This window comes from Brevibacillus sp. DP1.3A, assembly GCF_013284245.2.
Lineage (GTDB): Bacteria > Bacillota > Bacilli > Brevibacillales > Brevibacillaceae > Brevibacillus.
The window spans coordinates 1,782,844-2,207,500 of record NZ_CP085876.1 but is presented as its reverse complement, the minus strand read 5'-3'; the positions used below and the strand labels follow the sequence as shown (position 1 = coordinate 2,207,500).

The 424,657-nt window shown below is 48.6% G+C and carries 369 protein-coding genes, 2 tRNA genes, 3 pseudogenes and 3 riboswitches (2 of these 377 running past the window's edge); of the genes and pseudogenes, 98 read left to right on the top strand and 276 right to left on the bottom strand.

Going from position 1 to position 424,657, the window contains the following annotated elements; translation table 11 throughout:
• Positions 1-908: the 5' portion of a tRNA uracil 4-sulfurtransferase ThiI gene (thiI, locus tag HP399_RS10175; protein ID WP_173618448.1), read on the bottom strand. Its footprint begins 292 nt before the window's first position; the window shows 908 of its 1,200 coding nt (coding positions 1-908); its start codon is at positions 906-908; the stop codon falls past the left edge of the window.
• A gap of 25 nt (positions 909-933) precedes the next feature.
• Positions 934-2,103 (bottom strand): cysteine desulfurase family protein, encoded by a 1,170-nt coding sequence (locus tag HP399_RS10170; protein WP_173618449.1) that lies wholly within the window; start codon positions 2,101-2,103, stop codon positions 934-936.
• A gap of 276 nt (positions 2,104-2,379) precedes the next feature.
• On the opposite strand from HP399_RS10170, the gene HP399_RS10165 reads away from it, so the two are divergent.
• The gene (locus tag HP399_RS10165) at positions 2,380-2,526 is read left to right on the top strand and encodes a hypothetical protein (RefSeq protein ID WP_173618450.1); all 147 of its coding nucleotides are present in this window, start codon (positions 2,380-2,382) and stop codon (positions 2,524-2,526) included.
• 113 nt (positions 2,527-2,639) lie between these two features.
• Here the strand turns inward: HP399_RS10165 and dapF are convergent, their stop codons facing one another.
• Positions 2,640-3,500 carry a diaminopimelate epimerase gene (gene dapF / locus HP399_RS10160; protein WP_173618451.1) on the bottom strand — a complete coding sequence of 287 codons (861 nt, stop codon included), beginning with the start codon at positions 3,498-3,500 and terminating at the stop codon, positions 2,640-2,642.
• 141 nt (positions 3,501-3,641) lie between these two features.
• Here dapF and HP399_RS10155 point away from each other — a divergent pair, with 141 nt between their 5' ends.
• Entirely contained in the window at positions 3,642-4,172 is a 531-nt protein-coding gene (locus HP399_RS10155; RefSeq protein ID WP_173618452.1) for a DUF84 family protein, read from the top strand.
• A 65-nt stretch (positions 4,173-4,237) separates the two neighbouring features.
• Here HP399_RS10155 and HP399_RS10150 read toward each other — a convergent pair whose 3' ends face one another.
• Positions 4,238-4,819: a DUF1700 domain-containing protein gene (locus tag HP399_RS10150; RefSeq protein ID WP_173618453.1), complete on the bottom strand. Its 582-nt coding sequence runs from the start codon at positions 4,817-4,819 to the stop codon at positions 4,238-4,240.
• Between the two features lie 97 nt (positions 4,820-4,916).
• On the opposite strand from HP399_RS10150, the gene HP399_RS10145 reads away from it, so the two are divergent.
• Entirely contained in the window at positions 4,917-5,507 is a 591-nt protein-coding gene (locus HP399_RS10145) for a 5' nucleotidase, NT5C type (RefSeq protein WP_056489340.1), read from the top strand.
• 57 nt (positions 5,508-5,564) lie between these two features.
• On the opposite strand, the gene HP399_RS10140 is transcribed toward HP399_RS10145, so the two are convergent.
• Complete coding sequence (locus tag HP399_RS10140; protein ID WP_007720868.1) at positions 5,565-5,789, bottom strand: DUF1540 domain-containing protein; 225 nt, start codon at positions 5,787-5,789, stop codon at positions 5,565-5,567.
• Between the two features lie 52 nt (positions 5,790-5,841).
• Here HP399_RS10140 and HP399_RS10135 point away from each other — a divergent pair, with 52 nt between their 5' ends.
• Complete coding sequence (locus HP399_RS10135) at positions 5,842-6,672, top strand: SDR family NAD(P)-dependent oxidoreductase (RefSeq protein ID WP_173618454.1); 831 nt, start codon at positions 5,842-5,844, stop codon at positions 6,670-6,672.
• Here the strand turns inward: HP399_RS10135 and HP399_RS10130 are convergent.
• Together HP399_RS10130 and HP399_RS10125 are read right to left on the bottom strand one after the other, a co-directional pair.
• On the bottom strand, positions 6,649-7,905 hold the full coding sequence (locus HP399_RS10130; RefSeq protein ID WP_173618455.1) for an MFS transporter: 1,257 nt from the start codon (positions 7,903-7,905) through the stop codon (positions 6,649-6,651). The two genes, HP399_RS10135 and HP399_RS10130, sit on opposite strands and share 24 nt — an antisense overlap.
• 147 nt (positions 7,906-8,052) lie before the next feature.
• Entirely contained in the window at positions 8,053-9,261 is a 1,209-nt protein-coding gene (locus HP399_RS10125; protein ID WP_173618456.1) for an MFS transporter, read from the bottom strand.
• A 158-nt stretch (positions 9,262-9,419) separates the two neighbouring features.
• Here HP399_RS10125 and HP399_RS10120 point away from each other — a divergent pair, with 158 nt between their 5' ends.
• Together HP399_RS10120 and HP399_RS10115 are read left to right on the top strand one after the other, a co-directional pair.
• Positions 9,420-10,154, top strand: a complete 735-nt coding sequence (locus tag HP399_RS10120; RefSeq protein WP_173618457.1) for a winged helix-turn-helix domain-containing protein — start codon at positions 9,420-9,422, stop codon at positions 10,152-10,154.
• Complete coding sequence (locus tag HP399_RS10115) at positions 10,126-11,445, top strand: MFS transporter (RefSeq protein ID WP_173618458.1); 1,320 nt, start codon at positions 10,126-10,128, stop codon at positions 11,443-11,445. The genes HP399_RS10120 and HP399_RS10115 overlap by 29 nt, the downstream gene beginning before the upstream one ends.
• Positions 11,446-11,515: 70 nt before the next feature.
• On the opposite strand, the gene HP399_RS10110 is transcribed toward HP399_RS10115, so the two are convergent.
• The 10 genes from HP399_RS10110 to codY all read right to left on the bottom strand — a co-directional run bounded on the left by HP399_RS10110 (position 11,516) and on the right by codY (position 22,879).
• Entirely contained in the window at positions 11,516-12,952 is a 1,437-nt protein-coding gene (locus tag HP399_RS10110) for a serine hydrolase domain-containing protein (RefSeq protein WP_173618459.1), read from the bottom strand.
• 33 nt (positions 12,953-12,985) lie between these two features.
• Entirely contained in the window at positions 12,986-14,098 is a 1,113-nt protein-coding gene (gene menC, locus HP399_RS10105; RefSeq protein ID WP_173618460.1) for an o-succinylbenzoate synthase, read from the bottom strand.
• Complete coding sequence (locus HP399_RS10100) at positions 14,079-15,086, bottom strand: ABC transporter ATP-binding protein (protein ID WP_173618461.1); 1,008 nt, start codon at positions 15,084-15,086, stop codon at positions 14,079-14,081. The genes menC and HP399_RS10100 overlap by 20 nt, the downstream gene beginning before the upstream one ends.
• The gene (locus HP399_RS10095; RefSeq protein WP_173618462.1) at positions 15,083-16,072 is read right to left on the bottom strand and encodes an ABC transporter ATP-binding protein; all 990 of its coding nucleotides are present in this window, start codon (positions 16,070-16,072) and stop codon (positions 15,083-15,085) included. The genes HP399_RS10100 and HP399_RS10095 overlap by 4 nt, the downstream gene beginning before the upstream one ends.
• Before the next feature lie 22 nt (positions 16,073-16,094).
• Positions 16,095-16,949, bottom strand: a complete 855-nt coding sequence (locus HP399_RS10090) for an ABC transporter permease (RefSeq protein WP_173618463.1) — start codon at positions 16,947-16,949, stop codon at positions 16,095-16,097.
• Between the two features lie 15 nt (positions 16,950-16,964).
• Positions 16,965-17,885 (bottom strand): ABC transporter permease, encoded by a 921-nt coding sequence (locus HP399_RS10085; RefSeq protein WP_173618464.1) that lies wholly within the window; start codon positions 17,883-17,885, stop codon positions 16,965-16,967.
• Between the two features lie 17 nt (positions 17,886-17,902).
• A complete protein-coding gene (locus HP399_RS10080; protein WP_173618465.1) occupies positions 17,903-19,501 on the bottom strand; it encodes an ABC transporter substrate-binding protein in 1,599 nt (532 codons plus the stop codon).
• Positions 19,502-19,526: 25 nt separating this feature from the next.
• Entirely contained in the window at positions 19,527-20,405 is an 879-nt protein-coding gene (locus tag HP399_RS10075; protein WP_173618466.1) for a MurR/RpiR family transcriptional regulator, read from the bottom strand.
• Entirely contained in the window at positions 20,406-21,899 is a 1,494-nt protein-coding gene (locus HP399_RS10070) for a M81 family metallopeptidase (RefSeq protein ID WP_173618467.1), read from the bottom strand.
• 203 nt (positions 21,900-22,102) lie between these two features.
• The gene (codY, locus tag HP399_RS10065; RefSeq protein WP_173618468.1) at positions 22,103-22,879 is read right to left on the bottom strand and encodes a GTP-sensing pleiotropic transcriptional regulator CodY; all 777 of its coding nucleotides are present in this window, start codon (positions 22,877-22,879) and stop codon (positions 22,103-22,105) included.
• Between the two features lie 188 nt (positions 22,880-23,067).
• Here codY and yjcZ point away from each other — a divergent pair, with 188 nt between their 5' ends.
• Positions 23,068-23,157 (top strand): sporulation protein YjcZ, encoded by a 90-nt coding sequence (gene yjcZ / locus HP399_RS10060; protein WP_007720887.1) that lies wholly within the window; start codon positions 23,068-23,070, stop codon positions 23,155-23,157.
• 70 nt (positions 23,158-23,227) lie between these two features.
• Here the strand turns inward: yjcZ and HP399_RS10055 are convergent, their stop codons facing one another.
• The 4 genes from HP399_RS10055 to HP399_RS10040 all read right to left on the bottom strand — a co-directional run bounded on the left by HP399_RS10055 (position 23,228) and on the right by HP399_RS10040 (position 25,271).
• Positions 23,228-24,004, bottom strand: a complete 777-nt coding sequence (locus tag HP399_RS10055; protein WP_007720888.1) for a sporulation protein — start codon at positions 24,002-24,004, stop codon at positions 23,228-23,230.
• 56 nt (positions 24,005-24,060) lie between these two features.
• On the bottom strand, positions 24,061-24,606 hold the full coding sequence (locus HP399_RS10050) for a sporulation membrane protein YtrI (protein ID WP_173618469.1): 546 nt from the start codon (positions 24,604-24,606) through the stop codon (positions 24,061-24,063).
• Positions 24,603-24,914, bottom strand: coding sequence for a YtrH family sporulation protein (locus HP399_RS10045; RefSeq protein ID WP_007720892.1), 312 nt, complete (start codon positions 24,912-24,914; stop codon positions 24,603-24,605). The genes HP399_RS10050 and HP399_RS10045 overlap by 4 nt, the downstream gene beginning before the upstream one ends.
• Positions 24,915-25,046: 132 nt before the next feature.
• The gene (locus HP399_RS10040) at positions 25,047-25,271 is read right to left on the bottom strand and encodes a hypothetical protein (RefSeq protein WP_173618470.1); all 225 of its coding nucleotides are present in this window, start codon (positions 25,269-25,271) and stop codon (positions 25,047-25,049) included.
• Positions 25,272-25,597: 326 nt separating this feature from the next.
• Between HP399_RS10040 and HP399_RS10035 the strand changes: the two genes are divergently transcribed.
• Together HP399_RS10035 and HP399_RS10030 are read left to right on the top strand one after the other, a co-directional pair.
• The gene (locus tag HP399_RS10035) at positions 25,598-26,845 is read left to right on the top strand and encodes an MFS transporter (protein ID WP_173618472.1); all 1,248 of its coding nucleotides are present in this window, start codon (positions 25,598-25,600) and stop codon (positions 26,843-26,845) included.
• Positions 26,846-27,009: 164 nt separating this feature from the next.
• Positions 27,010-27,147, top strand: a complete 138-nt coding sequence (locus tag HP399_RS10030) for a hypothetical protein (protein WP_173618473.1) — start codon at positions 27,010-27,012, stop codon at positions 27,145-27,147.
• 71 nt (positions 27,148-27,218) lie between these two features.
• Here the strand turns inward: HP399_RS10030 and HP399_RS10025 are convergent, their stop codons facing one another.
• Complete coding sequence (locus tag HP399_RS10025; RefSeq protein WP_173618474.1) at positions 27,219-27,734, bottom strand: hypothetical protein; 516 nt, start codon at positions 27,732-27,734, stop codon at positions 27,219-27,221.
• 41 nt (positions 27,735-27,775) lie between these two features.
• A complete protein-coding gene (locus HP399_RS10020; protein WP_173618475.1) occupies positions 27,776-28,855 on the bottom strand; it encodes a M42 family metallopeptidase in 1,080 nt (359 codons plus the stop codon).
• A 153-nt stretch (positions 28,856-29,008) separates the two neighbouring features.
• Between HP399_RS10020 and HP399_RS10015 the strand changes: the two genes are divergently transcribed.
• Positions 29,009-29,848 carry a GNAT family N-acetyltransferase gene (locus HP399_RS10015; RefSeq protein ID WP_173618476.1) on the top strand — a complete coding sequence of 280 codons (840 nt, stop codon included), beginning with the start codon at positions 29,009-29,011 and terminating at the stop codon, positions 29,846-29,848.
• A gap of 78 nt (positions 29,849-29,926) precedes the next feature.
• Positions 29,927-31,228, top strand: a complete 1,302-nt coding sequence (locus HP399_RS10010) for a BaiN/RdsA family NAD(P)/FAD-dependent oxidoreductase (protein WP_173618477.1) — start codon at positions 29,927-29,929, stop codon at positions 31,226-31,228.
• 238 nt (positions 31,229-31,466) lie between these two features.
• Here the strand turns inward: HP399_RS10010 and HP399_RS10005 are convergent, their stop codons facing one another.
• The 7 genes from HP399_RS10005 to HP399_RS09975 all read right to left on the bottom strand — a co-directional run bounded on the left by HP399_RS10005 (position 31,467) and on the right by HP399_RS09975 (position 39,986).
• On the bottom strand, positions 31,467-31,667 hold the full coding sequence (locus HP399_RS10005; RefSeq protein ID WP_173618478.1) for a hypothetical protein: 201 nt from the start codon (positions 31,665-31,667) through the stop codon (positions 31,467-31,469).
• Between the two features lie 5 nt (positions 31,668-31,672).
• Complete coding sequence (locus tag HP399_RS10000; protein ID WP_173618479.1) at positions 31,673-34,120, bottom strand: septation ring formation regulator EzrA; 2,448 nt, start codon at positions 34,118-34,120, stop codon at positions 31,673-31,675.
• Between the two features lie 47 nt (positions 34,121-34,167).
• Complete coding sequence (gene refZ, locus HP399_RS09995) at positions 34,168-34,770, bottom strand: forespore capture DNA-binding protein RefZ (RefSeq protein WP_173618480.1); 603 nt, start codon at positions 34,768-34,770, stop codon at positions 34,168-34,170.
• Positions 34,771-35,025: 255 nt separating this feature from the next.
• On the bottom strand, positions 35,026-35,934 hold the full coding sequence (locus HP399_RS09990) for a hypothetical protein (protein ID WP_173618481.1): 909 nt from the start codon (positions 35,932-35,934) through the stop codon (positions 35,026-35,028).
• A gap of 126 nt (positions 35,935-36,060) precedes the next feature.
• Complete coding sequence (locus HP399_RS09985; protein WP_173618482.1) at positions 36,061-37,059, bottom strand: MBL fold metallo-hydrolase; 999 nt, start codon at positions 37,057-37,059, stop codon at positions 36,061-36,063.
• Between the two features lie 66 nt (positions 37,060-37,125).
• Positions 37,126-39,366, bottom strand: coding sequence for a sensor domain-containing diguanylate cyclase (locus HP399_RS09980; RefSeq protein ID WP_173618840.1), 2,241 nt, complete (start codon positions 39,364-39,366; stop codon positions 37,126-37,128).
• A gap of 38 nt (positions 39,367-39,404) precedes the next feature.
• Positions 39,405-39,986, bottom strand: a complete 582-nt coding sequence (locus HP399_RS09975; protein WP_173618483.1) for a histidine phosphatase family protein — start codon at positions 39,984-39,986, stop codon at positions 39,405-39,407.
• 230 nt (positions 39,987-40,216) lie between these two features.
• Between HP399_RS09975 and HP399_RS09970 the strand changes: the two genes are divergently transcribed.
• The 6 genes from HP399_RS09970 to HP399_RS09945 all read left to right on the top strand — a co-directional run bounded on the left by HP399_RS09970 (position 40,217) and on the right by HP399_RS09945 (position 49,519).
• On the top strand, positions 40,217-42,505 hold the full coding sequence (locus HP399_RS09970) for a YcdB/YcdC domain-containing protein (RefSeq protein ID WP_173618484.1): 2,289 nt from the start codon (positions 40,217-40,219) through the stop codon (positions 42,503-42,505).
• Between the two features lie 292 nt (positions 42,506-42,797).
• Positions 42,798-43,397, top strand: coding sequence for a 30S ribosomal protein S4 (rpsD, locus tag HP399_RS09965; RefSeq protein ID WP_015892403.1), 600 nt, complete (start codon positions 42,798-42,800; stop codon positions 43,395-43,397).
• A 446-nt stretch (positions 43,398-43,843) separates the two neighbouring features.
• Entirely contained in the window at positions 43,844-46,984 is a 3,141-nt protein-coding gene (locus HP399_RS09960; RefSeq protein ID WP_173618485.1) for a penicillin-binding protein 1A, read from the top strand.
• Positions 46,985-47,055: 71 nt separating this feature from the next.
• Positions 47,056-47,688: an N-acetyltransferase gene (locus tag HP399_RS09955; RefSeq protein ID WP_173618486.1), complete on the top strand. Its 633-nt coding sequence runs from the start codon at positions 47,056-47,058 to the stop codon at positions 47,686-47,688.
• 32 nt (positions 47,689-47,720) lie between these two features.
• Positions 47,721-48,365: a CBS and ACT domain-containing protein gene (locus tag HP399_RS09950; RefSeq protein WP_007720953.1), complete on the top strand. Its 645-nt coding sequence runs from the start codon at positions 47,721-47,723 to the stop codon at positions 48,363-48,365.
• On the top strand, positions 48,362-49,519 hold the full coding sequence (locus HP399_RS09945; protein ID WP_173618487.1) for an acetoin utilization protein AcuC: 1,158 nt from the start codon (positions 48,362-48,364) through the stop codon (positions 49,517-49,519). The genes HP399_RS09950 and HP399_RS09945 overlap by 4 nt, the downstream gene beginning before the upstream one ends.
• 161 nt (positions 49,520-49,680) lie before the next feature.
• On the opposite strand, the gene HP399_RS09940 is transcribed toward HP399_RS09945, so the two are convergent.
• From HP399_RS09940 to HP399_RS09925, 4 genes are all read right to left on the bottom strand, one after another.
• Positions 49,681-50,613, bottom strand: coding sequence for a 5'-methylthioadenosine/adenosylhomocysteine nucleosidase (locus tag HP399_RS09940; protein ID WP_173618488.1), 933 nt, complete (start codon positions 50,611-50,613; stop codon positions 49,681-49,683).
• Between the two features lie 44 nt (positions 50,614-50,657).
• A complete protein-coding gene (ccpA, locus tag HP399_RS09935; RefSeq protein ID WP_017250448.1) occupies positions 50,658-51,668 on the bottom strand; it encodes a catabolite control protein A in 1,011 nt (336 codons plus the stop codon).
• Positions 51,669-51,783: 115 nt separating this feature from the next.
• Complete coding sequence (locus HP399_RS09930) at positions 51,784-52,092, bottom strand: metal-sensitive transcriptional regulator (protein ID WP_007720961.1); 309 nt, start codon at positions 52,090-52,092, stop codon at positions 51,784-51,786.
• A gap of 126 nt (positions 52,093-52,218) precedes the next feature.
• Positions 52,219-53,316, bottom strand: coding sequence for a bifunctional 3-deoxy-7-phosphoheptulonate synthase/chorismate mutase (locus tag HP399_RS09925; RefSeq protein WP_173618489.1), 1,098 nt, complete (start codon positions 53,314-53,316; stop codon positions 52,219-52,221).
• 314 nt (positions 53,317-53,630) lie between these two features.
• Between HP399_RS09925 and HP399_RS09920 the strand changes: the two genes are divergently transcribed.
• Positions 53,631-55,787: a cell division protein FtsA gene (locus HP399_RS09920; RefSeq protein WP_173618490.1), complete on the top strand. Its 2,157-nt coding sequence runs from the start codon at positions 53,631-53,633 to the stop codon at positions 55,785-55,787.
• Between the two features lie 73 nt (positions 55,788-55,860).
• Here HP399_RS09920 and ytxJ read toward each other — a convergent pair whose 3' ends face one another.
• From ytxJ to HP399_RS09905, 3 genes are all read right to left on the bottom strand, one after another.
• Positions 55,861-56,187, bottom strand: coding sequence for a bacillithiol system redox-active protein YtxJ (gene ytxJ / locus HP399_RS09915; protein ID WP_173618491.1), 327 nt, complete (start codon positions 56,185-56,187; stop codon positions 55,861-55,863).
• 122 nt (positions 56,188-56,309) lie between these two features.
• Positions 56,310-56,708 carry a hypothetical protein gene (locus tag HP399_RS09910; RefSeq protein WP_173618492.1) on the bottom strand — a complete coding sequence of 133 codons (399 nt, stop codon included), beginning with the start codon at positions 56,706-56,708 and terminating at the stop codon, positions 56,310-56,312.
• A 428-nt stretch (positions 56,709-57,136) separates the two neighbouring features.
• Entirely contained in the window at positions 57,137-57,370 is a 234-nt protein-coding gene (locus tag HP399_RS09905) for a hypothetical protein (protein ID WP_007721226.1), read from the bottom strand.
• A gap of 225 nt (positions 57,371-57,595) precedes the next feature.
• On the opposite strand from HP399_RS09905, the gene HP399_RS09900 reads away from it, so the two are divergent.
• Together HP399_RS09900 and HP399_RS09895 are read left to right on the top strand one after the other, a co-directional pair.
• Entirely contained in the window at positions 57,596-57,688 is a 93-nt protein-coding gene (locus tag HP399_RS09900) for a YjcZ family sporulation protein (protein WP_017250455.1), read from the top strand.
• Positions 57,689-57,861: 173 nt separating this feature from the next.
• Positions 57,862-58,974 (top strand): aminopeptidase, encoded by a 1,113-nt coding sequence (locus HP399_RS09895; RefSeq protein ID WP_173618493.1) that lies wholly within the window; start codon positions 57,862-57,864, stop codon positions 58,972-58,974.
• 57 nt (positions 58,975-59,031) lie between these two features.
• Here the strand turns inward: HP399_RS09895 and HP399_RS09890 are convergent, their stop codons facing one another.
• A complete protein-coding gene (locus tag HP399_RS09890) occupies positions 59,032-59,565 on the bottom strand; it encodes a PadR family transcriptional regulator (RefSeq protein ID WP_144613527.1) in 534 nt (177 codons plus the stop codon).
• Positions 59,566-60,015: 450 nt separating this feature from the next.
• Here HP399_RS09890 and HP399_RS09885 point away from each other — a divergent pair.
• Positions 60,016-60,225, top strand: a pseudogene (locus HP399_RS09885) (trypsin-like peptidase domain-containing protein); the annotation flags it as partial.
• Positions 60,226-60,304: 79 nt separating this feature from the next.
• On the opposite strand, the gene HP399_RS09880 reads toward HP399_RS09885, so the two are convergent.
• On the bottom strand, positions 60,305-61,378 hold the full coding sequence (locus tag HP399_RS09880; protein ID WP_173618494.1) for a YheC/YheD family endospore coat-associated protein: 1,074 nt from the start codon (positions 61,376-61,378) through the stop codon (positions 60,305-60,307).
• 198 nt (positions 61,379-61,576) lie between these two features.
• Here HP399_RS09880 and HP399_RS09875 point away from each other — a divergent pair, with 198 nt between their 5' ends.
• From HP399_RS09875 to HP399_RS09865, 3 genes are all read left to right on the top strand, one after another.
• The gene (locus HP399_RS09875) at positions 61,577-61,897 is read left to right on the top strand and encodes a winged helix-turn-helix transcriptional regulator (protein WP_173618495.1); all 321 of its coding nucleotides are present in this window, start codon (positions 61,577-61,579) and stop codon (positions 61,895-61,897) included.
• Between the two features lie 112 nt (positions 61,898-62,009).
• The gene (locus HP399_RS09870; protein WP_173618496.1) at positions 62,010-63,461 is read left to right on the top strand and encodes a recombinase family protein; all 1,452 of its coding nucleotides are present in this window, start codon (positions 62,010-62,012) and stop codon (positions 63,459-63,461) included.
• A gap of 22 nt (positions 63,462-63,483) precedes the next feature.
• Positions 63,484-63,762, top strand: a complete 279-nt coding sequence (locus tag HP399_RS09865) for a S1C family serine protease (RefSeq protein ID WP_173618497.1) — start codon at positions 63,484-63,486, stop codon at positions 63,760-63,762.
• Positions 63,763-63,792: 30 nt separating this feature from the next.
• Here HP399_RS09865 and HP399_RS09860 read toward each other — a convergent pair whose 3' ends face one another.
• The gene (locus HP399_RS09860) at positions 63,793-63,939 is read right to left on the bottom strand and encodes a hypothetical protein (protein WP_017250462.1); all 147 of its coding nucleotides are present in this window, start codon (positions 63,937-63,939) and stop codon (positions 63,793-63,795) included.
• A 64-nt stretch (positions 63,940-64,003) separates the two neighbouring features.
• Positions 64,004-64,285, bottom strand: coding sequence for a DUF2325 domain-containing protein (locus HP399_RS09855; RefSeq protein WP_016742090.1), 282 nt, complete (start codon positions 64,283-64,285; stop codon positions 64,004-64,006).
• A 329-nt stretch (positions 64,286-64,614) separates the two neighbouring features.
• Between HP399_RS09855 and HP399_RS09850 the strand changes: the two genes are divergently transcribed.
• The 3 genes from HP399_RS09850 (at position 64,615) to HP399_RS09840 (ending at position 67,062) form a co-directional block, all read left to right on the top strand.
• Complete coding sequence (locus tag HP399_RS09850) at positions 64,615-65,214, top strand: IMEF encapsulin system ferritin-like cargo protein (RefSeq protein WP_173618498.1); 600 nt, start codon at positions 64,615-64,617, stop codon at positions 65,212-65,214.
• Between the two features lie 37 nt (positions 65,215-65,251).
• The gene (locus tag HP399_RS09845) at positions 65,252-66,100 is read left to right on the top strand and encodes a family 1 encapsulin nanocompartment shell protein (protein WP_007721249.1); all 849 of its coding nucleotides are present in this window, start codon (positions 65,252-65,254) and stop codon (positions 66,098-66,100) included.
• A 143-nt stretch (positions 66,101-66,243) separates the two neighbouring features.
• Positions 66,244-67,062, top strand: a complete 819-nt coding sequence (locus HP399_RS09840; protein ID WP_173618499.1) for an alpha/beta fold hydrolase — start codon at positions 66,244-66,246, stop codon at positions 67,060-67,062.
• Between the two features lie 56 nt (positions 67,063-67,118).
• On the opposite strand, the gene HP399_RS09835 is transcribed toward HP399_RS09840, so the two are convergent.
• The 5 genes from HP399_RS09835 to moaC all read right to left on the bottom strand — a co-directional run bounded on the left by HP399_RS09835 (position 67,119) and on the right by moaC (position 72,324).
• On the bottom strand, positions 67,119-68,327 hold the full coding sequence (locus HP399_RS09835; protein WP_173618500.1) for an aminotransferase-like domain-containing protein: 1,209 nt from the start codon (positions 68,325-68,327) through the stop codon (positions 67,119-67,121).
• Between the two features lie 195 nt (positions 68,328-68,522).
• Complete coding sequence (locus HP399_RS09830) at positions 68,523-68,993, bottom strand: hypothetical protein (RefSeq protein WP_088908737.1); 471 nt, start codon at positions 68,991-68,993, stop codon at positions 68,523-68,525.
• A gap of 151 nt (positions 68,994-69,144) precedes the next feature.
• Complete coding sequence (locus tag HP399_RS09825; protein ID WP_173618501.1) at positions 69,145-70,326, bottom strand: pyridoxal phosphate-dependent aminotransferase; 1,182 nt, start codon at positions 70,324-70,326, stop codon at positions 69,145-69,147.
• A gap of 83 nt (positions 70,327-70,409) precedes the next feature.
• Positions 70,410-70,524, bottom strand: a riboswitch (SAM riboswitch).
• A gap of 60 nt (positions 70,525-70,584) precedes the next feature.
• On the bottom strand, positions 70,585-71,838 hold the full coding sequence (locus HP399_RS09820; protein WP_173618502.1) for an MFS transporter: 1,254 nt from the start codon (positions 71,836-71,838) through the stop codon (positions 70,585-70,587).
• 3 nt (positions 71,839-71,841) lie between these two features.
• A complete protein-coding gene (gene moaC, locus HP399_RS09815) occupies positions 71,842-72,324 on the bottom strand; it encodes a cyclic pyranopterin monophosphate synthase MoaC (protein WP_173618503.1) in 483 nt (160 codons plus the stop codon).
• A 172-nt stretch (positions 72,325-72,496) separates the two neighbouring features.
• On the opposite strand from moaC, the gene HP399_RS09810 reads away from it, so the two are divergent.
• The 5 genes from HP399_RS09810 (at position 72,497) to HP399_RS09790 (ending at position 76,414) form a co-directional block, all read left to right on the top strand.
• A complete protein-coding gene (locus HP399_RS09810; RefSeq protein ID WP_173618504.1) occupies positions 72,497-73,036 on the top strand; it encodes a methylated-DNA--[protein]-cysteine S-methyltransferase in 540 nt (179 codons plus the stop codon).
• On the top strand, positions 73,029-73,742 hold the full coding sequence (locus HP399_RS09805; protein WP_173618505.1) for a 2OG-Fe(II) oxygenase: 714 nt from the start codon (positions 73,029-73,031) through the stop codon (positions 73,740-73,742). The genes HP399_RS09810 and HP399_RS09805 overlap by 8 nt, the downstream gene beginning before the upstream one ends.
• Before the next feature lie 12 nt (positions 73,743-73,754).
• The gene (locus tag HP399_RS09800; protein ID WP_173618506.1) at positions 73,755-74,573 is read left to right on the top strand and encodes an SPL family radical SAM protein; all 819 of its coding nucleotides are present in this window, start codon (positions 73,755-73,757) and stop codon (positions 74,571-74,573) included.
• Positions 74,574-74,676: 103 nt separating this feature from the next.
• The gene (locus tag HP399_RS09795) at positions 74,677-75,384 is read left to right on the top strand and encodes a molybdenum cofactor biosynthesis protein (RefSeq protein ID WP_173618507.1); all 708 of its coding nucleotides are present in this window, start codon (positions 74,677-74,679) and stop codon (positions 75,382-75,384) included.
• A gap of 4 nt (positions 75,385-75,388) precedes the next feature.
• Entirely contained in the window at positions 75,389-76,414 is a 1,026-nt protein-coding gene (locus HP399_RS09790; protein ID WP_173618508.1) for a ThiF family adenylyltransferase, read from the top strand.
• Between the two features lie 62 nt (positions 76,415-76,476).
• Here HP399_RS09790 and HP399_RS09785 read toward each other — a convergent pair whose 3' ends face one another.
• The 3 genes from HP399_RS09785 to HP399_RS09775 are packed head-to-tail and all read right to left on the bottom strand — an operon-like array spanning position 76,477 to position 79,967.
• Positions 76,477-77,535 (bottom strand): sensor histidine kinase, encoded by a 1,059-nt coding sequence (locus tag HP399_RS09785; protein WP_173618509.1) that lies wholly within the window; start codon positions 77,533-77,535, stop codon positions 76,477-76,479.
• Complete coding sequence (locus tag HP399_RS09780; RefSeq protein ID WP_173618510.1) at positions 77,532-78,206, bottom strand: response regulator transcription factor; 675 nt, start codon at positions 78,204-78,206, stop codon at positions 77,532-77,534. Before HP399_RS09780 ends, HP399_RS09785 begins: the two co-directional genes overlap by 4 nt.
• Positions 78,207-78,209: 3 nt before the next feature.
• Complete coding sequence (locus HP399_RS09775) at positions 78,210-79,967, bottom strand: ABC transporter ATP-binding protein (RefSeq protein ID WP_173618511.1); 1,758 nt, start codon at positions 79,965-79,967, stop codon at positions 78,210-78,212.
• Positions 79,968-80,257: 290 nt separating this feature from the next.
• Here HP399_RS09775 and acnA point away from each other — a divergent pair, with 290 nt between their 5' ends.
• From acnA to HP399_RS09750, 5 genes are all read left to right on the top strand, one after another.
• Positions 80,258-82,987, top strand: a complete 2,730-nt coding sequence (acnA, locus tag HP399_RS09770) for an aconitate hydratase AcnA (protein ID WP_173618512.1) — start codon at positions 80,258-80,260, stop codon at positions 82,985-82,987.
• 235 nt (positions 82,988-83,222) lie between these two features.
• Positions 83,223-84,404, top strand: a complete 1,182-nt coding sequence (gene alr / locus HP399_RS09765; RefSeq protein WP_173618513.1) for an alanine racemase — start codon at positions 83,223-83,225, stop codon at positions 84,402-84,404.
• Positions 84,405-84,484: 80 nt separating this feature from the next.
• Complete coding sequence (locus HP399_RS09760) at positions 84,485-86,077, top strand: alkaline phosphatase family protein (protein WP_173618514.1); 1,593 nt, start codon at positions 84,485-84,487, stop codon at positions 86,075-86,077.
• Positions 86,078-86,188: 111 nt separating this feature from the next.
• Positions 86,189-86,995, top strand: coding sequence for a DUF2785 domain-containing protein (locus HP399_RS09755; protein ID WP_173618515.1), 807 nt, complete (start codon positions 86,189-86,191; stop codon positions 86,993-86,995).
• A 71-nt stretch (positions 86,996-87,066) separates the two neighbouring features.
• Positions 87,067-87,390: a DUF3892 domain-containing protein gene (locus HP399_RS09750; protein ID WP_017250483.1), complete on the top strand. Its 324-nt coding sequence runs from the start codon at positions 87,067-87,069 to the stop codon at positions 87,388-87,390.
• A 61-nt stretch (positions 87,391-87,451) separates the two neighbouring features.
• On the opposite strand, the gene uvrA is transcribed toward HP399_RS09750, so the two are convergent.
• The 3 genes from uvrA to HP399_RS09735 all read right to left on the bottom strand — a co-directional run bounded on the left by uvrA (position 87,452) and on the right by HP399_RS09735 (position 91,337).
• Positions 87,452-89,893, bottom strand: coding sequence for an excinuclease ABC subunit UvrA (gene uvrA / locus HP399_RS09745; RefSeq protein ID WP_173618516.1), 2,442 nt, complete (start codon positions 89,891-89,893; stop codon positions 87,452-87,454).
• A 298-nt stretch (positions 89,894-90,191) separates the two neighbouring features.
• Positions 90,192-90,695: a DUF4188 domain-containing protein gene (locus HP399_RS09740; protein WP_173618517.1), complete on the bottom strand. Its 504-nt coding sequence runs from the start codon at positions 90,693-90,695 to the stop codon at positions 90,192-90,194.
• 9 nt (positions 90,696-90,704) lie between these two features.
• A complete protein-coding gene (locus tag HP399_RS09735; RefSeq protein ID WP_173618518.1) occupies positions 90,705-91,337 on the bottom strand; it encodes a TetR/AcrR family transcriptional regulator in 633 nt (210 codons plus the stop codon).
• A 180-nt stretch (positions 91,338-91,517) separates the two neighbouring features.
• Here HP399_RS09735 and HP399_RS09730 point away from each other — a divergent pair, with 180 nt between their 5' ends.
• Positions 91,518-92,483, top strand: a complete 966-nt coding sequence (locus HP399_RS09730; protein WP_173618519.1) for an NAD(P)-dependent alcohol dehydrogenase — start codon at positions 91,518-91,520, stop codon at positions 92,481-92,483.
• A 71-nt stretch (positions 92,484-92,554) separates the two neighbouring features.
• On the opposite strand, the gene HP399_RS09725 is transcribed toward HP399_RS09730, so the two are convergent.
• The 20 genes from HP399_RS09725 to HP399_RS09630 form a co-directional block, all read right to left on the bottom strand.
• The gene (locus tag HP399_RS09725) at positions 92,555-93,301 is read right to left on the bottom strand and encodes an IclR family transcriptional regulator (protein WP_173618520.1); all 747 of its coding nucleotides are present in this window, start codon (positions 93,299-93,301) and stop codon (positions 92,555-92,557) included.
• A 187-nt stretch (positions 93,302-93,488) separates the two neighbouring features.
• Complete coding sequence (locus HP399_RS09720) at positions 93,489-94,313, bottom strand: aldo/keto reductase (protein ID WP_173618521.1); 825 nt, start codon at positions 94,311-94,313, stop codon at positions 93,489-93,491.
• Positions 94,314-94,391: 78 nt separating this feature from the next.
• Positions 94,392-96,029 carry a hypothetical protein gene (locus HP399_RS09715; RefSeq protein WP_173618522.1) on the bottom strand — a complete coding sequence of 546 codons (1,638 nt, stop codon included), beginning with the start codon at positions 96,027-96,029 and terminating at the stop codon, positions 94,392-94,394.
• A 36-nt stretch (positions 96,030-96,065) separates the two neighbouring features.
• A complete protein-coding gene (locus tag HP399_RS09710) occupies positions 96,066-98,165 on the bottom strand; it encodes a phage tail protein (RefSeq protein WP_217367646.1) in 2,100 nt (699 codons plus the stop codon).
• A gap of 33 nt (positions 98,166-98,198) precedes the next feature.
• Positions 98,199-100,442, bottom strand: a complete 2,244-nt coding sequence (locus HP399_RS09705) for a putative baseplate assembly protein (protein ID WP_173618524.1) — start codon at positions 100,440-100,442, stop codon at positions 98,199-98,201.
• Between the two features lie 41 nt (positions 100,443-100,483).
• On the bottom strand, positions 100,484-103,534 hold the full coding sequence (locus tag HP399_RS09700; protein WP_173618525.1) for a putative baseplate assembly protein: 3,051 nt from the start codon (positions 103,532-103,534) through the stop codon (positions 100,484-100,486).
• Between the two features lie 48 nt (positions 103,535-103,582).
• A complete protein-coding gene (locus HP399_RS09695; protein ID WP_173618526.1) occupies positions 103,583-103,984 on the bottom strand; it encodes a GPW/gp25 family protein in 402 nt (133 codons plus the stop codon).
• 16 nt (positions 103,985-104,000) lie between these two features.
• Positions 104,001-104,726 carry a phage baseplate assembly protein V gene (locus HP399_RS09690; protein ID WP_173618527.1) on the bottom strand — a complete coding sequence of 242 codons (726 nt, stop codon included), beginning with the start codon at positions 104,724-104,726 and terminating at the stop codon, positions 104,001-104,003.
• Positions 104,723-105,838: a phage late control D family protein gene (locus tag HP399_RS09685; RefSeq protein ID WP_173618528.1), complete on the bottom strand. Its 1,116-nt coding sequence runs from the start codon at positions 105,836-105,838 to the stop codon at positions 104,723-104,725. Before HP399_RS09685 ends, HP399_RS09690 begins: the two co-directional genes overlap by 4 nt.
• Positions 105,839-105,845: 7 nt before the next feature.
• Positions 105,846-106,481, bottom strand: coding sequence for a CIS tube protein (locus tag HP399_RS09680; protein WP_056489451.1), 636 nt, complete (start codon positions 106,479-106,481; stop codon positions 105,846-105,848).
• A gap of 57 nt (positions 106,482-106,538) precedes the next feature.
• The gene (locus HP399_RS09675; protein WP_173618529.1) at positions 106,539-110,525 is read right to left on the bottom strand and encodes a hypothetical protein; all 3,987 of its coding nucleotides are present in this window, start codon (positions 110,523-110,525) and stop codon (positions 106,539-106,541) included.
• Positions 110,526-110,558: 33 nt separating this feature from the next.
• Positions 110,559-111,023 (bottom strand): phage tail protein, encoded by a 465-nt coding sequence (locus tag HP399_RS09670; protein ID WP_048034038.1) that lies wholly within the window; start codon positions 111,021-111,023, stop codon positions 110,559-110,561.
• 5 nt (positions 111,024-111,028) lie between these two features.
• Entirely contained in the window at positions 111,029-111,220 is a 192-nt protein-coding gene (locus tag HP399_RS09665) for a DUF6760 family protein (RefSeq protein ID WP_007721336.1), read from the bottom strand.
• Positions 111,217-111,594: a hypothetical protein gene (locus HP399_RS09660; protein WP_007721338.1), complete on the bottom strand. Its 378-nt coding sequence runs from the start codon at positions 111,592-111,594 to the stop codon at positions 111,217-111,219. The genes HP399_RS09665 and HP399_RS09660 overlap by 4 nt, the downstream gene beginning before the upstream one ends.
• A gap of 86 nt (positions 111,595-111,680) precedes the next feature.
• Positions 111,681-112,112, bottom strand: a complete 432-nt coding sequence (locus HP399_RS09655) for a phage tail protein (protein WP_007721341.1) — start codon at positions 112,110-112,112, stop codon at positions 111,681-111,683.
• Positions 112,113-112,149: 37 nt separating this feature from the next.
• Positions 112,150-113,910, bottom strand: coding sequence for a phage tail sheath subtilisin-like domain-containing protein (locus HP399_RS09650; protein WP_173618530.1), 1,761 nt, complete (start codon positions 113,908-113,910; stop codon positions 112,150-112,152).
• 182 nt (positions 113,911-114,092) lie between these two features.
• Positions 114,093-114,899: a hypothetical protein gene (locus HP399_RS09645; protein ID WP_173618531.1), complete on the bottom strand. Its 807-nt coding sequence runs from the start codon at positions 114,897-114,899 to the stop codon at positions 114,093-114,095.
• Positions 114,899-115,453: a Pvc16 family protein gene (locus tag HP399_RS09640; RefSeq protein WP_370642736.1), complete on the bottom strand. Its 555-nt coding sequence runs from the start codon at positions 115,451-115,453 to the stop codon at positions 114,899-114,901. The genes HP399_RS09645 and HP399_RS09640 overlap by 1 nt, the downstream gene beginning before the upstream one ends.
• A 132-nt stretch (positions 115,454-115,585) precedes the next feature.
• Entirely contained in the window at positions 115,586-117,742 is a 2,157-nt protein-coding gene (locus HP399_RS09635; RefSeq protein WP_173618532.1) for an ATP-binding protein, read from the bottom strand.
• Positions 117,743-117,760: 18 nt separating this feature from the next.
• A complete protein-coding gene (locus HP399_RS09630) occupies positions 117,761-120,517 on the bottom strand; it encodes an adenylate/guanylate cyclase domain-containing protein (RefSeq protein WP_173618533.1) in 2,757 nt (918 codons plus the stop codon).
• A 170-nt stretch (positions 120,518-120,687) separates the two neighbouring features.
• On the opposite strand from HP399_RS09630, the gene HP399_RS09625 reads away from it, so the two are divergent.
• The 3 genes from HP399_RS09625 to HP399_RS09615 are packed head-to-tail and all read left to right on the top strand — an operon-like array spanning position 120,688 to position 124,196.
• A complete protein-coding gene (locus HP399_RS09625; RefSeq protein ID WP_173618534.1) occupies positions 120,688-121,074 on the top strand; it encodes a DUF4280 domain-containing protein in 387 nt (128 codons plus the stop codon).
• An 18-nt stretch (positions 121,075-121,092) separates the two neighbouring features.
• Entirely contained in the window at positions 121,093-122,766 is a 1,674-nt protein-coding gene (locus tag HP399_RS09620) for an MORN repeat-containing protein (RefSeq protein ID WP_173618535.1), read from the top strand.
• A gap of 2 nt (positions 122,767-122,768) precedes the next feature.
• Positions 122,769-124,196, top strand: coding sequence for an eCIS core domain-containing protein (locus HP399_RS09615; RefSeq protein ID WP_173618536.1), 1,428 nt, complete (start codon positions 122,769-122,771; stop codon positions 124,194-124,196).
• A 56-nt stretch (positions 124,197-124,252) separates the two neighbouring features.
• Here the strand turns inward: HP399_RS09615 and HP399_RS09610 are convergent, their stop codons facing one another.
• The 8 genes from HP399_RS09610 to dpaL all read right to left on the bottom strand — a co-directional run bounded on the left by HP399_RS09610 (position 124,253) and on the right by dpaL (position 134,606).
• The gene (locus HP399_RS09610) at positions 124,253-124,891 is read right to left on the bottom strand and encodes a pyridoxamine 5'-phosphate oxidase family protein (protein ID WP_173618537.1); all 639 of its coding nucleotides are present in this window, start codon (positions 124,889-124,891) and stop codon (positions 124,253-124,255) included.
• A gap of 96 nt (positions 124,892-124,987) precedes the next feature.
• A complete protein-coding gene (hutI, locus tag HP399_RS09605; protein WP_173618538.1) occupies positions 124,988-126,262 on the bottom strand; it encodes an imidazolonepropionase in 1,275 nt (424 codons plus the stop codon).
• 5 nt (positions 126,263-126,267) lie between these two features.
• Positions 126,268-127,938: a urocanate hydratase gene (hutU, locus tag HP399_RS09600; protein ID WP_173618842.1), complete on the bottom strand. Its 1,671-nt coding sequence runs from the start codon at positions 127,936-127,938 to the stop codon at positions 126,268-126,270.
• 163 nt (positions 127,939-128,101) lie between these two features.
• Positions 128,102-129,598 (bottom strand): helix-turn-helix domain-containing protein, encoded by a 1,497-nt coding sequence (locus HP399_RS09595; protein WP_173618539.1) that lies wholly within the window; start codon positions 129,596-129,598, stop codon positions 128,102-128,104.
• A gap of 98 nt (positions 129,599-129,696) precedes the next feature.
• A complete protein-coding gene (lepB, locus tag HP399_RS09590; protein WP_173618540.1) occupies positions 129,697-130,254 on the bottom strand; it encodes a signal peptidase I in 558 nt (185 codons plus the stop codon).
• Positions 130,255-130,354: 100 nt separating this feature from the next.
• Positions 130,355-132,136 (bottom strand): sigma-54-dependent Fis family transcriptional regulator, encoded by a 1,782-nt coding sequence (locus tag HP399_RS09585; RefSeq protein WP_173618541.1) that lies wholly within the window; start codon positions 132,134-132,136, stop codon positions 130,355-130,357.
• A gap of 74 nt (positions 132,137-132,210) precedes the next feature.
• Positions 132,211-133,371, bottom strand: coding sequence for an ArgE/DapE family deacylase (locus HP399_RS09580; RefSeq protein WP_173618542.1), 1,161 nt, complete (start codon positions 133,369-133,371; stop codon positions 132,211-132,213).
• Positions 133,368-134,606, bottom strand: a complete 1,239-nt coding sequence (gene dpaL, locus HP399_RS09575) for a diaminopropionate ammonia-lyase (RefSeq protein ID WP_173618543.1) — start codon at positions 134,604-134,606, stop codon at positions 133,368-133,370. The genes HP399_RS09580 and dpaL overlap by 4 nt, the downstream gene beginning before the upstream one ends.
• Before the next feature lie 754 nt (positions 134,607-135,360).
• On the opposite strand from dpaL, the gene HP399_RS09570 reads away from it, so the two are divergent.
• Positions 135,361-136,590: a hypothetical protein gene (locus tag HP399_RS09570; protein ID WP_173618843.1), complete on the top strand. Its 1,230-nt coding sequence runs from the start codon at positions 135,361-135,363 to the stop codon at positions 136,588-136,590.
• A gap of 193 nt (positions 136,591-136,783) precedes the next feature.
• On the opposite strand, the gene HP399_RS09565 is transcribed toward HP399_RS09570, so the two are convergent.
• Positions 136,784-137,362, bottom strand: a complete 579-nt coding sequence (locus HP399_RS09565; RefSeq protein ID WP_173618544.1) for a TMEM175 family protein — start codon at positions 137,360-137,362, stop codon at positions 136,784-136,786.
• Between the two features lie 305 nt (positions 137,363-137,667).
• Here HP399_RS09565 and HP399_RS09560 point away from each other — a divergent pair, with 305 nt between their 5' ends.
• Positions 137,668-138,069: a BlaI/MecI/CopY family transcriptional regulator gene (locus tag HP399_RS09560; protein ID WP_173618545.1), complete on the top strand. Its 402-nt coding sequence runs from the start codon at positions 137,668-137,670 to the stop codon at positions 138,067-138,069.
• A 419-nt stretch (positions 138,070-138,488) separates the two neighbouring features.
• Here HP399_RS09560 and HP399_RS09555 read toward each other — a convergent pair whose 3' ends face one another.
• The 20 genes from HP399_RS09555 to HP399_RS09460 all read right to left on the bottom strand — a co-directional run bounded on the left by HP399_RS09555 (position 138,489) and on the right by HP399_RS09460 (position 159,072).
• Positions 138,489-138,902, bottom strand: a complete 414-nt coding sequence (locus HP399_RS09555) for a VOC family protein (protein ID WP_087346386.1) — start codon at positions 138,900-138,902, stop codon at positions 138,489-138,491.
• 78 nt (positions 138,903-138,980) lie between these two features.
• A complete protein-coding gene (locus HP399_RS09550; RefSeq protein WP_173618546.1) occupies positions 138,981-139,733 on the bottom strand; it encodes an RNA polymerase sigma factor in 753 nt (250 codons plus the stop codon).
• A gap of 135 nt (positions 139,734-139,868) precedes the next feature.
• Positions 139,869-140,726, bottom strand: a complete 858-nt coding sequence (locus HP399_RS09545) for a putative RNA methyltransferase (protein ID WP_228088489.1) — start codon at positions 140,724-140,726, stop codon at positions 139,869-139,871.
• A gap of 327 nt (positions 140,727-141,053) precedes the next feature.
• Complete coding sequence (locus HP399_RS09540; protein ID WP_173618548.1) at positions 141,054-142,013, bottom strand: ATP-grasp domain-containing protein; 960 nt, start codon at positions 142,011-142,013, stop codon at positions 141,054-141,056.
• The gene (locus HP399_RS09535; protein ID WP_173618549.1) at positions 142,014-143,285 is read right to left on the bottom strand and encodes a type III PLP-dependent enzyme domain-containing protein; all 1,272 of its coding nucleotides are present in this window, start codon (positions 143,283-143,285) and stop codon (positions 142,014-142,016) included. It abuts the gene before it with no gap.
• A complete protein-coding gene (locus HP399_RS09530; RefSeq protein ID WP_173618550.1) occupies positions 143,278-144,450 on the bottom strand; it encodes a DegT/DnrJ/EryC1/StrS family aminotransferase in 1,173 nt (390 codons plus the stop codon). The genes HP399_RS09535 and HP399_RS09530 overlap by 8 nt, the downstream gene beginning before the upstream one ends.
• Entirely contained in the window at positions 144,447-145,478 is a 1,032-nt protein-coding gene (locus tag HP399_RS09525; protein WP_173618551.1) for a GNAT family N-acetyltransferase, read from the bottom strand. The genes HP399_RS09530 and HP399_RS09525 overlap by 4 nt, the downstream gene beginning before the upstream one ends.
• Entirely contained in the window at positions 145,447-146,094 is a 648-nt protein-coding gene (locus tag HP399_RS09520; protein ID WP_173618552.1) for a sugar transferase, read from the bottom strand. Before HP399_RS09520 ends, HP399_RS09525 begins: the two co-directional genes overlap by 32 nt.
• Positions 146,078-147,088, bottom strand: a complete 1,011-nt coding sequence (locus tag HP399_RS09515; protein WP_173618553.1) for a polysaccharide deacetylase family protein — start codon at positions 147,086-147,088, stop codon at positions 146,078-146,080. Before HP399_RS09515 ends, HP399_RS09520 begins: the two co-directional genes overlap by 17 nt.
• Positions 147,055-148,293: a glycosyltransferase family 4 protein gene (locus HP399_RS09510; RefSeq protein ID WP_228088550.1), complete on the bottom strand. Its 1,239-nt coding sequence runs from the start codon at positions 148,291-148,293 to the stop codon at positions 147,055-147,057. The genes HP399_RS09515 and HP399_RS09510 overlap by 34 nt, the downstream gene beginning before the upstream one ends.
• A complete protein-coding gene (locus tag HP399_RS09505; RefSeq protein WP_173618555.1) occupies positions 148,253-149,455 on the bottom strand; it encodes an O-antigen ligase family protein in 1,203 nt (400 codons plus the stop codon). The genes HP399_RS09510 and HP399_RS09505 overlap by 41 nt, the downstream gene beginning before the upstream one ends.
• Positions 149,456-150,172 carry a phosphocholine cytidylyltransferase family protein gene (locus HP399_RS09500; RefSeq protein ID WP_173618556.1) on the bottom strand — a complete coding sequence of 239 codons (717 nt, stop codon included), beginning with the start codon at positions 150,170-150,172 and terminating at the stop codon, positions 149,456-149,458.
• Complete coding sequence (locus HP399_RS09495; protein WP_173618557.1) at positions 150,129-150,944, bottom strand: CDP-alcohol phosphatidyltransferase family protein; 816 nt, start codon at positions 150,942-150,944, stop codon at positions 150,129-150,131. The genes HP399_RS09500 and HP399_RS09495 overlap by 44 nt, the downstream gene beginning before the upstream one ends.
• Positions 150,941-152,356 (bottom strand): flippase, encoded by a 1,416-nt coding sequence (locus HP399_RS09490; RefSeq protein ID WP_173618558.1) that lies wholly within the window; start codon positions 152,354-152,356, stop codon positions 150,941-150,943. Before HP399_RS09490 ends, HP399_RS09495 begins: the two co-directional genes overlap by 4 nt.
• A gap of 23 nt (positions 152,357-152,379) precedes the next feature.
• Complete coding sequence (locus tag HP399_RS09485) at positions 152,380-153,075, bottom strand: CpsD/CapB family tyrosine-protein kinase (protein ID WP_173618559.1); 696 nt, start codon at positions 153,073-153,075, stop codon at positions 152,380-152,382.
• Complete coding sequence (locus HP399_RS09480; protein WP_173618560.1) at positions 153,050-153,802, bottom strand: YveK family protein; 753 nt, start codon at positions 153,800-153,802, stop codon at positions 153,050-153,052. The genes HP399_RS09485 and HP399_RS09480 overlap by 26 nt, the downstream gene beginning before the upstream one ends.
• Positions 153,795-154,883, bottom strand: coding sequence for an LCP family glycopolymer transferase (locus tag HP399_RS09475; protein WP_173618561.1), 1,089 nt, complete (start codon positions 154,881-154,883; stop codon positions 153,795-153,797). Before HP399_RS09475 ends, HP399_RS09480 begins: the two co-directional genes overlap by 8 nt.
• Positions 154,880-156,775: a polysaccharide biosynthesis protein gene (locus tag HP399_RS09470; RefSeq protein ID WP_173618562.1), complete on the bottom strand. Its 1,896-nt coding sequence runs from the start codon at positions 156,773-156,775 to the stop codon at positions 154,880-154,882. The genes HP399_RS09475 and HP399_RS09470 overlap by 4 nt, the downstream gene beginning before the upstream one ends.
• A gap of 40 nt (positions 156,776-156,815) precedes the next feature.
• Positions 156,816-158,096, bottom strand: coding sequence for a nucleotide sugar dehydrogenase (locus HP399_RS09465; RefSeq protein ID WP_228088488.1), 1,281 nt, complete (start codon positions 158,094-158,096; stop codon positions 156,816-156,818).
• Positions 158,089-159,072, bottom strand: a complete 984-nt coding sequence (locus HP399_RS09460; protein ID WP_173618564.1) for an NAD-dependent epimerase — start codon at positions 159,070-159,072, stop codon at positions 158,089-158,091. Before HP399_RS09460 ends, HP399_RS09465 begins: the two co-directional genes overlap by 8 nt.
• A gap of 192 nt (positions 159,073-159,264) precedes the next feature.
• Between HP399_RS09460 and HP399_RS09455 the strand changes: the two genes are divergently transcribed.
• Positions 159,265-160,803, top strand: coding sequence for a glycosyl hydrolase family 28-related protein (locus HP399_RS09455; RefSeq protein ID WP_173618565.1), 1,539 nt, complete (start codon positions 159,265-159,267; stop codon positions 160,801-160,803).
• Between the two features lie 56 nt (positions 160,804-160,859).
• Here the strand turns inward: HP399_RS09455 and HP399_RS09450 are convergent, their stop codons facing one another.
• Positions 160,860-161,261: a hypothetical protein gene (locus tag HP399_RS09450; protein ID WP_228088487.1), complete on the bottom strand. Its 402-nt coding sequence runs from the start codon at positions 161,259-161,261 to the stop codon at positions 160,860-160,862.
• Between the two features lie 104 nt (positions 161,262-161,365).
• On the bottom strand, positions 161,366-164,383 hold the full coding sequence (locus HP399_RS09445) for a DNA translocase FtsK (RefSeq protein ID WP_173618845.1): 3,018 nt from the start codon (positions 164,381-164,383) through the stop codon (positions 161,366-161,368).
• Positions 164,384-164,553: 170 nt separating this feature from the next.
• Between HP399_RS09445 and HP399_RS09440 the strand changes: the two genes are divergently transcribed.
• Complete coding sequence (locus HP399_RS09440) at positions 164,554-165,828, top strand: hypothetical protein (RefSeq protein WP_173618566.1); 1,275 nt, start codon at positions 164,554-164,556, stop codon at positions 165,826-165,828.
• Positions 165,829-165,891: 63 nt separating this feature from the next.
• Here the strand turns inward: HP399_RS09440 and cysC are convergent, their stop codons facing one another.
• The 8 genes from cysC to HP399_RS09400 all read right to left on the bottom strand — a co-directional run bounded on the left by cysC (position 165,892) and on the right by HP399_RS09400 (position 173,635).
• Complete coding sequence (cysC, locus tag HP399_RS09435) at positions 165,892-166,497, bottom strand: adenylyl-sulfate kinase (RefSeq protein ID WP_173618567.1); 606 nt, start codon at positions 166,495-166,497, stop codon at positions 165,892-165,894.
• Positions 166,498-166,536: 39 nt separating this feature from the next.
• Entirely contained in the window at positions 166,537-167,676 is a 1,140-nt protein-coding gene (gene sat, locus HP399_RS09430) for a sulfate adenylyltransferase (protein WP_173618568.1), read from the bottom strand.
• A 41-nt stretch (positions 167,677-167,717) separates the two neighbouring features.
• A complete protein-coding gene (locus HP399_RS09425) occupies positions 167,718-168,434 on the bottom strand; it encodes a phosphoadenylyl-sulfate reductase (protein ID WP_228088486.1) in 717 nt (238 codons plus the stop codon).
• A gap of 15 nt (positions 168,435-168,449) precedes the next feature.
• Entirely contained in the window at positions 168,450-169,970 is a 1,521-nt protein-coding gene (gene cobA, locus HP399_RS09420; protein WP_173618569.1) for a uroporphyrinogen-III C-methyltransferase, read from the bottom strand.
• A 57-nt stretch (positions 169,971-170,027) separates the two neighbouring features.
• Entirely contained in the window at positions 170,028-170,267 is a 240-nt protein-coding gene (locus HP399_RS09415; protein WP_173618570.1) for a DUF3906 family protein, read from the bottom strand.
• Between the two features lie 37 nt (positions 170,268-170,304).
• On the bottom strand, positions 170,305-171,921 hold the full coding sequence (locus HP399_RS09410; protein WP_173618571.1) for a nitrite/sulfite reductase: 1,617 nt from the start codon (positions 171,919-171,921) through the stop codon (positions 170,305-170,307).
• On the bottom strand, positions 171,887-172,699 hold the full coding sequence (locus HP399_RS09405) for a sirohydrochlorin chelatase (RefSeq protein WP_173618572.1): 813 nt from the start codon (positions 172,697-172,699) through the stop codon (positions 171,887-171,889). The genes HP399_RS09410 and HP399_RS09405 overlap by 35 nt, the downstream gene beginning before the upstream one ends.
• A 177-nt stretch (positions 172,700-172,876) precedes the next feature.
• Positions 172,877-173,635 (bottom strand): arylamine N-acetyltransferase family protein, encoded by a 759-nt coding sequence (locus tag HP399_RS09400; RefSeq protein WP_173618573.1) that lies wholly within the window; start codon positions 173,633-173,635, stop codon positions 172,877-172,879.
• 147 nt (positions 173,636-173,782) lie between these two features.
• On the opposite strand from HP399_RS09400, the gene HP399_RS09395 reads away from it, so the two are divergent.
• Positions 173,783-174,664, top strand: a complete 882-nt coding sequence (locus tag HP399_RS09395; protein ID WP_173618574.1) for a LysR family transcriptional regulator — start codon at positions 173,783-173,785, stop codon at positions 174,662-174,664.
• Between the two features lie 44 nt (positions 174,665-174,708).
• Here the strand turns inward: HP399_RS09395 and HP399_RS09390 are convergent, their stop codons facing one another.
• From HP399_RS09390 to HP399_RS09365, 6 genes are all read right to left on the bottom strand, one after another.
• Positions 174,709-175,476, bottom strand: coding sequence for a potassium channel family protein (locus HP399_RS09390; RefSeq protein WP_173618575.1), 768 nt, complete (start codon positions 175,474-175,476; stop codon positions 174,709-174,711).
• A 147-nt stretch (positions 175,477-175,623) separates the two neighbouring features.
• Positions 175,624-176,061 (bottom strand): DUF350 domain-containing protein, encoded by a 438-nt coding sequence (locus tag HP399_RS09385; protein ID WP_017250553.1) that lies wholly within the window; start codon positions 176,059-176,061, stop codon positions 175,624-175,626.
• A 21-nt stretch (positions 176,062-176,082) separates the two neighbouring features.
• A complete protein-coding gene (locus HP399_RS09380) occupies positions 176,083-177,324 on the bottom strand; it encodes a glutathionylspermidine synthase family protein (protein WP_173618576.1) in 1,242 nt (413 codons plus the stop codon).
• Positions 177,325-177,334: 10 nt separating this feature from the next.
• Positions 177,335-177,592, bottom strand: a complete 258-nt coding sequence (locus HP399_RS09375; protein ID WP_173618577.1) for a hypothetical protein — start codon at positions 177,590-177,592, stop codon at positions 177,335-177,337.
• An 11-nt stretch (positions 177,593-177,603) separates the two neighbouring features.
• A complete protein-coding gene (locus tag HP399_RS09370; protein WP_173618578.1) occupies positions 177,604-178,050 on the bottom strand; it encodes a hypothetical protein in 447 nt (148 codons plus the stop codon).
• A 145-nt stretch (positions 178,051-178,195) separates the two neighbouring features.
• Complete coding sequence (locus HP399_RS09365; RefSeq protein WP_173618579.1) at positions 178,196-178,972, bottom strand: inositol monophosphatase family protein; 777 nt, start codon at positions 178,970-178,972, stop codon at positions 178,196-178,198.
• 98 nt (positions 178,973-179,070) lie between these two features.
• Between HP399_RS09365 and HP399_RS09360 the strand changes: the two genes are divergently transcribed.
• Positions 179,071-179,448 (top strand): hypothetical protein, encoded by a 378-nt coding sequence (locus HP399_RS09360; protein WP_173618580.1) that lies wholly within the window; start codon positions 179,071-179,073, stop codon positions 179,446-179,448.
• A gap of 46 nt (positions 179,449-179,494) precedes the next feature.
• Here HP399_RS09360 and HP399_RS09355 read toward each other — a convergent pair whose 3' ends face one another.
• Positions 179,495-179,983: a PaaI family thioesterase gene (locus tag HP399_RS09355; RefSeq protein ID WP_173618581.1), complete on the bottom strand. Its 489-nt coding sequence runs from the start codon at positions 179,981-179,983 to the stop codon at positions 179,495-179,497.
• Positions 179,984-180,204: 221 nt separating this feature from the next.
• Here HP399_RS09355 and ilvD point away from each other — a divergent pair, with 221 nt between their 5' ends.
• The 3 genes from ilvD to HP399_RS09340 all read left to right on the top strand — a co-directional run bounded on the left by ilvD (position 180,205) and on the right by HP399_RS09340 (position 183,997).
• Entirely contained in the window at positions 180,205-181,881 is a 1,677-nt protein-coding gene (ilvD, locus tag HP399_RS09350) for a dihydroxy-acid dehydratase (protein ID WP_173618582.1), read from the top strand.
• A gap of 136 nt (positions 181,882-182,017) precedes the next feature.
• Positions 182,018-182,620, top strand: coding sequence for an ArsR/SmtB family transcription factor (locus tag HP399_RS09345; RefSeq protein ID WP_173618583.1), 603 nt, complete (start codon positions 182,018-182,020; stop codon positions 182,618-182,620).
• A gap of 120 nt (positions 182,621-182,740) precedes the next feature.
• Positions 182,741-183,997, top strand: coding sequence for an MFS transporter (locus HP399_RS09340; RefSeq protein WP_173618584.1), 1,257 nt, complete (start codon positions 182,741-182,743; stop codon positions 183,995-183,997).
• A gap of 141 nt (positions 183,998-184,138) precedes the next feature.
• On the opposite strand, the gene HP399_RS09335 is transcribed toward HP399_RS09340, so the two are convergent.
• Positions 184,139-184,639, bottom strand: a complete 501-nt coding sequence (locus HP399_RS09335; protein WP_173618585.1) for a C40 family peptidase — start codon at positions 184,637-184,639, stop codon at positions 184,139-184,141.
• 449 nt (positions 184,640-185,088) lie between these two features.
• On the opposite strand from HP399_RS09335, the gene trmB reads away from it, so the two are divergent.
• Entirely contained in the window at positions 185,089-185,733 is a 645-nt protein-coding gene (gene trmB, locus HP399_RS09330; protein WP_173618586.1) for a tRNA (guanosine(46)-N7)-methyltransferase TrmB, read from the top strand.
• Positions 185,734-186,089: 356 nt separating this feature from the next.
• Here the strand turns inward: trmB and HP399_RS09325 are convergent, their stop codons facing one another.
• From HP399_RS09325 to HP399_RS09315, 3 genes are all read right to left on the bottom strand, one after another.
• The gene (locus HP399_RS09325) at positions 186,090-186,788 is read right to left on the bottom strand and encodes a response regulator (protein ID WP_007721481.1); all 699 of its coding nucleotides are present in this window, start codon (positions 186,786-186,788) and stop codon (positions 186,090-186,092) included.
• Entirely contained in the window at positions 186,766-188,421 is a 1,656-nt protein-coding gene (locus HP399_RS09320) for an ATP-binding protein (RefSeq protein WP_173618587.1), read from the bottom strand. Before HP399_RS09320 ends, HP399_RS09325 begins: the two co-directional genes overlap by 23 nt.
• Positions 188,422-188,499: 78 nt before the next feature.
• Positions 188,500-189,807, bottom strand: coding sequence for a CitMHS family transporter (locus tag HP399_RS09315; RefSeq protein WP_173618588.1), 1,308 nt, complete (start codon positions 189,805-189,807; stop codon positions 188,500-188,502).
• A 448-nt stretch (positions 189,808-190,255) separates the two neighbouring features.
• Between HP399_RS09315 and HP399_RS09310 the strand changes: the two genes are divergently transcribed.
• Positions 190,256-191,092: an MBL fold metallo-hydrolase gene (locus HP399_RS09310; RefSeq protein ID WP_173618589.1), complete on the top strand. Its 837-nt coding sequence runs from the start codon at positions 190,256-190,258 to the stop codon at positions 191,090-191,092.
• Positions 191,093-191,250: 158 nt separating this feature from the next.
• On the opposite strand, the gene HP399_RS09305 is transcribed toward HP399_RS09310, so the two are convergent.
• Entirely contained in the window at positions 191,251-192,183 is a 933-nt protein-coding gene (locus HP399_RS09305) for an aldo/keto reductase (protein ID WP_173618590.1), read from the bottom strand.
• A gap of 311 nt (positions 192,184-192,494) precedes the next feature.
• Between HP399_RS09305 and HP399_RS09300 the strand changes: the two genes are divergently transcribed.
• Positions 192,495-193,058: a DUF4303 domain-containing protein gene (locus tag HP399_RS09300; RefSeq protein ID WP_173618591.1), complete on the top strand. Its 564-nt coding sequence runs from the start codon at positions 192,495-192,497 to the stop codon at positions 193,056-193,058.
• A gap of 124 nt (positions 193,059-193,182) precedes the next feature.
• Positions 193,183-193,386 (top strand): annotated as a pseudogene (locus HP399_RS09295) (VOC family protein); the annotation flags it as partial.
• A gap of 96 nt (positions 193,387-193,482) precedes the next feature.
• Here HP399_RS09295 and HP399_RS09290 read toward each other — a convergent pair.
• The 5 genes from HP399_RS09290 to HP399_RS09270 all read right to left on the bottom strand — a co-directional run bounded on the left by HP399_RS09290 (position 193,483) and on the right by HP399_RS09270 (position 197,905).
• Positions 193,483-194,349 carry an ABC transporter permease gene (locus HP399_RS09290; RefSeq protein WP_173618592.1) on the bottom strand — a complete coding sequence of 289 codons (867 nt, stop codon included), beginning with the start codon at positions 194,347-194,349 and terminating at the stop codon, positions 193,483-193,485.
• Positions 194,321-195,283, bottom strand: a complete 963-nt coding sequence (locus tag HP399_RS09285) for an ABC transporter ATP-binding protein (protein ID WP_173618593.1) — start codon at positions 195,281-195,283, stop codon at positions 194,321-194,323. The genes HP399_RS09290 and HP399_RS09285 overlap by 29 nt, the downstream gene beginning before the upstream one ends.
• 89 nt (positions 195,284-195,372) lie before the next feature.
• Positions 195,373-196,548 carry an anti-sigma factor family protein gene (locus tag HP399_RS09280; protein WP_173618594.1) on the bottom strand — a complete coding sequence of 392 codons (1,176 nt, stop codon included), beginning with the start codon at positions 196,546-196,548 and terminating at the stop codon, positions 195,373-195,375.
• Positions 196,545-197,093: an RNA polymerase sigma factor SigX gene (locus tag HP399_RS09275; RefSeq protein WP_173618595.1), complete on the bottom strand. Its 549-nt coding sequence runs from the start codon at positions 197,091-197,093 to the stop codon at positions 196,545-196,547. The genes HP399_RS09280 and HP399_RS09275 overlap by 4 nt, the downstream gene beginning before the upstream one ends.
• Before the next feature lie 101 nt (positions 197,094-197,194).
• Positions 197,195-197,905 (bottom strand): AAA family ATPase, encoded by a 711-nt coding sequence (locus HP399_RS09270; RefSeq protein WP_173618596.1) that lies wholly within the window; start codon positions 197,903-197,905, stop codon positions 197,195-197,197.
• 96 nt (positions 197,906-198,001) lie between these two features.
• Between HP399_RS09270 and HP399_RS09265 the strand changes: the two genes are divergently transcribed.
• Complete coding sequence (locus HP399_RS09265) at positions 198,002-199,426, top strand: L,D-transpeptidase family protein (protein WP_173618597.1); 1,425 nt, start codon at positions 198,002-198,004, stop codon at positions 199,424-199,426.
• A 144-nt stretch (positions 199,427-199,570) separates the two neighbouring features.
• On the opposite strand, the gene HP399_RS09260 is transcribed toward HP399_RS09265, so the two are convergent.
• The 4 genes from HP399_RS09260 to tkt form a co-directional block, all read right to left on the bottom strand.
• Positions 199,571-202,888 carry a collagenase gene (locus tag HP399_RS09260; protein ID WP_173618598.1) on the bottom strand — a complete coding sequence of 1,106 codons (3,318 nt, stop codon included), beginning with the start codon at positions 202,886-202,888 and terminating at the stop codon, positions 199,571-199,573.
• Positions 202,889-203,193: 305 nt separating this feature from the next.
• A complete protein-coding gene (locus HP399_RS09255; RefSeq protein ID WP_007721499.1) occupies positions 203,194-203,544 on the bottom strand; it encodes a hypothetical protein in 351 nt (116 codons plus the stop codon).
• 101 nt (positions 203,545-203,645) lie between these two features.
• Positions 203,646-206,162 carry a PBP1A family penicillin-binding protein gene (locus HP399_RS09250; protein WP_173618599.1) on the bottom strand — a complete coding sequence of 839 codons (2,517 nt, stop codon included), beginning with the start codon at positions 206,160-206,162 and terminating at the stop codon, positions 203,646-203,648.
• Positions 206,163-206,333: 171 nt separating this feature from the next.
• The gene (tkt, locus tag HP399_RS09245) at positions 206,334-208,340 is read right to left on the bottom strand and encodes a transketolase (RefSeq protein WP_173618600.1); all 2,007 of its coding nucleotides are present in this window, start codon (positions 208,338-208,340) and stop codon (positions 206,334-206,336) included.
• Positions 208,341-208,468: 128 nt separating this feature from the next.
• Here tkt and HP399_RS09240 point away from each other — a divergent pair, with 128 nt between their 5' ends.
• Positions 208,469-208,624, top strand: coding sequence for a hypothetical protein (locus tag HP399_RS09240; protein WP_007721505.1), 156 nt, complete (start codon positions 208,469-208,471; stop codon positions 208,622-208,624).
• A 15-nt stretch (positions 208,625-208,639) separates the two neighbouring features.
• Positions 208,640-209,098, top strand: coding sequence for an NUDIX hydrolase (locus HP399_RS09235; RefSeq protein ID WP_173618601.1), 459 nt, complete (start codon positions 208,640-208,642; stop codon positions 209,096-209,098).
• 62 nt (positions 209,099-209,160) lie between these two features.
• Here the strand turns inward: HP399_RS09235 and HP399_RS09230 are convergent, their stop codons facing one another.
• From HP399_RS09230 to HP399_RS09185, 10 genes are all read right to left on the bottom strand, one after another.
• Complete coding sequence (locus HP399_RS09230; RefSeq protein ID WP_173618602.1) at positions 209,161-210,681, bottom strand: FGGY family carbohydrate kinase; 1,521 nt, start codon at positions 210,679-210,681, stop codon at positions 209,161-209,163.
• A gap of 24 nt (positions 210,682-210,705) precedes the next feature.
• Positions 210,706-212,175: an amino acid permease gene (locus tag HP399_RS09225; protein ID WP_173618603.1), complete on the bottom strand. Its 1,470-nt coding sequence runs from the start codon at positions 212,173-212,175 to the stop codon at positions 210,706-210,708.
• Positions 212,176-212,199: 24 nt separating this feature from the next.
• Positions 212,200-212,970, bottom strand: a complete 771-nt coding sequence (locus tag HP399_RS09220; protein ID WP_173618604.1) for a DeoR/GlpR family DNA-binding transcription regulator — start codon at positions 212,968-212,970, stop codon at positions 212,200-212,202.
• Positions 212,971-212,989: 19 nt separating this feature from the next.
• Positions 212,990-213,454, bottom strand: a complete 465-nt coding sequence (locus HP399_RS09215; protein ID WP_173618605.1) for an SRPBCC family protein — start codon at positions 213,452-213,454, stop codon at positions 212,990-212,992.
• 27 nt (positions 213,455-213,481) lie between these two features.
• Positions 213,482-214,321, bottom strand: a complete 840-nt coding sequence (locus HP399_RS09210) for an NAD(P)/FAD-dependent oxidoreductase (protein WP_173618606.1) — start codon at positions 214,319-214,321, stop codon at positions 213,482-213,484.
• Positions 214,318-215,733, bottom strand: coding sequence for an NAD(P)/FAD-dependent oxidoreductase (locus HP399_RS09205; protein WP_173618607.1), 1,416 nt, complete (start codon positions 215,731-215,733; stop codon positions 214,318-214,320). Before HP399_RS09205 ends, HP399_RS09210 begins: the two co-directional genes overlap by 4 nt.
• A 167-nt stretch (positions 215,734-215,900) precedes the next feature.
• Entirely contained in the window at positions 215,901-217,943 is a 2,043-nt protein-coding gene (locus HP399_RS09200; RefSeq protein WP_173618608.1) for a methyl-accepting chemotaxis protein, read from the bottom strand.
• Between the two features lie 214 nt (positions 217,944-218,157).
• Complete coding sequence (locus HP399_RS09195; RefSeq protein WP_173618609.1) at positions 218,158-218,745, bottom strand: DedA family protein; 588 nt, start codon at positions 218,743-218,745, stop codon at positions 218,158-218,160.
• 188 nt (positions 218,746-218,933) lie between these two features.
• On the bottom strand, positions 218,934-219,140 hold the full coding sequence (locus HP399_RS09190) for a YqgQ family protein (protein ID WP_173618610.1): 207 nt from the start codon (positions 219,138-219,140) through the stop codon (positions 218,934-218,936).
• Positions 219,137-219,535, bottom strand: a complete 399-nt coding sequence (locus tag HP399_RS09185; RefSeq protein ID WP_016743052.1) for a hypothetical protein — start codon at positions 219,533-219,535, stop codon at positions 219,137-219,139. The genes HP399_RS09190 and HP399_RS09185 overlap by 4 nt, the downstream gene beginning before the upstream one ends.
• Positions 219,536-219,557: 22 nt before the next feature.
• Here HP399_RS09185 and HP399_RS09180 point away from each other — a divergent pair, with 22 nt between their 5' ends.
• The gene (locus HP399_RS09180) at positions 219,558-220,895 is read left to right on the top strand and encodes an MFS transporter (RefSeq protein WP_370642735.1); all 1,338 of its coding nucleotides are present in this window, start codon (positions 219,558-219,560) and stop codon (positions 220,893-220,895) included.
• A gap of 64 nt (positions 220,896-220,959) precedes the next feature.
• Here the strand turns inward: HP399_RS09180 and abc-f are convergent, their stop codons facing one another.
• The 4 genes from abc-f to HP399_RS09160 all read right to left on the bottom strand — a co-directional run bounded on the left by abc-f (position 220,960) and on the right by HP399_RS09160 (position 225,592).
• Entirely contained in the window at positions 220,960-222,885 is a 1,926-nt protein-coding gene (abc-f, locus tag HP399_RS09175; protein WP_173618611.1) for a ribosomal protection-like ABC-F family protein, read from the bottom strand.
• A 456-nt stretch (positions 222,886-223,341) separates the two neighbouring features.
• Positions 223,342-224,139 (bottom strand): stalk domain-containing protein, encoded by a 798-nt coding sequence (locus HP399_RS09170; RefSeq protein WP_173618612.1) that lies wholly within the window; start codon positions 224,137-224,139, stop codon positions 223,342-223,344.
• A gap of 99 nt (positions 224,140-224,238) precedes the next feature.
• The gene (locus tag HP399_RS09165; RefSeq protein WP_173618613.1) at positions 224,239-225,177 is read right to left on the bottom strand and encodes an AEC family transporter; all 939 of its coding nucleotides are present in this window, start codon (positions 225,175-225,177) and stop codon (positions 224,239-224,241) included.
• 13 nt (positions 225,178-225,190) lie between these two features.
• The gene (locus HP399_RS09160) at positions 225,191-225,592 is read right to left on the bottom strand and encodes a hypothetical protein (protein WP_007721540.1); all 402 of its coding nucleotides are present in this window, start codon (positions 225,590-225,592) and stop codon (positions 225,191-225,193) included.
• Positions 225,593-226,410: 818 nt separating this feature from the next.
• Between HP399_RS09160 and HP399_RS09155 the strand changes: the two genes are divergently transcribed.
• The 5 genes from HP399_RS09155 (at position 226,411) to HP399_RS09135 (ending at position 230,491) form a co-directional block, all read left to right on the top strand.
• On the top strand, positions 226,411-227,238 hold the full coding sequence (locus HP399_RS09155) for an amino acid ABC transporter substrate-binding protein (protein WP_173618614.1): 828 nt from the start codon (positions 226,411-226,413) through the stop codon (positions 227,236-227,238).
• An 80-nt stretch (positions 227,239-227,318) separates the two neighbouring features.
• A complete protein-coding gene (locus tag HP399_RS09150; RefSeq protein ID WP_173618615.1) occupies positions 227,319-228,152 on the top strand; it encodes an amino acid ABC transporter substrate-binding protein in 834 nt (277 codons plus the stop codon).
• Entirely contained in the window at positions 228,139-228,834 is a 696-nt protein-coding gene (locus HP399_RS09145) for an amino acid ABC transporter permease (protein ID WP_173618616.1), read from the top strand. Before HP399_RS09150 ends, HP399_RS09145 begins: the two co-directional genes overlap by 14 nt.
• Before the next feature lie 17 nt (positions 228,835-228,851).
• Positions 228,852-229,586, top strand: coding sequence for an amino acid ABC transporter ATP-binding protein (locus HP399_RS09140; protein ID WP_173618617.1), 735 nt, complete (start codon positions 228,852-228,854; stop codon positions 229,584-229,586).
• 530 nt (positions 229,587-230,116) lie between these two features.
• Positions 230,117-230,491 (top strand): YybH family protein, encoded by a 375-nt coding sequence (locus HP399_RS09135; RefSeq protein WP_173618618.1) that lies wholly within the window; start codon positions 230,117-230,119, stop codon positions 230,489-230,491.
• Positions 230,492-230,580: 89 nt separating this feature from the next.
• On the opposite strand, the gene HP399_RS09130 is transcribed toward HP399_RS09135, so the two are convergent.
• Positions 230,581-231,351 (bottom strand): ANT(4')-I family aminoglycoside nucleotidyltransferase, encoded by a 771-nt coding sequence (locus tag HP399_RS09130; RefSeq protein WP_173618619.1) that lies wholly within the window; start codon positions 231,349-231,351, stop codon positions 230,581-230,583.
• A gap of 164 nt (positions 231,352-231,515) precedes the next feature.
• Positions 231,516-232,439, bottom strand: a complete 924-nt coding sequence (locus tag HP399_RS09125) for a LysR family transcriptional regulator (protein WP_173618620.1) — start codon at positions 232,437-232,439, stop codon at positions 231,516-231,518.
• A 143-nt stretch (positions 232,440-232,582) separates the two neighbouring features.
• Here HP399_RS09125 and HP399_RS09120 point away from each other — a divergent pair, with 143 nt between their 5' ends.
• Positions 232,583-233,062 carry a DinB family protein gene (locus HP399_RS09120; protein WP_173618621.1) on the top strand — a complete coding sequence of 160 codons (480 nt, stop codon included), beginning with the start codon at positions 232,583-232,585 and terminating at the stop codon, positions 233,060-233,062.
• Between the two features lie 40 nt (positions 233,063-233,102).
• Here the strand turns inward: HP399_RS09120 and HP399_RS09115 are convergent, their stop codons facing one another.
• The gene (locus HP399_RS09115; protein ID WP_173618622.1) at positions 233,103-233,618 is read right to left on the bottom strand and encodes a DUF3841 domain-containing protein; all 516 of its coding nucleotides are present in this window, start codon (positions 233,616-233,618) and stop codon (positions 233,103-233,105) included.
• Between the two features lie 122 nt (positions 233,619-233,740).
• Complete coding sequence (locus HP399_RS09110) at positions 233,741-234,292, bottom strand: nitroreductase family protein (protein ID WP_173618623.1); 552 nt, start codon at positions 234,290-234,292, stop codon at positions 233,741-233,743.
• A gap of 157 nt (positions 234,293-234,449) precedes the next feature.
• On the opposite strand from HP399_RS09110, the gene HP399_RS09105 reads away from it, so the two are divergent.
• Positions 234,450-235,166 carry a GDSL-type esterase/lipase family protein gene (locus tag HP399_RS09105; protein WP_173618624.1) on the top strand — a complete coding sequence of 239 codons (717 nt, stop codon included), beginning with the start codon at positions 234,450-234,452 and terminating at the stop codon, positions 235,164-235,166.
• A 45-nt stretch (positions 235,167-235,211) separates the two neighbouring features.
• On the opposite strand, the gene HP399_RS09100 is transcribed toward HP399_RS09105, so the two are convergent.
• The gene (locus HP399_RS09100) at positions 235,212-235,994 is read right to left on the bottom strand and encodes a SagB/ThcOx family dehydrogenase (protein ID WP_173618625.1); all 783 of its coding nucleotides are present in this window, start codon (positions 235,992-235,994) and stop codon (positions 235,212-235,214) included.
• Between the two features lie 125 nt (positions 235,995-236,119).
• Here HP399_RS09100 and HP399_RS09095 point away from each other — a divergent pair, with 125 nt between their 5' ends.
• Positions 236,120-237,001, top strand: a complete 882-nt coding sequence (locus tag HP399_RS09095) for a LysR family transcriptional regulator (RefSeq protein ID WP_173618626.1) — start codon at positions 236,120-236,122, stop codon at positions 236,999-237,001.
• 21 nt (positions 237,002-237,022) lie between these two features.
• On the opposite strand, the gene HP399_RS09090 is transcribed toward HP399_RS09095, so the two are convergent.
• Positions 237,023-237,802, bottom strand: coding sequence for a GNAT family N-acetyltransferase (locus HP399_RS09090; protein ID WP_173618848.1), 780 nt, complete (start codon positions 237,800-237,802; stop codon positions 237,023-237,025).
• A 239-nt stretch (positions 237,803-238,041) separates the two neighbouring features.
• Positions 238,042-238,905, bottom strand: coding sequence for an alpha/beta fold hydrolase (locus HP399_RS09085; protein WP_173618627.1), 864 nt, complete (start codon positions 238,903-238,905; stop codon positions 238,042-238,044).
• Positions 238,906-238,950: 45 nt separating this feature from the next.
• Between HP399_RS09085 and HP399_RS09080 the strand changes: the two genes are divergently transcribed.
• The gene (locus HP399_RS09080; protein WP_173618628.1) at positions 238,951-239,877 is read left to right on the top strand and encodes a helix-turn-helix transcriptional regulator; all 927 of its coding nucleotides are present in this window, start codon (positions 238,951-238,953) and stop codon (positions 239,875-239,877) included.
• 92 nt (positions 239,878-239,969) lie between these two features.
• Here the strand turns inward: HP399_RS09080 and HP399_RS09075 are convergent, their stop codons facing one another.
• The 4 genes from HP399_RS09075 to HP399_RS09060 form a co-directional block, all read right to left on the bottom strand.
• Positions 239,970-241,052 (bottom strand): glycoside hydrolase family 15 protein, encoded by a 1,083-nt coding sequence (locus tag HP399_RS09075; RefSeq protein WP_173618629.1) that lies wholly within the window; start codon positions 241,050-241,052, stop codon positions 239,970-239,972.
• Positions 241,053-241,219: 167 nt separating this feature from the next.
• Entirely contained in the window at positions 241,220-242,044 is an 825-nt protein-coding gene (locus HP399_RS09070) for an inositol monophosphatase family protein (protein WP_173618630.1), read from the bottom strand.
• Positions 242,045-242,327: 283 nt separating this feature from the next.
• Positions 242,328-242,540 (bottom strand): CstA-like transporter-associated (seleno)protein, encoded by a 213-nt coding sequence (locus HP399_RS09065; RefSeq protein WP_017250626.1) that lies wholly within the window; start codon positions 242,538-242,540, stop codon positions 242,328-242,330.
• Positions 242,537-244,627, bottom strand: a complete 2,091-nt coding sequence (locus HP399_RS09060; RefSeq protein ID WP_173618631.1) for a carbon starvation CstA family protein — start codon at positions 244,625-244,627, stop codon at positions 242,537-242,539. Before HP399_RS09060 ends, HP399_RS09065 begins: the two co-directional genes overlap by 4 nt.
• A 256-nt stretch (positions 244,628-244,883) precedes the next feature.
• Between HP399_RS09060 and HP399_RS09055 the strand changes: the two genes are divergently transcribed.
• Complete coding sequence (locus HP399_RS09055) at positions 244,884-245,369, top strand: hypothetical protein (protein ID WP_007722938.1); 486 nt, start codon at positions 244,884-244,886, stop codon at positions 245,367-245,369.
• Between the two features lie 61 nt (positions 245,370-245,430).
• Here the strand turns inward: HP399_RS09055 and HP399_RS09050 are convergent, their stop codons facing one another.
• From HP399_RS09050 to trxA, 6 genes are all read right to left on the bottom strand, one after another.
• A complete protein-coding gene (locus HP399_RS09050) occupies positions 245,431-246,213 on the bottom strand; it encodes a LytR/AlgR family response regulator transcription factor (protein WP_173618632.1) in 783 nt (260 codons plus the stop codon).
• On the bottom strand, positions 246,188-247,915 hold the full coding sequence (locus HP399_RS09045) for a sensor histidine kinase (RefSeq protein WP_173618633.1): 1,728 nt from the start codon (positions 247,913-247,915) through the stop codon (positions 246,188-246,190). The genes HP399_RS09050 and HP399_RS09045 overlap by 26 nt, the downstream gene beginning before the upstream one ends.
• A 155-nt stretch (positions 247,916-248,070) precedes the next feature.
• A complete protein-coding gene (locus HP399_RS09040; protein WP_173618634.1) occupies positions 248,071-248,898 on the bottom strand; it encodes a GNAT family N-acetyltransferase in 828 nt (275 codons plus the stop codon).
• Positions 248,899-248,940: 42 nt separating this feature from the next.
• Positions 248,941-249,543 carry an RNA polymerase sigma factor gene (locus HP399_RS09035; protein WP_173618635.1) on the bottom strand — a complete coding sequence of 201 codons (603 nt, stop codon included), beginning with the start codon at positions 249,541-249,543 and terminating at the stop codon, positions 248,941-248,943.
• Positions 249,544-249,714: 171 nt separating this feature from the next.
• A complete protein-coding gene (gene hppD / locus HP399_RS09030) occupies positions 249,715-250,806 on the bottom strand; it encodes a 4-hydroxyphenylpyruvate dioxygenase (protein WP_370642684.1) in 1,092 nt (363 codons plus the stop codon).
• A 225-nt stretch (positions 250,807-251,031) separates the two neighbouring features.
• Positions 251,032-251,349 (bottom strand): thioredoxin, encoded by a 318-nt coding sequence (gene trxA / locus HP399_RS09025; protein WP_173618636.1) that lies wholly within the window; start codon positions 251,347-251,349, stop codon positions 251,032-251,034.
• 290 nt (positions 251,350-251,639) lie between these two features.
• Here trxA and HP399_RS09020 point away from each other — a divergent pair, with 290 nt between their 5' ends.
• Together HP399_RS09020 and HP399_RS09015 are read left to right on the top strand one after the other, a co-directional pair.
• Positions 251,640-252,044 carry an RrF2 family transcriptional regulator gene (locus tag HP399_RS09020; protein WP_173618637.1) on the top strand — a complete coding sequence of 135 codons (405 nt, stop codon included), beginning with the start codon at positions 251,640-251,642 and terminating at the stop codon, positions 252,042-252,044.
• Positions 252,045-252,135: 91 nt separating this feature from the next.
• Positions 252,136-252,822: a class I SAM-dependent methyltransferase gene (locus tag HP399_RS09015; RefSeq protein WP_173618850.1), complete on the top strand. Its 687-nt coding sequence runs from the start codon at positions 252,136-252,138 to the stop codon at positions 252,820-252,822.
• Positions 252,823-252,904: 82 nt separating this feature from the next.
• On the opposite strand, the gene HP399_RS09010 is transcribed toward HP399_RS09015, so the two are convergent.
• Positions 252,905-254,323 (bottom strand): hypothetical protein, encoded by a 1,419-nt coding sequence (locus HP399_RS09010; protein WP_173618638.1) that lies wholly within the window; start codon positions 254,321-254,323, stop codon positions 252,905-252,907.
• 133 nt (positions 254,324-254,456) lie between these two features.
• Here HP399_RS09010 and HP399_RS09005 point away from each other — a divergent pair, with 133 nt between their 5' ends.
• Positions 254,457-256,151, top strand: a complete 1,695-nt coding sequence (locus HP399_RS09005) for a M14 family metallopeptidase (protein WP_173618639.1) — start codon at positions 254,457-254,459, stop codon at positions 256,149-256,151.
• 41 nt (positions 256,152-256,192) lie between these two features.
• Here HP399_RS09005 and HP399_RS09000 read toward each other — a convergent pair whose 3' ends face one another.
• The 4 genes from HP399_RS09000 to HP399_RS08985 form a co-directional block, all read right to left on the bottom strand.
• Positions 256,193-257,074 (bottom strand): methyl-accepting chemotaxis protein, encoded by an 882-nt coding sequence (locus HP399_RS09000; RefSeq protein ID WP_173618640.1) that lies wholly within the window; start codon positions 257,072-257,074, stop codon positions 256,193-256,195.
• Between the two features lie 30 nt (positions 257,075-257,104).
• Positions 257,105-258,562, bottom strand: coding sequence for a benzaldehyde dehydrogenase (locus HP399_RS08995; protein WP_173618641.1), 1,458 nt, complete (start codon positions 258,560-258,562; stop codon positions 257,105-257,107).
• A gap of 84 nt (positions 258,563-258,646) precedes the next feature.
• Positions 258,647-258,732, bottom strand: a riboswitch (cyclic di-GMP riboswitch).
• 177 nt (positions 258,733-258,909) lie between these two features.
• Positions 258,910-259,854, bottom strand: a complete 945-nt coding sequence (locus HP399_RS08990) for a methyl-accepting chemotaxis protein (protein WP_173618642.1) — start codon at positions 259,852-259,854, stop codon at positions 258,910-258,912.
• A gap of 24 nt (positions 259,855-259,878) precedes the next feature.
• Positions 259,879-260,634, bottom strand: coding sequence for a hypothetical protein (locus HP399_RS08985; protein WP_173618643.1), 756 nt, complete (start codon positions 260,632-260,634; stop codon positions 259,879-259,881).
• 85 nt (positions 260,635-260,719) lie between these two features.
• Between HP399_RS08985 and HP399_RS08980 the strand changes: the two genes are divergently transcribed.
• Positions 260,720-262,132, top strand: a complete 1,413-nt coding sequence (locus HP399_RS08980; RefSeq protein ID WP_173618644.1) for an RsmB/NOP family class I SAM-dependent RNA methyltransferase — start codon at positions 260,720-260,722, stop codon at positions 262,130-262,132.
• Positions 262,133-262,211: 79 nt separating this feature from the next.
• Here the strand turns inward: HP399_RS08980 and HP399_RS08975 are convergent, their stop codons facing one another.
• The 11 genes from HP399_RS08975 to HP399_RS08925 all read right to left on the bottom strand — a co-directional run bounded on the left by HP399_RS08975 (position 262,212) and on the right by HP399_RS08925 (position 275,057).
• Positions 262,212-262,457, bottom strand: a complete 246-nt coding sequence (locus tag HP399_RS08975) for a hypothetical protein (protein WP_007722886.1) — start codon at positions 262,455-262,457, stop codon at positions 262,212-262,214.
• A gap of 377 nt (positions 262,458-262,834) precedes the next feature.
• Positions 262,835-263,995, bottom strand: coding sequence for an MFS transporter (locus HP399_RS08970; RefSeq protein ID WP_173618645.1), 1,161 nt, complete (start codon positions 263,993-263,995; stop codon positions 262,835-262,837).
• Positions 263,985-264,821 carry a MerR family transcriptional regulator gene (locus HP399_RS08965; RefSeq protein ID WP_173618851.1) on the bottom strand — a complete coding sequence of 279 codons (837 nt, stop codon included), beginning with the start codon at positions 264,819-264,821 and terminating at the stop codon, positions 263,985-263,987. The genes HP399_RS08970 and HP399_RS08965 overlap by 11 nt, the downstream gene beginning before the upstream one ends.
• A 150-nt stretch (positions 264,822-264,971) precedes the next feature.
• A complete protein-coding gene (locus HP399_RS08960) occupies positions 264,972-266,459 on the bottom strand; it encodes a DEAD/DEAH box helicase (protein WP_173618646.1) in 1,488 nt (495 codons plus the stop codon).
• Between the two features lie 287 nt (positions 266,460-266,746).
• Positions 266,747-267,823 carry a M42 family metallopeptidase gene (locus HP399_RS08955; protein WP_173618852.1) on the bottom strand — a complete coding sequence of 359 codons (1,077 nt, stop codon included), beginning with the start codon at positions 267,821-267,823 and terminating at the stop codon, positions 266,747-266,749.
• 141 nt (positions 267,824-267,964) lie between these two features.
• Positions 267,965-269,266 carry an MFS transporter gene (locus tag HP399_RS08950; protein WP_173618647.1) on the bottom strand — a complete coding sequence of 434 codons (1,302 nt, stop codon included), beginning with the start codon at positions 269,264-269,266 and terminating at the stop codon, positions 267,965-267,967.
• 73 nt (positions 269,267-269,339) lie between these two features.
• Positions 269,340-269,942 (bottom strand): TetR/AcrR family transcriptional regulator, encoded by a 603-nt coding sequence (locus HP399_RS08945; RefSeq protein WP_173618648.1) that lies wholly within the window; start codon positions 269,940-269,942, stop codon positions 269,340-269,342.
• 149 nt (positions 269,943-270,091) lie between these two features.
• On the bottom strand, positions 270,092-271,528 hold the full coding sequence (gene pepV, locus HP399_RS08940) for a dipeptidase PepV (protein WP_173618649.1): 1,437 nt from the start codon (positions 271,526-271,528) through the stop codon (positions 270,092-270,094).
• Positions 271,515-272,246 (bottom strand): GTP pyrophosphokinase, encoded by a 732-nt coding sequence (locus tag HP399_RS08935; protein ID WP_173618650.1) that lies wholly within the window; start codon positions 272,244-272,246, stop codon positions 271,515-271,517. Before HP399_RS08935 ends, pepV begins: the two co-directional genes overlap by 14 nt.
• A gap of 133 nt (positions 272,247-272,379) precedes the next feature.
• Entirely contained in the window at positions 272,380-274,461 is a 2,082-nt protein-coding gene (locus tag HP399_RS08930; protein WP_173618651.1) for a methyl-accepting chemotaxis protein, read from the bottom strand.
• A gap of 122 nt (positions 274,462-274,583) precedes the next feature.
• Complete coding sequence (locus tag HP399_RS08925) at positions 274,584-275,057, bottom strand: N-acetyltransferase (RefSeq protein WP_007722846.1); 474 nt, start codon at positions 275,055-275,057, stop codon at positions 274,584-274,586.
• A 200-nt stretch (positions 275,058-275,257) separates the two neighbouring features.
• Here HP399_RS08925 and HP399_RS08920 point away from each other — a divergent pair, with 200 nt between their 5' ends.
• Positions 275,258-275,851 carry a TetR/AcrR family transcriptional regulator gene (locus HP399_RS08920; RefSeq protein ID WP_173618652.1) on the top strand — a complete coding sequence of 198 codons (594 nt, stop codon included), beginning with the start codon at positions 275,258-275,260 and terminating at the stop codon, positions 275,849-275,851.
• A 38-nt stretch (positions 275,852-275,889) separates the two neighbouring features.
• Here the strand turns inward: HP399_RS08920 and HP399_RS08915 are convergent, their stop codons facing one another.
• The 3 genes from HP399_RS08915 to HP399_RS08905 are packed head-to-tail and all read right to left on the bottom strand — an operon-like array spanning position 275,890 to position 279,031.
• Complete coding sequence (locus HP399_RS08915) at positions 275,890-277,566, bottom strand: peptide ABC transporter substrate-binding protein (RefSeq protein ID WP_173618653.1); 1,677 nt, start codon at positions 277,564-277,566, stop codon at positions 275,890-275,892.
• Positions 277,567-277,569: 3 nt separating this feature from the next.
• Positions 277,570-277,743, bottom strand: coding sequence for a hypothetical protein (locus HP399_RS08910; RefSeq protein ID WP_007722836.1), 174 nt, complete (start codon positions 277,741-277,743; stop codon positions 277,570-277,572).
• Positions 277,703-279,031, bottom strand: coding sequence for an ATP-binding protein (locus HP399_RS08905; protein ID WP_173618654.1), 1,329 nt, complete (start codon positions 279,029-279,031; stop codon positions 277,703-277,705). Before HP399_RS08905 ends, HP399_RS08910 begins: the two co-directional genes overlap by 41 nt.
• Positions 279,032-279,213: 182 nt before the next feature.
• Here HP399_RS08905 and HP399_RS08900 point away from each other — a divergent pair, with 182 nt between their 5' ends.
• The gene (locus HP399_RS08900) at positions 279,214-281,706 is read left to right on the top strand and encodes a U32 family peptidase (protein ID WP_173618655.1); all 2,493 of its coding nucleotides are present in this window, start codon (positions 279,214-279,216) and stop codon (positions 281,704-281,706) included.
• A gap of 31 nt (positions 281,707-281,737) precedes the next feature.
• The gene (locus tag HP399_RS08895) at positions 281,738-281,968 is read left to right on the top strand and encodes a DUF1128 domain-containing protein (RefSeq protein WP_007722824.1); all 231 of its coding nucleotides are present in this window, start codon (positions 281,738-281,740) and stop codon (positions 281,966-281,968) included.
• A gap of 65 nt (positions 281,969-282,033) precedes the next feature.
• Here the strand turns inward: HP399_RS08895 and HP399_RS08890 are convergent, their stop codons facing one another.
• The 3 genes from HP399_RS08890 to fabF all read right to left on the bottom strand — a co-directional run bounded on the left by HP399_RS08890 (position 282,034) and on the right by fabF (position 284,988).
• Positions 282,034-283,107 carry a DUF4179 domain-containing protein gene (locus HP399_RS08890; RefSeq protein WP_173618656.1) on the bottom strand — a complete coding sequence of 358 codons (1,074 nt, stop codon included), beginning with the start codon at positions 283,105-283,107 and terminating at the stop codon, positions 282,034-282,036.
• A complete protein-coding gene (locus HP399_RS08885; RefSeq protein ID WP_173618657.1) occupies positions 283,082-283,630 on the bottom strand; it encodes a sigma-70 family RNA polymerase sigma factor in 549 nt (182 codons plus the stop codon). Before HP399_RS08885 ends, HP399_RS08890 begins: the two co-directional genes overlap by 26 nt.
• A 125-nt stretch (positions 283,631-283,755) precedes the next feature.
• Complete coding sequence (gene fabF, locus HP399_RS08880) at positions 283,756-284,988, bottom strand: beta-ketoacyl-ACP synthase II (protein WP_173618658.1); 1,233 nt, start codon at positions 284,986-284,988, stop codon at positions 283,756-283,758.
• A gap of 135 nt (positions 284,989-285,123) precedes the next feature.
• On the opposite strand from fabF, the gene HP399_RS08875 reads away from it, so the two are divergent.
• The 3 genes and pseudogenes from HP399_RS08875 to HP399_RS08865 all read left to right on the top strand — a co-directional run.
• On the top strand, positions 285,124-285,987 hold the full coding sequence (locus HP399_RS08875; RefSeq protein WP_173618659.1) for a helix-turn-helix transcriptional regulator: 864 nt from the start codon (positions 285,124-285,126) through the stop codon (positions 285,985-285,987).
• 272 nt (positions 285,988-286,259) lie between these two features.
• Positions 286,260-286,805, top strand: coding sequence for a GNAT family N-acetyltransferase (locus tag HP399_RS08870; protein ID WP_173618660.1), 546 nt, complete (start codon positions 286,260-286,262; stop codon positions 286,803-286,805).
• 191 nt (positions 286,806-286,996) lie between these two features.
• A pseudogene (locus HP399_RS08865) lies at positions 286,997-287,137 on the top strand (IS4 family transposase); the annotation flags it as partial.
• Between the two features lie 65 nt (positions 287,138-287,202).
• On the opposite strand, the gene cimA reads toward HP399_RS08865, so the two are convergent.
• The 7 genes from cimA to HP399_RS08830 form a co-directional block, all read right to left on the bottom strand.
• Complete coding sequence (gene cimA, locus HP399_RS08860; protein ID WP_173618661.1) at positions 287,203-288,825, bottom strand: citramalate synthase; 1,623 nt, start codon at positions 288,823-288,825, stop codon at positions 287,203-287,205.
• Between the two features lie 118 nt (positions 288,826-288,943).
• Positions 288,944-289,783 carry an alpha/beta hydrolase gene (locus tag HP399_RS08855; RefSeq protein WP_173618662.1) on the bottom strand — a complete coding sequence of 280 codons (840 nt, stop codon included), beginning with the start codon at positions 289,781-289,783 and terminating at the stop codon, positions 288,944-288,946.
• Positions 289,784-289,885: 102 nt separating this feature from the next.
• Positions 289,886-290,977 carry a YheC/YheD family endospore coat-associated protein gene (locus HP399_RS08850; RefSeq protein ID WP_173618663.1) on the bottom strand — a complete coding sequence of 364 codons (1,092 nt, stop codon included), beginning with the start codon at positions 290,975-290,977 and terminating at the stop codon, positions 289,886-289,888.
• Positions 290,978-291,094: 117 nt separating this feature from the next.
• Entirely contained in the window at positions 291,095-292,288 is a 1,194-nt protein-coding gene (locus tag HP399_RS08845) for a M20 metallopeptidase family protein (protein ID WP_173618664.1), read from the bottom strand.
• A gap of 74 nt (positions 292,289-292,362) precedes the next feature.
• Complete coding sequence (locus tag HP399_RS08840) at positions 292,363-293,361, bottom strand: histidinol phosphate phosphatase domain-containing protein (RefSeq protein ID WP_173618665.1); 999 nt, start codon at positions 293,359-293,361, stop codon at positions 292,363-292,365.
• Between the two features lie 154 nt (positions 293,362-293,515).
• The gene (locus HP399_RS08835; protein WP_173618666.1) at positions 293,516-293,992 is read right to left on the bottom strand and encodes a dihydrofolate reductase; all 477 of its coding nucleotides are present in this window, start codon (positions 293,990-293,992) and stop codon (positions 293,516-293,518) included.
• Positions 293,989-294,783, bottom strand: a complete 795-nt coding sequence (locus HP399_RS08830) for a thymidylate synthase (protein WP_173618667.1) — start codon at positions 294,781-294,783, stop codon at positions 293,989-293,991. The genes HP399_RS08835 and HP399_RS08830 overlap by 4 nt, the downstream gene beginning before the upstream one ends.
• 106 nt (positions 294,784-294,889) lie before the next feature.
• Between HP399_RS08830 and HP399_RS08825 the strand changes: the two genes are divergently transcribed.
• Both HP399_RS08825 and HP399_RS08820 read left to right on the top strand, forming a co-directional pair.
• A complete protein-coding gene (locus HP399_RS08825; protein WP_173618668.1) occupies positions 294,890-296,329 on the top strand; it encodes a MocR-like pyridoxine biosynthesis transcription factor PdxR in 1,440 nt (479 codons plus the stop codon).
• A 117-nt stretch (positions 296,330-296,446) separates the two neighbouring features.
• Entirely contained in the window at positions 296,447-296,647 is a 201-nt protein-coding gene (locus HP399_RS08820) for a hypothetical protein (RefSeq protein ID WP_047071580.1), read from the top strand.
• Positions 296,648-296,766: 119 nt separating this feature from the next.
• On the opposite strand, the gene HP399_RS08815 is transcribed toward HP399_RS08820, so the two are convergent.
• A complete protein-coding gene (locus tag HP399_RS08815) occupies positions 296,767-296,973 on the bottom strand; it encodes a cold-shock protein (RefSeq protein WP_048034192.1) in 207 nt (68 codons plus the stop codon).
• A 124-nt stretch (positions 296,974-297,097) separates the two neighbouring features.
• Between HP399_RS08815 and HP399_RS08810 the strand changes: the two genes are divergently transcribed.
• The 3 genes from HP399_RS08810 (at position 297,098) to HP399_RS08800 (ending at position 299,614) form a co-directional block, all read left to right on the top strand.
• The gene (locus HP399_RS08810; protein ID WP_173618669.1) at positions 297,098-297,577 is read left to right on the top strand and encodes an outer membrane protein assembly factor BamD; all 480 of its coding nucleotides are present in this window, start codon (positions 297,098-297,100) and stop codon (positions 297,575-297,577) included.
• Between the two features lie 186 nt (positions 297,578-297,763).
• Positions 297,764-299,227, top strand: a complete 1,464-nt coding sequence (gene putP, locus HP399_RS08805; RefSeq protein WP_173618670.1) for a sodium/proline symporter PutP — start codon at positions 297,764-297,766, stop codon at positions 299,225-299,227.
• A 141-nt stretch (positions 299,228-299,368) separates the two neighbouring features.
• A complete protein-coding gene (locus HP399_RS08800) occupies positions 299,369-299,614 on the top strand; it encodes a DUF3951 domain-containing protein (protein ID WP_173618671.1) in 246 nt (81 codons plus the stop codon).
• On the opposite strand, the gene HP399_RS08795 is transcribed toward HP399_RS08800, so the two are convergent.
• The gene (locus HP399_RS08795; protein WP_173618672.1) at positions 299,609-301,030 is read right to left on the bottom strand and encodes a MocR-like pyridoxine biosynthesis transcription factor PdxR; all 1,422 of its coding nucleotides are present in this window, start codon (positions 301,028-301,030) and stop codon (positions 299,609-299,611) included. The genes HP399_RS08800 and HP399_RS08795 overlap by 6 nt on opposite strands.
• Before the next feature lie 114 nt (positions 301,031-301,144).
• Between HP399_RS08795 and HP399_RS08790 the strand changes: the two genes are divergently transcribed.
• Positions 301,145-301,714, top strand: a complete 570-nt coding sequence (locus HP399_RS08790; protein WP_173618673.1) for a GNAT family N-acetyltransferase — start codon at positions 301,145-301,147, stop codon at positions 301,712-301,714.
• A 64-nt stretch (positions 301,715-301,778) separates the two neighbouring features.
• Here HP399_RS08790 and HP399_RS08785 read toward each other — a convergent pair whose 3' ends face one another.
• Positions 301,779-303,746, bottom strand: a complete 1,968-nt coding sequence (locus tag HP399_RS08785; protein WP_173618674.1) for a dynamin family protein — start codon at positions 303,744-303,746, stop codon at positions 301,779-301,781.
• Complete coding sequence (locus tag HP399_RS08780; RefSeq protein WP_173618675.1) at positions 303,743-305,413, bottom strand: dynamin family protein; 1,671 nt, start codon at positions 305,411-305,413, stop codon at positions 303,743-303,745. The genes HP399_RS08785 and HP399_RS08780 overlap by 4 nt, the downstream gene beginning before the upstream one ends.
• 209 nt (positions 305,414-305,622) lie before the next feature.
• Here HP399_RS08780 and HP399_RS08775 point away from each other — a divergent pair, with 209 nt between their 5' ends.
• The 3 genes from HP399_RS08775 to HP399_RS08765 are packed head-to-tail and all read left to right on the top strand — an operon-like array spanning position 305,623 to position 309,529.
• Entirely contained in the window at positions 305,623-307,197 is a 1,575-nt protein-coding gene (locus tag HP399_RS08775) for a spore germination protein (RefSeq protein ID WP_173618676.1), read from the top strand.
• Positions 307,198-308,304: a GerAB/ArcD/ProY family transporter gene (locus tag HP399_RS08770; RefSeq protein WP_173618677.1), complete on the top strand. Its 1,107-nt coding sequence runs from the start codon at positions 307,198-307,200 to the stop codon at positions 308,302-308,304. It begins immediately after the preceding gene.
• A complete protein-coding gene (locus HP399_RS08765) occupies positions 308,297-309,529 on the top strand; it encodes a Ger(x)C family spore germination protein (RefSeq protein WP_173618678.1) in 1,233 nt (410 codons plus the stop codon). The genes HP399_RS08770 and HP399_RS08765 overlap by 8 nt, the downstream gene beginning before the upstream one ends.
• A 227-nt stretch (positions 309,530-309,756) precedes the next feature.
• On the opposite strand, the gene HP399_RS08760 is transcribed toward HP399_RS08765, so the two are convergent.
• The 7 genes from HP399_RS08760 to HP399_RS08730 all read right to left on the bottom strand — a co-directional run bounded on the left by HP399_RS08760 (position 309,757) and on the right by HP399_RS08730 (position 316,245).
• Complete coding sequence (locus HP399_RS08760; RefSeq protein WP_173618679.1) at positions 309,757-310,281, bottom strand: type 1 glutamine amidotransferase domain-containing protein; 525 nt, start codon at positions 310,279-310,281, stop codon at positions 309,757-309,759.
• Positions 310,282-310,307: 26 nt separating this feature from the next.
• Positions 310,308-313,466, bottom strand: coding sequence for an ATP-binding protein (locus tag HP399_RS08755; protein ID WP_173618680.1), 3,159 nt, complete (start codon positions 313,464-313,466; stop codon positions 310,308-310,310).
• Between the two features lie 105 nt (positions 313,467-313,571).
• Complete coding sequence (locus HP399_RS08750; protein WP_173618681.1) at positions 313,572-314,042, bottom strand: 23S rRNA (pseudouridine(1915)-N(3))-methyltransferase RlmH; 471 nt, start codon at positions 314,040-314,042, stop codon at positions 313,572-313,574.
• A gap of 122 nt (positions 314,043-314,164) precedes the next feature.
• Positions 314,165-315,280: a response regulator gene (locus tag HP399_RS08745; RefSeq protein WP_173618682.1), complete on the bottom strand. Its 1,116-nt coding sequence runs from the start codon at positions 315,278-315,280 to the stop codon at positions 314,165-314,167.
• A 165-nt stretch (positions 315,281-315,445) separates the two neighbouring features.
• Positions 315,446-315,528: transfer RNA gene (locus HP399_RS08740), tRNA-Leu, on the bottom strand.
• 17 nt (positions 315,529-315,545) lie between these two features.
• A tRNA-Pro gene (locus HP399_RS08735) sits at positions 315,546-315,622 on the bottom strand.
• A 116-nt stretch (positions 315,623-315,738) separates the two neighbouring features.
• A complete protein-coding gene (locus tag HP399_RS08730; RefSeq protein ID WP_173618683.1) occupies positions 315,739-316,245 on the bottom strand; it encodes a hypothetical protein in 507 nt (168 codons plus the stop codon).
• A 134-nt stretch (positions 316,246-316,379) separates the two neighbouring features.
• Between HP399_RS08730 and HP399_RS08725 the strand changes: the two genes are divergently transcribed.
• The 3 genes from HP399_RS08725 to HP399_RS08715 all read left to right on the top strand — a co-directional run bounded on the left by HP399_RS08725 (position 316,380) and on the right by HP399_RS08715 (position 319,007).
• The gene (locus HP399_RS08725; RefSeq protein ID WP_007722024.1) at positions 316,380-316,604 is read left to right on the top strand and encodes a hypothetical protein; all 225 of its coding nucleotides are present in this window, start codon (positions 316,380-316,382) and stop codon (positions 316,602-316,604) included.
• 102 nt (positions 316,605-316,706) lie between these two features.
• Positions 316,707-317,132 (top strand): metallothiol transferase FosB, encoded by a 426-nt coding sequence (gene fosB / locus HP399_RS08720; RefSeq protein ID WP_016743142.1) that lies wholly within the window; start codon positions 316,707-316,709, stop codon positions 317,130-317,132.
• Positions 317,133-317,285: 153 nt separating this feature from the next.
• Positions 317,286-319,007 (top strand): protoglobin domain-containing protein, encoded by a 1,722-nt coding sequence (locus HP399_RS08715; protein WP_173618684.1) that lies wholly within the window; start codon positions 317,286-317,288, stop codon positions 319,005-319,007.
• A gap of 5 nt (positions 319,008-319,012) precedes the next feature.
• Here HP399_RS08715 and HP399_RS08710 read toward each other — a convergent pair whose 3' ends face one another.
• From HP399_RS08710 to HP399_RS08620, 19 genes are all read right to left on the bottom strand, one after another.
• Positions 319,013-320,116 (bottom strand): chymotrypsin family serine protease, encoded by a 1,104-nt coding sequence (locus HP399_RS08710; RefSeq protein ID WP_173618685.1) that lies wholly within the window; start codon positions 320,114-320,116, stop codon positions 319,013-319,015.
• 687 nt (positions 320,117-320,803) lie between these two features.
• Positions 320,804-322,114: a nucleobase:cation symporter-2 family protein gene (locus HP399_RS08705; protein ID WP_173618686.1), complete on the bottom strand. Its 1,311-nt coding sequence runs from the start codon at positions 322,112-322,114 to the stop codon at positions 320,804-320,806.
• A gap of 32 nt (positions 322,115-322,146) precedes the next feature.
• Positions 322,147-322,737 (bottom strand): xanthine phosphoribosyltransferase, encoded by a 591-nt coding sequence (locus HP399_RS08700; protein ID WP_056489798.1) that lies wholly within the window; start codon positions 322,735-322,737, stop codon positions 322,147-322,149.
• Between the two features lie 234 nt (positions 322,738-322,971).
• A riboswitch (purine riboswitch) is annotated at positions 322,972-323,073 on the bottom strand.
• A 136-nt stretch (positions 323,074-323,209) separates the two neighbouring features.
• Complete coding sequence (gene rsgA, locus HP399_RS08695) at positions 323,210-324,295, bottom strand: ribosome small subunit-dependent GTPase A (RefSeq protein WP_173618687.1); 1,086 nt, start codon at positions 324,293-324,295, stop codon at positions 323,210-323,212.
• Positions 324,296-324,538: 243 nt separating this feature from the next.
• A complete protein-coding gene (locus tag HP399_RS08690; RefSeq protein ID WP_173618688.1) occupies positions 324,539-324,805 on the bottom strand; it encodes a hypothetical protein in 267 nt (88 codons plus the stop codon).
• A 98-nt stretch (positions 324,806-324,903) separates the two neighbouring features.
• Positions 324,904-325,125 (bottom strand): WYL domain-containing protein, encoded by a 222-nt coding sequence (locus tag HP399_RS08685; RefSeq protein ID WP_173618689.1) that lies wholly within the window; start codon positions 325,123-325,125, stop codon positions 324,904-324,906.
• A 170-nt stretch (positions 325,126-325,295) separates the two neighbouring features.
• Positions 325,296-325,775, bottom strand: coding sequence for a DUF4265 domain-containing protein (locus HP399_RS08680; RefSeq protein WP_173618690.1), 480 nt, complete (start codon positions 325,773-325,775; stop codon positions 325,296-325,298).
• A 156-nt stretch (positions 325,776-325,931) separates the two neighbouring features.
• Positions 325,932-327,173, bottom strand: a complete 1,242-nt coding sequence (locus tag HP399_RS08675; RefSeq protein ID WP_173618691.1) for an MFS transporter — start codon at positions 327,171-327,173, stop codon at positions 325,932-325,934.
• Between the two features lie 276 nt (positions 327,174-327,449).
• Positions 327,450-328,073, bottom strand: a complete 624-nt coding sequence (locus tag HP399_RS08670; RefSeq protein WP_173618692.1) for a YcnI family copper-binding membrane protein — start codon at positions 328,071-328,073, stop codon at positions 327,450-327,452.
• Between the two features lie 15 nt (positions 328,074-328,088).
• A complete protein-coding gene (locus HP399_RS08665) occupies positions 328,089-329,375 on the bottom strand; it encodes a copper resistance CopC/CopD family protein (protein ID WP_173618693.1) in 1,287 nt (428 codons plus the stop codon).
• A 152-nt stretch (positions 329,376-329,527) separates the two neighbouring features.
• Entirely contained in the window at positions 329,528-329,761 is a 234-nt protein-coding gene (locus HP399_RS08660) for an alpha/beta fold hydrolase (RefSeq protein WP_228088485.1), read from the bottom strand.
• Entirely contained in the window at positions 329,721-330,809 is a 1,089-nt protein-coding gene (locus tag HP399_RS08655; protein WP_255653942.1) for a Ger(x)C family spore germination protein, read from the bottom strand. Before HP399_RS08655 ends, HP399_RS08660 begins: the two co-directional genes overlap by 41 nt.
• Positions 330,810-330,820: 11 nt before the next feature.
• A complete protein-coding gene (locus HP399_RS08650; RefSeq protein WP_173618695.1) occupies positions 330,821-331,924 on the bottom strand; it encodes a GerAB/ArcD/ProY family transporter in 1,104 nt (367 codons plus the stop codon).
• Between the two features lie 17 nt (positions 331,925-331,941).
• On the bottom strand, positions 331,942-333,417 hold the full coding sequence (locus HP399_RS08645; protein ID WP_173618696.1) for a spore germination protein: 1,476 nt from the start codon (positions 333,415-333,417) through the stop codon (positions 331,942-331,944).
• Positions 333,418-333,565: 148 nt separating this feature from the next.
• Positions 333,566-334,621, bottom strand: a complete 1,056-nt coding sequence (locus HP399_RS08640) for an ABC transporter substrate-binding protein (RefSeq protein ID WP_173618697.1) — start codon at positions 334,619-334,621, stop codon at positions 333,566-333,568.
• Between the two features lie 61 nt (positions 334,622-334,682).
• Positions 334,683-335,480: an ABC transporter permease gene (locus HP399_RS08635; protein WP_173618698.1), complete on the bottom strand. Its 798-nt coding sequence runs from the start codon at positions 335,478-335,480 to the stop codon at positions 334,683-334,685.
• A complete protein-coding gene (locus tag HP399_RS08630; protein ID WP_052006442.1) occupies positions 335,477-336,280 on the bottom strand; it encodes an ABC transporter permease in 804 nt (267 codons plus the stop codon). The genes HP399_RS08635 and HP399_RS08630 overlap by 4 nt, the downstream gene beginning before the upstream one ends.
• A gap of 44 nt (positions 336,281-336,324) precedes the next feature.
• Positions 336,325-337,311: an ABC transporter ATP-binding protein gene (locus HP399_RS08625; protein ID WP_173618699.1), complete on the bottom strand. Its 987-nt coding sequence runs from the start codon at positions 337,309-337,311 to the stop codon at positions 336,325-336,327.
• A gap of 189 nt (positions 337,312-337,500) precedes the next feature.
• Positions 337,501-338,451, bottom strand: a complete 951-nt coding sequence (locus HP399_RS08620) for a DMT family transporter (protein WP_173618700.1) — start codon at positions 338,449-338,451, stop codon at positions 337,501-337,503.
• A gap of 137 nt (positions 338,452-338,588) precedes the next feature.
• Between HP399_RS08620 and HP399_RS08615 the strand changes: the two genes are divergently transcribed.
• Positions 338,589-339,938: an aminotransferase-like domain-containing protein gene (locus HP399_RS08615; protein WP_173618701.1), complete on the top strand. Its 1,350-nt coding sequence runs from the start codon at positions 338,589-338,591 to the stop codon at positions 339,936-339,938.
• 434 nt (positions 339,939-340,372) lie between these two features.
• On the top strand, positions 340,373-340,996 hold the full coding sequence (locus tag HP399_RS08610; protein ID WP_173618702.1) for a YqaA family protein: 624 nt from the start codon (positions 340,373-340,375) through the stop codon (positions 340,994-340,996).
• A 48-nt stretch (positions 340,997-341,044) separates the two neighbouring features.
• On the opposite strand, the gene HP399_RS08605 is transcribed toward HP399_RS08610, so the two are convergent.
• From HP399_RS08605 to rbsK, 4 genes are all read right to left on the bottom strand, one after another.
• Complete coding sequence (locus HP399_RS08605; protein WP_173618703.1) at positions 341,045-343,183, bottom strand: ATP-dependent Clp protease ATP-binding subunit; 2,139 nt, start codon at positions 343,181-343,183, stop codon at positions 341,045-341,047.
• A gap of 117 nt (positions 343,184-343,300) precedes the next feature.
• A complete protein-coding gene (locus HP399_RS08600; protein ID WP_173618704.1) occupies positions 343,301-344,440 on the bottom strand; it encodes an MFS transporter in 1,140 nt (379 codons plus the stop codon).
• Positions 344,441-344,504: 64 nt separating this feature from the next.
• Positions 344,505-345,101: a TetR/AcrR family transcriptional regulator gene (locus tag HP399_RS08595; protein WP_173618705.1), complete on the bottom strand. Its 597-nt coding sequence runs from the start codon at positions 345,099-345,101 to the stop codon at positions 344,505-344,507.
• Between the two features lie 186 nt (positions 345,102-345,287).
• Positions 345,288-346,190 (bottom strand): ribokinase, encoded by a 903-nt coding sequence (gene rbsK, locus HP399_RS08590; RefSeq protein ID WP_173618706.1) that lies wholly within the window; start codon positions 346,188-346,190, stop codon positions 345,288-345,290.
• Between the two features lie 167 nt (positions 346,191-346,357).
• Here rbsK and nfi point away from each other — a divergent pair, with 167 nt between their 5' ends.
• On the top strand, positions 346,358-347,044 hold the full coding sequence (nfi, locus tag HP399_RS08585; protein ID WP_173618707.1) for a deoxyribonuclease V: 687 nt from the start codon (positions 346,358-346,360) through the stop codon (positions 347,042-347,044).
• Here the strand turns inward: nfi and HP399_RS08580 are convergent.
• From HP399_RS08580 to HP399_RS08540, 9 genes are all read right to left on the bottom strand, one after another.
• Positions 347,041-347,679, bottom strand: coding sequence for an immunity protein Imm33 domain-containing protein (locus tag HP399_RS08580; RefSeq protein ID WP_173618708.1), 639 nt, complete (start codon positions 347,677-347,679; stop codon positions 347,041-347,043). The genes nfi and HP399_RS08580 overlap by 4 nt on opposite strands.
• Positions 347,680-347,823: 144 nt before the next feature.
• Entirely contained in the window at positions 347,824-348,585 is a 762-nt protein-coding gene (locus HP399_RS08575; RefSeq protein ID WP_173618709.1) for an alpha/beta fold hydrolase, read from the bottom strand.
• A gap of 175 nt (positions 348,586-348,760) precedes the next feature.
• Complete coding sequence (locus HP399_RS08570) at positions 348,761-353,632, bottom strand: non-ribosomal peptide synthetase (RefSeq protein WP_173618710.1); 4,872 nt, start codon at positions 353,630-353,632, stop codon at positions 348,761-348,763.
• 16 nt (positions 353,633-353,648) lie between these two features.
• On the bottom strand, positions 353,649-355,976 hold the full coding sequence (locus HP399_RS08565; RefSeq protein WP_173618711.1) for a bifunctional Gfo/Idh/MocA family oxidoreductase/class I SAM-dependent methyltransferase: 2,328 nt from the start codon (positions 355,974-355,976) through the stop codon (positions 353,649-353,651).
• A 9-nt stretch (positions 355,977-355,985) separates the two neighbouring features.
• The gene (locus HP399_RS08560; RefSeq protein WP_173618712.1) at positions 355,986-357,101 is read right to left on the bottom strand and encodes a saccharopine dehydrogenase family protein; all 1,116 of its coding nucleotides are present in this window, start codon (positions 357,099-357,101) and stop codon (positions 355,986-355,988) included.
• Positions 357,102-357,207: 106 nt separating this feature from the next.
• Positions 357,208-366,282 (bottom strand): non-ribosomal peptide synthetase, encoded by a 9,075-nt coding sequence (locus HP399_RS08555; RefSeq protein ID WP_173618713.1) that lies wholly within the window; start codon positions 366,280-366,282, stop codon positions 357,208-357,210.
• Between the two features lie 29 nt (positions 366,283-366,311).
• A complete protein-coding gene (locus HP399_RS08550) occupies positions 366,312-369,272 on the bottom strand; it encodes a salicylate synthase (RefSeq protein ID WP_173618714.1) in 2,961 nt (986 codons plus the stop codon).
• Positions 369,273-369,585: 313 nt separating this feature from the next.
• Positions 369,586-370,329: a 4'-phosphopantetheinyl transferase family protein gene (locus tag HP399_RS08545; protein ID WP_173618715.1), complete on the bottom strand. Its 744-nt coding sequence runs from the start codon at positions 370,327-370,329 to the stop codon at positions 369,586-369,588.
• Positions 370,330-370,333: 4 nt separating this feature from the next.
• Positions 370,334-371,107, bottom strand: coding sequence for a thioesterase II family protein (locus HP399_RS08540; protein WP_228088484.1), 774 nt, complete (start codon positions 371,105-371,107; stop codon positions 370,334-370,336).
• A 450-nt stretch (positions 371,108-371,557) separates the two neighbouring features.
• Between HP399_RS08540 and HP399_RS08535 the strand changes: the two genes are divergently transcribed.
• Positions 371,558-372,166, top strand: a complete 609-nt coding sequence (locus tag HP399_RS08535) for an MptD family putative ECF transporter S component (protein WP_173618717.1) — start codon at positions 371,558-371,560, stop codon at positions 372,164-372,166.
• An 82-nt stretch (positions 372,167-372,248) separates the two neighbouring features.
• Here HP399_RS08535 and HP399_RS08530 read toward each other — a convergent pair whose 3' ends face one another.
• From HP399_RS08530 to HP399_RS08380, 31 genes are all read right to left on the bottom strand, one after another.
• The gene (locus tag HP399_RS08530) at positions 372,249-372,524 is read right to left on the bottom strand and encodes a hypothetical protein (RefSeq protein ID WP_173618718.1); all 276 of its coding nucleotides are present in this window, start codon (positions 372,522-372,524) and stop codon (positions 372,249-372,251) included.
• A 39-nt stretch (positions 372,525-372,563) separates the two neighbouring features.
• Positions 372,564-372,845: a hypothetical protein gene (locus HP399_RS08525; protein ID WP_173618719.1), complete on the bottom strand. Its 282-nt coding sequence runs from the start codon at positions 372,843-372,845 to the stop codon at positions 372,564-372,566.
• A 26-nt stretch (positions 372,846-372,871) separates the two neighbouring features.
• Entirely contained in the window at positions 372,872-373,501 is a 630-nt protein-coding gene (locus HP399_RS08520; protein ID WP_173618720.1) for a hypothetical protein, read from the bottom strand.
• Positions 373,498-374,019, bottom strand: coding sequence for an imm11 family protein (locus HP399_RS08515; RefSeq protein ID WP_173618721.1), 522 nt, complete (start codon positions 374,017-374,019; stop codon positions 373,498-373,500). Before HP399_RS08515 ends, HP399_RS08520 begins: the two co-directional genes overlap by 4 nt.
• Positions 374,020-374,034: 15 nt before the next feature.
• The gene (locus HP399_RS08510) at positions 374,035-375,138 is read right to left on the bottom strand and encodes a pentapeptide repeat-containing protein (protein ID WP_173618722.1); all 1,104 of its coding nucleotides are present in this window, start codon (positions 375,136-375,138) and stop codon (positions 374,035-374,037) included.
• A gap of 17 nt (positions 375,139-375,155) precedes the next feature.
• Positions 375,156-376,631, bottom strand: coding sequence for a contractile injection system protein, VgrG/Pvc8 family (locus tag HP399_RS08505; RefSeq protein WP_173618723.1), 1,476 nt, complete (start codon positions 376,629-376,631; stop codon positions 375,156-375,158).
• A 355-nt stretch (positions 376,632-376,986) separates the two neighbouring features.
• Complete coding sequence (locus HP399_RS08500) at positions 376,987-377,682, bottom strand: hypothetical protein (RefSeq protein ID WP_173618724.1); 696 nt, start codon at positions 377,680-377,682, stop codon at positions 376,987-376,989.
• A 410-nt stretch (positions 377,683-378,092) separates the two neighbouring features.
• A complete protein-coding gene (locus HP399_RS08495) occupies positions 378,093-378,623 on the bottom strand; it encodes a hypothetical protein (RefSeq protein WP_173618725.1) in 531 nt (176 codons plus the stop codon).
• Positions 378,592-378,831, bottom strand: a complete 240-nt coding sequence (locus tag HP399_RS08490; RefSeq protein ID WP_173618726.1) for an HNH endonuclease family protein — start codon at positions 378,829-378,831, stop codon at positions 378,592-378,594. Before HP399_RS08490 ends, HP399_RS08495 begins: the two co-directional genes overlap by 32 nt.
• A 191-nt stretch (positions 378,832-379,022) precedes the next feature.
• A complete protein-coding gene (locus HP399_RS08485) occupies positions 379,023-379,526 on the bottom strand; it encodes a hypothetical protein (RefSeq protein ID WP_173618727.1) in 504 nt (167 codons plus the stop codon).
• Positions 379,527-379,918: 392 nt separating this feature from the next.
• Positions 379,919-380,509, bottom strand: a complete 591-nt coding sequence (locus HP399_RS08480; RefSeq protein WP_173618728.1) for a CbrC family protein — start codon at positions 380,507-380,509, stop codon at positions 379,919-379,921.
• 587 nt (positions 380,510-381,096) lie between these two features.
• Positions 381,097-381,399, bottom strand: a complete 303-nt coding sequence (locus HP399_RS08475; RefSeq protein WP_173618729.1) for a hypothetical protein — start codon at positions 381,397-381,399, stop codon at positions 381,097-381,099.
• Between the two features lie 195 nt (positions 381,400-381,594).
• Positions 381,595-382,077 carry an RHS repeat-associated core domain-containing protein gene (locus tag HP399_RS08470; protein WP_228088547.1) on the bottom strand — a complete coding sequence of 161 codons (483 nt, stop codon included), beginning with the start codon at positions 382,075-382,077 and terminating at the stop codon, positions 381,595-381,597.
• A gap of 232 nt (positions 382,078-382,309) precedes the next feature.
• Positions 382,310-382,729 (bottom strand): hypothetical protein, encoded by a 420-nt coding sequence (locus HP399_RS08465; RefSeq protein ID WP_173618731.1) that lies wholly within the window; start codon positions 382,727-382,729, stop codon positions 382,310-382,312.
• Between the two features lie 9 nt (positions 382,730-382,738).
• Positions 382,739-388,684 (bottom strand): RHS repeat-associated core domain-containing protein, encoded by a 5,946-nt coding sequence (locus HP399_RS08460; protein WP_228088483.1) that lies wholly within the window; start codon positions 388,682-388,684, stop codon positions 382,739-382,741.
• A 13-nt stretch (positions 388,685-388,697) separates the two neighbouring features.
• Positions 388,698-389,120: a DUF4280 domain-containing protein gene (locus HP399_RS08455; RefSeq protein ID WP_173618732.1), complete on the bottom strand. Its 423-nt coding sequence runs from the start codon at positions 389,118-389,120 to the stop codon at positions 388,698-388,700.
• Complete coding sequence (locus HP399_RS08450) at positions 389,107-389,658, bottom strand: imm11 family protein (RefSeq protein WP_173618733.1); 552 nt, start codon at positions 389,656-389,658, stop codon at positions 389,107-389,109. Before HP399_RS08450 ends, HP399_RS08455 begins: the two co-directional genes overlap by 14 nt.
• Entirely contained in the window at positions 389,655-390,800 is a 1,146-nt protein-coding gene (locus HP399_RS08445; RefSeq protein ID WP_173618734.1) for a pentapeptide repeat-containing protein, read from the bottom strand. The genes HP399_RS08450 and HP399_RS08445 overlap by 4 nt, the downstream gene beginning before the upstream one ends.
• A 72-nt stretch (positions 390,801-390,872) precedes the next feature.
• The gene (locus HP399_RS08440) at positions 390,873-392,297 is read right to left on the bottom strand and encodes a contractile injection system protein, VgrG/Pvc8 family (RefSeq protein ID WP_173618735.1); all 1,425 of its coding nucleotides are present in this window, start codon (positions 392,295-392,297) and stop codon (positions 390,873-390,875) included.
• Complete coding sequence (locus tag HP399_RS08435; protein ID WP_173618736.1) at positions 392,294-392,962, bottom strand: hypothetical protein; 669 nt, start codon at positions 392,960-392,962, stop codon at positions 392,294-392,296. The genes HP399_RS08440 and HP399_RS08435 overlap by 4 nt, the downstream gene beginning before the upstream one ends.
• 14 nt (positions 392,963-392,976) lie before the next feature.
• Positions 392,977-393,756 (bottom strand): DNA and RNA helicase, encoded by a 780-nt coding sequence (locus HP399_RS08430; protein WP_173618737.1) that lies wholly within the window; start codon positions 393,754-393,756, stop codon positions 392,977-392,979.
• Between the two features lie 44 nt (positions 393,757-393,800).
• On the bottom strand, positions 393,801-396,473 hold the full coding sequence (locus HP399_RS08425) for an acetate and sugar kinases/Hsc70/actin family protein (protein WP_173618738.1): 2,673 nt from the start codon (positions 396,471-396,473) through the stop codon (positions 393,801-393,803).
• A gap of 51 nt (positions 396,474-396,524) precedes the next feature.
• Positions 396,525-397,220 carry an iron-dependent peroxidase gene (locus tag HP399_RS08420; protein WP_173618739.1) on the bottom strand — a complete coding sequence of 232 codons (696 nt, stop codon included), beginning with the start codon at positions 397,218-397,220 and terminating at the stop codon, positions 396,525-396,527.
• Positions 397,211-398,488, bottom strand: coding sequence for a normocyte-binding protein (locus tag HP399_RS08415; protein WP_173618740.1), 1,278 nt, complete (start codon positions 398,486-398,488; stop codon positions 397,211-397,213). Before HP399_RS08415 ends, HP399_RS08420 begins: the two co-directional genes overlap by 10 nt.
• Positions 398,485-400,353: a PP2C family protein-serine/threonine phosphatase gene (locus HP399_RS08410; RefSeq protein WP_173618741.1), complete on the bottom strand. Its 1,869-nt coding sequence runs from the start codon at positions 400,351-400,353 to the stop codon at positions 398,485-398,487. Before HP399_RS08410 ends, HP399_RS08415 begins: the two co-directional genes overlap by 4 nt.
• 20 nt (positions 400,354-400,373) lie before the next feature.
• Entirely contained in the window at positions 400,374-401,213 is an 840-nt protein-coding gene (locus HP399_RS08405; RefSeq protein WP_007728090.1) for a PP2C family protein-serine/threonine phosphatase, read from the bottom strand.
• A 5-nt stretch (positions 401,214-401,218) separates the two neighbouring features.
• Positions 401,219-401,749 carry an FHA domain-containing protein gene (locus HP399_RS08400; RefSeq protein ID WP_173618742.1) on the bottom strand — a complete coding sequence of 177 codons (531 nt, stop codon included), beginning with the start codon at positions 401,747-401,749 and terminating at the stop codon, positions 401,219-401,221.
• A gap of 69 nt (positions 401,750-401,818) precedes the next feature.
• A complete protein-coding gene (locus HP399_RS08395; protein WP_173618743.1) occupies positions 401,819-402,373 on the bottom strand; it encodes an FHA domain-containing protein in 555 nt (184 codons plus the stop codon).
• Positions 402,374-402,705: 332 nt separating this feature from the next.
• The gene (locus tag HP399_RS08390) at positions 402,706-403,158 is read right to left on the bottom strand and encodes a J domain-containing protein (protein ID WP_173618744.1); all 453 of its coding nucleotides are present in this window, start codon (positions 403,156-403,158) and stop codon (positions 402,706-402,708) included.
• Positions 403,159-403,260: 102 nt separating this feature from the next.
• Complete coding sequence (locus tag HP399_RS08385; protein WP_007728098.1) at positions 403,261-403,686, bottom strand: hypothetical protein; 426 nt, start codon at positions 403,684-403,686, stop codon at positions 403,261-403,263.
• A 150-nt stretch (positions 403,687-403,836) separates the two neighbouring features.
• The gene (locus HP399_RS08380) at positions 403,837-406,005 is read right to left on the bottom strand and encodes a transcriptional regulator (RefSeq protein ID WP_173618745.1); all 2,169 of its coding nucleotides are present in this window, start codon (positions 406,003-406,005) and stop codon (positions 403,837-403,839) included.
• A gap of 550 nt (positions 406,006-406,555) precedes the next feature.
• Here HP399_RS08380 and HP399_RS08375 point away from each other — a divergent pair.
• Positions 406,556-408,595 (top strand): VWA domain-containing protein, encoded by a 2,040-nt coding sequence (locus HP399_RS08375; RefSeq protein ID WP_173618746.1) that lies wholly within the window; start codon positions 406,556-406,558, stop codon positions 408,593-408,595.
• Here the strand turns inward: HP399_RS08375 and HP399_RS08370 are convergent.
• The 3 genes from HP399_RS08370 to HP399_RS08360 all read right to left on the bottom strand — a co-directional run bounded on the left by HP399_RS08370 (position 408,576) and on the right by HP399_RS08360 (position 411,600).
• A complete protein-coding gene (locus HP399_RS08370; protein ID WP_173618747.1) occupies positions 408,576-409,502 on the bottom strand; it encodes a serine/threonine protein kinase in 927 nt (308 codons plus the stop codon). The two genes, HP399_RS08375 and HP399_RS08370, sit on opposite strands and share 20 nt — an antisense overlap.
• A 92-nt stretch (positions 409,503-409,594) precedes the next feature.
• Entirely contained in the window at positions 409,595-410,365 is a 771-nt protein-coding gene (locus HP399_RS08365; protein WP_173618748.1) for an isocitrate lyase/PEP mutase family protein, read from the bottom strand.
• 14 nt (positions 410,366-410,379) lie between these two features.
• Positions 410,380-411,600, bottom strand: coding sequence for an MDR family MFS transporter (locus tag HP399_RS08360; RefSeq protein WP_370642676.1), 1,221 nt, complete (start codon positions 411,598-411,600; stop codon positions 410,380-410,382).
• Positions 411,601-411,748: 148 nt separating this feature from the next.
• Between HP399_RS08360 and HP399_RS08355 the strand changes: the two genes are divergently transcribed.
• Positions 411,749-413,602 (top strand): SgrR family transcriptional regulator, encoded by a 1,854-nt coding sequence (locus HP399_RS08355; RefSeq protein ID WP_173618749.1) that lies wholly within the window; start codon positions 411,749-411,751, stop codon positions 413,600-413,602.
• Between the two features lie 517 nt (positions 413,603-414,119).
• On the opposite strand, the gene nagA is transcribed toward HP399_RS08355, so the two are convergent.
• From nagA to HP399_RS08320, 7 genes are all read right to left on the bottom strand, one after another.
• Entirely contained in the window at positions 414,120-415,289 is a 1,170-nt protein-coding gene (nagA, locus tag HP399_RS08350; RefSeq protein WP_173618750.1) for an N-acetylglucosamine-6-phosphate deacetylase, read from the bottom strand.
• 45 nt (positions 415,290-415,334) lie between these two features.
• Entirely contained in the window at positions 415,335-416,414 is a 1,080-nt protein-coding gene (locus HP399_RS08345) for an NAD(P)H-dependent flavin oxidoreductase (RefSeq protein WP_173618751.1), read from the bottom strand.
• Between the two features lie 18 nt (positions 416,415-416,432).
• Positions 416,433-417,443 (bottom strand): VOC family protein, encoded by a 1,011-nt coding sequence (locus tag HP399_RS08340; protein ID WP_173618752.1) that lies wholly within the window; start codon positions 417,441-417,443, stop codon positions 416,433-416,435.
• Between the two features lie 205 nt (positions 417,444-417,648).
• A complete protein-coding gene (locus tag HP399_RS08335) occupies positions 417,649-418,680 on the bottom strand; it encodes a FecCD family ABC transporter permease (RefSeq protein WP_173618753.1) in 1,032 nt (343 codons plus the stop codon).
• A 2-nt stretch (positions 418,681-418,682) separates the two neighbouring features.
• Positions 418,683-419,738, bottom strand: coding sequence for a FecCD family ABC transporter permease (locus HP399_RS08330; protein ID WP_173618754.1), 1,056 nt, complete (start codon positions 419,736-419,738; stop codon positions 418,683-418,685).
• Positions 419,739-419,870: 132 nt separating this feature from the next.
• Positions 419,871-421,463: an AraC family transcriptional regulator gene (locus HP399_RS08325; RefSeq protein ID WP_173618755.1), complete on the bottom strand. Its 1,593-nt coding sequence runs from the start codon at positions 421,461-421,463 to the stop codon at positions 419,871-419,873.
• 129 nt (positions 421,464-421,592) lie between these two features.
• Positions 421,593-422,567, bottom strand: coding sequence for an ABC transporter substrate-binding protein (locus HP399_RS08320; RefSeq protein WP_173618756.1), 975 nt, complete (start codon positions 422,565-422,567; stop codon positions 421,593-421,595).
• Between the two features lie 273 nt (positions 422,568-422,840).
• Here HP399_RS08320 and HP399_RS08315 point away from each other — a divergent pair, with 273 nt between their 5' ends.
• On the top strand, positions 422,841-423,827 hold the full coding sequence (locus HP399_RS08315; protein ID WP_173618757.1) for an ABC transporter substrate-binding protein: 987 nt from the start codon (positions 422,841-422,843) through the stop codon (positions 423,825-423,827).
• Between the two features lie 104 nt (positions 423,828-423,931).
• Positions 423,932-424,657 carry the beginning of an AraC family transcriptional regulator gene (locus HP399_RS08310; protein ID WP_173618758.1) on the top strand. 921 nt of this gene lie beyond the right edge of the window, so 726 of the gene's 1,647 nt are visible here — the first part of the coding sequence; it begins with the start codon at positions 423,932-423,934; the stop codon falls past the right edge of the window.

Below are 424,657 nucleotides of genomic sequence, written 5' to 3'. Positions count from 1 at the left end.
GTGTCCATGCTTTCCAAGGTTTGCGACGCCACTTGACCGAGGCTTTCTCCTGTTGCAAGTGCCTTGGCATTGGTATTTTCCGCAACACGCTCCGAAATGCGCATCATGAAGCGACGCATGATGGTGATCAAATAGTCTTCTGGACATTTTTCACGAATAGCTGTCTGAATCTCAGTAAACGGTACGACGTGGAGACGAACAGTTCCTCCCCATTTCGTCAGCTTATGAGCCAAGTCACGCACTTTTTGCAAAGCACGCTCGCTCGTAAACGGATAGCTGTGGAAGTGGATCGCTTCAAGCGTCACACCACGCTTCAGCATCATCCAGCCAGCGACAGGACTGTCGATTCCCCCAGATAGAAGCAGCAGTACTTTTCCGCTCACCCCAACTGGCAAGCCACCTAGTCCCCGGATGGTTTCACAGCTAATGTAAGTACCCTCTGTGCGAATTTCTACATTCACGATGGTATCTGGCTCGTGCAAGTCTACACTAATCGCTGGCAGTGCGCGCAAGATATGCGTTGCCACCATTCGATTCACTTCCATAGAAGGAATCGGATAGCGTTTATCCGCACGACGAGAAACCACGCGGAACGTACGCGGTTGTGGATTCAATTGACGAACCAACTCCAGCGCTTTTTCCTTGATCGTTTCAATATCAGGATCTACCTGGATCGTCGGACTAAAGGAAGAAATACCAAAAACGCGCTTCAATCGTTCCATAACCGCATAAGCGTCCTCACCGTGCAGCTCCACATACATCCGACCGTAATTGCGTCGAACTTTTACTTTAAAAAACGAGCGCAGTACGTTTCTCACACTTTTTACAAGTGCCTCTTCGAATTGATCGCGGTTTTTCCCTTTAAGCGCCAACTCACCATAACGAATTAAAATAACATCGTAGTTCATGTTTATCTCCTTTTAGTTGTCCACACTATTTTCTTTGAGCGGGGGCAGGTTTTTGTTTTATATAGGTACGAAGCACACTGACGCATTCCTCTAACGCCTTCAAAAACTGCTGAATGTCCTCCGCTATATTTTCACGGCCCAGACTGATCCGCAGAGACGACAATGCGCAATCCCGCTCGATGCCAATCGCAGTCAAAACTCTGCTTGGCTCATTGACTTTGGATGAGCATGCGGACTTAGTGGATATCAGAAAGCCTTTATCCTCCAAAGCATGCAACAGGACTTCTGCTTTTACTCCTGGTACTGACAAGTTCATAATATGGGGAGCCGTATTCGCTTCCGGGGTATTGACTATGCAACCTTCAATCGTTGCAATCCCTTCCCGAAGCAGTTGATTCAATGTTTGCAGCCTGATCATCTCCACGCTACCCAGTTCTTCTAGAATCCGGATTGCTTTTGCCATACCAGCGATGGCTGGGAGGTTTTCCGTTCCTGAGCGAACACCGCCTTCTTGACCGCCACCCATCATCAACGGGTGAATGATCAAGCCTTCTCGTTTATACAAAATGCCGACTCCTCTGGGGCCGTAAAACTTGTGAGCAGAGACGCTCAACAGATCAATCCCTGAATCCTTGATGCGCAAAGGAACTTTCCCAATTCCTTGGACAGCATCGACGTGAAACAAGACTTTCGGGAATTGCTTCAACCATTGTCCGATTTCCAAGATCGGTTGAATGGTTCCCAGCTCGTTGTTCACATGCATAACCGAAACGAGAATCGTATCCGGACGCATTGCTTTCTGAATAGCTTCTACCGATACACGACCTTCGTTATCTACCGGCAGATACGTCACAGTAAACCCTAGGCCTTCCAACTGTTTGCAAACATCGTAAACAGCCGGATGCTCTACCTGCGTCGTAATAATATGTTTCCCTCTGTTTTGATATTGAAAGGCTATACCCTTGATCGCCGTATTATTGCTCTCCGTACCACCTGAAGTAAAAATAACTTCACTTTCTTTACAGCCCAAATACTGAGCGGCAACCTTTCGCGCCTGCTTCAGTACATTTTCCGCCTCTACTCCTTTTTGATGCAAAGAAGACGGATTTCCATAGTAGCTTTCCATCGCGCGTCTAACGGTTTCAATCACTTGAGGATGAGGCCGGGTAGTCGCACTGTTGTCCAAGTAAATCACCAGTACACACCTTCCTAAGGGCAAGATGCCCGAATACTACGCTTCATCATAACATGACTTTTCGTAAAGAACATACAAAGTATTACACTTCTCGACCTTATTTTTCCCCGATTGCGTTGCTCTCAAAAGACCAAATCAGACAATCTGAACATCCGTTCACAGACTATTCACGGATAAAGCGCTTACATCCAAATATAGGCTATTTACATTGTTTTGGCCTTTCGTTAGAATAGTCAATAAATTTAGATAAAAAACGACAACAAGGAGAGAACCACCATGACAGCACAAGCTATGCAAGAAGAAATCAAGAAGATGGAAGCCGAATTGAAAAGACTGCAAGCGGAACTGGCGAAGATGAACAAAAATAACCCTCAGTACGATCGCACAGATGTCGCATACCTAAATGAGGTGTACAACGCGTGACGCTCATTCGAATTCGATAGCGTGGTGACGGCATGAAGGATTCGCCGTGACCACGCTATTTTTTGTGAAAAAACCGCTCCTGTCGATTTCGACGGAACGGTTTTGGCTTGCTGTTATTTAAATGGGAGCTCCCCCAAATACTTACCAGAAAAAACTTCAGTAGCCGGACCCGTCATATAGACGCGGTTATCCGCTTCCTTCCATTCAATAAAGAGATCTCCTCCTGCCAGGTGAACAGTGACTTTTCTACCGGTCTTTCCACTCAAGTGGGCAGCTACTGCAGCAGCGCAAGCTCCTGTCCCACAGGCAAGCGTGACACCTGATCCCCTCTCCCATACACGGAACAGAATTTCCTCTTGATTCAATATTTGGATAAATTCGACATTAGTCCGTTCAGGAAACCATTCATGATACTCGATCATTGGCCCGTAGTGACGAACATCTTCTTCCTTCACTTCATCCACGAAAAGGATGGCATGAGGATTGCCCATCGAAACAGCAGTCATCGTAAACGCAGTTCCACCGACTTCGATTACCTCTTCTCGCACTTGCTCTTCAGGAATACCTGTCATTGGAATTGCTGCTCGCTCAAAACGAGGCTCTCCCATATCAATTGTTACTTGATCGACCTTACCGTCTGTTCCAAGCGATACGACAGGAGTAACGGTCCCACCCAACGTCTCAACGGTAAACGTTGTTTGCTGAGTCAAACCGTGATCGTATACGTACTTGCTCACACAGCGCAAGCCGTTTCCGCAATTTTTTGCTTCGCTGCCATCATTGTTAAATACCCGCATGCGAAAGTCTGCTCGCTCAGATGGCATAATGAGGATCAGTCCATCGCCCCCAATGCCAAAATTCCGATCGCTCACCCTTCTAGCCAATTCGGGTAAATCTACACCCGACAAGTCTTCCTCCAAACAGTTGACGTAAACGTAATCATTACCCAAGCCATGCAGCTTTGTAAATTTCATCGTCCACTCCTCTTTCTCTTTCGTATGCTAGGTCTGACTCTTTTCTATGCATTATCTTATCACAACCTAGAGAATCGCGGTCGAATCAAAAGGTGGTATACTACGACTAGCATCGATGATGGAAAGAGGTGGAACAAGCCGTTGGATTATCATATTTTCCGCTATGCGCTCGGAACGAAAAATGAAGCAAAGCGTCTCGCTGTACAGAAAGCAACCGGAACGGAGCCATTCTGCTTATCTGTTCCCTCGGGTGTAGCGGCTCAGCCGATGAGTGAAGAAGAAACGATTACAGGAGCGATCAATCGAGCAAAAGCTGCACGTAGTCAAACCCCAGAAGCAGACATTGGGCTAGGCTTGGAAGGCGGGCTTATGTACGATGAGCAGTTTACAAAACAGTGGTATTTGATTTCCATCTGCGCAGCCTGGAATGGAAGTGAGCTATTTATTGGAAAAGGATTGGCTTTTCCTATCCCGAATCAAGCCGTTCACCGAATCCAGCAGGAGCAAATTGAGCTCAGTACCATCATAGATGAATGGGGGAAAACCGTCGGCAGTAATCATCGCGGCGGCGCCTATTCCCTGTTAACGGATAATCGCGTACGTCGTTCCGATGTGTTTTGTGACGCCGTTATCGCAGCAATTACGCCTTTCGTCTCCTCTTTATACAAATAGCAGTGGTGCAACATAAAAAACCTCTCCGGCTAAATGAACCGGAGAGGTTTTGCGGTTTGATACTTTTAGCGAGCCGTATAGAACGGGTAGATGACTAATGCACCCAAAATGGCAATAGCACCTACGATCATCGCCCAAGCTCCCAGCGTCTTCGAGTTGCGTCGATACGCCAGATAGCCAAGCACCATACCAATTGGAGCCACCAAGTACGGCATAAGAAACAGGGACAGGATCGATAAGCCCAAGCCAGTCATCCCGATACCGCTGGCCCCATTTTCCCGGTTGTCCTCGTCTGTGTCGATCTCACTGGCAGCACGACTGGTCGGAAACGGCTCGGCGATTTCCGCCGCCGCCTCGATGTCGTCATCTCTGACTTTGGCGACCGGTGAACGATCCTCTTTTGTCAGGACAACGCCATCCAAACGCTCCGAAAAGTCGTTTCGCTCCTCATCCAGCTCGCCTGTATAGCGCTCTGTCAAGGAATGGGGGTCATAGTGAATCCTGCGCCTCGACCGCTCTTCCTCTTCGTCAAAGACGGCCTGTGTCCAAGTATTCGCTGTAAACTCCCTGTCGTGCTGATCAACCGTCTCGGAAAAACCGGTATCTTCCTTCCGCTTCGCATCATTACGTTCGTGTCGATCCAACATAGCATGCTCAGCCCCTTTTTTGGTAAAGGATTAATTAAGTGAAGGAAGTAGCCTTATTGTCTGCCTACGTTGTACAATTTAAACGGGAGGCGAGAGAATGAAACCAGACAAAATCCTAACCATTGGCATTGATATTGACGGTACAGTCACATCACCTAGCAGTATTGTTCCGTTGATGAATGAAAGCTTTGGAAGAGATTTACGATATGAAGATTGTGTGGAGTACAATTTAGCCAACGTGTATCAAATCACGGACGCAGAGTTTGAAATGTGGCTGGATCAAAACGGGGAGCGCCTTTATGATGGTGCGCCTGTTCACGGAATTGCCGATCAGGTTTTGCGCGATTGGTTTACCTCCCACAAGCTGGTATATATAAGTGCTCGTGAGGATCGTCATCGCGATGTGACCTTACAATGGTTTGCTCGCTACAATATCCCTCACCATGAGGTGGATTTGATTGGGAGCCACGACAAGCTGTCAGCTGCTCGCAAATGGGGCGTGGACCTTTTTTTGGAGGATCGTCTGGAGAACGCTTTGCAACTGTCAGAAGCCCTGCAAATTCCCGTGTTCTTGTTTGACACTCCATATAATCAAGCTTCCCTTCCCCCGCTTGTCCATCGAGTCACTTCTTGGGAAGAGGTTGCCCAAAAGGTCAACGAGCTTTTTCCGGCCACGACAAGCGTATAGGTCAATAGCAAAAAGACGTATCACCATTGAGGGATACGTCCTTTTTGCGCCGAAGCGTTATTTCTTTTCGGATGTCTTCGGCTTGAACGTCAGACAACAGGTCTCAGACGATGTCTTTGCCTGATCCTGATGCTGCGTGTTTTGACCGTACTCGCCTGCGAATTCTTCTTTCAGGTTTACGGTGGCGTGTGCGTCAATTTCTACCATGATCTCTTCGGCGTTGCAAAGGTTGCCCTGCGCCCAGTACTCACAGTTTGCTACAGAACATTTTACAGCTGGCATGTGCATTCACCCCCTAGAGGCTAGCCTTCACAACAACTCGGGGGCTTATACTTTGCCATTTACAGTGGAAATCAAAACTCTACACAAGAAAGAAGTGGATGACATGTCGACTCCCCGTATTGTCGTCATCACCGGGGCTTCTGGTGGTCTTGGTCTAGCTTTGACACGACTTCATTTGGAAAAAGGAGATTGTGTCATTGCCACGAGTCGCAAAGCCATCAATGAGAAGCTCATTTCGTTACAAAACGCTTATCCGAATCATCTCCAGCATTACCCGTTAGACGTCAGCAACAACGAAGACATTCGGCAGTTCGCTGCATGGGTGCACATCCGCTTCGAACGTTGCGATTTTCTTTACAACAATGCCGGGATGGCCGTCTTTGAACCGCTGATCGAAATGCGCGTAGAGGCGTTGGAAGAAACACTGCGAACGAATATTTCCGGTGTTCTCTACACGACCCGTGCCTTTTTGCCGATGATGCTTCAACAAAAGCAAGGTCATATCATCACGGTTGCCTCACTTGCTGGACAGGTCGCAACAGCCAAAGCTGCGGTGTATGCAGCCAGCAAAGCAGCTGTCATCCGCTTTAGTGAAGGATTGCGCCACGAACTGCAAGGCACTGGAATTGCTGTGACGTGTGCGATGCCAGGGCCGATCGACACACCCTTTTTGGATAAGGCAGACAAAACGGGTAGTTATCGCAGCAAAGTGAGTCGGTATTTGTTGACACCGGAACAAACGGCAAAGGCCATTTATCGAGCGGCGGAAGCAAAGCGTCCGGAGGTTGCCATGCCATTTCGATTGCATGCGCTCTCCCGCATTTACTTTCTATTGCCTCCGTGGCTAAAACACCTCGTTTCACCTCTCCTCAATCGGAAGTGATGCGGAATCCTCCAAGTTTTTCAATGCTCCGAATGCAATAAGGCCGAAAATGATACATACGGCTGCTCCGGCTCCAATGATCCCTTGAACACCCAAGAAGGGTATGAGGAAGCCAGAGACAGCCGCTCCCGCCGGCATTCCTGTCCCCGTAATCGTGCGAACACTGGTCAATACCCGCCCCAAGAGAGCATCGGGCACCTGCTTTTGCAGATAGCTCCTATACGTGATGTTATATGGAGCAAAGCAAAAGCCCGCCACCACCATCGAAGCCATCGCGATCTCCACCCTCGAGAATAATGCGATCGGCAAGGTGGTCAATCCCCACGCCACGATAATCCCCGCTAGTGTCGATCCCAACGGAAGTTTCCATGTAACCGTCGAGAAAAACAGAGAGCCTAGTAATGCCCCGACTGCCAAAGAAGACCACAGCATCCCTAATGCAACAGATCCTCCTGCCAAATCCTGATTCGCATACAAGGGTAGTGCAATTTCAATGGGACCGTACGACATGTTAAACAAAAACGTAAAGAAGACAAGAATAACCAATTGCTTGCGTCCAAATATGTAGCGATACCCTGTCCGCATGTCACTCAAGAGAGAACGAAAGAACACTCCCATTTGACCTTTTGCAATCTCGGTAGGATTCGCACTTTTCGTAAGCTCACGCGGCAACCGGGAGAAGCAGAAGGCACATACAAAAAAGCTGACCGCATCGATCAACAGAACATAAGCTTCACCAATAACCCCGATTAAAACACCCGCGAGTGCCGGTCCAAACATATAAACAATTTGCCATTGCGTTTCCATCACGCCATTCGCTTTGACCAATTGATTTTTGTCCGAGACGATTCTCGGCAACAATGTCTGCGCCCCAGCTGTGCTCAGCGGAGAAAGGATTCCTGCAATCACAATCAGCACGTATATCACAAATAGCGGAACTTGATCGACCTGCAATAATGCGACTAACGCTATAAAAATTAGTCCTCTCGCCACATTGTCCATCATGATGAGCTTGCGTCGATCAAACCGATCCAGCAAAACTCCCGCTACTAACCCAGCAAATACAGCAGGGAGCATATACGCAAGAACAACCCCACCCATTGCAGCAGGTGAGCCTGTTTTATTCATGACAAACCACGTCAAGCCCATCCAGCCAAACTGATCCCCCAGACTAGATAAGAACATCCCCAGCCAATACCAGCGAAATGAACGCTGCCGCCATAATTCCTTCATGCTGCATCTTCCTTTTTCTCTATTTTTCCATTCATTGTATAATTAGATTCATACTTTTTCAATAATTATATTTATTAAATCTAAAAGTTTCATTTTGTATAAAAAAGAGCCTCTGCTCCAAATAAGCAGAGGAATCTCTCATGAGTCTCACTGTACATCCGCGATCTTTTGCAACTTACGACGGCTCCAAAGCCACAGAAGTCCTGCTGCAATCCCAAAGAAACCAAGCCACACGGAGACAGCGGCACTGCCAATCTGCTCCGCACTGAATCCGAGAATCAAGCAGCTCGCAGAAAAGCTTCCCATAGTCGCCATTTCCCGAATGGAAAAAACACGAGCCAAATAAGCAGGATCAGATAATTGTTGCAGCTTCGTTACGGACAATATCGATGAGCTAAACTGAGCCGTTGATGCAAAGAGGATGGCGATTGCCAATCCAAGTAGTGGTTTCGCATGAAACACGGCGATAATCGAGCATCCCATCGCAACGAGTGCCCAGCCTTGGACACGCCACGTTCCCTTTTCACTCAGGCTGTCAGACAGCTTATTCACCGCAATCCCAGCGATCACACCCCCGAGGCCCAGCGGAATATCCAGGAGTCCGAATACATACAAGCCCTCTCCCCGTTCCGTAAGAACATAGTACATCAGCATAATGTAATAAGCGCCACATACCCTTTCCGCCATCTGATAGCCGATCACACTGCCAATTTCCCGATGTTTACCGATGTAACGGAAGCCCTCTTTTAGCCTTTCTATAAAAGGTACAGCCGCTTTCGATACAACATTGTTGGCGATATACGGAAGCGGAAGCAAGATGAACAGCGACAACAAATAACAGGCGGCATCCAGCAAAAAGTTGTATCGGTAGGAGAACAAGTAAACCAGAACTGCTGCCACACCCTGACAAATAATAATGAGAAACGAAGTCGTCCCCTGCAAAAGGGAATTGGCAGCCAGCCTATCCTTTTCCGCCACGGATTGTACGATCGCTACTTGCATGGCTGGTTGGAAAAAAGCACTACAAATATTGACCAGAATCAATAACAAAAAAGCTACCCATAAGTAGGTCGCAGATGTGATAAAGAAAAACAAACTGACGAGAATGCCGCGAAGCAAATTGACGACAATCATGACTCGCCGTTTATCCCAATTCTCCACAAGCGTCCCTGCGAAAAAGCTGGCAAATACATAGGGGATCATGCGAAACACAGTACCTGCCGCAAATGAAAGGCCCGATCCACTTAAATCATGTAAAAGTCCAACGACCGCAATAAATGTAAATTCATTTCCGATGATGTGTACAATGTGGGCCGTATACAAACGGCGAAAGACGGGATGTTGTAAGATCGCCACAGGAATGCACCCTCTCACCGTTTTCAATATTGTAGCATTTGTCGAAAAATAAGCGCAAATCCATCTTGCGGAATGGATCGTTTTGTTGTTACAATACGTTCAAATAAAACTGAACGTCTAAAAATATATAAACGTTCAGCGAAACGAGGTTGATCGACTTGAAACGATACGTTGTTGTAGAAACTTTGGATCAATTAAAAGCTGTCAGCGATTCCTTGCGCCTACAGATCATCACGATGCTGGTCAAGGAGGAATACACAGGCAAGCAGCTCGCGACCCTTCTCTCCCTTTCTCCCTCTAAAGTGCATTATCACCTGAAGGAATTGGAAAGCCACGGCTTCGTTGAAGTCGTGCGTACGGAAGAAAAGAACGGGATCGTACAAAAGTTTTATCGGGCTGTTGCTTTCGACTTCAAGGTTAGTGATGATTTGCTGCCCTCCCTGCGCGAAGACAGTATCCTGTTGCAGGAAACGATGATAAATCACCTGCGCTCCGGTATGAATCGCCTGTATAACGCACCAGACGAGTCATTCATGCTCTTTTCGGATCAAGAGGATCGTCCTCCTGCAATTGCAGCTAGCTCCGAAGTGAGAGCACCTCGAAAAGAAATATTTGCTTGGCTCACTAAATATAAGGCTTTACTTGAGGAGCTATCCGAAATGGAAGATCGCTACTTAGAGAGGATTGCTGCTGGAGAAGTAGAGGATACGGTTGAAAACTTTTACATGGTCACGGTCGGGTTCATGACGAATGAACGTTACTACGTCGCAGAAGACGATTCCTTGCCAGATAACTATGAGCACCAACAGTCTGAATTCAAGCATTACACCAGCAAGATTGTCGTGAAGAAAAAGAAGGAGGAAAATGGAGATGAGCACTCTGGCGACAAATAATTCCCTGTGGAAAAATGGATCGTTTGTCCGATTATGGAGCGGCACTTTATTTTCGGCAATGGCTGACGGAGCTTTCTTCATCCTGCTCAACTGGTATATCGTGAATGCCATGGGCTCAGGAGCAATCCTAGGCACGACTTTGATTTGTCTGTCCATCCCCCGTCTCCTCTTTATGCTGGCGGGCGGGGTGGCTGCTGATCGTTTGAATCGAAAATGGATTATGTTTTCCTCCCTTTTGGTTAGAGGAATTATTTTAGCCTGCTTCAGTTTGCTTATGCTTCAAGGAAATAGCGACTGGTTCCCAGTGAGCCTGTACGTCATGGCAGCTTTATTCGGAACAGTCGATGCATTTTTTTGGCCAGCACGCAGCTCGATTCTGCCCTCTCTTGTCTCTCGAGAACAACTTGCACCAGCTAACAGCTTAATGGAACTATGCCATCAGATTAGCATGGTTGCCGGACCGGTAGTTACTGCCTTATTAATTGGAACCGTTAGTTATCCGATCATGTTTATGATCTTGGCATGCACCTTCTTCGTAGGAACACTCTTTGTACTCTCTCTCCATTCACACTCAAACACCAAAGATACGACTTCAGAGTCTACAACAGAATCAAGGGCAAGCTCCTATTTCAAAGATATCGTGGGAGGAATTCGTTTTACGTATTCAATCCCGATCCTCGCACTTATTTTAACAACATCACTGTTCACCAACATGATGTTCTCCGGCCCAGTTAACATGATCATTCCCATTCATGTAAATGACCTCGGATGGGACGGGAGTGCTTTTAGTTCACTCAGTACCTCACTTGGAGTGGGCATGATTGTCGGCGGTATTTTGACTGCATTGTTTAAAGGATTCCGTGGAAAATTTATGTTACTCCCTGTCATTCTCGGATGTATGGGAGTTGGAATCAGCTCGTATTATTTCATTGAGGAGCTTTCCTTTGGACTTGTCTCTCATTTTCTCATTGGAATGGCACTCAGTATGACGAATATTCCGTTCATCACCTACATTCAAAGTATCGTCCCTGCCAACATGCTCGGTCGTGTCATGTCATTGCTTTCCTTGATGTCCGTCGGCTTCGGGCCAGTCAGCTATGCACTGTGCTCCTTTCTTCTCGCCAAAAACATCACAACACCGGGGCTTCTATTATTCTTTGGCGGTATCACCTTTGTAAGTATCAGCCTTAGCCTGTTCTTTTTCCGCTCGTTCCGGAAAATGGAGCAGCACCCGAACTGGAAGCGACCTATGGTAGAGGAGCAGCAGCTTCCTGCCACCCTCTCTTCTTAAATCTCTTCTATATAATAGAAAAAACGCGCACCTCGCAAGCATGAGCTCTTGCAGGTACGCGTTTTGCTATTTATGCGGTTTGTTCTTTTTCAGCAAAGACCTTTATCAGCTGACGAGCACCAAAGCCCATCCGTGTGACTACTCCTGCCTCATCTCGTACAAAGCGGATAAACGCATCGGTTTCTCCACGTTTCATGACGAAGCTGTCTTCTCCCACTGATCGAAGCGGAATGTTCGTTCCGTTACTCTTTGCTACCAGCTCATTTTCTTCGATTTCAACCGATACGATCGCCCCTTCGGAAGAGCGATACTCGCCTGTAAATACAGGGAGTGCTTCTACAGCCAGCTCATAATCCGGATATTGGAACGGTACCGTATCCGTAGAACGTCCGTTGGTCGCATTCAAAATACCATGCATCAAATCTGCCATTGGCCCGCCATCTGTGTTCATCAGGATGGCTCCTGTCAGGCCCCGCTCCGGGAAAACAAAAATTTGTGCCGCAACTCCCTTGATCGCTCCACCGTGCTCAATGAGTGTTCCATCATGGCAATTGGCTACAAACAATCCATAGCCATATGCTTGAAACGGAGAAATCGGGAAATGAGGCGCTATCATGGCCTGAACACTCTCCGGTGAGAGCAAGCGATTCTCGCCTACCAATCCACCCGTTCTGAATATTTCGGTATAGCGCAATAGGTCGTGAATCGTCGATTTTAGAAAACCAGCGGAGCGCATCGATGGTGAATCCCACCACGAGGGGGAACGGTGTACCTCACCGCCATCCTTTGGACTTTTTCGGGTAAACAAGGTAGCCACCTCTGCTCCCTCTGGCAAATCTTCGACGAGAAAGGCACTGTTCTTCATCCCGGCAGGCTCCAAAATATGGTCACGCACAAACTGCTCGTAAGATATCCCACTCACTCGTTCAATAATCAGACCGAGCATGGCATAACTGTCGTTGGAGTAGCTAAACTCCGTTCCAGGCGCACCTAGAAACTCGTAATCCAGCTTGCCGATGTAGGCCATGAATTCTTCTTTTGTATTGATCTCTTCCACTTTATCTAGATCAAACTCAAGACCGGAGCTAGAGGACTTAACGTCCCCACCCTTCAGAATACTTCTTTTCATCGCACCAGCTAATGTATCCAAAGGAGGGAATCCGGCCGTATGTGTCATCAAATGATGGATCGTGATCTCCCGGGTATAAGCTTCATTTGGCGTGCGGAGTTCGGGGAGATACTTGACGACAGGATCATGTACAGAGATCTTTCCTGCATCCTGAAGCTGCATGATCGCCACGCATGTAAAAGACTTGGTCGCGGAACCGATGCCAAACACCGTATCAGGGGTTAATGCTTTTGCATCCTCTGTGTTGTCTGCCAAACCGAAGCCATGGAAATACCCCAGCTCTCCTTGCTCTGCCAATCCGACAACTGTTCCTGTTACTTTTGCCTCTGCAAGCAGCTTTTGCGCGTATTCCTCAAACGACTGTACCCAATCCGCCATGTTCCTTCTCCCCTTTTCATGTAAGCTTTTGGTTTAAGGCCGGAAGTTTGCCGTACGAATCACATAATTACCGATCGCCTTTTGGTTCAGGGTATAACCGATGCCCGGGCTATCTGGAACTGCCAATTGACCGGGAGCCATCAACTCTACACCATTCTCCACGATGTCTTCCTCCCAGTAACGGCTGGAAGCGGCTGTATCACCTGGGATTGTAAAATTTGGCAAAGAGGTAATCGCAATATTATGTGCGCGGCCTACACCCGACTCAATCATGCCTCCGCACCAAACCGGAATGTCGTGTGCCTGACACAAGTCGTGAATACGTTTGGACTCTGTTAGTCCACCGACCCTCCCCACTTTGATATTAATAATGCCGCAGCTACCTAGCTCTATCGCTTTTCTGGCATCATCCACATTGTGAATACTTTCATCGAGACAAATTGGAGTGGACAACTCCCTTTGCAGCTTGGCATGATCAATAATGTCATCATGGGCGAGTGGTTGTTCGATCATCATCAGCCCATATTGATCTAGCTCCTTCATCACATCCAAATGTTCCATCGTGTAAGCGGAGTTCGCATCCGCCATGAGCGGGACACCCTCGCCAAAACGTTCGCGGATTGCTCGAATCACCTCTACGTCAAAGCCTGGCTTGATCTTTACCTTGATCTTCTTGTAGCCCTCACCGAGATGGCGCTCTACTTTTGCCAAAACTTGATCGACCGTCGGTTCAATACCGATGCTGATCCCTACATCGATGACAGATTTCTCGCCCCCTAATGCTTTGGCGAGTGAGATTCCTTTTTGCTTGCTGTAGAGATCCCAGATCGCGCCTTCTAAAGCAGCCTTCGCCATGTTATTGCGGCGAATGGGAGCAAACAGCCGATCCACATCCTCCGGGGTCTCGATTTCACTCGTGAACAGCTTCGGTATCATAAACTTTTCCATCATGTGCCATGCTGTCTCTGTCGTTTCTTCACTATAATAAGGAGCCGACATTGCCACACTTTCTGCGTGCCCTACCTCTCCCTCTCCATACACACTGACCAGAATGAGCTCCTTGATGGTCGTATGTCCAAAACTCGTTTCGAAACGGAAACGAAGTGGCATGTGTAGTTGCTGCAATTCAATTCGTTCGATTTTCAATGTACTTCATCCCTTCTGTTCCATATAAATGACAAGCAACATAATGTTGTGGCGAAGCAAGTGTAGCGACAGGACGCACTGTGCGGCAAACATCCGTAGCATATGAGCACCTGGTATGAAACGCACATCCAACAGGAACATTCGCTGGAGAGGGAACATCCCCGGAAAGAACGATTCTCTCCTTCTTCCGAAACGGATTGGCTTTGGGAACCGCTGACATGAGCGCTTCTGTGTACGGATGTAGCGGGCGCGTAAACAAATCCTTTTTGCTGGCGATTTCGACAATTCGTCCGAGATACATTACCGCAATTCGGTCGCTGATGTGGCGAACGACACCTAGATCGTGTGAAATAAACAAATAGCTCAAGCCTAGCCGTTGCTGCAAATCCTGCAAAAGATTCACGATCTGCGCCTGGATGGAAACGTCAAGTGCTGAAACCGGCTCATCTGCTACGATCAATGAAGGTTCTACCGCCAGTGCTCGAGCGATCCCGATCCGCTGCCGTTGCCCCCCGCTAAACTCATGGGGAAAGCGTGTAGCGTATTGCGTATTCAGTCCGACCATCTGAAGCAGTTCTTTTACTTGATCGCGCCTTTCTTTCGCAGACATCTGCGGATCTTTGACGCCTAACGCTTCCTCCAAAGTCCCTTGCACGGTCATCCGTGGATTTAACGACGCATACGGGTCCTGAAACACGATTTGCATTCGTTTGCGGAGTGGACGAAAACGTGCAGCTGACATATCCAGAATGTTTTGCCCCTCAAATTCAATCGTTCCACCCGTCGGCTCAATGAGTCGCATAATGCTGCGACCAGTCGTTGACTTGCCACAACCACTTTCTCCTACCAACCCAAGCGTTTCGCCTTTTCGCAATTGGAAAGAAACCCCATCGACTGCCTTGATCACTTCGTCACTATTGCGAAACAGTCCTTTGCTAATGGGAAAATACGTCTTTAAATCGTTTACCGATAACAAGATATCACTCATACCGCCATCTCCTTGTTCTCGTACAGCCAGCATCGAACGGCCTGTGTGCCTGTGCCCGTTGCCTTAAGCGGCGGTTTTTCTTGGTGACATCGCTCCTCGGCCTGCGAGCAGCGGAAGCGGAATGCACACCCTTGTGTCACTTCACCCAGTAGCGGGACACTGCCTTCAATCGGATCGAGGCGCAGCTTCTCCTCCTCATCCAGATCGGGGATGCAGCGTAAAAGCCCAATCGTATACGGATGCTTCGGATTCGCAAACAGACTGGCAACGTCAGCTTCCTCTACGATCTCCCCGTAGTACATGACAAGGACACGATCAGCCATTTCAGCTACCACTCCCAAGTCATGCGTAATGAGCAGCAGGGAGGTATGGTCGTTCTCCTTCAGATCGTTCATCAGTTCTAAAATTTGCGCTTGAATGGTCACATCCAGTGCAGTCGTCGGCTCGTCCGCGATCAGTAAATCCGGGTTGCAAGCCATCGCCATTGCAATCATGACACGCTGCTTCATCCCACCTGATAGCTGATGGGGATATTCCCGCATAATGTCTTCTGCCCTCGGCACGCCCACTTTTTTGAGCATCTCAATCGCTTTTGCTTGGCGTTCTTTTTTCGATAAATCGGTATGCAGCTGATACACTTCCTCCAGTTGTCGGCCGATCGTATGAACAGGATTGAGTGACGTCATCGGTTCCTGAAAAATCATCGCGATATCTTTTCCGCGAATGTTGCGAAGTTCGCTGGCACTCAACTGGTTCAATAAGGTATCACGAAACCGAATACTTCCCTCCATCTGCGCATTCGCCCGGGACAAGAGCCCCATGATCGCCAAGGACGTCACGCTTTTTCCACAGCCAGACTCGCCTACCAGTGCGACCGTCTCACCTTTTTTCAGTTGAAAAGAAATGCCTTGCAGCGCTGGCAGCTCGCCCTTATCCGTCTTAAACTGTAAGCGTAAATCAATTACTTCCAAGAGTACCTCTTTCATCAGCTCGTGCCCCCTTCATCCATTACCTCGTTTTCGGGTCGAATGCATCCCGTAATCCGTCACCTAACAGATTGAAGCCAAGGACAACCAGCATGATGGCCATTCCAGGAAAAATGGACATCCACCAAGCCTGACTCAAGAATGCCTTACCGACAAAAACCATGGCTCCCCACTCTGGCATCGGCGGTTGGGCACCCAGTCCGAGAAAGCTCAAGGCAGCTGCCGCCAAAATACTCACACCGAATTGAATGGTGGAAAGCACGATGATCGGGGACAGAATATTGGGTAAAATATGCTTCAGCAAAATCTGCCAGTCCCTAATCCCCAGAGCGCGAACAGCCTCAATGTACTCTTTTTCCCTTATGGATAAGACCGCAGAGCGAACGACCCGCACATAGGACGGAATAACGGCAATGACTACCGCGATCATGGCATTCGTTAACCCAGGACCCAAGACCGCAATGACAGCGATCGCCAGAAGCAGTGCCGGAAGTGACATGAGAATATCCATGCCCTGCATGATAAACAGATCCACACGACGATAATAGCCAGCGATAATACCGAGCGTTACACCTATCAAGGTAGAAAGTACAACCGTTATCAAACCCATCAGCAAAGAAATTCGCCCCCCGTGCAACAAACGGGAAAAAATATCTCTGCCGAAATCATCCGTTCCGAGAAGATGTGTCAGACTCGGAGCGCTTAATCGGCTGTTAAAGTTCATTTGTTCGACAGGATGAGGGGCAACGACTGGAGCAAGAAGCGATCCCAGTGTAAAGACGATCAGGATGACCACACCCGCCATTGCTGTCTTATTGCGTCTCAGCCGTTTGCCCATCCCTCCCCAATACGACTCCGGACGATTACTGTTCACCATTCATCCGCTCCTTCCTTAGTCGAAATGGATTCGCGGATCAATCCGGCTGTAAATGAGATCCACGATCAAATTGGTTAAGGCAAAAATCAACGCCATGAAAAACACCATGCCCTGTATAGTCGGCATATCCCGTTTACTGATCGCCTCAATCGCCAGGCTTCCGATCCCTTGCAGAGAAAACACGGTTTCCACCACCACAGCTCCAGCCATGAGCGCACCGAACTGCAAGCCTAACATCGTGACAACAGGAATAATGGCATTCGGCAGACCGTGGCTCAAAATGATTCGGAAAAGCGCCGCCCCCTTGGCCTCGGCTGTCCGCATGTAATCCTGCTTGATGACTTCCAGCATGCTGGAACGGGTCATACGGGCGATCATCCCCGCTTCCGCCATTCCCAAGGTGATCGCAGGCAGTAGCAGGGAGTGAATCCCCTCATAGCCGGAAATCGGAAACAAGGCTAGCTTGTAAGCAAAAATCCAGATGAGAAACAAAGCAATCCAGAAGCCGGGTGCCGAAATACCGAGTAATGAGGTAAGCACCACAAGCCGATCGATGATGGTGTTTTGCTTGACGGCAGCAATCGTGCCTAACAAAATACCGAATATTGCGGCAATGATTACACTAAGGATGGCAAGCTGCATGGTGATCGGGAAACGGTTCATAATCTGATCCCATACCTTTTCGCCAGTGAATAACGATGTTCCCAAATCGCCAGCGAACAGGTTTCCGACAAACCGCATGTATTGCTGCCACAGTGGTTGATCAAGACCAAGCTTCGCTCTCATTTGACTGATGGCCTCTGGTGTTGCAAACTGTCCGAGTATTTGTGTTGCGGGATCGCCCGGAATGAGGTGTACCATCAAGAAGATCAGGACGGATACGCCAAGCAGTGTACCCACCAGGGAAAGTAATCTTTTTATTACATATCGGCGCATGCCTTCACCTCTGTTGTCTATTTTTCAAGCGTGACATCATGCAACGTAATGCCTTGCGTGTACGGATTGACCGTAAAGCCTTTGACACCACGTGTCGCTATCACCGTCTCGCTCACCCATAACGGAACCCACGGCATGTCATTCACCAAAATCTCCTGTGCATCTTCGTAAATCTTGAGACGCGCCTGCTCATTCATTTCCAAACGTCCTTTGTTCAGTAAAACATCCAACTCAGGGTTGTTGTAATGAGTACGGCTTGTTGAATTGCTCTTTTCAAAGATGAGGTACAAGATATCCGCATCAAACCAGCCGTAGTACATCAAAGCCATGTCATACGACTTTTTCGAAATACGCTCTTTGATGGTTGTCATTTCTTGCACGCTAATTTTCATATCAATACCTGCTTCTTTCAGCTGGCTCTGCAAAATCTGCACCGCTCGCTGAAATGCTGGCTCTTGAGAGACGAGCATTTCTACAGACAACGGTTTTCCGTCCTTATCCACGATGCCATCCCCATTACTGTCCGTCCAGCCTGCTTCCGCTAGCAACTGCTTGGCTTTGCCTAAATCTCTCGTATACAACTGCTTCGCCTTGCTTTCAATCGCTTCACTGTAGCCATAAATCGTGGGTGCCAATGGACCATAGACCGGCTTGCCGAAGCCGTTCAACGCTACCTGAACAAGTGGATCGCGATCTACGGAGAGGGCTACTGCTTTGCGCAGACGGACATCTGAAAACAGCGGGTGCTTATTGTTAAAAGCGATGTATTTGTTTCCAACGTCCATCGCTTTCTCAATCTTGACTCCGGGCAGTGTCTCAAGCTCCGCAACCGAGTTCGGCGGCGCATCATACAACACATGGACCGTACCCTTTTTGAATTCCATCAAGCGCGTATCGTCGTCTTTCATAAACCGGAACATCATGCTGTCGAATTGCAGAGGACCTTTGTTGGCAGCGTACTCCGGTCCCCAGTTATAATCGGGATTTTTCTTGTAGGTGAGAGAAGCACCCCGCTCGCGTTTGTCAAAGATGATCGGCCCCGTTGCAGATGGGTTATCTGCGAAGCCATCCCCTAATTCTTTTGCCTTTTTGGCGTCTAGAGGCGAGACTAATCCACCGACAATGACGTTAACAAAAGGGGCAAACGGTTGGCTAAAATGCACCTTGAGCGTATGCTCGTCTGTTGCTTCCACTTTTTCAATCGGACCTGCAAGCCCCTTCACAGGCGAAATGGCAAGCAAACGGTCAAACGAATCTTTTACGGATGCTGCCGTCATTGGATCGCCAGAGTGATAGCGGACATCTTTGCGAAGGATAAATGTCCAAACCTTGCCGTCTTGCGAGATTTCGTACTTCTCTGCCAAACGCGGATGGAGTTTGCCTGATGCATCACGGGTCAATAGAGGCTCGTATATTAAACTGTTTTCCATACTCAGCCAGCTCGTTTTGTGCATATCAAGCGAGTCTGGGTCCGTCAAGGAAGCGATGACTAATGTGTTACCTTTGGCCGACGTGTCATTCCCCGCTTGATTGGTCGGCTGTAAGGAGCAGCCTGCAATCAACGCCGTTGCCACAAATACACTCAAGGCCCCTTGCTTCCATCTGTGAATCTTCATGTCCCGTCCCCCTTATCAATTGCCTTTACACTTCTGCCCCTTCCACAAACGGGTATATTTGTCGACTTGTCTCTTCGTATTCTTTCAGTCTTTGTTGTACCTGTTCGCCATCAGCTTGAACCACACCACTGATCAAAATATTCAGCATGGAAAAGATCGCCGTCATTCCTTTTAAGGCAGTAGGAGCAGGTGCGGTGACTTTCAAAATTTGGTCGGCTACCGGCCCAATCGGAGATAGCTCATCGTCTGTAATCCCGATGATTTTGGCGCCTCTCTCTTTGGCTGCTTTTGCAAACAGGATGGTTTCACTCGTATAGCGGGGGAAGGAGAGTGCGATCACGAGCCACTCCTGATTGATCTGGGTCAACAGATAGTTGACGTCATCAACTGGCCCATTGTACAGATGTGCGTTTCCTCTGACGACATTCAGTGTAAAAGCGAGCCAATGGGCCGGAGCATAGGAGCTGCGAAACCCTACGACGAGAATGTGTTTGGCTGCCATTATACTTGTAACCGCTTGCAAAAGATGGTCCTTTTGCAGCTCCCCTAACGTTTGCCGAATATACGCTACATCCTGCTCCATGTTATAAGAAATCAGGTCTTGTTTCCCCTTCATCTCCACAGCTGCTGTACGAAAACTGCGGATGGCATCAGCTTTTGGGACTTTTTCCAATAAGGAGCTGCGAATCTCGTTCTGCAATTCGCTGTACCCGGAGTAGGCGAGAGCGTAAGATAGTCGGATGATCGTGGTTTCGCTTGTGCCGCTCAAAGCCCCGACAACTTTGGCTGGTTGCAGTGCAACGGTCTTCGGCTCGGCGAGAATGTATTTGGCTGCGAGTTTTTGTTGGTTGGTCAATTCCGGATAATGCTTGCGGATGCGCTCCTGTACGGATTCCATGATCATCTACTTCCTTGTCAATTGATGTAGGTTCCACTCGGTGGCTGGATCTAACGGATAAATCGGACGAATGGCGCGTTCGTATTTGAAGAAGCGGAAGTTGAGCGTCGTCAATCCCGGTGAATCGATGGTAATGACGCGTGCGCTGATCGGTTCGAATGATGCCCGGAAATGTGTGCTTGATTTCAAGGCCACGATCTTGTATTTGGTCACGTCAATTCCGTGCAACAGAAAAATTTGCTCATCCAGCACTTGCGATTTCACGGAGCAAACCAAGACGTCAACCCCTTCGATTTGCAAGCGAACGGATCTGCCAAAATTCTCATGACCCCCTTGCCCCATCGGTGTCGTCGCAATGAATTTTCCATCTGTCAAAGCTTTGACATAGGCTGTTACTTCAAGTGGTTCTCCATGCAAGTAGTCTGTCTTTCCACCGAGTGATAGTTGTAAGGTAGCGCCTACTCCAGCCTGATGGGCAATCTGGACCACTTCGGGATCGTAAATAAAACCAAAGCATGCATTTGTCAGCTGGGCTTCCAGCATTGCCCGCAGTAAATGCGTTCCGTCTCCAGGTGTGCCTCCGCCTGGATTATCTGAGGTCTCATTGATTACAATTGGCATCCCTTCCGTTTCCAGTGCCATTGCAATTCCCTCGGCAGGAGCAGGCATGTTCAGCTCGAATTCATCCCGCTTTTCCCAAATCAGACTGGCGACATCCTCGCTCACTTTTTTGGCGAGCTCCTGATCGTTATTCGTAACGCTCAAAACAGAGACGCCCAGCTCAGGAATGTCCGTATATGGAAATCCGTGGAAGAATGCACAGTCGATGACGCCTTCTTCCTTTTCCCACGCCCAGCAGGCTTCGTTTATTTCACGTGCAGGGGAATGATGAGTAGCTGATGTCGGAATCAATAGTGGCAGTCTGGTCAAATGCATGGTCGGCTTAATCCCTTCCGTAACCATCTTGTGCGCCAGATCGATCGCTTCAATTCCGCGTTCATAGCAATCCACATGCGGGTAGAGGTGGACACCCAGGAGCGCATCGGCTTCATCTACCATTTTTTGTGTCATGTTTGCGTGGAGGTCTAGCGTAACAATTAAAGGAATGTCGTAACCGACCAACTGACGCACTGACGCCAGAATGTCGCCTTCCAGGTCATCCATTCCTTCTACGACCCCCGCTCCGTGAAGCCCTAGACAAATAGCATCTGCACCTTCTGTCGCAGCAATCGTATCAAGAAGCTCCTTTTTAATCTGGTCATACGCTTCTCGCAAAATCGTCCCCGCTGGATACGTAAAGGTGAGAAAGGTCGGCAGTAGCTCGATGCCCAGCTCTTCGGCGCGATCCACCATCCCACCCGGAAAGTTGCGAACGCCCCGATTGCGATTCACAATCGTTTCATGATAATCCCACTCATAGCTTTGAAACATCTCGAGCGTCGTGGGCACATTGGAAAACGTATTCGTTTCATGCGCAATCCCACCAATAATCACCTTCATTCTTAGACCCTCCATTCGATTTTGAAGTATGAACTTTAATTTTTGAATTTTTTGAAGTTTAAACCTTTGTGGACATTATAAAGGGAAGAAAATCATTTATTCAATCGCTAAATTATGAACGTTTTATCGATTCTGCTATACTTGTTGATTCATAAACAAAAGCCCTCCCTGTACAGGGAGAGCTTCTGTGTAGCTCGTGCCATTTATGAGGTTTTCCATTTCGCCAATTCAGATGGGAACTTGTCATTCAGTACTTTGATATAGGTACCCTTCATCCCTAACGAACGGGATTCCAGCACACCCGCGCTTGCCAGCTTGCGAAGAGCGTTCACGATGACAGAACGTGTCAGACCTGCTTGATCTGCCAGTTGACTAGCTACCAGCAAGCCTTCGCGTGCATCCAATTGTTCCATAATTTTTTCAATCGCGATCTGTTCACTGTAGGACAACGAAGAGAGTGCGATTTTGGCAAATGTTTTGTCGCGCACTTCATTTTCAATTTGTTCTGTGCGCTGACGAACGATTTTCATACCGATCACGGTAGCACCGATCTCGCCCAAAATCAGATCCTCTGTTTCAAACTGACCGTAAGCACGCAGCAGAACTAGTGTGCCAAGACGGCTTCCCCCTGCATTGATAGGAACAATCGTCGTCATCATTTGCGGGAAGATCGAATTCAACTCTTTTGGAACCAGGGTGTACGGACTGGTGATCGGCTCGTTCGCCAAGGTTTGTGTAACTTCCAGCAGCTTTTGATGTACACCTTCCTGGAGCTGTGTGGATGAACGTCCTTCTTCTTGCAGGGAAATTTCCTGATTCATTCCACTTCCCAGGATCGTGCCATCTGCGGTAATGATGTAAACATTTGCAGAAATTACTTCAGATAAAAGCCTTGCGAGATCTTGGAAGCCTACTCCGCTGCCACCCATTGTTTTTTGAAGCATCACATTAATTTTTCTCGTTTTTTCTAACAAATTCATAATAATATCCTCCTCTGGATTCTTCATGCTCACAGTATTGTCAGAAAAATCCAGCCCTATACATGCAAATCGAAAAATTAAAAAGAGAGTTGTGTACAGGAATTTAGGTAGAAGCCCCGACACCGATTCATAGATCAATGACTATTCTATAGGGAATTGACTACATCTTGCGGGTGGGAGGAAAATCGATGAGCTTGTTTAACGGCGGCTTTAATGGGATTGCGCTAATTCTTGTCTTGTTCGTTCTGTTGACTATCGTAGGCGTTGGCGATGATTAAGACCTCCATAAAGAAAAAAGGCTGACAGAGTGGTCACTTTCACTCCGTCAGGCCTTTTTTGTATTATTCTCTAGCGAAGCTGCTGCTTAATGAGCGCTTCAATCGCTTCTGCAATGACATGCGTATGTTTGTTCACATCTGCATTCGTTAAGCGGAAACGGATATAGCGTTCGTCGAGATTAAACGCTTCTTCAAATGCTCCCATAAAGCCTCGCGCACGTTTATCCAGTTCCAATAAAACTTCCAATTCGCCATCGCGAAGGTAGAAGACTACTTCGAGCTCCTCCAATTGGCTACGGTATGGCCCTGTTGGACGGAATTCAAATTCCTGCACAAACGGATGATTGCGACCGAGGTGGCGATTGTATTCGCAGTCTACCTTATACAGCTGGAATCCGATCTGTTGAACGGCATCCAACACTTTGGACATTAACGGATGTGGGCGAACCTCAATGAAATCGGAATCCCCCGGGTCAATCGCATTTTTAATATCGAGACCTGTCCGTAGGTAAACGGGTTGACGCCCCATCGTCAATGGCGTCTCATACGGCAATTGAAAAGCGAATGGCAGAACGGTTTCTTCTTTCGGTTTCAATTGTACCCGCTCAGACAGACGATATTTTACAAGTGTGCATTCTTCCTTCGTCTTAGAGTCGTTGACTTCTCTTTCATAGTGTGTAACGACATACATGTAGATTTCGTCGATTTCCTGGGCGACATCTCCTCCCTTGATATGGACCTCACCTCTGACCATATCTCCGGGAATGAGTGAATCCTGCTCAAGACGTGCATCTACTTGCGCAGAGCCAATACCTACACTAGCCAACAATTTTTTGAACATGGACATGTGTTCGCCTCTCCTTTATACCGACCCAGACCTACATGATCTGGCTATCAGATATTCTATATTGAAATATACGGCGGAAGAAATAGAAAGTTTCGCGCAATCTTTTGCCAAACATCATCGGGTATAACGTCCGCTGTCACGAACACATGCAGCGTTCTACTGATTACGACCGTTTTGATTCGTACCTCCACCGTCGTTCGATCAGACAAAATGTATTCGCGGCGTCGCAGCATTTCATGCAAGACCTGATGGACCTCCGCAACCTGCTCAACCTTCTTCCCTTTTAACGAAGCGAGGTCCTTTTCCACGCGATCGACTACTTGTACCACAATAGTGGCATGAAGTGGCTGCTTCTGATCCGCAGTGAGTACAGAAGCGCGTACGTCTTCGATGACGGCCTCTTGCTTTTTGCGATAGACCCGCTGATTTTGCTTCAGCTCCAGATTTTCCTCGTACAGTTTTTTGTTTTGCAGCTCCAAGCTTTTTTTGATCAGCATCATCTGTTCCATTTCGCGTCCGTATGTAAATAAAATCACGGTTCCGCCCAACACGCACCCCATGAGCAAAAGAGCGAGGTAACGTTTCCAAAGAATCACCTTCATGAGCGCACCTGTACCAGCCAATGCACACAAATCGTTCCGATATGGGCACCCAAGAATGCGACGACGATCATCACAAGCTGTTTAAAGACAGGTGTCAAATTTCCCATCAGTATTTTTTCGATCTGCAAAAACGAATCAAAAGTTCCGCCCAATGCCCCAACCAATCCCCATATTTTGAGCTGGTCAGCCAATTGGGCCATGGATAACAGCGGAGGCTTTTCTGTGAGAAATGCGCCCACCCCACCTGAAAGAGCACCGCCAACCACAATGCCATAAGCCACAAAAAACGTCAAAATGACTTGTGCCATGTTGTGCTTCATCCTTTCTTCGAACAAGCAGCATATGCTTATCCCTACGCTCGTCATCCCGGTTTTATAACAGGACTCGTCAGCGTTCACAATAAAAAGCGGCATGCTCTATTTGGCAGCATGCCGGATCAGTCAGCGTTGGTTCCTTCTCCATTTTTTCAGTTTCTTTTCAATGCGCGGCGAGTTCATGATCATGAGATCTGTAAACAAGTTGACCATTTTCGGATTGCGCAGCATCTGGTTAAAAACCTCTGGATTTTGCTTGAACCATTGCTCATTGGCACGAATCCATTTCTTGAAAGCGTCGTTTGATTTGTAATAGTGATTCAATTGCCGAACCGGCCGATATCCACTCATCTTAATCTATCCCTTCGTCAAAAAATATAACGAGGAGAAAAACGATCACGATGATCCAGATGATCACTTCGAAACCTTCCTCGTTGAAAAAACCAAATCCTCTCACGTCAGATCCCCCCTTCATCCTGCCGCGCTCCTCGCACCATTCCATACCGCCCATGGTACCTTTCCCTATAGGTATATGTGGTTGCACGCTTGTTGGATTGGACACTTGCCTGCCTTCAAATCGATTTTGTGTGCTTGCCTACTTTGTTGTGAAAAATGACGCATAGGGACACTCCTTTTCCACTCATACTAGAGAGGAATGAATCAAAGAGGAGACGAACATGACAGCCTCTACTGGATCTCTGTTACGAAACAAGCCTTACTTGCTGTTACTGACAGTCGTCTTTTTCATGCATATGGCCTCTTACCTGGTCATTCCCGTCTTCCCAGTCTTTTTGCAAAAGGTACGGGTTCTTTCTCTCTCCCAAGTCGGCATCATTTTGGCAGCGGGAAGCATCACATACCAAATCGGAAGCTTGGCAGGCGGCTTGATGTCAGATCGCTGGGGCAGACGCTCCATCCTAGCTTTGGGGGCATTCCTTCAAGGTTGTGCCATGGCAGGCTATCACTTCAGCCATTCCTATGGTCTCTTCTTGTTATTCTCCTCTGTCAACGGTTTGGGTCTTGGCCTGCTCGCTCCTACCATTAAAGCCATGATCGCGGATGAAGTGGATGAGAGCCAAAGAACCGCTGCCTTCTCGTGGAGAGGGATACTCGCTCATAGTGGGATCATTGTCGCAGGCTTAATCATTACGTGGATGACTGCGGGTGGGAAACAGCCGTTTCTCGTAGCTGCCTTTGTATATGGAGCACTTGCTGTCTTTTCCCGCTTCATCCTTCCCGATGATCGCTGTGTGGGAACTGATTGCAAGCAAACGCCGATCAAGGAATATTGTCACATCTTAACCCATCGCAGCTTTCTGCTTTTTTCCGTGATCTCGCTCTTAATCTGGGCGGTCTACGCTCAATTCGCCATGATCCTGCCGCTGCGGGGAGAGCATGTCCTGCATTCTGCTACGATGATTGGTCTCATTTGGACGATCAACTCGCTCAGTGTCGTCATCTTGCAAGGGTTGCTCTCACGCTTTGTTCTACAGCGTATCAATCCGTACTTGTCTGTCACGATGGGAACGATCTTGTTGGGTGCAGGGCTTACACTCATGGGATGGGCGAACCACTTCCTCACACTGTGCGGGGCTGCGATACTTTTCATTTTGGGTGAGATGCTGTTTATGCCGATGCTGGACAGTCTCGTCACTCATTTCGCAAAAGAAGAATGGCTGGGAGCGTACTTTGGCTTTTCCAATTTCGTATCTGGTCTTGGGACGGCTCTTGGGACGGGATTGGGTGGAGCGATGGTTGAAAAGCTAGGGGGAGTCGGCAGCAAATATCCGTGGATTGGCTATGGAGTGATTACGCTGTTTTTGGCGGCCATTCTTGGTCTGTTTGCCGTATACGCAATTCCTCGCCACAAAAACGCTGTACCTGACTCGCCCTTAAAAAATCGCAGAAAGGAAGGGGCCACATGAACGCAGAGGAACACGCACAGCATCAACCCGAAAAGCAAATGGAAGTGCTTAGGCGAGTACCGCTTACCTCCCTATTCATCCAATTGGAGGACCATGTCTCCTCCCGCATTCGTCAAAAAACAAATTCGCCTTGGCAACCATGGCTTTGAGAAAGGGGTAGTTATATGACCAAGCAAAACAAGGATTCCTCTGTACAGCAAAATCGACCAGACGAGCGCAATCGCCAGCCCAAAAGCGTTCAAAACGATGCACCGGGCTATGGAGACAAAAAACTGGAGGGTCCAAATCGTCCTTCCACCTAAGCTTCAGGCAATCAATAAAAAAAGTCATTTTGCGCCTTCATGCAAGGGCAAAATGACTTTTTTCGTTTCATTTACGCAATCGGTACGAGCTTGTATGGCAAAGAAAATGCTTCCAATCCGTCCAAAAATGCTTGGCGAGACTTTTCATCAGGTACAATCAGTTGGAGATAGCGCGTGAAATAAAACACGATGCGATCTTCTTTGCCCTCTTTCAAGCGATAGTGTGACAGCTGTGCGATATCCGTCAAGTTGTAGAAGTATTCATAGTGCTCCGGTGTAAAAGGCGCTTGAAAGATCCGGCTGACGACTACATCATTGCTCAGATTTTCCCGCATGTTCTCTTTTGTTGCCCCGAGAAAACGAAGCAGCTCCCCGGCGCGCTTCGCCCCGACCTTTTCCACCAGTATGCTGTCGTTGTATTCCACTTCCAGATCGGTCAAGTTGTTCTGAACCGCTGCAAGCATTGCCATCAACACCTTGCGCACTGCCAGATTCTCCGTAGCGAATTGATTGTCAAACACATTAAATTCAAAGGACGTAGCTTCGCCCTGTCGCCGTGTATACAATATGATCCCGTTCAAAAGCACTCCTCCACTTTCTCTTTCCTCGAAGATATTCTCCAGACCATTTATCTAGGCAAAATGGATTCCCACGTCGCACGGTCCAGCTTGCGAATGACACTGAACAGCAGACGCTTAGCTGCCTCGTAATCCTCGCGATCAATGATCGAAGCATGGCTGTGAATGTAACGGGAAGGAATTCCAATTACGGCAGACGGCACTCCCTTGCCATGGTACTGAACGACACCTGCATCTGTCCCGCCTTTTGCCACATAAATCTGGTACGGAATGTTCTCTTCTTCGCACGTGGAGATAAGAAGCTCACGCAATCCTACCGGCATGACGTACATTGGATCGTAGATGCGCATCAAAAGTCCACCGCCGAGCTTGCCGCCGTCATCTTTTACACCTGGTATGTCTGTGGCTGGACTCGCATCCAAGGCCAAGAACAAATCCGGATCGATGGACGCAGCGGCAGTTTTCGCGCCGCGCTGTCCGGACAATTCTTCCTGTACAGTGGCTCCTACGTAGACGACATTCGGATGATCGGGTTTTTCGTGCAGCTCTTTTGCGAGCTCCACTGCCAAACTACAACCATAGCGATTATCCCATGCTTTAGCCATGATGCGGCGCGGATTGGCCATGACCTGCAACGGGCAAACCGGAACGATTTGCTGGCCAGCCCGTATCCCTACCTGTTCTGCTTCCTCACGTGAATCCACGCCGATATCAATGTACATGTTGCGTACATCCATCGGCCGATTGCGCTGATCGTCGCTCAAGACATGCGGCGGGATCGAGCTGATTACGCCTTCGACTGGTCCATTGTCCGTAATAATTTGTACACGTTGCGCGAGCAGGACCTGCCCCCACCAGCCTCCCAACGTCTGAAATGAAATAAATCCTTTATCAGAAATTCGGGTGACCATGAAGCCCACTTCGTCCATGTGACCCGCTACCATAATTTTCGGACCGTTCTCGTCACCACGCATAACGCCAAAAATACTGCCCAAATTGTCGTACATGAGTTCACTCGTATAGCTGCTTATGTATTCCCGCATAATCTCGCGTACCGGACCTTCGAAACCAGACGCTCCTGGTGCCTGCGTCAAACGGTTCCACAGTTCAACTTGAAATTTATTTTCCATCGCCAAAAATCCTCCTCGACCCTAGTTTCATGCCTATTATCCCTCTCTATTATCAGCGAGAGAGAATTCAGACGCAACTACTCCCAAGCAGGAATGCAAGAGCTTGTCCCGAATGAAGAAAAAAACACGAATCGTTTGAGGAGGAAAACGTAGATGGCAATCACGTTACGAAAGTTGGCCAAATTCAGTGAAATTGAGCAATTAGAAGCAATGGAGGGGAAAATATGGGACCCTTCTAGTGCGATTCCCCACCATATGACACTCACCATGCAAAAGTTTGGCGGTCTGTTTTTAGGGGCATTCGATGGCGAGGAAATGATCGGCTTTTTGTACAGCTTCCCGGGCTTCACCAACGGAGAACCCCATCTTTGTTCGCACATGCTCGGCTTTTTGCCAGAGTATCGCAAGCAAGGGCTGGGCGTACAAATGAAATGGCTGCAAAAAGATGAAGCGGCCGCTGCGGGCTATTCCAAAATCACATGGACGTACGATCCGCTTGAGACTGTAAACGGTGTTCTGAACATCGCCAAGCTGGGAGGTATCGTTCGAACATATTTGCCAAACTGCTACGGACAGCTTGATGACGACTTCAATCGTGGACTGCCGACAGACCGTTTCCTCGTGGAATGGTTTATCGGTAGCAATCGTGTGGAATCACGTCAGGCAGGGAAGAACTCTACTCCCTCTTTTGAACAGGCGCCAGACCTGTTGCGTCTAGAACTCAAGGATGGTATCCCACATCCCATCGAAATAGATTTGTCACGCGAAGAGCCTATGGTGTTGCTCCCTGTCCCTGCCTTCTTCCAAGATGTAAAACGAACAGATATGAGCGTCGCTTCCTTGTGGAGAGAGATGACGTGCGAATTGTTCACGGCTTATTTTGCCAAAGGATATGTCGTCACAAATATCCTCCGTGATCAATCCACTGTTCGTTACGTCTTAGAAAAGCAGCCGTTGACTGATATTTTAGGGGCCTCGTCCTCTCTATCCTAGCTAGAATTGCGCGATGGGTGGGCGGTATGTGGTAAAATGAGTGTTGCCCAACCCTACACAACAAAGGACGAGAATGAAATGAATCGATCACAATACAATTATGACGTTATCATCATAGGCGGCGGCCCCTCTGGGCTGATGTCTGCTATTGCTGCTTCTGGCCAAGGAGCAAGAGTTTGTCTCGTGGAAAAAGGCTCGAAGCTCGGACGCAAGCTCATCATATCTGGCGGCGGTCGCTGTAATGTAACCAATGCCAAGGAGCAAGATGAATTAATCAAACAAATGCCGGGAAATGGCCGCTTCATGTACAGTGCTCTCACCCAATTCGGCAACCGAGAGATTATCCAGTTTTTTGAGGAGATGGGTGTCGCTTTAAAAGAAGAGGACCGGGGCCGTATGTTTCCCGTCACAGATAAAGCAGTGACAGTTGCCCAAGCGTTGATTGATTTATTAAAACGCCAAGGTGCCACCCTCCATTTAAATGCCGCTGTAAAAGAAGTTCTCTATTCGGAAGGCAGAGTCGGTGGTATCATGCTGCAATCCGGTGAGAAAATCACCGCGCCTTGTGTGATTATTGCTGTCGGAGGCTGTTCTGTACCACAGACAGGGTCTACAGGCGATGGCTATGCATGGGCGAAAGCAGCCGGGCACACGATCACAGAGCTGTATCCTACTGAAGTACCACTTACAGCCAATGACTCTTTTATTCGCGATAAATCAATTCAGGGTCTTTCCCTGCGTGACATCACGATGACCCTGTATGCGCCCAATGGGAAAAAGATCAACACCCAAGAAGGCGATATGATCTTCACTCATTTCGGAATATCAGGCCCCGCCTCACTGCGCATGGGGCACTATGTCTCTGTGTCGCAACGAAAATATGGAGCGGTTCCTCTATCTCTGACGATCGATCTCATGCCTGACAGAACGGCCGAGGAAATCACGGCGGAAAGCTGGCAGCTGATTGAGGAGCAGCCAAAAAAAGCAGTTAAAAATGCAATCAAAGGCTTCCTTCCCGAACGGATTATCCCACTCTTGCTTGCGTTGGCAGGAATTTCGGAAGAAACGACCTACAGCCATATGAAAAAACAAGAGTGGAGCAAGCTCACGAGCTTGATCAAAGCTTTTCCACTCACGATTACGGGCACGCTCTCCCTTGAGGAAGCGTTCATTACAGGTGGCGGCGTGAGCGTGAAAGAGATCGATCCACGCTCGATGAGATCCAAGCTCATGGATGGGTTGTATTTTGCTGGCGAGGTCATGGACGTCCACGCCCATACCGGTGGCTACAACATCACCATCGCCTTTTCATCCGGCTATTCCGCGGGTACGCATAGTGCGCAGGAAGCATTTGAATTTTTTTACGAGAATGACGTTTAGATCAAGAGGGATTGGGGAAACTATGAATCAGGTTCTCTTTTCATGAAAAGAGAAATCAGCACATTACTCCCCCCTAGTTGTAATGTGCTGGTTTAACAGACCTTACTCCCTTTATCTTCCTAGATGGGGCATCGCCTGCGTGAGCGATGCTTCTTTTTTTTGCCCAACAAAAAGCACCTGCTACTAAAGATGGCACGTCCATCTTTTCCTAGCAGGTGCTTTACTATTTGTTATTGGTTTATCCGACAAGGCGGAACAAATACGCAAATCCAGCGAACAAAAAGGCTAAGCCCAACAGAAAAAACGTGTTGGCACGCTGCTTGACGCGCTTTTCGTCTCCTTGAAAATAGGCGTTCATTCGCGATTGCCAACGTTTTGTCCGCGGCTGTACCATGACGAGAATGCCAGCTGCCAGTAAGAAGAGAGGAAAGACTATCATCGGACTCACCCTTTTTTCTTACGGCGGAGAAGCCAACGGTTGTCCTCTTCGGCTGGTGCGCCTTCGATTACCAGACGGGCCTCCTCGGCAAGTTGATAGGCTTCTGCGAAAGCCAGTTGGCGAAATGATATCTCTGCCTTCGTCAACAACTCATTAACCTGGCGATTTTGGCGGCGATAACGGTTTGTATACTGAATGGCACCCTCTGCCATCTGACAAGTTGTGACAATGCGTTCTGCCATCCGCTCTGTTTCGCCGACCAAATCACTCGCGTCCTGAACCAGCATAGCCACCTCTTCCAGATCATAGCGGTACTGCTCCATGATCGTTTGCACGCGGCCCAACGTTTGCACGACTTCTTCAAACATGTATTTCAATTGATCCGGTATCCCCGGCAAGTAGCTGCGCTTGATTTGCTGACGGACGCGGACTAATGTGTTAGAAATTCGCTCCAATTCATCCAGCGCATCGTCTTCCGTTTCGATGACCAAATACGTTTGCTCTTCTTCTTCCGGAATCATCTCTTCCTGTTCAGGCTGATTCTTCGGCATGACCAGTTCATACTCTTCTTCTTCGTAAGCAGGCTCCTCAGCTTTGACTGCAGGAGCAGGCTTTTGTGCTTTTTTATTGAAAAGCTTAGGAATCGCTTGCAACAAAACGGAACGTTCAGCTTCACTTAGCTCTGAGGATTTTCCTCGCACCGTTCGCTCTTCTTCCTCTTTCGCCTGCTGGAGAGGAGTCGGCTTTTCAGGCTCTACTTCGCTGGTAGAATGCTCGGTCTCGCTAGCTGGAGTCGGCTCAGGTATACGAATCTCCCGCTCCACAGGCGCGGATGTCACAGCTACCTGCTGTAGCGAATCATCCTGTTCCACCTCTCCTACTTCTGCTCTCTTTTCTACCTGCACAAATTCTGTTTCATCTTTGCCTTGATTCACTTCTGCTTGCGGTTCCGCTTCTGCATATACCGTCGCTGCTACTTCATCACGAGCAAGAACGCCATCTTCTATCGCTTGATACGTCGCATCAAGGAGCACTTCGAACGCTTTGACATGGGTCAACACCATTTCCAGGCTGCCCTCTTCCAAAGCGCTTTTCGCGGACATGACCAATTGCTTCGCCTGCAAGAGGGCATTGTCCAAGGAATCCTGTTTTAAATCAAAGCCGTCACGAACGGCCTGCTCAATTCCATCTTCCAGATGCTTGAATTCTTCTGGCATTTCTTTTTTCACGCGTTGCACAAGCTTCGGAATGAGCTCCATCGCTTGTCCCACCTGCTCCAGTACTTCCTGAGCTTTTTGTGTGGTTTCATACGCCGCAATGTCGTCCCCTGCCGCCCGCGCAGTTTTCACGAGTTTTCGCATCGTGTCTACTTCATCGAGCGATGCTTTCAGCTCATGGAAAGACAATCCGTACTCCAGACGCAAATCGGACAAACGTCGTTCCATCTGCTCCACTTGCTTTCCAATCTCAGGAACAACAACCTTGTTTTCTTGCTTGGTAACTGCCACTTTGGAAGTGTCTGTTTTTAGCTCATTCAGCTCTTCCTCAATTTTTGAAATGGCCTCTCTCGCCTCATTCAGCATGCCAAGTGCCACCGTAAAACGGAAGCGATCGCAAGCCTCTTCGGCATCGAGGATCATCATTTCCACATCAGGGATGCGAATGCGCAACAGATTTTCTTTTTTATCAGCCAAGTGGTGGTAACGTACTTCTGTCATGCCGCTGGAACGGCGAAGCGGTTTTTCCACCTCGATGACATTGATCTTCTCAACAAGCTCTTCCTTCCAATCCTCTACATCGTCTACTTGAGCAAAAATAGCACGACGCCTGATCATCGCGTAAATCAAGCCGATCGATAGTCCAGCAAATACCGCCCCAACCAGATAGATCCACCATGGAATGCCTCCGAGTGCGATACTGCTTTCGCTCTCTTCTGCTTTACTAGCGTCGGTCGTACCCGGTTTTGCTGTTGCTTGCTTGCTTTCAATGCGGCTAAGCTCTTGGTTTACTTCCGCAATTAACGTTTGAATCCCGGTCAAATACTGCTTTTGTGTACGGAATGGTTCATAGAAAGACGCGATCTTGTCATGCAGCAATGCCATCGTGGCACCTTTTGCCTGCAAATTAGGACCAGCATAAATCCCCAACTGCTCGGTGTTCATGTCGAGTACGATCATGAGTGCATCGTCGGCTAAATTGTAATTGTCGAACAGTTTTTGCGCGTAGATATCCGGAGATTCTGCTTCCGGTGCAGTGCTTTCCACGATCACGACTTTGTAGCTGCCCGGTATGCCGTTCAATGAATTTGCAAAGGTCGTCCTATCTTCTTTTTTCAAATAGTTGTCAGCGTCCTGAACAACTTCGTCTTTTTTATCTGGAAACGGCGTCGCATAAGCCGGATTCGTATATAACAACATGCCTGCCAAACAGAGCATGAATAGTTTTCGTTTCACTTGTCATACATCCCCTTACTAGAATCATTCATTGGGAGAGGCCACGCCTAAGCGGGCAGCAAAGAACCTCGCAGATAGCACATAATCGAGGTTTGCAGCCATTGGACGAACTCCTCGGAAGATGGCTCGAGATCATAGACCTGGCGAACCATTTGTGGTTGCAAAAATGGATATATCATCTGGCTCGTCATAGCCAGTACTGTACGATCAATAGAGACGGGCAAAAACTCACCCGCGACGACGCCGCCCTCGATCACACGCGAAAGCCCGTGCTTCCATCGGCTCATGTATAGCGTCATCACTTCACGTGCAAGCATGGATTCTACGCTCAGCTCACGATGAATCAAACGCGTGATAGGCGCATGCTCACATTGAAATTGCAAATACAGCTGCACAACTTGTTCCAATCGTTGATAGGCAGGGATGTTTTCCTGTTCGTTTTCCAGTTCTTCCAAAAGGCGAAACAACGTCTCAAAGTAAGAAGCAATCAACGTCTCCAGGACTCCTTGCTTCCCTTCAAAGTGATAGGAAATCAGCGCGGAATTTACTTGAGCAACAGAGGCAATTTGTCTTACGGAGGTCCCTTTGTAGCCATGAACATCAAAAAGCTTCGCTGCTGCGGATAAAATACGCATTTTCGTCTGATCCATCAGGCATCTTTCCCATTGTACAGATTATTCGACGAAAAAAGATAGTCATGTTGTATGTTCGACAATGTTTTCCAATATTCCTTCTAGAAATGCTGATTCCATTGAAAAAAACCGCTATCGCATAGATTTTCTTCCACATAAGAAGTACGTAAAAGGCATCGAGCACGTTACTTCAATTTTTAATTTTCCCTGACAAAAAAAAGACGCTCCTGTCTTTTTTGCAAGAGGAACGTCTCACTTGTTTACTCTTACTCCCTATTTGCTTTTTTCCTCTGGAGCTGTGATAGGGGCTACTGTTCCGTATTGCTGCAAATACGTTTCTACTTGCGTATGCTCTTTTACACGCTGATCGTTCAAATCGTACGCAGATCGAATGGACATCGTCATGTTGGTGGGGAGCATCGTTTTTTTGTTGTAGTGAATCGTGTACTCTGCTTCCACTTCCATCTGGTTCACGAGCTCGTTTACGTCCACCTTTTTCTTAGACTGAATCGTGGATCCAGAATGATGTGCAGACGTCCCTCTCCAATTGCCTTCCGAGAGTGACATTGCTATCTTTAGCTTCGGTATGTAGGGTTTCGCTCGCCCTTCTATCGATTGGACTTTTGCTCCCGACTTTGTTTGCTCTTGCATTTGGGTAACAAGCCAGCTCTTTAGTTTGGCAGAATCCAATACGACTCCGAACGCCTCAAAATCGTCTTTTGGATTTTCATCAGGCAGCATCCGAACGTTTCTTTTCATGTTGTCGATTTGCTGAAAGGAAGCGATGGGATTCCAGTTGTTCATTTCTTGATGCAGGGCCGAACTATCCCCTGCGACATGTTTCCAGCTTTCGTTTTGATCATGCTTGGTATACAGCTTGTCCCCTTGGCTGAGCAAGGATAAGTTGTCCACTCTGTTTTCTTCTGGGACAGAGAGCTTCACGTTCATGTACACAGCCTCTCCGTCTTTTCTGCCCGAAAAGTTAACCATGTTCGCATTGGCACTATTCGCTGTCAACAGCTTGGTTTGCCCGTAGAACGCATACGCTTTCTGCGCATCGAACTTGTCACGTACCTGCTCAAACGTTGTATTCGCATCCTGCTTCACACTCATTTGATTACAGCCACCTACAACAACTGTACACACAAGAGCCATCACGTAAATGGGCAAATACTTCTGCATAGATGCTACCCTCCCTCGGCTACCCTGGGTCAGCCTCATGTGGGTCCCAGGGTAATAGTCCCTTTTAGCGTTTCCGGGGAGGAATAGGCTTATTCTACTTACAAGCCTCTCTTGTACGATCAGGTTTTACAGGTGGTAATACAAGATGCGATCTTGCTCTCTCACTTCAATCTGATGAAGAATCATCAACAAATCAATGTGCCCCAACGTTTCGGATAGCGTCAATGGCAATTCTTTTTTGTACAAACCTGGAAATAAGAGAGCATTCAGTTCAAAAGCTGTCTTTTCTCCATCTGCAAGAAGCCTTCGGAGCGTACCTGTCCTCTCCCAGTTCTTTTGCAGACGAGCGAGTATGAGCTCTCGATGGTTGTAAACCGGTTGACCGTGTCCACTGAGGACTTGTTCGATCTCTATGTCCGCACACATTTGCAACGCTGTGCGGTATTGAATTAAGGTCAGTGGTCTTGAACTCGAACGATTCCGGGGTGGTTCAATGAAGGCATTGGATGAAATTCGCTTGATAATATGGTCTCCACCAATCATGACTTGATCCTTTGCCCGATACAACGACAGATGGCTTTGGCTATGTCCTGGCGTATACAGTACCTGCCAGTCCTCCAAGTACGGTACCTTTTGCTCATGCTTCAGATGAAAGTCAATCTGGCTTGGCGCAGAAAACTTCTTCATCAGCTTGTGAAATTTCGAGATAATGACCATCATTTTTTCTGGTACACCGCTCTGGATGTACAGCTCTTCGAAAAACTGATCATGAAAAGTCATAAACTGCTCATCCTGCTGTACATAAGGGGTTGCCTGCGGATGGGCAAACGTCTTCGCTCCCGATTGTTCCCGTACTTTTTCTAACTGCCCGCAATGATCCACATGATGATGCGTCAGTATGACCTGCTCGATATCTTGCACGCTTACCCCAATCGATTCTAAGCCTTCTGTTAAGGCCACCCACGCATCGTCGGTCAACGGACCCACATCAACCAACGTCAAGCGTTCCCCTTTGAGTAAGTAGACGTTTACTGCCCCCACATCAAAAGGTGTAGGTATTTCCAGACAAAAAATATCAGGTGCTACTTGCGTCGCGATCCTTTGCTTGTCATCGTTCGTTGTCATTTTTTATCTACCTCTCAAGTTTTTTGCCTTTTTTTCCGAAAAGAGAAAAGAGCCTTTGTTTTGGCTCTAGGCGAGAACAACTTGATTTCTACCTGAATTTTTGGCTTCATACAAAGCAATGTCTGCTTGATGGAACAACGCTTCTACACTCAGGTTTACATCCATCTCCCTGCTCCATTTCGCTAGTCCACACGAGATCGTGACCTGTGGAGACGTCTCCTGCTCGACGCATTCCCGTATGCGCTCTGCCACGGAATGCGCAGTGTTTTTGTCCACACGTGGCAAATAAACAGCGAGTTCCTCTCCGCCCCATCTTGCCGCGATATCACTGTCTCGGATGCTATGTCGAATCAGATTGGAGACCTGAATCAGTACCTCGTCCCCTACCTGATGGCCAAAAGTATCATTCACGGTTTTAAAATAATCAATATCGATCAAGATCAACGAGCCATAGTTGTCTTTTTGTAATGATCCTCTTACTCGTTCATTCAAATGTCTTCTCGTGTATAGACCTGTCAAATTATCCGTAATGACCATTCGTTCCATTTCATTATGCAGGACGGCGTTGGTCATTGCCAAGCTCGCATGTTGTCCAAATATTTCGAGGAGTTTGTAGTCGTCAAAACTAAAAAAATGATAACGGGAATCTGCGACTAAAAGGACTCCACTTATCTCACCCTCAACAACGAGCGGAACCCCCATGAAGGAACAGCACGAAAAGAGCGAAAAAGGAAGGGGTCCTGCCCCTGGTTGAGCCAACAACAACGCCTGCTTGTTTTGCAAGATTTGCTGAAATGGCTTTTCTGTAGAATCGATAGCCATGCCATTGAACGCTGGAATGGAGGAAGAAAGCACATCGAAGCAATCCTCACCCGGCGTTTTTCGCAAGATGGCACAAAACTCAGCATCAAAGGTAGCCCGCATCATCGTCGTAACAAAATCGAGAATTTCCTTTAAATCAAGACTTCTGTTCAACTGGCGTGCCATCTCATTAATCAAACGCAATTCTCGAATCAAATTGCGCGATTGCTGATAGAGCTGTGCGTTTTCAAACGCAGTGCCAGCAGTATCTGCTAAGATCGAGATGTAGTCCTTTTCATGCTGATTCAAGGTGATTCGCTGATCGGACGTCACTTGCAATACTCCGTAGATGCCCTGCTTGCCCAAGAGTGGCGCTGCGATCACCGTCACCTGTTGCTCCCCTTCTCCCACTTCTTCGGCAATGAGACGTCCTTCCAAATACGCCTTGGTACTGGTAGACGGCTCTACTTCTTGAAAAGAAAGCTGTTTGACCGGGGTGGTTGCATTGGGTTCAACCGTCAGGAACAGCTCTGCCGACAAGTACGGATAAAGGCTGGGAATGCTCGTCACGATTTCATGCAAAACATCATTCACATCAATCGATGCCTGAATCTTTGACATCAACTGATACAACAAATCTTTTTTGCTCGCTTCACGACGCAGGTCGTCCGACATGATCGAACGCCAAAGCGCACAGCTTGCCTTCGCGCCTACTTCCTGCAAAAAAGCAACATCCCGTTCATCGTACACGCAATCTGTCTCTTCGGATGGCAGATGCAAAAACAGTGCGTAGAGCGGCGTTTGGTTCAAGGAGACAGGAACGACAACAAGCCTGTGGTCATCTAAAATGGAAGGCATGATTTGCGTCGTACCGAATCTCGAAACCAGTTGGGCAATGTGAGTTTGTCCGACTTCGGCCTCTTGCGTTGTTACGCTCTCCTGCGGAATCAACGTGGCATTGTCCGCGAGCTTCACGGCCGAACAATAGCCTTTTTGGATAATATCACTGATCTGACCCGTCAAGCTTTGCAGCAGCTCTTTGGTCGTATCATGCAGCGTCAAATCCATGACAATCTGGCTTGTGACGTGTTGAATATAAGCATCATATCCCATGCGAATCAACGGCTCTAGCCCGCGCATGTAGGAGGACAAATCGAAATGGATCTGTTCTTCGGGCGCTATCATGCCAATGACAGCTCGAACCCTTCCATCTTCTTCACACAAAGGAAAGGCTCCACACACGTTGTTCGTTTCACTTCTCGTTTTGACTACGATCTCTTTGGAGGAAAGTGCCTCTAAAATAAAATCAAAGACTTTGCCAATCGATACATCGTGTTGCAGGGTAAGCCCTTGAGAATTCCGAGATGGACCAACCTGCATTTCCATGAAGTTGATTACGCGGCCCCCGGAATCTGTCAAGAAAAGGATGCCTGGGCGCTTTTCCGGCCAAGATTGTAAGATAAAATGGGCCGTGTAGGAAAAGACTGTCTCTAACTTCCCCAACATTTTACTTGACACGAGAAACTCCCTCTCTCAGCATTTTCTCAAGCTTTCAAATGGTCTGTATCATTAACGGATAGAACTTCCCACCTGCGATCTACATACCGAAATATCGTAATACCGGTATTATCGATACGTGTGATACCCGTTCCTTGTTCTCCTACCGTCACATAATGCAAGAAGCTATTAATGAGACCGCCATGCGAGACAACGACAATCGCCTCACCTGAATGGCTCCCTGCTATTTCTGTCATGGCAGCTACAGCTCGACGCTGCATGTCTTCGAATGTCTCAATTCCACAGGAGGCTTCATCCTGATTTTCAAATCGCTCACGTATTTCTTCATAGGTGAGTCCCTCCCACTCCCCATAGCAGCGCTCCCGCAAGGTTGTCCGCGTAGAAACAGAGGATTGGAAGTTACCAGCAATCTTGGCAGCCGTATCGTGTGCCCGACTGAGATCACTCGAATAAAAAGCGTGAATCTTCTCGCCTTGGAACCTGTCTGCTACTTGCTCGGCCTGACGTACACCGAGCTCGTTCAATGCGATGTCACTGTGGCCTTGTATACGACGAACCTGATTCCACTCCGTCTCTCCATGACGAATGAGATACATGATGGTTTCCAAAACGAATTATCTCCTTACCGTTCTGTATTCTATGGATAGTATTTCTTATTATATAAGATGCATGTTCACAATTCTAGATTGATAAAAAAACATTTGGTACAAAATTCCTATATTTCATTCCTTTCTGCAAATACCAAGCACTTTTTTTTCATGAATTTGAACTGAAACGAACCTTTACTTCCTCTCGTCAGAGGTGATAAGAAGAATATGACATCGTTGGAGGGGTTCCTATGAAACCGTGGATCATTCGGTCTAGCTCATTTGTTCTATCTGCCAGTCTGTTGCTGCCTGTCGCACAAGCACATGCACAATCACCTCATGTGAGTACCAATAAAATGGCGACTACTGTGGCACAAGCAGACTCCGTGGCACAAACCAAAGCAAAGCTGTCCAAGGAAGCTGCCTTGGCACTCGCTACAAAAATAGTGCCTACCGCTGGGATGACAGTGCAGAATGTGTCATTTCGTTCAGCGGATAGCTGGCGTCCATTTCCAGAATGGTCGTTTAGTTGGGTGAAGAAAGATCCAGAAAACGGCAAAGTCCTTTTATCATATAGCGTCAGTATCCACGCTAATACAGGCGAGCTTACTTCCTATTCTCATCAAGAGCAGGACGCATCTTCGCTTCCCTATGCAAAACGAATTTCCTATACAGAGGCGCAAGAGCAGGCGAAGCGCTTTTTCGAGAAAAACAATGCAGGAAAAGCAGCGGAAACAAGACTGTATACCCGCGATATGCCAGAGCCAAAAACTCCGCTGAACTCGGAAGTCTACTATAATTTCCACTTTGTTCGTGAAGTGGACGGCATTCTCTTTCCTGACAACGGCGCAGATATCACAGTAGATGCTTCTGGCAAAGTGACCAACTATTCTCTGTCGTGGAACGACGTGACTTTCGAGGACACAGACACGACAATCTCAGAAGAAAAAGCTGAGAAGCTATTTAAAGAACAAGCGAATCCAAAACCAGTTTACCTGCTGCCGTGGGAGCGGATGGAGACTCAAAATAACAAGCCGTCTCTCGGGTATATGAATCCTTTCACATTCTACATTGATGCGGAGACTGGGAAAGCATTGACACCATCGTTGACCCCTTATCAACCAGCGAAAGATCCTGAGCCGGTCAGCAGCAAAGTCCTTCCTGCACGCCGAAGCGGACAACCGCTCTCCCAAGAGGAAGCTGTACAATGGGCATCGAAAACATTGAATTTGTCCAACTATGAGCTTCGTTCTGCCAATTACAATGAAAAAGACTACCGTGGCAATCGTCCTGTCTGGGATCTCGAATTCGGCGAAAAAGGCAATAGCGAAGACGGATTTGCGTATGTCTCCGTGGATGCTGTAACCGGGGACATCTACCGATTGAACAAGGACTTCCGTGGCCATAAAGAAAAAACAACCACTTCTAAAAAACCAGACATAGAAAAATTCAAGGCAAAAGCGATGGAAACGATTCGTGATTTGGCGCCCACCATGGCCCACCAGCTTTACTGGACAGAGCGTTTGGAAGAGGAAATCCAAAACCAACCCGTTGATTCCGAGCGGACGCAGATCCGATTTGAGCGTTTTATCAACGGAATAGCTGCAGCTAGCGGCTCTGCCTACTTCACGTTTGACACAGAAACAGGCGATCTGCTGAATTACAGTGCTGAATTGGGCAGTGAAACATACCCGACACAAGTTCCCAAGCACCTGCCTGCTGCCGAAGCGAGCGAGAAGTGGTGGACTGAGACAAAAGCAGAGGAAATTTACGCCCTTGTCCCTCTTAGTCCTGAGGATGCCAAGCGCGCAAAAGAGCAGCCTTCCTACACACCGAAGCGAACTGCCAAGATCGTCTATCGTGCGACAATGACGCCGTTTGAGCAGCCGTATTACCTTGATGGTGTAACAGGCGAGTGGAGCTCCACCGCTACTGGCAAAACGATTGCGCTGCATCGTCCGGCTCCTGCCGATTTGAAAGATCATCCGGCGGAGAAGGAACTCTTGTTGATGTATGAATACGACGCACTAACGCTTGAAAACGGCAATATCATGCCGCAAAAACCAATCACACGTGGCGAAATGATTGAAATGCTCATGATCAGTCTCAACCAAGGCAGACACTATCCACAGTACTCTCTGGAACGCAAGGCCACTTATAGCGATGTGGCAAATGGTTCGCGCTTCTTCTCAGCCGTGGAAGGTGCTGTTGATCGCGGACTTCTCGATAAAAATGCTTCCAAGCTGAACCCAAATGAGACGATTACACGTGAAGAGCTCGCTGATATGATTGTTCGTGCACTCGGTTACAAAAAACTGACGGACTTCCCTGGCATGTTCCAGTCCCAGCTCTCAGACATTGCCAATTCGAAGTACCGCGGTTCGATCATCATCGCGACTACACTCGATATCGTGCCAACCGACAAGCAGAAGTTCCAGCCGCAAAGCCTTGTCCCTCGTGCCGATGCAGCCATTACCTTTACCCGTTTCCTCGAAAAACGGGATACTTCAGACGGTCCGGTTACTTTGTTGCGAAAATAAAACCCAAAAAGCGCCATCCAGCCCACTTCTTGCGGCGGATGGCGCGCTTCTTTTCCCTTGACTTTACTATATTGCGCCTAGTATTATTGAATGTATGTGTACAGGGTAGCATTGATTGTAGGTAAAAACGGAAGGATGTACCCTCTTAGTTCCCTCCCTTTACAGACTGCGGCTGATCATCTGTGAGGAGCACGATGCGGAAACGCTACCGTCCGAAGTTCGTGTAGATAAAGTAGGAACTAACCTGCCGGAAGTAAACACCTGCGAATCCATATTAAAGGAGAATGAAAACATGTCACGTTACACAGGACCTCGTCACAAACTGGCTCGTCGTCTGGGTATCTCCCTCGATGGTACAGGAAAAGACATCAAACGCAACTTCCCTCCAGGTCAACACGGTCACAACAACCGTCGTAAACTGAGCGAGTACGGAATCCAGTTGCAAGAAAAGCAAAAACTGCGCCACATGTTTGGCCTTAACGAAAAACAATTCCGCCGCACTTTCGACAACGCTAGCAAAATGGCTGGCGTAGTGGGCGAAAACTTCATGAAATTGCTGGAATCCCGTCTGGATAACCTGGTATACCGTATGGGCTTTGCTCCAACTCGCCCAGCTGCTCGTCAGTTGGTAAACCATGGTCACTTCCTGGTAAACGGCAAAAAAGTAAACATCCCATCCTACCGCGTACAACCGGGTGATGTAATCTCCATTCGTGAAAAGTCCCGTGGTCTGCAACTGATCAAGGACGCTCTGGAAGGTCGCACTTTCCTGCCGAACTACGTTACATTCAACGATGCTGCTGCTGAAGGTACCTTCACTCGTCTGCCAGACCGTGAAGAAATGCCAGCTGAAATCAACGAAGTTCTGATCGTTGAGTTCTACAGCCGTTAATCGTCTGAGGATAAAAAGAAAAAGAGTAGTGCCGCTTGTCGGCCTGCTCTTTTTTTATGTATTTCCCTTATGCCACGCTTTCGCCCGCGCCAACACCTCGCTGACGAATTCATTTTTCTGTTTGGAATAGTCCAGCAGTGATTGTGCCCTTTTTTGGACAATCAGCTTCTTGAACTCCCCGTAACGAACGAGCGCTGACCTCTTTTTCGAAAATACAGCCGTCCAATGATTCCTGCTTCCCCCAGGAATTCATACCCACACTCCTGAATCCCGCCATTTTTTGATCCCACTCTGTAAGCTTAACAATGTCTGTGAAACGCAATCAAACACATGCCGTTGACAACTTCCAACGGTTTTTGACACATTTTGCTATCTCCTCCGCATTTTCTATCCTCTAGGTTCCTCGTATGGTATAATCAGGTGGTATGCTAGGGGGTCGTAGAACTATGTCGAATAACCACACATCTTCCTCTGAACCGACGAAGAAAAAGCGACGCAGAAGCCGTGGTAGAACGTTCTGGATCATCTTCCAAATCGTCTTCGTACTAGGGCTAATGGGAGCTGCAGTTGCGGGAGGAATCGTGACAGGTTATGTTGCCGCACTCGTGAAGGACGAGCCTGTGCGCAGCAAGGAGGAACTGGAGAATAAAATCTTCACCAACTATCTGACTGGATTCGCCTACTACAACGACGGCTCTCTGATCGGCCAATTGCGGGCCGAAGAAGGCGATCGACGTTTGGTGAAGAAAGCAGACGTTTCTCCCTATTTAATTAATGCCATCATCGCAACTGAAGACAAAACCTACTACCACCACTCCGGAGTTTCGCTGCAATCTACCATGCGCGGAGCGATTCAGGAAATTACCAACCAGCCTGTCGTAACAGGTGGTAGTACGATTACACAGCAGCTTGTAAAAAATACAATCCTTTCTGCTGAAGTTAGCCACACCCGTAAGGCCCGTGAAATCTTTACCGCGATTCGGATCGAGCGCATGTTTTCCAAAGATCAGATTCTGGAAGCCTACATGAACGAAATTTACTTCGGAAAAAACGCCAACGGATCAAACGTATACGGCGTTCAGGCTGCCGCGAAAGGGATTTTTGGCAAAGATGTAAAAGAGCTCGGGCTCGCTGAGGGCTCCTATCTTGCAGGCATGATTCAAAACCCAGGTGCCTACTCTCCATTCCGTGCAGAAAGCTATCAGCGCGGGAAGGAACGCCAAAAAATGGTGTTGGATCGCATGCTGGAAAATGGCTACATCACACAAACCCAATACGATGGAGCTCTCGCCAGTGAATTGAAGGCACAGCTAGCAAAACCGACGCAGCAAGCTTATCGAGAAGTACCTTTCTTGATGATGGAGATTGAAGATCGTGCCGCACGTCAACTTGTGGATGCAGACCTCTTGGAAAAAGGACGAGACAAATCAACCATCGGCCGCAACGAATACCGACAGCTGGTTGAAGAGAAACGTCGCGACATACTGCGAAAAGGGTACAAGATACATACCACTATCGACAAGAGCGTATATGACATCATGCAGGCTGTTGCAGCCGACCCGAAAAACTTCGGTAAGAATCGTACCTATACGATTCGTCGCTCTAACGGCAAAACAGAAAAAATCGAAAATGCTCTCGAAGAAGTCGGCGCAATGCTGATTCACAACAAAACAGGAGCCATCCTCGGCATGATCGGGGGACGTGACTTCAAGGTGGAACAGACGAACCACGCCACTGTACCACGCCAGCCTGGTTCTGCCATGAAGCCACTTGCCGCTTATGCTCCTGCTTTTGAACTGGGATTGCTCCAGCCAGCATCCCCAATCGATGACGCTCCGGTACTACTCGCTGACGGCCAGAACGGTTCCCATTTACCTAAGAACTGGAACAACAAATGGCAAGGGATGATGAGTGCCCGCGAAGCGCTGCGGATGTCCTGGAACATTCCGGCGATCAAGACGTATTTGAAAGTTGGCATTCCAACGGCTCTCGAATACGTAAAGAAAATGGGAATCACAACATTGGTGGATGCTGACAACTATGCAGCCACTGGCGTAATTGGCGGTCTTACCTACGGAACAACTGTCGAGGAAATTACAAACGCCTATGGGACATTCGCAAATCACGGTTCTTTCGTGGATGCCTATCTGATTGACCGAATTGAGGATAACACCGGAAAAGCCATTTATCGCCACGAAACCAAGCCTGTGCAAGTGTACAGCGAGCAAACCTCATACCTGATCACTGATATGATGCGTTCCGTTGTCAATAACGGTACAGGTACACACATCCGCAAATACGTGCCGCGCAAAGTCGATGTGGCAGGTAAAACCGGAACAACGAATAACAGCAACGACCTCTATTTCGTCGGTTACACGCCAGAGCTGTCTATGGGCGTATGGGTTGGCTTTGACGAGCCATATCCAATGCCAGACGCGGACAAATATGTTCCGATGGTCGTATGGGGTAAGGTCATGAAGGATGTCATTGCGAAACATCCGAACCTTTCACCTCCTGACTCCACCTTTAAAAAGCCGGCAGGAATTGTCAGCGCGACTGTAGACTCCAAATCAGGCCTTTTGCCTAGTGAGCTTTCAAAAGAAGCTGGTCATTTGATCACTGATTTGTTCAACAGCAAATTCGTTCCGAAGAAGGTGGACGATACCCACCAAAAAGCACGTGTCATTACGTATAATGGCGAACGGTATTTGGCGAAGGAAGGAACACCTGAAGATTTTGTTACCGAAAGCGTCTTCTACCGCTCACCTGATCCGCTCCCTACCAAGGAGCAAATTCAAGCGAAAAACAGTAGAGTCGCCACCCAACCGCCAGATTGGGAGGACCGCTTGCCTGACAAGGAAGACCCTCGCACAGAGGCAGGTGGAGCGCCAGCTTCGCCAAGCGGTGTAACAGCTACAGGCTCAGGCAAGCAAATTTCGCTTACGTGGCAATCAGCCAAAGAAGCTGACTTGGTCGGTTATCGCATCTACCGCGCTGATGTGCAGAACGGCTTTGTCAAAGTAGCGACTGTGAAGGATCCATCGGAATTGACTTTTGCCGATACGACTGCAGCCCATCGAGATTTAGGCTATTATGTCACTTCTGTGGATATCGCTGGCAATGAATCGCAGCCTTCCGCAATCGCTTCTGTCGGTTCTACACAGACATGGCAGTTGCCTGATCCAAATCAAGGTACGGAAACAGGCATCCCGAATCCGACGGACAATAACGGGAATGGTCAAACAGATCCAGGTGGAACTGCGACTAACCCGCTAGATGGATCAGGAGACACGAATACAAACACTGATTCCACTTCACCACCTGCTGCTCCGAAATCCTTGTCCATCAAGAATACATCAAACGGTTGGCAGCTACAGTGGAAAGGAAGCAGCTCGTCTGAGCAGATGTACAACGTATATTTTAGCCCAGACTCAGCAAGCGGCTATTTGCTACTCGGTACAGTCTCTAGCACAAGCTTTACACATGCAGCAGAAGTACCGAATGGCAGCAACTATTACATTACCGCAGTCAACAGTTACGGAGAATCGCCACATTCTAACATCGTAACTGCCAACACCACAGAATAAACTGGAATGACAACTGACAGAGATGGTTAGACGCCATCTCTGTTTTTCTACAATCGTAAGGGGGGGAACTGATGGAGCACATCAAACGCTATCATTCATTGAGTCTAATGGTGAACAACAAGGAGCTGCTCGTCGAAGGACCGATTACAGGAAGTCATCTGGCCTCATTACGCTTTGACGAGGGACTGAAAGCTTTTCGTATCCCTGAACAGCAGCATGAAGCTCTCATCGAAATCGCTGATTTGCCTGAAGGACGCATCATTATTGCACGCGAAGGAGACCTCGTCCTCGGCTACGTGACCTTTCTGCACCCCGATCCACTGGAGCGATGGTCGCAAGCCCAACTGCCTGATTTGCTGGAGCTGGGCGCGATTGAAATCAGTCATAAAGTGAGAGCGGGTGGCGTAGGTAAAAAGCTGCTGGAAGTCGCCTTCTTGGACGACGCCATGGAAGACTACGTCATTATTACAACTGAGTATTACTGGCATTGGGATCTGAAAGGAACAGGACTCGATGTATGGCAATACAGAAAGGTCATGGAAAAGGTCATGGGCAGTGCTGGCCTGAGCTGGATGGCGACAGATGATCCAGAAATATGCTCACATCCCGCCAACTGTCTAATGGCAAAAATCGGCAAGCGTGTACCGCCAGAAACAGTCGTTTCCTTTGATGCTATGCGGTTTCAAAATCGTTTTCTTTACTAGTTTGGATGCCTTTTGATTCCAGGAGGTCACTCATGCGTATTGAAGAGATTATGCGGAAAAAAATTGTTACGATCCAGCCATCCACTACAATCGGAGAAGCGCTTCTCCTCCTCCGTGCAAACAGAATCAGGCATCTGCCTGTCATTGAAAACGACTCACTCGTAGGCATTATCTCGGACCGTGACCTGCGAGACGCTCTCCCCTCTCGCCTGCTGACACATGACGATGACGACACCGTCCTGCACAAGCCTGTAGCCGATATCATGAATCAACAAGTCATCACTGCCCACCCACTGGATTTCATCGAAGACGCAGCCCTCCAACTATACGAGCACAAAATCGGCTCACTACCCATCGTCGAAGGGAATCGGCTCGTAGGATTAATCACAGAATCGGATCTTTTCTCTAGCCTGATCGAACTTTTCGGTGTAAACAAACCTAGCTCCCATATCGAAGTCGAAGTAGATGACCGCGTTGGCATGCTGGCAGAAGTCAGTCAAGTCTTTCGCGATGCACAAGTAAATGTCACCAGCGTCGTAGTCTTTCCTGGGAAACAGCCCGCAAAAAAGAACCTTGTTTTTCGGGTACAGACAATTGATCCGCGTATCGTGAAGCAATTGCTTCTTGAAAAGGGCTTTTCCGTAATCGGACCTACGGAAGGAGGGATACCCCAGTGAGCCGAAATGCTCGTCTGATCTACTCTCCAGACTACACGCAATATTATTTTCATGATGATCATCCGTTCAACCAGCGTCGTCTGCTCCTCACACACGATCTGATGAGCAGTTACGGAATACTCAAAGACTCAGACATCCTAACTCCCCGACCGGCGACAGATGAAGAGCTCGCCCTGGTGCATGACCCACGTTATATCCAATTTGTTCGCGATCAGGGCCATAGTGAACACGAGCTTCCGCAGGCAGCCAGTTATGGCTTGGGAACAGAGGATGTTCCCTGTTTTTCGAACATGCATGAAGCGTCCTCGCTGATCGTCGGAGGTACGTTAAACGCAGTGGACGCAGTTATGAGTGGACAGGCAGAACACGCCTTCAATCCCGCTGGTGGACTGCATCATGCCTTTCGTGGACGCGCCTCTGGATTTTGTATCTACAACGATTGCTCCGTCGCGATCGCTTATTTGCGAAAAAACTGGAATGCGCGTGTGCTGTATATCGACACAGATGCCCATCATGGAGATGGGGTACAGTGGGCGTTTTACGATGACCCTCATGTACTGACTGTATCCATTCACGAAACAGGAAAGTATCTCTTCCCGGGAACAGGGAATTTGTCTGAACGTGGAGATGGAAGCGGTTACGGTTATTCTGTCAACGTTCCTCTCGATGCCTTCACGGAAGACGATTCTTTTCTGGAAGTATATGAAGAGCTAGTGTCAAAGCTAACGGCTGGCTTCAAGCCTGATGTCATCCTGACCCAAAATGGTTGTGACGCTCATGCGTACGATCCTCTCACCCATTTGTCTTGCTCGATGAAGATTTATCAAGCGATTCCTCGTCTTGCCCACCGTCTCGCTCATAAATATTGCGACGGTCGTTGGATTGCTGTAGGCGGCGGGGGCTACGATATTTGGCGGGTGGTGCCGCGAGCGTGGACACTGGTATGGAGTGAGATGAGCGATCAGCCTCTTACGGACGGTGATCTTCCTGAAGCCTGGCTCAAGCGCTGGCAGCCTGAAACGGATTTGCCCTTGCCACCTCGGCTTTTTGACGAACCATTCCCAACAATCCCACGACGAGCAGAGATCACGGAAAAAAATCGGCTTACGTTGGAACGTGCGATGCTGTACGCACCTATTGGATCAGAGAAGTAAGAAAACCTCTACCGAGGCCTATTCAATGAGGAGCGACCGCGTTTAAGTGGAAAGTTTTCATGCGCTCCGGAATTTATTTTATAAATTCCTATACGTAAAAAAAAGCGTTCTGCCCTCGTACCTTTTAGGTACTGGTCAGCACGCTTTTTCTGTTCCAAAACTTATTTCACAAGCTCTTCTAGCTCAGAAGGTGCAAAGCCTTTTACCGCTTTATCGCCTACGACTGTTACAGGCACACCCATGAAGCCAAAGCGCTCTACTTCCTCTTGATAGGCACGACTCGTCATGACATCGCGCACTTCAAAGGAAATATCTTTTGCTGTCAGCCAATTTTTAACCATGTCGCAATCCACACAGTTTTTCGTCGAGTAAACGATCACTCCCGCAGTTGTCGATGCTTGTGAAGCTGTCAGCATGTTACGAACAATCGCGTAGGAGCGCTGGGAAGCCAGCTTGGTAAATTCCACGAAGTTTACATGCGCGGAGCCGTCTGCTTTATCCGACATCGAACGAACTACGACAAACGGCACGCCATTCATCGCACATACTTGTCCAACAGATGCCCCTTCCATTTCGGTACAATGTGCTGCAAATTGCTCATACAGCCATTGCACCTTTTCCCGACTGGCAACGAACTGGTCGCCGGACAAGATACGCCCGCTCACTACTTGAACTCCCGCTTCCAGCTCCTTGCCCGCATCGATCGCTTGCTGCATCAGCCCAGCATCCGCTTGCCAAGTCCATTGCTCTGTAAACGGAATCTGTCCTGGTTCAAAGCCCAGCGGCGTCACATCAATGTCATGTTGGATGCAATCCGTCGAAACCACAATGTCACCAATATTTAATTCAGGGTGTACGGCTCCTGCCACACCAGTGAAAATGACACGTTCTACTTGGAATGAATCGATGAGGATTTGCGTCGTCACGGCAGCATTCACCTTGCCGACTCCTGATTTGCACAGCACGACATCCTTGCCTTCCATTTTACCTGTGTAATAGGTAATGCCTGCTTTGGTGGCAGTAGTCGTGTCTTGCATCGCTTCCAAGTAAAGCGCGATTTCTTCATCCATCGCGCCGATAATTCCGTAACGCATTTCCCATCCCCCTCTTGCTATCCATTGCCTACGTCCCTTTTCGATCAAGCTTGCTCGGGCTTTGTGCTCTCCCGATACTCAATTCGATGCGGCAGCAGCACGACATGCTCTTCGACATTCTCGTTATTCATGTACTTGGTCAATAGGCGCATCGCCACCGCACCAATATCATACATTGGCTGTACGACAGAAGTCAGTCGTGGACGTACCATTTCAACCAGACGAATATTATCGTGACCAATGACTTCGATGTCACCTGGCACGTTTAGGCCAGAATCTTGAATGGCGTGGATCGCACCAATAGCCATCTCATCATTTGCTGCGAAAATCGCCGTCGGCGGATTTTTAAGGGCAAGAAAAGCTTTTGTAGTGGACAAGCCTGATTCATAAAAGTAGTTGCCTGTCGCAATCAGCTCTTCATCTAGCTCGATACCCGCATCTTTCAGCGCCTTTTTATAGCCTTCATAGCGCATCAACCCTGCCAATGGATCGTTTGCAGGACCCGCGATCATCGCAATGCGCTTGTGCCCGCGTGCAACCAATGCTTCCGTCGCATCGTATGCGGCTTGGAAATGGTCAATGCTAACCGACGGAAGTACGTTGTCCGCATCACGAGTCGCGGCGAGTACAGTCGGTACAGACGTGCTTGTTAATGCCTGCAAATGATCTTCTTTGATTTCTGCGCCCAGGAACAGAAGCCCGTCCACCTGCTTTTCGAGCAAGGTATTAATGAGCTGCAATTCTTTTTCCATCCGTTGGTCAGAGTTACACAGGATGATGTTATATTTGTACATGGTAGCGATATCTTCAATCCCTCGCGCCAATTCGGAGAAAAACAAACTGGAGATATCCGGGATGATGACACCAACTGTTGTCGTTTTTTTGCTAGCGAGTCCACGAGCAACCGCATTTGGTCGATATCCCAAGCGCTCAATCGCAGCCAATACCTTTTTTCGGGTCAAAGGCTTTACGTTGGGATTCCCGTTGACTACGCGGGAAACTGTCGCCATCGACACCCCCGCTTCTCTTGCTACGTCGTATATAGTAACCGGCATCATGCACCCTCATTTCCCTATTTTCTGGTTTTCATAAGCGTTTTCATAAATATATGCACCTATGATACGACAAGCCGTATGCCGATGCAATCGTTTTTGACGGCTTACGCACCCGTTACTTCATGAGTTTGTTCATCGTTTTCAAAAGCTCATCAATCACTTCATGATCGCCTTGTTGAATGCGATCCATTACACAGCTTTTCATATGTCCTTCGAGGAGCATTTTCCCAACCGCATTCAGTGCAGACTGCACAGCCGCAATTTGATTGAGAATGTCGTCGCAGTAGACATCCTTTTCTACCATTCCGCGAATTCCGCGAACTTGTCCCTCTACCCGATTGAGACGGGAGATGAGATTAGACTTGATTTTATCCGGCCTTTCGGTGGACCGATCAGTCGAGCAGCATTGATGGTTGTCTTCCATATGGCTTATCCTCCTTCACCAATATCAGCACGTAATTCTAGCTTACTTGGTCGCCAATGGTTCGTCAAATGAGAAAGGTCCTTCCGCGCGCAGGAAGGACCTTCAAATCGTACTCAAAAGGTATTCTTATGCTCTCGTTGCCACAATCTCGCCTTTGTACAAGCCAGAAGCGAGCAGTTCATCAACGAACTCGTTGAACTGTGGAATGTTCAACTGTTGCTTCGCATCAGACAATGCCACATCTGGATCTGGGTGAACCTCTACCATGATTCCATCAGAACCGACTGCGAAACCTGCTTTCGCGCAAGGCAAGAGCAGATCACGACGACCGGTAGAGTGCGTCACGTCTACAAACACTGGCAAGTGCGTCTCTTGCTTAAGGAGTGGTACTGCAGAAATATCGAGCGTATTGCGTGTCGCTTTTTCATACGTGCGGATTCCACGCTCGCACAGCATGACTTGTGTGTTACCTTCGGACAGGATGTACTCTGCCGCGTAGATGAACTCTTCAATCGTAGCAGAGAGACCACGCTTCAAGAGGATCGGCTTGTTCACACGACCTGCCGCCTTCAGCAGCTCGAAGTTTTGCATATTGCGAGCACCGATTTGGATGACATCGATGTATTTCGTCGCCATCTCAAGATCTGCTGGCGTCACGATTTCACTGATCGTTACGAGGTTGAATTCATCCCCGATACGCTTGAGGATTTGCAAGCCCTCTTCCCCCAGACCTTGGAAGTCGTATGGCGAAGTACGAGGCTTGTATGCGCCGCCGCGCAGTGTGCGCAGTCCGCGTTTTGCGTGGTTTTCTGCTACTGCTCTTACTTGCTCGTAGCTTTCCACGGAGCAAGGACCTGAGATGAGAATCGGATTTTTTCCACCGAACTCTACGCCTTTTACCGTGATAACAGTATCCTCTGCCTTTTTCTTACGGCTAACGAGGAGCACTTTTTTCTTTTCGTCGTCTTGCAGATCTAAGGAAACTTGGAAAATTTGCTTGAACAAATGACGAATAGCATTGTCATTGAAAGGACCTTTATTGTTTTCAACGAGCAGATTGAGCATTTGGCGCTCACGCTCTGGGTCAAAACGGTTGCTGCCCTGTTTTTCTTTTTCTTTGCCGAGCTCTTGAACCAAGGTAGCTCGTTTGTTGACCAATTCAAGAATTTGCAGGTTGATCTCGTCTATCTGCTTGCGCATGGTTTCGATTTGATCGTGTGCCATCTCTCTCCACTCTCCTCTTTTTATATAGGGATTTATCGATAAATTAGGGTAATTATAATCGATTCAAACACCCTTGTCAGCAGTTTAGCGCCAAAAAGCGCGAAAGTAAATTTTTTCTGTTTTTTTATCTTTTCCAATTATTCGTCAAACCGAAGAAGATTCCTTGATTCGACAGGATTCTTTCCCTTTCGAATCGAATAGTTTTGGATATATGTTCTAGCTAAAAGTGAATGTTCCTTTCCGATACAGTCCAAAATCACCGATAAGTATTGTAAAGACTTTTTGAACAACCTCTTACAAGGAGTGACCTACTTTTGTCTGACATCACAGCCCCTGAGCTTATTTTTTCATTAGATATTGGAACACGCAGCGTCGTCGGTCTGATCGTGGAAACGACCGGAGAGCAGTACCGCGTATTGGACTGCGCAATTCGAGAGCACGATGAACGCTCCATGCTCGATGGGCAAATTCACGATATTGTCGCCGTAGCTAAGGTGATTCAACAAATAAAAGAAGAGCTGGAAGGAAAATATGGAAAACTGCATCAGGTAGCGGTCGCTGCTGCCGGTCGGTCATTGCGCACCCGTCGCGTTCGTGTGGATATGCCGTTAGCCAGACATGCCTTCATCTCGCGTGAAGATGTTATCGCTTTGGAGTTTTCCGCTGTACAGGAGGCCCAATCCGCATTAGCCCAAGAGCTAAAGGATCAAGACGTCACCCGCTATTATTGCGTCGGTTACAGCGTCGTCCATTACCATCTGGATGGAGAGTTGATCGGGAGTCTGATTGACCAGCGGGGTGACATAGCAAGTGCAGATGTGATCGCAACTTTCCTTCCACGTGTGGTTGTCGACTCGCTGATCGCTGCTTTGAAACGATGCGATCTGGAAATGCAGGCATTGACGCTTGAGCCGATTGCGGCGATTAACGTCCTGATTCCTGTGACCATGCGCCGACTGAATATCGCATTGGTGGACATCGGTGCAGGTACTTCTGACGTAGCGCTGACTGAGGAAGGCGCGATTACCGCCTACGGCATGGTGCCTGTTGCAGGCGATGAAATCACAGATGCACTCATGAACGCCTTTCTCATGGATTTTCCGATGGCAGAAGAAGTGAAGCGTCTCTTATCCACTGAGGAATCTGTCACCTTCACCGACATTCTTGGCATGGAGCATACGATGAGCGCTGCCGAGGTAACGAGTGCGATTGAAGCAGACATCCAGCAACTCGCCGATAAAATTGCCTTCAAAATATTGGAGCTCAACGGAAAAGCTCCGCAAGCGGTCATGCTGATCGGTGGCGGCAGCCTCACTCCTGGGCTTACTGGAAAAGTCGCTCAGGTCTTGAATATTCCTGCCGCCCGTGTTGCTGTCAGAGGCGGCGATGCGATCAAACAGTACGTCGGAGACAATCCTGCGCTCAGTGGACCTGAGTTCGTAACGCCAGTCGGTATTGCTGTTGCTGCGCGCCGTCATCCGTTGCGCTATGTAACCGTTACAGTCAATGACGCTCCTGTGCGCATCTTCGATTTACGAAAAATGACGTTGGGTGATGCGCTCATTGCATCCGGACTGGATATCCGCCGTCTGTATGGTCGCCCCGGATTGGCCATGACAGTCACCGTAAATGGACGGATGAAAATGATTCCGGGTGGACATGGTACGGCGCCGGTGATGGAGCGCAACGGAGAGAGCGTCAGTCTCGACACGCCAATCAATGACGGGGACCAAATCACCGTAGTGGCAGGTACAAATGGCGATGATGCACGTGTGTTTGCCAAAGATTTATTCGATGAGCTGGACACGTTTGAGGTGATTTGCAATGACCGTCCCTACTCGCTCGGTCCAGTCGTTCTTGTAAACGGAGCCGCTGCCACTCTCGATACATTAATCGCAGATCGTGCCGAGGTGGACATCCGTCTCCCCCGCACAGTATATGAGGTAGTAGAGCTCGCTGAAATAAAAGCATCAGTGGAATCAGGCTTACATTTTTCTGTGAATGGACAAGATTACACGATTCCGTCCCATATCGAGGTGATCGAGTTGAACGGAAGGCCAGTTGCCTTGACAGATGTCGTCCGGCAAGGCGATGTCCTCGTATACCGGCAAGATGAAATCACCGCTCCTTCCATTCAGGATGTCATCCCCTTGGAAGAATGGGTACAGGAGACAATGATCGTCCACTTCAATGGTGAACGGGTCGTATTGCCTGTCGCACAGGTATCGATTACGGTAGACGGAAAAGCGGCGAATGCCTCTGATCCCGTGAGCGAAGGTGCCGACATCATGGTAAAATCCTCACCTGCGTCTGCCCCTGTGTTTAGCGACGTCTTTCGTTTTGTCGATGTTTCCTTGGAAAAGCCCGACCGTGAGAGTATCTCTGGATTCGTCATGCTCGTCAACGGCGAACAAGCCAACTTCCAGACAGAATTGAAAAGTGGAGACAAGTTGGAGCTATTCTGGGAATAGTCTCTCCAGCCCTCTTTTTCTCCATGCAAAAAGCCGGTTTTCACCTCGCTTATCGGGTGTCCCGGCTTTTTGATTACGCGTTAAGCGCCTGACCAATCGCGTCCTTTGTAATTTTCCAGTGAGACGTGTGCCATTTTACTTCTCCGTCTTCCAGCAAAAAGATTTGCGGAGATTCGTGTTTGATGGAAAAACGATCTGCTACGGCGTTGGAGACAGGGCGATCCTCCCGTACCAGAATGACCGCAGAATCCACTTGATTGTCCAGCAAATACGCCTGAAACTCTTCATAAGCGGACGTACTGATTGGGCAGATCGTGCTATGCTTAAACAAAAGCTTTTTCCCATTTTTCGCTACGAACTCATCCAGTTCTTCTATGGAGTGAAGCTGTTTTTGTGACATGTTCATCTCTCCTTATCTCATGTGCCTATCAGTATACATAAGTCCAAGCAGCAAAGTCTACATTTGCGGTGCAGTGGAGAAACGAAAAAAGAGATACCTTTCTACTAGGCATCTCTTTATCCTTACACCATAATTTTCGTTAGACGTTCGCGTAGCTCCAGCATCCATTTTTCATCGCCAAGGGACTGCGCCAACAAAAACAGATCCAATAGCTCGTTGACTTTTTCACCAAGTAATTCTCTTACGGTCGAATTCACCTTCTCATTAGCAATCAATACCAATAAGTTGGATAACTCTGACATTTCTTCGAATTCGATTGCCTGGCGCTGCGGATGTTGGCCCAGTTCCTCCATGAGTGACTTCAAATCATTCTTAATCACATCTACCACTTGGGAATGGTCGCAGTCTTCGTCCACGCAGACGTGTACAGGTACATTCATAATTTTAACCCGTTTCCGGTACACGACGTTGCGCAGCTCGATCTCCATTTCGTTCCCGCAGCGGCTGCATTTCTTTTGCACGGTGTTCACCCCTATATCTACTTATGTATGCCTCTCATACTATTCGAGAAGCCTCCTTTCAATCCTGCTAAAGAGCAGGTGGTACTTGGTGGATATAGAGTCAGATATAGACTAGAGTCAACATAGTGGAGGAGAAGAAAAAGCACAGTTCTCTTCGACTCTGACACACCAGCCGGGGGATTGACTGTCCGTCTCCACTTCAAAAAGGGGACCGTCGAGCCAAAGCCACCCTACGGGCGGAAGTTTCTCTAGGAAGAAGTGTTCGACAAGCGTGGTCCCCTTTTTGAAGTTCCGACTGGGTAGGCGTTGTCAAGGTCACCAGCTTTGTGCGTTCATCGATACCTTTTAAAACTTGCAACAACTTAAACATACTAAAAAGACGATGCTAGCAAGCAGCATCGTCTTTCCTTTGTGATCAAACTTCAATTTCACGCGTAGATGGCGTTTACTTTTTCACAATGCGGACAAACAGCGACTTTCCCCGCTTTTCCGTCTTCATCTTCTACACGGTAGCCGGTAATTTGCTCGGAAAAACAAAACAGACACTCTGTATTGAAGTCCATATCGTACTGCGCTTTCCACACAATGGATTTAAATTCTTCTCCAACATTAATCGTAATTTGGACCAAATCATGCTGCAGGCTCGATAATGATCTTTGCATCACATAAACATCCTTTCATACTTGCAAAGTCTTTTGGTATCCTCTAGCTTTTCCTGCTTTTCAGAATAATAAACATCGAGAACTGCAAGAGTATGAAAAAGAGAGATTCCCCAAACAATTTTCTTAAAAATGGGCGGATGCCCGGTTCGGTCCTATGCCATCACCCATATGTTGTAGATGTAAGCACAAGAGGCTTAACACACATATGAGGAGGATGTTTATTCGATGAGCGGCATCTTTAATGGAGAATTCGACGGCTTCACTCTGGTTTTGATTCTTTTCATCCTGCTGGTTATTATCGGGTGCAGCTGCGACTAATCTTTCTTCCCCGAAGATATAGCCATATTTAGCAGGCCGTTGCATATACATGAAGTACCGAATCCTTCAAGCGCGTTTCCTCCGCAAGCTACCCTCGCCAGTGGGTAGCTTTTTTCTATTTGAGTTGTGTACAATAGATAAGAATGATATGGAAAGTGAGGGATCCCCTTCCTATGAAAGATCCAAGAATTGAAAAACTGGCTGACGTCCTCGTCAATTATTCAGTGACTGTCAAGCCTGGTGAAAACGTTTTAATTTACTCCATTGGCAACGTTACCGATCTGACAAAAGCCGTAATTGCCAAGGTATACGAAGCCGGGGGAAATCCGTTTGTCCAACTGATCGACCAATCCGTTCAGCGCGAACTCTTGATGGGTGCCAACGAAACACAGTTGGGTATCATGCGTGAAGCAGATGTGGCTTTCATGAAGCAAATGGATTGCTACATTGGCATTCGTGGCGGAGACAACATCAGTGAGCTCTCCGATGTGCCTGGAGACAAAATGCAGCTTCACTCCAAGCTGCTAGCGCGTCCTGTACTGGACATTCGCGTACCGCATACCAAATGGGTCGTGCTTCGCTATCCAAATGCATCTATGGCTCAGTTGGCTAACATGAGCACCGCCGCTTTCGAAGATTTCTATTTCAAAGTGTGCACGCTTGATTACGGCAAAATGGATACAGCCATGGACAGCTTGGTCGAGCTGATGGAGAAAACCGACAAGGTACGTATCGTAGGGCCAGGCACCGATCTGACCTTCTCCATCAAAGATATTCCGGCAATCAAATGTGCAGGTGAAGCCAACATCCCTGACGGAGAAGTATTTACTGCTCCTGTCCGTGATTCCGTCAACGGTACGATCGCGTACAACACGCCATCTCCTTACCAAGGCTTTACATACGACAATATCAAGCTGACCTTCAAAGATGGAAAAATCGTCGAAGCAACTGCAAACGATACAGAGAAGATCAATGAAATCTTTGATACTGATGAAGGTGCCAGATTCGTTGGAGAATTTGCGATTGGTGTGAATCCGTACATCCAAAACCCGATGAAAGACATCCTCTTCGACGAAAAAATCGATGGAAGCTTCCACTTTACACCAGGACAGGCTTACGATGAAGCATTTAACGGAAACAAATCCTCCGTGCACTGGGACCTGGTTATGATTCAACGTCCTGAGTGGGGCGGTGGAGAAATTTGGTTCGACGATCGCCTGATCCGCAAAGACGGACGTTTCGTTGTACCTGAGCTCGAATGCCTCAATCCAGAAAACCTTAAATAAATGAAAATAAGCGAAGGGCTCATTGTTCACAAGACATGAGCCCTTCGCTTTATGTGGCTAAACGGAATAAGCTGGTTGTTTCAACAAGGAAGTCATTTTTTGTTCCATAAAGGAAATCGTTGACTCCAGATGATGAATGGTATACTCCCAGCAAAAACGTTGATATTCGTCAAAATTCATTTCCAGCTTTTTATAAGAGGCCTTACTTTGTTGGAGCAATTGACGTTGTGTATCCAAACAGCCCTCTAGCAAATCCTTTTGCTCGTCGATCGTGCGGCTCTTGCCGAAGAAAATCTTAACCAGCATGTCTGAACGCAATACTGGCGGCAAGATAGGCGTCTGGATTTCTTGACGGAAAGATTGTTTTCCGGCTTCTGTAATACGGTACAAAATCTTGTTCGGCTTGCCAGACTGAATGATTTCTTGCTTCGTTACGAAGCCTTCTTCCTCCAGTTTGCGTAATGCTGGATAAATAGCACCAAAGCTAGCGTCATAAAAGAATCCAATGCTGTTTGTAAACGCTTGCTTAATATCGTAGCCACTCATTTCCCCATAGCTCAAGAAACCCAGTATGATCGTTTTAACATCCATCTCTTCGCATCCTCCGTTACCGTTCTTTTTCTCTCTCTAGCGGCTAGGACTTAGCCTTTATGTTCAAAATATTCTTTAACTACATGTTATTATAAAGGCATTCAAATAATTATACCAATGCTATTTCTTTATTATATCAATCAAAATTAATGATATATCCAAACACTCGACTAGAAATTGGGCGTCCCTTCCCCCTCCGCTCCCCATAAGATGATACATACCTATCTGCTGTAGGGGGAGAGATCGGTGAAAAGTAAAAAATGGTCCCAATATACGCGGGTAAAGTACCCTGTGAGCAGCAGCAGTCTGCACCCATTTAATTTCTTCGTTCCCATTGTCGAGCGAGTTCAAGAGGGAGTAGTCTCCATCGTGACCGAAGATGCTCCCCATTCCAAAGACGTGGATTCGTTAATTCGCAGCCTCATTGATCATGAAGATAATTCTCCACCCATGGAACGAAGCTTTGGCTCCGGATTTCTTTTTCATCCGAAAGGGTATATCTTGACGAGCGAGCATGTCATCGGCAAATCCAAAAACATTTTCGTGAAGCTATATAACGGTAGAGTGTTTGAAGCCAAACGCATTATAGCTGATCGAGTCCGGGATTACGCCGTCATCAAAATTGATGCAGACTGCAAGCTATATCCGCTGCCACTCGGCAACTCCTCTCATACAAAAGTAGGAGAATGGGTCATTAGCGTCGGTTCTCCACCTGTGTTCAAAGAGACAAAAAACGAGCCTAGTTCCGGGCCAAATACAGCGCAAATTGAACGGGACGAGCTATCGCCTTTTTGTATAGCGCCATGTCACCCATCTGGCGAAAAACCTCTCTCCCCGGCTTGGGGTTCACTTCGATTAACCACGCACGTCCGTCCACATCCACCCCAATGTCCAGTCCGAATTCCATCATGCGGCCGAAATAGTCCTCGAGCGTGTTTGCTACATCAAAAGCAAGCCGATAACATTCCTGTTTGATCAGCTCTCCCCGCTCCCCTCCAAATCGCCTGGACATAAACCATTCAAAGGGAATCGCTTTGCCTCCACCATGCAAATTGGAAGTAGCACTGCCGTTCTCTCCCATGCGTACTGCGCAGCCTGTCACCGCCCACTCCCCACGCTCGTCTTTTTGAATCAATAGCCGGACATCGACGACATGCTTGCGTAGCAGTCCTAGGTCCAATCCTTGTTGCACCAGGAAATTACCATCGCGAATACGCTGTTCCTCCACCCACGTTTTGACCCATTTTTCCACGCCTTCCACCGTATCAATCCGGGCAACACGATAGTTATGCTTTTTGTCACGTCCAGAGAGGCTATACTCCTTGCCGCTGCTCTTCACTCTGAGGATGCTTCTTCCCCCTGTGCCATTGCCTGGCTTGACATAGACAAGCCCATGGCGTGCGAGCATGTTTCGGACCAAGCCTTTTTCGTAAATATGCGTCTCCGGAATCCAGCGTTTGACGCGTTCATCGGAAGCGAGCAGATTCGTCACTCTCCATTTCTTACTGAACGGACTGTTTGCAAAGAAAAACAGATCGCTATTCCTTAGCCGGATATACTCCTTTACCCTGCGGCGGTACCGATCGATTACAACTTCTGGCCAAGGGAACGATTTACTTATCCACCCCCCGTTCGGTTTTGGGATGAAGCCCTTGATCTTTCTTGCGGGAACATTGACGTCCTGATGCGAAAACAGGTAGATTTCCGCGCCTAGCTTTTGCCCTGTTTGAACCAGCTTTCGCAAATAATCTGGCTCCTCAAAGCGTACACCTTCCCGCCAGGTTAAAATGCCGATTACCCGTTTCGAAAGCATCGTAACACCCTCTTTGCTTCTTATTTCGCGATTAGTGTATGTGTGGACACCTTATAGGGAAACATTTGTCCATGAAAACGGGCTTGACTACTCACCATTGACAAAGTGTCATTCCAACTTTTCGTTACTTACTTTTTTCAAGCTAATCTGTTAGAATAAAGGGCAACAATAATGCTGCTAGATAGAGGTGACGCCGATATGAGTCAAGATTTTTCAGGCGAACACATGTGTCCAAAATATGAATGTGCAATGAACGTCCTTGGAAAACGCTGGACCGGCCTGATTATTCATGTGTTGCTACGCGGGACTGTACGATTCAAAGATATCCGCGAAATGGTTCCACATATGAGCGATAAAATGCTCTCTGAAAGACTGAAGGAGCTGGAGGAGCTCGAGATTTTGGAGCGCAAAGTGTACCCGGAGATTCCGGTTCGCATTGAATACGAATTGACCAAAAAAGGAAAAGCCCTACGTCCTGTTATTGATTCCATTCACGAATGGGGCCAAAATTGGATGTAGCATAACCCCACTTGTCCAAGACGGATAAGCGGGGTTTTTTATTTGCGGTCAGGCATAAGCTCCTCCCTTTTGCTGTAGACTCTAGCAACCCGAGATGAAGGGAGGACGGGCGATGCGAACGGCCGTCTACATTCGTGTCAGTACGGAGGATCAGGCACGTGAAGGATTTTCGATCCCCGCTCAAAGGGAAAAACTGCTCTCGTACGTTCACTCCCAAGGTTGGGAAGTCCATGCAGTTTACGCAGATGAAGGCGTAAGTGCCAAAGATACGAATCGCCCCGCACTCGGTCAGCTCCTGCAGGATATTCGAACGGGCGAAATCGATGTCGTCCTCGTCTATCGACTCGATCGGCTCACTCGCTCTGTCCTTGATCTGTATCAGCTCCTACAGGAGTTCGATCGACATGCGGTACACTTTAAAAGCTGCACCGAGGTTTACGATACGACTACGGCAATCGGGCGACTGTTTATAACCTTAGTGGCTGCCCTCGCACAATGGGAACGGGAAAACTTGGCGGAACGGGTCAAGCTGGGTATGAGCCAGATGGCAAGAGAACGAAAACGACCAGGAGGACCTGCACCATTTGGATACAATCTGGTGCGAGGAACGCTGGTCGTGAATCAAATGGAAGCAGATGGCGTACGTAGCATGTTCGAGCGCTATGATCGAGGCGAATCTCCGCGCCAAATCGCAGAATGGGCGAATCATTCTGGATTGCGCGGCAAAAATGGCGCTTCATGGAGTGCAAGTGCCGTGCTTCGCTTGTTAAAAAATCCGGTCTATCATGGTGCGTTGCGTTGGAATTACACCGACGCCGATCAACAACGCAATGACCCGGAGGAATGGATTATCGAAGAGGCAACTCACCCCGCCATCATCGATCAGCCTTGTTTCTCGCGGGTGCAGGAACGGATGAGTACTCGCGGCACAAGCCATCCCCGCGTTCTCAGCTCCCGCTACCTCTTTTCCGGATTGCTGTACTGCTCGCGTTGCGGCTCCTCTATGCGTGGCAAAACAACCACAATCACGGGAAAAGGAGAAAAGCGTTACACGCACCGCTACTATTTATGTAAAAACAAGCTGGCTGGTACGTGTGAGGCTCCTGCCATACGTGAGGATCGCTTGGAAAAAGCCATTGTGCACGAGCTGATGCAGCATTCGCCAGAGTCAATCGCTGCGTTGAAGGACGTGTATCAGACTGTTTTACAGACGAATTCCCGCGCTCCCGCGAAAGAAACCGAGCAACAGCTGCAAATTCGGAGGCAGCGCTGGGAACAAGCTTATGAAGAGGGATTCCTTACTCTCCCTGCCTTACGAGAGAAAATCAGTGCGTTGGAGCTGGCTGCAAAAGAACGGGAACGGACATACTCTGCTTTTTCAAAAGGACAACCGCTTGATCTAAATGCCCTTTCTAATTGGCATCTCATTTGGACGCATGCAAATGAAAAAGAACGGCGATTACTCGTGTGCACACTCATCCAACGTGTTGACGCGGAAGCAACAGACACTGCCTCTGGTCAGAAAAATCGAGAGGTCTGCCTGCATCTTTTGTCTTTTCACTGAAATTGCCCCTAATTTTGCCTGTATGGCGACAGTTGGTTCCCCACTTGGTTTGGAAAATTCTGTGACAGCGGGGATCATCAGTGCCAAAAACCGCCGCTTACAGGTTGCGAAGCGAATGTACGAAGAAATTTTTCAAACGGATGCTGCCATTAACCCAGGAAATAGCGGAGGTCCACTCATTAATTTGAATGGGGAAGTCGTTGGTCTCAATGCATTCATCATTCAATCCAGCCAATGCTTGGGCTTCGCCATCGGAATTGACGCCCTCAAAATGCAATTGGAGCAATACGTATTCAAGTGAGAAGCAAACGTTTCAATAAAAAAACCCCGTCTAGGAGGACGGGGATTGCTTCTCTAATGCAATAAGATATACATTTGGACCTTCTGTGTTGATTTGTTCTTCTGCCTGTTTTAATTGTTGCAGCTGAGCGGCCGTAAGCTGTGCGATAGGCAGTTCACTCAAACGATTCTGTTCCATGCGCGTCATTCCTCCGTTATGTCAGACTCACGATCGTAGTCTGCCCTACCGGGAGAGTATGTATTTACGCAGTGAGATCAAAAGCTTTGGCAATCGCAGAACACGAACGTTTGCAGAAAACGATGGGTAGCTCGCGATCTTTAGCTTGGTTTTTCACGGTTTTGGCCAAGTTGTGATTGACGAAATCAGTCAACACCAGAATCATGTGGATACCAGCTGGTATTTTCACCCCGGTTTGCGAGCTTTTCCGTCCAGTTACGTGGTGAATATCCTTGAAGCCTTGTCCTTGCAGAAGTTCGATAATATTGCCCAGGCGATCTCCGCCAATTACTAAAATGGATGACATTACTTGTTACCTCCTTAAATTTAGGTGATTGTAGGATTTATGTTTTCTTCTCAGAACGTTAATTGATAATGAATATCACTCTTATTGATAAATATTATCATTCCCAATTGCCTTTGACAATACTCTCCATGATAACTTTTTTGTCAAAAAACAAAACTAGAAACGAAGCCGATAGGCAAAGCCACGGCGCTCTAACGTTCCTGCCCCCTTTTCCAAATTACACCGCACCATATTCTTCGTAATCATAAGAAAATGTACATAGGTGTTGCCCGGGTGTTTTTACCAACGGTATAATGAGAAAATAGATTGTGAATGAGGAGGTGGCGTAGGTGCAAGAAATTACACAGCTGCACGCCATTTTTGATCGCACCAAAGGTTATATCAACAGCTTCATGGGCGTTATCCAGCCGATTATCGACGCGGCAACGGACGAGCATACTCGTCTTTACTACCATCATATTTTGGAAGAAGAAGAACAACGCATGGGTCGCTTGCAGGAATTGGTTCCCTACCTGGAGAAGCTATCCTCAGGAAAAAGCCTGGATCAGCTCAGTGATCGCGACCTCTCGCAAATGCTGTCCGATGTGAATCTGGAACGTTTTGGACTGCACAATTTCCGCGAGCATCTGGAGCTCTCTCTGTATGAATTCAAGGATGACGAAACACGTCAGCTCCTGGATGGCATGCGCGAAAAGACGCATACAGACTATTTGACTGTCAAAGAGATCATGGCGAACATGAGTCAGCGATTCTCTGATACGGCTCATCCTGATCTCACTGATCACGATGAGGGGCACGACATTCACCAGGTAGATCATTTGAAAGCTTCGGCTTCCGCTCCTCACGGTGTTGCTTCCGTGATCAAGCATTCCGCCCCTGCAGCTTCTGGCAAAAAAGGACTGACAGTTGGCAGCTTGAAAGGAATGTAAAGAACCGGAAATCCTGAAATGACATGGAGGTTACACTATGGACAAGCTTCGTAAATACCCAGACTCTCCCTTGACGACTGAAGAATGGAATCAGCTGGACGCAACTGTCGTTGACATGGCTCGCCGCCAGCTGGTAGGACGTCGTTTTATCGATATTTATGGACCATTGGGTGAAGGCATCCAAACCATTACCAACGATGTATATGAGGAATCCCGTTTTGGCGGTCTCTCCCTGCGTGGAGAATCACTGGAAATGACACAGCCTAGCCGCCGTGTCAGCATGACGATTCCGATCCTGTACAAGGACTTCATGCTCTACTGGCGCGATGTTGCCCAAGCACGCACACTGGGCATGCCTTTGGACATGAGCGCGGCTGCCAATGCAGCTGCTGGTGGTGCACTGATGGAAGACGATCTGATCTTCAACGGTGCTGCGGAATTCGACCTCCCAGGTCTGATGAACGTAAAAGGCCGCCTCACTCATCTGAAGAGCGATTGGATGGAATCTGGCAATGCGTTTGCCGATATCGTGGAAGCACGCAACAAGCTGTTGAAAATGGGCCACAGCGGTCCATATGCACTGGTTGTTTCTCCTGAGCTCTACTCGCTCTTGCATCGCGTGCACAAAGGCACTAACGTGCTTGAGATCGAGCATGTTCGCAATCTCGTTACAGATGGCGTCTTCCAATCTCCTACCATTAAAGGCCGTTCCGGCGTATTGGTAGCGACTGGCCGCCACAATCTCGACCTGGCGATTGCAGAAGACTTCGACTCCGCGTTCCTCGGAGACGAGCAAATGAACAGTCTGTTCCGTGTGTATGAGTGCGTTGTATTGCGCATCAAGCGCCCAAGCGCAATTTGCACTTTGGAAGAAACAGAAGAATAGGAAGCTCTTTGACACACCCATTGACGATTCTCGTCGTGGGTGTGTTTTTTCATCCTTGAAATATTTAACATATGACTTATAATAAGAACGTACGTTCCAAACTTTCGAAACAATCTGACACAAGTGTCGTTGGGGGGCTTTTTATGAGATGCGAGGTCAATGGCGTCAACCTTTATTATGAGGAGATCGGAAGCGGTTTTCCTGTCGTGATGATTCATGGTTTTTCACTTGATCACCGCTGCATGACTGGTTGTCTGGAACCAATTTTTGAGAAACGCTCAGGATATCGACGACTTTACATAGACCTTCCTGGAATGGGACAAACGGAAAACTACGAACATATCCACACCACGGACGATATTCTGGAGGTTGTCCTCTCGTTCATCGATCAGCTCATTCCAGGTGAGCCCTTTTTCATTGCAGGTGAATCATACGGTGGATATCTTACACGAGCAGTTATCGAGAAGCGCCGGGATCAAGTGAAGGGCGCCCTTTTCATCTGCCCGAACGTCATTCCTGATAAAGATAAGCGCACACTGCCGGATAAATCCATCTTAGTAAAAGAGCCTTCTCTCTGGGAGCAGTTGAGTGAGACGGAACGAGCGGAGTTTGCGTCGATGGCGGTAGTAGCTACCGATTATACGTGGAATCGCTATAAAAAAGAGATTGTCGACGGCTACATGCTGTCTGACCCTTCTTTCCTCAGTAAAATCAGACAGTCATACGGCGTGTCCTTCCCATTGGATACGGCCCCCTTCCCCCACCCGAGTCTTTTTGTTGTGGGCAAACAAGATCATTCTGTCGGCTATCGCGATATTTGGGATATCATCGAAGGCTATCCCCGTTCTTCTTTTGCCGCACTCGATTGTGCCGGACACAACTTGCAGATTGAGCAGCCGCTTCTGTTTACAGAGCTTGTGAATGAATGGCTGGATCGGGCACAAAGAGAGCTCTCCCTGTAAGACATAAATCAAAAAAGACAACCAGCTCAATGGCAATGGTTGTCTTTTTGCTTCTATTAAACATTTGTCACCAGAGATTCGCTATGGGCGTGGAATGCTTTGCCCAGTCGTGAGATCGCAAGCTCCGTGTCTTCCCGGTTCAAGAGTGTATAGTTCAAGCGCATCGTATTAACTGGCGGCTCGGCTGCATAAAACGGCTTCCCTGGCACGAATGCCACGCCTTCCTGTACGGAACGGGCCAGCAGCTTCTCAGCATCGACGTGCTCAGGAAGATTCACCCAGAGGAACATCCCGCCTCTTGGTTTTTCCCACTGTACGCCCTCCCAGTTTTGCGCAACTAAGAGCTCATGCATCCATTCCATGCGCGCCTTGTAGGACTCGCGGATTTTCTCAATGTGGCGCTCCAGATCAAAGCGGGACAAAAGCTCATACAGCGCGTACTGGTCGATTGTGCTCGACTGCAAATCAACCGCTTGCTTCGCCTTCACCATCATTTGAATCACGCGTGTATCTCCAATGGCCCATCCGGTACGCAAGCCTGGCGCGACAATTTTGGAAAAGGTACTGGTGTACACCACACAGGAATCGGTCGGATGCTCATCCAGTGAGAAAATCGAGCGGTACGGAGCTTCCCCATCAAATTGGATCTCTCCATATGGATCGTCTTCCAGGATGAGAATGTTTTGGGCCTTACATTGACGAAGCAAACCGAGACGGCGTTCGAGGCTCCATACCTTTCCTGTCGGATTAGCAAAGGTAGGAATGACATACACCATTTTCGGGCGATACTGGGCAATTTTTTTCGCCAGATCGTCCATATCCATCCCATCAGCATCGCCGTCTACGGGAATCGCTTTGATTCCCCGGAATTGGAACAACTGAACCGCTGCCAAATAGGTAGGGTTTTCTACGAGAACGACATCGCCTTCATCTAAATATACACGGCACAACAAGTCCACTGCTTGCTGAGAGCCCGTAGTGATGATCATATTATCTACACCGACGTTCATATGCTTTTGCTTCATGCGGGATGCAATCCACTCACGAAGCGGCAAGTATCCATCAGTCAATCCGTACTGAAGAGCTTTTGCTCCTTGTTCGAATGCGCGGTTGAACGCTTCACGCATCTCTGCGATTGGAAAAGAATCCTCTGCTGGCAGTCCACCTGCGAGCGAGAGCACTTGATTGCCTTGGGTCAGCTTCAAGATTTCCCGGACAGCCGAGGAGGATAGTGCTTCAACAGATTTTGAAAATGAGTACTCCATGTTCCGTTCCCCCTTGATTTTGCTTATCCTTGTTTTATCACTGTCAACAGCGTAAGTCCAATCCTTACTAGCTATGAGCGGATAGGTTTTGACTATGTCGAGCGGTTGTTCAATCGTTAGTCTTGACACACTGCATGCAAAAAACCCCTCTTCGTATCTAACGAAAAGGGGGCTATATGTATGGGCTATATCTTCCTAGGCGATTCGAAACACACGTGGTTTCTCTGTGTGTGGGAGGAAAGAGAGGTCTACATGCGTGGACGCTTCTTCCATGCCAATATCGCTTGCCAAAAGCAATGCCTCTTCTTGGAAGGTTGGCGTACAGCTGCCTTCATTCAGTTCACAGAGACGCTTCAATCGCTTCAGTCTCTCTGCGGACTTCTCCACTCTCATGCATTCGTTCGTCAGCTCACAAACGTTGACGTGACGAGCATCAGCGATCATGCTGATATCATTCACATGGACAATCAGTCTTTTGCCTTCTTCTGTTACAAATCCGATCGAGCAAAAATGCGCACCTGACATTTCCAAACGAGTGAGAACAGCATTGGCGTAAACTTCTCCCGTCCGCAAGCGAATCTGGCCTGCTTCAATGGCTCCGCCGATTTTTCGCTCGTTGGCGATCACCGTATACATATCCGTGTAACCGTTAATCTGATAGCGCATGGTACCCTCCCGCTCTCGCTGAGACTAATTATCATTAACAATGTCATCGTATAATGAAAATCATTATCTGTCAATAATGAGAATGATTTTTATTCTAGAATAAAAAAACCACACTCCATTTGTATGGTAGTGTGGTCGAATTCCCTTGCCTTCATTTTGTTTTCGTAAACAACCCCAACCGCTCAATCCGTTGGACCGCTTCTGCGAGACGATCTTCATTGGATAACAAAGCCGCTCGCACATAGCCCTCACCTGTCGGACCAAAGCCATTTCCTGGCGCTACGACGACATGCGCTTTTTCCAATAGCAGGTCAGAGAACTCCACGGAAGTAAAGCCACTTGGAACAGGAAGCCAAGCAAAAAACGAACCTTGAGATGGTGGCGCCTGCCAGCCAATCCGATGCAGATTGGAGTACAAGGCATTGCGGCGGCTTTCGTAGACAGCGACGAGATCGCGAACGCACTGCTGTGACTCCGTCATCGCTTTGGCTGCCGCCATCTGTACCGCTCCGAACAGACTGACGAAGTAATGGTCCTGAATGAGGTTAATCAGACGAACCAGCTCGCGATTTCCTACCATGGCACCAACACGCCAGCCTGCCATGTTGTACGTTTTGGACAAGGTATAAAATTCTACGCCCACTTCTTTTGCTCCCGGAACCTGCATGAAGCTGACTGGCTTTTTCCCGTCATAGCTGATCGCCCCGTAGGCGAAGTCATGGCAGACGACGATTTCATGTTTTCGGGCAAAACGAATCGTTTCCTCATAAAACTCGAGTGGTGCGTTGACTGCTGTTGGATTGTTCGGATAGTTGAGAAACATCAGTTTCGCTCGATCCAAATCAGCTTGGGAGAGCTGGCTGTAGTCTGGCAAAAAGTCATTTTCCGCCTTCAGAGGCATCATGACCATCCGTCCGCCTACGACTGCAACCCCCGACCAATAATCCGGATAGCCTGGGTCCGGAACCAGTGCAACATCGCCTGCGTTCATGAGTACTTGGCAAATCTCTACGAGTCCGGTTTTGCTGCCGAACAATATCGCTACTTCTTCCTCCGGATCGAGGTCTACATCAAATTCTTGCTTATACCAATGAGCCACTGCCTGCTTCAGTTCCACGCGTCCCTGAAAAGGCGGATATTTGTGATGGAGTGGTTGTGCCGCTTGTGCCTGTAATTCTTCAATAATGTGCGGCGGTGTCGGCAAATCGGGATTGCCCTGCCCTAGGTTAATGACGTCATGGCCTTGCGCAATGACCTTGTTTACTTTTGCCACCAGGGTCGCAAAAAACTGGGTAGGGAGTCGATCAATCATGTCGGAGGGTTGAATGCGCATCTTTCTTCCATTCCTTTCTTGGGCCCAATACAGTAAAACCCCCTTTTTCCATACAGAAAAAGGGGGAGATCAGCTTGGTCACGTCCTTATCTGTCAGGAAAAAATCCTGCTGGAATTGGCACAGCATCTGTCCATCACATGGAACAGATCCGCTGCCGGGCTTCATAGGGCCAGTCCCTCCACCTCTCTGAATAAGTCAAACACACGGAATATACTGTTTTTTCGTCTATATCATACTACTTGAGCACGTAAACCGTGTCAAGATGCTTGATTCTGTACCGACACTTGATGCCTTCTTTTTTGAAATGAGGTGTGGAAAGCGAAGAATGCCACAGACAACAGACACAAGCCTGCCATCACGAACAATAGTCCCTGCGCATGAATCGATTGGAAAATGAAGGCGCCGAGCAGTGGCCCGAGCATCCGCCCTGCTGATCCAGTTCCTGCAATCAGACCTTGAATGAAGCCTTCACGTCCCTCTGGCGTAAACTGTGCAGCTACTGCCGGCACCGCTGGCCACACGAGCATTTCTCCTAGCGTCATGACGAACATGCCTGCCACAAAGCCTGCATAAACCGTTGATTGCGACAGAATCAGCATCGACAAGGCAAAAATATAAGCGCCCAAGAGCATTTGTGCTTTTAGCGTACGGGCAAAGCGTCGAATGACCCACGCAATCAATGGCTGTCCAAACAGGATCAAACCTCCGTTCAGCGTCCACAACAGACTGTATTGACGGAGTGAAATGCCCAGGGATTGCATGTAGGTAGACAGCACCGTCGTCCATTGTACATAGACAATCCAGCTAATTAATAGCCCCCCGCATAATAGCAGCAATGCTCCCCATACCACCTTTGGCTCTTGCTGTGGTTGTTGCAGCACATCACCAGTTGCTTGCTCAGACATACTTTGTCCAGTCGTCGAGTTTTCGCGTTGTTCCACCATTTTTAACTGACGCGGCAAAATGAGCATGAACATGGCGAGCACAATCACTTGCGAGATCGCATTACCGAAAAACGTCCAGGCAAACGAAACACTTGCCAAGAAGCCGCCCAGCGCAGAACCGGCAGCTACCCCCACATTGAGGGTGACATAAATCAGATTGATTCCTTTCCGTCCCCCGTCCGGCCATAACACTACTGCCAGTGCATTCATCACAGGAGAAAGTGTTCCGTAAAACAGTCCATTCAATAGAAGCAAGACAACATAAATCGTAAAATCTTGCGTAAGACCTAAGCCGATCGATATCAGAATAACGCCGATGGAACCGACAATGATGGTGCGCATTTTTCCCCAGCGGTCAAACATCATCCCGCCGACAATACTCCCGATCAGGAATGCGCCTTGATTTAAAAGCAACAAGAAGCCGGCTACAGTCAGCGGCTTTCCGAGATGGTTGTGAATATAGATCGTGACTAGCGGCCAAATACACGCCATTCCTGTAGAAAAAATGACGGCAGCAATCGCCAATAAACGAATGCTGCTCGGATAGGATTCCCACTTTTGCCTCATGGCTTACTTCTCTCCCCAATGGAAATCGCCGCTTTTTCCGCCTGTTTTGGATTGCAGACTGGTTGGACCGATTATCATTTCTTTATCCATGGCTTTGCACATGTCATACACGGTCAAAGCCGCTACGCTGACAGCGGTCAACGCTTCCATCTCGACGCCAGTTTTCCCTGTCGTCTTCACGGTTCCTGTAATCGCAAGCGTCGTTTCATCTACAAAAGCAAATTGTATGTCGATGCCAGTCAATGGCAGCGGATGACACATCGGGATGATTTCCCACGTCTTTTTGGCAGCCATGACACCTGCTACCTGCGCAACTGCGAGTACATCGCCCTTTTCGATCCGACCTTCGCGGATTCTGGCGAGTGTTTCGGGTTTCATGCTGATTTGGCTTTCGGCTACAGCCACCCGTTTTGTGACGTCCTTCTCAGACACGTCCACCATCCGAGCTCGATTTTGTTCATTAAAATGTGTTAATTGATCAGTCATACTAGTATCGTTCCTCCTCTATCTCCTCCTACCTTACTCCCGCCACTGGATAAAAGCAATGGGAATGTAGAGGACACTGTTTCGTTATCTTGCTCATCCACTCCTAAAAACGTACGAAGAACAGGTGCTGGAGGTATACTGTGCGTACACAGCTCAAAGGAGGCGTATGGAAATGGAAACGATTAAGGATCAGACGGTACGTTGGTCAATGCTTGTGCATGGTGATTGGACCATTTATTTGGCTGCAACGACTGCCGGGCTTTGTTATGTCGGCTCGGTCAACCAGCCTTTTGCTGAATTGGAAGCGTGGGTTGAAAAGCATCATCCACAAAGTGCACTGGTGCAAGACGAACCATGGCTAAAGCCTTTTGCAACAGAACTGATGGAGTATTTGCAGGGGACGCGCGAGCATTTTTCCATGGATTGCGACCTGTCTGGAACGCCTTTTCAGCTCGCTGTCTGGGAGGCACTGTGCCAAATCCCATACGGTCAAACGGCATCGTACACCGACATTGCGAACATCATTGAAAAGCCTGCTGCTGTTCGTGCCGTCGGTGCAGCAATCGGTGCCAATCCGGTTCTCATTACAGTCCCCTGCCACCGCGTTGTCGGTAAAAACGGATCACTAACTGGCTATCGTGGAGGACTGTCCATGAAGACAACTCTGCTTGATCTGGAGAAAAAGACAAATCGGGGTGTGAGGCATGGCTAAATCAGTGACAGAAAGGATCGCTGCACTTGACTGGCATTCCCTGCAACAGGAGCTGGACGAACAAGGCTATGCTTCTTTTCCTTCCTTATTAAGCGCGGATGCGTGCGACGAATTAATCGCTTCGTATGGAGAGGATGACCTTTTTCGCAATACGATCCAGATGGCACGGTACCGTTTCGGCGAAGGAGAGTATCGTTATTATCAGCCTCCCCTTCCCTCGCTTTTGCAGGAGCTTCGCGAAGGCTTTTATCCGATGCTTGCCCAGACTGCGAATCGATGGCTGGAAATGCTTGGACGCGAAGCCATCTATCCTGCTACCCTCCCTGAATTTTTGGCGCAATGTCACGATCAGGGTCAACTGCGCTCTACTCCATTGATTTTGAAATACGAAATGGGCGGCTACAATTGTTTACACCAGGATATGTACGGCGAGGTGTTCTTCCCGTTTCAAGTCGTTTTTGCCTTAAATCAGAAGGAGAAGGACTACACTGGCGGAGAATTTCTGCTGATGGAGCAACGGCCACGCGCGCAGAGCCGAGGACATGTGATAACCTTGGAGCAAGGCGCTGGCCTGATTTTCCCGACATCCTATCGTCCTGTGCAGGGAACGCGAGGCTACTATAAAAACACGCTGCGCCACGGTGTCAGCACGATTACCTCAGGAAAGCGTTACAGCCTCGGGATTATTTTTCATGATGCAAAGTGAGGAATGCCCAATATGAAATGCATCCTTTCCTATAAAATGCCGAAAACCCTCCTCAATAAAGGAAGCGGATTTCTTGAGGATTACACCCACTCGCTCAATCCGTATACAGGCTGTTCTTTCGCCTGCTCCTATTGCTATGTTCGACAAATGCCTGTCTCTTTGTTCCGCAACGAGCAATGGGGCACGTGGGTTGACATTAAGCAGCATGCTGCCGATTTATTGCGCAAGGAGCTAATCCGGGCAAAGAAAAAAGGAAAGGTGACCATCTTCATGTCTTCGAGTACAGACCCGTACCAGCCCATCGAACAAACGGAAAAGGTAACGAGGTCTTTACTCGAAGTCATGGTAGAGAATCCACCCGATTTTTTGTTGGTGCAGACGAGAAGTCCCTTGGTTTGGCGGGATGCCGATTTGTTGCTCCTGCTGGGTGATCGCGTCCGTGTCAGCATGACCGTCGAGACCGATTTGGAGGAGATTCGTAGGCACTTTAGCCCGCAAGCTCCCCCCATTCAAGCGCGGCTCAAAACACTCGAGCGCTTGGCGGAAGCAGGCATCCCTACTCAAGCAACCCTTGCCCCTGTTTTGCCAAGCAGTGAGTCATTCCCCGAGATTTTGCGCCCCTTGGTAACACGCGTCTGTGTCGACGACTTTTATATGGGAGATGGCAGCGGCGGTAAACGAACAAAAAGAAACGGCATTCCTGCTCTCTATGAACAGCTTGGACTGGAACAATGGTATGATCCCTCCGCCTATCGGATCGTCTATGATCGGCTATTACGTGTTTTCCCCCCGGACCAGATCTATTTGAGTCAGGAAGGCTTCGCCCCTTAGAATCAACCGCTGATTGAAACACCCCATTCATTGGCAACTTTGATCGGTTTATGATATCGTCTAGCCTAGAGAGTAGTATCATCTAGGGAAATGAGGAATTGTCTTGACCATTACGATCTTGTTATTTGCCGGACTCGCTGAACGTGCGAATGCCCGGGAAGTACAATTGACCCTATCTGAAGGCGCGACCGTTAGCGATCTTCTGCAAGCAGTGGAAAAAGAATATCCTGCGCTCTCTGCGCTTTTGGGCAGTTGCTTCGTCTCCATCAATCATGAATATGCGGCGAAAAATCAGGTCATTTCAGCCAACGACGAGATTGCCCTCTTACCTCCTGTAAGCGGCGGAGAAGAAGATCCGCGCTTTGCCATTACCGAGGAGCCTATTTCTGCGGACAAGCTGGTTCGCCTGGTGAGCAACCCGCATGCAGGCGCGGTCCTTACTTTTGTCGGAACTGTTCGGGAATTTACCCATGGTCAGCGCACGGTTTATTTGTCTTATGAAGCTTATGCCCCTATGGCTGTTGAAAAAATGAAGCAGGTCGCAGCAGAGATCGAGGAACGCTGGCCGGGAGCACAAGTCGCGATGCACCATCGTATCGGTAATTTGGCTGTGGAAGAGATTGCGGTTGTTTGTGCCGTTGCAACTGCACATCGTAATGAATCGTTTGAAGCAGGCCGTTATGCCATCGAGCGACTCAAGCAGATCGTTCCTATTTGGAAAAAAGAAATGTGGGAAGATGGAAGCGAATGGAAGGGACATCAGCAAGGACCGTGGAATCCGCTTGCGATGCCAGAAGGAAAGGTGGAGTAACGCCTTGGATACTCGCTATTCCCGTCAGATATTGTTTCATCCGATCGGGCGCAGTGGACAGGAAAAGCTCGGGCAAAGCCGTGTAGCCATCGTCGGCATGGGAGCGCTCGGAACTGTTCTCTCCAATCATATGGTCCGTGCTGGAGTAGGTTTTGTCCGCATCATTGACCGCGACTTTGTCGAGCCGAGCAACTTGCAGCGTCAAATGCTCTACGACGAATCCGATGCAGCCGAGCATTTGCCAAAAGCCATCGCCGCTCACGCCAAACTGACAAAGATCAACTCAGCCGTCACCATCGAACCGATTGTCGCAGACCTCACCGCTTACAATGCAGAGGAATTGCTGGCAGATGTCGATCTCGTTCTAGATGCGACGGATAATTTTCAGGTGAGATATCTCGTGAACGATGTTTGCGTTAAGCATAGTATTCCGTGGGTGTACGGTGGCGCTGTGAGTGCAACCGGAACATTTACAGCGATTCGTCCGGGAATCACGCCTTGCTTGCGCTGTCTTTTCCCTGAAGCGCCAAACCCAGGTGAGATGCCTACCTGTGACACGGCTGGCGTCATCGGACCGATCATTCACATCGTCGCCTCCTATCAGGCAACAGAAGCATTCAAGCTGTTAGTGAACGCAACCGATGAGCTCAATCCGAATTTGGAGCACTTTGAGATTTGGCATAACCGCCATCAGCAAATCAAGGTGGTCAATGCCCGCCGAGACGACTGTCCGACATGTGGGCACAAGCAATTTTCGTTTTTGCAGCCCGATACTCAAGATGGACAAGCCGTTTCGCTTTGCGGTCGAGACACCGTACAAATCTCGCCCGCCGCTGCAATGACACTTGATCTGAACGCATTGGCTGATAGACTCTCCCCTTTGGGACAAATCGAGCAAAACAAGTTTTTGCTGCGTTTCCGTGTCGATACGTACACGCTCGTTATTTTCCCGGATGGTCGCGTCCTCGTGCAAGGCACAGATGACATCAGCTTGGCACGTTCGCTTCATGCCAAGTATATCGGCGCGTAACTGGTTTACTCGTCATGAAAAAAGCTGTCCCAGACCGTCATCCGGACGAAGGGGCAGCTTTTTTATGCCGTTAGAACAAATGTAATCGTAAACGTGGTACCTTTCCCTACTTCACTCTCAACGGCGATTGTGGCATGATGCAAATCGATTATTTTTTTAACGATTGCCAGTCCCAGGCCACTGCCCGAATTGGCACGGTTCCGCGATGGGTCCGCCTTGAAAAACCTCTCGAAAATGCGCTCCTGATTTTCCTTAGATATCCCGATTCCCGAGTCGGCCACTTTCACGAGCACTTCTCCATTTACTGTCTCCAGCTTTACGCTGATTTTCCCGCCTGCCTCCGTGAATTTGATGCTGTTGCCTAGCAAGTTGGTCCAGACTTGACTCAGCATATCTTCGTCGGCGACGATTTCGACTTTTTCCAAGTCGATGTCCATTTCAATCTCTTTCGCCATCCATTGCGGTTCACATGCAAGGATGATCGTGCGTAGCTGCGTGTCCAACCGATACCGCTTCCGTTCTAAATCATGCTGGATGCCTTCTAGCGCAGTGAGCTTAAGCAGGTTGTCACTGATCTTGGATAGTCGCTTGCTTTCCGACTCAATAATCTCCAAGTAACGATGACGCTCTTCTGGGCTAAGTCTTTCATTATGCAGGGCGCGAGCAAACCCGCTGATCGACGTCAAAGGCGATTGAATTTCGTGGGAAACATTGGAGATGAACTCCTGCCGCAGCTTCTCCATCTCATTTAATTGCTCCGCCACGTGGTTGATGCCATCCACCAGCTCCCCCCATTCGTGCGCCAGCTTGATATCGAGATTGACCCGAAAATCCCCCATGGCAATCCGTCTGAGCGCATCAATCAATGGTTGAAACCTGCCCCGATGCCTTGGCATGGTGAAAAAAGATATGATCATGCCTACCCCAATAAACAAAATGAAGCTCACAACTGAATTGACCAACGCTTCTACAAGATCATTGGGATGATAGCCCATATAGCCATAAAAGAGAGTGGTACTCCCGTATGCACCTAGCCCGCATAAGGCAAAAACAGCACATAAGCCCACCACTCCTGCGATTTTCAGCAAAACACGAGAATATTCTGGCCCCCTCTTTTTCATACGACGATCTCCAAACGATAACCAAGTCCCCGGACTGTTCGGATCAAAAAGCCGTACATCGCTTCTGGAAAACGCTCCCTCAAGCGGTTGATATGCACGTCTACCGTACGCTCATTTCCTTCAAAATCATAGCCCCATATTTGTTCGATCAGCTGCTCGCGGGAAATGGTCTGCCCGGGATTGCTGGCCAGTTTGAACAGCAGCTCGAACTCCTTTAGTGGAATGGTCCATGTTTTCGTGCCACTGGCTACTGCAAACGTTTTACGATCAAGCAGCAGTTTCCCTGCTTGAACCTGATGCGAAGCGGCAATCCGGTAACGCTTGAGCAGCGCTTTTACCCGGACGACCAGCTCCTGCGGATCAAACGGCTTCACCAAATAATCGTCTGTCCCTAGCTCAAAGCCTTTGATTTTTTGCGATGTCTCTCCCTTCGCAGTCAGCATGAGCAAGGGAAAATCATAATGCTTGCGAAGCTTTCGACACAACTCCCAGCCATCCATGTTCGGCATCATGATGTCAAGAATCACCAGTTGTGCCTGAACCGATTCCAGTTTGTCCAGTGCCTCCTGTCCGTCTGCCGCTTCCACTATCGTAAAGCCTTCATTGCGCAAGAAGACGCTGACGAGCTCGCGAATATGCGGATCGTCGTCGACTACCATAATCGTGGTCACGTTCTACACCCTCTCTTTTACGAGCAATTGCTGACTAGCCAATTCGCGGTACATCTCATGGGTTTGAAAAAGCTCTTCATGTGTACCCATACCTGTGATTTTTCCCTTTTCCAAAAAGACGATTTGATCTGCTTCCACTACAGTCGATAAGCGATGGGCGATCACGAGGGTGGTACGTCCCTTCATCAAATTTTGCAACGCCTTCTGGACGATCATCTCGGAATTGCTGTCCAAGCTAGAGGTCGCTTCATCGAGCATCAAGATTTGCGGGTCCCGAAGCAGTGCACGGGCAATCCCAATTCGTTGGCGCTGACCGCCCGATAGCTTCATGCCTCGCTCCCCTACTTCTGTCTCATAGCCATTCGGCAATTCTTCAATAAATTGATCCGCATAGGCCATCTTTGCTGCCTCCTTCAGTTCCTCCTCGCTAATCGCCCGTGAAATCCCGTAGCAAATATTTTCTCGGATGGTTCCGGCGATCAATGGACTTTCCTGGGACACGTAGCCGATTTGACTTCTCCATGACTTCAACGAAAAATCCGTGATGGGATCATTGCCCAGCCTGATTTCTCCACTCAGTGGCTGGTAATACCTTTCAACCAGGGAAAACAACGTCGTCTTGCCGCTACCGCTTGGTCCGACAATCGCATTTACTTTTCCGGCCCCAATCGTAAAGGTGACATCATCGAGAATCGTTTCCCCGTTCTCATATGCAAAGCTCACATGGTTCAAATGAATGGGCAGGCCAGCGTTTTCAAGCGTTTGTCCTGTCAAAAGATCTTCTTCTTCGGCGTCCAGAGTCGTAATGATTCTTTCTGTTGCCCCCATGGCTTTTTGCAAGGAGGTGAAAAACTGTGTGAATTGCCCCAGTGGTATGACGATTTGCACCAGATACAAAATAAACGCGACTAGCTCACCAGCTGTCAATACTCCCGTGGACACCCGCATGCCACCATAGCCGATCACAACAACAAGCAGCACCATCAGGATAAAGGACATTAACGGTCCAATGACGGCTTGGACTCTTCCTTCTTTTAGCCCGAATCGGAACAAATTCCCGATTGCCTTTGTTCCCATCCCCAGTTCGTGTGTTTCGGCATTGGAAGATTTGACGAGCCGCATCTCTTGGAGCACTTGATTCATAATCGTCGTAAAGCTGGCGGTCTCATCTTGCAGTCCTTTCGAAATTTTGTACATCTGACTGCCTAGCGGAATGAGAATCCCGATGCACAGCGGTACAGCAACGAGCATTGTTAACGTCATTTGCCAATCGAGGTATAGCAAAGTCACGACAGAACCAACAATTGTGATTAATCCTGTGAAAAAGCTGGACAGTTGATCACTAATCAGGCTTTTCACGACACCTGTATCGTTGGTCATTCGACTGATCGTCTCACCCGTCCGGTTGTTATCATAATAAGAGATCGGCAGGACGAGCAGCTTTTTCCAGAGTCGTTCACGGAGTGAGGCCACCACACTCTCGCCGACATGATTTAATAAGTAGATGGACAACCCTCCCACAATGGCTTGTACGATAAAGGCAACGATCAATAAAATGATTTGTGGTGTTGTGATCGTAGATAGGGAAAAGCTGTCCACCAAATCCTTCGTAAACAACGGAATTACTAAACTAACCAGTGTGGTGGCGATGCTCATGAACAACGCGACACCGATTTTTAGCTTGGATGGTTTTGTTTCCCTTATTAATCGAAAGAAAGGTCGCCAGTTTCCCCATTTCGCTACGCTATTGGTCTGTTCCATTCGTCATTTCTCCCCTTTTTCCTCCACTCATTTTCACTTGCAAGAGATAAGATACTGCATGAATGTAAACGAAATATAAACGGGATAATAATTGAAGTGCGTGCAATTTTCTTCTTTATAATAAGAAGACGTTCGTGATCCAATTTTCTTTACCTATGATTTTTGTATATAAATGATGAATTTGGGGTAGAAGCCGGGAAACAAATCGTATATAATAGGTTCGTAATGAAGAAACGAAACAAGGTTTCATCAGATGAAACTCCAAGTTATTACTAGGGAGGTTGTATACATTGGCTAACAAAGATGCTTACAAAGTAAAGTCTTCCCTGCAAGTAGGCGACAAGTCTTTTGCTTACTATCGCCTGCAAGGGTTGGAAGAACAAGGATTGGGCGATGTTTCCAAACTGCCGTTCTCCATTAAAGTTCTGCTCGAGGCTGCTGTCCGTCAGTTCGACGGCCGCGCGATCACTAAAGAACACGTACAACAATTGGCGACCTGGACAAAAGGCCGCGACGAAAACCAAGAAGTACCTCTCATGCCAGCTCGTATCGTTCTGCAAGACTTCACCGGTGTACCGGCTGTAGTTGACTTGGCAGCGATGCGCATCGCGATGAAGCGCGCTGGTGGAGATCCAAAACGAATCAACCCATTGGTTCCAGTTGACCTCGTTATCGACCACTCCGTCATGGTTGACGATTTCGGTAACGCGTCCGCTCTGGACAACAACATGAAATTGGAATTCGAACGCAACCAAGAGCGCTACCGCTTCCTGCGTTGGGCACAAACTGCGTTTGACAACTTCCGTGCGGTTCCTCCAGCTACTGGTATCGTTCACCAAGTAAACTTGGAGTACCTCGCAACTGTAATCGCTACTCGTGAAGTAGATGGCGAATTGGTTGCTTTCCCTGACTCTCTCGTAGGTACTGACTCCCACACCACTATGATCAACGGTCTTGGTGTTCTTGGATGGGGTGTTGGTGGTATCGAGGCAGAAGCAGGAATGCTCGGCCAACCTCTGTATTTCGTAACTCCAGAAGTAGTTGGTTTCAAACTGACTGGCACACTGAATGCTGGTGCAACTGCAACCGACCTCGCTCTGACTGTTACGCAAATGCTGCGTAAAAAAGGCGTTGTAGGTAAATTCGTGGAGTTCTACGGACCAGGCCTGTCCAACATCTCGCTGGCTGACCGCGCTACCGTAGCAAACATGGCACCTGAGTACGGCGCTACAATGGGCTTCTTCCCAGTAGATGCTGAAACAATCAACTACATGCGTCAAACTGGTCGTGAAGAAGACCTCATCTCTTTGGTTGAAACTTACACCAAAGCACAAGGCCTCTTCCGTACTGACGAGACTGTTGACCCAGTATTCTCCGAAACATTGGAACTGGATCTGTCCACTGTCGTACCTAGCTTGGCTGGTCCAAAACGTCCTCAAGACCGCGTAGAACTGACTGCTATGAAGGAATCCTTCAATAACAGCCTCGTGACGCCGATCGACAAAGGCGGATTTGGTCTCTCCGAAGAGAAAATCGCAGCTAGCGCACCAGTTGCTTATGCAAACGGTGAAAAAGCTACGCTGAAAACTGGTTCGGTTGTAATCGCAGCGATCACTTCCTGTACCAATACATCAAATCCTAGCGTAATGCTGGGTGCAGGTATCCTGGCGAAAAAAGCAGTGGAAAAAGGCCTGAAAAAGCCTGCTTTCGTAAAAAGCTCCCTGGCTCCAGGTTCCCGCGTAGTTACACAATACCTGACTGACGCTGGTCTGATCGACTCCTTGGATGCTATCGGATTCAACGTAGTAGGTTATGGTTGCACCACTTGCATCGGTAACTCCGGCCCATTGCCAGAGGAAACCAGCAAAGCTATCGCAGACGAAGATCTGACAGTTGCAGCGGTACTCTCCGGTAACCGTAACTTCGAAGGCCGTATCCATGCACAGGTAAAAGCGAACTACCTCGCTTCTCCTCCATTGGTTATCGCCTATGCACTGGCAGGTACTGTAGATATCGACCTGACTACAGAGCCAATCGGTACTGGCAATGACGGTCAACCTGTATTCTTGAAAGACATCTGGCCATCTCCACAAGAGATCGCAGCTGCAATGGACAAAGCTATGAATCCTGCTCTGTTCCGCGCTGAGTACGGCCAAGTGTTCACGCAAAACGAAGCTTGGAACAAAATCGACGTTCCAACTGGCGACCTGTATGAGTGGGATGAAAAATCCACGTACATCCAAGAGCCGCCATTCTTCCAAAACCTAGCTGGAGAAATCGCTAAAATCGCAGACATCAAAGCAGCGAACACCATCGCACTCTTCGGTGATTCTGTGACGACTGACCATATCTCCCCAGCTGGTAACATCTCGCCAACTAGCCCAGCAGGTCTGTATCTGCAAGCAAACGGCGTAGAGCGCAAAGACTTCAACTCCTACGGTGCTCGTCGTGGTAGCCACGATGTAATGATGCGCGGTACATTTGCAAACATCCGTATCCGCAACCAAGTAGCTCCTGGAACTGAGGGCGGCGTAACCAAATACTTGCCAACTGACGAAGTAATGTCCATCTACGATGCTTCTATGAAGTATCAAGCAGACGGTACTCCACTCGTTGTACTGGCTGGTAAAGAGTACGGTACTGGTTCTTCCCGTGACTGGGCAGCAAAAGGTACATTCCTCTTGGGTATCAAAGCGGTTATCGCTGAGAGCTTCGAGCGTATCCACCGTGCTAACCTGGTTGGTATGGGCGTTCTGCCTCTGCAATTCGCTGGTGACCAAAGCTGGAAGTCCCTTGGCATCGACGGTACTGAGTCCTTCAACATTGTGGGCCTCTCCGATGATGTTCAACCTGGCCAACGCGTAAAAGTAGAAGCAACGAAAAAAGACGGCAGCACTTTGGAATTCGAAGTAATTGTGCGCCTCGATTCCATGGTAGACGTAGACTACTACCGCAATGGTGGTATCCTGCAAACGGTTCTGCGTCAATTGCTGGATGAAGGTAAACCAGTAACTGCGTAAGCAAACGAATAAAAAATAAGTTCGTATCAGCACCCACCCAATGAAAAGAGCAGACTCCGAGTTATCTCGGCAGTCTGCTCTTTTTACGTTTCCAGCCAGACGCATGGCTGTCGTTTGCAGGTTACCGATTGACTGCTTTTTGTTTCCTCTTCCTGATAGGCCACGCTTAAGTGGAAGATGTGGTGAATACGCATGGAAGAGGGAAGTGTTTCCCAGAAAAAGGGAGGGATTCGTGATGAAACAGTTTTTTCGCGAAACCTGGATTGAGGTAAATCTCGATGCCATCAAGAAAAACATTCGGGCGATACGCCGACATATTCCTAAACGGACGAAAATCATGGCGGTTGTAAAAGCGAATGCCTATGGCCATGGTTCTGTTGGAGTAGCCCGCCATGCCCTCGAGTACGGCGCTACTTCCCTCGCTGTCGCCATTTTGGAAGAAGGTATCGTCTTACGAAAGGCGGGAATTGTAGCCCCTATACTCGTGCTGGGATTCACTCCTCTTTCACGTGTCAAAGAAGCGGTTGCCTGGAATATTGAGCTGTCTGCCTTCCAGACTGATTGGATCAAAAAAGCCGATAAAATTGTCAAATCAACAGCTTTCTCCAATCGTCTGAACATCCATATCAACATCGATACTGGTATGGGACGTTTAGGCGTACGGACAAAATCTGAGTTGCTTTCAGTTGTGAAAGCATTAACGTCCAGCTCTTCCCTTGCATGGACCGGAATCTTCACTCATTTTTCCACTGCGGATGAACCTGATCACACATTGACCAAAGCTCAACACGAGTTGTTTGTTCAATTTCTTCGTTTTCTGAAGGAAAAAGGCTTCGAGCTTCCGACCGTACACATGTGCAACACCGCTGCTACCATTGCTTTTCCCGCATACAGCGCCGATATGATCCGCCTCGGAATCGGCATGTATGGGCTGTATCCATCCGCTTATATCCGACAGCTCCATCGCGTCAAGCTCGTTCCGGCGCTCAGCTTGAAATCGCGCTTCTCCTATGTAAAGACAATGCTGACGCCACCGTATACCATCAGTTACGGTGCAACATACATAGCAAAGCGCGGAGAGGTCATCGGGACGATTCCAATCGGTTATGCAGACGGTTATTCACGCGCACTCTCTAACCGGGGATTTGTTCTGTATCGAGGCAGACGGTTGCCGATCGCAGGGCGAGTGACAATGGATCAGATGATGGTCAGCTTGGGAGAAGGCAGTGGAAAGCAAGGCGATGAGGTCGTGATTTACGGCAAGCAAGGAAACCGTGAGATTACTGTCGATGAGATTGCCGAAATGCTCGGGACGATCAACTATGAAGTCGTTGCCACCCTCAGTAATCGCATCCCTCGTTTGTTTTTGGAAAAAGGGGTGGTTGTAGAGATCTCTCATCTGTTGCCGGAAGGTTAAATGAGGCAGGCTTGGAGAATAATTTTTTTTGCGAAAACAAAAAATAGGGAAAACCAAATTCGCAAAAAAGGAATGGAAACATGAAGTCGCGATTCACATACGCCATCCTTCTCCTGTTGACGCTGAGTCTGACTGTAATCAGCTGCAAGCCAGACTCAGCTTCCCAAATCCGTCAGCATAGCCTTAAGACTCAACCCTCAGCTGAGAGAAATGAATCGCAAAAGCCTGTCCTGCTCATTCTTATTGATTCGTTAATGGACAAACCACTTCAAGAAGCGATCCGCCAAGGCCGCGCTCCTGCTTTAGGTTATTTGCTTGCAAACGGGCGCTATTATCCGCAAGTTGTTAGCTCCTTTCCCACCATGTCGGTAACTATCGACAGCACCCTCCTTACAGGTACGTATGCCAATCAGCATCATGTACCGGGATTATCCTGGTTCAGCAACAAGGAAAAGCGGATGATTTATTACGGGTATGGTCCCAAAGAAGGTCTGAAGATCGATCAGCCACAAGTGCTGCTAGATATCCTTCATCAATTGAACCTGGTCCAGCTCAATCCGCATACGAAAACCATCCATGAAGAACTGGCGGAAAAAGGCAAGGATTCGGCTTCGATCAATGGTATTATTTGGCGAGGCAAAACAGCGCACACCTTGCAGATTCCCCGTCTCGTTGAATTCAGTACGCGTTTACCAGGTGAACTGAATGTAACCGGACCAAAACTACTGTCGTATGCAGCATTTGCCCAGCTTGATCCGAATCAAAAAAGTGAAAAGCGCATGTGGCGAAAATACGGGATGAATGATGAGTTTTCCGCACAGGAGATCAATTATCTCATCACCAACAAGAAGCTCCCCCCTCTTACCATCACATACTTTCCAGAAAACGACATGGAGGTACACAGGAAGGGAGCAGCTACCATTGAAGGGATTGAAAAAGCGGATAAAGCACTGCAAACCGTGCTTGATACTTTTGGTTCGTGGGACAAGGCAATCAAAGAAGCGCGGTGGATCGTCATGGGGGACAGTGCCCAGAGCCCTGTTCTGGATGATCGGAAGGCCGCTACCATTGACTTACGTAGCTTATTGACCGACTATCAAATAGCCAAAATCAGTCAGCCTGTGACCCCTACTAACCAAATCGTGATTTCGACCAACGAACGGATGGCCTATATTTATGCCCTGGACTCGCGTATTCCGTTATCCGATATCGCAAGTCGTTTGCAGCGTGAACCGAAGCTGGACATCATTGCAAGGAAGGAAAACAAAAAGATTGTCGTTACAGCAGGCAAGATCAACCGAAAGTTTACCTATCAACCAAACGGTCCCTTTACCGATCCATATGGTCAAAAATGGACCTTCAGCGGTGATCCCAGTCTGCTCGATATGACCATGAACAAGAACCGGATCACGTATGGGAAATATCCGGACGTTTTGGCGAGGCTCTACGGTGCGATGAATTCGCATGAAGGCAGATATGTGGTCGTTACTGTTCAGCCTGGGCATGAGCTCATTACCGAAAGCTCTCCCACTCATATTGGGGGAGCGGCACACGGTTCCTTACACGAGTTGGACTCACTTGTTCCCCTGCTAGTAACCGGGACCACTACGGGGCCCAAAACTTTGCGTATCGTTGACTTGAAAGACTGGCTGCTGCACCTGACAACCAAATGAGATAATCAGCTTTTAAAAAAAGGGCAGGTATCGGCAAATCTGCCCTCTTCTCTTTTTATTCCGTCGCCACCATCATTGTTGTAAAATTAGGAAAATAAAGGAGCTGAGAAGATGTCATTAAAAGAAACCTTGTCCGCGATTCGGGCGAATAGCTTTTTGGCGCCGCCACATGCTTTTGATTTGGCGCTTGAAATGGTTACGCACATCGGTTCACCCGATCCCCAACTGCGTGATGAGCTCATCTATTCTACATTCTCTCATTGGATAGAGGAGGGTGTGCTCTCCCCTGAACAGCTGCAAGAGCTGCTAGCGATTGCACTCGACGACCAGCATTTATTTTATCGCATAGGTGAAAGTGGGACTGACTCGGTATTCACGCGCTCCTTTTCCGTTTTATTGCTTCCCCTTATCCTGATCCTGCATCGGAATCATCCTTTTCTGGCCAAAGAAGCGATCCTTTACGTGAAAGACAAACTTTTCGCTTACATACGGCAAGAAACAGACCTGCGAGGCTATGTGGAAGAAAAGGGCTGGGCACATGCTACCGCTCATGCTGCTGACGCTCTCGATGACCTGGCCCAATGCAGTGAACTGGATCAGACTGACCTGAAGCAAATTCTCGGAGTCATCCGTGAAACAATCACAGGGGCGAAATCAGTTTATGCGTACGAAGAAGATGAGCGTTTGGTGACTGCTGTTCTTTCTGTCTGGAATCGTGATGAACTCTCCTTGGATGATATCGATGGATGGGTTCGGAGTTTTGGGAATCGTTTGGATAGTAGCTATTCAATCGAAGCGTATACGGGGCGAATCAATGTGAAAAACTTTTTGCGGAGCCTGTACTATCGTATCCACGACCAGGAAAAATATAAGCGGATAGCAGCGACCTTACTTCCTCTAAGTGCACAGCGAGCATAGTCCCCGAAAGCAAAAAACGAATGCATGTTCTCCTCTATTTTAGGCACCCTACTGATGAGGAGGGATGATGCATGGATCAACGGAGCTTTGAACAAATTTATGAGGCCTACAAAAATGCTGGAGAACAACAGGCGATCCAGGAAAATGGAGATAACAGCCCACTGACGAATACAGGAAAAGAACAAATCGTGGCCGTCAGGAAAAACGACGATGGAGACTTAATCGCCTTTAAAACAGACACAGGCCGTGAGCTCGATTATATCACTGCACTCAACGATGCAAAGGCTGGCAAGCTGGCTCATGTAGACGTGTTTCACAAATATGGAAGAGACATTCTGCGGAGTGAGCCAGACGGCATCAAGGAAAACAATTTGGATCGTCTGCCTGACTTTTGACGGCAAAAAGGTCGCCCACAGAAGAAGCGGGGCGACCTTTTTTGTATCGACGCGTATTGGATTAGTGGATAAACTTTCCTGTAATCGACTCTTTCGTGGCTGCTACTTCTTTTGGCATTCCGCTCGCAACCACTGTCCCTCCGGAAGTACCTCCTCCAGGTCCCATATCAATCACCCAGTCTGACGCAGCGATCAGTTCTGTGTTGTGCTCGACCATAATCACGGTATTTCCGGCGTCAACCAATTTGCTCAAGAGTACATGGAGCTTCTCGACGTCAATCGGATGCAGTCCTGTCGATGGCTCATCCAGTAAATACAGCGTATGCCCTGTCGAAGATGCACTCAACTCCCTTGCCAGCTTCAACCGTTGTCCTTCACCACCGGACAAGGTCGTCACGGACTGTCCCCATTGCAAGTAGCCGAGTCCTACCTCACACAGCAGGGTCAGCAATTGCGTCATCTTCTTTTGCTCGCTAAACAAGGAGAGGCTCTCCTCGATACTAAGCATCAAGATATCGGAAATGGAATAGCCTTGGTACGTTACCTCCAAGACCTCTGAACGAAATCTTTTTCCGCGGCAATCCGGGCAGACGACCTGCAAGTTGGATAGAAAATGCATGTCCACTTCCACTCTCCCCAGTCCCTCGCAGCGCTCACATCTTCCGCCCGGCGTATTGAATGAAAAGTGCTTGGCATCCAAACCACGCTTTTTGGCTGCTGGCAAGGCAGCGTATATTTTGCGCAACAGTGTATACAAGTCGACGTACGTGGAGACATTAGAGCGCTGCATGCGTGATAGCGCCGACTGATCCACTGTAATGACACTTTGAATGGCTTCAAGTCCTGTAATCGCGCGGCACCCTACTGCTTTTCCGGTTCGCTTCTCGGCAGCCGCTGCCAGCAAATCGTAGACGAGTGTCGATTTACCAGAGCCAGAGACACCTGAGACTGCTACCAGTCTTCCCAGTGGGAACGATACGGTCACATCGCGCAAATTGTGCAACGTGGCCCCTTCAATCGTGATCCGCTCACCTGTTCCTTTGCGCTCTTTGGACGACAGCACTCGCTGTTCTTTCAAGTAGCGGCCTGTGACAGAATGCGGTTGGTTCAGCAATTCTTTCAGCGAACCTTGCCCGACGATTTCGCCACCAAAACGTCCTGCTCCAGGCCCCACATCAATCACGTGATCCGCTTCTTGAATCACTCGTTGGTCATGCTCGATGAGCAGCACCGTGTTGCCCAAATCACGCAGCTCCTTCATGACCTTCACGAGTCCATCCGTGTCCTTTGGATGTAGACCCGATGTTGGTTCATCCAGCAAATAAAGAACACCAGTCAAGCCAGAGCCGAGAATGGAAGCGAGCCGCAATCGCTGTGCTTCACCACCAGAAAGAGAGATGGCCTGTCGATCAAGAGTCAAGTAACCCAGCCCCACATGGATGACGCGCCTGATCTTGATAAGCAAATCATGGAGAACAGCCTCCAAAATCGTATCTTCTTCACGGGCAGCTCGTACATGCACACTCTCCACCCAATCCCCTAACTCCTCTAATGAGCTCTTCGATAGGCTCGGCAGCGTCCTGCCCTCTACTGTAACGAGGCGACTCTCCTCCTTTAACCTCTCACCATGGCAGTCGTGACAAGGTTGGGTCAGAAAGTAAGCAGCTTCACCCGATTGTCCATCTTTTTCCCTATAGCGTTGCCACATGCCTGTGATGACCCCTTTAAACCTTCCCTTTCCTACCGTTTTCGGGGGCTGAACAGAAGGGAAGTGTCGAGAAAACTCATCGCTCTCCACGCCATATTTGAGCAGATCCCACTGCGCTTCGTTGTACTCGTTCAATGGCAGATTCATCGGCAAGTCGTAATGTTTTCCAGCCGCCGCAAGCACGCTAGCCTGATATTCATTAATCGCCTCGTACCAAAAGGTAACTGCTCCTTCCCGAATGCTCTTTGTTTCATCAAACACGGCTTCCACATCAATATCGACGACCGTTCCCAATCCACTGCAAGTCGGGCAAGCACCTTGGGGCGTATTAAACGAAAAATCTGCTTTGGTCAGAGGGAGATGGACATAGGCACATACCGGGCACGTGACGGCTTCTGTTTCTTTGCCATTGGCAGCAGGTGCTATTGGTGCGTGACACTTCTGGCAGCGTCTCTCCCCCTTCTTTTCATAGACTGTCCGCAGATAGGTATACATGTCTGTGACGGTTCCAACTGTCGATCTGGGATTGCGGTTGGTCACATGTTGACTGATCGCAATGGAGGGAGACAGTCCTTCGATCGAATCCACACGAGGCTTCGCTAGTGATTCAGATGACATTCCACTGGACTCCATATACTGTCGTTGGCATTCTCGCTGCAGAATATCAAGTGCCAGCGTCGATTTACCCGATCCAGATGGTCCGGTTACCACCACGAGACGATGCTTGGGAATCTCGAGAGAAATGTTCTTCAAGTTGTTTTCTCTTGCTCCCCGAATGCGAATCAAGTCTTTCATGCAAAAAACCTCCTTCATGATTGAAATATCAGTCCCTTTTGCTGACGATGACTGACCTGCTTGATCAACTATACAACATTCATGCAAGTGCCAAGGTTATTGCAAAAATACCCCTTTGACCACTGTTAGAAATACGAAGCAGCACGTCATGGAGCTTTAACGTTTTTCTCGAACAAAACGGCCCTCTCTTCCTTAGACCTTGCAGCAGTTGGACAGACAATCCCATGCTGCATCGCTCTAAAAAGAAGAAAGGGCCGCTTGTTTGCGACAGGATGTATAGCTTTCGAGGTATCTTCTCTTATTGTGTAGGAGTAGGAATCGCTGGCTCGTTCTCACCGCCCAAACGACGGCGTGCCGTCTCCCTTTTTCCCACTGCCGGTAAATGCTCACCTGCCTTGGCCAATCCCCAGACAGGCATATTTCCGTAAAGGCATTCGTATTTCCCCGGATCGACCAAGTACGTCTCGTGAAAAATCCCCACCGTTCCATCCGTTCCTACCGCTTGGTTGAACTTCCTCCACGCGCTCAGATGATTGTGGCTTGTTCTCGCGTAATTTTCTAGATGCTCATAGGATCGCCAGTACTGGATTTGGGTGATTTCACGGAGATTAAAATGCGAAGTGTGACCCAACAGTCCGAGCTCCGGGTGCTGATACAACTCTCGCATCATACCTCCCATGGCGTTGGCTACTGGCATCCACTTGTGAACCGCAAGCATTCGGTTGATTCGCATCCCGATGATAAATACGACGAAAGGTCCTTCCATTTGTGCTGTAAAACGCCCCGGAACTACTTTTGCCATCCGACTCCCCTACCTTATCAAAGATTTGAGGTGCAGCTCGTAACCCGACATATAATCAGACACATGAAACAAATGTGCAGTCAGATAAGCTCCGTAAAACATCGAGAATAACAAAATTACAGCTTCCTCCTCCGACAGGTGAAGGGCAAGCTGACCATCTTCGGCTGCTTCTTGCACACACTTTTGCAATATTTGATGCAGATCAGTAGCTCTAATGGCTTCTCTCTGCTCTTCCTCAGGGAAGCGCAAATACAATTCAGCATCAGATAAAATCGGTACACACGGGTGCATTTTTTGCTCGGCTAAAAAGCTGATAAGGCTAAGCATGATCCCAGGCTGCTTCTCGCTATCGCGCGTAACCTTGGCAAAAATATGCCGAACGGCTACCCATCCTCTCTTGCCAGCACTTCGCAACTCAACAAAGCACTCTGCTTGCCATATGCTCATGTAATAAATCAAGAGCTCTTCCTTTTGCGGGAAAAATTTAAAGAATGTGACCTTCGACACCTCTGCTCGTTCGCAAATGTCATCCACCAGTACATTTCGGAAGCTCCCGTCGCCTATCAGCTCCAAGGCAGCGTCTAGAAGGGCGAATTTGTTTTTTGCTTTCTTTTTCTCACGTAGTGATAATGGTTCTGCCATCTGGTACTCCTTTTTCATATTTCTACTTTTGTTTATCATAGTATATAAATTAACTTGAGTAAAGTTTTTTATTCGAGTAACCAAAAACAAGCACCCTATTCAAAAAATAAAAATAGAACTTTAATCAATTGATTCCGTATAAAATAGGAAAACAGCCAAGGCTAATTGGAGGGCGAAGAGATGAAAGCGATCGTATACGAGCAATACGGGCCGCCCAATGTCCTACAGCTCCGGGATGTCGCCAAGCCGGTACCAAAGGACGACGAGGTATTAATCAAAGTCTATGCTGCAACTGCCGCAGCGGGGGATTGGCGTTTACGCAAGGCAGATCCTTTCTTGGCACGTCTGTTCAATGGTCTGTTGAAACCGAGGAAAATCAAGATTCTCGGCTTCGAATTAGCCGGGGTGGTCGAATCAACGGGCAGTGGTGTTTCTCAGTTTCAACCGGGGGATGCCGTCTATGCTGCCTGCGGAAACGGCTTCGGCGCGTATGCCGAATACAAATGCTTACCTGAGAACGGTTGTATCGCACTGAAGCCTGCGAACATGACGTTTGAGGAAGCAGCAGCCGTTCCGGTCGGTGCCTATACGGCCTTGCAATTTCTACGGAAGGGCAATATCCAGCGCGGCAGGCGCGTGCTCATATACGGTGCTTCTGGCAGCGTCGGGACGTATGCGGTACAGCTCGCCAAGCATTTCGGTGCGGAAGTGACTGGAGTGTGCAGTACATCAAACGTGGAGCTCGTAAGATCGTTGGGGGCTGACCGAATCATCGATTACACAAAAGAGAACTTCGCGGACGAGGCTGCGGTCTACGATATCATTTTCGATACGGTCGGAAAGAGTCCGTTTCAGGCATGCGTCGAGCGACTGACACCGAACGGCTACTACCTGCGAGCGGTCCATTTTAGCCCTCTGCCAATCCTTCGCGGGTTATGGACGAACATGACGAGCGGTAAAAAGGTGATTGGTGGAACCGCGAAGGAAAACGCGGAAGACTTGAGGTATGTAAAGGAGCTGATCGAGGCCGGCAAGCTGCGTGCCATCATCGATCGCATTTATCCCCTAGAGCAAGTATCGGAGGCCCACTCCTATGTGGAGCTGGGGCATAAGAAAGGCAACGTGGTGTTAACCGTGCGACAATAATTACGAATCGATCGTTCAATAAATAAAGCCAACCAAAACACATTCTCTTTGTGTTTTGATTGGCTTCTTCGCTATTTCATCATTTTTCCCATCCGATAGGCGGCTTCCATGATGTAAGGAGCGTATTGGCTCATTTTTTCAGGAGTCAGGCGGTTGGAAGGACCCGACGCCGCAATAGACGCTACCAATTGTCCGTTGCGGTTGAATATCGGGACGGCTACGGCTGCTGTCCCCAGCTCCCGTTCCTCCACGCTAGTAGCGAAGCCTTGCTTCCTGATTTGATCCAATTGCTCAATAAAAGACTCCTTGTTCACATAGTCAGGCCAATTCGGGTCGCTGATGACTTCCTGCAAAATGAACGGCTCTGCATATGCAATAAGTACTTTGCTGGATGCCCCCACCGTGAGTGGCATACGCGCCCCGATTGGTGCCACCCTGCGAATCGGCTGCTTGCTTTGGACTGCCTGTACGCGTATCCGCTCGTTTCCATCCCGCACGTACAGACTGATCGTTTCCTCCACCAAATCCCGCAATCGCTCCATCTCCGGCAGCAGCAATATCGCTGGATCATCGTTTTGCGACAAATTGGCGGATAACTCCCAAACCCGAAACCCAAGTCGATACTTCTCTGTCTGAACATCCCGTATCAGAAACCCTTTGTTCTCCAGCGTTGCCAGCAAACGATGCACAGTACTTTTATGCAAGGAGAGTCGACTCGCTATCTCGCTCAGGCCCAGATCCGTAGCGTCCGTAAAACAGAGCAGGATATCCAAAGCCCGATCGACTGCTCGAACGTTTGCTTTTTGTTCTTCTTCCATAAGTGTTTGACACCTGCTTCCTACTTTGTTCCGATCGTTTCATCTGATGAAACGAATATGCTACTTTTCAGTATACGAAAAAATAAAGCATAGTAAAGAGCGAATCCGTGGTCCGCTCAAAGACAGGAATGAAAAAAAAGGTAGCCGACCTGTTGCGGCTCCCCTTTTATGCGTTATCGTTGTCTGTTTAAAAATCAAAATGATCTGGGTCTGGCCCAAAACGCTTGTTGTCATTCAAGGCAGTGATTTTTTCTACATCCTCTGAACTGAGAGTGAAGTCAAAAACATCTGCGTTCTGGCGAATCCGCTCTGGTGTGATCGACTTCGGAATCGTGACCACTTGGTTTTCCAAATCCCAGCGAAGCACAATTTGTGCAGGCGACTTGCCATATTTTTGTCCCAATTCTACCAAGAGAGGGTGATCGAGATTTCCTTGCATCAACGGGCTCCATGCCTCTAGTTGAATGTGGTGCTCTTTGCAATACGCATGCAATTCTTTTTGGGTCAGCAATGGATGATACTCGACTTGGTTGACAACTGGAATGATCTCGCTATGTTGGCGTAAATCCTCGAGATGGTGGCTATGAAAATTACTGACGCCAATCGCACGTACATATCCATCGCGGTACAGCTTTTCCAAGGCCCTCCATGTATCTACATACTTGCCTTTTACGGGCCAGTGAATCAGGTACAAATCCAGCGTATCGGTACCCAACTTTTTCATACTTTCATCAAAAGCACTCAGCGTTGACTCGTAGCCTTGATCCGCATTCCACACCTTAGTCGTAATGAACAATTGATCGCGATCAATCCCGGCTTGTCGGATTCCTTCGCCTACGCCGGCTTCGTTGCCGTAGATAGCTGCCGTGTCTATACTGCGATAACCCGCCTCAATCGCGGAACGGACGGCCAACGTTTCGTTTCCGTCTTTTGCCTTCCAGACACCCAGACCCAGCCAGGGCATCTTCACCCCGTTGTTCAAAACGGAATGATCTGTGATATGTGTTGCCATTGGATCTCCTCCCGTCTACCGCTGATATGTACTTACATTAAGAAAGTGTAGCATAAATTCAAAATGAAGCAAACCTTGCTACTCTTGCGAATCTGGATACGCCTCGCCCTCTGTCCCTGCTGCCAGTGGTTTGATCGCCCACCACCTGATCCTTACCCGATCTGTCTGAACAGGTCCCTTCACCTGGACGCCGATCCGAATTGTTCCTTTCTGCGGATAAACGATGACCCCTACGGCAAAATGCGCTGCATCTGTCGCATACTCCGAATCATCAAAAACACTGCTATGCCCGTACATCACTTGCTCATGTTGGGAAAGCAACTCATCGATCACATCTGCATGAAAATCCTCAATTCCTGCACTGACATACACGTTGCCTTTCCCGAGGGAATGCTTGAACTCCTCAGAAAAATAACGATTGCCGATCTTGACTCCAAACGGCCAGTTGGACGAATAGGGCTCAATCGGTATTTCCACCACACCAGTTGCTACTTGTTCATTTGCCTTTCCTGCTCGGGGCAGTCCAAGCTCAAACTGGTAGACAGACGCCAGATTATCGTAGCTCACATCGAACTGCGGCTTATCGCCTGCCGCGATTTCTTTCACACGCGTGGTCACCCGAAAGGAATCCGCATGGGAGCCTTGCTCGACTGGCTTTCCCTTCTGTGCACGCAACGCAAGCTTTTGCAAAAGCGCTGGTGTATACACGTACTCACCAAATGGAACAGGAACAACCTTCTCAATCACATAAGTCGCATTCATTTGCAGCAAGCAGACTTTTGCCAAATAAAGAAAAGGCTGTTCGTTCGCTTGTGTCACCTGATCCAGCTTGCGACTGTAGTAATCAGACACGAGCCGCTCTACCAGATCGTCTAGCGTGATTTCGATTTTTCCTACAGAAACGAGATCGGTATGCACCAAGCGATCACCGAGTCGAACCTCTGCCTTGCCACCCAGCACTTCCAGCTCTACCGTACCGCGATCCCAGCCAGCCTTAATCGGAATGGAGATGACGTAATCCGTCTCTTTCGCGTCAACTGGCTCTAAGAAGGATACACTACCGTCACTGCTTTCCATGACTGTCAGCCCTGGTGCATCCAGCTTGTATTGGAATTGCACCCGTGACGTTTGTACCGTCTTCTCAATGTGCAACTGTATTGAAAATACTTCACCCGGATTGACGTATCGTGGAGTCGCCTGCCAGATGCGCACCTGTGTATCTGCATATAGCAGCACTCTTTGCTCTACCAATTGCACCCCTTCGATGGAAGCAGGATGTGGTGCCTCCTCTTTGATAAAAAGCCGATATCCTTCTGCCACCCGGTTGTATTCAGCCATTTCCTGCTCGACGGTTTCAGAGACGGAGAAGACCTGCTCCTTGCCTTTTTCATCATAGGCCAAGCAGACGTACACATTTTTCGCGTAATCGTTGTTGCTAAAGCCTTCCATCATCGACAGCTTCAGCTTCACAGGCTCAGGAAGTACGATTTCCCTCCCGAGATAATCGAGAGCAACTCCAGCCTCGACCGAAATCTGCTTTTCGTCCACAGCGATCACCTGCAAACCGCATACCACTCCACCCCCGTGAAGCAACCGATTGGTGAGTCGACGTTTGTCATTGAAATAGCGCTGTTCTGATTCGAAATCTCTGACGGTTAACAGCTTCCCTTTGAAATACACATTCCGTTCATGTGGAAAATAACGCAGATTCTTCATCTCGAACACCTCACTTTGCTTAAAAATCTCGGCTTCTTACTCCAGCTCTGCATCCAGACCAATCCTCGTGTCATAATCGATTCGTCTGCTGCGGTCCTTCCCGCTTAGCACCGTGTTGTATGGCATCGATAAATTTTGATCGAGCGTAAGGAATGACGGCTCCGTCAAATAAGAATTAATCCCCACGTAGCTATGGAGGTCGGCGTAGATGCCCGGGCGCAGAACGATCAGCTTCGCCTCTGTAAAAGCAGGCTTTTGATCTTCCAAAATCTTTTGCAGAACCGACTGCTCCCGCTCTGTTTTCGCGCATTCCTGCGAAACGATCAGGCAAAATTGATACGGATGATCCATGTACAAGGAAGAGATTAGCTCGTGCAGCTCAGGGATCGCCTTCATGTCCCTGATTTGAAAATACTCAACGATCATCGGGCGCTCCCCGGTATACAGCTCGACCATCTTTTCCAAGCCCGCACGAGTGCCCCGCTCTGCGTACAGCTCTGGCGCGCGACGAATCAGCTCTCGGCGCTGTGCCTCTGTCCAATGCTCTTCCCTGCCCATCCCCATCCAGGAAGCGAGCCAAGGGACAAATTCGCCAGGTGTCGTATCAGGATCGAACAACCGCGAGATGGTATCAATCTGTTCCTCCAGCTCCAAGTAAAACGTCCCGAAAAGGGAGAGGAAGCGCTCCAAAAAATCAGCACTGGCAGGTTCACTTTGATAAGTCGCTGGCAGATACCGCAAAAATGTGTCGCGCGGCGAGTAAATCCGCATCTGCTTGAGCAACGGGGAGTGACGGTCAGTACCGAGCCATTCGATTTTGAGCCATAAATAGCGGCCTTTTGCTGAATGAAGCAACGCATCTGAAGCGTTGATTACCGGCTCCGACCATAAATTGGACGTCCTTTGCAGCTTGGTTTTCCAGTCCATGTCGGGTGACAGCAAAAAATCATCCAGATTGTGTACGGCTCCATGAAGCACATGCTCTTTTCGATCAGAAGAAAATGTCGAGATGAGTAATTGCGTTTCTTTTGGTATGTCTGCATCCAGCGTGAATTTATGCCACACCGTTTCAAATTCCGCGCTATCCAATGCACGAGAGAAGTAGATACCCATCGGTATTCCGGTCTCATCCAGGTTGGACGTCCGCGAGACGAGCCTCAACATGGTCAGAACATTTTTCTGCGCGTCCCAAACATACAAACGTTGCTGCTTGTCAAAAACGAGCTTGTCTGCACGTCCGTGGTAGTTGGTCAATGGCGCAAGTGCTTCTCCCGTTGGTTGAAAACGCAAAATGAATCGGGTATGATCATGAGCCGAATCAATGGAACGACTATCACCCACATAGAGAATGGGACCTGGACCCACTGCAAATCCCGCGGGCTTGGTTCCGGATGGGATCGCCAGGGTGCACACATCGGCGCCTTCCGAAGAGAACCGAAACACTTGATTCGTCTGTGCCAAAAATAGATAGGCCTTGCCCGATTCGGCAACGGACAGGCGAAACAACCTTCTTCGCCTGATCTCACGGAGTGTAGCTGTCTCTGTTACTTTCAATTCCGCATGCGCGTATGTAGCGTCTATCTTGCCTGCCCGATTCAGCCGAAGGACGACGACTTGTGTTCCCGCCGTGATTTCCTTCCGTTCGTTGGCTTGATCTACAACCACGGGTGTCGTGATGTAAAGATGTCCTTCTTCATCCAGCCCTGCATCCAAAGGAAAAAGCCGCTGTCCTTCCCCCTCTTCCCAGCTCCAAACACACTGGCCGTTGGCTATGGAATACGCTCCGACTTTTCGCCTCGCTTCGGGGTCGATGATGTACACGTATTCATCATCAGCGGCGAGAAACGAGTCTTTGGAAAACAACCCGCGTCCAGCGCGAAACACAGTCTCCTTGAAGTTGTTGCTGTCATCGTAATGCGTGATATGCCCGCTTTCATCCAGCCAAAGTAACGAGCCAACTCGTGCAATCGCAAAATCCAAGAGTCGAGAGTGATGTGTCGTCCCAGCCAGATGCACATGATCGATCACATATTCGGGCGATTTATTCAGCGCGATCCCCTCGTTGGAGACGTGAAGGTTATACCAGGCCCCCCGCTGCCAATCGGACGGATTGTTCAGGGAAAAGAAACGATTCATTGTATCCACGACCACTCCTCCGTTTGCTCCCGCCTATCTTTCTCTATCCACAACAAGCTCCAGAACATGCTCTCCTGAGTACACCAGCGCATGGAGCGGAATCTGAATATCTCCCCCTTCATCTCTGATGATGCCTGTGCCCTCCGCGGAAACCCACAAATCCGTCACGTACAGCACACCCTCGATCTGGTTTAACACCTCGTAGAGATCGCTTTTATAAACAGGCCGACCAAATTCCCATCCTTTTCCTTGATGAGTCGAAGAATCTTGGACATTCAATGGCGTCAAATACTGCTTCAGTGCCTGTAGCACGATCTGCTTTTTGTCTGCAAACGCAGGCTCCACCACGATTGTCGCGAAAACGGTCACTTTGATATAGGCTGGAGCGGCCACATGGACTTCTGTCGTCAGCAGCCTTCGCTGTTCCAATTGGTGGCAAACGGTCCGCAGGAAGCCTTCACTTGGCAGTGGTGTCGGCTGGTCGCTGAACGGGACGATGACAACAGTCATTTGAGCGGCTGCGTTTTGCTCGGAAGCCCCCATTTCCCCTACTTTATACAGAGGGATTGCCTTCGCGCGGGCCACACGCAATCCGGGTGTCGAGAGCGCGATGGCCTCATAATCTTCTGCTGTAACGGCCCGCTGCGGTTTTTTCCATTCCATTCTCATCCTGTGTTTGGCTTGATCGATCGTTTCGCGCTCGCTTCCCTCACTGGCTGGACGGGGATTTGTCACCTGCGCGGTGGTTCGCTGACTGGCGAGCGGTAGGAATCGGGTAATTTGACCTCCCTGCACATTCCCCTTCTCACCTTGGCCTGTCTGACAAGAGATGATCCGAATGCCCGCCATGCCTTCCAGCCTTTCAGGAATAGCTCCGTGCTCATTGTTGCCAAACGCAATTTCTGCCCCGTCCGAATCATTCAGGATAAAATGGCGGTCCTGTGGTCCCGATCGGTCAAAATTGGTGACCAGCGACCAGTCTTCCCAAACATGAAACGGACTGCCTTCGACCTGACGCGCCACCTGAATGACAAACGTTTCTGGCAAGATCGATTGGACATTCAGCCGAAACACTTGATGTGGCAATCCACTGCTTTCTCCAATGAACTGCTGCCCTGCAAAGTCGCTCCGATACGCGATAACCCGAATATTTTTGCTGCCCTCAGGCATTGCACTTCCAAAACGAATCATCGTCGCGCCCTGTTCTGGGTCGCGGGAAACGTGAAAAGAAAATACACCTGTATCGGTTTGGTCTGGTTCATCTTGATCCCATCCACTTTGCCAATGACGCCCCTTTTTGCATTGAACCTCCACAGTGCCTTCATACAATAGCGAGCTTGCAAGGACGATCGTCTGATCCACTTGATCGGTCCCGTCAAACTCCCATACCTGACTGAGGGTTTCGCGTTGGATGACGCTCACGGTATTAAGCTCGATTTTTTCCATGCGAGGAGCCAATTCGAATCGACCGGTACGCAATGTCGCACAGAGCCAAAATCGAGGCCGATCATTGGCGGGGTAAAGCATGAGCGGCTTCATTGCCCCTTCAAGCTCGATCAGGACTCGTCCTGAGAAGGAGAGATTCATCGTTTCATCCGAGACTCGTGGCAACGGACTCCATCCCATTTCTTGCGTGCGTTCGTTCTGTCCATAGTACTCCCACTCGAGAGTGGCCGATGGAACGAAAAGCGATGTGGGTGTAAGCGGGACAATTGGAACAGGATAGTCCTCAACCAGGCGCAATCCGATGGAGACTGCCTTCCCCACTGGCAGCGGTCGATCAAAGCCTAAGTAAATCTTGTTCCCTATCTTTGGTTCCTGGCCAAATGCGAAGTAGGAAACACCGTTATGCGCATTGGATGAACTCACATCCGCCGTTCCGCTTTCTGTATGAACCAGAACACGCTCCAGGCTGGCCGGTACCAGAACAAGCGAATGTTCCGTCTCGAAAGGAAGATTCCCCGCGAACAATCTCATCTTCTCCGGAAGGATCGCTTCTTCTGACACGTCGAAAAACGTTACATCCGTCGTCGCACATGACCGGTTCTTTGGGTGTACACCCATGAGCTGTAAAAATTTACTTTCGTTCTTTTCCGTTATCCGGTTGAGATAATATTGCTGCATTTCCGTTAACCACGCGAACATCTCCAAAAGCGTAATGCCCGGATCGTGATGACGGTGATCACCCCACTCTGGCTGCAGCTTAGGGATCGCGTTTTTTGCTTGTTCTACGATCTCTTCAAAGTGGCGATCATCCAGATTCTTGGATGGAAGCATAGCGCACACTTCCTTTTTCAATGTTTGGGTGGGAAGAAAGCCTAGCTGTCGTGAACGCGGACGCTGATTCGATGCGCACCCTCTGTGACGATCCCATGTACGATCGTTTCGTATTCACTAGCGAGTAGTTCCTTTCGTTGCCCATTTTCCGTTCGAAATACAGTCAAGGTCAGATGATCCACAAAGCGGACGCCCTTTACGGATTTCAACAAGGCAAACAAGAGCGACGGGTGCACACGTTGTCCTATTTCCCAACCCCCACCGTGCAGATTTCCCGATATCGGGTCAAGGAATCGCGCGAGCTTGCCGAGTGTCTCCAGCTCCACCTCTACGATTTCCTCCAAAGCCCCCACTGCCAGCTCTGCCGTCACCGCAATTTCCAAGTAGACAGGCTCCCTAACATGAATCCGCTCGGGGGAGGCTACCGTCGCTGCCGCATGTGTAAGCAAGTAGTTCGTGACAGAACGCCGAAGCTCCAAAAATTGTGTGCCGAAGCATCCCGCTGCGGGCAATACGATCACAGTGACATGCCCTGCTTCTCTTTGCAGGCGGCTGTTGCGATTCGGCAAACACTTCACTTTAGGTATCTCCGGATGCGCTTCACGGACGAGCCATTCGAAATCTTCAGCTGTCACCGCTCGATAGCGATGTTTAATGGTTTGAGGACCGCGCTGCAAGGCTTCCGTGAGCATCTCCTGATCACTTCCCCCAACAGCAGGCACCGGATTGCTGACGGCTTGGACAAATGGGATCGATTGTTCCAGTTGATTCAACTGCCCAACAGGAAGATTCCCTGCTGTTCCCCCTCCGACCTTATACGTCACCCTCACGGAACCGAGTCCGGTTTGAGGAAGCTCCCTACCGTGTCGGCCATCGCCAAACAAAATTTTTCCAGTAGCGCTCTCCAAGCAGTAATGGCGATCATCCGGGCCAGAATCGTGCAGATGCTCTACTCGCTTCCACAGAACCCAACATTTTTGCTCGTTCCCTTCAGAATCATTGAGCAGTTCCACCCGATTTTCTGGATGTTCCAGCCAGCTCTTTCGTTCACTCGGCAAAAAGGAGCCTGTTTCATCTACCCATACCTCTTCGCCCATGACGGGATGGCGGAGGAGTCTGTACTCGGCTTGTGGCCCCTCTGCTATCCGCTCTGCCATTTCATTGCGAATCGTCTCCTGTTGAATGGCTCGTATCGTATTCGGATAAAAGCCGCTTAGCACGGAATGTCGTGCATCCAAAGCGCCTCCTCCAAGCCGATTGTCTACGTTGACAGCGCGAATCCAATAACGCTCCCGCTCAAACATTTTGCTTTTTTCCATATCAAAAGGACCAGCGAAACGGACGGTACCACTTTCCGTAAAACCAGCGGTCTGATCAATCGTCTGCAGCTTGGCCCAAGACGTTGTTCCTGTTTCTTTGCGCTTGTATTCCCACTGCACAACCGGAGCAGCCCCTGGTGATTCTTCCATCGGTAAAAAAGAAAAGTAGAAAGAGAGCGGTCCTTGTAAAGGCGGCTGCTCAAATCCAAAGTAGACAACAGGATGCAGGCATTCGGATGGCAAAAACGGCTGGAAGCTAGCCTGATGATTGCCTGTGCGGACAGGCTGCTGCCAATCCAAGTCGTTCTGTGTGAGAATCGCTTCCGGCTCATGCAACGGCTCTCGGTACGAGTAGGTCAGGCGCATGTCTTCCAGCCACGGGGCCATGTAAACAGGGTTCGGGCCATATAAGCCGTCCACCTGAAGAATTCTCACACGGATCCAATACCCGGGCTGGGATTGCACGGTCGTCGGCTGCAAATCATCTGGACACGTAAAGGCAACCACAATCTCCTCATCCGACTCGGTACCAGCAAACAGCTTCTCCCGATCCTCTCCTGACAGGAGCACCATCCATCCGCTACCATTCCAGTATTCCCATACCACCTTGCTGACCGTGACGGGTGTCGTCGCAGGAGGGTCAAAGGAAGACTCCTTCATGATCCATTTCCATTTCGGCTCTGGTTGTGACAGATGTGTAGCGGGATAAGCCACCGTCTTCATCCGAAAACGAAGGGCAACTGTACTACCAGGCTTCGTCAGCGCCTCTTCACAGGACAAAAAAAACATGCCATACGGTGCGAGCTGCTCGCCAAACGCAAGGCAGCCACTCCCAGAAACCTGTACATCATTGGAGAAAAGCATGTCGGGTGCAAGGCCCTCGGGATCATCTGTTGGCAAGTAATCCGTCTTCAACTGTATTTGGGTCAGAGAGGTACTCCCGCCATTTTTCATCCATTCATGAATCATACCTGGCTTCACTCTACAACGAAGCCAACGATTTTCGATTCCTTGCACTTCACTAGACTCCCATTTTTTCCGCTGCTTTTTTTCCAAGCGCAGCCGATTTTGATCAGCCTCCATCTTGTCGAACAAAACCCATCCGCCCTCTGACAGATACGTCCACTCGACCAGCTCTGGATTCGCCAGCTTCTCTGTCAGCAAGGATTCCAAATAGCGTTCCTGATTGGAAACCATCGTGAGCTGGATCGAAGCATGATCTCCTAAACAAAACAAGTCCTCATGCCCCAAATACCAGCAATGCTCCTGATGATTAGGCAAAGTCTTGCAGTCCAAGAGAGAGAGCGGTGCACTTGTCCCAAGCCAACTCGTTACATCTGTTAAAAAGTCTCGACTGCCATTGGAAAACAACAGATCTGTCGGGAGAGAGGGGGTAGCCAGCATAGGCTGATCTGTTTCGAAAACCACTTCATCGCCAAGGGCAGTCTTACCCGAAACTTTTGTCCCCACTGGAATCCACACTGGCTTTTGCACACCTGTACTTAATTCAAATGTCAAAAAGGTTTCTGCCGGTCTTGCCTGAGCCATTCCGACACCGAGCATATTGAGAAAAGCGATAAAATTTCGCTCAGGCACTTGATTCAAACGCTCACGATTATTCATCAGCATGTCTGCGAAAAGGAGAAATAAAGCCGTACCCGCATCAGGATCTTCTGGAGTGAATCGCCACTCCGGGGTGTAGAACGGCACCATTTCGCGCATTTTTCGGATGACTGCTTGCATGTCCCGCGGATCGACCAAAGGTGGTTTCACGTTACCCACCTCCCTTCCTTTTTTCTTCACACGACTGTGACTCTTGCGCTATCCACGTGGACTGAGACGATGGACAGGATGCAACAGCTGATAGCCTTTGTTTGTCGCACGTACGGTATAGCTGATCGTAACGTTCACCGTTTCGGAATGATTCTTGTCGACCTTGGCCTCCACTTGCACATCTCGTACACGCGGTTCCCAGATCATGATCGCTTCTGCGATGTCCGACTGGAGCAATGCCAGGCTCGTTCCGTCCGTGCCATCAAACATGAAGCCTTGCAATCCGCTCCCGAATTTCGGTCGCATCACACGCTCTCCCTTTGCTGTGGAAAGAATGATGCGAATCGCTTCTGCGATGTCATCCTCGTAGTCGGACAAACGAATACGGCCTGTAGCCTGATCCACCTGAATAGGGAACTTCCATCCTTTTTCACCGAATGGCTGCTGCATGGAATCCCCCCATGAATTAATTCAATTTGATCACCGAACCGTTGACGGCAACAATTCCGTCAGATTTGATGTTCAGGGACGCTCCTGCTTTAATCGACATGGCTCCCTGCGCCTCCAGATTTAGCTGGGTGGACTTAATTGTCAGCGATGTGTCTGACTGAATGGTCACTTGCCCTTTTGCATTCAACGTAATCGTACTTGAGCCGCTCTTCACCGTAACTTCGTTGGCGCTACCACCTTTGATGGCGATTTGGTGGTTTCCACTGCTCTCCTTGAATACAATACTCTCATCCTTGTCCGACAGCTCCACCTGTTGTCCTTTTTTCGTGGCAATCGTGATCTTCCCGTCATTCGGATCATCACCAAAAATCACTTCGTGGCCTGCACGGGTCGTGATTTTTCGGATGTTGTTTTTCTCCGCCATTTCCGGGCCTTTGTTTTCCTGATTCCAGAGCATCCCGATTACAAATGGCTCGCGTACATCTCCCCAGTGAAACGCGACCAGCACCTCGTCGCCTACCTCCGGAATAAACAGGCTGCCGCGATCTTTTCCCGCAAAAAGCGTGGCAATTCGCACCCAGTCCGTCTCCCGCTCATTATCAACCAGAGGCAGCTTCAGCTTCACACGCGAGAGCTTTTCAGGGTCTTCATTGTTGGTTACAATGCCGACAATGACACCGTGGATTCTTGCCCGTTCTTCTTCTGTAATTTCATCCTGGTAGAACCAATGATCAAAGCTCATATCGTATTTCCCTTCACATGAAACGTCGTGACATAGCCAGATGCCACATCGATGGTGTGTGTGACAGATGTGATGTAATAAGGCTGACTCAGCTTTTTCCCCATGCCCTCTAGCATGATATAGCGGCCAGCACGAATTTCTGGCAGACCGACTGCCTCACAGTTGCCGTCAAGAAGGTTCATGGCGAGTTGATTCAAGCGTGCTTTCGCAACCGCTTTTATCTCCTCAGGTGAGTCCAGCTTTTTCGTAGACTCGTATTTATCAAAATAATCACCGATTGCTTTCAGCAGATCAGCGCTTGTCTTCGAATTGGTCCCGAGCTTCCCGATATCTGTGCTCGTTGCTTTTGCTTCCTGGAGCACCGTTGATTTGTCCTTGTCTACCCATCGCACCGTATAGGAGGATGCTTGGGAAGCAATGTTGACATCAACGGAAAAGCTGCGCAAGGAAACTCCCCAGATCAAGGTAAGGACCGGCGTCATGTTGCTCAGTGGCTTACGGAAATACAAGTTCTTCCCGACGATAAAAAAATCGTAGTTGCAAATTTTTGCGAGACGATTTAAAAATTGAAAGTCAGTCTCGGAGACCGTCTTTGTAATGGGCTCGATTGTATGAACCGTATCATCCACATGCGTCGACAAGCCGTATTTTTGTCCCAGCTCTTTCACGACATCGCTGTATTTCTTTTTATTCCAAGAGGTAGACTTGTTATCGACCATAAGCAGGAACGATTTGTCCATCCCTTTTACCGTAATGGTAGGCGTCTCCTCGCATGCAAACGAAACGGCTGTAATATGCCCGTAAAAGAGACTGGACAGCTCGGTTCCGTAGCCCATCTGGATCTCGATTTCGTTGCCAGGAACCAAATAGTCATCTACCCAGCGAAATTCCCACGCTGCCGTATCAAAAGCATTCGTTACCGAAAACGAGAACGTATCTGCTTTGCCTTCCAAGCTGGAGTTGATCGTCGCTTTGGTAATGGCGATACCTACCTGGCTGATCAGCTTTTTCCCTCCAACGAGTATTTCCAAGGCTGGGGAATGAAAGTTGTTGTACGTTTGGCGCAGGTCATCGAAGGAATGGCGGTCTGTCGTCAATTTTAATTCGCTCATTCCTTCGTCACCTCACAAGTGGCACATGTAGGGTGCTAGCCGGTTTTAGAAGTCTGGGATTGTCGATCTGATTGGCGTTCGCAATGTTTCGCCATTTCGACGCATCACTGTACGAGCGATACGCCATCAAGTAAAGCTGGTCTCCTTGGTTGACCGTTTGTTGTGCGACCTTTTCTCTTGCAGCCCCGATATCGTCCGCGGACTTTTTCACGCTCGTGCCTTTAAATGTGACACCTAACGTGGCTCGTACCGGTGTCCCTTGGTCGAGAAACATCGTAAACCGCTGCGAAACCTTCTCGACAACACCTGTGAATTGAAAGCTGTCCCAGACGAATTTGCATAGGGGCGGCGTACTGATTTTCTTTTCTACGGCCATCAGTCCCAGCACCTGATTCGTGAATGCACGCACATCCACTCCAGCCTCGTATGTATCAAAAAACAAGTCGACCGATAATGTCTCGATATCACCACTCGTGAACATCCCGACTGGTACCGATTGCCCCAATATCTTTTGCCAAGAGTAGTTATTGGAGGCATCTACCTTGTATTCCGAAGGGTTAAAGAGAACGGAAATACTCTCCTTGAAGTCACCTTGCCCGTTGCGATCCACTAAAATTTTGGCCTTTTTCTCCTGACCCATCATTGGCTTTTGCCTCTCTTTACCGAAGAAATAGTCATCTGTGAATGCGGCGGTTCCTGCTTATAGACCTCGTCGCTGCCGCTCTTGAGTGAGGCGCTTGTCCAGCTCCTTCATCATTTTATCCATCAATCGATCCACCTCTTGTGGGGATAACGACGTCTGATTGCCAGCCCTCTCTTGCACGTGTAGATCGACTTGTCGTTGGAGTGGAAGTGTTGTCGTCTGCTGGACTGCGGTTTCTTGAGGCTGCATGCTTTTTCGCAAGTACTCCATGGACGGCGGCGACTGAACGGTAGCAGCAGGGGTTGCGTGGCTGTCTTCCGTACGTAACACTCGTCGATGAATATGGGTTGCGTTTTCGGACAAGGAGCGCTGCTCGGGTTCTCCGGGCGCTCTTTGAGCTTGTTGCAGTCGTTGTAGGAGTGGAGGCAGCATTGTCATTTCAACCATTGGCTTTGGAACAAGTGTTAGAGATGTGTTTTTTTCCACCTGTTCCACTTTTTCCGTGGCCATTGTTGTTGACCCCAGGTTGAGTAGCCTTCGTTTTTGCAGAGGGGTGCGACGAGCGTCTCGAATCTCGACCTCCTGTGCCCCATCACTAGTTAGCCGTTTGATCGTCTGCGTCTTCTGGTTGACCGTCAGAATCTGCTCATGGTTGCTTTGCTGAAAACGGCTACGGCGACTAAACTGCCCGGAATGCAATCTGTCCAAGGCTAAATCAATGGATTTTTCTCTCGCAAATGGAACGGAGCTGATTGGATGGTGGCGAGAAAATGGCTCCAAGCTGTTGACTCGATCTTTTCGTTGTAGTGGCCCTATTGCACGTCTGTTTCTGTTCTCGTGAATGTGATTGTCAGGCACCCCCACGCTTTGACCATGCACAAGGCTAGCGAGTAGTCCCCATTGTTTCTGAATAACCATTTGTGCATCGTGACGATTCAGAACAGTCGAAAGTGAGTGATGGTTTTGGACATATGCTTCCGTCCGGAAATCAGTTTGGATAGCTTTTCTGATTTGCTCCATGACTTGAAGATAGGGGCGAGCACGCAGGGCAATGGAATTTGTCCACAAGCTGGCTGTCTGCTGCAAGAATCGGGAGCGGCGGCTTTCACGGGATTGACGGCTTTCTCGTAATGGATTGCTTTCGGCCTTGCGGAACCTTGACTGATCATTCGATTGCTTTTCACTGCTCGGGGGAGCTTTCCTACTTGTGCTTGTTGAGCCTACCTTTGCAAACTCACTTGTTGATGCTAGCTTTGCAAACTCGCTCATCGCTGCCAGCTTCGCGCTTTTTTGCAAGAGGACCGTGAGTCCTAATTCCGCACTCCATCCAGCAGTTATCGGTCGCAATGAGTCCCTATCAGAGACGTCCTCTCTGATAGAAACCGGCTTCGAAGACGTACTGTACAATTTCTGATGATCTGTTCCCCCAAGTCGAATCCACTCTGTGGCACGAAGCATTGCAGAATCAAAGCGGTTCACCCTGAGGAAAAGTGCTTCCCTATCATGACCATGAGCGTGCACGAATGCTCGATTTGTACTCCGTTCATTTTTTAGGAAAATGGAGTGTCGTATTGGTCTATGCTCATGCTCGTGTGCCATGGAGAAAGTCGCTTTTGTTCCCCATAGGCTGAACTTTTCTTGATTCTTGGAGAAAGAGAAAGCGACATCTGTCTGCTTGTCCCTCCCACCCTGAAACGACAATAGCTGACGTACCATCTCGTATGACAGCTGAAAAACGTGCTTATTTTGCAGAAAATGAATCGTTGGCTGGAAAAATGGTTGGGAGATGCCTTCGATATGATTCGTAGCTTCATGATTACTGACGGATGTACTCCCTTTGGTCAGAACATTCAGCAGGTGCATCGACCATCTACTAGGCGTATTTTCCGCAGGATACGGAGATTGATTCTTCGGCTCATACGGAAGGTTCCTTGGCGCATGAGTTCTAGTAGCAAAGAGCTCCCTCGTACTGAGCTGTTCTGCCGCCATCTGTTGAACATGCACCCACGCCATCACAGGCATCCTGTTCGTCTCCTGGTGGATAGAACTGAACATTTGATTCTGTAACGTCTGCCAGCGTTGGCGATTCATATGGAAGATAGGCGCAAAGCGATTCCACACAAACCGTGCGGTGCTAGCTGCTCTACCAACTGGCTCGTTCTCGTTAAGAGTTTCAAGATATTCCTTGATCCAAGGTTGGTTCAACCATCCTCGTTTTTCAAACAAAACAGGAGCATTGGCGGACTGCAAGCTCTGTATCCAATAAGCAGCGATCGACTTCCTGACAACTGACTGCGAGAGAAGCGGAACTGTGTGGGAGCTATCTGTGACACGTGTGATAGGCAATGGGAACGGTAGCCCCTGCATGGGGTGTAAAACGTGTAACGACAAACCCGTCCACCACTCATGCTGTAGCATGTCAGGCTGCTGATACGAAGCACGGGAGACAACCGGGATCATGCTCGTTTTGCCAAAATGAGTTTGCCCATGGCTTAATCTCAAGCGAATGGACTGTTCCCTGACAATCTCATTCAACCTGGCTTCCTGTAATGTCAGTTGTTGAAGTAACGCGTATGTCCGCTGATTCCTTGTTGCGATGGATTCGAAAGGACGCAGTTGCAACGGGTGAAATGTAATGCTATTCGGCTGCTCCTGCTCTACCCAAGAAGCCAACACGGTTGCTTGTTGCTCTCGATTTATAACAATCTGGCGCAACCAATGCGACAAGGCACTCGGCTGTTGAGCCAAAAGAAACAGATGAAGCATGCTAGGCAATACGGACGAGAACATCTTCGAAAGCTCATTGTTTTGAAATATCTTCCGTTCCAATGAGCTAGGAGAAACTCCAGACAGCGTTTCTAGCATCCACTCGCTTTTTGCTTGCAGATATTGACGGCTTCTCGCGAAAACAATCGGCTGTAAAACACGAAAACGGGGATGCGTGGTCATCGTCCTTGGCAGCCATGTTACTCGACTTTGCTGCCAGTACAGACTCAGGTTTTCCCATAAGCGCCCCCACAGTTCAGTCTGCTGGGAATCTACAGACCAACGTGTACATTCACTTTCATGAACGATTAGCCTTGTGATATCTCTACTGTCATTTCCAGCTCTCTCTGTCCTCCCCGAGCGATCCCAAAAAGAGCTCGCAGCCCGGCCTTCTGCTCTTTTTAACAAAACAGGAAAAGACCAAATCCCACCCGTCGGCTCCATCCCTCTACGGATCAACTGCAAAAAGTAGCGCACTCCAGACTGTTCGAATCGACCTGCTTCAGAACGCGTAGCTCTGACACGTGAAATCGAAATCTCATCTACTCTTGTCGCTGATTCGAGCCGTATCCGCTCACGCTCATTTTGCATGCTCTTGCGTCCACCAGGATCACCCATTAGTGCCGTGGGTACCAATAATTCCGGCAAAATATAGGGAGTCTCAGCCGTCCGGAATCTTTCACGTACGGTTTCCTTGCTGTCTGAAATCATTGCTTTCAAAAGAGGCGAAGCAAAATCGACCGTGTTTATCTGCTTTATGAACCGTCCCAGCGGCAGCGATTTTTCAAGTGAGCTTGCTCGCTGAACCGAAGACTGAACATAACTGGACGAGCGATATCTATCTCTTCCATTTGAGACAACGGTAATCCGAGGCAGGTAAGCCTTCTCGATTAATTTGGATGACTCCCACTTCCGAAAAAGCTCATGTATCAAAGTAGCTGGTTGTACTTTTCGTCCTGATCCCGATGCTTGCGCTATCATCACACGCTCTTTTGGCCATGGGAAACCAGTCTGTCCGTTTGGTAACATTTCTCGATTCAATCTGAGGTAGGAGTCCACTTGTACTTGCATGCGCACATGAATGAAGTTTTGATGAAAGTGGTTTTCCTGCCCTCCGATACTCGGCGAAAAATCACGATGGATCAAAGCAAGGTAGCCGGGATCGCGACCTTCCTCGTGCCGATACTTCTGCATGATGCTTTGTGCAAAGCCTTGGCTGGACGACCTTGGCAGCAGTGATGGACGACGCGAAGGTGGGAGCGCCTTGATCGTTATCATCGTTTCGTTTGCTCCTTGCAGACGGGATAAGGCTTAAAAATACGCTTTTAAGCCGTGGTGCACGATTTCCAATGTCTCGATGGCCACTTCTCCATGCGTGGCCCGGAACTCCGGTCCGACCCACTTGACCGGATAAGCCCCTTCAAATGCCCAAGCCCCCACATCATTTCCGTTTGGGTCCATAAGAATGATCGCTCCCTGCTTGCGCTTGCGCTTTTCTGGCGGGCCAAAGTGGAAGTCCTCATACCATCTCCACAGCTCGTTTGATCTCACAAACCCTCTTTTGAAGACCAGGTTGGGAAACTTGCTGCGTTTCGGCAGCTTGTGGACGAAATGATTCACGCCGCCCTCTTGGTACTCTTCCAGCTCTGTTTCGACAGCCAGTCCGGACACTTCACTAAATCCAGCGACCCAGATGCCATCCATCTCCAATCCAAACGGAAGAAAGTCTACACGAAATCGGAGGTTGGTGTAATACGGATTCTCATTGGCGAACACCAGAATCACCTCCGCTTGAACACATCAAAAACATTTTCGGGTTCGTCATTTTGCTTGCGGTTAATCGCGGATATCTCCTCACACCAGCGACGCCGTTCCTTGTGTTCCATCGACATGATCTCGTCGTGAGGCCAGTGAAAATAGTAGGCGATGAAGGCTGCTTCTTCATAGATCTTGTCGACGGGGTATCCACTCATACTCCCTCCAGCGCCCCTGAAAAAGCCATGTCTACCTGAAATTCATGCTCGCATTTCGGACAAGATGTCTTGAACATCGAGCTGTCCAATTCATTGATCTGTCTGTACAAGTTTTGCAGGTACGCGAGATCTGCCGTAAACAGCCGTTCCACCACTCTGGTGTCAATTCCCCGTACATCTCCCAGCTTGGTAATCACTCTCGTCAGCAAAATAATCGTCAAGTAGCCGGGATTTTGCTGGACACGCGGATCACGCATCGGCAAAATTTCGTCGGCAGCCGTCGCCAAGCGCATGACGCCCCGCTTGTGCAGGTTTCCTTCTTCATCAACATAGCCGCGCGGGAGCTCAAATTCGTATTCCGTTTTAAATGCCATGGTGTCATCCTCCTCATCACCCTAGGCCAGCAAGAGTGACAAAGAAAAACCTTCTCCTTGCCACTCTTAGGCGTCGGGATCTTCTATTATTTCGTGCGTGTCATTCCTTCGTGGGCAATTTCCAACTGCTCAATAGCAACCTCTGAGGACGTACCGTTAAAATCAGGCGCCGTGTATTTGGTCGGCCATGCTTCGATGACCTTCCATGTAGCGACATCATCCCCGGCCTCATTGATGGCAATGATCGTTACCGTTTTGCGTGCGACCTTGCCCTGAATGGTGTCCTGCATCCAGTTGTACAAATCCATCGAATCCGTCACGCCCCATTTCAGCGTGATGTTCCCGTACTTCGCCAAGCCCGGGAGCTTGCGCGGTGTAATTACCTCATTGCCTTCGCGATACTCGACTACGTCCACAGACGCATCAAAGCCCGATACCTCACTGAAGCCTGCCTGCTGAATGCCGTCCATCTCTACCCGATACCGAAACTTGCGGTATGGATCCTTGCGATCTGCCATACTGTACCCCTTTCTTCACACCGTTTTTCGCCGTGAATTATTGCTGATCAGATGTTTTTTGCGTAATACGGAAGATGACGAACTCTGCTGGTTTGACAGGAGCTATACCAATCACGCAGATCAATCTACCATTGTCGATATCATCCTGCGTCATCGTGCTTCTGCCGATTTGAATGTAAAAGGCTTCCTGCGGGCTTGAGCCCATAAGCGCGCCATCTCTCCAGACACGGGTCAGGAAAGAATCAATCGTGCGTTGGACGCGGGCCCACAGCCTCTCGTCATTTGGCTCAAATACCACCCAGTTTGTCCCGTTTTTGATCGATTGCTCGAGGAAAATGAACAGGCGGCGTACGTTTATGTACTTCCATAGCCCATTGGATGACATCGTCCGTGCACCCCAGACGCGAATTCCTTGACCCGTAAACGCGCGAATCAGGTTGACACCCTTCGGATTCAAAATATCCTGTTCGCCCGTATTGTACTGGCAATCCAGTCCTGTGCAGCCGCGTACGACCTCGTTTGCCGGGGCCTTGTGCACACCGCGGGTATTGTCCGAGCGCGCGTAAATACCGGCCATGGAGCCTGATGGCGGAATGTAAATATTGCGCTTGTCCAACGGATCGAACACTTGCAACCAAGGATTGTAGATGGCAGCGTATTGCGTATCGAAAATATTGCGATGCGTCAACACATCGCTTACTTTTTTCTTGTCGCGTGGAATATCGAGGATGGCGAAGCGGCTTTTCAAGTTTTCACAATGGGCCACAAGCGCGAGCTGCACATTTGGGTCTGTCACGCCAGGAATGGCCATAATGCTCACTTCGTCATTATCGATGAAAGCTTGGATTCCGGTACGTTTTCCAGGTCCATGGTCTTCCCCCATGTATTCGCCCGCTGACAGATTGGCAACAGAACCGTCGCTGCCTCCTACCAAAGAGATTTGATACAGACCGAATTCCGTCTTTCCGCCCTCGGATTGGGTTTCTTCCGCCATCCCTGAAATGACGCTAAAAGGCGGAATGACTTCTGGGCTCGCTGGGGCAGCACCCGCTTCGACCTCTACGATATTGCTCTTGGACAGCAGCTTGCTTACATGATTGGCAGCAGAGACATTGAGCGAGCATTTGTCGAACTCTTCTGCCTCATCGTTGTAAAAGACTTGCACCGTGAATTCGCATGTGGACAAAATTTTGACCGGCAGCAGATTGTTATCGATGACGTCTCCTGTAAGCACAGCTGTCAGCTCGATCACATTGTCTTGGGACGAAACCACTTCCCTGTACTGTTTGGTTTCACCGTCATAGAAAGAAACGACATCGCCTGGTTGAAAACCTGCACTGTTTTTCACACGGTACTTAGGAGCCTCGCCTAACTGCTCGTAAATCTGCGTTTTTGCCTTGCTCGATGGAATCAAATTGACGCGGATCTGATTTCCCCATGCCCCTGGGTTTTTCGCAGCAATCCGAAGGACAGCCCCTTCGCTGTTGCCTTCATTGGAAGCCGGCTTCGCATCTGCTGGCGCTACCCGCATCACATAGCAACGGGAGCCTCCATTCAGAAAGAAGTGATCCACCGCATAGGCGAGATAGCGGTATTCGCCAAACGCATTCTCAGACAAATAGGAACCGAACAACTTGCGGAAATCATTGACACCTGTAATTAGCTCAGGCAACCCCGCAACGGGTCCTTTTTGGGCCAACCCGATAAAGCCGGCCGTGCTCGTACTCGCTCCCTCCATGGGAACGGGGCCACTATCAAACTCCTCGACATACACCCCTGGTGATAAGTATTCTGGCATCGTAACCTGATTGGAGAGTTCCGCATGTATCAGCAGCAGAAACCTACAATCAGTCCCTCCCTCCGAATAATTTCATCACTTGCTTTACCACTTACAAATAAAGCCGTTTTGATACGTGAGTCTTGCTCTATAATCAGGCAGCAGGATGTCATGGACCGACGCCAAACAACTGCCGGATCACCCTATTTAGGTCTGTACATTTGGATGATACCTATGGATTGGGTCGTACCGGCTTGAATAGAAAGCTCGGCAAAACCAGCGGCTTCTTCCCGCCACACTTCAATTTTCATACGCGCATGAGTTTTTTCTAGAAACAACGGAAGGGCAACTACGAATTCTCCTCTGTCGTCGCAATACGTTTCGAGCAGTGGGAGTAAGACAGTGCCTCTTGGGTAGGCAAAAGATAGAGGTTCGGTCAAGGGATAAACCCGACCTTTTGGGGGACTTGCAAAACGAATGAACGTCCCTTTACATGTGGGTGTTTCGAGAAGAAAAGCGTCAGCCAAATCGACTTGACCCTTTTTACTGGCTACGATTAACTCCGCGGCCCCTTTGTCAGCGTCCTCGGCCAATCTCACCGGGGCATCTCGCTCATACGAGATAACAGCCTGCACGTAGGCTCCGCCAGCTGGGGAACCATCCTCCACGCAAGCTCTCCCTCGAACTAGGGAGTCTCCTGACCGGAATGGATAGGCTGGACTCGGATGCAAGTAAATGATTGACTCCGTGTAAGATGTGCTCCCAGTGGTCACAGAGAAGGACACGGAGCGATCCATATACTCTCGGCTACATATGGTGAGCGTGTAAATCCCATCAGGTAAGTCAGTAAAGATATACCATCCGTCCCCTTTGCATACGGGCACTTGTGGATGATTCGCCAAGCGAACAGACAAGCTCGAGCGAAAAGGGGCTCCTCTTGTATACATGTCCACCAGACGGACGGCATACGAGAAGACGGAACGAATGCGCACCTGGAAATGCTGATCCATTAACCATGACCTTCCCCTCGTATGCGAATATCCCGTTCCAGTACGCGCTTCGTTGAACGAACTCGGGTTGAATCGATATGAACCGGCCCTACCGAGTAGCCGATGGATAGCTTGTACGGAACATGTGGAAAGAGTTGGATGAGTTTATCAACGGGAGGCTGCTCCACGACGACACGAAGCTCTGTATCCATGCTGGCAAGGGAGCCTTGAAGCTGATCGCCACGCAATATGGCGTTGTCGTAGAGAACCTGCATGGCACGCCCGAGGATGCGGTGCTCGTCCAGCATGCGGGTATGCTGTTCTGCTGGGGAATGGGCGGTCAATATGTAGGATAGATTGACCGTCATTGGGGGATATCGCAACTGATCAGTACCTTCACTGATCATCATGTGCTGCCTCTCCTGACTTTCCCGGATTTCGTATAAAAACAAGGCTAACGCCAAATCTCCTGGCTGAGCGGGCGAGCTTAGACCAATCAACTCGGGTTGGCTAATCGGCTCCGGCGTCATCTCTTTTCGCAAAAGAGCGAGCAGCGACTCTCCTACTTCAGCAATGGCGGTGTACTGGCTGATACCCGTTCACCTCGACATTATTTGACAGAATATCCCTATCATAACATTGAAATTAATGGTTTTACATGAATTTTTATCTAATTTTGTAAAATTACATATTTTCCTCGATACGCACTACTTGTTGGCATACTCCCCCAAATCCTCTTTCAATAGCAGCTTACCCGTCTTTTTTAACTCCTGCTTTGCAGCCGCGATCAAATGACTCATGGAAACGGGCCTGCCTTCCGATGCAGCCAAGAAAGAGGCAGCGAGAACCACATTTTTGATCCCGCCCCCAGCAATGTGCAGCTTGGACGCGAGAAACTCAAAATCGATGTCAGCAGCTCGCGGTGTATCGACCGGGAACATACTGCGCCATATTTCTTCGCGATAGAACGGTTCGGGAAAAGGAAACTTCACCACGTAGTTGATTCTGCGCATGAAGGCCTCGTCAAAATTTTGCAGAAGATTCGTCGCCAAAATGGAGACCCCTTCGTACTCCTCCATTTTTTGCAGCAAGTAGGCTGTTTCCACATTCGCGTATTTGTCATGCGAATCTTTGACTTCTGAGCGCTTGCCAAAAAGGGCATCGGCTTCATCGAAGAAAAGGATGGCATTGCCGATTTTCGCTTCTGAGAAGATGTGGTGGAGGTTTTTTTCCGTCTCCCCAATGTACTTGCTGATCACCTGCGACAGGTCAATTTTAAAAAGCTCCAGACCCAGTTCGTTTGCCACGACTTCCGCGGACATCGTCTTGCCCGTACCCGGAGGGCCTGCAAACAACATGCTGACGCCCTTACCATAAGAGAGCTTTCGCCCAAAGCCCCACTCTCCCAAAACAACATTTCGATAGGTCACCTGATTGCAGGCGTTTCGCAACAAAGTCAGTTGCTCCTCGGGCAAAATCAGATCTTCCCAGCTGTATTTGGGGCTCAATCGTGTGGCGTGCTTTTCTAGCGCATGTCTCATTTGCAGGAAGCAAGCTTCATGGAGGTGCGTTTTCGTAATGATCCTGTCTTTCGTCTGCATCGCCATTTCATTTGCTCTGTGAAGCGCCTGGTTGATTTGCCCGGCATTCAGCTTGAATTTCCCTGCTAAAACGCCTACGTCAATCTCTTGAGAAAAGCTCATGCCCGCACTGCCCGTCTCCCATAATCGCCTCCTTTCCGTTTCATCTGGACCAGACACCTCCATTTCCAGCCAAATCCGCTTCCCCAGAGCGTTTTCCGGCTTCCATTGACTTTTCGCTACAATCCCAATGGGGCCTGAAAAGCTTTCGAGTTCATCCATCACCAGCTGCTTGCGCCCAGCAGTTTGTACCTCTTCTGTCAGAAAAACCTCGAATTGGTGCAAGCACAGCACACCCTGACGCAGCTGAACCTCCCGCATGACCTGCTGTAATCTTCGTGAAAAAGCTTCCTCGCGGATCAAGCGTTCTGCATCAACGAACAGCACCGGTCGCCTGACGCGATGAAACAGATGCTTGACTCGATGCCTTTTGCCAACGCCAGTCGGACCATGCAAATGCAGGAGAAGCCGCTCTGAATCTGCTCCTGTCGTTTCCCACAATGTTTCAAAGCGCTCCTGCAAATGTATCGCGCTCTCCCCTACCAATGGTTCCAACTCTTGATCTGGTAAACTCCAGGATAGCCAAGGCTGCAGACTGGCATCACCTCCATCCTTCGTCGTCAAAAAGTGCAGCATACGTTCATCCAGCTTTAACGGCCGAGAGAGCCAAGAGCCACTTCCGCCCACATCCCCCTCGGTAAAAAGCAGCAGTCGGCCCAGCTTGCTTTTTTGCGTAAACGCTGTCCATGCCTCTAATCTCTCGGTCGCTGTTCGGCAAAATAGCTGCATCGCCAATTCGGGAGTAGGCGACTTGCACGTAATATCATCGAGGAGGTAGCCAAACAGCTTTTCGTACTTCCGATCCAGCTCGACTGCCAGGCAAAGAAATAAACATCCCAACTCGAAGCGGTTGAGTGAAAAAGTATCTGCTACTGCCAGAATCGGTATGCTACTTGCTTCTTGCATGCGCAGGGCATGAAGTCGTTCTTCACATGCCGCCACCCGCTCTGTGAAAGCTTCCCATAGCTGCGTTGCTGGCGGGGCTGCCTCGAGCAATTGCACGACTTCTTCCTCTGTGACAATCACCCCCCTCATTTGATCGAGCGGATAATCATCTCCCTGCTGTGCTCGGACAGCCAGCAAGCGCATCAGATGAATATCCAGCCATCGAAGCATTTCTTCGTAATAGTTCCACTGGTTGTGATTCGGTTCGGGACTCGTCATTTCGCTTTTTCACCGCTCCTACGATATTTTCAACTCGCCAGACCAATCACGTTCGGCCCCTTTTTGGGCGTATTCGTCACATAAGTAGAAATACTGTCGCGCCGCCTGATCCCAGCGGTTTTGCTTGATGACGGACAGAAAAGCGGAGCGTGCATCGTGAAACCTCCCATTTTGATACATCGCAATCGCTTGCTCAAACAATTCCTTCGTCTCCTCCTTGTGCGCGCGAATCTGGGCAGCGTCTCCCTCGTATACGTCGTACAAATGCATCGGCTGAGCCTCTCCCTCAATATGCACCCAGCCTAAATCACGATATCGGTACGTCGTGCTCTCTCCCATCTCGGCAAATAGCGAATCGGACATCAGGATGCAGGCTCCGAGCGTTTCCGCCATCTTTTCCATTTTCTCCACCACGCGGACGTGATCCGATATAATCGCAGCCTCTAACCGCGTCGCCTCGCCAATAATCCCGAGCATCAGCGGACCGTGATGCAGAGCCACCCGCAATTCAATCGGCTCGTATCCTTTTTCCGCCCGTTGCTCGTTATAGTCCGCTAACGTACGGCGCATCTGTACCGCCGCATCCAACGCGTCTTTCGCCTCTTTTGGATAAACGGCAAGCACGCCGGGATCGAGATATTCAGTAATCATTCCTTGATTCTCGTTCACAATTGGAGCAAACCGCTTGAGAAACGCATTGATGACGCGGAAAGTCGTATCTGGTCGCAGACGATGAGAGATGGCATGAAACGATTGCAGACTCATCCGCATAATCGCCATTTCCCGCTCCACCTGATCACCCAGCTCCACGTCGAGTATGCTTTCCTTCCCGAGAAAATGGATAAACTGCTGTGGCACAAAGCGATTGTTCGCCTCGCTCATCCTCGTGATATTCGAAATGTACTGACGAATGCGCTTAGCCATTTGGTTGAAGCTTTCTGCCAGCTTTTGAATTTCATCCATGGAACGAACCCTGGCCACGACACTGTAGTCGCCTTTTCCCATATCGGAGACGTTCGTTTGCAGATTGCGGATGTTTCGGTATGTCAGCCACGAGAAAAGGAAAAATAGACTCGCACAAATCGACCAGACCAGCGCAGCGCCGCGGCCGAGCTCTCGGGACATTTCGTTGTGCTGTATGCGGACCCCGTTCATTTCTCTGCCCAGCTCCAACACACCCGATAGCTTGCCGGAGGAGTTGTATATCGGGGCCATCGCGTACATCCAGTAGCCTGTCCGATCCTGTGCTTTACCGGAGACGATCTCCCGTTTCATGACCACACTGCGAAACTCGTCATCAATGGGCACATTCTCAAACACTTCTGCGCTGTCATTGTCATCCATCATGAGAAACAATTCGCCATCTTTGTATTTGTAAATCGTTTTGTACAGCCCCCTGTTCACATGCACATCATCTGGGACCTCCAGTTTTTTCAGGTTGGCCTGTACTGCTTGATAATCCGCATTCATGTAATCAATGGCTCCGTTGATTCCATCTAGCTTGTCCCCTTCGATCAGAGTAGAAATGACATAGGCTTGGAGACGAAGATCGGTTTGATTTTCCTGCTCCATAAACGCGAAGGTCAGCTTCGTTCCCTCCAGTTGAAGGAATACGGGGACAACAACGAGTGGGGCTATCACAATCGTTTGCTTGATAATCAACGGAATCCGGAAAAGGCGAAACAACAGAAACTGAATGACACAAAACAGGAGAATGTCCACACCCAATCCTGTCCACCAGGTCCATTCCTTCAAGCGATCTATTTCGGATACAGACGGGGAAGAGAGCTTGGTCATCACATTTCCTTGTTGATCCAAGAAGGCGAGCTGACTATCAGTGGCCACTACGAACTCATAATTGGGAGTTACAGCAAACGCCGTTAAGGCACTGCTATCGCTCGACTTGATCTGCTCGAATGTTTTGGAAGGCACCATCAAGGCGATTTCATCTGGATGTGCGGGATCGAAGCGTTCAATGACATTTTGATCGGAATTGTAGAAAAGGAGACGACCTGCTGGCCCCACTTTTACATGATTGGGGGCGGTATTATTTTTTTCGGACCGTTCGGAGTGACTGTAGAGCGGACCTTTCACTTGAGCTTCCCCGCTTCCTTGGGGAACGTCGACCTGGAAAACCGCTCCGCGCTTCGTAGTGATATAGGTATGCCGCGGGTCTACTCCTGTGATTTCATTTACGTATACTTCATTAGGCAATTGGATTTGATAGAGTTGTGTGGGGGGTGAACCAGAGGGTACAAATTGATAGGCAATCACTTCAGGGTGTTGATAAACATAGAAATAAAGACGATCTTTCGCAACTTGCAGGGAGCGTACCTTGCCAATTCGCTTGTACGAGCTGTTCGCTCCGTATGAATCTTCATACACGACTTGTACCATTTCTCCATCTGGCGACATTCGCACGATTCTCTCAGATACGGTCCGCAAGCCAAAGCTATCGAGCTTTGTGATCAGCACGTACGCATATCCTTCTTCGTCGATGGCTACCTCTGTGAAATTTTCCAAGCCTTCTTCTGGATTTTGCTCCAGCACTTGCTGGTACCTTAGCGACCGATCGGGGTACAGGCTAGTCAGCTTTTGGTATCCATCCGTTATGAGGACGACATCCTTTTGACTATTGACCGCTATGCTGTCGATCCCTTGAAACGGTATGTCCTGCTTCCCGCTTCTATCCACGTTCCAAACGAGCAGCAAGCCGATCCCAACAAATACAATCAGCAGTCCGGTCAACCAGGAATACTTCTTGTTATTTCCCATCGTTTGCGGTTCTCCCATCTCTCGAAAACGTATTTTCGAAAATGATACCAAGCAACATTATACTAAAAATTACAAATTTCGCTATACATCTTCTCTATTTGACATTTATACTACTATACAGATTGATTTTCAATATCTTACCAGATGACTTATGTAAAGGAGTTGGCTTCATGGGACAACTCGTCTGCGGAGGAGCCATGCTGCAGTGCAGCTTCGGCGCAGCTCCCAGTTCACTCATGGTGCTCCCGATGAATCGCGTCACTACCAGTATGCCGATCGCAAACATCATGGACAATAAACCGATGGTAAACGTCCTTCCATTCGGAATGTGCAATACGATGTCCAACCCTCAGGTCGCAGCAGCCACAGCGGCGAAGCTGGGCGTTTTCACTCCCGTCCCCTGCGTTCCTGTCACTGCCGCCCCTTGGGTTCCTGGCTCCCCTACTGTTCTCGTCGCCAACATGCCTGCCCTCAATCAAACCTCCAAGCTCATGTGCAGCTGGGGTGGCGTCATCCAGATCACGAACCCCGGTCAAGCAACGATTCAGGTTCCCTGACAGATAGGGAGGAAACATATGGACAAACAACTCCAAAAGCTAACAGAACAAACGATTGTCGACCCGCTCACCAATCCGCTCAAAAAATGGGTACAGGATTGGATAAAAAAAGGAGCCGCCCTCCCCAAGCAAGCCCTCGACTGGATCAAGAACGGCATTGCCGGACTGTTCACCAAAAAAGAAACTTCACTCAACGATTACGTGCATTTCGGCCGTTTTTACATCGCCAAACGCTTTCTCATTTTGACAGGACTATTCCTCCTTGTCCTGGTCTACTTCCTGTTCATCAATCCTCCCGATGCGCTTAACCACTTTTTGCAACGTCCCATCGTCATTCATCTAAAAACTCCCAATCAACAGATTTCCGACACGGGTCTAGCGATCATCTACAACCCGGAAGGCACGATGATCTATTCTGGTCAGCTCGTGGATGGTCTGTATGACGGAAAAGGCGAGCTCTATGACGACAAAGGGAAGCTTCTATACAACGGCGAGTTCAATAGTGGCACTCCGCAAGGCTTAGGCAAAGGATACCAGAAAGGCGTTCTCGTCTATCAAGGTGGGTTTGAAAATGGCGTTTACGCTGGTCAGGGAGCGTTGTACAACCACAACCAGCAAGTCATTTTTCAGGGAAATTTCAAAAATGGGAAGCTGGATGGAGCCGGTCAGGAATTGTACACAAACGGCGCAATCAAATACGAGGGCGCTTTTAAAAACGGCATGTACAGCGGAGCTGGCAGGCTTTTTACGAAGGATGGAAAGCTACTCTACGACGGACTGTTTGACAATGGCTTCTACGGCGGTGAAGGTACCGATTACTACGAAAACGGGCTCGTGCAGTACAAGGGGCAATTTGTGGACGGCAGATACAATGGAACCGGAAGTTTTTTTGATAGGGATGGCAAGCTCGTGTATGAAGGTCATTTTCGAAATGGACACTTCAATGGAGCTGGAACCAAATTCTCCACCAGTGGCAGTATCGTCTATCAAGGTGATTTTTTGCTGGGTGTTTATCACGGGCAGGGCGAGCTTCGTGATGCAAGTGGCGTAACGCTGTATAAAGGCGGCTTTACCGAAGGGCATTATCATGGAACGGGAGAGCTTCGTTCTGCCGAAGACGCTCTATTGTATCAAGGGCAATTTCGGGCAGGTGCCTACGACGGCATCGGGGTGCTCTACGACAAGGAAGGCTTGCCTTTATATAAGGGGTACTTCCGCGAAGGACGTATTTATTTGCCAGGATTCATCGGCATCTCCAGGACCAAGCTGGAAGAGATTATGGGAAAGCCCGACGACGACGCGCCGAAGATTGCCGAAGGTGCTGTCCCTCCTTCTACGGATCAAAAAGCATCGGAGGCTTCGCCAACAGTAGAGGCACCTTTATCACCAGAGAAGCTTTCCTATCGCGAAATGAATATGGCTTTTACACTTGAACCAGCACCAGGACACCCTAGCAAGCAGATTGTCACTGCCGTCCACGTCTATCACCCACAGGTCATCTCTATCGTCAAAGAAGATCGGAACGAGCTCGACAGCAAATCTGCCATTTTACCCAAGACGTCTACCACCTACTCTAACCGTACTGGAGCTATCACGAGCTATCTGGTCGACCCGTATCTATATCTCTATTTCTATCAAGCACAGCAAAAGGAACCTGTTCAATTGGACGTGACAAAAGCAGCGGGGGTGTAAAAATGCGACGCTATGAATCTAGCAAGCCGTCTATGGATGCGACTCATGAAAAAACGAAAGCATCTATTTCCAGGCCCATGCTCCAGCCGAGCCAGGTCCAAAGAAAGGTGAGTCACTCTTCCCACATCCTTTCTCTGCAAAAGACTCTCGGCAATCAGGCTGTGCAGCGCATGTTGTCGAGGACTCCCTTGCAAAAATCGGAAAATTTATCGGCAGGTAGCGGCCGCTCACTCCCTGATTCCGTCCAAACAAAAATGGAGAAGGCTTTTCACACTGATTTTTCAGATGTACAGATTCATCCAGAATCGTCTGTCGCCTCCCAAATCGGGGCTGTTGCCTTCGCCCAAGGGAATGACATTCACTTTGCTCCGGGCACCTATCAGCCGGAGACGCAAAGCGGTCAACAGCTACTCGGTCATGAGCTGACACATGTAGTCCAGCAAAGACAAGGGCGGGTAAAAGCGAACGTTCCGGATGCTAGCCTGCCCATCAATGACGATCCCTCTCTGGAAGCAGAAGCTGATCGCTACGGATCTTTTGCGGCTTCTGGTACCAAGCTGGATAGCACAGACTCTGATGGAACAAGTTCTGTATCATCCCCGATCATACAAGGAACGTGGGACGAAGCCTTGTTAGATGCACGCAGAATGTGGAAGAAACATGTGGCGAAAACCAATGATTTGCATGAAGGAACAATCAATGAACTTTTTGACCAGACAAACTACTTGTCTTACTTTGACAAAGTGCGGTATAGCTACAGTCTGCACTCCAAAATTTCCGACATTTTCTCGGTTACAGGCGGAAACTATACAGAGTTAGAAGAAGCACAGCGTCTTTTCGGAAAGGAGATCACGCCATATTTCGGTCAAGATAAGGATAACGATCCTGACATCGATTACAGCTATTTGGAGAAGCAGGACAACAACGACGACACGGGAGTCCACTTGATGGACGAGGATAATTCCAGCAATTTATACAAGAATAAACGCGTTGCTACGGAGATCAAGACGATCAGCTCCCATGATGATTTACAAATTAACGCCCGCATTCACGAAGCAATCGCTCAATTGGACAAACGGCGTGATACGAATCAATTCGATGAATATGTGATCGTCATTCAAAAGTATCATCCTGAAAACCCTTGGCCGTACACAACCGCTGAAAACAGAGCCGCTCAGGAGCTAGGCGATCTGAAGCAAAGGGTTATTCAAAGACTGAGTAACATGTACAATCTTCCGAACTATAATATCAAGGTCATTTTCCGCGGGATCACGAGAGGAACGCCCACAGGTGGAACAGGTGGCGTAAATCCCGCATTCATTATCCCGGAACACATCCGCTATTCGAATTTGCAAGCGTATTCGCTGGAGTGTTACTACTTGGGTGAAATCGGCGGAGGATGGCTGGTAGATGACCTGGTCCGAGAATAACATGACGAACCGGCAGCCACGCTGAATGGATGGCTGCCGGTTCTCTTTTGACATTATTAGTACAACCGCTTCGTATAGCTGTCTTGCAAGCCCTCTGCCACTTCTTTTGCCGTCACGCCGGGAAGCTTCACATGATCCGCCAACATTTGCGCGACATTAGGAGTCGTCCCCTCTGTCGGCCATGACTCCGGCTTCCATAGACCAGAGCGCATAAATGCCTTCGCACAGTGGACGAAGCACTCCTCTACCTTTACGCCGATCCCAAGCGTAGGCACCTTCCCGTTTACCGCCATCTTTGCCAGTATTTCTTCATCGCGAATAATGCAAGCCTTGCCGTTCACGCGGAACGTCTCTTCCAGCGTAGGAATCAAAAAGATAAGCCCAATATGCGGATTGACCAAAATGTTCGTGATGGAGTCCATCCGCTTGTTTCCTGGACGCTCAGGGATGACCAGATGGTGATCATCGATGACATGCACAAAGCCAGGCGCATCTCCACGTGGCGAAGCATCGCAATGGCCATCTTTGTCTGCTGTGGCAATGATCAGAAATGGAGATTGGGCAATATAATTGCGGCTATGGTCATCCAGCTGGGTTATCGCCTTGTTCTGTACGAGACGACTTGGCTCTCCGATCATTTCGCGCAGTTGCTGCTCTGACGTGACCACGTCACGGAATATTCCGAATCCTGACATGACTACCCCCTCTTTTCCTCTGCTTGTTCGAACCTGCCACCATCATACCACTTTTCTTGCTCATGGCAGAAGCAGGAAGTCCAGAGGAGAGTCATATTACGCCAGTCTGCCCTCAGCAACGACAATCGTTCCGTTTTTGATTACCGTATTTACGTGGTTGATCCCATACCGATATTGCAAGGTCATGAAATCAGGAACGTCAAAAATCGTGACATCTGCTTTTTTCCCGACCTCAAGGCTGCCTACTTCATGCGCGCAGCGGATGGCGTGAGCAGCATTGATCGTAGCTGCCGTCAGCACCTCGGCTGGCGTCATCCCCATTTTCAGGCACCCCAGATTCATGATGAGTGGGAGCGAAACTGTTGGAGACGAGCCCGGATTGCAATCCGTCGAAATCGCGACAGCCACGCCACGATCAATCATTTTCCTGCCATTTGCTGACTCTGCCATCAGGAAAAACGCCGTACCAGGCAGTAACACAGCGATGACACCCGCTTCTGCCATCTGTTCAATCCCCTTGTCAGAGGCGCGCAGCAAATGATCCGCAGATACCGCGCCTACCGAAGCTGCCAGCTCTGCCCCTTCATACGGTTCGATTTCGTCCGCATGAATCTTCGGCAGTAACCCATGACGGACCCCTGCTTCGAGAATGCGTCGGGACTGCTCAGGGGTGAACACACCTCTCTCGCAAAACACATCGTTAAAAACAGCCAGCTTGCGACGAGCGACCTCTGGGATCATTTCCTCGATGACCACGTCTACAAACGCATCCGGATTTTCCTTGTATTCACGTGGCACCGCATGTGCACCCATGAAGGTACTGACGATGTCGATGGGATGTGCTTCGTGCAACTGCTTGGCGACCTCAAGCTGCTTCAGCTCATCTTCCAATGTCAGGCCGTAGCCGCTTTTCGCTTCGACGGTTGTGACCCCATGCAACAGAAATTGGTCAAGACGCTGCTTGCTCTGGGCAAATAGCTCTTCATGAGTCGCTGTACGCGTGGCTGCGGTGGTCGAGTGAATTCCGCCACCATTGTTCATAATCTCCATATAGGTCGCACCGTTTAGCCGCATGTTGAACTCGTTTTGCCGACTGCCCGCGTGCACCAGATGGGTATGCGGATCGATCAGCCCTGGTGCGACCAGTTTGCCCGAAGCATCGATGATTTGCGCCTCATGCGCACGGTCTTGATAGTGAAGTGCCAGCTCTTCATCTGTTCCCACACGCTGGATAACGCCGTCTTCCAGCCAGATGCTTCCGTCCTGAATGATCGACAATTCATTCATTTGCGCTCCAACTACCGGGGAAGAGGAGCTGCCAGCCAGCGTGGCAAGCTGACTGGCGTGGCGAATCCATACAGGTTTTGTCATGGTTTTTACTCCTTCATCATCGGAATGTTAACGCCTTTTTCCTTGGCTGTTTGAATCGCGAGGTCGTACCCTGCATCCACATGTCGGACGATGCCCATGCCTGGATCGGTTGTGAGGACACGCTCCAGACGACGTGCTGCTTCTGGAGTACCATCTGCCACGATGACCATTCCTGCGTGGAGAGAGTATCCCATGCCAACGCCGCCTCCGTGGTGCACAGATACCCAACTCGCTCCGCCTACCGCATTGATCATGGCATTGAGAATCGGCCAGTCTGCAACCGCATCGCTGCCATCCTTCATTGCTTCCGTCTCACGGTTTGGTGAAGCGACAGAACCGGAGTCCAGATGGTCACGTCCAATGACGATAGGGGCCGATAGCTCACCGCGCGCCACCATCTCATTGATGATTTGACCAAAACGCGCACGCTCGCCATAGCCTAACCAGCAAATGCGGGAAGGCAGTCCCTGGAACTGAATGCGCTCCTGCGCCATGCGAATCCAGTTGCACAGATGCGTGTTGTAGGAAAACTCACGAAGAATGACTTCGTCTGTCTTGTAAATATCCTCAGGATCGCCAGACAGTGCTACCCAACGGAACGGCCCCTTGCCCTCGCAAAACTGCGGACGGATGTAAGCTGGCACGAAGCCAGGGAAACGGAATGCATCCTCCACACCCTCGTTTTTTGCCACCTGCCTGATGTTATTGCCATAGTCGAAAGTGACGGCTCCTTTTTCCTGCATGGCGAGCATGGCGCGAACGTGTTCCGCGATGCTTGCTTTTGCGCGAGATTCGTACGCTTTCGGATCGCGTGTCCGCAGTTCGGCAGCTTCCTCCAGTGACATGCCGATGGGAATGTAGCCGTTGAGTGGATCATGCGAGGAGGTCTGGTCCGTCAGCACATCCGGGATAAAGTCGCGAGCCAGCATAGCATTTAGCACTTCGGGTGCATTGCCTAACAGACCGATGGAAATGCCTTTTTTGTCGCGCTTCGCTTCTTCCGCCAAACGGATCGCTTCGTCCAAACTCTCTGTCATCACATCCAGGTATTTCGTGTCCAGTCTGCGTTGGATACGGGTCGGGTCCACCTCGATATTGATGCTCACACCACCATTGAGCGATACGGACAACGGTTGCGCACCACCCATGCCGCCCAAGCCTGCTGTCACGGTAATCGTTCCGGTCAGCGTGCCTTCAAAATGCTGGCGTGCCAGTTCTGCAAACGTCTCATACGTTCCTTGCACGATGCCCTGGCTGCCAATGTAAATCCAGCTTCCCGCAGTCATTTGTCCGTACATCATCAAACCCTTTTTGTCCAGCTCGTGGAAATGCTCCCAATTCGCCCAGGCAGGCACCAGATTCGAGTTTGCCAGCAGCACACGTGGCGCATCTGTATGCGATTTGAATACAGCAACAGGCTTCCCAGACTGGATGAGAAGTGTTTCATCGCTCTCTAACGTTTGCAATGTTTTGACAATCGCATCGAAGCATTCCCAGTTCCGTGCCGCCTTGCCAATTCCGCCGTATACGACCAGATCCTCTGTACGCTCCGCTACATCAGGATTGAGGTTGTTCAAAAGCATGCGCAACGCCGCTTCCTGCACCCATCCCTTTGTATGTAATTGGGTACCTGAAAAGGCTTGGATCATTTGCTCAACGGATTGTGTCGTTGTCATCATTTCCACCTGCTTTTCTAAAAGGATGTATTTCTTAACTCCATTGTAAAAAAGCACGGAAAGACAAAAAAGGCACCGCGCTTTCGATTTGGTGCCTCTATTTTCGATTCATTTGCAACCGCATTCATAGTTTGACAAAAAAATCTGTCTTTTCTTTCGATTTCTATCTTTTTTTCTGATTTCGTAACAAACGTGGAGTTGTCCCTGTCTTTTCCTTAAAAATTTTACTGAAATAATTGGCGTTAATGAATCCACATCGCTCTGCTACCTCTTGGACAGACAAGGATGTCTCGAGAAGCAATCGGCGTGCTTCTTTTACTCGCAACGATGTGAGTATCTGGCGAAAAGAGCTTCCTTGCTTTTGCGCGAGCAGTGTACTGAAATAGGAAGGGCTGCGGTCGATATAGCGTGCAACCTCCTCCAGACGCAGTGCAGGATCAGTGTAACGTCCTTCTATATAGCGAATCGCCTGTTCCACGACATCTGCACGAGACTCGTCGACGGAATGATGGGCGGCATCAAGAAGCTGATTAATGAACAGCAGCAGTTCCACGACGATCCGATACAAGATCGGCGAGTAAAGAATCGTTTCGAAAACCCGGTGATACTCCTCTCCCAAAGGTGCGGAGTCAAGACCACGTGATATCATGTATCGCCTGACTTGTGCCAAAATACTCGTCAGCCGAATACGCAGCAGTCCCGGCTCCGGAAAAGGCTCTTCCTTGTAAAAGAAGTGTGTATATAGCCACTGCTTCAACTCTTCCCGATTGCCTTCATCCAGCATTTCTACCCACGTGCGCTGTTCGGCGGGCGTCAAAAATGGGTCAATCATGGTCCAATTCACACGATTATCCACGACCGTCACTTGCCGATATCCTTTGAAAAAGCGGACTTGCAGCGCTTGGCTCGCTTCCGCATACGTTTCGTTCAAGCTCTGCTCATGGTTGCTTGCGTCATACATGACCAAAAAGAGCGGCGCATCATTGTTTGCTTCCCAGTCCATCAGCAAACGCTTGCCCATTTGGTGAAGCGTAGAAGGCGAGAGCGCCGCTTCCATTGGAAATACCCCTACAATGGCCTCCCCTAGCGGCAAAAGGTCCGGTTTGTCGCGAAACGGATATTCTTCAAAAAAGCGTAGCAGCTCGGGATGCCGCTTCGGATCCTCCAGTTGAGCCAGCATGAGCGAATAAGACTTGGCTTGTGCGTGCCCGGGGAAAAACAGGTCAAGATACGAGACATCCCTAGCATTGTCCAATCCCGTTCCCTTCTCTTCGCTCATTTGCTTCCGATCTAAGCGCTCCTGGCAGCATCTCGTCAGGATTCTCCTGATGTATTCCGGTGTCTGTGGCTTCAGCCATAGATCGCGTGCAAAAAGTCCAATCCCCTGCATCGCCCGCTCAAACGTCGCCTCTGATGTGGTCACCACAACGGTCGGACGATACTGATCCACCAGAAGCTTCAGCCGGTCCCAATGCCCGCGCCCAATCATGTCCAGTTCAATACAGATCACTTCCGGTGTATGCGCTTCCAACATTTCGAAAACGTCTTCCATTGTCCCGGCACTATGCACCTTGTCAAACGGAATGGCATAGCTGTTGACGAGCCATCCGATTCCGATTCGTTCGTTCTGGTCCCGATCCGCTATCAAAATACTGGGCATAAGCCGTCCTCCTTTTTAGAGCGATCAGAAAAGTGGGACATCTTTCTCTATGAAACAAAGGTTGCCCATAAATGGACAACCTTTTCTCCTTCACATTCTTACTTCTTGAGAGGATTTTCGATCATGGTTCCCATCACATGATCCAGCGGAATAAAGCCAATATCGCGAGAATCTGTGCTGTGATTCCGGTTATCTCCCATGACAAAAACATGATCGGCTGGAACCGTGATCTTTCCGTCCGCTACATATTCCATCGTTTCTTTGATGTATGGTTCGTTCAATGCCTCGCCGTTTCGATACACCTTGTTGTCTTTAAACTCTAGTGCGTCGCCTGGTCTTCCTATGACCCGCTTCACATACATCGTGTGATCATCGCCTTGACCTGTGACCAGCGACACCAAAGGATGCCCTACGATATCGTCCATCAAAGTACGGTCACGCTCTACCCGACTGTCGATCACGACAATATCGCCGTAATCTGGCAAATAAGAAAACGTGTGTGATAGTTTAGACACATATATGCGCTGTTCGTCTTGTAAGGTAGGGTCCATGGAATGCCCATCAACCTTGAACGGTTGAAATACAAAGATTCCGAGGACAAGAGCGAAAACGACAGCAAAGGTTATCGATCGAATCCATCCCAATACTTCTCTCATTTTCTTTTGGCACTCCTTCCTTTTACCAGTCTCTCTTCCTGTATCGAAACCATCATACCACATTATCCGCTCAATCCCAAAAAGTCAGCCAGAAGTCGGATCAGGTGATACCGTACTCGCGCAGTTTCCGAAACAGCGTTGCCCGGCTTATCCCTAATAGCGCAGCTGCTTCTTCTTTTCGTCCGTTTCTATCCCGGATTTGTTGCATCACGGTATCGATAGCTGCTCGTTCCAGTTCTTTCAGCATAAGTCCTTGCTTTTGCCAGTCGAATGGCCCCTGACTTTCCTTTACGGAATGTGGGGAAGATTCTCGCAGCATTCCCGTTCGAATGGGCAAGCTCGCAGGCTGGACCCAAGAGGTTGCTTCCATATTGACCGCGTACTCGATTACATTTTCCAGCTCTCGGACATTTCCTCTCCAGTCGTGATGAAACAGGACGTTTTGCGTCTCTTGGGAAAAGCCGTGCAACTTCTTTCCCACCCGATTCGCATGCGCCAAGAGGATATCGTTCGCCAAAGGCAGTATATCCTCTCTACGTTCTCGCAGCGAAGGCAAGTGAATGGGAATCACATGCAATCGATAGTACAGGTCCAACCGAAACAACCCCGCGTCTACCAGCTCCTGCAAATCCAGATGGGTCGCTGCAATGATCCTTGCCGCTAAGCGTATGGGCTTACCGTTACCTCCAATTCGGTACAGTTCCTTTTCTTGCAACACGCGCAGCAGCTTGCTCTGTAAATGCATAGGCATATCCCCGATTTCATCGAGAAACAGTGTACCTTTTCCTGCGACCTCAAACAAGCCTGACTTTCCACCTTTTCGCGCTCCTGTGAATGAGCCTTCCTCGTAACCGAACAATTCGCTCTCTATCAAATGCTCAGGGATTGCGGCGCAATTAATCGAGAGGAACGGCTCTGCTCGGCGCGGGCTTGCCTGATGAATGGCTTTGGCAAAGAGCTCCTTGCCAGTACCACTTTCACCTTGGAGCAGGACAGTCGAATCACTGGCTGCCACACGCCTTGCCACTTCCTTTGCCTGTACAATTGCAGGACTGTTTCCACCGATCATCCGAAAAGGATCGGGCTCCGAGTATCCACTCACTTGCCTTGCGATTTGCACGACTTCTTGTACATCATCAAGCGTAATCACCCATTCTTTGACCGTTCCTGCTAGTAGAATGGGCTTGATGGCAAACAAAAATGTCTTGTCTTCCTGCCCGATGGACAAAACGACCTGCTTTGGCGCAGACTGCGTAGCATCTGCGCGGCGAATGGCATCTATCCATTCTGCCGTTTGACTGTCGTCGTGATCGAGCTGCAAATACTGACGGGCACGCTGGTTCGCCTGAATGATCCGATTGTCTTGATCGACAAGAAACATGGCCTTGTCCATTTCATCCATGACGACACGCAGCTTTTCTACCGTATGCAACTGCTCGACGTACAAGTAGTGCTCTTTTAGCTTAATGGCGATCAGCTCGGCCATTTTTTGCAAATAGGTCAATATCGCATCTACATCCGCAAACAACCGCTCGCGCTGCTCCTCATCGAATGCGAGCAGGCCGATCACACCTATATTTTCATTGTCTAATTGTATCGGGCAACAAATCTCTCCCGTCTCCGTGCAATTTCCATAATGCATACAGGGACGGCACCGCTCATCCTGCCCCGGGTGCATAATCACAACAGGATGCCCGGCGAGCAACGACTCCCGGTATATATGGTCCTCTCCTGCCATCGTCCGCAAAACGCCAGCCTCATTCTTCCCCGTCCCTGCGATCCGTAAAAACTGACTGTCCGCAATCTCTACCTCTACGCGCAGAACGGATGCAACAGCCGAAGCAATTTGTTGCACACTTTCTTGAATATCTCGCAAGGGCATCTGGCTTCCCCTCCCGTCAATCTCTTGCCTACATTATAGCGCATCACAGGAGAAGCCTGCCCTTATGCATTTTTTTACCGGCAAAAATCGCAAATCGTCTCCACCAAGATGGCACTCATGTCTACCAAGCTATCCACCTCTACATATTCGACTGCCGCATGCAGCCCCGCTCCCACTGGTCCAAACAAGACAGTAGGGATTCCCGCTTCCTGCAATAATGCCGCATCCGTCCATCCCGAAAATCCGCATACCTCTGGCGTTTTGCCCATCACGCTCTTACACGCTGCCTGAAGGGCTAGATAAACAGGTTCATCCAGCCCGACTTCAAACGGCTCTCGCAAAAATGACAGCTCGGCGCTTGCTTGAAACGTCTCATCTTCAGCGCGCAGCTTTTGAAGTAATGCTTCCATTTCATTAGCCACGTCTGCTTCTGTCTCGCCCGGCAACGTCCTTCTCTCCCAGTCGATACGGCAATAATCTGGATAAGTGGACAGCTCCGTTCCGCCCTGAATGAGTGATGCATGGACAGAAGCCGCACCGAGAATCGGATGAACCGTGCCTTGAGCCAATCTGTCTGAAAGACGCTCCAGCTCTTGTAGGACCCTGCCCGCCCGAACGATTGCATCAACCCCTTCTGCTGGACGACTGCCGTGAGCTGCCTTGCCCAGCACCTCGCATTTGACCCAGACAAATCCTCTGTGAACGACACCAATCGCCAGATCGGAAGGCTCACAGCATATCGCCGCATCTGCTTTGTGCTCCTTTACCAGTTCCTCCGTCCCGATGCTTTTATATTCCTCGTCAGCGACAAAAGTCAAAATGACATCTCCTGTCAACGGAACTTTTGCTTGTGCGATTGCCTCTACTGCGGCGATCATGGCCCCCAGACTTCCCTTCATATCCTGACTGCCTCTGCCGAAAATTTTGTTGTCCACAAGGGTAGGATCAAACGGCGGAATTTCCATGCGTTTGGCACTTACCGTATCCATATGCCCATTGAGCATCAAGGATTTGCCGCCGCCTGTTCCCCGTAGGATCCCGACGACATTGACCGCTGTGTCGTTAATAGACGTGACATGAACCTCCAGTCCTGCCGCCTCCAAACGCTCTCGAATAAAAGTGGCGATCGCTTTCTCGCCCGGCCCATCCTCATCAAGATACGGGTTCACCGAATCAATCCGAATCAAATCCTGCACCAATGAAATCAGTTCGTCTCGATTGATCGTCACGTTCATTTTTCCATATCCTCCTCTTCTCGGCATGCGCCTTCCCAGATGATGCGTTTGTAGATATCCCGATCCGTATCACCTTCCGTACTAAAGCACAAGACAATGGATTTTTCATTCAAGCCAAGCTGCTCACGCTGTTGATGATACATTGGCTTGCTCATCAAGGCAGCGAGTAGCCCTACCCCGACTGCTCCACTTTCCCCGCTCACAATGGAAGGGTCGGCTCCAGTCGGTGACGCAAGTATACGCATGCCGTTTGCCGCCACGTAATCGGCACAGCTGACGAAGAAGTCTGCATGCTCCCGCAAGATCTCCCATGCCATCGGATTCGGTTCTCCACATGCTAGACCTGCCATGATGGTTTCGAGTTCGCCCGTAGCTGCATGTGGTTGTCCGTCGTTCTCTTCTGCTGAAAGGACCATGCAATTGGCGCTATGTGGCTCGACGATCACCGTCGTTACGTCTTTGTTTGCTTGCGCTGCTACGAAATGTCCCAAGACTGCGGCAGCCATGGAACCGACACCTGCCTGCAAGAATAGATGCGTTGGCTGTTTGGAATAGGTGAGGGCTGAGAGTTGTTCCATTACCTCTGCCGCCATCGTTGTATAGCCTTGCATGATCCACGTGGGAATGGTCGTGTAGCCTTCCCATGCCGTATCTTGAATCACTTGCCAACCACGTTCCTTCGCCATTTGTTCTGAGAGACGCACGGCTTCATCGTAGTTTCCATTGATGACGTGAGCTTGTGCGCCCGCCTCGCGTATCGCATCTACCCGTTGCTGGGCGGAGCCTTTGGGCAAATAAACAACGGCATGCTGTCCGAGTGCCTTGGCAGCCCATGCAACGGCCCTTCCGTGATTGCCATCTGTCGCAGTGACGAAGGTGACTTCTCCGATTCGCTCTCTCATGTCTTGGGAGCACAGTGCTTCAAAGGTCATCTCTTCTGTCGATTTCCCCAGCTTTTCGCACAAGAAACGAGCCATCGCGTAAGAAGCTCCCAAAACTTTGAAGGCATTGAGGCCAAATCTTTTGGACTCATCTTTTACAAGGACCTGTCCTACTCCCAGCTCGCGTGCTAACGCAGGCAATGTAACGAGGGGAGTTGGCTCGTAGTTTGCGAGAGATTGGTGAAAAGCTTTGGCAAAACGGGCTTCTTTTTCAGTCAAATAGGTAGGAATGCGAGAACTCTCGCTATTTTTCCGCTTATTTTTCACAACGTAGATTGGTGGTCGTTTATCCATCGATGGGGGCCTCCTCGGGTGGTTTCATCCTACTTTGATAAAGCAAGGATCGTGCCAACCGTGTGAGGCGTGGATGGCTTATTAATTGGGTGATGGTCGTATCATAATGAGATTATTACGTATCATTTTGATACTTTAAGTCTTGTTTTGAGATTTTTTATTCCATCTGCTGTGGTGGGAGGAAACAGGAGAAAACGCTCCAGCTTCTTGGGTCACCAGCTAGGGGGATTGACTGCACGGCTCCATAGAAAAAGCGAAACCGCGTCCAAAGTAGAGGTTCAGGGATGCTTTTCAGAGGTGGACGCTTAAAGGCGTGTTTCACTTTTTCCATTGCGCCTCGGTAGGCGCCCCAAAGATCTTCGCTTTTTTCTCCTGTTTCCTTACGAGCGGATGGGATTTCAAGTGGCTTTTAAAGATTGAAAACAAACAATTAGCTACGTCAGAGAAGAATATTTCCAGTCCTAGCGACTTTCGAAGTCCAACCCAGCTTCGCAGTGATTTGCGGGCAAAAGAAATGCAACCTGCCCACGCGACGAAGCGGCTACCACTTTTGCATTTCCCCGCAAATCGCTGTGGAGCGGACAGTCCACACATCCGTAGCCCGGAGCGTAGACTGGAAATATTCTTCTCTCCACCGCAGCAACTACAAGCTCGGCCTAGCTTTATATGCTATATTTTTATTAAGGCTCCAAGATATTGAAATGGATTGATACATAGCACAGAAGACAGGAGTTAAGAAGGAAGGATGAAGGAAATGCCAATTCATAAGCAATCTCGTTCTCCTGCTGGTTCTATAAGAGAAGATGGTCGTTATCCCATCGACCTGACTGGCCCACAGAGCCACACGCTTGTTCTTAAGCCCGGCGTAGGGAGCCTCTCCATCGGACCGTCACAATTGGGCAATAAAGCAGACCTGCACGTCGATCCCTATACGCCCATCAATTGGAGCGTATTCGATTCCTTTGCCACCCCAGCTGGATCGCCTTGGCCGCGAGTTCTGTACTACACAGGTAGCGACGCGAGCTTCTTCGACTGGGCCAAAGAACGCCCCATTGAAGGAATGTCATGGGTTCCAATCCTGCCTAATGACATAGTCGTGGACGCCAGCCATTCCAAATTGCACGACTTGTCTATCGAACTGGACAAGTTTGAAAACCGTTTGCATCTAAAACTCCCGAAGCACCAGGTCTCTGAATATTTCCGTCTGAGTGTGGCTGGCGATCTATCGCGTTTCTCTGTCGATGGCGACATGCCCTACTCTCTGACGTTGAAGCCGCGCACCAGCCGCCGCAAGAATAATGATCCCTTCTTGTTACCCGATCTGGGCGATCTGGGCGAGCTGCACCAGGTCACGAGCTTGACGCTTCGAAACGAACCGCTGGCGCAGCCTATCTCGCTGGAGTGCCTAAGTCAATTTCAGAATCTTACATCACTGAGTTTGTGGGGGAATTTCTGCGATTTGGAGTTGCTAGCTCGTCAGACCCAGTTAACGAATTTGGAGCTGCGCTTCATGCCTGATCTGGGTGACTTGCCGCCATTAAATGTGTGGCCGTTGCTTGACAGATTTATCGCCTATAACGTGGAGGAGATTACGGGTAAGCGACTGAGGCAGCAAATGAAAGCGCGAGCTAACACCCGCCCGTGGACCGGCTACGCTTCAGTGAGCCAATTACGAAAGCCTGAGTGGTGGACGACCGAGTTTGGCCGCCCATTTTCTTCCTGGCCTAAACGTCTGGCCAAGCTGGCTAATGAAGCCTATGACATTGCACAAGCAGCCTTGGCCCAAGCCTGTAGCCTTGCTGATGCCGAGGCAGCCATTACCGCCTTCACCGTGCGTTTCAACACCCTCAAAGGTATCGAGACCAGTGAACGAGAAGACCTTGGTGAAGCTGTATGGCAACTAAGCCAGTCTAACCACCTAATCGGCCAGCCTATTACGGAGGAGACGGCTCAACGCTGGTTCGACGCAGCACGCGATTACTGATGAAAGTAAAGGAATGTTGATAGCAAGTTTTAAGGCCATCCTTTGCGGGATGGCCATTTTTGAGTTCGTTGTATTCGACGATCGTTCTCTGTTCGTTTAATCAAGCTGTACAGAAACCTATTTTTCGAAAAATAATTCATTTCGGATTTACTTGAAAAAAAGCCTCCGGTTTGGAGGCTTTGCTTAGGCCCAATTATTCGCTTCTCAAGATGTGCTCGATTCGCTTTTCCGGCACGACCCAGATCACAGCCACGAGTACGTAAAAGAAACCGGAAACCCATGGCCCCACATACGCGGTCAATATTGCGAGCAAGTAGAGAAAAGGAGATACTTTCACCTTCCAGTCTCTGCCCATTGACTTTACGAAGACGGAATCGCCGGAATGCTGGCTAATGATTGCGAGCTGGAGAAACCTGTAAGAAGTCGCTGCAAGCAGAAGAACGATCCCGTACAATGCCATCGGGGCGGGGGCAAAATGGCTTTCCCCCATCCAGGCGGTCGTGAAGGGAATAAAGGATAGCCAGAAAAGCAATATCAAGTTGAGCCACATTAACCGCCCGTTCATTGTTCGAATCATGTGCAACAGATGATGATGGTTGTTCCAGTAGATGCCGACATAAACGAAACTGAAGATGTAGCTAAGCACTTTTGGGCCTAGTTCGATTAACGAATACCAGTCGTGGCCTTCCGGTACTTTGAATTCTAGCACCATGATCGTAATGATAATCGCCAGTACGCCATCGCTGAACGCTTCCATCCGGTTTGCTCTCATTTGGTGATCACCTGTTTCCCTCTTTACGTGCTTCATTGATCTATAGATATCTGTAGTTATTCTATATGTTCTGCATAATGTCAAGCACAACCTTTTCGCTAATGAAGGACCGTAAAAAATTGTTACGAACATTCCCTTGCGTTTCCGGCCGAATTGAACCGCAGCTGAGCCGTGTGTACGTAAATAGCAGACCTCGTGGTTAAAAATGGAAAATGTTCTTGATTCGCTCCATTTACATTTGTAATATTAACCCAACAGATTATATTTACATCTGTAAATCAAAAGATGGATTAGGAGGTGAGTACATGCACAATCTGCCGAAAATTTCTGAAGCAGAGTGGGAAATCATGAAGATTATTTGGAAGAACAATCCGATAAACGCTGAGAATATCGCACTCCTCTTGCCTGATGAAATCGAGTGGACCGATCAAACCGTTCGTACCTTCATCAACAGACTTTTGAAGAAAAAGGTGATCGGTTTTGAAAAGTCAGGAAGGAGTTATAAGTATTTTCCATTGATTTCCGAAAAAGAATGCATCCAGGCAGAGAGTCAGTCGTTTTTGAAAAGAGTTTTTAGCGGGGCGGCAGACATGATGATGACCAATTTTTTAGAAGACGCCAAGTTGTCCCAGAAGGAAATCGAGCATCTCCAAGAGATTCTGAATGAAAAGCAGAAAAACAAGAGCAGCAGAGGCGATGACAGATGAGAAGAGTGACAAAGCAGCAGATCTTACTGTAAAGAGGTAGAATGCATGGATATGCTATGTGCTATTTTTTTATGGGTTTTTGATGCCACCATTGGAGCTAGCCTCGTCGCTTTAATGGTGATAGCCATCAAGAAAATCTTTCATCACTGAATAAGCGCTCGGCTTCACCACGCGCTTTGGCTGATTGTGTTAATACGGCTTCTGTTCCCTTTTCTCCCTAACAGTCCGGTAAGCATCACGGCGTAGCGGCTACCACTTTTGCATTTCCCCGCAAATCGCTGCGGAGCGGACAGTCTCCACTTCCTAGCAGGACGTAGCCCGGAGCGTAGACTGGAAATATTCTTTCTCCACCGCGGTCTCGTATATAGAAATAACCACCTGCTTACCTCTTACAAGTGGCTTTTTCGAACAGAATGACTCTATGCGTTTCTCTCTTCATCTTCAGCAGATGGCCATCCACCCCATAGGTGGTTCAAATGCCCATCTGGATCACGAAATCTAAAGCTGTAGCCTCCGCCTCGCTTGTACGTCATTTCACTTACTTCGATTCCTTTGCTTTTCAACTCCTCATAAACCTCATGGATCTGATCTACCTGCAAGGAGATGATCGGCTGGGCTTGTCCGGCCATATCGGTAAAGTCCAAACGCGGAACTTCTGGGCAACGAATGAGCCCGAGACCTACTCCGCCTACATTCAACCAAGCCTCATTGTCTCCAGGTGAAAATTCGAAGGTAAACGGAATGCCAAGCACATCGCGGTACCACTTTATGGATACCTCCAAGTTTTTGACAGGCAGCTGTACAACCGCAAAATTACGCACATGGATACTCATTTGTGTTCGCTCCTTTATTTCAAATATGTACTTTCACCCTCATGAACGAAAGAAAAGAACAAAAAGAAACGGGTACCTTTACCATTTCTGAAAAAAATGCAGCAAATGTCCATCCGGGTCACGAACAGCAAAGAAAAGGTGATCGCCTGCTACCGAGACCTTTTCCACGCTCACGCCCTGTTCGGCGAAGCGCAGGTACGTTTGACAAATCGCATAGGCATCCCCCGCACGAAAGGCAGCCAAAAATTGCTCGAATCCTTCTTTTGATACAAATCCGGACGAATCACGCCGTCCAGCTTTGTCCATTTTCTTTTTAATGGACGAGCTTTCATCCTGTCTGGATTGCTCAGCCAACACGAACAAGCGCTGGCGTGCCCTCTTCACCCCTTCCTTCACTGCCCCTACTGTCGCATGCAGCAATGTGGCTGTTTCCTGCGCTGTAAACGAAAAAATATCCATCATGAGAATCAGCACCATCTGTCTGGCATTTAGTCGATCAGCCAGCTGCTCGAACACCTCTCTCTGCACAAACGCATCGGATACAGTGGACTGATACAGATAGATCGCTTCATCAAACAGGGCGGGATGCTCATTCGCCTTTACTTTCCGGCAATGATCGATCCAAGCATTCGTGGCAATTTGCCTCAAAAATGCCTTGGTCAGTTCTCTGTCTGGAGTCTTCTGCAGGGAACGATACACCTTCGTCAATGTTTCTTGCAGAAGGTCCTGCGCATCCCACTCGTTTTTCGTGAGGGACAAGCAATGCTTTTGGATATCCGCAAGAAAAGGTTGTACGCGCCAAAAGGAAGCCTCATCCTGATCTGCCCCCATACTATCCCTCCAAAACTATTCTGACTATTCATTCTCATTTTCAAGAAAATAAGTAACCCTGTCAAACAATCACCAAGTAAAAATAAAAAAGCGACCGTCCAGAACGGATTTTTCCCGCTCAGGACAGTCGTTACTTTATTTTCTGCCGATCAACACAACCAAGTCTATCGTCATGTCCACTCCTGCCAAGTCAGACACCCGTTCCAACTGCTCAGGTGTCGCCCCCCATGCCAATGGAGTCATCTGGAGCAGGGAAGCAAGACTCCCTTCATCCAGTCGGAACTGATACTGAACCCGTTCCTTACCGATTAGCTGGAAGCTGGTTTTGAAGTGGTCGATCGTACGATGATTCGCATATTTTGTTTTTGGTGTCTCTTGATACAAGACTTCTCGTAACTCTCGCAAATAGTTGGCCTCGGGGATGACTTTGATCATCCGTCCTTCATCAGCCAGGAGTCTATGAAACTCATCCGAATTGGATGGAGATAACAGATTGAAAATGTACGAAAACTGTCTGTCGGCAAACGGCGCTTTCGTCAAATCACCAACGCACCAAACTACTTCTGGATCGCTCTTCGCCGCGAGTACAACTCCCTCTTTGGCGAGATCGACACCCACTCCGATTAATGGGACTTCGCTTGTTTGCATCACTCTCTGCCGAACCTGCGTCAGGTGATAGCCTTCGCCACACCCTGCATCCAGTACGTACATCTGGCTTTCCTCAGGCTCTGTCGTATGCAGGATGACTTCACTCAACAAGTCATACAATGGATGAAAAAAACCTTGCTCCCCTATCGCCCTTCTCGCTGCAAACATTTGCTTGTCATACTTTGTTTTGTAGGTTCGCGTAGCCAAGTGAACGTAGCCGTGCTTGGATAAATCAAAGCAATGATGATTGTTGCATACCAAGCTGGTTGCAGGTACGTTTCGCATAGCCGCCTGGCAAATTGGACAACGAAAAATCTCCACATGCTGGGAGATACTTGTAGACATCAAAAAAAGCACCCCATTCATTCGTATTTCGGTGAATGAAAAAAGGCACAGTCAAATAAACCCCAAGCATTTTCAAAAAAATGCGGGATTACGTTGATCTGTACCTCACATTACCGATTACGAACGAATTGGATCATAACCATAACAAGAAACACTCCTGACCTTCAATCAAGTGAGCGACTGTAATGAACGCTCAACTATGATTGTAGCACAGTACAGAGATACACCGGCACTATGAAATTTTGGTGCAGGAATGCAGTGAGAGGGCAGGAACTCCGTTTTGCTTCCTGCCCATGCCCGGCTCATGAAAGATGATGGTGGTTGCATTCACTCCAAAAACATGACCTCATCGTATTTCATCATGATGCTTCCTTCCTTGTACTCCCCCACTTTTGGCACATTCACCAGACCCTTTATGTTTTGGAGAAGCGCACGCACGCTGTTCACTCCGCTTTCGTGAGCATGCGGATACCCACCGCCAAAACGGGGATTGATCTCCGACACAACGTACTGATCTCCCACCAAAAAACAATCGATGTCAATGGGCCCACGCGGCTCTAGGACACGAATGAGTTCCTTCGCTAGTGATAGCAAACGCGGATCTTTTACCGCGAGGGAGCGATCCGTCTCCCCTGCCCGCATTCGCAGCTTTTGGCGGGTGAAAAGTGTCACCAGCTCTCCCGAGATCAGATCCACATAGCCATCCACTCCGTACTCCTCTGCCTGTAAGAACGGTTGAATGACGACATCCTCCGTTTTTTCCATGAGCACGGGCCAGTCTTGATCATTCTCCACACGTGTGATGCCCAAACTGGCACTTCCATACCGCGGCTTGACGATCAATGGATACGTAATCTGTCCTGCCAAAAGCGCTGCTTGTACCTCGTCCATTTTTGTAAAGGTGGGAATAGTGGGAATCTGGTGCGCGGACAAAAAATCATGCGTTGCCATCTTATCCAAGCACATCTCGATTACATCACGGCTGGACACGATCACCTCGATGCCCTGCATGTAGAAACGATCTGCATGCGCAGCTAACAGTGTCAGCTCAGGGTCAATTAAGGAGAGGATTGCCTTAATCTCGTACCGTTGGCAAATTTGCAGCAGGGCATCGAGATAACCAGGATCATCGATACGCGGCACCTGCTCGTGATGATGGGCAGCGTACAGGGCTGGGGCCGTCGGGTCGCAGTCGACTGCTATGATTTTGCCAGTGTCACCCCATTCGCATACAAAATAGTGGAGCAGCTTGACTCGCCTGCCTACACTGGTCACAAGAACGTTCATTCAGTTCATTACCCCCTGCTTGTCAACGTGAAAACGATAAACCGATTCGGGAATGAATTGTTGGAGAGTCTCTTTTCCCCTCACAATGACCGCTTCATTTCCGTCGATGGCGAGAACCGGCGGCCTCTCCCGAATAAAAGGAGGATTAAAGACGAGCGTATACGCCCCTACGTGTCCGAAGACAAAATAATCCCCGATATCAGGCAGAGGCCCGGTGAAGCCTTGAAGCAAATAATCTTTTTCCATGCACGTATACCCGACGACATGATAGCTCGCTTCTGGAACTGACTTGCGGTTGCACACAAGTCGGGCTGGCAAGAGATGCGCGTGCATCGTCGGCTTGACATTGTGAATGCTTCCATCTACGAGAACAAATCGCTCTCCTCTGTTCTCCTTGACATCTACGACTTGGCAAACGAAATCAAGGGTATCTGCCACGAGTGAAATTCCTGGCTCCAGAATCAGCAACGGAGCATGATCCAGCTCTGCCAGCTCCTCCTTCACGACTGACGTAATCGCTTCGGCGTACTCCTCAAAGGTAGGAGCAGCCGTCATCCCGAACGAGGTCGGGAGCTCGCCATAGAATCCGCCTCCAATATCGATAAAAGCAAGCCGCTCGCCCAAATGCTGCTTTCCCAAACAGCATAGATGGCGCGTAATTTGGCGATACACACCGACACTGCGATTGGTGGAAAAGTGTCCATGCAACCCGACTACATGCACATTCGAGGCGACAGCCAACTGGCTCAGGGCTTTTTCCAAATTGCCGTTTTCGACGCAAAAACCAAATCGGCTGACCTCGTACCCATTTTGCAGAGGACTCACTCCACCCCTGGCCAAATCCACATTAATTCGTAGACCAATCCGAAACGTCTGCTCGGGATACTGCTTGGCGTAGGCCACCACCCATGGTATTTCCGAAAAAGAATCCAGATTGATCAGGCTCCCCTGCTCCAAGGCAAGGTGAATGTCCTCTTCCGTTTTGAGCGGGCCGTTAAAAATGATTGACGCAGGATCTACGCCGAGCTTTCGTGCCAATTCGTACTCCAGTCGAGAGACGACTTCTGCATGCGCTCCTAACTGATGCAGCTTTTGGCATAAAAACGGCAAGTAATTGGTCTTATACGAATACGCCACGACCACATGCTCATAGCGTCGAGTAAAAGCCCGTTGGAAACGACGATAGTTCTCGGAGAGCTTCACTGTGTCCAGTACGTAAAAGGAAGACGAGCAGAGACTACGCCATTTTTCTATCTGCTCATAACTATACATGGCGCACCCCCTGTTCCTGATTCAAGAGGCAGTTCGTGATAACACCGATGACTCGCTCCTGCTGTTCAGCGGTCAAGCTGGAACCGGACGGCAAGCAAACACCTTGGACAAAAAGACGATCTGATACACTCTCATCAGGCTGGTGCGAATAGTATTGGCACTGTGCGAACAACGGTTGCTGATGCATCGGCTTCCACACGGGACGGGCTTCGATATTTTCTTTGCCCAGTGCATCGATCACTTGTGCAGCAGAGATTGTCGCGTCCGCTGGATTCAGTGTCATCACGGTCAGCCATCTTGTGGATCGCCCTGTCGCCGGCTCTGGCATGAACGAAATACCAGGTAATTGTCCGAGAGCTTGTTCATAACGCTTGTAAATCCCTCTCCTTGCCTCGATTCGCTCCTCCAAAACGCGCAGCTGCCCCCGGCCAATTGCCGCCAGTACGTTGCTCAACCGATAGTTGTAGCCCATCTCTTCATGCTGGTAATGCCTGGCTGGCTCCTTCGCCTGCGTCGACCAGAAGCGTGCCTTTTCGATCGCCTCAACGTCATCGGAGACGAGCATTCCACCACCTGATGTCGTCATGATTTTATTGCCATTAAACGAAAAGGTCCCAACATGCCCAAAGACACCGCTCATTCTCCCTTTGTATACAGCCCCTAACGATTCTGCTGCATCCTCCACCACGCACACCCCATACTGCTCACAAAGCGCAATCAACGGTCCCATATCTGCGCTCTGCCCATATAAATTGACGATGACGACCGCCTTGGGCAACTTGTCCGCTACTGCCGCTTCCCGCAGGGCCCGCTCTAATGCCAGCGGAGACATATTCCAAGACCCTTCCTCAGAATCAATGAATACTGGAGTCGCTCCCTGGTACAGAATCGGATTGGCACTGGCGACAAAGGTGAGGCTGGAGCAGAACACCGTATCACCCGGAGCGACGCCTGCTAGCCTCAGCCCGAGATGGATAGCAGACGTACCAGAGGACACAGCCAGTGCAGCTTTTACGCCCACATATTGGGCAATCTCTCGCTCAAAAGCATCGACGTGTTCCCCCAACGGTGCGATCCAATTGGAGGCAAAGGCGTCTGCCACCAAGTCGCGCTCATCCTCCCCCATATGTGGCGGTGATAAAAAGATCCGCTGCTTCGCACTCATTTCGACGTCCCCCCATTGCGATAGGCAGGAAAAAAATCTTGCTCGCCAGCCTGATCGACTTGTAGTTTTTGGCACAAAGCCAAATACACTTCCTCATCGTGAACTTTCTTGCCCATCCAGTAAGGAAAATGATTGCCATTTGCAAACGAGGACTTGAAACGGAACAAACCATCTCCATCCAGATTTCCTCCTCCGAGGAGAAGCAGCTGTGCTCCATCCAGCTTTGCCTGCTGAATCATGGCGTCGAAGAGGAGGTGGTTGACGCCAAGCGCCATGTCTTCCGTATGCGATGCCCCTAGCTGATAATGGGCAAATTGATTTCCACTGTGCAAAAGCACTCCCGCCACCGGCCGATCCTCATGGATGGCAAGTAGAAGCCGCGGCTTGCACAACACTGTTTTTTTCATGAGTCCCACAAAAAATTCCTGTGCATAGTAGTAGATCGCCGCGGCTTGATTGCGATCCATCGTCTCCCGGTGCAGCTGGATAAAAGAATGCAACCAATCGGTTCCGCCCAATGTAATCCGGACGTCGTTTGCCGCTGCCTTCCTCATATTTCGTCCAACATTTTGCGTATAGTGGGCACGAATGTAGGCAAGTGTAGGGCGCAAATCGACCGCCGTTACCATCCTCACCAGATCCAGGCGCATCTGACCCGCGAATAGCTCTGCATTCCCCAGCAACGGATGAAAGCGAACCGTTTCCGTCAGATAGTTTTTGTACCGACAATAGACGTGGAATTGCTCCTGGAATAATCGAGCAGCCGTCTGTCCCCCCACGACGAATGGCCCTCCGTATCCTATCGAAACCAAATCGGCATAGCCGGGAATCCACTCATCTAGACGTCTGACCAAATACGGGTAGAAAACCTCGTTCTCCCCACTCTTGAAAAAAACAGCTTCTGGCGTGCCCTGCTCCATTTTGGCGTAAAGCTGTACGTATTCTTTCGTGTAGGACACGTCTAAATTTAAAAATCGTCGCAAATATTCGGTCCAATCATCCTGTTCCGAGAGTACGATCAGGCTCACATGCTTCCCTCCCAGCGCGCTCTGTGTTTTCACTCCCTCTGAAGTCTTCTACCGTGACGCTGCCCTGCTGATTTATGCCTGTCGATTGAAAAACGCGCTTGATCGTCAGACCGATAATCCGCATATCCAGAAAAAAGCTGCCATTTTCTACATACCAGACGTCCAGCTCGAACTTTTGCTCCCAGTCAATCGCATTTCTCCCATTGACCTGCGCCCAGCCTGTAATCCCCGGCTTTACGTCATGTCGCTTCAACTGCCGCGGTGTGTACAGCGGCAGATACTCCATCAGTAGCGGTCTCGGTCCTACGAGGCTCATTTCACCACGAAGCACATTCCATAATTGCGGCAGTTCATCCAGGCTATACTTGCGCAAAAGTGTTCCGAATGATCCCAGTCGCTGCTCGTCAGAGAGAAGCTCTCCACTCTCATCGCGTTTATTGGTCATCGTGCGAAATTTATAGATGAAAAATGGTTTTCCGTGCAAACCTGGTCGCTCTTGTACAAACAAAACCGGAGACCCCAGCTTCCAGCGAATGAGCAGACTGACTAGCAAAATCAGTGGGGACAGAATGACGAGCATCAGGAAGGAAACGCAACGATCAAACAAGGACTTCATGCCGCACCTCCTGTTGATTCCACTTCGCTGCCGCTTCCTCCATGCTGAGGCTCTGCATGCCGTACCTCTCGCGTAACATGGTGTAATGCTGGAGTATTTCCTCCAAAAAGGACAGATTCTCTTCGATGTGATCCCCAAAATTCTCCGGATGCCACCACAGATGATACAAGCGATTGCGCTCCGCCGTATGAGTCAGGTCGCATTTGATTCTATTCATGCGCCATTTCTCCAACCGCTGTAATCGGGGAGAATAAGGACGCAAAAACCGGCTGGATGGAACATCGACCATTCCCTCTGGACTACGCTGCAATGATTCATAGTTGTTATGACCAGAGAGATTCACATACGCATCCATCAGTCGCATGGCTCGTTTGAACAATGTCTCTTCGGCAGCCCCTTTTGTGTGATACATCCAAGACTGCTCGTTGCCGCGATAGGAACGGAACCCCTTTTTCTTGCACAAAGATAAATAGGCAGACTTCACCTGATTTCGCGGAAAAACGATGCTGGAAGGTGAGTATCCTTTTTTGCGAGTCACTCTATGAAAAGAATCAAGATCGGCAGCAAAAGCTTCGGGAGTCTGTCCCGGCTCTAGACAATAATAGTGGGAAAGAGTGTGGCTTCCGATGAATTGATGCGGGTAAGAGGATATCAGCTTGATTAAGGAAGGAGCAAAATGATACGGATCGACCTGCTCATGCTCTCCGATCGCATCTGTGTCCAAATAGGGATAGGGTGACAGCTTTTCATCGGAATACGCCGGGAGATGCCGTGGAACGACGCCTGCTAGCTCCTTACGCGACTCGCAAAACAAAAAACCGACAGTAGCCCAAGTGACATGCATTTCATACTTGGCAAACAGTTCCAAAAGTGCGGGGATCACGTGACGAACGCCTAACAAATTTTGCTCATATGACTGAATGGTTCTCTTGTCTCGGACGCCCCAGTAAAGTTCAAAGTCTAGGGAAATGACGAATGCTCCCGTCTTGTCCAATCTTCTCCGCTGCCTCCTTTCTCCTGCCCTCTTTCTTCTCGTAGCTGACCAGTCAGTTGGGCAAACAAGGCCGCCTGCTTCGCAAGGACCGTTCGCTCATCGAAGTGCTCAAGCGCGATGCAGCGGCTGTTCTGCCCGAATGCTTCTCTGAGTCTGGAATCGATTACGAGCTTTTTTAAGGCTGCATACAAGGGACATACCTGTTTCGGTTCTACTAAAAATCCGTTGACACCGTCCCTGACTTCTTCCCGACATCCACGGATATTCGTGGCGACGATCGGTTTTGCCATCGCCATCGCCTCAATGATGGAACGAGGCAGCCCTTCGCGATGAGAGGGAAGAACAAATATATCGCTGGCGGCCATCAGCTCCGGGATGTCTGTGCGGAATCCAGCCAAAATGATTTGCGGATGCTGTCGGCAAAGCCCCACGAATTCCTGGCCTCGCTGATCGCGTTCACTGGAAGACACGTCCCCCACCAACAAGAGGCGCAGGCGCGGAAATTCACCCGCCAGCTTGCGAAAGGCTTCCAACAGCTCAAAAATTCCTTTCTCCGAAACCATGCGTCCTACATAGGTGATCACCACATGCTCATCCCGCAGCCCCAGTGAGGACTTGATAGTCTGGACCTTTTCTCTCGTTACGTGTCGCGGGTGAAAGCGTTCTGTGAGATCAACGCCGTTGCCAATGTGCAGAATCCGCTCCGTCTGGGAGGAGAAGCTATCCTTCACGCTCAACTCGTAATCCTCTCGACTCTGAAGCAAAAGATAGTCAGTCATATGCCGGGCAAACCATTTTTCCAGCGTGTAGTACATCTGATACGTACTTTTGCTCATGCCCTCATGAAAGAAGTAGCCATGCGCTGTGTAAATGACATGCGGAACTCCTGCCAGCCTTGCTGCCACGCGACCGAGAACAGCGGCAATCGGCGTATGGACATGCACGACATCATACTTCTCCCTTTTCATCAGCCGATACAATGCCCCAATTGTCACCAAATTGGAAATCGGGTCGATCTTTCGCTTAATCGGAATTCTTCTGAGCGTCAATCCCTTTGCTGTTAGGACATCAAAGCGCCCCGTATCTGAACACGCGGTATGCACCTCGTAGCCTTCACCCATCAGCTTTTCAATCAAAGGAAACAATAAGCTTTCTACAGAGCGGTCAATTGCGCATACTTGCAAGATTTTTTTCAAGCAGATCACCGCCATTTTTGGTCTGACGCGTATTGATTTCGGCTGTAACGAAATACAGCGCGAGCATGATCCAGAAAAACGTTTCGCGAATTCCGTTATGAGTGAGTCCGTACAAAATTTGGAAGACAAGTGGATACCAAGCAACCAATCGATGCCCACGAGCCGCCCCATAAATCACGAGAATGAACAACACCGTGCCCATTACGCCGTAGGAGAAGAACAGATTGGCTAAGGTAGAATGGAGTTCCAACGAAATGCTGCTGTTAAATCGCTCGTACATCCCTTCCCCTGCTCCGAACAAAATGTACTCCGGATGGTTGGCAATCCGGTCATAGCCCCGCGCTGCCAAATTGTCATCCGAATCTTCCCCTAGTGATACCATTCGTTCTTCGATTTGTGTGTAAATAGATGCATCGCTCAGCACGTTTTCGTTGGTGTACAAATAGATGAAGAAGACAGTGAAGGACGAGACGAGCACACAAAGCAGATTCAACCAAAACAAGCCCGTTCGTTCTTTGATGGAGAGGAGCAAAAAAACGAGGTACATCCCTACGGCACTAATGATCGCTGCTTTCGACAACGACGCTGCAATAATGCTGAACGCCGTACCGATCGCAATAAAGAGAGGAATGGTCTTCACAGATACGAAGCGAGCACACAGCAAGCATATCCCCATGCACAGAAGTCCAAAATAGCCGAGCTGGTTCGGATTGTTGAAGAACAACGATTGCCTGAACTCTCCGCTATCTGGTGACAGTCCTGTCACGAGAATGAATGCCTGAACGAGCAAGGAAGTGGACGTAGCCAGGAAGACCCATTTGACGTACTCTTGCGGGTTGCGCCTGAACAAAATAATCAGGGCAAGCATCACGGCTCCGTTGTACAAATACCACTTGGTCGAGCTGAATACATCCATTTCTCCGCCGAGTGCAATCGACCATATGCCATTCACCATCATAATGTCGTACAAAAATAGAAGGGTAAGGAAGAGAAAAAATCCGAGTCTGCGGTTCACCCGACCCAGGCGAAACAAGAAGCTGTAGGCGATCAGGATAAGCATAATAAAATCGGCGATTTGCGGATTGCCACTTGGGAAGAAATAGAAGGGCTTAAGCACTACATATAGCAAAAGTAGGACCTTGTCCGGTGAGAGCTTCTCCTTGAACATCATTTACTTGTGCGCCAGATGGTTGGTGAATTGCAGGATTCGCCGATAATCCTCCCACGTATCAACCTCTGCCCAAAACAATCCCGGTGGTATTTGTGTGACATACACATTCCTTTCGCCCAAAAAAGAATAGAGGACATTTTCCCACCACAAATCATACTGCTTCTCCTGAATCAACCTTTGTAATCGACGCAAAAATATCGGCAGAAAGCTCTCTTGAAGCTTGGCAATTCCAACGTATTCGCCAGTTGTCTCTTCCAGCGAGAGCTCCTTTCCATGGCAGAGCAGCAGTCCGTCTTCATAGCCAAATTTATAATCTCCCTCAGAGCGACGGACTGGATCAGCAAACATGACGGGACACGCGGTCTCTTGCAACACGGCCTCCAGTACCTTCGATTCAAAGTAAACGTCGGCGTTCAATAGCAAGCAGTCGCTTCCTTGCAAAAACTCGCGGGCGAACCAGAGGGACACCATACTATTCGTCCGATCATAAAAAGGATTATGATAAAAACGAATAGATTCATCTCTGAGCAGCTCGGTAATCACCTTGGCTTGATAGCCCACCACCATCGCGATCTCATCAATTCCGTGGCGCTTCAGCTCCGCTATCGTATTTTCAATGAGCGTTTGGTTTCCGATGTCCACAGTACACTTGGGAATTCCGTCAATGTGCTCGTTAATTCGTGACCCGAGACCTGCTGCCATGAGCAGTGCCTTCATCCGACTCCCCTCCTTCTTTCAGAGATGGCACGACGTATTTGATGTTCAGCTTCAGCTTGTACACCGATCTGGCCAGTCCGACGAACAGGTGGTAGAAGGTCCATAGGAGCAAAAATAGCATCTGACCGCTGATTGCCCACAGAAATGCAGTAACCAGCACACCCAACTGATAGCCCGTTTGGGTAAGAAAAAGGAAGACAAAAGCATCGATCCATTTGCTGCGCTTTCTCATAGAGACTGTTTCGTGAGAGATTTTCCCTTGACTAAAGACGAGATCGGAACCATTGGTCGCCAAAATCTCTGCAAAAATCGTGAGCAGAATCAAATAGAGCAGCCACGGACCCAACATCGCGTGATGATTCATGATGCCGTATATCACACCGAATGACACCAGGTAGAGTGCATAGTTGAGCCCGATGTCCAGCCATTCTCCTCCCTTGCTCTTCTGGTTGCGCATGCGGGCTACCTCCCCGTCGACGCAATCCGCCAAGTAGCACACCTGACAGAAAAAGCAGCCGAGCAGAAAGGATGCCGCCGTTCCGTACATAAATGCTGCAGCGCTAAGGAGTCCGGCGACTATCCCCCCGATTGTAATTGCGTTGGGGGATACTTGTGTTTTTCGGGTCAGCAATAAGCTCACGTAGATGGAGAGGCGTCGTGTGAAGTAGTACGACCAAAATTCCTCCCTTCTCCACGGCTTCTGCACCTGCACACGGCAATGGCGTGTCTCTTCACTATCCCAAAACATAGACGGATACAGCTCATCCTTCACGGTAAGCCACCTTCTTCATGACCTCGTCTCGAGAGCGAGACGGAATATTTTTCGGATAAAAACGGGATATACCACGTGCGAAAACCAAAATATTTGGATGCCCAATACGAAGCACAAAGATCTCGACAGATTAGGCTGATTGAAGTAGCAATGGCGGCCCCGATAATTCCATACAGCGGAATGAGACAAGCGTTTCCGATTATGTTTAGTGCAGCTGAACAGACAAGAATATTGCGGGCCGTTTTTTGATGCCCGGTCATCGTCAATAAGGGGATAACACTGCCTGTGCAAAAATTGACAAACTGCCCCATGCACAAAATCACAAGGACGAGGCTCTCACTCGCAAACTCTTCACCAAAAAAAGTGAGCAACGGAACAGCAAATATCGCCACTAGCAGATTGAGAGGAGCAGAGGTGAAGAAAATGAGCCGATTGGCAAACGCAATCATCTTTTTCAAGCCGTCCATATCATTACGTGCGTACAGCTCAGAGAACTTGGGAGAGAGGATCGTATTGATGGAAATCAGCGCAAAGCCCGTCACCATTGCCAGACGAATGACCACACTGTATACTCCGACGGTTTTGGCATCCGTAAAAATACCCAGCATGATCATATCTGTCCACGTCATAATCAATTCCATCGACGCACTGAGATACATGGGCAGTGCGACTACAATAATTTCCCTCAACCCAACACCAGGCACTCCCGCAGTCGGCTGTACACCGATACGAAAACCTCGGCTCGTCGCATACCACTGCCCCATCCCATAGACGGCATTCAAGATAACAGCAGCTGCGAGCAGTTGAATCAAGAGCATCGTACTGGGTTCGAAAAAAGGGATGGCGATGAAAAGAAACGCCAAGTGCAGAAAACGCATACCGACGATATCGACAGTGATCGAGATGACAACCCGATGCAGTGCCCGAAACGCAGATGCATACAGCCTTGCGAGAGACACAAACGGAAGCATCCACGCGACGACTCGCAGTGCCTCTGCTGGTAGCTCCCCTGCAAACACGTAGGCGGACACCTGCTCCGAGAACACATGCAACAGTATCCCAAGCACAATCGAAATCAGCGTCGCCCACAGCACTACTTTGTTGAATACTTCGGAAATCTGATAAAGCGAGCCTTTCGCGCGAAACTCCGAGAGAAAGCGGATTATGGCTGTATCCGTCCCCAAAACGGCCAGCACCATTCCGATGTTCATCAGGGTGATCGTCAGCGAATAGATACCCAGGCTCTCGGCTCCGTACTCTCTGGCAATGTAGAACTGCAAGAGATAGAGCAGCACGAAGCCAAGGAGCCGAAACAAAAACGTGAAGGCCGAGCCGCGAATCACTTCGTGAACATCGCGATCTTTATGCAGACGGTTCCATTGTCGTTGCCAAGCTAATTTGAGGGCATGCATGCTTACAAACGCCCCGCTTTCTGCTATGCGTTGTACCCATATCCGTAGTAGCCTTCTCTCTTCCCTACCTTTTTGTTGTTGAGAACAACACCGAGCAGATTGGCTCCTGCCGCTTTTAACTGCTCTACTGCTTTGACAGCAGAATCCCGCTTCGTCTTGCTTGCATCCACCACCATGACACAGCCGTCCATTTCCCTCGCCAGCACCATTGCGTCGCTTACGATTAATGGCGGGCTGTCGACAATCACAAAATCATAGTTGTGGCGCAGATAGTCCATCAATTCCAAGAGCCGTGTCGTTCCGAGCATTTCCGCCGGATTATGCGGGATTGGCCCTGCCGTGATGATCGACAGCTCTGACACCCCTGACGGTTGAATAATATCTGCAATCTCGCACATATCCGAAAAGTAAGAACTGATTCCGTACAGATTCGGCATATCAAAGGTGAAATGTACCCGCGGATTGCGTAAGTCAAAATCAAGCAGCACCGTTTTTTTGTGATCCTTTGCCATCATCAAGGACAGGTTGGCAGCGGTGATCGTTTTTCCCTCAGAAGCCCCTGGACTGGTGACTAAAATCGTTTGCATCAGCTTGTCGCCCATGGAAAACTGAATGTTTAAGCGAAGGGTACGGTAGCCCTCTACCAGCGGAGACAGCGGCTCCCAATGGGCGATCAGCTTTTGGTAACGATCATCAGGCTTCTGCCTTCTCATACTCATTCCTCACTTCCTCCGCCTTAGGCTGGCGAAATGCCTTCCGCGTTTTTTTGTCAATTACCGCAATAGTTGCCAGTACAGGTAAGCCTAAATACTCCTCCACTTCTTTTTCCGATTGAAGTCGGGTATCCATCTGCACCAGCAAGAAGACGACGACCATAGACGTTGCCAACCCGAGGACAAAAGCAATCACCGAATTGAGGATCGGTTTTGGGCTCACTGGAATGGCCGCCGGATTGTTTCGGGCCTCTGCTAAAATATGCACGTTGTTCATGCTAAGCATTTTCACGACTTCTCCCTGAAAGGTCGTCGCGATTGTATTGGCGATGAGTACAGCTCTGCCCTGATCCGGATCTTCTACCGTAATGGAAATGACCTGTGAATCCTTGACTGGTTCCACCTTCGTTTGAAGCAGCAGATCCTCCATCGTAGCGCCGGCCCCTATCACTTCGAGCACGCGCTCCATCACCCGCGGACTTTCAATAATCACGCGATAGGTCTCAATCAATTTCAGATTGGAATCAATTTCCGCGACGGATAGCATGCTCTCTACGGTTGAATCCAGCGAGCGATTCACTAATATTTCCGTCTTAGCCTGATAAATCGGTGTCAGTAAATAGAAGCTCACGAGCGCTGTTCCGATGGTGCATAAAGAGGTAATCAAAAGGATCAGCTTCCATCGCTTCAACAACATCAGGAGTATTTCACGAAGATTAAGCTCCTCATTCATCCTGCTTCCCCCTTTGCCCCGCTATGCTGTCACTTCCTTCTTTCTGCAGTTGTACGGGAGGTTCGATTTGTTTTTGAAAAGTTGAAAGACTCTCGGTCAACCTCTCACGTTCTTGCGGACTGACGATATAGTAGTAGATTCCATTGATCATTTGACCCTTTCCTTCCAAACGAATCGTCTCGACGGAGGTAACTGCCGTGCTATAGCTTAGGGCAAGCTGTTTCATCACATCAAAGGTCATGTTCGTTTTCACGTATTTCCCCATCGTCGTAAGGACGTCATTCAATCGGGTAGGCGATGCAAGGGTTACACCTTTGTCCAGCAATGCCTTGATGATTTCCTGCTGTCTTTCGTTGCGCCCGAGGTCGCCTCTCGGATCTTCGTAGCGCATGCGAGCGTAGACCAAGGCTTGCTTCCCGTCTAGCTGGATGGGACCGATCGGAAAGGTGTAATCCGCATAAGTAAAGGCAAGCTTGTTGTTGACTTCCACTCCTCCCAGCGCATCGATCACACCCGCGAATCCTTCCATATTCGCGGTCACCACGTAATCAATGGGAAATTGAAGAAACTGCTCGACGGTGTCTACTGCCTGTTGCACGCCGCCGAATGCATAAGCGTGATTGATCTTATCTTGGCTACCTTTGTGAGCCATAGCTGTTCGCGTATCACGCGGTATGCTGATGAGCAACGCAGATTTCGTTTTCGGGTTGACGGAGAGTACGAGGATGACATCAGAGCGCCCCTTGTCATTCTCTCGTTCATCAACGCCAAGAAGCAGCAGTGTGATCGGTTCTTTAGGCAAGATAGCGGAGTTCTCCCCTTCAACCGCTGGCGATGTCGTTGCTTCTTGGGAATTCATGGGCGGTGATTGCCTCACAGATGCTGGTTCAGTCGCTACAGATATCTCGATAGATTTCTGCGTGCGGACAGGGAGGTACATTTTGCTGGCCGTTTCTTTTAACGACAGATAGACGTACACACCATAACCACTCAAACTGATGAGACAAATCAATCCTCCCCATACAAGCAGCCGCTTCCACTTTATCGTGGCGATCTTTTCCTTCCATTTGCTGACGCTCATCCGATCGCCACTTGATAAGGGACTGGCGTAGACTCTTCCTTCACGTAAGAAGTGGATTGATAGCCTGGAACGATCCCTTGCAAAATCTCAATGATGGATTGTTTGTCCTCCATCGTCGCTCCCTTGTCTGCAATTTGCTCCAACCGGGCGATCCCTGCCAAGAGCTCATTCCAGGAAAAATCGAGCGGCTTCCCTATGAAGATGCGATTATGGCAAGTAGACGACAAGCCTTCTTCCTCCGTCAAAATTTCTTCGTACAGCTTCTCTCCCGAACGAACTCCCGTGAATACAACCGGAATATCCTTCCCGGGCTCCAAGCCTGCCAAGCGAATCAGGTCGAGGGCCATATCGACAATTTTGACCGGTTTCCCCATATCGAGGATGAATATCTCCCCTCCCTGAGCGAGTGCTCCCGCCTGGATGACGAGCTGGGCAGCCTCAGGAATGGTCATAAAGAATCTCTCCATATCTGGATGTGTAATGGTAATCGGTCCACCTGCCCGGATTTGATTAAGAAAAACGGGAACGACACTTCCCCTGCTCCCCAAGACATTTCCAAAACGAACAGCTGCAAACCGGGTAAGTCCGAAATGGTTATAACCCTGGATCAGAAGCTCAGCAATCCTTTTCGTGGCACCCATCACACTGGTTGGATTCACTGCCTTGTCCGTCGAGATCAGGATGAAATGAGAGACGCTGGTTTCCAGCGCGCATTCCGCAACGTTTTTCGTACCCAGAATGTTATTCTTCAATGCCTCACACGGGTTGTTCTCCATTAACGGTACATGCTTGTGGGCTGCGGCATGAAAAACAACGGCGGGACGATACTCATGCATTATCGAAGCAATTCTTTGTCTGTCACGAATATCTGCAATCAGGCTGACCGTCTCCTGCTCAGGAAACAAACGCGAGAGCTCTAGGCTCATTTCAAAAATGCCGTTCTCTTCGTTCCCTAAGAGAAGAAGTTTCCTCGGACCAAATCTAGCTATTTGTCTGCAAAGCTCGGACCCAATCGAGCCGCCCGCTCCTGTCACAAGTACGACTTGCTGCCGCAAGTACCCCGTAATCTCTTCCAGATTGACCTGAACAGGCTCCCTTCCCAATAAATCCTCCAACGCTACATCCCGAATCATGTTCATCGTGATTTTTCCGCTGATGATGTCTGCTACGTGCGGCAAAATTTTGACACTCGCTCTCGTCGTTTTGCAAATGTCGAAAATCTCCTTAATCGTCTGCCGGGATGCGGATGGCATAGCAATCACGATGTCTGATATGGAAAGTCGTTGCACGACGCGGGCGATATCAGCCCGATTCCCTACAACCGGCAGGCCGTACACGCGCAGATTTTGTTTGCTGGGCTCATCATCGATAAAGGCCACTGGACGCAGCTCCGACAAAGGCGAGGTTTTCATCTCTCTGGCTACGAGCACACCTGCACTACCTGCCCCGATAATTAATGTGCGCCTGCGATCCTGTGTTCTTTTCTCCCGCTCTTCATACCACCACTTCCATACAAACCGAGAGCCTGTGATCCCGAGCAAAACAAAGGCCAGCGTCATGAGAAAGAGTGAGGTGGGAAATCGGATGGACCAACCAAACAGGTACGTCATCTTCAGTACCAGGTAGAGAGCCAAAACGGAAAAGCTCGTGGCTAAAATGATCGAGACCAGTTCGCGAACACTGACATAGCGGAAAACAGGTCGATAGAGTTGAGCGAAGTGCATACCTGTCACGACGAACAGTACGTGGCCAATCATCAAATCCATAGGGTGATATTCGCTTATCGCTGTGAAAGAAAAATCAAATCGAACCAGGCAGGCCAACCAGACAGCCAAGCTGATAATTCCTGCATCCGATAAGCTTAACCAGAATCTTCTCTTCCGGTAGCTCATATTCATCCGCTCCAGGTGATCGTTATTCAAACAATGGTCATCATAAACGCCACAGGCTAATTTCTGCCGGGCATGTTTCTCGATTTAGCACACTTTTCACATCTGCGATGACACCTTGCCCCTGATACAAGAGTCCGGCAAGCTCCTCCCATCCCAGGTGCAGATATCGCTCATGAGGTACGGCCAATACGATTCCGTGGGCAGGCTGCAGGTCTTCCCACTCTCGCAATTGAATGCCGTATTCCTCTCTCGTCCGCTCTGGACAAGCCAATTCATCTGTCACTTGGACCTCTACTCCGAACTCCTTTAGTTCCTGAATAATGTCGATGACCCGACTATTGCGAATGTCCGACACGTTTTCTTTAAAGGTGATGCCCATGATCGTAATTCGCGAGCCTTGAATCGCAATATTTTGCCAGATCATTTGCTTCACGAGTGAGGTCGCGACGAACTTGCCCATACCGTCATTGATCCGTCGTCCTGCCAGTATGACCTGGGGATGATAACCAACACTCTCCGCCTTGTATGTCAAATAGTACGGATCGACACCAATGCAATGACCACCGACGAGTCCTGGAGAGAACGGAAGGAAGTTCCATTTTGTTCGAGCGGCCTGGAGCACATCTACCGTAGAAATGCCCAAGCGGTCAAAAATAATCGAGAGTTCATTGATCAAGGCGATATTGATGTCGCGTTGCGTGTTCTCAATCACCTTGGCTGCCTCAGCCACCTGAATCGAGGATGCTTTGTGAATACCCGCCTCTACAATCACCCCATACATCTCGGCAATCGTTTCACACGTCTGGCGATCTTGCCCTGAGACGACCTTGACGATCTGGGACAATCCCCGTTCCCGATCCCCCGGATTAATTCGTTCAGGTGAGTAGCCGACGAAAAAATCAATCCCCGCCAGCTTTCCAGACGCTTGTTCCAATACAGGAATACAAATTTCTTCTGTTGCCCCTGGATAAACTGTCGATTCATAGACGACGATGGTCCCTGAAGTCAGATGTTGCCCAACGCTTTCAGACGCGAGAATGAGTGCCCGCATATCGGGCCGTTTCGCAGAATCGACAGGAGTGGGCACCGTTATAATGATAAAATCACACGCTGCGAGACTCGCGGGGTCATCTGTATACGTGATGTTGGCTCGCTTTAGCTCATCTGTAGACATCTCTCCCGTTTCATCCATTCCTCTTTCCAGACTGCGTATGCGTCTTTCGTCTATGTCAAAACCCACCACTGGAAGCACTTGGCCAAAAGCAATCGCGACAGGCAGTCCTACATATCCAAGACCTACTACTCCCACTTTTTTACGCATGGGCGACACCATAATAGCTGACGTACCAGTCTACAAAGCGAGATATCCCCACATCGACTGGTGTTTTCGGGCGAAAGCCTGTCGCCTCATACAGAGCTTCCACTGACGCATAGGTAGCAGGAACATCCCCCGGCTGGATGGGCAAATAGTCGCGAACAGCCTTTTTACCCAGCTTCTCTTCCAGAATCGAGAGAAACGTAAGCAAATCGATCGGCTGGTGATTCCCGATGTTGAACACCTCATGCGGCGCCTTATCCCCCTCCCTTCGGGGAATTCGATTCATCAGTCGCAGCATCCCTTCGACGATATCGTCCACATACGTAAAGTCCCTTGTCATGTTGCCGTAGTTGAAAATGCGGACAGGCTCTCCCGACAAAATCGCCTTAGTAAACGTATAGAGCGCCATATCGGGTCGGCCCCAAGGCCCATATACCGTAAAGAAGCGAAGTCCCGTCGCAGGCAAGCCGTATAAATGACTATAGGTATAGGCCATCAGTTCATTGGCTTTTTTCGTTGCTGCGTACAAGCTGACCGGCTCATCTACGGGATCGTACTCCGCAAATGGTAGCTTTGTATTGCCTCCGTAGACGGAGCTTGAGGATGCGTAGAGCAAATGCTTGACTCTCGACCGTCGGCATCCTTCCAAAATGTGCAGAAACCCGGTGATATTGGAAGTCGTATAGGCATGAGGATTTTCCAAACTGTACCTGACGCCCGCTTGAGCGGCCAAGTGAATGACAATCTCCGGCTCCATTTCTCGGAACAACTCGTCCATTTTGCTCTGATCTGCAATATCCGCTTTGAAAAAACGAAATGATGGATACGCTTGGAGGATTTCCAGTCGTTTGCTCTTCAAGACCGGGTCGTAATACTCATTGCAATTATCTACCCCCCACACCGTCTGTCCTTGTTCCAAAAGCCGTCGTGCTACATGAAAACCGATAAAACCAGCTGCGCCTGTCACCAAAATCGACATACTATCCACCTCTTTGCTTATTCATACGGAGGTTCTAGGACAAATATGCCAGTGGTTGCCCAAAGTTTATGGAACACATTTTTATGTCGTCCATGCCCTTTTTACTAAATGGTTGTCAACATTTGAGAAATGGTTGAATGAAATGAAAAGAAGACAATCTTGTCTACCCATTTTTTGGAGGAGAATGCTTTTATGTGGATTGATGTAAAAACGTACGGAGCAAAGGGGGATGGAGTGACCGACGATACCCAAGCAATCCAGGTTGCCTTGACTGCTGCTCTGAACCTGCAAATTCCATTATTTTTCCCTGCTGGCACCTATATAATTGAGCCAAATAGCCTGGAGGCCGTCCTAGGAGCAGGAAAAAGCCTAGTGATGCAGGGAATCGGTCCTTTTTCCGTATTAAAAAGGAAAGCCAATTCAACTGCCGCAGATTGGCGGTGGCTGTTCTCGATTACATCCACGGGTGGTGATGCTGATTCCTTCGTGGTCACCAACTTAAAGATTGATTCCAATGCAAGAGCAAACCCGCTGCCTCCCGATCCTTACGATTACGAGCATAGCGCCGATTTCTACATTCGTGGTGCCGGTCCTAGCAGCTATATCAATTACGTAGCGCTACAACAAGTATGGTGTACGGATGGAATCGCCGACCATTTTTACTTTGCCGGGGAAACGAACTGCTATGTCCGCTCTGTGCAAGTTACCGATTTTTACAGCGACAACCGCAAGAGAACACGCTCAGATATTACAGTGACAGGTGGACTGGAACGTCTGAATGCAGCGAATGTAGCGTGTGATCGTTTTGAGGTCGAACTCAATGAAGGGTACGACGGAGCCACACCCATGTTCGTAAACCTGAGCAATGTCTCTTGCCGTCAACAGCTCGACTTGGAGGGAGATCTGTCCTCCCCGATGGTCGTGCAAGGTAGTCACCTTGTTTCGCTCGCCAGCTTCAGTCTCACTGGCATGACAGGCTGTATCAGCTCCTCGGTTTTTTATACGGCACCTGATCAGAAAAATCGGGTGAACTTTATGAAAAACATGACCTTCAGCAACTGTCGCTGGGTATTGCATACGACAGCACAAGGAAGTACAAAGACGGTTGGTACCGGTCTGACCGTGGATTATTCGGATGTAGGTCTTGTATTTGATGGCTGTAGCTTCGAGGCCAATGATACGGCGACTTCCATCGGCGGCTACGCCTTGAGCTTGGAGCCATGGGATGTGCTCGCCGAGAGACAAGTTACCGTGAGAAACTGTTCGTTTGACCCTCGGCTGACCCAAAACATTTCGTTGAACCGCTGCGGAAATGTTTCCCTCATAAACAACCGTTATTCCGGTTCTGATCACGCCATCATGCTCTTCGGCACCGGAACGTACCCATTGGTAGTCACCGTGGATGGAGGCGACTTCAGCCAGGTTACTGGAAAAATGTTTTATCACAAGTCTTCGGATAAAATAACCCTCTCCATGAAAAACCTCCCTGTTCCTGTTTCCCTCACTAGCGGCTACAAATCCGAAAACTCTACCTTTATCCCCACTGTTTCTATCAACGAACGTGTGGTGTATGTCGCAGCAGCCCCCAGTGCCTCCGTCAAATACGGCGGTCTCAAAGGCGATACACTACGCTTGATCACTCCTGTAAACAATCAACCGTGCGAATGGATTGCGACTACGACAAATAAGACTGCCTGCACCTGGCTAGCGACCAAAACGGCCAAAAGCTAAGGGAAATGAAAAACATCCATCTTGCCCCTCGTTGTGGGATAGATGGATGTTTGTTATTAGGCAATACGCTCCAAATCCGGATTGTACCGTTTCACATAGGTATAAATTTCTTCCCCGAGCAATTGCGTTCTCACTAGCTCATCTACCTGTTCCTTCAGATGCTGGGTGAGTTGATTGGTTCCATTTTCGATGCGTCTTTTGGCAGCCTCTGGGAGTGTCAATACATGCGGTACGAGCAATTGCAGGTACCAAACGCCCTTTTCTTCCTCGGAGACATCGATCTCCAGTTCCATGTCTGAACTGTCGAAATCGTACAGCTGGTTAAAGAGCGACTCTTTTTTTTCCAACGTCATTGCGGCAATGTCGATTTTTTCCACGCTCAAATAATACTCTTCATTGAACAAGACTATTTTGTCGTCAATCTCCTGATACTTTTTCGCCAGCGGATTCATCGTCATCGATCCTTTCCATCTCACATCTATCCTATAGCATACTACCTTACTGAATATTTAGGCAACTCGTCCGTGTAGAAAGGGCCTTGCTCCATGCAAGACCCTCGTTTTTACAGGAGTGTCGATCCCTCTACTACGGCTTGTGCGTCCTCCTTGGAAATAAGGACAGCGCGAGCCTTACCGCCGCTTTGTCCTGCGACGTACCCATCTGCCTCCATCATTTCGATGAGACGGGCAGCACGGTTATATCCGACGCGGAAACGGCGTTGCAATCCAGATGCAGAAGCTTGTCCCTGATCAGCCACGAACACGAGTGCTTCCAGATACAACGGGTCATCTCCGCTGTCAAACGATGCAACCTGCTGATCCAAATCTTCTTTGCTGAAAATGTACGCAGGCTTTCTTTGCTTTTTGATCATGTGCGTGATTCGCTCGATCTCGTCATCCGAAACGAAGTTCCCTTGCAGACGAACCGGAGTCGTGCCGCTCTCAAGGAACAGCATGTCCCCTCTCCCCAACAGTCGTTCTGCCCCAGATTGATCGAGAATCGTACGCGAGTCAACTTGGGAGAACACAGCAAAAGCAAGACGAGTCGGTACGTTTGCCTTGATGTTTCCGGTAATGACATCCACAGATGGGCGCTGTGTCGCCAAGAGCAAATGAATACCGCAAGCACGTGCCTTCTGAGCGATCCGGATAATGCAATCCTCCACATCTTGCGGCGAGACCATCATCAAGTCAGCCAACTCATCAATGACGATCACGATATAAGGCAGCTGATCATCTGTCGTCTGATTGTAGCGGTCAATATCGCGAACACCCGCCTCTACGAATAGCGTATAGCGCTTCTCCATTTCTTCCACGGCCCACTTGAGAGAAGCCGTTGCCTGCTTGGCCTCCGTCACGACAGGCGTAACCAGATGCGGCAAATGATTGTAAGGGGCGAGCTCTACCATTTTCGGATCGATCAAGAGCAATCGCACCTGCTCAGGAGTCGCCTTGTACAGCAGACTGACGATGATAGAGTTAATGCAGACACTTTTACCCGAGCCTGTCGAGCCGGCAATCAAACCGTGCGGCATCTTTTTAATATCCGCAATAATCGGCTCTCCACCAATGTCCATACCGAGTGCGACCGCCAGAGGAGATGAATGCTCCTGAAACTTGTCTGAGCTGATAATCTTCTCGATTAATACAGGCTGGCTGGACATATTCGGGACTTCGATTCCGATGGCATTGCGTCCTGGAATCGGTGCCTCGATGCGAATATCTTTGGCAGCCAAATTCAACTTGATATCGTCAACCAATCCCGTAATCTTGTTCACTTTTACGCCGGGAGCCGGTTGCAACTCAAAGCGTGTCACGGATGGGCCTTTGACAATCCCTACTACCTGAGCACTGACATTGAAATTCGCGAGCGTCTCTTCCAATAACAGCTTTTGAATTTGAGTATGCTCATCGTCGTCATCACTGACCGGTGGGCTCGGATTCAGCAGTCCCAAATCCGGCAAGGCGTATGGCGGCTGTGCTGACTCTGCTCCTTGGTCAGCTTCATTGGACGAGTCTTTTACTGGAGCTGACGCAGGCTGCTTCGTCATGGATACCTGAGACAGGTTTACGGGCTGTGCAGCGGATGTAGCAGGGACAGGGACTGCTACGGATTCTGCAACAGTTTCTGCAACTGGTTCAACAATCGGTTCCATAATTGGTTCTACAATCGGTTGAGCAATGGATACAGGCTCAGTTGGTTCTGTTTGCTCTGGCGTAACTTCGGAAACCGAACCCACATCTGCTGAACTGAGCTCCTGTGGTGAATCTACTTCTGCTCTTTCTAGCAATCTGCTGATAGCAGATGTATAGGCAGGCTCTTCGACACCATCGCTCTCTAGCTCCGTTTCGACTTCTCTATATTCCTCCCCAACAGAAGGAGACTGCACGTTATCGTCGTCATTCTCGCTCTCTACCTGCACAACCTCACTGAGTGTAGTGATCAGTCTATGCTCTGCTTCCTCATCGGCTAGTCGCTCTTCCATCGTTTGAGAGTAGTCTGTCGGTTCTTGTTGCCTAATAGACTCCGATTCCTTCTCTTCGAAATTCTCACTCGGCATTGATTCTGCAAGTTCTATCTCTTCAGTTTGTGCCTCTTCTACCTCATTCTCTTCAGCTACAGTCTCTTCGACTTTTGGCTCAAAAGCATCAGAGTCAGAATCAGAATCTTCCAGATCCGTAGCTTGCGATTCCGTATCCATCATTTGTCCTTCTATTTCTTCTGCTACCGTCTCTTCCATTTGTATGGAAGCAGCAACCTCTCGTTCTGAATCAAGAGCTTCTGCCACAGCAGACTCCGAAGCAGTCTCTTCTCTTTCGTTATGTACAGATTCATCTCCAACAACAACATGCTGCGGTTCATTTTGCTCAAAAGAAGCAGTCTCTTGCTCCTCTGGAAAATACCGCTCGCTTATCTCTTGTTCCCACTGCTTCATCTGCTGCAAATGCTCTTCTTGCTCCAGACGCGGATAAATGATTCCCGCAGTCGTATGGATTCGATGCTCTGCCTCGCGCGTCGCCGAGGTTATCTTCCCATAAACAGGGGAAACGATTTCAGACGGCTGGTAGGCACGCTTTTCCTCAGTAGAATAAACGGGTCTCGTTACTTTTTCCGCTTCTTTTTGTGGCGTACGGTTTGGACGCTGCGGTATCTCAATGTTGTTCTTAACAAGTTCAGGTTTCTTTTTCTCGAAAACAGGCTCTGCCTTTGTTTCCAGCACACGTTCATTTGCTGGCCGCACCGTTTCACGCTTGGGCTCGAATCGCTCACGAGGTGCCTGCTGGCGACTGCGTTCATTCGATTCGGCAGGATTTACGCTATGATTACGCTTCTTCTCCAAATAGTTATCCGGGACAACTGGAAAACGAAATTGACGCTCTCTTCTTTCACGCACATTGTCTTCTATATCTCGATTGTTTACCCGTTCTTTTGGGTATATACTTTTTGTTTTCGCCTGAGGCTGACGGGGAGCGGGATTACCTGTTGGGTTACCGGTACCTGCTGGACGACCTGCTTCTTCTATTTCTTCTTCTCTTTCTCCCTGAAAAAAGTTCATCAGCTTTTGAAGCCACGACCACATGTTGCAACGCCCTTTCTTCACTAACCATCTTTTCCCCTTCATCTTACCACGAAAATGGGGCAGAATTAGCTGGATTGTGATTTTTTTCCGTTTTTGCGAAACCTTTTCTCTATTTGTGCGTAGAAGAAGAGGGGAATAAAAAAATAATATACATAGGGGAGGAACACATCATGTGGAAAAAAGGAAGCGCCCTTCTGGTAGCAGGTACAGTATTGCTGACCGGTTGTGCTGGCGAGGCATCCTTGGTGCGTGATTCTATCGTAGCGACCATTGACAAGCCAAACTATGATTTTGAAGGCTCCTTGAAGCTGACAGGCGACGTTGAGAAATTGCCTGAAGCATTCGGAGAAACGGCTGACAAAGAAAGTACGGCGTTGTTGTCTGCTTTGAAAGCAGGCGTAACAGTAAAAGGCTCCCAGCTGGATCTGGACACTGTGAAGTTTGAAGTAGAAGTAAAAGACGACAAGCTCCTGCGCGACAACAAGCTCTGGACAGGTGACAAAAAAGCATCTGTGGAAACGATCGTTGACGAAGATAAAGTCTACGTGAAGTCTCCGCTGGACAGCAAATACTTGGTAATCGATTCGAGCGCATCCAATCCTTTCATGGCTGAGCTTGGCGGCTCCGATGCTGCTAACGCTGCGAAGCTGAAAGACTACCAAGACAAAATGAACGACCTTACTTTCAACTTTGTTAAAAAGTATGTAAGTAAATATGGCTATACATTGACAGACGCGAAAAACCATGGCAAACAATCCGTTACATTGCCAAACGGTGAAAAAGTAGAAGCGACTCATGTAACTGTAAAAATCGACGCAAAAGAACTGGTGAAAATGTTCTTCTTCACAGCTAACGATGCAGTAGCTAGCAAAGATGTGAAAGATTTTGCGATCGATATGATGGTACTGACCACTTCCATGACAGAAGATCTGTATCCGGAAATGGGCGCGAAAACTACAGAAGCTGAGAAGCGCGCAAATGCAGAAGCAATGATCAACGAGAGCATGGCTGAAGCGAAAAAATGGCTGGATGAAACAGGTAAAACATACACACCTGAAAAAATCGTAGAAGAAATGAAAAAAGAAGGCTTCCACAAGCTCGCTTGGAACCTCGACTTCTACATCGACAGCAACAAAATGCCTGTGAAACAAACAAGCGATCTGAGCGTAACTTTCCAAGCTCCAGAAATGAAGCAAGCTGTAACAATCGGTCTGGCTGCTGATCAATATGCATACAACTTCGGAAAAGCAACCAAGTTCAATGCCCCAGCAAAAGATGCTGGTCTGACTGTAGAACAGCTGGTGAAAGATGAAAAAGCAATCAACAGCTTTAGCGACAAAGGCTTTGTTCGTCCAATCGCTGAAAGCATGGTTGATCAACAAAAATGGATGGAAGAAATGGCTGAGGATCTGGAAGCTGAAGAAGCAGCGACCACTACGAAGTAATATTTTTCCTCACGAAGAAAGCACGGCGCCTCTCGCGTCGTGCTTTTTTCCGTATCCATAAAACTAGAGAATTTGGTGCTCTTCCAGATATGTAAGGACAATCTGGACAGATTCTTCAATCGTCTGCTTGTCGCTCTCAATGACCAGTTCCGCTTGAAGAGGCGCTTCATACGGTGCTGAAATCCCCGTAAACTGACCAATCTCTCCGCTTCTCGCTTTTTGGTATAGGCCCTTCACATCCCGGCGCTCACACTCATCCAATGAACATTTTACATATACCTCGATGAATTCTCCCGCCTCTACCAGATTACGTGCAAGCTCCCGGTCTTCCCGATAGGGAGAGATAAATGCCGTCAAGGTAATCACGCCTGCATCTACGAACAGCTTCGCGACCTCGCCAATTCGGCGAATATTTTCCCGTCTATCCTCTGTCCCAAACCCCAGTCCGCGGTTTAAGCCGTGACGTATATTGTCACCATCCAGTACGTAACTGGCTAGCCCTCTTTGATGCAGTTCGTGTTCGACTGCATTGGCCAACGTCGATTTGCCAGCACCAGACAGCCCCGTAAACCATAAGACGCAGCTTTTGTGGCCTGCACGCTTCTGACGGTCTTGTTTGGTTACAGTCGTCGGATGCCATACGATATTCGCGGTGCCCTCTCTACTCATCGTCTCTCCCCTCTCTTACAACTGCTTTCGTCTAGCCGATTATACGGACACCGGTCGCAGCCCTTCGATCAATACCTGCGCAACCTCAGGACGGCTAAATTGAGGTGGCGGAGCCTCCCCGCGCGCCAGCATTTCCCTCACCTTTGTCCCGGACAGCGCGACATGGTGCTCACTATCATGCGGGCATGTTTTGGTAGAGGCCATGTTTTCGCAGCTCATGCAATAAAAGCTGTTCTCGAAAAATAACGGCGTAATCCTTAGCTCTTCTGGCTGGAACTGGCGGAAAATATGCTGGGCATCGTACGTCCCGTAGTAGTTGCCAACACCCGCGTGGTCCCGGCCTACAATAAAATGAGTGCAGCCGTAATTCTTCCTCACCAATGCGTGAAAAATCGCTTCCCTCGGTCCCGCGTAACGCATGGCAGCCGGGAACACGGCCAACTCTACCCGGGTAGCCGGATAGTATTTTTCCAGCAATACCTGATAACTGTTCATCCGCACATCAGCAGGGATGTCATCTGCCTTCGTTTCGCCCACGAGAGGATTCAAAAAGAGACCGTCGACGATTTCGAGAGCTGATTTCTGGATGTATTCATGCGCGCGGTGGACTGGGTTGCGTGTCTGAAAGCCAACAATCGTTTTCCAGCCCTTCTCGGCAAATCTTTCTCTCGTTTGTGCCGGATCGAAATGATAGCGGGCAAAGCGACCTTTTTCGGTGCGCTTTACCAACGTAATTGGGCCAGCCAAATAAACGGCGGGACGCTCCAGCAGCTTTTTCACCCCAGGATGATTCGTATCATCGGTACCATAGACGAGCCGAGCTTCTCGCTCCTTGTCAGGTGAATAAATATCGGTGATCGCAAGAATGCCATAGACCGAACCTTGATGGCTCAACCGCACCTTGTCTCCGATCTGCAAGGCTCCTGCGACAGTGGTCGAGACCGGAAGCGTGATCGGAATGCTCCAAACGGTACCATCTGCCAGTCGCATCTGCTCTACGACAGAAATATAATCCGCCCGATTCAAAAACCCCTCAAGCGGACTGTAGCCCCCAATCCCGATTAACTCCAGATCTGCGAGTGCAAATGCATCTATCTCTACCTCATGCGTAGTCACCGACAGGTCTGCCTGTGGATCAAAACGGTTTACTAGCTCTCCCCCGCGAGGTTTCCCTCTCATACAAAAGCCCTCCTATCCTTGGTTTGTTCTTCTCTTTCTCGTTACCTTGCGAGATGTAGGCCACATTCCGTTTTCCCTGCTTGCGCCCAGCGCCCTGCTCTCGAATCCTCGCCCTCTTTTACAGAACGAGTACAAGGAGCACAGCCGATGCTCGGATAGCTCTGGTCGTGAAGGGGGTTGTACGGCAATTCAAATGCCCGAATGTACTGCCATACTTCCTCCGACTTCCAATGAATGAGCGGGCAAATTTTTAGTGACTGGAATTTTTCATCGCGATTAACAAACTCGACATCCGCTCTCGTGGCAGACTGCTCTCTGCGTAGTCCTGACATCCATGCAACCGCTCCGGTCAGCACATTTTCCATCGGCTGTACTTTGCGGATATGGCAGCACATATCCGGCTGCCTGCTCCACAATTCTTCGCCATGGAGGTCTGCCTGCTGTGCCAGCGTGATGTCCGGCTGCTTGACCGTTATCCGCAATGCGGGATACCTTACTCTCACCTGCTCAATCAAGCTGTACGTCTCGGAAAAGTGGAGATTGGTATCCAAAAAAGTGACCTTGGCATCCTTTTTCACATCGCTGATCATATCGAGCAGCACCATGGCCTCGGCCCCAAAGCTACAAGAATAAATCAAATCATCTGAAAACGTTTTGTAGGCCCATTTGATTACATCTATGGTGTCGCCCTTTGCGAGACTATTATTGATGGAAGCGAGTTGTTCCTCTGTAGCTGACGCATAATTCAGCTGGCTCATGTGCCCCCTCCTTGATCATTCAGCGTACGATCCTTCCTGCGAACCAGTCGTCGACAAGACAAGCCTCTGCCCACGCTTGGCATCGTCGCGCCACGCCATGAGCTCATTTACATGGATTGCGTTATCTGCATGGCTGCTCACGGATTGCCAGCCCATTTCTCTCGCTGCATCTGCTGTTTCCTTACCGACACATACGATCGGTGTCTTTGACCAAGCATCGCCAGCGAATTGCGCCAGAGCTGACAGCGCATGGGCGTCATCCGTCGCTAGCCAGTCAAATGACAATCCTACCTCTTTCGCACCGAGGTGCTTCTCATCCCATTCCACCGTGCCCGCTTGGATCACTTGAATCACCTTACCGTGATCCAGCGAGATTCGTTGTGGCTTCCTTGCCCCTACGTATAGCACCTGCTCTTCTTTTTCCAAGGCAAGCAGGTCGGGCAATGCCGGCAGTGATGTGTTATCATCCAGCACCAAGTCCGGATATATCCCCCATTTCTCGAAAGCCTTGGAAGGCCGTTGTCCACAAACAGCCAGTTTGCTCGTCAAGCGTCGTACATCATAGCGCTGTTGTCGCAAGGCAGAAGTAAAAAAGGATACTTGCTGCTCATCCTCGAAGACGAGCCAACGATAAGCGGCAAGCTCGGTCAATGGTGTGTCAAACGCGCAGCGTTCGATCAAAGGAATCGGCATGACTTCGGCGCCCAACTGCTCCAAGGCAATCACGAGCTCGCTACTTCCTTCATCGCTTGCTCTTCTTGCAACGGCTACTCGCTGTCCGAACAAGGGGCGTGATTCGTACCAATTCAGTGATTCCCGCAGGCGGACAACCTCACCTACGATAATGATAGCGGGTGCAGCAAAACGAGCCTGCTCGACTTCCTTATCTATCGTTCCAAGCTTGCCGATCAACGTCTCCTGCTCTCTCACCGTCCCCCAGCGCACGAGAGCAACGGGCGTATGAGCGTCTTTTCCATGCGCAAGAAGGCGCTCCCTGATGCGAGGCAGATTTTTCACACCCATGTAGATGACCAATGTTTCCATCGAAGCGAGGGCAGCCCAGTCTGGTTCCTTTCCCGCATTTTTTTCACAAAAGTGACCGGTGACAAAAGCGACGGAAGAGTTGTAGTCACGATGCGTCAGCGGAATACCCGCATAGAGCGGAGCCGCCATCCCGGAAGTAATCCCTGGGACGATTTCAAACGGAATAGAATGGTCGCGACACATCTGCGCTTCCTCTCCTACCCGCCCGAACATGCTCGGATCTCCGCCTTTCAGTCGAACGACGTATTTCCCTTTTTGAGCTTCCCGGATGAGCAGAAGGTTGATCTCCTCTTGCGGCAATGTATGATGATCGGCCTCTTTCCCGCAATAGATGAGGGTGGCTCCCTTTTTTGCGTACGAGAGAAGCTGCGGGCTTGCTAGGCGATCGTACACAATCACATCCGCTAGACGAAGCGACTCCATGCCGCGAATCGTCAGCAGCTTTGGGTCACCAGGCCCTGCTCCGACAAAAACAACTCTGCCTGTGCTCATTACGAAATCCGTCCTCCTTGCTGCTTTGTTCCTTCACAGGAAGAGTCGTGGCTGTATTTAAGCAAACGTGGAGGTTTCCACGACGTACCCGACTCCTTGGCGTCCGAGCGGCTTCTTTTCCACCAGGCTCAACTCTTTGATATGAGGCGGCGCTATCGTATGCCGCAAGAGATTGTTCTCGGCTGAAGAAAAGGCTCGCTCATCCGTTTGGGCGATCACCACAACTGTCAGTAACCGCCCTTTCTCTAGCACGGCTTCCAGCTTGTAAAGGTAGCTCTCTGCTTTTTCCTCTCCCATGACATGTCCCCCTAACCTGGCTATACCCGCACAAGCATTACGCTGGTTGCAGAATGGCGTCAACCTGTGCTTGGATATGGGAAAGTCCTACCCGCTCTACGTAGCGCCAGTATGGTTCGCCTTCCTGACGATCTGCCTTGTACAGCGTGATCAATTGGGCAAGGAACGGACCGAGTCTGTCCACAGTAATCCGCGCGTTGAGCTTGCGGTTGAATTGCGGCTCCTCCAGTGTCCCACCTACGTAGATGTCAAACGCCTCTACCATCCCGTTCGATGTCTTGACCAATGCGCCTTGCAGGCCGATATCCGCAATTTGTCGCTGACCGCAAGAATTCGGGCAACCAATCATATGAATGCGCAGCGGCGTTTCGAGAACGACCGTATCATCCAAATAGTGAGCCAGCGAACGCATCCGCTCCTTGGTTTCCACGATAGCCAGATTGCAATATTCCGTACCTGTGCACGATACGGCATACCCGACAAACGTATTGGGCTGCAATTTGAAACGCTTCACAATCATCGGCTCATTGCGGAAAGCTGCGACCTTCGCTTCGGGAATGTTGCGTATCAGGACATTTTGCGTGTTACAGGTGCCAATCGTTCCATCTCCATATTCGTCTGCCAGACGGGCAAGTTCATTTAGCTCCCCTGCATTCATCCGTCCAACGGGAACAGACAAGCCTGCGTAATATAGTCCTGCTTGGCGCTGCTCGTGAATGCCGTAAAAATATCCACCATTCCAGCCCGAGGTTAAATCGATACCACCCGGCTCAAGCTCGCCAACCAGCTCCATTAATTGCTCCTTGAACTTTTCCGGTCCCCAGTCAGCGACCAAGAACTTAAGACGTGCATGCGTACGTTTTTGACGGTAGCCGAAATCGCGGAACAGAGTCGTAACTCCTGCCGCTACTTTGACGACTTCTTCTGGTCGCACGAACACATCCAGTTGCTTCGCCAAGTATGGCTTCGCTGACAAGCCGCCACCTACCCATACATGAAAGCCGATTACTTCCTCGCCAGCCATGGCTTTTTTGGCCGGAGTGAAAGCCAGGTCGTTGATTTGCGCATGCGCGGCGTTATGGATATTAGCAGAAACCGATATTTTATACTTGCGTGGCAGATTGGAGAAATCACGATTGAGCAAGAAAAATTTTTCCAACTCCGCTACAATGGGACGCGTATCTAGCACTTCATGCGGATCAATTCCTGCCAGTGGGTTCCCCATGATTTGCCGCGGGCAGTCTCCACATGCTTCAAAAGAGGATAGTCCCGCTGATGCGAGCCGATCAAAAATGTCAGCGAGCGATTCTACCGTGAGCCAGTGAAATTGCACGGCCTGACGTGTGGTCACATCCACCAGATCACGTCCATAATCTTCCGCGATGTTGGCGAGCACCCGAGCTTGTTCACTGTTCAAAATGCCTCCAGGTATGCGCACGCGCATCATGAAGTGGCCGTCCTTTGGTCGCTGCTGATAAACGCCTGCCCATTTAAATCGATCCATATCAGAAGATTCAATCGATGCGAAGCCTTCTTTGGAATAGATGTTTACGATTGCTTCGATGACATCCAGTCCGTCTTTTTCCAGCTTCGTAAACTCCATTTTGTTGAGGGATGGATCAGCAGCCCACTTCCACTGCTTTCTCTCTGCCATGCTCGTACATGCTCCTTTGTGTGAAGATGTCAGTTACCAATGCCATTCGAATCGATTGGCTCATCCAGTCCGCAATCAGTGGGTGGGGCAAGTACGCACTGCCCTCATAGCAATAAGCCAAGCCCGCAAGCCGTTTCGGGATTGCTTGTCGCGTGAAGTAGCCCTGGCTGACGAACAGAGGAAGCACGAGGACGTCCCCTTTTTGTGCCAGTGAACAAGCTTGATCGTACAGTGTATCGGGCCTCAGTGTCGCATATCCGGCAGCGGCAAATTGGTAGCGGTTTTGCAAGCGGAATGTCAGACGCAAGAGCAGCTTTTCCCAGCGCTCATGACATCCAGGCAAGTCACTGCCGTGCCCGACGAGCAACAAAGCCTCCTGACTAGGCAAGCGTGATAGACTTGCGATTCGCTCTGCCACGATCTGCTCGACGTTTCCGTGATCCTCCAATGGCGGACACCAGAGAATTCTTGCCTGAACCGGAACACGAATCAGCTCTGTCTCCCCTGTCGGCCATGGGTCTAGTCCAAGCATCGCGCGGATTTCCCCTACGTGATTGCTTCCTGCTGTAGCGAATAGCGGAACGACGACAATTGTTGTCGCTCCTGATGCTTCCAGACGTTTCACTTCATCGCTGATGCTTCGTCCTTCCACTCCTCCCAAGTAAGCTACCCGAATTGGCAAATCAGTGCGGCACTGCCAAACGGCTGATTCCACCAATGCCAACCAGTCAGGATCGGGTGAACCGTGAGCAATTACCAAAACCGCCGTTTTCGCCATCGGATAATCCCCTTATCCAAACTTATTTTGTAATTCATATATATTTACTCGGAATTATAATTGGGATGGATTGCTCCGTCAATAACAAAATCTTTTGAATGGTAAAAACAACAGCCACCCGATTTCGCGGATGGCTGTTGTTTCTAATCGTATCTTCTTAAATTATGGCTCCTCTCATCAAATGGAGAAGTGAAAGTAGCGACGAACCGTTTCCTCAATCTCGTGTTCTTCCAGTTTTTGTTTTGTTTTCTCTTTGCCGTCGACGATAATCAACGTGTTTCCCAACAGGGTGATACGCCCATTTTCCGTCACTCTCGAAAGGAAATACATCTTATTGAACATGGATTCAGGAGATGTTTCCGTTAGGACACAAATGGGATGGATGTTCTCAAAATTCCATTTATGGGAAGGTGTCTCAAATCGATATTGAGTTTCCCACTCCTCATCAGTCTTCTTTTGCAAATAGTAAAGGGATTGGGTTTCATCCTTATATACGCGGTAAATTCCATCACTATCAACAACTTCACCGCCACTCATTGGAACAGGAAGCCGTGGCGAATTACCGCCCATGCCTACATCCACCAAGTATTCCTCGTTATCTAGCGATATGATGTTGAATAAATGAGCGTTCTCAAGAGCCCAGACTCCATTTCCTACATAGACGGTTCCTGCCATCAGATAAGGCGCAAATCCCAGTTCTTTTAGCAGAAAATAAAATATTCCGTTTAACTCATAGCACACGCCACCCTTTTTGGCATGGACAATTTTTTGATATAGGTCTTCTTCATGCAAAGACAGAGGTTTTTTTGCAAGAATATCAAGATTTTCAAAGTGAACATGGAGGACATGCTGTTTTTGGAGATGGGACAAGTAATCGAGACTCAGCTCACTTCTTTTTTCAGCCTCAATATGTTCTAAATATTTTTGTGTATCCATGATATTATCCACCTCTTTTTATACTTAATCATTTATAATGTTTCTGTTTACGTTTTTATTATAAAGTTGATCATCAATAAATAAAAATATATAATTCATTATCATATTAATAACACTGAATATATCAATATAAGGTGGAAATGTACTATGGAATTACTTCAACTCAAGTACTTTCAGACAGTCGCCCGTACGGAACATATGACAAAAGCGGCACAGGAACTCCGTATAGCCCAACCAGCTTTAAGTGTTACCATCGCTCGCTTGGAGGAAGAATTAGGAGTCCCCTTATTTGATCGGATTGGGCGACAAATCCGCTTGAATGTTTTTGGACAAGCTTTTCTCAAAAAGGTGGATATCGCTCTTGGGGCATTAGAAGATGGGAAACGCGAAATTTCAGACCTAGCTGGATTGGAACGTGGAAGTGTTTTGTTAGCTACGACAACCTTGAATCGGGTATCTGAATTACTGGCACCTTTTCTATCCTTATATCCTCACATCAGCTTTCGCATCACCCAAGCAACTACAGACGAATTGAAGGTTCAACTGCTCGAAAAAGGTGAAATCGACTTTTGCCTCGCTACTTCCTCGATTGATCGGCCGGGAATCTGTAATCTGCCCTTATTGACAGAAGAGATCGTACTGGCAGTGCCAAGTGCGCATCGTCTCGCAGGCCGCCAGCGTATCCACCTCAGTGAAGTAGCAAATGATCCGTTCATTAGTCTAAAACCGGGCTACAGCTTCCGCGAAATCACCGATGATTTCTGTCGAGAGGCTGGTTTTCTACCCAATATCGTATGTGAAGGGGACGAACCTGCAGCCATCAGCGGCTTGGTACGCACTGGCCTTGGTGTTGCATTTTTACCAATCGCCGCCAAAAAGGAATTGCCACCGCTTACGCTCCTTCATATTGAGGAGCCTGTTTGCCAATGGACTCCTCATTTGGTTTGGCATGAAAAGCACTACTTGTCACTTGCTGCACAGACCTTTCGTGAATTTGTTGTACAGCATTACGCTCAAGCAAAACAGTAATCACAACAAAAAAGCTGTCAGGCCAATACCTGACAGCTCTCCCCTTATTCCTCACTCTTTTTCCTCGTTCGACGATACAACAAATCCATACTTTCTTTGAGCGTCTCATACTCGTGCTCGGTCAAGTTTTCGATCTGTTGGATATTTGCGATCGCCTGCTTTTTGATCTCTTCGGTCAAGCGATCTTTCTCATCCGGGCTTTTGCTTTCATGTGTCTCTGTCCAATGCGTAGCAAAATTCGCCGTCAAAGCTCCTAGCATTCCGATCCCCGTTATCATCAAGATCGTCGCCATGATTCTTCCTCCCGCCGTCACGGGCGAAATATCACCGTAGCCGACTGTCGTGGTTGTCACAATCGACCACCACAACGCATCCGGGAAGCTTTTGATGTTCTCGTTTACACCGTATTCGAGCAAATAAATAGCAGTCGAACTCCACAGCATGATGATCGTGACGACACCAACTACTTGACGCATCGGGCCTGATCGAATGATTCCCAACAAAAACGGCGAAGCACGCACGATGCGCACCAGCCGAAGCACGCGCATGATTCTGGCTAAATACAAATAAGAGTCCAATGGAATCATTGCGATCAGATCGAACCAGTTGGCAAAAACGAATTTTCGCTTGTCTTTCGCCCTCCATAACCGGAACAAATACTCGACAATCAGCAAGATGATCAGCCCAGTGTCTACCTTGTCCATTAGTTCATCAGTCAACAGCGGATGATTAGAGAAGTCTGCGAACAACAGGATCGCATACGTAATCACTAGCATAATGATAAAAATCTCATACATGACGCGCCAGAACAAAAAGACTCCTCCCCGTGCTCATAAGTGCGTGTTCAAAATATGATCTGTTCTGCATCGAAAAAGAGGCGAAAACCTGAAGCGGGAGGAGCCAAATGTAGAGAGCCTACACGAGCACCAGACTTCGAAGGTGAACGCCTCTTTCCATGCTTAGTAGCTGATCAGCGCAGCCATCAACAAGCCCGCTGCAATACTCAACCGCGAAGCGAAAATACCGACGGCTACGTTCCCGTTCGGAATTTCAGACACGACTTTAAATGGTGTGACCCATTCGAACAAATAAAAAACAATGACTTGAAATACCATTCCTACAATACCCCAGATGACCAAATCCCACAAGTTAACGGAGTGGTATACAGCCGAAGCGAGAACGATTGCCAAACCGATAATTTTACCTCCCAAATCGTGCGAGGCTGCTTTTGCCGCTGCCATTTTCTTCGGATCGTCAGTCTGTGCCCCCTGCTTGATCAGATCAAATTCTTTGTAAGGAGTCGTGATTGTAAACACAAAAATTCCCACAGCCAATATCGGAATGGTTACTGCCAAATACGCCAAAAAATTCAATACGTAATCCAATTGTCCCAACATGTAAAATGTCCTCTCCTTTCGCTACTTGTCTATGCCGACCGGCAAATAATAGGATAGGTTGTTTGTAATCGGTCCCCCGACACGGGCTACAATGGCCGATGCCTCTGTGCCGATCCAAAAGGACCCCCAGAGCAGCCGTCCAGCATACGCTCCCTTCATCGTCTGAACCGTTATCTGTGGAAGCTCCACCCGTTTCTGATAAATCATCGGCTGCTCCCAGTAAAACTCTTCCTGATCCTTCTCTTGCAGCGTACCATCTGATGCAAACAGCATGACACCGCCACCTTCCCGCCCAAAAATCGGCTTCGTGACGTAATCCTCCCTGCCTGCAAACCGATTTTCAAAATAAGTCGGCAGCATGTAAGCTTCGATGATCGCGTGTTCCTCTTTTGTAAAAAACTCATTCGCCTCATGTAAGTTCCAGATGAGCGCCTGCAAAGCCTTCGTCTGAATGAGAAACGCAGAAGGGGGATTAATAATGGCCAGCTTTTTTTGTGCAATCAACGAAAGCACATGCTCACCAGTCGGATAGCCATCTTCATCCTGTTCTACCGCCAGCTTTTCCAAAGCATGCAGACGGTACAGCACATCGACTGGCAGTAGCTCCTCATTCTCCTTTACATAGAGACGGTCTTGCCAAACACGCAAATCCTCCAAAGCGGCAAACCGAGCAGACAGACCCGATTGGTTCAGTAAGTACAATGTCGTTCCCTTATCTTCTTCATGCCAGTCGAGTGAGCTAAACCAGACAGAATTCGTATCATAGCCTTGCACCCGATACGCGTCGACCACCTTGCTGAACGCTGAACGCAACTGCCGCTCCATCCCTTCATTCGGGTCTTCCCGTAGGAAATGGCGACAAGCACGACCGTTCACATAAAAAGCCTCGACGATTCCTGTAGGGGTATCGCTGTTACACTCAAGCATCTTCAATCCTTCTGTCGTCTGGGCAAAATCAAAGCGTCCAATCACAGTCGGCACTGTTTGGGAAACGACGATCCTCACTGCCTGCAAAGCCTGCTTTGGCACTCCTAGTTCCAACAACAGGGAGTCCTCTGCACGCTGCAATACCGGAACGACCTTGGTAAAGATTTGCCCAAGCCGCTTGGTTGCCATCGCGATTTCCTCTCGAAAGGCGGGAGTGATCAGGTGAATATCATAAAGCGCATATTCTTCACCATACATCCAATCCCAGGTAAATACGCCCTCTTCCCGCATCGGGCCATACAGCGCCTCTCGTTCTCGTCGGTTATGGTCTTCCACTTCCCTCACCTCACCCGGAGCTGGAATAGCCCGAGCTGCCGATACCGCCCTTGGAGCTGCTCGTGCTTATCCCACTCGATACTCCAGATTTGCTCTTGTAAGACCTGTAAGTAGAGCTCGAACCCCCACTGCTACTGCTATCGTCACAATAGCCGTCATTGTCGTTATCGTAGCAATCATCATAGTCGTCCTCGGAAGAACAACCGCTGATCGCAAGTGCAGCTGCGACGAACAGACCGACTACTTTCTTCGATTTCGTTTGTGCCATTTTTCTTCCTCCTACACTGGCTTCGCGTAGTAAACATAAACCTGCCGATCTTCATCCACCTCGGCCGATGTCTTCTCCCATTCGCGTCCATTCACGTACAAATAATCGCTTTGCAAATGCAAGAGAGCATCGTCATCGTCCTTGAAATAAAACGTGTGTACATGAGGATAAACGCGTGCATTTTCTTGATATTCACGCATTTCGATCTGGATGCTGCCCCAGCGTGCAGTCACAGCCTCCGCGTAATCGACAGCTTGCTCTTCTGTTGAGCGCTTGACGTAAATGACATACGTGCCGTTTTCGATTGCACAGGACGTCTTTTCATAAACGACATGCCCCTTCACCAAATAATCGCAAGCGAAACGCAAGGAGACCTCATCTTTGTTCACGTTGTCGTAGTAAAACTGAACAGGGTATCCCCTCTCCTCATCTAGCAGCCGATATTCCATTCGTGCCATTTTTCTCACCTCTTTTACCTATCACAGAATAGCAAATCATTCGCAACAATTTTATACGTGCGCCGAAACATTTGGTTGCCAATAAATGAAAAGAAATCCAGCAGAGCCATAAACCACTACATAAGTCCTACTTCTTTTGTTCCTGTTACTGTCGAATCATACCGCGGATCGTTTCATGCAAATGTCCGTTACTCGCCACTAATGAAGGAGTGTGATCTTGTTGGAATGGCTCATGCTGATACGGTTTTCCAGACCAGTCTGTAATCGTTGCACCCGCCTCCTGAGCGATAACAATTCCGGCGGCCACATCCATAATATTGGATCGTTGCATCACGATATAATCGAGCCATCCGTTTGCCAACAAGCACCAGTCCAGTGCAGGCGCAATATTTCGCATGAGACGCTTGGTCTGGAATACAAACGGTTCCGTAAACGTCATCTCTTCTTCCTTCGTTACCGTGTCGCGGCCACGGATATACGTACCAACTGCACGTGTGAGGTCTTGGCGGTTATTGACGGTCAATCGTTTTCCGTTCAAATAGGCTCCTTTTCCTTTTTCCGCCCAAAACATTTGACCCGCTACCGGATTGTAAACGACGCCCAGCACCAACTCGCCCTTGTGCTGCAACGCAATCGAGATCGAAAAATACGGATAGCCAATAAAATAGTTATTCGTTCCATCTAAAGGATCGATAATCCACAGATACTCTTCCTCGCGGGAAACCATTCCGACCTCTTCAGAAAAAATGGTATGTGTCGGGAAGTGGCGATGCAGCACCTCAATGATGCGCTGTTCACTGCCTTTATCCTCTGGCAGCTTCACGTCGTTATGCAATTCCTCATCGGGCACGAGCTGTTCCAGAAAACGTTCCTTCAAAAACGCACCCGCGACACTTGCTGCTTCTTTTGCAATTTCGATCATGTCATTTCGCTCCTTTTTCTCTTTTGAACAACCTTCCACTTGCACTTATACTGGAAACATTACTATCATAGAAAGACACCCGAAGGAGGGGGATAAACATGAACACCGACTTCATTCGGCTGAAAAATATGGAAGGTGAACTCAAATTCACCCAAACGAACAATAGCTACGGCTTCTCTGTCACCACAAAGGAGCTCGTTTTTTTCAAGCCACACATGACCTACCATTTGTTTTTGCAGGATATCGTCAGCATGGTTCCGATGAAGCTGGACGTTAGCCCTATCACGTTTCGGCATCAGAGTGAGACGGTTCATGCCTCATTTGGTTCCGATTACTACAAGCTGACCACCAAGTGGGCGCGGATTGTTTCGCGATCCGGTATCGTCGAAAAAGAAAACATGGAGTTTATCGTGCCGCTTTCCGCAAAAATGCTCACTTATATTTCGGAATACAGCGGTCTCGTTGTCATCAAATAACACCGTCAACCCTCGCCTTCACCTTTTTGGTGTGGAGCGAGTTTTTTTATTTCTGATCATTTCTGGATAGCACAATGAACGTTCCTGTACCGTGGGCAATCCGCCTATCCCAATCATCGTAGACACTGCCCTCCATGACGACCAACGTGTTTCCGCGATGCAAAAAGCTCGCTTCTGCGCGCAGCCGCTCCCCTATTCCCGGAAGCAAATAATTGAGCTTCAACTCTGTCGTCACTGCATACTGATTTGGTGGCAAGGACCGATTGATCAAGGAGCCCATCGCTGAATCGATCAAGGTCGCGAGAATTCCTCCATGCACAACTCGCCCTGAATTGTGCATAAAAGGGGTCAGAGGCAATTCGAAGCGATACGACTGTCTTTCTCCGTCTATGAAGTCTCCCTTTAATCCAAGAAACCCAGAGATAAACGCGCTATTCCGTTCCCGCTTCTGGTGAATTGCAGCAACAGCCAGCTCGAGAATGCGGCGCTCCTCGTCATTCCCGTCCGACCAGATGTTTTTTAATTCATCTAACATTTTGTTCACTCCAACCGAAATAGAATCGATTCTTCTATTTTATCCCAAACAAGCTGATTTCGCTATGATTCCTAAGCGTATGGCAATCGAGAGCAGTTGTCCGAACCATTCGAGACTGAGCAAATGTTCAGACTTTTACAGTTGTTTCTGTTATTAAAAATTGATAAGATAGTTCAAAATATAAGACAGGCATTATCCGTATTGGAAGGGAGTTTTACAAATTGACCAGACAACGAAGTGACATGATCAAAAAAGGATTCGACCGCGCACCGCACCGCAGCTTGCTTCGTGCAGCAGGTGTAAAGGATGAGGATTTCGATAAACCGTTTATCGCCATTTGCAACTCGTACATCGACATTATTCCAGGTCACGTGCACTTGCAGGAGTTTGGAAAACTGGTCAAAGAAGCCGTTCGTGCTGCTGGCATGGTTCCATTCGAATTCAATACGATTGGTGTTGACGACGGAATTGCTATGGGACATATCGGGATGCGCTACTCCCTCCCGAGCCGCGAGATCATCGCAGACAGCTTGGAAACCGTTGTCGCTGCTCACTGGTTTGACGGCATGATCTGTATTCCAAACTGTGACAAGATCACACCAGGCATGATCATGGGTGCGCTTCGTGTCAACATTCCAACCGTATTTGTAACCGGTGGTCCTATGAAAGCCGGAAAAACGAGTGATGGCCGCTCCATCTCGCTTTCCTCCGTATTCGAGGGTGTCGGCGCTCACCAAGCAGGCTTGATCAACGACCAGCAACTCGAAGAGCTGGAGCAATATGGATGCCCGACTTGCGGTTCCTGTTCCGGTATGTTTACAGCGAACTCGATGAACTGTCTGCTCGAAGCCATCGGATTGGCTCTGCCTGGAAACGGTACTGTACTCGCTGTCTCTCCTGAACGTCGCGAGTTGGTACAAGCATCTGCTGAAAAACTGAAAAATCTGATTGAACGCGACATTAAGCCACGCGACATCGTGACACTCGAGGCAATCGACGATGCATTCGCACTCGACATGGCGATGGGTGGGTCAACCAATACTGTTCTCCATACACTGGCTATCGCACAAGAAGCAGGCATCGAATACCCAATCGAGCGCATCAACGAAGTAGCGAAGCGCATTCCGCATATTTGCAAGCTGGCACCTTCCTCCGACTATCATATCGAGGATTGCCACGAGGCAGGTGGCGTATCAGCAGTTCTGAATGAAATCGCGAAAAAAGCAGGCGCGATCCATCCAGATCGCATCACCGTAACGGGCAAAACCCTCGGTGAAAACTTCGCTGACGCTGAAATCAAAAACGATCAAGTCATTCGTCGCCTGGACAACCCGTACAGCGCTTCCGGCGGTCTCGCTGTTCTGTTCGGCAACCTGGCTGAGCAAGGCTCGATCATCAAAACAGGCGGTGTCGATCCTTCTATTAAAAAGCACGAAGGTCCAGCGATCTGCTTCGATTCCCAAGAGGACGCTCTGGCAGGAATCGCTGCTGGCAAAATTAAATCCGGTCACGTTGTCGTCATCCGCTACGAGGGACCTAAAGGCGGCCCAGGCATGCCAGAAATGCTGGCTCCTACCTCACAAATCGTGGGTATGGGCCTCGGTAAAGAAGTCGCTCTCGTCACAGACGGACGCTTCTCCGGTGCTTCTCGCGGGATCAGTATCGGCCACGTGTCTCCAGAAGCCGCAGAAGGCGGACCAATTGCCTTCGTACAGGACGGAGATATCATCTCGATTGACCTCGAGGAGCGCACGATGCAACTGCTTGTGGATGAAGCCGAGCTGGCTCGCCGCAAAGAAGGCTGGAAAGAATTCGAGCCAAAAGTAAAAACTGGCTATCTGGCTCGTTACTCCAAGCTGGTAACGAATGCGAGCATGGGCGGTATTTTGAAAATCTAGTGTTGCAAGTATAAGCAAAACCCTTCCTCTGTGAATCATCGTCACTCAGGAAGGGTTTTTGTATTGACTTTTCCAGCTAATCCCTTCTACAATCAAGTTAATAAATTTTAACTGGTTAAAAGGATTGTGATGGATAATGGAGCAAAAGTCGATTTTTATCATCGAAAACTACGAACAGCTAAAAGTGATCAGTGACCCGTTACGCACGAAAATGCTGATGCATCTGGTGGAAAAACCGCACACAGGGCAACAGCTCTCCCAACTTTTTGGACTGTCCCGCGCGAAGATTCTCTACCACCTGCGTGAGCTAGAGAAGCATGGCATCATCCAGTTGGTTAAAAAAGAAGAAAAGGGCGGCAACATTCTCAAATACTATCAGGCAGTGGCAAGGGGCTTCATACCCGCTGATCATCTACTCACGTATACGGAGTCGAAGGAGGCTACCAGGCAATCCTACGTCGAAGTGTTGCAACGCGCGAAAACAAGAGCACTCAGTGCTCCTGAAGAAGCCTTTGCGCTAACGTCATCGGAAGTCGAGAATTGGCCGCGCATCTCCCTGCAGTCTGAAGTCAGAGTCAGCGAGCAGGCGTTTGTGTCCTTTTTGCAAAAATACCGGAACCTGCTCCACGAATTGCAGCAAAGCTCCCTGGATGACCCATCTTCGAAGCAGGATTACTACCTGATGATTACGGGATTTCAAATTGATGAACCGTTATTTAAAAAGGATGGACAGGAGTAACAAAGGAAAATGTAAGACGATAATTCCACATGTGTATGAAAAGCCTATTCGAGTAGGTTTTTCTTTCGGACATATGGTTAATATTTTTTAACCGGTTAATAATAAGGAGCGTGAATTTCCATGGAAGCTGTCCCCAAGCAATCTACCCTTCCCTCAGCGGATACATCCCGCTTGTTTACGAAACCTTTTACCCTTCTTTGGTTGTCCGCCCTTTGTTCCGGACTCAGTATCTCACTCTTTCTTTTCTCGCAAACCTGGTATATCATCCAGGTTTTATCTCAGGAGGCTTCATTAGGCCTCGTATTTATGGCGGCAACGATTCCCAGAATCGTCTTCATGCTGATAGGCGGAACGCTCGCTGACCGGATGAGCAAAAAGAGAATCCTGTCGATCACAAGCATGTTGAAAGCATTTTTGATGCTTCTGCTGGGAGGAATCATCTGGTGGGGGTATTCCTCTCTTGCGCTGTTTGTTTGGTTCGCTCTCTTCTTCGGGACCATTGATGCCTTTTATTGGCCAGCTCAAAATTCGTTCATACCGTCAATCGTCCCCTCTTCTTCCCTTTTGCGAGCGAATTCTGTGCTGCAAACGACAAACCAAACCTCTCAGCTGCTCGGTCCTGTTCTTGCCGGTTTTGTGATTGAGTGGGGCAGCTACCCCCTTTTATACGGCTTTGTTGGGTTGCTTCTTCTGGTTGCAAGTGTATCTGCATGGTGCATGCCGAAACAGGAACCAGCTGTTCTTTCTAAACCACAGCAAAAGCTCAACGAATCTATCAAGGAAAGCTTCTGTTATGTCAAACAATCGGATTTCCTTCCCTTGCTATTGACCTCCATCATCTGCCTGAACGTATTTTTGATGGGTCCCTTATACATCGGTTTGCCGATTTTTGTAGATCAGGTGTTATCTGGTTCTACCCTGCAGTACAGCTTTTTGGAAGGGGCACTCGCTTTTGGCATGCTTGCCGGGGCAATCGTGCTCGCACTCACGACACTGGGTCAAAACAGGTTGCAGATCGCCTTTCTTTTCATGATGATGCAAGCACTTGTCTTCTTTGCTTTTAGTCTCACCCAACAGTTCTGGCTAAGCTTGCTTATTCTTTTTACGCTTGGCCTCACGTTTTCTCTCATTAATATTCCGATTCTCTCTTTTGTTCAGGAAAAGGTGCCACAAGCCTCGTTAGGGAAAGTCATGAGTTTGGTCTCGCTCTCCTCTTTAGGCTTGCAGCCGATTTCACAGGCGATGACGAGTCTATTGATCGCAGGCGGACTTACGGCCAAGGAAGTGATGCTGCTTGCCTCCATCCCCCTCTTTCTTGCTTCCTGTTTCTTTTATTGGCGGCAAAAGTACGCTCGGCCTGCAAAGAGATCCGATTGAGTTTTGCGCGAAAGCAAAAAGGGATGATCTGCAATGGATCATCCCTCTTTCCTATTTTATATTTACAAAACTTGCATATTCACGCATCGCAACTTTACAGTGTGCGATACGTATTAGTAAGTAGAGAGCCAGACGAGTAGATTACAAGACTCGTCGTGCCGAAACGAAGCGCTTCTCCCAGGACGTGCCCTTAAAGGTCGAATACGTCACTCCTGGTTTTCCATATGTATGTAAGAGTTTGTTGTTGCCTGCATAAATCGCCACGTGGGTGATCCGTTTGGATGTCGTCGTTGTGCTCGCCTTGAAGAACACCAGATCTCCTTTTTTCAGGTTGGCCTTGGACACACTCGTTCCTTTCTTTGCTTGATCGCGAGAAGTACGTGGCAAGCTCTTGCCGACTGCGACTTTAAATACGCGCTGTGTAAAGGAAGAGCAATCAAATACGGCTGTGGTACTACTGCTCGCACCGAATTTATAAGGCGTACCCATATACTTTCTTCCCGTGGCAATGACCTTGTCCGCCCTGGATTGTGACCATGCAGCCTCGGCTACATTTTGCTCTCCTGGCAGTGGAGCGACAATCGCTGTGACTCCCAATGCTACTCCCAATACGATTCCTATGAGGGCTTTATGTAATTTCATGCTGTTCATCCTCCCTTTTCTTGTGAAAAAGATCCCTGCTAAACAAGGGACCATTTTATGCAAAGTTTGGCTGACCTCTCACTTGTTCTCTACTTTACCAAAGCCCACCCTCTATGAAATTACCAAAAACTTACCAAAAACTATTTTTCCAATTGGATACGATTACCGCTTGACGCCTTCGTGCTTGATTTAACAGGCATTCCTCAAATTTTCAGTCTATTTTTTTGCCATAATGTCCCTCTCAAATTGGCAAAATTTATCCAGCCCCTATTTGTTAAAACCCGCGCCCCATGCGACTTTTGTCCTAGTTCCATTTACAAAATACCCCTTTTCCCTCCTTTTTTACGTAATCTGCATTTGGAATCTCTCTTCCCTTTCTTCTCTCTCTACTTGCAACTAGCAGGGAGTCATCGTAAAGTAGATAGGAGTTCGTTTTGAAGGAGGCACATATGCGACTGCGTAACATTCCAGGTGCCGAAGCGGCCCTGAGAGAATATCCGACGTTCGTAGACAATCCCCTTTCCTATAAAGGAAATTGGAAGGAACGCTTCGGGAATAACAATCCGATTCATGTGGAGATCGGCTGTGGAAAAGGACGTTTCATTAATACACTGGCCGAGCGTCACCCTGACATCAATTTCATTGCGGTTGAACTGAAGGCGGAGGTTGTTCTGCGCGCTGTTCAACGTACGGAGTACAAAGCTATTCCGAATCTGGCTTTTGTCCAGTACGACGCTTCGAAGTTGACCGAGTTGTTTGCCGATCATGAAATTTCTCGCATCTATCTAAACTTTAGTGATCCGTGGCCAAAAACCCGTCATGCGAAACGCCGTCTCACTTACAAAAGCTTCTTGAACACCTATCGTCAGGTGCTTGTGGCAGACGGTGAGCTTCATATGAAGACAGACAACGAGAAGCTATTTGAGTTTTCACTCAACCAATTCTCTGCGGAGCGCTTCCAGATGCGCAATATCACCTTTGACCTGCACCAGTCCAAGCTGGCGGCAGATAATGTGATGACGGAGTACGAGGAGCGCTTTTCTTCTCGTGGGCAGCGCATTTATCGGGTGGAAGCGAGCTGTGTGATTAAGTAGAAATCCTTTTTGTTTGAGTCAACATAGTGCAGGAGAAGAAAAAGCACAGTTCTCTTCGACTCTGACACGCCCGCAAGGGGGATTCACTGGACGTCTCCATTTCAAAAAGGGGACCGTCGATCCAAAGCCACCCTACGGGCGGAAGTTTCTCAAGGAAGAAGTGTTCGACAAGCGTGGCCCCCTTTTTGAAGTTCCGACTGGGTAGCCGTTGTCAAGGTCTGCGAGATCTGTGCTTTTTCTTCTCGCCCAGCTTTGTTGGTTCGTCGGCATTTTCTAAATGCCTATCTAATACAAAAAGACCCTCCGCACTCTCAAGTAGGATTTGAACCTTACTTGTGAGCACGGAGGGTTTTTTATTATTCTTTTTGCCGCCCGACGCTCTTGTATACGCGCTCTGGACGTCCGACGACACCGTACGAAAGGTCTGCGATGGCGTCTCCTTTGGCTACCAAATATTCGAGGTATCGCCTTGCTGTTGAACGGCTAATGCCTGTTTCTTTGCTGACCAAATCCGTCGTGGCCTCCTGTGTCTGCATGAGAAAGCCTGAAATCTTGTCCAACGTAATTTGGTCGATTCCTTTGACTGCCCTTGTCTCGGTTGTCTTCTTTTGGCCTGTCCGGGCAATGAGCTCATCGATTTGGGCTTGACTGATCTGATCGGTGTCTTTTTTCCAATCACTCACCTTTTGCCTGAACTCCTGATAATTCCGTAGGGTTTGTTGCAGGCGTGCAAAGATAAGTGGCTTGGTAATAAAATCGAAAACGCCATAGCGGATCGCCTCTACAACCGCATCCACTTCTTTGGCTGCTGTCAGCATGATGACATCCGTTGTAGGGAACTGCTCCTTTATGATCGACAAAAAATCGAGGCCGTCCATATCTGGAAAATAAATGTCGAGCAACACGAGATCAGGCTGCAAAATTTCCATTTGGTCCTTAGCCTCTTGCCCATTCGTGGCAATGCCAATCACCTCGTACCCCTCCACTTTTTCCACGAAGCGCCGGTTTACCTCTGCGATTCTCAGGTCGTCTTCAATAATGAGTACCCGTATCATCTATAACGGCCTCCTTCCGTTCTGCCGTGCGTGCATCCTTTGGTATCGTCACAGTAAAAATCGTTCCGCCTACCGGATTTCCCGTATGCGTAATATTGCCGTGTACATGTAAAGCAGCTTGTTTGACTAAGTGCAGTCCATAGCCATGATTCGGCTGTTGTTTGGTAGAGAAGCCCAGCTCAAAGATTCGTTCAGCATTTTCTTCGGAGATACCTGGCCCTCGGTCCTCTACCTCTATGAGCAAGACCTCTTCCATATTGAGCAAAAAGATCGTGATTTCTGGTGCAAATGCACCTGGAGCTTTTACAGCATCCATCGCATTATCTATCAAATTGCCGAGAATGACAATCAGCTGTGAGCGATCAATCGAGGTAGGAATGTCACGGAAGTTACTTTCTGGATCAATTTTCAATTCCACTTTGCGTTCGTTGGCTTGATTCAGCTTCCCGAGCAACAAGCCACCTATCAGTGGGTCGGGGACTTCTTGCATAATAAACGTCGTATTGTGAACATGCACATTCAACTCAGAAGAGATCGTTTCAATGGCTTCCTGATACGATTCAAGCTGAATGAGTCCTGATATGAGATGCAGTTTGTTGGAATACTCGTGCGTCTGGGAACGGAGGACTTCCGCATACTCCTTCACTCGTGACAGCTCCTGTGTGACCTCGAACAGCTCGGACCGATTGCGAAAGCTCGCTACCGCACCCATAACATGGCGCTCCTTATCCATAATCGGTACGCGGTTCACGACTAATACGTGCTCGTCCACATTCGTTTCGCGGTCAAATTCGGCTTTTCCTGTCTCAATCACCTCATGAAGGCCCAGCGAACGCACCAGCTCGTCCTGTTTGTCCATGATACTGTCTTTATCCTTCGCTTGCCCCAGCATATGGAGAGCGGTCTGATTCGCGAGCGTGATCGTCCCTTCCTTATTGACCGCCACAATGCCTTCGCGAATCGATTCTAGCACTGCTTGATTTTCCTGATACAATCGCCCGATTTGTTCTGGCTCCAAACCAAATATGGCTTTCTTTACATTCTGCGAAAGAATGAGCGTAGCCACCACACCCAAGAGTAAGGTGACGATGCCGATGACGAAGATTCGATTGCGATACGATTCGATCGTTTCATTTATATCCTCAAACAAAAAGCCGACAGAAACGACCCCCATCACCTTTCCATCCTCATCATAGATTGGAGTCTTTCCTCTCAGTCCGGGGCCAAGCGAGCCGACTGTTTCAGAGATGATGGATTGCCCCTCAAATACTGCCTCATTGTCGCCTCCCACCATCTTTTTGCCAATCTGCTCTGGATCAGGATGTGAATAGCGGATGCTTTGCAAATTTCCTACTGTGATAAAAGCCGCATTCGTATCCACGCGTATTTTTTCCACGATTGGATTGATAATCTTAGCAGGATCTTCTGCGTCAAACGCCTGTTTGATCTCGGACATCTGTGCGACGGTCTTGGCGGTATGCAGTGCGCGTGTTCCGATCTCATGCTCCAATACGCCCGCCAGCATCTGTTCAAACATCGTACCAAGTATGACAATCACACCAAAAAGGAGCGAGCAAATAATCAACATCAGCTTGCTGTGAAAACGCACATCGTTCCCTCCTCTTCTTCTCATTGTATCTCATTTCGCTCGATGACGAAAAAAGAGGCCATGAGCAGGCCTCTTTTTTTATTTCTTCCTTTTTATAGTTGACTAGAATGAGATGACTCCGGTAAGAAGAGCAAGCGCAATCATCACGATCGATGTTCCAAACGCCCATTTCAGGATGAACTTTTGGGTTTCTGCATAATCGACCCCAACCATTCCGATCAACAGGTACTGTGCTGCAAACAATGGGCTGAGTACATGCAGCGGTTGACCCAGGATGGAAGCGCGGCCAATTTCCGCCGGATCGATTCCGTAAGCGGCCGCTGCATTTGCCAGAATTGGAACGATCCCGAAGTAATACGCATCGTTCGACATGAAATACGTGAATGGCATGCTTGTCAGTGCTACGAGTAGAGGCATATGGGAACCAAGTGAATCTGGAATCCAGGAAACGAGTGTGCTCGCCATCGCATCGATCATTTTCGTTTCAGTCAGGATGCCTGTAAAGATTCCCGCAGCGAAAACCATGGACACCGTAGCCAGTGCGTTAGCTGCGTGGGCTGCAATCCGTTCTTTCTGATCTTGCATTTTCGGGTAGTTAATAAACAGGGCAATGGCAAAAGCGAGCATGAACATCGTCGGAAGTGGCAAGAAGCTCGTAATCAGGCCGACCATCAGTGCTGCTGTCAACAACAGATTGAACCAGATCAGGTGCGGACGTTTCAGTGCAGCAGTCTCATCCGTCGCCGCCACTTCTTGTCCTGCAAGCGATTGCAAATCTTCATCTGGTATCTCAATAATCCCCAAACGCTTACGCTCTTGTTTGCCCAAAATACAGGCTACGATCATAACCCACGCAATTCCGCCAATCATCACAGGAATAACAGGGACAAAAATCTCGGAAACATCCATATGGAGTACACTCATGACACGCGCTGTCGGACCACCCCAAGGCGTCATGTTCATGACACCGAGTGCGAGCATCGGCATGACTGCCAAAATCATCGGTCTGATTCCCAGCTTGCGATACAAAGGTAACATCGCAGTAACGGTAATCATATAAGTCGTGGTTCCATCGCCATCCAGTGCGACCAAGGTAGCGAGAATCGCTGTACCTACAATAACCTTCAGTGGGTCACCCTTCACAATTTTCACGATTTTCTTAATTAATGGGTCAAACAGACCTGCATCCATCATGACTCCAAAGTATAGAATGGCGAACAACAGCATAATTCCCGTAGGCGCAATTTTCTTGATGCCTGCAAGCATCATGTCGCCAATTTCTGTACCAAATCCGCTAATCAACGCAAAAACAACAGGAACAACAATTAAAGCAACTAATGCCGAAAGCCGTCTCGACATAATCAGGTACATGAAAACGGCTACCATAAGAAATCCAAGTAATGCCAGCATACGCTAGTTCCCCCTTGCAAGAATGCGCTTACAATGATGTTGTAGCAACCATGACGAATGCGCTTTCATATTGTGCTGTCATTATAACAATGTTCGTAAAAATCCGAATAGAATATGCGCATAAACTGTTTTAACCGCATTTCCTCTATTAACATCATAAAAATTATGACATGCGCATATGGTGATCGGAACATGAATGTACATATAGTCCCTTTGTGTATTACCCATCCTCTTTTTTTGAATCGACTTCATTTAACTTCGATATCAAATAATATTTACAGCCATATATCGACATAGTTCTTCACTGAAAATAATGCTTTAGACTTACTTGAGTCATTACGATAACGGGCAGTTTTGTTCATTTAGTGACAGAAATTTCGGTATAATATAATTACTTGGTTTTGTGGAGGGACATTAGGTCTTACGACATGAAGAGGAGGATATCTCAATGAAATTAACTGTGCTGGTTGATAATAACACTTACATCGACCGCTACTTTGTTGGTGAGCCAGCTGTTTCTTATTTAATCGAAGATGAAGATAAGAGGATACTGTTCGACGTAGGTTACTCAGATGCGTTCATTCGCAATTCAGAAAAGATGAGAATTGATTTGAGAAAACTTGATTACGTTGCGCTGTCACATGGACATAACGATCATACCTGGGGATTAGATCCCCTCATTCGAATGTTTTCTGAAGCGAAACTTGAACAATTAGAATTCAGACTTCCAACCATTATTGCTCATCCCGATGTATTCTACAGCAAACTCTTGAATGGTGAAGAAATAGGGAGTTTGCTAACTGCTGAGAAAATCACTAGGCATTTTAAATTGGAATACACCAAAAAGCCGGTGTGGCTGACGGAGAAGTTGGTCTTCCTAGGTGAAATTGAAAGGACTATGCCTTTTGAAGCGGATAACGCTATTGGACAAGTTGCAAGAAATGGCGAAAACTCAGAGGACTACCTGTTGGATGATTCTGCACTGGTTTATAAAGCTGAAAACGGACTTGTCATCATTGTTGCATGTTCGCACTCAGGAATCTGCAATACCATTGAGTATGCCAAAAAAGTTTGTGGAGACGATAGGATTCTCGATATAATCGGAGGATTTCATCTGCTAAACCCTGGAGAATATCAAATGAATAAAACCGTGGATTATTTTCAGACTATCAAACCGACATATTTACATGCTTGTCATTGTACAGATTTGAAATCGAAAATTGCATTATCAGATGTGGCGAATGTATTGGAGGTTGGAGTGGGTTTAACTCTTGAATTTAGATGAGACTCATTGAGCTAACGAGGTTCGATAGTTTAAGATCATGTACGGTGAACCGTATCACAAGTAACGGTAAAGTTGTTTAACTAAGGAGGTCAACCAGTAAAAACTGGCTAACCTCATAATACGAAAGGGCAGTAGTACGAAGGTTCGCCACAGAGAACCTATTTAAAAATACGATTAATTTCGTTGATTTCTTCTTCTGTCAGGTGGACGTCTACTGTTTTTAAATTATCCAGCACTTGCTCTGCTCTTTGTGCTCCGGGAATGACAACATCAATTGAATCATGTGTTAAATACCAAGCAAGGACTATATGAGCAGCTTCAGCATTTTTTTTATTTGCAATTTTACGGAGCTGCTCTACCTTTTCTAGATTTTTTTTGAATTTATCGCCCTGAAAGTTAGGCATATCTTTGCGTAGATCATTGAATGCCATATCCTTATTGTATTTACCGGCAAGCAAGCCTGATGCTAGTGGAAAGTATGGAATAAACGAGATATTATTCTCTGTCGTATATGGAAAGAATTCTTGTTCCGCTTCACGCTGCAGCAAATTGTAGTTTCCCTGTAATACATCGACATAACCATCCTTATTTGCTTCTTTTAATTGTTCCAGTGAGAAGTTAGAAACGCCAATTGCTCTTATTTTACCTTCGTCCTTTAGCTGTTTTAAGACTCCAACCGCCTCATCTTTTGGTGTATCCTGATCTGGAGCATGAATATAAAATAAATCTATGTAATCTGTTTGTAGCCTTTTCAAACTATCTTCAACGGCTTGTTTTAAATAAGCAGGCGAATTATCCATGGTAACATCATTGCCGACAAGTGTAAGGCCACCTTTTGTTGCAAGGATGAGTTCATGACGCTTTCCTGCTTCTTTTATCACTTCACCTATTAGCTCCTCTGAACGTCCTGTTCCATAAAAAAACGCTGTATCTAAAAAATTCACTCCATGGTTGATCGCAGCCCGCACCAAATCTTTTCCTACTCCTTCATTTAAATTAGGATAAATATTGTGGCCACCTACAGCGCTTGTTCCAAGTCCGATTGGATTGACAACGAAATCTGTTTTACCAATTCGTGTTTGTTTCGTCATTCTCTTCAACTCCCTCTCATTTTTAAGCTTAGCGTACGTTTTCGCGCGAGGTTTTTACCGGTATCTACATCATAATTCATTACGTTACGTAAGTTTCAAGTGCAGTGTCCTTACATGCCTTCATCGGAGAAATGAATCCTTACGATCGGGTTCGATAACGAGGACAGGCATGTTGCCTCTCGACCTATGCCGAGGATGAGAATAACCTCTTGTCCGGACAACGGCTCTGCTATAAACGATATATTGCGGCGGTTCGTCGATCCATGGCCGAACCGCGAACGATTCCCTACAATGCGGAAGGAGCTGCCCCGATGGATTTTGATTTCCCATTGCTGAAGCAAGAGATTAAAACGGCGGCAATGCAGGCCTTTGAAGAGATGAATAAGACGTGCCAGGACGATAGGATAATCGCCTTTGCGTTGTACAGCGACGAAGGCGCCATGACGGTATGCCCTGCTGTCAATACGGAAGCGCATCTTGATGGAATTGTCGAGAGCGATCCGGAACATGCGCTGTATTTCAAATACGAGCCTGCGGAATGGAGGTTCGAAGGTCAAGGGGCTGAGGAGGCCTTCGACGCGATTTGCGCGAAGTTGCGAAGTTTCATCCTGACTGAGGAGCCCTCGGCAAGACATGAAAGCGGCCGTTTCGTGGCGTTTCGGGAGGCGTTGTACGAAACGTGTATCGAGGTGCTGGAAGAACTGGTACGCTCGGGCATCTTTTCCGATGCTGTTGGTCGCGACATCATCGTCTTGTTTGCAGTTTCCGACTATGAGTTCGAGACAGATTCGTATATGCGGATGATTCGAAGGCTGAATCCCGACGACACCATCCGAAAGGAATGCGCGGCTTATGTGAAAAAATGGAGCGATTAGCCCCGAAAGACCTGCCTCCATTGATTTTGGGGCACTTGTTAAGCTAAAGGGTTCGATGAGGCAGTCTATAACCGAGCATTTTAGTGAAAAAGAAAGCAATTCATAAGAAATATCCATTTTTATCCCGGGAACAGTCGCAACAAGTGAATCCGGATTCCGTTTCCTGCTCACCATTTGGGTCGATGAAGTGGATGAGGTCTGTGAAGAATTGAAAAAACGTGGAGTTGCTCTACTTAACGGTCCGATCGACCGGCCGTGGGGAGTGCGAACGGCTTCATTCGTCGATCCGGCAGGACATGCCTGGGAGATCGCGAAACAATTGGCATAGGAACAGATTTAAAACATTGTATTTAGCGGCTGGATCGATAGACCCAGCTTACGAAAAGAAAAAGAACGGCACGAATCAGCCGTTCTCTCTTGTATTTTATACATCCCGTTTTTGAAACACCCGAATGGACAGCGCCAGCGCCACGATGCCATAGAGAATCGTGTAGATAAGCATAGCAGTGCTCGGAGGAGAAGTCGTACCGAAAATTCCTTGCGAAGCGAAGGAAAGCGGGTCGTCAGCTGTATCAAATAGCGAAAGCGTCATTTGCCTGAATAGCGAATCGGATGGAAAAACCAGACTGGAAATAATCCCGATGTTCGTGAGTGAGCTGTTACTAAAAGCAACACCAAGCTGCTCGATAAAGCCACCAATGAAGCTGATCCCGTACAGAATGATCAGGATAATGCCGCCTGTTACTGTTGTAGTCATACTGCTCAAGAACATGGCTACACAGACAAGAATGATCGGCATACCTACGAAGAAAGCGGCTGCTTTCAGGATTTGGGCTCCCCCTACCTGAACAGCCAACGCACCGCCGCCCACCCATTGGTTGATCGCCAAAAGTCCGAAGAACATCAGGAGTGCGTATATCCCCAACATACTTGCCAACCCGAAAAATTTCCCCAAAACATATTTGTAGCGAGGAAGGGCGCGGGCCAGCCACGTGTCGATTTGGTGGCTCTCGATTTCAGATGCGATGCTCCCGACACTGCTCAAAATCGCCAAGAGTGCCGTAATAACGGAACCAAAGTACAAGCCCATCCCCAAGAGCTGCGTGGAAAAGAAGTTTTTTTGCAACAAAGCTTCTGGACCTAAGCCCCCGAACGATTCCTTCATTTCCTTGACCGCATAGCCTGTGGCAAGTCCAAACAGCAGCAGGAAGGCCATCGACATGATCAGTGTAATCGTGAAGATACGCTTGGAGATCATTTCTCTATACGTGATTTTGATGATCGGCCACATGTCGTTCCCCCTCCTTTCTCTGCACCCAATACAGGAATACGTCTTCCAGTGATTGCTGCTTGCGCACGACTTCATGTACCCCAGCCCCGGATGCAATCAACTGTTGCAACAGAGCGGGTACCCGATTGTCCTGATCCAACGTCATTAGCCATGTATCACGGTCTTCCTCTTGTCTTACGAGACGACTCTCTGTGACGAAGGAAGGAAGCCCGTTATGAAAACCTGCGCTATCCTTGTCCACTGTCAATTCAATTTGTGGTTGGACGCTGCTCAGCTTGCGCCAGTCGCCATGTACGACCAGTTCACTGCGGTGAATGATCCCGACGTAGTTGCACACGCTCTCCATTTCACTCAGTAGATGACTGTTGAGAAAAACCGTTTTTCCTTGGTCACGCAGCCGCGCGATCAGTTCACGTACTTCTTTTCGTCCGATTGGGTCCAGTGCGGAGGTTGGCTCATCGAGGAAGATCAGCTCTGGATCGGATAAGAGGGCGCAGGCAATCCCGATACGCTGCTGCATGCCTTTGGAATAGCCCCGGATGCGTTCACGCTCGCGTCCAGCCATTCCGACCAGCTCAACGACATTTTTTATCACGGAATTGCTCTCGCGATGTGTTAATCCACACAACTCGGCATGATGCTCCAAGAGCTGTTGACCCGTCAACCAATCAGGATAACGGAACAACTCTGGCAAGTACCCTACCTTTTTCCTTGATTCTACACTGCCAATCGGCTGCCCAAGCATTACCGCTTTGCCATTCGTTGGGTGCAATAACCCGAGCATCGTCCTGACAAAGGTACTTTTACCCGCTCCATTTTGCCCGAGAAAACCAAATACGGAGCCGCGCGGTACTTGTAGCGTAATATTTTTGCAGCCGGCTTTACCGTTATATTGCTTGGTCAACTCCCAGGTCTCTATCACATAATCTGACATCGTTTCCCTCACTTTCTCCATTGCAAACGGGACAAAGCAGAGCCCCCCTTTTTCAGGAAAACTCTGCCAATGCCCCACTATTTGTTTACTTATTTCAGTTGTTTTGCAAAATCCAACAGCCCATCAGCGTTCTTGTCGCTGCCTTCCAGCATGTGAATCTGTCCATCCTGCTGCCACATCAGATGTGCATTGTATTCACCTGTGATCAGCATTCCGTTTTGACCGTTCACTTTTACTTCCTTCATCTTGCTCTCGCCGTCTGCCATGTATGGCACAGGAAGGGTATGCTGCCAGTCTTCGATGCTAATCATTTGCTTTTTCACTTGATCTGGAATGAACGGCAGGGCCAAGAGTGTCTCGCGAAGCTGTGCCAGATCAACTCCCTCTGGTGCGCTTAGCTCAGGTGCGTCTATGACAGAGTAGCCATAGCTTTCTTTTCCTGCGGTCATCCAGACGTTCTGCATCTGTGGGATCTTCAAGGAGAAGCGTTTGCCACTCAGCTTTTCATCAAAGCGCGCCTCTACCTGCAATTGCCCCAATAGCTTGTTTGCACGATCCGCATCGATTTCCATGTGCATGGTGTAAGGGGAATTGACGTTTACGCTATCCACCGTGACATCCTGCGGTAGCTCAGGCAGCTTCACTCCAGCCTTTACAGCGGCTTCTTTGCTGTTGTAATATTGGTTTCTTTGTTCGAGCTTCTCTTGATCGGTTTCATCAATCCAGATTTTTCCGATCCCATTCAATTCCATCTCGCCCACATTGCCGTTTGCGATCCATTGTTCGATCTCACGCAAATCGTCTTGAGTCACTTTGACAAACTCTACTTTATCCATGCGGAAAATGGACAGAAAATCGTTCGCTGCTGCTTGTACTTGGGGGAAAGACAGGGACACAGCCAATACTGCTGCTGCCGAAGCACCTGTCACCCATCTTTTTGTTTGCTTGTTCATCTGATTCCAGCTCCTTCTGATTGTTGCTCGATTGGTTATCGCTTGTCTCTCTTGTGCATATGTGTCAGTCGATTTCTCGATCGCTTGCGAAAATCGCTGCCATGCTGCTTCTGTATTGACTTTCACATCGTTTGTCTCGGAAAAAGCATGCTCCATCTTCTCACGAGTCCAGCTATCCAAAGCGGACAGTTCGTCCATCTGTGTGCGACAGGTTTCACAGTACTCCAGATGAAGCAGGAATTGCTCACTTTCTTTTGAGCTGCATTCACCGTCTAAGAACGCCTGGATAAAGCCTGTATCGGCACATTTCATTCCTCTTCCCCCCTCATCCGGCCATATATGGTACGAAATTTACTTTTCGCTCTCGCGAGGAGTGTTCCCACCGAGCTGATCTGCGTGCCAGTCGCTTTAGCCAACTCCGCATAAGGAAATCCGGAATATTTCATGACCAGCAAGGTTCGTTCCCGCTCGTCTAGCTCTTCTAGCACATCGCGGACGATACTCTGGGACTCTTTTGCAAGCCACATCTCTTCTGTAGAAGGACTGACATGCTCTTGCTCGGATGCACTTCGCTCTTGTCTTGCGTACCTGCGTTTTTCTGAACGAAGATAATTGTACGCTGCGTAGAGCGCGGACTTGGACAGCCATGCGGGGATATGTTCGATCACCGAGCGATCCGTATGGTAAAAGGAGAGAAATACATCCTGTGCAATATCTTCTGCTGTTTGTTGCTCTTTCACAATTCGCATGATCTGTCTGACCACAAACGGATAATAGGTCGTAAACAATTCTTGAAAGGTATCTGCTTGATCCTCTACTCGAGCATGGTTCATCACCAGGTTTGCTTGCACCTCCACTGGATTCCTCCTTCCTACGTGCGCCATTGACGAATGCCTCTACTGCATCGTTCATCTAATAGAAACCGCCAAGGCGATTTTTGTGACAGGAAGAATGAAAATTATTTTTCATCTAAAAATAAATCGGGCTTCTCCAGGAAACGGCGCGTCAATTGATAGTGCTCCGTATCGCGATATTTCACCTCTTGTGCAGGCGATTCGTCAAAATTGAGGATAGTCGCTCCGGGATAGCCCAATAGAATCGGCGAGTGCGACGCAATGATAAATTGTGCTCCTTCTTCCACCAAATCGCGCATCAAGTACAAAAAAGCGATTTGACGCTTCGGTGAAAGAGCAGCCTCGGGCTCATCCAGCAGGTAGATTCCCCTGCCGTTGAAGCGATTGGCAAACAGTGAGAAAAAAGATTCTCCGTGTGATTGCTCATGCAGCGAGCGTCCGCCGTAATGTTGATAGCTTTTCGGGCCCATCTCATCGATATGGCTGGCAAACTGATAGAAGCTCTCCGCTCGCAGGAAAAAGCCATTCGTTATTTTGGGCAGCCAGGAAAGACGTATGTAGTCACCCAGAATCGCCTCCGAGCGATGCACCTCATAAAAGTTGTGACGCGATCCTCCAGCCGTGTTAAAGCCGCACTGATAGGCGATCGATTCCAATAAGGTCGATTTGCCCGAGCCATTCTCTCCTACAAAAAAAGTGACACTGCTCGCAAGCTCGATCTCTTCCAGCTTGCGCAAGGAGGGCAGGTGAAACGGATATTCTTTCGTGTTGGGAAATTTTTCTCGCAGCAGCTTGATCGTTCGTAAATAAACCATTTTTGACCTCCACTCTCATTATTTTCCCGACTCACGCCGATACATCCTTATAAGGGCGCCTTTTTGAACGCTCATTTATTTGGGGGAGAAGTATCCGTGGACAAGGTTTCCTTTCTTCAGGAAAAAAGTACATTTCATATGAAATATCCGGATCAGAGCGACATCGCCTTTTACCGGTGGTATACGACTCAATATCCAAACGAGGCGATCGGTTGGTTTCACCTTGGTCAAGAACGAGAAGCACAAGGAAACTCGGAACAGGCTCTCGAAGCGTACAGGCGTGGTCTCGTATCCAAGCAAGGCTCATATTACAACGAGACGCGTGACGCTTATCAACGACTGCTGCGGGAGCGACAGCGCAATTCCTTGGGCACTCGAACACGTTTACTTTTGGCTTCGCTCTTGTTTCTCTATTTTCAATTCGCTTTTTCGCCAGGACCGTTGAGAGATGCGTCATCCAAGACAACGCCACAGGCTGCCAAACAGCCCGTACCGACAACAGCTCAAACGCAGCCACATGTCGAGGTCATCGCAGTTCCTCCTACACTCAGTGCCCGTGAGCTATCTGATCAGGTCCGGCGCTATGTAGAGTCCAGGCGTCCTGCTCTTATGCAGCCTTTTACAGTGATGGTTGTCCCAGAAGTACCTGGTTCGCCGTTGTTCCGTCCCTTGCTGTTTTATCAGCCGCGCGAAGTCCGAGGCATCTTGCGTTACAATCCGACGAGTCGGACTGTTCTCAGTGAAAAATGGTGGGATAAACCTGTGCAGTTGGAACGAGAACCGACACTTGCCACAGGCAAGGCAGAACTCACGGATGAGCAGCTAACCCTCCAGCATGTACTGATCTTGCGAAATGCTTTGTATCGCTATTATCAGCAAACGGGTAGGTTGCCTGCCCAGCTGTCTGATCTGGCTGACGCTTATCCAGGCAATTATTTGCCGCAAATTCCAGTACCGCCAAAGAGACTTTTGTTAAAAAGCTATCCGTATCATCCCAAAGCCTTCTTGCCAGAGTCCGCATGGGACAGCTTGCGCAATGTGCTTCCGCTTCCCGGCTATCCGGAGCCAGTGGTGCCTTTCGAACCGTTACAGCTTCACTTGACTACCTCGACACATACGATGAAGCTCATCAGCGGTTCCCATTTGGTACGCAGCTATCCCGTCGCCATAGGCAAAAACGATTCTACACCCGAAGGCTACTATACCATTCAACAAAAAATCAATCAGCCCCGCGGACATGACAATATTTATGGAACGAGGGGCATGGTCTTCCAGGAGAGCGGGTATGCCATCCACGGGACAAACCATCCCGAGAGCATCGGCTCATCTGTTTCGCTCGGATGTGTTCGCTTGTACAATGCCGCTGTCGAGGAGCTGTACACCTTTGTTTCATTGGGGACAGAATTCATTATCTCCAATGCCCCGTCCTCTGCCCAGCCTTGGAGCAATCCTGTTCCATTCGTTCTCCCGGCTGGCCCTGAGGAAGAGACGCCACAAGTCATTTACAATTGGCTCCATTGATTCTTTGGCTACGTAAAGAAAAGACGTGCGGAACGCCATACCGTTACGCGCTGATTTTTTCCAGACGCTTATCAAACGAAAAAAAGCCCTTCTATCCCTTTTTAAAAAAGGGGTAGAAAGGGCTTTTTCCATTGAATGGGGAGATTACTCTGCGTTCACGATAACTTTGTACGGAATCTTCGTGTTGTTATTGTTGTAGACTAACAAGTAATATTTCCCTGGTTTTGCCTCAAAATCTCCAGTCAGTTTCTTACCTACGCTTTCGGGGTAGGCGAAATACGTTTCGAGATCATCTTCATGGAACACCACCCAGTTTAAGCCTTCGTCCTTCTCGCTACTTACCGTAACTTGAACGATCCCTTCCTCTTCAACCTGAATGATGTACGTGTCCTTATCATCTGTACGATCGGTTTGACCACTTGTCTCTTCGCCCAACTGTAGCGCATTCGCCTCATCGAATGAATTGTTCGGCTCCGTTTCCGTTGGTTCTGCTTCTACTTCTGGCAATTCCGCGGTTACTTTGTATGGAATGGTTTCACCGTTAAAGTTGTACACGGACAAGTAATAGGTACCTGGAGATGCTTCAAACTCACCGGAGAGAGTTTTTCCTGAGGTTTTGGGGTAAGCGAAATAATTATTCAGATCATCCTCATGATGAACGACCCAGTTCAAACCAGTATCATGCTCACTCGTTACGTTGATTTTCACCGTTCCGTTGCCCAATACGCTCAAGGCAAAAATGTCTTTGTCGTCTTGTTTGCTTGTTTGACCACTCAGCTCCACATTGCTTTTCAACAGATTTGCCTCTGAAAAGCTGTTGTTTGGCTCTTGTTCCTTTTCCCCGATTTCTCCACCCTGCTCTTTGATCGTGATCGTAATCGATTTCGCAGCAACCGCTCCTTTGTCATCCGTTACTCGTAACTTCACGGTATATTCTCCTTGATTTTCGTAGACATGCGTAGGATTGGCATCACTGCTGCTTGTGGCATCTCCAAATTCCCACAGATAAGATACGATGCTGCCATCCGGATCGGAGCTTCCGTTACTGCTAAACGTCACTTCCTCGTTTACGGCTGCTTTTGACGGGCCGTTCATGACAATAATAGGCGATTGGTTTTCTCCATCTGCCTGTTCTGGAAGTACCCCGTGGAACGTGACATCATATTCAAACTGATTGGACGCATTTACTCGGTAGTTGGTAAAGTAGGCGGTTACGGTTTTGTAGCCGTTCCATGGATGGGAAGTAAGCGTGGTTAGAAACTCGTCTGTGATCCGACTCATCGTTTCCCAGTCTTGCTTCTCCCCTTCTGCCTGCGTACCCGTGTACGTGCCTGATAACGTAAAGGTTTGGAAGAACTCTGAATCGTGCCTGTTTGTAGATACATTTTGCAATCCTGTGACATCTTCAATTTCCTGGAAGATTTCTGCACTTGCTTTGGGATCTGGCGTTACCAGATAATCATCCGACACCAGCGGCACGGTCAGATCAGGATAGCTGTCTACCAACGATTCCATTGTACTGTGATAATCCCGATTCAGCTCTGAATCATTGCTGAGCGTACGTATTAGCTGGTCATAACCATCCACGTTATTGGCCTCTATGTAGTCCATGATATCATCGAGCTTGTTCCAGTCCTCTTTCATCATGTGATACTGCAAGGCGTATGAATACGTATAAAAATCCCACGAGCCGTAGCGTGCGTGCAAAGTTTGAGACGCCGTATACCAATTATTTTGTCCAAAGCGAATCAGATTGTTGACCATGGATTTTCGAGGCAGAACACCTGTTGTTCGCGTGGAGCCTGCAAAGAGTTCCGCTCCCCCTTCTTCAAACCACGACAGTCTCTCTTCTCTGTAAATCGGGCCTTCATTCCACAAGCCAGGTATGGCGTAGCGCCCTTGTAAATAGTGCGTGAATTCATGACGGAACAACTCTTCCAGTGTGTACGTACTCTGCTGCGGTGTGCGCTCGTAGGTGAAGAAAGTTCCTTTCCCCTCGATATACATGCCTCCGTTGTCCGTTTCATAGCCGTACAGGGGGTTGTTCATCTTGTACTCTGAAGGACTATTGTAAAGAACAATGGTCAAAATATCGTCGGGGTTCCCTTCTTCCATCGGTTCATCTCGTCCTGCTATCCGATGAAATTGAGCTTTTACCTCTTTTGCCGCCCAATATAACCGTTTGATTTTTTCTTCTGTGACATCCCCGCCTGTTTTCATGACGATGCTTCCATCATCAAACGTATATTCTTTGGGCAGATACTTTTCCATGGCATCCTCACGAATCTTATTGAACTGGATGTCCCTTCCCTGCGCATCTTTTCCGCCATAGACCGTCTGGATCAGCTTCGCTACCTGCATATACTGAAGTCCCACATACGGATAAAGCTCTAACGCTTCTGTGAGCACCTCGTTGCCCTTATTCGGATTGGAATGGTATTCTCCCAAATACGCACTGTGATAAAAACCATTGTCGAGGACCCATTCTTTTGCCTCATCCGTATCGCCATGCAAGGCGAGATTTCCCAACTCGTTCAGATACATATCTATTTTGCCGTAAAACTCCTGTTGCTTGGTTGGTTCATCGACTCTCCACATCAGAACATAGCTAAACTGGCTCATGATACGGAAAACAGCATCACCCGCACTCCGCTGCGTAATGAAAGTATCCATTTGTTCTTCGTATTGACGGATGATCGGGGCAGCCTTCTCCACGAGGGGAGCGCTTACAAAAGTATTTCCGATAAGTCCACCAAAGGCACCTACTACCTCATTTTGAGCATCTGTACCTAATTTGAAATTCGGATTGTCTGCTATGGCATGCAGAGCAGGGAACACTTTTTGATGCTCGCTTCTCTGATTGAGATAGGATAATTCCTGGTGGTAGTAGCCGAGATAATATCCAGAGCGAAGCACCTCAACCAAGGTGTCAATTCCTTTAGAATCGCTGCTGGAGTATTGTGTGCCTCTGACTTGCAATGCGTCAATAATAGCCTGAACGCGCTGACGATCGTTATAAAAGGCATACGAATCGGGGGTAAAATCGAATAATTCAGGAATCTGCTCCCAGTTAATCGTCACCAGTACATTGACTAATTCGTCGTAGCTGAGCTTGTTCAAATCGGACATCGCGTACTTTTCGACATTTGCCTTCATGCTCCGTTGCTGTTCGTTAGAAGACTCTTGCTCCTCTACACTCCACGTCGGCTCCACTGGATGCGGATATTCCCCTACTTCGTCACTGGATTGATGCTGAAACGAGGTGATTGGGTCCAGCTTTCTCTCCACATATTTTCCAGAAGGCGGAACGTTTTGACTCCCATCCCTACCGATCACACTTGCATAATCTTTGACTGCAAAGGCTTGGACAGGACTACCAACCGTCCCCAATAGAAATGATGTCGAGAGAAGGACACCAGCCATCATGCGGCTTGTGTTTACCGTGTGACGCTTTTTCTTCATGGATGAGCAAACCTCCTTTGAATGGTAACCGTATTTTCGTTTGTTGCGAGAAAACCAAATTTTGTTTTGTGTATCTTCACCTTCTCTCCATTTGGACTGTAATAAAATACACGCTGTTAGAATTGCAATTATGGTGCCAATACATATAGCAATTAAGAATAGTGAGAATGTATACATTTTTTTACAAAACTTCATAAACATGTATGGAATATTAGACACTGTTAACATAAAGGCGAGCTTCGCTTGGCGCACGCAAAAAAGCACGTTCCCGCAAGTGGGAACGCGCCATGTTTTTACGATCACATTTATTTTTCTTCTTCTAATTCTCTCATCGATTCTTCTTGTTCTTCTTCCGGGTTCCAATAATCGAGCACTTTTCCTTGCAGAACCTTGCCTTGAATGAATTCTACCTGCTGCTCACTGAAATCCTCTGTCCACTCAATACCCAATTGTTCAGCTAGACGTACGACGGTCAACAATTCTGACCAAGCCACGTAGCGTTTGTACCAGAAGAACTGTGGCTGCTCGTTCATGTATGGGTAAAGATCATCGAAATCGGTGTGTTTACAGTCAAGAGCTCGCTCAAAATTCACCTTGGTTTGGCGTAACTGTTCTTTGAAAAATGTGGGTAGATCTCTTTGTGCGTAGCCAGACATGGACTGTCCCCCCTGTCTCCCGATTTACTGGTATTGTATCACGCGAAAGAAGCTGTGCAAATAGTCGAATCGGTTTTGAATCGTTCTTGCTGGGCTAATCTTTAGCCGTTTGATCCAGCTGGGAACTGGTTCTGCCCTTCCTCTTGTGGAGGTGGCGGTAATTGAATTTCATTGGAGGAACCATTTGTCTGACTAGGGTCTGGATTCACGATGTCAGGTGGAACCTCACCTGTTCCCTGATTTGGCGGTTGGCTACCATCTCCATTATTTGTATGCTCACCAGTTTCTCCGGTACCTTGGTCAGGTGGAATTTCACCATTTCCATTTTCGGTCCCCCCCGGATTCTGCCCCTGATCGCTGCCTTCCTCGTTATGACCTGGATCTTGATTAATCATATTCTCCAGTTTCTTGGAGTCGATTGGGACTTCTTTTGAAGGTGTGCCTTCCTCGCCTTGTGCATTTCTCGGAACGACTTGATAACGATATTGTCTTGGACTATCCAGCAAATCTACGAACGAGGTTTCCTTCATACCCGCAGAGATGAGTTGTCTTTCGCCGTTTTCGCTAATGCGGTACAAATCGTACGTACTACCTTCAGCTCCGCCAATCCAGCTAAGCACTACCTTCAATTGGTTATTATCCAATGTCATGTCTGCAGCCAATTGGATTTCGGGTTCAACTTCCTCTTGTTTATGTTGTACCACGCCTTCTGGTCGAACGAAGTCCGATGACGGCACACCTTTTAAGGCTGTTGCAAACACTTTGGAGAACATTTGCGCCGTCATGCTACTTCCTTGGTGCATCAAATGCTGTTTGTCCTCCGGATCGAAGCCCATCCAAACGGCACCGACATATTCCGGAGTATATCCGACGAACCAAGCATCCTTGTTTGCTTTGCTGTCGCCTGCTATCGATTGGGTCGTACCGGTTTTACCTGCAACATGGCGGCCAGAGATACGCGCTGCCTTCCCTGTCCCTTCCTGAACGGCTCTCTCCAGCATCGTATGAACTTCCCAAGCTGCTTCCGGCTTCAGCGCCTCAGATTGTTTTGGCTGGTATTCACGGACAACACCCTCGTCCTTGTTCTCCACCTTCGTAATCGAGTGCGTCTCAGACACAACCCCTCCATTGACAAAAGGCGTGTACGCCTGAGCCATTTCCAGCGGGGATGTACCTAAACTCAAGCCCCCGAGGGCAATTGCTAGGTTTCGATCGTTTGGAGTCAGCTCAATGCCGACTTTCTTGAGGTATTCCAAGCTTTCTGATACGCCGATTTCATTTAATAACCATACTGGCGGGATATTCGCAGAGTCGATCATCGCCCGGTTCATGTTCATCGTTTCAGTGTAACGGTTATTGTAGTTGCGCGGCTCATAGCCATTGAAGCTCTGCCTTTTGTTGCTCAGCTGCGAATTCGAGTTCCATTTGTTAATATCTTTATTTACGGCCGGAGCGAACACCGCAATCGGCTTAAAGCTGGAACCCGGCTGACGCTTCATGTCTGTCGCATAGTTAAAGCCTTTTGGCGCATAGTTGCGTCCGCCCACCATCCCGGCAATTCCGCCCGTTTTCGCGTCGATGACAATCATCGATGATTCTACACCGCGCTTGGCGCCGTCTTTCGGGAAGTTTTTGGCATTGGCATATTCCTCTACCATGGCATCCTGTACTTTCGGATCGAAGGTCGTGTAAATGTTCCAGCCTCCGCGGTACAATTCTTCTTCTGTCACGCCGAACGTGGCTTCGGATTCTTCTACCATATTGTCAAAAAACGCGCGATAGCCTTTTTTCAAGCTGCCACCCGCCACTTCATGCGGTTCTTTCGGCAATGGCTCTGCTTGAGCTGCCTCTTTTTGCTCATCGGTAATGATTCCTTGCTCATGCATCAGACGAATAACGGTGTCTCGACGCAGTTTCGCCTTTTCTGGATTGTTAAAGGGTGAATAAGTAGTCGGTGCTTTTGGAATAGCTGCCAGCATCGCTGCTTCCGCAACAGTAAACTTATCATCGCTTACCGACTTGCCGAAGTAATACTGGGCAGCATCCTCTACCCCAAACTCCCCTTCGCCCAAATAAACGCGGTTCAAGTACATCTCTAAAATTTGATCCTTGGAGTACTTGCGCTCCAAGCCAATCGCGATACTCATTTCTTTTGTTTTACGCCAGAACGTTTGGTCTAGGGTGAGAAAGACGTTTCTAGCCAGCTGTTGGGTAATGGTACTTCCCCCTTCAGCTAACGATCCTTTTTTGATGTCATTGACGATGGCGCCGCCGATCCGAACCATATCGACGCCTTTGTGCTCATAAAAGCGCTTATCCTCTACGGCGAGGAAAGCATCGATCAGAGTCTTTGGCATTTCATTAATCGGTTTGTATATACGGTTCTTTTGACGAATCAGACTCGTCATTTCTTTCCCGTTTTTGTCGTATATGACAGTTGGTTCTGCTTTTAAGTCCTGTAGCTTTTGTACGTTTTGCTCAATCATCCGGTCTCCCGCATACAACAGGGCGAAGTAGCCCCCAATCACACTAAGGAAAAGGAATATTGCAAACGATACGGCAATCATCAGCAAGTTGTTCTTTTTCTTCCTGACTTTCTTCTTGGCCTTTGCTGCCATTATTTACCTCCTGGTCTTCTCTCTCTCCCCCACATCTTATATAGACGGTCCCATTTCAAAAAAGTTTCTGTTTTTGGGTTGTAGTCTATCATTCCATACAAAATTCCGTTTGTCACTGGAAAAGCCTATCTCCTGAAACAGAAGATAGGCTTTTCCCTAAAGGTTTACGATTTATTTCAGCAGTTTTTCTGCTTCAGCCACTACATTTTCTACCGTGAAGCCGTATTCCTTCATGATGCGCTCACCCGGTGCAGATGCGCCAAACTGATCGATTGCGATGACTGTACCGTAATCGCCAGCGTAACGCTCCCATCCCATTGGAGAGCCCATTTCTACCGCCACGCGTGCTTTTACAGCTGGTGGAATCACAGTGTCGCGATATTCTTTCGGTTGACGCTCGAACAGGTTCCAGCTTGGCATAGAAACAACGCGTGTTTCAATACCTTTCGCGAGGAGTTGCTCACGCGCCTGCATCACGAGGGATACCTCAGAACCAGTTGCCAACAGGATGAGCTGCGGGTTGCCGCTTGGTGCGTCTGCGAGAACATACGCACCTTTGCTTACGCCTTCTGCCGCTTTCTCAATAGTCTCAGGAAGGACTGGCAGGTTTTGACGAGTCAGCACCAGTACGACTGGCTCATCTGTGCGGGATACAGCATATTTCCAAGCCTCGTTCGTTTCTACTGCATCAGACGGACGAAGAATGGTCAGGCCTGGCATCGCACGCAAGGAAGCGAGCTGCTCAATCGGCTCATGCGTCGGTCCGTCTTCACCAACTGCGATCGAGTCATGTGTAAATACGTAGACAACTGGCTGCTTCATCAGTGCAGAGAGGCGAATCGCCGGACGCACGTAGTCGGAGAATACGAAGAACGTACCGCCGTATACTTTTACGCCACCGTGGAGTGCCATACCGTTGAGGGCTGCACCCATCGCGAATTCACGAACACCAAACCAAATGTTGCGGCCATCATAAGAACCTGGCAGGAAGTTGCCCGCTTCTTTAATCACCGTGTTGTTGGAATGTGCCAAGTCAGCAGAACCGCCCAGGAAGAACGGAACGCTGTTTGCCAATGCATTGATCGCATTACCGGAAGCAACGCGTGTCGCCAGCTTCGCGCCAGCTTCATACGTCGGCATATGATTGTCCCATCCAGCAGGCAGATGACCTTCTTCTGCAGTCGTAAATTGCAGCGCCAGTTCTGGATACGCTTTTGCGTAAGCAGCAAACAGGTCGCGCCAAGCAGCTTCTGCTTTTTCGCCAGCATCAGCCAAGCCTGCGTAGAAATCAGTCACTTCTTGTGGTACGTGGAACTCATTATCATGGTTCCACTCGTAGTTTGCTTTTGTCAGCTTCACTTCGTCTTTTCCAAGCGGTGCGCCGTGAGAAGAGCTGGAGCCGCCTTTGTTCGGGCTTCCGTATCCAATGACGGTTTTTACTTCGATCAAGGTAGGACGATCCAAATCTTTTTTCGCTTCTGCGATAGCCGCGTCAATAGCAGCCAGATCATTGCCGTCTTCTACGCGAATGTATTGCCAACCATACGCTTGGTAGCGACCCGCTACATTTTCAGAGAAGGAACGGGAAAGCTCGCCATCCAGAGAGATATCGTTCGAATCGTAGAGCACAATCATTTTGCCCAGTTTCAGGTGAGCAGCCAGAGAGGAAGACTCGCTGGATACACCCTCCATCAGGTCACCGTCGCCGCAGATCACGTATGTGTAATGGTCAACGATGTCAAAATTGTCGCGGTTGTAAACAGCTGCCATGTGCTTTTCAGCCATCGCCATACCGACAGCCATCGCGATCCCTTGTCCCAGAGGACCCGTTGTCGCGTCAACACCCGCCGTGTGTCCAAACTCAGGGTGACCAGGCGTTTTGCTGCCCCATTGACGGAAGTTATGTAGGTCTTCCAGTGAAACATCGTATTTCATCAGATGCAACATCGAGTATAATAGCATAGAGCCATGTCCTGCTGAGAGGACAAAACGGTCACGGTCAATCCATTTTGGATTGCTCGGATTTACTTTCATAAAGCGGCTCCACAGTACATGTGCCATAGGGGCTGCACCCATCGGCATTCCCGGGTGACCGGAATTCGCCTTCTCGATGGCATCAATCGCCAACGTGCGGATGGTATTAATGGATAGCTGATCAACAGACGTATGCTGAGTCATCTCGCAAAATCCTCCCTGCGTTTTCTAGAAATTACTACCGAGAATCAGGTAAAAACACACTGTGCCATTATAGCATAGTTCCCATTCATAATCATGTTCGCTTTGCATGAATTAAGGAGGTCTTTTTAATGAATTGGCTGTATCTTACTATCGGGATCGTTTTAGGTGTTGCTGGAATTGGTATGCTGCTCTTCGCTATGACCAGCTCTCCTATTTTGAAAAAAAACAGAATGGAACGCCGTAGACAAGCTGCCGAGAATCATCGTCCGGAAGAATATCATTAATAGAGGAGAATCCGCATGCAGAAAGAGCGCTTCGCGATGCAGGTAGCTGTTCACCTTTTCCTGGTGAAGGATGCGCAAATCTTGTTATTACGCCGCTACAATACCGGCTACGAAGACGGCAATTACAGTGTTCCTGCTGGACATCTGGACGGGAATGAAGAAGTAAAGACAGCCGCGACCCGCGAGGCCAAAGAAGAATGCGGAATTGACATCGATCCAGCGAGCTTGGAGATAGTAGGCGTCATGCATCGTCGCTCCAATGATGAGCGTATCGATTTTTTTGTCGCTACCACTGAATGGCGCGGAGAAATTATCAATGCCGAGCCGAATAAATGCGATGAGCTGGTATGGGTGGACATGGATAAATTACCCCCGAACGTCATTCCTTATGTGAGACAAGCTCTCTCGAACTTTAGACGAAAGCAGTGGTTTGACAGCTTTGGCTGGGAGCCTGCATTCGAGATGAAGAAATAATAAAAAGCAACCAATCTGCTAAAAGCGTTGTACTCGCTTTGGCAGTTGGTTGCTTTTTTACGTTACCCTTCGCTTAGCTGTAACAGAAGATGAACCGCCTTGTTCCAACGCGCACGCAGTCTGTTCCTCACCGCTTCATCAAGTGTCGGTTCATAGCGACGCCCTACCTTCATCCGCGCTTCCAAATCTTTCGTCGACCACCAGCCGCACTCTTCCCCGAGCAGAAACGCAATCCCCATCGCTGTTGTTTCATTGATCTCAGGAACCTCAACCGGAACACCCAGCAGGTCTGCCTGAAACTGCATCAAATACGGATTGTCCGTCAAGCCGCCATCTACACGCAAGACGGAAATCTTTTGTCCAACAGCCTGTTCCATTGTGACAAACACATCCGCTACACGGTGAGCGATCCCTTCCAGCACCGCTTTTGCCATCAGCGGTCGGTCAGTATGCTGGGAGAGTCCGAGAAACACCCCTCTCGCCTCCGAGTTCCAGTATGGCGTGCCGATCCCATTCAATGCTGGGATAAATAAAAGATTGGTTGGGGCTTCTCCCTTGTGCAGTTCTTCATACCACTGCTCCGACCATCGTTGCAGCTCGTCTATATCCTGATACAGCCCAAGCTGCTCCTTTCCCCATTCGACAGCAGACCCCGCCGCATAAATCGCGCCATCAAGCGCATAAGTATGTTGCGCCCCGCGTTTCCAGACGAGCGTCGTCAAAAGTCCGCTCTCTTTCGTAGCAGGCGGCTCGTTTCCCACGTTCATGTAAGCGAAGCAGCCCGTGCCATACGTACATTTGGACATACCCGGCTCTATGCAGAGATGACCGTAAAGGGCGGCTGGTTGATCCACCTGGCTGACGAGAATCGGTGCTTGGATGCCACAAAATTTATTCGGATTCGTACTACCAAAAGAACCAACTGTTGGACAAACCTGAGGCAGCCAGTCTTCCTCTATTTCCAAATACCGCAATATTTCCTCATCCCATTTCCCCTGCCGATGAGCAAACAACAGCGTTCGGGCAGCAGTGGAAGCATCCGTTACATACGAGGCGCCTCCTGTCATATGCCAGATCAGCCAAGAGTCAAGCGTGCTGCAATAAGCCTGCCGCTGTCGGATCTTTTCTTGCACCAGAGGCACTTCCTCCATCATCCATCTGATTTTGGTCGCAGAAAAATACGGGTCAATCAAAAGTCCGGTTTTCTCGGCCACCTTCTGTGCCCACTCCCCATCCGCCTTCCAACGCTCGGCGATTTGATCGGAGCGGCGACACGACCAGACGACAGCCGGATAAAGCGGCTCTCCGCTTACCGAATCCCAGAAGAGGACCGTTTCCCCCTGATTGGCTAAGCCTACCGCTTCCACCTGCTCAGGTTCGATTTGTCCTTTGAGCAGCACGTCAGCGACTCCCATCAAGACCTTTTCCCAGATCTCCTCCGGGTTATGCTCCACCCATCCGGATTGTGGATAATATTGCGTGTGCTTCTGATAGCTTTCGGCAGCAACCCGTCCATGATGATTTACCAGCAGTACCTTGGTCCCAGTTGTTCCCTGATCGATCGACAGCGAATACTTCTCCATACAGCAGACTCCTTTTTCATTATTCTAGGCTGAATGATCTTCTTTCTCTTCATCAAATCCGAATGTTCTGTCTTTTATGCCGATACGGCCCTCCATAATCCCTTTGCGGAACAGCAGATGATACAAAATGACACCTACAGCCAGCAAGGTAGCTGCCACGATCGCTACGCTATGGAAATTTTCCGGAATGGTCAAGATGCCAATTTCAAAGATCAACCATACGATCGCAAGGAAAGTGAGAGGTGTGCGCCACTTGCCCAGGTCAAAATACTTCGATTTGGGCAGTTCCTTGCGTTTCCATGCGTAAGCCATAATCGTTGTCAGATAGAGAAGGGCAGGCAGAACCGAGGTGGCCCCTACTAGAAGGGTCAGGGAATCTGCGAATAACACAGCGAGAATGCCCAGCACTAAAACGAGTAAAACGGCATTTGTTGGTACGGAAGTCTGAGGTGATACCTTCTTGAAGATGGAGGAAGCGAAGAATACATTGTCGCGTGACAACGCATAGATGAGTCGGGAAGCGGAAGCCATGATGATCAGACCGCACGCGAAGATGGAAATGAGACAAAGCACCAGAAAGAAGCTAGATACAGCAGAGCCAAGACTTGTTTGCAAAATGTACGGAATCGGATTCGCTGCACCGAGCACAGTCGGCAGATCCGTAATGGCAACAGAGATCACGATCAACAGCAAGAAACCGATCACACCACTCAGTAATACGGATAAAATCATGGCACGAGGCACCGTTTTCTTCGCATTGATCGTCTCCTCAGAAAGATTCGCAGCAGCCTCGAAACCTACCAATGTAAAGGATCCCATCAGCGCAGCCATGATAAAAGCGCCTAGGTACGATCCGTCCGATTGAGTCGTAGCCGTACCGATATCGGTCAGCATGCTCCAATTTGCCCCGTTGTACATCACAACTGCCCCCAACACCACAACGATCCCAACCATACCGATCACTTCGGTGTATACGGCGATATCATTAATACGAGTAGCCAGCTTCACTCCATAAATGTTTAATAAAGCTTGTACGACCAGCGTACCAATCACGATCCAGACTAGCGTCTTTGCGCCTGTATCCCAGCCAAACATCTCGGCAATGATGGGCGCCAGCGCATAATCGACGGTTGGAACCACGATAACGAGAAAGCAAAAGGCAATCCAGCCAGCAAACCAACCCAGTCCCGGGTTGGCAAGACGTGTCACCCATTGATAGGAATAACCGCTCAATGGAATTCGTCCAGCCAGCTCGGCAAAAATAATGGCCACTAACAAATGCCCAATGGTTACAATCGGCCAGGTCCAGATACCAGCCGGCCCTGCCGTACTAAGCACAAATCCATAATTGCTAAAAATGCCTGTGGTAATGGAAATGAAAGAAAACGCGACGGCAAACGAACTGAACAGTTTTAATGTCCGTCTCAATTCTTGCTTATAATGATACGTTTGCATATCTTGCGAATCATTTGCTTGTACCGATTGTTTCACCATTGATTGCCTCCCTCACCATTTGCTTTACACGGATGTCTTAGCAACGATGACTTGCAATCCTTCCTGAGCGAGTCGCCCAGCAAGTGATTGGGGTAGTTCCTCATCTGTAATGACTACGTCGATGTCGGATAGCTCTGCCACCCTCATAAAAGCGGTTACATTTATTTTGGAATGATCAATCAGTGCATATGTTTCTTTGGCGTTTGTAAGCATCAGCTGCCTGATGTCTGACTCGCCCACATGGTAATCCGTAAAACCAGTTTCTGCTGCTAATCCCCCTACACCAATAAACGCTTTGTCCACAAACAACCCCTCGAGGCTTTTCCTGGCGATCGGTCCGGACATGGCCAGATCCCCTGCACGCAATTCACCCCCACTCATGATCACCTTTGCATCCGGGTGATGAGATAGTTCCAATGCCACCAGTAGCGCATTGGTTATCACCGTAATTCCTTTTTTATGGTAAAGGTGTTTGGCGAACAATTGTGTCGTCGTGCCCAAATCAATATAGATTGCGTCGCCGTCCTCCACCAAGGAGGCGGCGGCGACCGCAATCGCCTCCTTCTCCGCCAAGTTTAATCCACTCCGCTTGGCATAAGGAGGCTCCACGTTGGTTTTATTCAGAATAGCGCCACCATGCACCTTCTTGAGTAGTCCCTGCTGCTCCATTTCATACAAATCACGCCTGATTGTTTCGCGCGTCACCATTAATCGGCTGCATAGCTCTGCAATTCGAACGGATTGATTTTCTTGTAGCATTTGCAGGATCAGCTGCTGTCTATCTTCTTGTAGCATGGATGATCACCATCTTCTCTTAATTGTAAATCTCCTGACTAGACTGGAACAGGGTCTGGACGTTCGTCGCAAATTCTTCTGCCTTTTTCTTCACAGTCCCCTTCATTAGTATATCTCCTAATGATGCCAGTCGTCCTGTCATTTGCAAATCCATCTCGTATTGCACCCGTGTGGTTCCCGGCTGCTCCTCTTTTAGCTGAAGGTGCAATTGATTGCGGAACAATCCTGCCAACGCTACCGGTTGTCCGGTCATCTCCACTTGCAGCGCTTCTCCTTCTACCGCTTCTTTTAATTCCCCCGTGACGCGAAATTGAATCGTCATAAACTGAATTTTCACTTCCATGTTCGCTTCATAACGGGTGGGGCTGCTCATTTTTACTTCTTTGCAGCCTGGTACGCAGCCTGACAGCTTTTCCACATCCATAAAGACTGACCATACATCCGCTTTGCTTGCCTGAATCGTAAACGAATCGGATAGCTTCATCGTAAACTCTCCCTTCTGATGATCGCTTTAAAAGAGATACTTGGCTGTTTCTTTTGCCAATTCCATCGAATTGGTGTGATCATCGTCGCCAAGGCAGGTACAGCTCCCTGCTGCATAAATGTCAGGCAGATTCGTTTTCCCCGTGGCATCTACGATAATCGCATCGTGATGATCTCGCTCGATTGGCGTTCCTTTCAAGAAAAACGTGCAGGGCACCCGACCTTTTGCAAAAATGAGCGTATCACACGCCACTTCGTCTATCTCATCCGTCATCCGATTCCGCAGCTGCACTCCTTCTACACGGGACAATCCCTTGATAGAGACAAGCTCCCAATCTGACTCCGCATATTTGACCAGATTGCTCGTCTCTTTTTCCAGAAGGGTCGCTGTACTGCGAGAGATTCGGCCATTCTCGATCAACACAATCTTGCGGCCTGGCTGATGTCCTCGCTCTATCAGCTGCATCGCCATCAGCGGGGTCATGACACCTGCCGGACGTGTCCCCGGGATTTTGTGCGCCTCACGCGGTTTTTCCAGTGAGCCTGAGGCGATCAGTACCTTTTTTGCCTCAATAGAATAGGTGCCCATCGGCGACTGGACGTACAACTGGTGCAGTTGACCGTTTGCCCCTGGGAAAAAACCGACGACTGTTGATTGTTCGTGAATCTCGTAGGGAAGCGACGACGCTTTTTCCAGCAGTCCCCGTTCTGGAGCAAACTCGTCAGAGCTCCAATACGGTAAGGTGAAGCCACCTCTTCTCTTCTGGTAATCGATCATCAGAACAGAGCTGACTCCTCTCTCCCACGCTGAAAGGGCTGCCGTCAATCCCGAGATTCCTGCTCCAATGATCACCAATTCATACATCATGCCTGCTTCTCTCCTTGTGATACAGCTAGATAAGAGTTTCGTACTCCTTTTAAAGGCTGCTTCCCGGTCTGTTCAGGATAGGTCTCGGCCATAACATCGATGATTTTGGGAATACAGCAGTTTCCTTGGCATTCTCCTAAGGTGGCACCCGTCCGCCGCTTCACTCCATCAATGGTCTGCGGGGTGAGTGGACGCTTTAAGGCATTGACGATCTCACTCCGGGTAATGGAGCGGCACAGACAAATGATTTCTCCTGTTTCCTGCTCTTCTGAAAAGAGGTCCGGCAGGGCATGCTGTGCCTGTTCGTTTGCTTGTAGCTCCAGCCCCGCATTCTGGAGCGTTTCCACTACCAGCTCTGCTATGCCAGGGGAAGCAGAGAGTCCAGTGGAACGAATCCCGGCGGCATGAATCATGCGTGGCTGTACAGCGGACGGACGGATGACAAAATCTCCTTCGCTGCAAACTGCCCTGACCCCAGCAAACTGACGAATCGTCGAAAACTTCCGAGAGTCGGGCACCAATTTCTCACAGCCTGCCAGCACCGATTCCATGCCGACCTGTGAGGTGGAGCGATCCCATTTGTCCGCTTGATCCTCCGCCGTTGGCCCAAGCAAAAAACCGCCGAACACCACTGGCGAAACCAACACGCCCTTGGAGGTTTTCGTAGGAACAGGCAAGATGATCGAGGAGATGGATATCGCCTCTTCGGTCAGGATAAACTGGCCTTTACGCGGTGAAATCGAGAAGCTCTCATCTCCCACCATCCGGGCAATTTCATCGGACCATAATCCAGCCGCATTCACCGCATATCTGGTCGTGACCGTTTCACCATTTTCCAGCGTAAGGCGCAAGTCCTCTCCATCCGATACATTCTCGATGTGGGAGACGCCTTGCCCAAGTACAACCTCCGCGCCGTTTAGTACTGCTATCTCTCCGAAAGCTCTGGTGGCCCAGAATGGATCGCAAATCGCTTCACCCGGTACTGCCAATCCGCCTGTTACCTTGGCTGTCACAGCGGGATTCATCTCCAGAATCTCCTCAGCAGACATCCAGTGAACATCTACGTCATTCGCCTTTGCATTGGGAACATAGGTGGTTTCGATTATCTGCTTTTCTTCTTCGTTGGTCGCCACCATTACGGCGCCGCACGGAATGAAGGGGATTCTCAGATTCTCAACCAACATCGGCCATAGGCTGCGGGAGCGGCGAAGGCATTCTGCCTCAACCGTGCCTGGCTTTGCATCAAACCCAGTATGAACGATCCCACTGTTCGCCTTGCTTGTCCCTTCACAAACGTCAGGCTGCTTTTCGATTAAAAGCAGTTTCAGTTGATAAAACGAAAGGGCGCGTAATATGGCTGTACCGACTACTCCACCACCAATCACCACAACGTCATACTTATGGTTTTGCATTCTGTTCCACCAGCCTCGGATTTTTGTTTGCAAAATATTGCTTTGATTTGCTTTATTTTGTATTCATTATATTCTGACTTGTATTTTTCTGTCAATAAATGAACTGCTCCCATCGTAAGACAGCAGCAGTTCATCATTTTGCATTTTTTTGCAAACAAACAAAGTGGTTAGAGTGTGAAACGGTTGATCATTTGCTGTAATTCTTTTGCCATCTGGTTTAGCTGCTCTGCGGATGTAGAGAGCTGGTTCATCGAGATGCGCTGCTCTTCCGTTGAAGCAGCCACACTCGATGCACTTGCGGCAGATTCCTTTGCAATCGAGGACAACTGCAAAATGGATGCCGTCACCTGTTCCGTTGCCGCTGACATTTGCTCTGCAACGGAGGAAATCTCCTGAATCTGATCTGATACATCCTGGGTAGAATCCATGATCCGGCGGAATGCTTCCCCTGTCTCATGGGCGATCTGGATTCCAGTTTCGACCTCGCGCGTTCCCTCATCCATGGCTTGTACTGCTGAAGTCGTTTCCCGTTGGATTTCGGTAATCAGGTTGGCAATTTGGTTGGCCGATTCGTTGGACTGCTCTGCCAGCTTGCGCACTTCATCCGCTACCACAGCGAAGCCTCTACCCTGTTCCCCTGCACGCGCAGCTTCAATCGCCGCATTGAGTGCCAACAGGTTCGTCTGGGATGCGATGCTTGCGATTACTTCCACGATCTGTGAGATTTCTGCTGAGCGGCTATCCAGCGAACGAACGACATCGGCAGAATGGCTTACGGATCGGTTGATCGAATCCATCTGTCCTGACACCTTTTCTACGGATTGGTTGCCCGCCACCGCTTCGTTTGCCATATGTTTCGACGATTCGGCCATCGTGGAGGAAGCTTCGGCAATCCGCTGAATACCGATCGCCATCTCTTCCATAGCACGCGCACTTTCTTCGGCACTATGCTGTTGATTCTCCGTCCCAGTTGCTACCTCTTGGAACGACGAGGCCACCTGCCCAAAGGCAAGTCGTGCTTCATGAGCCTTCGTTGCGGAAGTTTCCGAGACTGTTCCTACTTGACCGGTATAGCCACTAAAATTTTTCATCATTCCGTGCAGATCTTCAATGAATGCATTCACTGCTGTCGCTACGTCGCCAATCTCATCCTTGCGCCGGATTGGGATCGTCTGGGTTAAATCCTTTTTTTCCACCAAGTTGACGATGCCTGCTTTCAGTTGCAACAGTGGACGTGCTACCTGTCGATTGATGAACCAGTACAAGATCACGAGGAAAATGCTGATGGAGACACCAAAAATAATCAGGCTGATGTAAAAGTATTGGGTAATCGGTCCGTTAATCTCTGCTGCGGGCATGACAGTCGCTAGCGTCATGCCTGTTTCCCCGATTGGAGCGAAGGTGACGTATTGATTTTGTCCATCTATGGTTGCTTGCGTCATACCCGTTGCGGTTGCTTCTGTTATTTGATTGGCAATGTCCCGCAATCCTGTTTCAGACTCGTCCGTAATTTTCACCTGCAAGTTCTTTTGTGCATCGCGATGGGAAACGTAAATACCCGACTTGGAAACGATAAAGCCGTAGCCTGTTTCACCAACCTTCAGATTTTCGATACTTTTGTTAAGCTCTGTAAGCCCGATATCCAATGTCGTCGTACCGCTGATCTTGCCTCCCACTTTAATGGGCGCAATGGCTGTAACCATAGGAACTTTGGAAATCGGGTCGGCATACGGCTCGGTCCACACGTATCGTTTGTCAACCATCCCCGCCTTGTACCAATCCTGTGCGAGATAATCATAGCTGCCGTCGCTGTAAGCCGGATCGAGCTCTACTTTGTCATTATTCCGGATAGCGTACCTACCGTACAGCTTTTGCGAGTTGTCGAAGCTGTAGGGCTCCATCCAGAATCCACCGCCCACAATCAAAGGCTCAGACGCTACGACATCGACCAGCGTCCCTTCGATATGCTTGATTGTTTCCTTAGAGCCATGAGAGACAGAATAAGTGAGTGTTTCCGAGAGCTTGCCTGTCTTGTCCAGCATACCATTCAGATATGCCGCCTCTTTGGCTACCTGCATTTGTAGCTTTTCTTCTACTTCATTCGAGATAATTTGCTCAAACTGGAGAAAACCAAAAACTAGCTGAAGAATAAAAATACCGATGGTGATGGCAGCCAAAATGGTTACCAGCACATTTTTTATGCTCCTCATGCAAAAGCCTCCAATCACACAAATTTTTAAAAATGGAAATTCATTTCACGACGACATTTGGTAATCTACCCCATTATTACCATATGTAAACTTATTCTTTACAAACTTTTAAAAATATCAGAACATAACGATAATAAATCCGCAAAACAAAAAGGCGCCTGCCATCCGAAAAGCTCGTGGATAGTAGACACCGCACTCTAGAAATTCGTATCGATCACGAAACAGGTGGTTGCTTATTCGTTCGAGGTTCTTTCATTCCACCAAGACGCTGCAACTGGCGAATCATAAGGAACGAGAACCCTGCTAAACAAACGATCGTCAACGTAATTTTGCTATATTGATAAACTCCCGCAATCAATATTTCCAATTGATCAGAGAACCAATAGCCAGCCACTAAGTAATGCAAGGTCCAAATGATACTGCTCGGCAAAAAGAATAGGAGGAACTGCCGAAGCGGCATTCGGCTGGCACCGGCGAGGATAGGCACGATATGACGAATAATCGGAAGAAAGATACAAAAAGCAAGCAGCCAGCCCATTGACCCGCGCCATGCTGACAGTAAATCAGCACGCAAGCCCAGATTCCGGGTCATTAAGCCAAATGCCTTCGCTCCCAGTAAGTACCCCACGCAAGATACGATGAAAAAAACGGGGTATATGACGGCAAATGCTGCAAAAAAGTCCGCTCCTGTATTGGCAATCTGCGCCCCCACGGTCATGACCGTAATCTCATCAGGAATAAATTTTCCCAGCATGCCTGTAACCATCTCCCAGAATAGCTCGTAATACCCTGTAAACTCCACCTGTGCCGCCTCCTTTCTCTCTGCACTCTATCCTAACGGGTAAACCTTTCAAAAGAAGACAGAAATCCTTAAGAAAAGGATAAGTATTTCTGAAGAATTTCTTACAAAATAGAATTTTAGATTCCAAAACAAAAAACGTGTTCACCAACTACCGCATACACACGGCTTGGCAAACACGTTCTTACTCTCTATTCTCTTCCGTCAGCCTTACGCTTGCTGCGCAACGCTGACATGACTTCAATGAACTCTTCCTTGTCAATGACATTCAGCTCATATAGCTCCCGAATTTCATCTTCTATCAACAGCAAATCCCCTTCTGGATCACCTGTATAAATAAATAATCCGAAACGGTGCAGAAACGCCTTCAAATCGAATTCATTCGGGTTTATTTTCAATGAGCTCCCTCCAGATCGATTTCCATCCTTGCGAGGACGGCATCGTAATCAAACTCGACAGCAAAGCCGGTAATGACGATGATCTTCGCGTGTGGATACGCTTCTTGCCACGCCTCCTCCTCTTCCGGTTTCAATCCGACGATATACAAAGGGTCCGCGGACAACTGTGGATGTTCTTGACACAAGCGTAAAAACTCCTTGCATCTCTCCTGTTCGACAGCCGCATTCAGAACGAGGACAGCTCGCTCAACTTCTCCGGACTCTCTTTGTTTAGCCAGCAACTCAAACGTTTTGACCGAAGGCACAATGGCATTGATCTCAGGAAAACGATCGAGCACTTCATCCAGCCAATCATCTTCATGCCAGGCCAGGTAGTAAAGCATCGCAGTAGACATGTAACATACACCTCATGGATATATACTTGACAATATAGGTAGCCATTCTTATTTCTTTTCTATTATAACACGTATTGCCATAACTGCCCACGTTGCTGGCTTGACTTCGCCTTTTCCTTCACGTAAGGTGGAAAAAGCAAACAATCCGCTTGAACAGATTTTTGTGCGAAAAGAGGTAGACGTAGTGAATAAGAAGCACCTTGCCCTCTTGTTCTTTATTGCTTTTTTCATCATGCTCGGTTTTGGCATCATTATCCCCATTCTTCCCTTTTTCGCGGAAAAATTGGGCGCGACTTCGTTTCAAATCGGCGTGCTTTTTGCCAGCTACAATATTATGCAGCTGGTGTTTGCACCGATTTGGGGAGCACTTTCAGACAGAGTCGGGCGAAAGCCACTCATATCATTCGGGCTGTTCGGCTTCTCCATCACCTTTATCCTGTTTGGACTAGCTGACAGTTATACAGAAATGCTCCTGTATCGCATTTTGGGTGGAATCGTCTCGGCTGCCGCATTACCAACCGTAACCGCTATGGTGGCGGATCTCTTCCCTTCAGAAGAACGGGCAAAAGGGATGGGGATCATTGGCGCCGGGATTGGACTTAGCTTTGTCTTCGGTCCGGTAATTGGTGGACTGCTCAGTGAATTCGGCTTTGCCGTTCCCTTCTACGCTTCGGGTATCGTGGCGTTGCTTACGTTTTTCCTGATCCTGTTTGCCTTGCCAGAGAGCTTGCCGAAAGAAAAACGGGCGAATCTGCAAAAAGAACAGCGGCAAAATCCGTTTGTCTCTTTGTTCGGTTCCATGTCCTTGCTGTACGGTATTTTGTTCACCGTCTCCTTTGCTTTTTCCGGACTGGAAACGACTTTTGCCCTGTACATAAGTGATTTGTACGGTTTTACCTCCAAAGACCTCGGCTACATGTTTCTCGTCATGGGCTTGATCGCTGCCGCAGTACAAGGCGGGCTCATCGGAAGAATGGTCAAACAGCTAGGGGAAGCAAGTGTCCTCGTCATTGGGATGATTCTTTACGGCATTGGCTTTTTTGCCATTCCACTGTCGGGTAACTTTTGGGTGCTGGCGCTGATCCTCTCGTTATTCGGAGCGGGTCAAGGAATGATCAGAGCGACAGCTACAGCAATGATCACCCAACGGACGACGCAAGGCCAAGGCGTGACGAGTGGGGCAATCAGCTCGATGGACAGCCTTGGGCGGATCTTAGGTCCATTAGCTGGTGGAGCAGTTTACCAAGTCTCCCACAGCGGTCCGTTCTTCCTCGGAGGGGTCTTGATGGTATTGCTCCTCCTTTGGTTCGTCAGCAGCCATCGTCGCCTGCCAGAACCGAGCACACAAGCGCAATCGTAAGCGATACAAAAGGAAGCACCGCCAGCATTCAACACTTGGCTGGCGGTGCTATTTTTATTGCAACCTACTGTTCCTGTAGCTCCATCCAAGCCGAAAAGGTTACCTCTATCTCCTGCTGCACCTGATCGATCGCTTGTTGCCAAGCCACTAACTGCTCGTAATCTGCGCCTTCACTCTGGAGCAAGGACGTCAGTTCACCTTTTCTTCCTTCTAATGAAGCTATTTTTTGTTCAAGCTCTGACAGCTTGTAAGGATTCGGACGTTTGGCTGTCGCATTCGTCACGGCCGTCTCTTGAACTTGCTTGATGACTGGCTGCTTCCGCTCTATTTCCTCCGGCTTACTGGCACGAGCAGCGATCCTCTGTTTTTGTTTTTCCCTTGCTTCCTCATAGGAACCCACATCGTGAACCAACCGCTTATTTTCCACCCAAAACACACCATCTGCCATCTTTTGCAGGAAATAGCGATCATGCGAGATGATAAACAACGACCCGCGAAAATCGGCCAACGCTTCCTCCAAGGTTTCTCGCGCTTCGATATCCAGATGGTTGGTCGGTTCGTCCAGAATGAGCAGGTTGATTTCCTGATGCATCATTTGCGCCAATCGTAGTCGCATCCGCTCTCCGCCACTCAACTGCCCGATCCGCTTGAAAACTTGTTCGCCGTAAAACATAAACCGTGCCAGTAAATGTCGTGCTTCCGGTTCCGTTACTCTGGCTACTTCACGGAAAACGTCAATCAGCCGCTGGTTTTGATCCCCTTCCAAAGCTTGCTGTGACAAGTATCCTACCTTAACACTACTACCAATTTTGAGCGTACCTGCGTCTGGCTCGACCTCTCCCAGAAGCATGCGAATCAGCGTAGATTTACCGCAGCCATTTGGTCCAAGCAGCGCTTTTCTCTCGCCAAAGCGCAATAAAAAGCTAGCGTCCGCAAACAACTGTTTTCCGCCAAATGTTTTCTGTACCCCCGTCGCTTTCAGCACATCCTGCCCGCTTCGGTCGGTTTTCATAAACTGCAAGCCCATGCGATCCGCTTCCATTTTCGGTCGCTCGATACGCTCAATCCTCGCTAGCGCTTTTTCCATGCTTTTTGCCCTACGGTGAAAAGCCTCGTTCGGCGGATTGGAGCGATTGCCCCACTCCTTGAGCCGTTTGATCGTCTCTTTCATTTTCTTAATCTGCTTCTGCTGTTCCTGATAAGCGGCAAACTGGCGCAGCAAGCGTTCTTCACGCTCCGTAGCGAACGCACTGTAATTGCCGATATAAAATTCGGCTTCTCCTCCGTCCACATGATAGACAGACGTGACGACCGCATCCAAAAAATAACGGTCATGGGAGATGATCAGGATCGTGCCCTGATAATTTTTTAAAAACTCCTCTAGCCACTCCATCGACTCCACATCCAAATGGTTGGTCGGCTCATCCAGGAGTAGAACATCGCTTTGTTGGCAGAGTAGCTTTGCAAGACCAGCTTTCGTCTTTTCCCCACCGCTGAGTTGGGCAAAAGGTGTTGCTAACAGTTCTGAACTAACTCCCAAGCCCTGTGTCACCTGGGTCATTTTCGTCTCCCACTGATAGCCATCGAGTTGTTCAAATTCATCTTGCAGCTTTTGATAGCGCAGCATGAGGCGGTTTAGCTCTTGTTCATTTTCGTAAAGCAATCCCATCTGTTGCTCGAGTTCGCGCATCTGCTCCTGCAGCTTGATGACATCTGCAAAAGCGCTGGCTACCACATCCGCCCCCGTCCACTCAGCCGGATACTTCGGCGTTTGCGGCAGGTACGCCCATATCGTTCCTTTTGCCCGAAAAAGCTCACCAGAATCGGGGCCTTCGATACCAGCCAGCAGCTTGAACAATGTAGTTTTGCCTGCTCCATTCGGTCCGACGATCCCGACGCGTTCTCCTACTTTGATTTCCAATGTGATATCTTGTAAAACCGGATCTGCTCCGTACGATTTCTGCAATTGCTGTGTCGCGACAATAATCATGATTATTTCCTCCTCGAAAAGTTGGTAACGGTTCAAAATAATGGACTTCCTGGTGGCCCCGGCACAATTTTTGATACCACACCGCACGTGCGAGTGGACGCAAAAAAGCCGCAGGCCATTACCTGCGGCATCGTGAAAGGGACCGACCTTACGTCAGTTACCCATTATAGTCAAGAACAAACCGCCCCTGATCGATGCATGGTACGCCTATGGAAACTCCGTTCAGTTGTATGCGCAAAAAAGGACAGACTGGTCCCGTTGAATGCAAAATCATGCGTCATACTGGAAGTTTCTACCACAAACCATGCTTGCAGAGTTCCGAACACGTACACACACCTCCATTTCTCAAGGGATAGGAAATCACAACCATATCTTACATCAGGAGTCACACAAAAACAAGAGGGCCTGCTATGTACTCCTTACTAGCAGACCCTGTACGTTTTTTACCCGATTTTCTTATCGACTTCCGTTGCCCTCTGTGGCAAACAGCGGCTTCTTCGTCTCTGCATCCAAAAAGACAATCGTCGTGTAAGGTGGCAGCTTCACTTTTGCCGCCAAATACGGATAGGAAATCACTTGCGGGTACATTCTACCCGGATCAGGCAGCGTTTGTTTGACATACACAAAAAGCTGCTCCCAGCTCTGCTCGACTTTTGTTACTTGCAGTCCGTAGCCAGGATTCGGTGAGGCCCCACGTGCGATGACATAAAGGTCTCCCTGCTTGTGAATGCCTTGCTCTTCTTTTACCGAGTCAATAAACGCACGTTCCTGTTCTGTCAGCTTATCTGTATCGACAAGCGTAAAGGCACTCTCTTCCCCGGTAACCACAACTTCCACCGCCTTTTTCTCGGCATTCCACGTGATTTGATGTCCAGCCTGCTCTGCCATCCATCTCAGAGGCAAATACACTTGCTTGTCACGCACGATTGCGCCCTGCCCATTTTGCAGCGACTTGCCATCCAACGCTACTTTTCCCGTAGCGAGTTCAAACGTCAGCGTACCTTTAGACAGCTTCATTTCCCCATTCGTTGCATCCTGTTTCCAAGTGCCTTCCAAAATCCGGCTCGCATCCTCGGCGGAGACATACGTACGCTGCTGGACGAGAAGCGGTGCTTTTACCAAGGAAGCTTGCTCTCCGTTTACCAGTATCGGAGCTGTCATTGTTTGTGGTGTGCTAGACACTGCCGCCTGCACAGGATAAGCCGCCAACACTTGCAGTGTCAGGGCAACAGCCAAAATCGATTTGCCTTTCATTGTTGTTCCACCATCCCTAATCATCATTTTCGTCATTCTTTACTTGTTAGACATAGGTTTCCTCTGATTCGTTTCACTATGACTGAGATTGGCGAGAGATTAGTGCAAAAGCCAATTTCCCATAACCAGAACAACCGGGATGGACAAGAGCGCCAGCAAGGTGGAACAAACCGTCGTCATGGCACCCATCTCCTCATCCGCCGCATAGCGCCCGAACAAGATCGAGGCCAATGTCAGGGTAGGCATTGCTACTTGCACAAGGGAAACGCTGACGATATCGCTGTCGATTGAAAAAACGGACAAAAGAAACGCCGTCATCAGCGGAAAAACAACTAATTTAAATGCGAGTGGCATACTCAAAAGCTTCAATGATACTTGCGGTTTGTTGCGCAAAAACATAGGCAAGAGCATACCAATGTACATCATGGCTAACGGAGAGGCGAGCTTGGACAGCGTTCCAAACAGCTGTTTCACAGGCTCAGGCGGCACAAATCCGATGATGGCAGAACCGAGTCCAAATATGATCGCAATCATCGGAATGTTGATGAGTGTCTTGAGCCCTTTTAAGGAGAAGCTTCCTTTTTCCTGGAGCATCATCACACCCACTGTCCATAGTACGACATCCACGCCTGCGTCGAAAATAGCCGCCAAGAGCGCTCCTTTTGGCCCAAACAATGCTGCACAAAGCGGCAAACCGATGAAGCCTGTATTCCCCAAGCCGGACAAGAGCGCAATCTCACGGCGTTTTTTCACCGGGAGCGGAAGTGCACGCGCACCTAGCCAGCCGATAAAAATGCCCAGGCAGTTTAGGATAATCGAAATGAAGAATATTGCAAAAATTTGGTATAAAATTTGCTGATCAATGGTTGTCTGAAAGATCCCGTCTAAAATAATGCACGGCATGGCTACGTTTACAATAATCGTGATGACGAGTTGGCGAGAGTCCGCAGTCAAGGGTTGCCGGTAGCCGATTAAGCTACCGATCCCAATGATGACGGCCATGATGAGGATGGACTGCTGCAACGTTTGTAGTTCCATGCTGCCCTCCTGCCTACATTTCTACCGGAAGCCATTCGAGTTCGGTCGGCTCCCCTTTTTCACATGTTCTTAGCAAATCCCCGCACAAAGGAACAACCCGCTCAAGCGGAACACACCAGGAAAGGGGAAAGGCAACTTCACTACCCTCGATGACGAGCGTGGACATCACAGCCGATTGCTTGTCTGCCGCAAGGACAAAGTGCTGCTCAACCGGCTCGTGTTCTTTCCATTGCACCAATACTTTGCCGTTGTTCCCGCCTGCTACGACCAAATCCACATGGTCTCCATACGCTGCGTGAACCAATGTCCGCGTTACTCCATCCAATTGAGCGATTTCCTTCAGCACTTCATGCCAAGCTACATGCTTTTGCTCCATTCCACTTCCATCTGTATACATACGCCAGTCGTTTAACATGTTGATTGACTCCTTTTGTCGGTGCGCTCTCCTATGAAGAACAAGCACGTAATTGCTTGTAGGCCTTTCAATTCGTACTAATTGTACGCTTCTTGACGTGGAACCTCAACCACTACTTCTGCGCCAAGTTTTCGTCTCATGCACATAGCCACCGTATGAATGGAGAATCTTAAAAAAGAGAACAAGTATAACGTTACTGTAGTCGTGGGGAGGAAACAGGAGAAAACGCTCAGCTTCTTGTCCCACCCGCTGTGGGATTGACTGCCCGCCTCCATGCAAAAAGCGAAACCGCGTCCAAAGTGGTCATTCCAGGATGCCTTTTCAGAGGTGGACGCTTAAGGGCGTGTTTCGCTTTTTGCATGGAGTCTCGGTCGGTGTACCAAAGATCTTCGCTGTTTTCTCCTGTTTCCTCTACGAGCTTTCCATGTTTACCCCGCTTTTTAAAGCTTTGAAAGAATGAAGAAATGTCATCAGTGACGCCAGAGAAGAATATTTCCAGACGTAGCGACTTGTGGAGTCCTACCGAGCGGAGAAGGGATTCGCGGGCAACAGAAACGCAACCGTGCCCACGCGACGTAGCGGCTACCACTTTTGCGTTTCCCCGCGAATCCCTTCGGAGCGGACAGTCTCACCCCCCAGCAGGACGGAGCCTGGAGCCTAGACTGGAAATATTCTTCTCCCCACCGCAGCTACATAGAGCCTTCTTCCTTTTAATTCATAGTAATCGAATAGGATTTAACAATTTAAAGATTGACAAAGGCATGAACGACCACTACTATGAATCCATGAAATCCGATTAACATAAAGGGGATTACAACATGAAAAAAGTCATTCTGTCTACCTTACTATCTTGTCTGCTACTGGGAATGGTTGGATGCAGCACTTCCGGTTCTCCTTCTCAGCCGAATAATACGACTCCGCCAGCTGATCAAGCAGCTTCGCAAAATTTGCTAGAAAAAGTGAAAGCCGAGAAAAAACTCGTCATTGGTACGGAAGGTACATACTCTCCGTTTACGTACCATGATCAATCGGGCAAATTGACCGGCTATGATGTGGAGGTTGTCACAGAAGTTGCCAAGCGGCTCGGTGTAGAGCCTGTGTTCCAGGAAACCCAGTGGGATGCCATGTTTGCGGGACTCGACTCCAAGCGCTTTGACGTCATTGCCAATCAGGTAGGAATCCGTCCTGATCGTCAGGAAAAGTACGATTTCTCCAAGCCATATACGATTTCTCGCGCGGTATTGGTGACTCACAAGGACAATAACACCGTCAAAGACTTCAAGGATATCAAAGGATTAAAAGCCGGACAATCCATGACCAGCAACTACGCTGACCTCGCACGCGCCAATGAGGCGGAAATCGTCGGTGTAGACAATTTTAATCAAGCGATTGACCTGATTGCACAAAAACGCGTGGACGTTGTGCTCAACGATAATTTGTCGGTGCTTGATTTCCTGAAACAAAAGCCGGATACGCCAATCAAAGTTGTGGCGAAAAATGCAGATGGCCAACCAACCGCTTTCATGTTCCGTAAAGGAAGTACAGAACTAACCGACGCGATTAACAAGGTGCTCGATGAGATGCAGCAGGACGGCACCCTTTCCAAAATTTCCGTCAAATGGTTCGGCGAGGACATCACGAAGTAATTATTAGGCGTTGACAAAATTGTCTGTCCCTTTTAGTATGTTCCTATTAAAATTCACATCGGTTTAGTGGGGGTTATTTTATGAAAAAACTATTATTTTCACTTCTCGCTTCCACTCTGTTAGTCGCATTGGCAGGTTGCGGGTCGTCTTCAACTGGACAACCACCGCAAAACAGTGCCGCTCCTGCCCCAACAGAAGAGAAAAAAGAACAAAACTTGTTGGAAAAAGTAAAAGCCGACGGTAAAATTCTGATCGGAACCGAGGGCACATACGCGCCGTTTACGTTCCACGATCAGTCTGGCAAGCTGACGGGCTATGATGTGGAGGTCGTCACAGAGGTAGCGAAGCGCATCGGCGTAGAGCCTGTGTTTCAAGAAACACAATGGGATGCGATGTTCGCTGGACTTGACTCCAAGCGCTTTGATGTCGTAGCGAATCAGGTAGGCATTCGCCCTGATCGCCAGGAAAAATACGACTTCTCCAATCCGTATACCGTATCCACAGCGGTCCTTGTCACCCATAAAGACAACACGACCGTAAAAGGCTTCGAGGATATTAAAGGTTTGAAAGCAGCGCAAACATTGACGAGTAACCTCACCGATATCGCGAAGAAAAACGGAGCGGAAATCGTCGGTGTGGAAGGCTTTAACCAAGCGATCGACTTGCTTGTTTCCAAGCGTGTAGACATTACGATTAACGATGGGATTTCCCTGTTGGACTTCATGAAGCAAAAACCTGATGTTCCTATCAAAATTATCGCAAAAGATCCGAACGTAGCGAAAAACGGCTTCCTCTTCCGCAAGGGCAGCACAGAGCTGGTTGATGCATTCAACAAAGCACTGGATGACATGACGAAAGATGGTACCCTCGCAAAAATATCAGAGAAATGGTTTGGTGCAGATGTCTCTAAGTAGCTTCTTTGAAAACCCAGAACGCCTGAACCGATGGATCGATATCGCGCAAAGCTCCTTTCTTCCTCTGCTGAAAGGAGCCTTGCTCTATTCTTTGACAATCGCCATCGCTTCCTTTTTCATTGGTCTGATCATTGCGGTTCTCACTGCGCTGGCACGCCTATCCGGCATAAAGCCACTGATTGCCATCGCCCGCTTTTATGTATCGATCATTCGCGGTACTCCTTTATTGGTTCAATTGTTCATCATTTTTTATGGCTTGCCGAGCATCGGCTTGATGATCGATCCGATACCGTCGGCAATCATCGGCTTCTCTCTCAGCGTCGGTGCCTATTCCTCCGAGGTGGTACGTGCCGCGATCTTGTCCATTCACAAAGGGCAATGGGAAGCAGCCTACTCCGTGGGGATGACCTACTGGCAAGCACTGCGCAGAGTCGTGCTCCCACAGGCAGCTCGCGTCTCCATTCCTCCTTTGTCCAACTCGTTTATTAGTTTGGTCAAGGATACTTCCCTGGCTTCGGTCGTTCTGGTACCAGAGATGTTTCGCAAAGCCCAAGAAGTCGTCGCTGCGACATATGAGCCGCTGCTCGTCTATGCGGAAGCGGCCCTTATTTACTGGGTGATTTGCTTCGTACTCTCTATTATCCAGGATCGCATCGAAAACAAGCTGGACCGTTATGTCTAAAAAGCAGGTGAAAACGCATGATTACGATCACAGATGTGCATAAACAATTCAACACCTTACATGTACTCAAAGGCATTTCCCTCTCGGTGGAAAAAGGAAAGGTAGTCGTTATCATCGGTCCTTCTGGCTCCGGGAAAACAACCTTGCTTCGCTGCCTGAATGCACTTGAGGTTCCGAACAGCGGCAGCGTCCAGATCGGCGACGTCAAGCTGGACTTTTCCAAAAAAGTAGAGAGAACGAGTATTCCGAAGCTGCGAAAGCAGACCGGGATGGTGTTTCAAAACTACAATTTATTCCCGCATATGACAGCCGTTGAAAATGTGATGGAGGGGCCTGTCACTGTCAAAAAAGAAGACAAAGAAAAAGCACGTGCGAAAGCCGCTGCTCTCCTGACAAAAGTAGGGCTCGGTGACAAGCTGGACCATTATCCTGCACAGTTGTCTGGTGGACAACAGCAGCGTGTAGGCATTGCTCGGGCACTGGCGATGGACCCGCAAGTCATGCTATTTGACGAGCCTACCTCCGCTCTCGACCCGGAGCTCGTTGGGGAAGTGTTGAAGGTGATGAAGGAGCTTGCCCAGGAAGGGATGACGATGATCGTCGTCACTCACGAGATGGGGTTCGCTCGGGAAGTTGCCGACGAGGTTATTTTCATGGACCAAGGCGTCATCGTGGAGCGAGATACACCTTCCAATTTGTTCGCAAAGCCGCGTGAGGAGCGCACACGTCAGTTTTTGCAGCATTTGAAGTAAGGACCAGAAAAAAGACTCTGTCTCTTGTATGAGAGCACAGAGTCTTTTCTTTGGAATATTACCTTAGTCATCAATGAAGCAAATCACGAGAAAAATAATAATGAGAATCCAAATGAACCCGCCACCAAAAAAGCCGAAACCACCGCGATCGCAACCCATAATTTACCTCTCCTCTCATTGAAATCAGATGGAAGCACCGATCTGCTGGCAAGGATCGGTACTCCATTCAGCTTATGACAACCGCATCTCTCCTGTATGGATGCCTGTCTATCCCAGTGATTAAAAAGAAAAAAACGGGTGCTTGCCCTCCTCATTTATACAAAACCTAAAATTAACAAATGCTTCATGTTCTCTCTACTCTTCCTTAACATCAGACAACTATCATGAATGTGTCAGACCCTACGATGGACATTACGTCCTCCATTTCCGCCCGAATAGCCCCCTTCTACATCGGGCGGGCTTTTTTTCTTTGCCGCAAGCATATAAAATATGGATAAATAGACCATTTTTAGCGGAGAGAGGGATCATTTGTGGAAGGGTATAAACAGGCGTTAGCGCAATATATTGACGCTACCAATACACATGACTTTGCCAATGTAGAAAAAGTACTTCATCCGAATGCCATTTACTGGTTTTCCAACAAGACTTGTACATCCTTGAGTGAGATCCGCGCTTACTTTGAAAATGCATGGCATCTGATCAAGGATGAAGTCTATGCGGCTACGGATGTCCAGTGGATTGCTGTCGATCAAAGGTCCGCTAGCTGTGTATATACGTATCAATATCAAGGCTATTACAACGGGGAATTCGTCACGGGAAGTGGTAGAGCCACGAATATTTTTACGAAAACAGAGACAGATGAATGGAAGCTCATTCACGAGCATCTGAGCGGCAAAGTTGAGTAAGCCCCAAAAATAAAAGCCTCGCTAGGTAGCAAGGCTTTCTTGGTAAGTCGAGACCCCTCATGCAAGGGGTCTCGTTTGTTTTTTATCGATTAAAAAGGGATTCTCTCTGAATGAATCACATACTGATGCTGTGCAGCCCACTCTTGGAGACCCTCCCAGAATGCTTCGCAAGCGCTAACGATTTTTGCTGAATCAGTCAGATCCCCCGCCATCACCAATCTAGCTACCTGATCGAATCCAGCCGGACGATGTGGCAATTCCAGCGCTTCCGGCAAAACCTTGGCCCCTGTCGAGTAAAGCTGTCGGTTATGCAGCCCGATCAACATCGCACCGTATTGGGCAAACTCCATAGCCAAGTAGGGCAGATAGGTATGTGGGCCGTTTAGATTTACGTTTCGCAACTTGCCAATAAACTCGTACATTTCCCCTACGAGAATACCGTTGATTCCCTCTGTGAACTCTTCCTGCGCTGGTGATTCTGCTGCTTTTTTGAGCGTTTCAAAAAAGCCCTTCGGATCATATAGACTCAGCGGAGAAAAGAATGGGCCATGTGTCAGCGGCCAATCATCCTCGACCGTAGCGGCAGTGTTCAGCAAAACATCTGCACTGCATACATTCACTTCAGCCTTCCAAGGTCCCGCTGACCATTCGTAGCTAAATTCTATTTCTTCCCCTGATTCTTCTAGTACACAAAACATCTCGATATCCGAGTAAGGGCCGTCTGTCCCTCGAGAAACGGAACCATACAACCCAATGGCGAGAACTTTTTCTTTGTATACTTCCTGTAATCTCGCAGCAATTTCTTGGCAGGTTTGAAATCGTTCACTTCGAGATATTTTTATAGGTCCATTCATGTTCATTTACGTACATCTCCCTTGATATATTTTGGGGTAGCTGACACAAATACATGAATGGAGGACCTCGGGATTAACGGGGGACTTTTTTTGGATGCATGTGAACTTCCTCCCATCGACCAGATCGTAAGGTTCGTAATGATATGCATTTTACCAAGGAAAGGAAAGTCTTACGAGCGATTTTTATTCGTAGTGGGAGCATGGGCGTTGTCGATAGCCGATTGAATATATGTTTGTAGCGTACCGATGAAAGTACGAGCGGCGAACCCCATATATTTGTCCCTGCGATAAACTAGACAGATGTCTTGGCTGGGTGTCGGATGCAAGAGGCTGATGATCGCAATCTCGTCGTCGTTTACGTTTTGCAGCAATAAGCTAGGCAGGATACAGCCCCCGATCCCCTTTTTTACAAGAGTCAATAGAGACAGGAGTGTGGTCGTCTCGATATGAGGCTGCAAACGAAAGCCTTCCTGTAAGCAATAGCGGTTGATGAGCTGTCTCGCTTGATGATCCGGTGGAAACATCACCATTTTTACATCTTGAAGCTGCTCAAGCTTGATTGCCTTTTCCTTGGCAAGTGGATGTGCGGTATGAACCGCCAGTGCAAACTCTTCGTGAAAAAGCGGAATGACAGTGATTCTCTCATCCGGCTCAGGTAACACAGTCACGCCCAAATCAATCTCGCCGGATGTGATTTGCTCCACTATTCTTGTAGACTCAATAACGGATAAGGATGTTTTCGGATACAAGCGGTGGAATTCTACAAGAAGAGCATCAAACAACAAGTCGGCATCGCCAGGCAGGACACCGATCGTGAGTGTGCCCCCTTCGCTGTTTTTCATGGCTGCAATTGCTTCACGTGCGTAGTCGATATGGGAAAAAACATGCCGACTCTGTTCCAGCAATACCTTTCCTGCTTCCGTCAGCGTGATTCGCTTGCCTAAGCGATCAAACAGCGGGACACCCAGCTCACTCTCTAAAAACTTGATTTGCTGGCTGAGATTGGACTGCGAGGTACACAGCTTTTCTGAGGCCCGGGAAAAATGCATTTCCTCACATATTGCCATAAAATACTCCAATTGCCTGAGCTCCATTGCTTCACCTCATGCGCCTTATCATTTTTACTAATCATCCTAATCGGAAAAGCATGATTGTTGCGATTTCCCCTACGACGTACACTTTAGTTGACGGTAAGAGCACTGTCAATCATAGGAAAATGATAGGGAGGTTTTGTCTCATGTCTCAAAGCCTGATCACTACAGCCACATCCGTTCGTCAAATTGGCCTGCAACAGATTCCCATGATTCCTGAGGAGCGATTGGATGTTCAATCCCCCGCTTTTTCAAATACACTTCGCTGGAATATCGGGCATATCGTCTTTTGTTTTCAGCATTTCCTTTCCATCGGCTTGCCTTATCAATCTGACCTGCCCCCTTCTTTCGCTACTCTTTTTCAGACGGGAACGAAGCCTTCTGACTGGACGACTGCACCACCTTCGAAAGATGAGCTGATTCACTACTTGTCCGTACAGCTTGAACGGTTGTCCTCCGCCACCCCTGACCAGCTAGAGGCAGCTTTGCCAGCCCCTATTACAATGGGTCGCTTCCAGTTTACGACGGTAGGAGAAGTCTTTAACTTTGCCGTCATGCACGAGTCCATCCATCTGGGGATCATTTCAAGCATGGTAAAAGTCGTAGGACTGGAAGCATCCAGATAATCACGAAAAAACGAGACCTTCCCATGGTCTCGTTTTCCCATTACCTCGCGATAAAGTACTCGACGCTTTTTACGTTCGCTAGACTTATTTTCCCCGTTGTCCCTTGTAATTCTCTATCCTCGTCTGCATCCCAACTGGAGTCTCGCTTTCTATCCCACGCAAAGATACGTTCCCAGCTTTCCTCTTTTGAAATCATCCCTTTTCCTTGATCGTAATCTTCATACTCTTGTTCACTGTTAGCTAGGAAGTCATTATTTAATACCATGTGCCATTCATCATAGTCAGATAGTAAAACCGATTGTTCATCCAATTCAACTTTGATACGGACGAACTTTACACCACTTTCAAAATAGCCTGTACCCCTCAAATCAGGTTTGTTCACCCACAACCATATTGGATATTCTCCCTCATATTTTGACAATCGCTTCTTCATCTGGTGAATCATCCATTCATATTCTTTAGGGAAGATCGCGTAGTCTCGTTCCCCTTGCAAATATCCCCGATCTTGAGACATATGCCATACTTCTTGGTTTTGTAGCGTCCAAAAAACTCTCATACCCTACACCCTACTCCCATATTTCAAGTCGAGCTCATTAAGCAACGATCAAGCAATAGTGTAACCGAAGTCGTGCAGTCTACACAAAAAAACGAGACCTTCGAATGGTCTCGTTTTTTCGTTTATTCGAACCGAGTGAACTTTTCTTCGGCAGATGTACGTGTGCGTGCTGCTGGTACATTTTCCTGATCGAAAAAACCGAGGTGCAGGAAACCAACGACTTTCTCTCCTGGTGCAACACCCAAGATGGCGTGTGCCTTCGGGTCCCAATTGTGTGCGTTTGTTTTCCAGACTACGCCTAATCCACGCTCCCATGCGAGCAATTGGAAGTTTTGAATGAGAGCAGCCGTCGCACTGAAATCTTCTTCCCATTGTTTTTGGCGCGGATCTTCTTTCATGATAACAACCAAATAAGCTGCCGGTTGGTTGTACATGTCTCTGCGCGCCTGATGGGCTTCTGAAGGATAGCAGGTGATCAACTTCTCTACGAACGCTTCTTTTTTCTCTGATGATACAAACATAAATCTCCATGGCTCACGAATACCATGGTTCGGCGCGTACACTGCGTCATTCAACAGCTCTAGAACAAGTTCTTCCGACACAGTATCTGTTTTATAGTCTTTTTTAATAGAGCGGCGCTCTCGAATGATTTTGGCAATGGACACAACGGTCACCCTCTTCTCTTAGACTTCCACACTTTGATAATGGTTATCAGTCTTATTCAGAACATATGTTATCGTGTACACTCGGCAAAATCAAGTAAGAAGTAAACGAAACTGCACACTACACTTACAGGGATATGGTAAACTTTTGGACGAGGAGGGATGTAGCTTGGTCGAACAGCGCCCAGCTCTCATAAAGCCCGGATTTTTCAGTATCGATGCGCCAGCAGACAGACGACGTAACGAATTTGACTTTCATAATGAAGCGCTGCTCTTCCATCAGCAGCCAGTCGATTTTGTTTTTTTCGGCGATTCCATCACGCATTGGTGGGATCTCGCTACCTTTTTTGGCCGGTCCGGTCAGACGATCGTCAATCGCGGGATCGGTGGTGACACAACCGAACAGGCCCGCAGACGTTTTGTCGCGGATGTCCTTCAATTGAAGCCACGTTACGTCATGATCATGATCGGGATTAACAATACGTGGGCGTTGGACACATTCTTGCCTTCCGACCGACTGACACCCCAAGAGATTTGCCAGCAGGTGACCACTGATGTAGAAGCAATGGTGCATGCGGCTCTCGAGCAAGGCATCCAGCCCATTCTTTGTTCCCTTTTGCCTACATGTATGGACCGATACGCACGCAACCGTGAGCGAAACGAGCTCGTCATCACTATCAATGAACGGTTTCAAGCTATTGCTGAACAAGCAGGCTGTCTCTATGTCGATTATCACTCCCGCATGACGGACGCAGATGGCATCACACTGCGCAAGGAATTGGCTGACGACGGACTTCATCCGCATGTCCTCGGCTACCAGCTCATGGCGACCGTTCTGCGCGATACACTTTATGCACATGACATCGCACTTGGCACACCATCCTGAATGAAAAAAGGATGCGGCTTCTTATGCCCATCCTTTTTTTACTGCTTATTCCGGTCGACGGTCCGTCAGCCAATGACCACCTGCGATTTTGCCCACTGATGCCATCAAAACAGACATATGAGACTTGCCATCGATGCCTAAATATTCGTTCATGTCATGATCCATCCAGTGACCAATCGTCGTTACCCCAAGCCCCAGCCCGTTTGCTACCAAATGCAGGTTCTGCGACACGTGCCCGGAATCCCACCAAATATAGCGGTACGCACGTTCTTTGTATTTGTCTTTCGTGCGATCCACCATCGCTGTCCAAACGAAATTGACAGCAGCCCGTCTCGTCACCTCTTGTTCTTCTGTGAACAGATAGGCGATCTCGGAAGTGTCTTCTCTCTTCAGTCCCTCCAAGCACCAATTCTGTACATCCAGGTGATACAGACCTTTCTCCAGTCCCTCTACGTTGTTAATCATCAGGTACGTCTCAATCGGATACAGGGCACCGGCAGACGGCGTCGTGCGTAACTGATAGTCTCCCATATCATCTGTGATGCCCTGTGTACCCCACAGCAGGAGATTCAATTCGTTAAGCGTCATGGGTTGCTTCAAGAAATTACGCTTGGATCTTCGATTGGCGAGGACCTCCCACAAATCGACGGTCGCTGGAAACTGCGGCTTGCCCAAATCAATGCGGGCAAACACCTCTTCATAGCGCAAATACGTCGCTGGTCTTTTCGAAAAATCGTAACGAGAGGCCCAGCCTTTTTCCAGCTCGCCCACCCGGTAAGAGGTCGCCTCGATAAATTCATTTGCAATTCGCTGCCATTCGGGATGCATCTATGTTCCTCCTCGTATTTTCTTGGTGGTGATGCCTTTTACTATACGAAGCTCTTTTCCATTAGTAAAACAATGATTTATAATATTTTTCATTAGATAAAACTAATGAAAAGGAACGAGGATACATGACGCTTACCCAACTGCAAGTGTTTGTCGCCGCAGCAAAAGCTGGAAGCTTCACGCGGGCAGCAGAAGAAATCGGCTTTACGCAATCCGCCGTCTCGCAAATGATACAGTCCCTAGAAAAAGAGCTAGGCGTCAGTCTTTTTCAGCGAAGTCGCAGCGGGATCACTCCAACGAGCATCGGAGAGCGAATGCTTGCGCACGCTCGCGACATTTTGAACATCACATCCTGCATGACGGAGGAAGCAAACGTGGCCCGCGGGATTACGTCCGGCACCCTGCGTATTGCCTCGATCCCCAGCGTCGCCTCCCGCTTTTTACCTGGACTTTTGGGCAGCTTTCGCAAGCGGTTTCCTACCGTGGACATCCTGCTTTTGGAAGGCGATAGTGATGAAATTAGCAACTGGCTGCACAGCTCAGTTGTCGACATTGCCTTTACCGTCATGCCTGATAAGGACATGCAAACCTTGCTGCTCTTGCAAGACGAAATGATGGTCATTTTGCCAGATACCCATCCGTTGAAGGACAGTCAAACCCTTCGTTTTTCCGAAATCGCGGAGCGTTGTTTTATCATGCCAAAGGATGGCTGCATCCGAAAAATGCTGCAAGAGAATCACATCAACCCAACGGTTACGTTTGAAGTGCGTGAGGTGTATACGATTTTGACCATGGTGCAGGAGTATATCGGCGTCACCATTATGCCTGAGCTGTACATGCCACCTGTCATCCCCAAAGTCGTAGCGATCCCTCTATCGCCGCCGATTACAAGGGAAGTGGTGCTCGCGGTGCGCAACTGGCAGTCGATCTCCCCACTCACGGCAGAGTTCGCCGTTCACAGCCAGCAATATGTAAAAGGCATGGACTTCACGCCAACGAGCAAGTAGCCCCACGAACAAAGCCCTCGCCTATTGGGATTGGCGGGGCTTTTGGTGTGCGAGAACCTCTGTTAGCCATTTTTCAAATTTGTTAGCACTCATGATTTCATGTGCAATAAATTCACCCTGATAAAACAAGCCAAAGGTCGTCCATATGACAGGCGCGTTCTGTGCTGCTTCCCTCGTTGTCAGCTTGTACGAATGAAAGGGAACACTTTTCGCTTCCGCTACTTTTCTCAACTCTTCCAAAACACCAACAGCAAATGGACACTGTGCTGTGTAATAAATGCTGACGCCATTCTCCTTTGAAGAAGTCGGTCCTGTTTTATAAAAGGACGGCATAGCAGCTTGTTCATTCCATTTCCATACCACTAATTGAAAATACGGTTCTGCTTGATCTGCCAGTTCAAACCCCATATGTTCAAAAAAACGTCTTTCACTCAAATACGGGTACTTGTTCTTCCCTACGATATGAACGATTCCGTCCAAGCCACGTTTGATGGCATCCTCCTTGCAATGATGTAACAATTGTTTCGCATACCCGTTCTCTTTATATCTGCCAGACACCCACAAGCAGTTGATATACATATAATTGGGCGCTTCAATTGGAACCCATGCCATTTCCGCAGGCAAGTATTCAATAAACACTTTTGCCCGCTCATCCAAGCGATAAAACACCAACCCTTCATCCATTCGCTCTGTCAACCACTTCTTCTTCTCGGCTACTGCATGCTCGTATTGTTTTGCACCTAATGCACAGCATATGTGCTCCGTTTCTATATTCTTTTTCGTTATTTCTATATATCCCATTTTCTTCCACATCCACCTTTCCTCTGCTTTTATCTACTATCGCGGACGATTTGACCCAGTCTTTCGATACCAGATTCAAAATCGGTGATTCTATATAAAAGTGGTTGGTTTTTTGATAGCCGAGTGGTTGCAGATATTTTACCACTTCTTACTTACTATGGAAAAGAAAGAAGAATCAGTGAATAGCTGGTGGCGTTGTGACGCTTGTCGGTGTCCTGTTCGCAACGATGAAGCCTCGGTTATCCAGAAGGACCGTCAAGCACCAAACCTCTTAGAAACGCCAGTATTTCCATACTTGTCGCTAGTGGCGCATCGATCGGCATCAAGTGCTTGGAGCTTGGAATGACTACCGTTTTGCTTTGCGGATGCCTCGTAACCTTTTGGATGAGAGAGAGCTTCACATCGAGCTTTGGCTCAGTCTCCGCCGGGAGAAACAGAACCGGGCATCTCATTTGTGCGTAGGCATCTTCATAGTGCCAATCACAGACTGTCTCCATGATTTGAAGGTTAATCGCAGTCGGTATCTGATACGTGATCAGACCATCAGACAGCGGGTAGATCGTCACATGCTGAAACCATTTTTCGTAATACGGGTCCCACGGATACCAATGCTCCCTCGCATATGGAGCGAACTCATCTCGATGCTGGAACGCTGGCACTGGACGCTTGCGATACTGCTCCAAAACTTCAGCTTTTGATCCTTCCCGTTCGCCATTTGGGCCCACAAAATCAATCATGCCTGAATCCAGATTGATCAGTGATCGCACGCGGTCAGGGTACCTCGCTGCAAAAAAGGTGGCGATATCTCCGCCGAGAGAATTGCCAATCAGATGCACTCTTTCTACCCCAGCATGGTCGAGAACTGCCCGTATATCCTCACATTGCGTTCTGATATCGTAGCCAGTAGCCGCATGCTCTGATTGGCCATGCCCACGCAGATCCATACAAATGATGTGGAAATTCTCTGAAAAATAAGGTAACATGTCGTTCCAGATGGACGAGGTCCCGCCTTGAGGGTGCAAGAACAAAATGGTTTCACCATTTCGTGCACCTTCCAACACATGCAACCTTGTCCCCTGCTGATAAACTGTCAGTGATTTCACTTTGACTCATCCTTTCATTCGTTTTAGCTAAAGCGAGGAATACGTATGAACCGAACAGGTCGTTTACTAGAACTGCTTGCGCTTTTCCACACAGGAAAAACCTTTACCGTGGGTGATTTAGCCAATACGTTGTCCGTGTCCAAACGAACGATGCTGCGTGACTTGCACTTGCTCAGCGAGGCTGGTGCGCCTTTGCAAGCTTCCCCCGGTCCTGGCGGTGGTTACAGGCTGATTCGATCCCATCAGCTAGCGCCCCTTGCCCTCACGACAGAGGAAGCCGTTGCTCTGATTTTGTCGTATGAAGCTCTTCTCGCCTACACGGACAAGCCTTTTGCAAAAGAAACCTTGTCTGTGATCGCCAAGCTGCTCGCGAGTCTTCCAACAGACGCTTTGACTAGAGTAGAGCAGCTACGCAAAAAGCTGCGGGTGACGAACCCGAGCAGAAGTGTGGAGGCGCCCTTTTTGCGACCGCTCTTGGATGCTGCTCTTTCACAACAAGCTGTGGAAATTGCGTACGACTCCCTGAACCGACGAAGCACCCGCATCATTCAACCCGATTATTTGTACGCTTTCGATGGCTACTGGTACTGCAAATGCTTCTGCTTTCTCAGGCAATGCACGATCAAGCTGCGCGTTGACCGCATCCAAACCATGACGATTGTGGATTCCCCTTCTGTCGTCCTTGATCCGCATGTCTCACAGAATGATGAACGAGAGCAGCTTCCCCTGGAAATTCGCTTGACGAGAAAAGGCTGCAAACTAGCCGAAAGCCACCATCCATTCGGCAATCAGATTACGCTTCTGGCAGATGGCTCCGGCTTCATTACCGATACCGTCACGCCCTCCGAAATAGATTGGGTTGCCCGGTTTGTACTCAGTCTGGGAAGGGAAGCAACAGTAGAGGAGCCTGCTGAGCTAATCGACTGGCTGCATAAAGAGCTTCATGATCTGTATCATTTTTATCCTGGTTGAAAGCCACTCTGTTCGGTCCTGAACTGAGCATAGCAACAAATGGTGTCAATCAATGTCAGTAATAAGAAAAACCAGGAAGACCTTCTTCCTGGTTAGTGCTGAATGCCAAGCTCTGCCGCCAACACGAGAAACATCGCATGCGACCAAAGGAGCGGCACAGCAGGATAGCCTGCCCTCTCCACCCACATCTCATAATGAGCCGGAGAAAGCAAATGCTCCTGCACTTGTTCAGGCAGTCCGCTCGTTTGCCGCTGGGAAACAATCCACGCTGCTATCTTTTCGGCTTCTTCACGCCTGCCCGTTTTCACGTAATACCAGCCCAACCAAGCGGATAATAGCAACCACTGCCCTCCGCCGTAATACGTATCGACCGGGTAGCGATGCACGCCGTATCCTACGCGCAACTCCTCTTCTATGGCCTGCACAGTTCGGATCATAAGCGGATCATCCACATCGACGATCCCATACGGCAGTGCCAACCAGAGCAGACTTGCATCTACAGAATGGTCCCCGACAGATTTTATCAATCGCCCGTTGGCTGTACCATGCTCGCGTATGAATTGGCGAATGGTCTCTCCTTCTTGAGCAAGTTCGGAAGCTCGGTCGGACAAATAAGGCTCCATCGCCTTGATCCCGGCATAAATGGCTCCTAGCGTCACTGGGTGGATTCGGTCTCCTCCCTCTTCCCAGCAATCATAGTTAGGGAGCTGCCAGCACGCCACTACATAGTCAATCGTCAGTTCAATAGATGGCTTCAGCTCGTGAACCAAGTCATGATCCCCGCTCATCCGCACATGTTCTGCCAGCCCCCACAGCCATGTCCCGTAGCCATCGAGCTGAAAGCTGCCCCATTCGCCTGCTACTTCTTCTCCGTCTGCTGTATAGCGCGTATGCAAAAAGCGGTCGTTCCCCGCATCATTTTTGTCTAATCCTGTTTTTACTGCCGAAATGGCTGCTCTTGCCTTTGCCTCATGCTTTCGGATCACATCATCGCACCATTGGTAAAACTTGCGGGCGCTGTCATGGTTGCCGGTACGGTTCATCGCGTAGGCCGTAAATGTTCCATCGCGGAGCCACGCATACTGATAGTGGATAAATGCGGGTGAAGCGAGATACGCCCCCGTACTCGCTTGATGCTGAAGGATCAACTTTACACTTTCCTCGATCAGGGTCATGGTTATCCCCCCTTATTCGGACAAGCCGACTTCGCAACAAATACAGTCGCTGCTCGTCTTCCGGCTATGCTTTTATAGCATATGCAACCGACGTCCAAACGAAAACCCAATCTGCATAGCAAAAGAAAACCCACTGGACGCGCATGTCCGGTGGGTTCTTGTGACACTTAATTTTGTGAAGGTACATCGGTATGTTCCGATTTCAGGAACTGCTGCAACTCCTCATAAAAAGTCGGATTGCAAGCCATCACGCTGCTTTTTTGGTCGTACGGCAGTGGTGTCCCCGTCATGGTCGTCACCCGGCCGCCCGCTTCCTCTACAATAATGCGAGCTGCCCCGAAATCCCACGCATTGAGCTGCATACTGACGTAGCCATCCAGTCTACCCGCAGCCACATACGCCATCTCCAGAGCGGCGCTTCCTAGCAGGCGCATTCCGCGAACCTTCCCAGCAAGCTTTTTCACGATCAAGTCGATACCGATCTGCTCAGCACGCTTGTTCCAAAATACGCTCGTGCATAATAAAGCTTGTTCCAGGCTTACTGCTCGATTCACCTGCAAGGGACGATCATTGAGAAAAGCCCCTTCCCCTTTTACGGCATAAAACAACTCGTCTCTGGAAGGATCGTAAACCGCTCCAACCATTCCCTCTCCCTTATGGTAAACGGCAATGGAAACGGAAAAATTGATTTGCTGATGAACAAAATTGGTCGTGCCATCAATCGGGTCGATGACCCAAAGTGTGTCATACTGCTTGTAGTCCTCCGCATGTGCACTCTCTTCTCCAAGAATGCCGTGATCAGGGAAGCGTGCAAGAATCATCTGAATGACGTGATTCTCCACTTCTTTATCTACGGCTGTAACAAGATCGGAGGCTGATGTTTTATACTCGACGGTAAAAGGCTCCTTCATTCGCTTCAGACTCAGCTCACCCGCTGAACGGGCGCATTGCAAAGCAAGCTCCTTGAGAGCCGCCAGTGTTGATGCTTGCACACGTATCGCCACCTAAAACTTGACTTATTTTTTCGCAAAGCACGCCCCTTTCATCTAGAAAGAGCAGCTTCGACGTATTATTCGAAAATGATGAGACAGCTCGTGCTAAAAATCGGCCATGCTATATTTTTAGTGTACCATACTTTACCTGCTGTTACACCACACGTTAGCCATGAGGAAAACGCCTGAAATGTCGTTGCTTCACCCGGCGCCCGGATTATTGAAAAAGGGTACCTCCTCGTCATTTTCTGACCGTGGAGACACCCTTTTTTACATAACCACTTTAGCAGCAGCGCGTTACGCCGCCTTTTTCAAATCGTTCGGTCAATGCGTACATGTAGTACTCACGCTCTGTCATCGGAAAGATACCCGGTGCCCCATGGGTCTCATACCAATGGGCGAGATAGCGATCATAGTCGGGCATTCCAAAAATCGTTTTAATAGCAGAGCTCACTTTGCGCATTGCCTTTCGCATGGCCCTTAGCTTGCGCCTCATGCTACGTGATGTCCTTTCCCGTCAAATACATTTCCTTTGGACTTGATGTACGGCGACTCCTGCAACGGATAGTGCTTGCCGCGGAGAATATTGATCCATACCCGCGCTCCGTCGAGAATGATCCCAATCGTAATGACCATGAAGATCGCACATACCACCGCATCGATCTGGTCGTTGAAGATCATTTTTTGTGCAGCTTCCACCGTTTTTACTCCTTTTGGCAGCGTACCGGCATCCAATGCCTTTTGGAATGCTTCTGCATGCGAGAGGAACCCGATTTTTGGATCAGGATGGAACAGCTTTTGCCAGCCCGCTGTCAGCGTAGCCGTCGTCAGCCAAGCCATCGGTACGAGCGTGATCCATGAGTAGGCGGCTTTGCCCATTTTGAAAATAATCGTCGTTCCCACTGTAAACGCAATCGCGGCGAGCATCTGGTTGGCGATACCAAAGAGCGGCCATAGAGTGTAAATGCCTCCCAACGGGTCCATGACACCTTGGAGCAGGAAGTATCCCCATCCGATGGTAATGATCCCAGAACCAATCAAATTACCTGGCAGCCAGTTGACTTCCTTCATTTTCGGAATGACGTTACCAAGCATGTCTTGTACCATAAATCGGCCGACACGCGTTCCCGCATCAATCGTTGTCAAAATAAAGACAGCCTCAAACAAGATCGCAAAGTGATACCAGAATGCCATTAATGCCTTGCCACCCAATACACCCGAGAAAATCGTCGCCATCCCGATTGCCAGTGACGGCGCTCCGCCCGTCCGGGAAAGGATCGTCTTTTCCTGAATGTCATTGGCGAGCGTTGTTAAGTGGTCAGGGGTTACGGTATAGCCCCAGCCCGTTATCGTCGTCGCAACCTGGACTGCATCCACGCCAATTGCTGCGGCAGGTGAGTTGATCGCAAAATAGACACCGGGAGTCAGGACGCACGCTGCAATCATCGCCATAACCGCGACGCCAGACTCCATCAGCATCCCGCCATAACCAATCAGTGGCGCATGCGATTCCTTCGCGATCATCTTCGGCGTCGTTCCAGATGCTACGAGTGAATGGAATCCCGATACAGCTCCGCATGCGATGGTAATAAACAAGAAGGGGAACAGATTTCCTGCGAAAACAGGGCCAGTTCCATCAATGAACTTCGTCAGTGCTGGCATTTGCAATGGTGGCAGTGTCAGCACGATTCCCACCGCCAATACCGCAATCGTCCCTACTTTCAAGAATGAGCTGAGGTAATCGCGCGGAGCTAACAGCAGCCACACAGGCAAAACCGAAGCAATAAAGCCGTACACAATAATCATCCAGGCAAGCTGTACCTTGGAAAACGTGAAGGCTGGTCCCCATGTTAGCGATGCAGCAACGATTTGACCGAGCCAGAGAGAAACGAACAGAAGGGCAAGCCCGATAATCGAGCCTTCCAATACCTGCCCGGGTCGTATATACCGCATGTACAATCCCATCAATATCGCGATAGGTAGGGTCATGAATATCGTGAAGGTAGCCCACGGTGATTCAGCAAGAGCGTTAACTACAACCATGGCCAAAACAGCAATCAGGATAATCATAATGGCAATAATCCCAATCAAAGCGAGTGCTCCACCTACAGGACCAATCTCTTCCTTGGCAATTTGACCGAGGCTCTTTCCGTTGCGACGCATCGATCCGAACAGAATAATGAAGTCCTGCACCGCTCCACCGATCACGACCCCGACGATAATCCAGATCGTTCCTGGCAAATATCCCATTTGCGCAGCCAGCGTAGGACCTACAAGCGGGCCTGCACCTGCAATCGCTGCGAAATGGTGCCCAAACAACACCCATTTGTTCGTCGGCACGAAGTCTTTGCCGTCGTTGTTCACTTCTGCCGGAGTAGCGCGATTGTCATCGAGCGCCATTAGTTTTTTGGCTATGAATTTGCTGTAAAAACGATAAGATACAGCATAAGTGCAAAATGCGGCAGTCAGTAGCCAGAACGAGTTGACTGATTCCCCTTGCCAGAGCGCTATCATCCCGAACCCGACAGCACCCAATGCGGCTATCCCGCCCCAAATCAAGAGGGAAAGAAACCATTTCTTCATCCAAGTCGCCTCCTTCTATTTATGAAATATTCAGGCAATAAACCTTAGAAAAACGTATCACATCGGACAACTTGCCAACATAAAAAATGGCTGAACCGTACAAAAACAAGCACAAGCTGCACCATCCTCGTTTGAGTGTAAACGCATTCAATTTTGGGACGTAGAAAGTCTCCGCCCAGAGTCTGATCCAATCTCCACCACAATATGTTAAAGTTATACATAAATTGGTATCGAAATCAAAAAGGAGAATACGCACATGCGACGAATCGGGGGTTACATTATTATCGGAATCGGAGCGATTTTTGTTCTGGCTACCTACCTGAACGTACCGCTCGCAATGGACTTGCTCTGGCCAGTCTTCCTTCTCATCCCAGGAATCGGGTTTCATATTTTCTTTTTTATGAACCCAAAGCCGAATCGCGCTGGATTGCTCGTGCCAGGCGGGATCTTGCTCGTTTATGCCCCACTCTTCTTTTTCAGCCAGCTATTTTTTCATGGGGATATGAGCACGACGTGGCCCTTCTTTCTGATTGGTCCTGCCGTGGGGCTTACCGAGCTGTACATATTCGGCAATCGCAAACCCGCTCTCTTGATCCCCATTGGCATCCTCACCGTTCTTGCCATCGTATTTTTGATCGCGAATCTGGCGTCTACCCAAGTAGGCGGCATCCTCGGCTTGATCCTGATCGTATTGGGCGGGATCATGGTGACACGTAAGAAAAACGATGACTATCCCATGTAAGCATTCGAAAAAACAGACCAACCCTACTCTCCCAAACGAGAGCAGGATTGGTCTGTTTGCATTAAAACCCCAGACGTTTCTTCAATTCCTTCACGACATTGCGACTGACAGGCACTTCTGTTTTGCGATGATCCTGCATGACTAGATGAATCGAGCCTTTGAACCAAGGGACGAGCTCTGCCGTTTTGGATAAATTGACAATAAAAGCGCGATGCGTCCGAAAAAACTGCTGGCGTGACAGCCTGCTCTCCAGCTCCTGCAACGTAAACGTAGTCGCATATTGCTCACCTGTTGTATAAATGCTCGCATGCCTTCCTTCCAAGGTAGCATAGACGATTTCGTTTGGATCAATCAGTATGATCTTTCCGTTTTTTTCCACCGGGACACGACGCGGCTGAGTATCGACCAGCACATTTTGCAGAAGGGACTGTAGCCTTTCCTCTAGCAGCGGTGACGCGTCCAATGCAGGCTCACTTTTCCGCCTCATTTTTCGTACCCGATTCATCGTCTTTTCCAGTCGCATTTCACTGAACGGCTTGACGATATAATCGACGGCTTCCGCCTCAAATGCTCGGACCGCATGAAATTCATGCGCACTTGCAAAGATGATGACAGGTGGATTGACCATGGATTCCAGAAGCTCCTGCCCCACGTCGACCCCATCCCTGTCCTGCAAATGGATGTCCAAAAAGACCGCATCTGGCTCTGTCTGAAGCACCGCTTCCAACGCCTCTTCCCCACTGCCCGCCTCTCCTACTACGGACACTTCCGAAAACTGCTCCAGCAAATACCGCAGTTCTTCTCTGGCAGGCGTCTCATCATCGACGATGAACACTTTGAGCACTGACGTTCACCCCTATCGGTAATTGTATGGTGCATGTTGTGCCGCTCCCGCTTTTGCTCTCGATCACGATTCCATACGGTTCTCCGTAGATCGACTGGAGACGGCTTTTTACATTGGCAAGACCGATCCCAGATAATTGCCGCCCTGTACTCTTCTCATCTAGGGCTGGCTCGAATGGGTCCACTTCCATTCCGACCCCATTATCTGCCACTGTCAGTTCGACGATTTGCTTTTCTTTGCGGCGGGCACGAATCACTACGGTTCCCCCTTCGCGCTTGGGCAACAGCCCGTGTTTGACTGCATTCTCTACCAGCGGCTGCAAAATCAGTCCCGGCACGGTAAAACGCTCTACGCCATCCTCGATGTCGTACTCTACATGGAGCTTGTCCCCGAACCTCGCACGTTCGATGGCCAAATACGCTTCGATATGCTCCAGTTCACGCGCAAGACTGACATATCCGCCAGAGTCATGCAAATTACGCCGGAAGTACTCCCCCAAATGAATCAACAGTTCACGGGCCTGTTCGGGCCGGAAGCGAATAAACGAAACGATCGTATTGAGCGCATTGAACAAGAAATGCGGATTGATCTGCGCATGCAAGGCTTTGATTTCTGCATCTGCCAACAGACGGGACTGCTTCTCAAGCTCAGCCAGTTCGAGCTGACTCGATATCAGGTTCCCCAATCCGCGTACGAGTTCCAAGTCCACTGCTGACAGTTTGCGTGAGCGATCCTGATACAGCTTGAGCACGCCCGCCACTTCACGTCTTCGCATCAGGGGGACAAGGATTGCATAGCGCAAGGAACAATTCGTCTCCCTGCATCCAATCTCTTCTTTCGTCTGGGCAATCTTCACTTCTTTGGTCGATAAAACTTCACGGGTCGCCTTGGTCGTTATGCCTTCTCCCACTACGTGATGGGACGAGCCTGCGCCAACATGCGCAAGTACAGAGCGCGTATCGGTAATCGCTACCGCTGCTACACGCGTCGTCCGCAATATTTCCTCTGCTACTTTTTGAGCAGAGTCGTACGTCAGCCCTTGACGCAAGTAAGACAGTGTTTTGTCCGCTACTTGCAGCGTTCGCTGGGCTTGGAGCGCGCCAATCCGATCCTCTTCCTTTTTGGCCAAATCAATAATAATGATCAAAATAGCAATTCCGACCGAGTTAACGACAGACATCGGTACACTAATGGCCTGCACCAATGCCAATGCGTCAGCGTAAGGACGAGCGATGAGCAAAACAATTCCCATTTGCAGCCACTCCGCCAAGAAACCAACGACGAGTGCTGTCGTCCACCCGATTTTTTTGCTGCGGTTACGGCGGAACTGATAGATTAATCCCGCAAACAAGCCCTCACCTATCGTCGAAATAGCACAAGCCAAGTCCGTAAAGCCACCCAATGAATAGCGATGAATCCCCGCAATCAGTCCCGTCATCAGCCCTACCCATGGACCAGCCAGCAAGCCTGCCACGACAGTCCCGATCACGCGTGAATTCGCAATCGCATCCTGATACCAGATGCCATTATATGTACCCAGTATGGAAATAGCGGAAAAAATGACGACCATCAGTGCCTTTTCTCGCCACGTCGCTTGCTGGTTCAATATGCTGCGGAATGCGCGTACACGCGTAAAAAGCAAGGCCGCCACTATCAAAACAGCCGTCCGCTCCGTCAACGGAACCATTAATGCCATGTTCATTGGTTTATCTCTCTCCTGCCCGAAGAATCCTGTTGGTTTCTATAACTAATCAAAATATTCACTTTTCACCTCGTTTTTCCCTCTTGATTCTCTTCCTTTCCTAGTAAAAAAGGTTGCCGAAGTGATTTCGACAACCCATAGATACCCGTATCGTTTTAGTATTCGAACTCCAGTATTTTACACTTTTCTTTCGGTTCAAATCCTAGCTTTGTCCCCAGACGTACTGACTCCTCATTGGTTTCCAACGTGGTCCAGTGCGGTGTCAGTCCATGTTCCATGCAATGCTCCAGGTACGCCACGCAAGCAAGCGTAGCAATGCCTTTGTTCATGTCTGCTTCCTCGTATGTTTCCACGCTAATTTCATGGTCATGCTCATGGATGCAGCAAGACAGGCAGGCACTCACAATCGTATTTCCTTTACATACGCAGAATCCTACACCCCACTGCAAAAAATCATCCACCGAATGATAGAATTCCTCTACAACTTCTATCAAGATGTTGTCAGGGTCGTTTTCTATGACACCTGCGTCGATTTTTTTCAAAGTGTACCCTTCAGGCAGAGGGCGATAGCTGTCCTTTCGCGCTTGGAATTGCTCGGGATTGAACTGGTAGTAATACTCCCAATCCGTTTCGATCTCTCGATGCGAGATAGCTTTGGTCACTGCCACTTCCCACGATTCATCTGGGACAACTGCCAGAAAATGAGTGCCCCCGCATGATTCGGTCGTATATCTGCGCAATTCCCCCTCGATAAAGGCACCCAGATCCGCTGTGAACGCTTCATTGGCAGCATCCCCTACGAAAATACTGATCACGCCGGTTTGATCGACCAATGCTGTCCGGGGCTGCTCCACATCATCTACGTAAATCGCTCCTCGATTTGTCCCATTAATAATCGCATGGATGGTCAAATCGTTCACGTTATCAGGTGACAGTAGCATCCTGATTTTTGCATATTCATTTGGTTCCAATCGATGAATCATCGCAATTTCGGCCCTTTCTCTCTCTTTTGGACATCTGTGTACTTATGCGGCTGATAGCGGAGCGAAGTCAGTCAGACTCAGCTTCCGCACAAAAGTCGGGTCATGGTCCACGTTCCTTTCCTGGGAGGATTCCAGCTCTTCTGCAAGCAGCACGCGAGCCCGGTGCAGTCGGGATTTCACGGTGCCTTCCGGGACACCTACTCGCAAGGCGACTTGCTTGATCGGCAAATCCTCGTAATAGTGAAGCCAAACGACGATGCGCAGCTCATGCTCCAGCTTCCATACTGCCTCTGTTAATTCAATAGCTTCGTAGGGAGCCTGTACCGCTTTCTCTTCGATTTGTAGCGGAGACAGCTCTACGGTTGGACTTCGTTTCTTTTTTCGCTGCCATTGTCTGCATTCGTTTATGAGAATTTGGATCATCCATGTTTTGAAATAAGCAGGCTCTCGCAGTGTTCGGATGGCTCTGAATGCTTTCATCATCGTATCCTGCACCACATCCGCACAATCCTCGTCCCGCCCGACATAGGTTCGTGCCAAGCCATACAAGGTACGCTCATACAATTGAATGACTCGAGCAAAAGCTTCTACGCTGCCGTCCTGTGCTAGCTGAATGTCCTGCTGAACTTCTCTCTTGATGCTCACATTGCATAAGCCCCCTTTTATCCCCAATATTTGGTTCCTATTAGTATAGATGATTGAGGTGGGTAAATAGTTCATGAGATTTTATTTTTTTCTGCTTCGCAAATAGAAAAAGACCATCCCTTCAGCTTATTCAGCCTGAGATGGTCTTGTCATGCTCGTTACATCAATGAATTACAGATTACCTCTACTCTCCTGCTCGCGCTCCAGCGCCTCGAACAGTGCCTTGAAGTTGCCATTCCCGAAGCCTCGAGCTCCTTTGCGCTGGATAATTTCGATAAACAACGTCGGGCGGTCTACAATCGGCTTGCTGAACAGCTGCAAGAGATAGCCTTCGTCGTCTCTGTCGACCAAGACACCCAGCTTTCTCAGCGCCTCGATGTCTTCGTCAATTTCTCCTACACGCTCTTTCAAATCTTCGTAATACGCATCTGGCACCATGAGGAAATCTACACCGTTATCACGCAGCTTCGATACAGTGTCGATGATATCGTTGGTCAGGATGGCAATATGCTGTACACCTGGCCCTTTGTAGAACTCCAAAAACTCCTGAATCTGCGACTTGCGGCGTCCTTCTGCCGGCTCATTAATCGGGAACTTGATGCGTCCGGTTCCACTTTGCATTACTTTGGACATGAGCGCAGAATACTCTGTCGAGATATCGTCCTCACTGAAATTTTGTACGGCTGTAAAGCCCATGACCTTTTGATAGTATTCTACCCACTCATCCATGATCTCAACGTTACCCACGATGTGGTCGATGCCGATGATACCTGTACTCTCACTTTTGATTGGAGATTGGTAGGCTTTATAGCCTGGGAAGAATGGTCCGTTGTAATTTTTCCGTTCAATAAAGGAGTGAATGTTTTCGCCGTACGTACCGATAATCGCTTTTTTGACCGTCCCAAATTCGTCCGTGTACTCAGTTGGTTCCATGATCGGAATGGCTCCGCGAGAAACGGCCTCCCGGTAAGCCTGCTCACAATCCTCTACGCGCAGGGCAACGTCTTTGACTCCGTCCCCATGCTTTTTCACAAATTCCGCAATCGGGCTGTCAGGCGTAAGCGCCCCACTGATCACGAACGTCATATGCTTCTGCTTCAAAACGTAGGAAACCTTTTCCCGAGAACCTGTCTCCAAGCCCGCATAGGCTACTGCTTCAAATCCAAACGCATTTGTGAAATAGTGCATAGCTTGTTTGGCGTTACCTGTATAAAACTCCAGGTAATCCCAGTCCTGAATCGGGAAAAAATCGGTATTGCTCATTGCTACCCCTCCGCTTTCCTGTTCAATTATTGACATTATTTTGTGAATTGGGATTATTTTGTCGTTATCTTGAGAGTACATTGGAAGCGCTTCCTCATGCAAGAACACGAAACAACGCGAAACCGCTCAAACGCTTTTATTCATTAAAGTACGCATGCGAGTAACAACTGGATACCAAAAAAGCCACCGATCAAGTTGACCGATGGCTTTCGCTGCGTTTTCCTACTACCTATGTTTGAAAACAAATTGTTTCAGATCCGCTAGAGGGGCCGCTCCTACGACTTTGTCGATCAATTCCCCATTTTTGAGCAAAATGGTCGTTGGCAAACTCATAATGCCATACTGATTGGCAATCTCCGTTTGTTCATCGACATTGACCTTTAGGACTCTCACTTCGCTGCTATGCTCCCCGTCAAACGATTCGAGTATCGGCCCAAAAAAGCGGCATGGCCCGCACCAAGGTGCCCAAAAATTGACGAGGGTATAGCCTTCGCTTTTTACATCATGTTGAAACGTAGTATCTGTCGTGTGGCAAATGCTCATTTGTACTTTCCTCCCCTTTTTATGTTGAATAGTTACTCAAAACGACCATTGTAGACCTGCAATATCTTCAATAGCGACAAAAAAATAACTCGCTGTACTCGGATCATTTCAAGCAACTTATTCACAGACTTATCGTATCTATAATATCCTCCAATGATTTTTGGTGTCAAGTTGCACCTTCCTAAAATGGGCACCGAAAGTGTAGATGACAGCTCGAATCACTCTTCCCCTTGCTCATGCTTCCGATTCACTTTATGATGGATGTATTAAGTCCATGATTGAGGTGTCTTATGAAGTATTCACAGGCAACAGACTATGCCCTCCATGCGATGCTCTATCTGGTGGCAGAAGCGCCTGATAAGCCCGTTAGTGTTCAGCTTCTGGCAGAGAAACTAGGCGTTTCACAAACGTACCTTTCCAAAATGCTGACGAAACTGGTCAAGGCTGGGTTAATCCACTCAGTCTCTGGCGCAAATGGCGGATACAAGCTCAAACGCAACCAGGACGACATATCGTTTCTGGATGTTATCCAAGCCATTGAAGGGACAACCTCCTTATTTGAATGCAGCTTCCATCATGATAGTGCCTGTCTGATTCAACAGGTTGTGGCTGACGCCGAGCAGCAAATGATGCAAACCCTGAAGAATAAAAAAATTGCTGACTTGGTTGCACATATCCCCGACCGTTTGACGTAAAAAAGAACTTCCTTGAAAAGCTCCGGCCACTTCGACCGGAGTTTTTCTTCATAACGGTATTGTTCAATCGATGAGAAGGGCGTGAACAATGATGAACCAATGGACGGAACAAGCCGCCAAGCAATGGGATCAATTTGCGGAAGACTGGCGCAAACGAAGTGAGCACATGTGGGAAAAGGGCAGCCGCAGCACCATCCTCCCCTATTTTATGAAGCATGTACCTGTCGGATCGGGACCTGTTCTCGATGCAGGCTGTGGTGACGGCTATGCCAGTTGCAAGCTTGCAGAGCACGGATACCAGGTGGAGGGCGTCGACATTGCCGGGGAAATGATTCGTCTTGCTCATGACCGGGTCATTTCCTCCCCAGGCTCTGTTCATTTTCAGACAGGAGACATCAGCGAGCTTCCTTTTGCCAATGATTCATTCTCCGGTGTGCTCTCGATTAACGTTGTGGAATTCACGCCGTTTCCGCTCAAGGCACTCAAGGAGTTTCACCGCGTGCTCGCACCCGGAGGAATTCTCGTCATGGGTATCCTCGGTCCTACAGCTGGCCCACGCGCACATAGCTATCGCAGACTATATGAAGAGGCAACGATCCAAAATACGATGATGCCCTGGGAAGCCAAGCAGTTGTCATGCGAAAATGGCTTCACGCTGTTGGGCGAGGAACCCGTATACAAAGAAGGAATTACCCCAGATATCGCAGGCCGATTAAGCGTAGAGCTGCGGGAGGCTGTCAGCTTTTTGACTTTGTTCGCTTTGCGGAAAATAGATTAAATGAACTTGCCGGTACATGCAAAAAACCCGCAGGAAAGCCACTCTGATAAAGTGTCCTTCCTACGGGTCACAATTCTATCTGTTAACGGTACTGAACATTATTCAGCTGCATCCACATCAATTTACTGTCAATCAACATGGCAAGCGTCATCTCATCCATCCCGTGCAGTTGACGGTACAAGCGCTGCGTTTCGACCAAGTCATTGTAAGTCAAGAACGGATAGTCCGGCCTGCCGAATGTCCCGTCCGGAAAATAAGCGTAATGCAAATCGCCATTTCCGAGAATCCACTGTGCTCCGAGGTTGACCACACCGTAGAGCATGGAGTCTGCTAAGTCTCTGTCTGTCTGGTCCCCGAATTGCAGGTAGCTTTTGTAGAGAAAATTGATTTCCGCCAACTGATGATTCAAAGAAACATGTGTCTGAATCATTGGATTCGTTGCTGTCGCGTAGTCGGCAACTAGCCACCCTTGCTGTACACCAGCGATGACAAAACGGTTCATGGCTGCGTGATTGTGAAAGTAAGAAACATATTTTTTCGCAGATTGGCAAAAGTCCTTATCTTGATACTGATCACAGCCCCGCAGCATCAGATCAGCCGCTCCTGTGTTGAATCTCGTATCGTAAAAGCCCTCTGGTATCCCGTAATCGCCACTTAACCACAAGGAGCGCGGCTGCGTCTTCCAGTACCCCTCAGGCTCCTGCTGCTTTAGGCTCGCTTTCAGCATCACATAGCCCATATCCCGGGCAGCTTTGCTTCCTCCGGTATATAAAAAGGAGCGAAGGACATAATTTTCAGGAATCCGCCAAAAAGAGGACTCCGATGTCGGCTCGTACGTTGATGGGCTTTGATAGTAATACCCATCGTACAGCCATTTTGCCTTTTCCGTAACGTCCAAGTTAAGCCAGACGCTGTCAATCGATAGTTCTCCCCAAGGAACGAGCGGATCTCTCGAATCGAGCGCCCACATTTCGCTGATAAAACCTGCTTTCATCGGCAGCTTGATCACCAGCTCGACACCAGATGACGTCTGTTTTACTTCGACTGGCACCGACAATGCCGGCTTTTCTTCAATCGTAGCTCTACCATTATCCACGTAGGTAATGGGCTTACCTAACCAAATATACCTGCCCTCTGTCTCTACAAAACCAGAGGAAAGCGGAAGCGTCTGGACTTGATCAAGCGTGACAACCTTCCAATACGGTTTCTTCGACTCATCATAAGCTCGATAGCGGAACATTATGTTCTGACTGTTGCCCTGAATTGGGATGGTGAAAACGTAGGGCATCATATTGCGCTGACCTGTCATTTTATGGGCCCAATACGTGACACCATCTGGGAATCGAAATTCTTGTTTTTGGTGAATCGCGCCATTCAGGTGCTCCACATTCTCTGTTTCTGTTGGTTTTTTCCATTCGTTTGCAGAAATATCGCTCGGAAAGAAACTACTTACGGCGATGGCCGTCATCAAAAGGAGCATTCTGCTGATTTTTCTGACCATGTCATCCCCCTATTCCATTAAAGGAGAACCGAAAGTCCTACTTTAAAATGAATATTTCGTAGCGATTATTATTTTTATAATAATCTGATAAATTAATCATAGGTGTCTAATTCTATTTCGCAGGAGGGAATTTATGGACAAGAAAGTACGCTACGTTGTTTCTACAGCACTCGTAATATCTCTGTTCACCAGCCCCTCAATCATCCATGCCACCCAAGCTGAACCACAACCCCACATTCCTTATTACGGAATAGGTCCAACCTATGTACAGCCTGCACAGATTGAGAGCTTGTTTCCCAAGCCAACTATCCAGTTTGGGACACCCGGCTTTCAAGAAGGAAAAGAAGCTTTTACGTCCCAGGAAGAAATGATGGCTTACATAAGCAAATTGGCTACAGGCAACAAGGAAATCAAGCTGCTATCCATCGGTACATCCTTGGAAGGTCGCGATATCCCCCTGCTCCTATTCAGCAAAGACCACGGCAAGCTCAAACAAAACAAGGAGAAGCCACTCATCTGGCTACAGGCACAAATCCACGGAAATGAACCCGCCTCTGGTGAATCTGCTCTTGTGATCGCCAAATGGCTGGCAGAAGGAAAACTTGGCACCGATCTCCTGGATAAAGTAAACATTGCGATTGTTCCTCGCATCAACCCGGATGGCTCCTACCAGTTCAAACGTTACATCGCGACAGAGCTGGATGCCAACCGCGACTACATGAAGGTAGAATATCCAGAGGTGCAAGCCGTTCACCAAGCCATCAATGCCTATCAACCTGATGTGGTGCTTGACGCCCATGAATACGGCGTCTCTTCCAGCCAGCTTCGCGATGTTGGGGAAAAAGGCGCAATCTCTTCCTACGATGTTCTGATCTCCTCTGCGAAAAACTTGAATATCCCCGCCAACCTGCGCAACATGTCAGACAACCTGCTCTTGGCTGACGTTCAAAAAGCACTCGATAAGGAGCAACTTTCTCATCACGCATACTATACGCTGGCAAAAGGCAAGGACGGAAAAGTGACCGCAACAGAAGGCAGCACAGAGACGAGAATCGGACGCAATGCCTTGGGATTGAAAAACACGTTGACGTTTTTGGTGGAAACACGCGGCATCGGCATTGGACGCGCCGATTTTGAGCGCCGTGTATACAGCCAGGCCATGACTCACGCTGCTGTCATCCAATCAACAGCGGCCAACGCCAAAGCAATCAATTCCGCCGTGACGCAAGCACGCACAGAAATCACGGAAAAAGGCAAAAAGGCAAACGACAACGACAAACTCGTCATCCTGAGTGAGAATAAGCGAGTACCGGGTCAATCTCTCGAAGTGGTCGATCTAGCCAAGGCAAAAAAAGTGTCTACCCCCATCGACTGGGTAAGCTCTACGGATGCCTATCCCGTGCTCGAACGCGAGCGTCCCACTGCTTATCTCATGCCTCCTGGCTACCATGACGTTGCAGCCAAGCTAGAATTGCTCGGTGTTTCGGTAAGCAAGCTATCAAAAGAAACGACCATAGCGGTAGAAAGCTACACCATTTTGGAAAACAAGGTGAATACGATTTACGAGAATGGGCATTTCACCAACCAAGTGACTGCAAATGTAACCGAAACAACGAAAACCTTTCCTGCGGGTAGCTACGTGTTCAGCATGGCCCAGCCAAACGCCAACTTCATAGCATTGGCCTTGGAACCGGAATCAGTAGACAGCTACGTCACCTTTAACTTCTTGCCGGTTGAAAAGGGCGATGAAGTCCCAGTGTATCGCTATATGCTGGAGCAATCGCTACCCACCACACAAAAGAACGAAAGGAAAAATTCCCCTCTCTAAAGTTAGACTCCTGAGAGGGGAATTTTGTTACATGTATGGGCTTACTTTATTTCAAACACTTCTTGGGAAAGCCCTGCCAGCTTTTGCGTATTGTCGCTCACTTCGACCATCGTCGCAGAAATTTCCTCCGTAGCAGCTGCCTGACTCTCCATGGTTTGATTAATCAATGCAATCGAATTTTGCAGCAGGGTTATCAAATCCCGGATGGAATCTGTGGTTTGCTTGATTTTGTCTGCATTCGCCCGTGAATCCGTTGCCATATTGCGAACCTCATTCGCAACGACAGCGAATCCACGCCCAGCATCTCCTACCCGCGCAGCCTCAATACTCGCATTCAGTCCCAAAATGTTACTTTGATCAGCGATTTTTTTCACGGCGAGAGTAATTTGCTCGATCTCAGTCGTACTTTGGCTCACATCGTTGGCTTCCTCTGAGATTGCCTTCATTTGCTCGTTCAAATTCCCGATCTGCATGGCCATCTCTTGTGTGGTGGCACTGACCTGCTCGACGACACTCGAGAGGTTTGCGGCAATTTCATATAGCTCATTGGCTCTCTCCATACTGGATCCAATGCCGACACCGCCGATTACTTTTCCCGTATGATCATGCAGGGGGATCGCCCGTGCGACGAGAGGAAAACCAAATAATTCTTTGGGGACCATCATCGCCTGCTTGGTGTTTTTACGAATCGCGTTGGTGATCACATCTCCTTCTTGGAGTGGATCACCTGGCTTGACTTGCAGCGCAAATGTTTGGGCAGGCACATTACGCAATAACTTTTCCGTGTCGTAGACCCCAATGGTAATGTCATCGGTGAGTAAAACATTTAAATAAGGGGCAACCTTGATGAACGCCTCGAGCAGTTCTGCGTTTTTCCCCTTTTCGGAAGCTTCTGTTTCGTTCCATTCCACGTAACCGTTCATGACCCTCTTCACCTCTATATTTTGCTGGCATTAGTACGGAAATTGGCGCTTTTTGTGTTGAACCGAAATCCATTTCAGCGTAGTGAACTCTTCTAAACTCCATTGGCCATTCAAACGTCCCAACCCGGAGTGCTTTTCACCACCAAACGCCACGATTGGTTCGTCATTGATCGTTCCATCGTTGATGTGAATCATGCCGGTCTCCATTCGTTTGGCCATCTGGGCACCTCTCTCCAGATCGCGTGTATGAATCGCCCCGGACAATCCAAATGGGGTCTCGTTCGCCATGCGAATCGCTTCTTCCTCGGATGCAAACGACATGATGCAAACAGCCGGACCAAACAGCTCTTTGGATGCAATCGACATGTCTGTGGTCACTCCTGTCAAAACGATCGGCTCGACCACGTTGCCCTTTACTTCCCCTTTCAGTGCAGGAACGGCTCCTTCGCGTATCGCCTCATCGATCGTTGCCATCAGGTTGGTGACTTGCCGTTGATTGATGAGTGGACCGATTACCGTGTCAGGATCATTTGGGTCGCCTACCTTGAGTCCAGATACTTTTTCCACATACAGATCGAGGAATTTATCGTATACAGCTTGGTGAACCAGAACCCGGTTAGCCGACATGCAAATCTGACCTTGGTGAGTAAAGCGGCTGAATACCGCTGCATTGACGGCATACTGGAGATCCGCATCCTCCAAAACAATCAGTGCACTATTGCCGCCCAGCTCCAAAATCGCCTTTTTGAAATGCTTCGCTGCCACTTGCGCGATATGGCTTCCTACTTGGCTAGAGCCTGTAAACGAAAGGATGCGCGGAATCGGATGGGAGACAAAACCATCGCCAATTTCAGCAATATCCGTCACAACGACGTTGATCAAGCCTTTTGGCAGACCTACATCTTCAAAAATTTTCGCTATGAGAGTCCCACCCGTGATTGGCGTGTGCTCATGTGGTTTGAGGACGACGCCGTTGCCCGCGCCAAGAGCTGGCGCTACGGACTTCATCGACAGATAGAACGGGAAGTTGAACGGACTGATGACGCCGACAACTCCTGCGGGAATCCGATACAAGCGATTTTCTTTTCCGTCTACGGGAGAAGGAAGAATTTTTCCTTCCATGCGTACCGGGAACGTAGCCGCCTCGCGAATAATATCCTTCACAAGCCCGATTTCAAAAAATGCCTTCAATCGGGTTCCACCTAATTCACGAATGATAATCTGAATGATTTCTTCTTCATTCTCTTCGATATAGTGAACAGCACGCTCCAACATTCGGGATTTGGTATAGGCATTCACTTCATCCCACTCTTTTTTCGCGTCGGCTGCCGCTTTGTAAGCCGCATCGATATCCTCCAAATTTGCCATTTTGAATTCTGCAATGACTTCCCCGTTATAAGGGTTGATATCTTGCAATGTCTTTGCGCCAAGTCCGTCGCGCCACTCCCCATTGATGTACTGCTTGTCCAGTGTTTGAAGGATTGACATGCTTTAACCTCTCCCTTTTGTAAAGTAAATAGGCCCCTTCGCATGAAAGGAGCCGTAAAACTAAAACAGCAAAATACACTGCTAGTCGGCAACCCGGCTGCCATCGTAACGTGTACATTAGGCCCGTGGCTTTGCGTCCCCAATTTTCAATGGGTTTGCCCATTCATAGCGAATGCTGGTATGATTTTGTCGAAAAAAGGAAAGTTATGGAGAATCTTACTTTGATTATAGTACTCAATTCCTAATAGTCAAACAGAAAAATGTAAAATTTTAGTGAACCAAATTGAACAAATACCAAAAAGTCCGCATCTCTTGGGATACGGACTCCTGATTCTTCTTCCTTATGATCACAATATCTTTTTGACATCCTTTACGCTCGTCGCGAGCATTTGCTCTACCGCGTTTGCGTCCCTCACATGCTTGGTCAAGCCTTCATTCAGCTCTTCCAGCAAGCCCTTCGCATCACTTACCTGTTGGGACACATCGTCAGCAAATCGCTTTTGGTGCGCGATGATTTCCATCACACCTGACACTTCGACGTTCAGTGCCTGGAAAGCGTTCACGATCTGATCCGTCTTCTCCGCAGCATCCTTGCTGATAGAAAGTCCATTTTTGATCGCACTGCTGCTTTTTTCACTGTTGGACAACGCTTCTTTTGTTTCTTCCTGAATCTTGCCGATCAATTCTGCAATTGTCTTGGTCGAGTTCGCTGTCATCTCGGCCAGCTTCCGTACTTCATCCGCTACTACAGCAAAGCCTCGGCCTTGTTCACCCGCACGTGCCGCTTCTATCGCTGCATTCAAAGCGAGAAGGTTGGTCTGATTGGCAATGTCGCTGATCACCTTGACGATGCTCGTAATTTCCGAAGAGCGCTCTTCCAAGCGGCTCATGGACTTGGACGTATGGACCGATTCTTTGTCGAGCAGGCTCATGACTTCCACAACGTCCGTCATCGCCTTCTTACCTTCATCTGCACGCGCTACCGATTGTTTACAGATGTCCGTCAAGCGCTCTCCTCGATCCGACAGTTGACTCGCAGATTCATCATCCCGCTCGTTAATGACCTGGATATTATCTACGACACGCTTCATCCTCGTCACCAATCGCACCGTTTGCTCGGATTCGGCGTTCATCGCTTGGTTCGACGTGAGAATCGCACCCATCTGTTCGTAAATACCGCGAAGCTCATGTTTCCAAGCGTCTTGCTGTCCTGCCATTGTGGTTGTGGGAGTTGCCACTGTCGTCGCTGCTGTCTCTTTTTCTGCTAGGCCTTTGTCTTTTTTCCAAAACATCCGCTTCTCTCTCCTTTGTACCCATCAATTGTCACCTCGGCGGCTATATACGCGGGACTCGATTATTCCCGGATGTTGGTTCGCCAAGCTCAGCAAGTTTTCCAAGAAATAATAGTGACCCTCCAAGAGCTCCACGTCTTTACGCTCAAAATGCTTCGCCTGCAAATACTGCTGCATTTCCAAAGCATAGCGCTCCAGTTTATCGTGAAAATCGTTGGCACGAAGCATTTGCTCCACTTCTGGATATTCTGTTTTCAGGCGACTCAGCTCGCTATATACACGCCCACCCTCCAGAATCATCTGGTAGGCCGTACGCTCAAGCGTAGCTGTCGTAGCTGCCTCCTGCTCCTCACGCTCCTCGCGCAAAGCTGCCAAGTACGTGATAAAATGGTAGACAGTTAAAAACAATGGTCCTAAAAATAGAATGATCCCTGCTTTGTACACATGCTGATTGGACAAATTGCTGATGAGCAGGAACAAGTGAAACAAGATCGCACCCAACCATACATAGATGATGATTTGGTGATTGATCTTCCCTGCCTTTTGGTGGCGAGAAAAGGCAAAGGTAAGCCCGAGCAGATAAAAGGCAAGTAACGTAAAGCTGGCAGAAAACAAAGCCATCTCCATATCGATCAGCCAATCTGCGTCGGCGGGTATTTCGATAAAGAATTCAAAAGCGAGCACCAGCAGTGAGAACAGCAACCCCATGATCCAAAACCGGCTTACTTCCGAGTCATTCCTCCGCCGGGAGCGGTAGCGTTTTGCACGGGATCCTTCCATAATGCTCTCACCTCATTCTCTATGATTCGCCATGATTCTATCTTTTCCTTTCACATGGGGCCAAAATCTGACATCGGAGGCTGTTATGACAAAAAATTTACCAACATCATTTACCGAGCGCATGCAAACCTTGCTCGGACACGATTATGAGGCATTCGTTTCCTCGTATGATCAGACTGTAACACACGGCTTGCGAGTCAATCCGTTGAAGGTAGGGCGTGACGATTTTTTGAAAATCTCGCCGTTTGCTCTGGAAGCAGTCCCTTGGTGCGAAAACGGGTTTCGCTACAAAGAGCCAGATCGTCCCGGCAAGCATCCTTTTCACTCCGCTGGCATGTACTACTTGCAGGAGCCAAGCGCGATGTCCGCTGCCGAAGCACTCGGTGCACAACCTGGTGAGCGAATCCTCGACCTGTGTGCAGCGCCAGGGGGGAAATCGACGCAGCTTGCAGCGTTTTTGCGTGGACAAGGAATGCTCGTGGCAAACGAAATCCATCCTGTTCGCGCAAAAGCCTTGTCAGAAAATCTGGAGCGCTGCGGCGTGACCAATGCCGTCGTGACCAACGAAACGCCTGAACGCTTACAGGAGCGATTCCCGCAGTTTTTTGACCGAATTTTAGTAGACGCTCCTTGCTCTGGCGAAGGAATGTTCCGCAAGCTCCCCGAAGCAATCGAAGACTGGAGCCCTGCAAAAGTAACCGAGTGCCATGTCATGCAAGGCGATATTCTCGAGGCGGCCGCTGCAATGATGAAGCCAGGCGGAACATTGGTCTACTCCACCTGCACATTTGCTCCGTTAGAAAATGAACAGTCACTGGTTAACTTCCTGGGACGTCATCCCGAATTTGAGATCGTCTCGCTGCCACATCCAGATTGCTTTTCTGCTGGTCAACCAGAATGGGCGTCGCCACAAAACGAGCAGCTCACTCAGACAGCCAGATTGTGGCCGCATCGTCTACAGGGTGAAGGTCATTACCTCGCCAAGCTGCAAAAGAGTGTGACCGCAGAAGTTCATGAACCTTCCGGGAAACGGAAAGAAAAGCGTGCGGCAAAATCAGCTCCGGCAGGTCGAAAAGAAGCCTTGGCAGCCTGGCGTACGTTCGCGGACGAAGCACTCCCGGCGCTCTCCCAACCATTCGATGATGAATCCGCTTTTCTTTTGTTCGGCGAGCAGCTCTACTACTCACCTGCTCCTGAGCTCGATTGGGACAAGCTAAAGGTCGCGCGCGTCGGTCTGCATCTAGGAACTGTAAAAAAGAACAGATTTGAACCTGCACACGCATTGGCACTCGCCCTCTCTCCTGCGGAGGCAGCCCGTGTCGCTTCATATGGCGCAGAAGATCCTGAAATGTTGTGGTATTTAAAAGGAGAAGCGCTCACGCGTGACGGTGAAAGTGGCTGGACGCTGGTTACAGTAAATGGATTCTCCATCGGTTGGGGCAAGCAATCTGAGGGGCAACTCAAAAATCATTATCCGAAGGGTCTACGCTGGTTGTAGATTTGCATCATAAATAAAAAAAAGCTCACAAAGCTACACGAAATGCATTCGTGAGTGCTTGTGGGCTTTTCTCTTTTTCTTATGATCGCCCTCTGTGGGACGGATTGTCTACTACGGTCAAAGAGCCATTTCTAATATAACGCAATATTTTTGAAACAGATATTCCTGTTGCGTTGGCAATTTGCATCGCATTCGAATTCGGATACGTTCTCACGTAATTGCGAATCATCTGGTAGTCTTGTATTTCGTTTTCTCCGCAAACCTGGCAACTGTACTCTCCCCGGCCCATCGGACTGCCGCATTTCAAGCACGTATCCGTCGTCATCACTGGTTCTCCTCACACCCTGTACTATGGTACTTTTACAAGAAAGGGTTCTATCTTCCTATCTATTACCCAAATCACATGGGAGGAAAACACTATTTTCTCTCGCACTTCCTGTATTCTATTAAAATTCGATACAGTCATTCCGAACTCCTTTAAAAAGGCCAGTATGGCGGCATCAAACCGCCTTTTGCGTAAAGGACAATCGCAAACCCAATCAGAAAAATACCACTGAGCCCATGAAAAACGTTGAGCCAACCCGGGCGGAAAAATCGAGCCAAATATGCGGCCAACAAAGCTACCAGCCCCAGGAACAATTTCGGGCGTTTTCCTAAAATAATGCTGCCGAGAGAGACGAGAAGGCATCATACGCCATCTTCCTACGCTGATAGCTGCTCCTTCTTTAAAGTAAACAAACGGATCGCGAGCAATAGTGACAGCAACGCAATAACAAATCCGTACCAGCCTAGATGCTCCAAAGAGGAGTTGCTGATCACCAGTCCCCCAACCCATGATCCCAAAGCGAAGCCAAATTGAATAAAGGATGTATTGATGCTAAGCGCGATATCCGGCGATCGGGACACCTGGGTAACCAGATATAGCTGTTGGGCTGGAGACGTTGCCCATGTGGCGAACATCCATAGCATGATGATCACGATATGGGCAGTTATCACTCCATCCATGACCGAAAGCAAAAGCAGCATACTTGCCTGAAGGGAGAGTCCAAAATAAATCGTAAATTTCGGCCCCTTGCGATCTGCGATAACCCCCCCAATTTTTGACCCCATAAAACTGCAAATGCCTGCAAGAAACAGAATCCCAGAAATCTCGGATGCCGAAAGCTTTGCCTTGGTTAGCAGGAAAGGCGCAATATAGGTAAACAATGTTGAATAAGCGCCGATGTACAACAGCGTGATAACAACCGCTGCCAGAATCTTTTTATTTTTTATAACAGCCAGCTGTGCCCGCGGTGTTACAGCCTCCTGCGCTTTAATAAGCGGAACTTTTTGATAAATGACAAGCAGCGGAACCAAGCTCAGCACTCCAATAAAAATAAACAGCAGTCTCCAGCCAATCACTTCACTTAAAAAAGTGCCAACCGGGAGGCCAAGTACAAGCGAGCTGCTCAATCCCATCAAAATGATGCCGATTGCTCGTCCACGATTGCCTTCTTCAACTAGCCGTGTAGATACCGCCATCGCAACAACAGTAGCAACTCCTCCACTGAGTCCTTGGATCATCCGTGTAACCAGCATCATCTCAAATGAAGGACTCACATAGACCAGCCAGTTGCTCAAAATAAAAATGCCAAGCATCATGAGTAATAATTTTTTTCGGTCAAGATGGATCGTAACAGCGATGACAATGGGAGCCCCTACTGCCGCAGAAAGGGCAAATGCAGTGACAAGAAATCCGGCAGACGACGTCGTGACACCCAGATCAGCTGCCACCATTTGAATGATGCCGCTTATCAGATACTCCACCGTCCCAATCAGGAAAACTGCCAAAGCGAGAATATAGACAACCCATTTATTTCCCATGCTCACTTTGCCCCCTTGGTTCAATTGGAATCTGGATTTCTATGAGCTCAACTCCAGGCTCTTCTGATAAGGGAACATAGATTTCTCTGCCAGGCTGCTCGCTTCGAATACAGTAACCATGCTGTTCAATCCACGTAGCCAGATCCAGGCAAGCTGATTCTTTAAAGGTCGAATCCGAACGGAATAGTAGCGTAGCCATTGTCTCGGCAGGCAAGAAGCTTCGTTCCATTTGCTCAGGCAGTTTGACAGATTCTGTTTTACTAGCGTAGCCCACCCCAAGTTCGAAAAGCTGGTCCTTCGTTCCGGTTTCCTTCCATAGCACTGTTTTGGGACCAGTCAAGGATGATTTCAGGCTGGCATCAAGCAAACTATCGAATATTTGAAACAGCCAAGGAATATCTTCAGCAGCACCCAATGCTGAATAGGAAATCAATTGCATGCCATCTACCTGCTTCAGAACAACCTCATGCTCCTTCTCGATCCTCCCCTCCCGTTCAACAAGCTGCACCCGTTCTTTAATACGGGCAAGCTTTGACATTTCCATCTCCAGCAGGGACTGGATTTCATTTTCTTTGAGCCTCAGCATGCCCCGAATTTGTTCGGCTGGTATATTCTCGTGAAGCAATTGCGCAATCTGCTGCAATGAGAACCCCAATTCTTTGAAGATGACAATTCGATTGATCTGCAGAAGCTGTTCGGCACAGTAATATCGGTACCCGGTCGTATCATCGATTTTTGCTGGTTTTAGAATCCCAATCTGATCATAATAGCGCAACGTTTGCAACGGAATTCGACTCAGTCGGGAAAACTCGCTGATTTTGAACAATTCCACACCTTCTCTCCCATTACTTCGATCTGAGTATAAACCTTCTAGTTGGGTATAAAGTCAAGAACTTCCTTGTTGCATACATCAAAGGCATTTCTACAAAAAAAAACCGCCCAGATCCTTTTCGAATCTGGACAGCCTCTTCATTTCTTATCTTCCACGTGTTTTCCCAGCGGATGAGGATTGATTAAACGGTTTTCCGCCCTTCGCAGAGCGTGCTGCTCCACCTTTTCCCGCTTTTTTGGCATCGCCTGGCTTCACGGATTTACCCGCTTTACGTGCCGCAATCGCTTCTGCCTTCTTGCGGTTTTTCTCGTACTGCGTTTGCAGTTCTCCCAGCTCACGCGCCATCTTCTTTTTGTAGCCTGGCTTTACCTTCGTCTTTTTCTTCAAGGCATCACGTACTGGAGTGAATTCTTTGTCTTTTTCCTTCTGTTGCTCCTTCGCCTGTTGCACTCGCAGCTCAACAAAATGAGCTTCCCGTTCTTCTGCGCGCTGACGACGTCCGGCATCCAGATGGCGTCCTGCCTGCATAATTCTTTCTTCGATCGAAGCCTTCGTCGCTTTGGCAAAACGAGCCATCAAGTTTTTCTGACGAGGAGAAATGAGGGAGATCGCTTTTCCTTTTTGTCCCGCACGACCAGTACGACCGACGCGGTGAATGTAGCTGTCCACGTCATTCGGCAAATCGTAGTTGATGACATGTGTTACACCTTCTACATCGAGTCCACGAGCAGCGATATCTGTTGCGATCAAGTATTGGAAACGTATCTCACGGAATTGCTTCATCAATTGTTCCCGCTTGTTTTGAGACAAATCACCGTACAGGGCTTTCGCCGAGAGGCCATTTTCCTGCAGGCGGGCCGTAAGCTGTTGCACACGTACTTGGGTATTTGCAAACACAATGGTCAAGAACGGCTGCTCTTGCTCCAGTACATCGACGAGAGCGTCTGTCTTATCGCTCTGGTTGACTACATAGTAAAATTGCTCAATGCGCTCAACCGTTTTTTGCTTGCCCTCGATTTTGATATGCGGTGGCTGCTTCATGAAGCGGTGCGCCAGTCTTTTTACCAGATCAGGCATCGTAGCCGAGAACAACAGCACCTGACGTTGAGAAGGCGTGTGGACGATTACTTGCTCCACATCCTCCAAGAAGCCCATTTCCATCATTTTATCGGCTTCATCCAGCACGAGTGTGGAGATTCGTCCAAAGTGAAGCGATCCGCGCTTCATATGATCCAGTACACGTCCTGGTGTTCCTACAACAACATGAACCGTTTCTTTTAGCTTGCTCAGTTGTTTGTCAATATCCGTTCCACCGTGCAGGGAGAGTACATTCACATTCAGGTGTTTGCCCAGCTTTTCTACTTCTTTTGCAATCTGAATGGAAAGCTCACGTGTCGGGGTGAGGATGAGCGCTTGAATGTCGCGTTTTCCCTCTTCCAATGCGTTGAGGATCGGCAGCATGAATGCAGCTGTTTTACCCGTACCTGTCTGAGCTTGTCCGATTAGATCTTTGCCTTCCATAATGAGAGGAATGGCTTCCTCTTGAATTTGTGTCGGTTCTTTATAATACAGGTCTTGAATCCCTTGCATCAGCTCCGGACGGAAACCAAAAGACGCAAACGATTTTGCCATAACTTCCACTTCCTTTCACAAGCGATCCGATTCGCCACACCATGACTGCATGGACAGTGGATGCGATAAAACCGGCTCTCATCAATCAAAATTCATCCTAGGCAGGTTATTGCCCTTGCGAAATCCTATCCTACCTATACTAAAGGAGTACTCTCGAAAAAACAACTAAACCGTTCAACTCCCGGGTATTTTTCTTCAAGACTTGTGATCACTAAACCAGCTTTTCGCATCACAAAAAACACCCTCTCCATCGCAATGATACATGCATGGAGAGGGTTTCGCCTACCTCATCTATCGAGCAGTTGTTGAACCGTTTCCTTATCGAGCTTCTTGATGACGGCTGTCAGCAGCTGTGCAGCTTTTTCAAAATCACTTTTTGACATAATCGCATTATGGCTGTGAATATACCGTGTCGCAAAGCCGACGACAATAGACGGGCAGCCAATTCCGCTTGTATGGAATTTCGCTGCGTCTGTTCCGCCTCCTGCGAGAGCATCCACCTGGATATTGATGCCGAGCTCCTCTGCTGTGTCGAATACGAGATCGCGCAATCCGGTATGCGGAATCATCGTGGCATCAAATAACATGACAAGCGGACCGTCCCCCACATTGCAGGTCATCGGATACGATTCATTTCCAGGCGTGTCATATGCGAGTCCAACATCGACGGCAAAAGCAATATCTGGTTCAACCAGATTCGCTACTGTGCCAGCACCGCGAGTCCCAACTTCTTCCTGCACGGTTGCACCGGCGTATACCACATTTGGATGTTCTTCTGACTGCAAACGTTTCAGCACCTCGATTGCCAGTGCACACCCCGCTCGATTATCGAGCGCCTTTGCGACCCACAGCTCTCCGCCGCGCATCGTCGTAAAATCACTGTCAGGAACAATCCAATCACCTGGGCGAACACCCATTTCCTTTGCATCTGCTTCATCTTTTGCCCCGATGTCAATGTACAAATCCTTGAGCTTCATGACTTTTTCCCGCTCTTCTTTTTCCAGAGCGTGTGGTGCCTTTGAACCAATGAGCCCGAGATATTCGCCTTTGCGTGTCTTGACCTTCACTCGCTGTGAGAGGATATTATGCGTCCACCATCCGCCCAACTGGATAAAACGCAAGTACCCTTTTGGCGTGATATGCGTCACCATGAAGCCCACTTCATCCAAATGTCCCGCGAGTAAAATTTTCGGACCGTTTTCTGCCCCCGTCTTCTTCCCGAGTACCCCACCCAGCCGATCCTTTACCAGCTCGTCGCTGAGAGGCTGTAAGTACTCCTCCATCTTCACCCTGACCTCGCGCTCGTGCCCAGGCACTCCGTCCGCTTCCGTCAAATCCTTGATCAATTTCGTGAGATCGTCCATCATTTATCTCCTTTTCGATACTGACGTATTCCCTTTGTGTTTTCGAGAAACCGCTTACAAAACCCTTTCATTTCCAAACTGCCTACACCCTATTTGATATTGTTTCCCCAACCAGTGTCCCGAATGCGCTCGAGTACTTCTTCATGCTGTCGCATTTGATTGGGTGGCCTTCGTAGCAGTTTTTTGTTCTTGCCCAACTTTTTTTGTAATCCGATGAAATAGCACGAGACAAATCAGTCCCATCCCTACAAAAATTCCGGTGATCGCAATAGTGGGAACCCACGCACTGACAAGAATAAACACACCTGCACTGCTGACCCCCACGATGCTAAACAAAGAATGAACAGCCATATACGTGCTCCGCGCATGATCCGGCACCATATTGGCGAGTAACGCTTGTTTTACCGGAATGTGCATCACTTCCCCCAATGTCGCGAAGAACATGGCAATGAGCAAGACAGCGGGAGAGTTGCTGAAGCTAATCCATGCATACCCGCAAAAGTACAGGACCAAGCCTGACAGGAGCACAGCCCTATCTCTGAAGCTCTTCACCACGTAGGAGACCAAAACGGTCAAGCAAACAACCAGCAACGTGTTTTCTGTTTTTAATAAGCCTAACAAGTTCATCCCATCCACCTGTATGGCAAGAAACGAAAATAACTGCTCAGGCTCCGGGATTTCTTGCACTAAACGAAGGCCTATAACATTGGTCAATTGCTCCTCTACCGCTATAATGAGCAAATTTGCTATGGTAAACAGCAGAAAAATCCGATGTTTGAGTACTTCCTTATAAGCTCCCATGACATCTGCCATAAAACTCGAATCTTTTTGTCTTTGTTTGCCAGACGCCGAGAGTGCACGTTTTTCTGGCACATACGTTTCCTTGATAAACAGGATCGTAATGGCGAGCGAAATCGCAATGCTTACAGCCACACCGAGAAATAGGGCAAAGTAATGCTCGTCGAACAAAAAAGCACCCACCAATCCTCCTATAGCTACCGCCAGATTATTCAACCAATAGGAAGCAGTAAAAATCGCTCGCCTATTCTCGGGCTGACTCACATCAATGATGAGTGCTTGGTAAGCAGGACTCGACGCCCCCAAACTAAAGTTATTGAATAGAAACAAAATAAATGTCACATAGGGCAACTGCAGCCAGGGCGAGTTGACGAAGGCCACACCAAGAAAACTGAGGAAGATGACCAAATCACATGCAACGATGACTTTTTTTCGCCCAATCCTGTCCGCCACATATCCCCCTGCAAATGAGCCTGCGACACTTGCTGCCATCACGCCTAAAAACATAAAACCCGTTACAACCGTCCCCAATTGCTTGGAGAAAAAAATAATCAAGTACGGGGTCACACTCATGCTCGCCATCGTCGTCAAAAACTGTAACATCAGTCTGATCTGGATGTTGCTGTCGAACTTCCAAAAACTCATAGTGACCACTCCTCCACTTTGTAACGATTGATTAATCAATCATTTGTATTCCAAAAAAAAGACCGATGGAATGCTAGCGATTCTTCGGTCCAAAAAGCTGCATGGCAAACGGAACGAATTTTTCCCACATGTTGCTTTGTGGCTCATCGGTCAAATTCACACGCAGACCAATTAACAGGCTCATGTACGCTGTTGCCACGTATTTGGGATCTTGGACATGCAAGAGCCCTTTCTCTTGTCCATTGATCAAAAGCTCGGCAATTTTCGTACGAAAGGTGTTGTGAAACGCATCTAGCTCAGCAAAAGAATGGGCAAAACGATTGTAGTAGCCGACTACTTGTACAACCAGACGCAAGTACGAATCGAACGCGGCGAAGATCTTGATGTGATTGGCCACCATTCTCTCTAATTCCAGTAATGGCTCAGATGCTTGGGGATCAAAGTCAAGCAGTTTGACCGAATGCTCTTGTAATGGCTCCGTGACAGCTGCATGAAAGAGCTGATCCTTGTTTTCAAAGTACGTGAAAACACTGCCAAAGCTCACTCCTGATGCCTTCGCGACTTTTGCAATGGTGGTATCGTCATAGCCGTGCTCGGCAAACAAGAGAACTGCCTGCTGGAGAATCGTTTCCCGCTTTTGCTTCATTTTTTGCACTTGTTCTTCTGAAAGTGGCATGCTGTACAGGCTCCTTGCTTATGAATGATTAACCGATCAATCGTTACTTGCATTATAGTACTGACTTCCAGCATTTGCAAAGATTTTTGTCTCTCCTGATCCAGCAAAAATAAAAACGGCTGGCACTTGTGTCCAGCCGTTGGCTATTCCTACTTCGCTAATTCATAGATCGCTTGCGCGTAAATCGCAGTCGCTTTGATCAGATCATCCACGATAATGTATTCATCTCGCTGGTGGGCACTATCAGGACGCCCTGGGAAAAGCGGTCCGAATGCTACCCCAACATCCAACGAACGGCCGTAGGTAGCGCCGCCAATTGCAATAATGCCAGCTTCCTCGCCTGTTTGTTCCGTATAAACACGTTGCAGTGTTGTCACCAAAGGATGATTTGGGTCGACGCGGTGCGGTGTCAGATGCTCAGCCACTTCGAGCATAAATGCCCCTTCACTGAAACGTTCAGCAAGAACGGCCGACCATTTTTCGAAAGCAACAGAATGTGGGTAACGGATGTTCAGACGGAAAAGCGCATCCTGCTTTTCGTCATACTCGATCACACCTGTGTTCAGTGTGAGCGCACCCATTTCTTCATCATCATGCGCGATGCCGAGTGCTTCACCGTAATGCTGCTTGTGCAAATAACGATCAGCCAAGCTTACAAATACAGCTCCGCGTTCATCCAAGGACATGGTTCGCAAAAAGTGAATGAGCTCGGTACCCGCGTTGACACCTTTGCTCGGGTCCATTCCGTGAACCGAAACGCCCTCCATGTGCAGCACTACGAGACCGTCCTGCTCCTCCACTTTGCCTTTCAAGCCAGTCGCTTCCAGGTGTTGGCGATAACTTTGTGCAATCGCCTCACTATTCAAGCCGATTGGCGCAAGCTTTGCTACAGCCTTATCTGGAACCATGTTCATGCGCAAGCCAGCCTGTAAGGAAACGAGCTTTGCCGCCACATTTTCCGCAGCAGGTATTCCGAGGCTTTGGAAGGATGCAAGCGTCTGACGCAACGACAGATCGGTCAAGCCTTTTTCCGCATAGATCAGCGGGAAGTCTGCATCTGGTGTAAAACCCATCGTCGGCATTTCTTCCGTTTCAAAATACGTGTTCACACACTGCCAGCTCGATTCTTCATCCGTACCGAAAATAAAGCGCACGCGCTTCGACAGCGGCAATCCCAGCTCCATCACGATCTTCGCTGCGAAAATAGCTGCCATCGTCGGTCCCTTGTCGTCAATTGCACCACGGGCCACCATGCGTCCATCCACGATCTCGGCTGCATACGGTGGCGTACTCCAGCCATCGCCTTCTGGTACGACATCGACATGGCTCAGAATGCCGATCAATTCCTCACCTTGTCCGAATTCAGCGTGCCCTGCATACCCGCGGACGTCTTTGGTTGTCATGCCTGCTTTTTCACACACACCTAGCGCAAAGTCAAGCGCTTGCCGAATCCCTTCTCCAAAAGGGGCGCCTTCCCGTGCTGTTTCGGGGTCCAAAACGCTTTTAATCTGCAAAAATTGTTGTGTCGTCGCAATCAGTTCGTCCTTGCGTTTATTTGTTTCTTCCAGCCAATTAACGCTTGTCATTCTCTTCTCCAGTCCTCTCATTCATACTTCTCTCGTCCATTGCCGCATCGACGTCGAGATCCAGCTCCACCAACGATAATAATGACTCCATCGGCACTTCTTTTTTCGTAAATTCTGCTTGGGCGTCTTTAATTTCGTCTCGGATGTTGTTCATTTCGCTATCCAGCTTGTAGGACGCCTTGGCAGCCTCGAACAATCTTTGACGTATATCGGATGGGATAATACCCTCGTATTTATAATTCAGCGAGTGCTCAATCGTCGCCCAAAAATTCATTCCCAATGTGCGAATCTGAATTTCTACCGGAATGGTCACTTGCCCACCCGCCATCATGATCGGATACTCCACGGCAAGGTGATAGCCGCGATATCCGCTTTCTTTTGGGGTAGAGACATAATCCTTCTCCAAATACACACGCATGTCTCCGCGGTTGCGGATCATCTCAACGACTGCAGGTATATCATCAATAAACTGGCAAATGACGCGGATGCCCGCGATATCGCGAATTTCCCAGCAGATATTCTCATCAATCGGAAACTGCAAGCGGTTTGCCTTGTTATAAATACTCGGGATTGATTTGACCCTGCCCACCGCAAACTCAATCGGTGAATGCTCCTTGCGTTTGCGCAGCTCGTTACGGATATTTTTAATTTTGACTTTGATTTCTTCTACAGCTTGTTCGAACGGTAGCAGATATAGTTCCCAATCTAGTTTGTGCACGCTTACGTCCCTCCGGCTTGAAACTCTCCATCGTCCTTATCATTCAACATTTTGTGTGAGATATCCTTCCAAAATACAAAAAGAGACGGGAGAAAAGGCAGTTGTCACCGGCTTTTGCTCCGTCCCTTTTTTCTTAATTTTCGCGCGAAACAAAGGCTGCAAGTGAGCTTCTCAGCTCTTCTGCTAGAATGGCCAGCTGAGTCGCAGCATCTGCAATGAGCTCCATCGCTGCACTCTGCTCCTCTACCGCAGCCGAGATGCTTTGGACACCGGCAGCCGCTTGCATCGATGCGGAGGATACTTCCCCAGCGACAACGGCTACTTGTTGGGAATCTGGCGCCATACGCTTGAAGGCCTCACTGACACCGTTAATTTCTTGCGACACCCCGAGGATGTTTTCCTCGATGTGCTGGAACATCTCTTGCGATTGGTGTGCTGTCTTCATGCCGCGGGCGGTCGTTTGGGCACCCTCGACCATCCTGGCGACTGCTTCCCTCGTATCCTTTTGTACGTCTCCAATCATGCCTACGATCTGCTGGGCAGCACTGTTGGTATCTTCCGCCAGCTTACGCACTTCCCCTGCGACGACTGCAAATCCCTTGCCATGCTCTCCTGCTCTTGCTGCTTCAATCGCAGCATTCAAGGCTAGCAGATTGGTCTGTCGGGCAATTTCTGTAATGACAGAGATAATTCTCGAAATGTCCTTCGAGCGCCCTTCCAATACATGTATGACATCCGTTGCCGCTTCTACCGAACGATTGATTTCGTCCATGCTGTCCATCACATCTTCGATCGCGCGTCTGCCAGCGTGTGCATGCTGCTTCATTTCTTCCGCAGAGACAGTCACCCGTTCTACATTTTCCGTTACAACCGCCACATCTTTCGTCAAATCAACAGCCAGATTCAAGGTTTGTCCCATTTTTTCTACCTGGCTGTCAGCAGATGCAGCCACTTGATCGACGACGAGGACAATTTGCTGGCTGGAAGCGGCAATCTCACTAGTGTTTCCCTGAATATTTCGCACCGCACCGGATACGGAAGCGGCTGCTTGCTGAATCTGAAACAAAATTTTGCGCAGTTGCTTCTGCATCGTGACGAGAGATCCGGCCAGCTCCCCTAGTTCATCTTTTCGTTTTAATAGCTTGTCAGGAATCTCTCGCGAAAAATCCCCATGCCCAATCCGATCTGCCACGGCAAGCATGCCGCGAAACGAGCGGCGAAGCCAATTTGCTGTAAATAACGAGATGATGACGATTAGCAAGAGGACGGCACCATTAAAAGCAATCATGGCATCCCGAATGCGCGTTGGGCCCTCCAGTATTTCGGTCATATTCATCTCTGCCAAAATCGCCCACGTCTTCTTTCCCACTTTGACCTGATCATAGGACACGAGCACTTGCTGTCCCAAGTAGTCCATGCTTTCGACCGTTCCTTCAGATTGTTGGGTGAGTAAGACCTGATTAACGATGGGCGTATCTACTTTTTGCTGTAACAACGTATTGGGCCCACTTCCAAGTTGCGAGCGCATCAGCTTGTCTGGACCACCCACCAAGTAAATCTTCCCGGTTTCCCCCAGTCCCTCTCGTTGGTTGAATATTCTAGAAATATAATCCATGGATACTTCGACTGCTATTTGCCCGATGATGTAGCCTCGTTCGTAGATCGGCGCTGCCATGTATACCCCTGGCGCCACTCCAGATGGTTCGTAAATGCCTAGATCTGACATTTCTGCGCTTTGGGTTTTCCTGACTTGCTGCACAGTCTGGCCAAGTACAGAGTCAGCGTGTGGACCTGTCAGGAGATTCGTACCAAAATCGACCTGCGGCTTTGTCTCGTACACGATGTCCCCTTGTGCATTTAACAGAAAGCCATTTACGAAGCCGTAGCGAGCGACCTCCATCTTCAATTCGTTCGTATACCGCGCTTGCACTTCTTCATAAGCAGGCGATTCTCGTCCTTGCCGCCACACGTCCTCAAACGAAGAAAGGGCAGACATTACTGTTCCCGATGCAGCCAACGTATCCACGTTCCTAGCTCGCTCGCGAAAGTAATTTTCCACCTGTTCCTTGTTGCTGTGACGCAGCGCTTCCAGTGTCGCGGCACTTCCGTTCAACAATTCCTGCTTGGATTCCTGATAAGCAAACACTCCCGCTGCCGTCAACGGTACACTTCCTGCCAGTAGTAGAACGAGCAATATACGAGCGCCCAGCTTCATGGAAAAGCCCCCCATTTTTGCCAATCTCTTTTTCTGGTATACTTGTAGAATATTGTTTATATTTCTACTATTTATATGAATATAGTACCAGAAAAGGAAAAAGGAAGGCTAGACCAAATGTATCAGGCTGTTTCGAAAATCATAGCAATTTCGTCGCACATCGGTAGCTTGGAGCAATTAATACAATCCTTCCAAGCTTTTTGCGGCAGCGTTTCCTTGGCAACCACCCAAAACCCGCACTTTTCAAAAAACACTTGTTGATAAGTAAGCGCCAGTACACGCTTAATTCCCAAAAGACGGCATTGCTCAACCAAATGAAGAACCAGATGTTTCCCTACGCCCATCCCCTTCGCTTTTTCCGAGATAGCCAAGGAGCGGATCTCAGCTAGATCCTCCCACAAAATATGTAGGCCTGCGACACCTACGACCGAATCTCCATCATGAGCGACAATAAAGGATTGCAAGTTTTCTAAGAAAGACAGCTTCGTACGTGGCAGCATTAAGCCTTGCTGTGCATATTCATTAACAATCTCCAACATGGCATCCACGTCTTTCATCGTAGCCTGACGTACTGCCAGAGCCTTTGCAACACCCATTTTACTCTCCTCCACCCCATGCATTTCGAGCCTGGTATGATTTAATATTTATTCATTATAGTATATAAATATACATTCGAGCTTCGCAGAAGTCTATCCTTTTTTCACCTAAATTATGCGTAATTGCATGAACTATTCTTTTGTTAGGTAACCGTTGTGTTATAATCAAGCGTACGAGTTTATAAGGAGGTGCTACATACTTGACGACGAGACGGGAACGGAAAAAGCGCGAAACTCGCGAAAAAATCTTCAATGCTGCCATCAAGCTCTTCAAAACGCACGGCTTTGAAGCAACCACAATCGACATGATTTCCGAAGAAGCGGATGTTGCACGCGGTACGATCTTTCTGCATTTCACTTCAAAGGAAGCCATTCTCGCTAACTGGGGATATGAGCGTCTGCATGAAATCGAGGAGCGCCGGGAAGAGTGGGATTATGGTGACGAATGCAAGTCGAAGGTTCTGCGGATCTACAAGATCATGAATGAAGTCACCATCACCAATTTCGATTTCATCAAAGTCGTCGTAGAATCCTCGATGAAACATCGGAAAGTGCTTGAGAATGAAAAGAACATGTACTTTGAATTGCGTCAACTATTCGCTGACCTGATTGAAGAAGCGCAAGAAAAGAATCAATTGAAAAGCAAATTCAACCCTCTTGTAGCTGCGAACATGTTGGAAAACATTTACTATAACGCTCTTTATGATTGGGTACGCAGCGAAGGCGCCTGGGCACTCGAAGAAATCATGGAAGAGAAGGTCTCTATCGTATTCGAAGGGCTGGTCGTGGAATAATCCGACTGACCAGCCCTTCGAATGTGACTACTTATGATTTATTCGAAATACGCCCATTTGTACTGCGCGTATCCCAAACCTGAAATGACTACGCCTTTCAACTTGGGGTTCTGCGCATACACCGTAGACTTAAAGTAAAACGGAATGACTGGCATTTCGTCCACCAAGATTTTCTCAGCCTCTTGCAAAATCGCTTTTCGTTTGGCAGCATCCTTCTCCTTGGCAGAAGCCGCCAATAGATCGGCATATTGACGATTCTCCCAACGAGTATGGTTGTTGCCTTCCTTCGTTCGGAATATTTCCAGGAAGTTGATCGGATCGTTGAAATCCCCCGTCCACCCCATCCGTGCTACTTGGTACTTCCCGTTTTTCACGTTTTCATAGTAGACATTCCATTCCTGATTCTCCAGCTTGACGTGCACACCCAAGTTTTTTTGCCACATATCCTGTACAGCTTGCGCGATTTTGGTCTGTGCTTCCTCCGTATTATAGGACAGTGTAATCGGCGGGAGTTGTTCGACGCTGGCGTACCCTTCTTCCTTCATGCCTTCCGCCAACAGCTGCTTGGCTTTTTCTATGTCGTTGTCTGTAAACAAGCCTTGCTCGTTCTCAGCAAACATCGTAGGCGGCACCACGGCTGTCGCAACCAATTCCCCTCCCTGCGTGATGTTCTCCACGATGTCTTTCCGGTTGATCGCGTATGAAAAGGCTTGGCGAATTTTTTTGTTGTGGAAAGGCTTCTGCTCTGTGTTGAATTCATACCAATACGTACCGGCTTTTGGCGTGATCACCAGCAATCCTTTTTCCTTCAAGGTCGGCATCGCGTCGAGCGGAAGATTGCCAGTCGGAGCACCTGCCCAATCGAGATCGCCGCCCTCCAGCATCGACAGCTCTGTATTCGCGTCATTGATCATATTCATTTCGATTTTGGTCAGCTTGACAGCGTCGGCGTCCCAATAATGCTCGTTTTTCGCAAGCGTCAGCTTGGTTTTATGCTCCCACGTAGCGAGTTTGAACGGTCCATTCGAGGTGTAGGCTGGTCCTGCTTCCTTCGCCCAGTCCGGATTGTCTTTCACCACTTTGGTATTCAGCGGAAAGTAGCTGTAAAAAGCCGTCAGCTCCAGAAAAAACGGCGTCGGGTTTTCCAGTTGGACGACCAGTGTCTTGTCATCTGTTGCCTTGACCCCGATTTCTTCGGGCTTCGCTTTGCCAGCAAAGGCCGCCTCTGCATTTTTTACATAAAACAACTGATAGGCATACTGGGAACCGTTTTTGGAATCGAGTGCCCATTTCCAGGCGTTTTCAAAATCGTGCGCGGTTACCGGATCGCCGTTCGACCACTTCGCATTGTCGCGAATCGTGAAGGTGTACGTCAACAAATCATCTGATGCCTTGATTTCCTGGGCCATGGCGGGCTGTGGAACGCCCTTGTCGTCAATGCGTGTCAGCCCCTCAAACGTCTGAAAAATAACATTGGATGACCAAACATCCGAAATGAGTCCGGGATGAAGAGAAAGCGGTTCTGTAAAGTTATTCAATCTGAGTACTTGTTCGGGTTGCTCAGATGCATTAGCTGGTGTAGCTTCTGTCGTTGGTTGTGTGGTAGGCTTTGCGGCTTCCTGTGGTTGTCCGCATGCAGCAAGCGCTAAAGCCAAGCCTGCTGCGAAAATAGCTTTTCCTGTTTTTTTCCACCATCGGTTTGCGGAACGTCGCATGATTTATTCCCCTTCGTTCGGGAGCCTTCGCTGTTCTTCTCGCTGCTGCCATTCTTTCAGCTCGCTTTTGATTTGATAGAGCTCTGCACGTGTTTCGAGCTTGAACGCTTTTAATTCGCTTCTGATTACTGCCAACTCATGAAAGAGTCGCTCCCACACCTCTTGGTCTTTGTCCATGTTCGCCTCCTTTTTCGGTCGTATACACAGCAGGCAGTTGAATCGTCACCTGCGTTCCGTGCCCGTGTTCACTTTGAAAGTAAATCGTCCCTTGCATCGCCTCGATGATCCGGCAGGTTACCATCAATCCGAGACCTGTCCCTTTTTCCTTTGTAGAATAAAAAGGCAGCCCAATCTGTTCAATCTGCTCTGGCGTCATCCCCTCTCCCTCATCCTTGATGGAAATCACATGATAGTTTCCGGCTGCTTGTACGGTGACGTGCAGTACGCCACCTAGTTCCATCGATTCGATACCGTTTTTCATCAGATTCATCAACGCTTGCTTGAGCTTAACGGCGTTGCAATCAACGAATAGGCCCGGCTCGGTCTCACAGGCGATTTCCACTCGGTTCATGACGCTGTAAGAGGACATGATGGCGGTCACTTCTTTCACGGTATGCGCAATCTCCAGTCGCTCTAGCGTCTCAGAATGAGGCTTGGCCAGATTTAAATAGTCGGAAATGATAAATTCAGCCCGATCAAGTTCATTTAAGACCAATCGGATGTATTCAATGTTTTTCGGATTCGTCTCCTCACGCAACAATTGGACAAAGCCTCGTACCACCGTGAGTGGATTACGCACTTCATGGGCGACACTGGCTGCCAGCTCGCTGATCAGGTTCAGCTTTTCCGAACGTTCGACTTGCTTGCGGATAATATGAGATTCTCGAATAAACTCGATGAAATAAACAGCCGCACCTTGTACGATCAAACTGAGGTAGCCGATTTCCACTAGCGGCTCCAAATAATTGTTAATGATGGACAACGGGAACCCTCTCCAGATCAAAACAACCATCCCTCCACCGAAGATGGATAGCTGCTTCAAGCATCCGATCAAGAGGACGACCCCTAGTTTTTTTCGTAAAGAGTAGCCATACCAACGATTGACCAACAAAAACGGTATGATCGCATAGACCATGGTTCCAAGAATCGTTATGAGAACGCCATCGCCACCCAGAACGATCCTTACGACAAACATCACCAAAATCGTCAAAATGCCCGGGATATATCCCGCATATAAAATGGTAATAATGATCGGTATCGAGCGTAAATCGTACGCCATACCATTACTGAGTTGTACTGGAAAGCTCATGGCAAAAATGACACTGATCGAGCTACAAACGATAACCATTGATGACTTGACACTTATCTTGTTCGAGGTTGATCGCCCCAGCCAAACATTTCTATACAGCAAAACAGGGACGATAACGAACAGTAATTGCAGCAAAATGTCTTTGATGATTAACATATATCGGTTCCCCTGGCTCTTAGAATATTTCGATTTTTCTTACAGAATACCATCACTAGGTGTCTTTCTGGAAGGCACATTTTCAACATCTGGCAGAAAGGATGTTTTTGTTGCGGTGACCAGCACATTTCCCTATGATGAAGAAGAGCTTGTTTGAAGACCTTGGAGGTAATGACATACACATGCGAAATGGTATAAAACGTGAAGATATCGAGCTGTTGGCTCCTGCTGGTAACTGGGACTGTTTGAAGGCAGCCGTGGCCAACGGAGCCAATGCCATCTTTTTTGGGGTAGAAAAGTTCAACGCGCGTGCTCGTGCTGAGAACTTTCAAATGGCGGAACTGCCTGAGATTATGGCTTATTTGCACATGTACGGGGTAAAGGGCTTCCTTACCTTTAATATTCTCGTATTTGAAAATGAACTAGAGGATGCACGCGAGCTGATTGACGCCTGTATTCACGCTGGAGTAGACGCTGTGATCGTACAAGACCTCGGTCTTGTAAAGATGATCCGTGAGATTTCTCCAGACTTCCCGATTCACGGCTCTACACAAATGACGATTACTTCGCCAGAAGCGGTGGAGTTCACGAAGCCGTTTGATATGGAACGCGTCGTACTCGGTCGTGAAAATTCATTAAAAGAGATCAAAAAAATCGGAGAAAAAGCAAAGCTGCCGATGGAAGTATTCGTCCACGGTGCCTTGTGCGTTTCTTATTCCGGACAATGTCTGACCTCGGAAATGTGGGGTGGACGCTCGGCAAACCGCGGGGAGTGTGCCCAAGCCTGTCGTTTGCCGTATGACCTGATGGTAGACGGTGTGCAAAAGGAAATGGGGAATATCGCTTACGTGCTATCCCCGAAGGACTTGGCTGCTATCGATTTGGTTCCTGAGCTGATCGAGGCTGGCGTGACTTCCTTTAAAATTGAAGGCCGCCTGAAAACACCTGAGTATGTTGCAAACGTCGTGAGCAAATACAATGCCGCCATCGAGCGTTATTTTGCCGGACAAGATACGGGACCATCCGAGGTAGAAGTACGTGAGCTGCAACAAAGCTTCTCTCGCGGGTTTACACACGGATTTTTGACCGGGACAAACAACAAGCAGCTCGTAGATGGATCGTTCCCGAAAAGCCGCGGTGTGTTTTTGGGAACTGTGAAAAAACTGCTTCCTACAGGCGTTTTGGTAGAAATCACTGCTCCTGTCAAACGCGGAGACGGAATCGTGTTCGACGCGGGTGACCCCACACAAAAAGAAGAAGGCGGTCGCATTTACGATATTTTGATCCGCAGTAAAAAAGTAGAAGGCGAAGTTTCCAAAGGCCTGTACGAAATCGTCATGGGACGCAATGACGTGAATCTGAAGCGTCTTCACGTCGGTGACCGCGTATGGAAGACGAGCGATCCTGAGCTGGATCGTCGCCTGCGCAAAACGTTCGAGACGGAAAAGCCTTATCGCACCTTCCCGCTGTCCGTTCACGTAAGCGGCAAGCTGGGTGAAAAGCTCAGCGTCACTTGGGTGGATAAACAGGCGAATCACGCTGTCAGTGTTCCTTCTGAGGTACTACTGGAGACTGCTTTGAAGCGTCCTCTGACGGCTGAGTTGCTGCACGATCAACTAAGCCGTCTGGGCGGAACCATTTTCCACCTGGAAGCTCACGATCTGACTGTCGATCTCGAAGGGGATCTCATCGTACCTGTCAGTGAATTGAACCGCATGCGTCGTGACGCAGTAGAACAGCTCGTGTTCCTGCGTTCCAAGCCGCCGATTTACCACCATCACGATATCAATGTATACGCGGACGTACCAACGAGAAAACCAGTGGAAAAGCCGCTCCTGACAGCACTGTGCCGCTCGCTTGAGCAATTGGAGGCAGCCGCGCAAACAGATGTGGACTTCCTCTACGCTGACTTTGAATTCGTCAAGCAGTATCCAGAGGGTGTTAAGCTGGCCCATAAGTACGGGAAAAAGATCGGGATTGCTACGATGCGCATTCATATGCCGGATGAAAACGGTGTCCTTGCCCTGATCGCGAAAAGCAAGCCAGACGCTATTCTGGTGCGCAATACGGGAGCACTCTATTACTACTTGTCCCGTCGTGGTGAAATCGACATTCCACTGATTGGCGATTTCTCCTTGAATGTCGCGAACCACAAGGCAGTTGAGCTGTTCCTTGCATCAGGTCTTGAGCTCGTCACGCCATCGTACGATCTGAACATCCAGCAGATGGTCGATCTGCTCAGCCGCTCGAATGCTGCGAACATGGAGCTGGTTATCCACCAGCACATGCCGATGTTCCACACCGAGCACTGCGTATACTGCACATTCATGAGTGAAGGTACTGATCATACAAACTGTGGAACTCCATGTGAGACCTCCCGCATTTCCTTGAAAGACCGCGTCGGTTTCTCTCACCCTATACGTGTCGATACCGGTTGCCGCAATACCGTTTATAACGCGATTGATCAGTCCGGTGCTGAGTACTTGAGTGAGTTCCGCTCTCTAAATGTCGGCAGCTACCGCATCGAGTTTTTGGAAGAAGAGCCAGAGCGCGTGAAAGAGGTAATCAGTCTGTATCGCAAGGCATTGCGCGGAGAAGTTAGCGGTACACACGTATGGCGTACTCTGAAGGCTACCAACCAGTTGGGCGTCACACGTGGGCAACTGACGAAATAAATACCAGCTTTGTCGAGAGGAGAGAGAAAGTATGGCTGACCTGAATCAACCTACTGTAGAAAACCTGGCCGTTATCATTGAGGGCATCAAAGCAAAGCTGAACATGGCGAATACAGCGGTGATGCGCCCGGAGGATTTCGATCTCGTTCATTACGAGGATTTGCTGTACCTGTACAACATGGTGCAGAAAAAAGCAGCGTTTGGCATCAATGAAATGACCGCCATCGTTGAAGAGCTGGGTGCAATGAGAAAACAATCCTAGTTTTTGCCCTGATCAAGTAAAAAAGCGTCGCTCCAGTACGTGGAGGGACGCTTTTTTATGTGGTTTTATTTTTGTAAGGAAATTGTAAACGTATTGAACTTGATGTTCTTTCCATGCTTTTGTATCGTCTCGATTGCCGATTGGATCAGGGTTTCTTTCCCTTTACCATCGATTTCGACACCGCCACCGTTCGTAGGCAATGACATATATGGCGTGATCGTTAATTCTTTTACATCCGCTGTCACCGGGTCAAAACGTCTTGTACCCGTGAGATACTCTTTGCCGTCGGACTTTTTACCTTGGCTGCCGCCTGAATACGCTCCCAGCTCGTTCCCTTTTTCATCAACCACATTGAATTCCAAATAGCTCGATAAATACCCAATTTCCTCGGTTACTGCCTGGAAGCTCACAACCAACCCTGCTGGACCCATTGTGACATCCGAAACGGTCAGGTCAATGCCTCCAGCTTGTTGCTGGTGATTAATCGGAATGCGTTTCGTATCTGTACGTTCACTGATTGGTAGGGAGAAGCTCCACTTCTTACCGTCCTCCCCCTGAAAGCTCAACCCTAGCTTGAACTCTTGAGGCAAGCCATTAATTGCGTCGATATCGACAATTCCGGTCGCAAGCGTCGGAGTGATTTGTGTTTGCTTGCTGCTTCCTGCGTATCCAAACGCTTCCCCGTTCACTGTCAAATCTGGTGAGGAGCCTAAATAATGCTCTCCGACTGCTTCCTTCGTTTCTAATGTGTACCCAATCGTAAAGCGTGTCCCATCATAGTAGACTTCATTGACGGTAATCGCATTGCCACCCACGTCCTGCGACTCGCCGATGACAGTCGTTAAGCCTTTTTCACTCGCTTGCTTCAATCCGCTGTCACCGTAAGTAGCGAATATCGATCCGATCAAAGGCACCTTGGAGACGAGGTTCGCCATAGCGGGTGAGACAGTCGCTGAACTAAACAAGATACCTACAGCAACGACTGCAGCCCCTGTGCTATACACCAGCTTCCTTTTGTTTAGGCGTTTTCTTTGTGGCGATGCTTCTCGAACCGTTTTGGTTATAATGTCGTCCAGCTTCTCTGTAGGGACCGGAATGCGATCTACTTGCTCTTTATAGGCATGAATTTTTTCTCTCATGGAAATACTCCCCTTTCAGCTTCTTCCTTAATAGAGTTAGACCTCTGTGTATGTTCGTTTTCACGGTGCCTTCCGGGCAATCTAGCAAGGCAGCGATTTGCTTTACAGAATAGTCTTTATAAAATCGCAGCAAGAGAACCGTTACATACTTTTCTTCGAGCTCTTCCATTGCTTCCAAAAGGTCTATTCGTTCTTCCAGCCTTACACCTTCTGTATCTCGCATATTTTCGATCATGTCTTTACTCAGCGAAATCACCTTTCGCTTTTTAGCCAAATAGGCAATCGCCGTGTTAATCAAAATTCGCGTCAGCCATGTCGTAAAATATTGATCGTCCTTTACCGTTGAAATGGAGATCAAAGCCTTATAGACCGTTTCCTGAAAAACCTCCAGCGCATCCTCTTCGTTGCGCGTGTAGACGAAAGCCATCTTGTACAGATTTGCTTTTTCCTGGTGCATGAGCATTTGGAATGCCTCTGAATCACCGGTCTTGGCGCGTGCAACGAGACCAAGCTTTTTGTTCAATCTTCTCCCCTCCTTTTCTCCCCAGTTAGAGAAATCAGGACTGTAAAACGTTTCACATTTTTTACCGAAATGAAAAAAGCCTGCTCTCATAGTCTACCGGAGACTACGGAAACAGACTCTATTCGTTACACTTTTTTCAACACGATGACTGCATTATGACCGCCAAAGCCAAAGGAATTGGACATGCCGATGTCGAGCGCGGCTTTGCGTGCTGTATTTGGCACATAGTCCAGATCGCAGTTCGGGTCTTGCTCCTCCTGATTGATCGTCGGGGGAATGATTCCTTCTTGTAGGCTCTTAATCAGGGCGATCGCCTCCGCCCCCCCAGCTGCACCAAACATATGACCCGTCATCGATTTGTTGGCGGTGATCGGTACACGGTACGCATGCTCGCCAAACAGCTTTTTGATTGCCAGTGTCTCGGAACGGTCTCCGATTTCTGTGCTGGTCGCGTGCGCACTGATAACATCCACGTCTGTCGTTTGCACCCCTGCTTCCTGGAGGGCCCATTTCATCGCACGGTAGGGACCGATTCCTTCTGGATGTGTCGCTACCATATGATAGGCGTCAGAGCTTGCCCCATAGCCAATCACCTCGGCATACATCCGGGCGTTTCTTTTCTTGGCGTGTGATTCTGATTCCAATATCACAATGCCGGCACCTTCTGCCATGACGAACCCATCCCGCTGGGCATCAAAAGGCCGACTCGCTCCTGCTGGATCATCATTTCTCGTTGACAATGCCGTCGCATTGCTAAAGCTAGCGAGAGAGATGTCCGTCACTGCTGCCTCAGACCCTCCTGCGATGACGACATCCGCTCCACCCGTTCGAATGAGTCGGAAAGCCTCTCCGATAGACGTATTCCCAATCGAGCAAGCCGTAACAGGGGACATTGTCGGCCCGTACAGACCGTACTTAATGCTGATCATCGCTGCTGCCATATTGGAGATGAGCATGGGAACCAGCGTCGGGCTAATCCGCTCAGGACCTCGCTCACGTAGGACATCATGCTGCTCAAGCAGTGTCGCTACCCCACCAATGCCAGAGCCTACATATACCCCGATTCGCTCGCGGTCCAACTCGTCCAACCGAAGCTCTGCATCCTCTAGTGCTTCTTCTACAGCAGCAAGGGCAAACTGGCAAAAGCGATCCATTCGCCGCGCTTCTTTGCGCCCAAAACGCTCCACCGGATCAAAATCTCGCACCAAACCTGCGATTTTCGTTTTATTGCGTGCTGTATCAAAAGTATCAATAGGCGAGATACCAGACTTCCCTTGCACGAGACTGTTCCAAAACTGATTCACTGTATTCCCTATCGGGGAGATCACTCCCATACCTGTGACAACGACTTTTTCCATGAATAGCCTCCAATTCGAGTGCCTTATGGAAATCATCTTGTCACATGCGTTATCCTATTACAAGTTGTTGTTTGTCCTAGTATAATGAGTACTAGTCTAACAAACTTAACCAGTTGAGGAGATGGAGAGTGTACCATGAATCAGCAAACGCGTTTGCAGGCACTGTCTACTTTTTTAAAAGCGCAGCGCGCCAAAATCCTGCCACAATCGGTCGGGCTGGCTCCTGGGACGCGCAGAAGAACCCCCGGACTACGAAGAGAAGAAGTTGCTCAGCTCGCGGGGGTTAGCTCCACCTGGTATACATGGCTGGAACAGGGCCGCGACATCAAGGTCTCTCCTTCTGTTCTAGATGCGGTAGCGAGAGCCTTGCAGCTTACCGTCGATGAGCGCAAATATTTGTATGCGCTGGCACTGGAGACAGGCACTGGAGTCGGGCAAAACGTGCAAAAAGATGAACCGCCGAAGATCAATCCTGCCCTGAAACGAATCTTAAAAGAGTTGCGCTCGTGTCCAACCATCATTTCAGATCGACGCAGTCATATTGTGGGCTGGAACGAGGCAGCCGCACATGTCTTTCTCGATTTTGAACAAATCCCTTATGAAGAGCGCAATTTGATCCGCCTGGTGTTTACACGAAAGGAATTACGACGGCTGGCCGTCAACTGGGAGCATTTCGTCAGCGGCTTTCTTGCGATTTTTCGCGCCAATTACGGTCAGTATGTAGAGGACGAGTGGTACGAGCAGTTTTTAAGCGAAATGCGGCAGGTTCATCCCGACTTTCACGACCTTTGGGAGCAGAGCCGTGTCAGCTCAGCCCCGGAGGTTTTACTGGAATTCCGTCATGCAAAGGCAGGGAAAATGCTCTTTCATCTGACCTCGCTGCAAGTCTCCGGGAGCGCAGATTTGCGGTGTAGCATTTACACGCCTGACCCAAATTCTGCCACGGAAACGAAGCTGCGGCAGCTGATTGATCGTCCGGTTTCTTCTGCACAACCGTGACCGAAGGTTTTTCTGGTTTGGGTTAACATGGTGGATTGACTGTCCGTCTCCACTTCCAATAGGGGACCGTCGAGCCAAAGCCACCCTACGGGCGGTAGTTTCTCAGGGAAGGGGTACCACCACATGCCCATCAACCTAAAAAATCAAAATCCCCCCATAACGAAAATTCTATCCATTGTTGACTACTGATAATGTGACATTATGTTAACTTGAAATGAATACATTTCATTAACCATGATAAAATTGTAGTAAAAGGATATCGGAGGGGTTTTATGAAACTAGTAGGAGAACAAATATATCTTCGACTTTACAAGATTTCTGACGCCAGCGAGTTAGCTAAATTACATACTAGAAATCGCGATTTTTTTCAACGAGTTTGCCCATTACTCCCAGAAGCCTTTTATACAGAAGAACATCAAAAAATACGCATTGAACAGGTATTAAAAAAGACAGATGAAGGGCAAGTATATGCTTTTGGAATCTTTTTAAAAGCAACTGATAAACTTATCGGAGACATTTCATTAACTCAAATTGCTAGGGGAAACTTCCAAAGCTGTTATACGGGATTTACTTTAGATAAGGAGTATAATTCAAAGGGCTATACAACAGAAGCTCTTCAACTTGTTGTAGACTTTGCTTTTAGAGAATTAAAACTACATAGAATTGAAGCAGGAGCTATGCCTGACAATTTAGCATCTATTCGTGTATTAGAAAAAGTAGGGTTTAAAAAAGAAGGTATAGCGAAAGAAAATATAAAGATTAATGGCAAATGGACAGATCATCAAATATTAGCGATCATCAACAGCTTAGATGTATAAAGGTAACAGAAATAATTATTAAACGGCTATATGAGGCACCGCTCCAACGCTATAAAGCTAAGGTTTTGCACTATCCATAAAGTAAAGAAGGCGTTATCCTTTCTGTAGAATTATTCGAAAGGATGGCGTTTCTTTATGAACCTTCGATTCTTGATGAACCTTAGCTGATTGCTGAAGAATTACAACGACATATGTCTCCTCATGTTCTAGAACACCTAACCACAGAAAAAGGATTCGTTCAGCGAAAGAGTAACTATCAAGCACAGGAGTTAGTTGCTTTATCTGTATGGCTTAGTCAACAGGTCGCAAGTACATCACTCACACAATGGTGCTTTCTAAAACTTGTACACCAAAGGAAAACCAGCCCGACGGCATCTGCCCGGGCTGGTTCACTTTGTTAATGATTCACAATCCCTACGCGCGTCCCGGAGGAAGCAAGGCTTCCGACTTCCTCGCAGCCTTCTTTCCACAGCAAGTAACGGATACTGTCTGCCAGCGCTTCCCAGCTTGCTTCGATGACGTTGGTGGAGACGCCGACTGTGCTCCACTTTTCGCCGTTGCTCGAGGATTCGATCAGGACGCGTACTTTTGCGGCAGTCGCGCCGTTTTCGTCCAAGACACGCACCTTGTAATCCTCCAGCTGCATTTTTGCAATGCACGGGTAGTAGCTTTCCAACGCTTTTCGCATCGCATTGTCCAGCGCATTCACCGGACCATTGCCATCAGCAGCCGTATGGACAGATTCCCCGTTTACACGCAGCTTCACAGTCGCCTCCGACGTGATCGATTGGACGGCTGCCTTTTCCAGCATGATCTTGAAGGAGTCTAGATTGAACAGGTTTTTCAGCTTACCGGAGGCTTCCAACAGCATCAGCGTGAGCGAAGCCTCTGCTCCCTCATATTGATAGCCTTGGAATTCGCGCTCTTTGATGTGTGTAATGATTTCTCTCGCCTTTTCGCGATCCAACGAAAGATCGATCTCCAGCTCTTCCATTTTGGCGAGCAAATTGCTTTGGCCAGCGAGCTCAGAAACGAGTACGCGACGTTTGTTGCCGATGTTTTCCGGCTCGATGTGCTCGTACGTTTTCGGATCGCGCATAACGGCGCTTACGTGAATACCACCCTTGTGAGCAAAAGCACTGTACCCGACAAACGGCTGGTTGTTCGGCATCGTCATGTTGGCAATTTCCGCTACATAGCGAGACAGCTGGGTCAGCTCCTGCAATTGATCAGTGCTCACACAGTGATGGCCGAGCTTGAGCTGCAAATTCGGAACCACTGAGATCAGGTTGACGTTCCCACAGCGCTCACCGATGCCATTAATGGTTCCTTGTACTTGCTGTGCGCCCGCCTGAATCGCAGCTAGTGCATTGGCAACTGCCACTCCGCTGTCATTATGCGGATGAATGCCTACAGGCGTCCGCAGATGGCCCACAGTCGTTTTGACAATATCATAGACTTCATGCGGCAGTGTCCCGCCATTTGTATCACAGAGAACGATCCAGTCAGCTCCTGCTTCTTCTGCCGCTTCCAGCACTCGCAATGCGTAGCGCGGATTTGCCTTGTACCCATCGAAGAAATGCTCTGCCAAAAAGAGAGTCGTCAGTCCGTTTTCTTTTAAAAATGCGACCGAATCAGCGACCATGCGCACGTTTTCTTCCAATGTCGTCTTGAGAGCATCCGTCACGTGCAAGTCCCAGGATTTCCCGAAGATCGCCGCTGCCGAGGCTCCGCTTAAGATCAACGCTTGCAGATTGTCATCATCGGCAGCAGCTACATTCGGTCTACAGGTACTGCCAAAAGCCGTTACCTTTGCGTGCTGCAGCGAAATCTCCCGGATACGCTCAAAAAAAGCCATGTCCTTTGGATTGCTGCCCGGCCAACCGCCTTCAATAAAATCAATACCAAACTGGTCCAGCCGCAGTGCGATCTTTATCTTGTCTTCTACCGACAGGCTGATCCCCTCTCCCTGCGTACCATCTCGCAGGGTCGTATCATACAGATACACCTTGCTATTCATGTTTCTTCTCCACCTGTTCTGTTATTTTTCTGAATAATCACATCATTCTAACCGTTAGACGATTCCCAGTATACCACAGCCCAAATGGAAAGAAAACGCAGGAAAATAGAGGTTTTTTCTATGTCCGTGGGGTGCGGACAAATGCGACGGTTTGCTTGATCGCTGCTTCCAATGGAGCCGATGTACCCGCAAACGGATGACGCGTGTTAAATGTATGATCTCCGCCTTCTATCCAGTGCAACTCGCTGTTTTTGGCAGCCTGATGAATTCTTTTTGCACCCTCTACCAGACGGACATAATCTTTTTCACCTGTGATGATGCACAGTGGTTGCTCCATCGCAGAAACAAGTTCCAAAATATTGTATTTTTGGAGATTGTTATCCACATCCTCGATCACAACTCTCGTGATTGGCATATCTTGACCAGTCCGCGCATTCGCTATGTATCCAACGCCTGTCTCTTCTATTTGTTGGCGCAGCTTCTCGTCGAACAAATCGACATGAGCAATTCCGTTCCAAGTCACAATCCCTGCCACATGCAGGTTGTTCGCTCCGAATAGAATCGCGTCACCGCCGCCCTTGCTGTGTCCCAATACGTACAGCTTCGTTTTGTCCACATAATCAGGTACAGGAAGCTCGCCTGACAAAATCCGTTCCGTCAACGCTTGCAAATCAGCCAGTTCACGCGCATACGTATTGCGCCCGAATTTCTCCAGCTCGTCGAACTCCGTCAAGCTCTCCCCTACACCATTGCAGCTAAAATTAAAGCGAATCGTGGTAATGCCTTGCTTGGCCAGCTCATCGGCTATATAGGGAAAACTTCCCCAATCCTTGAAGCCTTTAAAACCATGGCAAAACAGCAGCAGTGGCTGTGCTGTACCTGCCGCTTCCTCCGTATGAATGTCTCCTCGCAGTGTCAACTCCTCGTCGAGTGCGATGGAAAAGGATTGTTTTTGCATGTGCGTTTCACCTCTTGTGCATTTTTTTATTATTATGCCGTGTCCCCCTCTGAAAAGAAACGGAAATACCCAAAAAAGAGACCTTCCTCTATGGAAGATCCCTCATTCGGTCAGATTGCTCTTATTAACGAGATACAACGCGTACTCCAACGGCCGTCGAACCGCCATCTTATATCGCTGGTGCTGACGCAACTGCTTGAAAATTTCTCTGCCTGGCTTCGGATTGATTTCGATAATCCAAACATTCCCGTGAATATCAATCCCCAGATCAAAGCCAAACTCCATCATCAGGCCGAAATGCTCTTCAATGCGTGTGACAGTCTTGATCGCGAGCTCCTTGCATTCCAGCACAATCCGCTCTGCCATTTCCTGACCAAATCGTTGGACCAAAAAGGAAACCGCAGGCAAAGCGGTTCCTCCCCCATGCAAATTCGAGGTGGACGATTGTATCGGCCCAACGCGAATGCCCATCCCGGTCAAACACCACTGACCCTTCCCGTCCTTTTGCACAAGCATGCGAGCATCTACTGTTCGCTTGGGAACCAATGACAACCGTAGCCCCTGTTGAAGAAAAAACTGCTCGTTTCCGCTCTTCTCATTCTTCATCCAATGCTCCAGCCGCTCGCACACCTCTGTGAGCGTCGCCAGTTTTTCGCAGCTTTTGGCTTGCTTCTTGGTCCTGCCATGCAAAAGGTAGCGACCTGCTCGTTTCTCCACACGCAGTATGCTTCTGCCACCTGTGCCGTTTGTCGGCTTGAAGTAAACCAGACGATGATCGGCAAGCATCGCATCAAGCGTTTTTCTGTCGTAGGGGAGTGTTTCGGGAAGCCAGCGCTGTAGCTCAGGATCTTGTATCAAAATCTGATGAACGGCATATTTGTTCGAGAAGCGGTTATTCGCATAACGAAACAAGTCTTGCTTGCGAAATGGCAAATAGGCACGATGCTTGGGCAATGGATAGTAGCGATAACGGTCGATGACAATATCGGGCCAGGCAAAACGCTCTCGTCTCCACTTCGTGCCATCTGGTACAAAACCGTTGATCCGCTTTTCTGCAAACTGGACATCTTGTGGGCTAAACAAAAAAACCTCTGCCCCCAATTCTCTCCCTTCCTCAACCAGCCTTCGTAAAAAGCCGGGCTCGACAAAGCCTGATTCTCCTCGGTAGGTCAGTACGCCTATCCGTTTTCTCACCGAAAGGCCACTCCCTCCCTTATTCAATTTTCTAGCTAGCCTCGTATAGCTTATGGTTGAAAGCAAAAAAAGCGCCTTTGTCCTATGTAGGCAAAAGCGCATCTTTCATGAATTTTCTTATTGTTGATGTATTTCCAAATAGTGCAGGGCTGTTCGTCCCAAGAGCTCGCCTGCGATTAACATGGCATCCTCGTCGATATCAAAACGTGGATGATGATGGGGATATGTCGCCAGTTTTTCTGGATTGCCTGCTCCTACGAACAAGTAAGCGCCGGGCACCTTTTCCAAGTAGTACGAAAAGTCCTCGCCACCCATCAACGGCTTCATCGATTCCACGCGACCAACTCCGAATGCAGCAATGGCTGCTTCCTGTGCGATCGTTGCTTCTTTTTCATGGTTAATGACGGCTGGATACCCTCGATCGTAGACAACTGTAGCGCTGCCTCCCATCATGGCAGCTGTCCCCTCCGCAATTTCTGTCAGGCGCTGCTCCGCACGATCGCGGACGTCTGGCAAAAAGGTGCGGACAGTCCCTGTCAAACGACAGCTATCTGCGATGATGTTCGTACTGTCTCCGCCGTGGAACGTCCCCACGGTCACGACCACACTTTCTAACGGGCTGACGTTGCGGCTGGCAATCGTTTGGAGATGACCGACGATTTGTGAACCGATCACAATGGAGTCGACGGTTTCTTCTGGAACAGCACCGTGTCCCCCTTTTCCTTTGATCTCGATGGAAAAGTCGTCCGTATTCGCCATCAGGGGACCTGCGCTAATGTATACCTTCCCCACAGGGAACATCGACCAGAGATGAACGCCAAAGATCGCATCGACGCCATCTACTGCACCATCCTGAACCATTTGGGTAGCTCCGCCCGGATTTTCCTCTTCCGCATGCTGAAAGACAAAGCGAATTTCACCGGCAAACTGCTCACGATGTGCTGCCAAAACAGAAGCGAGTCCTAATAGCTGGGAAGTGTGCGCATCATGACCACACGCATGCATGACGCCAGGGACGGTAGATTTATACGGCACTTCTTTTTGATCTTGAATCGGCAGTGCGTCAAAATCCGCACGCAACGCGACGACCTTACCCGGGCGCCCTCCGCGCAAAACGCCGATGACTCCTCTACCGCCCACGCCTGTGCGAACCTCATCAAAGTGAAGTCCTCTTAATATTTCGGCAATGAGGGCTGGGGTCTTCTCCTCTTGAAAGGAAAGCTCGGGATGCTGGTGTAGATGACGCCTCCAGCTAATGATTTGCGGCTCCATCTCTTTGAGTAGCTCTTTTAATTGTTCCTGCAAGGCCATGGTTCTTACTCCTCCCCCTGAATGCCCATTCTTCTCCCATCATAGCAGAATCATGGACCAAATGGGGAGCTTGACTAATCCAGAGTGAGCATGCTGCGTATTCGCTTCTCAAAGACCGCAAAGCTCGTATAGCCTACCCGTTTCAACTGGGCTCGAGCCTCGTCCAACTGCTGACCGACTTGATCAGGGGCAGTAGCGCTAGACGCCAAAGTGATGGGCACCTCATTCTGGAACAAAATTTCCAAAAAACGATAGCTGGGCGAAAATTCCCGGAGCTGACTCGCCAGACCGTAGCCTGTATTGATTTCTGTCGCAATCCCGCTACGTCCAAGAGCGCGGGCCACACGCTGATAATACGGCAATAGAGCAGTTTCATCCGGTCGCACACCAAACGCTTTGATGCCATCGATATGGGCAATGACATCGAATAATTGCGATTCGATCGCCTGCTCCAGCTTATCAAAATAAAGGCTGTACAATCCGATTAGCTCCTGTCTTCCAAAGCGTTCTCGTGCATCGTGGATCGGATAGCCCCAACCTTCCAGAAAATGCACGGCCCCTATGCACACATCCCAAGGATATTGATTGATGACATGCCGCAGCGTCTCTTCTCCACCTGAAAAATAATCCAGTTCAATCCCCACACGCAGCTCAATCCCATCCTCCGCCCAACGAAGCCGCTCTTTTTGCAGGAAAACAACAAAGCTGTCCAGTGAGTCATTTGCGACCTGACTCAGCCATTTGCGCTGCGCGGTCCCCAAGCGATCAGAGCCGATGTGCACATGCTGTTCGTAGTACGACCGATAGTCTAGAAAACGGTATAAGTGCTCGACCACGCAAACTTGCTGAATCCCCGCCTGTTTGGCACGTAATCGATACAATTCCAGCCAATCTCGTGAATACGGGCCTTGTTGAAGGCGTTCTGCCAACCCATTGGTCAGCATACTTGCCCATTTTCGGCTCCCCTTCACTTCGGCATGCTCCACGAGGGGGCGCAATGATTCCGCTTGCTTGAGCAACCAGTCCAGCGAATACGGCCCTTCCTCCAGATGGACGTGAAAGTCTACCTTCATCCCGATCACCTCCTTGGGTTCGTCCCTGCTGTTTTCTATCGTTTATATGCATGTGGTTCCATACATATGTCGAGTATTCACATGACGAGCGACCTAGCAAAAGAGGTGAAAAAAGAACAAAAAAAATGCCTCAGCAACGAGGCATTTTCCACAATCAGCTATTTTTTCGCTCATACACGTAAAACGCATGCGGATAAACGTTCTTCTCATCCACGATACCCTCACGCTTGTCCACCAAAGTGTACGCATCACGATCCCATGCTGGGAAAAACGTATCGCCCTCTGTTTCCAAATCGATCTCCGTAATGTACAGACGATCCACGACATCGAGGAACTGACGATAAATTTCCGAGCCACCAAAGATGATGACATCACCCATTGCGAGCACTTCGTCCTTCGTATGGACGACATCTACACCTTCAGGGTGAAAATCCTGACTGCGTGTCAGGACGACATTTCTGCGGTTAGGCAGCGGCTTGCCGATCGATTCAAACGTTTTGCGTCCCATCACGATCGTTTTGCCTGTCGTTAATTCCTTCACATTTTTCAAGTCGGCAGGAAGGTGCCACGGCATGTCGCCATCTTTTCCGATGACTTGGTTACGGGCATAGGCAACAATCAGGCTGATCATACGGCCACCTCGCCTTTGATGTGCGGGTGTGATTCGTAGCCGACGATTTCAATATCTTCGTATTTGAAGTCAAAAATCGAAGTCACTTCTGGATTAAGCACGAGCTTCGGCAGTGGTTTCGGCTCGCGAGTGAGCTGCAGCTTGACCTGCTCGATATGGTTGAGATACAGATGAGCATCACCGATCGTATGAACAAAATCGCCCACTTCAAGTCCGGTGACATGCGCCACCATATGCGTCAGCAAAGCGTAGGAAGCGATATTAAACGGCACACCCAAAAACGTGTCGCCACTGCGCTGATACAGCTGGCAGGATAACTTGCCATTCGCTACGTAAAACTGGAACAACAGGTGACAAGGCGGCAATGCCATCTTGTCCAATTCAGCCGGATTCCACGCGCTAACGATCAAGCGGCGAGAGTCCGGATTGCGTTTGATCTCATCAATGACCCATTGAATCTGGTCCACTGTTTTGCCGTCGCGTCCAGTAAAGGAGCGCCATTGGCTTCCGTATACCGGGCCCAAATCTCCGTTTTCGTCGGCCCATTCGTTCCAGATCCGCACGCCGTTTTCCTGCAAGTAGCGGACATTGGTATCGCCCGATAAAAACCAGAGCAATTCGTGGATGATCGATTTCATATGCAGCTTTTTCGTCGTGACCATTGGAAAACCTTCACTCAGGTCAAAACGCATCTGATGCCCAAAAACACTGGTCGTTCCGGTGCCTGTCCGATCCTCTTTTGTGGCACCCTCATCTAAAATGCGCTGGCACAAATCCAGGTATTGTTTCATCGTCCATCTCTCCTTCCATCTCATCTATTTTACCTGACCCAGACAAAAATGAAAGATCGGAATGTCATGATATAATAAATGGATAAATGTAGAAAGCGGGATTCGTATGGATGGCATATCTTCTGTGGCTACAAAGCCCTTATATAAACAAATAGCAGAGCAAATCGAGCAAAGAATCAGCAGTGGTGAATTCGGTCCTGGTAGCTATTTGCCCTCGGAGCGCACGCTGGCCAAAGAACTGAACGTCAACCGTTCTACTGTCGTCGCTGCATACGATGAGCTGCAAGCAGCAGGTATGATCGAGCGCATACAAGGAAGTGGCACCATCGTCAGCCAAGATATTTGGGGACTGGCACGGACCCGCGTTCCGAACTGGCGTCATTTGACGGAGTCAGGGTCGTTTCGTCCGAATTTACCGTTGATTCGCAAAATCCGCCGTGAAACACAGGAAAATGAGTTGATCGATTTGGCGAGTGGCGAGCTCTCGATCGATCTCATCCCCAATCAATCACTTCAGCAGCTCATGACCCCTGATGACTTCCCGGCTCATCTCGGCTATGAGCATCCGCAGGGCAATTGGGCTTTGCGAGAGACATTGAGTCTCCATATGAAAACATGGCGAAGCATCGCAGCACCTGCTACCTCGATCCTGATCACATCTGGCGCGCAGCAGGCTCTTCATCTCGTCGTTCAATGTCTGTTAAAGCCAGGGGATGCGGTTGCCATTGAGGAGCCGTCTTACTGTTATTCCTTGCCGCTTTTTCATTCCGCTGGCTTGCGTACGTTCTCGCTGCCTGTCGACCGGGACGGAATCGACCCGAAGCACTTGGCCCAGCTGCACCGACAGCACCGCATCAAAATGGTTTTTCTCAATCCGAATTATCAAAACCCGACAGGGACACTGCTTTCATTGGAGCGGCGCCAGGAATTGCTCGCGTTCTCCTATGAAAACGGGATTCCGATCATCGAGGATGATCCATACAGCTTGACCAGTTTTTCGAGAGAGCCCGTCCCAACCTTAAAATCGCTGGATCAACACGGAACAGTACTCTACATCAGCTCTTTGACCAAAATTGTCGCCTCAGGTCTGCGGATCGGCTGGATCGTCGGGCCCCCTACTGTCATGGAAAGACTGGCAGATGCGAAACAGCAGTTTGATTTTGGACACAGCATTTTTCCGCAATGGCTAGCGAATCGCTTTCTCGGATCGCCTCAGTTTGCGAGTCATATCGATCTTTTGCGAACAGAGCTGTCCTTACGGCACGATCAGCTTGTTTCTTCTCTTCAAGACAAGTTCGGTGATCAAGTAGAAATGGTCGGTTCAGAAGGAGGCATTCACCTGTGGTGTAAATTCAAAGGGGAATGGAGCGGCGAAACGCTTCTCACAGAATCAGTCAAACAGGGAGTTGTCTTCGTTCCAGGACATCTTTTCGGGGCAGAGCAAGGATATGTACGCTTCACCTTTGGCAGAGCTACCCTCGATCAGATCCCTGAGGCAGTTGCGCGCTTAGCGGATGCATTCATGGCAAGTGGATGGGCAAAATAATCCCCAAGTGGATGGCAACATTTTTGTGCGGTCGGTATATGATCGAAGTAAGCTACCGTATGCATCCTCGTGTATATCCAGCAGGATGACTGTGCCATACAGAAAGGACTGGCTGTTATGAGTATTTTGCCTTTCATTATTGCTATTATTGTACTTGTTCTTATAGGTCTCGTCGTTACGATAAAAATCGGAATTAACCCATCCGAATCTAAAGTGCGGGACTTTAAACAACGTTCCCGCAATCTGTTGATCATTTACGGCATCATTACAATCGCTCTGGTCATAGCTTTGTCAGTCTTTCTCTACAACAACCTTTGATCACAATCCCGAAAGCTACGTGACATAAATAAGACGCCGTCTGCCTTGTACAGGTATGACGGCGTTTTTGAAATCGAAGGAATTCCTTCGTCATGTGTTTTTAGAAGATGATACCTCTTTTACACGATTTTCTTCGCTACATTGGCTGCTTGCAGTCCCCGCTGTCCATTCACAATCTCAAAAACCACCTGCTCGCCTTCCTCCAAATTCCGGTAACCTGACCCCGTGATCGCAGAATAGTGTACGAATACATCAGGTCCTCCATCGCGCTCAATAAACCCATAGCCCTTTTCTTTGCTGAACCATTTTACTTTCCCTTGAATCATTGTGTTTCCTCCCTGTAATCAATGCAGCTCTTACGCTTACCTCATCATATGCGGATGCGAAGTCAGTGGATATACGGTAAAATAAATAAAGTATGAATCGTCACGCCAGAAAGGAGTGAATCACATGAAAAAAGCATTGATTATTGCATGCGCGCTGCTGCTCTCTGCCTGCTCGGAAATATCCGAAGGGGTCCAAACCGCTCAGCAAGCAGTAGAAACAGGTCAACAAGCGATTGAGACAGGCAAACAGGCTGTCGAAGCGGGCCAACAAGTTCTGGAAGCCGGCAAGCAACTGGCGGAGTCTGAAGTCGCCAAACAGCTGCAAGCATACCTCCAACAAAAATACGAATCCTCTGAAGCATTGCGTAATGCCATGTTCAGTGGAGATGGTCAGTTGCTCGTAGAAGAATTGCAAAAGACCGAGCTAGCGAACTTCAGCTTTTACAAATCTGACATGTTTGGTGTTGAATATACAGGCACGCTCTCTGCCGATGGTACTTTCAAAGTGCTCAAGCACGATTTGAACAACCAAGGTGCGGAGCCTACTGTCGTAAAGGAATTCAAAGTAACACTCGACGGAAACGGTCAGGTTCAAGTTCAGTAATTTGGAAAATGTTTCAAGAAAAGCCTGCGATCAATTATCGCGGGCTTTTTCGTGTTATTAAAAAACTTTTTATTGAGGCTCTACAAAATTTTCTGTGTTTCCTTATAGATTTTTATAATTGGGCATGATAACGTGTAAGATGTTCATATAAAATTCATAAATACTAAACACAACGAGGTGATGCCCATGAATATGCTACTCGCATCTATTATTGTGTACATGGCAGGTATGCTCTTGATCGGCTATTATGCCTACAAGCGTACCTCTAATCTGACAGACTACATGCTCGGCGGTCGGTCGCTCGGTCCAACTGTAACCGCTCTCAGTGCAGGTGCATCCGACATGAGTGGCTGGTTAATGATGGGGCTGCCAGGTGCCATGTTTGCCCAAGGTCTTAGCGCATCCTGGATTGCCATCGGTCTGACTCTCGGAGCTTATGCCAACTGGCTGTATGTCGCTCCCCGCCTTCGTTCGTATACGGAGGTTGCCAACAACTCGATTACGATTCCCGCTTTTTTGGAAAATCGTTTCGGGGACGGGTCTCGGATGCTTCGTCTTGTCTCGGCACTTGTTATTATGATCTTTTTTACTTTTTACGTCTCTTCCGGTCTCGTTTCTGGAGGCGTGTTGTTTGAAAACACCTTCCACCTGAGCTATCAAACCGGACTATGGATTGTCGGATTGGTCACCATTGCTTACACATTGTTTGGCGGCTTCCTCGCTGTAAGCTGGACGGACGCTGTACAAGGACTCATTATGGTCATCGCGCTCATTCTCGTTCCGCTCGTGACCGTTCTTACAGCAGGTGGATTGGGAGAAACGTTTACGGAGATCCACGCTGTCGATCCCTCTTTGCTCGATATTTTTAAAGGGACGAGCCTGCTCGGTATCATTTCCTTGTTTGCATGGGGGCTCGGTTATTTCGGACAACCGCACATTATCGTTCGCTTTATGGCGATCACGTCCACGAGTGAGATCAAAAAAGCACGCAGCATCGGTATGGGCTGGATGATTTTCTCCGTCGCTGGCGCCATGCTGACAGGTCTGGTCGGTATCGCCCTGTACTCCAAGCAAGGCTGGACGTTGAGCGATCCTGAGACGATCTTCATACAGTTGGGTACGATCCTGTTCCATCCACTCATTACCGGCTTTTTGCTGGCGGCGATTTTGGCAGCGATCATGAGTACGATTTCCTCTCAGCTGCTCGTCACTTCCAGCTCCTTGACCGAGGATATTTACAAAACCTTTTTCAAGCGTTCTGCCACTGACAAAGAGCTGGTCACGATTGGCCGCTTGTCCGTATTGCTTGTATCTGTCGTCGCCTTTTTGCTCGCCTTGAATAAAAATGACACGATCCTCGATCTCGTCGGATATGCGTGGGCCGGGTTCGGTGCTTCATTTGGGCCTGTCATTCTGCTCTCCCTCTATTGGAAGCGCATGAACAAATGGGGTGCTCTCGCGGGAATGGTCGCTGGCGCGCTTACCGTTATCATCTGGACTCGTTTTGATGTGCTGAAGGACTTCCTTTATGAGATGGTTCCCGGCTTTGCCATTAGCCTGCTCGCCATCGTGGTTGTCAGCCATTTGACCAGCAAGCCTTCGAATGAGGTAACCGCTCAGTTTGATGAGTACCAAAAAAGCATGAAATAATCCTTGCCGATAAAAGCCAAGCAGCCTATGCGCTGGACAACTTCCCTGTCCCGTGCCATAGGCTGCTTTTTTCTGTTGAAACTATTTGAGACCCTCATCGTAAATCATCCATAACCTCACAAAAAGGAGGGACAAAAACTGATGATGATGATGTCCGGCTTGATTATTGGTGTATCCCTTTTGATTTTTGGCATGCTCGGGATGGCTTGCTACCGCTTTTTTGTCCAAAAGAAACCAGTCGAGCATTACTACACCCCGCTAGATCGCGTATTTGGGCAAACGCCAGTTGAATTTCATGAACAAAAGATCGAAAAGAAAGAATCAGAGGAAGAAGAAGGTGATGACAAGAATAAGAACGAGAAGATCCGGCAAAAGCGCAGATCATAACGAAAACCAAGCTTCTGCCAAACGACTGATTCCTACCGCAATGTCTTGTTCCTCCACTCCACCAAATCCAACGATGATGCGCGGCCGTGCATTCGTCGGATCATTGGCCCAGTTATGGCCGCTCGGATAAACGCGAACATCAGCCGCACGCGCCAGCTCGATCAGCTCTTTCTCCGTTCGGGAAGTATCTACCTCCAGCAAAATATGCAGCCCTGCTGACTGTCCCAATACTCGGACTTCCTGGGGCATGTAGGTCTGTATCGCCCGAAGCAATGCATCATGCTTGCGGTGATAGACGGTGCGCATTTTTCGGACATGCTTTTCCCAGTAACCCTTTTGCATGAACAACTGCATGCTCCGTTGCAAATGGCGGGAAACCGGAGAAGGATACGCCTGGAATGCTTCCAAATATCGCCCGAGCAATTGCCTCGGAAGTACCATGTAATCCAAGCGAAGTGCTGGAGAAAATGCTTTGGAAAAATTGCCGATATAAACCACACATCCGTCCCGATCCATTCCTTGCAGAGATGGCGTAGGGTGTACATTGTAGCGGAATTCGCCATCGTAATCATTTTCGATGATGATTCCGTTCTTTCTCTTTGCCCATTGCAGCAATTGTTGACGCTGACCGATTGGCATGACCATCCCATACGGAAATTGATGGGCAGGCGTCGTGTACACGACCGTTGCGTTGCTTTTCTCCAAGGCTTCTATGGACAGCCCATCTTCCCCAAGCGGGATTGACACGACCTCATAACCGTGATGGGAAAAGACGATCCGTGCATCTGCATAGCCAGGCTCCTCGATTGCAACCACACGATGCCGATCTGCCAAGAGCAGACATAAAAAGCTGAGAGCCTGCTGTAATCCGGTACCGATGATGATTTGCTCAGGCCGACAAATGAGCGTACGTGCTCTGCGCAAATATTTACTGAGCTCCTCTCTCAGCTCCCACTCTCCTTGATTATCCCCGTAAAAAGAAAAGTCCTCCGGATAGACATCCAGCGCTTCCAGCATGCAAGAGCGCCATGTAGCGTAAGGAAACGACTTCGTATCGATGACAGAGCCGTGAAAGTTGTAGCGACAGGTGAGATGCTCCCCTTTTTTCTTTTTCAAGATGGACGAGTACAAGGCACTCTCCTCATCCTGATCCACTGGCTCTGACCATCTCTCGATCTCAGCAGCAAAAAAGCCGCTCCGCTCCCGGCTCACGATGTAGCCTTCTGCGAGCAGTTGCTGATAGGCTGCCTCAATCGTATTTTTTCCGACTCCGCTTGCCTTCATCAACTGACGGATCGACGGCATCTTGGTTCCGGACGGTATCTCGCCTGATGCAATCCGTTTGCTCAATTGCTTGTATAGCTGCTGATACAGAGGTTCTTTGCTCTGTGCATCCATAATCGGCATGTACTCCATCAGCCGCCCTCCAATCTGTTCCCATCTATCTCTCTCAAACTGTCACTGTATATAGGAGCAGTTCTCTTTTACAATGATTGTACCAGATTCACCCACACGAAAGGAGAACAAGTCATGCGTATTCATTTGCAAGGAGAAAAGGTCATTTTGCGAGATATTCGAGCAGATGATATGGATACGATCTACTATTGGAAATACGAAGCAGAAGATCGTGAACATCTCAATTGGAATGGCCCCTATAAACCTCTTGATCCGTACACAAAAGAAGAATATCGTGCTCTCCCACGCTACCAGGAGTCTCTCGCTCTCGTCGGGACAGATGCACCAAGAACCGAGCTGATGATTGAGATTGACGGCGAGTTAATAGGTAGTGTCGGTCGCTACTGGGTATCCGAGGAGACGAACTGGTGCGAAATCGGAATCGTCATTTACGACTCCCGCTACTGGCAGAATGGCTATGGCCGGGAAGCGTTTCGCATGTGGATCGACTACTTGTTCACCCACATGGATACGGTCCGTTTAGGCATTGGTACGTGGTCCGGCAACGAACGGATGATCAAGCTGGCAGCTCACATGGGAATGGTGGAAGAAGCGCGGGTACGCAAAGCAAGGATTGTTCGCGGCGAATATTACGATGCGATTAAGATGGGGATTTTGCGAGAGGAATGGGAGAATCGGAAATGAAAAAGGGCAATCCCTGGTCTAAACAAGACGTAGGGACTGCCCTTTTTACTTGTAAGTAAATCTATTACTCCAACTCAGCCGCCACACGACTCACTTTTGCCGCCAGCTCGTCGAGATCGATGTTCATCTCAAGAGCCGCAAACAGGCCTGTGAAGTACTCGTTGATCTGGTCGATGACGCGATTGCGCTCACTTGTCGCCAGCTCTTGGAACAGCGTAGAAAACTGCTCATCCAACTGCTTGTTTCCGATTTCTACATACCCGCTCACTGGTTCTTGCATGCGCTTTTCCAGTTCTTCACGCATTTTCCCTTTGCCATCCTGCTCGAAAAAGTCTTTGGTGTTTTTGAACAAGGAAATCGCAGATGCAAATGCAGATTCGGCTACTGGCAGTTCGTTAGCAAAGGACAGTGTTTCCACCTGCCGCTGCTGATAAGGCGCCAATGTCAACCCTGCAGCGTAGCCTTGTGCATCCTTTTGCCACGCCGCAATAAGTGCTGTCCCCTGCTTGTTCGTGAATTTCTCCAAGCGAAGGGTAGTCGCTCTCAGCTCCTGCGCCAAGTCGTAGCTGATCGAACGCAGAAGATCAGTCAAGCATCCTTGCAGGGCTTGCTTCATGTTGCGTCCATCGTCCTTAATGACAGCCGGGTTAAAAGCGAAATTGAACAGTTCATTGAAACGGAAGAACAAGCGCTGGCGAACGTAGTAGAGCAGCTCCTCGCGCTCTTTTGCCAAGTCGCGCTCGAACGAAGCGGTAGACAGTGCTTCAACAGCTGCCAGAGCCTGTGTCTTGGCTGTGCTTGCTGCTTCTTTGCGCAATTGACGCTCGTCTTCCCCGGACTGTGCCATACGCATGAATTCTGTCATGGTATCATGGGCGCGACGGATTTCACCGATTGCAGCATTCACAGCAATTTGCGTCAGCTCTTCAATCGTAAAACGGAGGAACTCTGCTTCAAACGAAGCCATTCCCGAGAATTTGAATGCTTCATCTGCTGGCATCAGCGGCTCGCCTTCAGCCGTATTCGTGCGCTGGCGGTATACTTTCTCCGCAGAAGCTGCCAGCTTGCCTTTTTCATGCATCCGTGCCAACAGAGCAGTCTGGCTGGACACTGGATAAATACGTGGGAGGCGAATGCCGCACGAGAGGAGGTTTTTCTCTACGTGGGTAAGGACACCCTGCAATTCCTCATCGTTTGCTGCGAGGTCACAAGCATTGACAATAAAGAACATTTTGTCCATTTCAAACGTATCCTTGACGCGCCCCATTTGCAGCAAAAATTCACGGTCAGCCTGTGCAAAGGCGTGGTTGTAATACGTCACGAACAGGACCGCATCCGCGTTTTTCATGTATTCAAACGCCACACCTGTGTGTCGTGCGTTGATGGAATCCGCACCAGGCGTATCGACAAGTACGATGCCCTGGTCAGTCAGTGGGCAGGAATAGAACAGCTCGATGTATTCCGCAAAACAAGCTTTTTCTTCCTTGGCTACAAAGCCTTTGAACGCCTGCATATCCACCAGCAGTTCTCCACCCAAATGAGTAGTCATTTCTGGCAATCCTTTTGTAACAGCTTTCAAAAAGGTGTAGTGAGGCTTTGCCGTAGGCGGGATTTGTGCGACGTCGATCTTGCCCAGCTCAGCCAATGCCCCATCCAGATCAGATGCAATCAGTCCAAACACAGCGAGTGAACGGATAACATCCTGCTCGATTGCTTCGCGCTCCTTCAAGACGACACGCACAGTTCCATGCGGGTGTTCATCCGTAGGCGGCATAATTTTGTTGATCGCCGCTGTCGTCGGATTCGGCGATACAGGCAGCACGAGATCGCCCATCAAGGCGTTGGCAAACGAGGATTTTCCTGCGCTAAAAGCACCAAACAGTGCAACGGTAAAACGATTGGCAGTCAGGCGATCTGCTCGATCCAGCATCGCCTGTGCCTGTGCTTGCATCCCTGGTACGGAAACGACTTCTTCACTTGCGCGTCGCAGACGCTCTGCTGCCGCAATTAGTTTGTCTCGTAGTTGATTCATGCTACTTGTTCTCCTCCACGCATAATCGCCAACAGACGACCCTTGGTTTCTTCTTCTCTCGCTGCCAGTCCTGTCAGCGTTTGATGCAGCGCTGCCATTTCACGCAATACGCCAAGGCGCTCACCTTGAGCTGCACTTTCTACACGCACCTGCTCTTTGATCATCTCAACCACTTGTGCAATGAAGGACAGGCCCACGCGTCTGTACTCCAGCTTCATCCCGCTGGAAATATCCGCACAGTAGTTCAGGACGTACTCACTCGAAGCCGCACCCTCTTTGATGTGCTTGCTCAGGAACTCGCCCGTAATCTCGATCTTGGTCGCGTGAACGCTGGCGTGATATTCTTCGCTCCGCAAATCAAACACTTGCGGCTGCTTGCCGAGCCATTCTTTGAAATGGAAGTCGAGATTTCCCGCCACTTTTTCGCGGAACTCGACGAGAAGGGCTTCTTCGCGACGTGCGCGTTCTTCCTCTGTCTTCTTGCCTGCAAACAACAATCCCACCTTGAAGCCCGGCTTGCGGCTCTCCAAATAGCTTCGTGCTGCTTCGTTCGTGCTGAAATAAGTCAAACGAGCGTTGTCCAAAAGTACACTCAGCTCTTTTTCCATCTGCATTCGGGCATCCTCAGCACGCTGCTCTAGAGCCGTTGCTGTGGCTTCCTCCTGCTCAAGCGCTTTCTGCACAGCCGCTGCATTACGACTGTCGATGCCTTCTACTTCCAGACCATCCAGCTGGGCTTCCCACTGCTGGCGTTGATCTGCCTGGCTTGTTCTTACTACTTGGATGTGTTCGTCAATCAAATGCTCGGCAGCACTGCGAACGCTCGTGTCAACCAGCTTTTCACGATCAGCGATCAACTGTGCAAGCATGCCCTTAAATTCCGCATACATGTTCTCAGGATGATCTGGCTCCGCAAGAGACGTGTAAAAAATACCATCCGGATGAATGTTCCAGGTCGCGAATGCCTCCTCGACACTTTCCTTATAGCTATCAAAATCCAATTCGAAATCAATATGTTTATCAATCATGTTCACAACCAGATAGACTGGCTTGCCACGGTCCTTCAACGTCTTCGTAAAGTTGAAGTTCTCTTCGGCTTGAACATGGTTATAATCCATCATGTAAATGACGACGTCAGCCAAATGCAGCGCAGATTCTGTAGCGATTTTGTGTGCCGCATCCGTGGAGTCAATGCCCGGGGTATCGAGCAAGCTGGCGTATTCGTCAAGGAATGTTCCCGGATAGGAAACCTCTACGGATTCTACCGTATCTCCGTCAACAGCAAACTGCTTGAGCTTCTCCATCTCCGTATCTGGATCAAATGTAAGGACTCCGTTGTTCATGGTGAAGACGCGAGCCGCTTTTTCTCCGCCGCGAATCTTGACGACATTCGCACTAGTCGGAATCGGATTGGACGGCAGCAAATTGACACCCAGAAGCGTGTTAATCATCGTTGATTTTCCAGCGGAAAAATGTCCGCAAAACGCAATATTCAACTCAGCGCGCTTTGTTTTCGCGGCCAGTTGAATGAGCTTGTGTGACGTGGTTTCGTCTCCCTGCGATTTCATTACTTCCGCGAGTTCTTCCCATATATGTGCCAGTCGGGAAAAGTCCGTTTCCCGGATCAATACTTGACTGTCAAGCACTTCTATTCCACCCTTCTCCATCTTTCCTACTCTCTCTACTAATACCTGTTCATGAACTTCCTTTTTACTACACTCTATTCTACCATGCCGAATGTAACATAGGTCACAGATGAGTTCAATTCAAAACTATGAAAGATTTAGCATTCGCCTATTCTTCCGCATAATTTTCCTCTCATCTGGAAAAAATCGCACTAACATGATATTCGCATTCTGAACGGGAGGAACTTCAAATGATGCGCAGATTTTTGTCCCAGCGTCGCCAAAAGAAAACTCCCTCTCTTATCGCACAGCGTTTGCAGCAGCGAAATGATCCTACGCTTACGCTATCGACCAGTTTGCAGCAAAATATGGAGACGTTCAAGACCGTGCTGGGCAGCCCACACGATTTATTAATTCGTTCCTTTACGATCGGCAACACTAAACATTCCTGTGCCGTTATTGCGATTGATGGATTGGCGAACTGCGATATGCTGGATACGCAAGTCCTCGGACAAATCCAGTTGATGATCTCGACTGCTTCCAAAGTAGTACCGACTGAACCAGATGAGATTGTCCAGATGCTATATGAGGAAGTCCTTTCTGTCGTTGAAATATCGAAAGCAACAGATTTGACAAAAATACTCGAAGGCATTCTTTCCGGGGACACAGCCATTTTTGTAGATGGATCGACCGAAGTCATTATTGTCGACAGCAAGGGATGGAAAACTCGCTCCATTGAAGAGCCGGTCTCCGAAGGCTTGGTGCGAGGTCCGCGGGACGGCTTTACGGAGAGTATCCGAGACAACACCGTTCATATACGCAGACGTATCAAAGACCCGAACTTGCGCTTTGAAGGGTCCATCATAGGCAGACGCAGCCGAACAGATGTGATCATCGCCTACATTGAAAACATCGTTGATCCAGAACTACTGGATGAAGTGAGACGGCGAATCTCTACGATCGATGTTGACGAGATAGAAGAGTCCGGTTTTATCGAGCAATGGATTGAAGATGATTTTCTGTCGCCTTTTCCGCAGATTCATAATACGGAGCGTCCCGACAAAGTCAGTGGAGCATTGTTTCAAGGCCGCATTGCGATATTGGTGGACAGCACTCCCATGGTGCTCATTTTGCCTGTGACGATTGGCTTGCTCCTGCATTCACCAGAGGATTACTACGAGCGTTGGATTGTCGGTTCATTAGCTAGACTGTTGCGGTATTTGGCAGCCTTTCTGGCCGTCTATTCGCCCGCTTTCTATATCGCTCTCGTCACCTTTCACCCTGGCTTGATCCCGTCTGATCTCGCCTTCTCGATTGCAGCCACACGTGATGGGGTTCCGTTTCCGGCCTTCGTAGAAGCGATCATGATGGTGACAACGATGGAGCTGTTGCAGGAAGCCGGAATACGCTTACCGAAATCGATCGGCCAAACCATCGGAATTGTCGGGGGTCTCGTCATCGGTGACGCAGCGGTTTCTGCGGGCATCGTCAGTCCTGTCATGGTTATCGTCGTCGCCCTCACTGCCATCGCTTCTTTTGCCATCCCTTCTTATCACCTTGCCATCGCCTTTCGAATGATTCGTTTTTTCGCCATGCTTATGGCAGCCATTTTTGGTATATATGGCGTGGTGTTAAGCTTGATTGCCATCATGATTCATTTATCCAATCTGACCAGCATCGGGTACCCTTATTTGGCGCCTCTTGCTCCACATATGCCGCGAGACTGGAAGGATTTGATTTTGCGCGCACCTGTTACCTTTTTGAAAACCCGACCAGATGCCCTTCACACAAAAGATGAAAACCGAATGAATACAGGAGGGTCGTAAGTGAGTGCACAAACCTTGGCGGAGAAAATGATCAGCAAAAATCATATGGGGATTAACATTGCCTCAGTCACAATCGGCGTCGGCATCCTGACTTTTCCCCGCTCCTTAGCCAAGGCGACCGGAGCATTCGATGGATGGATTTCCGTCGTGATCAGCGGTCTTTGTGCGTGTCTGATTGGCTGGCTGCTCGCCAAGCTGGCGGCTCGGTTTCCGAGAAAAACCTTCTTTGAATACAGCTCCATCATTGCGAGCAAACCGATCGCCTACATCTTGACCTTTCTCGTCTGTATTTACACGATGCTATTTGTCTCGTTTGAAATCAGGGCAATCGGAAACATCGCCAAGCAGTACCTGTTCTACAATACCCCGGTGGAAATGATCACGCTCTCCTTTCTCTTGATCGTTCAATATTCCGTCGTTGGATCACGTATTGCCATGCTGCGGCTCAACTTGCTGTTTTTGCCTGTGGTTCTTGTCGTCATGTTCATTGTCTTGCTTTTTACGACTCAGTTATTTGAGGTCGAAAATATACGTCCCTTCTTCTCTTCGGACTGGCGCTCTCTCTTGGCAGGTTCCAAAGATGTCGGGCTGTCTTATTCCGGCTTTGAAATCATTCTTTTCTATGCCATGTTGATGAAAAATCCCCAAGAAGGTACACGGGCTGTTACGTTAGGTCTTTCGATCCCTATTCTGCTCTACATGACCATCTACATGTTCATCATCGGTGTATTCTCTGCTGACGTTGCAACGAATTTGACCTATCCAACCATTGAGCTGGCAAAAGAGGTAGAAATCCCTGGGGGCTTTTTTGAACGGGTGGAATCCATCTTCTTTACCATCTGGATCATGACGATCTTCAACACTTGTGCAATGTGGCTCGATATTACGGTGCTGAACTTGTCGTCTATGTTTTTTAAAGTGCACAAAACCGTGTGGGTCCTGATCCTCTCTCCCGTCATTTATTTTGTCGCGATGCTTCCACAAAACTTGGTCGACTTCTTTACATTCGCTGACAGTGTCACCTATTTCGGGATCGCTGTCGTCTATTTATGTCCCATATTGCTGCTCGTAATCGCCGTTTTGCGAGGTGTCAAAAGCAATGAATAGACGACTCATTGTCTGTAGCATCTGCTTGCTTCTTTCCACACTGCTGGCTGGCTGCTGGGATCAGGTTCAGATTGAGGAACGAGGATTTGTGGTAGGCGTAGCGATTGATAAACCTCGTACGAAAGAAGCCGAGCAGCAAGCCAAACAAGAGGCTCCAGACAAACCTCAAGTAAAAGAACGCTTTCTCGTCACACATCAATTCGTCGTCCCCGGCGGATTGATCTCCGGCAGTCAAGGAAGCGGCGGTGGTCAAAACACAGCCAATGAGGCTTACCACAACCTCATATCCGAGGGGAATTCTCTTTTCGAGATTTCCCGCGAATTGGCTACCCGGACCAGCAGAACTCCGTTTTATCAGCATATGAAAATCCTGATCGTCTCCGAAGACGTCGCCCGTACGAAAAACGGTTTTGCCAGAGCACTCGATTTCTATCTGCGTGATCCGGATTCCAGACGAAGTAGCAAGGTGTTTATCTCAAATGGTCCTGCCAAAGAAGTACTGGAAGTCAAACCGAAAACAGAGAAGCTACCCACTATTTACGTCAATTCGATTGGAGAAAACGTCAATAAAAATTCCCGCATGCTTCCAGAGGTCCGATTGGGAGATGTCCACGAGGAACTTCTCAGTCCGTACAGTTTTGTGGTTCCACGCATCAGACCCGATGAGCAGGAGGTAAAATTAGCAGGCGCCGCTGTTTTTACCCATGACAATCAGATGATAGGTTTTCTCGGGGAAGAAGAGACGGAGGGACTGAATTTTCTCACGGGAAAAGTTAGCGGAGGGATGGTAAAAGGCAAGTTAAAAAACAACCTTGTCTCGATGAACATCCAAGGAATCAAGCATAGCATTGAAGAAGATTTACGCGATCAGCAGCACATGAAATTCACGATAAGAATCGAATGTGAAGGCACATTGGCCGAGTCTTACGCCATAATGGATTCCTTAAATAGCACGGCAATGGAGAAGCTTGAACAAGTGTTTGCCGAAGAAATCGAGCGAATGAGCAATGACACCATCAGGAAGGTCCATAAGCAGATGAAAGTGGATGTCATCAAGCTTGGCAGTTATCTGAAGCAGCATCATTTTTCGCTATGGAAAAAGATTCGGCAGGATTGGGAAAAAGGGCAGCGTCTGTATGAAAAAAGTGAGATAACGGTTCAAGCAAAGGTCTATTTACGCAATATCGGTGCAATCAACCGTACCGAACGCCAAAACAACAGGTGATCCCATGTTCAAATTTTTAGGCGTAGTCCCTCCGTATTTGACCTTCACAGGGACGGTCTTGGCGTTTTTGATTCCCTTTCTTTTTTTTAAAATCAATAACAAAATTCACGAGATAGGCGATCCTCCCTGGAAGAAACGGAATGACTCCAATTCGTAACAAAACTTCTATCAACGTCAAAAAAGGGGCTTACTCAGTATTTCGAGCAAGCCCTTTATTCCTTCTTTTATTATTGTTGTGCCAGCAAATCAGCAAACGCTTTGGCATACGCAGGCAGATCAGGCGGTCTACGTGAACCAACAATGTGACCGTCTACTACGACCTCTTCATCTACCCAAATCGCGCCTGCATTCTCCATATCATCTTTAATGCCTGGCGTCGATGTCGTGGTTACCCCACGCAAAATTTTTGCGGAAGCAAGCACCCACCCCGCATGACAAATATGGCCAATCGGTTTTTTCGCCTCGTGCATCGCAATCACAAACGACAGCACTTCCGGATAGCGGCGCAACTTATCAGGTGCCCACCCTCCTGGAACGAGTACACCTGCATAGTCGGCAGGATTGACCTCTGCCATCGCTTTGTCAGCCTCACACGGTACACCGTACTTCCCTATGTAGACTTGATTCGCCTTCGGGCCAACGAAATGGACGGTAGCGCCTTCCTCTCGCAGTCTCATCACCGGATACCAGAGCTCGAGATCCTCAAATTCACTTTCAACGAAGCAAACCACTTGTTTTCCTGCAAGCCTCAACGTTCTCGCCTCCTTTTCCTTCTATACTACGCTATTGTAGCATGCATCCCCTCAGAAGTAGGTATATACATGACGACTTTGGTCCCTTTTCCCATTTCAGAGGTGATACTCAAGGTAGCACCAGGAATGGTATCCAATCGTCTGCGGATGTTTTGGATGCCGATGCTTCCTTTTTGATTCTCGCCTTTTGACATTTGATACAGGAGATCATCTGCAATACCGACCCCATCGTCTTCGATCATGACCTTGATGTAATGACCTCCGTCCACAATTGTAAGCGTCACGTGACCTTTTTCGTCCTTTTCGAACAATCCATGTCGGATCGCATTCTCTACGAACGGTTGGATGCTTAAGGAAGGAATCTCTTTGTCAAGAATCCCTTCATCCACGTGACACACAAAGTCGAAGCCTTCCCCAAAACGAGCCTTTTCGATCTCTACATAAGCATGGATGAGCTCCATTTCCCGAAATAACGGAACGAACAGCGTCGTTCGATCCATATCCAAAATGTAGCGCAAATACTGGCTGAGCATGGTGATGAGATACGCTGCCTTTTCTCCATCGGTATAACAGAAAGAAATGACACTGCTTAAAGCGTTATAGAGAAAATGCGGCTTGATTTGAGCCTGATGAAATGCATGTTCATTGCGAATTGCCTCCTGAATGGAGGTTTTCATCGAGATCAGTGTCTGCACGCGGGCAATGAGTGTCTCCGCATCAAACGGTTTGGTCACATAGTCGTTCGCCCCTGCTCTATAGCCGAGTGCAATGTCTTGAGGGGTATCTCTGACCGATGCAAACAGGATCGGCAAGTCGAGAATCGAATACTGCGTTCGCAACAACTGGCACAGCTCAATCCCCGAAACTCCCGGCATCATCACATCCAGAATGACGAGATCAGGTTGTGGATGATCCTTGATTTTCTTCATGGCTTCTTTTGCCGAAAAGGCCGAAATCACATTATAGCGATGCTTGGAAAGAATGTTCAGTAAGGTGTGAATGTTGGATGCCTCGTCATCGACAATCATGATGGTGTATTGGTGATCATCCAAAATGTTGAGGGGAATCTGTTCACTGGCCTCCCGATGTCTCTCCTGAGCCGTTGCGGCAAGCTCCTGCGTGACCATCTGCTGATGCCCCGTCTCCAGCGTAAATGTCATACGGGTGCCTTTGCCAAGCTCCGAGCTCTCTACCCAAATTTCCCCTCCCATGAGTTCAACCAGCTTACGATTGATGTATAAGCCTACACCCATACCTGTATACCCATCCTGTGGCAATAGCTGATCCACCTGCTCAAAGTAATCAAAAATGGCTTCATGCTTAATCGGTGAAATTCCTATCCCCGTGTCCTCAACGGAAATACGAACCTGCCCCCCCACTACGCCCGCCGTTACCTTAATCGAGCCTACATTCGTATGCTTGATAGCATTGTGTACGAGATTATACATGATTTGACGAAGCCGATTCTCATCCGCATACACCCAAATGTTAGCGGGTACCTGATTTTCCAGCCGGACATCTTTCCCCAGTAGTTCGAATTGCAGTACGTCAAAGACAATTTGGGTGATGACCTTGATATCCACAATCGAAAAATGGAGGCGCAGCTCCCCGTGCTTAAGGCGAGTAACATCGAGTAAATCACCAACCAGCATGGATAGCTTGATCGATGTATCCTTGACGAGCCAAAGATTTTGTTTTTGTTTGGAGGACAACATTTGACTCTCATCTTCTAGCAAATGGGACGTGATATTGATAATCCCGTGCAGCGGTGTCTTCATCTCATGCGAAGTATGCGTCAAAAATTCATCTTTGATCTGATTGGAAATCTTCAATTGATGGGATAGAACTTCTGTTTTTTCATACGCATTCGTGAATCGAACTGCCAAAAGAATGTTGATGAAGGTAATGAAATAGAGGATGCCTATTTTTCCCGCAAGATCAGTGGGCACGATGTTTTCAGCGTATAGAAGACCATCAATGAGACTGACCGACATGGAAATACTCGCCCCAATGAAAAGCAGCAATTCTTTTCGGTCGGACGAGTCCCTCTGACTCTTGCCAGATAAATAAATCAGCCTACCCATTATGAAGAAGTGAATGATTTGCACATAAATCAAGAGAGGCCCTTTCAGATTCGTATAGAAGGAGTAGGGCAAGACGAGAATGACAAGGATGTAGAGAAAAATGGGCGCTGTCAGCTTCACCAGCCAGTTGCGGGATAGAACCCTCGTATCAATGGAACAGAAAAATAGGGCGAGTAAGATTGTGCTCGCAAATAGGGAGGCATCTTGTGCCTTGTACGCAACTGTGAAAGGAATCGAAGAAAAAAGCTGCAGCAGCATCTTCTCACCAAAAACCATGTGATAAATGCCAAGAACAATCATATAGCTGCCGCTGAACAAATAGGTTCTCTCCCTCATGCGGAGAAAATAAAAGCTAAGATGGTACGCAGCCATGATCCCCAGTGTTACCACAAAAGCAATATCCGTGCCGAGCAGGGTGCTGTTTAGAATGGCAATATCCTCATCCAAGCCCAGTTGGATCGAGCTCGCAATCCCCCCGGTGAAAAACATGAAATTCGCCACTTGAATGACAATCTCCAGATCCTTGTCATCTGCGGAAAAAAACACGGTATATGGCGTATTCCCTGGTTGATGGGCTTCACTCACTACGGCAGGATGTCCACTCGCACCTTCTTCGTTTCCGTTTAGGAATAATCGGTGGGACATCCGAATGCTTTTTGTTTTCAATCCGTAGATTTGCCCGTCTTCTGGAAGCTTTACATGTAATCGATAGGTTGCAGCGCCTTTCCGGTCGATACTATCGATGACACTGTCTCCCTTCCACGTTCCAGGCACGACCAGATACGAGACATTTGCATGTTGCCCTCGTCGAAAATCTTCAGGCGAAAGCAATTCACCTGGATATATCTCCCATTCCCCATCTAAATTGACCATGCCTTGGCTTTGAAAATCCCAGCTCGACAAATCGAGCACTCCCCGCTTCGCCATAGGCATGTCCCGACTAGGAAAGGTTTGTATATAGATCCCGATAAATACCGCTATGGAAAGTAAAAAAACCAATCCAATCCCGGCAGTCATCAGGAAATTCCTTCGCTCCAAAAATGTATCCCCTTCCCCGACAGAGCTCGAATATGTACGATCTTCTTGTTCTAAGAGTACCATTTCCCCCTCACAAAAATCTCACAATGTTATTACGTACAAAGAAAAAGGAGCCTCATAGTTCGAGACTCCTATTTCCGATTATCATCTTCTTGTTGAACTAGACTATCACAGCGGCTCTCCCAAACTGATTCGCAACGCTCTGTACAAGCGCTCCAATACGACTAAACGCGTCAACTGATGCGGATACGCCTTCTTTGGGAATGCCAGCCGCTCATTTGCCCTGACCAATACTTCTTCTGATAAACCAAATGAGCCACCAATGACAAAGAGAATCTCGTTTCGCCCTTCCGCTGACAAATCTTCTACCTGCACAGACAACCTCTTCGGGGTCCACAGCTCTCCTTCTCCAGTGAGGGCAATGACATACTGCTCTTGTTTGACTTGTGCGAGAATGATTCGTCCTTCCGAGAGCCTCACTTGTTCGATCTCAGAGCTGCTCATGCTTTCCTTGCAGGCTCCTTCTGGAATTTCGACGATGTTCATCCTGCAATAGACGGCCAATCGTTTGCTGTACGCTTCCACACGTGGCAGGACATCATTTTTGAGTTTTCCCACAGACAAAATGGTGAACTGCATGAAACTCGCCTTCTTCCTTTTTCTTGGAATGATAGCAATTCTTTCTCCCAAACTTCTCACACGATCAGATGTCTTACGTTACGAGGGCAAAAAAAAGACAGGAAGAATCATGTCTTCCTGTCTCACTGTCCCATTACGCGCGACACCCACCGACTTATCTCCTCGGGTGGATCCGTTTCCCACTCTTGCCGATAGGCATCAGCGAACCTGGCGTAGTGCTGGACGATTTTCTGTTTTTGCTCGCTTCTTGCGTATATATCCATCAAAGCGACATTCATTTCCTCGTGCAAAGGGTACACCGCCAAGTACTCTTCCAGCCTGCGCACAGCCCTTGGTAACTCCTTTGAGGCAACGTCGAGCGATACCAATTTGCACACCAGCTCCGTATACTTTTTCCGGTACCGTTCTTCCAGAGGGGCTTTCCACAAGAAATCCTTGCGATCAAAAAGGGCCCCCTTGTACATTGCACACAAGTTTTCGGCTCCTCCTGCGCTTTGCCTATCCTTTAACGAAGAGAGATCGAATTGCTGGAATGCCAATAAATCGTACGTCTGATCCATCGGGTGAAATAGATAGCCTTCACCCGTTTTTTGTATATCGATGCAGAGTTCCTGCTCCTTCATGATTTTCTTCAGTCGGTACATGGTATTGTGCAGGTTATGCGTAGCTCTGCTCTCGTCCATCTCCGGCCATAACAGATCAGTCAGATGCCACTTGCTGATATCCTGCTTGGGATGGCAGAGAAAGTAGGCGAACAACTCCTCACTCTTTTTCGTCGGCCAACGAACCACTTCACCAGTTCCATTACGAACATCCAAACCACCGAAGCATTGGATGGACACGTTCTTTTCGACTTGTTTCATCGGTGCTTTCATTTGCAGCTGTTTCACTAACCGATTCGTCACTCGTTCAATGGCCGCAGGCGTTACTGGTTTTAAAATATAGTCAAACGCATACACCTTAAACGCATCCAGTGCATACTGTTTATACGCTGTCGTAAAAACAATCTTTGTATGCTCAGACAGCTCATTTATTTTGGATCCAAGCTCAAGTCCATTCATTTTCGGCATCTCGACATCTAAAAATGCAACATCAGGACACAGATCGGATAGACTAGCTAATGCCTCCAGTGGATGTGTGAAAGCTCCGACGATGGTATAGTGATCGTTTTGTCCGATTACATGCTTCATGAGATCAAGGATGGGTTTCTCATCTTCCACTATCATTACCTTAATCACTGTCGTCCTCTCCTTTGGCAGGCTTTGTTTGTCCTGCTGCTTCCATGCGATCTTCCCTAACTATTGTCGGTATAATGGACGATGATTTTAAGAACAAAAAAAAAGTGAGAAACAGGCCTACTCACTGTTCCCCACCTTATAACGAAAACCATATGTATAGATTGCTGGTGCCGGTAGAGGGACTTGAACCCCCACGGTTTCCCTCACGATTTTGAGTCGCGCGCGTCTGCCAATTCCGCCATACCGGCCTATTCAAAATAAAACATGGTCGGGAAGACAGGATTCGAACCTGCGACCCCTTGGTCCCAAGCCAAGTACTCTACCAAGCTGAGCTACTTCCCGATTGCCAGCAAAATCGGACCTTCTCTCATTCGACAATTTCCGATAAGTATTGCAACACTTACATACTATACAGGCAAATTGAACCAATAGCAATACCGGATTTTTTTGGAATATAGTCATTTTTTCCTAGTTTTTACCTTTCCTCTCCATGTTGTGCATATTTTTCCACATGGTATTTGTCGTTTTAGGAAATCCTGCGGAAGGTTAAACGGATAGTCCAGCGGATGACGCCCTACAACAATCCAACGTCCATTCGGAAGCTTTTTCAACTGGTACACACGGAAAAATCGATCACTTGGATCGAAGGCAAACCATACCACAAGCGTCGCACATCTACTACCCGAAGACAGGACCTTTGATTTTACAATCGGTGGCGCCCCTATCGTATCCCCTACAGGGATCGCGAGTCGTCCATTTATTCGCCGCAAATCAAGATTGCCGATCACTCGATTTGCCAGACAAGGGGTCATGAATTTTTGCAAGAAACGGCGAATTTTCAACTTGGAATTAAACCGCTTCGGCAAAATGATTCCGCGATCCCCCACCCGCTTATGCGCGGAAAAGATAATCGTAAAGAAAGCCTGCTCTGCCAATCGAATGACTTGCACCCATTGCCTTTTCATATGACGTCCCTCCCCCTGTCAGACTATGCATCGCGGGAGGAAAACGGTTGGACGCGTATCCCTATACATAAACCGTTGCGTGCGGGGCAAATTAATACGGTGTTCCCATCATCGAAATCCGCAGGAGGTACATCATGCCTAGCCAAATTAACACCGACTCGCTTAAAAAAGCAGAGGTAGCCACCACGCTGGCAAAAAATATGATTACGCAAGCGATCGAGCAATCTGCAGCCAATCCACAGCTCGCCGAAGAAGCCTTGAAGCAAGCGTCTCAGGAAATTGCCCAAGCGCAAACGATGGTGTCCCAAGTCCAATCCACGCTGCAAACCCAAGCACAAGCTCAACAAAGCCAATCCTAAACAAATGGCAGGCAGACCCGGGGGTAGACTGGTGGTTTGCCTGTTTTCCCCATACAATAGCAATAGCTGCAAACTTATTGCTAAAAAAAGGTGGGGGACGTATTGCCGCAACTTCAAGGATTGAATCATTTGCTTTTCTCTGTCTCAGATCTGGAGAAATCTTTTTGTTTTTACCGGGATGTCCTGCATGCTAAACCACTAGTACGAGGTCGCAAGCTGGCTTACTTTGACCTGAATGGCTACTGGTTGGCGCTGAATGAGGAACCAGACATCCCACGCAATGAAATTGCTCACTCCTATACACACATGGCCTTCACCATCACAGAAGAGTCATTTGATGAGTGGTATGCTCATTTAGAAAAGCATGGCGTTACCATTTTGCATGGACGGGATCGTTCGGAACGGGATAAACGCTCCATTTATTTCACTGACCCTGATGGGCATAAGTTCGAATTACATACAGGCACTCTCCAGGACCGTCTTGCTTATTACCGGGACGAAAAGCATCATATGACCTTTTTTGAATAATCGATGACGTTACCCATTTCTTAATATACTTTTCACAAAATCACAATAGTTCCAAAGATTCAGCTCCATACGTCAGTGCTATAATCTAAAAAGCACTTATGGCCTATTTCTTTTATGAATAGGCCCGTTTTTCGTAAAATATGGAGGGATTTTATGTTTGGTAAGCGTGGCGCTCAAACCGTTTCCGCCTCAATTCAAAAGAGCGATATCCAAATGCCCGATCAGCTACAGGGGAAAGTTCATTTTTTGCAAATGAGTCAGACAGACCTTGATCGGTTGAAACAAATTGAACCACTTCTAACAGAACACCTAGAGGCTATTACAGAGCGTCATTACCACATGCTTCGCGAATACTCCCATCTTGTGCAGATCATCGAAACGCATACGACGGTTGATCGATTGGCCGTGTCCTTTCGTCACTATTTGCAATCGCTTCCACATGGCAAGCTAGACGACGCCTATGTAGCCGGGCGTAAGAAAATTGGAGAGGTCCACAGCAAAATTGGACTTGCGCCAGAATGGTATACGGGCTCTTACTTGCGGGTCTATGAATATTTGATTCCCGCAATCGTCAACACCTATTCGAAACGTCCTCAAGAACTATCATCCGTCCTGTTGGCACTCATGAAGATCATCACGCTTGATTCGCAAATCGTCCTCCAATCGTATCAGGAGGATAATGATTACAAAGTCATTGATCGCCTGGGCGAAGTTCTGGAATTAGTGATTCAGATCGATAAATTCAAGCATGTGCTGGACACGCTTGAGGATACGACTGAGGAAGCTGGCAATGTGGGATCTGCTGCCGAACAACTAAGCGAATCTGTGCAAAAAGTGGCTCAATCAGCCGTCTCTGTCGCAGAGAGTGCTTCCACTACTATTGAGCAAGCGACGATGGGCAAAGATATTATCCAAGAGTCATTGACCAGCTTTCTTTCCATGGCAGATGAATTCCAAGAGATGCAAACAAAAATTTCTCAATTAATGACGTCCGTTGCAGAAGTTTCCCAGGTCGTCCAAGTCATACGCAATATTGCCGATCAAACCAATCTTCTTGCATTGAATGCGTCGATTGAGGCAGCGCGAGCTAACGAACACGGGCGCGGCTTTGCTATCGTGGCAGATGAAGTACGAAAGCTCGCTGAACAGACCAAGCAATCCGTTCAAAGCATTACAGCCACAATCAACAATGTCCAGAATGAAGCTGTCCAGGTAAAAGAAACGGCCACTCTCATGAGCGACCATTTTAACGATAAAGTGAATCAGACACGTGATGCGATTGGGATATTAGGAGATATTGTGCAAAATATTGAGACTGTCGGGCATTCCACCGGACACATCGCAGCATTGGCACAAGAGCAGTCTGCTGCCACAGATGATATTTCGATGCGCATATCACAAGTCCTGACGAATATGGAGCAGGTCTCCTCGCACGTCTCGAATGTAGGTAAAAACGTCTATGATGTTGGCGCCGGTATTAACAGCCTGCACAAGCTGAGCATCACGCAAACGAGCGACTTAAAGACCAAGCATTACTTGCGAATCGTCAAAACCGACCATCTCTTATGGAGATGGTGGCTGTACAACTTCATGCTTGGGTATCACCACATTGATGAAAAAGAACTCGTCGACCATCATCAATGCCGCTTGGGGATTTGGTATGTCGAAGCCCTGAACAATCCATCATTGAGCACCTTGCCTTCTTTCAAGCAATTAGATGCGCCTCATCGACAGTTCCACGAAACTGTTCGACGGATTTACCACTTCGTCAAGCAAGGAAAACTAGAGGAAGCAGAAGCTGCGTTTGATACGCTAGAAGATATCTCACAACGAATTCTCCACGTACTGGATCAGTTAGCCGAAGAAGTTTCCTAACGCTATTATCTATTCGTCTTTTTCTTGCCCGGCTGCCTTTTGGAGGCAGCTTTTTTTGTTTGGACACGGTTTAACTCAGTGGCAGAAAGTGGTCTCGTACGAGCGTTGTTTCTCCTGACTCTTTTGGCTTTGGCAACTGGCCTGCCAGTTGTCCCGGCTGCTCTTGCTACCCTGACGCCAAACGCTTGCAATGCCCAGACAACCGGATACGAAATCGAGAGCCTGCCATTGGCTGAACCAGCGAAATTCACAGCTGCCGCATAGTTGCCCGCAGTCAGCCAAACAGAGCCAGAATCTCCAGGCAAGGAGATGGGAACCGTACTTCTAATGACCGTCTGATTCTGAAAACGGATGGTCCCCAGTCCTCCGTAGTTCCCGTAACTGACATCAATATCGGTGTGGATTGATTCAACCGTTCCCCATGCCAACCCTGATGAACGGCCCACTTTTTTCAATCTGCGCCCGATGCCATACGAACGAATCACACCTGGTACTCTGCCCACTGTTGCATAACGAGGGGCAAGGAGTCGATTCGAAGTAGGGATACTAATCGCTGCATCCATTCGATTACCTGCATTTTTTCGAAGCCGAATATAGCGATACAATCGTCCGATTCGGTCTCTTCCTGAACGGCCGCCGTCTGCTCCTCCAGGCTGGATGGTCTCGGTATAGCCGCTCGTATTGTTACGATTCAGTACGTGATTGTTGCTCAACACGAACCGTTGGCCTCCTCGGGCAACGATTAACCCAGCCGTTCCGGACGCCCCTGGGTAGCCGATGCTATATCCAGCGATCACAGGTCTAATTCTGCTGCGATAATTCGTTGCAGAGGGACGTACAGCAGGATGACAATGGCACTGTCCAGAGGTGACCGTTCGAACAGGAACGGATACATGGGCTGTCGCCACCTGTCTTTTGACAAGGACGCAACTCGGGCAGCTCTTCTTCACGGCGGCACTCGCATTGACGGTATACATCACAATGCAGGCGCCGCCTTTTTTGTTTTTCCCGTTTGCGTAGCCAATCCCGATCCCAATTACGCCCGGCATTCGCTTCCACCTATTGACCAAATGCTTCTTGGCCAGGAGAGCTTCCTGAAAGGTTGCCATGGCACCCCTTCCTTTCTGGAGGTAGTTTGTTTTACATGGTCATCGTATGTAAAACTTGGCCAGCACTGTTGGACGCTTGTCATTGCGGGGAAGCCTTTTTTACGCATTTGAAAAAGCACCTTATTCCAGCTGTGGTGGGGGGAGGAAACAGGAGAAAACGCTCAGCTTCTAGGGCCACCCCCTGGGGGATTGACTGCACGACTCCATGCAAAAAGCGAAACCGCGTCCAAAGTAGTCCATTCAGGATGTGTATCAGAGGTGGACGCTTAAAGGCGTGTCTCGCTTTTTGCATTGCGTCTCGGTCGGTGTCCCTAAGATCTTCGCTTTTTTCTCCTGTTTCCTCTACGAGCTTTCCTTTTATCCGATTTATTAATGCCTTAAAAGATTGAAGAATGTGATCAGATACGCCAGAGAAGAATATTTCCAGACGTAGCGACTTGTGGAGTCCTACCGAGCGGAGAAGGGATTCGCGGGTAACAGAAACGCAACCGTGCTCGCGCTACGAAGCGGCTACCACTTTTGCGTTTCCCCGCGAGTCCCTTTGGAGCGGGCAGTCTTGACCCCCAGCGGGACGGAGCCTGGAGCCTAGACTGGAAATATTCTTCTCTCCACTACAGCCACATTTCAAACGCAAAAACCGCCACCTCCTATCTAATCAGGAAATGGCGGTTCATTGTTTTGATAAGGTTAAGACGCTTCCGAAACAGTTACATTTGCCGGAGCAGTCTGAGATACTTTTTTATTCGTATGAACGAGCAAGATATTCAAGATGACGGCCGTCAAAGAACCTGTCACGATACCATTTTGCAGCATCATTTTTGCCAAAGTAGGCAGTTGATCAAACATCGCTGGAACTGCAGCAGAGCCTAGTCCAACAGCGATACTGCAAGCAGCGATCAACAGATTTTCGTTTTTATTCAAATCAACCTGCGAGAGAATATTGATGCCAGATGCAACAACCATCCCGAACATGGCAATCATCGCTCCACCCAATACCGCGTTAGGAATAACTGTTGTCAAAGCAGCCAGCTTCGGCAGTAATCCGAGAACTACCAGGATTCCACCGGCACCAATCATCACGTCACGCGATTTAATGCCAGTCAAGGAAACCAGTCCAACGTTTTGCGAAAAAGCCGTGTAAGGGAATGCGTTGAAAATGCCGCCCAGTACAATTGCGACCCCTTCCCCGCGCAATCCTTTGACTACATCTTGATCCGTTACTTTTGTATCGGTCACTTTACCGAGCGCAAAGTAAACACCTGTGGACTCAGCCATGCTGATGATGTTGACGAGAATCATAGTTACAATGGCCACAATACTGAACTGTGGTGTACCGAAGTAAAACGGTTCAACCACGCTAAACCAAGAGGCTTCCGCTACACTCGCGAAGCTGACCATCCCCATCATGTAAGCTACAGCCGTACCGACAATCAAACCGAGCAATACGGAAATCGCACGAATAAATCCGGTAAAGAAACGATTAATAAGCAAAATGATAACCAACGTTCCTAAAGCCAAAAGCAAATTGTGTGGTTGTCCAAAGTCCGGCATGCCTTGTCCGCCAGCCGCGTTGTTCATCGCAACGGGAATGAGCGACAGTCCAATGATCGTAACGACTGAACCTTGTACCACGGTTGGGAAAAAGCGCAGCAGCTTGCCAAACAGTGGAGCTGCCAAAACAACGAATATACCCGATATGATGATGGCACCGTAAGCGGTGGCTAGATTACTCGTAGAAGCAATCGCGATAATCGGTCCTACTGCTGTAAACGTACAGCCTAGCACAACGGGAAGGCGAATCCCTGTATAACGCGTGCCAAGGACTTGCAAGAGCGTCGCGATTCCGCATGTGAAAAGGTCGGCAGCAATCAAATAAGCGATTTGCGTAGGAGACAGATTCAAAGCACCACCGATAATCAACGGTACGACAACGGCTCCTGCATACATGGCAAGAATGTGCTGTAAGCCCAAAGTAACAATCTTATGTTTGGCTAGCATGAGTGAACCCTTACCTCCTATTAATTTTTTGATTATACGCGTGCAGGCTCTTCTTCAATAAAGTGAATGCCTTCTGGTGACATCGATTCAATACGTGCCAATGATTCGATTCGTACGCCAGCTTGCTCCAAGAGACCACGGCCTTCCTGGAAGCTTTTTTCAATAACAGCACCAACCCCTACGAGATGAGCACCTGCATCTTTGACAATATTCGTAAGTCCCACCAGAGCAGCTCCGGTAGCCAAGAAGTCATCGACAATCAATACGCGGTCTTCTTTGGACAAATACTGACGGGAAACACTGATTTGATACGTTTCCTGACGGGTAAAGGAATGAACAGGAGCAGAGTATACTTCCTCTGTCAACGTGACAGCTTTTTTCTTTTTCGCATAGATAAAGGGAACACCCAACGCAAAGGAAGTCGCCATAGCAAAATGAATGCCACTTGCCTCAATCGTCACGACTTTTGTGATTTTTTCACCAGCGAACAGTTCGGCAAAACGCTGTCCGATCTTCATCGTCAATTGTGGATCTACCTGGTGGTTCAAAAACGCATCCACCTTCAAAACGGATGCCGACAGTACCTTGCCGTCCTGTACGATGCGCTCTTGTAATTCTTTCATCAATTCTTCCTCCTCGGATATGGTTCCGGCCACTTTTTTATGTCTGTGGCCTGCTGAAATATAGAAAGCCCAGAGCGGACAGTGTCACAAGCGGGCTACGTAACAAACCAACGCCAAGTGAAACTGTCCCTCTGGGCTTTTATCCCTTAGGTGTGACACATCATTCGTGCCTGCGTCGCTCGGACCAGCTATCTTTCACCCCTATTATGGGAATAGGAAAGAAAGAGACGGAACCCTAGACGCACTTTCACTCGTAGTCAGGTGATTTACGGTCACCTGGTAGAAACGGATGGGCCTTATTCCCAAAATTATACGAGCTACCTATCTATTTATTTCGAAGTGTAATAACGAGTATTGACCAAATCTATCACAATTCCCGCGTTGTGAGCAAGCGTTAATTTTTGAAAGTAAAGGGAAGCGCTTACTTGTCCATATAAAGGAAAGAGCCCTGATTTCTCAAGGGCTCTCGTGTTTATCGCTTCGGTTTTTTCTCCCGCATTTGAACGTTGATCTTTTTCCATTTATCCCTTTCAGCGGCAGCAAGCCTTGCGTCTTCTTTACGCGCCAAATGTGCCAATTCGCGTTGAAGCTTCAGGTAACTGTCAAAGCGTGCTTTTTCCAATGATCCAGATTGGATGGCAGCTTGAACAGCACAGCCAGGCTCACGCATATGCTTACAATCATTGAAACGGCATGTTTCCGCAATGGACTCGATATCGTCAAAGGCACCGCGGAAGCCTTCATCTGCCTCCCAGAGCTGCAGCTCCCTCATGCCCGGGGTATCGATCATCAGAGCACCACTCGGCAATCGGAACAGTTCGCGATGTGTCGTCGTATGGCGACCACGGTCATCACCTTCACGCACGCCACTGACTTTTTGCATCTCTGCTCCGCTCAATTTATTGATCAACGTGGATTTGCCAACACCAGAGGAACCCATCAAGGCAATCGTCTGGCCCTCGCTCAGATAAGGCGCGAGCTGATCCAGTCCTTCTCCCTGCTCAGCACTGACTACGTGAACAGGCACTCCGATTGCGACTGATTCTATCTCTGCCATACATGTATCCAGATCGTCACACAAATCAGCTTTGGAAAGCACAATCACTGGATTGGCTCCACTTTCCCACGCAAGAATGAGATAGCGCTCTATCCTGCGCAGATTTAAATCATTATTTAAGGAATTCACAAGGAAAACGGTATCGACGTTAGCCGCCACAATCTGCTCTTCCACAGTATCCCCAGCTACTTTACGGGAAAATTTGCTCTTACGTGGAAGAAGTCCGTGGATGGAGGCTTTCTTTTCCTCTGGACGAGCACTGATTACTACCCAGTCCCCGACAGCTGGAAAATCTTCTCGTCCGATGGCTTCATAACGAAGCTTGCCCGTTACTTCGCCCAAGAGTTCGCCATGCTCACTCCACAGACGATAAATACGTTTATGTTCGAGTGTGATACGTCCCACACTGTAGCCTTGCTCGGCATAAGGGGCAAAATGATTAGCAAAATACTCATTCCAGCCCATAGATTGCAATACTTGTTGATTGGTTAGTTGATTCACTGCGGATTCCCCCTGCAATTGGTTAAATATACGGCTATCAGCCTGAACCAGTCACAGTCGAATCCTCATTTGGTGAACGGTATTACTGTTCGCTTGAAAGGAGGATTCCTGTGACCCCGACTACGACACTCTGAACAAATTTGATGACTACCATAAAACATCTCTCCTTTAGCAAACCTACCATTCAGGTTTGGAATCATATTTCCCAATTATTGTACCATAATGAAACAAAATGCAACAGCGTCAATCTCCCCCGCCGCCGCCTCCGCTATCTCCGCCACCACCACTGTCTCCACCACTACCGTTATCGCTTCCGCTGTCATAACTATCCCAACGATCGCCTGAGTCGTGATTTCGATGATGGTGATTGTGATTGCTGTCGACATAGAAGGCTCCGCCCCCGCTGTCTGAAGAGGAATGAGAGCGCCCACTTCCGCCTTTTGCAGCTTTGGACGCCAAGACAAATACTACGACCAAAAACATGATGACGATGACAATGAAAAACTCCATTGTTTGTCCCCGCCCTTCCTCTTTTTTGAAGTTGTTTACCTATTTAGTATAACATAGTATGTCTGGAATAGGCTGGGGGCGTGGGGGGTGATTCCTTTTCATCCGGCAAAATGTCCAGACACAGGTGCGATCGCCAAAATGTTATCCAACGCAAACGCACGATACGCCTTCCTCCTATAACAGTATGCTTTCAAGCTCCCTTTGTTCCCATCGATATTCACCACACGGATCGTACGCCTGCTAGCCTCTCCATCCTTCTTCAAATAGATGATCTCCACTGCTTGCTGCTGGGCTGCGTACCTTCTCAGCTCCTGAATCATCAGGCTGTCACCACCACAAAATGTGTCTTCATGTTGTTGAGATCATCATACCAAAAGAGAACACTCGTTCGCAAGTTCCCCTTTACAAAAGAAAAAGAGACCCATAAACACATACGAGTCCCCATCCCAGAGATAGTGCGGAGTGCCGAAGAACTGACGTTTTCAGACGATTAATCCAGATCTTCCGCCCAACTAACTAACTCTTCATCTTCAAAATCATATGGATTCTTGTAAATATTAGAGTAATAGTACTCTGCTTCTAGTACGTCTCTAATTTTATTGAACGTATGATTGGTTGCATCAAATCCATTACTGATTGGAGCAGTAAACGCGAGTGAACCATTATAAAATCCATCTAGAGAGCCTGAAAGTTCTTTTTTGACGATAGATTCAACTGCTTCTATCTTTTCTTTGATAGGCTGCTCTTTGTAAATTTGAATACAGAAATTTCCACCATGCTTTATTAATTCAAAATCTCCATTGGGATGGAGTTTTATTGTATCTCCTTTCGCAAGACCGAGAGCTAGCCCTGGAGATGCACATAATTTGAATTTTTGATCGCTTAGGTATTCTGCAGGAAGCTCTTCTAAAACTGTTCCCTGTGAACTTGTGCCAGCAAAAACCTTAATCACTGTTAATTTATCTTCCATACGATGCTCCACACCTATCTCTATTTTGAAGGTTTATTTTTTCTTGATTATACCAAAAAAAGTCCTCAGTCACGTTGCGCTTCGCCACCCAACTATTGCCTCAACAAAAAAGGCATGCGCCCTAAAAATGGACACATACCTTATGCTTGTTACAACTCAGCGCCTTCTAAGCGCACGTCCGAACACAATCAAAATCGGTGCCAACAAGATGGCCGCCGCAACCAACGAAGCGCGAATCGAAAAACGGGTCCCGATCCATCCGACAGCCGGACCACCTGCCGTTTGTCCCAAGGCATTGGACTGGCCCATCATCGACAAAACCGTCGCTCGCACACTGCTCTCAATGTTCAAATTCAGCCACGTATCATACAGCGGACTGCTTAATGACTGGATCACACCGATCAATAGCAATGCTACTAACGCCCAGCTAAAGCTCGGGGAAAAGGCAAAAGCAATCATCGCTGCTATTTTGAGCCCCGTCAACGTGAACATCCCCACAAGGACAACCCGCTCATTGTTCACATCCAGCCTTTTTTCCACAATACCTACGACGATGATGCCAAGTAAGCTAGCGAGTGCGGCAATGATCCCGAACCACATTGGCAACGAAATAGCAGCGAGCTCTGGAAAGCCAATTTCTCCGATCAAATGCGCTTCCCACAAACGGTCATACCCTTCAGAAGCTGCACCCGTAAATAGCGTCACGAACAAGATCAGCATGAGAATCGGCTGACTCCGAATCACTTTGGCGCCCAAAGTCCACGTCTGAATCATTTCCTTCACGTGGGATGCACCTCGCTCACGCTCACGAGGAACAAAACCAGTCTCCTTCATGAACAGAAACAGAAAGACACCAAGCCCCAGATACATGAGGCCACCTATGAGGTAAGGCAAATTGGGAGCGAGTGTTGCCAACGCCACACTAAGTGCGATCCCGAGCAGATTTCCAAACAAGGAGTAGCGCTTAGCCTTCATGAAGATCGTACCGATCTTCTCTTCTCCGACCTCATCCACAATCCATGCAGTATCCGCTCCACTGATAAACGTATACCCCAGACCACTGATGATTTGCGAAAACAGCACCAAGCCGAAGACAGAAATAAACGGTACCCAAGCATCAAGCGTGGGAACGATCCCCTGCATCGCAAATCCGATTCCCAGCAAAAACATCCCGATAATGATGGAGCGACGGCGACTGTACGTATCCGCAACGACTCCTGTTATCCCTTCAAACACCAATACGGATAACTCCAATACCGTCCCGATCAATAGCAATTCAAACGGGTTAAAGCCCAGTGTCACAATGTAGTAAAGCGCATAGGTCGTGAACATAGTCGTATTGGCCAGGGAAGTCAAAAAACTTTTGATCATATATACTTTTGTCGCATGCATGAACATGGAAGCAGTATCCACCTTTTTTTAGGCAGATGACGCGTTCCGTTTTCACATACTGATCGTTACTCTACAATCCTCTACTGTGCAAAATGCGTACGCGTCATGCTGCCGTTCCTATTTTTCCTTCCTGTGTACTTGCTTGCTCTGAATAGTGTTTTTAACATGTGATATACACCTCCGAAAGTAATTACAGCTATTATAGAATGTTTTTAATTGCCACACAATGGAAAAAGCTGTGCAGCATGATTGGACACACTGCACAGCTTAATTATGGAGCACTTACGCTTTTTTTCTAAACAGACCAACGATGGAGATCAACAACGCCAAACCAGAAAGTACCAATGGCAAGGTATTGTTGCTGCCTGTACTCGCCGCTTCCCCGGCAGGAGCGGTTGCCGGCTTTTGTTCTTGTCCATGCTCATGCCCTGCTTCGCCTACACCAGTCTTAATGGTAGTGACAGACGCTGGCGTTTTGGAATCCTTGTCCCCTGTCCATTCCACGACCTCGCCATTTGCATAGGTCTGATAAGCCTTCCAAGCCAATTGGCCCTCTTCTTTCGGGTTTGCCCCAACAAACGTGAACTCTTGGAACTCATGCGCCTTGATTCCACCTTCTGTTGCTGTCCACACAAGTGCTGTGTTCACACCATCTTTATCTTTTTCGAACTCGTAGGTCCAGTCCGGAATCGGTTGAACGGAATTTACCTTCACATTTGCCGGGAATTCCAGCTTCACTTTTGTCGTGTTGACGTCTTTTTCTACTGGAACACGCACGGTGTATTTTTCATAGGAGCCTGTAGTAGCCTCTTTCGGATATACGTTCACATGTGCTTGTGCTGCTGTCGCCAACGTCAAAACTGCACCTGCTACCAGTACACTGCTCATCCATTTTTTCATTTTCATCGTATGAAATCCTCCCTAGTTTGAATCTGTTTGAATCACGGCCTGATTATTTGTCGTCGCAGTCGGGTAGTTGATTTGGCTCATCCAAAGTCCAGCCAGAACAGCGATAATCCCGAATACAATCTCCCAACGCAAGTAAGCGGGCTGCAAAGAATTTTTCGTCCGCCAGCGCCTTGTTTGCCGAAAGGCTAGAAGAAGCATGAGGCAGACACTTGCTATTTTTCCGTATAACAGATAGCTCCATGCCGTTGTACTCTGGAAAATATTCATGAGATCCGTCTGCACGCTGAGCATAACAACACCCGTCACGACAGCAAGCACTGCCGCCACAGCAACTGTCTGCAAAAAGAACCTCTTGAACGACTCCTGTCCTCTTTCAGCCACTTTGACTGTAAGTAGCAAGTAGACAAGTGCTCCTATCCACACGGCGACCGTCAATACATGCAACAGTCTCAGCAAAATGGACAGCCAGACAGGGGCAATGCCCCATGCATGACCACCAAAAGCTTGTGCGCTGATCAAAAGAATCCAGATTCCCACATACCAGCCGGACACCATATTGGGGATCGCGATCAATAACAGTAATACAAAGGACACCAGAAGCATAATCGCAAACGGAGACTGACTGAGCAAGTTCCCGTCCATCTGCCACAGTGCTTGCGTAAGTGATACAGCGGTTAACGATTCGTCATACAAGAACCACAAAAATATAAGACCGATGATCGCTAAACTCCATCCAATTTGTCTGCCAATCCCGATGAGCTGGGCAAGTGAAGGCAAGCCATGACGCTGTGCTGCCCACGCTACCAGATACAAGCCGCCACCTACGAGAATAATTCCTTGCGCCAAATAGCGGTACATGATCAAGTAGCTTGAATCTGCTTTTTGCTCATTTGGCGGAACCACGACTGCACTTTTTTGTCCGATGGAAAACGTGAGCTTCTCTTCGATCGGATGTCCATCCTCGGAAACGACAGACACGATAACCGAATACGTCCCTTCCGCCAAATCGGTTGGCAGTTTCGCATTCAGCTGCGAGGCATCACCCGGCTGCAATGTCGGCCGCTCCACTTTTATTTCCTTGCCATCCCAGTCAAATAGACGCACGTTAACAAGATCGGGCTCCAATGTTTCGGTAAACCGCGCAGATATTTGTCCTGGATTCGCCTTCAGTACCTCACCATCTTGCGGTGAGCTGCTCATCAAGCCAGCATGGGCGTAAGCAGTTGTCATACCCGTTGTCAGTACAAGTAAGAAGGCGAGCAAAAACACAACCGCATAATGTCTGATGTTGTATGTCACCCTATCACCTGCTTCCATATTTCGTCCTTAATCCTATCAAAATAGTCCGAGAATCTATATGGCTCCATCGGGCTATCTGATGTGGCAAAGTGTTGAAAACAAAAAAAGGCATGAGCGGTAATTCTCTCCGATCCATGCCTTTTCAAACTGTATTAGGATGATCTTACAATGCTTTGTCCGAGAAATTCCAGGACGAGTTTGTTAAATACCTCTGGTTGATCCATCGGTGGGATATGGGCTGAGTCAGGCAGGATGACTTTTTTGGCGCCTGTAATCCGTTCGGTCAATACATCGGCGATTTGTAGAAAATCGGGATAATCCCGCGCTATGTATTTTTTGTTCCTTTTACCCAATGACGCCTGTACGTAAAACCTTGATCTCGACATCCACCTCATATTTCGCCCTTTTCATGATTTCCCGACATTCATCTTTACTCAATTTCTTTTTCCCGCTCTTTTGACTGGCTATATTGTAGATTTCTCCAAATCCTACCGGGTCTACATCGTGTTTTCTTAACTTTTCCAGTAAATGTTCCGTCTCTTTTTTTACCGCCAATTCGATTGCTTTTTGTACCTTTTTCAACTGCTCAGGCTTTGATAAATCAATTTTTTCAGCCATTTCCTGAATCTGCGCTGTCATCTTGACTTTCACAGAAAATCTTGGTTTCTCCAAATCCAGCACTTTAATTTGCTTTTTGCTTGAGATATGTTCAATGACAGTAAAAAGACGCTTTTTATCGAGGGAAATGTTTATTTCCAATTCTCCCTTATTGTAACGCTCACGTAATACCTTGAGGAAAAATCCTTCCCTTGTTGTAATCTCTGCCACCAGTTTTTCATCTCGAAACAAACCAATTTGATTAATATGCAATTCATTCTTTACTCTTTCGATATAAGGCATCACAGGATCTTTCCCGACTGCATAATAATCTTTCATGAACTCATGAAGTTTCGAGGAGATCATATTCTCTCCTTCGACGTTCTGTCGTATGGCTTGGTACAGGTAAATTCCAATGTTGCTGTTCTCGGGATACCGATGTGTCAAAATATCATAAGCTCGTCCTTTGGCTACTGTTAGATATACATTGCTTCCAATGGAGGCATCTCGCGTTAAGTTTTCCACAAGAGAAAGGATCCCTTTGCGCGCTAACTCATCGTGATAGACCACGACGCGAATTTGACCGCCTACAATTTTTTTGGAAGACTCCCTGTTCTGTGACAGGGTGAGTCCTTTGCTTGTATGCGCTGTGCCCGAAATCACAGTGACCAACTCACGTGCCTCCGGGTCAATTTGATAAAATACCGTGGTACCTAACAGCTGTCCATCTTTACTAAGATCGTATCCCACTGCAACCGCCAGTCCCAATTTTTCTAATACATGTTGCTCCCCACAGCCGTTCAATAACACGACCACTAATAAGTAGTGAACAAGCAACCGTAACCTTTTCATGTCCGGACTGCTCCTTTCCGAAACAGCCGAATCACTACATAAAGCACGATCGGATAAACAAAAATGATATAGAAACCTACTCCACCGAAAATATCCGTGATGAGATTAATCGACTGGCGTGTTTCCAAAAAGTTGCTAGCAAAAAACATGACACCAACAATCCCGAAAAGGGCCATTCTTTCCTTGACCCCACTAATATGGTGAACCCCCCGCATGGCTATCCACAAGTCCATCAGCAAATTATCCAGCATGATGAGCATCCACAGTGAAATGGACACAAACTCAAAACGCTCCAAAAACGGAAACTCTACAATTTTCATCATCATAAACGTTGCCCAGATAAGATGCTGAAGCTGTTCGCCTTCAAAGTACAAGAGTGTAACCAACATGACGACAACATACAAGCAGGTAGTCATAAACAACCCACCATGTACATACCGCGGTAGTATTTCCTTTTCCTTCACAAAAGGATAGATGAACAAAATAATCTCAAATCCGATAGTGGAAAAAGACATCTTCTTCGCACCGTCCAACAACTGTCCAATATCATGATGAAATACTGGCTGCAATAAATGAAAATCGGCGTATTGCAGGGGATAAGCCATGAGCAGCAGCTGCCAAATCGTCAATCCCACAGAAAAAAAGCTAATGCCAGCCAACACCCGAATGCCACCCGTCACTCCATAAACGGTCAGGCAAAGCAAGGCGGCATTTAATATCCAAGAAGGCACTTCTGGAAACATCCATGACTGAATGATCTCGATGTACCCTCTCAAGATTGTTAAGGCAGACCCCATGATATATACGATAAAGATGAAATTGAGAACGCGAGCCGGCCATTTTCCAAATACACTTTGATGAATGTCATACAAATCCATGTTTTTGAATTTCGCTAAGATTTTTAGCATGAACCACGCTGCTATATGTGTCATAATGCCTGCTATTATGACCGCAATCCAAGCGTCTTGTTGCACCCTATCATAAATAAACCGTTGTACGCCAGCTATGCCGATTCCAACCTGATTGCCATGAACCATAAATAGCGCAAGCGATACGCTGATAGCCATATGGCTGTTCCGACGAAAAGTGGACAGTGACATTCACATTCAACACCTAACTACTGAACTGGTCTCTTTTTCCCGACTTCATCAGGCGCACGGGTATCGTCAGGAGAACGTGTCATAACCGGACGCTTGCCGAGAGAGTCAAAAGGAAACCGGATCAGACTGTTTTTAAAATCCTGCAAGCGAAAAGGGAAGAAGGGTAGAAAAAACGGACGTCCCAGACTTGATTGACGTAGGATGTGTATCAATAGAAAAGACGCGCCAAGCATAATACCAAAGCCTCCCCAAATTCCAGCTAACAGGATAATCGGAAAGCGGAGGATGCGTACTGCCGTACTCATCATGTAGGAAGGAAAAGTAAACGAAGCTAATGCACTGAGTGCCACAATCATGATCAAGATGTTACTGGTAAAGCCCGCTGCAACGGCTGCCTGTCCAATTACGATACCGCCGACGATCCCTATCGTTTGCCCAACTTTGAAAGGAAGTCTTGCTCCAGCCTCCCGCAGGAATTCAATAATCATCTCAAGCAGCAAAGCTTCAAACAATGGGGGAAAAGGCACCTTGGAACGAGACTTTACTAGCGATACAAGGAGAGCAGATGGAATCATTTCATAATGGAACGTAAGTGCAGCCACATAAGTAGCTGTAAAAAACAAAGAGACAAAAAGGGCCGAGAAACGTAACAATCGGATGAAGGAAGCCATTTGCCACCGGACATAGAGATCTTCATTGGACTTGAAAAAGTCAACGAAGGAACTGGGACCGACGATAGCAAACGGGCTCCCCTCCACAAACACAACAACCTTTCCTTCTAACAGGGCTTCACTTACATGATCAGGTCGTTCTGTCAGGATTAGCTGCGGAAAAATAGAGAACGTATTGTCATCAATCAGTTGAACCAATTTTCCGCTGTCAATCACGCCGTCTATATCTAGATCGTTTATACGCTGAATGACAGTTTGAACATTTTCAGGAGCAGCCAGTTCCTCCATGTAACATATTTCCACATTTGTCATGCTGCGCTTCCCAATCGTAATGGATACGTTGGTAAGCAAATCAGTCGACAGATATCCCTGTAGCATCCCTAAGTTGGTTTCCAAGGCTTCCGTAAAAGAAACCTGGGGACCGAAAATCTGGGTTTCGACCTGAGCCTCTCCCAAAGAACGACTTGGTATTCTTGCTACGTAGAGAAGAATCCCGCACGCCGTTCCTTCTATTTGAAGGTAAATCCATCCCCTCACGAGATAATCGCTGACTTTCCTGTAATCCATGGTTTGGGTAACATGAGCAACAGGAACATTCCCCAAAATTGTATCAGGAACGATCTTTTCGTCAGGTAGTCTTTCCAAATAGGGAAGCAACACCTGCTGGAGAATGACCGTATCCACTAGATAGGGGAGGTAGGCTAACAACAAGCTATTGGTTCCACAAGAAAAATTACGAAACACCAATCGCGGATTTCGCATGTGATCCCATAATCTTTCTCGCGTCTCGCTAACGGATTCAGAAATCATGTTGGTTGTCATCTTATGTTTACCCCAATATATGGTGTCCCCTTATTATTTTTCCAATGTCCTTTCTCTATTCCCCTTTCCAGCCGAAGAGTATGCTCCCAGACAAAATGAAAACAAAAAACCGAGACGGAATACTCCATCTCGGTTCGTTCACTACTATTTATCTGCCGCTCTTCATTTCAGTCCAGTAGCGGTCGTATTGCTGCAAGGTTTCTCCTACATCCACCAGCCACTCTGCACGTGCAATGTCTGCTGTATCCAGGAAGACCATCTTATTGGAACGATATTCTTCACTGTGCAGTGGGTATGCTTTTTCGTTCGGATTGCTGTAGCCAATAGACTCGTAGTTTTTCACACTGACCTCTGGGTCCATCAAGTAGTTGATGAACTTCTCAGCCATTTCCTTGTTCTTAGCGCCTTTTGGAATTGCCAGCGTGTCTGCCCAGATCGTTGCGCCCTCTTTCGGAATGACGTACTCCACATCTGGATTTTGTGCGTGAATGAAAGCGGCGTCACCGGACCAAACCGTTCCAATCCATGCTTCCTCAGCAATCATCTTTTGCTTGATGTTGTCTGTATCAAAAGCAACAACATTCGGTACTACCTTTTTCAAATCAGCAAAGGACTTTTCCAGTTCCTCTGTGTTTTTCGTGCTATTGGAGAAGCCATTCTTGATCAATGCCATTCCCATAACCTCACGTGGGTCGTTTAGCATGATGACACGGCCCTTGTAAGCTTCATTCCACAGATCGTTCCAGCTTGTCGGGGTTTCTTTTACATATTTCTTGTTGTAAGCGATCCCGGTAATTCCCCATGTATATACGAGTGAATACTTGTTTTCTTTGTCATAAGGAGGTGTCTTGAACGTAGACACGATATTGCCCATGTTCGGGATGTTGGCTTTGCTCAACTCTTCCAGGAGGCCCAGCTGAATCATAGTGCCTACCATGTAGTCGGAAGGTTGAATCAGGTCGTAGCCGGATGCACCCGCTTGAATTTTTGCCAGCATTTCTTCGTTGCTGCCGTATACGTCATAGTTAACCTTGACGTTGAATTTTTGCTCAAAATCTTTGATGACGTCTGGGTCGAAGTTGTCTGCCCAGCTATAAATATTCAATACTTGTTGCTCTTGCTCAGATGACGATGAGCAGCCTACAGCAGTCACCGCAAGTACGGCGGTCAAAGCGCCGATCATCAAGGACTTGAAACGTTTCATTTTTTCCTCTCAACCTCCAAATCAGTTATGGGATTGCTATTATGAAAACTCCATGATGTATCTAAAAGATGGATTGATTATTTTTCGAGTCTTTGCGGCGGAAAATCTCTGCCACCACAACCAACAGCACTGTACTCACGATCAAAAGTGTCGAGAGTGCATTCACTTCTGGCGAAACGCCTCGTTTGACCAACCCGTAAATGTAGAGTGGCAATGTGGTCGAATTCGGACCAGCCACAAAGAACGAAATAATGAAATCGTCCAGCGACAGGGTAAACGCCATCAGGAAGCCTGCGATGATCCCTGGCATGATCAGAGGCAGCGTCACATAGCGCAATGTCTCCCAAGGAGTTGCTCCCAAATCTTGAGAAGCTTCTTCCAATTCTTTGCCCATATCAGCCAAACGGCCAGAGATAATGACCATCACATACGGCATGCTAAACGTAACGTGAGCCAGGATCAGGGTCACTTTCCCCAGTTCCATCTGTACCTGGCTAAACAGCACGAGTAAAGCCAATCCCATCATGATCTCCGGGATGACGATCGGCAAGTACATCAGCCCGTTGAAGATGTTGCTCCAACGAATCGAATAATGCTTGACCGCCAGAGCGGCAGCCGTACCCAAAACCGTTGCAATAACGCTGCTGATAACCCCAATCGTCAAACTGTTCATCAGCGCTTGCATGACCTGCCTGTTTTCAAACAAAGAAACGTACCACTTCCACGTAAAACCAGTCCACGTAGCGTTGATCCGTGAATCATTGAACGAATAAAGGACAAGGATCAAAATTGGCAGATACAAAAAGACCAGCATCAGCCACGAGTATCCAGATAGTGCGTTTCGACGTAATGTTTTCATGCTGATCCCTCCTTTGTCTCACTCGCTTTGGTAGCGCGGAAATAAAGAAGAATCAACAGCATGGACAATAGCATCAGCACGATGGACAAGGCAGAACCAAACGGCCAGTCACGCGCAGACAAAAATTGATTTTGAATGACGTTTCCGATCAGAGCCGATTTCGCTCCTCCCATGACATCCGGAACGACGAACATCCCGATGGAAGAAACAAATACAAGGATCGACCCAGTGACGACACCCGTCTTGGTCATCGGCAGAGTCACATGCCAGAAAGCTTTCCAAGGCGTTGCGCCCAGATCATACGCTGCTTCCAGCTTACGACGATCCATCTGCTCCAGCGACACATAAATCGGCAGTACCATGAACGGCAAGAGTGTGTACACCATCCCGAGCAGGACAGAACCCGAATTGTACAGAAGCGGCAGCGGCTCCGAAATAATGCCCAGCGATTGCAGGAACGTATTGATTACACCTTGCGAACGCAGGATGATTACCCACGCATAGGAACGGACCAAGAAGTTGATCCAAAACGGAATCATCACGAGCAAAAGCCATATTTGCTGCGTCGATTTTTCCAGTCGTGAAATGTAATACGCTAACGGATAGCCGCACAAGATCGAAAATACAGTTGTTAAAACCGCTACGACCAGCGTATCCCAAAAAATTTGGCCATACAGCGGATCGAAAATACGGATGTAATTGTTCAGCGTAAACTCATAGACAACTTGCCCGTATGTGCCTCTTTTGAGGAAAGACAGTATAGCGATCATAAGCATAGGCAGGACGAAAAGCGCACCCATCCACAAAAGGGCGGGAAGCGCGAGCAGTTTTACCGGCTTCTTGTTTAACAAGGAAGAATCACCTCGTCCGTCTGTGCCCAGCCAATGGCCACTTGATCTCCCACCTGCCAGTCCAGACCGTCACCTGCGTACTGGTGTGCCATTACGGTCATTTCCTGCCCCTCGAGGCGGATAAATACCTTACGCAAATTGCCGAGGAACACCGCGTCAGCAATGGTGCCCAGCTTCTTGTGCTTGTCCTTATCGGAGTCAACCGGGTACAACTTGATCTTTTCTGGACGTACGGCTGCATTCGTTCCGTTTTCCCGGAAAATGTTGTTTTCCCCAATAAAGGTAGCCACAAACAAGGTTTGCGGGGAGTTGTAAATCTCTGCTGGAGAAGCAATCTGTTCAATTCGTCCCTTGTTCATAACCGCGATGCGATCGGACATTGCCATCGCTTCTTCTTGGTCATGGGTGACGTAAATGAACGTTATCCCTAAGTTTTTCTGCAAGTTTTTCAGTTCGAGCTGCAAGCTTTTTCGCAATTGGTAGTCCAAAGCACCTAGAGGCTCGTCCAGAAGCAGAACGCGTGGGTTGTTAATAATCGCCCGTGCGATTGCTACGCGTTGCTGTTGTCCGCCAGACAGCTGCTTTGGCATGCGCTTCCGCAATTCTGTCAGTTGGACGTACTGAAGTACTTCCTCCAAACGCTTTTGTTGTTCAGCTGCGTTTACTTTTTTCATTTTCAAACCAAACAGGATGTTTTGCTCCACGGTCATGTGTGGAAACAAAGCATATTGCTGGAACACCATGTTCATATCGCGCTGATACGGCGCCACAGCCTTAAGTGGCTTTTCGTCCAGGAAAATTTCCCCAGTCGTTGGCTGCTCAAAGCCAGCAATCATTCGCAGCAGTGTCGTTTTCCCACAGCCACTCGGGCCGAGTAACGTCAAAAACTCCCCTTCTTCAATGGAGAGAGAAAAAGAGGGGACGACGACAGTATCTGCAAATCTCTTTTCAATTGAATCCAGATGTATAATTTTTTTCATTCCGTCATCTCACCATATGTCATTATACTCACAATCTAGGTAACTATATCGTGTATGATACGATTTGTAAACAGTTTCACCAAGTCTGGAATGATTTTTTTGCGACCAGCAAGTAAGAGCGATTCCTCCACAAAAACAAACAGAGCCAATGAATAAACATTCGCTCTGTTGCGTATCCATTTTATTTTCTCACACTGAGGTGGATTTCGGTTGAGGCGTGCGATTCTGTTTTTTCGCTTTTGCCCCTAGGAAATTCGTCCCAATCACTCCGATAATAATCATCACCGCGCCAATAAGATGGTAGTATGCCAGTTGTTCCTGCAAAAAGATGACGCCTGCCACAATGGTAACCAGTGTAGACAAATTGTTAAACACGCTGAGTTTGGATGCTTCCATCTTGGACAAGGCAAAGTTGGTCATAAAAGACGTCATGAGCGAGGACAGTATCCCCAAAAATACAATCGAGATGATAAACGCCGAGCTGGCGAAAGGGGCAAAATACGTCGACAAGGTCCCCTCTGCACTATGGCGAATGACTGACCAGCCGTTAAAAAACAAAAATCCGAGTAACGCCACCATATACGTCATGTCTATATAATGAAAGGACTTTGTCATTTTCCTCGCCAGAACACTATACCCCGCCAAAGAAAACGCGGATAACAGGATGAGAATGGTACCGATACTGCTCCCTGAGCCTGAGCTTACACTGAGCCCCTTCATTGCAAAAATGTACACGACACCTCCTACGGATAAAAGCGTGGACAGCTTTTGCAGCCACGTAGAAGACTCTCCCAAAAAGAATGCCGCCATGATCATAGTAAAAATCGGAACGGTTGCTTGAATAATCCCCGCTTCAGACGAAGTGGTATACACCAGTCCAAACGCCTGAAGGGTAAAGAACAGAATAGGGTAAAGCATGGCGAGCGGTATTATCGTGAGCATGTCTTTTGGTTTGATGGACAGCTTGATCCACCCAAACACGATCGGTATGGATGCAGCGATAAATGCCACGGTAAAACGGTGTGCCAAAGTATCAACCGGATTGGTTACAGCGAGTGCCATTTTCAGAAACAAGAACGACAAGCCGGTTATCCCTGCATTCAATAATGCCGCAAGAATCGCTTTTTGTTCGTCTTTCATCGTATGTATCTCTCCTACTGGGGACTTTTTACAGACGGCCGTCTTAGGTTAATAGTAATGGGGGATTAATCGTGCTACAATGCAAAAAAGGAGTAACTGTACCGATACAAATCCGGCTGTAAGGGAATGTTTTTTGGATGCACAAATATTTGCAGCTTCAAAATGAACTTGAAACATTGATTGAAAGCCTCTCCTATCGAGACGGAGACCGGCTTCCCTCCATTCGGGAGCTCGCCTCTCGCTACCAATGCAGCAAGAGCACTGTAATCCGCACTTTGGATGAGCTCGAAAAGCGTCACCTCATCTACTCGGTCGACCGAAGCGGCTACTACGTCGTGAAAAAACAAAGGAAGATCCAACCCGCAGATACGTCCATGATCGATTTTGCGACCTCTGCTCCCGATCCTGACCTCTTTCCTTATGTCGATTTTCAACACTGCATCAATAAAGCAATTGAAACCTATAAAAACGATCTTTTCATATATGGAACCACACAAGGCTTGCCGTCGCTCATTGCCGTCATCGCCAAGCTGCTTGGGAACCATCAGGTTTTTACGGACCCGGGTAATATTTTCATTACCTCCGGTGTCCAACAAGCTCTATCCTTGCTGTGCAGTCTTCCTTTTCCAAATAGCAAGGAAACGGTTCTGATTGAGCAGCCCAGCTACCATCTTTTCATTGAAAGCTTGCAAGTACGCAAGCATCCTGTCGTCGGGATCAAACGCACTGCCCAAGGAATCGATTTAGAAGAGCTGGAGTCTATTTTCCGAACGGGAGAGATCAAGTTTTTCTATACGATGCCTCGCTATCATAGTCCGCTCGGTACGTCGTACAGCCGAAAGGATAAACAGCGCATTGTGGAGCTTGCCCAACAGTACGACGTCTATATTGTAGAAGACGATTACATGGCAGACCTTGAGCATGACAGCAAAGCTGATCCCCTCTTTACCTACGATCGCTTTTCTCGCACCATCTATTTAAAAAGCTATTCCAAAATTATTTTTCCCGGGCTGCGTTTGGGTGTGGCCGTTATACCTGACGCGCTAAAGGATTCCTTCAACCAGCACAAGCGACTCATGGATATCGACAGCTCCATGCTATCTCAAGCTGCGTTGGAAATTTACCTAAAAAGCGGAATGTTCGAGCGTCACAAGCAAAAAATACGCAGTTCCTATCAACGGCGATCCAACCTTCTGATGGCGTCCTTGAACCATTTTGCGGCGAATGAAGAGCATCTGTTCACCTTTCAGCCCTTTGCGTATCCGGGGATTCATACGCACATTGTTTTGAACGATTCCATCCCGGTCCCTGCTGTTATCAGCCAGCTCAAAAAACGCTCGATCCTCGTGGATGCTACTGACAAAAATTACTTGATGGGCTTTCCGGAAGAAAATATGTTGAAGCTGAATGTGTCCTATGCCAAGGAAGCAGTGATTGAGCAAGGGATTGAGGTGTTGATGGATGTGTTACGCCGTATTCACCGATAACCTCTCCGCCTTAAGTCGTAGATAAAATCCGGCGAGAGTGCGTTTTTGGACAACCAAAAAATCTCCATAATAGAGCTGTTGAGTTGATCCATAGCCCAGGCGGATGTGAAATGATTGTTTACGTAACCTATTAACGATTTACAACGTATTACAAATACAGGAATATGGTTTAGCAGAATGATGGCGGCTTTGTAAAAAAATATGCAAAAAAAATGGTTTCAAAATGCATCGAATGCGGTATATCGTTGTATAGTAAGTGAATCCCAATTCAAAAAAATTCGTTCCATAGTCGGCCAGTTTGAAGTAGAATCGCATCTAGACACATGTATTTTGTTGGGCTTACTCGGCGTGATGCTGAATATTCCGATAAAGCGCACAAAGGCCTCCAAAGTTGATGACTGGCAGTTAACGATAGAATGAAAAAGGAGAAATAGATGTTTCAGAACATTTTAGATTTCTTAATGGAATACGGCTATTTGGGAATGTTCATCCATTCTTTTGCAGACGCAGTCATCTTTCCCGTTCCTGCTTTCTTTCTTCAAGTGCCACTCAGCCTCGTTGACCCTTCGCAGGCATTGTGGATTGCAACGGTAGGCTACATCGCTTGTCTGATAGGGACACCCGTCGGTTATTTTATCGGTAAAGTACTAGGCAAATCCGTTCTGTACAAAATCCTCAAGAAGGAATGGATTGATTCTGCCACAGTGATGTTTCAAAAGAAAGGCGAAGTCGCGATCTTCATCGGTTCGTTTACACCCATTCCGTTTAAAGTTTTTACAATCATGTCGGGTTGCTTGAACTTCCCATTGTGGAAATTGCTTGGGTATGCGGCAATTGGACGGGCAGTCAAATTTTACGCAGTTGGATTTTTGTTTTATTTTTACGGCAAAATGGCGGAAAATATGGTCCATGACGTTTCTCTCTATATCTTTCTCACCGTGGTGCCGCTCATCTTGGTCGGGTTATGGGTGAAGAAAATCGTCACCAAGCGCCGTCAGCTGAAAATGGAAAACGAGGGCGTCAGCAATGGCATCAATGAGAAAGTCATGAATGAATAAATAGCAAAGAAACCCCAAACATATGGGGTTTCTTTTTTTTACGATTGGTTATCCTTTTTTGACACGAATTCCTTCATCTTCTACATCAATCAGCATCGATGTCACATTGTCCTCTTCCATCACCAGATCCGCAATGCCATCTTCGACATATTGCTGAATCACGCGACGCAATGGACGTGCCCCGAAGGAAGGGTTGTAGCCCAGCTCAGCCAGCTTTTCTTTTGCGGCATCTGTCACGCTGATCTCCATTCCTTGCTCAGACAGATTGCCCCTTACATCTTGCAGCAGCAGATCGACAATTTTGACCAAATCCTGTTTTTCCAGATGGGCAAAGGAAATGATTGAGTCGAAGCGATTCAGGAATTCCGGCTTGAAGTACGCTCCCAAAGAATCCAGCACAGTGGCAGGCTCGGGCGCTTTTGCTCCAAAGCCAACGGAGATTTTACGCTCGCTCACACCGGCATTGCTCGTCGCAATGATGACTGTCTCCTTAAAATTCACCGTACGACCCTGACTGTCTGTCAGACGACCATCCTCCAGAATTTGTAGGAACATGTGCATCACGTCCGGGTGTGCTTTTTCGATCTCATCCAGCAGGATAATGCTGTACGGGTTGCGGCGTACGCGCTCTGTCAGCTGACCTGCTTCTTCATGACCGACGTAACCAGGAGGAGAACCGATCAATTTGGATACCGAGTGCTTCTCCATGTACTCACTCATATCGAGGCGGATCATGGAATCACGAGTACCAAACAGCTCCTCTGCTAATGCTTTGGACAGCTCTGTCTTCCCTACGCCTGTCGGACCGACAAACAGGAAGGAAGCAATCGGTCTGTTTTTCGGTTTCAGACCTGCACGACTGCGACGAATCGCCTTCGCTACTTGTGTGACCGCCTCGGATTGACCAATAACTTTTGCTTCCAAATGAGCTGCTAGGTTTTTCATTTTCATCTGCTCATCACTTTGCAGCTTGGTAACAGGAATCCCAGTCTTTTGCTCGATCAAGGCTTGGATGTCCGTGACGTCAACCTGTACGCGTTGTTCCTTGCCCTCGATCTGATCCAGCTTCTCTAAAATGCCCGCTTCCTCGTCTCTCAAACGGGCAGCTCGTTCGTATGCCTCTTGCTCTGTCGCTTCCTTTTTCTCCTGATTGATTTGCGCCAGCCGCTCATGCAGCCCTACCGTATCAACTGCGGAGGATCTCAGGTTCAAGCGCGAGCCCACTTCATCCATGAGATCAATCGCCTTGTCAGGCAAGAATCGATCCGGGATGTAACGATGGGAGTATTCCACGGAGGCACGGATGACATCATCCGAGTAAGCGACTTGGTGGAATGCTTCGTATTTTGGACGCAATCCCTTTAAAATCTCGATGGCTTGCTCTACGGTTGGTTCCTTGACCATGACTGGCTGTAGGCGGCGCTCCAGAGCAGCGTCTTTTTCAATCACGCGATACTCTTTTAACGTAGTTGCCCCAATCAGCTGCAACTCACCGCGAGCCAGTGCAGGCTTCAGGATGTTCCCTGCATCCATGGATCCTTCCGCAGAGCCTGCTCCCACCAAGAGATGAATCTCATCCACAAACAGGATGACGTTTTTGCGTTTTTGCAGCTCGGCAATCACTTGCTTCATTTTTTCCTCGAACTGTCCGCGAATTCCCGTCCCTGCAACTAGAGAGGCGACATCTAAAATGTACACCTGCTTGTTTTTCAGCTTGGTCGGTACTTGCCCTTCCGTAATACGCAGGGCGAGGCCCTCCGCAATCGCCGTCTTCCCGACCCCTGGCTCCCCGATCAAAACCGGATTGTTTTTGTTCCGTCGGTTCAAAATCTCAATGACACGCTCAATTTCCTGTTCGCGTCCAATCACAGGGTCAATCAGTCCGGCACGTGCCGCATCGTTTAGATTACGACCCAGGTCATCGAGGATGCCTCCACCACGCTCTGGTGCTTGTGGCTGAGGTTGGCCGGAAGATTTGCCCGGGTTCACCCGGCCTTGGGCAAAGCCTTGCAGGAACTCATCCAGTCCAGAGAAGGAGGAGAAATGACTAAAGCCCATGCCCACTCCCATTTTGTTGGTCAGCTTTATTTTGCAATCCTGGCACAAATCGTATTTTTGTTGCTGATTTTGTAAGCGTATATGAACAGTCACAGTTGCTTCTCGTTGTTTGCAGATTTCACAATGCATATTCAATCCCCCCAAAAGCGTTGTTTTGGAATTCAGAAGATCTTTGACCTTTCCTGACCTTCGTTGACCTTATTATAGTTTGACCTTCTTTGACTTTCAAGAGGGATTGTATGGTTTTTACACTTTGCTCTTTTGCAGATAGGGAACGATTGAAAGTAACCCTATAACAGCTAAACAAGCGCCTACCCACAATGGTGAAACAAGCCCATAGCCACTACTGATCCCGATCCCGCCTAAGGAAGAACCAATGGCAACACCCAATGTAATAAAGGAAGTATGCACAGTGTTTACCATCGTCCCACTGCCTGCTGTATTCATGACTCGTGCGATCATGGCCGGATTCATCGCTACACCCGTCAAGCCAATCAGAACAATGGACAGCACAGCAATCCATTGATTTTCGGCGCCTACGGCAAACAGAACCAATGCCGCTAAGAGTATGCTTAATCCCGTTACAAGGATTCGCATGGTAAAACGATCAGCAAGTCTGCCAATCACGATATTTCCGATCACGGTCGCTATCCCATAAAGGGCGAGCAAATACGGGATACTCGCATCCGAAAATGCCGTTACATCCGTAAGAATCGGAGTAAAATAACTAAACGCTGCGAAGGTACCGCCAATGATCAGCATACTCGTTGCATACGCGGCCCAAAGGTGCGGATTTTGAAAACTGGAAAGCTCATCCTTTCCGTTCATCTGGTCTTTTTGTGCGGAGGAAGGGAGCAACCATTGAATCAAAATCCCCGATAGCAATACGACTACTGCAACAGCCCAAAAGCTCATTCTCCAGCCGAAATATTGTGCAATCACGGTTGTCAGAGGGAGTCCGATGACAGTGGCAATCATTAGGCCTGCCAAAACAATCGAAGCTGCCTTTCCTCGTGAATGAGGGGGAACCAAGCTAGCTGAAATACTGACGGAGATGCCAAACGCTGCGGATGAAGCAATACCCGTTATGATACGTGCAAGCATCATCGACTCGTAACTCCAAGCCATTGCTCCCAGCGATTGGCCAAGAAAGAAGACGGCAACCAAAGAAAGCAGCGCTTGCTTTCGGTGAATATGCAAAAGAGTTGCTGTTAGGATGGGACCTCCTATCACCATTGCACCCGCATACACCGTAATGAAATACCCGATGGAGGGGATCGATACACCGAAATCATCGGCAAGCTCATTCATCATCCCGGCCACCATAAATTCAGAAGTCGTCATCGCAAAAATTGCTACCGCTAACAAATAAATCATCGACGGCATGAAGGAACACTCCTCACTCATTATTGTAACAATCGGTACAAAAATAACTCAAAAAAAGAGCGCATTACGCGCCGAAGATAGATTCCATGGTGCCATTCATGATTTGTTCAGCCAATGTCCGATTCTGTGTGGATGTATTCAACACACGGAAGCCGTAGTAACTGCTTAAAAATAGGCTAGCCAAATCCAAAGCAGATCGTTTTTTGGAGATTTCGCCCGTTCGCAAGCCTTCCTCCATCACTTTTTCCACGGTTTGCTTGAGAAGCTCAACATGTCTGGAGACTATTTCTTCAATCTTGGGATCGTCTTTTGCCCGTTCCAATCCCGCATTGATCAGCAAACATCCCTTTGGATTCGTTGATTCAAAGTCTTCCACTAATGCCCAAGCTAAAAAATTTTGCAACCGTTCTTTCACGGAACCCTGACTTTCCAATAATGCCCGCTGTTCACGAATCCCAGTATCGTGATAGTGTTCCACCACCGCTAGATAAAGGTCCTGTTTGCTGCCAAACGTATTGTACAAGCTGCCTTTACCTAGTCCAGTATCGCTGCATAAATCATGCGTCGAACAACCATTGTAGCCTTTTGACCAAAATGTTTTCATGGCCACATCTACAATCGAAGTGTAATCAAAATCACGAGGTCTGCCGCGTTTGCTCAACGGAATCCTCCTTTCGTTTCCAACTGTTATGGAAATCTTACACATTATGTACCGTTCGGTGAATAAATGAAATATCCGCAACTGTAAACCATGCCTATAGAAAAAGCCCATTTTGAAAATCACCTCTCAAAATAGGCTTGATCATTGGTTATATCGTCTCTAAATCTTCTCCATCCTTCTCCCCCATTAAAAAGAGTATGCTTGTACGTCTTCGAAAGTAGGCAGGGATGGTTGAGCACCGTTCCTTGTCACGACAATCGCTGCTACTTTGCTGGCGAAAGTGGCCGCTTCGGTTTCTATCATTCCTTGTGTGATCCCAACCGCAAAAGCTGCTGTAAAGGAATCTCCGGCCGCAGTTGTATCCACTGGCTCTACGCGGAAAGCCGGGATATGGGTCGCCTCATCGGCGGTTACTATGAGAGCGCCCTTTTCCCCCAACGTCACGATGACGCGCTTTGGTCCCCCAGACAAAAGCTTTTTGGCTGCGGCTTGCACTTCGTCTATCGTGGATACAGGCATTCCCGTGAGAATAGAAAGCTCTGTTTCATTTGGGGTTAAGGTATGTACATGGGTTAATAACTCACTGGATAGCTCGCGTGCAGGTGCCGGATTTAAAATGACCAGCTTGCCGAGTCGAGCAGCCTCTTTGACTGTATATTCCACGACATGCATCGGGATTTCCAGTTGGAGCAATACGATGTCGCTGTCCTTTAAAATAGACAGATTGTCTGCAATATGCTCGGTGCTAACGAGCGCATTCGCTCCAGGAACGAGCACGATGTTATTTTCTCCATCATCACTAACATTGATAAAAGCCATGCCTGTCGTACCCGAGCATTTGATCCCCTCTATGTGAACGTGCGCATCCGTTAGCCCTCCCAGCATGACCCGGCCGTTCTCATCTTCTCCTACCATTCCAATCATGGAGACATGCGCCCCCAGGCGAGACGCTGCTACTGCCTGATTCGCTCCCTTTCCACCCGGGATCAGCTCGAAGTGATGGCTTGCGATCGTTTCTCCTGCTTTGGGCAAATGATGTACATGGGTTACGAGATCCATATTGATGCTTCCTACTACTGCGATTTTCACGACGAGCCCTCCTCGTTCCATCTCAAACATGATCATTCGGTCGGTTACAAAATAGTGCTTTTCATCCGAGAAGTCAACGTATTTTCTCAGGATTGTTCCTAAGACTTGGAGCGCAATGGTTTCATTGGATATAATGAACAAATCTTCTATCATCCGGAGGTAACCAGATGGAGCCAATTATCCAACATCCTTGGAACATTGATGAGCAAGAGGCCATCAACTTACAGCGACAACTATCCCAGCAAGTGAAAAAAGAAGATCAACTAGCGGACGTAAGCTTCGTCGCCGGAGTAGATGTCGCCTATCATGCCGAGTCTGATTTGTTAGTCGCTGGTGTCGTGATCCTCGACGCCAATTCCCTGCAAGTCGTAGAGTCTGTCGTCATTCAAGACACCGTCGAATTCCCGTATATTCCTGGCTTGTTCTCTTTTCGAGAGCTGCCTCCACTGGTACGTGCATTCAAGGAGCTAAAAACAACACCGCAGCTCGTCGTCTGTGATGGGCAAGGAATCGCTCACCCCCGAAGATTCGGACTAGCCAGTCATTTGGGCGTCCTGTTTGACATTCCTACCATTGGCTGTGGAAAAACGAGACTGCTAGGAGAATACGAAGAACCAGCACAGGAAAGAGGTGTGTATTCCCCTTTGATTGATCAAGGTGAGATCATCGGCGGAGTCTTGCGCACACAACCGAATATCAAACCAATATTCGTCTCAATCGGACACGGAATCTCTTTGCCAACTGCATGCGCATGGATCACCAAGCTCTCTCCCAACTATCGTTTGCCCGAAACGACACGGCAAGCGGATCAGCTCGTGAATAAAGTATCGGCGGCGTTAAATAGTAGCCGCTAATGGAGTGTCGGCCATACATTTTCATCGTGCTCGTCCAAGACTGCTTCGATTTGATCTCCTTGGAAAACGACAATGTAGCCTCGTGGCAGAGCCAATGCTTGCAAAAGAGACGGACGTAGCTTTAGCAGTTGGTAAACGTAATATGATTCTAGCTGGTCACTGTCTACTTCGCCTTCCACAGGCCCGAGATACCACCCGGAGTCACCTTTTCGAACATCTTCTGCACGCTGCAAATAGACGTGTTCTTGTTCAAATGCACCTTTTGCCACCACAATTTTGTCTTGGAACAAAGCAGCATCCCCTTCTGCTCGCACGGTTTGCAAACAGTTGTTTTGCGCCATTTGCACGACCAAGGACACAGACAGGTCAGAAGTTGTTTCGGAAAAAGGATTCGCGTCGTAATCGGGTGCTACGATCTCCAAATACCCATCCCGTTCGAAAACCAGCAGAATGGTCCAGCCTACCTGAATTTTCGCACCGTTCTTGATAGGACCAATCTCGTCTTCTACATCGGCGAATACGTCCAACAGAAAGTCTGCTTGCTTCACCAAAAACTCTTTGCAGGTCACGACAAACGTTCGGTTATGAATCTGTTTGGAGCGTTGGCAGAGTCGGGACTCTTTCTCAGCTGACATGGACCTCTTCCTTTCTGCGTGATCGGAATTGCTGCTAGCTTCAGGATATCACGAATAGAGGCAAAGCTCCGTTACACATTTGCTACAAAGGAAATGCAATAACTGGCTGACGAATGAGTAGCAAAGCGCGGCTTGGCAGGTGGGCTACAACATTTTTGATTGTATTTGTTCAACACAGTCTTTGATCGTATCAATGACGACTCTTGGCTCGGTAAATTGAGGAAAATGCCCACTTTTTTCAGCGAGGATATGTTTGCTGTTGCTAGATAATGAAAGCAGTTCCAACTGATGCTCGATTCGTTTTTTGCGTACTTCCTCTGGCATCATGCGATTTTCTTTTCCACCTGTAATCACGTAAACAGGTATGTCGGGAAAATATTCGATTGCATGGATTTGTTCCACTGTTTTTTTGACAAAATGAACTTCATTGAATCGTTTATGGGGAGACAAGGAATCAAACATGGAGAGCATTTTGTTTATTGTTTTGACTACCTTACCTTGATATTTTTCAAGACCGATATCTTTCGGATGGCTGGATTCTAAAAAGACAACGCCAGCTACTTCGTTGGGGTAAAGCCGGGCATATAAATTTGAATATAATCCCCCTAATGAGTGTCCGACTAGCAAAAATGGGGGTTCAAAACCTACTATCTTTAATGTCTCCCGTAACGTTTCTACAATCGTAAGTCCATCTTGGGGTTCTTGCGGCTTATCACTCCCCGAAACACCAAGACGATTATAGGAAAAGACAGATGAAGTCTCTGAAAGATCCGATAGTATTTTCATCCAGCCTTCTATGGGTCCTGAACCACCGTTAATGAGAACGATATTGGGTTTGCCGTTTCCGCTACAATGATATTGTACCTTCCCTCTTGAAGTACTAACTTTCGATATCTCTATTGCCAATGTACGACACCTCACTTTGTTAGGGCTGGATTTCACTGTAGTAATACGTGATGAACAAATGAGGGTTTCTATTTTTTAGGAGTGATTCTTGCGGTGAGGAAAAAGAGCAGCGGCAGACAAAGGACGTTATTTTGTCGTCCTTGTCTACCGCTGTCTTGATTGCTAAACGAAGAAGTTATTTGGTGCCGAGTGGTACTGCTAACAGCTCCGCCAGCTTGACCGTATTCTCTCCTACCATGCAGCTATAATGGTTGCCGGCGATTTCTGTCACTTCTAGTTCTCCAATGCATATATCTTGCCAAAAAGCGATGGTCTCTTCGCTCGTGCTTGGCAAAAATTGAAACGGCTCACGAGCCAGCAGGAAGCGAATGTCTCCCATATATGGCAAAGGAGTATAGCGAGCTGCTTTAAAGCTCTGCCCAAACACTTTGCACAAGCCCTCTGCCATTTCCACTGGCATCTGTTCCCCTGATGCTTTGCCTAGCGCATGAACATAAGCAGTGAAGCGTTCTCTTCTGTCAAACGCGGATAATTTGCGGAACATCTCTCCCACCTGGTCTAGCCCCTCGTCTCCACCGATGGTGCACGCTGAGCCTTGTGGGATGCAATCCCCGTATTTTTCTACAAGCTGCAAAATCGCCCGGGCGAATTCATGCTCATCCACTTTTCCAAAACCAGCCTGTTCCTGCGTGATGTTCAGGTTCGGAACAAACAGTGCCTCAATCAAGAGATCGTCGTTCACTTCTGTCAGGATCGGAGGAATGTCGATCAAGACCAGGTCCAGAATAGAGACGCCCTGCTCCCCGAGTCTTCTCGCCACTTCAATAGCAATCAATCCGCCCAAGGAATAGCCGATAAGCTGTACAGGCCTTTGCTCTGCTTCACGCAAAATGTCGATCAAGCATTCGGCATAATCATCTGCCACGGTTTCTATCAGCTCGGAAGGCTCTAGCGCGCAATAACGCTCACCATCGTCAATAGCGATCCCGACGATGCTTCCTGTCTGTTGGGCTTTGAGCTGTTCAATCAATGGACGAAAACTGTCCATCGTCCCCAAAACGGCATGGAACACAACCCGCAGCGGCCCAGATTCGTCACCGCCATATGGAATCAGCACGGCATTGCTCGACTTGTTACGTTTTTTCAGAAATGCGACTTCCTCACTCTGCTGCATCTCCTGATTGCGCATGTGTATGAAACCAGCCAGTGCTTCCACGGTCGGGAAGTTGAGCATTTGCCGGAGCAAGATATCAAACGGGATGGCAGCGTGCGTCGAGTCCTCCGCCAGCTTGTCGCGCAGCTTTCCGGCTACCTGCGCCATGATGAGGGAATCTGCACCGTACTCATAAAAGCTTTGTGTTCGACCGATTCTCGAGACTCCCAATGCTTCTGCCCAGACGTGAGCAAGCTGCGCTTCCAATGGATCAGATTCAGCCACCTCTGTAGCGTCCATAGCAGCATTTTGTCCGAACGACGATGCAAGGCGCCATTTTGCCAGCTCGCGGCGATCTATTTTTCCATTTCCGGTAAGCGGCAATGCATCTACGACTTGCAGATGAGCAGGCAGCATATAGCCAGGCAGGTGTAGGGAAAGGAATTTTTCCAGCTCTGCGCCACTGACCCTCACCCTGTCCAGCTTCACACGATGAGCGAGCAGATGACTCTCTCCCTCATTCTGCAAAACGAACACAAGACCGTCTTCTTCCTTCTGCAACTCACTTATCCATGACGGCTCTGTCCACTTGGCAAGAATGAGCCACCCACCCGGGCAAATCAGCTCTTTCAGCTTGCCCATGTCGGAGCTATCTATCGCTCCCGCAGCGAACACCACATCGAACGAATTCGGTGCCAGTCCTTGTGCCCGATACTCTTCTTCTACTGTTTCCATACTTATATACTCTGCATCATAGCCTTCCAACGCTTGCGAGACATGCTCTGTCAATGCCCCGTTCCCTGGGCCGACTTGCAATATCCGTAGAGGCTTGCTCGTATACTGTCGCGCAATCTGTTGCAAAAGCATAACAATGCGCTGATTGACCTCAATGCCCGTTTCTTCACCGATCCCATTTACGAGCATCGCGAATTCTGCTCTTTCCGCTTCAAGGTCAAGGTCCATCCTGCGGGCGCTTTCCACAATCCCAAGCAAAACAGGCTCGTCACTCGCTCCATCCAGCACGACACCAGCTGCGGCGACAGCAGGATGTTTGAGCAGGGCCGATTCAATTTCACCTAGCTCGATCCGATGCCCTCTGATTTTGACCTGATTGTCTTCGCGACCAATAAACTCGATTTCGCCCCTGGGTGTGTAGCGGCCCAAATCACCCGTTCGGTACAGTCTCTCTCCATCCATAGGATGAGAGAAGAACCTTTCCTCCGTGAGCCTTTGATCTCCCACATAGCCCTCCGCCAAGCCAGCTCCGGTAATATACAGATCCCCGATCACCCACACTGGGCAATCGCGCATCTGTGAATCGAGGACGCGGAAGCCTTGATTGGCGAGGGGGCGGCCATACGGAATACTGTTCCAGTCTGCTTCCAATCCGTTGTACAGATGGTAGTTCGACCAGATCGATGCTTCCGTAGCACCGCCGAGACTGACGATCTGTGCAGAAGGCAGATATTTTTGCATCCGATCAGGCAGCGTCAGCGGAATCCAGTCACCGGAAAGCAAGGCCAGTCGCAGGCTGTCAACTTTGACAGTTGGCGTAGAATCCAAATACGTGACCAGCATCTGCATCAGGGCCGGCACAGAATTCCACACGGTAATGTCATGCCCGGCTATCAGCTCACTCCAATGGGACGGGTCCGTTTGACGATCGGGATGAGGATACACGACCGCACCACCAACAGAAAGCGTGGCAAAAATATCGTAGACAGATAAATCAAAGCTCAGCTGGGCAAGGCCAAGTACGCGGTCATTTTCCGTGATCGCAAAACGGCGAAGCATGTCCTCGATTGTATTCGCTGCTGCACGGTGGCTGATGACGACCCCTTTGGGCTGTCCCGTGGAGCCAGACGTATAGATGATGTACGCAGGCAAATCCGGGTTTAGGTCAGGCAGTATCAATGGTTCATGCTGTGGGCTTACTTGATCTACTGCAATCTTTTGAATAGAGTCTGACCATTGCAACTGGTTGGCAGATACCGTCAAGGCATAACGGATGTCCGCCTGTTCCATCATGGCCTGTCGCCGCACCTCGGGTTGCTTCGGATCAATAGGTACATAGACGGCTCCGGCAAACAATGTACCGAGTACGGCTGTGACTTGATGCGCGCCTTTTTCCATCACGATGGCCACGCGGTCTTGCTCGCGGCAGCCCAGCTCTTTCAGCTTCCCTGCTACTGCGGCAGCTCGTTTCACCAGTTCTGCATAGGAAATCTGTCCTTCACTGTCAATCACGGCTAGACGATCTGGCGTCGTCATTGCTTGCGTGACGATTGGCTGATGCAAGGCGTACTCTGGTAAAGCTGCGGTGGTCGTATTCACCTGCTGACGCTCTTCTCGCTGCCAGTCTGGCAACGCAATTTCGTCAGCTCCCTCCCACACTTGCTCACTGCCCGCCAAAGATTGCAGTAATTTTGCAAAAGTATCAAACATGTCGTCAACGACATGCAGAGGGAAAACACCCTCCCGCACATCCCAGTTCACCTGCAAACCTGCCGAGCTGTCCATGGCTTGGCAATCGATGAAAACCTGCGGTGTTTGACTGATGCCATGACCAGCAATTTGGCCCTGTAGCTGACCGCCTTCCGCTGGTTCCACTAACCCAATCGCGCTCGTAAATACGATTGGCATCAGAGCGGCTTCACGCCCGCGCCTGCGCGCTAGCTCGCGCATGACCTCCACGCCGGAAAACAAACGGTGATCCAAATCTTCAAACAACTGCTTTTGAATGGTTTTCGCCCGCCCCTGAAAAGAACGCTCCAATCCCCAATCAACCGCAAGCAAATTGACGGATGTGAAATCCCCGACAATCTCATGGACTCGCTCATGCAGCGGCTGTCTGTTCAGCAACGTCAAATTCAGGCAAAACGCACGGTTTCGACTCCAGCGCTCGATCACAGAGGCAAAGGCTGTCATCACTGCGGAGGTTGGCGTCAATCCTCGCTGCTGGGCACGCCGCTTGAAGGCATCCCACGAAGCATTATCTAACCGAATGAAGCGACGACGAAAGCGTGCGTCTCCATTCTGGGTCTGCTGTCTCGCCATTGGCAGGTCTGGAGCCTGTGGCAATGCATCGATCCGTTGCTGCCAGTACGCTTTGTCTCTGCCATACGCCGTAGTCTCTCTTAGGCTGCGTTCGGCAAATACGTAATCACGAAACGTAATCGGCAACGCGGGCAATGTTTTTCCCGGTTCTTTGTAAAGGGCCTCAAACTCACCCAGCAAGAGCCAAATACTCGCCCAATCCGCAATGAGAAATTCCATCGATACATGGAGTACAGCCCTGTCGCTCGTTTTCGTCAAGCCGATATCAAACAGCGGCCATTTGGCTGTATCATACACGCGATGTCCCATCGCTTCGCGTATGTCATCGAGCCTTGTTCCTGCCTCTTGCTCATCCATGTCACTTGTATCTGTATAGGTAATCGTCAAACGCGGAACCTTCTCCAGAATGCGCTGCTGACCGTTCTGATCAATGGTTGCGCGCAGCATGTCATGTCTTGCAATGAGCAGGTTCCACGCATCCTCCGCCCGTTTCGGATCAAGCTCGGGATAGTCCAGCTCCATGTAGATATGGCACGCCACGCCACCATAGCCAAACAGCTCATACCGGCCCAGCAAATAAGCAGACTGCACATCTGTCAGGGGAAAAGGCACAAATCGCGCTGCTGGATCTGGTACCACCTTCACCGGTTGGGATTCGGCTCGCAAAAGAGCGAGAATGTCTGCTTTCTGTTCTTTTAACGCCTGTAAGTCATCCGCTGCAAGCGTTCCTCTTGGGGCTCTATAACGCAGGCTCCCATTTTCCTCCCATAAAAAAATTCCATCTCTGCGTAGGCGCATCAAGAGCTCGACGCTACTCGTCTTGAGGTTTTGGGGCATATGCACACTCTCCTATTTAAATGAGCTTGGCCATTTCGTTTTCGGTTGGGGAAAGCTGCTGACGTACGCCAACATCGATGTTGTTCTTGATGAGAAACAGCTTTTGTCCAAGTGGTGCCAATGGGTGAGACTCCTCAGGCAAAACCGCTAGCTCCTTGACGCCTGCCCGCTGAAACACATCGAGCCACTGCTGGACAGTCATGAAGGTCGATTGCGTATTTTTCCTATCATCTACTGGTGGAGTCATCATGAAAGCTTGGGAGATGAGCATTTCTACGAATTCTCGAGTTGGCTCCGTAATAATCATCCAGCCTCCCGGAGCAAGGGTCTTCAACAGCCCTTGGATGACTTCATCCGTGTCCCGCGCGTTGTTCAACATCCCTGCCGCAATTACGATATCGAAGCTGCCTTCTGTGAGACCTTGTGCAAACAAATCTTTGTCGATATCAACTACCTGATATTTCATCCACGGGCAAGCTTTGTAGCGTTCCCGTGCAGAGGATAAGAAAAAGTGGGACACATCCGTGTACACATACTCCACATTCAGTCCTTTGGAAACAGACGCCCTCAGGCGGTCCACGACCACATCACTCGTTGCTCCAGTCCCAGCGCCTACCTCCAGGATACGAAGCGAGTTGGTCGTAGACGCGATCCGCGCTACTGCTTCTGCGACCGACTTGTTCAAATAACGCGCCACAAGGGTGTCCCGATAAAGCGCATTGGCAACATGCATGCGCCCCTCAGGAAATAGCAGCAAAGCAGCTTGCTGGGTATCCTCCATCAGCTGTGGCAGCCGATCCGCATTGTCCTTGAGATAGTCCATGACGAGTGGTGAGCCCAGCTTGCCATTCCAAGCGTTTTTGGCTAAATCCCACCGTCGTTCTACTTCCTCTCGCGTCATCTGAATGCCGCATTGATACTCGTCAGCGGTACATTTCAGGTAGCCACGATCCGTCAAGATGTGCAGCCAGCGCTTGATGACTGGATGATGACGTTCTGCTACGTTTGCAGCAGTGAAAATGTCTGACGCCGTATAGGAATGTTGTCCCGCTGTCAGTGCTCCTCGATATTGCAGCGCAAGAAGCATGGAGGCCACCGCTGCTACATCCAGTCGCTCAATGCACGTATTTACCTGCACAGCATCGATCCCTTTTAGCTCGCTCTCGGCAGACGCCGTGCATGCAAAAACATCGTTGTTTTCCGCCAACGTCGCATCATTAGGTGATGCAGTGCCATGGAATTCGTCGTCCGGAATGCTCCAGGCTGCTTGTTCGAGAGACGCTAACGTCAACGGCTCATGACTGCCATGCGAGCGCAACACGGGATATCCCAATGCCTGCGTCCATTCTTGCCACTGTCGTGAGCACAATAGCTCCTGCTGCGCGCGCGTTTCCATCGCAGCCTTATCGACCTGCCCCATGATCCTATCTCGCATGATGAGTAAATCGCGTCCGATAGCTTGCGGCCACTGCTTCGTAAGAATGTCCCGATAGGTCGGCGTCTTCTGTGGTCCCAGTATGTGTGTACTGTTTTCCAGCATGTGTGCGGGTGGAGACACTGTCAGCTCACCATGAATGTCAGGAAGATCCGGTACGTGCAGACGCGGCTGCCACATGACGGGACCATGCGTGTCTGTAAGCGACAAGCTCCCGCCAGCTACACCAATCGTCAAGCGATGGAGCAAATGCAGATGGTTGTCTGGATCATCCGGATCGACTTCATTGTGGGCGCGTAGCGTAATCGGAATTTTGCCTAGCTGTCCGATCAACACTTGAAACGGCCCCTCATCCTTGATGACATGACTGATTTTCCACGGACGAATAGAAGGGAGGGCTTCCTGCAAAATGTGCATGAGCGGGAAGGACACCTGTGTAGCGCAAGCAGCCTCGATGTACAAGGCAGGCTGCACAGCCAACATCGTACGAGCGCAAGCAATAAAGCGGCGAACAGCAGGCAAATGTACGTAGAGGTCGCCCGTCATAAAATGAACACCGTTCTGTTTGGCATGCTTTAGGCACAGCGCCAAATCTTTGTGGTGGATCGGCTCTTCCGAAATGACGTGAATGCCCTTGGCAAGCAGTTGGATCGACAGCTCTGTTCCATTGCCGCCCATCACGGTGGAACGCAATACGACGCAAGCCAGATCAATGTCAGCAGGTAATTGATTGACATCGGTGTACAGCGGGATGCCATTTCGCTCGGCGCATTTACGTGAGCGTTCACTTCCTTTTGCCAGCAGGCCTACCAATTCAAACTGCTCAGGCAATGCCTTTACCGCTTCCAAGTAGAACTGTCCAAAGCGGGAACCGCATACCACGGTACGCAACTTACGATTCTTTGTCATACGTCACCCCTACTTCATTTCCATGATGGAATGCATGAGTTCGACCTGCTGCTCGCGAAGCGCATCAATCAGGCGTGTCGCCGATATTCCTTCTGCCACGAAAAAGCAGCCTGTTTTTCTGTTCTGATCTTCCGCGATCAAGTGGGCCACTGAGGCCGCGATGATGCCAGATATCCGATTCCAGTCGCCCGGGTACAGAAGAGTGGAGAAGACCCGTACTTTTTTACCGTCACGCTTTCCTGTCGTATGCAGGTGGAACATCGTAAAATCTTTCACACCTGACTTCTTCGCCTCAAACTGTTCCAACAGAAGCTTGGCTGACGCTCTTTTTTGTTCCTCGGTCTTGTATTGCTGCAAAGCCTTGATCATCACAAATTGATTCAGGATGGCATTGCTTTGATAGCTGTTGTAAAAATAAGCGGATTCGATTTTATGCTGCTTGGTCATGAGGCCGAATTCCTTGGTCACTACCGGATACGTGTCGCGCTTGCCAGCGGGATGCGGAAGTGTGTAGTTGCGGTGGAACGGCCCGTCTATTTTTTTGACTTCGCCTTGCTTGAAGTAAGACATTCCCCATCCGGTATCTTCTTCAATGCTGCAAACGATGTCATAGGCCGCATTGAGTGAGAACCCGCCCTGTCCTGCAAAAAAGACTTCGAGCAAATCGACTTCGTCGAAATCATTTTCAGCGACGTAAGCTGGGAAGACTTCCGACAGCCCCGGGTAAACGCCAGCAGAGATGATAAAGAGCAGTCCCTTTTCCTCGATTTCCTGCTTTCGCGTGAGCAATTGTTGATACAGATGCTCATCTCCAGACACATCTACGTAATGAACCTCATGTTTGAGGCATGCGACAGCAACTTTATCAACGATTTGCTTGGATGGCCCTGCACAATTGATGACGAGATCGACTCGGCCGCAAAAGTCATGCAGTTCCTCCTCGTTGAATACATCCACCTGCTGGCATTCCAGCCTACCGCCCGTTTCAGTGAAAAGCTCACTTAGCTTCTCGAAATTTCTGCCGCCCAGCAAAATCGGATAGTTCGTCGTAGACAAAATCGTTTGAAAGGCTGTATGGCCTACAACCCCAGTCGCTCCCAAAATACCAATCTTTTTGATACCCAACGTTCTCTCCCACCTAGCCTTCTCCCCGCATTTTTTTCAAGAAAAGGCGGGGCTGCGCCTGCCACTGAGTCGCAGCCCACCTCTCTCATCTGCGGTTTTTCTTTATTTAAATGGTCCCCTCGTCAAAATCCGCTGCGAGATCTTCCGTTGCCTGTGTGCTCGTCTTGATCAGCTCGGCAAGGGTGCAGATCGTAGAAGCTTCAAACAAGCTTTGCAGAGACAAATCTATTTGGTATCTCTCTCTCAAAAGATTGAGGCATTGGATCGCGCGCAATGAGTCTCCACCCCGCGCAAAAAAGCTGTCGTGGATGCCGATTTCCGCTACACCAAGCACCTCTTCCCAGACGCCTGCGAGCTTGACCTCGAGCTCGTTGGAAGGCGCTACATGCGTCTTTTTCGGCATGCTTGCCTTTCTTTTGCCAAGCTTTGTGATTGCCTTCCGATCTACTTTTCCATTGGCGGATAGCGGCAGTTCATCCAGCAGCACATACTCGCTTGGCACCATGTAGTCAGGCAAGCTATTCCGCAAGGCTTCGGACAATTTTTCCGGCTGGAACAAACGAACCGCCTCCGGTGCTTGCGCCACAATCAGATGGCGCTCGAACGCCTCTGCGACCTGAGCTTTATCCGGAATGGCAAGGACATTAGTGAAGCCTTGTTTTTCCAAGCCCGCTCGCCATTGCTCTGCCGTAAGCAGAGGAAGATGATTGGCTTTGCGCTCATCCTCCAGATGGCTAAACCCATCCTCGAAGAAGCCGACAGTGGTCAGCAGCAGACGACTGTTGCGCGTCGACTCGACCAGGAACAGAAGCCCCCCAGGTGCGAGCAATCCTTTCAAGTACGCCAGCGTTTTCCCTATATCACGAGAGCGATGCAGCGTATTGTCCGCAACAATGACGTCAAACGAATGCGGATCATAGCCTTGCGCAAGCGGTGCTACGTTCATGTCAAGCTGACCGTATTCAAGCGGAGCCTGCTCTCCCCACTCCTTCTTTGCCCTGTCGGTAAAAAAGGAGGATTCGTCGACGTATAAATAACGACTGCGTTCTGCAGGCAAGGTGGACACCAGCGTTTGCGTCAAGCTACCGGCTCTCGTGCCAAGCTCTAACACCCGCAATGTTTTGTCAGACGGATGGTGGTTTACGATACCGCCGAACACCGCCCCGGCAAGACTGCTATAAAACTCCCTTGTCAGGTCAAAGCGGCTCAAGCCAGCAGGTGTTAAGAAGGCATCGTCGGCGAGAAAGAGCTCTAACGGATCGAGCTCACCCGTTAACAGACCAATAAAAAACGGATAGTCGCGGCGGAAAACGGCTTCGAGCTCACGTGCTGCTTCCGTACGAAGCGAGGAAGCGGACAGAACAACATCCGGCACACCTTCACGCAATGAACGCAGACTCACGTATGTACCCGCAGCTTGTTTTTCCAGCAAGCCCTCTTCTACCAGCACTTCCAGCCAATGCGCAAGCAAGGTCTGATAACGGGGGTGAATCTGAAAACGATGCATGAGCTCCGCAATTGAAGTGCTTTCTCCTACTTGCGAGAACATCCCCATATGCTCCAGCGTGCGGCACATATAGGCGGTGCTTACACGGTCAGCCTCCAGCAGGAATTGCTTAATGACTTCCACATCGACACTCGCAGGAATGGTATCGGCCTGCGCGTGACTCATGCTGTTGATCGCTTGCCATCGAGCAGCACTTGCAGCGGGATCGGCCAGCTCTGTTTCGAATAACGCGGAATCCTTTTCGCGATCCAGCACCACATACCCGACTAAGCGCTTTTCATCCGCACCGTCATCTGGCACGGCCACGACAACGTCTTTGAGCCCGTCATGGCGTTTCAATGCCGTCTCGATCTCTCCCAGCTCAATCCGATGCCCTCTGATTTTCACTTGGAAATCTTCTCGACCGAGGAACTCCAACGTGCCATCTGGCAAGTAACGGCCCAAATCCCCCGTGCGGTACAATCTTTCTCCTGTCTGTGGATGCGTGATGAATTTTTCATTCGTCTTGTTTTCATCTCTCCAGTAGCCTTTGGCAAGCCCAATGCCACTGATAAACAGCTGTCCCGGCACCCAAACGGGGCAATCCCCCATCGATTCGTTCAGTACATGGTAACGCTGATTGACCATCGGGCGACCGTACGGAATGCTTTTCCAGCTAGGATCAATGTCTTCGATTTTGAAAAGGTTTGACCAGATTGAGGCCTCTGTTGCGCCGCCCAAACCGATCACCTGAACGTGAGGGAATAACGACTTGATCTTGTCTGGCAAATCCAGTGGAATCCAATCACCGCTCAACAAGACGAGACGCAACGATTGCGGCAAGTGAAGGTTTCTCCCCACGGCGTATTCGATCAGCATCTGCATCAGTGCCGGAACTGTGTTCCACACCGTCACCTGCTCAGTTTCCAGCCATTCCAGCCAGTGTGCAGGGTCTTTGGCTTTATCAGCATCCGGCATGACGATCGTTCCACCCGCGGCAAGCATGCCGAAAATGTCATAGACCGACAAATCGAAATTCAGATTGGACAAAGCGAGCACCCGATCTTGTGCCCCCACTGCAAATCGTTGATTGATATCTTCAATCGTGTTGACCGCGCCTCGATGGTCGATCATGACTCCTTTTGGCAGGCCCGTTGACCCGGATGTATAGATGACATAGGCCAAATCCTCCGGCTGCCCGGTAACTGGAGTCACTGCGTTCTCCGTGCTTGCCTCATCCCATGCCGTCATCTGGTCCACAATCAGCCGCTCCACATCCGCAGGCCAGCCCAATCGCTCATCCAGCCAAGACTGCGTCAGCACGAACTGTACTTGTCCATCATGCAAAAGCTGAGAGCGTCGTTCCTCTGGATGCAGCGGGTCAATCGGCAAATAAGCGGCCCCGGACTTCATAATCCCGAGCGTGGCAACGACCTGCTCCCAGCCTTTTTCCATCACGACAGCGACCAACGTATTTGGTTGAACTCCTTGTGAACGCAGCCACTTCCCGATTTGGTCAGCAGCATCGGCAAGCTCCCCATAGGTCAACATCCGTTGAGTGGAGATCACGGCAGGTTGATCCGTTTGGCATGCAGCTTGTTTGTCAAAGAGTCCGACGAGTGTTTCTGTGGATATAGGCGCAGCCGTATCGTTTGCGGCGATTCTTTCTTCCAGTCGAGGGACAGCAATCAGGCTCGGTGCCGACTCTTGCCATACCGCATCCTCTTCTGTCAGTCGATGCAGCAGTTCGCAATAGGCCGTAAACATGTCGGCAAGGAGTCCTTCTGGAAACAGTCCTTCTACGGAATCCCAAATCAACAGCAGTTCGCCGTCTTGCTCAACCACTTGATGGTCCAGCCATACCTGCGGTGTCTGCGTGATGTTGTAGACGAGCTTGCCCAGCCATTTTCCATCGGAGTCAGACCCACTCCACTGCTCTACACCCAATGCGCTCGTAAAGACAACCGGCATGGCAACACCGTTGTGCTCTCCTGTTTGCTTCGCCAATTCACGCTGGACTTGAACTCCGCCCACATAAGGATGGTCCAAATCGCGCCATAGCTGCTGCTGCAAATTCCTGCCTCGTTCCAAAATCGTCTCGCCAGCGGACAACTCGACTGCCAACAAGGTCAGCGTAGTGAAGTCGCCCACGATTTCGCCTACCTGCGCGTGCAACGGCAGTCGATTGAATTGCGTCAGGTTGATCGTAAAACGCGAACTCTTGCTCCATGCACCGAGGGTTTCGGCATACGCTGTCAACAGTATCCCGGAAGGCGTCAGACTGACCTCTGCTGTCCGCTTTTTGAGCCGCTGCCAAGCTTGGCGATTGAGTCTGGCTTCCAAACGATGGAAGCGCTGCTCGGTAATCGTGTCAGGATTTTTCGCCAAAGGCAGTTGTGGTGCTGGCGGCAAATCCGGCAGTCGATCCATCCAATAGTCCAGATCGCGTTGGTACAGCTCTGTAGATTTGAGCGCTTCTTGCGCCAGTACATAATCGCGGAAGCTTAGATCTAGTGGTATCAATGGCGCATCCGGCTCATGATACAGCCTCGTCCACTCGCTCAAGAGATGAAACATGCTCCATCCATCAAAAATCAGGTTGTCAAAGCTGATATGCAAGCGAACCCGTTCGTCGCCAAAGCGGGATGCGCGCACCTCAAACAACGGCCATACATCCGTAGACAATACCTGATGGGACATTTCCTCCCGAATCGCTTGCAGCTCAGACTCAGCTTCTTCAGCCGATTGGTTCCGCAAATCAGCGACCTCGATCCGGTAAGCAGGAACCTGCTCCAAAATCTGCTGACGCCAGCCATCCGGCAAAATCACGGCACGCATCATTTCATGGTGGTCAATTAATCGTTGCCAAGCTCGATTGATCCGCTCGAGGTCCAAGTGCTGCCCTTCGATTTCGAAATAGCAATGCGTGGAGACATGACCCAAGGCGTAAACACCACTGCGCCCGACCCAGTAGGCTTGCTGGATATCTGTAAGCGGGAAAGGCTGATGCCTGTCTTGTGGAGCCAGCACCATTGCTGGCAAGCCTGACCCTGTTCCTTTTTCCTCCAGAAGCATCTGCACATGCTCGGCAAGTCCGGCAATCGTCGGCTTTTCAAAAATGCGCCCTAACGACAGCTCTACCGTAAGCTTGCTGCGAACCATTGCACTGAGTCTGGTTGCCAATAGTGAATCCCCGCCGAGCTCGAAGTAGTTGTCTGTGACGCCTACCCGATCCACTTCAAATAGCTGGCACCAAATAGCCGCAAGTGCTGTTTCGATTGGTGTCGTTGGAGCTGTATACGCTTTTTCTGCTTTTGCCTTCATCAGGCTGTTAGGAGTCGGCAGGGCTTGCCGATCTACCTTGCCGTTTGCTGAAAGCGGCAGTTCGTTCAACAAAAGAAAAGCAGTCGGAACCATGTAATCAGGCAGCTTTTGACTCAAGAAGCCAGATAGCGGTGCAGCGTTGAAGCGCTTGGCTTGAAGTGGCGACTGCGCAACCAGTACATGCTGACCAAAATCGTTCTGTTCCGGGAAAGCTGCCACTTTTGCGAAGGATTGCTGCTGCAACACTTGTTGCCATGCTTCCACCGATAACAAGGGGAGCTGTTCATTACGTCGCTCATCTTCGAAATGCGTAAAGCCATCTTCGAGAAATGCCGTGCTGATTTGCTGCAATCGACTGTTGCGGGTCATCTCCAGCAAAACTAGCATGCCTCCCGGAGCCAAAAGGCTTTGTACATGCGAGAGGGCCAGACCGATGTTTTTCGCACGATGCAGGGAATCGGAGGCAATAACAACGTCGAATTGATGTGCTTCAAAACCTTGAGATAGTGGACTTTTATTAATATCCAGCAATTGATCGTGCACAAATGGGTACTCTTGGAACCTCGTTTTTGCTGCATTCGTAAAGAAAGTCGAGGTGTCTGTGCATGTAAAATGTGTCGCATCTGCCGGGAGCACAGCCAGCAATGATTCCGTCAACGCTAGGCTCCTCGCCCCGATTTCCAGCACACGTATCGGTCCCGATTCAGACCTTTCCCCAAGACGGTGGATCAGCCTTTCGATCAACGCCAGTGCCGCGCTGTCACGCTGCTTTACACCAGGGAGTGTCTGCATCAGATCATTCGGAGTCAAACTTAATTCCTCCGAGAAGAAATGGGCCAACGGGTCAAGCTCACCACGCAAAAGCGGAGCACTCTCGTCATTGACTTTTTCCAAGTAACGTAAAAGGGCTTGTGCATGCGGTTCCCATGCGGGCGATACCTGAGAGACCTGCGACCTTTGCAACCATTCAGTCAGGCTCTCCTGTGTGATGCTGTAGACATCCGATTTGTCTTTACGGACAAAACCCTCGTCCTCCAATGTTTGAAGCCACTGTCTGACCAGCCCGCGATAACGCTCTTGAATCCCGCAGCTCTGCATTAAATCATCGAGGGAATAGGTGGCGTGTTGCTCAAATCTCACTCCCGCCATCTCCAATGCGCGGTAAATGAATCGAACGGCAAGTTGCTCCATGTACGCCCAAAACGAGGTGAAATCTTCCGGTCTAATGCTTGCAAAATGCTCCGACAAGGTCTGCACACGACCCGTATCCACGACATCTGCCCACAGTTCTTCGCTCTTTTTCGGATCAGCCTCTATACGATCAAACAGCGCTGATTCGCTTTCCCGTTCTGGCACCACATACCCAACCAGCTGCCTGTTCTCGCGCGGATCACCTACTGCGGTTACAACTACATCGCGAATCCCCGGATGCTGCTTCATGGCCGATTCGATTTCACCCAGCTCGATGCGATGTCCCCTGATTTTCACCTGGAAGTCCTTACGCCCGAGAAATTCAATGGTCCCATCCGGCCAATAACGTCCGAGATCACCAGTCCGATACCAGCGTGAACCGTTCCAGCTGACAAAGCGTTCTGCGGTTAGTACAGGATCACCCCGATAGCCTACTGCCACACCTGCTCCGCCGATCCACAATTCTCCCTCTACCCAGTCAGGGCAATCACGTCCACCCGCATCGACAACCCGATAAGCCTGATTCGCGAGCGGTCGACCGTACGGAATCGATGTCCAATGAACTGGCAACGGCAACGTAACATCAAAAAAGTTGGACCAAATCGACGCTTCTGTCGCTCCCCCCATCGCCACAAGCTGGCTGTTGGGTGCGAGCTGATTCAATCGTTGCGGTAACTCGAGGCCAATCCAGTCCCCGGAAAGCATGGTCAGGCGAAGCGGCAAGCTCTCGTACTCTCCGCTCTCCGCAGCAATTAAGAGCATATCGAGCAGCACAGGCACAGAGTTCCACAGCGTCACCTGATGCTGGTCCACCAGTCTCGCCCAATGAGCCGCATCCCGTCGCAGTTCTTCCCCTATGAGCACAATCGAGCCGCCTACACTGAGCAATCCGAACAGGTCATAGACAGACAGGTCAAAATCAAGTGAGGAAACCGCCAAAACCCTATCCGTATGCCCGACTCCGTAGCGTCTGTTTATTTCTGAAATGGTGTTCCATGCCCCGGTATGACTGATTTCTACTCCTTTTGGTTCACCCGTAGAGCCAGAAGTAAAGATGATATAGGCAAGGCTGTCAAAAGAAATCGGCACGGGTTCAGCAAGCGGTACAACATTCAAAGCATCCGCAACAGACAGAACAACAGCGTCTTCCGTCCACTCCAGCGTTTTCGCCTGCTCCGTATCCGTAAGCACATAGCGAATCCCCGCTTTTTGATGAATGCGCTCACGCCTTGTAGACGGCTGTCCAATCCCAACCGGGACGTAGCATGCTCCTCGTGCCACGATACCAAGAACCGCAGCGACTTGATCGATTCCGCGCGGCAGGCTGACTGCCACAGGGTCTCCTGCTTCAACTCCTTGCTTTTGGAGATACGCTGCAATCTGCAATGCGTACGTCGCTAACTCTCCATACGAAAAAGTAGTGGAAGCATGACTATCGATTAATGCCAGCTCGTGTGGATTCTCTTTTGCATAGGCAAAAAAGGCACTGTGCAAGCATTGACTCGACTGCGGTTGTGAATCGTCTACAGATGGATCGTTCCTCTTCTGTTCCAAATCGGGAAGCAGCACGGATGCGCCTTGCCAGTCATTGTCCTCCATCACCAAGGAGTCTATCAGCTGGTAAAAAGCGCCGAACATTTGGTCAAGCATCCCGTCAGGAAACAGCTCATCAACTGCATCCCACGCCAGCAGGAGCCCGCCGTCCATTTCATACGACTGGAAATCAAGCCATACTTGCGGCGTTTGCGAAATCATGTAAGAGAGCTTGCCCAACGTGTCGCGGCATTCGTCATTGATCAGCGGCGTACCCAAATTGCACGCGAACACCACAGGGGCAAAATCCCGCTCTCCCTGACGGACACGCGCCAAGTCGCGCTGTAGCTGAACCCCGGAGTAAGCCGCATGTGCTACATCCTGATGAAACTGCGATTGGACAGATCCCACCCGCGCCAGAAAAGAGGATGGCTCCCGCATGTCAACCGCAAGCAGTAGCAGATTGGTAAAATCGGCAACGACGTCTTCAATGCCAACGTCTCCGGTTTGGCGATCGAATAGCGGAATGTTGATGAGAAACTGCGAATGGGTGCTCCAGCGATCCAGTACTTCTGCATAAGCCGTTAACAGTACCATCGCTGGTGTGACCCGCTGTGCTGCGGATCGTTTTTGCAAAAGTGCCCAATCGGCTGCGCTCATGAAATGTGTCCGTCGCGTAAAAACAGGCGACTTGATCATTTCCGGCTTTTCCTTCAACGGCAACCCTGGCGCTCCCGGCATTGTGGAAAGGCGCTCCTGCCAATAGCGGGCTGCTTCCTGTCTGTCCTGTGCCCGACGCTCTGCCTCTTGCCCGAGATAATTGGCAAAGCTCCAGTTGGTCGGGGCAAGAGGCTTGCTGCCTCGTGCATAAGCTGCCGCCAAATCGCGTAATACGATGTGCAGACTCTGTACGTCAGCGACCAACAAATCCAGATCAAAATGGATGCGGGTGTGGCCTTCTGGCAACAAGCTCAGCTCCAAACCGGCTACTTCTCCCGCTTCCACCGCCAGACGACGATGAGACAACCGATCTCGTATACGGTCTAGCTCCCGTGCCAATTCGCCCTCAGAAAAAGACCGCAGATCATGAACCACTACACCAGTGGCCGTCGGGGCACTCATCACCTCTTGCTGTCCATCTGCCAAAAATCTAGTCCGAAGCATTGGATGGTGCATCAGCAGCTTGCCCCACGCTGTTTCCAATCGATCCGGCTCCACGCCCGCACCGTCTATTTCCAAGTACGCATGGCACCCGACTCCTCCGAGAGGCTGATCATCCTGGCGTCCAATCCAATAAGCATATTGCACATCCGTGAGTGGAAAGGGCACATTCACCTGTACTTCCACATCTGCTTTCCTTTCGTCCACACGGGGAAGCGCCGGGCTACTTTTTTGCAGCAACGCCTGCCAATCACGCAAGGTAGGAGCACCGATCAGCTCGGCAAACGTAACCTTTGCGCCTTCCTTACGCCATTTGTTGACCATCCTCATCATTTGCAAGGAATCCAGCCCCAGCTCGATCAGGTTTTGATCATCGGAAAACGCGATAGGCGCGGGCAGCAACGCCTGAATTTGCCTCTTCATCTCCTCATAGCTCAAGGAAGCGGCGGGACTTGCGGTCTGACTGTCATTGAGCATTTTGGACATCCTCGTTCCCTCCTCTCTCGTGCAAGCCCCTATTCTTTTCCAATCAGCTGCCTGGAGAAGCTGCTCAGTTTTTCACGCGTTTCTTCCAGTTCTCTGGACGGCAAAGACATTTCGACGACACCTGCTCCGGCATGAAGCCAAGCTTGCTTGTCCTTTTGATAAATCGTTCGCAGCACAAGAGCGGCATCCATGGCACCGTCGCTGTCAAAAGTCATGACGCATCCGCTGTACAGACCTCGTGGCACCGTCTCTAATCTGCCAATCGCTTCAATCGATTCTTTTTTCGGGATTCCCGAAGCGGTAACAGCTGGGAACAATGCGCGGAAGGCATCCCACGAATTGCATTCTTGTTTCAGCTTCCCTTTCAAGCGAGAAGCGATATGCTGAACCGTTCCTCGGCTAGCTACTGACATAAAATCGCTCAAGACGATACTTGTTGAGTCGCAAACGATTTTCAGCTCTTCGAATGCCAGCTTGACGGAAACAGCGTGCTCGGCAATTTCCTTCGGGTCATTCAGCAGCTCTTCCTTGAGCCTGTTCGCCTCGTCTTCACTGTTGCCTTTTGCCCGTGTTCCCGCGAGCGGGAAGGTGCTCACCCATCCGTCGCTATCGACTTCTACTACCGTCTCCGGACTAAAACCAGCCGCACCGAGACCATCCAAGCTAACGAGGAAAGAGCGTGCCGGCGTATTCACTCGTCTGCCAGCAATATAGCTCGCAACCAGATCCAGCTCGTGATCAAGCGGAATTTTTCGCGACAAGATGACCTTGTGGTATTTGCGTTCCTGTATTTCGCGTACAGCTTCGGCCACGTTTTGCATGTAGGCTTCAGCGTCGTATGTATCGGCTTGTGGGACGGACAGCTTTGGCTTGTCCACTCTTTGGGTCAGCTGTTGCTCAGCTTGCGTGTTCATAGACAGCTCGCGTAGCAGTTGGCTGAATTCGCTCCGCTTCTCTTCACGCAAGGCTCTCAATAGGACCGTGCCTTTGTTGAAACGCAGCTCAACCTCAGGAATAAATAGCTTGAGCAAGCCATCCTCTTCTGGCATGAGCGGCAAACCTTGATAATAACGCGCCATGCCAAAATTGACGGTTCCATAAGCGCGCCAGTTTTGAATCGGCACCTGTGCCATTGCTTTTTCGAGCGTCTCACTAAGCTCGTTGTTGTCGAAACGGAGAGTCTCGTTGCGATAAGTCAAAGTCGTCTGCTCCCCATCCACGTAGAGAAGCGCATGAATCCCCATTCCTAGCGATAGCTCATCTCCGTTTTCATAGAGCAGGTAGTTTTCATACCCGCTGCGCTCTGCAATCAGCGCCGCTGCCATATGCGCATCACCTGCAAAAGCAAACGTCTCTTCCAGATAGGCGATGTCCGCTGGCTTCGCCTTTGACTTTGGCGCTAACGCCAGTTCTTTTAGCTTGGCTTTATTGACTTTTCCGACGCTGGTCAGCGGCCAGAAATCAATGAGTTCGATTTGATCCGGCATTTTGTAGCGTGCCACCCCTTTTTCCTGGAAGAAGGCATGGACGTCCGCCAGGCTGATCGTTTCGTCGTCGGTGATCAAAAATGCGCAGCTTTTCTCGCCCAGTACTGGATCGGGAAGTGTGATCAGTGCCGCGTCTTTAATTGCTGGGTGCATGCGCAGGTACGTTTCTACTTCAGCCGGCATGATTTTTTCTCCCGCTCGGTTGATTTGCTCTTTGATCCGTCCACCGATCTGAATATTTCCTTCTGGCGTGATTCTAGCCTTGTCCCCAGAGCGATAAAAGCCATCAGGCGTAAAGCTCTCGCGGTTTTGTTCCTCCGCTCTGTAGTAGCCGCGAATCGTATACGGTCCCCGCACAATCAATTCTCCGTATTCACCTGGCGCGACATCGTTTCCATGCTCATCCACGATTCGCACTTCATCCCCTTCAGAAATCGGACGGCCCTGGCAGCTGGTAATGATCGACTCTGGATCATCCAGTGATGTGCAGCAGATGAGCCCCTCGGCCATCCCAAATACTTGCTGGAGCTTGCATTTCCATTCTTGCGTGATGCGACTGGCGAGATTATCATCCAGCATGGAGCCGCCAACCTGAAGAACCTCCAGACTCGACAGGTCGCTTTCTGTATCCCATTCCAGCACTTCCTGCCATACTTGTACGATCGAAGGCACGAGACCGGTAATGGTCACACGCTCTTTCTCAATCAGCGGAAAGGCTTCGTCGCAGCTAGTAGTTTTACATAGCACGATCTTACCGCCAACGGACAGTGTGCCTAAGATACCTGGGCAGCACAGAGGGAAATTATGGGCAATCGGCAAAACTGCGAGATAGACGCTTCTCTCTGTCAGTTGGCAACGGGCTGCGGTTGCTTTCGCATTGTAGACGTAATCTGCGTGGGTTCTAGGAATCAGCTTCGGTATCCCTGTCGTACCGCCAGACAACAGCAATAACGCAGTGTCTTTGTACGAAGGGGCTTCCAGCTCGATTGGCGGTCCGCTTATTTCAGCCAAGTTCCTCCCGATCGGGCTGTCCCCATCCGTCATGACGAATTTGACCGATGCATGTTTTTTGACTAAATCTTCTGCCATCTTCGTATAATCAAAACCGAGAAACGTCGCTGGAATGATGTAGGCAACTGGCTTCGCGAGTGCAAAAATCCCGTCCAATTCAGCCTCTCTGTGGGCAGGCAATACGAGAATCGGCACAGCGCCGATGCGAAACAGGGCAAAGCAAGTCAGTACGAAAGAAATTCGATTTGGAAGCTGGACGGCTACATTGTCGCCTTTTTGAATTCCCATGTGATAAAAACCGGAAGCAAGCGCATCCACCTTGCTGTCGAGCTCGCGATAAGTGAGCCTCTCCTCGTCCCCCACCAGCGCTTCTTTGTTCTGGTACTGTTCCGCCCATTTGCGCAATTGCTGCCCAAGTGTTAGTGGCTCCCAAAAACCACGCTGTTCATAAGCTATTGCAGCTTGCTCATACCACTCCGTACTTACTTTCATTCCGTCCTCCTCCTGTGTAACTGCGGGTCACTCTTTGCGCCCGAAGCCGGATCATGCAGAGACTGCCTTGTCGTTGTACACATCGTGTTGGTTTGTCTAACAACAAGATATTGATAGTGATTCTCATTGTCAATTTCATCTTCAAGCTGTTTTTTCTACATTTGGGAAAAATAGGCTAGATTATCTTCCGTTTTCTCACGATTTCTTCGTTTCTCACTGTAAGTTTTCCATATTCTTACACACTTATATAATCTCATTAAACCCGATAAAGTTTATCAGTATAATAGATGATTCTCGTTTCAAGGACTCCGATTTACGGTCTACCTATCCCGATTGCAACTGCTCCCGCATAGCCTCTGGCAGGCGTAAACCCGTAAACTTTCCAATCCCCGCTCCTGACTCCATCTCCATTTACCGTGAAGCTGCCATCCTGTTTTTCCATGAAAAAAGAATCGAGAGGACGGCTCAGGCCCTCCCCTGTCGCTTTGACAAAAGCCTCCTTGCGTGTCCAGCAATCAAAAAAAGCCTGCTGCCGCTCATCAGAAGGTAAACGCAAGATTCCCTCTCGCTCCACAGGGTGAAAGTAGCTCATGAGCTGTTCCATTTCCGGGATGTGTCGCAATTGCTCCACGTCAAGGCCGAGAAGGCGATCGCGTGATAAAGCGACCGCCACAAGCTCATGCGAATGCGACAGATTGAAAAAAAGTGCTTCGGAATCACTGTTTGGTCCACATAAAAACGGTTTCCCGTTCGAATTGTACTCCCATTGAACCGCGCGGGGAGAAATCCCTTGGTACCGCCCAATCATTTTTCTCAGCAGTCCATGTGCGACAACATAGCGTTCCCTGTCTGCGTGGAAATGAAATCGTTCCCGTTTATCGAGTTCTTCGACAGACAGCATACTTTCCAGCTCCTGCATACTGTGTTCCCATGCTTGCATAGACGTCAACCAAATATGTACTTCCCCTTTAGCCAGTAACAACGAAGACGATTCCTCCAGAGCTGATTTTGTCCTCTCAGACAAGTGGGTTATTCGCACCTGCTGCATATGCTGCATCCCGTTAGTGCTCCCCTTTTCCTGCTACCGCACTCCGGTATTGTCCGATCATTTTAGTTACCGATTGCAGAAGCACCTCTTTGTTTGTCGTCAGGAAAAAATGTCCCCCGTTTACCATTTCCAACGTAAATCCGGCACTTGTATGGCTAGCCCAAGCCTCCATTTCTTCCTGCGTGGCTTCCTCATCCTCTGTCCCGCAATACGCAGCAATCGGACAATCAAGCGGGGGCTCCTCGGCATACACATAGGTTTCGTCGAGGGTAAAGTCCGCACGCAATAGCGGCATGAACAACTGCATGAGCTCCTTGCTTTGCAGGATCGCCTCTGGTGTCCCGGAAAAGCGTCGCAGCGCTGCGACAAATTCATCATCAGGCAAATGGTAAATAGGCTTCGGCTCCGGGAAGTGTGGAGCTCGTCCTCCTGAAACGATGAGGCCAAGCGGAAGACGCCCCCATTTGCTCCGTAAGATACGTACCAGCTCAAAGGCAATTCGCGTTCCCATACTGTGACCGAAAAAAATAAACGGGCGATCCAAATACGGATGAATCACTTGGGCCAGCTCTTCCACCAGTGCTCCCATATCTGAGTAAGCTCGCTCGGCAATTCTGTTTTCCCTCCCTGGTAGCTGAAGTGGGTAAACTCCAACATCACTGGGAAAAGCCTGTGCCCATCCCCTGTAAATCGAGGCCCCTCCCCCTGCGTAAGGAAAACAAAACAGGCGAACGCTGTCTTTTGCTTGCGGCTGAGCTAGCAGCCATGATTTCGCTATCGTATTCATGCTCATATGTACTCCTCCATTTCGTCTCTTGCTTAAACGCTTAATACAACGAACATGATAATGATTCTCATGCAACCTTGCCAAATAGATACAAGCCCCTCTTTTTCCGTTTTCTGGTACATTTCCGCGATTATCCCTGATTTACTCGTCCTACGTTCACCAGAATGATTATTTTGCGGATCCTCCAACTTGTAATATTTTGGCGATTGTTCAAGAAAAACGGAAAAATACGGAGATAATAGGCGAAAAAGCTCGAAAAATATCCCAAAATATTGAAATTTGAGCTTTTTTTATTTTGACAACGATTCTCATTATCAATATTGTGTTCTTATGCTGACAACCGTGCGTACAGCTAGCAAACTGTTTTCCAGCATTCCTACAAAAGGGGGATCGCTAGTAGAGAGAGTTAGTCAAGCAGATCGGCTACCTATGTCTGAGGGAGGATGTTACATGCAAGCCCAAACATCATTAGCTGCCCAAAGCGGCAGATGGACCATGCGGGATATTATTACGCTCGCGATCTTTAACGTCGTCATGCTGATACTGATGACGATCGCCCCGATTATTACCGTTGTTTCTCATTTACTGGTTGGCGGCTTTACTGCCCTACTCAACGGTCCGATTTATATGGTCATGTCTAATAAAATCGCCAAGCCTGGGGCTCTATTTTTTACAGCTGTCTTGACTGGATTGTATTTTGTCGGTTTTGGCTACGCGAATTACTTACTTACCTTAGCTGTTATCGGACTCATCTGCGAACTGATCCTATGGGGAAAAGGCTCTTATCTGAATCCTGTGCGCAATGCGATCAGCTATTCTGTTTTTTATGTCGGCTATTCGCTTTGCGGGGTAGTCCCGCTTATTTTCTTCCGCGAATCGTATCTCGCGACCTTGGAAAAAAGCTATACACCCGAGCAGCTTTCTGCGATGCTCTATTACTTTGAAACCCCCAGTATGATTCTCATCATGTGCTCGATTTCGTTTGTCGGCGGATTGCTCGGCTGCTATTTCGGCAATCTGTTGATGAAAAAGCACGTCAAAAAAGCAAAACTGGTGTAATGCTCCGTGTAAAAAAACAAGGCATATTCCTCCTCGGTGATTCGAGTTGGAATATGCCTGATCGACGTCTTAGTATCGTCCCTTATTGCCCTTCCATGGCGAGTAAAATAAACGTGATAATTGCGATTATCGTACCAAAGACGAAGTATAAACCTAAAAGAATGGCCATTAACAACAAGCCGGCTTTTGCCCAATTTTTACGATTCAGATTCCCATCTGAGCCAAAAGCCCAGACAAATAACAAAACAATATTCGCGATCGGAATCATCATGAACAACGAGACGAGAATCCAATCTTTCATTGTCATGACCTTTTCGTTTTCCGCTACGCTTCCTTCCACATACGTTTGGTGATCCATTTTACACCCTCCACGTTTTTTGCCAATCCACCGTTCTCGCTATTGTTCAACCGAAGCTCCAATGAATGCCAAGATCAAAATTAAAAAGAAAACGCTCAAGTACAACCCGATGCAAACACCTAAGATCAGCAAGTTCGCTTTGGCCCAGTTCTTTCTGTTTAGATTGCCTTCACTGCCAAATGCCCACACGAAATACATCACGAGATTGACCACGGGCACCATCATAATTAAAAAAGTAATCAACCAATCCTTGACTGACATGACCTGCTCATTTTCAGGCACGCTCACTTGCAATTGCTGTGGATGTTGCTGCTGTTCCAATTCGAAACCTCCCTGTTATGTCATGATCAAATTTTCTCTACCCGTAGTGTGCGAATCAACGCATGAGCCAGAGGCTGCCAAACGAGCACTTCCTCAGACTCAAAATGAAAGCTTCCGAGTAGTGCCCGCCCATTTACCGATGTCGCGAACAAGATTTGATAGTAGGTTTTGTCCTCAATCGGAATGATGAATTCGCTGCTGGCAATCCTGCATCCATCCAGCTCGATAAGCTCATGATGTACGACCTGCAAGCCTGCCTGCGCCTTTTTGACTTGTGCTGTCATCGCCTGCACAAACGGTTCCACTCCGCTCATCGGCAACAGATGTGCCATATGATTCATCCCGAGCATGACCGCGCTCTCTTCCTCTTTATAGGAAATCTGCTCGTGCTGAGAATTCCCTCCGCTATTTGACCCGCGCCCCCTCGGTATAAGCTGCATCGAATGGGGCAACTGAATGCCGAGCTGCCCGTCAAAGAGGAGATTCTCCGCGAATTCGAATCTGCGTCCTTCGTACTCCAAGTAGCCATTTCGCACGCCATCCAGACACTCCGCAAGCGTCAATTGCACCTGTTGTTCTTCCATTTCAGCGAGTTGACGCCGTGTCTGGATGCTGTTCCATACATCCAAAATCTTTTCATCCCAGTAGATCGTCATAGCTCCCTCCGCAGTGCCTGCTCTACTTTTTGCAAAACAAATCCGTTCAAGCTTCTGCGAAGGAAGCTTTCCGCAGCATCCAGACTCACCACGATATACGGCTCCAAAATCCCTTGAACTTTAAAGAAATGATGTGCCTTTATCTTATCGGTATCTAATACAAGCCTCTTTACAGTTCCGTTCAAATGAAATGCCGTCTCCATTGAAAGGCAATCTACAGCAGGTACTTGCATGGCCCAGTAGACGTTTCGCAGATTGGTTTCGCTGTCGATCAAATCGACGCGCTTCCATTGCACGCTGGGATTGTATTTGGCAGTAATGGTTTTCATCCGCTCCGAAATCATCGGCATCGGCTTTTCCAACCAATCTGTGTAGGTATGGGCCCCATCCGTGTTCACCTCGAGAACGGATATCGGAGGGAGTTGCTCGAAGGTGTTTTCCTTTTGCAGCCCCAGACCCGATGGTACGACCTTTTGAGCTATTCGTCCATCATCTGCTAGCAAATAATAATCGCGCATATCATCCCGCCTCCTTTATTCCGTTTTCCACTCAATCTGCTGCATCTGTGCTTCACTCAATGCAAAGCGCTCCCGGTCCTTCTCGAAAAAAACGGCATTCCGCAAATTCGCTCCATGAAAATTCGCATGATACAGACGAGAATGGCGAAAATCCGCTCCTTCCAAATCAGCATATGCAAATTGGACACCGAGTAAGCCCGGTACACGATGCAGCTCGTCCGCACTAACTCCTTGTCCCTCGGCATAAGAGAAGATGGCTCCGCTCAAGTCAGCATGACGAAAATTGGCATCACAAAGAAGCGAATGGCTGAAATCAGTGCGTTGAAGCTTGCTCTTTACCCAGCTTGTTCCAAATAAGACACACTCACGGAACTGACTGTCTGTAAAATCACTGCCGCTAAAATCGCAATAGCGCAAATCCAGTGCCTCCACATTGCTTCGCGGCAAATCCATGTGGGCGAATGTTTCATGGGTGCAAAACGTTCCTTTCGGTTGCCCAAGCAGGCTTCTGCACTCCTTCTCCTCCCGCTTGATTCGCTCTTCTACGTACACCACTTCGCTGATGTCTTTGAATTCGCCCACTCGTATGTACAGACGATCCGCTTTCCTAATCTGTTGGTACTCAGGCAGCTTAATAACCTCCGGAATCGCTACTCGTGAAAGCGCTGTGACAAACTGACAGAAAAGCTCGATTTCCTTTAGCACCATATACTCCACATCAGCAGCGTGTATGATCCCCATGTACATTTTTCGGCGTTCGTCCAGTAGCGAAATGAGCGTGGACACCTCTTGCAAAGCCCATGCTGCATCGTACCGTGCATAGCAATCCACTGGCTCCCAGTACCATTGATCCGTATAAGCCTCTATCAAAAATGTGTGTGTGCCATCCAATACCGTTGTCCGAAGTAACGAGTAGTGAATAAAACCGACAGGGGGAAGCTCCTGATTGTTCTGCATGAAGGCAATATGCTGGAGTATTTGCCGAAAAGACTCCACGAACTCCCGGACGAGCTGATCCTTGTTTTGCTGGAAATAGCGCTCGAGTGCCGCTACGCTTTCAGCCAACGCTGGCAGGAAGATGTTATCGTGCAGATGCTGGAGCGCTTCCTCTTTCTTCATCGATGTCAGTGCCCCCTCTAGTTCATCTTGATTTCCGAACCTTTCATCTCGATCTTCTCTTCCAGTTTGATTGTATTTCCTTTTCCACTCAGTTCTACTTTATCCGCACTAATATGAAGAGAAGCAGCTGACAGTTTCATGTCCTTACCGGCTGTAATGTTCACATTCTGGCTACTCTGGATATCGATCCCGCTCGTATCACTGATCGTAATCGACATATCTCCTGTCGTGATCACAATTTTGTCTGGAGCCAGTACGATTTCCTTGCCATACTTGGTACGAAACGTTTTTACAGCAGGGTCCTTCATCCGGTCTCCACCGCCACCTCCACCTCCTCCTGAACTGCTTTTCCGTGAGGATTTCTGCTTGGGCGCTGGTTTGTCGTCGTCTGGGATTTCCTTGAGAACAGAGCTGATCGCGATACCGTCCTCTTCTTTTTTGCTCGGGAAATAAATCCGAATCTGGTCGTTCAGCTCTGGCATGACATACCATCCGGTTTGATCCTCGGAAGCATAAATGGTGGAGTAAGGGAACCAATATGCCGTGCTCTGATCCTGCTGATCATCCATATCCAGCTTGGCTCGCACATTGTCCTTCTGGACTTGCAGCACCCGGCCCTGGATGGACGCCCCGATGATGGCATGGTTATACTGCTTCTTACGCGCCAGACCTAGGCGTGGATAAAGCTTGTATGTATGCGTGACAATACCTTCCTTCATCTCCGTGACCGCTTCTCCGACGACAAGTGGTCTGGACTTGAAGTTCACCTCATTGCCGACCTCCAGTACTCGTTCGCTCTGCACTTCATACACTGTATAGTCTTGGTCATCGATTCCTGGAACCTTGTTCTCTGCATCACTCTGATAATCCCCGACACGCTTATGCACCGTATAATGACTAACCGCAAGCTTTCCTTTATCTTGACCTTTTGGCAAACCGAAATAAAACTTTGGAATGTCAAAAGCCGTTGTCGGGATCAAACCTGTATAAAAGCGCGACGCCATCCTCTTCAGGAACTGCCAATCGGTTTCTTCATACTGCATGACAAACGTATTCAAAGCCTTGCCGTTCGTAACAGAGTCAATAAAATCAGCTTTTCCGTACCCGGACAACACCGTTTTCACGAGCCCTGCATAGGTCATCGCCGGGTTTTGAAACGAACGCTTTCTCGTTTTGACATCCAACAAATAGGTATGAGAAATTGCCTCCAGCGACAAGTAATAAATACCGCGTACCGCTTTGACATGGACGCGCAAGACGATTCCCTGGAACCATGTTTTCGGCTTGCCCGATTCATCCGCCAGTGCCACACTGATCAGTGTTTGCGCATTTGTCTGGTTTACGTAGCTATCTTTTCGCTCTTCAGAAATGATTCCCGTGAGCGTCAGTCGCGCATGCTCGTTCATCTTTTTCACGACTTTCATCGTTTGCAGATGAGTAAATTCATAGGGCGAAACTTGTATATCTCCATAAGTGAGTGTTCGATTGCTCATGGTATCCCCTCCCTGCCAGATGAACCCCCTCCTCCGATGCTCCTAGGGAAATGGATTCACCCTTCCAAATAAGACCATTATTTTACACACAATCTTACAATCGGTATTATTTGGGATTTTTTGAATGGGTCGTTAGTCCTGAATGGCTTGATACGAATCGAATCATCAATGGGACAGACGTTTCCCATGCGCCTGGTTCAACCGATGTGATTCTTGCAGCCGGTCACACTTAGCCGGGTGAACATAAAGAAAATAGCCCGCTGGCGTGCAACGGGCTTTCTGTCTCTTATGTGAGGGGGAACATCTGTCTAGTCAATAACAGGATTCGGGCTGTCACTCTTCTCGTAGACGTTCCTTATTGAATAATCTCGGAAATCGCTTGCTTTTGCTCCAAAATCTCGCTTTGTACCTGTATCAGTTCTTTCAACAGATCAGCAGCCTCTTGCAAGGATGCAGCTGCTTGCTCCTTGTCACCAGCCTTGAATACTTCTTTTGCTTCTTTCACTGTGTTTTTCTCATTTGCTTTCAGTTCTTTTGCTTGCTCTTTGTTCTCTTTCTTTTCTGTGCGGATTGGCTTCAATTCTTGGTTCATCTCTTTGAAGGACGCTTTTTTCTCTTTTACTTGGGTCAATTCTGTTTGGATATGCGCCAGTTTTTCTTCGATGGCGGTATGGTTTGCGGCGATTTCAGCCTTGATGCTCGCTACCTTTTCTTTATCCTTTGCTTTCTTCGCTTCTTTCAATTCAGCAGACAACGATTTGTTTGCTTCGCGCAGTGGTTTCGTTTCTTCCAATGCACTTTTTACCTGTTCGCGTACTTCTCTCGTCACATCGCCCCAAAGAACGTCCCATGCTTGTCTGTTGATTTCCGATTGTCCTTTTAGTTTATCTTGCAAAGCTTTTTGCTCCACTTGCAATGCTTTTAGCGCTTGAACTTCAGGCAGGCTGCTCCACCCTGCTCCTTTTCCTTCTTTCTCCGCCGCAAAAGCTCCTACCGCACTCGTTGCCAACAAGCTTGCTGCGATTACAGATACGGAAAGCATTTTTTTCATGTGTGAACACTCCCTGTCTCATATGGTTTCTTTCTTACAAACAAATCGTACCGTATGAGCGTCGGGAATGTTCGGGATAACCTCGTGAAAAGTAAGGGGAAAGTGTGGGATTTGGGAAAAACACAAAAAGACTAGGAAAGGCCTGGGTCGATTTGGATTGTCACTCATTGGAAAGCTACTCGACTGGGATTTCCCGCCTTGGTTATGCTGCCACCAACTTTCTCACGAAGTTGACCACCATGGCTCATTCTTCGTATAGGGGGAAAGTAGAGGGTACCGGAGTCTCCTTGCTTTGACATGAAAACAGGCTTATTCCTCTTCATCTTTTAAGATGGAATAAGCCTCTGGCAGTTTATCAAATGAAAGTGTTACTTATTGTTTGGTTTATTGGTTGTATTGAAAGACTATTACTATGTTAACAAACCATTCTCTTCTAACATTTTATACCATTCATCCTCTTTTGAACCAACGCTATTTATACTTCCTCCAGATTCAACTAGCTTCAATCCAATTTCTCCATATTGTTCCCCTAGAAAATAGTTAAGTAAGAAGTTATAGAAGTCTCCATACGATTCCAAAACAAAATTTTGATCTAAGGGATCTCCAAATAAACACGTTACTTGACCATTTTCCTTATTAATGAACAAAGGATACCTTTCAATTTTTCCTATACAAATCCAGTCACCATCAAACCTTTGCATTTCCTCTACATAAAACTGAATATCGGCAACTTGCCGTTGACCAAAAATATTGATAACCCCTCCAATTAATCTTTCATATCGATCTGTAATCAAGTAATAATCTTTTAAAAGACTATTCTCGGAATTTTTGAATTGTGCTTCATTCGTATTTTTAGTAATGTCCGTAAAAGTCAGACTAAATGGGTCGTCACTTAATATTCCACTAATTTTATCTATTTTTCCGATTAATAATTCGATCATATTCCTCACCTTTCGAAACATCTTTTAACTGTACTCCCAATACTCCACCTAATCTTCTAAGAGGAAACTCCCTATGAATAACTTTTTCAACAAGAATCATTATTGTTCCATCTTCATGATGATGCTTTATATAACCTTCAGGTGCTTTATCAGGTGCCGGTACTGGTGAATCCGTATCCTTATTCAATTTAGCTTCTGTATTTGCCACTCTGTAATTTCCTGATCGATTAGTGGGGGATGCAATTTTTATTGTAACCGGTATTATTTGCGGTTATATCTACTTTTGAAGTCTCTCTCCTTAAATTGGATTATAAAAAATTTCAAAAAGCGTCAAGTAACTAAACCACCTGTCGCTTTTTCGAATATTTCATAAATGTGTTCACTTTGGTAAATTTTACACTACTTTGTTATTGAGATTCTTTTTAATTGGTGTAAAGCATTCTTTTTCATTTCTTTTTCCTTTGATTTACTTAAGAGTTCTAATTTCTCTTTAGACTCTGGCGTATTTATATCACCTAGAGCCCAAATACATTTTACGGCAAGGGCATTTGTGTAATGAAGATACTCAAATTTTGTTAATGCTGCTTTATAAAGACTTTCTACCGATGAATTTGATTGAAAATATTGAAGCAAGCCAGCAATATCCTCATGTGCCTTATGCCAAGCTTCAGTAATTAACTGGTTTAACATTTCCAAATGTCTTTCATCAAACAAATCAAATGTAAATCCTATATAAAATAGTAATCCTAGGTCATCTTTATTTTTTTCTCTACAAATAACTTCTAACAGGTTGTCAATGTAGCTAGTTATTTCTATATTTCCCTTGAACAAATCCAAAAATTCTAGATCTGTTATTTCACCGCCAATAAGTTTATTTATTAGTATTCTTAGTTCTTGATTCATTTTTATATCCTTTCAAAACTAGTAATATTAAAAATATCCTATGCAGTTCCTTTTCCTGTTGCTGATTTCTTAGTTTCTTCAAATACATAATACGTTTTGGTTACTCCAATTTCCTCCAGTTCCATAAGAACCTGTGTAGGTCAGCGTTTGGTTAATCACATACCGTATCTTCTTCCGCCCCAAGTCATAGAGGTGCGCACGTATTCTGCATCATAGGTGTCTCACTTCCCTATCAACTGTCCCTATCAGTTGTACACAAACCTATGGCTGGAAGATGCAAAAAAGGCTCATTCCAACTTAGTTGAAAGGTTGGAATAAGCCATTCATAATAAATTTTCGATAACGTACTTGAAACAACTCTAAGTAGCTAGTAACATCATTCTTTTCACAAATTATGTGTGATCAATATGAACTCTATGTTGTCCGCATTTAAGACACTGAAACAAATATATTCCTGAATCCTCACTTACTTGGTCCAAAGTATCAATACCATAGTTTTCCTTTATTGCAAACAATTCTTCATCTCGTAAATCTATCTTCGTCGCTGATATCTCACTTTTATTCACGTATCCGATAAAAGCACAAAATTCATCGCAGTGGCTTAACCATTGTGGCTCTTGCCATGAAATGTAACCAGGGGTACGAAAGAGTAACTCCTCTAGGTTATCATCTTTAAACTGTTCGACTTCATCGTATCCCATAAAATACATATACTCATTATTTTCGTCATCATAAGTCACGGACAACAACTGATCCTTATATTCTACTGCTGCCTGTAAGACACCATTATGTTGCTTAGTAGCGGTTCCTTCATAAATGCACCATGGGCAAACATTTTTAACTTCGTCTATTGAATAAAATGGTCCCACGTAGATATAATCCGTTTCTTTATTACAAATACTGCAATTTTGTGCAGGGACCTTTTTGAATACTCCAATATCGTACGCATTTGGTTGATACTTAAATATTGGTAGGTTATTCATATAAAATATTCCTCCGATTTAGAAAAAGGCTGATGAGTAAGAATAAAACAAATTAGCCTTTTTTAATTATTTCTTATTAAATCTATTAAATCTATTAAATCTATGGTATACCACATCGAGAACAGATTGCTTTACTACTGTATAATATCTGCAAAAAAGTGCATTCCCCTTTCGCATTCTTGTTTTATTAGTTTTGTGATAAATAGCAAAATCATTTACATAATTAGTATTATATTGAGCTTTCCAGGCAATACAATTTGACTTTAGTGCCTAAAAGCCCTCGGAGTGCACAAAAGAAAACCTTGATAGGCGTAAGCCAATCAAGGTTGATATAATCTTCTTTTCGAAGCATATTCACTCACATGCCACTACCTGTTTACGCTCAATGCCTTCTTCAAGATTGTTTTGCACTTCATTATAAGTAGACTGTTCCCCTTCAGCAGTAATTTTCATACTATACATTTCAATTAGTCGTCTTAGCTTATTATTTTCCAGATTTCCTTCCAAGACACAATGTCTTTCTTAAATTGTTCAAGCAGAAGAACCCTAGATAAGCGCAAGCCAAACAAGGGTTCTAAATGGGATAACTATTCTATATAACCTTTTTTGTTATGATCAACATCCACATGTACAATAACATCATGTTCAACTTGGATCTTTACCCAAAAATCTTTTGAGCAGTTAGGACAACATACATAACCCTCGCCTATCGAGTTTCCGTCTGGAGGCCTTTTTTGGTGTGGTGCTTTACTCAGCCCTGTCGCCCATCTTAATTCATCACCAATGTGGTAGATATCCACATTCATATAGCCCATTTTAAATTCAGCTTCTGTATCAACGATTACACCGCATCTTGGGCATTTTTCTTTCATGATTAACAGATTATACATATCGAACTCCTATTCTCTCTGTGGGTTACGTATAGGAACTCCTAATTTGGGTACAGTGTGTTTGTAATGGTTGTATAGCCTTCTCTCATAAGTAAATGCCTCGTAACCAGTCGCCTTTGCAAATGCACCAATTGCGGCATCTCCACGACCATGAGAGGACTTAACGGCTTGGAAGACTTGTCGGAATTCAGGTGTTTATGATATTGCTTTTGCCTTAGCGCCTCCAAAAACTTCCACACCTTCTTGTTTTAAAAATGACTTACGCAATTTTTTTTGACTTTTCGTACGAACATTAAGAAATTCATGTAATTGGTTTGGTGTAATATAAGTTTTTCCTTCACGAATAATTTCTAAAGCTTTAATGTCACCTTTTTCAGCAGCGGCAATCAAGAAATTGTTATCTGCGAAAATAGGTTTTCTTGGTTCACACTTCATCAACCCCAACGGATCAATGAACCCAATCGGATCCCCATTCACATAAGCAAAACGGTTAAACGTCTGCCCATCCGTCATATCCCCTTGGAGCACATCTCGATTCAGGAACCGCTTCAACCCCGGATGGTAATACCGCGCCCGCATGTAATACAACCCATTCGGATCGGTCATGACTCCATCGCGGCCGTTATAGCAAAACGGCTGTTTCGTCCTGCCCTCGTGTACTTCCAGTTCCCCGTACAATCCGTAGGTATAACGGTCTGTGACTCGACCATGCTCGTCCGTCAACAGGGTCGTGCTTCCGCGCGTATCCGCGTGATAGGACAAATAATTCTTTATTGGTTAGATGGTTAATTTTTCGTCAACAGCCGTTCAAAAAATGAAACCTTGAAAGGCAAACAGCCAATCAAGGTTTCAGATATTTCCACCAAAAAACTGTAGAATACCCCTTCACTTTAGGCAAGAATTTCTAATCCTAATCCCATTCGTTAAGTGGAAATTTTAGTAACTCATTACTGCATTTCGGGCATTCTTGTTTCGAAAAATCCCTTGTCCAAATCCTACAATAGATACACCTTTTGCCATATAATTCCGGGTGTTGTTTATTTTCCTCATCCGCTTCTGGTTCGAGTATAGCAAATACTTTTTGTCTGGTTTTTTCATATAAATGACTAACTTCAGGAGAAATATCATACGAATCAGTAGTCGGTTCCCATTCACGCCCCTCTATTATTTGTACTGGTCTATCCAAATCTTCTTCTAATCTATCAAAGGATGTTCTAGGCCATTCATCAGTATGAAAAATTTCTTTCTCAATTTTGTACCAATCTTCCCAACTGGATATTTTTTCTAAATCACTATTTAATTTGCTTGTATCAATATTAATATTGAACATTATATTCACCTACCTTGGTGTTGGTGGTTTCATAGTTCCTTCATTAGGAAGACCGTTATTTCTTAGTCTTTTTGTAAGGTCTCTAAAACTATCAATATCTTTTTCAATTCTCACCTTAATCTTTTCCGCTTTAGTTTCTAATGCAACATACAAACGGCTATTCCCATCTCTAGCTACAAGTTGACCTTTTACATTTACTACACTGATTGGTGGGAAATTCTTCACCTGTTCTGGTCCTTGCTGTATAGCTTTCTTAATTGAAATCTTACCATTCGGAGTATCAAAAGATCTGTTTATTGAAATTTGTGCAAAATTTACATCTTTAGGGTTAACCTCAATTACGTCATCATCAGATTTACGAGTTGCCCATTTTCCAGTCTTATTCTTATAATCATTGATTCTTTGTTGCTTTCTTCCGTAGTATCCGCCATGCGCAATTTCGTCATGCCTTTGTGAAATATTCGGGAGATTGGAACACTTCATCAATCCCAACGGATCAATGAACCCAATCGGATCCCCATTCACATAAGCAAAACGGTTAAACGTCTGTCCGTCCGTCATGTCCCCTTGGAGCACATCACGATTCAGGAACCGCTTCAACCCCGGATGGTAATACCGCGCCCGCATGTAATACAACCCATTCGGATCGGTCATGACTCCATCGTGGCCGTTATAACAAAACGGCTGTTTCGTCCTACCCTCGTGCTCTTCCAGTTCCCCGTACAATCCGTAGGTATAACGGTCAGTGACCCGACCATTCTCGTTCGTCAACAGGGTCGTGCTTCCGCGTGTATCCGCGTGATAGGACAAATAATCGCCATGGGCATCCTCACGACCAATGAGCCCCAGTCCATATACATAATACGCTTTGCCTGCTCCATTTTCCTCCAGTTCCATAAGAACCTGAGTCAGGTCAGCGTTTTGATCGACCACATACCGTGTCGTCTTACCGTTCCATGTCATCGAGGTGCGCACGTATTCAGCATCATAGGTGTAGCGAGCTTGTCCGGCACGGACGAGACGATTGCGGGCATCGTACGCATACGTTTCTGGCTGTTGCTTGCCCGGGAGCAGCAGAAGGTTGCCGTCCTCGTCATACTGAACCTGTTGATCATCTACCGTGTCCAACCGATTGTCCTTGGCGTACGTCATCGCCACAGCAAGACTCGAACCTGAATCCCCAATAGCAGTAATATTCCCGCCCTGGTCATAGGTATAGAGAATCTTTCGCCCTGCCATGGCTCCGCTCGTCAGGCGCCGCAGGGCATCATAGGTGTACTGCTTTTCTTCCTCTTGGATGATCTGCCCGAGCTCGTTGTACACAAACCGATATTGCTGGAGCATGACGCCTTGCGCATTTTGATCCCAAAGACGCAGTAGCTGTCCGGCTGCGTCATAGTGACGCTGCTCTACTGTACCGTTCGGTCGCTCTGTACGGATGAGGCGGTAATTTTCATCGTACGTGTACCTTGTAACACGACCTACCCAGTCTGTGACCGTGGTCAATTGACCTGCGAGACCATAGGTATAGCGAACCGTCTTGCCATCTGGATAGACGAGCGTTGCCAGTCTGCCCCCCGCATCATAGGTGTACTGTAGCGTATTCCCATACTGATCTGTACTGGAGACGATTCGTCCCAAAAGATCGTAGGTACGGCGCTTGGTGTCTTTTCCATCTTCTTTGACACTTACCACGCGACCCTCGGCGTCGAAAGACCTGCGAACAGTCCCCGCTTCGTCCTGCTGCTCAATGAGCTGTCCGGCTGCATCGTAGCGGTAGTGCGTTTCCTGACCACGCGCATTGGTCTTGTCGGTCAGCCACCCGCGCTTATCATAGCGGTAGGTCGTTCCTTCTCCGGTAGCATTGCGTTCAGCTAAAAGCAAACCACTGGCATCGTAGGATAGAGAGGTGGCATTGCCATTAGCATCCGTATAGCTCGTTAGACGTCCTTCTCCGTCGTATTGCTGCTTGTATACGGCTGCTTCATTTTCCAATACCTCCGTTAGTCTTGCGGCTGCGTCATAGGAAAACTTGTTTTTTTGTCCAGCCGCATTCGTTGTGGCAATGACTTGATGAAGCTTGTTGAATTGGTATTGGGTTGTTCTTCCGAGTCCGTCTATATGGGCAAGAACATTGCCCGCGCCATCATAGGTGAGCCCGCTCACCTTCTGTCCGGTTGCATCATAGACGGCCAGTAAACGTCCCGCCGCATCGTATTCATAGCGCTGGGTGTTCCCCAACGGATCGGTGATAGACGTCACTCTGCCCATGGCATCGCGTTCGAGGCTGGTCTTCGCCCCGGTTGGATCTACCACCCCAACGATCTGCCATTCCTTGTCGTACTCATAACGAGTGGCTTCACCATAGGCGTTCGTTATAGATTCTACTTTTTCCGTAATCGTGTAGCCGATCTTCGTCGATGCTCCGGTAGGCGTTGTCTCCTCTTCGCGACAATCCTGTGTATCGTACGTAAAGGAATGCATCCTTCCGAGAGGATCTGTGACACCAACAAGATTATCATTGGCATCGAATACCTGACGTAGCGAACCCCCAAAAGCATCCGTAAAGGTTGTCATCCTGCCTGTAGGGTCGAAGCCAACACGGAAGATACGCCCTTCTGGGTCCTGAGCGGAAACTAGCATTCCCTGTCCATCGTAATGATAAGTAGTTTTTGCTCCTGTAAAATCGATATAAGTGCTTCTTTGCCCGTGCTCGTTATACCCGATAGAAGAGGTGCAGCCATCTGGTCTTGTCATGCTGACCAGCCGCTCGTATTCATCATAGGCGTAAGTCGTGACTCCGCCTTCCGCGTCTTCTTCTGCTGTCATGAGGTCATTTTCGTTGTACGTATACGTCGTTGTATTGCCAAGAGGATCTGTCTCTTTTACCAGATTCCCGCGATTGTCATACGTGTAAGTGGTTGTTTCGCCCGCTCCGTTTGTTTCAGAAGTTGTTTGGCCCCACTCATTATAGGAGTATTTGGTGACCGTCCCATCCTTCTCGGTCTTCTCCAGCAACTGGCCATTGTCGTCATGGAGCATAACCTCGACATTCCCATTGCCATCTGTGAAGGTCGTGACCATCATGCCCGGACGGCTCTCGGTATCGTAGTGAATATAACCAGGGATGCCTGCCGCATCTGTCTGGCAGATGATGCGCCCTTCTTCGTCAAACGTATTCGTGTAGACGATGACACCATCGGATGCTAGAGATTCCAATTGGTCATTTCCTGTATAGGACAAGTCAGTGACAACACCATTGGGATTGGTGTAGCGAGTCATCCTGCGGTCGGCATCGTACGAAAAGCGAAGGGAACGAGTCCCATCTGACAATGCTGATACCAAGCCATCCGTCCCATACTCCAAAGAAAACGCTCGGCGACTCCGCTCTTCTGTCAAGCGATTCAGCCTGCCATGCTGGTCATAGCTAAAGAGCAGAGACATTCCGGCAGCCACCGTATGGCGAAGTGCTTGTCCATTTCTGGCAAAATCGTACGTCTCTCTCGTTTCCTTGACCCACAACGTATAGCCGTCTTGTCTTTCCCTCAGTTCGTCAAAAAAGACATCCGCATCGTTGGACCGGTATAATCCGTCCTGAACACGAGTAAAGGTATTGGCGCGGCCAGTATTCCACCAAACCGTAACTTCTTCGCGTGTCTCATCCAGGAATTCCAGGCTCATTTCGTAATTGTGTGTCCATGCTTTGCCCAGTGCTCCCTCTTGCAAAAGCAGGGAGTTGTAATGCAGCTCAAACGTCCACGTCTCGGCTCCATACAGCTTGAGGGCAGGATGAACGATAAACTGTGCTCCGGTCCCTCCGTGGATAGGGTCTCGAAGGCAACTTTTCAGCTTCGCTTTTTTGACGTTCCGTTTTTTCAGCCTATTGGTGTTCTTGTCTGTCACTCGAACTTTTTTACGGCGTCCGGCCATTCCCGCAACGGTTGAGAAGACACCATCCGTCGCATAATCTAATGCCTCAGATCCGGCTTCCTTTAGTACTTCTTTCACAACAGGCTTCTGCATGAACTTGCCGAGCATGCTCTTCTTCAGCTTCTGCACAGCCTCAAGCTTGCTCAAGCTCTCCTGAATGTTCCGCGCAGCAGTGACGACCTTGCCTTTCACCGCACTTGCTGCATTGGCAGTCGCCTTGACCGCTTTCGATACACCCAGTGCTTTGTCCGCTGCTTTGACCGCTTTCGTTGCCTTGGACATCGCTTTTGTTGCCTTCACTGCTTTCGTCGTCAGCTTTGCCGCAGTCACTGCCGTACCCGCACCTGGAATCGCGGCTGCAAGGGACATAGCGGCTCCAGCATAATCGCCACGTGCGACAGATATCCCCGCATTGACGACGTCTGCGACTTCTCCGATGACAGGGATCATTCCGACGATATCGAGTCCAAGCTGTAGACTATCGAGAAAACCCCATCCAGAATCCTCTTCCTCCTGCTCCTCTTCGACGACTTCTTCCTCTTCCTCTTCCTGCGGCAAATCCTCCACAACCACAGGCGCCTTCGTCAGCCCTACCATCTCAATCTTCGGCGCTTGAATATCCACTTCCCCGTCCAAAATCATGCTGCTGGTGCTGCACATGAGGTAGATCGCTTCCTTAGCCTTGATCTCGACCTTCGTATCTGACGTAATCTCCATATCTTTTTCCGAGGAAAATACGATCGGATGCATGCTGTGAATCTCGATGCCGTCCTCTTCGTGCAGTTTGATAAAAATATTGCCTTCTTCGCTCTCCTTCGCAGTAAGAACGAGCTCCTTGCCACCCATCATCAGCTCTTTGCCGAAGTTGGTTCCCCAGTACTTAATGCCGGGATTGCCCGTTTTCGCCGTGCTACCTCCACCCTTTCGCACGGAGCTGACTGCCATGGCGCCTTCTTCATCTGGTGTGGAGAAGTACAGCTTGACGGAGTCGCCCATTTGCGGCATGCAGTGAAAGCCGCTGTTGCCCTCTGCCGAGTAAACCGTGGCATACGGGAACCAGCTCGCCTCTGCCTTGGGCTGCTTCGGATCGATGTCGAGGTGGATTTTGACGGTGTCCTTCTGGATGTCGATGATCTTACCTTCCAGGGCAGCGCCGCATATGTCGTCGTTGCGGATAGGGTTTTGACGGATGCCTGCTTCGGGCATGAGTTGATAGGTGTGAATGAGTAGGGCATGGTCGATCCTTGTTGTTGACCCGGCGACGACCAACTCTTTGCCTTGGTAGTTCACGCGGTCTCCGAGCTGGAGGACCTGTCCGCTTTCTACTTCATAGGTGAGAAAATCGTTTTCCGACATACCTGCCGCGTAGCCGTTTTCTGTCGTTTCCATAAAGGGCGACAGCCTTTTGCTGATGGTGTAGCTAGCGTCTGTCAATTGGGCGGTACGTCCCTCGGGCAAGCCAAACCAGAACTTTGGCTTATCCGCGACAGCCTCTGCGACGAGAATAGAGCCGAAGCGGGAGGCCAGTCGCTTTAAAAACTCCCAATCTGTCTCCTGATACTGGATGGCGATGGTTCCCAGCGGCGCTCCGTTCGAAGCATGGTCCAAATAATCCGAACCGGGATAGTCCTTCGTGATTTCATCGAGCAGACTGGCATACGTCATTTGTTTATGTTGAAAAGAGCGCATCTTGCGCTGACCATCCATTCGCTGCGTATGCGAGACCGCTTCCAGCTCCAAATGGTACACGCCGTGAACAAAGTTCACACTGACGGAATCCACGAGTCCTTTGAACAATGTCTTCGTAAGCGAACCGTTTTCCACCAAATTTAGCGCAACTGTATCCTCGCTCGTCGCCATCTCAATGTAGCGGTCGCTTTTCTCCTCCGGGATGATTCCGGTGACGAACAATCTGGCGTGCTCATTGACTTTCTTCACGATTCTGACATCTTGCAGGCTTTGGATTTCAAAGGGTGAGACCAACTGGATATTCTCGTATCCGGCCAGCTTCTCTGTCGTATTCATACAATCCCCCTCTCTATTGCTCCTGTCCGTCGTCTTCGATGCGAATGCAGCCTCCATATACGCACATGTTCGTGCTGGTGTTTAACAGGGCGGGATGATTTTCCACGAGTACATCTGCCTTACCTTCGATCCATGGCATGGTGACCATGGGAACGCATGGCATCGGCTTGAGTACACCGTTGTTGGCAGCAGTAGCAGCTGCGACAGTTGGATTTATTTCGCAACGGCATTTGCCAAACGGCATGATGTTCACTTGCGGCATATAATCATTCACGTTCATCTGTGCCTGGTTGCGAATGTACACGCCATGACTAAACGGCGTTTTCAGCTTGTTCTGCTGGCTCCCGTAGTCGCACGAGAGAATTGCTCCTGCCACAACGTAGCTTTTCTTCGGGGCGGACGACGGTACAACATCGACATCTTCAATCATGGGCATGACTCATTCTCCTCCCTGCTTGGTCTGCTTTTTTCAAGCGGATACCGAAAAAGTCCCTGCGCAGCAAAGCTTCCGCCAGCCGCAAATCGATGATGATATACGGTTCACGAATCCCTTCGATTTGAAAAATCGTATGACGCCCAATCTTTTCTGGATCGAGAACCAGCCTTTTGAGTGAGCCGTCCCTGTGAAACTCGCTTTGCTCTGACAAACAGTTCACACGCGGCAGAATCATCATCCAGTACAAATCCTGTTTGATCCGCTCCCTGTCTACGAGCACGACGGATTTGACGAACAGCTTCGGCGCGAACTTGTGGATGATTGTCTTTAAGCGGTTGGAATAGAGCGGGATCGGTCTGTCGAGAAAATCCAGGTAGTCGTTCTCTTTCTTTTGCTTGATGTCGAACTGGATGATCGCCTCGTCAAGCTCTTCCTGATAATCTGGCGTCAGCCACTCCTGCCGGATGACGTCAAAAACGTTAGTTGGCTCTACCGCACTCGCGATTCGCTCGTCCTGTGACAAGATGAAATAATTCATACCTGATTCCCCTCTCGCCAAACGACATGTCGCTCCTGAAGCTCATCCAACAGAATGGACTCCCTAGATTCCTTCGAGAATACGGCTCTCTCCAGAAGCGCTCCGCTAAAATTCGCCCCAGTTAAAATCGCATCTGTAAAGTCTGCGCCGCGCAGGTCGGCCCCAGTAAAATCTGTCCCGGTCAAGTCCGCCCCGACGAACAAGACGCCATCAAAACCGGGCATCTCCCACGCATCTGGTTCCAAAAGCCCCCTTGGCCCGGATGCTTCACGAAAGCTCGCGCCTAGCAGATTTGCTCCGGTAAAATCCGCTCCATGAATGAGACTGTCGCCGAAATCAACCGCTTTTAGCTGGGCACGATGCCATCTCGTTCCGACCAAAACACTTTCGCGAAGGTTCGCTTTCGTTAGCTGACTGTCAGAGAGGTCCGAATAACGAAGATCAAGACCATCGAATTGCCCTTGTCCCAGATCGAGGCCAGCCAAAACCTTGTAGCCGTATTCCAGCTCTTGCTTCTCCTCCAGCCAAGCACGGATCATCTCAGAATCTTTGTGGCGAGTGTCCAGACAGTACACGATCTCGCTTTGATCCAAATATTCTCCGACACGCACCTCCAGCTCCGGCTCCTTGTCCACCTGTTGAAAGACTTCCAACTGAACAGCCTGCACCATGGCATAACGGATTAGATGAACGACATATTGATGAAACTTCTCTGCCTCCACGAGCTTGATCCGTTCGATATCGGGAAGTCTTACGTGTCCGGCATACGCTCTGGCAGCCTCGTTCCATTCGTCTGCGAGCCGATCCAAAAAGTGGTACGCCCAGCTCGCATCATAAGTGGTTTGACACTCCACCGGATCGAAAAACCAACTGCTGTCCGTAGCTTCCAGCAAATAATGACTACTGCCCTCAATGAGCTCCGTACGCAGCATGGAATAGGTCAAGTACGCCAGCTTGCCCTTTGTCCCTTGCTTCTGCTTATCAACCACGCGTCGGCATATTGCTTCAAATGAACGAAGAAATTCTTTTGCCAGCCTCTCTTTATTCGCCTGATAGTAAGCATCCAAGGCATGCAGGCTGGCGATGGTTCGCTTCGGCACCTCGTGCTCCTTGAAATGCTGCAAGGCTTCCTCTCTCTCCATGCCAATCCCCCCTTCTTCTCACCGTTTTTGCATACACCAAACACACGGTTACCCGCGTGGCAACCATGTGTGTCAATTGGTTTTGAGCTCCTGCCCGACGATGCTTGTATTTCCGTCCATCTTGATGTTGCTCTCTTTGCAGGTGAGACTAATCTCCTCTTTCGCCGAGATAATCACCTTCGTGGCAGAGTCCATCAAAATGTCCTTTTCAGAGACAACCTTGATATTTTTCTTGCTGAATATCTGGATGCCGTCCGCGTCGGTCATGCGAATGAGGATTTCCCCGTCCTTTGCGCTAAGCAATACCTCCGACGGGCTGAACATCAGTTCTTTTCCATTGGCCGTGCGGAAGTATTTGATATCGGGATTCCCGAGCTTGTTCGTTTCGCCCTCGTCTGAATTTTTCCGGACAGAGCTGATCGCAATCCCGTCACTTTCCTTGTTGCTCGGAAAATAGACGCGGACGTAGTCATCGAGCTCTGGCATGCAATACCAACCGCTGTTTCCTTCGGCCGTATAAACCGAGGAGTACGGGAACCAGTGCGCCTCGCTCTTGTTCTGGCTCTCATCGATATCGAGGTGGATTTTGACGTTGTCTTTTGAGACTTCAATGACTTTTCCTTGCACCGATGCCCCTACAATGAGCGAATTGTGGAGTGGCTTTTGGCTCATTCCTTTTTTGGACGCAAGCAAATACTTGTGCTTGAGCAAGCCCTTCTTCATCTCGGTATAGGCCTCATACACATACAGGCTCTTCCCTTTGAAATCCACACCGTTGCCCAAATCGAGCACGCGGTCCGTCTCTACCTCGTAAAAGATGTAGTCATTTTCATCCACACCCTTGACCCCGTTTTCCGAGGAATGGCGGTATTCATTCAAATTTTTGCGCACCCGATAATGAAAATCGTCCAGCTTGCCTTTCGATGCACCCTCTGGCACACCAAAGCTGAACTTTGGCTTTTCAAAAACGGATGCTGGCATCAGTCCAGTTTGAAAACGCGAAGCAAGCCGCTTGAGAAATTGCCAATCCGTCTCCTGATACTGCATGGTAAAGGAGCCCAGCTTCCCGCCATTGGAGGCCATGTCCATAATATCCATGCCTGGGTATTCTCCTGCGATTGTTTTCAAAAGGGCACCGTAGGTCATGGCTTTGTTTTGAAACGAACGACTCTTGCGCTTCACGTCGAGATTGTACGTAGGCGAGACGGCTTCGACGTACAAATAATAAACGTCTCGTACGGCCTTGATACCTATCTCCAGAACTATCCCCGCAAAAAGCGGCGTGGCGTTGCCTTCGTTATCCACCTGACTGATTTCGATCGGGGTCTGTGCTTCCGTCATTTCTACATAGCTGTCCTTCAATTCTTCTGGTACGATCCCCGTAAATGTAAGGCGGGCATGCTCATTGATCTTTTTCGTAATCGTCAGTTCTACCAGATGCGTCAATTGATAAGGAGAGATTTGCAAATTGTTGTAGGCAATGACAGGAAGACTCATATTTTCCCTTCTCCCTTCCCATTTTCATCCGAGTTGTTAGATACCAGCGACAAGGAATCCATGATTCCCCAGCCTACTGGCTTCCAGTCTGACAGCTCCTGCTCCGTGCAATTGAACGTGCAGAGAAGAGCGCGTCCCTGTAGGGATACAAAGCTGATCAGGTTGTAAATGTCCGTATCCAATGCGGGCGCAACAAACTCGAAAAATCCGACGCTGTTCCCCGCGATCTCACGTATTCCTTCCTCCTGCCAACGAGCGAGCGGCTGTGTCCTCCGCAAAACCTGCTTCATGACATCCATGAAGGCCTTCAGCTGTGCAGGAGTATCGGTCAGCTTGCTCTCGGTATAGGTAAAAGCCATGTTAATTGACGCTGTTTCGTTCGTATAAATCAGTGAAGGCCTACGTTCCGATGGATACTTCAGAGCAGCTACTTCTGGACTCATGATGGAAAATGTCTTCGGGAGTCTAATCTGTACGAGATCGTCGAGGACGCGCTTGTCCTCCATGGGAATTCTCTCTTCACCGACTGTAATCAATGATTTGTTCACTACATCCAGTCGGTTTTTGCCCTTCGGACCAAAACGTATTGCTGCTGGCTGTGCATCCTCACCGGAAAGCTCATTCAACATGCCGATAATGCTTTCATCCATGCGCGCCATTTCCATTCACCATCCTCTCGTTAATCAACAATAACCCGCTGACGCCCGCCTGTTTTCCACTCCGTTTTTGAGGACTTTCCGCCACTCTTGGCGTCATCCAATATGCGTGCGAGGTATTTGAGAATCTGTAGATTCGTGTACTCGCGGTAACCAGTCCCCAGTCTGTTGCCTACATAATGAAGAATGAGCCCCCGCTCTACTCTGTCCGCATTCAAGCACTGCATGGCAAAGGCGAGATCATACGGGTGATTGGTGACCGTTTTCAGCATTTCATTCGCAAAATACCGCAGGATGTAGGGAGCAAGTGTTGGCTCGTTTCTCCCGGCATGTTCGACATGCACGATATTCCACGTATTGAATTCGGTCGCCATATCGGCTAAATCCTGATAATCCCCGCGAAGCCTTGCCCCTTGCTTGAGCTTGAAGCGCCCCAACTCCCTTTCATCCGGGCGTGACTCTATCTCCTGATCGAGAACATACGACGTCTCGTAAACGTAATAGTCGGTCAGCGAAGTCTCCTCTTGAAAGCGAATCTTGAGCACCGTCTCCATACCTATGGCCTCATAAGGGACACGCTCTTCGCGGTCGAACAAGTAAATGCGTCCTTGATGCTTGACGATCCCTCTGCCGACAGTGAGGTGCCCTTCGCCTATCATTACATCCATCCCGGAAATAATGCCGTCTGTATAATCCTGAAAGTATAAATCTACAAAGTGCCGCGGGTAATCACGCAGATTCTCAAGCATCTCTCGCTTGAGAATTCGCCCTTTATGAAAATTGGGATAGAGATGGGAAAACACCGCTGTTCCCCCTTCCTGTTCATTTAAGCTGCCTGGTTATTTGATCATTTCATCCCGTCAAAGAAATCCAGCTCGGACAAGTCACTCTCAAAAGCAAAGAATACCTTTTTCCCCAAAGCAAGCTGTTCATTCAGACGAGCTACTGGCACGACATGGAATCCCCACTCGCTACCGCTCGCAAAAACGAAGTATTTCGACTCGCCATTTTGAATCGAGTCAGTCTCATCCTGCGGGATATGTGTACCGTACTTGCTCGCGATGTCCTCATACAACACGGTTTTGTATTGAGCAGGATCATCCATGTACAGGTACCGTTGGCGCAGCTGACCGTCATTTTCCTTGAGATAAAATTCAACCTCGCTCACGCCGTAGGGACGTGAGATAGAGCCATGCACGAGACTCAGCTTTTCCTGACTGTGAATAAGCACTCTCTCTTGCTTGTTATGAGTGAAGGCCGTCACGGAATACGGGACGATCGGCGCATGATTCGTAATGTTCGCTTCAATGAAGCCTGCCTTTTTGGCACTTTGATAGCGCAGTGCTCCACGTAAGCAAGACAGCTTCAAGTCTGGCACCTTGCCCGCATCCTCCGACTTTTGCCGGAACTCGATACTGCGTCCAGGGACAAACTCTTTGAGCGCTTCACGGAAAACATCAATCCGGCACGACTGCCCGGTCAGCTTGATGATCGAGAAGTCAGCCAGCCTTCCCTGTTGGTAAAAATCGTCCAAGAAGTCGCGCAAAATCTCGTAAATATCCGCCTTAATCAGGTGATTGATCTCTTTGGCGTTGAAGACGACATCAGGAAAATCAAACACATCCCGGAAGTGACCATCCTCCCGTATCGACAACACCCATCGCTCGACTGCCGTCAGCTTTAGATCAGGCTCTTGACGATTTTCCGTATCGGATGTGAAGCGATTACGCAAGATTCCGGTCTGGCGGAAAAACTCTTTTTTCATGTGGTCAGCGAGGTCCCACAAAAAGTGAAAATTGTTGCGGACACGCTGATACTCGTCCCGGCTCTTGTTTTCGTACTCCTTGTAGCGAGTCGGCAAAATCGCCTCAGCTTCCCGATATCTCGCCTCGAAGCGTTCATAGATGGAGTCGACACCGTATTCATCCACGTACCGGAATATTTCCGATCCGGGGATGTCGATGATCTGGTCGATGTCGGTCACTTGCCGCCCTTTTCCGTAATAGTCCGCAAAGACGATTTTCATAAATTGCATGATGCGATACGTAATGTTGTTGCCGCCAAAATTGGTGTCGCCGTTTTCATAGGTTGTATCGATATCGATCCGGTAGGAGATATGTCCGTCCTCGATCCGAAAATGGCAGGATGACAGGTCCGTCGTTCCTCCGCCGCAGTCGATGACGAGCGCTTGATATGTCTCACCGTCCAGAAAGCTGTTTTTGTCAATTTGATCCGCAATCGTGTTAAACAGGACGGCCATTCCTTCATCGAGGGCGTGCTCTGATTCGATGCGATACTCAGGTAATATCTCGGTGAACATCTCAAGAAACTGCGTTTTCAGCTTGACCGGACTTGTGATATGCAGATGACGAAAGCGGCATTTGAATTGATGCTCAGCCATTTGAATGACGTGAAGAAGGTATTGGCGCAGGATGTCACTTCGTTTCACAGTCGCGGTATTCCCTTGGCTGTCCATGACCTCTTCGATCTTGTGATAGCTGTTCACCCAGCGCTTGATGCCTTGAAACACTGTTGCGTTCGTGCTGTATCCGTTCTTTTTCATGTGCCGCAGTGCTTCATAACCGATGTGAAAGCGAACATCGGTTGGAGAGGAGCAATCCGCCACACTGACAGCCGTCGGCAGCACCTCGATCCATTCCTCGTTTTTTTGCGTGGTATCTGGGAAAGAGACGTAATTGATCGCATTCAAGCGAATGCGTCCATTCAACAAGTCGTTGCTAGAAGGGGAGCTGACATACTGATGGTCGAGAAAAGCACCCGCTGTCGTCGAGGAGGTACCAAAATCAATCGCGAGAACGGCATCTGTTTCTTCCAATTCCCTGATCTCGAGGTCAGTCACCGGTACTTTGTAGTAGTGGAGATTGACAGGCGGCAACGGATGGTCCTGATGATACGCCTTGTACAAATACTCCGAATCCTGCTTGCGGAAAAAGAGCAGGCTGTAGTTTTGATTGACGGTTTTTCTCAACTGAGCATCTTGGTGGGCGTGCAGCGTAAAATGCCCGGCTCTCCTATCGCCTTTGTCTTTGTTCAGATGCAGAATGCCGCATAGCTCCATATGGTCATTCACCAAAAGCACATTGGATTCGGACAAGCCCTGGGAGGATTCGACGCGATAGTTGTCCAGCCTGTCAATGGCGAGACCCGTGTACAAGCACATCTTCGCTGGAATTTTGATCACATCTACACCTGGCATCGGTGTGTTTAAATATTTGTGGAGTACGGCTTCGAGGCGTTCAACACCCCCTGGAACAGCACGCTCAATCAGGAGGTTTTCTTCTGCGCCGCGAAAACGCAGAATCGTATGCAGCAGTCCCTCCCGATCGAGATTGTTCACGACAGAGCCGACTAGCTTTTCCTTGTAACAAATATTGCGTAGCTGAAAGGTCGTCATCTCCATCAGCTCGTCCCGTGTATAGGTCGCTTCGTCTGGATGATTGCGTTGATTTCCATCCCCGCTGCCTTTTTGGAGATGAAGCTTATATGAATAGGTAGTCATCCCAACTCTCCTCTCTCCCGACCTTCGTTGGGGTCAATCGGTCAAAAACCTTTAGTACAGTGCAACACTGTCGATTTGCATCGTTTCCTCGACATCCAAAATGCCGAAATGATTTCGCCAATAAATCTCTGTATGGAACCGAACCGGCAGAAAAATATCCTTGATTAAAGCGAGCTTGGCATGTGCGGTTTCACTCTCCGACTGCCCGACGTAAATCAGTAGCTCATCTTTTTCTTCGCAATTGGCGTAAATGGTAGAGTGAGAGAAAATTTTGCGCATCGTATCCTTGAGCAGGTACACTGCTTCGCCGGTCTCATACAAGCGCAAAATATTGCCTGCGATAATCTCTCGCTCCTCTTTGGTAAAAAGCCGGATATTTTCCTGTACCCGACTGCCGAATAGACCCGCTTCCAAGTCGCGCAATACAAAGCGGATGTGGTATTCACGCTTGTTCATCCCCTGCGACAGATCGATCTCGGCTAGCAAATGGATGATGATATCAAACAAGGTATGCCGAAGCTCTGCATCTTCCGAGTAATTGGCGTCAAAAAGATCACGGAAAATATCGTCGAAGCGGTAGTACGGATTCACTTCTACTGTCTTGTCCACCGTTTTGGCGTTGATGGCCTCATGACTCAGCTCCATGTAGGGCGAATACACTTTGGCCGCTTTGAATTGGATGTCTTTATTGGCGATCCCGGCGCGTTTTGCACGAATAACCAAATCCCAGATGTAATTCAAGCCCATTCTCCTTCACACTTGTATTCCGGAAAATACATCTGAACCTCGGAGACGAGGAAGCTCATCCTATCTTGGAGAATAAAGCTGTTCGCCCCGCGTCTCCGAAAGCCGAGAGCCATGATCTTCTTGTCGTTTTCTACACGAACGTTATCGCTAATGAACGGATTCAAGCCGTACGTCGCGGGAGGACGATTGTTTTTGTCCCGAATCTCAACATTCACTAGCTCCAGCTGCTCAGCGGCTTCAAAGGAATGGACGATTCGGATAATCTCTCCTTTGGCTCGTACGGTCATCGCCTGCTTCCGGGCATAGCTCCCAACAAAGCTGTTTTTGCGTCGATTGGACACTAATTCGTAATTGAGTCTTCCGATACGGGTCGTGACAGGCTGTGTAATTTTACATACGTTCCAAACTCCCGACTTCTCCTGAGGTGAGACTATTGTCAGCTCTTCCGGTGACCGCTTGATGTAGCGAATCAGTTCCTCATCTCCATCCACCAAATAACCGTGCTCACTGCCTGTCTTGCGTAACGACAGGACATGCTCGAAGTTCACCCGGTCAATGGCAGGTACGGGAAAGCCGATGTTTTTTAAAGCCAGACGCTCGATGTTCCATAGCGGAATGACGTCCAGCTTTTTGTAAGGCTCCCACTCATCGAGGGTAATCGACATTTCCAGTATCTCTTCGTCTTCTGTAAACGTGCCCTCACAGGCAACCAGAATGACATCGAAAAACTTGCTAGCGTAAGGGTGATTCACCGTTTTCCACGGCATCCCGTTCTTTTGAAACATGTTGTACAGCTTTTCCAGCTCATCCATATACACACGGCTTTGTTGGAGGCGCACTTCGATTGGATAGTGATTGCCTCCCGTATTCAGCCGACCCTTGAAGGTTCGCTTGCTCATCATCAGCGCCTGTATCTTGTCGTACTCACACTCTAAAAAGATCGTCATCATGACCGCTTCTTCCTGGTTGCTGAGCTTGACCGCCAACTCTTTGCGATCACATATCTTCTTTTCCTCATCGCCAGGGATCATCGGGTACAAATACTCGTGAATCGGGTCAAAGTCATCGCGATGACAGAGGGTCACGTAGATGTCATGCTTATCTTCCTTGTCCTCAATCTCGGTAAAAACACGCTCCTCCAGCTTCTTCTGCATCTCCTCCTGATACTCGACTAGGTTGAGGAAGACACCGTTCATGATCTGCTTGAGCAATCTGCGCTGCTCCAGCTCCTCCATTTTGTTCAAACGATCCAGTACGATCTCTTTCATGGCGTTTTCGCTGCCTCCTCCTGTGTCGGATTGGCTGTAGCTGGTGGATTAGCTTGCGGTGGCTGAACTGACTGAGTCGCCGGAGCTGTCGCGGCTGGCGGAACTGCTTGATTGGTCGGCGCTACTTGGGGCGCCGGAACTGGCTGGTACGTTGGAGCCACCGGATTGCCTGGGACTGTCTGGTTCACCGGGGTAGTTGGGTTAATCGGAGCCGTCTGGTTAACCGGTGCCGTTTGATTCACCTGAACTGCCTGAGGTTGACTCGCAGCACTCGTCCCTTGCACAGGTGGCTGGCCTGCTGGCGCACCTGCCGAAGGCGGAGCAGCAGGAGGATTCAGCTTCTCCTCTGCCTTTGTCACCTTGCGTTCCACCGCCAAAACTTTCTCCAGCACGCCAATCTCCTGATAAATTTCCTGCGCCAGCGTATACGATTGGATCGCTCCCTCGAAGTCTTGCGCCGCATAGCTCTCATCGCCTTGCTTCTCCAGCTTGTCGCCATCGAGAGTCTTCTTTTCCTTATCGATACCAGTCTTTTTGGAAGCTACCTCGTCCAGCTTGGTGCGAAGCTCCTTTTCTCCTGTTACAAAGGACGTTTCCAGCGCCAGCTTGCGCGCCTTTTGGTAATAGGCTTCTGCACCAGCGTAATCTTGCGCCTCAAACAAGAGATCGCCTTCCTTTTTCCATTGCATGACGAGCACATACGATTGTGTCTTTTCTTTCTTCTCCAAAATCTCCGGTTCGTTAAAATCTTCGCGCCCTTTCATTTCCTTGAGCGCCTTGTCGTACTTCTCCAATGCTTTGGCATACTGTTCATCTTTTACAGCCGTATCTCCATCCACGATCAACTGTGTAATACGGATTTTTTTCGCCAAGAGAGTGGCCTGAATTTTGTTTTTGACGATATTTGCAGCATTTCTGGCATCGCTGTATGCCTTGAGTGCCTTCGGATAATCGCTCTCCGCAATGAAAGCGTCTCCGGCGGTTTCATGCTCAAACATCCCTGTCGCAGCATCCGCGATGCGCTCCGCTTCCTTCATCTTGAACAGCAGAGCCCCGCCTCCAGCCAAGGCAAGCACGAGAAGGATGAGTGCCACCCGTTTGATAATCCGCCATTTTTTTTGCGGATCTGTCTTGAAAATTTTGTTCGCAAAAATAGCGGCTACCGTGTAGTTTTGAACGACATGCTCTTGTTTGCTCAAAAGCACGTCTTCCAACGTATCGATCCAGGCTTCAGGATCTTTCGCCTCTTGAAGCCCGTCCTGCATCTCGGCCGGATTTACCTTCTCCCACAGACCAGGGGTGGCAAGCAGAAAAACATCACCGTCATAGAGTGGGAGCTTCTTGGAGACAAACGGACGAAATTCATTGGGTGTCCCCAAATAGCTCAAGAGATTATGGCGCTCCTCGTGCTGATCAAGTGTGTCCTCTGCGATTTCCTCCCCATCCACCATCTGTTGGGCGAGACTCTGATCCTTGCTCTGCCATTGCAGTCGGCCATTGCGAAACTGATACAGCCGGGTGTTACCAGCGACCCCGTACCTCACTCTGGCATAGTCCGTTACGATTACAGTCAAGCTCGCCTTTAGTCTAACGCGATGGCTCTCGGCTTGCAGGACACGATGGGCCTCCTGCAAATAGCGGCGAATACGATAACGCGAAATGGACGGCTTCTGCAAAAAGTAGCCCAGAACGCTTTTGGCCGCCAACTCTGCACTTTCTACTTCCTGATCGTTGTCTAATCCGCGGGCGATTACCCAGCACGCGATATCATCCAGCTCGGCGAAGGCAAAGTAATCCTTGTTGCGAACGAAGCTGCCTGATTCGGATAGAAACCCGGTAATGAATTCACTGTTGTCCTTTCTCATTCGTACTACCCGCTCCCCCGTTACCAGCCTTTTTCCAGGATGAGAATGGTTGCGTTGTCCTGATTGGCTTTTTGCTTGCTTTCCACCGCTTCAATGATTTGGTCAGCCGCGTCATGGGCAGCGATTTTTTGGAACAAAATCTGCTCCAGCTCCATCTCGGTTAACGTATCGTAGACGCCGTCACTACAGAGAATGACCTTGTCTCCCTTCTCAAGCGGAAACGGCTCACGGCCAATTTCGATATTTTGAAAACTCTCGTAGCCCAAGTAGTTGATCAGCTGTTTTTTCTGCGGATGCTCCAACGCCTCGTCCTTCGTAATCTCACCGGACAGAAAACGCGCCTCCAGCACCGACTCATAAATGTCTTTTTGATTGATCGGGATGAATTCTCCGTTCCGGAAAACGGTAATGATACTGTCCCCAACCGCTCCCCAGTACAGCTTGTCCTCGACGATTACGCCAGCTACCAGCGTTGTCCCACCCCGACTTCCTCTCAGTGTCTGCAAAATCTCCGAATTCGCAAGGGAAGCTGCACGTGAAAAGAAGAGGGACATATGCTTCGGATTGTCCAGCTTTGTAAACTCACGGATAAAAGTAGTCACGGCAAGCGTTGAAGCAAGTCTGCCGTTAGCCAGTCCACTGATTCCATCAGCCAAGACCGCAATCGTCCCATGAGACGATGTTGCCGTAGAAAAGTAATCATCCTGCTCTTCTCGTCTACCGATCGTCTGTCCATTTCCGATCTGGATGACAGGATTCTTTTCTTGCCGGATCAAAGCTGCACGTAGACGAAACAAAAGAGTAATGGCAATGATCACGCCAAGGACGACCAGATACGGGATTGCGCCCTGTTGAAACATGCTCATCATTCCTTGCCTTTGTTGGAGTTGTCCCACTCGAAGTGAACACCGCACAGCGGGATGAAAATAAAGGTACTCTTTCCGAGCTGGAGCACATCGTACGCAGTGAGCTCGACTGGTGTGTACACCGCTTCATTGTTATGATAGGCAAGCCCGGACGCATCACCCGGGAGCAAGTAAAAGTTGCGTTTTTTCGGATCGTAGACAATCACCGCATGATTGCGGCGAGAGATCGTGTTGTCTCCGACGATTCGGATATGCATATCCTCTGCGCGACCGATGAAGTTCTTCTCCGCCATAATGCGGTAATCTTGACCTTGTTGTGGCCCCTCAATACATACCAGCCAGCCGGTAACAGGCTCAATTCCTTCTGTTTCCCCCAGGTACGGCATCGTCTTATCGTCGTCTGCCACTCTCGCTGGTGCTTTGTTGTCCGGTTTCGCCCCAGGCTCAACGACCATACTGCAATAAGGGCAGATGCTTCCGTGTTTTCTGGTGCTAAACATGTGACCATTCGCGCATCTTGTCAAACTCATTCTTCTGCTCCCCCGTTTCGTTCCGTGCAAGGACGATATATATGTGTAAAAGCGATGTTTACCCCGTTGTTATTTCAGCAATAAGCGGGTATTAGCTATGTAAATGACGTCGCCAGCCTTAACTTTATGCGGCTGTTCAATCTCCAGCTTGCTCTTGTCGCGTTTGTTCGGCTGCTTGATGCCTGTGCCGTTTTTGGAATGAATATCCTCGATGAACCAGTCCCCAGACGCTTGATTCAGAACCGCATGCTGCTTGCTGATCAAGGCAGCGTATTCCGCGTCCGCCAAGTCGATGTCGACCTCGTTTTGCGCGGAGCTTTTGCCGATCAAAAGGGATGTCTCCCCTTGGATGAACCACTCCTTCACGCTCTCTCCCTCTTCATCTAATAGAACCAGTTTGGTGACGCCATCCTCTTTCTTTGGCTCCGGTTCGTCGGGGCTTCCGAATCTGACGATAATGACCCCGAACAAAAAGAGTCCGAAGGCAATTCCTGTAAAAATTTTCAGAGCGTTGCTGTCCGTATAACCAAAGACATAAATGAGTGCACTAATCACAAGAATGGAAATCAGCAGCTCTATGAGCTTCACTCTGATGGACTTTTGGTACCCTTTTTTCTTCGCCACATCTTTCCCCCCAATCAACTACCTCAAAATGCTCTTGTTCAAAAATTTGTCTTTTCAGCACCGCGAAAGTTACGTGAACCTGAAGAAGGAGGAGCGCAGTGTAGGGGACCTACATGAGCACCGGACTTCAAAGGTGAACGTAACTTTCGATGCCGAATTAACTTCGAGAATGACTTCGTGATCAAAAGACGAATTTTTGAACTTCCTTGTAAGAAAAATGCTCCGAGCTTTGGGAGAATGGTGTATGTATGGACATCCATCCAAAGACAGGAGCAGGTTGCTACTACCTCTATGTCATGAAAGAGCTGTCAACCAAGCCCGATTTTTCCATTTTATTTTTTCTTCGTGCGGAAAAACTGTTCAAACATATCCGTCGTATCCAGTGGATTTTTCTTTTCGGATTTCATGGTGTTTGGATTAATCTCGCCTGTCTTCGGATGAAAACCAAAAAATCGTTCAAAGGTGCTCCCTAAATCTTCGAAGTTCACACCCGCTGCAGACTGTGCTTGCTGTTTGCTTTGTCCTTGTTTTGTGCTGCTTGTATGGCTGGTCTGTTGTTGTTTCTTTTGCTGAAAAGCTTCGTAGCGCGCGTCGTACGCCTCGCGCAAGGCTGAGTCCTGCAATGTCTGATAGGCCTCGGTAATTTCTTTAAAGATTCGCTCTGACTCACTGCTCCCGGCATTGACATCCGGATGATGCTGCTTTGCCAGTTGACGGTATGCTTTTTTGATGTCATTCGTGGAAGCTTGTTTGGTTAGCCCCAGAATCTCGTAATAATTTTTCATTCTCGCACCCTCTGTCTGGCAATGATTTTGGTTATTTTGTAGAGCCGTACCTCGAACACGGCTTTCGAGATACGGCTCTTCCTACCTTACTTCTCTCAAAACCTAAACAGCGTAGCCGCCTTCGATTTTGGTGAGTTCGGTTTTGTCTTTCTTTTGCTTGATGAAGATGCTGAATGTTCCTACACCCTCGGTATCACCGAAGCTCTCGTTGTAATCTACTACGAATGCGTTCGGGAAGTAGATTTTGCGGATCACTTGATCAGCAGCGATTACTTCCAATGTTACTTTGCGGTAGCAATCCGCTTTTTCTGCTGGTACCAAAGACCAGAGAGCCAGCTTCATGGTGTCATCCGCACTGTCACCATCTGTTGCAGTGATGATTTTGCCAGTCAGTTTCAGTGTTGCACCCACATCTGTGGAGCGCGCGTTGGAATCGTCTGGCGTGTCAGTGTCGTACTTTACTGTCTGAATGTTGTCCATGCCCAGCTCAATTGTTTCAGAACCTTCTACTTTGAGTCGAAAACCCATGAATAAAACCTCCTTGAAATGAAATCTTGCTCTCGAATTACCTGATTGGCTTCGAGGCTTATGTGTAAGGGTGCGTTTTGGAAAACACACCTCTAACCACCTGCGTAATGTGTCAAAAAGTTTCATAAACAGCTCTCCAGGGGATCAGTGCTATGCTTTGACCGGAGTCGTTCCTTTGGTGATGGTGACCTCCAGGTTTTTCACATTGCCGTTGAACACCAGATCGATATGGCACAGATTGCTCTTATCATCGATGATGTAGCTCATGTCATCACCATCGTGAATGATGGAGTTCACGAAGCCGCGTGTGCCCAGCCATTTGCTTTTTTGGCTGCTCGGATTGTTACTGAAGAACTTCACGATGTTATCGTGTTTGAAATCACCCGTCTGGAAGCGGAGAATCCGCTCGATATAGGTGCTGACCAGTGTTTTGTAGATGGAATCAAAGCCGTCCTCTGCCATGGCGAGGCTGCGTGCCTTGTACACCGTGATGCGCTTGATATCTTTGCCTTGGATTTGTGCATTTTCCGAAGAGAAGACGAATCCAAAGTTTTTGCGGTTGATGGAATCTTTGATGTTGTTGGTGAAGCCAGAGATTTCTTTGGCCATTGTGGTGATAGCGCGCAGTCCATTTTCACCTGCTTCGATGTCAAAGCGCACACCCGGATATTCGCGGCTAACCACTTTGAATGTTTCGCGCAAGTACTCTGGACACTGGTATGCTGCCACGACACCAGCAGCTACATAGCTGGCACCGACGTAAACACCCTCGATCCACAGCTTCAGGATGTCTTCTTTTTCCTGGGACAGCTTCACGCCGTCTTCGGTTTGCAGCATTCTGCTGTCGATGACAACTCCTGATTTATCTTTCGGAATAATCGTGAAGTTCGGAATACACGGGATAGCGAATTCGCTGAATTCTTTGCGCACCAGGATTCCGCACTTGTCGATGTATTTATCAATACCCGCTGTCGCCATGCTGTTGAAGGTCGTCTCTTCACCTGTACTGAAGCTGAAGAACACTTGTACCTTGAAGTCCTTGACGACTTGAAGCAGCATGGTGAGCGATTCCATCGTATTGCCGTCCTGCTTGACGACTTTTTCGTTCCCACGGAAACGCTCGCGAGTCACTTGTGCTTTTCCAGCGGAATCCATATCAACCGATGGCACGATTCCGAACCAGATCGTATCCGTGAAGTCGTTTTTCGCGTTGACCGTGTTCAGATAAGTCTCCAGACGTGGAATGTTGCTGGACTTCACGAGCATGTCGAGCTTCGTATTCGTGATCACCATAGCTGGCTGCATGCCTTTGTTCTTGGTCACGTACTGATCGAAGAACATCTTCACGCCCAAAATTTTCTCGACCAAAGGCTTCACCGTTTTTACGAAGTCGTCCTTGGCGTTTTTGTAAAACTCCAGATACGTATTGTAGTTCTGTACTTCTGTCTCAATGTTGACTTCGGTATGTACCGTCGGCAGCGGGCAGAAGGTGCGCACCACGAGATCTTTTACATAGGAGGATGGCGTCTCTGTGATCGACTCGTAATCCTCTTCGAAAACGTTCATCAGTCCGTTTCCACTGTTTTCATCGAGAACCATCAGCTCGCGGCTGTCACTCTTCGGTGCCTCGATGATCTTCAGTTCTCCGTCTTCCCCAATCGTCAGCATCCCGATCTGAATCGCTTCGGATTGATTCTCCTCTTGTGCGCCGCCCAAGAGCAGTCGTGTTTTGATATCTTCAATCGCCAGCGGCAGCATCGCCATGACGTTGTTGTAGTTTTTGCTCGCATCCTCGAACATCGTGTTCAGCTTGTCACCGAGATCGAGCTTCTTCGGATCGCCATCATCGAGCTTTTCGTAATGACCGTACAAGTAGTGAATCTCTTTGCGCACCTGACGGATGTCATCCATCACTTTTTTCGGGGAAATCATATCGAGCAAATTCTCGAATTTGAAATCCACGTTGGTGATACCTTGGCTACGCTTCGTATCAATCAGGGTAAACAGCATTTTCAAGAAGTCGTTGCTCTGATCGATCTTGATCTCGGAAATCGCATCCTCTGCAATTCCGTCAGGCTTTTTCAAGGTGTACATCACTTTTTGGTTCGCTGCATTGTAGAACGAATACACACTTGGGGAAAACTTGTCCAAAAATTCATCGAAGCTGCGAACGAGGAGATGCTCGTTGATCTCCTTGATCTTGTCGTCGCTGAGACTGTCGATGCCTTTTACATCTCCAACAATGGTGATCAGGTCCAATTTTTCCGGATTGATCTCTTCGAACAGCATGGTTCGGTTGGTCTGGTTAATAATGTCCATAAATGGCCCCTTTCTGTTGTCTACATAACCACTTAGTCCTACTTGATAGATGATGAGTCCTACTCCACGAATAAAGATACAAATCGTGACATTTATACCAAAAACAAACAAAAAATCTTGCCTTTAAATTAAACTTTGCCCGCATTATTTGTCAACATTCCGCGGATTGTGACAAATTCCCTATGCCTCTGCGACCATTCTCAGTATTTAGACCCATTTTATTCCACTAATATTCCTTTTCTTGGATTTCCGTTTTATGCTGAAGACACAGAGTCTCCTTTCCTAGGTCTTCGAAAAAATAGGGATAAGCCTCGTCTTGTCCACTCTCTTACTAGGAAAGAAGCACAAGGACTGATAGATATTTCTCCCTAGTTGCCGCTGGGGAGTATTATGCATTCACCTCATATTTACAAAAATGGGTGTTATTAACTTTTATATACATCGGCAATAGGAAACCGATCTTTTATACGAACAAACATTTATAGGTAAATCGTCCCATTTTAGTAAGTCATGAACTTTTTAAAATTTTTTTCAGAAAAAAGGTGAATGTATGTACAAAAATCGTCAGTCAACCCTCTCTCTGCCGCCACTTTTTCGACTGGTGGTCATTGGACTGCTCCTTCCCATGCTCTTCTTGTCCGCCCCTCTTACTGCGGGGGCAAATGGAACAGCAGATGCGGGAGTAGACGCGGTCTTTGTCATTGATACGAGTAATTCCATGAACAAAACAGACCCTGGCAAAACAGCCGCTGAGGTCATGAGTATGTTCATTGATATGAGCGAAGCCACGCGTACCCGCATTGGCTTTGTCGCTTATAATGATCGGATTGTACAGGCTCAGCCTCCAGCGAGCATGGCAGAAGCAAGAAATCGGGAACAGCTCAAGCGAACCATTCAAGGGTTGCGTTACTCTGGGTATTCGGATTTGGGGCTCGGTTTGCGCAGAGGGGCAGAGATGATTGAAAAAGCAAAGGACCCGGCTCGCAAGCCATTTTTGATCCTTCTCTCAGACGGGGGAACAGATTTGCGGCAAAATGCGGGTGGCAGGAGTGTGGCAGCATCCAACAAGGACGCAGAGACAGCTATCTCGAAAGCAAAAGCGCAAGGCTATCCGATCTATACGATTGGCCTCAATAGCGATGGCTCCGTCCAAAAGGATCAATTGAAAAAAATCGCAGAGGCAACAGGCGGAACTTCCTTTGTCACACAAAGCACGGATGATCTGCCTGAAATCTTCAATCAGATTTTTGCCAAGCATATTCAATCGCAGCTCGTGTCGGTGGCAGCCATGACAGCTACCGGAGGCTTACAGGAAGTGACCGTGACCATTCCTAACTCCAGCATGCAGGAAGCGAACATCATCCTGTTGTCCAACAATCCGCTGCTGGAATCGCAAGTGTACTATCAATCGCAAAATGTGCATTTTATGAAATCTAAAAAATACTCGCTGATGAAAATAGAAAAGCCGAAGAAGGGAAACTATCTCGTTAAATTTAGAGGCAAACCCGGGGATTTGGTGAAAATCAATTTACTGGGGAATTACAGCTTGATGGCTGGTGTAGAGGTCAAGCCTGAACCTGTTATTAAGGGGAATCCTGCTGCGTTTACTACCTATCTCCACCATCTGGAGGGTGGCAAACGACTGGAAGACAAGGATGTGTACGCATCCATGCAAGCAGAACTGATCGTAAACGATCTTGTGGGGAAAAAAGAAGAAAAGATCCCGATGAAGAATCTTGGTGATAGCTTTACGGTCGACTACGTCTTCCCTCACACGGGCAAGTACGAGTGGAAAATCTTTATGAACGGCCCGGACTTTTATCGCGAGACGGCTTCGAGCGTTTTTGATATCACGAATATCGCGCCAGTTGCTGCCTCGGTCAATACCTTGACGATCGAGAAGGAAAACGGCGAGCAAGCTATTGATTTGGGTTCGTTCTTCACGGACGCCAATAACGACAAGCTGACCTATACCATCGTCACTACTGATCCCGACGAACGATTTGTCGCTACGATTCAAGACGCGGCTTTGAAGCTGTCACCAGAGAAAAGTGGCACATCAGAAATCACCATTACCGCCACGGATGCGGAAGGAGCAAGCGTCACAGGCCCGCTCGTCATTACCGTGCACTCGGTATGGGATCGCTACATTACCATCGGCATGATTGTGTTGCTCGTAGCTGCGATCGGCTACGGTGTTTACCTGCTTACACGTCCCAAGCCTGCCTTTGTGGGTCGTCTGGAGGGGTATTTCCTGCACACGGCAACCGGCCACGACATCCCTGTCAAGTTTTGGCCGCTCGCCTCCTTTGGCAAAAAACAACGGATCACGTTGCAGGAGCTGTTCACCAGTTTGGATGTGAATGAGCATTTGCCCGAAGCGCAAAAGATTTACTTCCAGCCAGGAAAAAATCAGACGCTGCTTCTGGTCAATAATAGTCACTGCACAGTTGAGCGGGGCAAGGAAACCATGCCCCGACATAAAAAGCTCGTCCTCCAATATAACGACAAGGTGTATGTGACCTTCGAGGATCGGATGACCGAGATCGAAATTCGCTTTAAGAAATCATCTAGTGAGGAAGCTTCCTAAGAGAGAAGCGAGCCTTTCCTTTCCAAATCAGATGCTCTGCACGAATCGCTGTCGCAAACAGCTTGAGTGTGGGGCATCTTTTTTTCGAGTCGACGGCCAATCCCCACATAATGACATTCGCGAGCAGCAGCGGAACATCAGGGTTGATCGTTCGGATCGATGGTAAGCGATCCTCAATCACTCTTGCCGCCACATCAACGGGACGCTCTTTGGTTAGACAGTAATACAGCGTGGCAGCCAGGCTGTAAATATCCGAGATGACTCCTTGCTTGGATTGACCCGAGTAAAACTCAAGCGGTGAATATCCTTCTGTCGTCACAATCGGCTTGGGTTCATCACTCACGAAATAGATCGCGGAGCCAAAATCGATCAGCACAGGCTGACCAGCTTCGGTGACCAAGATGTTTTTGGGCTTGATATCGCGATGAATGATGCCTTTTTTGTGCAAATAGTCTAATCCGTCAAATACCGGAAGTACCGTCTGATGCAAAAATGCTCCCAGATCAAGCTCGGCTTGGGCTAATACATACGCATCCAGCGTCTTCCCTTTGCAATAGTCCACGACGAGATACCCTGTACCATTTTCGGCAAAATGGTCGATGTATCCGATGATATTTTCATGATTTAGTTCTTTGTGTAGGGACGCCTCTTGCCAAAAGCCGTCTAGCAGCATGTCGAATTTGGTTTGTAACGATGGTCTGCGACAAATGACCTTCACGTGATCCAAATCTCGCATCGCCAATGCTTGAGGGAAAAACTCTTTGAGAATGAGTGTCCGCTTGCTTTTCATATAGTAGACCACATACACATTCGACAGCTCACTTGTGGAAATGGTCTTTTTGATCCGATAAGCTTTTTGCAGGATCGTGCCTTTTTTCAGACCTCTTTCCCGCTCTACCTGTCCCATGTCATGGCCTCCCCTATCTTTCCTCTCAAAAAATGATAACGAAAGATGGGGGATTATGGCAATATGATTTCAATTCATGCAGGCTCCATTGATTATCCTTCGTAGAGCGCCCTGCTGTTTTTCTCGGCTATGAGGCGTTCCGCACTTTTACTAGCGTATGCGGCTATTTGGTCATAGAAATCGTTACCAATACTGAATCGTTTCACGCCCAGCTCTGCCAGCTTATTTGTGTCCGTCAAATGCGGCCGCGACAAGACATTCAGCGGTGCTGGCACTTGTTGCACAATACTTCTCATCTCTTCTTCCGCACATAGCCCGGGGACAAATATGCCACTTGCTCCGCTTTCCACATAGGCTTTTCCTCGCAAAATCGTTTCCTCGAAAGGATCATCCTTCCGAAAATACGTATCGATTCGCGCATTGATATAAAATCCCTGAAAACCATGAGCGTCCAAGGCGGTTCTCATTTTTTGCAGGAGGGCTGCCTGCTCTCCTAACTCTTTTAATCCCGGCTTCGTTTTAAAAGAATCCTCAATGTTGATGCCAGCAACGCCCAAGTCAGCCGTTCGCAACACATTTTCCACGACGGTGTCTGCATCTTCACCATAGCCTGCTTCGATATCTGCTGAAACCGGGATGTGGACGTGGTCTACGATCATTTTGATAATCGCTAGATGGAGCCCAAAATCGATCTTTTCTCCATCTGCAAAACCAAGTGATGCCGCGATTCCCCAACTCGTCGTACCTATTGCTTGAAAGCCACTCTTCTCCAGAGATCGCGCCGAGAGTACGTCCCAGGCATTCCCTAAAAACAGAAGATCGTCCGTATGATGTAGCGCGTTGAATTTTTGAATGTGATTCATTTTAGCACCCCTATTCAAATCATTACTTGTGAAGTTTTATCACAGCTTTTTCTTTGATGTTGCCGCTGCTCCCATAAGTACTGGCCGCGTTGATAGAACGGAAGCGCGATAAAAGTCAACAGCATGAGGATGGCGAAGATGATTGGCCCTTGCCCAAAGCCGAGTACCTGGAGTAGCACCCCGCCGATCCACGCACAAACACTCTGTCCAAGGAAGGCAAAGCCGCTGGCTCCGTAATACGCTCCACGTAAATGCTGGGGAGCGATCTCCCCGATCAGGATATCTCCGACGACAAAGCACAAGATTTCGCCGATCGTAAACACCACCATCGCCACGGAGAGCCAAAACAAATCCGTAAATAGCCCGAAACCGAACAGCCCCAGCCCAAACAATAGACAGCCCAGCTTCAATGCGGTCATCGATGAGTACCGCTTCATAAACTTCGCAAGCGGATATTGAAGCGCTAAAACCGAGATGGTATTCACCACAAATAAAAAGGAATACGCCTCTACTCGATCATGCCCAATATACTGCGAGAGTGTCGTGTCCAGATGTGAGTAGGCACCAGCGACGAACAAATTCCCGAGCAACAAGTAAAGAAATACTTTGTCTGTAAAAACAATGCGTGCCATCTGATTCAAGGTGACCGGATCAGCAGCCACGTCCTTCTTCAGCTGTTCCTTGAATATGACCATAAATACCACCAACACGACTGCGTACACGGCAAAAATGATGGCTGTAACGAGGAATGGCAACAAGGATGTGCTTCCTGCGCCCAGCTGCAAGCCGATTAACGGACCGATTGCTCCACCTAGGTTGATCGCGAAATACCTGGCGTTGAAAACAGCTGCCCGCTGATCATCCGACGTGACATCAGCCAGCAGGGCACGGGCTGTCGGCTCAAATACGTTTCGAAAAAGGCCGTTACAAGCACTTAAAACAAAGAACATCCATGTCTCCGTCGCAAAAACGTACCCGATCAAGACGATACTCCAAGCTCCCATCGCAGTGATCATCACTGGATATCTGCCCAATCGGTCTGACAGAGCTCCCCCAGCAAAGCTGCTAATCGTTCCGACCAGCAAACTGAGTGCGAGAATCGAGCCAACAATCGCCGGATCAATTCCTTTTACCTTTCCTAAATAAATGCCTAAAAACGGAAGTGTCATAAAAAAGCCTGTGCGTGACAAAAAGGTTCCGATAATGACACCCCATGCCACCGGATGAAATCTCATTCTCCCCATCTCTCTTTCCCATTCCCGTTTGTTATCTCTCGTGTTATCTTCAGTATATGGAACTAGAAAAAGGAGAAAAAGGGTTCGATTTGATTGAATCTGATCACCTTTTCGCACATGCATTTTTATATGAGAAATGGGGGCCTGCATGGTTACCGTTCTGCATTTTTTAGAGCTTCGCTCGTTTTTTCATCAAGAAGAAATCGGGAAACCGTTCCCTGTCACCATCGAAAAGTTAGCTGGGATTTGGCACTGTACGCCTCGCTACGCCAAGCTGATTGTCCGTAAGCTAGTCGAGCTGCGTTGGGTCGAATGGAAGGCGGGACGCGGGCGAGGGAATGTCTCGGTCATGACACTTCATGCTGATTCCGATGAAATCCTCCTCGCTGAGGTCAAGCTGCAAATAGACAAGGGCGACATCAAAGAAGCAATGGAGCTCATGAATCGCTACGGCAAAACAGCCGTCAAAGACCAGATCATGGACTGGCTCTCGGAAGGAATGGGCTTCTTACGCCACTCGGTATCGAACCGTTCCCAAGATATCATCCGCTTTCCGGTGTACCGCACGATTGTGACGCTGGACCCTGGTCACGCTTATTATCACTTCGATGCCCATTTGGCGGGACAGATATTCAATACGCTCGTCCATTATGATCTGAACAGTCGATCTATTTTGCCTTCCATCGCCCACTCATGGGAAAGTAGTTCAGATGCCAAGCAGTGGACCTTTTATTTGAAAAAGAACGTGCTTTTTCACCATGGACGGGAATTGACTGCCCATGATGTCGTGTTTTCCTTGAATCGACTACGTTTTCATCCAGACACGTATGAAGCAAGCTGGATGTTTCGTGACATAGAACTGATTGAGGCTATGGACCAGCGAACCGTGCGCATCCTGCTAAAAGAACCGAATTACTTGCTGCTGCGGCTATTGGCAACGATTCCCGCAAGCATTGTTCCAGAAGAAATCGTTCGGCAGGATGAGAAAGGCTTTGGAGAAAAGCCAATTGGAACCGGCCCCTTTCAGCTGACCCGCCTTGACGAGGGGATCTGTATTCTAGAGGCATTTTCAGCTCATTTTCTTGGGAGACCACAGTTGGATCGTGTGGAAATTTTGATCTTCCCCGAGTTGGATATGGGGCGCCTAAAAGAACCAAACTGGGCATCAGTGATGGTGTCGCACGGTGTCCAGACGAAAGCACAAGCATTGAAGGAAGCAGTCATTCAGAATGGTCAGGACTGGTGCGATACGGAGGCGTTTTTTTCCTGCTGTAATTTGCTTGTTTTTAACCAGTGGAAGAGCGGTCCGCACAATCATATCAAGTTCCGCCAAGCGCTGGATAGGCTGATTGACCGAAATCAAATGATAGCCGATTTGGGCGGAGATCGCTTCCACCCGGCAAAAGGCTTCCGCACGTATCACCCTGTTTTAAGGGAGGTAAGAGCGAGAGAGAACCAGCAGCCCTGCCATGCTGAGATCATGTCCCTGCTACAGGAAAGCGACTATCAGGGAGAAACATTGCGTCTCGTGACCACAGCCTACCATGAAGAAGATGCGCTGTGGATTCAACAACGATGCGGCGATTATGGCATTCATCTGGAAGTCGCCGTGAGAGAACCATGGGAGTTTTCGAATCGCGATTGTTTGCCTGAACATGACTGCCAGCTTTACGGCAATGTGTTTAACAGCGATCAAATTAGCGAGCTGGAGATGTATTTGCAAAGAAATTACTTTCTCCCCGCATTTGATGAAACATTGGCTCGGGCGATCAACAAGGAGATTTGCTTGACGTTCCAGGAGCCAGACCGGCTTGCTCGGGAACACCATCTCGCCAGGATCGAAGCCATGATCAAGGAAAACTACGCAGTCTTGTATTTGGTTCAGAAAAAGACGCTTACGTTCTTTCACAAGTCTTTGCGAGGCGTGTCGATCAACTCCTCGGGGTGGCTGGACTTTCATAAGATCTGGTTTCAGCCGGAGGCTTTGCAGCAGCAGTTGTAACGAGAGGCGCGGTTGTGGTGGAGGAAGAAATGCATTTCCAGTCTACGCTTCGGCCTCCGCCCCGCAAGGGGGGAAAACTGTCCGCTCCGAAATGAATGGCGGGAGCGCTTCAAACGTAGACCGTTTCGATGAGGTATTCCATAAGTGAAGCTGAAAACCCCCGCCATTCATTTCTACGCTGAGTAGGGCTCCAGAGGCGCTTGGACTGGAAATGCACTTCTTCCTACGCAGCTTTTGTTAACACCATTTTGAAAGGTCATCTTGGAAGAAAGACGTTATGAACGCACTCCCTGAGTTGACGATCATGAATGGTGTAAACCAGACAGAAGTCAATAGCTGTACGAAAGCCCTGTCACATGTTTGGAAGGAGACCGCCCGAACGAAGAGAGGATACAGGCGACTGGAAAACATGTGGCAGGGGTTCTCCCCGACCACAACCGTCCGGGGACATCTTTATTCTTTCATGCTAAAAAAGCAATCCAAGAGCGACCTTGGACTGCTTTTTTCTATTAAGAAGCTATTTTGACTGGTCATAGACTTCTTTACCCGCAACGTACGTCATGGTCACGTCAAATTGTGAATTCAATACCGTAATATCTGCATCATATCCTGCCGCCAGACGTCCTTTACGCTCGCCAAAGCCAAGGATGCTTGCCGGTGTCAGGGAAGCCATTTCCACTGCATCTGGCAAAGAGACTCCGCTTAGTGTCACCATATTGCCGACCGCCCGATTCAACGTCAGGATACTTCCAGCAAGTGTTCCATCCGCGAGCTTTGCCTGATTATCATGGACGTGAACCTCTTGCCCACCAAGGTCGTACGTCCCTTCGCCCATCGCGGCTGCCCGCATGGAATCGCTGACGAGCGCGAGCCGTTCTGCCGTTTTGACCCGATACAAAATCTTCATGACCGCTGGATGCACATGGATGCCATCTGCGATCAGCTCGGTGCTCAGCTGCTCATGATACATCGCGGCGCCCACTACACCCGGCTCTCGATGATGCAGCCCTGTCATGGCATTGAAGCAATGTGTAAAATGGCGTACGCCCGCCTCTACCGCTTCCGTCGCTTGGGCGAACGTAGCTCCTGTATGTCCAGCAGACACGATGACATCGCGTTCTTTTAACCATGCAATCGCTTCGAGTGCTTCCGGTTGTTCAGGCGCAATCGTTACGACCTTGATCAGACCTTCTGAAAGCCCGTAAAGCTTTTGCACGGCATCAAGCTTGGGTGTCGCAATGTTTTCTTCTTTTTGCGCTCCCTTGTAACGAGGATTGATCCACGGACCTTCCAGATGGATGCCGATCGCTTGTGCCCCCGGAAGCCCTTCTCTGCAGTTCTGCGCGATGTTTACCAGCACCTGCTCCAATTGATCATAAGGAGCCGTCATCGTCGTCGCCAAAAAAGACGTCACCCCATGCCGTGCAAGTGCAGCTGAGATGGCCTGAAGTGATTCCGGTGTCCCGTCCATCGTGTCGTATCCGTCAATCCCATGCATGTGCATATCGACGAATCCAGGGCAAATCCAGCCATCCTCTACTATCACCACCTGGTCTGGCAAAGCTTTTCCATATTCATCTGCCTTGCCAGCATAGGTGATCGTTCCATCTTCCACGACTACGAGACCATTATGCAATTCCTGTCCATCTGCGACAAGGTTCCCTTTGAGAGCGTATTCCTGGTTCAATTTGATTTCCTCCGTCTTTAGCGTGGCTTTCTTTGCGCGTTTATTCTACTGGGGCTGCCCCAGATTGCTGCAAATCCTCGTCGTCTCCGCTGCCAGCTTTTCAACGAGCTCACTCGCGCTAATTTCCTGGCTGAGTGGAGCTGCCTGTCCCGCCCACATCGACATGTACGCACTTTGCTGCTGCTTGCCCGCTGCGGCTCGAATGTCTTTGGTCAGGGCATTTTGTACCGGATAGGTCGGGAGCTCGGGATCATGTGGGGCGAGTGTCGTCATAAACTCATTTTGAATGCCCCTTGCCCATTTTCCAGAGAAAGCACGTGTCATCACGATGGACTCTTCACGCGTCTCCAGAATGGCTTTCTTGTGCAGGGCATGTGCTCCGCTCTCCTTGCACGTTAGAAAAGCCGTTCCGAGCTGTGCCGCCTGTGCCCCGAGCGCGAGTGCTGCTGCGATCCCCCGCCCATCCATGATCCCTCCTGCCGCGATTACGGGAACCTTGACCCGATCCACCATTTGCGGGACGAGCGCCATTGTTCCAATCATATTGCTTGGCGAATCCGGCAAAAAGGACCCACGGTGCCCGCCTGCTTCGCTGCCTTGAGCGGCAATCATATCGACTCCGCTCACTTCCAATGCAATCGCTTCGCGAACGGTTGTCGCTGTTCCGATGACAGTGATTCCCCGCTGCTTCAACTCTGCCATCAAGCGATGATCGAGAACTCCAAAGGTAAAGCTAAAAACGGCGGGCTGTTCCTCCAAGACGACAGCCATCTGCTCAGCAAACGGCTCTGTAAATTGCGTCACCTGCGGATTGTGCGGGATGCCCAATCGATCTCGCACATCATTCATTGCCTGGGCAACGCCTTCTGCGATCGGCTGGTCGGTATCGAAATCTTCCGGAATAAACAGATTCACGCCAAATGGTTTGTCCGTTAGCGCCCGAATGGACTTGATCGCCTCACGAATCTGCTCAGGAGACATATACGCAGCACCGAGCGTTCCGAGTCCCCCTGCTTCTGAGACAGCGGCTACCAGCGCAGGTGTGGTCGCTCCGCCTGCCATTGGCGCCTGAATAATCGGCCATTTCAAATGTAAACGGGAAGTGATAGGATTGTTTGTCCACATGGTTTTTTCACTCCTCAACTAATTGCGAACCCATTCAAGAAACTGAGCCAATACCCGAGCGGTTAACCCCCAGATGACACGCCCGTCCACCTCGTAAAACAAATGCTCGACTGTCCCTTTTCGCCACGGATATCGCTTGCCACCCGGGATCAGATGATAAGGAAAATCCTCTTCTGGCTCGGTCATGACAGAGGAAAGATACTTCGCTGGCTGTGTTACCAATAGACGATCGAGTGGAAGGATAAAGACCTCTCCGACCTCGTCTGGATTCGGCTTCATCTCTGGAATACCTTCCACGTATCCAATAAAGGGCGTAATAATAGAGGAGCCTGGCCCAATCACCTGATCGAGCTCGCCTACATAATGAATCTGATCAAGTGGAATACCCAACTCCTCGCTTGTTTCCCGAGCAGCCGTCGCCCAACGGGATTCGTCGCTCTTCTCAGCTCGCCCTCCCGGAAAACAAACCTCATTCGCCTGTCGCCGCATAGTGCTGGCTCTTTTTTCAAATAAAATGCCTAGCTGGTTGTCAGCCATTTTGACGAGCGGGAGCAAGACACTATATGTGCCACTCGTCCCTCGTTCACGTTCTTGCAATCTCTTGGAAATCTCCTTGATGGCAGGAGCAAGGGAAGACGCCCCTGATTCCTGTGGTAAGTACTGGGAGACCTCGATCAAATTATGGTCCGGATCACGCAAATACACCGAACGAATCGGGCCGATGGCGCCTGTTTTTGGAACAGGTCCTTCCACCAAATGGACGCCGCATGCATGAATATGCTGGATGACTTGCTCCAGTGGAAGTGATGTGACAAGACATAGATCAGCCGAGCCTGCGACTGGATGCATCGCTTTTGGCTCCCATTCTTGTCCGATTTGATGCAAATTGATTTTTTGCTGGCCGAAGTGCAGGGCCTTCCTGCCGTCGCCAAAGGTTACAGCCTTCATTCCCAGGACTTTTTCGTAAAAGTGACAGGTTGCTTCGATGTCTTTTACCGTCAAAACCAAGTGGTCTAATCGATCGATCATTTGCCTTTACTCCTTCTCGTCCCGATACATGCTTATGCTGTTATTATAGCAAACACAAGGCGTTTGCTTCTTCTCCCCATTGTCCTCCAACATTTCCCTCTTTTCAATTCCCAAATTGCCTGATCTCTACTTCGCTGTATACAAAAACGAGCGTCTCCCTCGTAACTAGACGGGAAAACGCTCGCCAAATCCACAATTTGCGAAACTATGCTTTTGAACGTGCCAGCAAGTACAAGAAATACGGAGCACCGATAACGGCTACAACGATACCAGTTGGAATCTCAGACGGCTGCATGATCCAGCGTCCGATAGTATCAGCCACGATGACCAATAGCGCACCCGCCAGCGCTGATGTAGGCAAAAGCATCTCATGCTTTGGCCCCACTAGTCTGCGGGCCAAATGCGGACCAATCAACCCGACAAAACCGATGCCTCCACTCACTGCCACGCAGGAAGCAGCAAGCCCGACTGCGGCAGCCAGCAGCTTCAATTGCTCTTTGGCAACAGGTGCACCCAAGCCTTTTGCCAACTCTTCTCCCAAATTGAGCACGTTCATAACACGTGCTTTGTAAAAAACATAAGGGATTAAAATGGCGATCCAAGGCAGCAACGAAAGAACGAACTTCCAGTTGGTCCCCCAAATACTACCGGCGAGCCAAGTCGCCACAAACTGGTACTTATCCGGACTCAGCTTCAGCGTCAAGACGATCATCGCGGCACTCATCCCAGCCGCCACGGCAATCCCCGTCAATACAATACGGGTCGGAGACAATCCCTTGTGTCTCTTATATGACAATACGAAGATCAGCGCTGCTGTCACGCTGGCTCCAAACAAAGCCAACACCGGCAGCAAAAAAACAGGTGCGGCAGACGTGGATGGATAAAACGAAATGAACAGCATCACCATCAAGCCAGCACCAGCGTTGATCCCTAAAATACCGGGTTCGGCCAATGCATTGCGGGAAATCCCTTGAATAATACACCCGGATACCGCAAGTCCTACCCCAATCAGGAGGGAGATAACAATCCGCGGCAAGCGGAATTCAAACAAGATCAAGCTTTGTTTGTCTGTTCCAGAACCGATCAGCGTCATCAGCAGATCGCTTGGTGACAACCGTATGTAGCCTGTGTTCATACTGATGATAAACGCGATGAAAATGAGGATAGCGAGTATCGTCATAACCGCAAAGGCTCTATTTCTCTTGCGGGTTTGGTAAAGGGAAACAATATGCTGCATGATTACATCTCCCTTCTTTCTTTACGCGCCAAGTAAAGGAAGAACGGTACACCGATTAGCGCAATAAGTGCCCCTAACGGCGTCTCATACGGCGGATTTACCATTCTTGCGGCCAAATCGGCGAAAACGACGAGCAAGCTGCCCAAAATGGCTGAGCAAGGAATGATCCATCGGTAATCAACCCCAACCAAAAAGCGGGTCATATGCGGAATGATCAATCCAACAAAGCCTACTGCCCCAACAACGGCAACCGCTGATCCAGCCAAAATCAGAACGATGATCATGCCTGCCAGTTTCACTAACGCCGTGCGCTGCCCCAATCCTTTTGCAACATCTTCTCCAAGACTGAGCATCGTGATGGAACGCGACAGCATCATGGCACCAATAAGGGCAGCGAGAATCCACGGAAACATGACTTCGAGCTGAAACCATTTGGTTCCCGCCACACCGCCTGCATACCAGAAGGCCAAATCTTGTCCAATTTTAAAGTAAAGGGCAATCCCTTCGCTTAACGCAGACAATAGTGCGGTCAATGCGGCACCCGCCAAAACGAGACGCACGGGAGTCAAGCCACCTTTTGCCAAGGAACCAATCCCGTAAACCATACCTGCCCCGATGCCAGCGCCTAAAAAGCTGTAGAGAATCAGGTACATGAACGGCAGACCCGGGAAAAAAGCGAAGCAGAGAGCCAAAACAAATCCGGCACCTGCATTCAAACCAAGCAATCCGGAATCTGCCAGCGGGTTGCGTGTCATCCCTTGCATGATAGCACCTGCAACAGCTAGACTGGCCCCGACCATTGCACCACCGAGCAGGCGCGGCAAACGAATCTCCTGAATAATTTGGTGTTGCGTAATATCAGGATTAAATTGAAAAATAGCTTCCCATACGACAGCAAAGTGGATGTCCGCTGCTCCAAATGACACAGATAAAAACATCCCCAGTATTAATGCGAAAACTCCGCCGGTCAAAATTAGCGTCGCTGCCCAAGGGCGAGAGCGAAACGCAACCGGCTTTCCGTTATTCCCCTCTTTTAGGGAATGTGCGTGTTGACTCATACGTGCCACCTTTTTTTCGTTAGTATGGAGCTGAGTTGTTTTTGATGATATTGATTCTTATTATCATAATAGAATTTTAGGCGATGTATGAAAATAGTGTCAATGGACAAACGCGCACTTATCTTTGTATATTTACGCTAACACCCGCAAGACATCGTCGACCTTTTTGCCGTTGGCGATCACACCGTGATTCATCCAGGTCATGAAATCCACCTGATAAGCCCTCTTATTTTGGACAGCAGGAAGCGCATGCCACACGGGATGGTCGAGCTGTAGCTGTTCAGCACCCGCTTTTCCCTGATGCCATTTGTCAAAGGCGAAAAAAATGTGATCGGCATCCAGTGTTGACAACTCTTCCCACGATACCCCTTCTCTCACCTGCTTGGCAAATTGTTTTTTTACCAGCGGAGCCGGCTCCATTTCCAAATCTTGAAACAACACCTGCGATGTGTAGTTTTTCTCCACGAGGATTTGATCGGCCGATATGCGTAAGAAGGCTACCTTCTGCCCTTTGAGACTACGTCCCATTACATTTTTGGCAGCCCTTACTTTCTGTTCATACTGCTCGATTGACCGCTCTGCCAATTCACTTCGACCCAACCGATCACCGAGGGTACGCAATGTTTTTCGCCACTCAGGTCCGTACTGCCGAATCACGCATGTAAGGGCGATCCGGGCACATTTGGCATACACATCCGCCTTCCAGCCTGTACACTCCCGAAGCATAATGACATCTGGTGCACGACTGGACAAGAGCTGCACGTCATCTGTCAGCACATCGTACGCCGGTACATCATGAAGGTCCAAATAGTCCTGCTGCCCCCAATATGTATGCGCCCATTGAACGACGGGTCGAATGCCGAGGGCTAGCAAATAATCCTCCATATAAAGAGAGACGACTCGTAAATCATCCCGATGAATGTTGCGATATTTACCTGGCGCGAGCCCTACACTCTGCTTAAAACGACGATTGAAATAATACTCGCTGTTGAATCCGACATTTTGGGCAATCTCGTGGATCCGATCACCTGTCATGAGCAGTAGCTGCTTCGCCTGATTCATCCGCAGATGATGGATGTAATCAAGTGGTAGTTGTCCCGTCATTTCTTTGAAGAGCTGTGTATATCGCCAACGTGCAACATGCGCTTCCTCTGCCAACTGCTCTACGGTCAGCGGCTCCTGGTAATGCTCCTCTACATACGCAATTGAACGCTCAACAGCTCTCCTCGGGTCCAAACTAGTTTTGCCTGGCACATTTTGCTGGGCCAAAACGCATAGCAATTCCTCAAACCGCACGTGATTATAAAATCGTTGCAGCGCCTCCGTGGCATCGCGATGCTTGTAAATCTCCGCAATCGATTCAACGACACGTGAAAAAGGCGTGCAGGTCAACTCACCCATACAGAAAAAATCCTCAGAAGCTTGTTCCTTCGTCGGAGCTCCCGTGTGGACGACACGAAAAGTCAGATAATAATAGTCGAGAACGTGACTCGTGCAACTGATCCGAACGTTCTGACGCGGTGATGCAATCCAGCAACGCTCCCGCGTAAACCGATATGTCGATGATTCGATTTCAATGAGCCCTTCTCCGTCTGTTGCTACAATCATCGTGTAGTCTTCCGGCTCTTGATAGTCCTGCCATCTTTCCACATTTACTTTTTGAATGGCCGTCATTGCGAAAAATGATGGTGGAGATAGCTTGGCCCCGGATGCTTCGTTATTCATCTCCCTCACCCTTCTCGTGAGAATGATTATCATTTAATATTATAATGAGTAAACATCCCGCCGACAAGCTCCACAAATAAAAAAGAAAGCGCATCAACCGAAATGACGCGCTTTCTCTACTGAATTCGATTACTTTACAAACGCTTTGACCAAGTCGTCTGCCTTCTTCATATTGGCCAGCATGGCACCGGATTGCCAATGTGTCCGCTCCATTGGGTAGACATGACCTTTTTTCACAGCAGGAACAGATTTCCAGATCGGGCTCTCCAAAATCTTGAGCGCATCCTTGTTTTCTTCGGAAGTCCACGTGCCGTTCGACGGGAACACAATGATATGGTCTGCATCGATAGCCGGGATGGCTTCTTCTGATAATACCACGTGTGTTTCTTGATTTTTGGCAGCGGAATATGGCGTAAGGCCCAACTCCTTATAGAGCATGCCTGTGTAAACATTGCCATCTCCGAAGAGGGCCAAATTCGGCTTATTTCCCACGTTCAAACGAATGACGGCCACCGTTTCGTTGCCAATCGCCTTTTCAAGCTTTGCCTTGGTATCCGCAATTTTCTCATTATACTTTTGGATCGCTTCGTCTGCTTTTTCTGGAACGCCTAGCACCTCGGCGATTTTCTTGAGTCTTCCAATCGTGTCGTTACGGAGTTCATCCGGCAGCTTGTACGTAGGAGCTACCTTGCTGAATTCCTCGTATTTCTTAGGATCAGCGTAGCCATCCACAATGATGATATCCGGATTGGCTGCAAGTAACGCTTCAATACTTCCCGTAATATCAAAAAGCGGCACGTCCAGCCCGAGGTAATCCTGTTTGCCCCACGCCGGGTGATACCACTGGACAACCGGGGTTACACCCAGTGCTGTCAAGAAGTCCTCCTGATAAATCGCCGCTACTCGCTTTGGATTTACCGGAATTTCTACATCGCCATAGGCGTCTTTAACCACTTTGGTTTTTGCAGCGGTGTTCTCTGTCGATGCTTTCTGCTCAGTGGATGTTGGCTCCGCTGCTTTTTCTGCACACGCAGTTAACACGAGCATCATGATCAATAATAATGCCATCCATGCCAATCCTGCATTTCGAACCGTTCTTACCATCTTTCTACCCTCTCTCGCATCTGTTGATGATTATCGAATTGATACTCATTCTCACTATTTGCATCCTGATCATATGTGTTTCCTCGCCATCTGACAATGCATTTTCTCCATTATTTTTTGTCCAAACTCCACAACTGTCCGTGTGAAATCCTTCCCTTTGTACAAAATCAATGATGGCTATATGACGTTTGTCCATTGAGCTGTTAAGCGATATCTGATAATGATTATCATTGAAAGCAAGCAGATTCAAACGACTACTGGAGGAAAATAGAAATGAAACACATGCGCAACATAAGCGGAACACTAGGAATCTTCATACTGACTAGCAGCTTGCTCATCGGATGCAGTCCATCCGCTTCGCAAGCAACTACCGCTTCCACGCTTGGACAAGAAGCAACGAGCACAACGAGCAGCGCGGCTAGTCAGAAAAACCAGACGCGTCCATATACTGATTATCTCGGGCATGCAGGCAACATCCCGGTCTCCCCTGCACGAATCATCTATTCCGGTGAGACCTTTGGCGATATGCTCGCGTTGGGCGTGAAGCCGATTGGGGGATTCGGGTACGCCAACCAAATCTTTGAGGACCAGCTGCACGATGTCGAGAATGTCGGTTTTCCCATTAATCTCGAAAAGGTCCTGGAATTACAGCCCGACCTGATCATCCATGCAAATACCGAAGAAAAAGAATATGAACAGCTATCCAAAATCGCCCCTACCGTCATTTTTGATACATTCGCGCCGTTGGAAGAGCGGATGACCCAGCTCGGAGATATGATTGGAAAACCCGAAGCAGCCACCAAATGGCTTGCCGATTACAAGCGCAAATCGGAAGAGATGTGGAAGAAGCTGAAGGAGTCTGGCATCATGAAAGAAGGAGAAACCGTCTCTGTCTTTACCTATTATCCGGGTGATCGGCTGTTTGTCATGGCAAGAACAGGGCTTTCCCAAGTCCTCTACGATACAAATGGATTCAAGCCGACTGCGCCCATTCAGGAAATACTCGATGCACAAAAAGGATTTGAACTCATCTCTGTGGAACGTTTGCCCGAAATAGCGGGAGATCGTATCTTTATACTGAATACTGCGAGCGAGGAAGCGGAGAAATCAACGCAGGAGCTGCTAAAATCACGCATCTGGAAGGACCTCCCTGCTGTTAAAAACGGATATGTCTACTTTATCGACATCGAAAAATCTAGCAGTGATGCGACAACAAGAGAATGGCTCCTGCAAAGGATTCCTGAAATCCTGGCGAAGTAATGAAATAGGAGAAGCTTTTCAACAATGATTGAAAAGCTTCTTTCTTTTGTATACGATGGATAGAACGAATGATAATGATTCTCATAAAAAGGAGGGCACAACCGATGCTTCACTCTATACCACCTCATCCCCCGCTCGGTTCCCTTCATTTTCAGTTGTGTAAAGTAGAGCGGACGGCTAGTCCTTCACCCACTCCCTTCCATACCCTGCTCTTCTTCACAAAAGGTTACGGCAGCCTCCGTATTGACGACCAAACGACTTCACCTTTGGCAGGAAAGTGTTTTTTACTTTTACCGTCTACCCCTTTTGCTATCGAATCCTTGTACGACAGCGCGATTGATTGCTACCAAATCTCGTTTACCGTCATTCAGTTCGATGCAGACAATAGACCACTACCGTACCCACACGCACTGCTTGATGGCCGTATCGAGCTGTCGGCTCACCCTTCTGCCCGGCTCTTGCGCTTATGTGAGGCTTTGCTCTTGGGCCGTTCAACTTCTTCTGAAATGGACAGCTTTTGGCAGCAATTGCGGTTCCAGAAGCTGCTCGGATTTTTGCTGGAGCAAAATCTCTCTCCTGACCATATCCCTAGCAAGAGCAAAGAGGTCGAGAACAGCATTGCTTATATCCAACAAAATTATCAAGAGAACATGACGGTCAAGCAGTTGGCACAACTGGCCAATGTGCCGTCGTGGCAGTACACGCTGCTCTTTCGCCAGTTGACGGGTAAAAAGCCTTTGGAGTATTTGACCGCACTGCGTATTCATCATGCGAAAAAGCTCCTGAAAAGCTCGAACGATTCATTGCGGGACATCGCCTCGCAGGTCGGC

Coding starts and splice junctions, on each gene's coding strand:
- ytxJ (WP_173618491.1), bottom strand. CDS start 56,187: ATGTCACAAAAACAGCTTCACTCCATAGAAGAACTGGATGAGTTCGTA.
- HP399_RS09450 (WP_228088487.1), bottom strand. CDS start 161,261: ATGACGATGAATCCGCTGGCGAAAAAGTATCAGGAGATTGACGACAAA.
- HP399_RS08515 (WP_173618721.1), bottom strand. CDS start 374,019: ATGCGCGATTATTATTTGCTAGCAGATGATGGACGAATAGCTCAAAAG.
- HP399_RS08385 (WP_007728098.1), bottom strand. CDS start 403,686: ATGGGTTTTCGACTCAAAGTAGAAGGTTCTGAAACAATTGAGCTGGGC.
- HP399_RS09675 (WP_173618529.1), bottom strand. CDS start 110,525: ATGATAACGATCAAGGCGCTCCCACCTTCGCGTCGTCCATCACTGCTG.
- HP399_RS10075 (WP_173618466.1), bottom strand. CDS start 20,405: ATGATCATGGAATCCGTACAGGAGCGCATCCGCAAGCATTATCCGGAA.
- HP399_RS08775 (WP_173618676.1), top strand. CDS start 305,623: ATGATGCGCAGATTTTTGTCCCAGCGTCGCCAAAAGAAAACTCCCTCT.
- HP399_RS09580 (WP_173618542.1), bottom strand. CDS start 133,371: ATGAACGTGACGATCAATCGAGACGAACTGATTTCATTGGTGCAGGAT.
- HP399_RS10085 (WP_173618464.1), bottom strand. CDS start 17,885: ATGCGCCGATATGTAATAAAAAGATTACTTTCCCTGGTGGGTACACTG.
- HP399_RS09305 (WP_173618590.1), bottom strand. CDS start 192,183: ATGACGAAACAAACACGAATTGGTAAAACAGATTTCGTTGTCAATCCA.
- HP399_RS10115 (WP_173618458.1), top strand. CDS start 10,126: ATGGAGATGAGCACTCTGGCGACAAATAATTCCCTGTGGAAAAATGGA.
- HP399_RS09985 (WP_173618482.1), bottom strand. CDS start 37,059: ATGACAACGAACGATGACAAGCAAAGGATCGCGACGCAAGTAGCACCT.
- HP399_RS10070 (WP_173618467.1), bottom strand. CDS start 21,899: ATGAAGGTGATTATTGGTGGGATTGCGCATGAAACGAATACGTTTTCC.
- HP399_RS09635 (WP_173618532.1), bottom strand. CDS start 117,742: ATGACGAGTCCCGAACCGAATCACAACCAGTGGAACTATTACGAAGAA.
- HP399_RS09455 (WP_173618565.1), top strand. CDS start 159,265: ATGTGGATTGATGTAAAAACGTACGGAGCAAAGGGGGATGGAGTGACC.
- HP399_RS09185 (WP_016743052.1), bottom strand. CDS start 219,535: ATGTCTACTGCGATGCTTTACTACCTGGCCTGGCATGAAGATGATTGG.
- HP399_RS09260 (WP_173618598.1), bottom strand. CDS start 202,888: ATGAAGAAAAAGCGTCACACGGTAAACACAAGCCGCATGATGGCTGGT.
- HP399_RS08830 (WP_173618667.1), bottom strand. CDS start 294,783: ATGAAACAATACCTGGATTTGTGCCAGCGCATTTTAGATGAGGGTGCC.
- HP399_RS09165 (WP_173618613.1), bottom strand. CDS start 225,177: ATGGAACTACAAACGTTGCAGCAGTCCATCCTCATCATGGCCGTCATC.
- cysC (WP_173618567.1), bottom strand. CDS start 166,497: ATGAGTAGAGAGGGCACCGCGAATATCGTATGGCATCCGACGACTGTA.
- HP399_RS08420 (WP_173618739.1), bottom strand. CDS start 397,220: ATGGGCTTGAATTACATCTGGGATTTGGTTATTCGTGCAAAACGCGCC.
- HP399_RS08455 (WP_173618732.1), bottom strand. CDS start 389,120: ATGCCCATGATTGAAGATGTCGATGTTGTACCGTCGTCCGCCCCGAAG.
- HP399_RS08570 (WP_173618710.1), bottom strand. CDS start 353,632: ATGCCCCAAAACCTCAAGACGAGTAGCGTCGAGCTCTTGATGCGCCTA.
- HP399_RS09465 (WP_228088488.1), bottom strand. CDS start 158,096: ATGCGTAAAAAAGTGGGAGTAGTAGGTCTTGGATATGTAGGACTGCCT.
- HP399_RS09845 (WP_007721249.1), top strand. CDS start 65,252: ATGGACAAGCTTCGTAAATACCCAGACTCTCCCTTGACGACTGAAGAA.
- HP399_RS08325 (WP_173618755.1), bottom strand. CDS start 421,463: ATGAATAACGAAGCATCCGGGGCCAAGCTATCTCCACCATCATTTTTC.
- HP399_RS08910 (WP_007722836.1), bottom strand. CDS start 277,743: ATGGACAAAGACCAAGAGGTGTGGGAGCGACTCTTTCATGAGTTGGCA.
- HP399_RS08380 (WP_173618745.1), bottom strand. CDS start 406,005: ATGGACATTATTAACCAGACCAACCGAACCATGCTGTTCGAAGAGATC.
- HP399_RS08810 (WP_173618669.1), top strand. CDS start 297,098: ATGAAAAAAGCATTGATTATTGCATGCGCGCTGCTGCTCTCTGCCTGC.
- HP399_RS10045 (WP_007720892.1), bottom strand. CDS start 24,914: ATGGCACAAGTCATTTTGACGTTTTTTGTGGCTTATGGCATTGTGGTT.
- HP399_RS09060 (WP_173618631.1), bottom strand. CDS start 244,627: ATGAAGAAATGGTTTCTTTCCCTCTTGATTTGGGGCGGGATAGCCGCA.
- HP399_RS08370 (WP_173618747.1), bottom strand. CDS start 409,502: ATGGGACAGGTAGAGCGGGAAAGAGGTCTGAAAAAAGGCACGATCCTG.
- HP399_RS08985 (WP_173618643.1), bottom strand. CDS start 260,634: ATGGAAGGATCCCGTGCAAAACGCTACCGCTCCCGGCGGAGGAATGAC.
- HP399_RS09570 (WP_173618843.1), top strand. CDS start 135,361: ATGCCAATTCATAAGCAATCTCGTTCTCCTGCTGGTTCTATAAGAGAA.
- HP399_RS08520 (WP_173618720.1), bottom strand. CDS start 373,501: ATGACGATCTACTGGGATGAAAAGATTTTGGATGTATGGAACAGCATC.
- HP399_RS09055 (WP_007722938.1), top strand. CDS start 244,884: ATGCGACGAATCGGGGGTTACATTATTATCGGAATCGGAGCGATTTTT.
- HP399_RS08930 (WP_173618651.1), bottom strand. CDS start 274,461: ATGAAGCTGGGCGCTCGTATATTGCTCGTTCTACTACTGGCAGGAAGT.
- HP399_RS08500 (WP_173618724.1), bottom strand. CDS start 377,682: ATGAAAAAAATGCTTTCCGTATCTGTAATCGCAGCAAGCTTGTTGGCA.
- HP399_RS08700 (WP_056489798.1), bottom strand. CDS start 322,737: ATGAAAGAATTACAAGAGCGCATCGTACAGGACGGCAAGGTACTGTCG.
- HP399_RS09375 (WP_173618577.1), bottom strand. CDS start 177,592: ATGGCACAAACGAAATCGAAGAAAGTAGTCGGTCTGTTCGTCGCAGCT.
- HP399_RS09960 (WP_173618485.1), top strand. CDS start 43,844: ATGTCGAATAACCACACATCTTCCTCTGAACCGACGAAGAAAAAGCGA.
- ccpA (WP_017250448.1), bottom strand. CDS start 51,668: ATGCCGGTTACTATATACGACGTAGCAAGAGAAGCGGGGGTGTCGATG.
- HP399_RS10035 (WP_173618472.1), top strand. CDS start 25,598: ATGACAGCCTCTACTGGATCTCTGTTACGAAACAAGCCTTACTTGCTG.
- HP399_RS09010 (WP_173618638.1), bottom strand. CDS start 254,323: ATGGTCAGAAAAATCAGCAGAATGCTCCTTTTGATGACGGCCATCGCC.
- HP399_RS08875 (WP_173618659.1), top strand. CDS start 285,124: ATGAATCAGCAAACGCGTTTGCAGGCACTGTCTACTTTTTTAAAAGCG.
- HP399_RS08630 (WP_052006442.1), bottom strand. CDS start 336,280: ATGGGTGCGCTTTTCGTCCTGCCTATGCTTATGATCGCTATACTGTCT.
- HP399_RS09040 (WP_173618634.1), bottom strand. CDS start 248,898: ATGATTCATCGATTGGAACCAAATGAATATGCAAAAATCAGGATGCTA.
- HP399_RS10150 (WP_173618453.1), bottom strand. CDS start 4,819: ATGTTGGATCGACACGAACGTAATGATGCGAAGCGGAAGGAAGATACC.
- HP399_RS09830 (WP_088908737.1), bottom strand. CDS start 68,993: ATGCGCTATCAGATTAACGGTTACACGGATATGTATACGGTGATCGCC.
- HP399_RS09335 (WP_173618585.1), bottom strand. CDS start 184,639: ATGAAATTACATAAAGCCCTCATAGGAATCGTATTGGGAGTAGCATTG.
- HP399_RS09150 (WP_173618615.1), top strand. CDS start 227,319: ATGAAAAAACTATTATTTTCACTTCTCGCTTCCACTCTGTTAGTCGCA.
- HP399_RS08945 (WP_173618648.1), bottom strand. CDS start 269,942: ATGCCACTTTCAGAAGAACAAGTGCAAAAAATGAAGCAAAAGCGGGAA.
- HP399_RS08605 (WP_173618703.1), bottom strand. CDS start 343,183: ATGCATTGTGAAATCTGCAAACAACGAGAAGCAACTGTGACTGTTCAT.
- HP399_RS09750 (WP_017250483.1), top strand. CDS start 87,067: ATGGATCAACGGAGCTTTGAACAAATTTATGAGGCCTACAAAAATGCT.
- HP399_RS09595 (WP_173618539.1), bottom strand. CDS start 129,598: ATGCCCAGTATTTTGATAGCGGATCGGGACCAGAACGAACGAATCGGA.
- HP399_RS09825 (WP_173618501.1), bottom strand. CDS start 70,326: ATGCGCATTCAACCCTCCGACATGATTGATCGACTCCCTACCCAGTTT.
- HP399_RS10050 (WP_173618469.1), bottom strand. CDS start 24,606: ATGAAGGTGATTCTTTGGAAACGTTACCTCGCTCTTTTGCTCATGGGG.
- HP399_RS08315 (WP_173618757.1), top strand. CDS start 422,841: ATGAAACACATGCGCAACATAAGCGGAACACTAGGAATCTTCATACTG.
- HP399_RS09445 (WP_173618845.1), bottom strand. CDS start 164,383: ATGTGGTCGTGGCTTCAAAAGCTGATGAACTTTTTTCAGGGAGAAAGA.
- HP399_RS10055 (WP_007720888.1), bottom strand. CDS start 24,004: ATGTCCATGTTCAAAAAATTGTTGGCTAGTGTAGGTATTGGCTCTGCG.
- HP399_RS08970 (WP_173618645.1), bottom strand. CDS start 263,995: ATGGGAAATAAATGGGTTGTCTATATTCTCGCTTTGGCAGTTTTCCTG.
- HP399_RS09415 (WP_173618570.1), bottom strand. CDS start 170,267: ATGGGAGAGGAAAAAGCAGAGAGCTACCTTTACAAGCTGGAAGCCGTG.
- HP399_RS09615 (WP_173618536.1), top strand. CDS start 122,769: ATGCGACGCTATGAATCTAGCAAGCCGTCTATGGATGCGACTCATGAA.
- HP399_RS10100 (WP_173618461.1), bottom strand. CDS start 15,086: ATGAGTGATATCTTGTTATCGGTAAACGATTTAAAGACGTATTTTCCC.
- HP399_RS09015 (WP_173618850.1), top strand. CDS start 252,136: ATGAACCAATGGACGGAACAAGCCGCCAAGCAATGGGATCAATTTGCG.
- HP399_RS09400 (WP_173618573.1), bottom strand. CDS start 173,635: ATGGATACACAAAAATATTTAGAACATATTGAGGCTGAAAAAAGAAGT.
- HP399_RS09625 (WP_173618534.1), top strand. CDS start 120,688: ATGGGACAACTCGTCTGCGGAGGAGCCATGCTGCAGTGCAGCTTCGGC.
- HP399_RS09755 (WP_173618515.1), top strand. CDS start 86,189: ATGTCATTAAAAGAAACCTTGTCCGCGATTCGGGCGAATAGCTTTTTG.
- HP399_RS08410 (WP_173618741.1), bottom strand. CDS start 400,353: ATGAGAAAGGACAACAGTGAATTCATTACCGGGTTTCTATCCGAATCA.
- HP399_RS09785 (WP_173618509.1), bottom strand. CDS start 77,535: ATGAAAAAGAGGGGGCCAGAATATTCTCGTGTTTTGCTGAAAATCGCA.
- HP399_RS09620 (WP_173618535.1), top strand. CDS start 121,093: ATGGACAAACAACTCCAAAAGCTAACAGAACAAACGATTGTCGACCCG.
- HP399_RS08640 (WP_173618697.1), bottom strand. CDS start 334,621: ATGAAACGTTTCAAGTCCTTGATGATCGGCGCTTTGACCGCCGTACTT.
- HP399_RS09680 (WP_056489451.1), bottom strand. CDS start 106,481: ATGATGGGTCAGGAGAAAAAGGCCAAAATTTTAGTGGATCGCAACGGG.
- HP399_RS09045 (WP_173618633.1), bottom strand. CDS start 247,915: ATGAACATGGCATTAATGGTTCCGTTGACGGAGCGGACGGCTGTTTTG.
- HP399_RS08340 (WP_173618752.1), bottom strand. CDS start 417,443: ATGATCGATCGATTAGACCACTTGGTTTTGACGGTAAAAGACATCGAA.
- HP399_RS08555 (WP_173618713.1), bottom strand. CDS start 366,282: ATGTCCAAAATGCTCAATGACAGTCAGACCGCAAGTCCCGCCGCTTCC.
- HP399_RS09285 (WP_173618593.1), bottom strand. CDS start 195,283: ATGTCAGATTATGTGATAGAGACCTGGGAGTTGACCAAGCAATATAAC.
- HP399_RS09155 (WP_173618614.1), top strand. CDS start 226,411: ATGAAAAAAGTCATTCTGTCTACCTTACTATCTTGTCTGCTACTGGGA.
- HP399_RS09970 (WP_173618484.1), top strand. CDS start 40,217: ATGAAACCGTGGATCATTCGGTCTAGCTCATTTGTTCTATCTGCCAGT.
- HP399_RS08815 (WP_048034192.1), bottom strand. CDS start 296,973: ATGATTCAAGGGAAAGTAAAATGGTTCAGCAAAGAAAAGGGCTATGGG.
- HP399_RS08765 (WP_173618678.1), top strand. CDS start 308,297: ATGAATAGACGACTCATTGTCTGTAGCATCTGCTTGCTTCTTTCCACA.
- HP399_RS09775 (WP_173618511.1), bottom strand. CDS start 79,967: ATGGAACAGACCAATAGCGTAGCGAAATGGGGAAACTGGCGACCTTTC.
- HP399_RS08365 (WP_173618748.1), bottom strand. CDS start 410,365: ATGAATCACATTCAAAAATTCAACGCGCTACATCATACGGACGATCTT.
- HP399_RS08715 (WP_173618684.1), top strand. CDS start 317,286: ATGTTTGGTAAGCGTGGCGCTCAAACCGTTTCCGCCTCAATTCAAAAG.
- HP399_RS08895 (WP_007722824.1), top strand. CDS start 281,738: ATGGCTGACCTGAATCAACCTACTGTAGAAAACCTGGCCGTTATCATT.
- HP399_RS08705 (WP_173618686.1), bottom strand. CDS start 322,114: ATGCTAGCCAAACATAAGATTGTTACTTTGGGCTTACAGCACATTCTT.
- HP399_RS10010 (WP_173618477.1), top strand. CDS start 29,927: ATGAATCGATCACAATACAATTATGACGTTATCATCATAGGCGGCGGC.
- HP399_RS09880 (WP_173618494.1), bottom strand. CDS start 61,378: ATGCTTTCGAAACGGGTAATCGGCATTTTAACCTGGCGGGAAGGTGTA.
- rpsD (WP_015892403.1), top strand. CDS start 42,798: ATGTCACGTTACACAGGACCTCGTCACAAACTGGCTCGTCGTCTGGGT.
- HP399_RS08915 (WP_173618653.1), bottom strand. CDS start 277,566: ATGCGACGTTCCGCAAACCGATGGTGGAAAAAAACAGGAAAAGCTATT.
- HP399_RS09310 (WP_173618589.1), top strand. CDS start 190,256: ATGAAATTAACTGTGCTGGTTGATAATAACACTTACATCGACCGCTAC.
- HP399_RS08580 (WP_173618708.1), bottom strand. CDS start 347,679: ATGTCAGCTGAGAAAGAGTCCCGACTCTGCCAACGCTCCAAACAGATT.
- HP399_RS09835 (WP_173618500.1), bottom strand. CDS start 68,327: ATGGAGTACTCATTTTCAAAATCTGTTGAAGCACTATCCTCCTCGGCT.
- HP399_RS09560 (WP_173618545.1), top strand. CDS start 137,668: ATGCACAATCTGCCGAAAATTTCTGAAGCAGAGTGGGAAATCATGAAG.
- HP399_RS08870 (WP_173618660.1), top strand. CDS start 286,260: ATGAAACTAGTAGGAGAACAAATATATCTTCGACTTTACAAGATTTCT.
- cimA (WP_173618661.1), bottom strand. CDS start 288,825: ATGAATAGCAAGGTGTATCTGTATGATACGACCCTGCGAGATGGTACG.
- HP399_RS09090 (WP_173618848.1), bottom strand. CDS start 237,802: ATGGGATATATAGAAATAACGAAAAAGAATATAGAAACGGAGCACATA.
- HP399_RS09120 (WP_173618621.1), top strand. CDS start 232,583: ATGTCTCAAAGCCTGATCACTACAGCCACATCCGTTCGTCAAATTGGC.
- HP399_RS08845 (WP_173618664.1), bottom strand. CDS start 292,288: ATGGCCTTGCAGGAACAATTAAAAGAGCTACTCAAAGAGATGGAGCCG.
- HP399_RS09325 (WP_007721481.1), bottom strand. CDS start 186,788: ATGATACGGGTACTCATTATTGAAGACGACCTGAGAATCGCAGAGGTA.
- HP399_RS08335 (WP_173618753.1), bottom strand. CDS start 418,680: ATGCAGCATATTGTTTCCCTTTACCAAACCCGCAAGAGAAATAGAGCC.
- HP399_RS10020 (WP_173618475.1), bottom strand. CDS start 28,855: ATGGAAAATAAATTTCAAGTTGAACTGTGGAACCGTTTGACGCAGGCA.
- HP399_RS08855 (WP_173618662.1), bottom strand. CDS start 289,783: ATGCAAAAACAATCCTTTTCCATCGCACTCGACGAGGAGTTGACACTG.
- HP399_RS10030 (WP_173618473.1), top strand. CDS start 27,010: ATGACCAAGCAAAACAAGGATTCCTCTGTACAGCAAAATCGACCAGAC.
- HP399_RS09810 (WP_173618504.1), top strand. CDS start 72,497: ATGGAAACGATTAAGGATCAGACGGTACGTTGGTCAATGCTTGTGCAT.
- refZ (WP_173618480.1), bottom strand. CDS start 34,770: ATGGATCAGACGAAAATGCGTATTTTATCCGCAGCAGCGAAGCTTTTT.
- HP399_RS08485 (WP_173618727.1), bottom strand. CDS start 379,526: ATGAATCAAGAACTAAGAATACTAATAAATAAACTTATTGGCGGTGAA.
- HP399_RS09730 (WP_173618519.1), top strand. CDS start 91,518: ATGAAAGCGATCGTATACGAGCAATACGGGCCGCCCAATGTCCTACAG.
- HP399_RS10080 (WP_173618465.1), bottom strand. CDS start 19,501: ATGAAGATTCACAGATGGAAGCAAGGGGCCTTGAGTGTATTTGTGGCA.
- HP399_RS08345 (WP_173618751.1), bottom strand. CDS start 416,414: ATGTGGACAAACAATCCTATCACTTCCCGTTTACATTTGAAATGGCCG.
- hppD (WP_370642684.1), bottom strand. CDS start 250,806: ATGAGCAATACCGATTTTTTCCCGATTCAGGACTGGGATTACCTGGAG.
- HP399_RS09705 (WP_173618524.1), bottom strand. CDS start 100,442: ATGCTTCCATCCAAGAATCTGGATGATCGCCACTTTGAAGAGATCGTA.
- HP399_RS09650 (WP_173618530.1), bottom strand. CDS start 113,910: ATGCCAGAATACTTATCACCAGGGGTGTATGTCGAGGAGTTTGATAGT.
- HP399_RS09440 (WP_173618566.1), top strand. CDS start 164,554: ATGTGGAAAAAAGGAAGCGCCCTTCTGGTAGCAGGTACAGTATTGCTG.
- hutI (WP_173618538.1), bottom strand. CDS start 126,262: ATGACAAAACCTGTATGGATTCGCCACGCCAGTCAGCTTGCCACGCTG.
- HP399_RS09550 (WP_173618546.1), bottom strand. CDS start 139,733: ATGGGGGCAGATCAGGATGAGGCTTCCTTTTGGCGCGTACAACCTTTT.
- HP399_RS09340 (WP_173618584.1), top strand. CDS start 182,741: ATGGAAGCTGTCCCCAAGCAATCTACCCTTCCCTCAGCGGATACATCC.
- HP399_RS08360 (WP_370642676.1), bottom strand. CDS start 411,600: ATGAGATTTCATCCGGTGGCATGGGGTGTCATTATCGGAACCTTTTTG.
- HP399_RS08375 (WP_173618746.1), top strand. CDS start 406,556: ATGTACAAAAATCGTCAGTCAACCCTCTCTCTGCCGCCACTTTTTCGA.
- HP399_RS09555 (WP_087346386.1), bottom strand. CDS start 138,902: ATGAGTATCCATGTGCGTAATTTTGCGGTTGTACAGCTGCCTGTCAAA.
- uvrA (WP_173618516.1), bottom strand. CDS start 89,893: ATGAAAGACTTGATTCGCATTCGGGGAGCAAGAGAAAACAACTTGAAG.
- HP399_RS09075 (WP_173618629.1), bottom strand. CDS start 241,052: ATGACCCTGATCGAGGAAAGTGTAAAGTTGATCCTTCAGCATCAAGCG.
- HP399_RS09820 (WP_173618502.1), bottom strand. CDS start 71,838: ATGAGGCAAAAGTGGGAATCCTATCCGAGCAGCATTCGTTTATTGGCG.
- HP399_RS09280 (WP_173618594.1), bottom strand. CDS start 196,548: ATGAAATGTGCCGATACAGGCTTTATCCAGGCGTTCTTAGACGGTGAA.
- HP399_RS09215 (WP_173618605.1), bottom strand. CDS start 213,454: ATGAAGCTATCCGATTCGTTTACGATTCAGGCAAGCAAAGCGGATGTA.
- HP399_RS10090 (WP_173618463.1), bottom strand. CDS start 16,949: ATGGTGAACAGTAATCGTCCGGAGTCGTATTGGGGAGGGATGGGCAAA.
- HP399_RS09545 (WP_228088489.1), bottom strand. CDS start 140,726: ATGTCTACAAGTATCTCCCAGCATGTGGAGATTTTTCGTTGTCCAATT.
- HP399_RS08785 (WP_173618674.1), bottom strand. CDS start 303,746: ATGAATCAACTACGAGACAAACTAATTGCGGCAGCAGAGCGTCTGCGA.
- lepB (WP_173618540.1), bottom strand. CDS start 130,254: ATGAGAGAAGTATTGGGATGGATTCGATCGATAACCTTTGCTGTCGTT.
- HP399_RS09365 (WP_173618579.1), bottom strand. CDS start 178,972: ATGATCGAAATTGCAAAAGAAGCAGCAAGTGTCGCGGGTGCGTTTTTG.
- HP399_RS09460 (WP_173618564.1), bottom strand. CDS start 159,072: ATGTCGATTTTGGTGACAGGCGCAGCTGGTTTTATCGGTTTTCATGTA.
- HP399_RS09235 (WP_173618601.1), top strand. CDS start 208,640: ATGCAGAAAGAGCGCTTCGCGATGCAGGTAGCTGTTCACCTTTTCCTG.
- HP399_RS09480 (WP_173618560.1), bottom strand. CDS start 153,802: ATGAATGAGGAGCTTAATCTTCGTGAAATACTCCTGATGTTGTTGAAG.
- tkt (WP_173618600.1), bottom strand. CDS start 208,340: ATGACTCAGCATACGTCTGTTGATCAGCTATCCATTAATACCATCCGC.
- HP399_RS09225 (WP_173618603.1), bottom strand. CDS start 212,175: ATGGTGAAACAATCGGTACAAGCAAATGATTCGCAAGATATGCAAACG.
- HP399_RS09220 (WP_173618604.1), bottom strand. CDS start 212,970: ATGCTACAAGAAGATAGACAGCAGCTGATCCTGCAAATGCTACAAGAA.
- HP399_RS08425 (WP_173618738.1), bottom strand. CDS start 396,473: ATGACTACCTATTCATATAAGCTTCATCTCCAAAAAGGCAGCGGGGAT.
- HP399_RS09905 (WP_007721226.1), bottom strand. CDS start 57,370: ATGCAAAGATCATTATCGAGCCTGCAGCATGATTTGGTCCAAATTACG.
- HP399_RS08905 (WP_173618654.1), bottom strand. CDS start 279,031: ATGTTAATCATCAAAGACATTTTGCTGCAATTACTGTTCGTTATCGTC.
- HP399_RS09355 (WP_173618581.1), bottom strand. CDS start 179,983: ATGTTAGATGAATTAAAAAACATCTGGTCGGACGGGAATGACGAGGAG.
- HP399_RS09925 (WP_173618489.1), bottom strand. CDS start 53,316: ATGGCACACGATCAAATCGAAACCATGCGCAAGCAGATAGACGAGATC.
- HP399_RS09255 (WP_007721499.1), bottom strand. CDS start 203,544: ATGTCTGGCTACGCACAAAGAGATCTACCCACATTTTTCAAAGAACAG.
- HP399_RS09170 (WP_173618612.1), bottom strand. CDS start 224,139: ATGAAAGGCAAATCGATTTTGGCTGTTGCCCTGACACTGCAAGTGTTG.
- HP399_RS09990 (WP_173618481.1), bottom strand. CDS start 35,934: ATGCAGAAGTATTTGCCCATTTACGTGATGGCTCTTGTGTGTACAGTT.
- HP399_RS08840 (WP_173618665.1), bottom strand. CDS start 293,361: ATGAAGGTAGACTTTCACGTCCATCTGGAGGAAGGGCCGTATTCGCTG.
- HP399_RS09345 (WP_173618583.1), top strand. CDS start 182,018: ATGGAGCAAAAGTCGATTTTTATCATCGAAAACTACGAACAGCTAAAA.
- HP399_RS10040 (WP_173618470.1), bottom strand. CDS start 25,271: ATGAGTGGATATCGGCCGGTTCGGCAATTGAATCACTATTACAAATCA.
- HP399_RS08820 (WP_047071580.1), top strand. CDS start 296,447: ATGAGTATTTTGCCTTTCATTATTGCTATTATTGTACTTGTTCTTATA.
- HP399_RS09655 (WP_007721341.1), bottom strand. CDS start 112,112: ATGGCAGATCGCAAGGATCCATACCGCAAGTTTCGGTATCGGGTAGAG.
- HP399_RS09100 (WP_173618625.1), bottom strand. CDS start 235,994: ATGCATCCCGAATGGCAGCGAATTGCAAATGAATTTATCGAGGCGACC.
- HP399_RS09385 (WP_017250553.1), bottom strand. CDS start 176,061: ATGTTGGGACAATTGGATTACGTATTGAATTTTTTGGCGTATTTGGCA.
- HP399_RS08685 (WP_173618689.1), bottom strand. CDS start 325,125: ATGATTCAGGAGCTGAGAAGGTACGCAGCCCAGCAGCAAGCAGTGGAG.
- HP399_RS09800 (WP_173618506.1), top strand. CDS start 73,755: ATGAAATGCATCCTTTCCTATAAAATGCCGAAAACCCTCCTCAATAAA.
- HP399_RS08675 (WP_173618691.1), bottom strand. CDS start 327,173: ATGTTCATGCATGCGACAAAAGTATATATGATCAAAAGTTTTTTGACT.
- HP399_RS09145 (WP_173618616.1), top strand. CDS start 228,139: ATGTCTCTAAGTAGCTTCTTTGAAAACCCAGAACGCCTGAACCGATGG.
- HP399_RS09900 (WP_017250455.1), top strand. CDS start 57,596: ATGAGCGGCATCTTTAATGGAGAATTCGACGGCTTCACTCTGGTTTTG.
- HP399_RS09080 (WP_173618628.1), top strand. CDS start 238,951: ATGAACCGAACAGGTCGTTTACTAGAACTGCTTGCGCTTTTCCACACA.
- HP399_RS08390 (WP_173618744.1), bottom strand. CDS start 403,158: ATGAAAAATTATTACGAGATTCTGGGGCTAACCAAACAAGCTTCCACG.
- HP399_RS08790 (WP_173618673.1), top strand. CDS start 301,145: ATGCGTATTCATTTGCAAGGAGAAAAGGTCATTTTGCGAGATATTCGA.
- HP399_RS09725 (WP_173618520.1), bottom strand. CDS start 93,301: ATGGAAGAAGAACAAAAAGCAAACGTTCGAGCAGTCGATCGGGCTTTG.
- HP399_RS09360 (WP_173618580.1), top strand. CDS start 179,071: ATGAACACCGACTTCATTCGGCTGAAAAATATGGAAGGTGAACTCAAA.
- pepV (WP_173618649.1), bottom strand. CDS start 271,528: ATGACAAGCGTTAATTGGCTGGAAGAAACAAATAAACGCAAGGACGAA.
- HP399_RS08725 (WP_007722024.1), top strand. CDS start 316,380: ATGCCTAGCCAAATTAACACCGACTCGCTTAAAAAAGCAGAGGTAGCC.
- fabF (WP_173618658.1), bottom strand. CDS start 284,988: ATGGAAAAAGTCGTTGTCACAGGTATGGGAGTGATCTCCCCGATAGGG.
- HP399_RS09565 (WP_173618544.1), bottom strand. CDS start 137,362: ATGAGAGCAAACCGGATGGAAGCGTTCAGCGATGGCGTACTGGCGATT.
- HP399_RS09940 (WP_173618488.1), bottom strand. CDS start 50,613: ATGCGTTACGGAATTATCGGCGCGATGGATGAAGAAATCGCGCTTTAC.
- sat (WP_173618568.1), bottom strand. CDS start 167,676: ATGAGAGGGAAACCTCGCGGGGGAGAGCTAGTAAACCGTTTTGATCCA.
- HP399_RS09865 (WP_173618497.1), top strand. CDS start 63,484: ATGGCGACAGTTGGTTCCCCACTTGGTTTGGAAAATTCTGTGACAGCG.
- HP399_RS09645 (WP_173618531.1), bottom strand. CDS start 114,899: ATGGATCAGCATTTCCAGGTGCGCATTCGTTCCGTCTTCTCGTATGCC.
- HP399_RS09370 (WP_173618578.1), bottom strand. CDS start 178,050: ATGGCACGAATGGAATATCGGCTGCTAGATGAGGAGAGGGGATACCCT.
- HP399_RS09685 (WP_173618528.1), bottom strand. CDS start 105,838: ATGAGCGAATTAAAATTGACGACAGACCGCCATTCCTTCGATGACCTG.
- HP399_RS08645 (WP_173618696.1), bottom strand. CDS start 333,417: ATGACAACCAACATGATTTCTGAATCCGTTAGCGAGACGCGAGAAAGA.
- codY (WP_173618468.1), bottom strand. CDS start 22,879: ATGAATTTGTTAGAAAAAACGAGAAAAATTAATGTGATGCTTCAAAAA.
- HP399_RS08960 (WP_173618646.1), bottom strand. CDS start 266,459: ATGGCAAAATCGTTTGCGTCTTTTGGTTTCCGTCCGGAGCTGATGCAA.
- HP399_RS09005 (WP_173618639.1), top strand. CDS start 254,457: ATGGACAAGAAAGTACGCTACGTTGTTTCTACAGCACTCGTAATATCT.
- HP399_RS09840 (WP_173618499.1), top strand. CDS start 66,244: ATGAGATGCGAGGTCAATGGCGTCAACCTTTATTATGAGGAGATCGGA.
- HP399_RS10145 (WP_056489340.1), top strand. CDS start 4,917: ATGAAACCAGACAAAATCCTAACCATTGGCATTGATATTGACGGTACA.
- HP399_RS09855 (WP_016742090.1), bottom strand. CDS start 64,285: ATGTCATCCATTTTAGTAATTGGCGGAGATCGCCTGGGCAATATTATC.
- HP399_RS09475 (WP_173618561.1), bottom strand. CDS start 154,883: ATGAGCGTCAGCAAATGGAAGGAAAAGATCGCCACGATAAAGTGGAAG.
- HP399_RS10130 (WP_173618455.1), bottom strand. CDS start 7,905: ATGAAGGAATTATGGCGGCAGCGTTCATTTCGCTGGTATTGGCTGGGG.
- HP399_RS08780 (WP_173618675.1), bottom strand. CDS start 305,413: ATGGAGAAGGGTGGAATAGAAGTGCTTGACAGTCAAGTATTGATCCGG.
- HP399_RS09805 (WP_173618505.1), top strand. CDS start 73,029: ATGGCTAAATCAGTGACAGAAAGGATCGCTGCACTTGACTGGCATTCC.
- HP399_RS08650 (WP_173618695.1), bottom strand. CDS start 331,924: ATGTCACTGTCCACTTTTCGTCGGAACAGCCATATGGCTATCAGCGTA.
- hutU (WP_173618842.1), bottom strand. CDS start 127,938: ATGACAACGACACAATCCGTTGAGCAAATGATCCAAGCCTTTTCAGGT.
- HP399_RS09395 (WP_173618574.1), top strand. CDS start 173,783: ATGGAATTACTTCAACTCAAGTACTTTCAGACAGTCGCCCGTACGGAA.
- HP399_RS09500 (WP_173618556.1), bottom strand. CDS start 150,172: ATGAAGGCACTGCTCATGGCAGCAGGTCTCGGGTCACGAATTAACGAG.
- HP399_RS08835 (WP_173618666.1), bottom strand. CDS start 293,992: ATGATCAGCCTGATTGTTGCCTATGCCCGTAACCAAGTCATCGGAAAA.
- HP399_RS09875 (WP_173618495.1), top strand. CDS start 61,577: ATGAGTCAAGATTTTTCAGGCGAACACATGTGTCCAAAATATGAATGT.
- HP399_RS09950 (WP_007720953.1), top strand. CDS start 47,721: ATGCGTATTGAAGAGATTATGCGGAAAAAAATTGTTACGATCCAGCCA.
- HP399_RS09485 (WP_173618559.1), bottom strand. CDS start 153,075: ATGAGTATGAGAAGGCAGAAGCCTGATGATCGTTACCAAAAGCTGATC.
- HP399_RS08510 (WP_173618722.1), bottom strand. CDS start 375,138: ATGAAGAAAGAGGAAGCGCTCCAGCATCTGCACGATAACATCTTCCTG.
- HP399_RS08680 (WP_173618690.1), bottom strand. CDS start 325,775: ATGGAAGATAAATTAACAGTGATTAAGGTTTTTGCTGGCACAAGTTCA.
- HP399_RS08730 (WP_173618683.1), bottom strand. CDS start 316,245: ATGAAAAGGCAATGGGTGCAAGTCATTCGATTGGCAGAGCAGGCTTTC.
- HP399_RS09740 (WP_173618517.1), bottom strand. CDS start 90,695: ATGGCAAAAGTAGTTCCGGGGCGTTTTACAGCACAAATGGAAGGACCT.
- HP399_RS08660 (WP_228088485.1), bottom strand. CDS start 329,761: ATGTCGAGATCAAGGTTTTACGTACAGGCGTCATTGGGTAAAAGGAAC.
- HP399_RS08610 (WP_173618702.1), top strand. CDS start 340,373: ATGTTTCAGAACATTTTAGATTTCTTAATGGAATACGGCTATTTGGGA.
- cobA (WP_173618569.1), bottom strand. CDS start 169,970: ATGAGCACAGGCAGAGTTGTTTTTGTCGGAGCAGGGCCTGGTGACCCA.
- HP399_RS08330 (WP_173618754.1), bottom strand. CDS start 419,738: ATGAGTCAACACGCACATTCCCTAAAAGAGGGGAATAACGGAAAGCCG.
- nfi (WP_173618707.1), top strand. CDS start 346,358: ATGGAGCCAATTATCCAACATCCTTGGAACATTGATGAGCAAGAGGCC.
- HP399_RS09065 (WP_017250626.1), bottom strand. CDS start 242,540: ATGAGGCGCAAGCTAAGGGCCATGCGAAAGGCAATGCGCAAAGTGAGC.
- HP399_RS08890 (WP_173618656.1), bottom strand. CDS start 283,107: ATGAGAGAAAAAATTCATGCCTATAAAGAGCAAGTAGATCGCATTCCG.
- HP399_RS10110 (WP_173618459.1), bottom strand. CDS start 12,952: ATGGCGGATTGGGTACAGTCGTTTGAGGAATACGCGCAAAAGCTGCTT.
- HP399_RS09870 (WP_173618496.1), top strand. CDS start 62,010: ATGCGAACGGCCGTCTACATTCGTGTCAGTACGGAGGATCAGGCACGT.
- HP399_RS08465 (WP_173618731.1), bottom strand. CDS start 382,729: ATGTTCAATATTAATATTGATACAAGCAAATTAAATAGTGATTTAGAA.
- HP399_RS10005 (WP_173618478.1), bottom strand. CDS start 31,667: ATGATAGTCTTTCCTCTCTTCTTACTGGCAGCTGGCATTCTCGTCATG.
- HP399_RS08540 (WP_228088484.1), bottom strand. CDS start 371,107: ATGAATACGATAGCGAAATCATGGCTGCTAGCTCAGCCGCAAGCAAAA.
- HP399_RS08435 (WP_173618736.1), bottom strand. CDS start 392,962: ATGGAAATGGCGCGCATGGATGAAAGCATTATCGGCATGTTGAATGAG.
- dpaL (WP_173618543.1), bottom strand. CDS start 134,606: ATGGATAAACGACCACCAATCTACGTTGTGAAAAATAAGCGGAAAAAT.
- HP399_RS09535 (WP_173618549.1), bottom strand. CDS start 143,285: ATGTATAGTTATGAGCAGATAGAAAAATGGCGTAGTCTCTGCTCGTCT.
- HP399_RS09490 (WP_173618558.1), bottom strand. CDS start 152,356: ATGCATGCCCTCAAATTAGCTTGGCAACGACAATGGAACCGTCTGCAT.
- HP399_RS09735 (WP_173618518.1), bottom strand. CDS start 91,337: ATGGCAGAACCATTATCACTACGTGAGAAAAAGAAAGCAAAAAACAAA.
- HP399_RS08355 (WP_173618749.1), top strand. CDS start 411,749: ATGGTTACCGTTCTGCATTTTTTAGAGCTTCGCTCGTTTTTTCATCAA.
- HP399_RS09210 (WP_173618606.1), bottom strand. CDS start 214,321: ATGATGTATGAATTGGTGATCATTGGAGCAGGAATCTCGGGATTGACG.
- HP399_RS09290 (WP_173618592.1), bottom strand. CDS start 194,349: ATGTGGCCGATCATCAAAATCACGTATAGAGAAATGATCTCCAAGCGT.
- alr (WP_173618513.1), top strand. CDS start 83,223: ATGAAACAGTTTTTTCGCGAAACCTGGATTGAGGTAAATCTCGATGCC.
- HP399_RS09585 (WP_173618541.1), bottom strand. CDS start 132,136: ATGCCCTTGCGAGATATTCAAGAAAGTGTGCAACAAATTGCTTCGGCT.
- HP399_RS10095 (WP_173618462.1), bottom strand. CDS start 16,072: ATGAAAGAGGTACTCTTGGAAGTAATTGATTTACGCTTACAGTTTAAG.
- HP399_RS09130 (WP_173618619.1), bottom strand. CDS start 231,351: ATGAACATGAATGGACCTATAAAAATATCTCGAAGTGAACGATTTCAA.
- HP399_RS09095 (WP_173618626.1), top strand. CDS start 236,120: ATGACGCTTACCCAACTGCAAGTGTTTGTCGCCGCAGCAAAAGCTGGA.
- HP399_RS09720 (WP_173618521.1), bottom strand. CDS start 94,313: ATGGCAACACATATCACAGATCATTCCGTTTTGAACAACGGGGTGAAG.
- HP399_RS08900 (WP_173618655.1), top strand. CDS start 279,214: ATGCGAAATGGTATAAAACGTGAAGATATCGAGCTGTTGGCTCCTGCT.
- HP399_RS09860 (WP_017250462.1), bottom strand. CDS start 63,939: ATGGAACAGAATCGTTTGAGTGAACTGCCTATCGCACAGCTTACGGCC.
- HP399_RS09200 (WP_173618608.1), bottom strand. CDS start 217,943: ATGAGGAGCATAAAAAATGTGCTGGTAACCATTTTGGCTGCCATCACC.
- HP399_RS09690 (WP_173618527.1), bottom strand. CDS start 104,726: ATGAGCTTTGATCATTGGTTCTACCAGGATGAAATTACAGAAGAAGAA.
- HP399_RS08950 (WP_173618647.1), bottom strand. CDS start 269,266: ATGAGTTTTTGGAAGTTCGACAGCAACATCCAGATCAGACTGATGTTA.
- HP399_RS08480 (WP_173618728.1), bottom strand. CDS start 380,509: ATGAATAACCTACCAATATTTAAGTATCAACCAAATGCGTACGATATT.
- trxA (WP_173618636.1), bottom strand. CDS start 251,349: ATGAGCATTTGCCACACGACAGATACTACGTTTCAACATGATGTAAAA.
- moaC (WP_173618503.1), bottom strand. CDS start 72,324: ATGACTGATCAATTAACACATTTTAATGAACAAAATCGAGCTCGGATG.
- HP399_RS09660 (WP_007721338.1), bottom strand. CDS start 111,594: ATGGCATTTAAAACGGAATACGAATTTGAGCTCCCGCGCGGCTATGTT.
- HP399_RS08925 (WP_007722846.1), bottom strand. CDS start 275,057: ATGGGTGTTGCAAAGGCTCTGGCAGTACGTCAGGCTACGATGAAAGAC.
- HP399_RS09000 (WP_173618640.1), bottom strand. CDS start 257,074: ATGAACGGTTACGTGGAATGGAACGAAACAGAAGCTTCCGAAAAGGGG.
- HP399_RS09410 (WP_173618571.1), bottom strand. CDS start 171,921: ATGGCAGAGAGAAAGCAGTGGAAGTGGGCTGCTGATCCATCCCTCAAC.
- HP399_RS09890 (WP_144613527.1), bottom strand. CDS start 59,565: ATGGATGTTAAAACGATCATACTGGGTTTCTTGAGCTATGGGGAAATG.
- HP399_RS09695 (WP_173618526.1), bottom strand. CDS start 103,984: ATGCAGCAGCCATTCGGTGAAAAAGGATGGAAGTTCCCTATTCAGGTG.
- HP399_RS09140 (WP_173618617.1), top strand. CDS start 228,852: ATGATTACGATCACAGATGTGCATAAACAATTCAACACCTTACATGTA.
- HP399_RS09315 (WP_173618588.1), bottom strand. CDS start 189,807: ATGCTGGCATTACTTGGATTTCTTATGGTAGCCGTTTTCATGTACCTG.
- HP399_RS09710 (WP_217367646.1), bottom strand. CDS start 98,165: ATGAATCGTTTCTTTTCCCTGAACAATCCGTCCGATTGGCAGCGGGGG.
- HP399_RS09760 (WP_173618514.1), top strand. CDS start 84,485: ATGAAGTCGCGATTCACATACGCCATCCTTCTCCTGTTGACGCTGAGT.
- HP399_RS08670 (WP_173618692.1), bottom strand. CDS start 328,073: ATGAAAATGAAAAAATGGATGAGCAGTGTACTGGTAGCAGGTGCAGTT.
- HP399_RS09540 (WP_173618548.1), bottom strand. CDS start 142,013: ATGAACGTTCTTGTGACCAGTGTAGGCAGGCGAGTCAAGCTGCTCCAC.
- HP399_RS10140 (WP_007720868.1), bottom strand. CDS start 5,789: ATGCCAGCTGTAAAATGTTCTGTAGCAAACTGTGAGTACTGGGCGCAG.
- HP399_RS08975 (WP_007722886.1), bottom strand. CDS start 262,457: ATGACGACGGATACGTGCTTGAAATGCGGCAGTCCGATGGGCCGGGGA.
- HP399_RS08565 (WP_173618711.1), bottom strand. CDS start 355,976: ATGACAAAGAATCGTAAGTTGCGTACCGTGGTATGCGGTTCCCGCTTT.
- HP399_RS09955 (WP_173618486.1), top strand. CDS start 47,056: ATGGAGCACATCAAACGCTATCATTCATTGAGTCTAATGGTGAACAAC.
- HP399_RS08550 (WP_173618714.1), bottom strand. CDS start 369,272: ATGAAAGTAAGTACGGAGTGGTATGAGCAAGCTGCAATAGCTTATGAA.
- HP399_RS09125 (WP_173618620.1), bottom strand. CDS start 232,439: ATGGAGCTCAGGCAATTGGAGTATTTTATGGCAATATGTGAGGAAATG.
- HP399_RS08530 (WP_173618718.1), bottom strand. CDS start 372,524: ATGGATCACCAAACGTATGTGGAAGGAAGCGTAGCGGAAAACGAAAAG.
- HP399_RS09610 (WP_173618537.1), bottom strand. CDS start 124,891: ATGTCAGGATTCGGAATATTCCGTGACGTGGTCACGTCAGAGCAGCAA.
- HP399_RS09405 (WP_173618572.1), bottom strand. CDS start 172,699: ATGGCGAAAACGGCGGTTTTGGTAATTGCTCACGGTTCACCCGATCCT.
- HP399_RS08505 (WP_173618723.1), bottom strand. CDS start 376,631: ATGAGCAATCGAACACTCACTTATGGAGATATACAAGTTTCGCCCTAT.
- HP399_RS08450 (WP_173618733.1), bottom strand. CDS start 389,658: ATGAATTATTTCATCTTGTCACAGGACGAGCGAATCGCGAGTGCGGTA.
- HP399_RS09240 (WP_007721505.1), top strand. CDS start 208,469: ATGAATTGGCTGTATCTTACTATCGGGATCGTTTTAGGTGTTGCTGGA.
- HP399_RS09505 (WP_173618555.1), bottom strand. CDS start 149,455: ATGATGTTCAAGGAGAAGCTCTCACCGGACAAGGTCCTACTTTTGCTA.
- HP399_RS08690 (WP_173618688.1), bottom strand. CDS start 324,805: ATGGAGTTTTTCATTGTCATCGTCATCATGTTTTTGGTCGTAGTATTT.
- HP399_RS09300 (WP_173618591.1), top strand. CDS start 192,495: ATGGATTTTGATTTCCCATTGCTGAAGCAAGAGATTAAAACGGCGGCA.
- HP399_RS08825 (WP_173618668.1), top strand. CDS start 294,890: ATGGATGGCATATCTTCTGTGGCTACAAAGCCCTTATATAAACAAATA.
- HP399_RS08635 (WP_173618698.1), bottom strand. CDS start 335,480: ATGAAAACATTACGTCGAAACGCACTATCTGGATACTCGTGGCTGATG.
- HP399_RS08475 (WP_173618729.1), bottom strand. CDS start 381,399: ATGTATAATCTGTTAATCATGAAAGAAAAATGCCCAAGATGCGGTGTA.
- HP399_RS09425 (WP_228088486.1), bottom strand. CDS start 168,434: ATGAGCCAGCTGAATTATGCGTCAGCTACAGAGGAACAACTCGCTTCC.
- HP399_RS08545 (WP_173618715.1), bottom strand. CDS start 370,329: ATGCAGCATATGCAGCAGGTGCGAATAACCCACTTGTCTGAGAGGACA.
- HP399_RS08460 (WP_228088483.1), bottom strand. CDS start 388,684: ATGAATACGACAGAGAAGCTGGCCGGATACGAGAATATCCAGTTGGTC.
- HP399_RS08440 (WP_173618735.1), bottom strand. CDS start 392,297: ATGAGTCTTCCTGTCATTGCCTACAACAATTTGCAAATCTCTCCTTAT.
- HP399_RS09250 (WP_173618599.1), bottom strand. CDS start 206,162: ATGGCAGCAAAGGCCAAGAAGAAAGTCAGGAAGAAAAAGAACAACTTG.
- HP399_RS08800 (WP_173618671.1), top strand. CDS start 299,369: ATGATGATGATGTCCGGCTTGATTATTGGTGTATCCCTTTTGATTTTT.
- HP399_RS08535 (WP_173618717.1), top strand. CDS start 371,558: ATGCAAGCCCAAACATCATTAGCTGCCCAAAGCGGCAGATGGACCATG.
- HP399_RS09205 (WP_173618607.1), bottom strand. CDS start 215,733: ATGCAAAACCATAAGTATGACGTTGTGGTGATTGGTGGTGGAGTAGTC.
- HP399_RS09115 (WP_173618622.1), bottom strand. CDS start 233,618: ATGAGAGTTTTTTGGACGCTACAAAACCAAGAAGTATGGCATATGTCT.
- HP399_RS08495 (WP_173618725.1), bottom strand. CDS start 378,623: ATGATCGAATTATTAATCGGAAAAATAGATAAAATTAGTGGAATATTA.
- HP399_RS09980 (WP_173618840.1), bottom strand. CDS start 39,366: ATGTTGGGGAAGTTAGAGACAGTCTTTTCCTACACGGCCCATTTTATC.
- HP399_RS08320 (WP_173618756.1), bottom strand. CDS start 422,567: ATGGTAAGAACGGTTCGAAATGCAGGATTGGCATGGATGGCATTATTA.
- HP399_RS08625 (WP_173618699.1), bottom strand. CDS start 337,311: ATGAAAAAAATTATACATCTGGATTCAATTGAAAAGAGATTTGCAGAT.
- HP399_RS08955 (WP_173618852.1), bottom strand. CDS start 267,823: ATGGACGATCTCACGAAATTGATCAAGGATTTGACGGAAGCGGACGGA.
- trmB (WP_173618586.1), top strand. CDS start 185,089: ATGCGACTGCGTAACATTCCAGGTGCCGAAGCGGCCCTGAGAGAATAT.
- HP399_RS09895 (WP_173618493.1), top strand. CDS start 57,862: ATGAAAGATCCAAGAATTGAAAAACTGGCTGACGTCCTCGTCAATTAT.
- HP399_RS08990 (WP_173618642.1), bottom strand. CDS start 259,854: ATGTTTTGGAAAAAAGACAAAGGCCTAGCAGAAAAAGAGACAGCAGCG.
- HP399_RS08400 (WP_173618742.1), bottom strand. CDS start 401,749: ATGAGTTTGACAAGATGCGCGAATGGTCACATGTTTAGCACCAGAAAA.
- HP399_RS09530 (WP_173618550.1), bottom strand. CDS start 144,450: ATGAGTGCGAAGCAGCGGATCTTTTTATCACCGCCACATATGGGGGAG.
- HP399_RS09630 (WP_173618533.1), bottom strand. CDS start 120,517: ATGGGAAATAACAAGAAGTATTCCTGGTTGACCGGACTGCTGATTGTA.
- dapF (WP_173618451.1), bottom strand. CDS start 3,500: ATGAAATTTACAAAGCTGCATGGCTTGGGTAATGATTACGTTTACGTC.
- yjcZ (WP_007720887.1), top strand. CDS start 23,068: ATGAGCTTGTTTAACGGCGGCTTTAATGGGATTGCGCTAATTCTTGTC.
- HP399_RS08600 (WP_173618704.1), bottom strand. CDS start 344,440: ATGCCGTCGATGATTTATTTGTTAGCGGTAGCAATTTTTGCGATGACG.
- HP399_RS09520 (WP_173618552.1), bottom strand. CDS start 146,094: ATGAAGTCCTTGTTTGATCGTTGCGTTTCCTTCCTGATGCTCGTCATT.
- HP399_RS08995 (WP_173618641.1), bottom strand. CDS start 258,562: ATGTCAATCCTTCAAACACTGGACAAGCAGTACATCAATGGGGAGTGG.
- HP399_RS08750 (WP_173618681.1), bottom strand. CDS start 314,042: ATGCAGTTCACCATTTTGTCTGTGGGAAAACTCAAAAATGATGTCCTG.
- HP399_RS09230 (WP_173618602.1), bottom strand. CDS start 210,681: ATGGAGAAGTATTCGCTGTCGATCGATCAGGGAACAACTGGGACCAAG.
- HP399_RS08405 (WP_007728090.1), bottom strand. CDS start 401,213: ATGTTTCAACAGGGCGCAATCCCGTATCTGGTCGTCCTTGGCGTGATC.
- HP399_RS10015 (WP_173618476.1), top strand. CDS start 29,009: ATGGCAATCACGTTACGAAAGTTGGCCAAATTCAGTGAAATTGAGCAA.
- HP399_RS08415 (WP_173618740.1), bottom strand. CDS start 398,488: ATGAAAGAGATCGTACTGGATCGTTTGAACAAAATGGAGGAGCTGGAG.
- HP399_RS08615 (WP_173618701.1), top strand. CDS start 338,589: ATGCACAAATATTTGCAGCTTCAAAATGAACTTGAAACATTGATTGAA.
- HP399_RS08795 (WP_173618672.1), bottom strand. CDS start 301,030: ATGGAGTACATGCCGATTATGGATGCACAGAGCAAAGAACCTCTGTAT.
- HP399_RS08445 (WP_173618734.1), bottom strand. CDS start 390,800: ATGGAGAGAGAGGAAGCCTTGCAGCATTTCAAGGAGCACGAGGTGCCG.
- HP399_RS09715 (WP_173618522.1), bottom strand. CDS start 96,029: ATGAAGAATCTGCGTTATTTTCCACATGAACGGAATGTGTATTTCAAA.
- abc-f (WP_173618611.1), bottom strand. CDS start 222,885: ATGATTATTGTCGCGACACAGCAATTGCAGAAATCGTACGGAGCAGAT.
- HP399_RS09160 (WP_007721540.1), bottom strand. CDS start 225,592: ATGTTAAACGACTGGCGTATGTATACAGATGGAAGTGGAATGGAGCAA.
- HP399_RS08980 (WP_173618644.1), top strand. CDS start 260,720: ATGACAAAAAATTTACCAACATCATTTACCGAGCGCATGCAAACCTTG.
- HP399_RS09470 (WP_173618562.1), bottom strand. CDS start 156,775: ATGAGCTACCGGAAGAGAAGATTCTGGTTAAGCTTATCGGATGCAGGA.
- HP399_RS09270 (WP_173618596.1), bottom strand. CDS start 197,905: ATGGTTTATTTACGAACGATCAAGCTGCTGCGAGAAAAATTTCCCAAC.
- HP399_RS09930 (WP_007720961.1), bottom strand. CDS start 52,092: ATGGAAGACAACCATCAATGCTGCTCGACTGATCGGTCCACCGAAAGG.
- putP (WP_173618670.1), top strand. CDS start 297,764: ATGAATATGCTACTCGCATCTATTATTGTGTACATGGCAGGTATGCTC.
- HP399_RS09320 (WP_173618587.1), bottom strand. CDS start 188,421: ATGAGAAGAAGAGGAGGGAACGATGTGCGTTTTCACAGCAAGCTGATG.
- HP399_RS10165 (WP_173618450.1), top strand. CDS start 2,380: ATGACAGCACAAGCTATGCAAGAAGAAATCAAGAAGATGGAAGCCGAA.
- HP399_RS09020 (WP_173618637.1), top strand. CDS start 251,640: ATGAAGTATTCACAGGCAACAGACTATGCCCTCCATGCGATGCTCTAT.
- HP399_RS08710 (WP_173618685.1), bottom strand. CDS start 320,116: ATGGCAACCTTTCAGGAAGCTCTCCTGGCCAAGAAGCATTTGGTCAAT.
- HP399_RS08755 (WP_173618680.1), bottom strand. CDS start 313,466: ATGGTACTCTTAGAACAAGAAGATCGTACATATTCGAGCTCTGTCGGG.
- HP399_RS09665 (WP_007721336.1), bottom strand. CDS start 111,220: ATGAGTGGATACCCCGTCGACAAGATCTATGAAGAAGCAGCCTTCATC.
- HP399_RS08620 (WP_173618700.1), bottom strand. CDS start 338,451: ATGAAAGACGAACAAAAAGCGATTCTTGCGGCATTATTGAATGCAGGG.